Source organism: Streptomyces sp. ADI95-16 (genome assembly GCF_003721495.1).
Taxonomy (GTDB): Bacteria; Actinomycetota; Actinomycetes; order Streptomycetales; family Streptomycetaceae; genus Streptomyces; species Streptomyces goshikiensis.
On record NZ_CP033581.1, the window covers coordinates 912652 to 1374024 of the forward strand.

At 73.9% G+C, this 461373-nt stretch carries 259 protein-coding genes and 2 pseudogenes (2 of these 261 cut by a window edge); 146 read left to right on the forward strand and 115 right to left on the reverse strand.

All coding sequences use genetic code 11. The features are described from left to right. The 3 genes from EES41_RS04285 to EES41_RS04295 all read right to left on the reverse strand — a co-directional run. Nucleotides 1-444, reverse strand: the beginning of a protein-coding gene (locus EES41_RS04285) for a class I adenylate-forming enzyme family protein (protein ID WP_123075792.1). It extends 969 nt beyond the left edge of the window; the window shows 444 of its 1413 coding nt (coding positions 1-444); its start codon is at nt 442-444; its stop codon lies off the left edge, out of view. Between the two features lie 83 nt (nt 445-527). Beyond that, the gene (locus EES41_RS04290; protein WP_123075794.1) at nt 528-1262 is read right to left on the reverse strand and encodes a thioesterase II family protein; all 735 of its coding nucleotides are present in this window, start codon (nt 1260-1262) and stop codon (nt 528-530) included. Next, nucleotides 1259-1831, reverse strand: a complete 573-nt coding sequence (locus tag EES41_RS04295; protein WP_123075796.1) for a sugar phosphate nucleotidyltransferase — start codon at nt 1829-1831, stop codon at nt 1259-1261. The genes EES41_RS04290 and EES41_RS04295 overlap by 4 nt, the downstream gene beginning before the upstream one ends. A gap of 323 nt (nt 1832-2154) precedes the next feature. Between EES41_RS04295 and EES41_RS04300 the strand changes: the two genes are divergently transcribed. The 3 genes from EES41_RS04300 (at nt 2155) to EES41_RS04310 (ending at nt 5289) form a co-directional block, all read left to right on the forward strand. Then, nucleotides 2155-3219 carry an ABC transporter ATP-binding protein gene (locus tag EES41_RS04300; RefSeq protein ID WP_123075798.1) on the forward strand — a complete coding sequence of 355 codons (1065 nt, stop codon included), beginning with the start codon at nt 2155-2157 and terminating at the stop codon, nt 3217-3219. Continuing rightward, complete coding sequence (locus EES41_RS04305; protein ID WP_123075800.1) at nt 3216-4088, forward strand: ABC transporter permease; 873 nt, start codon at nt 3216-3218, stop codon at nt 4086-4088. Before EES41_RS04300 ends, EES41_RS04305 begins: the two co-directional genes overlap by 4 nt. 163 nt (nt 4089-4251) lie before the next feature. Continuing rightward, on the forward strand, nt 4252-5289 hold the full coding sequence (locus tag EES41_RS04310; protein ID WP_123075802.1) for an ACP S-malonyltransferase: 1038 nt from the start codon (nt 4252-4254) through the stop codon (nt 5287-5289). A gap of 94 nt (nt 5290-5383) precedes the next feature. On the opposite strand, the gene EES41_RS04315 is transcribed toward EES41_RS04310, so the two are convergent. The 12 genes from EES41_RS04315 to EES41_RS04390 all read right to left on the reverse strand — a co-directional run bounded on the left by EES41_RS04315 (nt 5384) and on the right by EES41_RS04390 (nt 159656). Next, nucleotides 5384-22210: a type I polyketide synthase gene (locus tag EES41_RS04315; RefSeq protein ID WP_123075804.1), complete on the reverse strand. Its 16827-nt coding sequence runs from the start codon at nt 22208-22210 to the stop codon at nt 5384-5386. A 67-nt stretch (nt 22211-22277) separates the two neighbouring features. Next, nucleotides 22278-44771, reverse strand: coding sequence for a type I polyketide synthase (locus tag EES41_RS04320; RefSeq protein WP_123075806.1), 22494 nt, complete (start codon nt 44769-44771; stop codon nt 22278-22280). A gap of 62 nt (nt 44772-44833) precedes the next feature. Next, on the reverse strand, nt 44834-54439 hold the full coding sequence (locus EES41_RS04325; protein ID WP_123075808.1) for a type I polyketide synthase: 9606 nt from the start codon (nt 54437-54439) through the stop codon (nt 44834-44836). Between the two features lie 94 nt (nt 54440-54533). Next, a complete protein-coding gene (locus EES41_RS04330; protein ID WP_123075810.1) occupies nt 54534-70724 on the reverse strand; it encodes a type I polyketide synthase in 16191 nt (5396 codons plus the stop codon). Nucleotides 70725-70809: 85 nt separating this feature from the next. Next, a complete protein-coding gene (locus tag EES41_RS04335) occupies nt 70810-86469 on the reverse strand; it encodes a type I polyketide synthase (RefSeq protein ID WP_123075812.1) in 15660 nt (5219 codons plus the stop codon). 253 nt (nt 86470-86722) lie between these two features. After that, the gene (locus tag EES41_RS04340) at nt 86723-91621 is read right to left on the reverse strand and encodes a type I polyketide synthase (protein WP_123075814.1); all 4899 of its coding nucleotides are present in this window, start codon (nt 91619-91621) and stop codon (nt 86723-86725) included. A gap of 122 nt (nt 91622-91743) precedes the next feature. Continuing rightward, nucleotides 91744-111762: a type I polyketide synthase gene (locus EES41_RS42740; RefSeq protein WP_254211306.1), complete on the reverse strand. Its 20019-nt coding sequence runs from the start codon at nt 111760-111762 to the stop codon at nt 91744-91746. Between the two features lie 24 nt (nt 111763-111786). Further along, nucleotides 111787-122151 carry a type I polyketide synthase gene (locus tag EES41_RS04370; protein WP_123075816.1) on the reverse strand — a complete coding sequence of 3455 codons (10365 nt, stop codon included), beginning with the start codon at nt 122149-122151 and terminating at the stop codon, nt 111787-111789. A gap of 119 nt (nt 122152-122270) precedes the next feature. Further along, entirely contained in the window at nt 122271-156686 is a 34416-nt protein-coding gene (locus EES41_RS42270) for a type I polyketide synthase (protein WP_123082251.1), read from the reverse strand. Between the two features lie 326 nt (nt 156687-157012). Continuing rightward, a complete protein-coding gene (locus EES41_RS04380) occupies nt 157013-158563 on the reverse strand; it encodes a PH domain-containing protein (RefSeq protein ID WP_123075818.1) in 1551 nt (516 codons plus the stop codon). After that, the gene (locus EES41_RS04385) at nt 158560-159060 is read right to left on the reverse strand and encodes a PH domain-containing protein (protein WP_123082252.1); all 501 of its coding nucleotides are present in this window, start codon (nt 159058-159060) and stop codon (nt 158560-158562) included. Before EES41_RS04385 ends, EES41_RS04380 begins: the two co-directional genes overlap by 4 nt. Nucleotides 159061-159122: 62 nt before the next feature. Beyond that, nucleotides 159123-159656, reverse strand: coding sequence for a hypothetical protein (locus EES41_RS04390; protein ID WP_123075820.1), 534 nt, complete (start codon nt 159654-159656; stop codon nt 159123-159125). A 165-nt stretch (nt 159657-159821) separates the two neighbouring features. Here EES41_RS04390 and EES41_RS04395 point away from each other — a divergent pair, with 165 nt between their 5' ends. Both EES41_RS04395 and EES41_RS04400 read left to right on the forward strand, forming a co-directional pair. Beyond that, a complete protein-coding gene (locus tag EES41_RS04395) occupies nt 159822-161117 on the forward strand; it encodes a sensor histidine kinase (RefSeq protein WP_254211307.1) in 1296 nt (431 codons plus the stop codon). Further along, nucleotides 161110-161742, forward strand: a complete 633-nt coding sequence (locus EES41_RS04400) for a response regulator transcription factor (RefSeq protein WP_008742470.1) — start codon at nt 161110-161112, stop codon at nt 161740-161742. Before EES41_RS04395 ends, EES41_RS04400 begins: the two co-directional genes overlap by 8 nt. 69 nt (nt 161743-161811) lie before the next feature. On the opposite strand, the gene EES41_RS04405 is transcribed toward EES41_RS04400, so the two are convergent. The 6 genes from EES41_RS04405 to EES41_RS04430 form a co-directional block, all read right to left on the reverse strand. Next, nucleotides 161812-164703 carry a LuxR family transcriptional regulator gene (locus EES41_RS04405; RefSeq protein ID WP_254211308.1) on the reverse strand — a complete coding sequence of 964 codons (2892 nt, stop codon included), beginning with the start codon at nt 164701-164703 and terminating at the stop codon, nt 161812-161814. Between the two features lie 213 nt (nt 164704-164916). Beyond that, a complete protein-coding gene (locus EES41_RS04410) occupies nt 164917-165681 on the reverse strand; it encodes a thioesterase II family protein (RefSeq protein WP_073776050.1) in 765 nt (254 codons plus the stop codon). Between the two features lie 447 nt (nt 165682-166128). Beyond that, nucleotides 166129-167163: an alcohol dehydrogenase catalytic domain-containing protein gene (locus tag EES41_RS04415; protein ID WP_123075822.1), complete on the reverse strand. Its 1035-nt coding sequence runs from the start codon at nt 167161-167163 to the stop codon at nt 166129-166131. A 150-nt stretch (nt 167164-167313) separates the two neighbouring features. Continuing rightward, the gene (locus EES41_RS04420; RefSeq protein ID WP_123075823.1) at nt 167314-168288 is read right to left on the reverse strand and encodes an LLM class F420-dependent oxidoreductase; all 975 of its coding nucleotides are present in this window, start codon (nt 168286-168288) and stop codon (nt 167314-167316) included. Nucleotides 168289-168336: 48 nt separating this feature from the next. Further along, entirely contained in the window at nt 168337-168699 is a 363-nt protein-coding gene (locus tag EES41_RS04425) for a hypothetical protein (RefSeq protein WP_123075824.1), read from the reverse strand. Between the two features lie 154 nt (nt 168700-168853). Beyond that, nucleotides 168854-169120: a DUF4235 domain-containing protein gene (locus EES41_RS04430; protein ID WP_123075825.1), complete on the reverse strand. Its 267-nt coding sequence runs from the start codon at nt 169118-169120 to the stop codon at nt 168854-168856. 78 nt (nt 169121-169198) lie between these two features. On the opposite strand from EES41_RS04430, the gene EES41_RS04435 reads away from it, so the two are divergent. The 7 genes from EES41_RS04435 to EES41_RS04465 all read left to right on the forward strand — a co-directional run bounded on the left by EES41_RS04435 (nt 169199) and on the right by EES41_RS04465 (nt 175775). Then, nucleotides 169199-170203 (forward strand): glutathione S-transferase family protein, encoded by a 1005-nt coding sequence (locus tag EES41_RS04435; protein ID WP_123075826.1) that lies wholly within the window; start codon nt 169199-169201, stop codon nt 170201-170203. Between the two features lie 70 nt (nt 170204-170273). Further along, nucleotides 170274-170513 carry a hypothetical protein gene (locus tag EES41_RS04440; RefSeq protein ID WP_123075827.1) on the forward strand — a complete coding sequence of 80 codons (240 nt, stop codon included), beginning with the start codon at nt 170274-170276 and terminating at the stop codon, nt 170511-170513. 50 nt (nt 170514-170563) lie between these two features. After that, nucleotides 170564-172828, forward strand: coding sequence for a cation-translocating P-type ATPase (locus tag EES41_RS04445; protein WP_123082254.1), 2265 nt, complete (start codon nt 170564-170566; stop codon nt 172826-172828). Further along, nucleotides 172825-173358: a copper chaperone PCu(A)C gene (locus EES41_RS04450; protein WP_123075828.1), complete on the forward strand. Its 534-nt coding sequence runs from the start codon at nt 172825-172827 to the stop codon at nt 173356-173358. The genes EES41_RS04445 and EES41_RS04450 overlap by 4 nt, the downstream gene beginning before the upstream one ends. A gap of 154 nt (nt 173359-173512) precedes the next feature. Beyond that, nucleotides 173513-174148 carry a metal ABC transporter ATP-binding protein gene (locus EES41_RS04455; protein WP_037794121.1) on the forward strand — a complete coding sequence of 212 codons (636 nt, stop codon included), beginning with the start codon at nt 173513-173515 and terminating at the stop codon, nt 174146-174148. After that, nucleotides 174145-175011 carry a metal ABC transporter permease gene (locus EES41_RS04460; protein ID WP_123075829.1) on the forward strand — a complete coding sequence of 289 codons (867 nt, stop codon included), beginning with the start codon at nt 174145-174147 and terminating at the stop codon, nt 175009-175011. Before EES41_RS04455 ends, EES41_RS04460 begins: the two co-directional genes overlap by 4 nt. Then, nucleotides 174969-175775 (forward strand): ABC transporter substrate-binding protein, encoded by an 807-nt coding sequence (locus EES41_RS04465; protein ID WP_123075831.1) that lies wholly within the window; start codon nt 174969-174971, stop codon nt 175773-175775. Before EES41_RS04460 ends, EES41_RS04465 begins: the two co-directional genes overlap by 43 nt. 99 nt (nt 175776-175874) lie before the next feature. Here EES41_RS04465 and EES41_RS04470 read toward each other — a convergent pair whose 3' ends face one another. Together EES41_RS04470 and EES41_RS04475 are read right to left on the reverse strand one after the other, a co-directional pair. Continuing rightward, nucleotides 175875-177572: a class I adenylate-forming enzyme family protein gene (locus EES41_RS04470; protein ID WP_123075833.1), complete on the reverse strand. Its 1698-nt coding sequence runs from the start codon at nt 177570-177572 to the stop codon at nt 175875-175877. Beyond that, nucleotides 177569-179356: a CoA transferase gene (locus EES41_RS04475; protein ID WP_123075835.1), complete on the reverse strand. Its 1788-nt coding sequence runs from the start codon at nt 179354-179356 to the stop codon at nt 177569-177571. Before EES41_RS04475 ends, EES41_RS04470 begins: the two co-directional genes overlap by 4 nt. A gap of 148 nt (nt 179357-179504) precedes the next feature. On the opposite strand from EES41_RS04475, the gene EES41_RS04480 reads away from it, so the two are divergent. Beyond that, nucleotides 179505-180704: an acyl-CoA dehydrogenase family protein gene (locus EES41_RS04480; protein ID WP_254211309.1), complete on the forward strand. Its 1200-nt coding sequence runs from the start codon at nt 179505-179507 to the stop codon at nt 180702-180704. Nucleotides 180705-180806: 102 nt separating this feature from the next. On the opposite strand, the gene EES41_RS04485 is transcribed toward EES41_RS04480, so the two are convergent. Together EES41_RS04485 and EES41_RS04490 are read right to left on the reverse strand one after the other, a co-directional pair. Beyond that, nucleotides 180807-181865 (reverse strand): sugar ABC transporter permease, encoded by a 1059-nt coding sequence (locus EES41_RS04485; RefSeq protein ID WP_123075839.1) that lies wholly within the window; start codon nt 181863-181865, stop codon nt 180807-180809. After that, a complete protein-coding gene (locus tag EES41_RS04490; protein WP_123082255.1) occupies nt 181862-182992 on the reverse strand; it encodes an MFS transporter in 1131 nt (376 codons plus the stop codon). The genes EES41_RS04485 and EES41_RS04490 overlap by 4 nt, the downstream gene beginning before the upstream one ends. A 251-nt stretch (nt 182993-183243) precedes the next feature. Here EES41_RS04490 and EES41_RS04495 point away from each other — a divergent pair, with 251 nt between their 5' ends. Then, complete coding sequence (locus EES41_RS04495; RefSeq protein ID WP_164495744.1) at nt 183244-183960, forward strand: hypothetical protein; 717 nt, start codon at nt 183244-183246, stop codon at nt 183958-183960. Between the two features lie 156 nt (nt 183961-184116). Then, a complete protein-coding gene (locus EES41_RS04500) occupies nt 184117-184806 on the forward strand; it encodes a sigma-70 family RNA polymerase sigma factor (RefSeq protein ID WP_123075843.1) in 690 nt (229 codons plus the stop codon). Nucleotides 184807-184906: 100 nt separating this feature from the next. Here EES41_RS04500 and EES41_RS04505 read toward each other — a convergent pair whose 3' ends face one another. Further along, nucleotides 184907-186154 carry an arsenic transporter gene (locus EES41_RS04505; protein WP_123082256.1) on the reverse strand — a complete coding sequence of 416 codons (1248 nt, stop codon included), beginning with the start codon at nt 186152-186154 and terminating at the stop codon, nt 184907-184909. A 262-nt stretch (nt 186155-186416) separates the two neighbouring features. Here EES41_RS04505 and EES41_RS43770 point away from each other — a divergent pair. Beyond that, nucleotides 186417-186668: pseudogene (locus EES41_RS43770) on the forward strand (isochorismatase family protein); the annotation flags it as partial. A gap of 69 nt (nt 186669-186737) precedes the next feature. On the opposite strand, the gene EES41_RS04515 reads toward EES41_RS43770, so the two are convergent. Together EES41_RS04515 and EES41_RS04520 are read right to left on the reverse strand one after the other, a co-directional pair. Beyond that, entirely contained in the window at nt 186738-187874 is a 1137-nt protein-coding gene (locus tag EES41_RS04515; RefSeq protein WP_123075845.1) for a MarR family transcriptional regulator, read from the reverse strand. Nucleotides 187875-188043: 169 nt separating this feature from the next. Next, nucleotides 188044-188991: a methionyl-tRNA formyltransferase gene (locus tag EES41_RS04520; RefSeq protein ID WP_123075847.1), complete on the reverse strand. Its 948-nt coding sequence runs from the start codon at nt 188989-188991 to the stop codon at nt 188044-188046. A gap of 246 nt (nt 188992-189237) precedes the next feature. Between EES41_RS04520 and EES41_RS04525 the strand changes: the two genes are divergently transcribed. The 4 genes from EES41_RS04525 to EES41_RS04540 all read left to right on the forward strand — a co-directional run bounded on the left by EES41_RS04525 (nt 189238) and on the right by EES41_RS04540 (nt 208483). Next, a complete protein-coding gene (locus tag EES41_RS04525; protein WP_123075849.1) occupies nt 189238-190587 on the forward strand; it encodes a lysine N(6)-hydroxylase/L-ornithine N(5)-oxygenase family protein in 1350 nt (449 codons plus the stop codon). Between the two features lie 264 nt (nt 190588-190851). Next, nucleotides 190852-191889: an iron-siderophore ABC transporter substrate-binding protein gene (locus EES41_RS04530; RefSeq protein ID WP_123075851.1), complete on the forward strand. Its 1038-nt coding sequence runs from the start codon at nt 190852-190854 to the stop codon at nt 191887-191889. Between the two features lie 58 nt (nt 191890-191947). After that, on the forward strand, nt 191948-207673 hold the full coding sequence (locus tag EES41_RS04535; RefSeq protein ID WP_123075853.1) for a non-ribosomal peptide synthetase: 15726 nt from the start codon (nt 191948-191950) through the stop codon (nt 207671-207673). A gap of 141 nt (nt 207674-207814) precedes the next feature. Beyond that, nucleotides 207815-208483, forward strand: coding sequence for an SGNH/GDSL hydrolase family protein (locus EES41_RS04540; protein ID WP_123075855.1), 669 nt, complete (start codon nt 207815-207817; stop codon nt 208481-208483). Between the two features lie 18 nt (nt 208484-208501). Here the strand turns inward: EES41_RS04540 and EES41_RS04545 are convergent, their stop codons facing one another. After that, a complete protein-coding gene (locus tag EES41_RS04545; protein WP_123075857.1) occupies nt 208502-210376 on the reverse strand; it encodes an ABC transporter ATP-binding protein in 1875 nt (624 codons plus the stop codon). Further along, entirely contained in the window at nt 210373-212070 is a 1698-nt protein-coding gene (locus EES41_RS04550; RefSeq protein ID WP_123075859.1) for an ABC transporter ATP-binding protein, read from the reverse strand. Before EES41_RS04550 ends, EES41_RS04545 begins: the two co-directional genes overlap by 4 nt. A 188-nt stretch (nt 212071-212258) precedes the next feature. Between EES41_RS04550 and EES41_RS04555 the strand changes: the two genes are divergently transcribed. Genes EES41_RS04555 through EES41_RS04570 form a run of 4 tightly spaced genes read left to right on the forward strand, consistent with a single transcriptional unit; the run spans nt 212259 to nt 216391 of the window. Continuing rightward, entirely contained in the window at nt 212259-213329 is a 1071-nt protein-coding gene (locus EES41_RS04555) for an iron ABC transporter permease (RefSeq protein WP_214348162.1), read from the forward strand. Next, complete coding sequence (locus EES41_RS04560) at nt 213326-214438, forward strand: iron chelate uptake ABC transporter family permease subunit (protein ID WP_123075861.1); 1113 nt, start codon at nt 213326-213328, stop codon at nt 214436-214438. Before EES41_RS04555 ends, EES41_RS04560 begins: the two co-directional genes overlap by 4 nt. After that, entirely contained in the window at nt 214435-215334 is a 900-nt protein-coding gene (locus tag EES41_RS04565; protein ID WP_123075863.1) for an ABC transporter ATP-binding protein, read from the forward strand. The genes EES41_RS04560 and EES41_RS04565 overlap by 4 nt, the downstream gene beginning before the upstream one ends. 13 nt (nt 215335-215347) lie before the next feature. Beyond that, nucleotides 215348-216391: an amidohydrolase gene (locus EES41_RS04570; RefSeq protein ID WP_123075865.1), complete on the forward strand. Its 1044-nt coding sequence runs from the start codon at nt 215348-215350 to the stop codon at nt 216389-216391. A 47-nt stretch (nt 216392-216438) separates the two neighbouring features. Here EES41_RS04570 and EES41_RS04575 read toward each other — a convergent pair whose 3' ends face one another. Next, nucleotides 216439-217533 (reverse strand): glutamate--cysteine ligase, encoded by a 1095-nt coding sequence (locus tag EES41_RS04575; protein WP_123075867.1) that lies wholly within the window; start codon nt 217531-217533, stop codon nt 216439-216441. Nucleotides 217534-217692: 159 nt separating this feature from the next. Here EES41_RS04575 and EES41_RS04580 point away from each other — a divergent pair, with 159 nt between their 5' ends. From EES41_RS04580 to EES41_RS04600, 5 genes are all read left to right on the forward strand, one after another. Then, nucleotides 217693-218715, forward strand: a complete 1023-nt coding sequence (locus tag EES41_RS04580; protein ID WP_123075869.1) for a cation diffusion facilitator family transporter — start codon at nt 217693-217695, stop codon at nt 218713-218715. 190 nt (nt 218716-218905) lie between these two features. After that, the gene (gene proP / locus EES41_RS04585; RefSeq protein WP_123075871.1) at nt 218906-220417 is read left to right on the forward strand and encodes a glycine betaine/L-proline transporter ProP; all 1512 of its coding nucleotides are present in this window, start codon (nt 218906-218908) and stop codon (nt 220415-220417) included. Between the two features lie 94 nt (nt 220418-220511). Beyond that, nucleotides 220512-222335: a glycoside hydrolase family 15 protein gene (locus tag EES41_RS04590; RefSeq protein WP_123075873.1), complete on the forward strand. Its 1824-nt coding sequence runs from the start codon at nt 220512-220514 to the stop codon at nt 222333-222335. A 14-nt stretch (nt 222336-222349) separates the two neighbouring features. Next, nucleotides 222350-223294 carry a cyclase family protein gene (locus tag EES41_RS04595; protein WP_123075875.1) on the forward strand — a complete coding sequence of 315 codons (945 nt, stop codon included), beginning with the start codon at nt 222350-222352 and terminating at the stop codon, nt 223292-223294. A 23-nt stretch (nt 223295-223317) separates the two neighbouring features. Continuing rightward, a complete protein-coding gene (locus tag EES41_RS04600; RefSeq protein ID WP_123075877.1) occupies nt 223318-224898 on the forward strand; it encodes a GMC oxidoreductase in 1581 nt (526 codons plus the stop codon). Between the two features lie 12 nt (nt 224899-224910). Here the strand turns inward: EES41_RS04600 and EES41_RS04605 are convergent, their stop codons facing one another. The 4 genes from EES41_RS04605 to EES41_RS04620 are packed head-to-tail and all read right to left on the reverse strand — an operon-like array spanning nt 224911 to nt 230056. Continuing rightward, nucleotides 224911-226680 (reverse strand): sodium:proton antiporter, encoded by a 1770-nt coding sequence (locus tag EES41_RS04605; protein WP_123075879.1) that lies wholly within the window; start codon nt 226678-226680, stop codon nt 224911-224913. Between the two features lie 19 nt (nt 226681-226699). Continuing rightward, nucleotides 226700-227719 carry a cytochrome d ubiquinol oxidase subunit II gene (locus tag EES41_RS04610; protein WP_123075881.1) on the reverse strand — a complete coding sequence of 340 codons (1020 nt, stop codon included), beginning with the start codon at nt 227717-227719 and terminating at the stop codon, nt 226700-226702. Further along, nucleotides 227716-229188 carry a cytochrome ubiquinol oxidase subunit I gene (locus EES41_RS04615; protein ID WP_123075883.1) on the reverse strand — a complete coding sequence of 491 codons (1473 nt, stop codon included), beginning with the start codon at nt 229186-229188 and terminating at the stop codon, nt 227716-227718. Before EES41_RS04615 ends, EES41_RS04610 begins: the two co-directional genes overlap by 4 nt. A 34-nt stretch (nt 229189-229222) precedes the next feature. Next, nucleotides 229223-230056, reverse strand: coding sequence for an SDR family oxidoreductase (locus EES41_RS04620; RefSeq protein ID WP_123075885.1), 834 nt, complete (start codon nt 230054-230056; stop codon nt 229223-229225). A gap of 259 nt (nt 230057-230315) precedes the next feature. On the opposite strand from EES41_RS04620, the gene EES41_RS04625 reads away from it, so the two are divergent. The 18 genes from EES41_RS04625 (at nt 230316) to EES41_RS04710 (ending at nt 251496) form a co-directional block, all read left to right on the forward strand. Next, nucleotides 230316-230813: a gluconokinase gene (locus EES41_RS04625; RefSeq protein ID WP_164496092.1), complete on the forward strand. Its 498-nt coding sequence runs from the start codon at nt 230316-230318 to the stop codon at nt 230811-230813. Between the two features lie 61 nt (nt 230814-230874). Next, entirely contained in the window at nt 230875-231417 is a 543-nt protein-coding gene (locus EES41_RS04630; protein ID WP_123075889.1) for a hypothetical protein, read from the forward strand. A gap of 1 nt (nt 231418) precedes the next feature. Continuing rightward, nucleotides 231419-232042, forward strand: coding sequence for a hypothetical protein (locus tag EES41_RS04635; protein ID WP_123075891.1), 624 nt, complete (start codon nt 231419-231421; stop codon nt 232040-232042). Between the two features lie 104 nt (nt 232043-232146). After that, nucleotides 232147-232377, forward strand: a complete 231-nt coding sequence (locus EES41_RS04640) for a DUF5133 domain-containing protein (protein WP_037795297.1) — start codon at nt 232147-232149, stop codon at nt 232375-232377. 79 nt (nt 232378-232456) lie between these two features. After that, nucleotides 232457-233122 carry an HAD family hydrolase gene (locus EES41_RS04645; protein ID WP_123075895.1) on the forward strand — a complete coding sequence of 222 codons (666 nt, stop codon included), beginning with the start codon at nt 232457-232459 and terminating at the stop codon, nt 233120-233122. A 93-nt stretch (nt 233123-233215) separates the two neighbouring features. Then, the gene (locus EES41_RS04650) at nt 233216-233638 is read left to right on the forward strand and encodes a YjbQ family protein (protein ID WP_123075897.1); all 423 of its coding nucleotides are present in this window, start codon (nt 233216-233218) and stop codon (nt 233636-233638) included. 117 nt (nt 233639-233755) lie between these two features. Further along, entirely contained in the window at nt 233756-234025 is a 270-nt protein-coding gene (locus tag EES41_RS04655) for a GlsB/YeaQ/YmgE family stress response membrane protein (protein ID WP_123075899.1), read from the forward strand. A 42-nt stretch (nt 234026-234067) separates the two neighbouring features. After that, the gene (locus EES41_RS04660; RefSeq protein ID WP_123075901.1) at nt 234068-234559 is read left to right on the forward strand and encodes a hemerythrin domain-containing protein; all 492 of its coding nucleotides are present in this window, start codon (nt 234068-234070) and stop codon (nt 234557-234559) included. Nucleotides 234560-234983: 424 nt separating this feature from the next. Next, nucleotides 234984-236741 carry an AfsR/SARP family transcriptional regulator gene (locus EES41_RS04665; protein ID WP_254211310.1) on the forward strand — a complete coding sequence of 586 codons (1758 nt, stop codon included), beginning with the start codon at nt 234984-234986 and terminating at the stop codon, nt 236739-236741. Nucleotides 236742-236838: 97 nt separating this feature from the next. Beyond that, nucleotides 236839-239064 (forward strand): TOMM precursor leader peptide-binding protein, encoded by a 2226-nt coding sequence (locus tag EES41_RS04670; RefSeq protein WP_123075903.1) that lies wholly within the window; start codon nt 236839-236841, stop codon nt 239062-239064. Then, the gene (locus tag EES41_RS04675) at nt 239054-241000 is read left to right on the forward strand and encodes a TOMM precursor leader peptide-binding protein (RefSeq protein ID WP_123075905.1); all 1947 of its coding nucleotides are present in this window, start codon (nt 239054-239056) and stop codon (nt 240998-241000) included. Before EES41_RS04670 ends, EES41_RS04675 begins: the two co-directional genes overlap by 11 nt. Nucleotides 241001-241044: 44 nt before the next feature. Next, nucleotides 241045-242703 carry a SagB family peptide dehydrogenase gene (locus EES41_RS04680; RefSeq protein ID WP_123075907.1) on the forward strand — a complete coding sequence of 553 codons (1659 nt, stop codon included), beginning with the start codon at nt 241045-241047 and terminating at the stop codon, nt 242701-242703. A 13-nt stretch (nt 242704-242716) separates the two neighbouring features. Further along, complete coding sequence (locus EES41_RS04685; protein ID WP_254211311.1) at nt 242717-245491, forward strand: lantibiotic dehydratase; 2775 nt, start codon at nt 242717-242719, stop codon at nt 245489-245491. Then, nucleotides 245479-246573, forward strand: coding sequence for a lantibiotic dehydratase C-terminal domain-containing protein (locus tag EES41_RS04690; protein ID WP_123075909.1), 1095 nt, complete (start codon nt 245479-245481; stop codon nt 246571-246573). Before EES41_RS04685 ends, EES41_RS04690 begins: the two co-directional genes overlap by 13 nt. Further along, nucleotides 246570-247694, forward strand: a complete 1125-nt coding sequence (locus EES41_RS04695; RefSeq protein ID WP_123075911.1) for a peptidase M50 — start codon at nt 246570-246572, stop codon at nt 247692-247694. The genes EES41_RS04690 and EES41_RS04695 overlap by 4 nt, the downstream gene beginning before the upstream one ends. Nucleotides 247695-247766: 72 nt before the next feature. Beyond that, complete coding sequence (locus EES41_RS04700; RefSeq protein WP_123075913.1) at nt 247767-248810, forward strand: ABC transporter ATP-binding protein; 1044 nt, start codon at nt 247767-247769, stop codon at nt 248808-248810. Further along, nucleotides 248807-249562: an ABC transporter permease gene (locus tag EES41_RS04705; protein WP_123075915.1), complete on the forward strand. Its 756-nt coding sequence runs from the start codon at nt 248807-248809 to the stop codon at nt 249560-249562. Before EES41_RS04700 ends, EES41_RS04705 begins: the two co-directional genes overlap by 4 nt. Then, a complete protein-coding gene (locus EES41_RS04710) occupies nt 249559-251496 on the forward strand; it encodes a TOMM precursor leader peptide-binding protein (protein ID WP_123075917.1) in 1938 nt (645 codons plus the stop codon). Before EES41_RS04705 ends, EES41_RS04710 begins: the two co-directional genes overlap by 4 nt. Before the next feature lie 73 nt (nt 251497-251569). On the opposite strand, the gene EES41_RS04715 is transcribed toward EES41_RS04710, so the two are convergent. Further along, a complete protein-coding gene (locus EES41_RS04715; protein ID WP_037796982.1) occupies nt 251570-251743 on the reverse strand; it encodes a thiazolylpeptide-type bacteriocin in 174 nt (57 codons plus the stop codon). 164 nt (nt 251744-251907) lie between these two features. Here EES41_RS04715 and EES41_RS04720 point away from each other — a divergent pair, with 164 nt between their 5' ends. From EES41_RS04720 to EES41_RS04730, 3 genes are all read left to right on the forward strand, one after another. After that, nucleotides 251908-253212 carry an amidohydrolase gene (locus tag EES41_RS04720; protein ID WP_123075919.1) on the forward strand — a complete coding sequence of 435 codons (1305 nt, stop codon included), beginning with the start codon at nt 251908-251910 and terminating at the stop codon, nt 253210-253212. A gap of 394 nt (nt 253213-253606) precedes the next feature. Then, entirely contained in the window at nt 253607-254026 is a 420-nt protein-coding gene (locus tag EES41_RS04725) for an SSI family serine proteinase inhibitor (RefSeq protein ID WP_254211312.1), read from the forward strand. Between the two features lie 154 nt (nt 254027-254180). After that, a complete protein-coding gene (locus EES41_RS04730; protein ID WP_123075923.1) occupies nt 254181-254912 on the forward strand; it encodes a hypothetical protein in 732 nt (243 codons plus the stop codon). A 40-nt stretch (nt 254913-254952) separates the two neighbouring features. On the opposite strand, the gene EES41_RS04735 is transcribed toward EES41_RS04730, so the two are convergent. Next, complete coding sequence (locus EES41_RS04735) at nt 254953-256611, reverse strand: alpha/beta hydrolase (RefSeq protein ID WP_123075925.1); 1659 nt, start codon at nt 256609-256611, stop codon at nt 254953-254955. 192 nt (nt 256612-256803) lie between these two features. Here EES41_RS04735 and EES41_RS04740 point away from each other — a divergent pair, with 192 nt between their 5' ends. The 11 genes from EES41_RS04740 to EES41_RS04785 all read left to right on the forward strand — a co-directional run bounded on the left by EES41_RS04740 (nt 256804) and on the right by EES41_RS04785 (nt 265419). Beyond that, nucleotides 256804-257358: a hemerythrin domain-containing protein gene (locus tag EES41_RS04740; RefSeq protein ID WP_037796985.1), complete on the forward strand. Its 555-nt coding sequence runs from the start codon at nt 256804-256806 to the stop codon at nt 257356-257358. 384 nt (nt 257359-257742) lie between these two features. Continuing rightward, a complete protein-coding gene (locus EES41_RS04745; protein ID WP_123075927.1) occupies nt 257743-259347 on the forward strand; it encodes a cytochrome P450 in 1605 nt (534 codons plus the stop codon). An 11-nt stretch (nt 259348-259358) separates the two neighbouring features. Beyond that, nucleotides 259359-259898: a cupin domain-containing protein gene (locus EES41_RS04750; RefSeq protein ID WP_123075929.1), complete on the forward strand. Its 540-nt coding sequence runs from the start codon at nt 259359-259361 to the stop codon at nt 259896-259898. After that, nucleotides 259895-261115 (forward strand): 4-nitrotryptophan synthase, encoded by a 1221-nt coding sequence (txtE, locus tag EES41_RS04755; protein WP_123075931.1) that lies wholly within the window; start codon nt 259895-259897, stop codon nt 261113-261115. Before EES41_RS04750 ends, txtE begins: the two co-directional genes overlap by 4 nt. 37 nt (nt 261116-261152) lie before the next feature. After that, nucleotides 261153-262337, forward strand: a complete 1185-nt coding sequence (locus EES41_RS04760; RefSeq protein ID WP_123075933.1) for a nitric oxide synthase oxygenase — start codon at nt 261153-261155, stop codon at nt 262335-262337. 116 nt (nt 262338-262453) lie between these two features. Continuing rightward, nucleotides 262454-262576 (forward strand): hypothetical protein, encoded by a 123-nt coding sequence (locus tag EES41_RS43775; protein ID WP_302186147.1) that lies wholly within the window; start codon nt 262454-262456, stop codon nt 262574-262576. A gap of 4 nt (nt 262577-262580) precedes the next feature. Continuing rightward, a complete protein-coding gene (locus tag EES41_RS04765; protein ID WP_123075935.1) occupies nt 262581-262811 on the forward strand; it encodes a hypothetical protein in 231 nt (76 codons plus the stop codon). Nucleotides 262812-262872: 61 nt separating this feature from the next. Continuing rightward, nucleotides 262873-263292, forward strand: coding sequence for a VOC family protein (locus tag EES41_RS04770; protein WP_123075937.1), 420 nt, complete (start codon nt 262873-262875; stop codon nt 263290-263292). A gap of 160 nt (nt 263293-263452) precedes the next feature. Beyond that, nucleotides 263453-264235 (forward strand): YhjD/YihY/BrkB family envelope integrity protein, encoded by a 783-nt coding sequence (locus EES41_RS04775; RefSeq protein ID WP_123082260.1) that lies wholly within the window; start codon nt 263453-263455, stop codon nt 264233-264235. An 81-nt stretch (nt 264236-264316) separates the two neighbouring features. Next, the gene (locus EES41_RS04780; protein ID WP_123075939.1) at nt 264317-264505 is read left to right on the forward strand and encodes a DUF6381 family protein; all 189 of its coding nucleotides are present in this window, start codon (nt 264317-264319) and stop codon (nt 264503-264505) included. Between the two features lie 167 nt (nt 264506-264672). Next, nucleotides 264673-265419, forward strand: a complete 747-nt coding sequence (locus EES41_RS04785; protein WP_123082261.1) for a VOC family protein — start codon at nt 264673-264675, stop codon at nt 265417-265419. A gap of 25 nt (nt 265420-265444) precedes the next feature. Here EES41_RS04785 and EES41_RS04790 read toward each other — a convergent pair whose 3' ends face one another. Then, complete coding sequence (locus EES41_RS04790) at nt 265445-265900, reverse strand: DUF5709 domain-containing protein (RefSeq protein ID WP_123075941.1); 456 nt, start codon at nt 265898-265900, stop codon at nt 265445-265447. Between the two features lie 178 nt (nt 265901-266078). Between EES41_RS04790 and EES41_RS04795 the strand changes: the two genes are divergently transcribed. Beyond that, nucleotides 266079-267269: a cytochrome P450 gene (locus EES41_RS04795; RefSeq protein WP_250569106.1), complete on the forward strand. Its 1191-nt coding sequence runs from the start codon at nt 266079-266081 to the stop codon at nt 267267-267269. Nucleotides 267270-267337: 68 nt separating this feature from the next. Here the strand turns inward: EES41_RS04795 and EES41_RS04800 are convergent, their stop codons facing one another. Further along, complete coding sequence (locus EES41_RS04800) at nt 267338-267706, reverse strand: PRC-barrel domain-containing protein (RefSeq protein WP_123075945.1); 369 nt, start codon at nt 267704-267706, stop codon at nt 267338-267340. Nucleotides 267707-267757: 51 nt separating this feature from the next. Continuing rightward, the gene (locus EES41_RS04805; protein ID WP_037795052.1) at nt 267758-267919 is read right to left on the reverse strand and encodes a hypothetical protein; all 162 of its coding nucleotides are present in this window, start codon (nt 267917-267919) and stop codon (nt 267758-267760) included. 180 nt (nt 267920-268099) lie between these two features. On the opposite strand from EES41_RS04805, the gene EES41_RS04810 reads away from it, so the two are divergent. Then, nucleotides 268100-269260, forward strand: a complete 1161-nt coding sequence (locus EES41_RS04810) for a PP2C family protein-serine/threonine phosphatase (RefSeq protein WP_123075947.1) — start codon at nt 268100-268102, stop codon at nt 269258-269260. A gap of 105 nt (nt 269261-269365) precedes the next feature. Then, nucleotides 269366-271801, forward strand: a complete 2436-nt coding sequence (locus EES41_RS04815; protein WP_123075949.1) for a SpoIIE family protein phosphatase — start codon at nt 269366-269368, stop codon at nt 271799-271801. A gap of 140 nt (nt 271802-271941) precedes the next feature. On the opposite strand, the gene EES41_RS04820 is transcribed toward EES41_RS04815, so the two are convergent. From EES41_RS04820 to EES41_RS04830, 3 genes are all read right to left on the reverse strand, one after another. After that, complete coding sequence (locus tag EES41_RS04820) at nt 271942-272418, reverse strand: hypothetical protein (RefSeq protein ID WP_123075951.1); 477 nt, start codon at nt 272416-272418, stop codon at nt 271942-271944. 28 nt (nt 272419-272446) lie between these two features. Continuing rightward, nucleotides 272447-274165: a VCBS repeat-containing protein gene (locus tag EES41_RS04825; protein WP_164495745.1), complete on the reverse strand. Its 1719-nt coding sequence runs from the start codon at nt 274163-274165 to the stop codon at nt 272447-272449. Between the two features lie 139 nt (nt 274166-274304). Further along, nucleotides 274305-277553 carry a hypothetical protein gene (locus EES41_RS04830; protein ID WP_123075955.1) on the reverse strand — a complete coding sequence of 1083 codons (3249 nt, stop codon included), beginning with the start codon at nt 277551-277553 and terminating at the stop codon, nt 274305-274307. 301 nt (nt 277554-277854) lie between these two features. Here EES41_RS04830 and EES41_RS43780 point away from each other — a divergent pair, with 301 nt between their 5' ends. The 7 genes from EES41_RS43780 to EES41_RS04870 all read left to right on the forward strand — a co-directional run bounded on the left by EES41_RS43780 (nt 277855) and on the right by EES41_RS04870 (nt 292530). Beyond that, nucleotides 277855-284415 carry an RHS repeat-associated core domain-containing protein gene (locus EES41_RS43780; RefSeq protein ID WP_164495746.1) on the forward strand — a complete coding sequence of 2187 codons (6561 nt, stop codon included), beginning with the start codon at nt 277855-277857 and terminating at the stop codon, nt 284413-284415. 2263 nt (nt 284416-286678) lie between these two features. Then, nucleotides 286679-287134, forward strand: a complete 456-nt coding sequence (locus EES41_RS04845; protein WP_008743477.1) for a helix-turn-helix domain-containing protein — start codon at nt 286679-286681, stop codon at nt 287132-287134. Between the two features lie 135 nt (nt 287135-287269). Next, nucleotides 287270-287797, forward strand: a complete 528-nt coding sequence (locus tag EES41_RS04850; RefSeq protein ID WP_073794460.1) for a regulator component — start codon at nt 287270-287272, stop codon at nt 287795-287797. After that, complete coding sequence (locus tag EES41_RS04855) at nt 287794-288984, forward strand: MAB_1171c family putative transporter (protein ID WP_123075959.1); 1191 nt, start codon at nt 287794-287796, stop codon at nt 288982-288984. Before EES41_RS04850 ends, EES41_RS04855 begins: the two co-directional genes overlap by 4 nt. Then, nucleotides 288981-290168 carry a cytochrome P450 gene (locus tag EES41_RS04860; RefSeq protein ID WP_123075961.1) on the forward strand — a complete coding sequence of 396 codons (1188 nt, stop codon included), beginning with the start codon at nt 288981-288983 and terminating at the stop codon, nt 290166-290168. Before EES41_RS04855 ends, EES41_RS04860 begins: the two co-directional genes overlap by 4 nt. Nucleotides 290169-290338: 170 nt before the next feature. Beyond that, entirely contained in the window at nt 290339-290914 is a 576-nt protein-coding gene (locus EES41_RS04865; protein WP_037795057.1) for a hypothetical protein, read from the forward strand. 107 nt (nt 290915-291021) lie between these two features. Next, a complete protein-coding gene (locus EES41_RS04870; protein WP_123075963.1) occupies nt 291022-292530 on the forward strand; it encodes a DUF4246 domain-containing protein in 1509 nt (502 codons plus the stop codon). 114 nt (nt 292531-292644) lie between these two features. On the opposite strand, the gene EES41_RS04875 is transcribed toward EES41_RS04870, so the two are convergent. Next, nucleotides 292645-293577 (reverse strand): MBL fold metallo-hydrolase, encoded by a 933-nt coding sequence (locus tag EES41_RS04875; RefSeq protein ID WP_123075965.1) that lies wholly within the window; start codon nt 293575-293577, stop codon nt 292645-292647. Between the two features lie 83 nt (nt 293578-293660). On the opposite strand from EES41_RS04875, the gene EES41_RS04880 reads away from it, so the two are divergent. The 3 genes from EES41_RS04880 (at nt 293661) to EES41_RS04890 (ending at nt 297989) form a co-directional block, all read left to right on the forward strand. After that, nucleotides 293661-294350 (forward strand): TetR/AcrR family transcriptional regulator, encoded by a 690-nt coding sequence (locus EES41_RS04880; RefSeq protein ID WP_123075967.1) that lies wholly within the window; start codon nt 293661-293663, stop codon nt 294348-294350. Between the two features lie 355 nt (nt 294351-294705). Beyond that, nucleotides 294706-296085, forward strand: coding sequence for an MFS transporter (locus tag EES41_RS04885; RefSeq protein WP_123075969.1), 1380 nt, complete (start codon nt 294706-294708; stop codon nt 296083-296085). Next, nucleotides 296082-297989, forward strand: coding sequence for a GAF domain-containing protein (locus tag EES41_RS04890; RefSeq protein WP_123075971.1), 1908 nt, complete (start codon nt 296082-296084; stop codon nt 297987-297989). Before EES41_RS04885 ends, EES41_RS04890 begins: the two co-directional genes overlap by 4 nt. A 16-nt stretch (nt 297990-298005) precedes the next feature. Here EES41_RS04890 and EES41_RS04895 read toward each other — a convergent pair whose 3' ends face one another. After that, nucleotides 298006-298611 carry a TetR/AcrR family transcriptional regulator gene (locus tag EES41_RS04895; RefSeq protein ID WP_123082262.1) on the reverse strand — a complete coding sequence of 202 codons (606 nt, stop codon included), beginning with the start codon at nt 298609-298611 and terminating at the stop codon, nt 298006-298008. Nucleotides 298612-298777: 166 nt separating this feature from the next. Between EES41_RS04895 and EES41_RS04900 the strand changes: the two genes are divergently transcribed. Continuing rightward, on the forward strand, nt 298778-299620 hold the full coding sequence (locus EES41_RS04900; protein ID WP_123082263.1) for a class I SAM-dependent methyltransferase: 843 nt from the start codon (nt 298778-298780) through the stop codon (nt 299618-299620). Nucleotides 299621-299629: 9 nt separating this feature from the next. Here EES41_RS04900 and EES41_RS04905 read toward each other — a convergent pair whose 3' ends face one another. After that, entirely contained in the window at nt 299630-300019 is a 390-nt protein-coding gene (locus EES41_RS04905) for a VOC family protein (protein ID WP_123075973.1), read from the reverse strand. Further along, nucleotides 300016-302091 (reverse strand): SpoIIE family protein phosphatase, encoded by a 2076-nt coding sequence (locus EES41_RS04910; protein WP_123075975.1) that lies wholly within the window; start codon nt 302089-302091, stop codon nt 300016-300018. The genes EES41_RS04905 and EES41_RS04910 overlap by 4 nt, the downstream gene beginning before the upstream one ends. Nucleotides 302092-302250: 159 nt before the next feature. Between EES41_RS04910 and EES41_RS04915 the strand changes: the two genes are divergently transcribed. Beyond that, nucleotides 302251-302970: a family 16 glycosylhydrolase gene (locus EES41_RS04915; RefSeq protein WP_254211313.1), complete on the forward strand. Its 720-nt coding sequence runs from the start codon at nt 302251-302253 to the stop codon at nt 302968-302970. A 52-nt stretch (nt 302971-303022) separates the two neighbouring features. Here EES41_RS04915 and EES41_RS04920 read toward each other — a convergent pair whose 3' ends face one another. The 3 genes from EES41_RS04920 to EES41_RS04930 all read right to left on the reverse strand — a co-directional run bounded on the left by EES41_RS04920 (nt 303023) and on the right by EES41_RS04930 (nt 308310). Then, complete coding sequence (locus EES41_RS04920) at nt 303023-305716, reverse strand: DUF6493 family protein (RefSeq protein ID WP_123075977.1); 2694 nt, start codon at nt 305714-305716, stop codon at nt 303023-303025. Beyond that, nucleotides 305713-307131 carry an SWIM zinc finger family protein gene (locus tag EES41_RS04925; protein ID WP_123075979.1) on the reverse strand — a complete coding sequence of 473 codons (1419 nt, stop codon included), beginning with the start codon at nt 307129-307131 and terminating at the stop codon, nt 305713-305715. The genes EES41_RS04920 and EES41_RS04925 overlap by 4 nt, the downstream gene beginning before the upstream one ends. 63 nt (nt 307132-307194) lie before the next feature. Next, entirely contained in the window at nt 307195-308310 is a 1116-nt protein-coding gene (locus EES41_RS04930; RefSeq protein WP_123075981.1) for an esterase family protein, read from the reverse strand. A 173-nt stretch (nt 308311-308483) separates the two neighbouring features. Here EES41_RS04930 and EES41_RS04935 point away from each other — a divergent pair, with 173 nt between their 5' ends. Continuing rightward, the gene (locus EES41_RS04935; protein WP_250570310.1) at nt 308484-309017 is read left to right on the forward strand and encodes a GNAT family N-acetyltransferase; all 534 of its coding nucleotides are present in this window, start codon (nt 308484-308486) and stop codon (nt 309015-309017) included. Nucleotides 309018-309066: 49 nt separating this feature from the next. On the opposite strand, the gene EES41_RS04940 is transcribed toward EES41_RS04935, so the two are convergent. Then, a complete protein-coding gene (locus tag EES41_RS04940; protein ID WP_123082266.1) occupies nt 309067-309411 on the reverse strand; it encodes a hypothetical protein in 345 nt (114 codons plus the stop codon). Between the two features lie 224 nt (nt 309412-309635). Here EES41_RS04940 and EES41_RS04945 point away from each other — a divergent pair, with 224 nt between their 5' ends. From EES41_RS04945 to EES41_RS04995, 11 genes are all read left to right on the forward strand, one after another. Further along, nucleotides 309636-311834 (forward strand): FUSC family protein, encoded by a 2199-nt coding sequence (locus tag EES41_RS04945; protein WP_123075983.1) that lies wholly within the window; start codon nt 309636-309638, stop codon nt 311832-311834. A 262-nt stretch (nt 311835-312096) separates the two neighbouring features. Further along, a complete protein-coding gene (locus tag EES41_RS04950) occupies nt 312097-312951 on the forward strand; it encodes a DUF4132 domain-containing protein (protein ID WP_123075985.1) in 855 nt (284 codons plus the stop codon). Further along, a complete protein-coding gene (locus tag EES41_RS04955; protein WP_123075987.1) occupies nt 312948-317891 on the forward strand; it encodes a DNA-binding protein in 4944 nt (1647 codons plus the stop codon). The genes EES41_RS04950 and EES41_RS04955 overlap by 4 nt, the downstream gene beginning before the upstream one ends. 142 nt (nt 317892-318033) lie before the next feature. Next, entirely contained in the window at nt 318034-319191 is a 1158-nt protein-coding gene (locus EES41_RS04960; RefSeq protein ID WP_123075989.1) for an AAA family ATPase, read from the forward strand. After that, the gene (locus tag EES41_RS04965) at nt 319188-323057 is read left to right on the forward strand and encodes a DUF5682 family protein (protein ID WP_123075991.1); all 3870 of its coding nucleotides are present in this window, start codon (nt 319188-319190) and stop codon (nt 323055-323057) included. The genes EES41_RS04960 and EES41_RS04965 overlap by 4 nt, the downstream gene beginning before the upstream one ends. Then, nucleotides 323054-325003 carry a hypothetical protein gene (locus EES41_RS04970; RefSeq protein WP_254211314.1) on the forward strand — a complete coding sequence of 650 codons (1950 nt, stop codon included), beginning with the start codon at nt 323054-323056 and terminating at the stop codon, nt 325001-325003. Before EES41_RS04965 ends, EES41_RS04970 begins: the two co-directional genes overlap by 4 nt. 133 nt (nt 325004-325136) lie before the next feature. Next, complete coding sequence (locus EES41_RS04975; protein WP_254211315.1) at nt 325137-325871, forward strand: HNH endonuclease family protein; 735 nt, start codon at nt 325137-325139, stop codon at nt 325869-325871. Further along, on the forward strand, nt 325859-326143 hold the full coding sequence (locus EES41_RS04980; protein ID WP_123075993.1) for a hypothetical protein: 285 nt from the start codon (nt 325859-325861) through the stop codon (nt 326141-326143). Before EES41_RS04975 ends, EES41_RS04980 begins: the two co-directional genes overlap by 13 nt. A gap of 142 nt (nt 326144-326285) precedes the next feature. After that, nucleotides 326286-326477 (forward strand): DUF5302 domain-containing protein, encoded by a 192-nt coding sequence (locus EES41_RS04985; RefSeq protein ID WP_037796998.1) that lies wholly within the window; start codon nt 326286-326288, stop codon nt 326475-326477. A gap of 660 nt (nt 326478-327137) precedes the next feature. Continuing rightward, nucleotides 327138-327551: a rodlin gene (locus EES41_RS04990; protein WP_123075995.1), complete on the forward strand. Its 414-nt coding sequence runs from the start codon at nt 327138-327140 to the stop codon at nt 327549-327551. A gap of 205 nt (nt 327552-327756) precedes the next feature. Continuing rightward, nucleotides 327757-328641 carry a glycoside hydrolase family 19 protein gene (locus tag EES41_RS04995; RefSeq protein WP_123082269.1) on the forward strand — a complete coding sequence of 295 codons (885 nt, stop codon included), beginning with the start codon at nt 327757-327759 and terminating at the stop codon, nt 328639-328641. Between the two features lie 120 nt (nt 328642-328761). Here the strand turns inward: EES41_RS04995 and EES41_RS05000 are convergent, their stop codons facing one another. The 3 genes from EES41_RS05000 to EES41_RS05010 all read right to left on the reverse strand — a co-directional run bounded on the left by EES41_RS05000 (nt 328762) and on the right by EES41_RS05010 (nt 334714). Then, nucleotides 328762-331530 (reverse strand): LuxR family transcriptional regulator, encoded by a 2769-nt coding sequence (locus EES41_RS05000; protein ID WP_254211316.1) that lies wholly within the window; start codon nt 331528-331530, stop codon nt 328762-328764. A 260-nt stretch (nt 331531-331790) separates the two neighbouring features. Further along, a complete protein-coding gene (locus EES41_RS05005; protein ID WP_123082270.1) occupies nt 331791-333566 on the reverse strand; it encodes a S8 family serine peptidase in 1776 nt (591 codons plus the stop codon). Nucleotides 333567-333964: 398 nt separating this feature from the next. Further along, nucleotides 333965-334714 (reverse strand): DUF1838 family protein, encoded by a 750-nt coding sequence (locus tag EES41_RS05010; protein WP_123075999.1) that lies wholly within the window; start codon nt 334712-334714, stop codon nt 333965-333967. A 203-nt stretch (nt 334715-334917) separates the two neighbouring features. Between EES41_RS05010 and EES41_RS05015 the strand changes: the two genes are divergently transcribed. The 3 genes from EES41_RS05015 (at nt 334918) to EES41_RS05025 (ending at nt 337345) form a co-directional block, all read left to right on the forward strand. Then, nucleotides 334918-335916, forward strand: coding sequence for a DUF1996 domain-containing protein (locus tag EES41_RS05015; protein ID WP_164495747.1), 999 nt, complete (start codon nt 334918-334920; stop codon nt 335914-335916). A gap of 113 nt (nt 335917-336029) precedes the next feature. Further along, the gene (locus tag EES41_RS05020) at nt 336030-336626 is read left to right on the forward strand and encodes a sigma-70 family RNA polymerase sigma factor (protein ID WP_037795127.1); all 597 of its coding nucleotides are present in this window, start codon (nt 336030-336032) and stop codon (nt 336624-336626) included. Then, nucleotides 336623-337345, forward strand: coding sequence for a zf-HC2 domain-containing protein (locus EES41_RS05025; RefSeq protein WP_123076003.1), 723 nt, complete (start codon nt 336623-336625; stop codon nt 337343-337345). The genes EES41_RS05020 and EES41_RS05025 overlap by 4 nt, the downstream gene beginning before the upstream one ends. Before the next feature lie 331 nt (nt 337346-337676). On the opposite strand, the gene EES41_RS05030 is transcribed toward EES41_RS05025, so the two are convergent. From EES41_RS05030 to EES41_RS05060, 7 genes are read right to left on the reverse strand one after another with little or no spacing between them, the layout of a single operon-like run. Continuing rightward, nucleotides 337677-338408: a hypothetical protein gene (locus tag EES41_RS05030; protein ID WP_123076005.1), complete on the reverse strand. Its 732-nt coding sequence runs from the start codon at nt 338406-338408 to the stop codon at nt 337677-337679. 52 nt (nt 338409-338460) lie between these two features. Then, a complete protein-coding gene (locus EES41_RS05035; RefSeq protein ID WP_123076007.1) occupies nt 338461-339696 on the reverse strand; it encodes a cytochrome P450 in 1236 nt (411 codons plus the stop codon). Continuing rightward, a complete protein-coding gene (locus tag EES41_RS05040) occupies nt 339693-340931 on the reverse strand; it encodes a cytochrome P450 (RefSeq protein ID WP_123076009.1) in 1239 nt (412 codons plus the stop codon). Before EES41_RS05040 ends, EES41_RS05035 begins: the two co-directional genes overlap by 4 nt. Continuing rightward, complete coding sequence (locus tag EES41_RS05045) at nt 340928-341566, reverse strand: ATP/GTP-binding protein (RefSeq protein WP_174261649.1); 639 nt, start codon at nt 341564-341566, stop codon at nt 340928-340930. Before EES41_RS05045 ends, EES41_RS05040 begins: the two co-directional genes overlap by 4 nt. Then, entirely contained in the window at nt 341547-341921 is a 375-nt protein-coding gene (locus tag EES41_RS05050; protein WP_123076011.1) for a DUF742 domain-containing protein, read from the reverse strand. Before EES41_RS05050 ends, EES41_RS05045 begins: the two co-directional genes overlap by 20 nt. Then, on the reverse strand, nt 341918-342319 hold the full coding sequence (locus tag EES41_RS05055; RefSeq protein WP_008743530.1) for a roadblock/LC7 domain-containing protein: 402 nt from the start codon (nt 342317-342319) through the stop codon (nt 341918-341920). Before EES41_RS05055 ends, EES41_RS05050 begins: the two co-directional genes overlap by 4 nt. Continuing rightward, nucleotides 342316-343803, reverse strand: a complete 1488-nt coding sequence (locus tag EES41_RS05060) for a sensor histidine kinase KdpD (protein ID WP_123076013.1) — start codon at nt 343801-343803, stop codon at nt 342316-342318. Before EES41_RS05060 ends, EES41_RS05055 begins: the two co-directional genes overlap by 4 nt. A gap of 300 nt (nt 343804-344103) precedes the next feature. Here EES41_RS05060 and EES41_RS05065 point away from each other — a divergent pair, with 300 nt between their 5' ends. The 4 genes from EES41_RS05065 (at nt 344104) to EES41_RS05080 (ending at nt 347369) form a co-directional block, all read left to right on the forward strand. Then, the gene (locus EES41_RS05065; protein ID WP_123076015.1) at nt 344104-345078 is read left to right on the forward strand and encodes a RimK family alpha-L-glutamate ligase; all 975 of its coding nucleotides are present in this window, start codon (nt 344104-344106) and stop codon (nt 345076-345078) included. Beyond that, nucleotides 345075-345896, forward strand: a complete 822-nt coding sequence (locus EES41_RS05070; RefSeq protein WP_123076017.1) for a RimK family alpha-L-glutamate ligase — start codon at nt 345075-345077, stop codon at nt 345894-345896. The genes EES41_RS05065 and EES41_RS05070 overlap by 4 nt, the downstream gene beginning before the upstream one ends. Continuing rightward, the gene (locus EES41_RS05075; protein WP_123076019.1) at nt 345893-346390 is read left to right on the forward strand and encodes a MepB family protein; all 498 of its coding nucleotides are present in this window, start codon (nt 345893-345895) and stop codon (nt 346388-346390) included. Before EES41_RS05070 ends, EES41_RS05075 begins: the two co-directional genes overlap by 4 nt. Before the next feature lie 115 nt (nt 346391-346505). Further along, nucleotides 346506-347369 carry a DMT family transporter gene (locus EES41_RS05080; protein WP_123076021.1) on the forward strand — a complete coding sequence of 288 codons (864 nt, stop codon included), beginning with the start codon at nt 346506-346508 and terminating at the stop codon, nt 347367-347369. A gap of 26 nt (nt 347370-347395) precedes the next feature. Here the strand turns inward: EES41_RS05080 and EES41_RS05085 are convergent, their stop codons facing one another. Continuing rightward, nucleotides 347396-348481, reverse strand: coding sequence for a DUF2330 domain-containing protein (locus EES41_RS05085; protein ID WP_123082272.1), 1086 nt, complete (start codon nt 348479-348481; stop codon nt 347396-347398). Between the two features lie 86 nt (nt 348482-348567). Between EES41_RS05085 and EES41_RS05090 the strand changes: the two genes are divergently transcribed. Further along, a complete protein-coding gene (locus tag EES41_RS05090; RefSeq protein WP_164495748.1) occupies nt 348568-349074 on the forward strand; it encodes a hypothetical protein in 507 nt (168 codons plus the stop codon). 86 nt (nt 349075-349160) lie between these two features. Here the strand turns inward: EES41_RS05090 and EES41_RS05095 are convergent, their stop codons facing one another. The 6 genes from EES41_RS05095 to EES41_RS05120 form a co-directional block, all read right to left on the reverse strand. Further along, nucleotides 349161-349709, reverse strand: coding sequence for a DUF1062 domain-containing protein (locus tag EES41_RS05095; RefSeq protein WP_123076025.1), 549 nt, complete (start codon nt 349707-349709; stop codon nt 349161-349163). 185 nt (nt 349710-349894) lie between these two features. After that, nucleotides 349895-350569 (reverse strand): HAD family phosphatase, encoded by a 675-nt coding sequence (locus EES41_RS05100; protein ID WP_302186148.1) that lies wholly within the window; start codon nt 350567-350569, stop codon nt 349895-349897. Further along, nucleotides 350566-351693 carry an ABC transporter ATP-binding protein gene (locus tag EES41_RS05105; RefSeq protein WP_123076027.1) on the reverse strand — a complete coding sequence of 376 codons (1128 nt, stop codon included), beginning with the start codon at nt 351691-351693 and terminating at the stop codon, nt 350566-350568. The genes EES41_RS05100 and EES41_RS05105 overlap by 4 nt, the downstream gene beginning before the upstream one ends. Before the next feature lie 6 nt (nt 351694-351699). Continuing rightward, entirely contained in the window at nt 351700-352632 is a 933-nt protein-coding gene (locus EES41_RS05110; protein WP_250570185.1) for an ABC transporter permease, read from the reverse strand. After that, entirely contained in the window at nt 352620-353519 is a 900-nt protein-coding gene (locus tag EES41_RS05115; protein ID WP_123076029.1) for an ABC transporter permease subunit, read from the reverse strand. Before EES41_RS05115 ends, EES41_RS05110 begins: the two co-directional genes overlap by 13 nt. Continuing rightward, the gene (locus EES41_RS05120; protein WP_174261796.1) at nt 353519-354652 is read right to left on the reverse strand and encodes an ABC transporter substrate-binding protein; all 1134 of its coding nucleotides are present in this window, start codon (nt 354650-354652) and stop codon (nt 353519-353521) included. Before EES41_RS05120 ends, EES41_RS05115 begins: the two co-directional genes overlap by 1 nt. Before the next feature lie 260 nt (nt 354653-354912). Between EES41_RS05120 and EES41_RS05125 the strand changes: the two genes are divergently transcribed. Next, complete coding sequence (locus tag EES41_RS05125; protein ID WP_123076033.1) at nt 354913-355659, forward strand: GntR family transcriptional regulator; 747 nt, start codon at nt 354913-354915, stop codon at nt 355657-355659. A 24-nt stretch (nt 355660-355683) separates the two neighbouring features. Here the strand turns inward: EES41_RS05125 and EES41_RS05130 are convergent, their stop codons facing one another. Next, on the reverse strand, nt 355684-356526 hold the full coding sequence (locus tag EES41_RS05130; protein WP_164495749.1) for an NAD-dependent epimerase/dehydratase family protein: 843 nt from the start codon (nt 356524-356526) through the stop codon (nt 355684-355686). Nucleotides 356527-356597: 71 nt separating this feature from the next. On the opposite strand from EES41_RS05130, the gene EES41_RS05135 reads away from it, so the two are divergent. The 3 genes from EES41_RS05135 (at nt 356598) to EES41_RS05145 (ending at nt 361836) form a co-directional block, all read left to right on the forward strand. Beyond that, complete coding sequence (locus tag EES41_RS05135; protein ID WP_250569888.1) at nt 356598-357503, forward strand: LysR family transcriptional regulator; 906 nt, start codon at nt 356598-356600, stop codon at nt 357501-357503. After that, nucleotides 357500-358087, forward strand: coding sequence for a hypothetical protein (locus EES41_RS05140; protein ID WP_123076037.1), 588 nt, complete (start codon nt 357500-357502; stop codon nt 358085-358087). The genes EES41_RS05135 and EES41_RS05140 overlap by 4 nt, the downstream gene beginning before the upstream one ends. A gap of 155 nt (nt 358088-358242) precedes the next feature. Further along, entirely contained in the window at nt 358243-361836 is a 3594-nt protein-coding gene (locus EES41_RS05145) for an AAA family ATPase (protein ID WP_123076039.1), read from the forward strand. A 190-nt stretch (nt 361837-362026) separates the two neighbouring features. On the opposite strand, the gene EES41_RS05150 is transcribed toward EES41_RS05145, so the two are convergent. Continuing rightward, nucleotides 362027-362701 carry an ABC transporter ATP-binding protein gene (locus tag EES41_RS05150; protein WP_229895460.1) on the reverse strand — a complete coding sequence of 225 codons (675 nt, stop codon included), beginning with the start codon at nt 362699-362701 and terminating at the stop codon, nt 362027-362029. 213 nt (nt 362702-362914) lie between these two features. On the opposite strand from EES41_RS05150, the gene EES41_RS05155 reads away from it, so the two are divergent. From EES41_RS05155 to EES41_RS05175, 4 genes are all read left to right on the forward strand, one after another. Next, complete coding sequence (locus tag EES41_RS05155) at nt 362915-366283, forward strand: FtsX-like permease family protein (RefSeq protein WP_123076043.1); 3369 nt, start codon at nt 362915-362917, stop codon at nt 366281-366283. Then, nucleotides 366280-369057, forward strand: a complete 2778-nt coding sequence (locus EES41_RS41285; RefSeq protein WP_164495750.1) for a hypothetical protein — start codon at nt 366280-366282, stop codon at nt 369055-369057. Before EES41_RS05155 ends, EES41_RS41285 begins: the two co-directional genes overlap by 4 nt. Continuing rightward, nucleotides 369054-370043 carry an ABC transporter ATP-binding protein gene (locus tag EES41_RS05170; RefSeq protein ID WP_123076045.1) on the forward strand — a complete coding sequence of 330 codons (990 nt, stop codon included), beginning with the start codon at nt 369054-369056 and terminating at the stop codon, nt 370041-370043. The genes EES41_RS41285 and EES41_RS05170 overlap by 4 nt, the downstream gene beginning before the upstream one ends. Nucleotides 370044-370127: 84 nt before the next feature. Further along, nucleotides 370128-371588 (forward strand): condensation domain-containing protein, encoded by a 1461-nt coding sequence (locus tag EES41_RS05175; RefSeq protein WP_123076047.1) that lies wholly within the window; start codon nt 370128-370130, stop codon nt 371586-371588. 25 nt (nt 371589-371613) lie between these two features. On the opposite strand, the gene EES41_RS05180 is transcribed toward EES41_RS05175, so the two are convergent. Continuing rightward, nucleotides 371614-372843 carry an RNA polymerase sigma factor gene (locus EES41_RS05180; protein WP_123076049.1) on the reverse strand — a complete coding sequence of 410 codons (1230 nt, stop codon included), beginning with the start codon at nt 372841-372843 and terminating at the stop codon, nt 371614-371616. A gap of 57 nt (nt 372844-372900) precedes the next feature. Further along, on the reverse strand, nt 372901-373260 hold the full coding sequence (locus EES41_RS05185; RefSeq protein ID WP_037797015.1) for a YciI family protein: 360 nt from the start codon (nt 373258-373260) through the stop codon (nt 372901-372903). A 209-nt stretch (nt 373261-373469) separates the two neighbouring features. Here EES41_RS05185 and EES41_RS05190 point away from each other — a divergent pair, with 209 nt between their 5' ends. Next, a complete protein-coding gene (locus EES41_RS05190; protein ID WP_123076051.1) occupies nt 373470-373847 on the forward strand; it encodes a hypothetical protein in 378 nt (125 codons plus the stop codon). Nucleotides 373848-373969: 122 nt separating this feature from the next. Here the strand turns inward: EES41_RS05190 and EES41_RS05195 are convergent, their stop codons facing one another. From EES41_RS05195 to EES41_RS42760, 3 genes are read right to left on the reverse strand one after another with little or no spacing between them, the layout of a single operon-like run. Further along, nucleotides 373970-374239 carry a hypothetical protein gene (locus tag EES41_RS05195; protein WP_123076053.1) on the reverse strand — a complete coding sequence of 90 codons (270 nt, stop codon included), beginning with the start codon at nt 374237-374239 and terminating at the stop codon, nt 373970-373972. Between the two features lie 38 nt (nt 374240-374277). Then, nucleotides 374278-375537, reverse strand: a complete 1260-nt coding sequence (locus EES41_RS05200) for a Dyp-type peroxidase (protein ID WP_254211317.1) — start codon at nt 375535-375537, stop codon at nt 374278-374280. A 2-nt stretch (nt 375538-375539) separates the two neighbouring features. Then, complete coding sequence (locus tag EES41_RS42760; protein ID WP_123076057.1) at nt 375540-376202, reverse strand: molybdopterin-dependent oxidoreductase; 663 nt, start codon at nt 376200-376202, stop codon at nt 375540-375542. Nucleotides 376203-376458: 256 nt separating this feature from the next. On the opposite strand from EES41_RS42760, the gene EES41_RS05210 reads away from it, so the two are divergent. From EES41_RS05210 to EES41_RS05220, 3 genes are all read left to right on the forward strand, one after another. Next, nucleotides 376459-376809: a co-chaperone YbbN gene (locus EES41_RS05210; RefSeq protein WP_123076059.1), complete on the forward strand. Its 351-nt coding sequence runs from the start codon at nt 376459-376461 to the stop codon at nt 376807-376809. An 88-nt stretch (nt 376810-376897) separates the two neighbouring features. Further along, nucleotides 376898-378085, forward strand: a complete 1188-nt coding sequence (locus tag EES41_RS05215) for a cytochrome P450 (RefSeq protein WP_123076061.1) — start codon at nt 376898-376900, stop codon at nt 378083-378085. Between the two features lie 5 nt (nt 378086-378090). Beyond that, nucleotides 378091-378291, forward strand: a complete 201-nt coding sequence (locus tag EES41_RS05220; protein ID WP_037799282.1) for a ferredoxin — start codon at nt 378091-378093, stop codon at nt 378289-378291. Between the two features lie 12 nt (nt 378292-378303). Here the strand turns inward: EES41_RS05220 and EES41_RS05225 are convergent, their stop codons facing one another. Further along, on the reverse strand, nt 378304-379305 hold the full coding sequence (locus tag EES41_RS05225; RefSeq protein ID WP_123076063.1) for a BtrH N-terminal domain-containing protein: 1002 nt from the start codon (nt 379303-379305) through the stop codon (nt 378304-378306). Between the two features lie 101 nt (nt 379306-379406). On the opposite strand from EES41_RS05225, the gene EES41_RS05230 reads away from it, so the two are divergent. Together EES41_RS05230 and EES41_RS05235 are read left to right on the forward strand one after the other, a co-directional pair. Further along, nucleotides 379407-379760, forward strand: coding sequence for a DUF1304 domain-containing protein (locus EES41_RS05230; RefSeq protein ID WP_123076065.1), 354 nt, complete (start codon nt 379407-379409; stop codon nt 379758-379760). Further along, on the forward strand, nt 379757-380323 hold the full coding sequence (locus tag EES41_RS05235) for a TetR family transcriptional regulator (RefSeq protein ID WP_123076067.1): 567 nt from the start codon (nt 379757-379759) through the stop codon (nt 380321-380323). Before EES41_RS05230 ends, EES41_RS05235 begins: the two co-directional genes overlap by 4 nt. A 102-nt stretch (nt 380324-380425) precedes the next feature. Here EES41_RS05235 and EES41_RS05240 read toward each other — a convergent pair whose 3' ends face one another. Beyond that, nucleotides 380426-380629: a cold-shock protein gene (locus EES41_RS05240; RefSeq protein WP_037797027.1), complete on the reverse strand. Its 204-nt coding sequence runs from the start codon at nt 380627-380629 to the stop codon at nt 380426-380428. 499 nt (nt 380630-381128) lie between these two features. Here EES41_RS05240 and EES41_RS05245 point away from each other — a divergent pair, with 499 nt between their 5' ends. Beyond that, nucleotides 381129-382505, forward strand: coding sequence for a DEAD/DEAH box helicase (locus tag EES41_RS05245; RefSeq protein ID WP_250570201.1), 1377 nt, complete (start codon nt 381129-381131; stop codon nt 382503-382505). Nucleotides 382506-382594: 89 nt separating this feature from the next. Here EES41_RS05245 and EES41_RS05250 read toward each other — a convergent pair whose 3' ends face one another. The 5 genes from EES41_RS05250 to EES41_RS05270 all read right to left on the reverse strand — a co-directional run bounded on the left by EES41_RS05250 (nt 382595) and on the right by EES41_RS05270 (nt 387118). Then, the gene (locus EES41_RS05250) at nt 382595-383518 is read right to left on the reverse strand and encodes a class I SAM-dependent methyltransferase (RefSeq protein WP_123076071.1); all 924 of its coding nucleotides are present in this window, start codon (nt 383516-383518) and stop codon (nt 382595-382597) included. 231 nt (nt 383519-383749) lie between these two features. Beyond that, nucleotides 383750-384253, reverse strand: coding sequence for a hypothetical protein (locus EES41_RS05255; RefSeq protein ID WP_123076073.1), 504 nt, complete (start codon nt 384251-384253; stop codon nt 383750-383752). Between the two features lie 68 nt (nt 384254-384321). Beyond that, entirely contained in the window at nt 384322-385056 is a 735-nt protein-coding gene (locus tag EES41_RS05260) for an SDR family oxidoreductase (RefSeq protein ID WP_123076075.1), read from the reverse strand. A 181-nt stretch (nt 385057-385237) separates the two neighbouring features. Then, a complete protein-coding gene (locus EES41_RS05265; protein WP_123082276.1) occupies nt 385238-385768 on the reverse strand; it encodes an SRPBCC family protein in 531 nt (176 codons plus the stop codon). A gap of 111 nt (nt 385769-385879) precedes the next feature. After that, the gene (locus EES41_RS05270; RefSeq protein WP_254211318.1) at nt 385880-387118 is read right to left on the reverse strand and encodes an NUDIX hydrolase; all 1239 of its coding nucleotides are present in this window, start codon (nt 387116-387118) and stop codon (nt 385880-385882) included. A 303-nt stretch (nt 387119-387421) separates the two neighbouring features. Between EES41_RS05270 and EES41_RS05275 the strand changes: the two genes are divergently transcribed. The 4 genes from EES41_RS05275 to EES41_RS05290 all read left to right on the forward strand — a co-directional run bounded on the left by EES41_RS05275 (nt 387422) and on the right by EES41_RS05290 (nt 395270). Beyond that, on the forward strand, nt 387422-387967 hold the full coding sequence (locus EES41_RS05275; protein ID WP_123076077.1) for a hypothetical protein: 546 nt from the start codon (nt 387422-387424) through the stop codon (nt 387965-387967). A gap of 93 nt (nt 387968-388060) precedes the next feature. Continuing rightward, on the forward strand, nt 388061-389845 hold the full coding sequence (locus EES41_RS05280) for an RNA ligase family protein (RefSeq protein WP_123082278.1): 1785 nt from the start codon (nt 388061-388063) through the stop codon (nt 389843-389845). Beyond that, nucleotides 389845-392775, forward strand: a complete 2931-nt coding sequence (locus tag EES41_RS05285; RefSeq protein WP_123076079.1) for an RNA repair domain-containing protein — start codon at nt 389845-389847, stop codon at nt 392773-392775. Before EES41_RS05280 ends, EES41_RS05285 begins: the two co-directional genes overlap by 1 nt. A 335-nt stretch (nt 392776-393110) precedes the next feature. Then, nucleotides 393111-395270 (forward strand): discoidin domain-containing protein, encoded by a 2160-nt coding sequence (locus EES41_RS05290; protein WP_123076081.1) that lies wholly within the window; start codon nt 393111-393113, stop codon nt 395268-395270. 48 nt (nt 395271-395318) lie between these two features. On the opposite strand, the gene EES41_RS05295 is transcribed toward EES41_RS05290, so the two are convergent. Both EES41_RS05295 and EES41_RS05300 read right to left on the reverse strand, forming a co-directional pair. Next, a complete protein-coding gene (locus tag EES41_RS05295) occupies nt 395319-396260 on the reverse strand; it encodes an NADP-dependent oxidoreductase (protein ID WP_308299659.1) in 942 nt (313 codons plus the stop codon). A 134-nt stretch (nt 396261-396394) separates the two neighbouring features. Next, on the reverse strand, nt 396395-397750 hold the full coding sequence (locus tag EES41_RS05300) for a GH1 family beta-glucosidase (RefSeq protein ID WP_123076083.1): 1356 nt from the start codon (nt 397748-397750) through the stop codon (nt 396395-396397). 202 nt (nt 397751-397952) lie between these two features. Between EES41_RS05300 and EES41_RS05305 the strand changes: the two genes are divergently transcribed. From EES41_RS05305 to EES41_RS05330, 6 genes are all read left to right on the forward strand, one after another. Next, nucleotides 397953-399236: an ROK family transcriptional regulator gene (locus EES41_RS05305; protein ID WP_123076085.1), complete on the forward strand. Its 1284-nt coding sequence runs from the start codon at nt 397953-397955 to the stop codon at nt 399234-399236. Between the two features lie 107 nt (nt 399237-399343). Then, a complete protein-coding gene (locus EES41_RS05310; RefSeq protein WP_123076087.1) occupies nt 399344-399769 on the forward strand; it encodes a hypothetical protein in 426 nt (141 codons plus the stop codon). 30 nt (nt 399770-399799) lie between these two features. Next, nucleotides 399800-401140, forward strand: coding sequence for a hypothetical protein (locus tag EES41_RS05315; RefSeq protein WP_254211319.1), 1341 nt, complete (start codon nt 399800-399802; stop codon nt 401138-401140). A 26-nt stretch (nt 401141-401166) separates the two neighbouring features. Continuing rightward, nucleotides 401167-401667: a hypothetical protein gene (locus EES41_RS05320; RefSeq protein WP_164495751.1), complete on the forward strand. Its 501-nt coding sequence runs from the start codon at nt 401167-401169 to the stop codon at nt 401665-401667. A gap of 2 nt (nt 401668-401669) precedes the next feature. Beyond that, entirely contained in the window at nt 401670-402137 is a 468-nt protein-coding gene (locus tag EES41_RS05325; RefSeq protein WP_123076093.1) for a hypothetical protein, read from the forward strand. Between the two features lie 86 nt (nt 402138-402223). Continuing rightward, nucleotides 402224-402976 (forward strand): SDR family oxidoreductase, encoded by a 753-nt coding sequence (locus EES41_RS05330; RefSeq protein WP_123076095.1) that lies wholly within the window; start codon nt 402224-402226, stop codon nt 402974-402976. Nucleotides 402977-403010: 34 nt separating this feature from the next. On the opposite strand, the gene EES41_RS05335 is transcribed toward EES41_RS05330, so the two are convergent. Both EES41_RS05335 and EES41_RS05345 read right to left on the reverse strand, forming a co-directional pair. After that, nucleotides 403011-403802, reverse strand: coding sequence for a peptidoglycan-binding protein (locus EES41_RS05335; RefSeq protein ID WP_123076097.1), 792 nt, complete (start codon nt 403800-403802; stop codon nt 403011-403013). A gap of 304 nt (nt 403803-404106) precedes the next feature. Beyond that, complete coding sequence (locus tag EES41_RS05345; RefSeq protein WP_123076101.1) at nt 404107-405417, reverse strand: MFS transporter; 1311 nt, start codon at nt 405415-405417, stop codon at nt 404107-404109. 261 nt (nt 405418-405678) lie between these two features. Here EES41_RS05345 and EES41_RS05350 point away from each other — a divergent pair, with 261 nt between their 5' ends. Together EES41_RS05350 and EES41_RS05355 are read left to right on the forward strand one after the other, a co-directional pair. Then, nucleotides 405679-406164: a hypothetical protein gene (locus tag EES41_RS05350; RefSeq protein ID WP_164495752.1), complete on the forward strand. Its 486-nt coding sequence runs from the start codon at nt 405679-405681 to the stop codon at nt 406162-406164. A gap of 164 nt (nt 406165-406328) precedes the next feature. Beyond that, complete coding sequence (locus EES41_RS05355) at nt 406329-406871, forward strand: adenylate kinase (RefSeq protein ID WP_123076105.1); 543 nt, start codon at nt 406329-406331, stop codon at nt 406869-406871. 18 nt (nt 406872-406889) lie between these two features. Here the strand turns inward: EES41_RS05355 and EES41_RS05360 are convergent, their stop codons facing one another. Continuing rightward, a complete protein-coding gene (locus EES41_RS05360) occupies nt 406890-407183 on the reverse strand; it encodes a hypothetical protein (RefSeq protein WP_073793914.1) in 294 nt (97 codons plus the stop codon). A 105-nt stretch (nt 407184-407288) separates the two neighbouring features. Between EES41_RS05360 and EES41_RS05365 the strand changes: the two genes are divergently transcribed. Then, on the forward strand, nt 407289-407777 hold the full coding sequence (locus EES41_RS05365) for a hypothetical protein (RefSeq protein WP_123076107.1): 489 nt from the start codon (nt 407289-407291) through the stop codon (nt 407775-407777). A 162-nt stretch (nt 407778-407939) separates the two neighbouring features. Here EES41_RS05365 and EES41_RS05370 read toward each other — a convergent pair whose 3' ends face one another. Continuing rightward, nucleotides 407940-410678, reverse strand: coding sequence for a DNRLRE domain-containing protein (locus EES41_RS05370; protein WP_174261650.1), 2739 nt, complete (start codon nt 410676-410678; stop codon nt 407940-407942). Nucleotides 410679-410932: 254 nt separating this feature from the next. Here EES41_RS05370 and EES41_RS05375 point away from each other — a divergent pair, with 254 nt between their 5' ends. Continuing rightward, entirely contained in the window at nt 410933-411673 is a 741-nt protein-coding gene (locus EES41_RS05375; protein WP_254211729.1) for an HAD family phosphatase, read from the forward strand. Next, entirely contained in the window at nt 411670-412146 is a 477-nt protein-coding gene (locus tag EES41_RS05380) for an ankyrin repeat domain-containing protein (RefSeq protein WP_123076109.1), read from the forward strand. The genes EES41_RS05375 and EES41_RS05380 overlap by 4 nt, the downstream gene beginning before the upstream one ends. A gap of 82 nt (nt 412147-412228) precedes the next feature. Here the strand turns inward: EES41_RS05380 and EES41_RS05385 are convergent, their stop codons facing one another. Further along, complete coding sequence (locus EES41_RS05385; protein ID WP_254211320.1) at nt 412229-414160, reverse strand: glycoside hydrolase family 5 protein; 1932 nt, start codon at nt 414158-414160, stop codon at nt 412229-412231. Between the two features lie 250 nt (nt 414161-414410). On the opposite strand from EES41_RS05385, the gene EES41_RS05390 reads away from it, so the two are divergent. The 3 genes from EES41_RS05390 (at nt 414411) to EES41_RS05400 (ending at nt 416016) form a co-directional block, all read left to right on the forward strand. Further along, entirely contained in the window at nt 414411-414713 is a 303-nt protein-coding gene (locus EES41_RS05390) for a hypothetical protein (RefSeq protein ID WP_037794447.1), read from the forward strand. Nucleotides 414714-414895: 182 nt separating this feature from the next. Further along, nucleotides 414896-415354 carry a Crp/Fnr family transcriptional regulator gene (locus tag EES41_RS05395; RefSeq protein WP_123076111.1) on the forward strand — a complete coding sequence of 153 codons (459 nt, stop codon included), beginning with the start codon at nt 414896-414898 and terminating at the stop codon, nt 415352-415354. Nucleotides 415355-415572: 218 nt separating this feature from the next. After that, complete coding sequence (locus EES41_RS05400; RefSeq protein ID WP_164495753.1) at nt 415573-416016, forward strand: subtilase-type protease inhibitor; 444 nt, start codon at nt 415573-415575, stop codon at nt 416014-416016. A 95-nt stretch (nt 416017-416111) separates the two neighbouring features. Here the strand turns inward: EES41_RS05400 and EES41_RS05405 are convergent, their stop codons facing one another. Together EES41_RS05405 and EES41_RS05410 are read right to left on the reverse strand one after the other, a co-directional pair. Beyond that, entirely contained in the window at nt 416112-416978 is an 867-nt protein-coding gene (locus EES41_RS05405) for a GNAT family N-acetyltransferase (protein ID WP_123076113.1), read from the reverse strand. A 77-nt stretch (nt 416979-417055) separates the two neighbouring features. Next, a complete protein-coding gene (locus tag EES41_RS05410) occupies nt 417056-417478 on the reverse strand; it encodes a hypothetical protein (RefSeq protein ID WP_123076115.1) in 423 nt (140 codons plus the stop codon). A 169-nt stretch (nt 417479-417647) separates the two neighbouring features. On the opposite strand from EES41_RS05410, the gene EES41_RS05415 reads away from it, so the two are divergent. Continuing rightward, the gene (locus tag EES41_RS05415) at nt 417648-418373 is read left to right on the forward strand and encodes a Sir2 family NAD-dependent protein deacetylase (protein WP_123076117.1); all 726 of its coding nucleotides are present in this window, start codon (nt 417648-417650) and stop codon (nt 418371-418373) included. 281 nt (nt 418374-418654) lie between these two features. Here EES41_RS05415 and EES41_RS05420 read toward each other — a convergent pair whose 3' ends face one another. Continuing rightward, complete coding sequence (locus tag EES41_RS05420; protein WP_254211321.1) at nt 418655-419236, reverse strand: hypothetical protein; 582 nt, start codon at nt 419234-419236, stop codon at nt 418655-418657. Between the two features lie 128 nt (nt 419237-419364). Between EES41_RS05420 and EES41_RS05425 the strand changes: the two genes are divergently transcribed. Together EES41_RS05425 and EES41_RS05430 are read left to right on the forward strand one after the other, a co-directional pair. Then, nucleotides 419365-419655: a DUF6400 family protein gene (locus EES41_RS05425; RefSeq protein WP_123076122.1), complete on the forward strand. Its 291-nt coding sequence runs from the start codon at nt 419365-419367 to the stop codon at nt 419653-419655. Then, on the forward strand, nt 419642-419899 hold the full coding sequence (locus EES41_RS05430) for a hypothetical protein (RefSeq protein WP_008742810.1): 258 nt from the start codon (nt 419642-419644) through the stop codon (nt 419897-419899). Before EES41_RS05425 ends, EES41_RS05430 begins: the two co-directional genes overlap by 14 nt. 34 nt (nt 419900-419933) lie before the next feature. On the opposite strand, the gene EES41_RS05435 is transcribed toward EES41_RS05430, so the two are convergent. The 8 genes and pseudogenes from EES41_RS05435 to EES41_RS05470 form a co-directional block, all read right to left on the reverse strand. After that, nucleotides 419934-420422: a VOC family protein gene (locus tag EES41_RS05435; RefSeq protein ID WP_123076124.1), complete on the reverse strand. Its 489-nt coding sequence runs from the start codon at nt 420420-420422 to the stop codon at nt 419934-419936. A gap of 127 nt (nt 420423-420549) precedes the next feature. Continuing rightward, nucleotides 420550-420924 (reverse strand): hypothetical protein, encoded by a 375-nt coding sequence (locus tag EES41_RS05440; protein WP_008742808.1) that lies wholly within the window; start codon nt 420922-420924, stop codon nt 420550-420552. Between the two features lie 73 nt (nt 420925-420997). Then, nucleotides 420998-421438: a roadblock/LC7 domain-containing protein gene (locus EES41_RS05445; RefSeq protein ID WP_078489180.1), complete on the reverse strand. Its 441-nt coding sequence runs from the start codon at nt 421436-421438 to the stop codon at nt 420998-421000. 71 nt (nt 421439-421509) lie between these two features. Further along, nucleotides 421510-422298 carry a transcriptional regulator gene (locus EES41_RS05450; RefSeq protein WP_123076126.1) on the reverse strand — a complete coding sequence of 263 codons (789 nt, stop codon included), beginning with the start codon at nt 422296-422298 and terminating at the stop codon, nt 421510-421512. Next, a complete protein-coding gene (locus EES41_RS05455; RefSeq protein ID WP_123076128.1) occupies nt 422295-422699 on the reverse strand; it encodes a hypothetical protein in 405 nt (134 codons plus the stop codon). Before EES41_RS05455 ends, EES41_RS05450 begins: the two co-directional genes overlap by 4 nt. Nucleotides 422700-422886: 187 nt before the next feature. Further along, nucleotides 422887-423102, reverse strand: a pseudogene (locus EES41_RS05460) (helix-turn-helix domain-containing protein); the annotation flags it as partial. Between the two features lie 233 nt (nt 423103-423335). Next, the gene (locus EES41_RS05465; RefSeq protein ID WP_254211322.1) at nt 423336-423974 is read right to left on the reverse strand and encodes a DUF6461 domain-containing protein; all 639 of its coding nucleotides are present in this window, start codon (nt 423972-423974) and stop codon (nt 423336-423338) included. A gap of 41 nt (nt 423975-424015) precedes the next feature. After that, the gene (locus tag EES41_RS05470) at nt 424016-424579 is read right to left on the reverse strand and encodes a TetR/AcrR family transcriptional regulator (protein WP_123076130.1); all 564 of its coding nucleotides are present in this window, start codon (nt 424577-424579) and stop codon (nt 424016-424018) included. A gap of 176 nt (nt 424580-424755) precedes the next feature. On the opposite strand from EES41_RS05470, the gene EES41_RS05475 reads away from it, so the two are divergent. Next, nucleotides 424756-425970 carry a CdaR family transcriptional regulator gene (locus EES41_RS05475; protein WP_123076132.1) on the forward strand — a complete coding sequence of 405 codons (1215 nt, stop codon included), beginning with the start codon at nt 424756-424758 and terminating at the stop codon, nt 425968-425970. On the opposite strand, the gene EES41_RS05480 is transcribed toward EES41_RS05475, so the two are convergent. Beyond that, on the reverse strand, nt 425906-427828 hold the full coding sequence (locus EES41_RS05480) for an APC family permease (protein ID WP_123076134.1): 1923 nt from the start codon (nt 427826-427828) through the stop codon (nt 425906-425908). The two genes, EES41_RS05475 and EES41_RS05480, sit on opposite strands and share 65 nt — an antisense overlap. A gap of 310 nt (nt 427829-428138) precedes the next feature. On the opposite strand from EES41_RS05480, the gene EES41_RS05485 reads away from it, so the two are divergent. Continuing rightward, entirely contained in the window at nt 428139-428387 is a 249-nt protein-coding gene (locus EES41_RS05485; protein WP_008742797.1) for an SCO4226 family nickel-binding protein, read from the forward strand. A gap of 288 nt (nt 428388-428675) precedes the next feature. After that, a complete protein-coding gene (locus tag EES41_RS05490; RefSeq protein ID WP_123076135.1) occupies nt 428676-430112 on the forward strand; it encodes a PP2C family protein-serine/threonine phosphatase in 1437 nt (478 codons plus the stop codon). 120 nt (nt 430113-430232) lie between these two features. Here the strand turns inward: EES41_RS05490 and EES41_RS05495 are convergent, their stop codons facing one another. Then, a complete protein-coding gene (locus tag EES41_RS05495) occupies nt 430233-431717 on the reverse strand; it encodes a hypothetical protein (RefSeq protein WP_123076137.1) in 1485 nt (494 codons plus the stop codon). 232 nt (nt 431718-431949) lie between these two features. On the opposite strand from EES41_RS05495, the gene EES41_RS05500 reads away from it, so the two are divergent. Both EES41_RS05500 and kstD read left to right on the forward strand, forming a co-directional pair. After that, on the forward strand, nt 431950-433074 hold the full coding sequence (locus EES41_RS05500; protein WP_123076139.1) for an aminoglycoside phosphotransferase family protein: 1125 nt from the start codon (nt 431950-431952) through the stop codon (nt 433072-433074). A 289-nt stretch (nt 433075-433363) separates the two neighbouring features. Further along, entirely contained in the window at nt 433364-435157 is a 1794-nt protein-coding gene (gene kstD, locus EES41_RS05505; protein ID WP_214349558.1) for a 3-oxosteroid 1-dehydrogenase, read from the forward strand. 36 nt (nt 435158-435193) lie between these two features. Here the strand turns inward: kstD and EES41_RS05510 are convergent, their stop codons facing one another. Then, nucleotides 435194-435694, reverse strand: coding sequence for a hypothetical protein (locus EES41_RS05510; RefSeq protein ID WP_123076141.1), 501 nt, complete (start codon nt 435692-435694; stop codon nt 435194-435196). A gap of 579 nt (nt 435695-436273) precedes the next feature. On the opposite strand from EES41_RS05510, the gene EES41_RS05515 reads away from it, so the two are divergent. Genes EES41_RS05515 through EES41_RS05530 form a run of 4 tightly spaced genes read left to right on the forward strand, consistent with a single transcriptional unit; the run spans nt 436274 to nt 440074 of the window. Continuing rightward, on the forward strand, nt 436274-436885 hold the full coding sequence (locus tag EES41_RS05515) for a hypothetical protein (RefSeq protein WP_123076143.1): 612 nt from the start codon (nt 436274-436276) through the stop codon (nt 436883-436885). A 14-nt stretch (nt 436886-436899) separates the two neighbouring features. Beyond that, the gene (locus tag EES41_RS05520; protein WP_123082286.1) at nt 436900-437445 is read left to right on the forward strand and encodes a toxin-antitoxin system, toxin component; all 546 of its coding nucleotides are present in this window, start codon (nt 436900-436902) and stop codon (nt 437443-437445) included. A gap of 2 nt (nt 437446-437447) precedes the next feature. Beyond that, nucleotides 437448-438665 carry an MAB_1171c family putative transporter gene (locus tag EES41_RS05525; RefSeq protein ID WP_123076145.1) on the forward strand — a complete coding sequence of 406 codons (1218 nt, stop codon included), beginning with the start codon at nt 437448-437450 and terminating at the stop codon, nt 438663-438665. Next, complete coding sequence (locus tag EES41_RS05530; RefSeq protein ID WP_123076147.1) at nt 438662-440074, forward strand: FAD-dependent monooxygenase; 1413 nt, start codon at nt 438662-438664, stop codon at nt 440072-440074. The genes EES41_RS05525 and EES41_RS05530 overlap by 4 nt, the downstream gene beginning before the upstream one ends. Before the next feature lie 21 nt (nt 440075-440095). Here EES41_RS05530 and EES41_RS05535 read toward each other — a convergent pair whose 3' ends face one another. Next, a complete protein-coding gene (locus tag EES41_RS05535) occupies nt 440096-443011 on the reverse strand; it encodes an AAA family ATPase (RefSeq protein ID WP_254211323.1) in 2916 nt (971 codons plus the stop codon). A gap of 134 nt (nt 443012-443145) precedes the next feature. Further along, nucleotides 443146-443553, reverse strand: a complete 408-nt coding sequence (locus tag EES41_RS05540) for an ACT domain-containing protein (RefSeq protein ID WP_073798130.1) — start codon at nt 443551-443553, stop codon at nt 443146-443148. 26 nt (nt 443554-443579) lie between these two features. On the opposite strand from EES41_RS05540, the gene EES41_RS05545 reads away from it, so the two are divergent. Beyond that, on the forward strand, nt 443580-444791 hold the full coding sequence (locus EES41_RS05545) for a low temperature requirement protein A (RefSeq protein ID WP_123076151.1): 1212 nt from the start codon (nt 443580-443582) through the stop codon (nt 444789-444791). Between the two features lie 133 nt (nt 444792-444924). Here EES41_RS05545 and EES41_RS05550 read toward each other — a convergent pair whose 3' ends face one another. The 5 genes from EES41_RS05550 to EES41_RS05570 all read right to left on the reverse strand — a co-directional run bounded on the left by EES41_RS05550 (nt 444925) and on the right by EES41_RS05570 (nt 449612). Beyond that, a complete protein-coding gene (locus tag EES41_RS05550; protein WP_037797037.1) occupies nt 444925-445164 on the reverse strand; it encodes a DUF397 domain-containing protein in 240 nt (79 codons plus the stop codon). 122 nt (nt 445165-445286) lie between these two features. Further along, nucleotides 445287-446462, reverse strand: a complete 1176-nt coding sequence (locus EES41_RS05555; RefSeq protein WP_037797038.1) for a thiolase domain-containing protein — start codon at nt 446460-446462, stop codon at nt 445287-445289. Next, nucleotides 446459-447526 carry a thiolase domain-containing protein gene (locus EES41_RS05560; protein ID WP_123076153.1) on the reverse strand — a complete coding sequence of 356 codons (1068 nt, stop codon included), beginning with the start codon at nt 447524-447526 and terminating at the stop codon, nt 446459-446461. Before EES41_RS05560 ends, EES41_RS05555 begins: the two co-directional genes overlap by 4 nt. Beyond that, nucleotides 447526-448500, reverse strand: coding sequence for a Zn-ribbon domain-containing OB-fold protein (locus EES41_RS05565; RefSeq protein WP_123082287.1), 975 nt, complete (start codon nt 448498-448500; stop codon nt 447526-447528). Before EES41_RS05565 ends, EES41_RS05560 begins: the two co-directional genes overlap by 1 nt. Before the next feature lie 311 nt (nt 448501-448811). Next, nucleotides 448812-449612: a crotonase/enoyl-CoA hydratase family protein gene (locus tag EES41_RS05570; RefSeq protein WP_123076155.1), complete on the reverse strand. Its 801-nt coding sequence runs from the start codon at nt 449610-449612 to the stop codon at nt 448812-448814. A 185-nt stretch (nt 449613-449797) separates the two neighbouring features. On the opposite strand from EES41_RS05570, the gene EES41_RS05575 reads away from it, so the two are divergent. Beyond that, entirely contained in the window at nt 449798-451429 is a 1632-nt protein-coding gene (locus tag EES41_RS05575; RefSeq protein WP_123076157.1) for an acyl-CoA synthetase, read from the forward strand. Nucleotides 451430-451454: 25 nt separating this feature from the next. On the opposite strand, the gene EES41_RS05580 is transcribed toward EES41_RS05575, so the two are convergent. Next, complete coding sequence (locus tag EES41_RS05580; protein ID WP_123076159.1) at nt 451455-452309, reverse strand: alpha/beta fold hydrolase; 855 nt, start codon at nt 452307-452309, stop codon at nt 451455-451457. Nucleotides 452310-452415: 106 nt separating this feature from the next. Here EES41_RS05580 and paaK point away from each other — a divergent pair, with 106 nt between their 5' ends. Both paaK and EES41_RS05590 read left to right on the forward strand, forming a co-directional pair. After that, nucleotides 452416-453726 carry a phenylacetate--CoA ligase PaaK gene (gene paaK / locus EES41_RS05585; protein ID WP_123076161.1) on the forward strand — a complete coding sequence of 437 codons (1311 nt, stop codon included), beginning with the start codon at nt 452416-452418 and terminating at the stop codon, nt 453724-453726. An 88-nt stretch (nt 453727-453814) separates the two neighbouring features. Further along, a complete protein-coding gene (locus EES41_RS05590; RefSeq protein ID WP_123076163.1) occupies nt 453815-454642 on the forward strand; it encodes a YhjD/YihY/BrkB family envelope integrity protein in 828 nt (275 codons plus the stop codon). 27 nt (nt 454643-454669) lie between these two features. On the opposite strand, the gene EES41_RS05595 is transcribed toward EES41_RS05590, so the two are convergent. Next, nucleotides 454670-456187, reverse strand: a complete 1518-nt coding sequence (locus EES41_RS05595; RefSeq protein ID WP_123076165.1) for a fatty acyl-CoA synthetase — start codon at nt 456185-456187, stop codon at nt 454670-454672. A 180-nt stretch (nt 456188-456367) separates the two neighbouring features. Between EES41_RS05595 and EES41_RS05600 the strand changes: the two genes are divergently transcribed. After that, nucleotides 456368-458863, forward strand: a complete 2496-nt coding sequence (locus EES41_RS05600; RefSeq protein ID WP_123076167.1) for a penicillin acylase family protein — start codon at nt 456368-456370, stop codon at nt 458861-458863. 160 nt (nt 458864-459023) lie between these two features. Here EES41_RS05600 and EES41_RS05605 read toward each other — a convergent pair whose 3' ends face one another. The 3 genes from EES41_RS05605 to EES41_RS05615 form a co-directional block, all read right to left on the reverse strand. Further along, nucleotides 459024-460244 carry a calcium:proton antiporter gene (locus EES41_RS05605; protein ID WP_123076169.1) on the reverse strand — a complete coding sequence of 407 codons (1221 nt, stop codon included), beginning with the start codon at nt 460242-460244 and terminating at the stop codon, nt 459024-459026. Nucleotides 460245-460403: 159 nt separating this feature from the next. Continuing rightward, nucleotides 460404-460754: a hypothetical protein gene (locus EES41_RS05610; protein WP_123076171.1), complete on the reverse strand. Its 351-nt coding sequence runs from the start codon at nt 460752-460754 to the stop codon at nt 460404-460406. A gap of 25 nt (nt 460755-460779) precedes the next feature. Further along, nucleotides 460780-461373 carry the 3' end of an acyl-CoA synthetase gene (locus tag EES41_RS05615; RefSeq protein WP_254211324.1) on the reverse strand. It continues 987 nt past the right edge of the window, so the window shows 594 of its 1581 coding nt (coding positions 988-1581); its start codon lies beyond the right edge, outside the window; it ends in the stop codon at nt 460780-460782.

Consider the following 461373-nt stretch of genomic DNA (forward strand, 5'->3'; position numbering starts at 1 on the left):
CACCACGCCCTTGGGGGATCCGGTGGAGCCGGAGGTCCACATGATGAGGCCGTCCGGCAGTTCGCCCCAGGCGTCGAAGGACAGGGCGGGGGCGGTGGGCTCGTGGTCGGCGACGGCCACCATGAGCTCGTACAGGTGGATGGGGTCGGCGTCGGGGTAGACGGGGGTCTCGTCGTCGACGAAGGTGGCCTTGACGCCGGTGCGCAGGGCGATCCGGCGGGTCTCCTCCGGGTGTTCCTGCTGGTCGACGAGGACGATCGAGGCTCCGACGTGCATGAGCGCGTACAGCACGCACACGTAGCTCGCGGAGTTGCCCGCTTTGAGCATGACCCGGTCGCCGAGGCCGATGCCGCGTTCGCGGATCGCCTCGGCCACCCGGAGGGCGTCCTGTTCGAAGTCGTCGACGGGCCGTACCGAGTCGGCTGCAAGTATTCTCGCGGTCATCGGTCGCACAATGTCCTTCCTCACATGGGGATGGGGGTTCGGTGGGCGCCGCCCCGCGGTCCGTACGGCGGGGCCGCCCCGGGTCACTCCGGGTCCGGTGCACCGAGCGAGATCAGCTGGTCGTGCACGATGTTGACCACCTCCCGGCGGTGTGACTTCAGGTATCCCTGGGCGCCCGGGAAGACCTCCAGGTCGAACCGGCCGGAGGTACAGCGCCGCCAGGCCCGGACTCCGGCCAGCGCGGCGCGCGGGTCGTGGTGGGCCGTCAGGGCGACGACCCGGCAGTTGAGGGCGGGCGGTCCGAGGTTGCCGCGGTGGCCGGGGGCCGTCCGCCCGGAGACGAAGAGGGTCAGCGGCGCGTGTGCGTACGTCTCCCGCTCCAGCCGGCAGCCCACGGAGTAGGCCAGTTCGGCGCCCAGCCGGTGCCCGAACAGCGCGAAGGGGCGGTCGGCCCAGCCCCGTACCGCCTCGAAGACCTGATCGGCGAGTAACGCGGCCGCCTCGGGGTCGAGGTCCTCGTCGGCGGGCATGGAGGAGGGGTACTGGACGATGAGCAGCTCCACGGTGGGCAGCAGCAGCTCGGCCATGGCCAGGTAGCACAGCGGGGAGTTGCGCGAGCTCGGGAAGCAGATCATGCGGTAGCTGCTCGGGAGCGCGGGCTGCCTGATCTGGATCAGGCTGACCTCGTCGGGGGTGGCCTCCCCCGTCGGCGGCCGGGTGTGCTCATGGGGCGCGCTCCCCGGAGCCGCGCCCCGGACGGTGCCTGTGACCCGCGGGCCGGGTGCATGGCCGGCGCCTCCGGTGCGGAGGGCCTTCATGAAGCGATCTGGGCCTCGTCGTGGTCGCCGGCGGTGCCGGATACGACCTCCAGGCCCTGGCCGGTCAGCCACCGGAGGACCTCGGTGATCTCCAACTCGCCGTGGGCGGAGGGCTGGACGGCCTCGACGGCCTGGTGCACGGCGTCGGTGAAGAAGTACACCCCGGCCCTGCCCGGCACTTCCTGCGCGACCGGGCGGCGGCTGCGGAACTCCTCCAGCTGCTCGCCGATCCCGCCGGGTACGAAGCCGTCGCCCGGGTGCGTCACGAAGTCGTCGTCGCCCAGCCAGTCCCGCGCGGTGCGCACGGCGTGGGCGAGCCCGGCCGGCCGGCGGCGCGGCAGGTAGGTGACGCTGACGCCGAAGCGGGCGCCGTCGCCGACGGCCGCCCGTACCTCGTCGGCGGTGTCGCCGAGGACGATGCCGACATCGGTGATGCCCGCGTCGGCGATGTCCTCAAGGGCGTGGAAGAGGACGGGCTTGTCGGCCGCGGGGTGGGGCTGCTCGGGGGAGTTGACGGGCAGGGGGTGCAGAAGGGTGCCGGATCCCCCCGACAGGACGAGTGCTTTCACGGGGTCTCCTCGCGAAAATGGTGAGGCGAGCGGAGCTGATCCGGCGCGGTCACCCGGGGATGCTATGAGGATATTCGCCGGGACCGCCAGACGTGATCACCCCTATTCCCCCCTAAGTATTTCCTTATTCCCCCCTAGGTGCGGGTCCGGCCGGAGCGCGACGAAGTCCCGCGTGCTACACATGGCGACGCACATCATTTCCGCGTCCCATTCAGTCGGCGCCCGACGCGCGGCCGGTCACGCGATATTCTCATGCGGACCCGCCGGCCCGCCGTCGCCGCGTCCCGCTTGATTCGCAGGCATAAATGAAACCTGAACGACCCGTGGATTCCGCTGTCGTGGTCGACGGACTGGTCAAGAAGTACCGGGACCGTGACCGGCCGGCGGTGGACGGCTTGAGCTTCTCGGTCCGCCGGGGTGAGGTCTTCGGATTCCTGGGCCCGAACGGGGCCGGCAAGACCACGACCATCGGCATCCTCACCACCCGCGTGGCCCCCACGGCGGGGCGCGCCTTCGTGCAGGGCGTCGACGTCGTGGCCCATCCCGCCCAGGCACGCCGCGCCTTCGCCGTCGTACCGCAGCGCAACAACCTCGACCAGTCGCTGACACTGCGACAGAACCTGACCTTCCACGCCGGCTACCACGGCATGGGCCGCACCGAACGGCGCAGGCTCGCCGACGAGTGCCTGGAGTGGGTGGGGCTCGGCGACCGCGGCAAGGACCGCGGCGACCGGCTCTCCGGCGGCCAGGTCCAGCGCGTGATGATCGCCCGGGCCCTGATGCACCGGCCGGACGTGCTCTTCCTGGACGAGCCGGCCAACGGCCTCGACCCGCAGGCCCGGCTGTTCATCCACGAGCGGGTGGCCGAGCTGAGCGGGCGCGGTGTGACCACCGTGCTCACCACCCACGACATGGACGAGGCCGCCCGGCTCTGTGACCGCGTCGGGATCGTGGACCACGGGCGGCTGCTCGCCCTGGACACCCCGCAGGCGCTCATGCAGAGCCTGAGCGGCACCGCCCTCACCGTGACCGTGCGGCCGGCTCAGGCCGCCGGTGCGGCGGAGGTCATCCGGCTGCTGGAGCGGATCGAAGGGGTGACCCGGGTCGAGCGCATCGAGCCGGGCCACCACGCCGAAACCGCGGACGGCACGGCCGACGACACGACGGCGCCGGGCACCGCGGCGGACGTCCCCGACCTTCCGGCGGGCCGGGACGGCGCGGACGCGCCCGTACGGCTGCGCATCTACAGCGACGCGCCGTCCGGCGCGGTGCTTCCGGCCGCCATCACCACGCTGACGGCGGCGAGCTGCGACATCAAGGACATCAAAGTGGGCACCGCGACACTGGAGGACGTCTTCATCTCACTGACCGGGCGGGAGCTGCGATGACGACCGCCACGGCCACCGAGAAGGCCGCCGCCACCGCCGCCGACCCGGTCGCGGGCTTCCCGCGGGAGCTGAGGCCCGCGCCCGCCGGCATCCGCTCGGTGACCCGTACGTTCTTCTTCATCCTCTGGCGGGACATCTTCGTCACCGGCCGCGAACTGCCGACCTTCCTGGCGCAGGTGCTCGTGGAGCCGTTCTTCATCCTGTTCGTCTTCGGCAAGGTCCTCGGCGAACTCGGCTTCACCGGCGGCGGCTTCCAGCAGGTGCTGCTGCCGGGCGTGGTGGCGCTCAACGCCTTCCTGGTGAGCCTGCAGAACACGGCGCTCCCGCTGATCATCGACTTCTCGTGGAGCAAGGAGATCGAGGACCGGCTGCTCGCCCCTATCCCGACCACCCTGGTGGCCATCGAGAAGCTGGTCTTCGGCATGATGCGCGGCGTGATCGCCTCGCTGCTGATGATCCCGATGGGCTTCCTCGTCCTCGATCACGCCTCCTGGCCCATGGACAGCTTCCCCGCCACCCTCGGCGTGCTGCTGATGGGCGCGCTGGCCGGCAGCACGGTGGGCCTGACCATCGGCACCCTGGCCCCGCCGCGCCACATCAGCATCGTCTTCGCGGTCACGCTGACCCCGCTGATGTTCACGGGCTGCACCCAGTTCCCGTGGCACGGGCTGGCGGACATCCGCTGGTTCCAGGTGCTGTGCGCCTTCAACCCGCTGACCTACGTCAGCGAGGGGATCCGCTCCCTGCTGCTGCCGCCCGGCGGGCCCGGCTCGATCCCGCTGTGGGTGGACGTGCTGGCCCTGACCGCCGCCATCCTGATCTTCGGGACGATCGGCATCAAGGGCTTCCACCGCAGGGCCCAGGACTGACCCGCTCCGCCTTCCCCTCCGGCCTCGTGCCCGGACCGGCGCACCCGCGCCCGGCCCGGGTACGAGGTCTTTTCCCGTCAACGGCACCGCAATGACACCGAAATGGCACCGAAAGAACAGACCGGTGTCACAGCATCCCGGAAGCAAAGGTATTTCACGGATCATGACTCATTCCGATGCGATTCCCGCGGTCAGTACGGCCGAATCCGCCAATTCCCGGACCGGCACCGCGATCGTATTCCCCGGCATGGGCCCCGCGTCCTTCGCCGAGGTCGGCAAATTCCTGATGCTCGACCCGTACGCACGGGTCCGTCTGGCGGAAGCCGACGACGCCCTCGGCTATTCGGTGTTCGACCGTTTCCGGGATGCCGAGGAAGACTATTCGGTCGATTTCCAGATCGCCTTCCTGGTGAACTCGATGGCGCTGGCGGACCGGGCCGTGGACACCCTCGGCGTCTCCCCCACCGTCTGCGCCGGCCCCAGCTTCGGCCAGCGGGCGACGGCCGCCTTCGTCGGCTCGCTCTCCTTCCCCGAGGTGGTCCGGCTGACGGCCGAGCTGGTCCGCTGCGAGGAGGAGTTCTTCTCCTCCGGCGCGTACGAGGACGTGGTCACCCACTGTTTCGTCCGCACCCCGCAGGACCGCCTGGACGAGATCCTCGCCGGGTTCGACGACCGGGGCGCCTGGTACGACTTCTCGGGCCACCTCGACGCCGGCTTCCACATGCTGTCCGTACGTGAGAAGGACCTCGACGCCCTGACGGCCGGCATCAGCGCGGCGGGCGGCTACTCCATGTACTCGATGCGGCCGCCCGTGCACGCGGCGGCCTTCTCCGCGCTGCGCCGCAAGGCCGAGGAGGAGGTCTTCGGCGCGTACGAGCCCGGTGCCCCCGCCCTTCCCGTGGTCTCCGACCACGACGGGTCGGTCGTCCGGGACGCCGCGGGGATGCGCGCGATGATGCTGGACACCTTCGACCGGCCGATCCACTGGCCGGGCATGGTGGAGTCGCTCAAGGGCCTCGGCGTGGGCACGCTGTACGTGACCGGCCCGGACAGCCTCTTCCACCGGCTGGACGTCACCAAGGCGAACTTCGAGGTCGTCGCGGTGGGCCTGCCGAAGAAGCGGGCCCGTGAACGCGAGCGGGAGCGGGCGCTGGAGCGGTCCCGCGCGACGCGGGCCCAGCGGGCCGTCCCGAGGCCGTGACGGCCTGACGGAGCGAACGGGGCCGGGCCCCACCCCTCGGGGGTGGGGCCCGGCCTTCGTGTCACCGGCCTTCATGTCACCGGGCCGGCCGCCCTCAGAGGTGGGCGTCCAGCCACTCCTCGACGGTGCCCGCGGTCGTCGTCGCGTGCTGCTCCATCATCGTGAAGTGGTTGCCCGCGACGTCCACGGCCGTGTGCTCCAGGTCCCAGTAGGAACGCCAGTCGCCGTCCGTGGCGCGGGTCCAGTCGAAGAACTGCTCCTGCGCCCGGACCAGCAGCGTGGGCGCCTTCACCGCCTCCGGCTTCCAGCCGCCGAACAGCCTGAAGTACGCGCCCATCGCCAGCAGCCGGCTGTCGTCGACCGGTACGTAGCTGCCCTGCCGCTCGTCCACTCCCTGCGACAGCCCGGGCTGGATGCCCATGATGGCGTCGTCGTCGTGCGAGTAGATGTCGACGAGGACCACCGCCTCCGGGAAGACCCCGGCGCCCTCCAGCCGGCCGGCCACCGCGTGGGCGAGCATGCCGCCGGAGGAGTGTCCGAGCAGGACGAACGGCTCCCCGTCCGCGTGCCGCAGGACCGCCTCGGCCTGCGCCTCGATCACCGCTTCGGCCGTCGAGGGCAGTTGCTCGCCCCGCAGGAAGCCGGGCGCGGCCATCGCGTGGACGTCCCTCCGGCCGCGGAAGGCGGACGCGAAGCGGGCGTACTGGTGCGGACCGGAGATCGACAGGATGGAGGAGAAGCAGACCAGTCCGGGCCGCGTCCCGCCGCGCGAGAGCCGCACCAGGCTCGGCGCCTTGCGCAGCTCGGCCGCCGAGGCGAACGAGGGCCGGAACCGTGACGCCTGCATGAGCAGTTCCATGAACTGCCCCGACGCGCCCTGCGTCCCGGCTTCCCGGAGCATGGAGCCGAACACTCCGGCGTCCTCCTCCCCGCCCTGCTCCGCCGCCCCGTCGGGCCCGGCCGGGCCTCCCGGGGCTCCGGCGAGCTCGGCGCGCAGCCGGGCCGCGACGAGGAGCGGAGTCGGGTGGTCGAAGAGCAGGGTGGCGGGCAGCCGCAGGCCCGTCGCCGCGTTCAGCTGGTTGCGCAGCTCGACGGCGGTCAGCGAGTCCAGGCCGAGCTCCAGGAACTGCTGGGACTCCCCCACCGCGTCGGGCGAGGGATAGGCGAGCACCGCGGCGGCCGTGGCGCGCACCACCTCCAGCAGCACCCGCTCCTGCTCCTCCTCCGGCAGCCCCGACAGGCCCGCGAGCCGTCGTGCGGCGTCGGACACCGCCGCGTCGGCGACCCCGGGGGCGGCGGCCCTGCGGAGCCCCCCGCGGACCAGTCCGCGGAAGAGGGGCGGCAGGCCCCCGGCGTCCGCCTGGGCCCGCAGGGGCCCGGTGTCCAGCCGCATCGCGACGAAGACGGTGCCGTCGGGCCCACCGGGCTCCCCGGCGGCGTCCGCCCCGGCGTCCGCTCCGGTGGCGGGCGCGCTCAGGGCGCACGCCGTGTCGAAGAGGGCGAGGCCCTCCGCGGAGGACAGCGGCGCCAGTCCGGCGCGCGCCATCCGCTGGACGTCGGCGTCCGTGAGGTCGCCGGTCATCTCGCTGCGCTGCTCCCACAGCCCCCAGGCCAGCGACACCGCGGGCAGGCCCGCCGCACGCCGGCGCTGGGCCAGCGCGTCGAGGAAGGCGTTCGCCGCCGCGTAGTTGGCCTGCCCGGGGCTGCCGAGCGTGCCGGCCGCCGAGGAGAACAGCACGAACGCGGCGAGGTCCAGGTCCCGGGTCAGCTCGTGCAGGTGGAGGGCCGCGTCGACCTTCGGCCGCAGGACCGCGTCGATCCGCTCCGGGGTCAGGGACGGTACGAGTCCGTCGTCGAGGTGGCCCGCGGTGTGGACGACCGCGGTGAGCGGGTGCTCGGCCGGGATGCCCGCGAGCAGTGCGGCCAGTGCCTCCCGGTCGGCCGCGTCACAGGCGACGACGGCCGCCTCGGCGCCCAGCGCGGCGAGTTCCGCGACGAGCTCCGGGGCGCCGGCGGCGGCGGGGCCGCGCCGGCTGGTGAGCAGCAGGCGCCGTGCTCCCCGCTCGGTCACCAGGTGCCTGGCCAGCAGGCTGCCGAGCACTCCGGTGCCGCCGGTGATCAGGACGGTGCCGTCCGGGTCGAGCGTGGCCGCCGGTGCGCCGAGGTCGGCGCCGTCCGTCTCGGGGCGGGCGGCGGGGATACGTGCCAGCCTGGCGGCGTGCGGGACGCCGTCACGTACGGCGACCTGGGACTCTCCGCCGGCCACGGCGGCCGCGAGCAGCGGGGCGAGGCCCACCGCCGCGCCGCCGGCGGCACCTTCCGGCCCGGCTTCGAGGTCGAGCAGCAGGAACCGGCCGGGGTTCTCCGACTGCGCGGACCGCAGCAGCCCCCACACCGACGCGCCCGGCAGGTCCGCCACGCCCTCGCCCGGCCGTGCCTCGACCGCGCCCCGGGTGACCACCACCAGGCGGGCCCCGGCGAGGGTCTCCTCGGCCAGCCAGGTCTGTACGAGCTTCAGGGCCTCGTGCGTCGCCTCCCGGGTGGCCCCGGCGGTGTCGGCCGCGGGGTCCGCGGCGTACGGGACGAGCACGGTGTCCGGGAGCGGCTTGCCGGCGAGGACCACGCCCGCGAGCACGTCCAGGTCGGTGTAGACGTCGGCGGTGATGCCCGCTTCGAGCAGCGCCGCTTCGAGACCGAACGTGTCGGTCCCGACGACGGCCCAGCGTCCGCTCGGGGAGGCCGGGTTGCCTGCCGTAGCGGGCCACTCCAGCCGGAAGAGCGACTCGTGGAACGTGGGCCGGGCCGCGTGCAGCCGGGTCGGGTCGAGCGCCCTCAGCAGCAACGAATCCACCGAGACGACCGGTTCGCCCCGCTCGTCGAAGGCCGTCAGGGAGACGCCGGCGGATCCCGCGGGGGCCAGCCGCACCCGCAGGGCACCCGCCCCGACGGCGTGCAGGCCGACACCGGTGAAGGAGAACGGCAGCCGGATCCGGTCGCCCTCGTCCCCTTCCTCGTCGCCGCCGGTCAGGAAGGAGCCCAGCGCGAGGCCGTGCAGCCCCGCGTCCAGCAGCGCCGGGTGCACACCGAAGTGCGCGGCATCGGCCTGGGGGCCCTCGGACAGGGCGAGTTCGACGAACAGTTCGTCCCCGCCGCGCCAGGCGGCCCGCAGGTTGCGGAAGGCGGGGCCGTACGCGTACCCCATGGCGGCGAACTGCTCGTACAGGTCGGCCACGTCGAGCTGTTCGGCCCCTACGGGAGGCCAGACATCGGGACACGACACCTTCGGGGCGGCCGCCGCGCCGCCCGCGCCGAGCACACCACTGGCGTGCCGCGTCCACGGCACCCCATGGCCCTCGCCGCCGTCGTCTCCGCTGGTCTCCGGTCGCGAGTGGACGTGCAGCGCGCGCCGGCCCGCTTCGTCGGGCGCGGCCACCGACAGCCGGAGCTGGAGCGCGCCCTGCTCGGGCAGCACCAGCGGAGCCTCAAGGGTCAGCTCCTCGACGGAGTCGGTGCCGGCCCGCCGGCCGGCGTGCAGCGCGAGTTCCACGAAGGCCGTCCCGGGGAGCATGACGGCGCCCGCGGCCCGGTGGTCGGCCAGCCAGGGGTGGCTCTGGAGCGACAGGCGCCCCGTGAACAGGAACCCTTCGGAGTCGGGCAGTTCGACGGCCGCGCCGAGCAGCGGGTGCCCGGCCGAGCCGAGCCCGGCCGAGGCCACGTCGCCGACCTGGCCGATCGGTACGTCGATCCAGTAGCGGTCGCGCTGGAAGGCGTAGGTGGGCAGGTCGACGCGCTGGGCGCCGGTACCGGTGAAGACGGCGTCCCAGTCCACGGCGACGCCGCGGACGTAGGCCTCGCCGAGGGAGAGCCAGAACCGCTCCAGACCGCCCTCGTTGCGCCGCAGTGAACCGAGTACGGCGGCCTCGCGGCCCGCGTCCTCGACGGTCTCCTGCATGCCCACGGTCAGCACCGGGTGCGGACTGGACTCGATGAACACCCCGAAACCCTGCTCCAGCAGCGTGCGGGTGGCCTGCTCCAGCTCCACGGTCCGGCGAAGGTTGCGGAACCAGTAGCCGGCGTCCAGCTCCGGGCCCTCGACCCACTCGCCGGTGACGGTCGAGAGGAACGGAACTCCGGCGGTGCGCGGGGCGATCGGTGCGAGGAGTTCGGCCAGCTCGTCCCGCAGCAGTTCGACCTGCGCGGAGTGGGAGGCGTAGTCCACCGCGATCCGCTTGGCACGGACCCCGTCGGCCTCACAGGAGGCGAGCAGCTCGTCCAGGGCCTGGACCTCACCGGACACGACCACGGAAGAGGGGCCGTTGACGGCGGCCACGGAGATCCGCTGCTCGCCCCACGGCGCGATCCGCTCCCGGACCTCAGCGGCGGGCAGGGGTACGGACACCATGCCGCCCAGCCCGGCCAGCACCCGGCCGATGGCCTGGCTTCGCAGAGCCACCACACGGGCCGCGTCGTCCAGGGACAGGATCCCGGCCACGCAAGCGGCCGCGATCTCGCCCTGCGAATGCCCGATCACCGCACCCGGACGCACACCAGCCGACCGCCACACCTCCGCGAGCGACACCATCACCGCGAACAGCGCCGGCTGCACCACATCCACCCGGTCAAGGGACGGCGCGCCCTCAACACCGCGAAGCACATCCACCAACGACCAGTCGGTGAAGGGCTCCAGCGCCTTCGCACACTCATCCACCCGCGCGGCGAACACCGGCGAGGACTCCAGCAGCTCCGCCGCCATGCCCAGCCACTGCGAACCCTGACCCGGGAACACGAACGCCGTCTTCCCGGTGCTCACGGAGCCGCGTGCCACTCCGGCGGCCGCGGCCCCGTCCTCCAGCGCGGTCAGACCGCGCAGCAGCTCCTGCCGGTCACCGGCCACGACCACCGCGCGGTGGTCGAAGACGGCCCGGGTCGTGGCCAGGGAGAGCGCCACATCTGCGGACCTGAGCCCGGCCGAGCCCTCCAGGTGCCTGCGCAGGCGGGCCGCCTGGCCACGCACGGCATCCGCCGACTTCGCGGACAGCACGTACGGCAGCACCGGCTCCGTACCGGTCTCGGCCGCGGTCACCACGGCCACCTCAGGGGCCTGCTCGATGATCGTGTGCGCGTTGGTTCCGCCGATGCCGAACGACGACACGGCCGCGCGGCGCGGGCGTCCGGTCTCCGGCCAGGGGGTGGCGGATTCCAGGAGCGAGACCGCTCCCGCCGACCAGTCGACGTGCGGGGTCGGCTCGTCGACGTGCAGGGACTTCGGCAGGACGCCGTGCCGTATCGCCTGGACCATCTTGATGACGCCCGCGACACCGGCTGCGGCCTGCGTGTGGCCCATGTTGGATTTGATCGAGCCGAGCAGCAGCGGCCGGTCGGCCGGCCTGTCCTGCCCGTACGTGGCCAGCAGCGCCTGCGCCTCGATGGGGTCGCCGAGCGTGGTGCCGGTGCCGTGCGCCTCGACGGCGTCCACCTCCGCGGCGGACAGACCGGCGTTGGCCAGGGCCTGGCGGATGACGCGCTGCTGGGAGGGGCCGTTCGGGGCCGTGAGGCCGTTGGAGGCGCCGTCCTGGTTGACCGCCGAGCCCCGGACCACAGCGAGGACCGGGTGGCCCTTGGCGCGGGCGTCCGAGAGCCGTTCGACGAGCAGCATGCCGACGCCCTCGCCCCACGCGGTGCCGTCGGCGGCGGCGGCGAACGGCTTGCAACGCCCGTCGTCCGCCAGGCCGCGCTGGATGCTGAAGGCGATGAAGGTGCCGGGCGTGGCCATCACGGTCACGCCACCGGCGAGCGCCATGTCGCATTCGCCGTTGCGCAGCGCCTGAACGGCGAGGTGGAGGGTGACGAGCGAGGACGAGCAGGCCGTGTCGACGGTGACCGCCGGGCCTTCGAGGCCGAACGTGTACGAGACGCGGCCCGAGGCGACACTGCCCGAGCTGGACGTCCCCATGTAGCCCTCCAGACCCTCCGGGGCCCGGTGGAGGAGCGTGCCGTAGTCGTTGTACATCACGCCCGCGAACACGCCGGTCCGGCTCCCGCGCATGGACGCCGGGTCGATGCCGGCCCGCTCGAAGGCCTCCCAGGAGGTCTCCAGCAGCAACCGCTGCTGCGGGTCGGTGGCCAGGGCCTCGCGCGGGGAGATCCCGAAGAAGCTGGGATCGAAGTGGTGCGCGTCGTGCAGGAACCCGCCGGTCGGGCTGTAGTCGGCGCCCGGCCGACTGGGATCGAGGATTCCGGCGAGGTCCCAGCCGCGGTCGTCCGGCATGGCGGAGATGGCGTCACGGCCGTCCGCGACGAGTCGCCACAGGTCCTCGGGCGAGCGGACGTCACCGGGGAAGCGGCAGGCCATCGCCACGATGGCGATCGGCTCGTCGTCGTGTACGGAGGCCGCCACCGCGGCCACGTCCGCTCCATGCCCACCGAGCAGCTCGGCGTGCAGGTACTCCGCCAGGACCGCCGGATTCGGGTAGTCGAAGACGAGGGTGGCCGGCAGGCGCACGCCCGTCGCCGCCGCGAGGCGGTTGCGCAGCTCCACCGCGGTCAGCGAATCGAAGCCGACCTCGCTGAACGACCGCGCCGGGTCCACCGCTTCGGGGCCCGCGAAGCCCAGTACCGCGGCCACCTGGCCCCGGACCAACTCCATGACGGCTCCCGGCCGCTGGTCCTGCGGCAGCGCGGCGAGCCGGCGCGCGAAGGCACCGCCGGCGGCCGTGCCGCCCCGGGCCGCACGGCGCGAGGGCATGCGGACGAGGCCGGAGAGCAGGGGCGGGAGCAATCCGCCGCGTGCGGCGGCGCGCAGCGCGGCCAGGTCCAGCCTGACCGGCACCAGCAGGGGCTGCCCGGAGGCGCACGCGCTGTCGAACAGGGCCACGCCTTCGGCGGCGGTCAGGGCGGTCACACCACCGCGGGCCATGCGCGAGACGTCGTCGGCTTCCAGGGTGTCCCCCATGCCGCCTGCCTCGCCCCACAGGCCCCAGGCGAGGGAGGTCGCCACCAGGCCCCGGGCCCGGCGGTGGGCCGCGAGGGCGTCCAGGAAGGTGTTGCCGGCCGCGTAGTTGGCCTGACCGGCACCACCGAAGACACCGGCGGCGGAGGAGAACAGGACGAACGCGGCCAGGTCGAGGCCTGCCGTCAGCTCGTGCAGGTTCCACGCTGCGTCCACCTTAGGACGCAGTACGGCCGACAGCCTCTCGGCGGTCAGGGAACCGACGACACCGTCATCCAGGACACCGGCCGTGTGCACGACCGCCGTCAGCGGGTGTTCGGCGGGGATTTCGGCCAGGACGGCGGCCAGCGCGTCACGGTCGGCCACGTCACAAGCGGCCCACGACACCTCGGCGCCCAGCCCGGTGAGCTCCGCCGACAAGTCGGCGGCACCCGCGGCGGCGTCGCCGCGCCGGCTGACCAGCAGCAGGCGCCGCACACCGTGCTCGGCGACCAGGTGACGGGCGAAGAGCCCGCCCAGCGAACCGCTCGCACCCGTCAGCAGCACCGTGCCCGTGCCTCCGGCCGCCCACTCCGGATCGGAGCCGGCGACCGACGCACGCGCCAGCCGCGGCACCAGCAGGACGCCCCCGCGCACCGCCACCTCGGACTCGCCCGAGGCCAGGGCCGCCGAGAGCGCGTGCTCCACGTCGCCGTCGGCGTCGACGTCCACCAGGACGATCCGGCCCGGGTTCTCCGACTGCGCCGAACGCACCAGGCCCCGCACGGAGGCGTGCACCAGGCCCGCCGGACCGTCACCCGGGGCGACGGTCACGGCGCCGCGGGTCAGGAACGCCAGACGCGCGTCGGCGAAGCGGTCGTCGGACAGCCACCGCTGGAGCAGCGTCAGCACCCGGCCCGCCTCGGCGTGCACCGCGTCGGCCACGTCCGTTCCGGCGGGCTCCCGGCACGACAGCACCAGCGCACCCGGGACCGTGTCGAGATCGTCGAGGACCTGCGCGTCGACCCCGTCCCGCATGACCCAGTCGGCGAACAGCGCGTCCGAAGGCATCAGTTCGCGCCATTCGACGCGGAACAGCGCGTCGCCGTGGCCGCCGACCTGCCGGCCGAGCTGCTCGGGCGAGAAGGCTCGCAGGGCGAGGCTGTCCACCGAGGCGACGGGGACGCCTTCGGCGTCGGCGATCTCCAGACGCACCGCTTCGCGGCCGGCCCGGGAGAGCCGTACGCGCAGGGTGTCCGCTCCCGTGGAGTGGACCGCAACACCGGACCAGGAGAACGGCAGCCGCGGCTGGCCGGTGTCCTCCACGAGGGAGCCGAGCCCGATGGCGTGCAGAACGGAGTCGAGGAGCGCCGGGTGGATCGTGAACTGTTCGGCGTCCGGCCCCTGCTCGTCGCCGAGGCCGACCTCGGCGAACACCTCGTCGCCCTTGCGCCAGGCGGCCCGCAGGCCCTGGAACACCGGCCCGTAGCCGAAGCCGGACTCAGCGAAGCCCTCGTACAGCTCCTCGACGTCGACGGGCTCCGAGCCGGCCGGCGGCCAGGCCGCGAGGTCGAACACCGGGGGCTCCTGCGCACCCACCGCGAGGGTCGCGGTGGCGTTGCGGAGCCAGAGGGCGTCGTCCGCCGCCAGGCCTTCGCGCGAGTGGAAGGCGAGGGGCCGGCGGCCCGACTCGTCGGGCGCCCCGACGGCGATCTGGAGCTCGACGCCGCCGTCCTCGGGGAGGACGAGGGGGGCGGCCAGGGTCAGTTCTTCCACCAGATCGCAGCCGACCTGCTCACCGGCGCGCAGCGCCAGCTCGACGAACGCCGTACCGGGCAGCGTCACCGCGCCCATGACCACGTGGTCCGCGAGCCACGGATGGGTGGCGACGGACAGCCGCCCGGTGAGGAGCAGGCCGTCGGCGTCCGCCAGCATCACCGAGGCACCGAGCAGCGGGTGGTCGGCGGGCCGCAGGCCCGCGGCGGCCGCGTCGGCGAAGGACCCGACGGGGAGGTCGATCCAGTACCGCTCGTGCTGGAAGGCGTAGGTCGGCAGGTCGATGCTCCGGGCACCCGTGCCCGCGAAGTACGACTCCCAGTCGACAGGGGCCCCGTGGGCGTGGGCCTCGGCGACGGCGGCCGTGAGGGCGACCGTCTCGGGACGCTCCTTGCGCAGAGCGGGGGCGAACGCCGCACCACGCGTGTCGTCGGTCAGGCAGGCCTGCGCCATGGCGCAGAGGACGCCGTCGGGGCCCAGTTCGAGGTACGTGGTCACCCCGGCCGCTTCGAGGGCGCGGACGCCGTCGAGGAAGCGGACCGCCTCGCGGGCGTGGCGGACCCAGAAGTCGGCGGAGCCCATCTCGTCCGAGACGAGGGCGCCGGTCAGGTTCGAGACGACCGGGATCCGCGGGGCGGAGTACGTCAGCCCTCGTACGACCTCGTGGAAGGCGTCGAGCATGCCGTCCATGTGCGGCGAGTGGAACGCGTGGCTGACCGTGAGCCGCTTGGACTTGCGGTCCGGGAAGGCGTTCGCGACGGCGACCGCCGCGTCCTCGTCACCAGCGACCACGACCGAGCGCGGACCGTTGATCGCGGCGATGCTCACCCGGTCGGTCAGCAGCGGCAGGACCTCGCCCTCGGAGGCTTCGAGTGCGATCATCACACCGCCGCCCGGCAGTGCCTGCATCAGCCGGCCACGGGCCGCCACCAGCGTGCACGCGTCGTCCAGGGACAGCACCCCGGCCACGTGCGCGGCCGCGATCTCGCCGATCGAGTGACCGGACAGGAAGTCCGGCTTCACGCCCCACGACTCCAGCAGCCGGAACAGCGCCACCTCCAGCGCGAACAGTGCCGGCTGCGTGAACTCCGTGCGGTCCAGCAGCTCCGCGTCCGTACCGAAAAGGACCTTCCCGAGGGGCAGTCGGACGCGCTCGCACACCGCATCCAGCGCGGCGGCGAACACCGGATGGGCCTCGTACAGCTCACGCCCCATCCCGAGCCGCTGACTGCCCTGCCCGGTGAACAGGAAGGCCAGCTTCCCGGCTCCGGCGGCGCCCACGGTGCCGCTCGTGATCCCGGCGGCGGACACGTCTCCGTCCGCAAGCGCGGCCAGTGCGCCGAGCAGTTCCTCCCGGGTCCCGGCGACGACCACTGCCCGGTGGGCGAAGGCCGCGCGACGGGTGGCCAACGAGTAGGCCATGTCGGCCGCTCCGGCCTCCGGCGTGTCCTGCAGGTGGGTCCGCAGGCGGGCCGCCTGGGCGCTCAGCGCGTCCGCCGACTTCGCCGACAGCACGTACGGCAGCACCGGCTCCGTACCGGTCTCGGCGACGGTCACCGCGGCCTCGTCCGGGGCCTGCTCGATGATCGTGTGCGCGTTCGTTCCGCTGATGCCGAACGACGAGACGGCCGCTCGGCGCGGACGTCCGGTCTCCGGCCAGGCCACCGACTCCGTCAGCAGCTCGACGGCGCCCTCGGACCAGTCGACGTGCGGGGACGGCTCGTCCACGTGCAGCGTCTTCGGCACCGTCCCGTGACGCATGGCCTGCACCATCTTGATGATGCCCGCGACACCGGCGGCGGCCTGCGTGTGGCCCATGTTGGATTTGATCGAGCCGAGCAGGAGCGGCCGGTCCCCCGGCCGGTCCTGCCCGTACGTGGCCAGCAGCGCCTGGGCTTCGATCGGGTCGCCGAGGGTCGTGCCCGTGCCGTGCGCCTCGACCACGTCGACGTCGGCGGAGGTCAGGCCCGCGTTCGTCAGGGCCTGGCGGATGACCCGCTGCTGCGAGGGGCCGTTCGGGGCGGTCAGCCCGTTGGAGGCGCCGTCCTGGTTGATCGCCGAGCCGCGGACCACGGCGAGCACCGGGTGCCCGTTGCGGCGGGCGTCCGAGAGCCGTTCGACGAGCAGCATGCCGACGCCCTCGCCCCACGCGGTGCCGTCGGCGGCGGCGGCGAACGGCTTGCAGCGGCCGTCCGTCGCGAGGCCGCGCTGGCGGCTGAAGGCGATGAAGGTGCCGGGCGTGGCCATCACGGTCACGCCGCCGGCGAGGGCGAGGTCGCATTCGCCGTTGCGCAGCGCCTGGACGGCGAGGTGGAGGGTGACGAGCGAGGAGGAGCAGGCCGTGTCGACGGTGACCGCCGGGCCTTCGAGGCCGAACGTGTACGAGACGCGGCCCGAGGCGACACTGCCCGAGCTGGACGTCCCCATGTAGCCCTCCAGGCCCTCCGGGGCCCGGTGGAGGAGGGTGCCGTAGTCGTTGTACATGACGCCGGCGAACACGCCCGTGCGGCTGCCCCGCATGGATGCCGGGTCGATGCGGGCCCGCTCGAAGGCCTCCCAGGAGGTCTCCAGCAGGAGCCGCTGCTGCGGGTCGGTGGCCAGGGCCTCGCGCGGGGAGATCCCGAAGAAGCTGGGGTCGAAGTGGTGCGCGTCGTGCAGGAACCCGCCGGCCGTGCTGTAGCTGGTGCCCTGCCGGTCCGGGTCGGCGTCGAAGAGTCCTTCGAGGTCCCAGCCCCGGTCGGCGGGCATGTCCGAGATCGCGTCCCGCCCGTCGCGGACGAGTCGCCACAGGTCCTCGGGCGAGCGGACGTCACCGGGGAAGCGGCAGGCCATCGCCACGATGGCGATCGGCTCGTCGTCGTGTACGGGGGCCGCGACCACGGCCACGTCCGCTTCCTGTACGCCGAGCAGCTCGGCGTACAGGTACTCCGCCAGGACCGCCGGGGTCGGGTAGTCGAAGACGAGGGTGGCGGGCAGGCGGACACCGGTCGCGGCGCCGAGGCGGTTGCGGAGTTCGACGGCGGTCAGCGAGTCGAAACCGACCTCGTTGAACGACCGTGCCGGATCCACCACTTCAGGCCCGACGAAGCCGAGGACGGCGGCGACCTGGCCACGTACGAGGTCGGCCACGGCACCCGGCTGCCGCTCCTTCGCCAGCGCGGACAGCTGCCGGGCGAAGGTGCCGCCCTTGGCGGCGCGGCGGGTGGGCATGCGGACCAGGCCGGAGAGCAGCGGCGGGAGCAACCCGCTGCCCGCCTGGGCGCGCAGCGCCGCCAGGTCGAGCTTGACCGGCACGAGCAGCGGGTCGTCCGCGGCGTGGGCCGCGTCGAAGAGGGCGAGACCGGTCTGGGGCGAGAGGGCGTCCACGCCACCGCGGTTCATGCGGTCGCGGTCACCGTCGGCCAGGTCACCGCCCATGCCGCCGACCTCGGCCCACAGACCCCAGGCCAGCGAGACACCCGCCAGACCCTGGGCCCGGCGGTGGGCGGCCAGGGCGTCCAGGAAGGTGTTGCCGGCCGCGTAGTTTGCCTGACCGGCGCCACCGAACACACCGGCGGCCGACGAGAACAACACGAAGGCGGAAAGGTCCAGGTCCCGGGTCAGCTCGTGGAGGTTCCACGCCGCGTCCACCTTCGGACGCAGCACCGCCGACAGGCGCTCGGCCGTCAGCGAACCGACGACACCGTCGTCCAGGACACCCGCCGTGTGCACGACCGCCGTCAGCGGGTGCTCCGCCGGAACGGCGGCGAGTACGGCGGCGAGCGCGTCGCGGTCGGCCACATCACACGCGGCCCACGACACCTCGGCACCCAGACCCACCAGCTCGGCCGACAACTCGGCCGCCTCACCGCGCCGGCTCACCAGCAGCAGGCGCCGCACACCGTGCTCGGTCACCAGGTGACGGGCGAAGAGCCCGCCCAGCGAACCACTCGCACCGGTGACGAGCACCGTGCCCTCAGTGGCCCACCCCTTGGCCGTGTCCGCGGCGACCGCCGCACGGGCCAGCTTCGGCACGAGCAGCGAGCCGCCCCGTACCGCCAGCTCGGACTCGCCCGAAGCCAGCGCGGCCGACAGGCCCGCTTCGACGTCACCCTCGGCGTCGACGTCGACCAGGACGAACCGGCCGGGGTTCTCCGACTGCGCCGAACGCACCAGGCCCCACACACCGGCATGGACCAGGTCCGCCACGCCCTCGCCCGGTACGGCCTCGACCGCACCCCGGGTGAGGAACACCATTCGCGCATCGGCGAAGCGCCGGTCGGACAGCCAGTCCTTGAGCAGCGCCAGCACCCGGCCCGTCTGCGCGTGGACCGCGCCCGCCACGTCCTCGGCGGCCGGCTCGACGCACGGCACCACCAGCGCCGCCGGAATCTCACCGCCCTCGGCCACGGCCACGGCCAGCCCGGCGAGGTCCGCGAACACCTGCGAACCCTCGCCCAACATCAGCCAGTCACCGAACGACTCGCCGGACGCCACCTGCGACCAGGCCACGCGGAACAGGGAGTCTCCGTGCCCGCCGGCCTGCCGGCCCAGCTGCTCGGGCGAGAACGCGCGCAGGGCCAGGCTGTCCACCGAAGCGACGGGCGCGCCCTCGACATCGGCGATCTCCAGGCGCACCGCGTCCCGGCCGGCCCGCGAAAGCCGGACCCGCACACTGTCCGCGCCGACGGAGTGCACCGCCACACCGGACCACGAGAACGGCAGCCGCCCCTGACCGGTGTCCTCCACCAGCGAGCCAAGGCCGATACCGTGCAGAACGGCGTCGAGCAGTGCCGGGTGGATCGTGAACTGCTCCGCACCCGGCTCGGTCTCACTGTCGAGGCTGACCTCGGCGAACACGTCCTCGCCCCGACGCCAGGCGGCCCGCAGCCCCTGGAAGGCCGGCCCGTATCCGAAACCGGAGTCGGAGAGGCCCTCGTACAGGCCCTCCACGGGGACGGTATCCGCCCCGGCGGGCGGCCACTCGACGAGGTCGAAGCCGGGGCTGTCGCCCGCTCCTTCGGTCAGGATCGCGGTCGCGTTCCTGACCCACGGCTCGTCGTCCCCCGCGCGGTCCGCGCGGGAGTGGAAGACGACCGAGCGCCGGCCGGACGCGTCGGGCGCCGCGACGGAGATCTGGAGCTCGACGCCGCCCTCCTCGGGCAGCACCAGCGGAGCGGCGAGCGTGAGGTCGTCGACCAGGTCGCAACCGACCTGCTCGCCCGCGCGCAGGGCCAGCTCGACGAAAGCGGTGCCCGGCAGCAGAACGGAGCCCATGACGCGGTGGTCCCCGAGCCAGGGGTGGGTGGTCAGCGACAGCAGCCCGGTGAGCAGCAGCGCGTCGGCGTCGGCCAGGGAGACCGAGGCGCCCAGCAGGGGGTGGTCGGCAGACCTGAGGCCCACCGTGGTCACGTCCCCGCCGAGGGATCCGGCATCGAGCCAGTAGTGCTCGCGCTGGAAGGCGTACGTGGGGAGGTCGACGTGCTCGGCGCCGGTGTCGCGGTGGAAGGCGTGCCAGTCGACGGCGATGCCTCGCGCGTGGACCTCGGCGAGGGCGGTGGTGAGGGTCGCCGCCTCGGAACGGCCCTTGCGGAGGGCCGGAACGAAGGCGACCGGGCCGGTGCTTTCGGTCAGGCAGGACTGCGCCATCGCGGACAGCACACCGGCGGGACCGAGTTCGACGTACGTCGTCACGCCGGCGCTCTCAAGGGCACGGACACCGTCGAGGAAGCGGACGGCGTCGCGGACGTGCCGGACCCAGAAGTCGGCGGATCCCATCTCGTCGGTGACGGGGGCGCCGGTCAGGTTCGAGACGACCGGGATCCGCGGGGCGGCGAAGGTCAGCCCCTCGATCTCCTGGCGGAAGGCGTCGAGCATGCCGTCCATGTGGGGCGAGTGGAAGGCGTGGCTGACCGTGAGCCGCTTGGACTTCCGGTCGGGGAGGGCCCCGGCGATCGCGAGCGCCGCGTCCTCGTCACCGGCGACGACCACCGAGCGCGGTCCGTTGACGGCCGCGATGCTGACGCGGTCGGTCAGCAGCGGCAGGACCTCCTCCTCGGAGGCCTGGACGGCGATCATCACGCCACCGGACGGCAGCGCCTGCATCAGCCGGCCACGGGCCGCCACCAGCGTGCACGCGTCCTCCAGGGAGAAGACGCCCGCCACGTGCGCGGCGGCGATCTCACCGATCGAGTGACCGGACAGGAAGTCCGGCTTCACACCCCACGACTCGACGAGCCGGAACAGCGCCACCTCGACCGCGAACAGCGCCGGCTGGGTGAACCGCGTCTCGTCCAGCAGAGCCGCGTCCGCCCCGAACAGGACGTCCTTCAGGGGAATTTCGAGGCGCGGGTCCAGTTCCGCGCACACCGCGTCCAGCGCTTCCGCGAACACCGGGTAGGCGTCGTACAGCTCGCGCCCCATCCCGAGACGCTGGCTCCCCTGCCCCGTGAAGAGGAACGCCACCTTGCCCCGCGCGCCTGCCACGCCGCGTACGACCTGTGCCGTGGTGGTGTCGCCGGATGCCAGTGCGGCGAGGTTGGCCAGGGCCTTCTCGCGGTCGCCGGCCACGACGACCGCCCGGTGTTCGAGCGCGGCGCGACCGGTGGCCAGGGTGTGGCTGACGTCTTCCGGCCGCTGGTCGGGGTGCGCGCGCAGGTGGGTGAGCAGGCGCTCGGCCTGCGCCCGCAGGGCTTCCTCCGTACGGGCCGAGACGAGCCACGGCAGCACGGGAGGCACGACGGTGCGCCGCCGCGCCTGCGGGCGCGGCTCGTCGGCGTTGGCTGCGGCGTCGACGGCGTCGGCGTCGGCGTCGGTGTCGGTGTCGGCGGACTCGGCCGGCTCGGCGGGCACCGCGACCGGGGCCTGCTCGATGATCGTGTGCGCGTTGGTGCCGCTGATGCCGAACGAGGAGACGGCGGCGCGCCGCGGGCGGCCGGTCTCGGGCCATTCCACGGTGTCGCGCAGCAGGGACACGGCGCCCGCGGACCAGTCGACCTTGGTCGACGGCTCGTCCACGTGCAGCGTGCGCGGGATCCGGCCGTGCCGGATCGCCATGACCATCTTGATGACGCCGGCGACACCGGCGGCGGCCTGCGTGTGTCCGATGTTCGATTTGACGGAGCCCAGCCACAGCGGGCGGTCCTCGGTGTGCTCGCGGCCGTACGTCGCCAGCAGGGCCTGGGCCTCGATCGGGTCGCCCAGGGTCGTACCGGTGCCGTGCGCCTCGACGACGTCCACGTCGGCGGCGGTGAGCCTGGCGTCGGCGAGGGCCTGGCGGATGACGCGCTGCTGCGAGGGGCCGTTCGGGGCGGTCAGCCCGTTGGAGGCGCCGTCCTGGTTGACGGCCGAGCCGCGGACGACGGCCAGCACGCGGTGGCCGTTGCGGCGGGCGTCGGACAGTCGCTCCACGAGCAGCATGCCCGCGCCCTCGCCCCAGCCTGTGCCGTCGGCGGCGTCCGCGAAGGACTTGCAGCGGCCGTCGAAGGACAGGCCGCGCTGCTTGCTGAATTCGGTGAAGGTGCCGGGCGTCGGCATGACGGTGACGCCGCCCGCGAGGGCGAGCGAGCACTCGCCCTTGCGGAGTGCCTGCATGGCCAGGTGCAGGGTGACGAGGGAGGAGGAGCAGGCCGTGTCGACGGTGAGGGCGGGGCCTTCGAGGCCGAACGTGTACGAGACGCGGCCGGAGGCGATGCTGCTGGAGCCGCCGGTGCCGAGGTAGCCCTCGACCTCCGGGGGTACGGCGCGCAGCCGCGAGGCGTAGTCGTGGTACATGACGCCGGTGAACACGCCGGTCCGGCTGCCGCGCATGGAGGTCGGGTCGATGCCGGCCCGCTCGAAGGCCTCCCAGGAGGTCTCCAGCAGCAGCCGCTGCTGCGGGTCCATGGCCACGGCCTCGCGCGGGGAGATCCCGAAGAACTCCGGCTCGAAGCGGTTGGCGGAGTGCAGGAAGCCGCCTTCCTGCACGTAGCTCGTGCCCCGACCGTCGGGGTCCGCGTCGAACAGCTGACCCGTGTCCCAGCCCCGGTCCGTCGGGAAGGCGGAGATGGCGTCCGTCTCGTCGGACACCAGCCGCCACAGGTCCTCGGGGGACTCGACGTCTCCCGGGTAGCGGCAGCTCATTCCGATGATCGCGATCGGCTCCTGCTCCTCCGACTCGACCTCCTGGAGCCGACGGCGGGTCTCGTGGAGATCTGCCGTCACCCGCTTCAGGAAATACCGGAGCTTTTCCTCGTTCATGCGTGCATCCCTTGTACAGAAGCCAGAAGGTCAGAGTCGATGGAGGGGGCGGAGTGGAACTGCCGCGTCATGAGATTCCGAACTCCTTGCCGATGAAGTCGAAGAGGTCGTCGTCGGTCGCGCTCTCCAGTGCCTCGGCCACGTCGGGGCCGTCGGAGTCCGCGGGGGCGGCCGCCAGTTCACCGGCCTCGCTCCAGGCGGCCAGCAGTGCCTGGAGCCGCTCGGTGATGCGGTCGCGGCCGGCGCCGTCGGGCGTCGAGGTGACGAGCGACTTCTCCAGCCGGTCCAGTTCGGCGAGCAGCGGGGGTACGGCCGCCGCGCCGTCCTGCCACAGCTCGTCCTTCAGGTACTCCACCAGCGCCGTCGGCGTCGGGTAGTCGAAGACGAGGGTGGCGGGCAGCCGGACGCCGGTGGCGGCGCCGAGCCGGTTGCGGAGTTCCACGGCGGTCAGCGAGTCGAAGCCGACCTCGTTGAACGACCGTGCCGGGTCGACCGCTTCGGGTCCGGCGAAGCCGAGGACCCCGGCGACGTACGTGCAGACCAGTTCCAGCAGTGCCTCGTCCCGCGCGGCCGGCGAGAGCCCGGTGAGGCGCTCGCGCAGCTCGGCTCCACCGTCCGTGCCGGCAGCGGTGGTACCGGCGGCGCGGCGTGCGGGCGTACGTACCAGCCCCGACAGGAGCGGCGGGAGCATTCCGGAGCCGGCCTGGGCGCGCAGCGCGGCCAGGTCCAGCTTCACCGGCACCAGCAACGCCTGCTCGGCGGAGGTGGCGGCATCGAACAACGCCACACCCTCGGCAGCGGTGATGGCATTGACACCACCACGACCGAGACGGGACACGTCCTCGGCGTCCAGAGCACTGCCCATACCGCCGGCTTCGGCCCACAGGCCCCAGGCCAGGGAGGTCGCCGCCAGGCCCTGGGCCCGGCGGTGGGCGGCGAGCGCGTCCAGGAACACGTTGCCCGCCGCGTAGTTGGCCTGCCCCGCGCCACCGAACACACCGGCGGCCGACGAGAACAACACGAACGCGGAGAGATCAAGGTCCTGGGTCAGCTCGTGCAGGTTCCACGCCGCGTCCACCTTCGGACGCAGCACCGCCGACAGCCGCTCGGCCGTCAGCGAACCGACCACACCGTCATCCAGAACACCGGCCGTGTGCACGACCGCCGTCAGCGGGTGCTCCGCCGGAACGGCACTGAGTACGGCCGCCAGCGCATCGCGATCGGCCACGTCACACGCCGCCCACGACACCTCGGCACCCAGACCCACCAGCTCCGCGGAAAGGGCAGCGCCCTCACCGCGACGGCTGACCAGCAGCAGGCGCCGCACACCGTGCTCCGCCACCAGATGACGCGCGAACAGGCCGCCCAGCGAACCACTCGCACCGGTGATCAACACCGTGCCCTCGGCACCCCACTCAACGCCCGCGTCAGCCGCGACCGCCGCACGCGCCAGCCTCGGCACCAGGACCGAGCCGCCCCGTACCGCCACCTCGGACTCGCCCGAGGCCACTACGGCGGGCAGCGCGCGGAAGGAGGCGTCGGTGCCGTCCGTGTCGGCCAGGACGATCCGCCCCGGGTTCTCCGACTGCGCCGAACGCAGCAGACCCCACACCGATGCGTGCACCAGGTCCGCCGCGCCCTCGCCCGGTACGGCTTCCACCGCACCCCGCGTCAGGAACACCAGGCGCGAGTCCGCGAACCGGTCCTCGGCCAGCCACTCCTTGAGCAGCGCCAGCACCCGGCCCGTCTCCGCGTGCACCGCACCCGTCACGTCTTCCGGGTCGGCCACCGGGGACAGCGGTACGCACACCAGCGCCGGGTCCGCGAGCGTCGCGAGCCCGCCGTCGTGCGCCGTGTAGCGCACGCCCACCGCGTCCAGCCCGGCGTGGCCGCCCCCGAGCAGCGCCCAGGGGCTCTGCTCCGACGCCGACACCGGGGTCAGCGGTACGGCCGTCCACTCGACCTCGAACAGCGACTCCGGGCGACCGCCGCGCGCCGCGCCGATCTGCTCCGGCGAGACCGCGCGCAGTACGAGCGACTCGACCGAGGCGACCGGTGCGCCCGCCGGGTCGGCGAGCTCCAGCGCGACCGCGTCGCGGCCGGCCGGGGCCAGCCGGACCCGTACGGCGGAGGCGCCGGCCGCGTGCAGCCGGACACCGCTCCAGGCGAACGGGAGCCGTCCCTGGCCGGTCTTCTCGACGAGCGCGCCGAGACCGGCCGCGTGGAGGGTGGCGTCCAGGAGCGCCGGGTGGAGGCCGAACCAGTCGGCCGCCTCCGCGGTCTCCTCGTCCAGGCCGACCTCCGCGTACACGGCGTCGCCGTGGAGCCAGGCCGAGCGCAGGCCCTGGAAGGCGGGGCCGTAGTCGAATCCGGCGGCGGCGAGGCCTTCGTAGAGGCCGTCGATGTCCACCGGTTCGGCTCCGGCCGGAGGCCAGACCGTGAGGTCGGCTGTCGGGGCCGGGGCGTCGCCGGTGGCGAGGACGCCGGCGGCGTGCCGCGTCCACGGCTCGTCGGCGGGGGTGTCCTCGTCACGGGAGTACAGCGACAGGGCGCGTCGGCCGGATTCGTCGGCTTCGGCGACGGAGAGCCGCAGCTGGACTCCGCCGCGTTCGGGGAGGACGAGCGGGGCCTCCAGGGTCAGCTCCTCCAGGACGTCGCAGCCGACCTGGTCCCCGGCGCGGACGGCCAGTTCCACGAAGGCCGTGCCCGGCAGGAGGACCGAGCCGAGGACGGCGTGGTCCGCGAGCCAGCTGTGCGTGGCCAGGGACAGCCGGCCGGTGAAGAGGAACCCGTCGGAGTCGGGCAGTTCGACGGCCGCGCCGAGCAGCGGGTGGTCCGTCGCGCCGAGGCCGAAGCCCGCGGCGTCGCCCGGGGTGTTGTGCGCGGTGGGTGCCGAGTCGAGCCAGTACCAGTCGCGTTGGAAGGCGTACGTGGGCAGCTCGGCCTGGCGGGCACCGGTGGGGGCGAAGTACGCCTCCCAGTCCACCGCCGCACCGTGGGTGTGGGCGTGGGCGAGGGCGTTGTTCAGGGTCTCGGGCTCGGGGCGGCCGGTGCGGAGGGCGGGCGCGAACCGGGCGCCGTCCTCGGTCAGGCAGTCCTGGGCCATCGCGGAGAGCACGCCGTCGGGGCCGAGTTCGAGGTACGTCGTGACTCCGGCGGCTTCCAGGGTGCGGATGCCGTCGAGGAAGCGGACGGCGTCGCGGACGTGCCGGACCCAGAAGTCGGCGGAGCCCATCTCGTCGGTGACGAGGACGCCGGTCAGGTTGGAGACGACCGGGATGCGCGGAACGCCGTACGACAGTGCCTCGGCGACCTTGCGGAAGTCGGCCAGCATGCCGTCCATGTGGGGCGAGTGGAAGGCGTGGCTCACCGTGAGCCGCTTGGACTTCCGGTCGGGGAAGGCCCCGGCGATCGCGAGCGCCGCGTCCTCGTCACCGGCGACGACCACCGAGCGCGGTCCGTTGACGGCCGCGATGCTGACCCGGTCGGTCAGCAGCGGCAGGACCTCGTCCTCGGACGCCTGTACCGCGATCATCACGCCACCGGACGGCAGCGCCTGCATCAACCGGCCACGGGCGCGGACCAGTTCGCACGCGTCCTCCAGGGAGAGGACGCCCGCCACGTGTGCGGTGGCGATCTCACCGATGGAGTGGCCGGAAAGGAAGTCCGGCTTGACACCCCAGGACTCGACGAGGCGGTAGAGCGCCACCTCGACGGCGAACAGGGCCGGCTGCGTGTACTCCGTACGGTCCAGAACAGCCGCGTCCGTCCCGAACAGGACGTCCTTCAGCGGCAGTTCCAGATCCAGCCGCTCGCACACCGCGTCCAGCGCGGCCGCGAAGGCCGGGTAGGTCTCGTACAGCTCACGGCCCATGCCCAGGCGCTGGCTGCCCTGACCGGTGAACAGGAAGGCGAGCTTCCCGGCCCCGGCAGCGCCCACCGTGCCACGCGTCACGGCCGCGTCGGCCAGGTCGTTGGTCCCCAACGCCTCCAGCCCGCGCAGCAGTTCCTCGCGGTCGCCCGCCACGACCACCGCGCGGTGGTCGAAGGCGGCACGCCGGGTCGCCAGCGAGTAGGCCACGTCCGTGACGCTCAGCTCGGCCGAGTCCTCCAGGTGGACCCGCAGACGGGCCGCCTGGCCGCGCAGCGCGTCCGCCGACCGCGCGGACAGCACGTACGGCAGCACCGGCGCCGCCGCACCGCTTTCGGCGGCGGCGGTCACCGCGACCGCGTCCGGGGCCTGCTCGATGATCGTGTGGGCGTTGGTGCCGCTGATGCCGAACGAGGACACACCGGCCCGGCGCGGACGGCCGGTCCGCGGCCACGGCGTGTTCTCGGTGAGCAGCGTGACGGCGCCGTCCTCCCAGTCCACGTGCGGGGTCGGCTCGTCCACGTGCAGGGTCCGGGGCAGCACCCCGTGCCGCATCGCCATGATCATCTTGATCACACCGGCGACACCGGCGGCGGCCTGCGTGTGACCCATGTTGGACTTGATCGAGCCCAGCCACAGCGGCTCGTCCGCCGCACGCTCCCGGCCGTACGTGGCCAGCAGCGCCTGCGCCTCGATCGGGTCGCCCAGGGTGGTGCCCGTGCCGTGCGCCTCGACCACGTCGATCTGCTCGCTGGTCAGTCCGCCGGAGGCGAGCGCCTGGCGGATGACGCGCTGCTGCGAGGGCCCGTTCGGGGCGGTCAGCCCGTTGGAGGCGCCGTCCTGGTTGATCGCGGAGCCCCGGACCACGGCGAGCACCGGGTGCCCGTTGCGGCGGGCGTCCGACAGCCGCTCGACGAGCAGCATGCCCGCGCCCTCGGCCCAGCTGGTGCCGTCGGCGGCCGCGGCGAAGGACTTGATGCGGCCGTCGGCGGCCAGCCCGCGCTGGCGGCTGAACTCGGTGAAGGTGCCCGGCGTCGACATGACGGTGACACCGCCGGCCAGGGCCATGGTGCATTCGCCGCCCCGCAGCGCCTGGATCGCCCAGTGCAGGGCGACGAGGGAGGACGAGCAGGCCGTGTCGACCGTGACCGCCGGGCCCTCCAGACCGAAGGCGTACGAGACGCGGCCGGAGGCGATGCTGCCGGAGTTGCCGGTGCCGAGGTAGCCCTCGACACCGTCCGGCACGGAGGTGATGCGGGTGGCGTAGTCGTGGTACATGACGCCGGCGAAGACGCCGGTCCGGCTGCCGCGCAGCGTGGCCGGGTCGATGCCGGCCCGCTCGAAGGCCTCCCAGGAGGTCTCCAGCAGCAGCCGCTGCTGCGGGTCCATGGCCACGGCCTCGCGCGGCGAGATCCCGAAGAACGCCGGGTCGAAGCGGCCCGCGTCGTGCAGGAATCCGCCGGAACGGGTGTAGCTGGTGCCCTTGCCGTCCGGGTCCGGGTCGTACAGCGACTCCAGGTCCCAGCCGCGGCCCTGCGGGAACTCCGAGATGGCGTCGACGCCACCCACCACCAGGCGCCACAGGTCCTCGGGGGTTTCCACCCCGCCGGGGTAGCGGCAGCTCATGCCGACGATCGCGATGGGGTCGTCGTGGAGCGCGGCGCCGGCGGAAGCGGGCCCGGCCGTGGCCGCGCCGGCCGTCTCCCCGTCCAGGGACAGGCCCAGGACCTCGGTCCTCAGGTACGCCGCGAGCGCGCTCGGCGTGGGGTAGTCGAAGACGAGCGTGGCCGGCAGCCGTTCGCCGGTGGCGGCGCCGAGGCGGTTGCGCAGCTCGACGGAGGTCAGGGAGTCGAAGCCGAGCTCCTTGAACGCCCGGTCGGCCGGTACCTCGTCGGTCGAGGCGTGACCGAGTACGGCCGTCACCTCGGCCCGGACCATCTCCAGCAGGGCCGCCTCCCGCTCCTCGGCGGGCAGCGCGGCCAGCCGCGTGCGCAGGGCGGACCCGTCGGCCGTGGCCCCCTGTCCCGCCGCGCGGCGCGCCGGTACGCGGACCAGCCCGCGCAGCAGGTCGGGAACCATCCCGCCCCGGGCCTGGGCGCGGAGGGCGGCCAGGTCGAGCGGGAGGGGCACGAGGAGCGCGTCGTCCGTACGGCGGGCCGCGTCGAAGAGGGCCAGGCCGGTCTCCGGCGAGAGGGCGCCGATGCCGCCGCGGTTGATCCGCTCGCGGTCACCGTCGGCCAGGTCGCCGCCCATGCCGCCGACTCCGGTCCACAGGCCCCAGGCCAGGGAGGTCGCCGCGAGGCCCTGGGCCCGGCGGTGGGCGGCCAGCGCGTCGAGGAAGGTATTGCCCGCCGCGTAGTTGGCCTGCCCGGCGCCGCCGAACACACCGGCGGCGGACGAGAACAGTACGAAGGCCGACAGACCGAGGTCCTGGGTCAGCTGGTGCAGGTTCCAGGCCGCGTCCACCTTCGGACGCAGTACGGCCGACAGCCGCTCGGTCGTCAGCGAACCGACGACACCGTCATCCAGAACACCGGCCGTGTGCACGACCGCCGTCAGCGGGTGCTCCGCCGGAACGGCCTTGAGTACGGCCGCCAGCGCATCGCGGTCGGCCACGTCACACGCCGCCCACGACACCTCGGCACCCAGAGCGGCCAGCTCCGCGGAAAGGGCCGCGCCCTCACCGCGACGGCTCACCAGCAGCAGGCGTCGTACGCCGTGCTCGGTCACCAGATGACGGGCGAACAGCCCACCGAGCGAACCACTCGCACCGGTCACCAGGACCGTGCCCTCGGCATCCCACTCGGCGCCGGCGTCAGCGGCGACCGCCGTCCGCGCCAGCCTCGGCACCAGGACGGCACCGCCGCGCACCGCCACCTCGGACTCGCCCGAAGCCAGCGCCGCCGACAGACCGGCCGCGAGGTCGCCCTCCGCGTCGATGTCGACGAGGACGAAGCGGCCCGGGTTCTCCGACTGCGCCGAGCGCACCAGGCCCCACACCGGCGCATGCGCCAGATCCGCGATCCCTTCGCCCGGTACGGCGGCCACCGCGCCCCGCGTCAGGAACACCAGACGCGCGTCCGCGGACCGCTCCTCGGCCAGCCAGTCCTGTACCAGCCCCAGCACCCGGGCGGTCTCCGCGTGCACCGCGCCGGCCACGTCACCGGCGGCCGGCTCCACGCACGGCACCACCAGTGCCGCCGGAAGCCCGGCATCGCCCTCCTCGCCCAGCATCAGCCAGTCGTCGAAGGACCCGTCACCGACGGCCGTCTGCGCCCACTCCACCCGGAACAGGGCGTCACGGGTCAGTTCGGGCGCGGCGGTGAGCTGGTCACGGCTGACGGATCGCAGGGCCAGGCCGGCGACCGACGCGACGGGCGCTCCGGTGGCGTCGGCGATCGTGAGGGCCACCTCGCCGCCCCGGCCGGTGGTCAGGCGTACCCGGAGCTCGGAGGCTCCGACTGCGTGCAGGGAGACCCCGGACCAGGAGAACGGGAGTCGTCCGTCGGCGGCGCCGGTGTCCGCGGCGCGCAGTCCGAGCGCGTGCAGGGACGCGTCGAGGAGCGCCGGGTGCAGACCGAACCGTGCGGCCTCACCCTCGGCTCCCTCGGGGAGCGCGACCTCCGCGTAGGAGGTGTCGCCGTGCTGCCAGGCGGCCCGCAGGCCCTGGAACACCGGCCCGTATCCGAAACCGGCCTCGGCGAGGCCCTCGTACAGGCCGTCCACCGGGACGGGCTGCGCCCCGGACGGCGGCCATTCGGTGAGGTCCTGCGGGGCCGGGGCGGCCCCGGTCGCGAGCACACCTACGGCGTGCCGCGTCCACGGCTCGTCCGGGTCCGCGCCCTCGGGGCGGGAGTGCAGGGTGAGGCTGCGGCGCCGGCCCGCCGGGTCGGCGGCCGTGACGGAGAGCCGCAGCTGCACGCCACCGTGCTCGGGCAGGACGAGGGGTGCCTCCAGGGTGAGTTCGTCGACCAGGTCGCACCCGACGTGCTCGCCGGCCTGGAGCGCGAGCTCGACGAAGGCCGTGCCGGGCAGGAGGGCCGCGCCCATCACCCGGTGGTCCCCCAGCCAGGGGTGGGTGGTCAGGGACAGCCGTCCGGTGAAGAGGTGGCCGTCGGAGTCGGGCAGTTGGACCTCGGCGCCGAGCAGCGGATGATCGGCGGCGCCGAGTCCGGCCGCCGCGACGTCGCCGTCGGCGCGGCCTGCGTCGAGCCAGTAGACGGAGCGCTGGAAGGCGTACGTCGGCAGGTCCACGCGCCGGGCCCCGAGCGGGGCGTAGTACGCGGACCAGTCGACGGCGGTACCGCGTACGTACGCGGTGGAGAGGGCCGAGAGGAGGCTCGCGGGCTCGTCGCGTCCGGAGCGGAGCGCGGGGGCGAAGGCCGCGGCGCCGGTGTCGTCGGCCAGGCAGGCCTGGGCCATCGCGGAGAGGACTCCGTCGGGACCGAGCTCGACGTACGTGGTCACACCCGCCGCCTCAAGGACGCGCACGCCGTCGAGGAAACGGACCGCCTCCCGGACGTGCCGCACCCAGAACTCGGCGGAACCCATCTCGTCCGAGACGAGAGCACCGGTCAGGTTGGAGACGACCGCGATACGAGGAGCCTCGAAGGACAGCCCCGCCACGACCGCGCGGAAGTCGTCCAGCATCCCGTCCATGTGAGGCGAGTGGAACGCATGGCTCACCGTCAGCCGCTTGGACTTGCGGTCCGGGAACGCGGCCGCTACGGCGAGCGCCGCGTCCTCGTCACCCGCGACGACCACCGAGCGCGGCCCGTTGACCGCCGCGATGCTCACCCGGTCGGTCAGCAGCGGCAGGACCTCCTCCTCCGCAGCCTCCACCGCGATCATCACGCCACCGGACGGCAGCGCCTGCATCAAACGGCCACGAGCCGCGACCAACGTGCACGCGTCGGCCAGCGACAGGACACCCGCCACATGCGCGGCGGCGATCTCACCGATGGAGTGACCGGACACGAAGTCCGGCTTCACACCCCAGGACTCGACGAGGCGGAAGAGCGCCACCTCGACCGCGAACAGCGCCGGCTGCGTGAACCGCGTCTCGTCCAGCAGTTCCGCGTCCGTCCCGAACAGGACGTCCTTCAGCGGCAGTTCAAGGTTCATCCGCTCGCACACCGCGTCCAGCGCGGCCGCGAAGGCCGGGTAGGTCTCGTACAGCTCACGGCCCATTCCGAGCCGCTGGCTGCCCTGACCGGTGAAGAGGAAGGCCAGCTTTCCTCCCGCGGCCGACGAGCCCTGGACCAGGCCCGCCGCCGAGCTGCCCTCGGCGAGGGCGGCCAGGCCGGTGCGGAAGGCGTCGGGGTCGGCGGCGACGACCGTCGCGCGGTGTTCGAACACGGCGCGGGCGGTCGCCAGCGAGTGCCCGATGTCGGCCGGCAGCGTGTCCGGGTGCGCCTCCAGGTGGGACAGGAGCCGCTCGCCCTGGGCCCGCAGGGCCTCGGGGGTGCGGGCGCTCAGGTGCCACGGGAGGGCCGTCGCAGGGGCCGGGACGGCCGGGCTGACCGCTGCGGCGGGGGTCTCCGGGAGTTCGATGATGGCGTGGGCGTTCGTCCCGCTCATGCCGAAGGAGGAGACGCCCGCGCGGCGCGGGCGGCCGGTCTCGGGCCATGCCCGCTGCTCGGTGAGCAGGGAGACCGCGCCCGCCGACCAGTCGACGTGCGGTGACGGCTCGTCCACGTGCAGGGTCTTCGGCAGGACGCCGTGGCGCATCGCCTGGACCATCTTGATGATGCCCGCGACACCGGCGGCGGCCTGGGTGTGACCGAAGTTGGACTTGACGGAGCCCAGCCACAGCGGGGTGTCCTCGGGACGGCCCTGACCGTAGGTGGCCAGCAGCGCCTGCGCCTCGATCGGGTCACCGAGGGTGGTACCCGTGCCGTGCGCCTCGACGGCGTCGACGTCGGCGGAGGTCAGCCGGGCGTTGGCGAGGGCCTGGCGGATGACGCGCTGCTGGGCGGGGCCGTTGGGGGCGGTCAGGCCGTTGCTGGCACCGTCCTGGTTGACGGCGGTGCCGCGGACGACCGCCAGTACCTGGTGGCCGTTGCGGCGGGCGTCGGAGAGGCGCTCCACGAGCAGCATGCCGACGCCCTCGCCCCACGCGGTGCCGTCGGCGGCGGCCGCGAACGGCTTGCAGCGGCCGTCGGCGGCGAGTCCGCGCTGGCGGCTGAACTCGGTGAAGACGTCGGGGGTGGTGATGATGGTGACGCCACCGGCCAGGGCCAGGGAGCACTCGCCGGAGCGCAGGGCCTGCGCGGCGAGGTGCAGGGCGACCAGCGAGGAGGAGCAGGCGGTGTCGACGGTGACGGCCGGGCCCTCGAAGCCGAAGGTGTAGGAGACGCGGCCGGAGGCGATGCTGCTGGAGCCGCCGGTGCCGAGGTAGCCCTCGACGCCTTCGGGGACGGTGTTCAGGCGGGACACGTAGTCGTTGTGCATCTGGCCGACGAACACGCCGACCTGTCCGCCGCGCAGGCCCGTCGGGTCGATCCCGGCCCGTTCGAAGGCCTCCCAGGAGGTTTCCAGCAGCAGGCGCTGCTGCGGGTCCATGGCGAGGGCCTCGCGGGGGTTGATCCCGAAGAACGCCGGGTCGAAGTGGTGGGCGTCGTAGAAGAAGCCGCCTTCGCGGGCGTAGGACGTGCCGGGGCTGTCGGGGTCGGGGTCGTAGAGCGCCTCGGTGTCCCAGCCGCGGTCGGCGGGGAGGTCGGCGATGCCGTCGCGGCCTTCGGCGAGGAGTTCCCACAGGTCCTCGGGGCTGCGGACGTCGCCGGGGAAGCGGCAGCTCATGGCGACGATGGCGATGGGGTCGTCGGTCTCGGCGACGGCGCCGGCCGGGTGCCGCGGGAGGGCGGCGGCGGCCACCGCGGCCTCGGAGCCGAGGAGTTCGTCCTTGAGGTATCCGGCGAGGACCGTGGGGGTGGGGTAGTCGAAGACGAGCGTGGCGGGCAGCCGGACTCCGGCGGTGGCGCCGAGCCGGTTGCGGAACTCGACGGCGGTCAGCGAGTCGAAGCCGAGGTCCTTGAAGGCGCGGCCGGGTTCGACGGCGTCGGAGGTGGCGTGGCCGAGGACGGCGGCCACCTGGTCGCGTACGAGGTCGAGGAGGAGCGTGTCGCGCTCGTTCTCGGGGAGGCGTACGAGCTGCTCCACCAGCGGGGTTCCGGTCCCGGCGGCGGCCGCCTGGGCGGTCCGGCGGGCGGGGGCGCGGACCAGGCCGCGCAGCAGCGCGGGCACCATGGCGGCGTCTGCCTGGCGCAGCGGCGCGAGGTCGAGCTGCATGGGGACGAGGTGGGCGTCGCCGGTGTGGTGGGCGGTGTCGAGGAGGGCCAGGCCCTCTTCGGAGGAGAGGCCGAGGACTCCGGAGCGCGTCATGCGGTCCTTGTCGGCGCTGTCGAGCTCGCCGGTCATGCCGCTGGCCTCGGCCCACAGGCCCCAGCCGAGGGAGGTGCCGGGCAGGCCGTGGGCCTGGCGGTGGCGGGCGAGGGCGTCGAGGAAGACGTTCGCGGCCGCGTAGTTGGCCTGGCCGGCGCCGCCGAAGGTGCCGGCGGCGGAGGAGAAGAGGACGAAGTCGGCCAGGTCGAGGTGGCGGGTCAGCTCGTGCAGGTGGAGGGCGGCGTCGGCCTTGGGCCGCAGGACCCGGTCGAGCCGCTCGGGGGTGAGGGCCTCGGCGATGCCGTCGTCGAGGACGCCGGCGGTGTGGACGACGGCGGTCAGCGGGTGTGCGGCGGGTACGGAGGCCAGGAGTGCGGCGAGGGCCTCGCGGTCGGCGGCGTCGCAGGCGGCGACGGTGACGTCGGCGCCCAGGGCGCGCAGCTGCGCGGCGAGTTCTGCGGCGCCGGCGGCGGCTTCGCCGCGGCGGCTGGTCAGGATGAGGCGGCGGGCGCCGCGGACGGTGACGGCGTGCCGGGCGACGAGTGCGCCGAGGGTGCCGGTGCCGCCGGTGATGAGGACGGTGCCGTCGGGGTTCCAGTCGGCGGGCACGGTGAGCACGATCTTGCCGGTGTGGCGGGCCTGGCTGAGGTAGCGGAAGGCTTCGGGGGCCTGGCGCAGGTCCCAGGCGGAGACGGGGATGGGGTTCAGGGCGCCGGCCTCGAAGAGGCCGAGCAGCTCGGTGAGCATCTCCTGGATGCGGTCGAGGCCCGCTTCGGTGAGGTCGAACGCCTGGTAGGAGACGCCGGGGTGGGTGGCGGCGACGTCGCGGGGGTCGCGGACGTCGGTCTTGCCCATCTCGACGAAGCGTCCGCCGCGCGGCAGGAGGCGCAGCGAGGCGTCGACGAACTCGCGGGCGAGGGAGTCGAGGACGACGTCGACGCCGCGTCCGTCGGTGGCGGTGCGGAAGGTGTTCTCGAAGTCGAGGGTGCGGGAGGAGGCGATCTTGTCGTCGGTCAGGCCGAGTCCGCGCAGGGTGTCCCACTTGGCGGGGCTGGCGGTGGCGTGGACGTCGGCGCCCCAGTGGCGGGCGAGCTGGACGGCGGCCATGCCGACGCCGCCGGCGGCGGCGTGGACGAGGAGGGATTCGCCCTCGCGCAGTCCGGCGAGGTCGTGGAGGGCGTAGTAGGCCGTCATGAAGACGATCGGTACGGCCGCGGCCTCGGCGAAGGTCCAGCCCTCGGGCATCGGGGCGATCATGCGCCGGTCGACGACGGCCAGCGGGCCGAAGGCGCCGGGCAGCATGCCCATGACGCGGTCGCCGGGGGCGAGGTCGGTGACGCCGGGGCCGGTCTCGACGACGGTGCCGGCGCCTTCGCTGCCCATGAGGCCGGGGTCGCCGGGGTACATGCCGAGGGCGTTGAGCACGTCGCGGAAGTTGAGGCCGGCGGCGCGTACGGCGACGCGGACCTGGCCGGGTTCCAGGGGCGCCGCGGACTCGGGGCTCGGGACGAGGGTGAGGTGGTCGAGGGTGCCCTTGTCCTCGATGTCCATGCGCCAGGCGGACTCGCCCGGGGGCGGGGTCAGCGGGGTGGTGGCGGGGACCCGTGCGAGGCGGGGGGCGTGGACGGTGCCGCGGCGGAGTGCGAACTGCGGTTCGCCGGTGGCGAGGGCGGCGGCCAGTGTCCCGGCGGCGGCGTCGGCGTCGAGGTCGGCCAGGACGAAGCGGTCGGGGTTCTCCGACTGCGCGGAGCGGACCAGGCCCCAGACGGCGGCGTGGGCGGGGTCGGCGAGGTCCCAGTCGCTCTGGGTGGCGACGGCGCCCCGGGTGACGAACACCAGGCGGGACGCGGCGAACCGGTCGTCGGCGAGCCAGCCCTGGACGAGGGCGAGGGCCCGGTGCGTGGCGGCGCGGACGGCGTCCGCGGTGAGGGCGTCCGCCGGGGCGGCCAGGCAGGGGGCGAGGACGTGTGCGGGCGCCGGGGCGCCGGCGTCGAGGGCCGCGCCGAGCGCGCCGAGGTCGGGGTGGACCGGGCCGGACAGCTCGGCGGTGACGTCGGCGGGCTCGCCGATGACCGCCCAGGTGCCGGTGGTGTCCTCGCCGGGGGCGCCGGGCGGTAGGGGCAGGGTCGCCCACTCGATCCGGAACAGCGACTCGTGGTACGCGGTGCGGGAGGCGCCGGCGAGCCGGTCGGCGGAGACGGGCCGGACGATCAGGTGGTCGACGGTGGCGACGGGCGCGCCGGTGGTGTCGGCCAGCTGGAGGGAGAGGGAGTCTTCGCCGTCGGCGGTGAGGCGCACGCGCAGTGCGGACGCGCCGACGGCGTGCAGGGACACCCCGCGCCAGGAGAACGGCAGTCCGGCCTGCCGGTCGCCGTCGTGGGAGACGAAGGTGGCGTGCAGGGCGGCGTCGAGGAGGGCCGGGTGCAGGCCGAAGCGGGTGGCTTCGGTGTGCCGGTCGTCGGGCAGGGCCACCTCGGCGTAGACGTCGTCGCCGAGGGTCCAGGCGGCGCGCAGGCCCTGGAAGACGGGGCCGTAGGCGAAGCCGCCCTGGCCGAGGTGCTCGTACAGGCCGTCGACGCCGACGGCTTCGGCGCCCGGCGGGGGCCAGGCGGAGAGGTCGAACGCGGGGCGCGGCGCGCCGGTGGCGAGGACGCCCGCGGCGTGCCGGGTCCACGGCTCGTCGTCGGCGGCGTCGGGGTCGCCGGAGTACAGGTCCAGGGTGCGCCGGCCGTCCTGGTCGGGTGCGCTGACCACGATCTGGAGGCGGACCGCGGTGTGCGGGGCGAGGACCAGCGGGGCTTCGAGGGTGAGTTCTTCCAGGACGTCGCAGCCGGCCTGGTCACCGGCGCGGACGGCGAGTTCGACGAAGGCGGTGCCGGGCAGCAGGACGGTGCCCATGACGGCGTGGTCGGCCAGCCAGGGGTGGGTGTCGAGGGAGAGCCGGCCGGTGAAGAGGAAGCCCTCGCCGTCGGCGAGCGGGACGGCCGCGCCGAGCAGCGGGTGGTGGGCGGCGCCCAGACCGGCCGATTCGACGTCACCGATGTATCCGGCGGGCGCTTCGAGCCAGAAGCGGCTCCGCTGGAAGGCGTACGTGGGCAGGTCGACGCGGCGGGCGCCGGTCGCGGCGAAGTACGCGGGCCAGTCGAGGGGGACGGCGCGGGTGTGGAGGGCGGCGATCGCGGCGGTCAGCGCCTCGGCCTCGCCGCGGTCGCGGCGCAGGGAGGGGAGGAAGACGGTGTCGGTGGCGCCGTCGGTCTCGGGGAGGCAGTCGCGGCCGAGGCCGGACAGCACGCCCTGCGGGCCCAGTTCGAGGTAGGTGGTGACGTGTTCGGCGTCCAGGGTGCGGATGCCGTCGAGGAAGCGGACGGCTTCGCGGACGTGGCTGACCCAGTGCTCGGCGGTGCGCAGTTCGTCGCCGGCCACGGCTCCGGTGAGGTGGGTGACGACGGGGATGGCGGGCGCGTGGTAGGTGAGGGAGGCGGCGACGTCGCGGAAGGCGTCGAGCATGCCGTCCATCAGCGGGGAGTGGAAGGCGTGGCTGACGGTGAGCCGCTTGGTCCGCCGGCCGCGCCGCTCGAACTCGGCGGCGATCTCCAGCGCGAGGGTCTCCTCGCCGGAGATGACGACGCTGGAGGCGGAGTTGACGGCGGCGATGCCGATGCGGTCCTCGTGGCCGGCGAGCAGCGGCCGGACCTCGTCCTCGGTGGCGGTCAGCGCGATCATCGCGCCGCCCTGGGGCAGGGCTTCCATGAGGCGGCCGCGGGCGACGACGAGGGTGGCCGCGTCGGGCAGTGAGAGGACGCCCGCGACGTGCGCGGCGGTGATCTCGCCGATGGAGTGGCCCGCGACGAAGTCGGGGCGCAGGCCCCAGGACTCGACGAGGCGGTAGAGCGCGGTCTCCAGGGCGAACAGGGCGGGCTGGGTGTAGCCGGTCCGGTTCAGGAGGTCGCCGGCGTCCTCGTCGAACAGGATCTCCTTGAGGGGCTGTTCGAGGTGCCGGTCGAGCTCGGCGCACACCGCGTCGAGGGCGGCGGCGAAGGCCGGGTAGGTGGCGTGGAGCTCGCGGCCCATGCCGGGGCGCTGGCTGCCCTGTCCGGTGAACAGGACGGCGGTGCGGCCGTCGGCGGTGTCGTGCCGCACGATCCGGGCGCCGTCGCGGCCTTCGGCGAGGGCGGCGAGGGCGGTGAGGAGTGCGTCGCGGTCGGGCGCTACGACGGCGGCCCTGCGGTCCAGGGCGGTACGGGTGGTGGCCAGGGAGAACGCCACGTCGGCGGGGGTCGCGCCGGGGTGGTGCGCGAGGTGGTCGACGAGCCGGGCGGCCTGGGCGCGCAGTGCGTCGGGGGTGCGTCCGGAGAGGACGAACGGCAGCGGGGTGCCGGCGGGGACCGTGCCCCCGGCGACGGCGGGGACGCCGGCCGCGCCGGGTTCGCCGTCCTCCTCGTCGGAGGGCTGCTCCACGGGCGGCTGCTCGATGATGACGTGCGCGTTGGTGCCGCTGACGCCGAAGGAGGAGATGCCCGCGCGGCGGGGGCGGTCCGTCTCGGGCCAGGCGGCGGACTCCGTCAGCAGCTCGACGGCGCCGGCGGTCCAGTCGATGTGCGGGGACGGCTCGCCGATGTGCAGGGACGCGGGCAGCACGCCGTGGCGCATCGCGAGCACCATCTTGATGATGCCGGCGGCGCCCGCGGCGGCCTGCGTGTGGCCGATGTTGGACTTGATGGAGCCCAGGCGCAGCGGCCGGTCCGCGGGGCGGTCCTGGCCGTAGGTGGCGAGCAGGGCCTGTGCCTCGATGGGGTCGCCGAGGGTGGTGCCGGTGCCGTGGGCCTCGACGGCGTCGACTTCGGCGGTGGTCAGCCCGGCGTGGGCGAGGGCCTCGCGGATGACGCGCTGCTGGGAGGGCCCGTTGGGGGCGGTGAGGCCGTTGGAGGCGCCGTCCTGGTTGACGGCGGTGCCGCGCACGACGGCGAGGACCGGGTGGCCGTTGCGGCGCGCGTCGGAGAGCCGCTCGACGAGGATCATGCCGGCGCCCTCGGCCCAGCCGGTGCCGTCGGCGTCGGCGGAGAAGGACTTGCAGCGGCCGTCGGTGGACAGGCCGCGCTGGCGGCTGAAGTCGATGAAGGTGTCCGGGGTGGACATCACGGTGACGCCGCCGGCGAGGGCCATGTCGCATTCGCCGCTGCGCAGGGCCTGCGCGGCCAGGTGCAGGGCGACCAGGGAGGAGGAGCAGGCCGTGTCGATGGTGACGGCGGGTCCCTCCAGGCCGAAGGTGTAGGAGATGCGGCCGGAGGCGACGCTGCCGGCGGTGCCGGTGCCGAGGTAGCCCTCCAGGCCCTCGGGGACGGCCGGCAGCCGGGTCAGGTAGTCGTGGTACATGACGCCGGCGAAGACGCCGGTGCGGCTGCCTCGGACGGTGGCCGGGTCGATCCCGGCGCGCTCGAAGGCCTCCCAGGAGGTTTCCAGCAGGAGCCGCTGGTGCGGGTCCATGGCCAGGGCCTCGCGCGGGTTGATGCCGAAGACGTCCGGGTCGAAGTCGGCGGCGTCGTGCAGGAAGCCGCCCTCGCGGGTGTACGAGGTCCCGGCGCGGCCGGGGTCGGAGTCGTACAGCGCGTCGAGGTTCCAGCCGCGGTCGGTGGGGAACGGCGAGATCGCGTCGGCGGAACCGGCGACGAGCTGCCACAGCTCCTCGGGGGTGCTGACGCCGCCGGGGTAGCGGCAGCTCATGGCGACGATGGCGATGGGCTCGTCGGCGACGGCCCGGGTGGCGGCGGCGGTGGCGGCCGGGGCCTGGGCGGCCTGGTCGCCGAGGAGTTCGGTGCGCAGGAACGCGGCGAGGGCGTTCGGGGTGGGGTAGTCGAAGACGAGGGTGGCGGGCAGCCGGACGCCGGTGGCCGAGCCGAGGCGGTTGCGCAGCTCGACGGCGGTGAGCGAGTCGAAGCCGAGTTCCTTGAAGGCGCGGCCGGGGTCGACGGCGTCGGGGCCGGGGAAGCCGAGGACGGCGGCGACCTGGACGCGGACGGTGGCCAGCAGCAGCCGGTCGCGTTCGGCGGCGGTCAGCGGCAGCAGCCGCTCGGTGAGGCCGTCGGCGGGTGCGGCGCTCTGGGCGGCGGCCCGGCGCGCGGCGGGGCGGACCAGGCCGCGCAGCAGGGCGGGGACCATGTCGGCGTCGGCGTGGCGCAGCGCGGCCAGGTCGAGGTGCATGGGGACCGCGGTGGGGTCGCCGGTGGCGCGGGCGGTGTCCATGAGGGCGAGGCCCTCGGCGGAGGACAGGGCGGCGACTCCGGCGCGGGAGATCCGCTCCAGGTCGGTGTCGGCGAGGTCGCCGGTCATCCCGCTGCGTTCGGCCCACAGGCCCCAGGCGAGCGCGGTGGCGGGCAGGCCTTCGGTGTGGCGGCGCTGGGCGAGGGCGTCGAGGAAGGTGTTGGCGGCGGCGTAGTTGGCCTGTCCGGCGGCGCCGAGGGTGCCGGCGGCGGCGGAGAAGAGGACGAACGCGGCGAGGTCGAGGTCGCGGGTCAGTTCGTGCAGGTGGACGGCCGCGTCGACCTTGGCGGGCAGGACGTGGTGGAGCCGCTCGGGGGTGAGCGCTTCGAGGATGCCGTCGTCGAGGACTCCGGCGGTGTGGAAGACGGCCGTCAGCGGGTGTGCGGCCGGTACGGAGGCCAGCACCGCGGCGAGGGCCTCGCGGTCGGCGGCGTCGCAGGCGGCGAGGGTGACCTCGGCGCCCAGGGCGCGCAGCTCCGCCAGGAGTTCGGGGGCGCCGGCGGCGGCTTCGCCGCGGCGGCTGGTCAGCAGCAGGCGGCGGACGCCGTGTCCGGTGACGAGGTGGCGGGCGACGAGCCCGCCGAGGGTGCCGGTGGCGCCGGTGACGAGGGCGGTGCCGTCCGCGTCGAGCGGCCGGGCTTCCTGGCCCTCGGCCGCGGGCAGGGCGGGGACGCGGCCGAGCCGGGGCACGACGGCGCGGCCCTCGCGGAGGGCGAGCTGGGGTTCGGCGGTGGCCAGCGCGGCCGGCAGGGCGCGCAGGGACTCCTCGCGGTCGTCCAGGTCGAGCAGGACGAACCGGTCGGGGTGCTCGGACTGGGCGGAGCGCAGCAGGCCCCACAGCGGGGCGTGCGCCAGGTCGGGTACGTCGGAGCCGGCGGTGGTGGCGACGGCGCCCCGGGTGACGAGGACGAGCCGGGAGCCGGCGTAGCGGTCGTCGGCGAGCCAGGCCTGGGCCAGTTCCAGGGCGTGGTGCAGCGCGTCGCCGACGGCGGCGGGCAGGGTGGCGTCGACGGGGGTCGGCGCGGGTGTGCCAGGGGCCGCGACGGGGACGACGACGGCCTGCGGTACGGGGCCGCCCGCCTCGATCGCGGCGGAGAGCGCGGCGAGGCCGGGGTGGACGGCGGCGGCGGGCAGCACGGCGGCGAACCGGGCCGCGGTGCCGGCGGGAGCACCTGCGTCGGCTTCGCTTGCGGCGTCGGCCGCGGCGCCGGCGAGCAGCGCCCACTGGCCGGGGGCGACGGTGGTGGCGGCCGGCAGGGCCAGCGGGCTCCACTCGACGCGGAACAGGGAGTCGTGGAAGGCGGTGCGCGCGGCGTGGACCTGGTCCGGGGAGACGGGCCGCAGCAGCAGCGCGGCCACGGAGGCGACGGGCGCGCCGGTCTCGTCGGCCAGGTCGACGGAGACGGTGTCCTGGCCGGCGGGGGCGAGGCGGACGCGCAGGGCGCGGGCGCCGACGGCGCGGAGGGTGACGCCGCTCCAGGAGAACGGCAGCCTGCCGTGCTCGGTGTCCTCCAGCAGGGAGCCGATGCCGACGGCGTGCAGGGCGGCGTCCAGCAGGGCGGGGTGCAGGCCGAACAGGGCGGCTTCGGCGTGCGCCTGCTCGGGCAGGCGGACTTCGGCGAAGACCTCGTCGGCGCGCTGCCAGGCGCCGGTCAGGCCCTGGAAGACGGGCCCGTAGGCGAAGCCGGAGGCGGTGAGGTGCTCGTAGAGGCCGTCGACGGGGACGGCGGTGGCGTCCTGCGGCGGCCAGGTGGTGAGGTCGGCGCCCGCCGGGGTGCCCACGGTGTCGCGTGTGGCGGGGGCGAGGGAGCCGGTGGCGTGCCGGGTCCAGGCACCTTCGCCCCAGGTGTCGTCGGCGGCGTCCTCGGGCCGGGAGTGCAGGGTCAGGGAGCGCCGTCCGTCGCCGTCGGGGGCGCCGACGGCGAGCTGGATCTGGACGCCGCCGTGCGGGGGCAGGGCCAGGGGGGCCTGGAGGGTGAGTTCTTCGAGGAGTTCGCAGCCGGTGTGTTCGCCGGCCTGGAGGGCGAGTTCCACGAAGGCGGTGCCGGGCAGCAGCACGGTGTCCATGACCGTGTGGTCGGCGAGCCAGGGGTGGGTGGCCAGCGAGAGCCGGCCGGTGAACAGGTAGCCGTCTCCGTCGGCCAGGGCGATGGCCGCGCCGAGCAGCGGGTGGTCGGCGGAGCCGATCCCGGCGGCGGTGACGTCGCCGGTCCAGGCGGTGGGCTGTTCGGGCCAGTACCGGCCGCGCTGGAAGGCGTACGTGGGCAGGTCGACGCGGGTGGCGCCGCGGCCCGCGAAGACGGCGGACCAGTCGGCGGTGACGCCGTGGACGTGCGCCTGGGCGACGGCGGCGGCGAACGCGGCCGGTTCGGGGCGGTCGGCGCGCAGGGCGGGGATGAAGACGGCGTCGTCCCGGTCGTTCTCGCCGGAGAGGCAGTCCTGCGCGAGGGCGGTGAGGACCCCGCCGGGGCCGACCTCGACGAAGGTGGTGACGCCGAGCGCGGCCAGGCCCCGCACCCCGTCGTGGAAGCGGACGGCCTCGCGGACGTGGCGGACCCAGTAGTCGGCGGTGCAGATCTCCTCGGCGGTGACGGAGGCGCCGGTGAGGTTGGAGACGATCGGGATGACGGGCGGCGCGTAGGAGACGGCTTCGGCGGCTTCGCGGAACGCGTCGAGCATGGCGTCCATGAGCGGCGAGTGGAAGGCGTGGCTGACGGTGAGCCGCTTGACGCGGCGGCCGCGGGCGCGCAGCGTCTCGGCGAGTTCCCCGGCGGCGTCCGCGTCACCGGAGACGACCACGGAGCGGGGGCCGTTGACGGCGGCCACGGACACCCGGTCGGTGAGCAGCGGGGTGATCTCGTCCTCGGTGGCCTCGACGGCGATCATCGCGCCGCCGGCGGGCAGGGCCTGCATGAGGCGGCCGCGGGCGGCCACGAGGGCGGCCGCGTCGGGGAGGGTGAGGACCCCGGAGACGTGGGCGGCGGCGAGTTCGCCGATGGAGTGCCCGATGAGGAAGTCGGCGGTGACGCCCCACTGTTCGAGCTGCCGGTAGAGGGCGACCTCGATGGCGAACAGGGCGGCCTGGGTGTAGGCGGTCGCGTCGAGGAGCGCCGCCTCGGGGGTGCCCTCGGCCGCGAACAGCACCTCGTACAGGGGGCGTTCGAGGTGCCGGTCGAGTTCGTCGCGGACCGCGTCGAGGGCGCGCGCGAACCCGGGGTGGGTGGCGTACAGCTCCCGGCCCATGCCGGGGCGCTGGCTGCCCTGGCCGGTGAAGAGGAAGGCGGTGTTGCCGTCGCCGACGGCGCCGAGGACGGCGGTCGCGGGCTGCTCCGCGGCGGCGAGCGCGTCGAGGTCGGCGAGGAGCCGTTCGCGGTCGGCGGCGAAGAGGACGGCCCGGCGGTCCAGTGCGGAGCGGCTGGTGGCGAGGGAGAACCCGAGGTCGGTCAGGGCCGCGGGGTCCGCGGCGAGTTCGGGGTGGGCGCGCAGGTGGGCGGCGAGGCGGCCGGCCTGGGCGCGCAGGGCGTCGTCGCCCTGGCCGGAGACCAGCAGCGGTACCGGGCCGGTGGCGCCTTCCGCGTCGGCGGCCTTGTCGCCGCTGTCCGTGGCGCCCGTGCCCTCGGCCTTCGCGTCCGCGCCGGGGACCTCGGCGGGCGGGGCCTGTTCGATGACGGTGTGGGCGTTGGTGCCGCTGACGCCGAAGGAGGAGATGCCTGCGCGGCGCGGCTGCCCGGTCTCGGGCCACGGTACGGCCCGCGTGAGCAGTTCGACGGCGCCGGTGGCCCAGTCGACGGCGCCGGACGGCTGGTCGATGTGGAGGGACTCGGGCACGACGCCGTGGCGCATCGCCTCGACCATCTTGATGATGCCCGCGACACCGGCGGCGGCCTGGGTGTGCCCGATGTTGGACTTGATGGAGCCCAGCCACAGCGGCCGGCCCTCGGGCCGGTTCTGGCCGTAGGTGGCCAGGATGGCCTGGGCCTCGATCGGGTCGCCGAGGGTGGTGCCGGTGCCGTGCGCCTCGATGACGTCGACCTGCGCCGGGGTGAGTCCGGCGTTGGTCAGCGCCTGGCGGATGACGCGCTGCTGGGAGGGCCCGTTGGGGGCGGTGAGGCCGTTGGAGGCGCCGTCCTGGTTGATGGCGCTGCCGCGCACCACGGCGAGCACGGGGTGCCCGTGACGGCGGGCGTCGGAGAGCTTCTCGACGAGGAGCATGCCGACGCCCTCGCCCCAGCCGGTGCCGTCGGCGCCGTCGGCGAAGGGCTTGCAGCGGCCGTCGGGGGCGAGTCCGCGCTGGCGGCTGAACTGGACGAAGGCGCGCGGGCTGGACATGACGGTGACGCCGCCCGCCAGCGCCAGGGAGCATTCGCCGCCCCGCAGCGCCTGCACCGCGAGGTGGAGGGCGACGAGCGAGGACGAGCAGGCGGTGTCGATGGTGACGGCGGGGCCTTCGAGACCGAAGGTGTAGGAGAGGCGCCCGGAGACGACGCTGGCGGCGTTCCCGGTGAGGAGGTACTGCTCGACGCCCTGGGGGACGCCGTCGCGGAGCAGGTCGGGGTAGTCCTGGCCGTTGGTGCCGATGAACACGCCGGCCTTGCTGCCGCGCAGCGTCGCCGGGTCGATGCCGGCGCGCTCGAAGGTCTCCCAGGACGTTTCGAGCAGCAGGCGCTGCTGAGGGTCCATGCCGAGGGTCTCGCGGGGGCTGATCCCGAAGAACGCGGCGTCGAACTCGCCGACCCCGTCGAGGAATCCGCCCTCGCGGGTGTACGAGGTGCCCCGCTGCTCGGGGTCGGCGTCGTACAGGGACTCGATGTCCCAGCCGCGGTCGGTGGGGAAGTCGGTGATGGCGTCCCGGCCGCCCGCGACGAGGTCCCACAGGTCCTCCGGCGACTGGATGCCGCCGGGGAACCTGCAGGCCATGCCGACGATGGCGATCGGCTCCGGTTCCTGGGCCTCGACCTCGCGCAGGCGCTGCCGCGTCTGGTGCAGATCGGCCGTCACCCGCTTCAAGTAGCCGATGATCTTGTCCTGATCTGCTACCTGATCCGCCATTGGAACCTCACCCATGTTCGTCACAAACCCTTGTGCTGCTACTGCCTGCGCTGTCCGCTGTGCTAGATGCCGAGCTCGTTCTCGATGAAGTCGAAGAGCTCGTCTGCCGTGGCTTCCTGGAGCTTCTCGGCCACGGCCCCCCCACTCGAATGGGCTTGCGGTTCACCCCACTTCGCCAGGAGTGCCTGCAGGCGCGAGGCGATGTCGGAACGTGTCTCGCCGTCCGGGTCGATGACGGACAGCGCGGACTCAAGCTTTTCGAGTTCCGCGATCCCCGGCGCCGCCGCGGCGCTGCCGTCCTGGACGATCTCGCCGCGCAGGAAGTCGGCGAGGACCGCCGGGGTCGGGTGGTCGAAGACCAGGGTCGCCGGGAGTTTCAGCCCGGTGGCGGCGTTCAGGCGGTTGCGGAGCTCCAGCGCGATCAGGGAGTCGAAACCGAGCTCCTTGAACGCGCGGCCCGCGCCCACCTCGTCGGTGGTGGGGTGCCCGAGGGCCGTCGCCGCGTGCGAGCGGACCAGTTCCAGTACGGCCAGGGCCTGTTCGGCCTGCGGCATCACGGACAGGCGTCGGCGCAGCGCCTCGGCCGGGGAGCCCTCCCCGGCCGCGCCGCCCGCGTCACCGGCGGCCGCCGCGGCCCGTACGAGCGCGCGCACCTCGGGCAGGTCGACGAGGAACGGGCTGGGCCGTACGGCGGTGTAGCCCGGCGTGAACCGCTCCCACTGGATGTCGGCGACGGCGACGGCCGGTTCGGCGTGGTCGAGGGCCTGCTGGAGCGCCCGGATCGCGGCGCGCGGCGCCATGGCGGGCACACCGCCCCGGTCGAGCCGCTCCCCGATGGCGCCGCCCGCGGCCAGCCCGCTGTCACCCCAGCGGCCCCAGGCCACCGAGGTGGCGGGCAGGCCGTCGGCGTGCCGCTGCTCGGCGAGGGCGTCGAGGTAGGAGTTGGCGGCCGCGTAGTTGCCCTGCCCGGCGTCACCGAGGGTGCCGGCGACCCCGGAGAAGAGCACGAAAGCGGACAGGTCCAGGTCGCGGGTCAGCTCGTGCAGGGTCAGCGCCGCGTCCGCCTTGGGGGCGAGCACGGTCGCGAACCGCTCGGGGGTCAGCCCGTCGATGACCCCGTCGTCGAGGACACCGGCGGTGTGCACGACGGCGGTCAGCGGCTGGTCGGCGGGGACCGTCGCGAGAAGCGCCGCGACGGCGTCACGGTCGGCCATGTCGCAGGCGGCGAGGGTGACCCGGGCACCGAGCGCGCTCAGTTCCTCGCGCAGTCCGGCCGCGCCGGGCGCCTCGGCTCCCCGGCGGCTGGTCAGGATCAGGTGCTCGGCGCCGTTCCCGGCGAGCCAGCGGGCCACGTGCGCGCCGAGCGCTCCCGTACCGCCGGTGACCAGCGTCGTACCGCGCGGACGCCAGCCGGGCGGGGTCGGCGCGTCGGCGAGCGGGGCGTGGGCCAGCCGCCGGCCGAAGAGCCCGGAGGCGCGGAGCGCCACCTGGTCCTCGGAGCCGTCACCGGCCAGGATCCCCGCGAGCCGTTCGAGGGTCCGGTCGTCGGCCTGCGCGGGCAGGTCGAGCAGGCCGCCCCAGCGGTCGGGGAATTCGAGCGCGACGGTGCGGCCGAAGCCCCACAGGAGTGCCTGCGCCGGATCCTGGAGCCGCTCGGAGCGGGCCACGGAGACGGCGCCGCGGGTGACGCACCACAGCGGCGCGGACACGTCGGCGTCCCCGAGGGCCTGGACGAGCGCGGCGGTGCCGAGGAGCCCGGAGTGCGCGCGCAGCGCGGCCCTGTCGTCGCCGAGGGCGAGCAGGGACAGCACCCCGGCGGGGGCCGTCGCGGCGGTGGCGGTCTTCAGGGCGGCGGTGAGCGCCTCCCGGCCGGCCGCGTCGGCGGCCACGGTGACGGTACGGACCTCCGCGCCCCGGTCGGCGAGCGTACGAAGGACAGCGGCGGCCGCGTCACCGGCCGGTCCTGAGACCGCCTCGGGTACGACGGCCAGCCAGGTGCCGGAGAGCCTGGTGGTGGCGGCTTCGGCCAGGGGCTTCCACACGACCCGGTAGCGCCAGCCGTCGACGGTGGACTGCTCGCGGCTCTGCCGACGCCAGGAGGACAGCGCGGGGAGCAGGGCGGTCAGGGGCTGGTCGCCCTCGATCCGCAGTTCGGCGGTGAGCGCGGCGAGGTCCTCGCGTTCGACGGCGTCCCAGAACCGGGCGTCGATCGCGCTCTCCACGGGCAGTTCACCCGCTTCGACCGGCGCGGCCTCCGGCCAGAACCGCTGCGACTGGAAGGCGTAGGTGGGCAGGTCGACGCGCTGGGCGCCGGTACCGGCGAACACGGCGTCCCAGTCCACGGCCACACCACGGACGTAAGCCTCGCCGAGCGAGAGCCAGAACCGCTCCAGACCACCTTCGTTACGCCGCAGGGAACCGAGTACGGCGGCCTCACGGCCGGCGTCCTCGACGGTCTCCTGCATGCCCACGGTCAGCACCGGGTGCGGACTGGACTCGATGAACACCCCGAAACCCTGCTCAAGCAGCGTCCGGGTCGCCTGCTCCAGCTCCACCGTCTGACGCAAGTTGCGGAACCAGTAACCGGCGTCCAGCTCCGGACCCTTCACCCACTCCCCCGTCACCGTCGACAGGAAGGGAACCTCCGCCGCCTGCGGAACGATCGGGGCGAGAAGGGTGTCGAGCTCCTCGCGGAGCAGTTCCACCTGGGCGGAGTGCGAGGCGTAGTCCACCGCGATCCGCTTGGCACGGACCCCGTCCTTCTCACACGCGGCAAGCAGCTCGTCCAGAGCCTGGACCTCGCCGGACACCACCACGGAGGAGGGGCCGTTGACGGCGGCCACGGAGATCCGCTGCTCGCCCCACGCAGAGATCCGCTCCCGGACCTCAGCCGCGGGCAGGGGCACGGACACCATGCCGCCCAGACCCGCCAGCACCCGGCCGATGGCCTGGCTCCGCAACGCCACCACACGAGCAGCGTCATCCAGCGACAGGATCCTGGCCACGCACGCGGCCGCGATCTCACCCTGCGAATGCCCGATCACCGCACCCGGACGCACACCCGCCGCACGCCACACCTCGGCGAGCGACACCATCACCGCGAACAGCGCGGGCTGGACGACATCCACCCGGTCGAGCGAGGGCGCGCCATCGACGCCCCGGAGCACATCCACCAACGACCAGTCGGTGAAGGGCTCCAGCGCCTTCGCACACTCATCCACCCGGGCAGCAAACACGGGTGAAGCGTCCATCAGCGCCTGTGCCATGCCCACCCATTGCGACCCCTGTCCGGGGAACACGAACGCGGTCTTGCCCCCGATGACCGACCCCTGGACGAGCAGGGGTGCCGTGCCTCCGGCGGCCAGGGCGGCCAGGCCCGCGAGGTGCTCCCGCTGGTCCCGGCCGATCAGTACCGCGCGCCGGTCGTGGGCCGTGCGCGTGCTGGCCAGGGAGTGGCCGATGTCGACCCGTCGCAGGTCAGGACGGGTGGCGAGGTGGTCCAGCAGGCGGTCGGCCTGGCCCCTCAGCGCCTTCTCGGTCTTGGCCGTCAGCGCCCAGGGCAGGGGGGTCCGCGGGTCGGAACCGGTGTCGTGCGGGGTGGTCGTGGTCAGTAGGGGGTGGGGGGTCGGCGGCGCAGGGGTCCCCTGCTCGTCGGACCCCTGTTCCACCGGGGCCTGCTCGATGATGGCATGGGCGTTGGTCCCGCTGAACCCGAACGACGACACTCCCGCCCGCCAGGGGCGGTCACCGGTCTCGGGCCAGGCCCGCCGCTCGGTCAGCAGGGCGACCTCGCCCGCGCTCCAGTCGACGTGCGGGGTGGGCTCGTCGATGTGCAGGCTCTGCGGCAGCACCCCGTGCTGCATGGCCAGCACCATCTTCATCACACCGGCGACACCCGCCGCGGCCTGTGCGTGGCCGATGTTGGATTTGACCGAGCCGAGGAGCAGGGGCCGGCCCTCGGGCCGGTCCTGGCCGTACGTCGCCAGCAGTGCCTGCGCCTCGATGGGGTCGCCCAGCGAGGTGCCCGTGCCGTGCGCCTCCACCACGTCCACTTCGGCCGTGGTCAGCCGGGCGTTGGCCAGGGCCTGCCGGATGACGCGCTGCTGAGAGGGCCCGTTGGGGGCCGTCAGGCCGTTGCTCGCACCGTCCTGGTTGATCGCCGTACCCCGGACCACGGCGAGGACCGGGTGCCCGTTGCGCCGCGCGTCGGACAGCCGCTCCACGAGCAGCATGCCGACGCCCTCGGCGGGGCTGAAGCCGTCCGCGTCGGCGGAGAACGCCTTGCAGCGGCCGTCGGTGGACAGTCCGCGCTGGCGGCTGAACTCGATGAAGGTGCCGGGGGTGGACATGACGGTGACCCCGCCGGCCAGGGCCATGGTGCATTCCCCGCTCCGCAGTGCCTGCACCGCGAGGTGGAGGGCGACGAGCGAGGCCGAGCAGGCGGTGTCGACGGTGACGGCGGGGCCTTCGAGGCCGAAGGTGTAGGAGAGGCGCCCGGAGACGACGCTGCCGGCGCTGCCGGTGGCCAGGTGCCCTTCGAGGCCGTCGGCGGCGCCCCGTACGAGGTGGGAGTAGTCGGAGCCGTTGGTCCCGACGAAGACGCCGGACTGGCTGCCGCGCAGGGTCTCCGGGTCGATCCCGGCGCGCTCGAAGGCCTCCCACGTGGTCTCCAGCAGCAGGCGCTGCTGCGGGTCCATGGCGAGGGCCTCGCGCGGCGAGATCCCGAAGAACGCCGGGTCGAAGGCGGCCGCGTCGGAGAGGAAGCCGCCCTCACGGGTGTACGAGGTGCCCTGCGCGTCGGGGTCGGGGTCGTACAGCGCCTCGACGTCCCAGCCTCGGTCGGCGGGGAACTGCGAGAGGGCGTCCCCGCCGGAGACGAGCAGCTGCCAGAGCTCCTCGGGGCTGCGGACGCCGCCGGGGAAGCGGCAGCTCATCGCGACGACGGCGATCGGTTCGACGTCCGATCCGGCGGCGGCCGTCGGTACGGGTGCCGCGGCGCTCTGCCCGGAGAACTCGGCCCGCAGGTGGCGGGCGAGGACGGTGGGCGTCGGGTAGTCGAAGACGAGGGTGGGCGGCAGCTTGAGGCCGGCGGCGGCGCCCAGGCGGTTGCGCAGTTCGACGGAGGTGAGGGAGTCGAAGCCCAGCTCCTTGAACGCCCGGCCGGCGTCGACGGCGTCGGGCCCGGCGTAGCCGAGGACGGCGGCGACGGCCGTACGGACCAGTTCCAGCAGCAGCCGTTCCTGCTCGGCCTCGGGCTGCCCGGCGAGCCGCTGGGCGAGCACGGCGGCGCTGCCGCTGTCCTCCGCCGCGTCGGTCCGGGTGGCCTCCATGGCCTGTCGTGCCTCGGGCAGGTCGTGCAGCAGCGGGCGGGCGCGGCCGGAGGTGAAGGCCAGGACGAAGCGCTTCCACTCCATGTCCGCGACGGTCAGGGTGGTCTCGTCGCGGTCCAGGGCGTGCTGGAGTGCGCTGACGGCCCGCTCGGGGGCCATCTCGATGACGCCGTGGCGGCGCATCCGGTCACCGACGGCGCCTTCGGCCATGCCTCCGTCGCCCCAGGGGCCCCAGGCGAGGGAGGTGGCGGGCAGCCCCGCGGCGCGCCGGTACTCGGCGAAGGCGTCGAGGAAGGCGTTGCCGGGCGCGTAGTTGCCCTGGCCGGGGGCGCCGAAGGTGGCGGCGAAGGAGGAGAAGAGGACGAACGCGGACAGGTCGAGGTCGCGCGTCAGCTCGTGCAGGTGCAGGGTCGCGTCGACCTTGACCCGCAGCACCCGCTCTACCTGCTCGGGTGTCAGCGCTTCGATGACCCCGTCGTCCAGGACGGCCGCCGTGTGCACGACGGCGGTCAGCGGCTGGTCGGCGGGGACGGAGGCCAGGAGCGCGGCGAGGGCCTCGCGGTCGCTGACGTCGCAGGCGGCGAGGGTGACCCGGGCGCCGAGCGCGGTCAGTTCCTCGCGCAGTCCGGCCGCGCCGGGCGCCTCGGCTCCGCGACGGCTGGTCAGGATCAGGTGCTCGGCGCCGTTCCCGGCGAGCCAGCGGGCCACGTGCGCGCCGAGCGCTCCCGTACCGCCGGTGACCAGCGTCGTACCGCGCGGACGCCACTCCCGGACCGTCGGGGACTCGGCCAGGCGGGCGCGCACGAGACGGCGTACGAACAGCCCCGATGACCGCACGGCGACCTGGTCCTCGGCGGCGTCCCCGGCGAGTACCCCGACGAGCCGTCGGAGCGTCCGGGCGTCGGCCTGCGCGGGCAGGTCGACCAGACCGCCCCAGCGCTCGCCGTGCTCCAGTGCGGTGACACGGCCGAGCCCCCAGACGGGGGCCTGCGCGGGATCGGCCCGCTGCTCGGAACGGCCGACGGACACCGCGCCACGGGTGACGCACCAGAGCGGGGCGGCGACATCGGCGTCACCGAGCGCCTGGACGAGCGCGAGGGTGGCGCTCACACCGGCGGGCGCGGCCGAGCCGATCGGCTCCGCTTCGACCGCCACGGGGGTCAGGAGGGACAGCACGCCCGCTACCTCGGGCCCGTCGGCGAGCGCCTCACGGATCCGCTCGACCAGCCGGGCCCGCGCGTCGTGGGTGCGCGGGACCGTGATCTGCCGTACGTCGGCGCCGTGTTCGGCCAGCGCACCCGCCACGGCGTCGGCCGCTCCACCGCTCTCGGGAACCGCGACGAGCCAAGCGCCGTTGAGACGGGTGGCGGCGGGCTCGGGGGCCGGCTTCCAGGTGATCCGGTAGCGCCAGCCGTCGACGGTGGAGCGCTCCTTGCCCTGGCGGCGCCAGGAGGACAGGGCGGGCAGGAGCGCGGTGAGCGCCTCGTCCCCGTCGATGTCCAGCTCGGCGATGAGGGCGGCCACGTCCTGACGCTCGACGGCCTCCCAGAAGCGGGCGTCGGTGGCGTCGGCCGGGTAGGCGGCGGTGCCGGGGTCCTCGGCGGTACCGCTTTCGAGCCAGAAGTGCTCCTGCTGGAAGGCGTAGGTGGGCAGGTCCACGCGCTGGGCACCGGTACCGGCGAACACGGCGTCCCAGTCCACGGCCACACCACGGACGTAGGCCTCGCCGAGCGAGAGCCAGAACCGCTCCAGGCCACCTTCGTTGCGCCGCAGGGAGCCCAGGATCGCGGCCTCGCGGCCCGCGTCCTCGACGGTCTCCTGCATGCCCACGGTCAGCACCGGGTGCGGGCTGGACTCGATGAACACCCCGAAACCCTGCTCAAGGAGGGTGCGGGTGGCCTGCTCCAGCTCCACGGTCCGGCGCAGGTTCCGGAACCAGTAACCGGCGTCCAGCTCGGTGCCGTTGACCCACTCACCGGTGACGGTGGACAGGAAGGGAACCTCGGCGGGCTGCGGAACGATCGGGGCGAGAAGGGTGTCGAGCTCCTCGCGGAGCAGTTCCACCTGGGCGGAGTGCGAGGCGTAGTCCACGGCGATCCGCTTGGCACGGACCCCGTCCGCCTCACAGGAAGCGAGGAGCTCCTCCAGAGCCTGCACCTCACCCGAAACCACCACGGAGGAAGGGCCGTTGACGGCGGCGACGGAGATCCGCTCCTCACCCCACGCAGAGATCCGCTCCCGGATCTCAGCAGCGGGCAGGGGCACGGACACCATGCCGCCCAGACCCGCGAGCACCCGGCCGATGGCCTGGCTTCGCAGAGCCACCACACGGGCCGCGTCGTCCAGGGACAGGATCCCGGCCACGCAAGCGGCCGCGATCTCGCCTTGCGAATGCCCGATCACCGCACCCGGACGGACACCCGCCGCACGCCACACCTCCGCGAGCGACACCATCACCGCGAACAGCGCCGGCTGCACCACATCCACCCGGTCGAGCGAGGGCGCGCCATCGACGCCCCGGAGCACATCCGCCAACGACCAGTCGGTGAAGGGCTCCAACGCCTTCGCACACTCATCCACCCGCGCGGCGAACACCGGCGAGGACTCCAGCAGCTCCGCCGCCATGCCCACCCACTGCGAACCCTGCCCCGGGAACACGAACGCCGTCTTGCCGCCGACGGCAGACCCGGTGACCACACCGGCGGTCAGCGCACCCGATGCCACCGCGGCCACACCGGCCGCGTGATCACCGAAGACGACCGCCCGGTGGTCCAGCCCCGCGCGCGTCGACGCCAACGACCAGCCCACGTCCAGCGGATCAACGTCCGGCGTGCCCGCCAGCCAGCCCGACAGCCGCTCCGCCTGCCCCCGCAACGCCCCCGCACTCTTGCCCGACAGCACCCACGGCACCACCGGCATCCCAGAACCGGCCTCCGGCTCAGCCGCCTCCGCCTCCGGAGCCTGCTCCACGATCACGTGCGCGTTCGTCCCGCTGAAACCGAACGACGACACACCCGCACGGCGCGGGGCGCCGGTCTGCGGCCAGGGCACGGTCTCGCCGATCAGGGAGACGGCACCCGCCTCCCAGTCGACGTGCGGGGTCGGCTCGTCGAGGTGGAGGGTCTTCGGTACGACGCCGTGGCGCATCGCCTCGACCATCTTGATGATGCTGGCGACACCGGCGGCGGCCTGGGTGTGACCGATGTTCGACTTGATCGAGCCGAGCAGCAGCGGCCGGTCCGCCGACCGGTCCTGGCCGTAGGTGGCCAGCAGCGCCTGCGCCTCGATCGGGTCGCCCAGGGTCGTACCGGTGCCGTGAGCCTCGACGACGTCCACCTCGGCCGTCGTCAGACGGGCGTTGGTGAGCGCCTGGTGGATGACGCGCTGCTGCGAGGGGCCGTTGGGCGCGGTCAGGCCGTTGCTCGCGCCGTCCTGGTTGATCGCGGAACCGCGGATCACGGCGAGGACCGGGTGTCCGTTGCGCTGGGCGTCCGACAGCCGCTCCACGAGCAGCATGCCGACGCCTTCGCCCCAGCCGGTGCCGTCGGCGGCGGCCGCGAAGGGCTTGCAGCGGCCGTCGGCGGCCAGCCCGCGCTGGCGGCTGAACTCGGTGAAGGTGGCCGGGGTGGCCATCACGGTGACACCGCCGGCGAGGGCCATGGTGCACTCCCCCGCCCGCAGGGCCTGTACGGCCAGGTGGAGGGTGACGAGGGAGGAGGAGCAGGCCGTGTCGACGGTGACGGCGGGGCCTTCGAGGCCGAAGGTGTACGCCACGCGGCCGGAGGCGATGCTGCCGGAGCTGCCGGTGCCGAGGAAGCCCTCGACGCCTTCGGGTACGGAGTCCAGGCGGGCGGTGTAGTCGTGGTACATCACGCCGGCGAAGACGGCCGTCCGGCTGCCGCGCAGGGAGGTCGGGTCGATGCCGGCCCGCTCGAAGGCCTCCCAGGAGGTCTCCAGGAGGAGCCGCTGGTGCGGGTCCATGGCGAGGGCCTCGCGCGGGGAGATCCCGAAGGGGGCGGGGTCGAAGCGGGCGGCGTCGTAGAGGAAGCCGCCCTCGCTGACGTAGCTGGATCCGGCGCTGTCGGGGTCGGCGTCGTAGAGCGACTCCACGTCCCAGCCGCGGTCGACCGGGAATCCGGCGATCGCGTCGGTGCCGTCGGCGACGAGCCGCCACAGGTCCTCGGGGGTGCGGACGCCGCCCGGGTAGCGGCAGCTCATCGCGACGATCGCGATGGGTTCCTGGTTCTGCTCCTCGACCTCGCGCAACCGCCTGCGGGCCTGGCGCAGATCGGCGGTTGCCCGCTTGAGGTAGTCGCGAAGCTTGTCTTCGTTCACCATGTGCGTGGCTCCATGCCAGAGAGGCGGTCGTACGGGTCTGTCCGTGGTGGTGGTTCGGGGTGCCGGGCGGGGCCTGGGGCCCCGCCCGGCGTGCTCAGGAGGCGCCGAGTTCGTCGTCGAGCAGGTCGAAGAGCTCGTCGTCGGACACCGTGTCGAGGTCGTCGTCGGTGTCCTCGTCGGCGCCCGTGCGCCGTCCGGTGTCCTGGCCTGCGCTCCACTTGGCCATGAGGGCCTGGAGGCGCATCGTGATCCGCGAGCGCGTGACACTGTCCGCGTCCGTGGCGTCGGCCGCGCCCAACGCGGTTTCGAGTCGGTCGAGTTCGCCGAAGACGGTGGGTCCGTCGGCACCGAGGGGCAGGGCGGAGCGCAGGTATCCGCTGAGTCCCTCGGGGGTCGGGTAGTCGAAGATGAGCGTGGCCGGGAGCCGGAGCCCGGTGGCCGCGCCGAGCCGGTTGCGCAGTTCGACCGCGGTGAGCGAGTCGAAGCCCAGCTCCTTGAACGCGCTGCCCGGTTCGATGGCGGCCGCGCCGTTGTGGCCCAGGACCTGGGCGACGTGGGTGCAGACCGTGTCGAGCAGCACCCGGTCCCGTTCGGCGGGCGGGAGCTGGGCCAGCCGTTCCGCCAGCGATCCCGGGGCGTCCGCCGCCGCGCCGGCGCTCGTCCTGCGTCGTACGGGTGTCCGGAGCAGGCCGCGCAGCAGGGGTGCGACGGTGTCGCCCACCTGCGCCTGGAGCGCGGCGAGGTCGAGCCGGGCGGGCACGAGCAGGCTCTCGGTCGAGGCGCGCAGAGCGGCGTCGAAGAGGGCCAGGCCGTCGGCGGCGGACAGCGCGTCCATGCTGCCGCGGTGGAGGCGTCGCCGGTCCTGTTCGTCGAGGGTCGCGGCCATGCCGGCCTCGTCGTCCCACAGGCCCCAGGCGAGCGAGAGGCCCGCCAGGTCCTGCGCGCTGCGGTGCTGGGCGAGCGCGTCGAGGAAGGTGTTGCCCGCGGCGTAGTTGGCCTGTCCGGCGTTGCCGAACACACCGGCCGCCGAGGAGAACAGGACGAACGCCGCCAGGTCGAGGTCCCGGGTCAGCTCGTGCAGGTTCCATGCCGCGTCGGCCTTGGGCCGCAGCACCCGCGCGACCCGCTCGGGGGTGAGCGAGGTGAGCGTGCCGTCGTCGAGCACACCGGCGGTGTGCATGACGGCCGTCAGCGGGTGCTCGGCCGGTACGGAAGCCAGCAGCGCGGCCAGGGCGTCCCGGTCGGCTGCGTCGCAGGCGGCCCAGGTGACCCGCGCGCCCAGCTCCGCCAGCTCGTCGGCGAGTTCGCCGGCGCCGGCCGCGGCGGCTCCGCGGCGGCTGGTGAGCAGCAGGTGCCGTACGCCGTGCTCGGTGACGAGGTGGCGGGCGAGGAGGCCGCCCAGGGTGCCGGTGGCCCCGGTGATCAGGACGGTGCCGTCGGGGTCGATGGCACGGGTGCCGTCTTCCGTCGGTTCCGCGGGCGGCGTGAGGGCCGCGCGGGCCAGCCGGGGTGCCCGTACGGCGCCGTCACGCAGGGCGAGCTGGGTCTCGTCGGTGGCGAGCGCGGCGGGCAGGGCCCGGTACGAGGGGTCCTCGCCGTCGAGGTCGACCAGGACGAACCGGCCCGGGTGCTCGGCCTGCGCGGAACGCACCAGCCCCCACACCGTGGTGTGCGCGAGGTCCGTGACGTCCTCGTCGAGGTCCGCGGCGATGGCGCCGCGGGTGACGACCGCGAGCCGGGCGGCCGCGAACCGGTCGTCCGCCAGCCACCCCTGGAGGAGTTCCAGGGCGTGCCGGGTCGCGGTGTGCGCGGCCGGGGCCGCGGCCGGCGCCGCGAGGTCGGGCGCCAGGGAGACGAGGACCGTCTCCGGCGCCGGCTCCCCCAGGGCCTCGGCCAGGTCGAAGGACTCGCCCAGCGCGTCGAGGTCCGGGTGGGTCGATGCGGACGGGTCGTCGAGGAGCCCGGCCCGTTCCAGGCCGGCGCCCGTCTTGAGCGGGTCCGCGCCGAGCAGCGCCCAGCCGCCGCCGGATGTCGGCGGCGCCTCGGGCAGCGTCAGGGCGGCCCAGTCGATCCGGAAGAGCGCCTCCGCCACGGGTCCGGTACCGGCGGCGGCGATGGCCTCGGCGGCCAGCGGGCGCAGGACGAGCGAGTCGACGGTCAGGACGGGCTGTCCCGTGCCGTCCCACAGGGTCAGCGCCACCGCGTCTCGGCCGGCCGGTGCCATCCGTACGCGCAGCGCTTCGGCGCCGGCGGCGTACAGCCGGACCCCGTCCCAGGAGAAGGGCAGCCGCGCGCCGGGCGGGCCGTCGGGGAAGAACTCCCCGAGTCCGACGGCGTGCAGGGCGGCGTCGAGCAGCGCCGGGTGGAGGCCGTACGGGGCGGCCTCCGCGAGGCGGTCCTCGTCGAGGGCGACCTCGGCGAACACCTCGTCGCCGAGCCGGTAGGCCCGGCGCAGGTTGCGGAAGGCGGGACCGTAGCCGAGTCCGATGGCGTCGAAGCCGGGGTACAGCTCGTCCACGGCACAGGCGACGGCTCCGGCCGGCGGCCACTCCCCCAGGCCCGCCGCGGTATCGGGGGCGTCGGTGCCGGGGGCATCGGTGCCGGGGGCGAGGACGCCTTCGGCGTGCCGGGTCCACGGCGCGTCGGGGGCGGTCCGCTCGGGGCGCGAGTAGACCTGGAAGGTCCGGCGCCCGTCCGCGTCCGGCTCGGCCACGGCGAGCCGCAGCTGCGTCCCGCCCGACTCCGCCAGTACCAGGGGCGCTTCGAGGGTGAGGTCGTCCAGGCGGCCGCAGCCCGCGTGGTCGCCGGCGCGGACGGCCAGTTCCACCAGCGCGGCGCCCGGCAGCAGGACGGTGCCCGCGACCCGGTGGTCGGCCAGCCAGGGGTGGGTGCGCAGGGAGAGGCGGCCTGTGAAGAGGAAGCCGTCCGAGTCGGGCAGGTCGACCGCCGCCCCGAGGAGGGGGTGCGCGGTCGGGCCGAGCCCCGCGGAGGCGACGTCGCCGGCGAGGGCGTGCGCGGGTGCCTCCAGCCAGTACCGCTGACGCTGGAAGGGGTAGGTGGGCAGGTCGGCCCGGCGGGCGCCGGTGCCGGCGTAGTACGCGTGCCAGTCGACGGCGATCCCCCGCAGGTGCGCCTGGGCGAGGGCGGAGCCGAGGGCGTCCTCCTCGGGGCGGTCGGCGCGCAGGACGGGGAGGAACGCCGTGGTGTCCTCCCGGGTGAGGCAGTCCTGGGCGAGTACGGAGAGGATCCCTTCGGGCCCGAGTTCGAGGTACGTGGTGACACCCGCGTCCTCAAGGGTGCGGATGCCGTCGAGGAAGCGGACGCCCTCCCGGACGTGCCGGACCCAGAACTCGGCGGAACCCATCTCCTCGGAGACGACCGATCCGGTCAGGTTCGAGACGACCGGGATGCGCGGGGCGGAGTACGTCAGCCCTCGTACGACCTCGTGGAAGGCGTCGAGCATGCCGTCCATGTGCGGCGAGTGGAAGGCGTGGCTGACGGTCAGCCGCTTGCTCTTCCGGTCCGGGAACGCGGCCGCGACGGCAAGAGCCGCGTCCTCGTCACCCGCGACGACCACGGACCGGGGACCGTTGACGGCGGCGATGCTCACCCGCTCCGTCAGCAGCGGCAGCACCTCCGCCTCCGAGGCCTGGACGGCGATCATCACGCCACCGGTCGGCAGCTCCTGCATCAACCGCCCACGGGCGCAGACCATTTCGCACGCGTCCTCCAAGGAGAAGACCCCGGCCACGTGCGCGGCGGCGATCTCACCGATGGAGTGCCCGGACACGAAGTCCGGCTGCACACCCCAGCTCTCCACGAGCCGGAACAGCGCCACCTCGACCGCGAACAGCGCCGGCTGAGTGAACTCCGTACGGTCCAGCAGTTCCGCATCCGTCCCGAACAGAACGTCCTTCAGCGGCAGTTCCAGCGAGTCACACACCGCGTCCAGCGCGGCCGCGAACACCGGGAAGGCCTCGTACAGCTCACGGCCCATCCCGAGCCGCTGGCTGCCCTGACCGGTGAACAGGAAGGCCAGCTTCCCCGTGGTCGGGGAACCTTCCAGCAGACCGGCCGTCCAGCCGCCGTCGGCGAGCGCCGCGAGACCGGTCAGGAATCCGGCACGGTCCGGCGCGACCACCGCGGCCCGGCGGTCCAGTGCGGTCCTGCTCGTCGCCAGGGCGTAGCCGATGTCGACCAGGGGCAGTTCGGGGTGCTCGACCACGTGCGCCGCAAGGCGCGCGGCCTGGTCGCGCAGGGCCTGCGGGTCCTTCGCCGAGAGGAGCCACGGCTGGCTGCCGGGCACCCGGGCGGGCTCGGGCCGAGCCTCGGGCTCCGCCGGCTCGGGGGCCTGCTCGATGACGGCGTGGGCGTTGGTGCCGCTGAAGCCGAAGGAGGAGACCGCGGCCCGGCGCGGACGGCCCGTCCGCGGCCAGTCCGTGGCCGACTCCAGGAGCGTCACGGCTCCGGCCGTCCAGTCGACGTGCGGGGTCGGCTCGTCCACGTACAGGGTCCGGGGCAGTACCCCGTACCGCATCGCCTGGACCATCTTGATCACGCCGGCGACACCGGATGCGGCCTGCGTGTGGCCCATGTTGGATTTGATCGAGCCGAGCAGCAGCGGCCGGTCGGCCGGCCTGTCCTGCCCGTACGTCGCCAGCAGCGCCTGCGCCTCGATCGGGTCGCCCAGCGACGTGCCCGTGCCGTGCGCCTCGACGGCGTCCACCTCGGCCGCGGACAGACCGGCGTTGGCCAGGGCCTGCCGGATGACGCGCTGCTGCGAGGGGCCGTTGGGGGCGGTGAGGCCGTTGGAGGCGCCGTCCTGGTTGATCGCCGTTCCCCGGACGACGGCCAGCACCGGGTGCCCGTTGCGGCGGGCGTCGGAAAGCCGCTCCACCAGCAGCACACCGGCACCCTCGGACCAGCCCGTGCCGTCCGCGTCGGCGGAGAACGCCTTGCACCGGCCGTCGGCCGCGAGGCCCCGCTGCCGGCTGAACTCCACGAACGCCGCGGGGGTCGCCATCACGGTCACGCCGCCCGCCAGGGCGAGCGAGCATTCGCCGGAGCGCAGCGCCTGCACCGCCAGGTGCAGGGCGACCAGGGAGGAGGAGCAGGCCGTGTCGACGGTGACCGCCGGGCCCTCCAGGCCGAAGGTGTACGACAGCCGGCCGGAGATGACGCTGGCCGCGTTGCCGGTGCCGAGGAAGCCCTCGACGCCCTCGGGCAGTGCCGCGAGCCGGGAGGCGTAGTCCTGGTACATGACGCCCGCGAAGACGCCGGTCCGGGTGCCCCGCAGGGTCCGCGGGTCGATGCCGGCCCGCTCGAAGGCCTCCCAGGAGGTCTCCAGCAGCAGCCGCTGCTGCGGGTCCATGGCCACGGCCTCGCGCGGCGAGATCCCGAAGAACGCCGGGTCGAAGGCGGAGGCTTCGGTCAGGAAGCCGCCCTCGCGGGCGTAGCTCGTGCCCTCGCGGCCGGGGTCGGTGTCGAAGAGGCCGTCGACGTCCCAGCCGCGGTCGTCGGGGAACCCGGATATGACGTCCCGGCCTTCCAGGACGAGCCGCCACAGGTCGTCCGGGCTCTCCACGCCTCCCGGATACCGGCAGCCGAGGCCCACGATCGCGATGGGCTCGTCGTCGCGGACGGCGACGGCCACCGGCGCGGTCGGCGCGGCGGGCGCCGCTCCGAGCAGTTCGGCCCGCAGGTGACCGGCCAGGACCTCCGAGGTGGGGTAGTCGAAGACGAGCGTGGCGGGCAGCCGCAGTCCGGTTGCGGCGCCGATCAGGTTGCGCAGCTCGACGGCGGTGAGGGAGTCGAAGCCCAGCTCCCGGAAGGACCGGTCGGCCTCGACCGCTTCGGGCCCGGCGTAGCCGAGCACCGCCGCGACCTGCGTACGCACCAACTCCAGTACGAAGAAAAGCTGTTCGGCATCGGCCAGCCCGACGAGTCGCGCCGCCGGGCCGGAGGCCTCGGGGGCGGACGCACCGGCGGCGCGACGTGCGGGGGTACGTACCAGCCCCGACAGGAGCGGCGGGAGCATTCCGGAGCCGGCCTGGGCGCGCAGCGCGGCCAGGTCCAGCTTCACCGGCACCAGCAACGCCTGCTCGGCGGCGCAAGCGGCGTCGAACAACGCCACACCCTCGGCGGCGGTGATGGCATTGACACCGCCACGGCCGAGACGGGACACGTCCTCGGCGTCCAGGGCACCACCCATACCGCCGGCTTCGGCCCACAGGCCCCAGGCCAGGGAGGTCGCCGCCAGGCCCTGGGCCCGGCGGTGGGCGGCGAGCGCGTCCAGGAACACGTTGCCCGCCGCGTAGTTGGCCTGCCCCGCGCCACCGAACACACCGGCGGCGGACGAGAACAGTACGAAGGCCGACAGACCGAGGTCCTGGGTCAGCTCGTGGAGGTTCCACGCCGCATCCACCTTCGGACGCAGCACGGCCGACAGCCGCTCGGTGGTCAGGGAACCGACCACACCGTCATCCAGCACGCCCGCCGTGTGCACGACCGCCGTCAGCGGGTGCTCCGCCGGAACGGCACTGAGTACGGCCGCCAGCGCATCGCGATCGGCCACATCACACGCCGCCCACGACACCTCGGCACCCAGACCCACCAGCTCCGCGGAAAGGGCAGCGCCCTCACCGCGACGGCTCACCAGCAGCAGGCGCCGCACACCGTGCTCCGCCACCAGATGGCGGGCGAACAGCCCACCGAGCGAACCACTCGCACCGGTCACCAGGACCGTGCCCTCGGCATCCCACTCGACGCCCGCGTCAGCCACGACCGCCGCACGCGCCAGCCTCGGCACCAGCAGCGACCCGTCCCGCACCAGCACCTCGGACTCGCCCGAGGCCAGCGCCGCGATGAGCGCCCCTTCGGGCAGGGCCGCGCCGTCCACGTCGAGGTCGACCAGGGCGAACCGCCCGGGGTGCTCGGTGGCGGCGGAGCGGACCAGGCCCCATAGCGCGGCGCCCGGGAGATCGCGGACGGCACCGGCCGGACCGTGCGCCGGCATCGCGCCGGGCAGGACGAACACCAGCCGCGAGGAAGCGAAGCGCTCCTCGGCGAGCCAGGACCGTACGAGAGCGAGTCCCTCGGCGGCCCGGCCGTGCACGGCGCCCGGCAGCGCGGGCATGTCCTGAGCACCCGAGGTGACGAAGACCAGGTCCGGTATGTCACCGCCCGCTGCTGCCAGGTCCTCCAGGTCGGCGTACGGGCAGCAGTCGAGTCCGGGCACCGCGATTCCCACCACGGCCCGGGTGACTTCGGCCGGGGCGGTGCCCGCGGCGTACTCCGTCCAGTCGACCTGGAACAGGGATTCCGGGCGGCCCGCCCGCGCCGCCGCGCCGATCTGCTCGGGCGAGATCGCCCGCAGGGCCAGCGAGTCCACCGAGGCGACCGGGTGACCGGCGGAGTCGGCCAACTCCAACGACACCGCGCCGTGTCCGGCGGGGGCCAGGCGGACGCGCGCCGTGGAGGCGCCCGCCGCGTGCAGCCGTACGCCGTTCCACGCGAAGGGCAACCGGGCGCCGTCGGCGCCCTCGCCATCCGGGCCCGCCGGTAGGTCCGCGCCGAGCGCGAGGGTGTGCAGGGCGGAGTCGAGCAGTGCGGGGTGCAGGCCGAACGCGTCGGCGTCCTCCTGCGCGCGGCCGGCCAGGGCGAGCTCGGCGAACAGTTCGCCGTCGCGCCGCCAGGCCGCCCGCAGCCCCCGGAACTGGGGCCCGTAGCGGAGCCCGGAGGCGTCGAGCAGTTCGTACGCGTCGTCGACCGGGAGGGGGGTCGCACCGGTCGGCGGCCAGGTGCCGAGGTCGGCGGAGGCGGGGCGGACCTCGTCGGCCAGCAGGCCTGCCGCGTGCCGCAGCCACGGCTCGTCGTCACCTTCGGCGGTGTCGGCGGCATCGGCCGAGCGCGAGAACACGGCGACCGGGCGCCGGCCCGAGGCATCGGGTGCGCCGACCGTGACCTGGATCTGCACGGCGTCGCCGGTGTCCGGCAGCACCAGCGGTGCCTGGAGCGTCAGCTCGTCGAGGGCCGGGGCTCCGACCCGTTCGCCCGCGTGCAGGGCCAGTTCGACGAGTGCCGTCCCCGGGACCAGGACGGAGCCCATGACGGAGTGCTCCGCGAGCCAGGGGTGGGTGCGCAGCGAGAGCCGGCCCGTGAGGACGCACCCGTCGGCGTCCGCGAGGGAGACGGCCGCGCCCAGCAGCGGATGTCCGGCGCTCGCGAGGCCGAGGCCGGTCGCGTCCCCGGGGAGCGGGGTGCCGGTCTCCGGCCAGTAGCGCTCGCGCTGGAAGGGGTAGGTGGGGAGGTCGACGCGGTGGGCGTCGGTGCCGGAGAAGTACGCGGCCCAGTCCACGGTGACGCCGTGTGCGTGGGCCTGGGCGAGGACCGTGGTGACGGCCTCGGCCTCGGGGCGGTCCTTGCGGAGCGCGGGCGCGAACACGGCGTCCCGCTCGATGCAGTCCTGCGCGAGGGCGGAAAGGACACCGTCGGGACCGAGTTCGACGTACGTCGTGACCCCGGCGGCCTCAAGGGCGCGGATGCCGTCGAGGAAACGGACGCCCTCCCGTACGTGCCGGACCCAGAACTCGGCGGAACCCATCTCGTCGGAGACGAGAGCACCGGTCAGGTTGGACACGATCGGAATGCGCGGAGCCTCGAAGGACAACCCCGCCACGACCTGGCGGAAGTCGTCCAGCATCCCGTCCATGTGCGGCGAGTGGAAGGCATGGCTCACGGTCAGCCGCTTGGACTTGCGGTCCGGGAACGCGGCCGCGACGGCAAGAGCCGCGTCCTCGTCACCCGCGACGACCACGGACCGGGGACCGTTGACGGCCGCGATGCTCACCCGGTCCGTCAGCAGCGGCAGGACCTCGTCCTCCGAGGCCTGGACCGCGATCATCACGCCACCGGACGGCAGCGCCTGCATCAACCACCCACGGGCGGAGACCAGTTCACAGGCATCGTCCAGCGACAACACACCCGCGACATGCGCGGCGGCGATCTCACCGATGGAGTGACCGGACAGGAAGTCCGGCTCCACACCCCAGGACTCGACGAGGCGGAACAGCGCCACCTCGACCGCGAACAGCGCCGGCTGCGTGAACCGCGTCTCGTCCAGCAGTTCCGCGTCCGTCCCGAACAGGACGTCCTTCAGCGGCAGTTCAAGGTCCAGCCGCTCGCACACCGCGTCCAGCGCGGCCGCGAACACCGGGAAGGCCTCGTACAGCTCACGGCCCATCCCGAGCCGCTGGCTGCCCTGCCCCGTGAACAGGAAGGCGGTGCGGCCTCCCTTGGTGACCGTGCCCCGGATTAGGCCCGGTGCCGTCCGGTCGTTTGCGAGGGCGTCGAGGGCGGTGGCGGCCGTGTCGCGGTCCGTCGCCACGATCACCGCGCGGTGGTCGAAGCCGGCGCGGGTCGTGGCCAGGGAGTACGCGAGGTCCGCGAGCGCGAGGTCCGGGCGGGCGTCGAGGTGCTCGCTGAGGGCGCGGGCCTGGGCGGCGAGGGCGTGCGCGCTGCGGCCCGAGAGGCGCAGGGGGAGCACGCCGGGTGTGCCCGTGCTCTCCGTTTCGGTCGGGGTGGCGGCGGTGGGCGGCTGCTCGATGATGGTGTGGGCGTTGGTGCCGCTGATGCCGAACGAGGAGACGCCGGCCCGGCGCGGCCGGCCCGTCTCCGGCCACGGAACCGGCTCCGTCAGCAGGCTGACGGCGCCTTCCGACCAGTCCACGTGCGGTGAGGGCTGCTCCGCGTGCAGGGTGCGGGGCAGGACCCCGTGCTGTATGGCGAGGACCATCTTGATGATGCCGGCGACACCGGCGGCGGCCTGGGTGTGGCCGAGGTTGGACTTGACGGAGCCGAGCAGCAGCGGCTGCCCGTCGGCGCGGTCCTGGCCGTACGTGGCCAGCAGCGCCTGCGCCTCGATGGGGTCGCCCAGGGTCGTGCCCGTGCCGTGGGCCTCGACCGCGTCCACGTCGGCGGCCGACAGGCCGGCGCTCGCGAGGGCGGCGCGGATGACGCGCTGCTGCGAGGGCCCGTTGGGCGCGGTGAGCCCGTTGCTCGCACCGTCCTGGTTGATCGCGGAACCGCGCACCACGGCCAGCACGGGGTGCCCGTTGCGCCGGGCGTCGGAAAGCCGCTCCACGAGCAGCATGCCCGCGCCCTCGCCCCAGCCGGTGCCGTCGGCGTCGGCCGAGAAGGCGCGGCAGCGGCCGTCGGCGGAGAGGCCGCGCTGGCGGCTGAAGCCGACGAAGGTGCCCGGGGTGGCCATGACGGTGACACCGCCGGCGAGCGCCAGGTCGCATTCGCGGGTGCGCAGGGCCTGGATCGCCATGTGCAGGGCGACCAGCGAGGACGAGCAGGCGGTGTCGATGGTGACGGCGGGGCCTTCGAGGCCGAAGGTGTACGAGACGCGTCCCGAGGCGATGCTGCCCGTGCTGCCGGAGCCGAGCGAACCGTCCGCGCCGTCGGCCGAACGTTCCAGCAGGGCGGCGTAGTCGTGGTACATCACGCCGGCGAACACGCCGGTCCGGCTGCCGCGGACGGCGGCCGGGTCGATGCCGGCCCGTTCGAAGGCCTCCCAGGTGGTCTCCAGCAGCAGGCGCTGCTGCGGGTCGGTGCCGACGGCCTCGCGCGGGCTGATCCCGAAGAACGTCGGGTCGAACCCGGCGGCGTCGTGCAGGAAGCCGCCGTGGCGGGTGTAGGAGGTTCCGGGGTGGTCGGGGTCGGGGTGGTAGAGCGATTCGACGTCCCAGCCGCGGTCGGCCGGGAAGCCGGTGATGGCGTCGCCGCCGCTCTCCAGGAGCCGCCACAGCTCCTCGGGGGTGGTGACGCCGCCGGGGTAGCGGCAGCTCATGGCCACGATCGCGATCGGGTCGTCGGCGTCACCGCCGACGGCGCCGGAGCCGGGCCCGGCCGCGGGGCCCTGGGACCCGGGGCGGTCTCCGCCGAGTTCGGCGCAGAGGTGGCGGGCCAGCGTGCGGGAGGTCGGGTAGTCGAAGACCAGCGTGGCCGGCAGCCGGCGGCCGACGGCCGCGCCGAGCCGGTTGCGGAGTTCGACGGCGGTGAGCGAGTCGAAGCCCAGCTCGTTGAAGGCGTGTTCGGGTTCGATGGCCTCGGGGGTGCCGTGGCCGAGGACGTCGGCGACGTGACCCCGGACGAGGTCGAGGAGGAGCCGTTCCCGCCCGGGCTCGTCGAGGCCGCTCAGGCGGCGCTCCAGAGCGGACGGCTCCGTGCCGGTACGGCCGCCGGCGGCGGCGCCGGTCGCGGCGGTGCGCCGTACGGGGGTGCGGACGAGCCCGCGCAGCAGCGGGGCCACGTCGGCTCCGGCGGCGGGCGGGTCCAGCCGCATCGGCACGAGCAGGGCCTGCCCCGCACCGCTCGCGGCGGCCGCCGCGAGGGTGTCGGCGAGGTCGAGGAGGGCGAGGCCGTCGGAGGCGGTGAGCCCCTGTACGCCGCCCCGCTTCATCCGGTCGAGGTCGGCCTGGTCCAGGGCGCCCGCCATTCCGTCGGCGTCCTCCCACAGGCCCCAGGCCAGGGAGACGGCCGGAAGGCCCTCGGCGCGGCGGTGCTGGGCGAGGGCGTCGAGGAAGGAGTTGGCGGCGGCGTAGTTGCCCTGGCCGGGCGCGCCGAAGACGCCGGCGGCCGAGGAGAACAGCACGAACGCCGACAGACCGAGGTCGCGGGTGAGGTCGTGGAGGTGGAGGGCGGCGTCGGCCTTGGGCCGCAGGACGGCGTCGAGGCGTTCGGGCGTGAGGGAGTCGATGACGCCGTCGTCGAGGACACCGGCGGTGTGGACGACCGCGCGCAGCGGGTGGGCCGCGGGGACGGCGGCGAGGGCGGCGGCGAGCGCCTCCCGGTCGGCGGCGTCGCAGGCCGTCCAGGTCACCTCGGCGCCGAGCGCGTTCAGCTCGCGGGTCAGCTCGGGCGCGCCGGGTGCGGTGTCGCCGCGACGGCTGAGCAGCAGCAGGTGGCGTACGCCGCGCTCGGCGACGAGGTGCCGTGCGACGAGCCGGCCGAGGGTGCCGGTGGCGCCGGTGACCAGGACGGTGCCTTCGGGGGCGTACGAGGGCGGCTCGGCCGGGGTCCCGGCGTCGGCGGGGGTCCTGGCCAGCCGGGGTGCGTGGGCGGCGCCCTCGCGCAGGGCGAGCTGCGGCTCCGGCGCGGCGAGGGCGGCGGTGAGGACGTCCGCGGGCACCTGGGCCGGCGGTACGTCGGTGTCGACGAGGACGAAGCGGCCCGGGTGCTCGGACTGCGCGGAGCGCACCAGGCCCCAGACGGCGGCGTGAACGGGGCCGGGTACTCGGTCGCCGGTGCGGACGGCGACCGAGCCCCGGGTCAGGAGGACGAGCCGGCTGTCGGTGAGCCGGTCGTCGGCGAGCCAGCGCCGCAGCAGGCGCAGCGCGTCGTGCGTGGCCGCGCGGACGGCCTCGGGGGTGAGTCCGGGCGCGGCGGGGAGGTGTACGAGGACGGTGTCCGGTACGGGCGCGTCGGTGTCGAGGAACGCGTCCAGTGCCTCGGCGGCGGACGGCCCGTCGAGGAGCAGCGGCTGCTCGACGGCTGCCGGGGCCGGGGCCGGGAGGGTCAGCGGGGTCCAGGCCACCTGGAACAGGGAGTCCCGGGGGCCGCCGGTGGCGGTGTCGAACTGCTCGGCCGAGACGGTGCGCAGCGTGAGCGCGGCGATGTCGGCGACGGGCGCTCCGGTGCCGTCGGCCAGCGCGAGGGACACGGTGTCCGGTCCGGCCTTCGTGATCCGTACGCGCAGCGCCGGGGCGCCCGCGGCGTGCAGGGCCACGCCGGTCCAGGAGAACGGCAGCCGGCCGCGCCCGGTGTCCTCGACGAGTCCGGCGATGCCGATGGTGTGCAGGGCGGCGTCGAGGAGGGCGGGGTGCAGCCCGAACAGGGCGGTGTCGGCGGGCTGTCCGTCCGTCGGCTCGGTCTCGATCTCGGCGTACGTCGCCTCGTCGGTCACCCAGGCGGCGCGCACGCCCCGGAAGGCGGGACCGTATTCCAGTCCCGCGTCGGCGAGCCCGGCGTACAGGTCCTCGACGGGCAGGGGGGTGGCGCCGGCCGGCGGCCAGCTTTCGGGGGCGAACGTCGGCTCGGGCGCGCCGACGGCGAGGACGCCGTCGGCGTGCCGGGTCCAGGGCCGTTCGGTGGTGTCGGTGTCGGGTCCGGGCGTGTCGGTGGCCGGCTCGGGGCGGGAGTGCACGCCGAGGGAGCGGCGGCCGGTCGCGTCGGGGGCGCCGACCCACAGTTGCAGCTGGACGCCGCCGGTCGGGGGCAGCACGAGCGGGGCGTGCAGGGTGAGTTCTTCGAGGAGGTCGCAGCCGACCTGGTCGCCGGCGCGGATGGCGAGCTCGACGAAGGCGCTGCCGGGCAGCACGGCCGAACCCATGACGGTGTGGTCGGCGAGCCAGCCGTGGGTGTCCAGCGAGAGCCGGCCGGTGCAGAGGAATCCGTCGAGGCCGGCGAGGGAGACGGCGGCGCCGAGCAGCGGGTGGCCGGCGGCTCCCAGACCGGCGGCGGAGACGTCGCCGAGGGGGCGTCCGGCGTCGAGCCAGAACGGCTCGCGCTGGAAGGCGTACGTGGGCAGGTCGACGCGCCGGGCGCCGGTGCCCGCGTAGTAGGCGTCCCAGTCGACGGCGCAGCCGCGGACGTGCAGCCGCGCGAGGGCGCCCGTCAGGGTTTCGGTGCCGGGGCGGCCGGCGCGCAGTACGGGCAGGAAGGCGGCCGTGTCCGCGTCGTCGGTGAGGCAGTCCTGGGCGAGGGCCGACAGGACGGCGTCCGGGCCGATTTCGAGGAAGTGGACGACGCCCCGGCCGGCGAGGGTGCGGATGCCGTCGAGGAAGCGGACGGCGTCGCGGACGTGCCGGACCCAGAAGTCGGCGGAACCCATCTCGTCGGTGACGAGGGCGCCGGTCAGGTTGGAGACGACCGGGATGCGGGGGGCGCCGAACGACAGCCCCGCCACCACCTGGCGGAAGTCGTCGAGCATGCCGTCCATGTGCGGCGAGTGGAAGGCGTGGCTGACGGTGAGGCGCTTGGACTTGCGGTCGGGGAACGCCGCCACGACCGCCGTCGCGGCGTCCTCGTCACCGGCGACGACCACCGAGCGCGGACCGTTGACCGCCGCGATGCTCACCCGGTCCGTCAGCAGCGGCAGGACCTCCTCCTCCGAGGCCTGCACCGCGATCATCACACCACCGGTCGGCAGCGCCTGCATCAGGCGACCGCGCGCGGCGACCAGCGCGCACGCGTCCTCCAGCGTGAAGACGCCCGCGACGTGCGCGGCGGCGATCTCACCGATCGAGTGACCGGACACGAAGTCCGGCTTCACGCCCCAGGACTCCAGCAGCCGGAACAGGGCCACCTCGACCGCGAAGAGGGCCGGCTGCGCGTACTCCGTACGGTCCAGCAGTTCCGCGTCCGTCCCGAACAGGACGTCCTTCAGCGGCAGTTCGAGGTCCAGGAGCTCGCACACCGCGTCCAGCGCGGCCGCGAACACCGGGAAGGCCTCGTACAGCTCGCGCCCCATGCCGAGGCGCTGGCTGCCCTGCCCCGTGAACAGGAACGCCAGCTTTCCGGCCACCGGGCGGCCGAGGGTGACGCCCGGGGCCGATGCGTCCGGGTCGAGCGCGGCGAGGGACTCCAGTGCGCGGAGCAGTCCGGGCTCGTCCACGGCGGTGAGGACCGCCCGGTGCTCGAAGTCGGTGCGCCCGCTCACGAGCGAGTGGGCGATGTCCCCGGCGCTCAGGCCGGGGTGGGCGCTCAGGTGCGCGCGCAGCTTCCCGGCCTGGGCGCGCAGCGCTGCCGGGGTCTTGGCGGAGAGGTTCCACAGCGGCGGCACGGGGGCGGCGACGGCGGGCGCCTCACCGGCGTTCGCCCCGGCATCGGGCTCGGGCTCGGGGGCCTGTTCGATGATGGTGTGGGCGTTGGTGCCGCTGATGCCGAACGAGGAGACGCCCGCGCGGCGGGGCGCGCCGGTCTCGGGCCACGGCACGGACTCGGTGAGCAGCCGGACGGCGCCTTCCGACCAGTCGACGTTCGTGGTGGGTTCGTCCACGTGCAGGGTCTTGGGCAGGACCCCGTGGCGCATCGCCATGACCATCTTGATGATCCCGGCGACGCCCGCGGCGGCCTGGGTGTGCCCGAGGTTGGACTTGACGGAGCCGAGCAGCAGCGGCCGGCCGTCGGCGCGGTCCTGACCGTAGGTGGCCAGCAGCGCCTGCGCCTCGATGGGGTCGCCGAGGGTCGTGCCCGTGCCGTGGGCCTCCACGGCGTCGATCTGGGCGGCCGAGAGCCGGGCCCCGGCGAGGGCCTCGCGGATGACGCGCTGCTGGGAGGGCCCGTTGGGGGCGGTGAGGCCGCTGCTGGCGCCGTCCTGGTTCACGGCCGTGCCGCGGATCACGGCGAGGACGGGGTGGCCGTTCTCGCGGGCGACGGAGAGCCGTTCCAGGACGAGCATGCCGGCGCCCTCGCCCCAGCCGGTGCCGTCGGCGGCGTCGGCGAAGGACTTGCAGCGGCCGTCGCCGGCCAGTCCGCGGTGGCGGCTGAACTCGGTGAAGGTGCCCGGCGTCGACATGACGGTGACACCGCCGGCGAGGGCGAGGGTGCACTCGCCGCTGCGCAGGGCCTGGGCGGCGAGGTGGACGGCGACGAGCGAGGACGAGCAGGCCGTGTCGACGGTGACGGCCGGGCCCTCCAGGCCGAGGGTGTAGGAGATGCGGCCGGAGGCGATGCTGCCGGAGCTGCCGTTGCCGAGGAAGCCCTCGATCTCCTCGGGGACGCTGAACAGCCGGGCGGCGTAGTCGTGGTACATGAGCCCCGCGAAGACGCCGGTGCGGCTGCCGCGCAGGGAGGCCGGGTCGATGCCGGCCCGCTCGAAGGCCTCCCAGGAGGTCTCCAGCAGGAGCCGCTGCTGCGGGTCCATGGCGAGGGCCTCGCGCGGGGAGATCCCGAAGAAGGCCGGGTCGAAGTGGTGGGCGTCGTGCAGGAATCCGCCGACCTGTTCGTACGCCTCGATGCCGCTGTCGGGGTCGGGGTCGAAGAGGACCTCGGTGGGCCAGCCCCGGTCGGCGGGGTACGGCGAGACGGCGTCGGCGCCGTCGGCGACCAGCTCCCACAGGCGTTCGGGGGTGTCGATGCCACCGGGGTAGCGGCAGCTCATCGCCACGACCGCGATCGGCTCCTGGTCCCGCTCCTCCACCTCGCGCAGCCGTCGCCGTGCCTCGCGGAGATCGGACGTCGCCCGCTTGAGGTAATCGAGGTACTTCTCCTCGTTCACCATTCTTTACGCCATCCCCGTGGTCGAAGTCGTCGAAGTCGTCGAAGTGTTCAAGGTCGTCAAGCCCGTCAAGGTCGTCGGGGGCATCTCAGGACAGGCCGAGTTCGTCGTCGAGCAGGTCGAAGAGCTCGTCGGCCGTGGCGGCCTGGATGTCCCGCTCTTCGGCGGCGCTGTCCTGTGCACTGTGCGTGTCGTTCCACTTCGCCAGTAGGTCGCGCAGGCGGGTGGTGATGCCCGCGCGTTCGGCGTCGTCGGGGGCGATCGCCGAGAGGAGGGATTCGAGCTTGTCGAGTTCCGTGTGGACGGGCCTGCGGGCGGCGTCGCCCCGGCCGAGCTTCTCCCCGATGTACGCGGCGAGCGCCGCGGGCGACGGGTAGTCGAAGATCAGCGTGACGGGCAGCCGCAGCCCGGCGGCGGCGGTGAGCCGGTTGCGCAGGTCGACCGCGGTCAGCGAGTCGAAGCCCAGGTCGAGGAAGCCCCGGCCGGGGTCGATGTCGTCGGCCGTGCCGTGGCCGAGTACCGCGGCCACCTGGGTGCGGACCAGCTCGTGGAGCGCCTGGTCGCGTTCGGCGGCCGGCAGGCCCGCCAGCCGCTCCTGGAGGGAGTCCGCCGGTTCGGCGGCGGAGCGGGAGGCGGCGCGGCGCGCGGGGTCCACGGCGGCCCGGCGCGCGGGGGTGCGGACCAGTCCGCGCAGCAGCGGCGGCAGGGTGCCGTCGGCGGCCTGGGCGCGCAGCGCGGCCGGTTCGACCCGCATGGGAACGAGGACGGCTTCGTCCAGGGTCCGGGAGGTGTCGAACAGGGCCAGCCCCTCCTCGGGGGCGAGCGCGCCGACACCGGCGCGGGCCATCCGGGTCAGGTCGGCCTCGTCGAGGGCGCCCGCCATGCCGTCGGTGGTGGCCCACAGGCCCCAGGCGAGGGAGCTGGCGGCCAGGCCGCGCGCCGCGCGGTGCTGGGCCAGCGCGTCCAGGAAGGCGTTGGCCGCGGCGTAGTTGGCCTGTCCGGCGGCGCCGAAGCAGCCGGCGACGGAGGAGAAGAGCACGAACGCGGAGAGCCGGTGGCCTTCGGTCAGCTCGTGCAGGTTCCAGGCCGCGTCGACCTTGGGCCGCAGGACGGTGTCGAGGCGTTCGGGCGTGAGGGAGTCGATGATCCCGTCGTCCAGGACGCCGGCCGTGTGGACGACGGCGGTCAGCGGCCGGTCGGCGGGGACCGCCGCCAGTACGGCGGCCAGCGCGTCCCGGTCGGCCGCGTCGCACGCCGCCCAGGTGACGGCCGCGCCTGACGCCTCCAGTGCGCGCGTCAGGTCCGCCGCGCCGGGCGCCGTGTCGCCGCGGCGGCTGAGCAGCAGCAGGTTGCGTACGCCGTGGGCGTCGGCGAGGTGGCGGGCGAAGAGGCTGCCGAGGGTGCCGCCGGCTCCGGTGACGAGGACCGTGCCGGTGGTGTCGATGCCGTCGACGGCATCGACGGCATCGGTCGCCGCGGTGCGGCCGATGCGGCGCAGGCGGAAGGCGTACGCCTCGCCCGACCGCAGGGCGAGCTGCGGTTCGTCGCCCGCCAGGGCGGCGGCCAGCGCGCCGAGGGAGGCCTCGGAGCCGTCGGTGTCGGCGAGGACGAAGCGGCCGGGGTTCTCCGACTGCGCCGACCGGACCAGGCCCCATGCCGGGGCGTGGGCGAGGTCGGTGAGGTGTTCGCCCGGTACGGCGGCCACCGCGCCCGAGGTGAGCAGCACGAGCCGGGAGTCGTCGAGGCGTTCCTCGGCCAGCCACTCCTTGACGAGGGCGAGCGCCTGGTGGGCGGCGGTCCGGGCGGCGGCCGCGCGGCCGCCGGCGGGGGCCGTCCCGGACAGCGGGACGACCACGACGTCGGGTGCCGGGGCGCCGGCGGCGAGTTCCCCGCGCAGCGCGGTGAGGTCGCGGTGGCGCTCCAGCGGTTCGCCGGCGATGCGGAACTCCGCCGGGTCCTCGCCGAGTACGGCCCACCGCTCGCCGGCGGGGATCGCGCCGGCGGCCAGGGGCAGCTTCGCCCACTCGACGCCGAACAGCGACTCGTGGTGCGCGGTGCGGTCGGCGCCGAGCTGGGCGGCGGACACCGGGCGCAGGACCAGTGAGTCGACCGAGGCCACCGGGGCTCCGGTGGCGTCGGCGACGTCCAGGGCCAGGCCGCCGGACTCCCCTGCGGTGATCCGGACCCGCAGGCCGGTCGCGCCGGCGGCGTAGAGCCGTACGCCGGTCCAGGCGAAGGGGAGCCGCGCGCCGTCGGCGGAGCCGGTGTCGGAGCCGGAGCCGGTGCCGGTATCGCCGGGCACTCCGAGGCCGATGGCCTGTAGGGCGGCGTCGAGGAGCGCCGGGTGGACGCCGTAGGCGTCGGCCTCCGCCGCGTACGCCTCGTCGAGCGCGACCTCGGCGAACAGTGCGCCTTCGCCGCGCCAGGCAGCGCGCAGGCCCTGGAACACCGGCCCGTATCCGAGGCCGGCCGCGGCGGCGGCCGGGTAGAAGCCGTCGGTGGGCACCGGTTCGGCTCCGGCCGGCGGCCACTGGGCCAGGTCGAAGGCGCGGGCCGGTCCGGCCGGGGCGAGCACGCCCGTGACGTGCCGCGTCCACGGCTCTCCCGCCGGGGCGTCGGCGGGGCGGGAGTGCAGCGTCAGGGTGCGCCGGCCCGTCTCGTCGGCCGTGTCGACGGCCAGCTGGAGCTGTACGGCGCCCTGGTCGGCCAGGGTGAGCGGGGCCTCGATGGCCAGCTCCTCGACGGTGTCGCAGCCGACCTCCGCACCGGCCCGCAGGGCCAGTTCGACGAAGGCGGTGCCGGGCAGCAGGACGGTGTCCATGACCGTGTGGTCGGTCAGCCAGGGGTGGGTGGAGAGGGCGAGGCGTCCGGTGAGGACCAGGCCGTCGGTGGCGGGCAGCGGGACGGTCGCCCCGAGCAGCGGGTGGCCGGGCGTGTCGAGGCCGGCCGCGAGGACGTCCTCGACGGAGACCCCGACGTCGAGCCAGTAGCGCTTGCGCTGGAAGGCGTAGGTGGGCAGGTCGACGCGGCGGGCGCCGGTGCCCGAGAAGTACGCCGTCCAGTCGACGGTGACTCCGTGGGCGTGGGCCAGGGCGAGGGCCGTGGTGAGGGCCTCGGCCTCGGGGCGGCCCTTGCGCAGTACGGGCACGCGGACGGCGGCGTCGGCGGCGGGCCCGGCAGCGGCCGTCGCGGTGTCGGTGAGGCAGTCCTGGACGAGCGCGGACAGGGTCCCGTCGGGGCCGAGTTCGACGTACGTCGTCACCCCGGCGGCGTCCAGGGCGCGCACGCCGTCGAGGAAGCGGACTCCCTCGCGGACGTGGCGGACCCAGAAGTCGGCGGAGCCCATCTCGTCGGAGACGATCGATCCGGTCAGGTTGGAGACGACCGGGATCCGCGGGGTCCCGTACACCAGGCCCTCGGCGACCTTGCGGAAGTCGGCGAGCATGGCGTCCATGTGCGGCGAGTGGAAGGCGTGGCTGACGGTGAGGCGCTTGGTCTTGCGGCCCAGCGCCTCGAAGACCTCGGCGACCGCGACGGCCGCGTCCTCGTCCCCGGCCACGACGACGGCCTGCGGGCCGTTGACCGCGGCGACGCTCACCCGGTCGGTGAGCAGCGCCACGACCTCGTCCTCCGAGGCCTGGAGGGCGATCATCACCCCGCCGGCGGGCAGCTCCTGCATCAACCTGCCGCGCGCGGCGACCAGTTCGGCGGCGTCCTGGAGGGAGAGGACCCCGGCGACATGGGCGGCGCTGATCTCGCCGATGGAGTGTCCGGACAGGAAGTCCGGCCGCACGCCCCACGTCTCCAGCAGCCGGAACAGCGCCACCTCGACCGCGAACAGTGCGGGCTGCGCGTACCGCGTCCGGTCCAGCAGGGCCGCGTCGGAACCGAACAGCACTTCCTTCAGGGGCAGTTCGAGGTGCCGGTCGAGCTCGACGCAGATGTGGTCGAGCGCCTCGGCGAAGGCGGGGTAGGCGTCGCGCAGTTCGCGGCCCATCCCCAGCCGCTGGCTGCCCTGCCCGGTGAACAGGAACGCCAGCCGGCCGTCCCGGGCGCTCCCGCGCACCAGTCCCGCGGCCGTGTCCTCGCCCCGGGCGAGCGCGTCGAGGCCGCGGAGCAGCTCCGTACGGTCCGCCGCCACCAGGGCGGCGCGCTGCTCCAGGGCGGATCGGGTGGTCGCCAGGGACAGGGCGAGGTCGGCGGTGCGCAGGCCCTCGTCGGTGTGGACGCGGGTGAGGAGGCGGCGGGCCTGGGCGCGCAGCGCGTCCTCGTCGCGGGCGGACAGCACCACGGGCACGACGGGGGCAGGGGCGCCCTCCGGCTCCCCGCCCGCGTGGGTGTCCGTGTCCGCGTCCGGCCCGGCGGCGGGCCGGGGATCCGGGTCCGGCTGCGGGGCCTGCTCGATGATGGCGTGGGCGTTCGTTCCGCTGATGCCGAAGGAGGAGACTCCCGCGCGGCGCGGCCGGCCGGTGTCGGGCCAGGCCACCTGCTCGGTGAGCAGGGACACCGCTCCCGCGGTCCAGTCGACGTGCGGGGTCGGCTCGTCCACGTGCAGGGTTTTGGGCAGGACGCCGTGCCGCATCGCCATGACCATCTTGATGATGCCGGCGACACCGGCGGCGGCCTGGGTGTGCCCGAGGTTGGACTTCACCGAGCCGAGCAGCAGCGGCCGGTCGTCGCTGTGCTCGCGGCCGTAGGTGGCCAGCAGCGCCTGCGCCTCGATGGGGTCGCCGAGGGTGGTGCCGGTGCCGTGGGCCTCGACCGCGTCGACCTGGTCGGCCGACAGGCGGGCGTTGGCGAGGGCCTGGCGGATGACCCGCTGCTGCGAGGGGCCGTTGGGGGCGGTCAGGCCGTTGCTCGCGCCGTCCTGGTTGACGGCGGAGCCGCGGAGCACGGCCAGTACCTGGTGGCCGTTGCGGCGGGCGTCGGAGAGCCGCTCCAGCAGGAGCATGCCGGCGCCCTCGCCCCAGCCTGTGCCGTCGGCGGCGGCCGCGAAGGACTTGCAGCGGCCGTCGGCGGCGAGCCCGCGCTGGCGGCTGAACTCGATGAAGGTACCGGGTGTGAACATCACGGTGACGCCGCCCGCCAGCGCCAGGGAGCACTCGCCGCCGCGCAGGGCCTGCGCCGCGAGGTGCAGGGCGACCAACGAGGAGGAGCAGGCCGTGTCGACGGTGACCGCCGGGCCCTCCAGGCCGAACGTGTAGGCGACGCGGCCCGAGACGATGCTGCTGGAGCTGCCCGTGCCGAGGTAGCCCTCGACACCGTCGGGCACGGCGTGCAGGCGCGCCCCGTAGTCGTGGTACATGACGCCGGCGAAGACGCCGGTACGGCTGCCGCGCACGGAGGACGGGGCGATGCCGGCCCGTTCGAAGACCTCCCAGGTGGTCTCCAGCAGCAGTCGCTGCTGGGGGTCCATGGCGAGGGCCTCGCGCGGGGAGATCCCGAAGAAGGAGGCGTCGAACTCGGCGGCGTCGTGCAGGAAGCCGCCCTCGCGGGCGTACGAGGTGCCCGGGTGCTCGGGGTCGGGGTGGTAGAGGGCGTCGGTGTCCCAGCCGCGGTTCTCGGGGAGGCGGGTGATGCCGTCCGCGCCGGCGGTCAGGAGCTGCCAGAGGTCCTCGGGGGTGCGGACGTCACCGGGGTAGCGGCAGCTCATGGCGACGATGGCGATGGGCTCGTCGTCGGCGGCCGCCGCGGTCGCGGGCGCCGTGGCCCCGGGGGCGTCGCCGGCGGCGGTGCCCGGCTCCGGGTCGTCGCCGATCAGCTCGGTGCGCAGGTGGCGGGCGAGGACCGTCGGGTCCGGGTAGTCGAAGATCAGCGTGGCGGGCAGGCGCAGGGCGGTGGCGGCGTTCAGCCGGTTGCGGAGTTCGACCGCGGTGAGCGAGTCGAAGCCCAGCTCCTTGAAGGCCCGCCCCGACTCGACGGCGGCGGGGGACGCGTGCCCGAGGACGGCCGCGACCTGCGTACGGACCAGTTCCAGCAGCGCGCGGTCCTGCTCGGCGGCCGACAGCGCGGCCAGCCGGGCCCGCAGCTCCGTCTCGCCCCCGGCGGCGCCGGCCGTGGCGGTGGCCGACCGGCGGGCGACACCCCGTACGAGTCCGCGCAGCAGCGGGGCGAGGGTGCCCGCGGCGGCCTGGGGGCGCAGGGTTTCGGTGTCCACGCGCATCAGGGCGAGGGCCGCGTCGTCGAGGGAGAGCGCGGTGTCGAACAGGCCGAGGCCGTCCGCGGCCGTCAGCGGGGGCAGTCCGGCGCGGCGCATCCGGTTGACGTCGGCGGCGTCCAGCGCGCCGGCCATGCCCTCGGCCACGGACCACAGGCCCCAGGCGAGCGCGGTGGCCGGCAGGCCCTGGGCCCGGCGGTGCTGGGCGAGGGCGTCGAGGAAGGAGTTGGCGGCGGCGTAGTTGCCCTGGCCGGGGCCGCCGAACACGCCGGAGGTGGAGGAGAAGAGCACGAACGCGGTGAGGTCCAGGCCCCGGGTCAGCTCGTGCAGGTTCCAGGCGGCGTCCACCTTGGGGCGCAGGACCGCCGACAGCCGGTCGGGGGTCAGCGAGGAGACGATCCCGTCGTCGAGGACGCCCGCGGTGTGGACGACCGCCGAGAGCGGGTGGTCTGCGGGGACCTCCGCGAGCAGTGCGGCGAGGGCGTCCCGGTCGGCCACGTCACAGGCCGCCCAGATGGCGGTGGCGCCCGACTCGGCGAGTTCCCGGACGAGTTCGGCGGCTCCGGGCGCGTCCGCGCCGCGCCGGCCGACGAGGAGCAGGCGGCGCACCCCGTACGAGGTGGCCAGGTGCCGGGCGACGAGGCCGCCCAGCGCTCCGGTGGCGCCGGTGATCAGCACCGTGCCGTCCGGCCCGAAGGCCGGGGTGCGGGCGCCGTCCTCCCGGCCGGTCTCGACACGGGCGAGGCGCGGCACGAGCACGGCGCCGGCGCGCAGGGCGAAGCGCTCCTCGTCGGAGCCGAGCGCGGCGCGCAGCGCGGCGTGTCCGCCGTCCTGACCGGTGTCGGTGTCGACGAGGGCGATCCTGCCGGGGTTCTCCGTCTGCGCGGACCGCAGCAGGCCCCACACGGTGGCGGCGGCCAGGTCGGTCACGTCCTCGTCGGCGGTCGCGGCCACCGCGCCACGGGTGAGGACCACCAGCCGGGCGGCGGCGAACCGCTCGTCCGCGAGCCACGCCTGGGCGAGGGCCAGCGCGGCGTGCGCGGCGTCGTGCACGGCCGGCGCGGACAGGGGGCCGGGCGCCGGGGCGAGGCGGATGACCACCTCGTCCGGGACGGCGGCTCCCGCGTCGACGGCGGCGGCCAGCGCCGCCAGGTCGGCGTAGTGGTCCGCGTCCCCGGCGATCCGCGCTCCGGAGTCGCCGAGCAGGGCGTAGCGCGCCGGGGCCACCGTGTCCGGGGCGCCGAGGCCGCCGAGTTCGGTCCACTGCTGGCGGAACACCGACTCGTGGTACGAGGTGCGGGCGGCGCGCAGCTGTCCGGCGGTCACCGGGCGCAGCCCGAGCGATTCGACGGCCGCGACGGGGGCCCCGGAGGCGTCGGCGATCTCCAGCCGGACGCCTTCGGCTCCGGCCGGGGTGAGACGGACGCGCAGCGCGCTCGCCCCTCCCGCGTACAGCGACACCCCGGACCAGGCGAAGGGCAGCCGCCCCTGGCCGTCGTCGGCTCCGATGCCGTCGAGTCCGATGGCGTGCAGGGCGGCGTCGAGCAGTGCGGGGTGCAGTCCGAAGCGGGCCGCCTGGTCCTCGGCGCCGTCGGGCAGCGCGACCTCGGCGTACACCGCGCCGTCGAGCTGCCAAGCCGTACGCAGGCCGCGGAAGGTGGGGCCGTAGGCGAATCCGATGGCGTCGAGCGCGTCGTAGCGGCCTTCGAGCGGCACCTCGGTGGCACCGGCGGGCGGCCAGGCCGTCAGGTCGAAGCCGGCTGCGGGCCGGGCGTCTTCGGCGAGCACACCGGCGGCGTGCCGCGTCCAGGGCTCCTCGGCCGCCAGGCCTTCGGCCCGGGAGTGCAGGGCGAACGGCCTGCGGCCGGAGTCGTCGGCGGCGCCGACCCATACGCGCAGCCGCACGCCGCCCCGCTCGGGCAGGACGAGGGGCGCTTCGAGGGTGAGTTCCTCGACGTGGTCGCAGCCGAGCTGGTCACCGGCGCGGGTGGCGAGTTCCACGAAGGCCGTGCCGGGCAGCAGGACGCTGCCGAGGATGGCGTGGTCGGCCAGCCAGGGGTGGGTGGACAGGGCGAGGCGTCCGGCGAACACCATGCCGTCGGACTCGGGCAGGGCGACACCGGCGCTCAGGAGCGGGTGGGCGGTGTCGTCGAGGCCGATCGCCTCGACGTCCCCGAGGTAGAGGCCGGAGAGGGCGGGCCAGTAACGCTGCCGCTGGAAGGCGTAGGTGGGGAGGTCGACGCGCTGGGCGTCGGTGCCCGCGAAGTACACCGCCCAGTCGACGCCGACTCCGTTGACGTGGGCCCGGGCGAGGGCCGTGGTGACGGCCTCGGCCTCGGGGCGGTCCTTGCGGAGCGCGGGTGCGAACACGGCGTCCTGCTCGATGCAGTCCTGCGCGAGCGCGGAGAGGACACCGTCGGGGCCGAGTTCGACGTACGTGGTCACCCCGGCGGCTTCAAGGGCGCGGATGCCGTCGAGGAAACGGACCGCCTCGCGGACGTGCCGGACCCAGAACTCGGCGGAACCCATCTCGTCGGAGACGAGAGCACCGGTCAGGTTGGACACGATCGGGATACGGGGAGCCTCGAAGGTCAGCCCCGCCACGACCTGGCGGAAGTCGTCCAGCATCCCGTCCATGTGCGGCGAGTGGAAGGCATGGCTCACGGTCAGCCGCTTGGACTTGCGGTCCGGGAACGCGGCCGCGACGGCAAGAGCCGCGTCCTCGTCACCCGCGACGACCACGGACCGGGGACCGTTGACGGCCGCGATGCTCACCCGGTCCGTCAGCAGCGGCAGGACCTCGTCCTCCGAGGCCTGGACCGCGATCATCACGCCACCGGACGGCAGCGCCTGCATCAGGCGACCCCGGGCGGCGACCAGCGCGCACGCGTCATCGAGCGAGAACACCCCGGCGACGTGCGCGGCGGCGATCTCACCGATCGAGTGACCGGAGAGGAAGTCCGGCTTCAGACCCCAGCTCTCCACGAGCCGGAACAGCGCCACCTCGACCGCGAACAGCGCCGGCTGGGTGTACTCCGTACGGTCCAGAACATCCGCATCCGACCCGAACAGCACCTCCTTCAAGGGCAGTTCGAGGTCGACATGGGCGCACACCCCGTCGAAGGCGTCCGCGAACACCGGGTGGGACTCGTACAGCTCACGGCCCATCCCCAGTCGCTGGCTGCCCTGTCCCGTGAACAGGAACGCGAGCTTGCCCGCGACCGGTGAGCCCTCGACGAGTCCGGCGGCCGAGCCTCCCTCGGCGAGCGTCTCCAGGCCGGCGAGCAGCGCGGCGCGGTCCGCGGCCACCACGGCGGCGCGGTGTTCGAACGCGGACCGGCCGAGGGCCAGGGAGAGCCCGAGGTCGGCGGGGCGCAGTTCGGGGTGGAGCACGGCGTGGGCGTGCAGTCGGCGGGCCTGGTCGCGCAGGGCGTCCCGGCTCTTGCCGGAGAGGATCCAGGGCAGCGGCGGCACGTCCGGCGTGACCGTGTCGGGAGCCGGTACGGGCAGCGCGGGGGCCGCGGTCTCCGGGGCCTGCTCGATGATGGTGTGGGCGTTGGTGCCGCTGATGCCGAAGGACGAGACGCCCGCGCGGCGCGGGCGCCCGGTCTCGGGCCATTCGACCGGTTCGGTCAGCAGGGCGATGTCCCCCGCCGTCCAGTCGACGTGCGGGGTGGGCTCGTCGACGTGCAGCGTCGGGGGCAGTACCCCGTTGCGCATGGCGAGCACCATCTTGATGACGCCCGCGACACCGGCGGCGGCCTGGGTGTGACCGAGGTTGGACTTGATGGAGCCGAGCAGCAGCGGCTGCCCGTCGGCGCGGTCCTGGCCGTACGTCGCCAGCAGCGCCTGCGCCTCGATCGGATCGCCGAGCCGGGTGCCGGTGCCGTGGGCCTCGACGGCGTCCACGTCGGCGGTCGTCAGGCCCGCGCTGGCGAGGGCCTGACGGATGACGCGCTGCTGGGAGGGGCCGTTGGGGGCGGTGAGGCCGTTGCTGGCGCCGTCCTGGTTGACGGCGGAGCCGCGGACCAGGGCGAGGACCGGGTGTCCGTGGCGGCGGGCGTCGGAGAGCCGCTCGACGAGGAGCATGCCGAGGCCCTCGCCCCAGCCGGTGCCGTCGGCGGCGGCGGCGAAGGCCTTGATGCGGCCGTCGGCGGCGAGTCCGCGCTGGCGGCTGAAGTCGATGAAGGACGCGGGCGTGGACATGACGGTCACGCCGCCCGCCAGCGCCATGGTGCACTCGCCCTGTCGCAGGGCCTGGATCGCCCAGTGCAGGGCGACCAGCGACGAGGAGCAGGCCGTGTCGACGGTGACGGCGGGGCCTTCCAGGCCCAGGACGTAGCTGACGCGGCCGGAGACGACGCTCGCCGCGTTGCCCGTGCCCAGGAAGCCCTCGGAGCCGTCGGGGGCGGCGAGGATGACGTCGAGGTAGTCCTGTCCGTTGGTGCCGGTGAAGACGCCGATCCGTTCGCCCCGCACGGTGGCGGGGTCGATGCCGGCCCGCTCGAAGGCCTCCCAGGAGGTCTCCAGGAGCAGCCGCTGCTGCGGGTCCATGGCGAGGGCCTCGCGCGGCGAGATCCCGAAGAAGCCGGGGTCGAACTCGGTGGCGCCGGCGAGGAAGCCGCCTTCGCCGACGTAGGTGGTGTTGTCGCGGAGGGACTCGGGGTCGTACAGGCCGTCGAGGTCCCAGCCGCGGTCGGCCGGGAACCCGGAGATCGCGTCGCGGCCGGTCACGAGCAGCTGCCAGAGCTCCTCGGGGGTGTTGACCCCGCCGGGGAAGCGGCAGCTCATGGCGACGATCGCGATGGGGTCGTCGTCGGTCGCGGTACCGGAGCCGGAGCCGGTTGCGGCGGCGGCGCCGGTGGCCCCGGCCGGGTCGGCGGGCCGGGTGCCGAGGAGTTCTTCCTGGAGGAAGGCGGCCAGGGAGAGGGAGTTGGGGTAGTCGAAGATCAGGGTGGCGGGCAGCCTGAGCCCGGTCCGGGAGGCGAGGAGGTTGCGGATCTCCACCGCGGTCAGGGAGTCGAAGCCGAGGTCCCGGAAGGCGATGGCCGCGTCCACGGATCCGGGGCCGGGGTAGCCGAGTACGACGGCCACCTGCGTACGGACGAACTCCACAGCGAGCGCGTCGCGTTCGGCCGCAGGCGCTTGCGCGAGCTGCCGGGCGAAGGCGTCGGCGCCCTCGGTGGCGGTGTCGGGTGCGGCGGCCGCGGCGGCGAGGGCGTGGGCGGCCTCGGGGAGATCGGCGATCAGCGGGCAGGGACGTACGGCGCTGAGGCCGGGCGCCAGGCGGTCCCAGTCGATGTCGGCGACGAGGGAGGAGGTCTCGTCCAGGCTGAGGGCCGTGTGCAGTGCCGACAGGGCCAGTTCGGGGGCGAGGGCGGGGAGTCCGGCGAGGCGCAGGCGCTCGGCGACGAGTTCGTCGGTGGCCATGCCCCCCTCGGCCCAGGCGCCCCAGGAGATCACGGTGGCGGGCAGGCCGTCGGCGCGGCGCTGCTCGGCGAGGGCGTCCAGGGAGGCGTTCGCGGCGGCGTAGTTGGCCTGGCCCGCGGCGCCGAACGCGGCGGCGACGGAGGAGAACAGGACGAACGCGGAGAGGTCCAGTTCGCGGGTCAGCTCGTGCAGGACGTTCGCCGCGTGGGACTTGGGCCGTATGACGTCGGCCAGGCGCCTGGGCGTCATCGCCTCGAGGACGCCGTCGTCGAGGACTCCGGCGGCGTGGACGACGGTGGTCAGGGGGGCGTCGGCGGGGACGTCGGCGAGGAGTGCGGCCACGGCGTCGGGGTCGGACACGTCGCAGGCCGCGAGGGTGACGCGGGCGCCCAGTTCGCGCAGTTCGGCGGCGAGTTCGGGGGCGCCGTCGGCGTCGGGGCCGCGCCTGCTCACCAGCAGCAGGTGTTCGGCGCCGGTGCGGGCGAGCCAGCGGGCCACGTGCCGGCCGAGGGCGCCGGTGCCGCCGGTGACCAGGGCCGTGCCGGAGGTGGTCCACTCCCCGGCGGGCGGCTGCTCCTGGGGGGCCCGGGTCAGCCGGCGGACGAAGACGCCGGTGGAGCGTACGGCGAGGTGGTCCTCGGTTCCGAGGCCGCCGAGTACGTCGGCGAGCCGGCCCGCGGCGCGCTCGTCGGGGGTCGGCGGCAGGTCGACGAGGCCGCCCCAGCGGTCGGGCAGTTCGAGGGCGGCGGTCCGGCCGAGGCCCCAGAGCGGCGCCTGGGCGAGGCCTGCGAGCCGGTCGGAGCGGCCGGTGGAGACGGCGCCCCGGGTGGCGGCCCACAGGGGGGCGGCCACGTCGGCGTCGCCCAGGGCCTGGACGAGGGCGAGGGTGGCGGCGAGCCCGGCGGGCAGCGCCGGGTCCTCGGGGTGCGGGCGCTCGTCGAGGGCGAGCAGCGAGAGCACCCCGGCGGGCGCGGCCGTCTCCGGGGTGCCGGCGAGGGTTTCGGTGATCCGCCGGGCGAGGGCGGCCCGGTCGTCGGCTAGGGCGTCGACGGTCACGCTGCTCACGGTGGCGCCGCGCGCGGCCAGCGTCCGGGCGGCGGCGACGGCCCAGGGGTCGTCGGCGTGACCGGCGGGTATCGCGAGGAGCCAGTGGCCGGCCAGGGGGCCGGGTGCGGTGTCGGTGAGCGGCTTCCAGGTGACGCGGTAGCGCCAGCTGCCGACGGTGTCGCGGTCGCGGTGGCGGCGGTGCCAGGCGGAGAGCGCGGGCAGCACGCCGCTGAGCGGCTCGTCGCCCTCGACGCCGAGGGTGGCGGCGAGCGCGGCCAGGTCCTCGCTGTCGACGACCTCCCAGAACTTGGCGTCGGTGAGGCCGAGTTCGCGGCCGTCGACGGGTTCGCTGAGGTCGGTGAAGGGGTCGCGGGGCCAGTAGAGGTCGCGCTGGAAGGCGTACGTCGGCAGTTCGGCGCGCCGCGTACCGGCCCCGGGGAAGCGGGTGGCCCAGTCCGGGGAGAGCCCGCGGACGTGGGCGCCGGCGACGGCGGCGGTCAGGGACCGCGCTTCGGGGCGGCCGGCGCGCAGCGCGGGCAGGAAGGCGGCGGCGCGGGGGCCGGTGGCGGTCTGGCAGTCCTGGCCGAGGGCGGAGAGGACGCCGCCGGGGCCGATTTCGAGGTACGCGGTGACGCCGCGGCTCTCCAGCCAGCGGATGCCGTCGAGGAAGCGGACGGCGTCGCGGACGTGGCGGACCCAGAACTCGGCCGAGCCCATCTCGTCGGTGACCAGGGAGCCGGTCAGGTTGGAGACGAGCGGAATGCTCGGGGCCGCGAACGACAGCCCCGCCACGACCGCGCGGAACTCGTCCAGCATCCCGTCCATGTGCGGCGAGTGGAAGGCATGGCTGACGGTGAGCCGCTTGGACTTGCGGTCGCCGAACGCCTCCGCGACCGCGACCGCCGCGTCCTCGTCACCGGCAATGACCACCGAGCGCGGACCGTTGACGGCCGCGATGCTCACCCGGTCGGTCAGCAGTGGCAGGACCTCGTCCTCCGAGGCCTGCACGGCGATCATCACGCCACCCGACGGCAGCGCCTGCATCAGGCGACCCCGGGCGGCGACCAGCGCGCACGCGTCATCGAGCGAGAACACCCCGGCGACGTGCGCGGCGGCGATCTCACCGATCGAGTGACCGGAGAGGAAGTCCGGCTTCAGACCCCAGCTCTCCACGAGCCGGAACAGCGCCACCTCGACCGCGAACAGCGCCGGCTGGGTGTACTCCGTACGGTCCAGAACATCCGCATCCGACCCGAACAGCACGTCCTTCAACGGCAGTTCGAGGGAGAGCGCGAACCGGTCGCACACCTCGTCCAGTGCGGCGGCGAACACCGGCTGGGACTCGTACAGTTCACGGCCCATGCCGAGGCGCTGGCTGCCCTGTCCCGTGAACAGGAACGCCAGCTTGCCCTCCGTGGCGGCCCCTTCGACCACGTCGGCCGAAGGGCTGCCCTCGGCGAGCGCGGCGAGCCCCGCCAGCAGCTCGTCACGGTCCTGCGCGACGACCGCCGCCCGGCGGTCCAGGGCGGCCCGGGTGAGCGCCTGCGCGGCGGCGACGTCCTCGACGCGGAGCTCGGGCCGGGCCGTGAGGTGGGCGTGCAGTGCGCTCGCCTGCGCCCGCAGCGCGGACTCGGTCTTGCCGGCCAGCACGACCGGCAGGACGGCCGGTCCGGTGCCCGGCTCGGTGCCCGGTTCGGCGGCGGGATCCGTGGCGAGGCCGGCGGCGGGCTCCTCGGCGCCCTCCAGGATGATGTGCGCGTTGGTGCCGCTCATGCCGAAGGACGAGACGCCGATGCGGCGGGGCCCCTCGTGCAGCGGCCACGGCCGCGCCTCGGTGAGCAGGGACACCTCGCCCGCCGACCAGTCGACGTGCGGGGTCGGCTCGGTCAGGTGCAGGGTCTTGGGCAGGACGCCGTGGCGCATCGCCATGACGCTCTTGATGACTCCGGCGACACCGGCGGCGGCCTGCGCGTGCCCGATGTTGGTCTTGAGCGAGCCGAGCCACAGCGGCCGTCCGTCGGGCCGGTCCTGGCCGTAGGTGGCGATGATCGCCTGCGCCTCGATGGGGTCGCCGAGGCCGGTTCCGGTGCCGTGCGCCTCCACGGCGTCCACCTGGTCGGGGGTGAGCCGGGCGTTGGACAGCGCCTGGAGGATGACGCGCTGCTGGGAGGGGCCGTTGGGGGCGGTCAGGCCGTTGGAGGCACCGTCCTGGTTGACGGCCGTACCGCGGATGACGGCGAGGACGTGGTGCCCCTTGCGGCGGGCGTCGGAGAGCCGCTCCACGAGGAGGACGCCGACGCCCTCGGCGAGGCTGAAGCCGTCGGCGTCCGGCGAGAACGCCTTGCAGCGGCCGTCGGTGGCCAGGCCCCGCTGCTTGCTGTAGTCGATGAAGGTGCCGGGCGCCGACATCAGGGTGGCGCCGCCCGCGAGGGCGAGCGAGCACTCTCCGTTGCGCAGCGCCTGCACGGCCAGGTGCAGGGCGACGAGCGAGGACGAGCAGGCGGTGTCGACGGTGACGGCGGGGCCTTCGAGGCCGAAGGTGTACGAGAGGCGGCCGGAGGCGACGCTCGCCGCGTTGCCGGTGCCGAGGTAGCCCTCCACGTTCTCGGAGGAACTCAGCAGCGCCGTCAGGTAGTCGTGGTTGCTGGTGCCGACGAACACGCCGACCTGCTTGCCGCGCATCGAGGTCGGGTCGATGCCCGCGCGCTCGAAGGCCTCCCAGGAGGTCTCCAGGAGCAGCCGCTGCTGCGGGTCCATGGCGAGGGCCTCGCGCGGGGAGATCCCGAAGAGCGAGGGGTCGAACCGGGCGAAGTCCCGGACGAAGCCGCCCTGGTTGGCGTAGCTGGTGCCCGGGTGCTCGGGGTCGGGGTGGTAGACGGTCTCCATGTCCCAGCCGCGCTCGGCGGGGAAACCGGTGATGGCGTCGACACCGTCGACGACCAGCTGCCACAGCTCTTCGGGCGAGGTCGCGCCGCCGGGGTAGCGGCAGCCCATGCCGACGATGGCGATGGGGTCCTGGTTCCTCGCCTCGATCTCGCGCAGTCGCTGACGCGTCTGCTGGAGATCCGCCGTCGCCAGCTTCAGGTAGTCCCGCAGCGTCTCTTCATTCGCCATTTAACGCAACCACCCATTTGCAGCAGACGGCACCGGAAAAACCGAGCGCAGAGCCGAGAATGACATCGGAAAACGCGGTCACTTCACCCATCTGACGAAGCGACTGCTCGGCGGCAGGCTATTTCCGGGTCAATCCCCCCGACAACCCCTAACTGCCCCCTACGCACCCCTGGGTGGGGAGGTGCGTAGGGGGCAGTGACCCCGGTGGAATTACCCAGGGGGCTGGCCATCTTCACCAATAATCGGCAAGCCGTCAATAACGTCCGAGGCCGTTGTTGATGAGGGCGAAGAGCTCCTCGTCGCTCGCGTCCTGGACCTGCTCGGCCTCGTCGGCCGGGTCCTCCTCGGCCGGGTCCTCGGTGTCGCTCCACTTCGCCAGCAGTGACTGCAGCCGCATCGTCACCCGGGCGCGTACGACGTTGTCGGCGGTGCCGCGTTCCAGTACGGACTCCAGCTTGTCGATCTCCTCCAGCAGCGGGGCCCCTCCCGCGGCCGCGTCGGGCACGATCCCGGCCCGCAGGTACGCGGCGACGGCGGCCGGGGTGGGGTGGTCGAAGACCAGGCTGGCGGGCAGCTTCAGGCCGCTGACCGCGCCGAGGCGGTTGCGCAGCTCGACGGAGGTGAGGGAGTCGAAGCCGAGCTCCTTGAAGGCCCGGCCCGCTTCGACGGCCGTGAGGTCGGCGTGGCCGAGGACCGCGGCGACGGCGGTACGGACCAGGTCGAGCAGCAGGCGCTCCTGCTCGACGTCGGGCAGTCCGGCGAGCTGCTGGGTGAGCGGCACTCCCCCGGCCAGGTCCTCGGCGGACTCCCGTTCCGCGCTCTCGATGACCCGCCGGGCCTCGGGCAGCTCCAGGAGCAGGGGGCGCGGCCGGTCGGCGGTGAAGGCGAGGGTGAACCGCTTCCAGTCCATGTCGACCACGGTCAGGGTGGTCTCGTCGCGGTCCAGGGCGTGCTGGAGCGAGGCCAGGGTCCGCGCGGGCGGCATGGCGATGATGCCGTGGCGGCGCATCCGGTCGCCGGCCGCGCTGTCGTCCCCGTCCGCGCTGCCCCAGGGGCCCCACGCGAGGGAGGTGGCGGGCAGTCCGGCGGCGCGCCGGTACTCGGCGAAGGCGTCGAGGAAGGCGTTGCCGGGTGCCTGGTTGCCCTGGCCGGGGGCGCCGAAGGTGGCGGCGAAGGAGGAGAAGAGGACGAACGCGGACAGGTCGAGGTCGCGCGTCAGCTCGTGCAGGTGCCGCGTCGCGTCCACCTTGACCCGCAGGACGGCGGCGACCTGCTCGGCCGTGAGCGTCTCGATGACCCCGTCGTCGACGACGGCCGCGGCGTGGATCACCGCGGTCAGCGGCTGGTCGGCGGGGACGGTGGCGAGGAGTCCGGCGAGGGCCTCGCGGTCGCTGACGTCGCAGGCCGCGAGGGTGACCCGGGCACCGAGCGCGGTCAGCTCCTCGCGCAGTTCGGCCGCGCCGGGCGCCTCGGCTCCGCGGCGGCTGGCCAGCAGCAGGTGCTCGGCGCCGTTCCCGGCGAGCCAGCGGGCCACCTGCCCGCCGAGTACGCCCGTACCGCCGGTGACCAGCGTCGTACCGCGCGGACGCCACTCCCGGACCGCCGGCGTCTCGGCCAGGCGGGCGCGCACGAGACGGCGTACGAACAGCCCCGAGGACCGCACGGCGACCTGGTCCTCGGCGCCGTCCCCGGCCAGCACCCCGACGAGCCGTTCGAGGGTCCGGTCGTCGGCCGCGTCCGTACCGGGCAGGTCCACGAGGCCGCCCCAACGGCCGCCCTGCTCCATGGAGGCGACGCGTCCGAGGCCCCAGACGAGCGCCTGCCCGGGGTCCGCGATCCGGTCCGACCGCCCGGCGACGACGGCGCCACGGGTGACGCACCACAGGGGCGCGGCCACCTCCGCATCGCCCAGGGCCTGGGACAGCGCGTGGGCGGCGGCGTCGCCGCCGAGGGCGAGGAGGGAGAGGACACCGGCGGGGGCGGGCGCCCCGGCGGTGGCGGCCTTGAGGGTGGCGGTGAGCGCGTCACGGCCGGCCGCTCCGGCGGCGACCGTGACCGTACGGACCTCCGCACCGCGTTCGGCGAGGACACGCAGGACGGCGGCGACCGTGTCACCGGCCGCGTCGGACGGCGCCTCGGGCACGACGGCCAGCCACGTCCCCGAGAGCCGGGGCTTGGTCACGGCATCGGCCTGCGGCTTCCACCCGACCCGGTAGCGCCAGCCGTCGACGGTGGACTGCTCGCGGCTCTGCCGCCGCCAGGAGGAGAGTCCGGGCAGGACCGTGCCCAGCGACTGGATCGCGTCGGGCGCGTCGAAGGCCAGCGCCTCGGCCAGCGCCGTGACGTCCTCGCGTTCGACGGCGTCCCAGAACCGGGCGTCGATCGCGCTCTCCACGGGCAGTTCACCCGCTTCGACCGGCGCGGCCTCCGGCCAGAACCGCTGAGACTGGAAGGCGTAGGTGGGCAGGTCGACGCGCTGGGCGCCGGTACCGGCGAACACGGCGTCCCAGTCCACGGCCACACCACGGACGTAAGCCTCGCCGAGGGACAGCCAGAACCGCTCCAGACCACCCTCGTTACGCCGCAGGGAACCGAGTACGGCGGCCTCACGGCCGGCGTCCTCGACGGTCTCCTGCATGCCCACGGTCAACACCGGGTGCGGGCTGGACTCGATGAACACCCCGAAACCCTGCTCCAGCAGCGTGCGGGTGGCCTGCTCCAGCTCCACGGTCTGGCGAAGGTTGCGGAACCAGTACCCGGCGTCCAGCTCGGGGCCCTTCACCCACTCCCCCGTCACCGTCGACAGGAAGGGAACCTCCGCCGCCTGCGGAACGATCGGCGCGAGCAGACCGGCCAGCTCCTCGCGGAGGAGCTCCACCTGGGCGGAGTGCGAGGCGTAGTCCACCGCGATCCGCTTGGCACGGACCCCGTCCTTCTCACAGGCGACCAGGAGCTCATCCAGCGCCTGCGCCTCACCCGAAACCACGACCGAGGAAGGGCCATTGACAGCGGCGACGGAGATCCGCTGCTCGCCCCACGGCGCGATCCGCTCCCGGACCTCGGCGGCGGGCAGGGGCACGGACACCATGCCGCCCAGACCCGCGAGCACCCGGCCGATGGCCTGGCTCCGCAACGCCACCACACGGGCCGCGTCATCCAGCGACAGGATCCCGGCCACACATGCGGCCGCGATCTCACCCTGCGAATGCCCGATCACCGCACCCGGACGGACACCCGCCGACCGCCACACCTCCGCGAGCGACACCATCACCGCGAACAGCGCCGGCTGCACCACATCCACCCGGTCAAGGGACGGCGCGCCCTCAACACCGCGAAGCACATCCACCAACGACCAGTCGGTGAAGGGCTCCAACGCCTTCGCACACTCATCCACCCGCGCGGCGAACACCGGCGAGGACTCCAGCAGCTCCGCCGCCATGCCCACCCACTGCGAACCCTGACCCGGGAACACGAACGCCGTCTTGCCGCCCACCACCGACCCGGTCACCACACCGGCGGCCAGGCCGGCAGTCGCCACGGCGGACACACCGGCCGCGTGATCACCCAGCACCACCGCCCGGTGGTCCAGCCCCGCGCGCGTCGACGCCAAGGACCAGCCCACGTCCAGCGGATCAACGTCCGCCGTGACCGCCAGCCAGCCCGACAGCCGCTCCGCCTGCCCCCGCAACGCCCCCGCACTCTTGCCCGACAGAACCCACGGCACCACCGGCATCCCCGAACGGCCGTCCACTCCGGCCGCCTCCGCCTCCGGAGCCTGCTCCACGATCACGTGCGCGTTCGTCCCGCTGAAACCGAACGACGACACACCCGCACGCCGGGGATGAGTCCGCTCGGGCCACGCCGTCTGCTCCGTGAGCAGTTCGACCGTGCCGGCCGCCCAGTCCACGTGGGGCGACGGCTCGTCGATGTGGAGGCTCTGCGGCAGCACCCCGTGCTGCATGGCCAGCACCATCTTCATCACACCGGCCACACCGGCCGCGGCCTGGGTGTGCCCGATGTTCGATTTCACCGACCCCAGCAGCAGCGGCTGGTCGGCCGGCCTGTCCTGCCCGTACGTCGCCAGCAGCGCCTGTGCCTCGATGGGGTCACCGAGCGAGGTGCCCGTGCCGTGCGCCTCCACCACGTCCACCTGATCGGCGGAGAGCCGGGCGTTGGCCAGGGCCTGCCGGATGACGCGCTGCTGAGAGGGGCCGTTGGGGGCGGTGAGCCCGTTGCTCGCACCGTCCTGGTTGATCGCGGAACCGCGGAGCACGGCCAGGACCGGGCGGCCGTTCTTGCGCGCGTCGGAGAGCCGCTCCAGGAGCAGGACGCCCACGCCTTCGGCGGGGCCGAAGCCGTCGGCGCCCGCCGCGAACGCCTTGCACCGGCCGTCGGTGGAGAGTCCGCGCTGCTTGCTGAACTCCACGAAGAGCCCGGGGGTGGACATGACGTGGACGCCGCCCGCGACGGCCAGTGAGCACTCCCCGGCCCGCAGTGCCTGCGCCGCCAGGTGGAGGGCGACGAGCGAGGCCGAGCAGGCGGTGTCGACGGTGACGGCGGGGCCTTCGAGGCCGAAGGTGTAGGAGAGGCGCCCGGAGAGCACGCTGGAGGCGTTGCCGGTGCCGAGGTGGCCCGCGTAGTCCTCGGCCGCCTCCAGCAGCGGGGTGAGGTAGTCCGAGCCGTTCATGCCGACGAACACACCGCACTGGCTGCCGCGCAGGAGGTTCGGGTCGATGCCGGCCCGCTCGAACGCCTCCCAGGAGGTCTCCAGCAGGAGCCGCTGCTGCGGGTCCATCGCCATGGCCTCGCGCGGCGAGATCCCGAAGAAGTGGGCGTCGAACGCGGACGCGCCGCTCAGGAACCCGCCCTCGCGGGTGGTCGAGGTGCCCTGGTCGTCGGGGTCGTCGGAGAACAGGTGCTCCAGGTCCCAGCCGCGGTCCGTGGGGAAGGCGGTGAGGGCGTCGCCGCCCGAGGTCAGCAGTTCCCACAGTTCTTCGGGGGACCGTACGCCTCCCGGGAAGCGGCAGCTCATGGCCGTGATGGCAATGGGCTCATGGGCCTGGCTCTCGATGTCGCGCAGGCGTCCGTACGCCTCGTCGAGATCCGTCGTGACCTTCTTGAGGTATTCGCGGAGCTTTGCTTCGTTCGCCACTGGCACTTCACCTATTCGGGTGGTCGAGATCGTGGAAGTAATTCAGGAGATCGGGAATTCAAGAATTCAAGGGGGCCGTGCCGCCGGAATCGAGTTCCGGCGGCACGGCGGGGAGGTGCGGTTCAGCCCTGGCCGAACTTCTTGTCGATGAGGGCGAACAGTTCGTCGTCGCTCGCGTCCTCGATCTCGTCGGCCGCGGTCTCGCCGTCCGTCTGGCGGGCGTCGTTCCACTGGGCCAGCAGGGCCTGGAGTCGCACCGCGACGCGCGCGTGGGCCGCGTCGTCGTCGGCCGCGGCGGAGAGTTCCGCCGGGTCCAGCGAGGCGAAGGTGCTTTCGAGGCGGTCGAGTTCTTCCAGTACGGAGAGCTTCCGTCCGGCCGTGCCCTCCGGGGCGACCTCGCTCAGCAGCTGCCGGGCGAGAGCGGCCGGGTTCGGGTAGTCGTAGACGAGGGTGGCGGGCAGCCGGAGCCCGGCGGCCGCGCCGAGCCGGTTGCGCAGTTCGACCGCGGTCAGCGAGTCGAAGCCGAGCTCCTTGAACGCCTGTTCCTCGCCGACGTGTTCGGCCGACTTGTACCCGAGTACGGCGGCCACCTGGCCCCGCACCAGGTTCAGTACGGTCCGTTCCCGCTCGGCGGCCGACAGCTCGGCCAGCCGCTGTGCCAGCGTCGGCTCGCCCGCCCCGGTGGACGCGGCCGCGGCCGTCTCCTCCGTACGGTGCGCGCCGGGCGTCGCCGCCGCCGTCCGCCGCTGCCGCGACGGAGTGCGGACCAGACCGCGGAACATGGGCAGGATGCCGCCGTCGGCGGCCCGGGCCCGCAGGGTCGGGAGGTCGATCCCGACCGGCAGCAGGACCGGCTCGTCTTCCGCCGCGAGGGCCAGGTCGAAGAGCTCCAGACCGTCCCGCGCCGACAGCGGGGTGACCCCGCCGCGGGCGGCGCGTGCCCGCTCCGCGCCGGTGAGGCGGCCCGCCATGCCGCGTTCCTCGGCCCACATGCCCCAGACCAGGGACAGCGCGGTCAGGCCGCGGGCCCGCCGGTGCTGCGCGAGGGCGTCGAGGAACACGTTCGCCGCCGCGTAGTTGGCCTGGCCGGCGCCGCCGAGGGTACCGGCGGCGGCGGAGAACAGGACGAACGCCGACAGGTCGAGGTGCCGGGTCAGTTCGTGCAGGTGCAGTGCCCCGTCGACCTTGGGCCGCAGGACCCGGTCGACCCGCTCGGGCGTGAGCAGGTCCACGACTCCGTCGTCGAGGACGGCCGCCGTGTGGACGACCGCCGTCAGCGGGCGGTCGGCCGGTACGGAGGCCAGGAGCGCGGCCACCGCGTCCCGGTCGGCGACATCGCACGCCGCCCAGGTGACCTCGGCCCCCAACGCGCCGAGCTGCGCGGTGAGTTCGGCGGCGGTGTCGGTGTCGGCGCCCCTGCGGCCGGTGAGCAGCAGGTGCCGTACCCCGTGTTCGGTGACGAGGTGGCGGGCGAGGAGCCCCGCCAGTCCGCCGCCGGCCCCGGTGACCAGGACGGTACCGCGTGCGTCGATCCGGCTCCGCGTGGCGTCGGCCGCCGCCTGGGCGGTGACCCGGGCGAGACGGGGTGCGTACAGCGCCCCGCCGCGTACGGCCAGTTCGGGTTCTGTGGACGCGAGGGCGCCCGCGAGTGCCCGGCCCGGGATGTCGTCCGCGCCGGGGTCGAGGTCGACGAGGACGAACCGGTCGGGGTGTTCGGTCTGCGCGGCCCGCAGCAGACCGAACACCGGGGCGTGGGCGAGGTCGCCGGCCTCGGTGTCCTGGTGGGCCGCCACCGCGCCGCGGGTGACGAAGGCGAGGCGCGCACCGGCGAAGCGGCCGTTGTCCAGCCAGCTCTGCACGGTCGCCAGCGCGCGGTGCGTCGTCTCGCGCACCTCCTGCGCGAGGAGGGCGGTCACCTGCTCCGGCGCGCCGGTGGTGGCCGTCGTGAACGGCACGACCACGGTGTCCGGCATCGGCTGCCGTCCCGCCGTGATCGCCGCGTCCAGCGCCGCGAGGTCCTCGTACGCGGCGGCGGGGATCCCCGCGCCGCCCAGCGCGGCGGCCGCGGCGTCGGTGGCGCCGCCGATGACCGCGAAGGTGGTGGCGGCGTGCCGGGCCGGTACCGCCGTACGCACCCAGTCGAGCCGGAACAGCGCGTCGTGCACCCCGTCCGGGGCCACCGTGAACCGCTCGGCGTCGAGCTCCCGCGTCACCAGGGCCTCGACCGTGGCGACGGGCGCGCCCTGTTCGTCGGCCAGCTCGACGGACACGGTGTCCGCGCCGTCGGGCGTGATCCGCAGCCGCACGGCGTCCGCTCCGGCCGCGTGCAGCCGTACCCCGCGCCAGACGAGCGCTTCGCGGCCGGCGGTGTCACCGGGGGTGGTGGCAGCGGCCAGCGCCTGAACGGCGGTGTCGAGCAGGGCCGGGTGGAGGGCGTATCCGCCCGCCGAGGCGTGGAGTTCGTCGGACAGTCGTGCCTGGGCGAAGACCTCCTCGCCCCGCACCCAGACGCGGGTCAGGGTCTTCAGGGCCGGCCCGTGGTGGAGTCCGGCGGCCGTGAGCCGGTCGTGGACCGTCTCGACGGGCATCTCCTCGGCTCCGGCGGGCGGCCACGGCCCGGTGTTGGCCGGGGCGGCCGTTTCGCCGGGCGCGGTGAGGAACCCGGTGGCGTGACGGGACCAGGTCCCGCCGTCGGCCCCGTCGCCGTCCGCCGTCTCCGGGCGGCCGTGCACCTGTACGGGGCGGCGGCCGTCGCCGTCCGCGCCGCCCACGGTGAGGCGGAGCTGAACGGCCCCGTCCTCGGGCAGCACGAGCGGCTGTTCCAGGGTCAGTTCCCGCACCTGCCCGCAACCGGCCTCGTCCCCGGCCCGCAGGGCCAGTTCGACGAAGGCCGCGCCGGGCAGGACCGTGGAGTCGGCGACGACGTGGTCGGCCAGCCACGGGTGCGTCCGGCGGGAGAGCCGGCCGGTGAACAGGAACCCGCCCGTGTCCGGCAGCTCGACCGCGGCGCCGAGCAGGGGGTGCCCGGCCGACTCCACGCCGAGCGACTGGGCGTCCTCCGGCGTGACGAAGGAGTCCACCCAGTAGCGCTCGTGCTGGAAGGCGTACGTGGGCAGGTCGACGCGCCGCGCGCCGGTTCCGGAGTAGAGGGCCGCCCAGTCGACGGTGACGCCGTGGACGTGCGCCCGGCCGAGGGCGGTGACGAGGGTTTCGGCCTCGGCGCGGCCCTTGCGGAGCAGGGGCACGAAGGTGGCGTCCGCGGTCACGCAGTCCTGCGCGAGCGCGGACAGCACCCCGTCGGGGCCGAGCTCGACGTACGTCGTCACGCCGGCGGCCTCCAGGACGCGGATGCCGTCGAGGAAGCGGACGGCTTCGCGGACGTGCCGGACCCAGAAGTCGGCGGAGCCCATCTCGTCGGTGACGAGCGCGCCGGTCAGGTTGGAGACGACCGGGACGCGCGGGGACCCGTAGGACAGGCTCTCGGCCACCTTGCGGAAGTCGGCGAGCATCCCGTCCATGTGCGGCGAGTGGAACGCGTGGCTGACGGTCAGCCGCTTGGACTTGCGGTCCGGGAAGGCAGCCGCGACGGCGACGGCAGCGTCCTCGTCACCGGCGACCACGACGGCCTCCGGGCCGTTGACGGCGGCGATGCTGACACGGTCGGTCAGCAGCGGCAGGACCTCGTCCTCCGAGGCCTGGACCGCGATCATCACGCCACCGGCCGGCAGCGCCTGCATCAGACGGCCCCGGGCCGCGACCAGCGCGCACGCGTCCTCCAGCGAGAACACGCCCGCCACATGGGCGGCGGCGATCTCACCGATGGAGTGACCGGACAGGAAGTCCGGCCGCACACCCCAGCTCTCCACGAGCCGGAACAGCGCCACCTCGACGGCGAACAGCGCCGGCTGGGTGTACTCCGTACGGTCCAGGACATCCGCGTCCGCGTCGAACAGCGCTTCCTTCAGCGGCAGTTCGAGGTGGGCGTCCATGTGCGCGCAGATCGCGTCGAGGGCGTCCGCGAACACCGGGAAGGCGTCGTGGAGTTCACGCCCCATCCCGAGCCGCTGGCTCCCCTGCCCGGTGAACAGGAACGCCGTCTGCTGTTCGGTGCTCGCCACGCCCCGAGTGAGCGCGGCGGCGGAGTCGCCCGCCACCAGCGCGGACAGGGCCTCGCGGTACTCCTCCCGCTCCCCCGCCACGATCACGGCGCGGTGGTCGAGCAGCGCCCGGCCGGTCGCGAGCGAGTGGCCCACGTCCACCGGACGCGGCTCCTCCTCCGCGCCGAGGTGCGCGAGGAGCCGGGCCGCCTGGTCGCGCAGAGCGTTCTCGGTCCTGCCCGACAGGATCCACGGCCACGTACCGGGGCTGTCCTCCTCCACGGCCGCGGGGGCCGCCGGAGCCTGCTCCAGGATGGTGTGCGCGTTCGTACCGCTCACGCCGAAGGAGGAGACGCCGGCCCGGCGCGGACGCCCGGTCTCCGGCCAGTCCCGCCGCTCGGTGAGCAGGGCGACCTCGCCCGTGCTCCAGTCGACGTGCGGGGTGGGGCCGTCCACGTGCAGGGTCTGCGGGAGCACCCCGTGCTGCATGGCCATGACCATCTTGATGACGCCCGCGACACCGGCGGCGGCCTGGGTGTGACCGATGTTCGACTTGATGGAGCCGAGCAGCAGCGGCTGATCGGCCGGCCGCTCCTGGCCGTACGTGGCCAGCAGCGCCTGCGCCTCGATCGGGTCCCCGAGCCGGGTACCCGTGCCATGAGCCTCGACCGCGTCCACCTCAGCGGCCGACAGACCGGCGCTCGCGAGGGCCGCGCGGATCACGCGCTGCTGCGAGGGCCCGTTGGGGGCCGTCAGGCCGTTGCTGGCGCCGTCCTGGTTGACGGCGGAGCCCCGTACGACGGCCAGGACCGGGTGACCGTTGCGCTGGGCGTCCGACAGCCGCTCCACGAGCAGCATGCCGACCCCCTCACCCCAGCCCGTACCGTCCGCGGCAGCGGCGAACGCCTTGATCCGGCCGTCGGCGGCGAGCCCGCCCTGCCGGCTGAACTCGACGAACGCGCCCGGCGTCGACATCACGGTCACACCACCGGCCAGCGCGATCGAGCACTCGCCGCTCCGGAGCGCCTGCACCGCGAGGTGCAGGGCCACGAGCGACGCCGAGCACGCCGTGTCGACGGTGACGGCCGGACCTTCGAGCCCGAAGACGTAGGAGAGCCGCCCCGAGACGACGCTCGCGGAGTTTCCGGTGCTCATGAAGCCGTCGCCGCCATCGGCGGAGTTCAGCACGAGCGAGAGGTAGTCCTGCCCGTTGGTGCCGACGAACACGCCCGCCTGGGTGCCGCGCAGCGACGACGGGTCGATGCCCGCCCGCTCGAACGCCTCCCACGAGGTCTCCAGCAGCAGCCGCTGCTGCGGGTCCATGGCCAGGGCCTCGCGCGGCGAGATCCCGAAGAAGCCGGGGTCGAACTGCGCGACGTCGTAGAGGAACCCGCCTTCGCGGGCGTACGAGGCGTCCTGCTCGGCCTGCGGCCCGAACAGCGACTCGGCGTCCCAGCCGCGGTCGGCCGGGAACTCACCGATGGCGTCGCCACCGGTCGCCAGCAGCTGCCAGAGGTCCTCGGGAGTGCGCACCCCGCCGGGGAAGCGGCAGCTCATCGCGACGATCGCGATGGGGCCGTCGTCCAGGGCCCTGGCCGCCGGGACGAGGGCCGCCACCGCGGCCTCGTCACCGAGCAGTTCGCCGCGCAGGTGGTCCGCGAGGTCGGCGGAGGTCGGGTAGTCGTAGATCAGCGTGGCCGGGAGCCGCAACTCGGTGACGGCGCCCAGGCGGTTGCGCAGCTCGACCGCCGTCAGCGAGTCGAAGCCGAGCTCCTTGAACGCCCGTCCCGCACCGACGCTTTCCGCGCCGGCGTGGCCGAGGACCGCGGCGACCTCCTTGCGTACGAGATCCAGCAGCACCCGGTCCCGCTCGGCGGCGGAAAGGCCCGCCAGCCGCTGCGCGAGCGAGTGACGGCCGTCGGCGGCCGTGTCGGCCCCGCCTTCGCGGCCCGCGCGGGCGGCGAGGGCGTTGCGGGCCTCGGGCAGTTCGGCGAGGAGGCTGCTGGGGCGCACGGCGGTGAAGCCGGGGGCGAAGCGGGCCCAGTCCACGTCCACGACGGTGACGACGGTGTCGTTCACGGCGAGGGCACGGTGCAGGGCCTCGACGGCCGAATCGGCGTTCATGGGCGGCACACCACCCCGGCGCATCCGGGCGTCCAGCGCACCGTCGGCGGCCATACCGCCCTCGGCCCACGGACCCCACGCGATCGAGGTCGCGGCGAGGCCTGCGGCACGGCGCTGCTCGGCCAGAGCGTCCAGGTAGGCGTTGGCGGCGGCGTAGTTGCCCTGCCCGGCCGTACCCCATGTACCGGTGACGGACGAGAAGAGCACGAACGCGGAGAGCTCGATACCCAGATCGACGGTCAGCTCGTGCAGGTTCAGCGCCGACGTCGCCTTGGCCCGCAGCACGCTCTCAAAGCGCTCGGGGGTGAGGGCGTCGAGGACACCGTCGTCGAGCACACCGGCGGTGTGAACGACGGCCGTCAGGCCCTCGGCCTCAGCCTCCAGCAGCGTACGAAGGGCATCCCGGTCAGCGGCATCACACGCCACCACCGACACGTCCACGCCCAGCTCCGCCACCAGCTCAGCAGCGCCCGGAGCATCCAGACCCCGACGGCTGGTCAGCACCAGACGCTCCACACCCGCACCGGCCAGCCAACGCGCCACCCGACCGCCCAGGGCACCCGTGCCACCGGTGATCAGGACCGTCCCGGACGGCGTCCACGAACCCGCGCCACCATCCGCAGCCCGAACGAGACGACGCCCGAAGACACCGGAGGACCGCACCGCGACCTGGTCCTCACCAGCACCAGCCAGGACACCCACCAGACGGGCCATCGCCCGCTCGTCCCACACCTCAGGCAGGTCAACCAGACCGCCCCAACGCTCGGGCAGCTCCAGAGCAGCGACCCGCCCCAGACCCCACGTCTGTGCCTGAACCGCCGACACCAGACGGTCCGAACGGCCCACGCTCACCGCACCACGGGTCAGGCACCACAGCGGAGCCTCCACCCCGGCAGCACCCAACGCCTGCACCAGAGAGGCCGTCGAGACGACCCCAGCCGCCTCATCCAGCGCAAGCAGCGACACCACACCGGCAACAGCACCGGCATCGGAGAACAGACCGGAAACCCCGGCCTCGACAACAACCCGCCGGACTTCCGCACCACGAGCAGTCAGCGCGTCCACCACAGCCGTGTCGTCCACACCCTCGGACGGCACCACCACCAGCCACGACCCCGACAACCGGACACCCGTCGCGGCATCGGTCAGCGGCTTCCACGACGCCCGGTAGCGCCAGCCGTCGATGTCCGACTGCGCGCCCAGGCTGCCGCGTCGCACGAGCGCCGCTTCCGGCCAGTACCGCCGGCGCTGGAAGGCGTAGGTCGGCAGGTCGACCCGTACGACACCGGTTCCGTAGACCGCCTGCCAGTCGAGGGGGATCCCTCGGACGTGGCTGCGGGCCAGAGCGGCCATGACCGTTTCGGTCTCGGGGCGGCCCTTGCGCACGACGGGTACGAACACGGCGCCGTCGTCGCTGAGGCATTCCTGGCCTAGGGCGGAGAGGACGCCGTCGGGACCGAGCTCAACGTACGTCGTGACGCCGGCGGCTTCCAGGGCGCGGATGCCGTCGAGGAACCGGACGGCGTCGCGGACGTGCCGCACCCAGAACTCCGCCGAGCCCATCTCGTCCGTGACCAGCGCTCCGGTCAGGTTCGAGACGATGGGCGTCCGCGGCGTCTCGAACGAGAGCCCCTCCACCACCTGGCGGAATTCCTCCAACATGCCGTCCATGTGCGGCGAGTGGAAGGCGTGGCTCACGGTCAGCTGCTTGGACTTGCGGCCCGGGAACGCGTCCGCGACGGCGACCGCCGCGTCCTCGTCACCCGCGACGACCACCGACCGGGGGCCGTTGACGGCGGCGATGCTCACCCGGTCCGTCAGCAGCGGCAGGACCTCCTCCTCCGAGGCCTGGAGGGCGATCATCGCGCCACCAGAGGGCAGCGCCTGCATCAGGCGACCGCGAGCGGCCACCAGCGTGCACGCGTCCTCCAGGGAGAACACCCCGGCCAGATGCGCGGCCGCGATCTCACCGATGGAGTGACCGGAGAGGAAGTCCGGCTTCAGACCCCAGCTCTCCACGAGCCGGAACAGCGCCACCTCGACCGCGAACAGCGCGGGCTGGGTGTACTCCGTACGGTCCAGCAGGTCAGCGTCATCCCCGAACAGCACTTCCTTCAAAGGCAGTTCGAGGTCGAATCGAGCGCACACCGCGTCCAGGGCGTCCGCGAACACCGGGTGGGCGTCGTACAGCTCGCGCCCCGTCCCGAGGCGCTGGCTGCCCTGCCCCGTGAAGAGGAAGGCGACCTTTCCACCGGCGGGTGAACCCTTGACGACGCCCGCGGCCGACTCGCCCGCGGCCAGCGCCGCGAGGCCGGCCAGCAGACCCTCACGGTCCACGGCCACCACCGCCGCCCGCTCTTCGAAGGCCGAACGCCCGGTCGCGAGCGTCCTGCCGACGTCACTCGGACGGAGCTCGGGGTCCGCGAGCAGTCGTGCGTGCAGGCTGTCCGCCTGGGCGCGGAGTCCCTCGTCGTTCTTCGCCGAAATCACCAGCGGGAGCGGCAGGGAGTGCGGTTCCACCGGTCCGGTGGCCTCTCCCGCTGCCTGCGGCAGCGGCGCCTGCTCGATGATGGTGTGGGCGTTGGTGCCGCTGAAGCCGAACGAGGAGATGCCGGCCCGGCGCGGACGCCCGGTCTCGGGCCACGCGCGCTGCTCGGTGAGCAGGGCGATCTCGCCCGTCTCCCAGTCGACCTGCGGCGACGGCTCGTCGATGTGGAGGCTCTGCGGGAGCACCCCGTGCTGCATGGCCAGCACCATCTTGATGACACCGGCGACACCGGCCGCGGCCTGCGTGTGACCGATGTTGGACTTGACGGAGCCGAGCAGCAGCGGCTGCCCGTCGGCGCGGTCCTGGCCGTACGTCGCCAGCAGCGCCTGCGCCTCGATCGGGTCGCCGAGGGTGGTGCCGGTGCCGTGCGCCTCGACGGCGTCGACCTCGGCGGACGACAGTCCGGCGCTGGCGAGGGCGGCGCGGATGACGCGCTGCTGCGAGGGCCCGTTGGGGGCCGTCAGGCCGTTGCTGGCGCCGTCCTGGTTGACGGCGGAGCCCCGTACGACGGCCAGGACCGGGTGACCGTTGCGCTGGGCGTCGGAGAGCCGCTCCACGAGCAGCATGCCGACACCCTCGCCCCAGCCGGTGCCATCGGCCGCGGCGGCGAACGCCTTGATGCGGCCGTCGGCGGCGAGGCCGCGCTGACGGCTGAACTCGATGAACGTACCGGGCGTCGACATCACGGTGACACCGCCAGCCAGCGCGATCGAGCACTCGCCGCTGCGCAGCGCCTGGATCGCCCAGTGCAGGGCGACGAGCGAGGACGAGCAGGCCGTGTCGACGGTGACGGCCGGGCCTTCGAGCCCGAACACGTACGACAGGCGGCCGGACACGACGCTGGCGGCGTTGCCGGTGCCCAGGTGACCCTCAAGGCCTTCCGGTTCCTCCATGAGGACGGAGAGGTAGTCCTGGCCGTTGGTGCCGACGAACACGCCCGCCTGGCTGCCGCGCAGCGTCTCGGGGTCGATCCCGGCGCGCTCGAAGGCCTCCCAGGAGGTCTCCAGCAGGAGCCGCTGCTGCGGGTCCATCGCGAGGGCCTCGCGGGGCGAGATGCCGAAGAAATCGGCGTCGAAGTCGGCCGCGTCGTAGATGAATCCGCCCTGCCTGGCGTACGAGGTGCCCTGCGCGCTCGGGTCGGCGTCGTACAGCGCGTCGAGGTCCCAGCCTCGGTCCAGGGGAAGGTCCGAGATCGCGTCGGAGCCGGAGGCGAGCAACTGCCAGAGGTCTTCCGGAGTCCGCACCCCGCCGGGGAAGCGGCAGCTCATCGCGACGATCGCGATCGGGTCGTCCTCGACGGCCGCCGCCACCGGGCCGGTCACCTCGACCTGGGCTCCGAGCAGTTCGGAGAGCAGGTTGGCGGCGAGCGCGGCCGGGGTCGGGTAGTCGTAGACGAGCGTGGCGGGCAGCCGCAGTTCGGTCGCCGCGCCGAGCCGGTTGCGGAGCTCGACGGCGGTGAGCGAGTCGAATCCGATCTCGCGGAAGGCACGCCCTGCCTCGATGTCCTGGGCACCGGAGTGCCCCAGGACCTCGGCGACCTGGTGGCGCACGAGGTCGAGGAGGAACGGCTCGCGGTCGCCGGCGGACATGCTCCGAAGACGCTCGGCGAGCGAGGAACCCGAACGCTCGGAACGGTCGCCCGCGTTCTCCGTGGCGCGGGTGACGGCTTCGGCCTCGGGCAGATCGCCGAGCAGCTTGCCGGCGCGCACCGAGGTGAATCCCGGTACGAACTTCGCCCAGTCGAAGTCGACGACCGTCAGGGCCGCGTCGTCCGAGCCGACGGCCTGCCGGAGCGCGGTGATCGCGAGATCGGCATTCATGGGCGGGACACCACCCCGGCGCATCCGGGCCTCAAGGGCCTCGTCGGCGGCCATGCCGCCCTCGGCCCAGGGACCCCACGCGATCGAGGTCGCGGCGAGTCCGGCGGCGCGGCGCTGCTCGGCCAGAGCGTCCAAGTAGGCATTTGCGGCCGCGTAGTTGCCCTGACCGGCCGCACCGATCGTGCCGCTCATGGAGGAGAACAGCACGAACGCGGAGAGCTCGATGCCGAGTTCGACGGTGAGCTCGTGCAGGTTGAGGGCGGAGGTCGCCTTGGCCCGCAGCACGCTCTCGAAACGCTCCGGGGTGAGGGCGTCGAGAACGCCGTCATCGAGCACACCGGCGGTGTGAACGATGGCCGTCAGGCCCTCGGCTTCGGCCTCCAGCAGCGCACGCAGCGCATCCCGGTCAGCGGCATCACACGCCACCACCGACACATCCACGCCCAGCTCCGCCACCAGCTCAGCAGCGCCCGGAGCATCCAGACCCCGACGGCTGGTCAGCACCAGACGCTCCACACCCGCACCGGCCAGCCAACGCGCCACCCGACCGCCCAGGGCACCCGTGCCACCGGTGATCAGGACCGTCCCGGACGGCGTCCACGAACCCGCGCCGCCACCCGTGGCCCGGACGAGACGACGCCCGAAGACACCGGACGACCGGACCGCGACCTGGTCCTCACCAGAACCAGCGAGAACACCCACCAGTCGGGCCATCGCCCGCTCGTCCCACACCTCGGGCAGATCGACCAGACCACCCCAACGCTCGGGCAGCTCCAGAGCGGCCACGCGACCCAGACCCCACGCCTGCGCCTGAACCGCCGACACCAGACGGTCCGAACGGCCCACGCTCACCGCGCCACGGGTCAGGCACCACAGCGGAGCCTCCACCCCGGCCGCACCCAACGCCTGCACCAAACCGGCCGTCGCGACAACACCTGCGGCCTCATCCAGCGCAAGCAGCGACACCACACCAGCGACAGGACCCACACCGGAGAACAGACCGGCACGATCGACACCAGCCTCGACGACCACCCGCCGGACCTCAGCGCCACGAACGGCCAGCGCAGCCACCACAGCCGCGTCATCCACGCCCTCGGCAGGCACCACCACCAGCCACGACCCCGACAACCGGACACCCGTCGCGGCATCGGTCAGCGGCTTCCACGACACCCGGTAACGCCAGCCGTCCACCTCGGACTGCTCCTGGCCCTGGCGACGCCAGGCCGACAGGGCGGGGAGGAGCTCGCCGAAGCGGGCGTCGCCGTCCACGGCGAGTTCGGAGGCGAGCGACGTGAGGTCGCCGCGCTCCACCGCGTCCCAGAACCGGGCGTCGACCGCGTCGACCGTCGGGGCGGCGACAACAGCACCGTTCGACAGGATCGTCTCCGGCCAGAACCGCTGCCGCTGGAACGCGTACGTCGGCAGCTCCATCCGACCAGCACCCGAACCGGCGAAGAAGGCGGACCAGTCCACCTCGGCACCGCGCACATGCGCCTGCGCCACGGCCGTGACCAGCGTCTCCGCCTCACCACGACCCGCACGAAGCACCGGCACGAACGCAACATCCGCAGCACCGGCCAGGCAGTCCTGAGCGAGCGCCGACAGCACACCGTCCGGCCCCAGCTCCACGAACGACGTGACCCCGGCACCCTCCAGGACCCGCACGCCATCCAGGAAGCGAACCGCCTCGCGGACGTGCCGGACCCAGAACTCGGCCGAGCCCATCTCGTCGGAGACGACCGAGCCCGTCAGGTTGGAGACGATCTGAATGCGCGGGGTCTCGAACGACAGCCCCGCCACGACCTCGCGGAAGTCGTCCAGCATCCCGTCCATGTGCGGCGAGTGGAAGGCATGGCTCACGGTCAGCCGCTTGGACTTGCGGTCCGGGAACGCGGCCGCGACGGCAAGAGCCGCGTCCTCGTCACCGGCCACGACCACCGAACGCGGGCCGTTGATCGCCGCGATGCTCACGCGATCCGTCAGCAGCGGGAGGACCTCCTCCTCCGACGCCTGCACCGCGATCATCACACCGCCCTCGGGCAGCGCCTGCATCAGACGACCACGCGCCGCGACCAGCGCACACGCGTCCTCCAGCGAGAACACCCCGGCGACATGCGCAGCCGCGATCTCACCGATCGAGTGCCCCGACACGAAGTCCGGCCGTACGCCCCAGCTCTCCACGAGCCGGTAGAGCGCCACCTCGACGGCGAACAGCGCCGGCTGGGTGTACTCCGTACGGTCCAGGAGCTCCGCGTCCGTCCCGAACAGGACGTCCTTCAGCGGCAGTTCCAGGTCCAGCCGCTCGCACACCGCGTCCAGCGCGGCAGCGAAGGCCGGGAAGGCCTCGTACAGCTCGCGCCCCATGCCGAGGCGCTGGCTGCCCTGACCGGTGAACAGGAAGGCGAGTCCGCCGCCCGACACCGTGCCCCGTACCAGACCTGGCACCTGCTCGCCGGCGGCCAGTGCCGCCAGGCGTGCCACGAGGGCTTCGCCGTCCGACGGCGCGCCGATCACCACCGCGCGGTGCTCCAGGGCGGCGCGCTGGGTGGCGAGGGAGTGGCCGAGGTCGAGTGCGCTCCGGTCACCGACTGCCGTCGCCGATACGTCGGCAGCGGTCGGAAGCAGTCGTTCGGCCTGGGCGCGCAGGGCGGCCGCGGTGCGGCCGGAGACGAGCCACGGCAGCACGGGGAGACCCGGGAGCCCCGGTGCGGCGGGCGCCTCGTGCGCCGGCGCTTCCGTGTGCCGCGGTGCCTGCTCGATGACGGCGTGGGCGTTGGTGCCGCTGTAGCCGAACGAGGAGATGCCGGCCCGGCGCGGACGCCCGGTCTCGGGCCAGTCCCGCTGCTCGGTCAGGAGCTCGATGTCACCGGCCGACCAGTCCACGTAAGGGGTCGGCTCGTCGACGTGGAGCGTCTGCGGGAGCACCCCGTGCCGCATGGCCATGACCATCTTGATGACGCCCGCGGCACCGGCGACGGCCTGCGTGTGCCCGATGTTGGATTTGACGGAGCCGAGCAGCAGCGGCCGGTCCGCCGGGCGGTCCTGGCCGTACGTGGCCAGCAGGGCCTGTGCCTCGATGGGGTCGCCGAGCCGGGTGCCGGTGCCGTGGGCCTCGACGGCGTCCACGTCCCCGGCCGTCAGGCCGGCGTCGGCGAGGGCCTCGCGGATGACGCGCTGCTGCGAGGGCCCGTTGGGGGCGGTGAGCCCGTTGCTGGCGCCGTCCTGGTTGACGGCGGTCCCGCGCACGACGGCGAGGACCGGGTGGCCGTTGCGGCGGGCGTCCGAGAGTCGCTCCAGGAGCAGCAGGCCGACGCCTTCGGACCAGACCGTGCCGTCGGCGGCGGCGGCGAAGGCCTTGATGCGGCCGTTCTCCGCGAGCCCGCGCTGGCGGCTGAACTCGGTGAACGCGCCGGGGGTGGACATGATGGTCACCGCGCCCGCGAGGGCCATCGAGCATTCGCCCCGCCGCAGGGCCTGGGCCGCGAGGTGCAGGGTGACGAGCGACGAGGAGCAGGCGGTGTCGAGGGTGACCGCCGGGCCCTCCAGGCCGAACGAGTAGGAGATGCGGCCGGAGACGACGCTGGCCGCGTTGCCGGTGCCGAGGTGGCCTTCGAGGCCGTCGGCGTCGTTCAGCCAGAGCTGGAGGTAGTCCTGGGCGTTGGAGCCGATGAACACGCCGGTGCGGCTGCCGCGCAGGCCGGTGGGGTCGATGCCGGCGCGCTCGAAGGTCTCCCAGGTGGTTTCCAGCAGCAGTCGCTGCTGGGGGTCCATGGCGAGGGCCTCGCGCGGGGAGATCCCGAAGAAGGCGGCGTCGAAGTCGGCGGCCTCGTGCAGGAAGCCGCCCTCGCGGACGTAGCTGGTGCCTTCCCGGTCGGGGTCGTCGCTGTAGAGGGTGTCGAGGTCCCAGCCGCGGTCGGCGGGGAACGCGGTGATGCCGTCGCGGCCTTCGGCGATGAGCTGCCACAGCTCCTCGGGCGAGGTGACGCCGCCGGGGAAGCGGCAGCTCATCGCGACGACGGCGATCGGGTCGTCGTCCGCGGCGCGTGCGGCCCGGGCGGCCGGCCGGCGGGCCGGGAGGCCGCCCCGGTCGGCCCCGCTGCCCGGGTCGGCGTCGAGGTCGCCGAGGAGTTCCTGGCGGAGGTACTGCGCGAGGGCGGTCGCCGTCGGGTAGTCGAAGACGAGGGTGGCGGGCAGTCGGCGGCCGGTGGCCTCGCCGAGCAGGTTGCGCAGTTCGACGGCGGTGAGCGAGTCGAAGCCCAGCTCCTTGAAGGAGCGGCCCGGCTCGACGGCGGCGGCGCCCGGGTAGCCGAGCGCGGTGGCGACCTGCCCCCGTACGAGGTCGAGGAGCATACGGTCCTGCTCGGCGGCGGGGAGGCCCGCCAGGCGCTGTCGCAGGCCGGAGCCGCCGGCCACGGCGGCCGCGCCGCCCGCGTGCCGGCGGGTGGGAACCCGTACGAGCCCGCGCAGCAGCGGGGACAGGGTGCCGGCCTGGGCCTGCGTGCGCAGGCCCGCGAGGTCGACGCGCATCAGGACCGGCGCGGCCTCGTCGAGCCGGTGCGCGAGGTCGAAGAGGTCGAGGCCTTCCGCCGAGGTCAGCGGGGGCAGTCCGCCGCGGGTCATGCGGCTGACGTCGGCGTCGGTGAGGCTGCCGGCCATGCCCGCGCCGTCGGCCCACAGGGCCCACGCCAGGGAGGTGGCGGGGAGCCCCAGGGAGCGGCGGTGGCGGGCGAGGGCGTCGAGGAAGACGTTGGCGGCCGCGTAGTTGCCCTGGCCGGCGCCGCCGAAGACGCCGCCGATGGAGGAGAACAGCAGGAAGGCGGAGAGGTCGAGGTCGCGGGTCAGTTCGTGGAGGTGGACGGCCGCGTCGGCCTTGGGCCGCAGTACGGCTGACAGGCGTTCGGGCGTGAGGGAGGTGATGACGCCGTCGTCGAGGACGCCGGCGGTGTGGACGACCGCGCCGAGCGGGTGCTCCGCGGGTATCGCCGCCAGTACGGCCGCCAGCGCGTCCCGGTCCGCGACGTCGCAGGCCGCCCAGGTCACCGAGGCGCCCGCGGCGGCGAGTTCGGCGCCGAGCCGCTGCGCTTCGGGGGTGGATCCGCCGCGGCGGCCGACGAGGAGCAGGTGCCGTACGCCGTGCTCGGCGACGAGCCGGTGGGCGATGAGGCCGCCGAGGAGGCCGCCGGCGCCGGTGATCAGTACGGTCGACTCCGGCGCGTACACCTGGCCGGAGCCGGAGGCGGCGTCGGTCGGGGTCGGCTCGTCGGCGTCCTCCCGGGCCACGCGGGTGAGGCGGGGCGCGTGCACGGTTCCGGCGCGTACGGCGAGCTGCGGCTCACCTGCGGCGAGGGCCGCGGGCAGGGCGCGTACGGAGTCCTCGGCGCCGTCGGTGTCGATCAGCAGCAGCCGGTCGGGGTGCTCGGCCTGGGCGGAGCGCAGCAGGCCGTGGACGGCCGCGTGGACGGGGTCGGTGACGGTGTCGGTGTCGTCGGCCGCGACGGCGCCCCGGGTGAGGACGACCAGGCGGGTGGCGGCGAACCGGTCGCCGGTGAAGGGTGCTTCGCCCAGCCAGGTCCGGGCCAGGTCAAGGGCGTGGTGCGCGGCCCGGTGGACGGCCTCGGCGGAGAGCTCCGGCGTGGCGGGTGCACCGGCATCGGCATCGGCGATGGCGTCGGCCTGTCCGTAGCCGACGAACACGGCCTCGGGTACGGGCGCTCCGGCCTCGACCGCCGCCGCCAGTTCGGCCAGGCCCGCGTGGACGGTGATGGCGGCGGCGTCGGCAGCGGCGTCGGGAAGCAGGGCGGCGGGAGCCGCGGCTCCCAGGGCGGCCCACCGGCCTTCGCGCACCGGGTCCGAAAGGTCGGCAGCGGCGGCAGCGGCGGGCAGCGCCGTCCACTCGGTCCGGAACACGGACTCGTGGTGGGCGGTGCGCGCCGCCTGGACCTGCTCGGCCGATACGGCCCGCAGGACGAGGGAGTCGACGCTCGCGACGGGCGCGCCCGTGGTGTCCGCGATCTCCAGTCGCACGCCGTCGGCCCCGCGGGGCGCGAGGTGCACGCGCAGGGCGTCGGCCCCGCCGGCGTGCAGTCTCACGCCGCTCCACGTGAACGGGAGGCGGCCTTCGCCCTCGGTGCCGCCCAGGACGCCGAGGCCCAGCGTGTGGAGCGCGGCGTCGAGGAGGGCGGGGTGGAGGCCGAAGTCGCGTGCGGCGGAGGCGGTTCCCTCGGGCAGGGTGACCTCGGCGTAGACGCTGTCGCCGTGCCGCCAGGCCGCGGTGAGGCCGCGGAACGCCGGGCCGTAGCCCATGCCGACCTCGGCGAGGTCGGCGTAGAGGGTGTCGGTGGCCAGGGGTTCGGCTCCCGCCGGCGGCCACTGCTCGAACGCGGAGTCCGGCCGGGCCGGGACGGCGCCCCGGGCGAGTACGCCGCTGGCGTGGCGCGTCCAGAGCTCGTCGGGCGCGCTGTCCTTCGGGCGGGAGGAGAGGCCGAACGCGCGTCGGCCCGTTCCGTCGGCGTCGGGCGCGCTCACGTACATCTGGAGCTGGACGCCGCCGCGTTCGGGCAGGATCAGCGGCGCTTCGAGGGTCAGTTCCTCGACGAGGTCGCAGCCGACCTGGTCCCCGGCCCAGATCGCCAGGTCGACGAAGGCGGTGCCGGGCAGCAGGACGCTGCCCATGACCTGGTGGTCCGCCAGCCAGGGGTGGGTGGTGGAGGAGAGCAGGGCCGTGAAGACGTAGCCGTCGGAGTCGGCGAGGGCGACGGTGGCGCCGAGCAGGGGGTGCGCGGCCTCGTCCAGCCCGGCCGTGCTCACGTCGCCGGCCCGGGTGCCCGGCTCGATCCAGTAGCGCTGCCGCTGGAAGGCGTAGGTGGGCAGGTCGTCGACGCGCCGGGCGCCGGTGCCGGAGAAGTAGGCGTGCCAGTCGACCCGGGTGCCGTGGGTGTGGGCCCGGGCGAGGGCGAGGGCGAGGCTCTCCGTCTCGGGGCGGCCCTTGCGGAGCACGGGGACGAAGACGGCGTCCTGTTCCACGCAGTCCTGGGCGAGGGCCGTCAGGACGCCGTCGGGGCCGAGCTCGACGTACGTGGTCACGCCCGCGGTCTCAAGGGCGCGGATGCCGTCGAGGAAGCGGACGCCCTCGCGGACGTGCCGGACCCAGAAGTCGGCGGAACCCATCTCGTCGGAGACGAGAGCACCGGTCAGGTTGGACACGATCGGAATGCGCGGGGCCTCGAACGACAGCCCCGCCACCACCTGGCGGAAGTCGTCGAGCATGCCGTCCATGTGCGGCGAGTGGAACGCGTGGCTGACGGTGAGGCGCTTGGACTTGCGGTCGGGGAACGCCGCCACGACCGCCGTCGCGGCGTCCTCGTCACCGGCGACGACCACCGAGCGCGGCCCGTTGACCGCCGCGATGCTCACCCGGTCGGTCAGCAGCGGCAGGACCTCCTCCTCCGAGGCCTGCACCGCGATCATCACACCGCCACCGGGCAGCGCCTGCATCAGGCGACCGCGCGCGGCGACCAGCGCGCACGCGTCCTCCAGGGACAGCACCCCGGCGACGTGCGCGGCCGCGATCTCACCGATCGAGTGCCCGGCGAGGAAGTCCGGCTTGACACCCCAGGACTCCAGCAGCCGGAACAGCGCCACCTCGACCGCGAACAGCGCGGGCTGGGTGTACTCGGTCCGGTCCAGAACATCCGTGTTCGTCCCGAACAGGACGTCCTTCAGCGGCAGTTCGAGGTCCAGGCGCTCGCACACCGCGTCCAGCGCGGCCGCGAACACCGGGTGGGTCTCGTACAGCTCACGGCCCATGCCGAGGCGCTGGCTGCCCTGGCCGGTGAACAGGAAGGCGACCTTCCCGCCGGCCGGCGAGCCCGTCACCACTCCCGGCGCCGCGTCGCCCGCCGCCAGCGCCGCGAGACCGGCCAGCAGGCCCTCGCGGTCCGCGGCCACGACCGCGGCGCGGTCCTCGAAGGCCGTCCTGCCGACGGCCAGCGACCGGGCGACGTCGACGGGGCTCAGCCCGGGGTGCTCCCCGGCGTGGGCCAGCAGCCGCTCCGCCTGCCCGCGCAGGGCGTCTTGGCCCTTGGCCGACAGGAGCCAGGGCACGGCCTTCGGCTCCGGCCCCGCGGCGCCCTCGGGCCGGTCGGCCTCCGGGGCCCGGTCGGCCTCCGGGGCCTGCTCGATGATCGTGTGGACGTTGGTGCCGCTGACGCCGAAGGCGGAGACACCGACCCGGTACGGGCGGCCGGTCTCCGGCCAGGCGCGCTGCTCGGTGAGCAGGGCTACGCCGCCGGCCGTCCAGTCGACGTGCGTGGTGGGCCGGTCCACGTGCAGGGTCTTGGGCAGCACGCCGTGCCGCATCGCCATGACCATCTTGATGATGCCCGCGATGCCGGCGGTGTTCTGGGTGTGGCCGAGGTTGGACTTGAGGGAGCCCAGCCACAGCGGCCGGTCCGCCGGGCGGTCCTGGCCGTACGTGGCGAGCAGGGCCTGCGCCTCGATGGGGTCGCCGAGGGTGGTGCCGGTGCCGTGGGCCTCGACGGCGTCGACGTCGGCGGTGGTCAGCCGGGCGCTTTCGAGGGCCTGGCGGATGACGCGCTGCTGGGCGGGGCCGTTGGGGGCGGTGAGCCCGTTGCTGGCGCCGTCCTGGTTGACGGCCGAACCCCGGACGACGGCCAGGATCCGGTGCCCGTTGCGGCGGGCGTCGGAGAGGCGTTCCACCAGCAGTACGCCGACGCCCTCGGACCAGCCGGTGCCGTCCGCCGCCTCGGCGAAGGACTTGCAGCGGCCGTCGGGCGACAGGCCGCGCTGCCGGCTGAACTCGACGAAGACGTCAGGGCCGGCGAGGACGGTGACGCCGGCGGCCAGGGCCAGCGAGCACTCCCCCTGGCGCAGGGCCTGGACGGCCATGTGCAGGGCGACGGAGGAGGACGAGCAGGCCGTGTCGACGGTGGCGGCGGGGCCCTCCAGGCCGAAGACGTAGGCGAGCCGGCCGGAGACCACGCTGGAGGCTGTGCCGGTGAGCAGGTGCCCCTCGACGCCGTCGGGCAGCTCGCCCGAGCCGGCGCCGTAGGCGTTGGCGGACGCGCCGACGAAGACGCCCGCGCGGCTGCCGCGCAGGGTCGCCGGGTCGATGCCGGCCCGCTCGAAGGCCTCCCAGGAGGTTTCCAGCAGCAGCCGCTGCTGCGGGTCCATCGCGAGGGCCTCGCGCGGGGAGATCCCGAAGAAGGAGGCGTCGAACTCGGGTGCCCCGTAGAGGAATCCGCCGTCGCGGGCGTACGTGGTTCCGGGGTGGTCGGGGTCGGGGTCGTACAGCGACTCAACGTCCCAGCCGCGGTCGTCGGGGAAGCCGGAGATGGCGTCGCCGCCGCTCTCGACGAGCTTCCACAGGTCCTCGGGCGAGCCGATGCCGCCGGGGAAGCGGCAGCTCATGCCGACGATGGCGATCGGTTCGCGGGAGGCGTCCGTCAGCTCCTGGTTCCGGCGGCGCAGCCGCTCGGTTTCCTTGAGGGAGGCCCGCAGCGCTTCAACGACTTTTTCGTTCGGGGTGGTCATCACTTACTCCGCACTTCGGGCACGTCAGAAGTTGCTGTTGCTGGTGGTGGTGTCGGGGGTGTCGTCGTCGAGGCCGCCCCCGCCGTCGAGGGCGAGGTCGAGGAGGTCCTGGAGGTCCATCGTGTCGATGGACCCGCCCGGGTCGACGGCCTCGGCACCGGGCTCGGTGGCCGGGGTGTCGGGTCCGGCGAGCCGCAGGAGGGTGTCCAGGAGTCCGGCCTCGCGGATCCGGCCGAGGGGGATGGTGGCGAGCGTCCTGCGCAGCTCCGCGTCCTGCGGGTCGCTGTCGAGGTCCGTGACGGCCGCGCCGCCGCTTCCCTCGGGGAAGAGGGTGCGCAGCAGGTGGCGGGTCAGGGCCTGCGGGTTGGGGTAGTCGAAGACGAGGCTGGACGGCAGCCGCAGGCCGCACGCGGCGCCCAGCCGGTCGCGCAGTTCGACCGCGGTCAGCGAGTCGAAGCCCAGGTCCTTGAAGGCCCGGTCGGGTGCGACGGCGTCCGCGGAGGGGTGGCCGAGCGCGGCCGCCGCGTGCTCGCGCACGAGGTCGAGGAGCGCCGTGTCGCGCTCGTCCCCGGACAGCTCGCCGAGCCGGCCGAGGACGGTCGCGGCCGCGTCGGCGGACGTGCCGGCGCCGGCGTGCGGTTCCTCGCGCAGTACGCCGCGCACCTCGGGCAGGTCGCCGACGAGCGGGCGGGGGCGGGCCGCGGCGAACACCGGGGCGAACCGGGCCCAGTCGACGGAGGCCACGGTCACCGCCGCGTCGCGGCCGGCGAGGGCGCGTTCCAGGGCGAGGAGGTTCGTCCCCGGGTCGACGGGCGGCAGTCCGCGACGGGTGAGCTGCTCCTCCGCGTCGCCCTCGGTGGCCATGCCGCCGTCGGCCCACGGTCCCCAGGCGATCGCCGTGGCGGCGAGCCCCCGGGCGGCGCGGCGCTCGGCGAGCGCGTCGAGGAAGGTGTTGGCGGCGGCGTAGGCCCCTTGGCCGCCGCTGCCCCAGACGCCGGCGATGGAGGAGAAGAGGACGAACGCGTCGAGGGAGTCCGGGGTGTCGAACAGCGCGTCGAGGTGGACGGCGCCGGCGGTCTTGGCGGTGACGACCCGGGCGAAGCCGGGCAGGTCGGTGCCGGTGCCGGGCGGCTGGGAGACGCCCGCGGCGTGCACGACGGCGCGTACGGGGGTGTCGTCGGCCGCGAGGCGGGTGACGAGTGCTTCGAGCGCGTCCCGGTCGGTGACGTCGCAGGCCGCGAGGGTCACGGCCGCGCCGAGCGCTTCGAGTTCCGCCCGGATCTCGGTGGCGCCGGGCGCGTCGGCGCCGCTGCGGCTGACGAGCACGAGCCGCCGCGCGCCGCGTGCGGCGAGGTGCCGTGCCACGTGGCGGCCGAGGGCGCCGGTGCCGCCCGTGATGAGCACGGTGCCGTCCGGGGTCCACGGCGGTGCGGTGCGGGCGCCGGTCGACGGGGCGGCGTGGACGAGGCGTCGTACGAGCGGTCCGGCGGCGCGGATCGCCAGCTGGTCCTCGTCGCCGGCGCCGGTGAGTACGGCCGACAGCCGGTTCAGGGCGCGCTCGTCGCACACCTCGGGCAGGTCGACGAGGCCGCCCCAGCGGTCGGGGTGTTCCAGGGCGATGACCCGGCCGAGGCCCCAGACCTGGGACTGGGCGGCCCCGCCGAGGGTGTCGCCGGGAGCGGCGGCGACGGCGTCGCGGGTGACGCACCACAGGGGCGCGTTCGCGTGGCCGCCCGGCTGGTCCGCATCGGCGTCGGGCTCCGAGGTGAGCGCCGTGGCGAGGGCGGCGGTCAGGGCGAGCCCGACGGGCACCGACGGGTGCTCGGGGTGCGGCCGCTCGTCCAGGGCCAGCAGCGAGAGGACGCCGCTGACCGGTCCGGCGGCGGCCAGGTGCGCGCGCAGGACGGCCGGGTCGCCGTCGGCGACGTCGAGCGGCAGCGGCACGATGCGGGCGCCGTCACCGCTCATGCGGTCGGTCAGCGCGCGCACCCACGGGTCCTGGGCCTGCGCGGCGGGGACGGGGACGATCCAGGTGCCGGCCGGGGTTCCCCGGTCGGGGCCGGACCAGGGCTGCCAGGTGACGCGGTAGAGGAGGGATTCGGCCTTCGCCCGGGCCTGCTGGTCCCGCCGCCATGCGGAGAGGGCGGGCAGCGCGGTGCTGAGCGGCTGGTCGCCTTCGACGTCGAACTCGTCGGCGAGCGCCGTCAGATCGGCCCGTTCGACGGCGTCCCAGAACCGGGCGTCGGCCCCGGCCGCGGCGGGAGCGGTCTGCGCCGCGCCGCCGGGGGCGGCGGGCTCGGGCCAGTAGCGCACGGGCTGGAAGGGGTAGGTGGGCAGGTCGACGCGGTGGGCGCCGGTCCCGGTGGCGGCGAAGTACGCCCGCCAGTCGAGGGGGACGCCACGGGTGTACGCGTGGGCGAGGGCGGCGGTGGCGGTCACGGCTTCGGCCTCGGGACGCGCCGCGCGCAGGACCGGTACGAAGCCGGCGTCCTCGGTGAGGCAGTCCTGGGCGAGCGCGGACAGGACGCCGTCTGGGCCGAGTTCGAGGTACGTCCGTACGCCGGCGGCCTCCAGGGCGCGGATGCCGTCGAGGAAGCGGACGGCTTCGCGGACGTGGCGGACCCAGAAGTCGGCGGAGCCCATCTCGTCGGTGACGACCGATCCGGTCAGGTTCGAGACGACCGGGATGCGCGGGTCCTGGAACGTGAGCCCCTCGACCACCTTGCGGAAGTCGGCGAGCATCCCGTCCATGTGCGGCGAGTGGAAGGCGTGGCTGACGGTCAGCCGCTTGGACTTGCGGTCCGGGAAGGCCTCCGCGACGGCGAGCGCCGCGTCCTCGTCACCAGCGACGACGACCGAGCGCGGCCCGTTGACCGCCGCGATGCTCACCCGGTCGGTCAGCAGCGGCAGGACCTCCTCCTCCGAGGCCTGGACCGCGATCATCACGCCACCGGACGGCAGCGCCTGCATCAGGCGGCCCCGGGCGGCGACGAGCGAGCACGCGTCCTCCAGCGAGAGCACGCCCGCCACGTGGGCGGCGGTGATCTCACCGATGGAGTGACCGGACAGGAAGTCCGGGCGCAGGCCCCACGAGGTCAGGAGCCGGAACAGCGCCACCTCGACCGCGAACAGCGCGGGCTGCGTGTACTCCGTACGGTCCAGCGCCTCGGCGTCCGTACCGAACAGCACGTCCTTCAGGGGCAGTTCGAGGTCGAACCGCTCGCACACCCGGTCCAGCGCGTCCGCGAACACCGGGTAGGTCGCGTACAGCGCACGGCCCATTCCGAGCCGCTGGCTGCCCTGCCCCGTGAACAGGAACGCCAGCCCGCCGCCCGACACCGTGCCGCGGATCAGCCCCGGCGGCCGCTCGTCGGCCGCGAGGCCGGCGAGGGCGCGCAGCAGGCCCTCACGGTCGTCGGCGGCGAACGCCGCCCGGTGTTCGAGGCCCGCGCGGCCGGTGGCCAGGGAGTAGGCCAGGTCCGGCAGACCGGAGCCGTCGGCGGCGACCGCTTCCTCGGCGACGGGCAGCAGCCGGGCGGCCTGGGCGCGCAGCGCCTGCGGGCTCCGGGCCGACAGGACGTAGGGCACCGGTACCGGCGTGGCCGTCGGCGCGGGCCGGTCCGCGGGCTCCGGGGCCTGCTCGATGATGGTGTGGGCGTTGGTGCCGCTGATGCCGAACGAGGACACCGCGGCGCGTCGCGGCCTACGGGTCTCGGGCCAGGCGGTGGCCCGCGTCAGCAGGGCGATGTCCCCGGCCGACCAGTCGACGTGCGGGCTCGGCTCGTCCACGTGCAGGGTCTGCGGGAGCACCCCGTGCTGCATGGCCATGACCATCTTGATGATGCCCGCGACACCGGCGGCGGCCTGGGTGTGACCGATGTTCGACTTGATGGAGCCGAGCAGCAGCGGCTGCCCGTCGGCGCGGTCCTGGCCGTATGTGGCGAGCAGTGCCTGCGCCTCGATGGGGTCACCGAGCCGGGTACCCGTGCCGTGCGCCTCGACCGCGTCGACATCCGCCGCCGACAGCCCGGCGCTCGCGAGGGCGGCGCGGATCACGCGCTGCTGCGAGGGCCCGTTGGGGGCCGTCAGGCCATTGCTCGCACCGTCCTGGTTGATCGCCGAACCCCGCACCACGGCCAGCACCGGGTGACCGTTGCGCTGGGCGTCGGAGAGCCGCTCCACGAGCAGCATGCCGACACCCTCGCCCCAGCCCGTACCGTCCGCGGCGGCCGCGAACGCCTTGCAGCGGCCGTCGGGGGCGAGCCCGCCCTGGTGGCTGAACTCGCTGAAGGTCCCGGGCGTGGACATCACGGTGACACCACCGGCCAGCGCGATCGAGCACTCGCCGCTGCGCAGCGCCTGGACGGCCCAGTGCAGGGCGACCAGCGAGGAGGAGCAGGCGGTGTCGACGGTGACGGCGGGGCCCTCCAGGCCCAGCGCGTAGGAGACGCGGCCGGACATGACGCTGCCCGCGTTGCCGGTCATCACGTGGCCGAGGACGCCGTCCACGTCGGCGGACCGCTCCAGCTGGGCGTCGTAGCCGCCGGCCGAGGCGCCGACGAACACGCCGGCCCGGGTGCCGCGCAGCGACGACGGGTCGATGCCCGCCCGCTCGATCGCCTCCCAGGAGGTTTCCAGCAGCAGCCGCTGCTGCGGGTCCATGGCCAGGGCCTCGCGCGGCGAGATCCCGAAGAAGTCGGCGTCGAAGGAGTCGGCGTCGTGGAGGAAGCCGCCCGCGAAGGTCCGGCCGTCCTGCCCGGCGTACAGCTCGGCGGTGTCCCAGCCGCGGTTGCCGGGGAGCCCGGCGATCGCGTCGCCGCCGGTCTCGACGAGCCGCCACAGCTCCTCGGGGCCGCGGACGCCGCCGGGGTAGCGGCAGCTCATGGCGACGATGGCGATGGCGTCGTCGGCGCCGGGTGCCGCGCCCCGCAGGTCCTGGGGACCCTCCTGGCCGGCCTCGTCCGCGTCGCCGAGGAGGTCGGTGCGCAGCTGCCGGGCGAGCGCGGTGGGCGAGGGGTGGTCGAAGACGAGCGTGGTGGCCAGGCGCAGTCCGGTGACCGCGCCGAGGCGGTTGCGCAGTTCGACGGCGGTGAGCGAGTCGAAGCCGAGGTCCTTGAACGCCTTGGCGGGCTCGACCTGTTCGGCCGAGGCGTGGCCGAGCACGGAGGCGACCTGGGCCCGTACGAGATCGAGCAGGGCCCGGTCCTGCTCGGGCCGGGTGAGGGCGGCGAGCCGTTCGGCGAGCGGGGTGCCCCCGTCGGTACGGGTGCGCGCGGTACGGCGCCCGGCCGGGCCGAGGAGCTCCCGGAAGACGGGGGCCACGGGCCCGGGCGCGGCGGCGGCGGCCAGCGCGGCGGGGTTCAGGCGGGCGGGGACCAGGACGGGGCGGCCGGAGGCGAGCGCCGCGTCGAGCAGGGCCGTTCCGTCGCCGGCGGTGAGGGCGCCCACGCCGTGCTGCTCCATGCGGCGCAGCTGGGCTTCGTCGAGGCCGGCGGTCATCCCGCTGGCGTCGGCCCACAGGCCCCAGGCGAGCGCGGTGGCCGGCAGGCCCTGGTGGTGGCGGTGCTGGGCGAGGGCGTCCAGGAACACGTTGGCACAGGCGTAGTTGGCCTGGCCCGCGCTGCCGAGGGTGCCGGCGATGGCGGAGTAGAGGACGAACGCCGTGACCGGCAGTTCGCGGGTCAGCTCGTGCAGGTGGAGGGCGGCGACGGCCTTCGGGCGCAGGACCGTGTCCAGGCGCTCGGGGGTGAGGGATCCGACGACGCCGTCGTCGAGGACGCCCGCGGTGTGGACCACGGTGGTGAGGGGGTGTTCGGCGGGGACGGCCTCCAGGACGGCGGCCAGGGCGTCGCGGTCGGCGGCGTCGCAGGCCGCCCAGGTGACCTCGGCGCCGAGCGCGGCGAGTTCCGCGGTCCGTTCGGCGGCGCCGGGCGCGTCGGCGCCGCGACGGCTGAGCAGCAGCAGCCTGCGTACGCCGTGGGCGGTGACGAGGTGGCGGGCGACGATCCCGGCGAGGGTGCCGGAGCCGCCGGTGATCAGCGCGGTGCCGTTCGGGTCGACGACGGCGGGGCCTGCGGCGCCGGCCCCGGCCGCCGGGTCGGAGTCCGTCGTTCCGGCCGTCGGGGTGGCGGCCGGGCGGGTGCGCCGCAGTCGCGGTACGTGGACGGCTCCGTCGCGCAGCAGCAGCTCCGGCTCGCCGGACGCGAGGGCCTCGGCGAGGAGGGCCGCGCCGGCCGGGTCGTCGAGGTCGGCGAGGTCGCGGACGTCGGCGAGGAGGAAGCGGCCGGGGTTCTCGGTCTCGGCCGACCTCAGCAGGCCGCGTACGGCGGCGTGCGGCAGGTCCGTGCCGCCTTCACCGGGCCCGGCGACCGCGCCGCTGGTCACGACGACCAGGCGGGACGTCTCGAACCGGGTGTCGGCCAGCCAGCCGCGCACGAGGGCGAGCGCCCGGTGCGCGGCCTCGCGCAGGGTGTCCGGCGCGAGGCCGTCGGCCTGCCGGGGGAAGGGGGCGAGGACGTACGCGGGCACGGGGGCGCCGGCGTCGATCGCCGCGGCGAGCTCCGCCAGGTCGGCGTGGCGGGTGGCCGGACCGCTTCCGGTGGAGCCCAGCACCGCCCATCCGCCCGCGGGTTCGGCCGGCGCTGCGACGCCCTCCGGCCGTGACGGCAGCGGCAGCGGCGTCCAGTCGAGCTGGAACAGTGCCTCGCGGACGACGGCCGGTACCGCGGCGGGGGCGCCGGTGGTCCCGGCCGTGAACGGCCGCGGGGTCAGCCGGCCGACGGTGGCCACCGGGTCGCCGAGGTCGTCGGCGAGGTCCAGGGCGAACGCCCCGTCGGCGGCGGGCCGGATCCGGACGCGCAGGGCGCCGGCGCCCGTCGCGTGCAGGGTCACGTCGGACCAGACGCTGCCCGGTCCGACACCGCTGCCCGCGCCGTCGGCGTACGGGGCCGCCAGGGCGAGCGCGGTGTGCGCGGCGGCGTCCAGCAGGGCGGGGTGGAGGCCGAAGTCGGCTGCCTGCGGGGCGTCTTCGGGCAGGCGCAGCTGGGCGTAGTAGGCGCCGTCGTGGTGCCAGGCCGCCTCGACGGCCCGGAACAGCGGGCCGCGCGCCGGGCCGGTGCCGGCGCCGTCGGTGGCGCCGTCGGTGGCGTAGAGACCGCTGATGTCGAGGGCTTGCGCCCCGGCGGGCGGCCACTGGGCGAGACCGGCGGCCGCGGCCGGGGACTCGGCGGGTGCGAGGACGCCGTGGGCGTGGCGGGTCCAGCCGGTGTCCTCGGCGGCGTCGCCCTCGGGCCGGGCGGACACGGTGAAGCCGCGGCGGCCCTGCTCGTCGGGGTCCTCCACGAGCACCTGGACCCGTACGCCGCCGTCGGCGGGCAGCGTCAGCGGCGCGTCGAGCACCAGCTCCTCGACGTGCCCGCAGCCGGCCTGGTCGCCCGCGCGGACGGCGAGTTCGACGAACGCGGCGCCGGCCAGTACGGGGGTGCCCGCCACGGTGTGGTCGGCGAGCCAGGGCTGGGTGCGGAGCGCGAGCCGGCCGGTGCACAGCACCCGGTCGGAGCCGGCCAGGGTGACGGCCGCGCCGAGCAGCGGGTGCGCGGCCGGGTCGAGTCCGGCCACGCTGACGTCTCCGGCCGTGGTGGCGGCGGGCTCCAGCCAGTAGCGGGAGTGCTGGAAGGCATAGGTGGGCAGGTCGACTCGGCGGGCGCCGGTGCCGGAGAAGTACGCCGTCCAGTCGACGGTGGCGCCGCGGGCGTGGGCGCGGGCGAGGGCGGCGAGGGCCGTCTCGGGCTCGGGCCGGCCGCCGCGCAGCGCGGGGACGAAGGCCGCCGTCTCACCGGTGACGCAGTCCTGGGCGAGCGCGGACAGGACGGCCTCGGGGCCGAGTTCGACGTAGGTGGTGACTCCGGCGGCTTCCAGGGCGCGGATGCCGTCGAGGAACCGGACCGCCTCGCGGACGTGCCGGACCCAGAACTCCGCCGAACCCATCTCGTCGGAGACGAGGGCGCCGGTCAGGTTGGAGACGACCGGGATGCGGGGGCTCGCGTACGTGAGCCGCTCGGCCACCTCGCGGAAGGCGTCGAGCATGCCGTCCATGTGCGGCGAGTGGAACGCGTGGCTGACGGTGAGCCGCTTGGTCTTCCGGTCGGCGAACGCCTCCGCGACGGCGAGCGCCGCGTCCTCGTCACCGGCGACGACCACCGAGCGCGGCCCGTTGACCGCCGCGATGCCGACGCGGTCCGTCAGCAGTGGCAGGACCTCCTCCTCGGAGGCCTCCACCGCGATCATGACCCCGCCGGACGGCAGCGCCTGCATCAGACGGCCCCGGGCGGCGACCAGCGTGCAGGCGTCGGCCAGCGACAGGACGCCCGCGACGTGCGCGGCGGCGATCTCGCCGATGGAGTGCCCGGACACGAAGTCCGGTCGCAGACCCCATGATTCGAGCAGCCGGAAGAGGGCCACTTCCACGGCGAACAGCGCGGGCTGCGCGTACTCCGTCCGGTTCAGCGCGGCGGCGTCGGATCCGAACAGGACGTCCTTCAGGGGGAGTTCCAGCTGCGCGCAGATCGCGTCGAGGGCCTCCGCGAACACCGGGCAGTTCTCGTACAGTTCACGTCCCATGCCCGGGCGCTGGCTGCCCTGGCCGGTGAAGAGGAACGCGGTCCGGCCCTCGGTGACGCTGTCGGTGACCAGGCCGGCGGCTTCCTCGCCGGCGGCGAGGGCGGCGAGGGCGGTGTCGAGGTCTTCGTCCGTGCGGCCGATGAGCACCGCGCGGTGCTCCAGGGCGCCGCGGGTGGTGGCGAGGGAGTAGCCGAGGTCGAGGGCCGGGGCGGCGGCGCCGTCCTGGGCGCGGGCGGCGATCAGCCGGGCGGCCTGGGCGCGCAGCGCGGCGGCGGTCCGGCCCGAGAGCGTCCAGGGCAGCACGGCGGGCCCGGCGGCGGCCGGGGCGGCCTCCGGGGCGGCGGCCCCGTCCGTGCCCTCGCCCTCGGGGCCCGCCTCCGGCGGAGCCTGCTCGATGATGGTGTGCGCGTTGGTGCCGCTCACGCCGAACGCGGAGACGGCCGCGCGGCGCGGGGCGCCGGTCTCGGGCCACGCCATCGGCTCGGTCAGCAGCGACACCGCCCCGCCCGACCAGTCGACGTCGGGGGTCGGCTCGTCGACGTGCAGGGTGCGCGGGAGGACGCCGTGGCGGATCGCCATGACCGTCTTGATGATGCCCGCGACACCGGCCGCGGCCTGGGTGTGGCCGATGTTGGACTTGAGGGAGCCCAGGCGCAGCGGCCGGCCCTCGGGGCGGTCCTGGCCGTAGGTGGCGAGCAGCGCCTGCGCCTCGATGGGGTCACCGAGCCGGGTGCCCGTGCCGTGGGCCTCGACGGCGTCGACCTCGGCGGCGGAGAGCCGGGCGTTCTCCAGGGCCTGGCGGATGACGCGCTGCTGGGAGGGGCCGTTGGGGGCGGTCAGACCGTTGCTGGCGCCGTCCTGGTTGACGGCCGAACCGCGGACCACGGCGAGCACGGGGTGCCCGTTGCGGCGGGCCTCGGAGAGGCGTTCCACCAGGAGGACGCCGACGCCCTCGGACCAGCCGGTGCCGTCGGCGGCCGCGGCGAAGGACTTGCAGCGCCCGTCGGCGGCGAGGCCGCGCTGGCGGCTGAACTCGACGAACACGTCGGGCGTGGGCATCACGCACACGCCGCCGACCAGGGCGAGCGAGCACTCGCGCTGCCGCAGGGCCTGGATGGCCAGGTGCAGGGCGACGAGGGAGGAGGAGCAGGCCGTGTCGATGGTGGCGGCGGGGCCCTCCAGGCCGAGGACGTAACTGACCCGGCCCGAGAGCACGCTCGTCGCGCCGCCCGTCAGAAGCAGCCCTTCGAGACCCTCCGGGACCTCCTTCAGGTCGGCCCCGTACCCCATGGCGCCCGCGCCGATGTAGACGCCGGTGCGGCTGCCGCGTACGGACGCCGGATCGATTCCGGCGCGCTCGAACACCTCCCAGGACGTTTCCAGGATCTGGCGCTGCTGCGGGTCCATCGCCAGTGCCTCGCGCGGCGATATCCCGAAGAATCCGGGGTCGAACACGGTGGCGTCGGAAAGGAATCCGCCGCCGGTGTTGTAGAAGGTGCCCTTCCGGTCGGGGTCGGGGTCGGCGAGGGACGCGATGTCCCAGCCCCGGTCGTCGGGGAATCCGGTGATGGCGTCACCGTCCTCGGACACCAGTCGCCACAGGTCCTCCGGAGACCGCACCCCGTCGGGGAAGCGGCAGCTCATCGCGACGATGGCGATGGGCTCCTGCGCGTCCTGCTCGACCTCCTGGATGCGGCGGCGGGCCCGCCGCAGCTCCGTGGTCATCCACTTCAGGTTTTCGAGAAGCTTTTCTTCGTTCGTGCCGGCCACTGGAACGTCACCTCCTGGAGAAATGCGCGATGCATACGGAAATCGGGCGGGAAATGTGATGGGGATTGGCGTGGGGACTGGGGCGGGGCATCACATCGGGCTTCGGATCGGGCATCAGGTCAGAATTTTCCGAATTCGTTGTTGATGATGTCGAAGAGGTCCTCGGCGGACGCCGATTCGATGGCGCTCTCCTCGTCCTCCAGGGGGTGGGCGGCCCGTTCCGTCCGGTTCCAGTGCGCCAGGAGCGCTTCGAGCCGTGCCGTCACGCGACCGCGTTCGGCGGCGTCGTCGCCCTCGGCGACCGACGTGAGGAGGAACTCCAGCCTGTCGATCTCCGCGAGCGCCGGAACCTCGGGCGCCGTGTCCTCGCCGAGCAGCTCCGCGCGGATGTGCGCGGCCAGGGCGGCGGGGGTGGGGTGGTCGAAGACCAGGCTGGCGGGCAGCCGCAGTCCGGTGGCGGAGCCGAGCCGGGTGCGCAGTTCGACCGCGGTGAGCGAGTCGAATCCGAGCTCCTTGAACGCGCGGCCCGCCTCGACCGTGGCGGCCCCGTCGTGCCCGAGGACCGCCGCGACGTGCGTACGGACCAGACCGAGCAGGGTCCGTTCGGCCTCGTCGGCGCCCATCCCCCGCAACTCGCCGGCCAGCCGGGCCGCTTCGCCCGCGGTGTCGTCTCCGGCAGCGGAGCCGGAGCCGCCCGCGCCGGGCTGCTCCGCGGCGAGCGCGCGGCGCACCTCGGGGAGGTCGGCGATCAGCGGGCGCGGCCGGGCGGCCGTGAAGGCCGGGGCGAACAGGGCCCAGTCGACGTCGGCGACGGTCACGGTCGTGTCGTCCGCGTCCAACGCCTGCTGGAGCGCGGTGATCGACAGCTCCGGCGCCATCACGGGCAGGCCGCGGCGGCGCAGTTGACCGGCCGCTTCCTCGTCGGCGACCAGACCGCCCTCGCCCCACGGACCCCAGGCGACGGCGGTGGCCGTCAGCCCGCGGGCCCGGCGGCGCTGCGCCAGGGCGTCGAGGTGGGCGTTGGCCGCCGCGTAGGCGCCCTGCCCGCCGCTGCCCCAGACACCGGCGATGGAGGAGAAGAGGACGAAGGCGTCCAGCTCCGTGTCACCGAGCAGCGCGTCGAGGTGCTCGGCCCCGGCGACCTTCGCGGCGAGGACCGCGGCGACTTCGTCCGGGCCGGTCTCGGCGAGCGGCGCGAACTGGCCGACGCCCGCCGTGTGGAAGACGGCGGTCAGGCCGGGACCGGAGGTGTCCTCGCGGAGGGCGGCGAGGAGTTCGCCGACGGACCGCCGGTCGGTCACGTCGCACGCGACGGCCGTGGCCCGCGCCCCGAGCGCGGCGAGCTCCGCGACCAGGGCCTCGATGCCCGGCGCCCGCGGCCCTCGACGGCCGGCCAGCACCAGGTGCTCGGCGCCCTGGGCGGCGAGCCAGCGGGCGACGTGAGCGCCGAGCGCGCCCGTGCCGCCGGTGACCAGGACGGTACCGCGGGCCCGCCAGGGGGCGCGGTCGGCCCCCGCGTCGCCGCCGGCTCCGGCCGCCGGGGCGGCGTGGCCGATGCGGCGGGCGAGGAGACCGGCGGAACGTACGGCGACCTGGTCCTCGTACGCGGTCCCGGTCTCGGTCCCGCTCCCGGCCGTGGCGGCCGCGCGGCCGCCGGCGAGTACGGCGAGCAGCCGGTCGAGCGCCCGGGCGTCCACGCCGGCGGGCAGGTCCACCAGACCGCCCCAGCGCTCGGGGTGCTCCAGTGCGACCACCCGTCCGAAGCCCCAGATCTGCGCCTGCGCGGCACTGCGCACCCGGTCGGAAGGACCGGTCGCGACGGCCCCGGTGGTCACGCACCACAGCGGGGCGTCGACCCCTGCGTCGCCGAGGGCCTGTACGAGCGCCCCGGTCAGCAGCAGACCGGCGGGCGCGGCCGGATGGGCCGGGTGCGGGGCCTCGGCGAGCGCCAGCAGGGACAGCACCCCGTCGGCCCGGTTCCCGGCGAGCGCCGCACCCAACCGCTCGGCCACGACGGCCCGGTCGGTGGCGGCCGCGTCCAGCGCGACCTCCCGTACGTCCACGCCCCGCGCCCGCAGCGCGTCCGCGATCTCCGGGAGCCCGGAGCCGGCGGTCTCGGCGGTGGTGGCGGTGACGACGAGCCAGGTACCGGACGGACGGGAGCCGTCCGGCTCGCCCAGCGGCTTCCAGGTCACCCCGTAGCGCCAGCCGTCGACCACCGACCGGTCCGCGCGCCGGCGACGCCAGGCGGACAGCGCCGGCAGTACGGCGCTCAGCGGCTGGTCGGCGTCGATCTCCAGGGTGGCGGCGAGGGCGTCGAGGTCGGCGTTGTCGACGGCCTCCCAGAACGGGGCGTCCACCACGGCGGCGGATCCCGCACCGGACTCGACCGCCGACGGGCGGGGAGCCTCCTCCAGCCAGTACCGCTTGCGCTGGAAGGCGTAGGTGGGCAGGTCGACGCGACGGGCGGCGGTACCGGAGTAGAACGCCGTCCAGTCGACGGTGACGCCGTGGACATGAGCCCGCGCGAGGGCCGTGACGACGGCCTCGGCCTCGGGCCGGCCCTTGCGGAGGACGGGCACGAACAGGGCGTCCTGCTCGGTGCAGTCCTGGGCGAGCGCCGACAGCACCCCGTCGGGACCGAGCTCGACGAACGTCGTGACCCCGGCGGCTTCCAGGGCGCGGATGCCGTCGAGGAAGCGGACGGCTTCGCGGACGTGCCGGACCCAGAAGTCGGCGGAGCCCATCTCGTCGGTGACGAGCGCGCCGGTCAGGTTCGAGACGACCGGGACGCGCGGGGACCCGTAGGACAGGCTCTCGGCCACCTTGCGGAAGTCGGCGAGCATCCCGTCCATGTGCGGCGAGTGGAAGGCGTGGCTGACGGTCAGCCGCTTGGACTTGCGGTCCGGGAAGGCAGCCGCGACGGCGACGGCGGCGTCCTCGTCACCGGCGACCACGACGGCCTCCGGGCCGTTGACGGCGGCGATGCTGACACGGTCGGTCAGCAACGGCAGGACCTCCTCCTCCGAGGCCTGGACCGCGACCATCACCCCGCCGGACGGCAGCGCCTGCATCAGACGGCCCCGGGCCGCGACCAGCGCGCACGCGTCCTCCAGCGAGAACACCCCCGCCACATGCGCGGCGGCGATCTCACCGATCGAGTGCCCGGAGAGGAAGTCCGGCCGCACACCCCACGACTCCAGCAGCCGGAAGAGCGCCACCTCGATGGCGAACAGCGCCGGCTGGGTGAAGCGCGTCTCGTCCAGCAGGGCCCCATCGGACCCGAACAGTGCTTCCTTCAGGGGCAGTTCGAGATGGGCGTCCATCCGGGCGCAGATCGCGTCGAGCGCGTCGGCGAACACCGGGTACGTGTCATAGAGCTCACGCCCCATCCCCGGCCGCTGGCTCCCCTGCCCGGTGAACAGGAACGCCGAGGCACCTGCGGACACCGTTCCGTGCGCCACGCCCGCCGCCTGCTCGCCGGCCACGAGGGCCCGCAGAGCGGCCAGGAACTCGTCCCGCTCCCCCGCGACCACGACGGCGCGGCGCTCCAGGGCAGACCTGGAGGTGGCCAACGAGTAGGCCACATCGGCGGGTTCGAGGAGCTCGTTCGAGGTCACGGTCGCCAGCAGGCGCTCGGCCTGGGCCCGCAGAGCGGCCTCGCTCTTCCCGGACAGCACCCACGGCACGGCGCCGGGCCGCTGCTGCGGAGCCACGGGCGGCTCCACGTCGAGGACGTCCGGTGCCTGCTCGATGATGGTGTGGGCGTTGGTGCCGCTGAAGCCGAACGAGGAGATACCGGCCCGGCGCGGACGCCCGGTCTCGGGCCACGCCTGCCGCTCGGTGAGCAGGGCGACCTCGCCCGTGCTCCAGTCGACGTGCGGGGTGGCCTCGTTCACGTGCAGGGTCTGCGGCAGCACCCCGTGCTGCATCGCCAGCACCATCTTCATCACACCGGCGACACCGGCCGCGGCCTGCGTGTGACCGATGTTGGACTTGATGGAGCCGAGGAGCAGCGGCTGGTCGGCCGGCCGCTCCTGGCCGTACGTGGCCAGCAGCGCCTGCGCCTCGATGGGGTCACCGAGCCGGGTACCCGTGCCGTGCGCCTCGACCGCGTCGACCTCGGCGGCCGACAGACCGGCGCTCGCGAGGGCCGCGCGGATCACGCGCTGCTGCGAGGGCCCGTTGGGGGCCGTCAGGCCATTGCTGGCACCGTCCTGGTTGATCGCGGAACCCCGCACGACAGCCAGCACCGGGTGCCCGTTGCGCTGCGCATCCGACAGCCGCTCCACGAGCAGCATGCCGACGCCCTCGCCCCAGCCCGTGCCGTCCGCGTCGGCGGAGAAGGCCTTGATCCGACCGTCCTCCGCCAGCCCGCGCTGACGGCTGAAGTCGATGTACGCGCCCGGCGACGACATGACGGTCACGCCACCGGCCAGAGCCATGTCGCACTCGCCGTTCCGCAGCGCCTGGATCGCCCAGTGCAGAGCGACCAGCGAAGCCGAGCAAGCGGTGTCGACGGTGACCGCCGGACCTTCGAGACCGAAGGCGTAGGACAGGCGGCCGGAAACGACACTCGCCGCGTTGCCGGTACCGAGGAAGCCCTCGATCCCGTCCGGAAGAGCCTGCAGCGTCGCGCCGTAGTCCTGGCCGTTGGTGCCGATGAAGACACCGGCCTGGCTGCCGCGCACCGAGGACGGTGCGATACCCGCCCGCTCGAAGGCCTCCCACGAGGTCTCCAGCAGCAGCCGCTGCTGCGGGTCCATCGCGAGGGCCTCGCGCGGCGAGATCCCGAAGAAGTCGGCGTCGAACTCGGCGGCGTCGTAGAGGAAGCCGCCCTCGCGGGCGTAGAACGTGCCCTGCCGGTCCGGGTCGGGGCTGTAGAGGCGGTCGAGGTCCCAGCCGCGGTCGACGGGGAACTCGCCGATGGCGTCACCACCGGCCGCCAGCAGCTGCCAGAGGTCCTCCGGGGTCCGCACGCCGCCGGGGAAGCGGCAGCTCATCGCGACGATCGCGATGGGATCGTCGGCCACGGCCGTGACCGTCGGGGCGGTCATCTGGACTTCCGAACCCAGCAGCTCGTCCCGGAGGAACGCCGTGATGGCGGCGGCCGTCGGGTAGTCGAAGATCAACGTGGCAGGCAGGCTCACACCTGTCGCGGCCCCCAGCCGGTTGCGCAGCTCAACCGCGGTCAGCGAGTCGAAACCAAGCTCCTTGAAGGCACGTTCGGCTCCCACCGTCTCCGCACCCTCGTGGCCGAGGACAGCGGCCACGTGCGTACGGACCAGGCCGAGCAGCTCCCGCTCCAACTCGACGGCGCCCAGACCGGCGAACCGGTCGACCGACGAACCGGTGCCGCCTGCGGTGCGGGCAACGGGCCCGGCGGGCCGGACCTCAGCCAGCTCGGCCAGTTCGGCGAACAGGCTGCTCGGACGCACGACCGTGAAGGCCGGCCCGAACCGCTCCCAGTCCACGTCCGCGACCAGCAGGGCCGCATCGGAGGAGGAAGCAACACTTCGCCGCAGCACGGCCATCGCCGTGTCGGGCGCCATGGGCGGCAGCCCCTCGCGCCGCATCCGCGCGTCCATCGCCTCGTCGGCGGCCATACCACCCTCGGCCCACGGACCCCACGCGAGCGAGGTCGCCGCCAGCCCGGCAGCACGACGCTGCTCGGCCAGGGCATCCAAGTACGCATTCGCAGCGGCGTAGTTGCCCTGCCCAGCAGCACCGGTCACACCGCTCATCGAGGAGAACAGCACGAACGCGGAGAGCTCGATGCCGAGTTCGGCGGTCAGCTCGTGCAGGTTGAGGGCGGAGGTCGCCTTCGCTCGCAGCACGCTCTCGAAACGCTCGGGCGTGAGGGCGTCGAGAACGCCATCGTCAAGCACACCGGCGGTGTGAACGACAGCGGTCAGCGTCTCGGCCTCGGCCGCCAGCAGCGTACGAAGCGCATCCCGGTCAGCGGCGTCACACGCCACCACCGACACGTCCACACCCAGCCCGGACAGCTCCCCGGTGAGTTCCGCGGCGCCCGGAGCATCCGCGCCCCGACGGCTGGTCAGCACCAGGCGCTCCGCACCCGAAGCGGCCAGCCAGCGGGCGACCCGGCCACCCAGAGCACCCGTACCGCCGGTCACCAGGACCGTCCCGGACGGCGTCCACGAACCCGTGTCGCCACCCACAGCCCGGACGACCCGACGCCCGAAGACACCGGACGACCGGACCGCGACCTGGTCCTCGCCGGACCCGGCGAGAACACCGACCAGTCGGGCCATGGCCCGCTCGTCCCAGACCTCGGGCAGATCGATCAGACCGCCCCAACGCTCGGGCAGTTCCAGAGCGGCCACGCGCCCCAGACCCCATGTCTGTGCCTGAACCGCCGACACCAGACGGTCAGAACGGCCGACGCTCACCGCACCACGGGTCAGGCACCACAGCGGCGCCTCCACCCCGGCAGCACCCAACGCCTGCACCAGAGAAGCCGTCGAGACGACCCCAGCCGCCTCATCCAGCGCGAGCAGCGACACCACACCAGCGACAGAACCGACATCGGAGAACAGACCGACACGGTCCGCACCGGCCTCGACGACCACCCGCCGGACCTCGGCACCACGACCGGCCAGGGCATCGACGACAGTCGTGTCATCCACACCCTCGGACGGCACCACCACCAGCCACGACCCCGACAGCCGCACACCGGAAGCCGCAGCATCGGTCAGCGGCTTCCAAGAGACGCGGTAGCGCCAGCGGTCCACCTCGGACTGGGTCCGCAGGCCACGACGCCACGCCGACAGAGCCGGCAGGGCCGGCAGAACCGTGTCCCAGGCGTTCTCGTCGTCCATGTCCAGCGTGGCCGCGAGCGACTCCATGTCCTCGCGCTCCACGGCGTCCCAGAAGCGCGAGTCCAGCTCGTCGGCGACGCCGCTCCGGGTCACCCCCGCCATCTGCAGCCAGTACCGCTGCCGCTGGAAGGCGTACGTCGGCAGTTCGACGGACCGGGCATCCGAACCGACGAAGAACTCATGCCAGTTCACCTTCAGGCCGCGTACATGGGCCTGTGCGGCCGCTGCGACCATCGCCTCGGTCTCAGGACGTCCGTTCCGCATCACGGGTACGAAGGCAGCGCCCTCACCGGTCAGGCACTCCTGGCCCATGGCCGAGAGCACTCCACCCGGACCGAGTTCGAGGTACGTCGTGACCCCGGCGTCTTCCAGGGCGCGCACACCGTCGAGGAAGCGGACGGCGTCGCGGACGTGCCGCACCCAGAACTCCGCCGAGCCCATCTCGTCAGTGACCAGCGCACCGGTCAGGTTGGAGACGATCTGGATGCGCGGGGCCCCGAACGACAGCCCCTCGACCACCTGACGGAAGTCCTCCAACATGCCGTCCATGTGCGGCGAGTGGAAGGCGTGGCTCACGGTCAGCCGCTTGGACTTGCGGTCGGCGAACGACTCCGCCAGAGCGACCGCGGCGTCCTCGTCACCGGCAATGACCACCGAGCGCGGACCGTTGACGGCCGCGATGCTCACCCGGTCGGTCAGCAGCGGCAGGACCTCGTCCTCCGACGCCTGCACCGCGATCATCACGCCACCGGACGGCAGCGCCTGCATCAGGCGACCGCGCGCCGCGACCAGCGTGCACGCGTCCTCCAGCGAGAACACCCCGGCGACATGCGCGGCGGCGATCTCACCGATCGAGTGACCGGACAGGAAGTCCGGCCGCACGCCCCAGCTCTCCATGAGCCGGAACAGCGCCACCTCGACGGCGAACAGGGCCGGCTGCGTGTACCGCGTCTCGTCCAGCAGAGCCGCATTCGTCCCGAACAGCACGTCCTTCAGCGGCAGTTCAAGGTTGAGCTGCTCGCACACCGCGTCGAGCGCGGCCGCGAACACCGGGTAGGCGTCGTACAGCTCACGCCCCATGCCGAGCCGCTGGCTGCCCTGACCGGTGAAGAGGAAGGCGAGCTTCCCGGCGACGGGCGAGCCCTCGACGAGCGTGGCCGTCGAGCGGCCTTCCGCCAGCGCGGCCAGTCCGGCCAGCAGACCCTCACGGTCGGCGGCCACGACAGCCGCACGGTCCTCGAACGAGGCCCTGTTGGCCGCCAGCGACCACGCGACGTCGACCGGACGCACGTCAGGCGCGGCCAGAAGGTGTGCCTGGAGTTCCCGTGCCTGGGCCCGCAGGGCGTCCTCGCCCTTCGCGGACAGCACCCACGGCACGACCGGCAGCTGAGCGGCGGATTCGGGCTCCGCCCGCTCCAGGACCGGCGGCTGCTCGATGATGGTGTGGGCGTTGGTGCCGCTGATACCGAATGAGGAGATGCCGGCCCGGCGCGGACGCCCGGTCTGCGGCCAGTCCATCGCTTCCGTCAGCAGGCTGACGTCACCGGCCTCCCACTCCACCTGGGTCGACGGGGTGTCGACGTGCAGGGTCTGCGGGAGTACGCCGTGGCGCATCGCCATGATCATCTTGATGATGCCCGCGACACCGGCGGCGGCCTGGGTGTGACCGATGTTCGACTTGATGGAGCCGAGCAGCAGCGGCAGGCCTTCGGGCCGGTCCTGACCGTAGGTGGCCAGCAGCGCCTGCGCCTCGATGGGGTCACCGAGCCGGGTGCCGGTGCCGTGGGCCTCGACGGCGTCCACCTCGGCGGTCGACAGGCCCGCGCTGGCGAGGGCCTGGCGGATGACGCGCTGCTGGGACGGGCCGTTCGGCGCCGTCAGACCGTTGCTCGCACCGTCCTGGTTGATCGCGGAGCCGCGCACCACGGCCAGGATGGGGTGGCCGTTGCGGAGGGCGTCCGACTGGCGCTCGACCAGGAGCATGCCCGCGCCTTCGGCCCAGCCGGTGCCGTCAGCGGCCGCCGCGAAGGACTTGCAGCGGCCGTCGGCGGACAGACCGCGCTGGCGGCTGAAGTCGACGAACGTCTCGGGAGTGGCCATGACGGCCACACCACCCGCGAGAGCCATGTCGCACTCGCCGCCCCGCAGCGCCTGGATCGCCCAGTGGAGAGCGACGAGGGAGGACGAGCAGGCCGTGTCGACCGTGACCGCCGGGCCCTCCAGACCGAAGGCGTACGAGACACGGCCCGAGGCGATGCTGCCGGAGTTGCCGGTGCCGAGGTACCCCTCGACGCCCTCGGGCAGCTCCTCGCCGTTCCCGTAGCCCGTCGCGTAGTCGTGGTACATGACGCCGGCGAAGACGCCGGTGCGGCTGCCGCGCAGCGTGGCCGGGTCGATGCCGGCCCGCTCGAAGGCCTCCCACGAGGTCTCCAGGAGGAGCCGCTGCTGCGGGTCCATCGCGAGGGCCTCACGCGGCGAGATGCCGAAGAAGGCGGCATCGAACTCGGCGACGTCGTGCAGGAAGCCTCCCTCACGCGTGTAGGAGGTACCCACGTGGTCGGGATCCGGGTGGTACAGGGCCTCGACGTTCCAGCCACGGTCCGTCGGGAAGGCGGTGACGCCGTCCCCTCCCGAGGCGACGAGCTGCCACAGCTCCTCGGGCGTCCGCACCCCGCCGGGGTAGCGGCAGCCCATGCCGACGATCACGATCGGATCGTCCGTGACGTCCACGGCGGCCCGGACCGGCGTCAACACCCCGCGCGAACCGTCCTGGTCACCGGATCCACCGGTCACGGCGAGCTCGGAGAGCAGGTGCCGGGCCAGCGCCGCAGGCGTCGGGTAGTCGAAGATCAGCGTGGGAGGCAGCCGGAGGCCGGTCTCGGCCTTCAGTACGTTGCGCAGTTCCACGGCGGTGAGGGAGTCGAAGCCGAGGTCGCGGAAGGCCCGCTCGGCGTCGACCGCGTCGGCACCGGTGTGGCCCAGTACGGCAGCCACACGTCCGCAGACCAGATCCAGCAGCACACCCTCGTGCTCCGCGACCGGCAGCGCCAGCAAGCGGGCCGTCAGCGGGGACCCGGACTCGGCGCCGCCGTCCCGACGCGTCGCGGTGCGGCGCGCGGGAACGCGTACGAGGGCACGCAGCAGGGCCGGGGTCGCGCCCGCCGAGACCGCCTGTGCGCGGAGTACGGCGAGGTCGAGGCGGATCGGCATCAGTACGGCCGAGTCCACCGTCATGGCGGTGTCGAAGAGCCCAAGCCCCTCGTCGGCGCCCAGTGCGCCCACACCGTCCCGCGCGATACGCCGCAGGTCGGCCTCGTCGAGCCGCGAGGCCATGCCCTCGCCGCTGCTGCCCGCCTGCGGAGCCCACAGACCCCAGGCCAGCGAAACAGCGGCCAGACCCTCAGCCCGACGCTGCTCGGCGAGCGCCTCCAGGAACGCGTTCGCGGCAGCGTAGTTGGCCTGCCCCGCCGCACCGAAGGCAGCAGCCGCACCCGAGAACAACACGAACGCGGAGAGGTCAAGCCCCTGGGTGAGTTCGTGCAGGTTCCAGGCGGCGTCGACCTTCGGCCGCAGCACCGAAGCAACCCGGTCCGGCGTCAGCGACGACAGGACACCGTCGTCCAAGACGCCCGCCGTGTGAATCACGGCCGTCAACGGGTGCTCAGCCGGCACCGACGCCAGCAGCTCGCCCAGTGCCTCGCGATCGGCGATGTCACACGCGACAAGCTCCGCACGGGCGCCCAGTCGGGCCAGCTCCGCGATCAGCTCATCGGCACCATCGGCGGCAGGACCCCGACGGCTGACCAGCAGCAGCCGCTCAGCGCCATAGGCGGTCACCAGGTGCCGGGCGAACAAACGACCCAGACCACCCGTCGCACCGGTCACGAGTACGGTCCCGGAGGGGTCACCGAGTACGACCGGCGAGTCGGCGATGCTCTCCGATGACGGCACGCGCACCAGACGCGGCACACACACCACACCGCTACGGATCGCCAGCTCGAACTCGCCCGCCGCCAACGCGGCGGGCACCGCCGCCAGCGACGCCTCGTCGACATCCAGCATGAGCAGCTGCCCGGGGTTCTCCGACTGCGCCGAACGCAGCAGACCACGCACCGCGCTGCCCGCAAGATCCCGGACACCCTCGCCAGAGCCGACGGCCACCGCACCGGACGTCAGCCACACCAGACGAGTCGTAGCGAACCGCTCGTCAGCCAGCCACTCCTGGACCACCGCCAGGGCGTCATTCACCGCCGTGTGAACCGAGCCGATCGTGTCAGCGGTGCTCGCCGACGCGGTCGGAAGGACGAACACGGCGTCCGGGGCCGGCTCACCGGCGGCAAGCGCCGCACCGAGCGCGGTCACGTCGGCGTACTCCGTGACCTCGGCACCCGTGCTGCTGCCCAGTCCGATCTCGTCCCGGCCCAGCACACCCCACCGGAGACCGGCGGGAGCGGAAACCGTGGCCACGGGCGCGGGCAGCCATTCCACGCGGAACAGCGACTCCAGATGACCGGCTCCTGCCGCGCTGACCTGGTCCGAAGAGGCCGGGCGGAGCATCAGCGACTCCACCGCCGCCACCGGTCGCCCGGTCTCGTCCGCGACGAGCAGCGCCAGGGTGTGCGGGTCACCTGCGGAATTCGGGGTCAGACGCATGCGGAGTGCCGAGGCGCCCACGGCATAGAGCGAGACACCGGCCCAGGAGAACGGCAGCAGTGCACCGGAAGCACCCTGCTCGGCGGGGTCTCCGTGACCGATGGCGTGCAGACCCGCGTCCAGGAGCGCCGGGTGCAGCCCGAACCGGGCCGCGTCCCCGCGCCCGTCCTCCGGAAGCACCACCTCGGTGAACAGTTCACCGTCGCGCCGCCAGGCGGCCTTCAGCCCCTGGAACAGCGGCCCGTACGCCATTCCGTCACCGGCCAGCTCCGCGTAAAGCCCGTCGATGTCGACCGGCGCGGCGCCCGCGGGCGGCCACGCGGCGAGCTCGCCGAATTCCTGCGAAGCCTCAGGCTGCGCGCCGGCGGCCAGCACACCCGACCCGTGACGCGTCCACGGCTCCTCCGCGAGCGCGTCCTGACGGCGGGAGTACACGCTGAACGGCCGACGCCCAGGCGCCATGGGGGCCTCGACTACGAGCTGGAGCTGCACACCACCCCGCTCGGGCAGAACGAGCGGCGCCTCAAGCGTCAGCTCCTCCACCACATCGCACCCGACCTCGTCACCGGCACGAATCGCCAGCTCCACGAAAGCCGTACCCGGCAGCAGAGCACTGCCGAGGATCATGTGATCGGCGAGCCAGGGGTGCGTGTCGAGAGACAGCCGCCCGGCGAGAAGCACACCCTCGGAATCGGCGAGCGCCACCGCCGCACTCAGCAGCGGATGCCCGGCATCACCGAACCCGATCGCTTCCGGATCCCCAGCGGCGAACAACGCCGCACTCGGCCAGAACCGCTGCCGCTGGAACGCATACGTAGGCAGATCAACACGCCGCGCACCACTGCCAGCGAAGTACGCCGCCCAATCGACCTCGGCGCCATGGGCATGAGCCTGGCCGAGGGTGGTGACGAGGGTCTCCACCTCGGGCCGGCCCTTGCGGAGCACGGGCATGAAGAGGGCGTCGCTGTTCTCATCGGCCAGGCAGCCCTGGGCGAGCGCGGACAGCACCCCGTCGGGACCGAGCTCGACGTACGCCGTCACACCCGCGGCTTCCAGGACGCGGATGCCGTCGAGGAAGCGGACGGCGTCGCGGACGTGCCGGACCCAGAACTCGGCCGAGGCCATCTCGTCGGAGACGACCGAGCCCGTCAGGTTGGAGACGATCTGAATGCGCGGGGCCTCGAACGACAGCCCCGCTACCACCTGGCGGAACTCATCGAGCATCCCGTCCATGTGCGGCGAGTGGAACGCGTGGCTCACGGTCAGCCGCTTGGACTTGCGGTCGGCGAACGACTCCGCCAGAGCAACCGCGGCGTCCTCGTCACCGGCGATGACCACGGACCGGGGACCGTTGACGGCCGCGATGCTCACCCGGTCGGTCAGCAGCGGCAGGACCTCGTCCTCCGAGGCTTCGACCGCGATCATGACCCCACCGGCCGGAAGGGCCTGCATCAAACGACCACGCGCCGCGACCAGCGCACACGCGTCATCCAGCGAGAACACTCCGGCGACGTGCGCGGCGGCGATCTCACCGATCGAGTGACCGGACAGGAAGTCCGCCCGCACACCCCAGCTCTCCACGAGCCGGAACAGCGCCACCTCGACCGCGAACAGCGCGGGCTGCGTGTACTCCGTACGGTCCAGCACGGCGGCATCCGACCCGAACAGCACGTCGGCCAGGGGCAGTTCGAGGTGGGCGTCCATCCGGGCGCAGATCGCGTCGAGCGCGTCCGCGAAGACCGGGTGGGCGTCGTAGAGCTCACGCCCCATGCCGAGCCGCTGGCTCCCCTGCCCGGTGAACAGGAACGCCGTGCCGCCGACGGCGGCCGTTCCGTGCGTCACGCCCGCCGTCTGCTCGCCGGCCGCGAGGGCCCGCAGAGCGGCGAGGAACTCGTCCCGCTCCCCCGCGACCACGACGGCCCGGCGCTCCAGGGCGGACCTGGAGGTGGCCAACGAGTAGGCCATGTCAGCGGGTTCGAGGAGCTCGTCCGAGGTCACGGCCGCCAGCAGGCGCTCGGCCTGCACTCGAAGGGCCGCCTCGTTCTTCGCGGACAGCACCCACGGCAGGACCCCGCCGGGCCGCTCCTGCGGCTGTACGGGCGGCTCCACGTCGAGGACGTCCGGAGCCTGCTCGATGATGGTGTGGGCGTTGGTGCCGCTGAAGCCGAACGAGGAGATACCGGCCCGGCGCGGACGCCCCGTCTCCGGCCAGTCCCGCTGCTCGGTCAGCAGCTCGACCTCACCCGCCGTCCAGTCGACGTGCGGGGTCGGCTCGTTCACGTGCAGGGTCTGCGGCAGCACCCCGTGCTGCATCGCCAGCACCATCTTGATGACGCCCGCGACACCGGCGGCGGCCTGGGTGTGACCGATGTTGGACTTGATCGACCCCAGCAGCAGGGGCTGCTCCTCGGCGCGCTCCTGGCCGTAGGTGGCGAGCAGTGCCTGCGCCTCGATGGGGTCACCGAGCCGGGTACCCGTGCCGTGCGCCTCGACGGCGTCCACCTCGGCGGCCGACAGACCGGCGCTCGCGAGGGCGGCGCGGATGACGCGCTGCTGCGAGGGCCCGTTGGGGGCCGTCAGGCCATTGCTGGCACCGTCCTGGTTGATCGCCGAGCCCCGCACCACTGCGAGCACCGGGTGCCCGTTGCGCTGCGCACCCGACAGCCGCTCCACGAGCAGCATGCCGACACCCTCGCCCCAGCCCGTGCCGTCCGCGTCGGCGGAGAAGGCCTTGATCCGGCCGTCCTCCGCCAGCCCGCGCTGACGGCTGAAGTCGATGTACGCGCCCGGCGACGACATGACGGTCACGCCACCGGCCAGAGCCATGTCGCACTCGCCGTTCCGCAGCGCCTGGATCGCCCAGTGCAGAGCGACCAGCGAAGCCGAGCAAGCGGTGTCGACGGTGACCGCCGGACCTTCGAGACCGAAGGCGTAGGACAGCCGGCCGGAAACGACACTCGCCGCGTTGCCGGTGCCGAGGAAGCCCTCGATCCCGTCGGGTACGGAGTGGAACGTCGCGTCGTAGTCCTGGCCGTTGGTGCCGATGAACACACCGGCCTGGCTGCCGCGCACGGCGGCGGGGTCGATCCCGGCGCGTTCGAAGGTCTCCCAGGTGGTCTCCAGGAGGAGCCGCTGCTGGGGGTCCATCGCGAGGGCCTCGCGCGGCGAGATGCCGAAGAAGTCGGCGTCGAAGTCGGCGGCGTCGTAGAGGAAGCCGCCCTCGCGGGCGTAGAACGTGCCCTGCTGATCGGGGTCGGGGCTGTAGAGACGGTCGAGGTCCCAGCCGCGGTCGACGGGGAACTCGCCGATGGCGTCCCCACCGGTCGCCAGCAGCTGCCAGAGGTCCTCGGGAGTGCGTACCCCGCCGGGGAAGCGGCAGCTCATCGCGACGATCGCGATGGGGTCGTCGTCCACGGCCGTGACCGTCGTGGACACCGGCCCGGCGATCCGGGCCTGGGTTCCGAGCAGTTCGTCGCGGAGGAACGCCGTGATGGCAGAGGCGGTCGGGTAGTCGAAGATCAACGTGGCCGGCAGGCTCACGCCAGTCGCGGCTCCGAGCCGGTTGCGCAGCTCAACCGCGGTCAGCGAGTCGAAGCCGAGCTCCTTGAACGCGCGTTCGGCGCCCACCGTCTCCGCACCCTCGTGCCCGAGGACAGCGGCCACGTGCGTACGGACCAGGCCGAGCAGCTCCCGCTCCAACTCGACGGCAGCCAGGCCGGCGAACCGGTCGACCGACGAACCGGTGCCGGTTGCGGCACCTTCAGCGGCGGGCCGGGTCTCGGACAGCTCGGCGAAGAGCGTGCTGGGGCGTGCCACGGTGAAGGCGGGCCCGAACCGCTCCCAGTCCACGTCCGCGACCAGCAGAGCCGCGTCCGCGGACGGGACCACGCTCTGTCGCAGCACGGCCATCGCCGTGTCCGGCGCCATGGGCGGCAGCCCCTCACGCCGCATCCGCGCGTCCATCGCCTCATCGGCGGCCATACCGCCCTCGGCCCACGGACCCCAAGCAATCGAGGTCGCCGCCAGCCCGGCGGCACGACGCTGCTCGGCCAGAGCGTCCAAGTACGCGTTCGCAGCGGCGTAGTTGCCCTGACCAGCAGCACCGGTCACACCGCTCATCGAGGAGAACAGCACGAACGCGGAGAGCTCGATACCGAGTTCGGCGGTCAGCTCGTGCAGGTTGAGGGCGGACGTCGCCTTCGCCCGCAGCACTCCCTCGAAACGCTCCGGCGTCAGGGCATCCAGCACACCGTCATCGAGCACACCAGCGGTGTGAACGACAGCCGTCAGGCCCTCGGCCTCGGCCGCCAGCACCGTACGAAGGGCATCCCGGTCGGCAGCGTCACACGCCACCACCGACACATCAACGCCCAGCCCGGACAGATCCGCCACCAGCTCAGCGGCGCCCGGAGCATCCATGCCCCGACGGCTGGTCAGCACCAGCCGCTCCGCACCGGCACCGGCCAGCCACCGCGCGACCCGACCACCAAGAGCACCCGTGCCACCGGTCACCAGGACCGTGCCGGACGGCGTCCACGACTCCGCGTTCCCAGCGGTGGAACGGACCAGACGACGCCCGAAGACACCAGAGGAGCGCACTGCGACCTGGTCCTCGCCAGAACCAGCGAGAACACCCACCAGTCGGGCCATGGCCCGCTCGTCCCACACCTCGGGCAGGTCGACCAGACCGCCCCAGCGCTCGGGCAGTTCCAGAGCGGCGACCCGACCCAGACCCCACGTCTGAGCCTGCACCGCGGACACCAGACGGTCCGAACGGCCCACACTCACCGCACCACGGGTCAGGCACCACAGCGGCGCCTCCACCCCAGCCGCACCCAACGCCTGCACCAGACCGGCCGTCACGGCAACACCCGCCGCCTCATCCAGCGCGAGCAGCGACACCACACCAGCGACAGAACCGAGATCGGAGAACAGACCAGCATGGTCGGCACCGGCCTCGACGACCACCCGCCGGACCTCAGCGCCACGACCGGCCAGCGCTGCCACCACCGGCGCGTCATCCACGCCCTCGGACGGCACCACCACCAGCCACGACCCCGACAGCCGCACACCGGCAGCCGCAGCATCGGTCAGCGGCTTCCAAGAGACGCGATAGCGCCAGCGGTCCACCTCGGACTGGGTCCGCAGGCCACGACGCCACGCCGACAGAGCCGGCAGAACCGCACTCCAGCCGTTCTCGTCGTCCATGGCCAGCGTGCCGACGAGCGACGCTACATCCTCGCGCTCCACCGCGTCCCAGAAGCGGGAGTCCACGTCATACCCGGCGCCGCTCCGGACCGCACCCGTCAGCTGCAGCCAGTAGCGCTGCCGCTGGAACGCGTACGTCGGAAGCTCAACGGATCGGGCACCCGTACCGGCGAAGAACGCGGACCAGTCCACCTCCACACCACGCGCATGCGCCTGCGCCACGGCCGTGACCAGCGTCTCCGCCTCACCACGACCCGCACGCAACACCGGCACGAACGCAACATCCGCAGCCCCGGCCAGGCAGTCCTGGGCAAGCGCCGACAGCACACCCTCCGGCCCCAACTCCACGAACGACGTGACGCCCGCCGCCTCCAGAGCACGCACGCCATCCAGGAAGCGGACCGCTTCACGGACGTGCCGCACCCAGAACTCGGCGGAACCCATCTCGTCGGTGACCAGGGCGCCGGTCAGGTTGGAGACGACCGGGATACGGGGGGCGCCGAACGACAGCCCCGCCACCACCTCGCGGAAGTCCTCCAGCATGCCGTCCATGTGCGGCGAGTGGAACGCGTGGCTCACCGTCAGCCGCTTCGACTTGCGGTCCGGGAACGCCTCCGCGACGGCAAGAGCCGCGTCCTCGTCACCGGCGACGACCACCGAACGCGGACCGTTGATCGCCGCGATGCTCACGCGATCCGTCAGCAGCGGGAGGACCTCGTCCTCCGAGGCCTGCACGGCGATCATCACGCCACCGGACGGCAGCGCCTGCATCAGGCGACCGCGCGCCGCGACCAGCGTGCAGGCGTCCTCCAGCGAGAAGACCCCCGCCACGTGCGCGGCGGCGATCTCACCCACGGAGTGACCGGACAGGAAGTCCGCCCGCACACCCCAGCTCTCCATCAGCCGGAACAACGCCACCTCAACCGCGAACAGCGCCGGCTGCGTGAACTCCGTACGGTCCAGAACCTCTCGGTCGCCCCCGAACAGGGCTTCCTTCAGAGGCAGTTCCAGGTTGAGCTGCTCGCACACCGCGTCGAGCGCGGCCGCGAACACCGGGTAGGCGTCGTACAGCTCACGCCCCATGCCGAGCCGCTGGCTTCCCTGACCGGTGAAGAGGAAGGCGAGCTTCCCGGCGACGGGCGAGCCCTCGACGAGCGTGGCCGTCGAGCGGCCTTCCGCCAGCGCGGCCAGTCCGGCCAGCAGACCCTCACGGTCGGCGGCCACGACAGCCGCACGGTCCTCGAACGAGGCCCTGTTGGCCGCCAGCGACCACGCGACATCGACCGGACGCGCACCCGGAGTGGACGTCACGTGGGAGTGGAGCTGGCGCGCCTGCGCCCGCAGGGCGTCCTCGCCCTTTGCCGAGAGCACCCACGGCACCGCCGGAAGCAGAGCGGCGGATTCGGGCTCCGCCCGCTCCAGGACCGGCGGCTGCTCGATGATGGTGTGGGCGTTGGTGCCGCTGATACCGAACGAGGAGATGCCGGCCCGGCGCGGACGCCCGGTCTGCGGCCAGTCCATCGCCTGCGTCAGCAGGCTGACGTCGCCGGCCTCCCACTCCACCTGCGTCGACGGCGCGTCGACGTGCAGGGTCTGCGGGAGCACGCCGTGGCGCATCGCCATGACCATCTTGATGATGCCCGCGACACCGGCCGCGGCCTGCGTGTGACCGATGTTCGACTTGATCGAGCCGAGCAGCAGCGGCCGGCCCTCCGGCCGGTCCTGACCGTACGTCGCCAGCAGCGCCTGCGCCTCGATCGGGTCCCCGAGCCGAGTACCCGTACCGTGCGCCTCCACCGCGTCGACATCCACGGCCGACAGACCGGCGCTCGCCAGAGCTTCACGGATAACGCGCTGCTGGGACGGGCCGTTCGGCGCCGTCAGACCGTTGCTCGCACCGTCCTGGTTCACCGCCGAACCCCGCACCACGGCCAGGATCGGGTGGCCGTTGCGGAGGGCGTCCGACTGCCGCTCCACGAGGAGCATGCCCGCGCCCTCAGCCCAGCCCGTGCCGTCGGCGGCCGCCGCGAAGGACTTGCAGCGGCCGTCGGCGGACAGACCGCGCTGGCGGCTGAAGTCGACGAACGTCTCCGGAGTGGCCATGACGGCCACACCACCCGCGAGAGCCATATCGCACTCGCCGCCCCGCAGCGCCTGGATCGCCCAGTGCAGAGCGACCAGCGACGAGGAGCACGCCGTGTCGACCGTCACCGCAGGGCCTTCGAGGCCGAAGGTGTAGGCGATCCGGCCGGAGGCGATGCTGCCGGCGTTGCCGGTGCCGAGGTAGCCCTCGACGCCCTCGGGCAGTGCGTCGCCGCTGCCGGCGCCGTCCCCGAGGCCGAAGCCTGTGACGTAGTCGTGGTACATGACGCCGGCGAAGACACCGGTACGGCTGCCGCGCAGCGTGGCCGGGTCGATGCCGGCCCGCTCGAAGGCCTCCCACGAGGTCTCCAGCAGCAGCCGCTGCTGCGGGTCCATCGCGAGGGCCTCACGCGGCGAGATCCCGAAGAACGCCGGGTCGAAGTCGGCGACGTCGTGCAGGAAGCCGCCCTCACGCGTGTAGGAGGTACCCGCGTGGTCGGGATCCGGGTGGTACAGGGCCTCGACGTTCCAGCCACGATCGGACGGGAAGGCGGTGACGCCGTCGCCACCCGTGGCCACCAGCTGCCACAGCTCCTCGGGCGAGCGGACGCCGCCGGGGTAGCGGCAGCCCATGCCGACGATCACGATCGGATCGTCCGTGACGTCCACGGCGGCCCGGACGGGCACCCGTACACCGTCCCGGGCACCGAGGCCCCCGGTCACGGCGAGCTCGGCCAGCAGGTGCCGGGCCAGTGCGACGGGCGTCGGGTAGTCGAAGATCAGCGTCGGGGACAGCCGGAGGCCGGTCTCGGCCTTCAGTACGTTGCGCAGTTCCACGGCGGTGAGGGAGTCGAAGCCGAGGTCGCGGAAGGCCCGCTCGGCGTCGACCGCGTCGGCACCGGTGTGGCCCAGCACGGCAGCCACCCGTCCGCAGACCAGATCCAGCAGCACACCCTCGTGCTCCGCGACCGGCAGCGCCAGCAAGCGCGCCACCAGGGGCGATCCGGCGTCCGCGCCACCGCCGGTCCGCCGCTCCAGCGTCCGGCGCGCCGGCACCCGGACCAGACCCTTCAGCAGGGCCGGGGTCGAGCCAGCCGAGACCGCCTGCGCACGCAGTACGGCGAGGTCGAGGCGGATCGGCATCAGTACGGCCGAGTCCACCGTCATGGCGGTGTCGAAGAGCCCAAGCCCCTCCTCCGCACCCAACGCGCCCACACCGTCCCGCGCGATACGCCGCAGGTCGACCTCGTCGAGCCGCGAGGCCATGCCCTCACCGCTGCTGCCCGCCTGCGGAGCCCACAGACCCCAGGCCAGCGAAGCGGCCGGCAGGCCTTCAGCCCGACGCTGCTCGGCGAGCGCCTCCAGGAACGCGTTCGCGGCAGCGTAGTTGGCCTGCCCCGCCGCACCGAACGCGGCAGCCGCACCCGAGAACAACACGAACGCCGACAGATCCAGATCCCGCGTCAGCTCGTGCAGGTTCCAGGCGGCATCCACCTTCGGCCGCAGCACCGAAGCAACCCGCTCCGGCGTCAGCGACGACAGGACACCGTCGTCCAGCACACCCGCCGTGTGAACCACAGCGGTCAACGGGTGCTCGACCGGGACCGACGCCAGCAGCGCGGCCAGCTCACCCCTGTCCGCGATATCGCAGGCCACGAGATCCGCGTGAGCGCCCAGCCGGGCCAGCTCCGCGATCAGCTCATCGGCGCCGTCGGCGGCAGGACCCCGACGGCTGACCAGCAGCAGCCGCTCAGCGCCGTACGCGGTCACCAGGTGCCGGGCGAACAAACGGCCCAAACTGCCGGTGGCGCCCGTGACCAGGACGGTCCCGGACGGGTCACCGAGTACGACCGGCGAGTCGGCGATGCTCTCCGATGACGGCACGCGCACCAGACGCGGCACACACACCACACCGCTACGGATCGCCAGCTCGAACTCGCCCGCCGCCAACGCGGCCGGAACCGCCGCCAGCGACGCCTCGTCCACGTCCAGCATGAGCAGCTGCCCGGGGTTCTCCGACTGCGCCGAACGCAGCAGACCACGCACCGCGCCACCCGCCAGATCCCGGACACCCTCACCGGAACCAACGGCCACCGCACCGGACGTCAGCCACACCAGACGAGTCGTAGCGAACCGCTCGTCAGCCAGCCACTCCTGGACCACCGCCAGAGCGTCATTCACCGCCGTGTGAACCGAGCCGATGACATCGGCGCCCCGCACGGGAGCGGACGGCACGACGAACACGGCATCGAATGCCGGCTCACCGGCCACGAGCGCCGCACCGAGCGCAGCCGCGTCGGCGTACTCGGTCACCTGGGCGCCCGTGCTGCCGGCCAGCCCGATCTCGTCCCGGCCCAGCACACCCCACCGGAGACCGGCGGGAGCCGTGGCCACAGGGGCGGGAACCCACTCCACGCGGAACAGCGACTCCAGGTGACCGGCACCGGCGGCGCTGACCTGGTCGGCCGAGGCCGGGCGCAGGGTGAGCGACTCGACGGCTGCGACGGGGCGCCCGGTCTCGTCCGCGACCAGCAGGGCCAGGGTGTGCGGGTCGCCCGCGGAATTCGGGGTCAGACGCATGCGCAGCGAAGAGGCGCCCGCCGCGTAGAGGGAGACGCCGGCCCAGGAGAAGGGCAGCAGCGCACCAGTGGCCGCCTGCTCGGCGGGGTCTCCGTGGCCGATGGCGTGCAGACCCGCGTCCAGGAGCGCCGGGTGCAGCCCGAACCGGGCCGCGTCCCCACGCCCGTCCTCCGGAAGCACCACCTCGGTGAACAGCTCACCGTCGCGCCGCCAGGCAGCCTTCAGCCCCTGGAACAGCGGCCCGTAGGAGACACCGGCCTGCGCCAGGTCCGTGTACAGCCCGTCGATGTCGACGGGCACGGCGCCGGCGGGCGGCCAGGCAGCGAGGTCGGCGAAGGCAAGCGAGGCCTCCGGCCGGGCGCCGGCAGCCAGCACACCGGATCCGTGCCGGGTCCAGGACTCCTCGGCGAGGGCATCACGGCGGCGGGAGTACACGCTGAACGGCCGACGGCCGGGCTCCGTGGGGGCTTCGACGACGAGCTGGAGCTGCACACCGCCCCGCTCGGGCAGAACGAGCGGCGCCTCAAGCGTCAGCTCCTCCACCACATCGCACCCGACCTCGTCACCGGCACGAATCGCCAGCTCCACAAAGGCCGTACCCGGCAGCAGAGCGCTGCCGAGGATCGTGTGGTCCACGAGCCACGGGTGGGTCTCCACCGACAGCCGGCCGGCAAGGAGCACGCCCTCGGAGTCGGCCAGCGCCACCGCCGCACTCAGCAGCGGATGCCCGGCATCACCGAACCCGATCGCTTCCGGATCCCCAGCGGCGAACAACGCCGCACTCGGCCAGAACCGCTGCCGCTGGAACGCATACGTCGGCAGATCAACACGCCGCGCACCGCTCCCCGCGAAGTACGCCGCCCAATCGACCTCGACACCGTGAACGTGCGCCCGGGCGAGGGCCGTCACGAGGGTCTCCGCCTCGGGGCGGCCGGCGCGGAGGGCGGGGGCGAAGGTGGTGTGGGTGGTGTCGGTCAGGCAGTCCTGGGCGAGGGCGGACAGCACCCCGTCGGGACCGAGCTCGACGTACGCCGTCACACCCGCGGCTTCCAGAGCGCGCACACCGTCGAGGAAGCGGACCGCCTCGCGGACGTGCCGCACCCAGAACTCGGCCGAAGCCATCTCATCGGTGACCAGGGCGCCGGTCAGGTTGGAGACGACCGGAGTGTGCGGGGCCTCGAACGACAGCCCCTCAACCACCTGGCGGAAGTCCTCCAACATGCCGTCCATGTGCGGCGAGTGGAAGGCATGGCTCACGGTCAGACGCTTGGACTTGCGGTCCGGGAACGCGTCCGCGACGGCGACCGCCGCGTCCTCGTCACCGGCGACGACCACCGAACGCGGACCGTTGACCGCGGCGATGCTCACGCGATCCGTCAGCAGCGGCAGAACCTCCTCCTCGGAGGCCTGCACGGCGATCATGACCCCACCGGCCGGGAGGGCCTGCATCAAACGACCACGCGCCGCGACCAGCGCACACGCGTCATCCAGCGAGAACACTCCGGCGACGTGCGCGGCGGCGATCTCACCGATCGAGTGCCCGGAAAGGAAGTCCGCCCGCACACCCCAGCTCTCCACGAGCCGGAACAGCGCCACCTCGACCGCGAACAGTGCGGGCTGCGTGTACCGCGTCTCGTCCAGCAGGCTCGCGTCCGACCCGAACAGCACGTCCTTCAGCGGCCTGTCGAGCACCGCGTCCAGCTGTGCGCAGACCGCGTCGAGCGCGTCCGCGAAGACCGGGTGGGCGTCGTAGAGCTCACGGCCCATCCCGAGCCGCTGGCTCCCCTGGCCCGTGAACAGGAAGGCGGTACGTGCGTCACCGGCCGTTCCCGTGGTGATGCCGGCCACGGACTCACCGGCGGCGAGGCGCGCCAGGGTCTCCCGCAGGTCCTGGCCGTCTGCGACGGTCAGGACGAGGGCCGCGCGCTGGTCGAGGTGTGCGCGGCTCGTGGCGAGGGAGTAGGCCAGGTCCACCGCGTCCACGCCGCCGTCGGCGCCCTCGGCCGCGTCCAAGTGCGCGGTGAGGGAGGCCGCCTGCGCCCGTACGGCTTCCTTGGTCTTGCCGGAGAGGAGGTACGGGAGGACACGGGCCGGTCGCACGGCCGGCTGGGCGTCGGCGGGCGCCGACTGCTCGGTGTCCGGGGCCTGCTCGATGATGGTGTGGGCGTTGGTGCCGCTGATACCGAACGAGGAGATGCCGGCCCGGCGCGGACGGCCAGTCTCGGGCCATTCCCGCTGCTCGGTCAGCAGCTCGACCTCGCCCGCCGACCAATCCACGTGCGGGGTCGGCGCGTCCACGTGCAGGGTCTGCGGAAGCACCCCGTGGCGCATGGCCATGACCATCTTGATGATGCCCGCGACACCGGCCGCGGCCTGCGTGTGGCCGATGTTGGACTTGACCGAACCCAGCAGCAGCGGCAGTCCCTCCGGCCGCTCCTGGCCGTACGTCGCCAGCAGCGCCTGCGCCTCGATCGGGTCACCGAGACGAGTACCCGTACCGTGCGCCTCCACCGCGTCGACCTCGGCCGCCGACAGACCGGCGCTCGCCAGCGCCTGACGGATCACCCGCTGCTGCGAAGGCCCGTTCGGCGCCGTCAGACCATTGCTCGCACCGTCCTGGTTGATCGCCGAACCCCGCACGACAGCCAGCACCGGGTGACCGTTGCGCTGCGCATCCGACAGCCGCTCCACGAGCAGCATGCCGACACCCTCGCCCCAGCCCGTGCCATCGGCACCCGCGGCGAACGCCTTGATCCGGCCGTCCTCCGCCAGCCCCCGCTGACGACTGAAGTCGATGAAGTTCTCGGGCGTCGACATGACGGTCACGCCGCCGGCCAGCGCCAGCGAGCACTCGCCCTGCCGCAGCGCCTGGATCGCCCAGTGCAGGGCGACCAGTGAGGAGGAGCAGGCGGTGTCCACCGTCACGGCGGGGCCTTCGAGGCCGAACACGTACGAGACGCGGCCGGACATGACGCTGCCGGCGTTGCCCGTGCCGACGTGGCCTTCCAGGCCGTCCTGTTCGCGGGCGACGAGCGAGAGGTAGTCCTGGCCGTTGGTGCCGACGAACACGCCTGCCCGGCTGCCGCGCAGGGACGACGGGTCGATGCCGGCCCGCTCGAAGGCCTCCCACGAGGTCTCCAGCAGCAGCCGCTGCTGCGGGTCCATCGCGAGGGCCTCGCGCGGCGAGATCCCGAAGAAATCGGCGTCGAACTCGGCCGCTCCGGCGACGAAACCACCCTGGCGGGTGTACGACGTCCCCGGCTGGTCCGGGTCGGGGCTGTAGAGGCGGTCGAGGTTCCAGCCGCGGTCCGCCGGGAAGTCGGCGACCGCGTCCGTACCCTGCGCGAGCAGTTGCCACAGGTCCTCGGGGGACGCGATACCGCCGGGGAAGCGGCAGCTCATCGCCACGATCGCGATGGGGTCGCCGTCGACGGCCGCGGCGACGGGAAGCAGGGCGCCGGAGACGGGGATGCTGCCGACGAGCTCCTCACGGAGGTGTTCGGCCAGCGCGGCGGACGTCGGGTAGTCGTAGATGAGCGTGACGGGCAGCCGCAGCTCGGTCGCCGCACCCAGGCGGTTGCGCAGCTCGACGGCCGTCAGGGAGTCGAAGCCGAGCTCCTTGAAGGCGCGTTCGGCGCCGACGGCGTCCGCGCCGTCATGCCCGAGGACCGCCGCGACATGCGTACGGACCAGGCCGAGCAGCTCCCGCGTCTGTTCGGCGGGGGCGAGCGCGGCGAGCCGCCCGGCGAGGGTGACCGCCCCACCCGTGTGCTCGGCGGTCTGGGTACGGGCGTCAGTTCCGGCGCGAGTCGCGCGTACCTCGGTCAGCTCGCTGAACAGTTCACTGCGGCGTACGGCCGTGTGGCCGGACAGGTACCGCTCCCATTCCACGTCGGCCACCGTGAGGGAGGCGTCAGCTGCCCCAACGGCCTGCCGGAGAGCACGCATCGCCGGCTGCGCGTCCATGGGAGGCACGCCGTCCCGGCGCATCCGGGCCTCAAGGGCCTCGTCGGCGGCCATGCCGCCCTCGGCCCACGGACCCCAAGCGATCGAGGTCGCCGCCAGCCCGGCGGCGCGGCGCTGCTCGGCCAGGGCGTCCAAGTACGCGTTCGCGGCGGCGTAGTTGCCCTGCCCGGCCGCACCGATCGTGCCGCTCATCGAGGAGAACAGCACGAACGCGGAGAGCTCGATGCCCAGCTCGCCCGTCAGCTCGTGCAGGTTCAGCGCGGACGTCGCCTTGGCGCGCAACACGCTCTCGAAACGCTCCGGGGTCAGAGCATCCAGCACACCGTCATCAAGCACACCAGCGGTGTGGACGACAGCGGTCAGCGTCTCGGCCTCGGCAGCCAGCAGCGCGCGCAGAGCATCCCGGTCAGCGGCGTCACACGCCACCACCGACACGTCCACACCCAGCTCCAGCAACTCGGCAGCGCCGGGGGCATCCGCACCCCGACGGCTCGTGAGCACCAGACGCTCCACGCCCGCTCCGGCGAGCCAGCGAGCCACCCGACCACCGAGAGCACCCGTGCCGCCGGTGATCAGAACGGTGCCGGACGGCGTCCACGACTCCGCGCCACCATCCGCAGCCCGGACGAGACGACGCCCGAAGACACCAGAGGAGCGCACCGCGACCTGGTCCTCACCAGAACCGGCCAGCACACCCACCAGTCGGGCCATGGCCCGCTCGTCCCACACCTCGGGCAGGTCGACCAGACCGCCCCAACGCTCGGGCAGCTCCAGAGCGGCCACGCGCCCCAGACCCCACACCTGAGCCTGCACCGCGGACACCAGACGGTCCGAACGACCCACACTCACCGCGCCACGGGTCAGGCACCACAGCGGCGCCACGACCCCGGCATCGCCCAACGCCTGCACCAGAGAAGCCGTCGCGACAACCCCAGCCGCCTCATCCAGCGCAAGCAGCGACACCACACCGGAGACGGAACCAAAGCCGGAAAGCTGCTCGGCCAGAGCAACACGATCCGCACCCGGCTCGACAACCACCCGACGCACCTCAGCGCCGCGCCCGGTCAGCGCGCCCAGCACACCTGCAACCAGGGCATCGTCTTCGCGCGCGCTGGGTACGACGGCAACCCACTCGCCACCCAGCACCCCGGCGGAGGCCGCCGGTCCCGCCAGCGGCTTCCACGAGACCCGATAGCGCCAGCCGTCGACCTGCGCCTGCTCCTGGTTCTGCCGACGCCACGCCGAAAGAGCCGGGACGAGCTCACCGAAGCTCGCGTCATCGGACACCGACAGTTCAGCCACCAGAGACGCGAGATCGCCGCGCTCCACCGCGTCCCAGAACCGGGCGTCGACCGCGTCGACCGTCGGGGCGGCGACAACAGCACCGTTCGACAGGATCGTCTCCGGCCAGAACCGCTGCCGCTGGAACGCGTACGTCGGCAGCTCCACCCGGCCAGCACCCGAACCGGCGAAGAACGCGGACCAGTCCACCTCCACACCACGCACATGCGCCTGCGCCACGGCCGTGACCAGCGTCTCCGCCTCACCACGACCCGCACGCAACACCGGCACGAACGCAACATCCGCGTCACCGGTCAGGCAGTCCTGAGCGAGCGCCGACAGCACACCGTCCGGCCCCAGCTCCACGAACGACGTGACCCCGGCACCCTCCAGGACCCGCACGCCATCCAGGAAGCGAACCGCCTCGCGGACGTGCCGCACCCAGAACTCCGCCGAACCCATCTCGTCAGCGACCAGGGCGCCGGTCAGGTTGGACACGACCGGAATGCGCGGGGCCCCGAACGACAGCCCCTCCACCACCCGGCGGAAGTCGTCCAGCATCCCGTCCATGTGCGGCGAGTGGAAGGCATGGCTCACGGTCAGCCGCTTGGACTTGCGGTCCGGGAACGCGGCCGCGACGGCAAGAGCCGCATCCTCGTCACCGGCCACGACCACCGAACGCGGACCGTTGACGGCCGCGATGCTCACGCGATCCGTCAGCAGCGGGAGGACCTCGTCCTCCGACGCCTGCACCGCGATCATCACACCGCCCTCGGGCAGCGCCTGCATCAAACGACCACGCGCCGCGACCAGCGCACACGCGTCCTCCAGCGAGAACACCCCGGCGACATGCGCAGCCGCGATCTCACCGATCGAATGCCCCGACACGAAGTCCGGCTTCACACCCCACGACTCGGCCAGCCGGAACAGCGCCACCTCAACCGCGAACAGCGCCGGCTGCGTGTACTCCGTACGGTCCAGCACAGCCGCATCCGGTCCGAACAGCACCTCGGTCAGCGGCAGTTCGAGGTGGGCGTCCATCCGCGCGCAGACCGCGTCCAGCGCGTCCGCGAACACCGGGTACGTGTCGTAGAGCTCACGGCCCATCCCGAGCCGCTGGCTCCCCTGGCCCGTGAACAGGAACGCGAGTCCGCCACCCGATGCCGTGCCCCGCACGAGCCCTGTCGCGTGCTCGCCGGCGGCCAGGGCCCGCAGGCCCGCCGTCAGCGCATCGCGGTCCGCCGCGTCCGCGACCACGACCGCCCGCGTCTCGAACGTGGACCGCCCGGCCGCAAGCGAGTACGCGATGTCAGCGGGAGCGGCCTGCGGGTTCTCGGCAAGCCAGGAGACGAGCTGCTGCGCCTGGGCACGCAGTCCGGCGGGGTTCTTGCCCGTGACGGCGAACGGCAGAGCCGCAGTCGCGGTGCCCTCGGCGGGCGCCGCCGGCGCCTCGTCCGCGTCCGCGTCCGGCGCCTGCTCGATGATCGTGTGGGCGTTGGTGCCGCTCAGGCCGAACGAGGAGATACCGGCCCGGCGCGGACGGCCAGTCTCCGGCCAGTTCCGCTGCTCGGTCAGCAGCTCGACCTCGCCCGCCGACCAATCCACGTGCGGGGTCGGCGCGTCCACGTGCAGGGTCCGGGGCAGCACCCCGTACTGCATGGCCAGCACCATCTTGATGATGCCCGCGACACCGGCCGCGGCCTGCGTGTGCCCGATGTTCGACTTGACCGAACCCAGCAGCAGCGGCAGTCCCTCCGGCCGCTCCTGCCCGTACGTCGCCAGCAGCGCCTGCGCCTCGATCGGGTCACCGAGACGAGTACCCGTACCGTGCGCCTCCACCGCGTCGACCTCGGCCGCCGACAGACCGGCGCTCGCCAGCGCCTGACGGATCACCCGCTGCTGCGAAGGCCCGTTCGGCGCCGTCAGACCATTGCTCGCACCGTCCTGGTTGATCGCCGAACCCCGCACGACAGCCAGCACCGGGTGACCGTTGCGCTGCGCGTCCGACAGCCGCTCCACGAGCAGCATGCCGACACCCTCGCCCCAGCCCGTGCCATCGGCACCCGCGGCGAACGCCTTGATCCGGCCGTCCTCCGCCAGCCCCCGCTGACGACTGAAGTCGATGAAGGCATCAGGGGTGGACATCACGGTCACACCACCGGCGAGCGCCATGGAGCACTCGCCCTGCCGCAGCGCCTGCACGGCCAGGTGCAGGGCGACGAGCGACGACGAGCAGGCCGTGTCGACCGTGATGGCCGGGCCTTCGAGGCCGAACACGTAGGACAGGCGGCCGGAGACGACGCTCGCCGCGTTGCCGGTGCCGACGTGGCCTTCGAGGCCGTCGGCCTCACCCGCGACGAGAGTGAGGTAGTCCTGGCCGTTGGTGCCGACGAACACGCCGGCCTGGCTGCCCTTCAGCAGGGCGGGGTCGATGCCGGCCCGCTCGAAGGCCTCCCACGAGGTCTCCAGCAGCAGCCGCTGCTGCGGGTCCATCGCGAGGGCCTCGCGCGGCGAGATCCCGAAGAAGCCGGCGTCGAACTCGGCGGCGTCGTAGAGGAATCCGCCCTCGCGCGTGTACGAGGTGCCCGGCTGCTCCGGGTTGGCGTCGTAGAGGCGGTCCAGGTCCCAGCCACGGTCCGCGGGGAAGTCGGCTACCGCGTCCGTACCCTGCGCGAGCAGGCGCCAGAGGTCCTCGGGAGTGCGCACCCCGCCGGGGAAGCGGCAGCTCATCGCCACGATCGCGATGGGATCGTCGTCGGTGGCCGCAGCAACGTGCTGGGGAGAGTCCGCCTTGGGCGCGTTGCCCATCAGTTCGCCTCGCAGGTACTCCGCGAGGGCCGACGAGGTCGGGTAGTCGTACACCAGGGTGGCCGGGAGCCGCAGTGCGGTGGCCGCGCCCAGGCGGTTGCGCAGGTCGACGGCGGTCAGGGAGTCGAAGCCGAGCTCCTTGAAGGCGCGTTCGGCGCCGACGGCGTCCGCGCCGTCATGCCCGAGGACCGCCGCGACATGCGTACGGACCAGGCCGAGCAGCTCCCGGTCCTGTTCGGCGCGCGGCAGCTCTGCGAGCTTCGCGAAGGCGGCGCCCGCTACGTCCGTGCCCGTGACCACGGTCCCCTGGCCGGTGACCGAGGCGGCGCCCTGCGAAGTGGCGGTAGCGAAGTCGGCCACCGACGGGTTGGGGCGAACCGCTGCCACGACCGACGAGAAGCGGTCCCAGGTGATGTCCGCGACGGTCAGGGCGGCTTCGCCGGCGCCGACGGCCTGCGCCAGCGCGGCGATCGCGGAATCGGGGGCCATCGGCGGCACACCCTCGCGCCGCATCCGCGCGTCCATCGCCTCATCGGCGGCCATACCGCCCTCGGCCCACGGACCCCACGCGATCGAAGTCGCCGCCAGCCCGGCGGCACGACGCTGCTCGGCCAGAGCGTCCAAGTAGGCGTTCGCGGCGGCGTAGTTACCCTGACCGGCCGCACCGATGGAGCCACTCATGGAGGAGAACAGCACGAACGCGGAGAGCTCGATACCCAGCTCGACGGTCAGCTCGTGCAGGTTGAGGGCAGAGGTCGCCTTCGCGCGCAGCACGCTCTCGAAACGCTCCGGCGTGAGGGCATCCAGCACACCGTCATCGAGCACACCAGCGGTGTGAACGACAGCCGTCAGGCCCTCGGCTTCAGCCGCCAGCAGCGTACGAAGGGCGTCCCGGTCAGCGACGTCACACGCCACGACCGACACGTCCACACCCAGCTCCAGCAGCTCAGCGGCGCCCGGAGCATCAATGCCCCGACGGCTGGTCAGCACCAGACGCTCCACGCCCGCACCGGCGAGCCAGCGTGCGACCCGCCCACCGAGAGCACCCGTACCGCCGGTAATCAGGACCGTGCCGGACGGCGTCCACGACTCCGCGCCACCATCCGCAGCCCGGACGAGACGACGCCCGAAGACACCAGAGGAGCGCACCGCGACCTGGTCCTCACCAGAACCGGCCAGCACACCCACCAGTCGGGCCATCGCGCGCTCGTCCCACACCTCGGGGAGATCGACCAGACCGCCCCAACGCTCAGGCAGCTCCAGAGCCACGACCCGACCCAGACCCCACGTCTGAGCCTGAACCGCAGACACCAGACGGTCCGAACGGCCCACGCTCACCGCGCCACGGGTGAGGCACCACAGCGGCGCCTCCACCCCGGCAGCACCCAACGCCTGCACCAGACCGGCCGTCGCGACAACACCCGCAGCCTCGTCCAGCGCAAGCAACGACACCACACCGGCAACAGAACCGACATCGGAGAACAACCCGGCACGGTCAGCACCGGCCTCGACAACAACCCGCCGGACCTCGGCACCACGACCGGCCAGCGCACCCACCACCGGCGCGTCATCCACGCCCTCGGACGGCACCACCACCAGCCACGACCCCGACAACCGGACGCCACCAGCGGCGGCGTCCGTCAGCGGCTTCCACGACACCCGGTAGCGCCAGCCGTCCACCTCGGACTGGGTCCGGACCCGGCGGCGCCACGCCGACAGGGCCGGGACGACCTCGCTCAGGGGCTGTTCGCCGTCCGCGTCCAGTTCGAGCGCGGCGGCGAGCGCGGCCACGTCCTGGTGCTCGACCGCGTCCCAGAACGCGTTGTCGGCCGGGTCGGTCCGGTGCGCGGGCGAGGCGGCCGGCTCGATGGCGGGGGTGCGGGCGTTCATCCAGTAGCGCTGCCGCTGGAAGGCGTACGTCGGCAGTTCGACGGACCGGGCGCCCGTACCGGCGAAGCAGGCGGCCCAGTCGGTCTCGGCGCCCCGGACGAACATGCGGGCGACGGCGTCGAGCAGGGTGGTGGTCTCGGGGCGGCCGGAGCGGAGCGCGGCGGCGAAGACGGGGTTGGTGGTGTCCTGCGGGTCGGTGACGAGGCAGTCCTGGGCCATGGCCGTGAGGACCGGGTCGGGGCCGAGTTCGAGGAAGGAGTCGGCGCCGCGCGCGCGGAGGGTGCGGACGCCGTCGAGGAACCGTACGGCTTCGCGTACGTGCCGGACCCAGTGTTCGGGGGTGGCGAGCTCGGCGGCGGTGGCGGTGGTGCCGGTGAGGAGGGAGACGACGGGGAGGGTGGGCGTGCCGTAGTCCAGGACCTGTGCCACGCGGCGGAACGCGTCGAGCATGGCGTCCATGTGCGGCGAGTGGAAGGCGTGGCTGACGGTGAGGCGCTTGGTCTTGCGGCCCTGCGCCTCGAAGGCCTCGGCTACGGCGAGCGCCGCGTCCTCGTCGCCCGCGACGACGACCGACTGCGGGCCGTTGATGGCCGCGATGCTGACGCGGTCGGTGAGCAGCGGCAGGACCTCGTCCTCCGAGGCCTGCACGGCGATCATCACGCCGCCGGTGGGGAGGGCCTGCATCAGGCGGCCCCGGGCGGCGACGAGCGCGCACGCGTCTTCCAGGGTGAAGACGCCCGCCACGTGGGCGGCGGCGATCTCGCCGACGGAGTGGCCGGCGACGAACGCGGGCCGCAGGCCCCAGGATTCGACGAGCCGGTACAGGGCCACCTCGACCGCGAACAGTGCGGGCTGGGTGTAGGCGGTCTGGTGGAGGAGGGCGGCCTCGGGGGTGTCCTCGTCGGCGAACAGGACGTCGAGCAGCGGGTGTTCGAGCTGCTCGTCCAGGTACCAGGAGGCGTCGTCGAGGGCGTCGGCGAACACCGGGTAGGTCTCGTACAGTTCGCGGCCCATGGCCAGGCGCTGGCTGCCCTGGCCGGTGAACAGGACGGCGGGGCGGCCGGCCGCGGGCTCGCCGTGGATGACGGCGGGTGTGTCGGCGGCGTCGGCGAGGGCGTGCAGGCCGCGCTGGAGGGAGGCACGGTCGTCGCCGAGGACGACGGCGCGGTGTTCGAACCGGCTGCGGGTGGTGGCGAGGGAGTGGCCGATGTCGAGGGGGGTGGCGTCGGGGTGGGTGTCGAGCCAGTCGCCGAGGCGTCGGGCGGTGGCGCGCAGGGCTTCGGGGGTCTTGGCGGACAGGGCCCAGGGCAGCAGCGGCAGCTGGCCGGCCGCGGCTTCCGGTTCGTCCGTGCCGGGGGCTTCCTGGGCCGGGGGCTGGTCCGCGGTGTGCTGCGCGGCGTCCTCGGTGGGCGGTTCCTCGATGATGGCGTGGGCGTTGGTGCCGCTCATGCCGAACGAGGAGACGCCGGCGCGGCGCGGGGCGTCGGCGGTCGGCCATGCGACGGGTTCGGTGAGGAGCGAGACGGCTCCGGCTTCCCAGTCGACGTGCGGGGTCGGCGCATCCACGTGCAGGGTCTGCGGAAGCATGCCGTGGCGCATCGCCATGACCATCTTGATGACGGCGGCGACACCGGCGGCGGCCTGGGTGTGGCCGATGTTGGACTTGAGGGAGCCGAGCCGCAGCGGCCGCTCCGCCGGGCGGTCCTGGCCGTACGTGGCGAGCAGGGCCTGCGCCTCGATGGGGTCGCCGAGGGTGGTGCCGGTGCCGTGGGCCTCGACGGCGTCCACGTCGGCGGAGGTCAGGCCGGCGTTGGCGAGGGCCTGGCGGATGACGCGCTGCTGGGCGGGGCCGCTGGGCGCGGTCAGGCCGTTGCTGGCGCCGTCCTGGTTGATGGCGGTGCCGCGGACGACGGCGAGGACGTGGTGGCCGGCCGCGCGGGCGTCGGAGAGGCGTTCCACCAGCAGCATGCCGGCGCCTTCGCCCCACGCGGTGCCGTCGGCGCCCGCCGCGAACGGCTTGCAGCGGCCGTCGGGGGCCAGGCCGCGCTGGCGGCTGAAGGAGACGAACGAGCCGGGGCTGGCCATGATCGCGACGCCGCCGGCGAGCGCGAGGGAGCACTCGCCGCTGCGCAGGGCCTGGACGGCGAGGTGCAGGGCGGCGAGCGAGGAGGAGCAGGCGGTGTCGACGGTGACCGTGGGGCCTTCGAAGCCGAAGGTGTAGGCGATGCGGCCGGAGGCGACGCTCGCGGCGTTGCCGGTGACGAGGTAGCCCTCGAACCCGTCGGCGGCGTCCTCCAGTCGGGGGCCGTATTCCTGGGTTTCGGCGCCGACGAATACGCCGACCTGGCCGCCGCGGAGTCCGGAGGGGTCGATGCCGGCCCGGTCGAAGGCCTCCCAGGAGGTTTCCAGGAGGAGGCGCTGCTGGGGGTCCATGGCGAGGGCTTCGCGCGGGGATATTCCGAAGAATGCGGCGTCGAATTCGTCGGCGTCGTGGAGGAATCCGCCTTCGCGGGCGTACGTGGTGCCGGCGCGGTCGGGGTCGGGGTCGTAAAGCGAGTCGAGGTTCCAGCCGCGCCCGGTGGGGAATTCGGAGATGGCGTCGGTGCCGTTCGCGACGAGTTCCCAGAGCGCTTCGGGGGAATGCACGTCGCCGGGGAACCGGCAGCCGATGCCGACGATGGCGATGGGTTCGTCGCTGCTGATGGCGGCGGTGACGGGTGCCTCGGCGGGGGCGGTCAGGCCCAGGAGCAGGGCGTGGATCCGGCGGGCGAGGTGGGCGGGGGTGGGGTGGTCGAAGGCCAGGGTGACCGGCAGGCGCAGGCCGGTGCCGGCGACGAGCCGGGCGTGCAGGTCGACGGCGGCGAGGGAGTCGAAGCCGAGGTCGAGGAAGGAGCGTTGCGGGTCCAGGGCGGTGGGTGCGGCGTCGCGGAGGGAGGCGGTGACGAGGGAGGAAACCCAGTCGAGCAGCGTGGTGTGCTGCTCGGTCTCGGTCAGCCCGGCCAGCCGCTCGCGCCATCCGTCGGGCCCGTCGGTGCCGCCGCTCGCGGCGTCAGCGCCCGTCTCAGCGCCCGTCTCAGAGCCTGCGTCACCGCTGGTCTCACCGCCGCCGTCACCTGCGGCTCCACCGCTGTCGGTGCCATGGGGTTCGCGCTCGGTTCCCTGGGTTCCGCCGGCCTCGGAGGCGTCGTCGGTTTCGGCAGCGAAATCCTGGGAATCGTTCAACATCGCGCGCTCCATCACTCCGTGCAGAGAAACCTAAGACCAGAGATGACCCTGGCACGGGAGGGGCTCCACAGAAACCCCTAACGGTCCCCTACGGGCCCCTATGCGGGGGCCCCAGGAAAGGCGTCGTGATTCAGTGGGCGCGCCGCATCATAATGCCCCCGGAGTATGGGCGATTGCAAGAATTCCGAATGTCTTTGTCATCGGCCGATTCCGGATTCGCCGTCCGGGAGCGGGCGGACATGGAGACGGAGGGGCGGCCGGGGGGACCGCCCCTCCGTCTCCCGGGGGTGCGCCAGTTGGTTATCGGGGGTGGTGTCCGTCGGTGGTCAGCGGCGGGCGGGGTGCCGTTCGATGAACGGGGCGAGCAGGCCGGGTACCGCCTCTTCGGCGAGGGCGAGGCCTTCGGAGACCGAGACGTCGCGGACCTTGTAGACGCCGCTTCCGGCGGCGGTGGCGGCTCCGAGGGTGAGCAGGCCGGCCTTGCGCTGGAAGACGGAGCGGGTGATGGACCAGCCGATGATCCCGTCGCGCTGGACGGCGGCGGTGCGGCGGGTGAAGGTGCCGGCGCGGGTGACGAGGTAGGGGCCGTGGACGGCGTGGCCGAGGTTGCGGTAGGCGTCGTGGGCGAAGGCCAGGCAGACGGGCAGGAGCACCAGGACGGTGATCCAGCCGGTGTGTACGAGGGCCGGTGTGAGCCACAGGCCGAGGCCGACGAACGGTGCGGCGATCAGGACGACCCAGCGCAGGGCGCGGTTGATCCTGCGCCGCAGGGCGGCGCGGGGATGCGGTGCGAGGTCCGCCTCGTCGGTCGGGGACACGTCCCCGCCGAGGACGTCGGCGGCGATCCGGCGGGCCAGGGCCAGGGGTACGGGCGGGGTGAGCCGGCTGCGGCTGCTGTTCTCGTCCTCGTCGCCGAGGCCGCTGGCGACGGCCTTGACGCGGGCGCCTCCGGCCCAGCGCAGCAGCAGCGGCTCGGCCACCTCGACGCCGCGCAGCCGCTGTTCCTCGATGCTGACGGAGCGGGTGATGAGCAGGCCGCGGCGGACGCGGAGCATGCCCGTCTCGGGGCGGTCGAGGCGGTAGCCGCCCCAGCCTTCGATGAAGGTGGCCGTGGAGCCGGCGACGCCGATCAGGACGATGACGAGGAGGGCCACGAGGATGCCGTACCAGAGCGGTACGGAGCCGAAGCGGTGCTCCAGGTCCTTGACGATGCCGAGTTCGAGGGGGTCGATCTTCATCTCGTGCAGGGTGCGGTAGACGCTGCCGACGGCGATGAAGACGCCGCCGACGCCCCACAGGGTCAGGGGTGCGTACCGCAGCCACGCCCAGTCGAGTTCGGCGATGGTGGTGTCGGTGTCGCCGTCGGCGGTCCGCAGCCCCTGGCGGGCGTGGCGGAGTTCGCTGAGCCGGCTGCGCAGCGCGTCGGCGTCGCGGTTGCTGAGGCCGTCGAGGGACAGGCCGCCGCCGGAGGAGGCCTGGTCGCCGGTGGAGACCTTCAGGGAGGTGAGGCCGAAGATCCGGTGGAGGGGGTTGGCGGTCAGGTCGACGCTGCGGATGCGGTCGACGGGTACCGAGCGCTGGCTGCGGAAGAGCCATCCCTTGTGGAGTTCCACCCGGTCTTCGGTGACGCGGTACCGGGTGGTGATGAGGCGCATCAGGCTGATGCCGGAGATGACGAGGCAGGTGATGAGGAACGTGGCGAACGTGATCAGGACCTGGAGGTTGACCTCGCCGCCGGTGAGGACGGTGGTGGCTCCGAAGGTGGCCAGCGGTGTGGCCACCACGCTCAGGTTGACGAGGAACAGGCGCGGGTTGAGCCGCCCCCACGGGTCGTCCTGGGCGTGCTTCGCCTCTCGTACCGCGGTGTCCGGTGTCACGTGGCGTCTCCCGGTACGGCCTGGGTGGACCTGGTCAACTGCTCCACGAGTTCGGTGGCGGTCCCGTGGTCCAGCCCCTTGATCTTCACGGCGCCGGAGGAGGAGGCGCTGGTGACGGTGATGCCGGAGAGCCGGAACATCTGCTGGAGCGGGCCGCGGAGCATGTCGACGGTCTGGACGCGGGACAGGGGGACGACCCGCCAGCGCTGCCAGAGCCATCCCGAGGCGGCGTAGACGGCTTCGTCGGTCATCTCCCAGCGGTGCACCCGGTAGCGCCATATGGGCATGACGCCCATGTAGAGGAGGCCGGGGACGAGGGCGGCGAGGAAGAGCGGTCCGAAGACGAACCGGGCCGGTGCGATGGTGAGGTACAGCACGCCGAACACGAGCGGGAGCGGCAGGGCGAACAGGGAGGACTGGAGGGTCCACCATCCGATCGCACGGCTCTCGACCCGGTTGCGAGGCGGACGGAGCCTCAGTTCTTGGTTGTCTAGCACTGCCTCACCCTGGTTCCTGAAGGATTCTGATTCGTCGCCGGTCGACTCGTACCGCATTGCTTTCAGTTCGCTCCCCGGTCGGCGACCGGTGCCGTCGCGGTGCGTACGGTGCGCAGCCGGGACAGCAGGACGGCGGCCCGGGCCGTCACCATCGACAGCGACATCAGCGCGAGGGAGCTCACGAGGACCTCACTGCCGCTGAGTTGATAGTCGGTGGTGAAGCGGGTCACGGAGGCGTCGAACCAGTGCTCGCAGCCGTACGCGAAGAGGATCTGGACGGTGGAGAGGAGGGTCCAGACCGCTGCGTGGCCGGGTCCGCCGGTGCTGCGGATGCCTCCCGCGCTGTCCCGGTGGGCGGTGAGCAGGGAGGTCGCGCCGAGACCGCAGATGGCGCCCATGCCGATGCCGGCGAGGTGCAGCGATGTGTCGTTGCCCGCCGTCGGGAAGGAGTGTACGCAAGCGGCGGCGGCGAGGACAGCCACCAGTGTGGGGCCGGCGATCCTCATCACGGTGATGCGCCGGTTACCGGAGTCGGACGCGAGGATGACGGCCAGGATCGATCCGCAGGTGATGAGCGCCGTAGTGAACTGACCCACGTGACCTGACCCGTCCTTTCCGCGTTCCCTCGGAATCCCTTGTCGCGGTTCCTTCCGCTGGTTCCAACGTAGGCGGGGCGGCCGGGTCCGGGGGACGACCGATCGGTGGGACCGGCTGTCAACCGATCGACGGACACCGGCGGACCTCGTGGTAGGACTGGTGCCGTGCACATAGATTCTCAGGCGGAGGTCCCGCGGACGGCCGCGAACTACGGCCCGGACTCGGGAAGCCGCTGGTTCGGCCTGTGGGACGGCTATTTCGCCGCCTCGTACCTCGTCACCGTCATCCTGCTGTTCACCTCGGCCGAGAGCCAGGCCCACCGGGCCCTCGCGGTCGGCGCGCTGACGCTGATCGTGCCCTGGTACGCGGGGCTCGGCCGGAGGCTGATGCTCCACCGGACGGCGGGGCCGCGGAGCATCGTGTTCTCCGCCGGGCTCCTCCTGCTGTTCGGTTCTGCCAGCATGCTCGATCTCGCGGGTTCCTTCGCGCTGTTCGCGGTGGTGCCCATGCTCATGATGAGCCTGTCGGTGCCGCCGGCGATCGTGCTGGTCGTACTGGCCAACCTGTGGCCGGTGACGGTGGTGTGGCTGCGGGGCGGGGAGTTCGATCCCCACATCCTCTCGGTGCTGCCCATATCGCTGCTGGGCATCGCCCTGTCGGTGCTGCTGGGCCTGTGGATCACCCGGGTGGTGCGGCAGAGCACCGACCGGGGCGAACTGATCAACGAGTTGCGGCGCAGCCGGGAGCGCGAAGCCCGGTTGTCCCACCAGGCCGGCATCTCCGCCGAGCGGGAGCGGCTGGCCCGGGAGATCCACGACACCCTGGCGCAGAGCCTGACGAGCATCATCAGCCTGGTGCAGGCGGCCGAGTCGGAGGTGGTGGGCAATCCGGAGCGGGCGCGGTCCCGGCTCGGGCTGGCGGGCCGGGTCGCGCAGGACAGCCTGGCCGAGGCCCGCGGGTTCGTCTCCGCGCTGACCCCGCCGCCGCTGCGGGAGAGCTCGGTGGTGCAGGCCGTACGGCGCCAGGCCGATCTGCTGAGGGAGGAGACGGGGCTGACGGTGCGGTGCTCGGCCCGCGGCGAGGAGCGGTCGCTGCCGATGGCGGTCAGCGTGGTGCTGCTGCGTTCGGCGCAGGAGGCGTTCGCCAACGTGCGCAAGCACGCGCGGAACGCCCGTAGGGTGGAGGTGCTGGTGGCGTTCGCGCCGGACACGGTACGGCTGGTGGTCCGCGACGACGGCGCCGGTTTCCGTGCGCAGGACGACGGGCGGGGCCCGGAGCCGGCGGACGCGCGGGAGCGCGGGGCGGACGGCGAGCGGAACGGTTTCGGGCTGCGCGGCATGCGGGCCCGGGTGGAGGAGATCGGCGGCATGGCACAGATCAGCAGCACCCCGGGTGCGGGCACGGTCATCGAGGTGACGGTGCCGCTGGGCCCGGTGGCGCGGGGGTCGGCCGGTGAGTGAGCGCGAACCGATCGGGGTGCTGCTCGCCGATGACCATCCGGTGGTCCGGGAGGGCCTGAGCGCCATGCTGGAGCTGGACGAGGGCATCCGGGTGGTGGGGCAGGCGGGTTCCGGTGAGGAGGCGGTGCTGCAGGCCGGCCGGCTGCGGCCCGACATCGTCCTGCTCGACCTGCGGATGGGCGCGATGGACGGGGTGGCCGCGACCGGGCACATCCTGCGGGAGTCGCCGCGGAGCAAGGTGGTCATCGTGACCACGTACGAGGACGACGCCGACATCCTGCGCGCGGTGGAGGCCGGCGCGGCGGGCTATCTGCTGAAGGGCAGTTCCCGCGAGGAGCTCGTGAACGCGGTGAAGGCGGCGGCGCGCGGTGAGACGGTGCTGACGCCGTCGCTGGCGCCGAAGCTGTTCCGGGCCCGGGTGGTGGAGGCGCCGGTGCTGTCGGAGCGGGAGTGCGAGGTGTTGCAGCTGGTCAGGCAGGGTCTGACCAACGCGGACATCGGGCGCCGGCTGTTCATCAGCGAGGCGACGGTCAAGACGCACCTGTTGCGGTCGTTCAAGAAGCTGTCGGTGTCGGACCGCACGGCGGCCGTGATCACGGCGCTGGAGCGGGGCCTGCTGTCCTGAGGGGCCACGGCCGCGAGGGCCCGGCCGTACCCCTGGGGCGGGGTACGGCCGGGCTTTCGCGTCCGGGTCTCAGGCGGTGCCGGGCAGGCTCAGGTCCCACAGCCGGGCGGGCAGGTCGCGGCGCCGCTTGACCTTCAGCTTGCGGTAGATCCGGGTCAGGTGCTGCTCGACGGTGGAGACGGTCACGTACAGCTTGGTGGCGATCTCACGGTTGGTGTGACCGCGCGCCGCGAGCAGGGCCACACGCGCCTCGGCCTCGGAGAGCGCCTCGGCCTCGCCGGCCGCCGGTTCGGCCTCGCGCCCGGGCGGGGCGGGGACGGCCTCGCCGTCGCCCTGTCCGGGGGTGAACTGGAGGCACAGCGGCTGTGCCCCGCAGGACTTGGCGACGTGCCAGGCCTTGCGTACGAGCATCCGGGCTCGGTTGAAGTCCCCGGCGGCGCGGTGGGCGCTGCCCAGTTCCCCGAGCGCCACGGCCAGTTGGAGCCGGTCCTCGCCCTGTTCCAGGGCCTCGACGGATTCGGTGAGCCGTTTGACGCGGTACGCGAGGTCGCCACTGGTACGGGCGAGGGCGAGCAGCAGGGCGCCGCGGGCGCGGCTGCCGGGCGGGCCCGGTTCGCGCTGCTTCTGCTGTTCGACGTACTGCCGGGCGCGGGACACGTTGCCGATGGCGAGCCAGGCCTCGGCGGCGTCCAGCCGCCAGGGTGCCAGTTCCACGGCGTCCATGCCCCAGGCCTGCATCAGTTCGCCGCAGGTGAGGAAGTCGCGGACGGCGGCGTGGTAGCGGCCGGTGGCGAGGTGGCAGCGGCCCCGGGCGCGCAGGTAGTGCAGCCCGACCTGCGTTTCCAGCATGGTGTCGGGTACCGGCTGTTCGAGCAGGCTCATCGCCTCGTCGAGGTTGCCCATCTGGGTTTCGGCCTCGATGAGGATGGCCAGCGGCAGTGCGATGGCCACGCCCCAGCACTGCGCCGATATGAGGGACATGGCCTGGCGGGCCTGGGCGGCCGCACCCGGCAGGTCGCCCTGGCGGAGGGCGACCTCGGCCCGGACCACGCCGAGGGCCGCCTGCCAGGTCGGGGCGTTGCGGGCGGAGCATTCGCCGAGGAGCCGGTCGATCCAGGTGAGGGCGAGGTCGAGGCGGCCGGCGTAGACGAGGGCCAGTACGGCGAGGACGAGGGGGGTGAGGGTGCGGTCGCTGAGGTGGTAGCGCTGGAGCACCCGGGTGGCCTCGGCGACGGCCGCTTCGCCCTGGCCGCCGCGCAGCGCGGTCCGCATGGCCTCGACGGCCGGGATGTGGGCGTCGTCGGGCATGTCGTACGGGGCTGCGCCCGCCGCGCCCGCCCCGGTGGCCGGGGCCGGCGTCCGCGGGGCGCCGGGCCGGGCGGCGTAGGGGGCGCCGGTGGTCGCGAACGCCTCGCGGACCGGCGGGCTGACCACGGAGAGCCAGCTCTGCGCGGCGGCGAGGGTGGCGGGGCGGTAGGCGAAGGACCCCCCGGCGTCCCGGGCTTCCTCGGCGGCGGCTTGCAGGCGGCGTATCTCCTCGCTCGCCTGCCGGGCCTCCCCTATCCAGGCGAGGCAGGTCACGGCGTGGAGGAGGTCGCGGTCGGTGAGCCGGCCGGCGCGGAACTCCCGGGACAGCTGGCGCAGGTGGCCCTCGGCGGCGACCGGGCTGCTGCGCCAGACGATGCTGACCAGGCGGGACTTCAGAGCGGTGCGGCAGGGGCCCTCGGGGCAGGAGTCGACGGCGAGCTCTCCGCACCGCAGGGCCAGCTTCGGGTCGCCTTCGACGAGGGCGTACTCGGAGGCTTCCTGGAGGACGGGGATCGCCCAGTCCGTCACCGGCTTGCGGGCGGCGAGGAGGTGGCGGGCGATGTCGAGGGCGGGTGCGCCTTCCTGGTGCAGCAGTCGAGCGGCGCGCTGGTGGAGCAGGGACAGCGCCCCGGTCGGGGTCGCGGCGAGCACCGCGGCGCGGGTGGCGGCCTCGCGGAAGGCGCCGCCGCGCAGGATGCCGCAGCGGTTGAGGTCCTGGACGGCCAGTTCGGCGGTCTTGACGTGGACGTCGGTGATGCGGCTGAGCACGAGGGGCGGGCAGGTGTCGCCGAGGACGGCGATGCCGCGGGCGATCGCCAGCGTCTCCGGGTCGCCCCGGTGGAGGCAGTCGAGCACGGCGCGTTCGAAGGCTTCGGCGGGGGCGAGCGGCTGGAACGGCTCGCTGTCGCCGAGGACCGTCAGGCCGTCCTCCAGCAGGGCCTTGACCAGCAGCGGGTTTCCGCCGGTGGTTTCCTGGCAGTCGGCGGAGACCCGCTGGGCGGCGGCGGTGGAGAAGTGGCCGGCCAGTACGCGTCCGGTTCCGTCGGCGCTGAGCAGCGGCAGCCGGATGGTGGTGCAGTGGGGCTGGCGCTGCAGCTCGGCGTGGAAGGCGAGTTGGGCGGGCAGCAGTCGTACGGCCTCGGTGAGGACGATGAGGACGCCGGCCTGCCGGACCCTGCGGGCGAGGCAGAGCAGGAAGGCGCGGGAGAGTTCGTCGCCGTGGTGGACGTCGTCGACGGCGATGACGAGGGTGCGGTCCCGGGCGATCCGCAGCAGCGAGGCGCAGATGTGCGGGAGGACCCGCATTCCGGCCTCGACGCCGCCGGTGGCGTCCTCGGCGTCGGCGATCTGGGCGGCGACGCCGTCGAGCAGGGCGGTGGCCTCGGCGTGGACGGCGGGCTCCAGTGGCGCGGCGCTGTCGAGGACGCGGCGCAGGATGCCGAAGGGGAGGTAGCGCTCCGCGCGGGATCCTGCGGCTTCGAGGACCAGTACGCCTTCCGACATGGCGTGTTCGGTGAAGTGCTCCAGCAGGGTCGTCTTGCCGCCGGCGATCGGCCCGCTGATGACGGCGACGCGTCCGCGGCCCCGCCGGGCGCTGCCGAGCAGGTCGTCCAGCGTCTCCCACTGCTTGTCGCGCTCGACCAGCCTTGCCACCAACAGGTTCCCTTCCCCCGAGTCTTCTGTACGTGTGCTGCTGCGCTGCACTGCGTCGTTCCTCCTCGCGTCCCGCCTCGTGGGCGGGGCGGGCCGCCGGGGCGGGGCCGGTTCCCTCCGTGCGGGGAGGGCTGTCCGGCCCGGCCTCGGGGCCCGTTCTCGTCCGTTCGCCGTCTGGGGTGCCGCTGGTCACGCGGTTTCCCGGCGGGCGGCTCAGCCCTTTCGGACGGCCGCTGCGAGCTCCTCGGAAACGACCTTCAGGATCTGCGGCTGATGCTGGGCGAGGAAGAAGTGACCCCCGGGATAACGGTGGATGTCGAATGCCGCGCGGGTGTGCCCTCGCCAGGCGTCGGCTTCCTCCCGGCTGGTCCGGGGGTCGGATTCGCCGGTCAGCACGGTGATGGGGGTGTTCACCGTGTCCTCGGGCGCGGCCCGGTAGTTCTCGATCGCGGTGTAGTCGCTCCGGATGGCGGGGAGCACCATGCGCAGGATCTCCTCGTTGCCGAGGATCGCGGCGTTGGTTCCGCTGAGCTCCCGCATTTCGGCCACGATGCCGTCGTCGTCGCGCAGGTGCACGGTCTCGGGGCGGTGGCTCGACGGTGAGCGGCGTCCCGAGGCGAAGATGTGGACGGGGTCGAAGCGGTGCTCGCGTTCGAGGCGGCGGGCCACCTCGAAGGCGAGGACGGCGCCCATGCTGTGGCCGAACAGGGCCAGGGGACGGTCGAGCCAGGGCACGAGCGCGCTGGTCACCGCGTCGGCGTAGACGCCGATGTCGGTGATTCCCGGCTCGTGCCGGCGGTCCTGGCGTCCGGGGTACTGCACGGACAGGACGTCCACCTCGGGGGCGAGCGCCTGGGACATGGGGTAGTAGAAGGAGGCGGATCCCCCGGCGTGCGGGAGGCAGACCAGTCGGATCGGGCTTTCGTCCGCGGCGTGGTAGCGGCGGATCCAGCCGTCGGCATTCTGCTTGTCGATCAAGGGGATGAAGACTCCCTGTTCCGGCGCGGACGCGGCGCGCTGGTTCGTTGGCCGAACTCTTCCACCGCGTCCGTACGCGTGTTCCGTTGTACTCATGTCTAGCAGAGGGTCAATGCCGTCAGTACCCCTACGTTGGACCCCTATGGCGGCCGGAAGTCCCCTGACCCGTACCCCTCGGGGGCCGCTGCGGAAACGGACCCGCGCCGTCGAACGCCCGCCGTCCGCAAGGCCGGTGGGGTGTGAGGGGATGGGCCGTACGGAGCCGGGGGGTGGGGCGGGCCGTCGGCGCGCAGCTCCCTTGTGGCGATCACGGCTCCAGCCTAGGAACGGCCGCTTCGCCGCCGTAGGGCCGAACGTCCCGTCGGCACGGGGCACTTGGGCCCCTCTCGGCGCGAGCCGGAGCGGGTCGGCGCGTCATGGCGCCGCCCCGGGGCCGTCACGGGGCCGTCACGGCCGGATCAGGACCTTCAGCGCCTGACGGTCGGCCATCGCCCGGTAGCCGGCGGGGACGTCGTCGAGGCCGACGGTGCGGTCGAAGACGCGGCCGGGTTCGGCCGTCCCGTCGAGGACGTCGGGCAGCAGTTCCTCGATGTACGCGCGGGCGGGAGCGACGCCGCCGGTGAGGGTGATGTTGCGGAAGAACACCGGCAGGTCCATGGGCACCTCCGGGTACTGCGGGGCGCCGACCCGGCTGATGGTGCCGCCGTCGCGCACGACGCCGAAGGCGGTCTCGATGGCGGGCCTGAGGCCGACGCACTCCAGGACGGTGTGGGTGCCGTCGCCCGCGGTCAGCTCGCGCACCTTCTCGACGCCTTCCTCGCCGCGCTCCTCGACCACGTCGGTGGCGCCGAAGTCACGCCCGAGATCGGTGCGGTCCTTGTGACGGCCCATCAGGATGATCCGTTCGGCTCCGAGCCGCCCGGCGGCCAGTACCGCGGACAGTCCGACGGCGCCGTCCCCGATCACCGTGACCGTCGTACGCGGTCCGACGCCGGCGGTGAGCGCGCAGTGGTGGCCGGTGGGGAACACGTCCGAGAGGGTCAGCAGCGACGGCAGCAGGGCCGAGTCCTCTCGGACGGGCAGTTTGACCAGGGTGCCCTCGGCCTGCGGGACGCGCACGGCCTCGCCCTGCCCGCCGTCGACGTCCTGCGCCCCCCAGAAGCCGCCGTGGCGGCAGGAGGTCTGAAGGCCCTCGCGGCAGAAGTCGCAGGTGTTGTCGGCCCACACGAAGGGGGCCACGACCACGTCCCCCCGGCGCAGCCCGGTCACCTCGGTGCCGGTGTCCTCGACGACGCCGAGGAACTCGTGGCCGATCCGGTCGCCCTGGTCCGCGGCGGGCTTGGAGCCGTAGGGCCACAGGTCGCTGCCGCACACGCACGAGCGCAGGACCCGCACCAGGGCGTCGGTGGGCTCGCGCAGGACGGGGTCCGGGACGTTCTCGACGCGTACGTCGCCCGCGCCGTAGATGAGGGTCGCTCGCATGATGCCTCGCCTTTCGGTCGGTGCTGTCGATCGCCCCCCTCCACCGTGGCGCCTGCCGGGCGCGGCCGCCACGCGGGGCGGCCGCGCCCCGCCCGCGCCGCGGATGCCGGTGGCGACGCTGGGCCCGTCCGTCCGGCCCGGTCAGTGGGCCTACGGTTCGAACGATGCGCGCAGGGCGGGGAGCAGGACGCTCTCGGCCCAGTCGATGAAGGGGCGTTGGTGTGCTCCGCCCACCTGTACGAGCGCGATCTCCGTGAACCCGGCGTCCGCGAACGGGCGGACCGCGTCGACGAACTCGTCGGTCCCGTCCCCGCAGGGGATCGACTCCGCGATGTCCTGGGGTCGCACGTACCGCGTGGCCTGGTCGAACGCTGCGGGTCCGGGCAGCTCCGCGTTGACCCGCCAGCCGCCCGCCGACCAGCGGAACTGTTCGTGGGCGCGGGCGACGGCCGCGTCCCGGTCGGGGTCGTAGCAGACCGCCAGCTGACCCACCCTGGGCTTGCCGGCGCCTCCCGCGCGGTCGAACGCCTCCAGGAGTTCCCGGTCGGGATCGATGGCGATCACCAGGTCGGCGAGCCGGCCCGCCAGGTCGCAGGACCGGTCCCCGGAGACCGCGACGCCGATGGGCGGCGGCTGCTCCGGCAGGTCCCACAGCCTGGCGTCCTCGACGTCGAAGTACTGCCCGTGGTGGTTCACGCCGCCGCCGGCGAAGAGGGCGCGGATGATCTCCACCGCCTCCTCCAGCATCCCCAGCCGCACGTGCGCGGCGGGCCACCCGGGGCCGACGACGTGCTCGTTGAGGTTCTCGCCGGAGCCGAGGCCCAACCGGAAGCGCCCTTCGGACAGCAGTTGCAGCGTCGCCGCCTTCTGGGCCACGACCGCCGGGTGGTAGCGCACCGTCGGGCAGGTCACGTACGTCATCAGGGGGATGGTCGTCGTGGCCTGCGCGGCGGCTCCCAGGACACTCCACGCGTACGAGGAGTGCCCTTGGGCGGCGAGCCAGGGCGAGTAGTGGTCGGATGTGACGGAGAAGTCGAACCCCGCCCGTTCGGCGGCGGCCACGTGCTCCACCAGCTCCCGGGGGCCGGCCTGCTCGGTCATCATCGTGTATCCGAATCGCACCATGTGCTGCGCCTTACCGGTCTCCCCGGCCGCAAACCCGGCGGGCCGGGCTCAGGCGGCCGCCGCGTCCTGGTCCGCTCCGGACCGGAGGGACTCGACGGACTGGATCGCCTGGGAGGCCGTTGCGTGCACCTCCAGCCCGTGCGACCGCAGCGCGCCCTGCGCTTCGGACAGGTGGCGCGCCACCACGGCCAGCGAGGCCCCGGCCGCCCGGCACAGCCGTTCGGCGCGCAGTACGGTGCTCACGACGGCGGCGCCCGCGGCCGGGGGCAGTTCCATCACGACGGTACGGGGCCGGTAGCTGCCGAGCAGCGCTTCGAACTCCCAGACGGCGGCGCCGCGCGTGCCGACATCAAGGCCTTCGTGCAGCCGGACGATCAGAACGCCGCCGTCGAACAGATGAGAGAGCAGCACGGCCTCCCCTTCCCCTCTTGTATTGACGATTCACCATGGAAATGCCCGGCCGGAAGACCGCTACACGCAGCAAACCGCACTCAGTACGGAAAATTTCCTTGGATGCCGGGGCAGGAACTGGCGGGAACCACCCTGCGGTACTGAGCGGACCGGTCTACGCGGGCCAGGTGCCCGACACACGGCGGACGGCCACGGCGCCGGACCGCTCGACGGCGGCCTTGACGAGGGCGAAGATCGCCCCCTGGATCGCCGCCGCGAGCAGGATCTCCCGCCACTGGCGTTCCTCGTCCATGGCATCGGGGGCGTCGTCTTCGTGCCCCGCGAGCTTCCACACCTGTTTGAACAGCGTCCCGGCCAGGAGTCCGGCCCCGGCCCCCAGGGCCAGGGCAACCGGCTTGTAAGCGACTTTCGATGCCTTCATGTCCCTCCGCCTGCCCGGGCGGGCGCCCCGTACGCGTTCGAGGCCGCGCCACTTGGGTAGGCGGACGGGGTGAGCTATGTGCATCGGGGCCAGGAGTACTCCCGCGACGACCGGTACGTCACCACCCGGATCACCGCGGACGGACGCGAGGGTTTCCCGGTCGAGCCCGGCCGCTACCGGCTGGTGGTCAGCCGTGCCTGTCCGTGGGCCGGTCGGGCGGTGATCGTGCGGCGGCTCCTGGGGCTGGAGGCGGCGCTGCCGATGGCCGTGGCCGGGCCCACGCACGACGAGCGCAGCTGGACCTTCGACCTCGACCCGGGGGGCCGTGACCCGGTGCTGGGCATCGAGCGGCTGCGGGAGGCCTACCTCGCCCTCGATCCGGACTACGGCCGGGGGATCACCGTCCCGGCGATCGTGGACGTGCCGACGGGCCGGGTCGTGACCAACGACTTCCCGCGGATCACGATCGACATGTCGCTGGAGTGGACGGCGCACCACCGCGAGGGGGCGCCGGCGCTGTACTCGCCGGCCGCGCGGCCGGAGATCGACGCGGTGAACGAGGTGGTGTACGCCGATGTGAACAACGGCGTGTACCGGGCCGGGTTCGCGGGGTCTCAGGAGTCCTACGCCGCCGCGTACGAGCGGCTCTTCGGCCGGCTCGACTGGCTGTCCGAGCGGCTGGAGGGCTCCCGCTACCTCGTCGGGGACACGGTCACGGAGGCGGACGTACGGCTGTTCACCACGCTGGTGCGCTTCGACTCCGTCTACCACGGCCATTTCAAGTGCAACCGGCAGAAGCTGTCCGAGATGCCGGTGCTGTGGGCGTACGCCCGGGACCTCTTCCAGACCCCCGGATTCGGGGACACGGTCGACTTCGACCACATCAAGCGGCACTACTTCCTGGTGCACGACGACATCAACCCGACCGGGATCGTCCCGGCCGGCCCGGACCTGTCGGGCTGGCTCGCACCGCACGGCCGCGAGGCACTGGGCGGCCGGCCCTTCGGTGACGGCACGCCGCCCGGCCCCGTCACGGCCGCCGAAGCCGTCCCCGCCGGCCACACCCCGCTCGCCGCCGGCTGACCGGGAACTTCCGCCCGGGCCCGTACGACTACGTCACGGCAGGCGCCGAGTACGAGAACCCGGAGTGACGATGACGCAGCGGCCGCAGTCCCCAGCCCCGGCAGCGAGCGGGATCGCGAGGTGGGCGCCGCCGCCGGCGCTGGTCGGGTTCCTGGTGCTCCTCGGGCTGATGTTCGCCGGGGCGTACGCGGTGGGGGCGGCGGCCGGTCCGGTGGCCCCCGGCATGCGCTCCTCGGACCCGGGCACCACCGGGTCCGAGCGGGGCCCCCTGGGGCCGCACGGGCACGGCGGCACGGGTGACGCCCGGTGACGACGGAGCGGACGGACACCCTGGCGAGCACCGATCTGGTCGTGGGCGGTATGACCTGCGCGGCCTGTGTGAACCGGGTCGAGAAGCGGCTCGCCCGGATCGAGGGCGTGAGCGCCACGGTCAACCTGGCCACCGGGCGGGCCAGGGTGAGCCATCCCGAGGCCGTCACGGTGGGAGACCTCCTCGCGGCGGTGGAGCGGGCCGGCTACAGCGCGGAACTGCCCGCTCCGCCCCCGCCCCGGCGGACTCGGCCGTCGGATCCGCCGGATGCGTCGGGTCCGGCGGGATCACCGGGGTCCGGCCGCGATCGCGAGGAGCGGCAACGGCTGCTGGTCACCGCCCTGTTGTCGGTTCCGGTCCTGGTGCTGTCGATGGCGCCGGTCCTGCAGTTCCGCAACTGGCAGTGGCTGTGCTTCGTGCTGGCGGCGCCGGTCGTGGTCTGGGGCGCGTGGCCGTTCCACGCCCGGGCCGTGCGCGGGCTGCGGCACGCGGCGGCGACGATGGACACCCTGGTGTCCCTGGGCGTGGCCGCCTCGTTCTGCTGGTCGGCGTACGCCCTGTTCCTCGGTGGCGCGGGCACGCCGGGGATGCGGATGCCCTTCACCCTGCTGCCCTCCGCCGGCGGGGAGGTCGCGCACGTCTACCTGGAGGCCGCGGTCGGGGTGCCGCTGTTCGTCCTCGCGGGGCGCTTCCTGGAGTCCCGGGCCCGTCACGGCACGGGGGAGGCGCTCCGCTCGCTCGCCGGGCTGGCCGTCAAGGACGTGACCGTACGGGAGGACGGCGCCGAGCGGCTCGTCCCGATCGAGCGGTTGCGGGTGGGGCAGGAGTTCATCGTCCGGCCGGGCGAACGGGTCGCGACGGACGGGGTGGTGGTCTCCGGGAGTTCGGCGCTCGACCTCTCCCTGGTCACCGGCGAGAGCGAGCCCGTCGAGGTGGGCCCGGACCGCCCGGTGGTGGGCGGTGCGGTCAACGCGGGCGGCCTGCTGGTCGTCCGGGCCACGGAGGTCGGCGCGGACACCCGGCTCGCCCGCATCACCCACATGGTCACCGAGGCACAGGCGGGCAAGGCGCGGGCGCAGCGCCTGGCGGACACGGTGGCGGGTGCCTTCGTTCCGGTGGTGCTGGCCCTGGCCGTCACCGTGCTCGGCTTCTGGCTCGGCGCCGGGGCCGATCCGCAGGCGGCCGTGACGGCCTGTGTCGCGGTCCTGGTCGTGGCGTGCCCCTGCGCGCTGGGGCTGGCGACGCCCACCGCCCTGCTGGCGGCGACCGGCCGGGGTGCCCGGCTCGGGGTGCTGGTCAGCGGGCCCCGGGCGCTGGAGACCCTGCGGCACGTCGACACGGTGGTCCTGGACAAGACCGGCACGCTGACGACCGGCCGGATGACCGTGGCCCGGGTGACCGCGGTGCCCGGCGGGATCGGGCGGGAGCGGGCGCTGCGGCTGGCCGCCGCGGTGGAGCGGGGCTCCGAACATCCGCTGGGCCGCGCCGTGGTCGCGTACTGCGGGCAGCAGCTGCCCCGTCTGCCGCTCCCCGAGGTGACCGGCTTCCGGGCCACCGCCGGTGTCGGTGTGACCGGGGTCGTGGAGGGGCACCGGGTCGAGGTCCGCGCCGCAGGCGCGGATGCGCACCCGTCGCTGGCCGAGGCGCTGGCCGAGGCGGAGGCCGCGGCGCGGACTCCGGTCCTGGTCCGGGTGGACGGGGCGGACCAGGCCCTGGTCTGCGTCGGCGACGTCCTGCGCCCCGGGAGCTACCGGGCCGTCGACCGGATACGGCGCCTGGGGGTACGGCCGGTGCTGGCCACCGGCGACCGCGCGGCCACCGCGGCCCATGTCGCGGCCGCGCTCGGGATCGAGGAGGTGCGCGCGGGCTGCTCGCCCGAGGACAAGGCGGAGCTGGTGCGGGAGTTGCGGGAGCAGGGGCGGCGGGTCGCGGTGATCGGCGACGGGGTCAACGACGCCGCCGCCCTGGCCGGCGCCGATCTCGGCATCGCGATGGGGAGCGGAACGGACGTGGCCATCGGCGCCGCCGACGTCACGCTGGTGCGCGGCGACATCGAGGCGGTCGCCGACGCCGTCCGGCTGGCGCGGCGGACGCTCGGGACGATCCGGCTCAATCTCGTCTGGGCCTTCGGCTACAACGCGGTGACGCTGCCGCTGGCCGCGGTGGGGTTGCTGAGCCCGATGGCCGCGGCGGCCGCGATGTCGGTGAGTTCCCTGATGGTGGTGGGCAACAGTCTGCGGCTGCGGACCTGGCAGCCGTCGCCGCGCGCCCGGCGGACGCGTCCGGGCGGCCGGGCGGAAGGTACGGGGCGATGACGCGAGCGAGTTCGGCTGAGGGCCGGGGCGGCCCGCGCCCGGCCCGGCGGCGGGTGGGCGAGGCGCTGTCGGCCGCGATCGCCCCGCTGGCCGCCTGTTCGGTGGCGCTGGCGGCGCTGACCGTGTGGACCGCCTCCGGCGCCGCGGGCAGTCCGCCGCGGATCGCCGCCGGCAACGGCCGCGTCTTCCTTCCGTACGGCGACAGCCGGGACACGGCCGCCTTCTTCGAGGTGACCAACATCGGCGGCGGCGAGGACCGGTTGACGAAGGTGACCTCTCCTTCCGACGCCGTCGGGAAGACGATGCTGAGCCGGCACGAGAGCTCGGGCCGCGGGGCCGACACCATGCGGATGACGGAATCCGTCCGGGTCCCCGCGGGCGCCACCTTGGCCATGTCGCCCTTCGACGTGAGCGTCATGACCCGGATGAACTCCCGCTGGCGCGCGGGCGAGGTGGTGCCGTTCGTCCTCCACTTCCGCCACAGCGCGCCGGTCGAGGTACTGGCCGTGGTGGTGCGGCCCGGCAGCTGACCGTGCCCGCCGCGGACCTGCCCGGGTGGCGGCGCCGGTGACGGATGTGCCGCCCGCCGGAACTGGAAGCCTCCCGCGCCCGACTAACGCGGAGTGAAGGGCGGCGGGCCACCCGCCGCCGGCACCTGGCGACGGAGCGGGGAAGGGGCGTGGAATGGGCGGACTGGACGTACACATGCGGGGGGTCGCCTGCCGCCATGGCCGGGTCGAGGCGGTCGCCGACGTGGACCTGAAGATCTCGGCGGGCGAACGCGTGGCCCTGACCGGGACCAACGGTTCGGGCAAGACCACGCTGCTGCGCGCGGTCCTCGGGCTGCACCGGCAGGTCAGCGGTTCGATCCTGGTCGGCGGCCGGGGCACCGGCTCGGCGGCCGAGTGGGCGTGGCGGCGGCGGTCCTGCGCCTGGATCCCGCAGAAGCCGGCGGCCGGCCGGTTCCCGCTGCTCGGGGACGAGTTGCTGGCCAGCGGCGGCGCACCGGCCGAGGCCGCCGAAGCGGCGCGGAAGCTGGGGGTCGGCTCGCTGGTCGAGCGGCCGCTGCACACCCTCTCCGGGGGGCAGTTGCAGCGGATGTACCTGGCCCGGGCCATCGGATCGGTGGCGGCGGGCGCCGAGGTGCTCCTCGCCGACGAGCCGACCGCCGCGCTGGACTTCGGCGGGCAGGAGGAGGCGGCCGACGTACTGGCGTCGCTGCCGGTGACGCTGATCGTGGTGACGCACGACCGGGCCCTCGCCGAGCGCTGCGACCGGGTGCTGGAGATGGCCGCGGGCCGGCTGCGGGAGGTCGCGTGATCCTCGCGACGGCCGACGTCGGCGAGCTGCTGGGGCTGGTCCCCGTCCAGCGGGCGGGCGTGGCCCTGCTGCTGGCGGCGGTCGGCCTGCCCGTGATCGGGGTGGTGATCGTGGGGCTCGACATCATGCCGGTGCGCTTCGCGATGATGCACGTCGCGCTGCTGGGCATCGCGGTCGGGCTGCTCACCGGTCTCGACCCGATGCTGTGCGCGCTGGTGGCGTGCGCCCTGGCCGGTGCGGGGGTGGCCCCGCTCGCCCGTACTCCGGACGGGCTGTCCGGGGCGATGGGGCTGCTGATGAGCCTGGCCATCGCCGCGGCGCTGCTGCTGCTGGCGGTGTCGGGGGTCAACGCCTCCGGGGCGTTCGCGCTGCTGTGGGGCTCGATCCTGTCCGTGGGCACCGCCGATCTCGTGGTGCTGGGCGCGCTGGCCGTCCTGGTGCCCGCGCTGTTCTGGTGGCGGCGCCGCGAGGTGGCGCTGCTGCTGTACGACCGGGAGCTCGCCCAGTGTTCCGGTGTTCCGGTCCGGCTGCTCACCGCCGTCCTGCTGGTGCTGGTCGCGGTGGCGGTCGCCGGGGCGATCAAGCTCACCGGCGCGCTGCTGGTGGACGCCCTCACCCTGCTGCCGGCGCTCGCGGCGCGCCGCCTGGGCACTTCGCTCAGGTCGATCACCCTGTGGGCGGTCGGCATCGGCGTCGCCGTGAACCTGACCGGGTTCCTGATCGCCCTCTGGCTCGACTGGCCCCCCGGGCCGGTCCTCGTCCTCACCGCCGGGACGCTCGTCCTCGCGGTCCATCTCATCCCCGAACGGAGAATCAGCACATGGCGCGCACCCGCGTCCGATTCGCTTCCTTCCTCGCACTGAGTGCGGCTCTGGCCCTCGTCACCGGCTGCGGGAACGGCGGCGGCGACACCGGATCGAAGGACGGCAAGAACAGCCACGACGGGAAGCCGGTCGTGGTGGTCACCACCACGTGGGAGGGCGCCTTCGCCAAGGCCGCCGGCGCCGAGGACATCAAGGTGATCGTCCCGCAGTCCGTGCACCACGCCCCGGACTACGATCCGAAGCCCTCCGACCTCGCCGCCGTCGGCAAGGCCGACTTCGTCCTGTACGCGCCCTTCGAACCGTACGCGGCGAAGATCAAGGAGGCGGCGGGCTCGAAGGCCGAGCTGGTCGAGGTGAACCTCGACAACGACGCCGACAAGGTCAAGACCGAGGTGGCCCGGCTGGGCAAGCTGTTCGGTACCGAGGACGCCGCCGCGAAGTGGACGGCCTCGTTCGACACCGAGTACGCGAAGCTGTCGAAGGACGTCCAGGGCTCCTGGCCCGGCGGGAAGAGCCCGGTGGTGGTCAGTCAGGTGTTCACCGTCTGGTCCGCGAAGCTGTCCGGCGCGACCCCCGTCGGCACGTACGGGCCCGAGGCCGTCACTCCGGCGCAGCTCGCCGAGCTGTCCGCGAAGAAGCCGGCCCTGGTGCTGGACAACGCGCACATGTCGACCGGGACGGTCCTGCCCGACTCGGGCGCCAAGCAGGTGAAGATCGTCAACTATCCGGGGAACGACCTCGACCTGCTTCCGGTCTACCGCAACGCGGCCGCGGAACTGAAGAAGGCCATGGGCGCCTCCTGACGTACGGACGAAGAGAGGGCGGGCGAGCACCGGGAGTGCTCGCCCGCCCTTTCGCGCGCTACGTGGACGGGTCCCGGCGCCGCCGCGCCGCCGGCGGGGTCAGCTCGCGCGGGTGAGCGGGGGCGCGGGGGTCGCCGCGGAGACGGCGAGCGGGGCGTGCGCCAGGCGCTCGCGCAGGGCCGCGCGGTCGGGCTTGCCGGCCGGGGTCAGCGGGAGCTCGGCCACCAGCAGGAGGTGTTCGGGGTGCTTGCGCCGCTCCAGTCCCCGCCGGGTGAGGTGTCCGGTCAGCGAGTCGAGGGTGGGCGGCTGCGCGCCGCGCGCCACGACGCACGCCGCGAGCCGCTCCCCCATCAGTTCGTCGGGTACGCCGACGCAGACGACGTCCCGTACCTGCGGGTGGGAGCCCAGCTGCCGCTCGACCTCGGCGGGGCTGATGTTGGCGCCGCCGCGGATCACGATGTCCTTGAGGCGGCCGACGACGTGCAGGACGCCGCCGTCGTCGATCAGGCCGAGGTCCCCGGTGCGGACCCAGCCCTCGGGGGTGCGGTAGCGGGCGTCCAGGTCGGGGGAGGCGACGTAGCACATGGGGGTCATGGGGCCGCGCGCGATGATCTCGCCGATCTCCCCGTCGGCCAGCTTCTCGTGCGTGCGCGGGTCGGTGATGCGGATGTCGGCGACCCGGGGGTCGGGGCGGCCGGCCACCACGCCCGCGCCGTCCGCGTCCGGGACCTCGTGGCCGAGCCCGGTGTGGCAGTTGACGCCGTCGGCCGAGCCGTAGAGGTTGACGACCGGGCAGCCGAAGGCCCGGCTCGCGCTGCGCGCCGTGGTCTCGTCCAGGGCCGAGCCGCCGAGGACCAGGGCCGTGGGGGACGGCAGCGCGCCGTCTTCGGGCCCGCTCCGCTCCAGCCGGTCCAGCATCATCCGGACCATCGTGGGCACGCCCAGGATGTGCGTGGGCGCGTGCTCGCGCACGGCGGCGAGGGCCGCTTCGGGGGTGAAGTGGTCGAGCAGGATGAGCGTCCCGCCGTGCCGGGCCAGGGTGACGGCGGTGCCGTTGGAGCCGAAGGCGGAGCCGAGCGGCACCAGGAACAGGCATCTCGGCGGCGCCTTGTCGGGCATCAGGGAGGCGAGGAAGTTGCCGCGCCCGCCGGCCAGGGCGTTGTGGGAGTACGCGACCATCTTCGGCTCCGCCTCCGAGCCGGAGGACACCAGGATGCGGGCGGCGCTGTCGGGGTCCGGGCGGGCCGGGACGAAGTCGGTGGCGTCGGTGCGCAGCAGCTCGTGCAGCGCGACCGTTCCCTCGGGCGCGGCTCCGGCCCGTCCGGCGGCGATGACGTGGCGCAGCGCGGGCAGGGCCGGGGCGAGGTCGCGCAGGCCGGCGGCGTGGTGGTCGCCGCGGTGCTCGACGGCGGCGATGACCGCGACGGCCTCGGCCCGGCGGAGCAGGCATTCGGCCTCCAGGCTGCCCCGGCCGACCGGGAAGGGCAGCGCCACCGCGCCGAGGGCGGCCAGGGCCAGCTCGGCGATCACGGCGCCTCGGCCGCCCGGCAGTTGTACGCCGACCACGTCGCCCGGCCGGATGCCGAGGTTCCTGAGGCCGGTGGCCAGACATCGCACCTTGCGGTCCAGGGCGGTGTAACAGAGCGTTCCCTTGGCGTCGATGACAGCGGTGGCGTGCGGGTCGGCGATCTGGCGGGCCCGGAAGAGGCTGTAGAGGTCCAGGTCGGGGCAGGTGCCGTCGGTGGCCCACGAGCGGCGCAGCCCGGCGGGCAGCAGGTCGTGCAGTGCGACGGTCATACGAGGCTCCAGGGGTCGGGAACGGCGGGGGCACCGTGCTCGTCGCGGCTGATCGAGCCGGCGAAGCGCGGGTCGTGGTGCAGGTCGGCGGGATCGGCGGTGACCGCGGTCGCGGTGAGGCCGTGGGTGCGCAGCTGGGCGAGCGCGGCGCCGGTGGGCAGGCTCGTGAGGTCGTACGCGGCGGCGGCCGCCCCGCAGGCGTCGGCCGGGGCGATCCAGCCGTCGGCGGTCGGCAGGGGCCGGCGGAACCCGGCGGGGCGGCGGGGCTCCTGGCCGCGCCGGGCCCGGCGCAGGGCGGGGCCGAGGAGCACGTCGGAGGCGCCCAGCAGCGAGGAGTCGACGCGCACTCCGCGCCCGCCGCGCTCGCGGGTCAGCAGTCCCGCCAGCACGGCCTCGGCTCCCACGAGTCCGCCCAGGACGTCGAGCAGGGTCATCAGGGAGGGCGCGGGTACCTCGCCCAGGGGGCGGGCGGCCTCGCCGACGCCGGTGCGGGCCTGCACCATGAAGTCCGTGCCCATCGGGGCGCCGGCGATGCGGTTCGTCCCCCAGCCGCCCGTGTAGGCGTAGACGAGCGCGGGGTTGACGGAGGCCAGGTCCTGGTGGTCGAGGCCCAGCTCGGCCGCCTTGCCGGGGGCCCAGTTGTGCAGGAACACGTCGGCTTCGGCGGCCATGCCGAGGAGCCGGCGCCGGTCGTCGGCGGACTTGATGTCGATCTCGACGGCGTCCTTGCCGCGGTTCAGGGCGAGCCAGCGGGCGGAGGTCCCCGAGCAGGTGGGGGGCATGCCGCGCAGCGGGTCGCCGCCCGGCGGCTCGATCCGGATGACGTCGGCGCCGAGCAGCCCCAGCAGGTGGGCGGCGAGCGGTGCCTGGATGCGGCGGCCGGCCTCCAGGACGGTCAGCCCGGCCAGCGGCCGCGCGGCGGTGGGCGTCACCCGGGGGATGCGGTGGCCGGAGCCGTACGGGGCCAGCTCCCAGGGCGCGGCGCCGTCGTGTTCGGCGGCGCGCTCGGCCAGGGTCCGCAGCCGGCAGACCTCGGCGCCGGTGCCCGCGGCGGCCTCCCGGACGCGCTGCCAGGTGTGGGCGCGGGTGGTGGTGTGCAGTGCGTCGGGGAAGGGTGCGCAGGCGGTGGCGTAGCGGAACTGGAAGGGCCGCCAGCCGGCCCGGATGGCGTCGGAGGGGGCCGCGAGGGCCCGCCAGAACGCGGCCCAGGCTCCGGGGTCCAGGGTCTCCAGTTCGAACAGGGTGCCGTCGGCCGAGGTGAACGGGGGTCCGCCGGGGGAGATTTCGGCGGCTTCGCCCTCGTCGGCTCCGGCCGCCGCGAGGTACTGGGACACGGCGAGCAGTCCGGCCCGGTCGGCGCTGGTGCCCACTCGGGCGGCCGGGCCGCCCCTGGCCTGGCCGACCAGTGCGGCGAGCAGCCCCTGTACGGCGAGTACGCCCGTCGCGGTGGCGGCGTAGTCGACGGCGAGGCCGCGCGGGGCGCCGTCGCGTCTGCCGTGTACGGCCATGATGCCGGTGGCGGCCTGGACGGTGGCCTCGTCGGTGATGCCGCTCGCCCGGTCCATGGCCCACGTGACGGTGGCGCTCTGCTCGCTGAACCCCGCACCGGACAGCGCGAGGTGCGCCGCTCCGTCCGCATCCGGCCCGGTCCGTCCCGTCTCCGTGCGGGCGCCCAGGAGGCGCAGGTGCGCGGCGGCCGGGCCGGCCAGTTCGGGCGGTCCCGAGGCGGCGAGCCGCAGCCCTTCGAGTGGCTGCACGGTCTGAGTGATGGCTGGTGACGCCATGCCTCTCCTCTTCTCCTGGCGCGCGGCGGTGGCCGGCGCCCTGGATGTGCGGTACGCGGGAACCAGACCGGGTGCGCACCCGACCAGTTCCTCGGGAAGGCAGTCGGACAGCCGTTCCCATGGGTTCCCGGCAGAGTGGAGGAAACTGGTGGAGCACCGAGGGGACGCGGACCGCGACGGCCTTGAACCCGAGGGCGGAACAGGGGAGTTGAGGGACCGGGTCGCGGAGTTCGTCCGCCGCCGGGTCATGCCCTGTGAGCCCGTGCTCGACGCGGGCGGCCCGGCGGCGGCCGCCGCCCTGCGGCAGTTGCGCGACGGGGCGAAGGAGGCGGGCCTGTGGGCGCTCCCGCTGCCCGTCGAACTGGGCGGCCAGGGGCTCCCCCTGGCGCGCTACGCCCGGATCGCCGAGGCCGAGGGGGCCAGCGACCACGGTCCGGCGGCCCTGGGCTCCGCTCCCCTGCTGGACGTGACGATGCTGTGGAACCACGGCGGCGACCGGATCCGCGAGCTGTATCCGAAGCGGCTGACCGCCGGGGAGCTGCGCGCCTGCTACGCGATGACCGAACCCGGCACACCGGGCACCGACCCCTTCCTCACCGCGACGCGCGCCGAGGAACAGGCCGACGGCAGCTGGCGGGTGAGCGGCCGCAAGTGGTTCACCTCGGGCGCCGCCGAGGCCGATGTCGTGACCGTCCTCGCCCGCACCGACGGGGAGGACGGCGACCGGAGCGGGCTCTCGCTCCTGCTGGTCCCGACCGGCTCCCCCGGCTTCCGCGTCGTGCGCGAACTCCCCGTGTTCGGGGCCACCGGCCAGTGGGAGATCGAGTTCGACCGGGTGGCCGTGCCCGCCGACCACCTGGTCGGCGGGCGCGGGCGGGCGCTGGCCGTCGCGGGCGAGCGGCTCCAGCTGGGCCGTACCCTGCGCTGCCTGCGCTGGCTCGGCCAGGCCCAGCGCGCCTTCGACTTGATGTGCGAGCGCGCGGGCTCCCGTACCGGATCACGCGGTCCGCTCGCGGACCACCAGCTCGTCCAGCAGCACGTCTTCGAGGCGCTGCTGGCCCTGCGCACCACCCGGCCGCTGGTCCACGAGGCGGCGGACAGGATCGCCGCCGGGCGGGACGCACACGTCGAGGTGGGTCTGGCGAAGGTCGCCGCTGCCCGGATGCTGCAACAGGTCGCGGACGCGGCCATCCAGGTCCACGGCGCGGCCGGGCTCGGCCCCGACACCCCGCTGCCGGCGCTCTTCCGCACCGGGCGCGCGGCGCGCATCCTCGACGGCCCGGACGAGCTCCACGTCACCTCGGTGGCCCGGCGGGTGCTGCGTACGTACGGGGCCCGCGGGGGGTAGGTCCTGTCGCCGGAAGCGGCGCCGGCCGGGCCCGCGGCGTCCGGCGCCGGGCGTCGCGGGTCCGGCGCCACTGCGCCGACCGGGCCTGGCCGGCGCGGCGGTTCAGACGTCCCGGACGTCGGCCAGGCCGGTGAGCGCGGCCAGACCGAGCGCCAGGAAGAAGTCGCCCCACACCAGCTCGTGCCGTACGGCCGTGCCCTGCTCCGCGTCGTAGCAGCCGTCCAGCAGCATGCCGCGGGTCAGGTGCTCGCCGACCAGGCGTTCCAGGACCGCCGTCGCGCGGTAGGCGTACCCGGCCGCCCGGGGGCCCGGCAGGCGGGCGAGTTTGAGCAGCGCGACGGCCGCGATGGCGGCGGCGGAGGTGTCGAGCGGGCCGTCGGGCCTGGCCTCGTCGGCCGGGGGGACCAGGGGTGCGCCGGGCCCCGTCCACGAGGTGGCCAGCCGCTCGGCCACGGCCTCCAGGCGTCCCGGTGTCCGCCGGGGAACACCGGGACGGTGCAGCGCGTCGGCCACCGCCAGCAGCAGCCAGGCCCGGCCCCGGCTCCAGCCGGCCGGAGGGCTCGCGCACTCCCACCACCCCGAGGCCGCCTCGAACGCCCGGGCGGGCACCACCCGCCCGCCCTCGCCGAGGCACAGGTCGAGGTGCCGGTACAGGTGCGAGGCGGCCGCCTCGGCGCCCCGCGGGCCCTCGGCGGCGAGCAGCGGCACCATGCCGGGCACGCCGTCGACCCGGGCCAGCAGCCGGGGGCCGCCGAAGGCCGACCCCCAGGGCACCAGGGCGAGTTCGGGGTCGAGCGCGGCCAGCGCGGCCCGGGACGCCCGGGTCCGCAGCTCCCGCGCCCCGGTGTCGCCGTCGGCGAGCGCGGTCCCGTACCAGAGGATCAGCCCGCGCGTGGAGGTGTCGGCCTCCACCCAGTCGGCCAGCCGCGCCGTGCACGCGGCGGCGGCGGCCCGGTCGTCCGCGGCGCCGGTGTGCCGGGCCCGCAGCCACAGCAGTCCGGCCCAGAAGCCGCCGGTCCACGAACCGCGGCCGGTGGTCACCCACCGGCCGGTGTCCGGGTCGGCGTACAGCGGGAACCGGTCGCCGGCCTCCGCCCGGGTGGCGGCGGCCCGTTCGAGTACGTCGGACAGCGCGCGCCCGGCCCAGGGCGGCGGGGTCATGCCGCGGCCTCCGCGCCCAGGAGCCGCCGTTCACGGACGGCCCAGGTCAGCGCGACGGCGCCGGCCGCGGCGAACTCGGCGGCGACCAGCAGCCAGCCGGGCCCGTACCGGCCCGCTTGCGCCAGCGGTCCGAAGAGCGGTGGCCCGAGCGCGAACCCGGCGAAGAACCCGGCGGCGACCAGGGCGGAGTCCTGCCCGGCCCGGCCCGGAGCGGCCCGCTGCATCACCAGCACCATCGAGACGGCGTTGCCGGAGACGGCGAACACCCCGACGGCGACGGCCGCCACCCAGACCAGCGGCGCCGCGTACGGCGCGGCGGCGAGGAGTCCCGCCGCGAGCACCGCCCCGCCCGCCAGCCAGCCCGGCAGCCACTCGGCGCGCCCCGGCCGGGCCGCCTTCGACCAGCCCACCCGGCCCGCGATGCCCGCGACACCGAGCACCGCGACCAGGCCCGCGGCCGCGTTCGGGCCCAGGCCGAGTTCCTGGGCGCCGAAGAGCGCCACGTACGTGTTGACCGAGGCGATTCCACAGCCCAGGAAGAGGGAGAAGACCGCCAGCCAGGCGATGGCGCCGCGCGGCACGAGCGAGGAGCGCGGCGGCGCCGCCTTCGCCGGGGGGTCGGCGGGCAGCGCGCGGTGCGCCCAGAGGGCGGCGAGCGCGGCCGTGGCCGCGGCCGTCCAGACGGCGCCGCGCCAGCCGATCCCGCCGGCCAGCGCGGCCAGCGGGAGCCCGGCGGCGAAGGCGCCCAGTTGCACACCGGACTGCTTCATCCCGGTCACGGGCCCGCGGCGGCCGGGCGGGACGGCGGCCAGGATCGCCTTGTTGGTCGCGGGATTGGCGAGGGCCTGCGGCAGGCCGCCCAGCGCGACGGCGGCGAGGAGGAATCCCGGCCCGGGCGCGGCCCCGATCAGCGCGAGGGCCGCCGCGGACACGAGCAGGAGGACGACGAGGGAGCGCCGGGGCCCGATCCGGTCCACGACCCGGCCGCCGACCGGCGACAGCGCGGCCGCCGTCCCGAACCCGATCGTGGTCGTCAGGCCGAGCACGGTCGCCGACACGCCCAACTCGCGCACCAGCCTGGGCCCCAGGGCGCCGAGCAGGAACAGCTGCAGCATCGAGAAGGCCATGGCACTGGTGAGCAGCGCCGTCAGCCGGCCGTCCGCCCCTGGTCCGGCCGCCTTCGCCGGCGCCGTCTGTTCCCCCACCGCTGACTCCGTTCCCGTGGCTGGCACTGCGGTCCACGAGAGGAGTCGGCCCGGTGAACAGCCCAGTTCCCCCTAGCCGTTGTGGTGTGCGCCACAGGGAATTTTGTCATCTGACATCAGTTTCCGGCTCCCCCCGGTGATCAATCCCGAGGGGGTGCAACGATGAGTCAGCCATGAACCCAGGTCGGTACTGCCGCGCGATCAGGGCCGCGATGTTCGCGGTCACCTGTGTGCTGCTCGCATCCCTCGGCCACGTCCTCATGTCGCGGACCGCCGTCGCGTGGTGGGCGATGGCCGTGGCCGTCGCGGCCGTCGGAGCGGTCGCCTGGGTCCTCGCGGACCGTGAACGCGGCCTGGCGTCCGTCACCGCGGCGACCGTCGCCGTCCAGGCCGCCCTGCACACCGGGTTCTCCATGGCGCAGGCGGCGGCGCACCCGTCGGGACCCGGTCCCGGGGGCGGCGCGGCCGCGCCGCCCGGCGCGGGCGGCCACGTCCACACCATGGCCGCGCACGCGATGGCCGACGGCGGCACGACCGTGCCGATGTCGATGACCCTGCCGATGTCCGTGCCGATGCCGATGCCGGCGTCCATGCCGGCCGGGCACGCCATGGGCTCCGTGTCACCGGTCGGCATGCTCGCCGCCCACCTGCTCGCCGCGCTGCTCTGCGGCCTCTGGCTCGCCTACGGGGAACAGGGCGCGTTCCGGGTCCTGCGCGCCGTCGCGGGCTGGCTCCTCGTACCCCTGCGGCTGGCCTTCCGCCTTCCCGCGCCGCCCGACCGGCCGCGCCTGACCGCGCGCCGGGACGGCGGCTCCCGCCCGCCGCGCGGGCTCCTCCTCGCCCACGCCATCACCTCGCGGGGCCCACCTGTCGGGATCGCTGTCATCTGACAGCCGGCACACCGACGCGCCCCGGCCCACACCGCCGCGCGCCTCGGTCATCGGCCATGCCGTCCGGCAGGCCGTACCGCTCACCGGCCCGACCCGCCCGCAGTGCGTTCGCGGCGCCGGATCCCGGATCCCGGATTCCCAGAAGGACATCAGGCGATGACCCCTGCCCTGCTTCCCTGTCCGACCGTCACCGAGACGGCGCCCGCACGCCACACCGGCGGCCCGGACGAGTCGACCACCCTGCTGGCGCTCGCCGCCCGCGACGGCGACCCCGACGCGGTGGACCGTTTCGTCCGCGCCCTGCACCGCGACGTGTGGCGCTACGTGGCCTACCTCAGCGCCGATCCGCAGTCGGCGGACGACCTCACCCAGGAGACCTTCCTGCGCGCCCTGGGCAGCCTGCACCGGTTCGAGGGCCGCTCCTCCGCCCGGACCTGGCTGCTGTCCATAGCCCGGCGCACCGTCATCGACAGCCTGCGCCACAAGGCGGCCCGGCCGAAGATCTCCGACCGGGACGACTGGCAGACCGCCGCCGAGCAGACGCAGCCCCGCGGCCTGCCCGGCTTCGAGGACGGCATCGCCCTCGCCGAACTCCTGGCCACGATCCCCGCCGAGCGGCGGGACGTCTTCGTCCTCACCCAGGTCCTCGGACTCCCCTACGCCGAGGCGGCGACCGCCCTCGGCTGCCCGATCGGCACGATCCGCTCCCGGGTGGCGCGTGCCCGGGCCTCCCTGATGGAGCTCCTCACCGACACCGGGACCCCCGCCGCCCCGCCGGCCGCGGGTCCCTCGGCGGGCGAGCGGGCGGGCGCCCCGGGCGGCGCCTTGCTGGCGAGGGTGGCCTGAGGGGCCGTCACCGGCGGACGTCGGGGCGGCCCGGTGCGCGCGTCTCGCACCGGGCCGCCCTCCCCGCCCTCCCCGCCCTCTCCGGCCGGGCCGCGCGGGGTCAGGTTCCGATGACCTGGAGCGCCGCCCACAGGGCGCAGGTCGCCGTGACCAGGGCGGCCGGGGTGGTGAGGAGGCCGAGGAGGGTGAACTCCTTGAGGTCGACCTCGTGCTCGTGGTGGTGGGCGATCCGGCGCCAGAGCAGGGTGGCCAGGGAACCGGCGTAGGTGAGGTTCGGCCCGATGTTCACGCCCAGCAGGACCGCGAGGACCATGCCGGGACCGGCCGGGGCGGCGAGGGGGACCAGGGCGAGCACTGCGGGCAGGTTGTTGATCAGGTTGGCGAGTACGGCGGCCACCGCGGCGGTGCCCAGGAGCGCGGCCAGGCCGGTGCCGTCGGGCAGCACGTGCGCGAGCGCGGCGCCGAGGCCGTTGTCGACGACGGCGCGGACGACGATGCCCAGGGCGAGGACGAAGGCGAGGAACGGCAGCGAGGCCGAACGCACGATCGCCGCCGGGGTGGTCTCGCGGCGGGCGAGGGCCCGTACGGCCATCACGGCCGCGCCGGCCGCGGCGGCCCACGCCGGGTCGACCCCCAGGGCCGAGGCGAGGGCGAATCCGGCGAGCGTCGCGGCGACCGCGCACAGCGCGAACAGGGGCATCTCGACCGGCTCCTCCGGTTCTCCCCCGGGGGTCGGCGCGTCGAGGTCCGCCGCGAAGAAGCGGCGGAAGACGGCGTACTCGACCGCGATCGCCACCAGCCAGGGCAGCAGCATCAGCGCGCCGAAGCGGACGAAGGTGAGCCCGGTCGCGCTGAAGGCGAGCAGGTTGGTCAGGTTCGAGACCGGCAGCAGCAGCGACGCGGTGTTGGAGAGGTGGGCGGTCGCGTAGACGTGGGGTTTGGGCCGGGCGCCCATCCGGGAGGCGGTGGCGAAGACGACCGGGGTGAGCAGGACGACGGTGGCGTCCAGGCTCAGCGCGGCGGTGATCACCGACGCGAGGCCGAACACCGCGCCGAGGAGCCGGCGGGGGCGCCGGTGGGCCCAGCGGGCCATCCAGGTCCCGCAGGCGTGGAAGAGCCCTTCGTCGTCGCAGAGTTTGGCCAGCACCAGGACGGCGGCCAGGAAGCCGATGACCGGACCGAGGCGTTCCGCCTCCTCGGCCACGTGGGCCCACGGGATCGCGCCGGAGGCGATCACGATTCCCGCGGCGGGCACGGCGAAGGCGGCCTCCGGCCAGCGGAAGGGGCGGATCACCGCGCAGACCAGCACGGTGACCAGGGCGGCGGCAGACAGGAACTCGACGAACATGTCCCCGATCATCCCCGCAACCCGCCCCACGGGCGCACATGGCACACATCGCGGGCCCGGCCGCGCACCGGCGCCCGCGAAGGGCGGCGACCGCCGCCAACTGACGGCCGCCGGGCGGCTCTCGGCCCTCCCCCTCGGGACAGGACGATGACAAGATCACAAAACTTAGGTTAGGCTAAGTTAAGTATTACCGACGAGGCGGACACCCGCCCGTGCCGAGGGGATTGCGGCAGTGGGACTTCCGATGGCCGAGCACTACCCCATGCCCACCGAGAACGCGCTGCCGCACTCCGTCGCGCCCTGGCGGATCGATCCGGGGCGATCCGCGCTGCTGGTCCACGACATGCAGAACCACCTGGTCCAGGCGTTTCCCGCCGGGGGCTCACCGCTGGTCGAACTGATCGGCAACATCGCCCGGCTGCGCGAGAGCGCCGCCCGGGCGGGGCTGCCCGTCGTCTTCAGCACCGAGCCGCCGCCCGGCCGGGAACGCCCCGGTCTCACCGACCGGCTGTCCGGACCACCGCCTGTGGGTGCTGACCCCGGGGCCGTCGCCGTGGGCCGGGGCCCGGGGCCGTGGCGGGAGTCATTCCCCGGTGGTCAGCCCGCCGCCCTCCGGGTGGAAGTAGTCGGCCGCCGACATCTCCGTCCCGTCCTCGGTGCGCACCCGTGCCACCGACAGCCCGCGGCCCGGCGCCCCGTCGGCCGGTCCCGCCACTATCACCAGGCCGTCGGTCCCCGAGCGCACCACGCGCCCGGGCGCGCCGTCGTAGCGGCCTTCGGTGGCGGTGGCCGCCAGGATCTCCAGGCGCCGCCCGCCGTGGTGGGTGTACGCGCCCGTCCCGCCCCGGGACCGGTCATGGACGAGGTTCTCGATGTCCTCGGCGGAGCGGTTCCAGTCGATGCGCAGGGCCTCCACGGACCGGGCGCCCGCCGGCCGCGGCCGGGCGGTGTCCGGCGCCGCGGCGCCCGGGTCCTCGTACACGGTGTGCGTCGGAGTGGTGTCGAAGTGCCGGTGCACCCGGCGCAGCAGGGAGCCGAGCTGGGCGCGCTCCGGTCCGCTCAGGGGCGCCAGGAACTCCTCGTCGGTGGAGGCGATGTCCGCGTTGAGGCGGCTGACCGCGGTGCGGCCCTCCCGGGTGAGTTCCACGACGACGCGGCGCCGGTCGGCGGTGTCGCGCACGCACTCGACGTACCCGGACCGGGAGAGGTCGTTCACGACTTTGACGAGGTCGCTGGCGTTCATGTCGAGCCGGGTCGCCAGGGTCCCCTTGGACTGGGGGCCCAGGTCGCAGAGCAGGGCGAGCACCGTCAGGTGCCACAGCCGCAGGCCGTGTTCGGTCAGTTTGGCCGTGAGCCTGCGGCGGGCCGCCTTGCCGATCGCGTACACCAGGTACGCGTTGAGGTCGAGCACGCTCGGCGGTGTCGCGCTCGTCGGCTCCGGTACGCCCCCGCCGCCCGTTCTCCCCCGCTGTCCGTCCCGCGCCGGGGCCGGTCCGTTCCCGGCGTACGCGGCGGCTCGGGGCTCGGAGGCCCCGGCGGCTCGGGGCTCGGCGGGCTCGGCGGCGGTCCCCGGCGCCGGTGGGGCGCCGAGGGGCAGGTCCGCGTGGGTCAGGGCGCCGAGTACGCGCGCCCAGTCGGCCTGGGTGTTCGCCACGCCGATGATGACGAACGGGGCCCCCGGGGCTCCCCCGTTCGTTCCCTCGGCCACCGGTTGTTCCATCAGCTTTCCCTCATTCCCCGTCCGTTCGTACATGCGCGGCCGCCGGAAAGACATCGCCGCCGCGCGGATCGGGAGATCCGCGCGACGGCGATGGTCCGGCCGGGCGGCCGAAGGCCGCTTCGGTGTGCGGCGCTCCGGGGGCGGACTGGTCAGGTCCGCCCCCGGTCCTTCAGGGCCTGCTGGTCAGGTATCCGCCCATCGAGGTGAAGTACTCCCTCGCGGGCAGCTCCCGGCCGTCCTCGGTACGGACCCGGGTGACGGCGAGTCCGCGGTTGCGCCCGGTGCGGGCGTCGGCTCCGGCGACGACGACCACGCCGTCGCCCTCGCGGTAGAAGATCCGGCCGGGCGTTCCCCCGTACCTGCCCTCGGAGACCACGGCGGCCAGGACCTCCAGGCGCCGGCCGCGATGGTGGGTGAAGGCGCTCGGGTAGGGGTGGGACTGGGCCCGGACCAGCCGTTCCAGGTCCTCGGCGGGCCAGTTCCAGTCGATCCTGATGTCTTCCTCGGCCCGCTTGTGGAAGAAGGTCGCCTGGGAGCGGTCCTGCCGGGTGAACTCGGTGTGCCCGGAGGCGATCAGGTCCAGCGCGCCCACGGTGACCGGGGCGATCAGGTCGACCGTCTTGTGGAACAGGTCGGTCGCGGTGTCGGCGGGGCCGACCGGTACCGCCCGCTGGACCACGATGTCCCCGGCGTCGAGCACCTCGTCCATCAGGTGGGCGGTGACGCCGACTTCGGGCTCGTTGTTGACGAGGGCCCAGATCAGCGGGGAGAACCCCGCGTACTTCGGCAGCAGCGAGTCGTGGATGTTGAGCGTGCCGTGCCGGGGCAGGGAGTAGACGCGCGGGGGGATCCAGGTGCGCCAGTTGTTGGCGACGATGATGTCGGGGTCCGCCTCCTTGAGGCGGGCCAACAGCTCTTCGTCGTCGGGGCGGTTGCGGATCACCACGGGTACGCCGTGTTCCGCGGCGAGGTCGGCGACCGAGTCGCTCCAGATCTTCTCGTAGGCGTGCTCGCTCTTGGGGTGCGTGACGACCAGCACCACGTCGTGCTCGGACTCCAGAAGCGCTCGCAGGGTGCGGTGCCCCCAGGTCTGATATCCGAACATGACGACCCGCATGCGGTTCCTCCTCAGACGAATGATGGATTACAACCAGTAAAGCAAGGCTTACCTAACTACGCAACATCCCCACTTTCGGGGCCCTTTGATCCCGAGATTCCCCCAGAAGGGAATCCTCTTCCCATCGACAGGGGCTTGCAGATCAGGTTAGCCTTCCCTAAGTTCTCCTGCAGTCGCACCTCGGCATGCCTTGTTTCCGCCCGCCCCTCACACCTGGCAGGCTGCCGTCCCCCCGATGGGAGTGACATGTCACAGGCTCCTCCTGACGATGCACCACTGATCCACGACCTCATTGGAATAGGCTTCGGGCCGTCCAACGTGGCCATGGCCATCGCACTCAGCGAGCACAACACGAGCGTCGACAGGCAGGACGCGGTCACCGCTCACTTCTTCGAGCAACAGCCGCGTTTCGGCTGGCACCGCGGCATGCTGATCGACGACGCCACCATGCAGGTCTCGTTCCTCAAGGACCTGGTGACCCTGCGGAACCCGGCGAGCGAATTCAGCTTCCTGTGCTACCTGCAGAGCAGAGGACGGCTCATCGACTTCGTCAACCACAAGAACCTCTTCCCGCTGCGCGTGGAGTTCCACGACTACTTCGCGTGGGCGGCCGCCAAGGTCGACGACATGGTGTCCTACGGGCACGAGGTCATCGCCGTACGGCCCGTCGTGCTCGACGGGGTCATCCAGTACCTGGACGTGATCGCGCGCTCCGGTTCGCAGCCGGTGGTCCACCGGGCCCGCAACCTGGTCATCGGCACCGGACTGCGGCCCCGGATGCCGGAGGGCGTCGGGCGCACCGACCGGATCTGGCACGCCTGCGACCTGCTGACGCGGGTGGATTCCCTCAAGGACACCACGCCCTCCCGGTTCGTCGTGGTCGGCGCCGGCCAGAGCGCCGCGGAGAACGTGGCCTTCCTGCACCGCACCTTCCCCGAGGCCGAGGTCTGCGCGGTCTTCTCCCGGTACGGCTACAGCCCGGCCGACGACAGCGGGTTCGCCAACCGGATCTTCGACCCGGACGCGGTGGACGAGTACTTCACCGCCCCGGAGGACGTCAAGCGCAAGCTCATCGAGTACCACGCCAACACCAACTACTCCGTGGTGGACATCGATCTGATCGACGACCTCTACCGGCAGCAGTACCAGGAGAAGGTGCTCGGCACCGAGCGGCTGCGCTTCCTGAAGGTCTCCCGCCTCAGCGAGGTGGTCGAGACGCCGCACGGCGTGCGCGCCACCGTGGAGTCCCTGGTGACCGGCGAACGGACCCCGCTCGACGCCGACGTGGTGATCTACGCCACCGGATACCGGTCGGCCGACCCGCTCGGACTCCTCGGCGAGGTGGGGCGCTACTGCCTGCTCGACGACCGGGGCCGGGTCCGGGTCGAGCGCGACTACCGGGTCACGACCGACCCCGAACTGCGCTGCGGGATCTACCTCCAGGGCGGGACCGAGCACACCCACGGCATCACCTCGTCCCTGCTGTCGAACACGGCGGTCCGGGTCGGGGACATCCTGCGGTCGATCGCCGGCCGCGGTCCGGAGCCCGCCGGCGGACCCCGCCGGGCGGCCGACGAGATCGGCTCCCCGCTCTAGGGCCTGTCTTTCGGATCATGCCGGGCTCGCGGGGCCTGGCACGCACCCTCGCCGCGTTGTCGTCGGTCGCCAACGCTCCGCGTTGGCTCCCTCCTCCGCCTTGCGATCGCACGCACCAGACCCCGCTCCCTGATCCGGCCCGATCCGAAAGACAAGCCCCAGTCCCACCCGCCGCCGTGGCGGCCCGGTGCGCAGGCAGTGCGCGCCGGGCCGGTGCGGCGCCCCGCACGCAGCACTCCGAAGTCCCCGCGAAAGGAAACACCCGTGCCCTTTGGTACACGCCCCGCGCCGACGCGGTTCACCGGCCTGCTCCCACGCGTCGCCGTCGCCGCGGCGGCCGCGCTCGCGCTGACCGCCTGCGGTGGCGGCGGTGACACCGACAAAGCCGACAAGGGCGGGGAGCCCGGCGCGGCGGCCGGCGCCTTCCCCGTCACGGTCGAGCACAAGTACGGCAGTACGACGATCACCGCGCAGCCGAAGAAGGTCGTCACGCTCGGCCTGTCCGACCAGGACGCCGTCCTCGCCCTGGGCGTCAAGCCGGTCGGCGCGGTCGACTGGTTCAAGGAGCAGCCGTACGGCAAGTGGCCCTGGGCGAAGGACCTGTGGGGCTCCACGCCCCCGCAGGTCGTCGGCGAGCGCGACGAGTACAACATGGAGAAGATCGCGGCGCTCAAGCCCGATCTGATCATCGCCCAGTACTCGGGCATGAAGAAGGAGCAGTACGACACGCTGTCCAAGATCGCCAAGGTGGTGGCGCAGCCCAAGGGCTCCGAGGACTACCAGGCGACCTGGCAGGTGATGACCCGGCAGATCGGCAAGGCCCTCGGCAAGGGCGCCGAGAGCGACGAGCTCATCGCGGGCATCGATGCGCGCTTCAAGGCGGTCCGGGACAAGCACCCGGAGTGGAAGGGCAAGACGGTCACCGTCGGGGAGCCCTACGAGCCGGGCAAGTTCTCGGCGTTCTCCCCCAAGGACCCCAAGGTCATCTTCCTGAGCGAGATGGGGTTCACCACCCCCGAGGCCTACCGCACGGCCCTCGGCAAGGAGAACGTCGCCGACCTCAGCTCGGAGCGCCTGGACGTCATGGAGGCCGACCGCACGGTCTGGCTCGGCAACGCCGAGACGGAGGCCGCCATGAAGGCGGACCCGCTCTACCAGAAGACCAAGGTGTACCGGGAGAAGCGGGACCTCTTCCTGCCCTACGACAGCCCGGACATCGGCGCGGCGCTCTCCTTCAACACCGTCCTGAGCATCCCGTACGCCATCGACCAGGTCGTCCCGAAGCTCGAAGCCATCAAGTAACGCAGGGCCACGCCGACGCGATACCCGACGCGCGAACCAGGGAAGGGCTGATCGAACGATGTCTGACGCCGCCGAACCGGACGAGCCGGCATCCGCCCCCCACAGCCCCGGCGGCCCCGAAACGGCCGTCACCGGGGGGCAGTCGGGGATCTGGCTGGCCCAGCGGATCGAGCCGGACAGTTCGGCCTACCACGTCACGTTCACCCTGGAGCTGCGCGGTGACGTCGACCTCGGCCGCCTGGCCGCCGCCGTGCGGCAGGTGGTCGAGGAGGCGGACTGCCTGCACGTCCGGTTCACGGCCGAGGCCGACGGGCGGCCCCGTCAGCGCGTCCACAGGTTCCCGGTGGAGGTGCCCACGGTCGACCTGCGGGACGCGCCGGACCCGGAGTTCGCGGCCTGGGACTGGCTGGAGGCGGACCGTCAACTGCCCATGGGCCTCGCGCGGGGCCCGCTCTTCCACCACGCCCTGATCCGTCTCGCCGACGACCGGGTCCTGTGGTACCAGCGCTACCACCACATCGTCATCGACGGCCTGAGCGTCGGTCTGCTCTCGCGCCGGGCCGGGGAGGTCTACGGCGCCTCCGGACCGGTCGGTGGGGCCGGCTGGGCGCTCCCGCCGCTCGCCGGCTCCGAGGCCGCCTACCGGGCGTCCGGGCAGTACGCGGCGGACCGCGCCTACTGGCTGGAGCGGCTCGCCGGCCGGCCCGACCCGGTCCGCCTGGTCGAGCGCCGGCCCTCGGTGATCGCCCACCGCGTGCGGTGCACCGACGAGTACACGGAGGCGGACACCGCACGGCTGCGGGACGCCGCCTCGGCCGCCGGGGTCCGTGTCCCGCGGCTGCTCGTCGCGGCCCTCGCGGGTTATCTGCACCGGGTCACCGGCGCGCGGGAGCTCGTCCTCGGACTGCCCGTCACCACCCGGCTGGACCCGGCGGCGGCGGGGGTCCCCGGCATGGTGTCCAACATCCTCCCACTGCGCCTGGCCGTCCGCCCGGGCACCACCGGGCGGGAGCTGCTGCGGGAGGTGACCGGGCGCATCGCGGAGGCCGTCGAGCACAGCCGCTACCGGGCCGAGGACCTGGCCAAGGACCTCGGTCTCGTCGAGGGCGTGGCGGAACTCGTCGGGCCGACGGTCAACGTGCTGCCCGGGACGGGCCGGCTGCGCTTCGGCGACCACCCGGGGGACCTGCGCCCCCAGTGGACGGGGCCGGTCAGCGACCTGGCCGTGACGGTCGGCGAGTCCCAGCGCGGCGCCGTCCGCTTCCACTTCGACGCCGACGCGGAGGTGATCGGCGACGAGGAGATCGGCGCCCACGCCCGGCGCTTGCGGATGGTCCTGGACGCCCTGATCGCTGACCCGGACCGGCCGGTCGGCCGGATCGAGCTCACCGCGGAACCAGAGCGGGAGCACCTGCTGACCTCCCTCGGCGTCGCCCCGCACGCGGTCCCGGAGGTGTCCTGGCCGGCCGCCTTCGCACACCGCGCGCGGCTCGCGCCGGAGCGGACCGCCCTGGTCTGCGAGGACCGCGTGCTGTCCTACGGGGAGCTGAACGCGGCCGCCGACCGGCTGGCCCGACTGCTGCGGGCGCGCGGGGTGGGCGCCGAGGACGTCGTCGCCGTGGCCGTCCCGCGCTCCCCCGAACTCGTCGTCTCCCTGCTGGCGGTGATGAAGGCGGGTGCGGCGTACCTGCCGCTGGACGCCGACCACCCCCGGGAGCGGATCGCCTACATGCTCGCCGACTCCGGCGCGCGGACGGTGATCACCACCCGGGAGGCCGCCGGAGGCCTGCCGGACGGACCGGCCGCCGGGCGGCTGGTACTGGACGACCCGGCCGTCGCCGCCGCCCTCGCCGCGCAGGACGCCACGGACCCCGGGGTGACGGTCCCCCTGGACGGGGCCGCGTACGTCATCTACACCTCGGGTTCCACCGGCCGCCCCAAGGGCGTGGTGGTCACCCACGACGGCATCGGCAGCCTGATCGCCACCGCCACCGAGCGGATCGGCGTGGACGAGGACAGCCGCGTGGTGCAGTTCGCCTCGGCCGGCTTCGACGTCACGGTGTGGGACCTGGTGATGTCGCTGTGCGTCGGCGGCCGGGTCGTCCTGGTCCCCGCCGAGCGGCGGGTCGCCGGAGCCGCCCTGACCGACTACGTCCGCGAGCACGGCGCGACCCACATGATCCTGCCCCCGTCCCTGGTGTCCGCCCTGCCGCCCGAGTGCGAACTGCCCGAGGGGGCGGTCCTCGTGGTCGGTACGGAGGCCGTGCCGGGCGAGCTGATCGCCCGCTGGGCCGGGCGGCTGCGCGTCGTCGTCGCGTACGGACTGACCGAGGCGACCGTCAACTCGACGCTGTGGAGCGCCGATCCGCTGCGCCCGGGACCGGCGCCGATCGGCCGCCCCGACCCCAACACCCGCGTGTACGTGCTCGACTCGGCGCTGCGCCCCGTTCCGGCGGGCGTCGAGGGCGAGCTGTACGTGGCCGGGCGCGGCCTCGCCCGGGGCTACCTGGGCCGGGCGGCGCTGACCTCGGAGCGGTTCGTCGCCGATCCGTACGGGGCGCCGGGCTCCCGGATGTACCGCACGGGCGACCGGGTGCGCTGGGCCGCCGACGGGAACCTGGAGTTCCTGGGCCGCGCGGACGGACAGCTCAAGATCCGCGGCCACCGGATCGAACCGGGCGAGATCGAGAGCGCGTTCATGGCCTGCCCGGGCATCGCGCAGGCCGCCGTGCTCGTACGGGAGGACCAGCGCGGGGCCCGGCGGCTGGTGGCCTACCTCGTGACCGGCGCCGACGCGGGGGCCGGCGAGGGCGCGGGCTCGGACGCCGGTTCGGACGCCGGTTCGGACGCCCGCGCCGACGCCGTGGTGAGGGCCGCCCGGGCCCGGGTGTCGGAGGTCCTGCCGGAGCACATGGCGCCCTCGGCCGTGGTGCGTCTGGAGGGGCCGCTGCCGCTGACGCCCAACGGGAAGCTGGACACCCGCGCCCTGCCCGCGCCCCGGTGGGCGGCGCTGACCGGTGGCGCTGCGGCCACCACCCCGGCCGAGGCGCTGCTCGCCGGCCTGTTCGCCGAGGTCCTCGGGCTGCCCTCGGTGGGCGTCCACGACAGCTTCTTCGAACTCGGCGGCGACAGCATCGTCGTGATCCAGCTGGTCACGCGGGCCCGTGAGGCCGGGCTCGCGCTCAGTCCCCGCGAGGTCTTCCGGCTGCGTACGGTGGCGGCGCTCGCGCTCGCCGCCGGGAGCCCGGCCCCGGAGCCCGGGGCGGCCGCCGCGCCGCCCGGGCCGTTCTCCCTCGTGGCGCTCACCCCGGCCGAGCGGGAGGCGTTCGCCGCCGAGGTCCCGGACCTGGTGGACGTCGTCCCGGCCACCCCGCTCCAGGAGGGCTTCTTCTTCCACGCCCAGATGGACGGGGCGGGGGCCGACGGGTACGCCGTGCAGGACACCGTCGAGCTCGCGGGCGAGGTGGACGCGGACGCGCTGCGGGTGTCCGTACAGCACCTCCTGGACCGCCATCCGCTGCTGCGGGCGGCCTTCGCGCAGCGCCCGGACGGGCCCGTCGTCCAGCTCATCGCCGCGCGGGTGGACCTCCCGTGGACCCGCGCCGACCTCTCGGGGCTGGACCCGGAGCGGCAGGCCGCCGCGGTGGCCGAGGCGGAGGCCGCCGAGCGGAGCCTCGGCTTCGACCTCGGCCGCCCGCCGCTGCTGCGGGCCGCCCTGCTGAGACTGGGTCCGGAGCGGTCGCTGCTGGTCCTGACCCTGCACCACATCGTGGTCGACGGCTGGTCGGTGTCCCTGCTGATGCGGGAGCTGCTGGCGGGCTACCGGCCCGGTGAGGTGATCCGGCGGCCGGATCCGGACCCCGGCTACCTGGCCTACGCGGGCTGGCTGGCCGGGCTCGACCGGGAGCGGGCCGCCGCCGCCTGGCGCGCGGCGCTGGCGGGCCGGGGCGCTCCGGCGGGGCTGCCCGTACGGCCGGTGGCGGCGGGCGGCGGCGGGAGCGGCCGGATCACCCTGGACCTCTCCGTCGGGGAGAGCGCCGCGCTCACGGCGCGGGCCCGGGAGCTCGGACTGACCCTGGGCACGGTCGTCCAGGGCGGGTTCGGCCTGGTGCTCGGCGATGTGCTCGGCTCCCACGACCTGGTGCTCGGGGTCACGGTCTCGGGCCGGCAGGCTCCGGTCCCGGGCATCGCGACCCTGGTCGGCCTGCTGATCAACACCGTTCCGGCGCGGCTGGCCTGGCGCCCCGAGCAGTCTCTGGCACAGGTGCTGGCCCGGTTCCAGGAGGGCCAGGCCGAGCTGATGGAGCACCAGCACCTCGGCCTCGCCGACATCCGGCGGGCCGCGGGCGGCGGCGAGCTGTTCGACGCGCTCGTGGTGGTCGAGAACCTGCCGGACGGCGGTGAGCGGAGCGATCCCGCCGGACTGATCCGGATCACCGGCTCCCGCGTCCGGGACGCCGTGCACTATCCGCTCGCGCTGACGGTGCTGCCGGGCGAACGGCTGCGCCTCCAGCTCGACCACGACCGGTCGCGGCTGGACGACCGGGCCGCGCGGCGGTTCACGGACCGGCTGCGCGCCCTGCTGGGCCAGCTGGCCGCGGACCCGGCGGTGCCGGTCGCCCGTATCGGCCCGGGACCGGCCCAGGACCTGCTCGCCGGGGCGCGGCGACCGCTGCCCGGCGCCACCGTGTACGGGGCGTTCGCCGCGCAGGCCCGCCGGACCCCGGACGCGGTCGCGCTGCGCCACGGGGGCGGCGACACCCGTTACGCCGAACTGGCCCGGCGGGCCGAGGCGTTGGCGCACCGGCTCGCCGCCGAGGGGGCGGGGCCGGAGAGCGTGGTCGCGGTGATGGTGCCCCGCTCGGCGGCCGAGGTGGTCGCGCTGCTGGGGGTGCTCGGGGCGGGCGCCGTGTGCCTGCCGGTCGATCCCGGTCTGCCGCCCGAGCGGATCCGGTACGTGCTCGCCGACTCCGGGGCGCGGCTGCTGGTCACCACCGCGGACGCGGGGGCCGCGCCGCCCGCCGCCGAGGGGCCGCGCACGGTGCTGCTGGCGGCGGACGGGACGGCGGCGGGGGCGTCCGCAGCGGCCCCGCGCGCGCTCCCGGCCGCGGATCCGGACGGCGCCGCGTACCTCATGTACACCTCGGGGTCCACGGGCCGCCCCAAGGGCGTGGTGGTGAGCCACCGCGCCCTGGCCGCCCAACTTGCCTGGACGGCGGCGGAGTTCGGCTTCGGTCCGCAGGACCGGGTGCTGCACCAGTACGCGGCGGGGTTCGACCCGTCCCTCCAGGAGGTCCTCGTCCCGCTGCTGACCGGCGGGACGGTGGTGATCGCGAAGCCGGACGGCCACCGCGACCCGGCGTACCTGACCGCGCTGATCCGCGCCGAGCGGGTCACCACGGTGGACCTGGTGCCCTCGCTGTACACCGCGCTGCTCGCGGAGGAGGACACCGCCTCCGGCGAGGCCGCGCCCTGGTGGTCCACGTTGCGCAGGGCCTTCAGCGGCGGCGAGGCGCTGCCGGTGCCGCTCGCGCGGCGCTGGCGGGAGCGGACCGGGGTGCCGCTGTTCAACGTGTACGGGCCGACCGAGGCGGTCATCCAGGTCACCGGCTGGGCGGCGGGGCCGGATCCGCTTCCCGGTTCCGGCGCGGCGGGCACGGTGCCGATCGGCCGTCCGGTGTGGAACACCCGGCTGTACGTGCTCGACCGGTACCTGCGCCCGGTGGCCGCGGGCGAGCCGGGCGAGCTGTACGTCGCGGGGGCCCAGCTGGCGCGCGGCTACCACGCGCGCCACGCCCTCACGGCGGAGCGTTTCGTCGCCGACCCGTTCGGCGGTCCCGGCGAGCGGATGTACCGCACCGGCGACCTCGTCCAGTTCAGTGCGGACGGTGTGCTGACCTATCTGGGGCGCACCGACCACCAGGTCAAGATCAGGGGTAACCGGGTGGAACTCGGGGAAGTCGAAGCACGTCTGCGCAGCGAGCCCGCCGTCGGGGACGCGGTCGTCGTCGCCCGCGCCGACGAGCGGGGGGCCGACCGACTGGTGGCCTACCTGGTGCCGGCCGACCCGGCCGCGGGTCTGGACCCGGAGGCCGTGCGGGCCTCCCTGACCGCGTCGCTGCCCGCTCCGCTGGTGCCGAGCCACTTCGTGACCCTCGACGCGCTGCCGCTGACCGCGGCGGGCAAGACCGACCTCGCCGCGCTGCCGGCGCCCGCGGCGCGGCCCCGGCCCCGGCCGTCCGGCGCGGGCTCACCCGCCTCACCCGCCTCCCCCACCTCCCCCAAGGACCGCGAGCAGCGGCTCCGGGCGATCTTCGCGGAGGTGCTCGGTCTCGAAGAGGTCGGCGCCGACGAGGACTTCTTCGTACTCGGCGGGGACAGCATCCTGTCCATGTCCGTGGCCTCCCGGGCCCGCCGGGCCGGGCTGACCGTCACGCCCCGGGCCGTGTTCGAACTGCGCACACCGGCCGCGCTGGCGGCCTCCGGCGCGGCGTCGGGCGCGGCGGCCGGGACCGGGGCGGGGGCGGCGGCCTCCGACTCCGACGGGGTGGGCGACCTGCCGCTGCTGCCCATCGTCCACCAGCTCCGCGAGGACGGCGGCCCGATCGGCCGCTTCAACCTGTCGATGCTGCTCCAGACCCCGGCCGGGGCCGACGCCGGATCCCTGGGCCGGGTGCTCCAGGCGGTCCTGGACCATCACGACGGCCTGCGCCTGACGCTGTCCCGGATGGACCTCGGCCCGGCCGTCCCGGCGCTGTGGTCGGCCGCGATCCGCCCGCCGGGCGCGGTGGACGCGGCGGGGCTGCTGCGCCGCGCCGACGCCCGGGGGCTGGACGACCGGGCGTTGCGGTCCCTGATCGCCGAGGAGTCCGACGCCGCCGCCTCCCGGCTGGACCCCGACGCGGGGACCGTGCTGCAGGCGGTCTGGTTCGACACGGGTACCGGATCGCCGGGCCGGCTGCTGCTCGCCGTCCACCACCTGGCCGTCGACGGGGTGTCCTGGCGGGTGCTGCTCGGCGATCTGGCCGCCGCCTGGGAGGCCGTGGCGCGGGGCGAGCGGCCCGCGCTGGAGCCCGTACCGACCTCACTGCGGCGGTTCGCCCGGGAGGTGGCCGAACAGGCGACCTCGCCGCGCCGCCAGGCCGAACTCCCCTACTGGGCGGGAGTGCTGGCCCCCGGGGCGGAGCTGCTGCCCGGCGCGCTGCGGACCGGGACGGCGGGGTCGGCGCGGGAGCACCGGGTGAGCCTGGGCACGGCCGAGACCCGGGCGCTGCTGACCACCGTCCCGGCGGCCGCCCTGGCCGATGTCACCGAGGTGCTGCTCACCGCGCTGCGGCTCGCGGTCGCCCGGCAGGGCGGCGGCGGCCCGGAGGGCGAACTCCTCGTCGACCTGGAGCGGCACGGCCGCGAGGGGTACGGCGAGGCGATGGACCTCTCCCGTACCGTCGGCTGGTTCACCGGTCTGCACCCCGTACGGCTGCCCGCCGCGGGCGAGCCGCTCGAACTGCTCGGGCGGGTGAAGGAGGCGGTGCGCTCGGCTCCGGACTCCGGCGCCGGGTACGGCATGCTGCGCTACCTCAACCCACAGCTCGCTCCCGTCTTCGCCCGGCTGTCCGGCGCCCAGCTGCTGTTCAACTACTTCGGGCGGCTGCCCGCCGGGCAGGCCCGGGACTGGGCCCCCGCCGCCGAGGCCGACGCCCTGCGCATGGCACCGGACGCCGGGCTGGCCGTTCCGTACCCGCTCCAGGTCAACGCCGTCTGCGCGGACACCCCGGACGGCCCCGAACTGCGTGCCACCTGGACGTGGCCGCAGGGCGGGACCGAAGAGGAGGCGGGGGCCGGGGACGGGGCCGGGGGCGGGGCGCTGACCGCCCGGGAGGTGGCCGCACTCGCCGACGCCTGGACGGCGGCCCTGCGCGAGCTGATCGGCCTCCTCGGGGACGGCGCGCCCGGGCCCCGGCGGCTCACCCCCGCGGACCTGCCGCTGGTACGCCTCACCCAGGAGGAGATCGGGCTGGTCCAGCGGGCCAGCCCGGCGCCCGTCGCCGACATCTGGCCGCTGTCCCCCCTCCAGGAGGGCATCCACTTCCACGCCAGCTACGACGCCGCCGCGCTGGACGTCTACACCGCCCAGGACTGCTTCGACTTCGACCGCCGCCTCGACGCCGACCGGCTGCGCGCGGCGTGCGCGACCCTCCTCGCCCGGCACCCGGGGCTGCGCACCGGCATCACCGGCGACGGCCTGCCCGGCCCCGTACAGTTCGTCTGCCCGCCGGACGCGATAGCCGCGCCGCTCACCGAGACCGACCTGACGGGCCTGGCCGAGGAGACCCGCGCGCAGCGGCTCGCCGAGATCGCCGGGGCGGACCGGCTGCTGCGGTTCGACCTGGCGGCGCCCCCGCTGTTCCGGCTCCGGCTGATCCGGCTGACCCCGGACACCGACCGGCTGATGCTCAGTCACCACCTGGTGGCCTGGGACGGCTGGTCGCAGTCGCTGTTCCTGGAGGAACTCCTCGCCCTGTACGAGGCGGCCGGCGACGCCCGTGGCATGGGCACGCCCGGAAGCTACCGCGACTACCTGGCCTGGCTCGCCGCGCAGGACTTCGACGCGGCCCGGGAGACCTGGCGCGCCGCCCTGTCGGGGCTCGCGGAACCGACCCTGGTGGCCCGGGAGCAGGGCGGAGATCCGACGATCCCGCGCCGTGGCTCCCTCGATCTCGGCCCGGAGCTGAGCGGGCGGCTGCGCCGGTGCGCCCGGGAGCAGGGGCTGACGGTCAACGCGGTGCTGTCCACGGCGTGGGCGCTGGTGCTGTCGGCCGCGGTGGGCCGTGACGACGTGGTGTTCGGCGCCACGGTCGCGGGCCGCCCGGCGGACGTGCCGGGCGCGGAGACGGCGATCGGCATGTTCCTCAACACCGTCCCGCTGCGGGTGCGGCTGCGCCCCGGGGAGACGGTCCTCGAACTGCTGCGCCGCGTGCAGTCGGAGCGGGTGGCCGTGATGGACCACGAGTACCTCGGGCTGGCGGAGCTCCAGCGGGCCGGCGGGCTCGGGGTGCTCTTCGACACGCTGTACGTGCTGCAGAACTTCGCCGACGAGGACGCCTTCCGGCGGCTCGCCGACCGGCACGGCATCGCCGGCGTGGACAGCGTGGACGCCACCCACTATCCGATGACCCTGATCGTCAACCCGGCTTCGACGGTCCGCGTGAAGCTGGAGTACCGGCCCGACCTGATCGACGACGCCCGGGCGACGGCCACCCTGGAGCGCTACCGGGCCCTGGTGGAACGGCTGGTCGACGGCCTCGCGGAGCGGGTCGCGGCGCTGGACCTGCTGCTGCCCGCCGAACGCGCCGACCGGGCGGCCGCCCTGGAGGCGGGCGAGCGGCCGGTGCCGAACGAGACGGTCGCCGACATGCTGGCGGACCAGGTCGGCCGGACCCCCGGCGCCGTCGCGCTGGTCTTCGGCGAACAGGCCCTGACGTACGCGGAGCTGGACGCGCGGATCAACCGGCTGGCCCGGCTGCTGCTGGCCCGGGGCGCGGGGCCGGAGCGGGTCGTCGCCCTGGCGCTGCCGCGCTCCATCGAGATGGTGGTGGCCCTCTTCGCGGTGCTGCGCACGGGCGCCGCGTACCTCCCGCTCGACCTCGACCACCCGGTGGACCGGCTGCGCCTGATGATCGAGGACACCGGGCCGCTGTGCCTGGTGTCCACGGCGGCGGTCGCGCCGACGCTGCGCGCTCCGGCGGGGCCGCTCGCTCCCGAACTCCTCCTGGACGAGCCGGAGGCCCTCGCCGCCCTCGCGGCGCTCCCGGGCGGGGCGGTGACCGATGCCGAGCGGCCCGCGTTCGCGCACACCGTGGCGGACCGGCTGGAGCACCCGGCGTACGTGATCTACACGTCCGGTTCGACGGGCCGGCCCAAGGGCGTCGTCACCCCGTACCGGGGGCTGACGAACATGCAGCTCAACCACCAGGTGGAGATCTTCGACCCGGCCATCGCGTCGGCGGGCGGCCGGCGGCTGCGGATCGCGCACACCGTCTCCTTCGCCTTCGACATGTCCTGGGAGGAGCTGCTCTGGCTCGTCGAGGGCCATGAGGTGCACGTGTGCGACGAGGAACTGCGGCGCGACGCCGCCGCCCTGGTCGCCTACTGCGACCGGCACCGGGTCGACGTGGTCAACGTGACCCCGACCTACGCCCAACTTCTCATCGAGGAAGGGCTGCTGGAGCGCGACGAGGCCACGGGCCGGCACCGGCCGGCGCTGGTGCTGCTCGGCGGTGAGGCCGTGTCCGATGCCGTGTGGAGCCGACTGGCCCGCACGCGGGACACGTACGGCTACAACCTGTACGGCCCGACCGAGTACACGATCAACACGCTCGGCGGCTCGACCGCCGACAGCGCCACCCCGACGGTCGGCCGGCCGATCCGCGGCACCCGCGCGCACGTGCTCGACGCGATGCTGCGGCCCGTCCCGCCGGGCTGCCCGGGCGAGCTGTACATCTCCGGTACGGGTCTGGCGCGCGGCTACCACGAGCGGCCGGGCCTGACGGCGGACCGGTTCGTGGCCGATCCCTTCGGAGCGCCGGGCGGGCGGATGTACCGGACCGGCGACCTCGTACGGCGGCGCCCGGACGGGCTGATCGACTTCCTGGGGCGGACCGACGACCAGGTCAAGATCCGCGGCTACCGGGTGGAGCTGGGCGAGATCGGGGCGGCGCTGTCCGACCACCCCCGGATCGCCCACGCGGCGGTCGTCGTGAACGAACACGCGGGGAACAAGAGGCTGGTGGGGTACGTGGTGCCCGAGCCGGGAGCCGGGGTCGACGAGGCCCTGCTCACGGCGGTGCGCGAGCACCTGAAGTCGGTGCTGCCCGGCTATATGGTCCCGGCGGCGCTGGTGGCCGTGGAGACGCTGCCGCTGACGGTGAACGGGAAGCTCGACGTACAGGCCCTGCCCGCGCCGGATCCCGTCGGCTCCGGCACCCGCCGGCCGCCCCGGACGCCTCGGGAGGAGACGCTGTGCGCCCTGTTCGCGGAGGTGCTCGGGCTGCCGGAGGGCGGGGTCGGGATCGACGACTCCTTCTTCGACCTGGGCGGCCACTCCCTGCTGGCCACCCGCCTGGTCAGCCGGGCGCGGACCGCGCTGTCGGCGGAGCTGGCGATCCGGGACCTGTTCGAGGCGCCGACGGTCTCCGAACTGGCCGAGCGCGCCGGGCGGAAGGGGGACGCCGGGCGGCCCGCGCTGACCGCCGGTGAGCGGCCGAGCGAGCTGCCGCTGTCCCACGCCCAGCAGCGGCTGTGGGTCATCCAGCAGATCGAATCGGCCTCGGCCGCGTACAACTTCCCGCTCGTGATGCGGCTGCGCGGCCCCCTGGACATGGCCGCCTGGCGGGCCGCGCTCGCCGATGTGACGGGCCGTCACGAGGCGCTGCGCACGCTGTTCGCGACCCGCGAGGGGCGGGTGTTCCAGCGGATCCTGCCCGCCGCCGAGGCCCGGCCGGTGGTGGAGGTGGCCCGCGCCTCGGAGGAGGAACTGGCCGCGCTGATCGACGCCGCCGTGCGCCGTCCCTTCGACCTCTCCGCCGAACTCCCGCTCCGCGCCTCGGTCTTCGCGGTGGGACCGGAGGACCACGTGGTGGTCCTGCTGCTGCACCACATCACCACCGACGAGTGGTCGGACCGCCCCTTCCTCGGCGACCTGGCCACCGCCTACGCCGCCCGGCTCGCGGGCGGGCGGCCGCACTTCGAGCCGCTGCCCGTGCAGTACGCCGACTACGCGCTGTGGCAGCGCCGCCTGCTCGGTGACGCCGACGACGAGGGGAGCCTCGCCGCCCGGCAACTGGCGTACTGGCAGGGCGCGCTGGAAGGGGCGCCGGAGGAGACCGAGCTGCCGGCCGACCGGCCCCGGCCCGCCCGGCCCGCCTTCACGGGCGGCGAGCTGGACATCGCGTTCGACGCCGGGACCCACCAGGGGCTCAGGCGGCTGGCCCGCGAGCACAACGCCAGCATGTTCATGGTGGTGCACGCGGCCGTCGCCGCGCTGCTGCACCGGATGGGCGCCGGCAGTGACATCCCGGTCGGCTCGCCCATCGCGGGGCGGGGCGACGAGGCGCTCGACGACCTGGTCGGCTTCTTCGTCAACACGCTGGTGCTCCGCACCGACCTCGGCGGGGATCCCGGCTTCGGCGAGCTGCTGTCGCGGGTGCGCGACACCGCGCTGGCCGCGTTCTCGCACGCGGACGTGCCGTTCGAGGCGGTGGTGGAGCGGCTGAACCCGACCCGCTCGCTCGCCCGCAACCCGCTGTTCCAGGTGATGGTGGGCTACCACCACCGCACCGGCGAGGAACCGGCCCTGCCCGGGCTGGCCGTGGAGTACGTGCCGTTCCGGATCGGCTCCGCCAAGTTCGACCTGGTGTTCAGCTTCACCGAGCACACGGGTGCCGCCGCAGGTGACGATGCCGGTGCGCTCGGCTGCCGGCTGGAGTTCGCCACCGAGCTGTTCGACCGGGAGAGCGCCGAGCTGCTCGGGGAACGGCTGCGGCGGCTCGTCACGGCGGCGGCCGCCGATCCGGCTCTGCCGGTGTCCCGGCTGGAGATCATGGACGCCGGGGAGCGCGCGCTGGTCCTGGAGGGGTTCAACGCCACGGACCGGGCCGTCGAGGAGGACTCCCTGCCCGGGCTGTTCGCGCGGCGGCTCGCGGAGCGGCCCGGCGCCCCCGCCGTCGTGGACCGGTCCGTGACGCTCAGCTACGCCGGGCTCGACGCCCGGTCCAACCGGATCGCCCGGCTGCTGGCCCGGCACGGGGTCGGCGCCGAGAGCGTGGTCGGCGTGGCCGTGCCCCGCTCCGCCGACATGGTCGCCACGGTGCTCGCCGCCCTCAAGCTCGGCGCCGCGTTCCTGCCGCTCGACCTCGCCCATCCCGCCGACCGGCTGGCCTACATGGTCCGGGACTCGCGTGCCGTGCTGGTCGTCGCGACCGAGTCCGTCGCCGGGAAGATCCCCGCGGCCCCGGGGGTGCCGGTGGTACTGCTCGACTCTCCCGGGGCCGTGGCCGAACTCGACGGGCTGCCCCCGACCCCGGTGGAGGGACCTCCCGTACCACTGGACGGCGCCGCGTACGTGATCTACACCTCGGGTTCCACCGGCCGCCCCAAGGGCGTGGCCGTCCCGCACGAGGGCATCGCCAGCCTGGTCGCCACCGCGGTGGACCGGATGGGGCTGCGGCCCGACAGCCGGGTGCTCCAGTTCGCCTCGATCGGCTTCGACGTCGCCGTGTTCGAGCTGGCGATGGCCCTGTGCCACGGCGGCCGGCTGGTGCTCGTCCCCGACGAGGCGCGGGTCGCGGGGCCCGCGCTCACCGAGTTCCTCGCGGAACAGGGGATCACCCACATGATCCTGCCGCCCTCCCTGGTGTCGGCGCTGCCCTCCGGCTGCGAACTGCCCGAGGGGTCGACGATCCTGGTGGGCACCGAGACCGTGCCGCCGGACCTCTTCGCGCGCTGGGACCGGGTCAACCTCATCGCGGCCTACGGGCTGACCGAGGCCACCGTGAACTCCACGCTGTGGCCGGCGCGCGAGGCCGGCGGACGGCCCGGCGGGCGCGTGCCGATCGGCCGCCCCGACCCCAACACCCGCTGCTACGTGCTCGACGCGACCCTCTCGCCGGTCCCGCCGGGCGTGCCGGGCGAGCTGTACGTGGCCGGGCGCGGGCTGGCCCGCGGCTACCTCGGCCGGCCCGGGCTGAGCGCCGAGCGGTTCGTCGCCGACCCGTTCGGTCCGCCCGGCGGCCGGATGTACCGCACCGGGGACCGGGCCCGGTGGCGGCGCGAGGGCAACCTGGACTTCCTGGGCCGGGTCGACAACCAGGTCAAGATCCGCGGCTTCCGCATCGAGCTCGGCGAGATCGAGGCCGCCCTCGCCGCGCACCCCGGTGTGGCCCAGGCGGCCGTACTGGCCGACCGGGACGGGGACATCGTGCGCCTCGTGGGGTACGCCGTGCCGGAGCGCGGGGAGCTCGACGCGCGGGCGCTGCGGGCGCACGCGGCCGGGCTGCTGCCCGAGTACATGGTGCCGGCCCTCGTGGTGCCGCTGGACGGGCCGCTTCCGCTGACGCCCAACGGAAAGCTCGACCACAAGGCGCTGCCCGCGCCGGACTGGTCGGGGATGACCGGTGACGCCCGCCCCGCCGATGCCACGCAGGCCCGGCTGGCGGGGCTGTTCGGCGGGATCCTCAAGCTGGCGGAGGTGGGCGTCCACGACAACTTCTTCGCGCTGGGCGGCCATTCGATGGCGGCCATGCGGCTGCTGGGCCTGATCCGGGACGAGTTCGGGGTCGAGCTGAGCATCCGCGACGTCTTCGACGCCCTGACGGTGAGCGGGATCGCCGAGCGGCTCGACGGCGCCCGGACGGCCAGGCCGCCGCTGCGCGCGGGCGCCGGAGGCGGGAGCGGGAGCGGGGAGGGTGCCCGGGAGGCGCCGGCCGCGCCGGTGCAGGGCGCCCAGTGGGGGACGTACCGGCGACGGCCCGGCTTCGACAGCGCGCTCGCGCTGCGCTCGGCGGGCGCGCTGGACGCCGGCGCGCTGGCCGCGGCGCTGGGCGACGTGGTGGAGCGGCACGCCCCGCTGCGCACCTCCTTCGTGGAGCACGGGGACGGCGGGCTCCGGCTGCGGCCCGCCGCGCGGCCGCCGGTGCTGACCGTCGAGCGGTGCGGCGATCTCGACGCCCGGCTGACCGAACTCGCCGGGCAGGCACCGGACCTGGCGGTCGAGGCCCCGCTGCGGGCCCGTCTGCTGAGGGCCCCTGACGGGACCGAGGCCCTGCTCCTGGCCTCGCACTACCTGGCCGTCGACGAGTGGTCGGTGGTGCCGCTGTTCCGGGACCTGACCCGGGCGTACGCGGCCCGGGCGGCGGGCCGGGCGGCCGACTGGGAGCCACTGGCGGTCACGTACGCCGACTACGCGCACTGGGCGCGGGAGGTGCTCGGGGACCTCGCCGACCCCGACGGCGTCGGCGGGCGGCAGCTCACCTACTGGCGCGAGACGCTGCGGGACGCGCCCCGGGCCCTGGCCCTGCCGACGGACCGGCCGCGCCCGGCGGGTGCCGGCCCGGCGGGGTACACCGCCGGCCGGGTGCCCTTCGTCCTCGACGCGCGACTGCACGCCGCGGTGGACGGGCTGGCCCGGGAGAGCGGGACCAGCATGTTCATGGTGCTGCACGCGGCGCTGGCGGCCCTGCTCACCGCGCACGGCGCGGGCACCGACCTGCCGATCGCGACCATGGTCGCGGGCCGGCCGGACGAGCGGCTCGCCCCGCTGGTGGGCTGCTTCCTGAACACGGTGGTGCTGCGCACCGACACCGGGGGCGACCCGGCCTTCGGGGAGCTGCTGGCGCGGGTGCGGGAGACGACTCTGAGCGCGCTGGACCGCCAGGAGGTGCCCTACGACGAGGTGGCCCGCGCGGCCGGGCTGGCACCCGGGGGGCCGCAGGTGATGGTGGTGCACCACGAGCAGGCGGACCTGGGCGAACTGGAGGGCGGCATGGGCTCCTTCCACGCCGTCCCGGCCGCCCGCACGGCGGCGGAGCTGACCCTCGGCTTCTACGAGCCGCGCGACGGCGGCCCGGTGCACGGCGAGCTGATCCACGCGACCGAACTGCTCGGCCCGGCCAAGGCCCGGCGGCTCGCCGGGGAACTCCACACGCTGATCGGACAGGTGACGGCCGACCCGCGCCGGCCGCTCTCGGAGCTGTTCGCGATCATGTGCACGAGGACCGAGGAGGCGTGAACCGGGGTGTCGCGGGCGCGTCGGGGGCGCGTCGGGTACGCGTCCGGGCGCTGTCGGTGCGATGTCGGTGCGGGTTGGCAGCGTTGCGGAGGTCGGCCGGGTAACCCATCCGGCCGCGGGTCCGCAATGCGAGGAGCGCACATGACGATCTCGATCCGCCCGGGGAGCACCGTGATGTTCACCGGCGATTCGATCACCGACTGCCAACGGCTGGAGAGCGAGGACGGTCTCGGCTTCGGCTACCCGCTGCGCGTCGCGGGCGAGTGGGGCCTGCGGTACCCGGACCGGCCGGTGACCTGGCTGAACACCGGGATCGGGGGCAACAAGGTGCGGGACCTCGAAGCCCGCTGGCGGACGGACGTACTCGATGCCCGCCCGGACGTGGTGTCGGTCCTCGTCGGGGTCAACGACATGGGCTGGCACACGCTGGACCCGAAGGGGCACGTGATATCCGCCGAGGAGTTCGAAGCGGGCTACGACCGCCTGCTCGCCCCCCTCGCCGAGGCGGGTACCCGGCTGATCCTCATCGAGCCGTTCCTCCTGCCGATCCACGGCGTCGTCGAGGCCGGCGGCGGCGCCGTACGCGTCGGACCGGCGGAGCGGGAGGAATGGCGCACCGACCTGGACCCGAAGATCCAGGTCGTGCGCGGGCTCGCCCGCAGGTACGGCGCGCACCTCCTCGCCGCCGACGGCATGTTCGCCGGGCTCTCCGCGACGGCCGGGCCGGAGCACTGGGCCGCGGACGGCGTCCACCCGACACCGGCCGGTCACGCCGCACTCGCGGCGGCCTGGCTGCGCCTGGTGGCGTGACGACGGCCCGGCCGCTTCTCAGGCCTCGCCCCCGCTCGGGCGGGGCCGAGGGACCGCGCCCCGCGCCGGGGCGGGGCGGCGGCTGTCCGACCAGGCCGCCCAGAGGGCCGCGTACCGGCCTCCCGCGGCGACGAGTTCGGCGTGCGTGCCGGTCTCGACGACCCTCCCCCGGTCCAGGACGACGATCCGGTCGGCGGTCGCCGCCTGCGGGAGGCGGTGGGCGACCAGCAGGCCGGTCCGCCCCTCCAGGGCGCGCAGCGCGGCCGCTTCCAGGGTGCGGGCGCCGGCGCTCCCGGCGTCGGCGGTGGCCTCGTCCAGGATCGCCACCGGCGGATCGGCGAGCACCAGGCGGGCCAGGGCCAGTTGCTGGGCCTGGGTCACCGTGAGCCGGTGCCCGCCCTCGCCGACCACGGTGGCGGCCCCCTCCGGCAGCGCCTCCACCCAGGCGAGGGCGTCGACCCGGGCGAGCGCGGCGGTGATCTCGGCGTCGCTCGCCCCGGGTCGGGCCAGCCTCAGGTCTTCGGCCAGGGGCCCGGCGAAGACGTGGACCTCCTGGCTGATCAGGGTCACGGTCCGCCGTACGCCCGCCGGGCCGAGCGCGCGGGTGTCGGCCCCACCGAGCTCGACGGAGCCGCCGGCCGGCCGGTGGACCCCGGCGATCAGCTTCGCCAGGGTGGTCTTGCCGGCCCCGCTGGCGCCGACCAGGGCCACCCGTTCCCCGGCGCGCACCTCCAGGTCGACCTCGCTCAGCACCGGGTGTCCGGGCGTGTAGGCGTGGCTGAGCGCCCGCACCCGTACGGAGGCGTCGGCCGGTTCGGCGGCCCCGGTCGGGCCCGGTTCGGCGGGCAGGGCGCTGACGCCGACGAGCCGGGCGAGGCCGGCCCCGGCGGACTGGGCGTCGTCGATGAGGAACAGGGCCGCGTTGACGGGGTTGAAGAGGCTGTGGAAGTACAGCGCGGCGGCGGTCGCGGTGCCGATGCTCACCGACCCGTCGCCGACCAGCAGGAAACCGGTGACCAGGATGGCGGCGAGTCCGATGAACTCGGCGAGGTTGAGGCGGGAGAAGAACCCGGAGACCAGCCGGATCCCGCGCAGGGCCAGCTCGACGGCCTCCCGCGAGCGCTCCTCCAGGAGCCTGGTGTGCCGGTCGGTCAGGCGGAACGCCCGGACGGTGCGGACGCCGCCGACGCTGTCGAGGAGCTGGTGCTGGAGCGCCCCGTTCGCCACCCGGTGCGCGGCGTACACGGGGACCGCGCGCGGGATGTACCAGCGGACGGTGAGGACGTGGACGGGGACGGCCGGCAGGACCGCGAGCAGGAACCGCCAGTCGAGCACGGCGAGTCCGAGGAGGGTCAGCGCGATGGTGAGCAGGGCGGTGGTGAACTCGGGGAGGGCGTGGCGCACGACCCGGGTGATGAGGGTGACGTCGCCGGTCACCCGGGAGGTCAGGTCGCCCGAACCGGCCTGTTCCACGCGTTCCAGCGGGAGGTTCAGGGCCCGTTCGACGAATCGCTCGCGCAGTCCCGCGAGGACGGTCTCGCCGAGGCGGGCGACGAGCGAGCCGCCGATGGCGGTGGCGACGCCGCGGCCGACGGCCACGGCGACGAGGAGGATCATCGGGAGGGTCAGGGAGGCGGTGCCCCGGTGCCCGGCCACCAGGTCGACCATGCGGCCGAGGAGCGGGGCGGTGAGCAGGCCGATGCCGGTGCCGAGGATCAGGACGGCGGCGGCGGTGAGGGCCTGGAGGCGGCGGCCGCGCAGCAGTTCCCCGACGGCGGCGAGGGTCTGCGCTCCGGTGGCGACGGGCAGGATGGCGCGCTCGCCGGCGTCACCGGCCGGCCCGGCGGCAGCGGTATCGGTAGCGGCGGCTCCGGGTTCCGTCGTCGGGTTCATACGAGCACCACCGAGCGGTAGGCCGCGTCGGAGGTGACGAGTTCCCGGTGGCGGCCGTCGGCGGTGACGGCGCCGTCGCCGATGACGACGACCCGGTCGGTGACGGCGAGCAGCGCCGGGCTGGTGGTGACGAGGAGGGTGGTGCGGCCCCGCCGCAGCTCGCGCAGCCGGCCGGCGATCAGCGATTCGGTGACGGTGTCCACCGCGGTGGTCGGGTCGTGCACCACCAGGACGTGCGGGTCGGCGGCCAGCGCCCTGGCCAGCGCGACCCGTTGGCGCTGTCCGCCCGAGAGGGAGCGGCCGCGTTCGCCGAGCGGGGTGTGCACGCCGTGGGGGAGGGCGCGGGCCACGTCGTCGGTGGTGGAGGCGGTGAGTACGGGTGCGAGGTCCGCTTCCGGAGTGTCCGTTCCGGCCCGTACGTTGTCCAGCAGGGTGGCCTCGAAGAGGTCGGCGTCGTGGTGGGCGACGAGGATGGCGTGCCGTACGGCGTCGGGGTCGAGGCGGGAGAGGGCGATCCCGCCGAGCTCGACGGCGCCTTCGTCGGGGTCGCTCTCGCGTCCCAGGCACATCAGCAGGTCGGTGGCGGCGGCCGGGTCCGGGGAGACGACGCCGACCAGGCTGCCCTCCGCGATGTCGAGGTCGATCCCGCGCAGGGCGCCGTAGGAGAGTCCGCGCAGCCGCAGTCCTCCGGTGACCGGGCGGGTCAGGGCGGCGGTTCCGGCGGGCACGGCGGGTGCGCAGGCGAGCACCTCGCCGATCCGCTCGGCGGAGGCACGGCCCTGGGCGAACTCGCCGCTGACGTAGGTCAGGAGCTGGAACGGCCCGAGGAGGAACTGGGCCAGGCCCACGGCCGCGACGAGTTCGCCGACGCTGAGGGAGCCGTCCATCGCCAGGCGGGCGCCGACCAGGCCGATGACGGCGATGAAGACTCCGGTCAGGGAGAGGATCGCGCCGTCGTGCCGGGAGCGGCTGCGCGCGGCGCGCAGGGCGGCCGCGAGGGAGTCCTGGCTGGTGCGGCGGTAGCGGGCCACCGCGGCCTGTTCGGCGCCGATGCCCTTGAGCACGCGCAGTCCGGCGACGAGGTCGGCGGCGACTCCGGACGCGTGCGCGGCCCGCTCCTGTTCGGCCTCGCTGCGCCGCTCCAGCGGAAGGCTGATGCGGTGTCCGAGCCAGAGCAGCGGGGGCACTCCGAGCAGGATGAGCAGGCCGAGGGGGACCGAGACGCGCAGCAGGGCGACGGCGCTGACGGCGAGTCCGGCGAGGGCGGCGATGAAGTACGGGAGCGCGGCGACCACGGCTCCCACCCGGGCGGCGTCGCCGGTGGCCATGGCGGTGAGCGCGCCGGGGAGCCGGCCGGCGTCGGCGCCGCCGCGGGGGTCGAGGACCCGGGCGGCGAGTTCGGTGCGCAGGCGGTGGGCGGCGAGTTCGCCGGAGCCGTCGGTGATGCGGGCCGCGGTGCGGTAGCAGGTGGACAGGAGGAGGAACAGCGCGGCGAGGATCCCCAGCCAGCGCAGGAGCGCGGTGGTGGATCCGGTGGCCACGGCCTGGTCGATGATGACGCCGATGACGACGGGCACCATGGCCTCGCACGCCTGGTGTGTCGTACCGAGGAGCGAGGCGGCGGCGACCCGGCGCCGCTGCCCGCTGATCGCGCGCCGGAGGACGGAGCCTGCGGGGGGACTTCCCTCAGCCATGCGGGACCTCCGAAGTGGCCTCTACTTAGGTAAGGCTACTCTAATGTTCAAGACTCCGGACCGGGTGCGAATCCACATCACCGCTTGGACTTCCCAGGTCCGCAAGGCCGTTGACCCTGTCCGGTTCATTCGGTTAGCCTCACCTAAGTTATCGCTTCGCGAACCAAAGGTCGCCGAGGGGAGCCGTGTTGTCGGTCGAGACCCGGGCGACGGCCGGGAGTGGCGCCGCGGAGCCGGCCGCCCCGGCCCCGCGCAGGACCGCCGTGACCGCCCTGCGCGGCGCGGGCCTGCTCCTCGCCCTCGCCGCGCTCATCCTGATCTCCTTGCTCAGCGTCTGGCTGGGCACCCGGGACATCCCGTTCACCTCCACCTGGAGCGTGCTGTGGAACCCCGACGGGTCACAGACCTCCGTGATCATCCACAGCTACCGGATCCCGCGGACCGTGCTCGGCCTGCTGGTGGGCATCGCCCTCGGCCTGTCGGGCGCCCTCATGCAGGCCCTGACCCGCAACCCGCTCGCCGATCCGGGCCTGTTGGGCGTGAGCCTCGGGGCCTCGACGGGCGTGGTGGTGGCCATCGCCTTCCTCGGCGTCGGAACGGCCCTCGGCTACGTCTGGTTCGCCTTCGCGGGAGCCGCCCTCGCCTCGGTCGCCGTCTACCTGCTGGGCTCGGCGGGCCGCAAACTGGCCACCCCCGACCGGCTGGTGGTCGCCGGGGCGGCGGTGACCGCGGTGCTGTACGCCTTCAACTCCGCCGTCCTGCTGCTCGATCCCCGGGCCTTCAACCAGTTCCGCTTCTGGACGGTGGGCGCGCTCGCCGGCCGCCGGATGGACGTGGTGTGGGTGATCGCGCCCTTCGTCGTGACCGGGCTGGTCGTCGCGCTGCTGCTGGCCCCCTCCCTCAACGCCCTCGCCATGGGCGAACAGCTGGGCAAGGCCCTGGGGGTGAACATCGGCCGCACCCGGGTCCTCGGGGTCGTCTCCGTGATGCTGCTGTGCGGGGCCGCGACCGCCGCCGCAGGGCCGATCGGCTTCGTCGGCCTGGTGGTCCCGCACGTGGCGCGCTTCGTGGTGGGCCCCGACCAGCGCTGGGTGATGGCGTACTCGATGCTGCTGGCGCCGGTCCTGCTGATCGGCTCGGACGTGCTGGGCCGGGTGCTCGGGGCGCCCGGGGAGGTACAGGTGGGCATCGTCACCGCGTTCATCGGGGCGCCGCTCTTCCTCGTCCTGTGCCGCCGCCGGAAGCTGGTCATGCTGTGAGCCCGGTTCCGGAGGCGAAGACCTCCGCCCCGCCCGCCCCGGCCGACCGGCCCGGCGCCCGTCCCCGGGCGGTCACCGGCCGGGTCGTACGCAGCCGCCGGGGCGGTGTCTCCCTGCGCTTCCACAGCCGTTCGCTGGCCGTCACCGCGGCGTTGGCCGTCGTACTGGTGGCGGTCATGCTGGTCTCGCTGACCACCGGCGACTTCGCCCTCCCGGTCCCCGAGGTGCTCCGGGCCCTGGCCGGCAAGGGCTCCGGCGGCGCCGACTTCATCGTCAACACCCTGCGCATGCCCCGCCTGGTGACCGCCCTGTGCGTCGGCGCCGCCCTGTCCGTGAGCGGGGCCGTCCTACAGAGCCTGACGCGCAACCCGCTGGGCAGCCCGGACATCATCGGCTTCACCAACGGTTCGGCGACCGGCGCGCTCGTCGTCATCGTCGTCCTGCACGGCAGCATGACCCAGATCGTCCTCGGCGCCCTGATCGGCGGACTGGGCACCGCCCTCGCGGTCTACCTCCTGGTGTTCGGCGGGGGCGTCCAGGGGTTCCGCCTCGTCGTCATGGGCATCGGCGTCAGCGCGCTGCTGCTCGCCGTCAACTCGTACCTGATCACCCGGGCCTCCTGGCAGGAGGCACTGGAGGCGCAGGCCTGGCTGATCGGCAGCCTGGGCAACCGCACCTGGGAGCACGCCACGGCGGTCGGGCTCGCGGTGGCGGTCCTGCTGCCGCCCGCCCTGCTCCTCGGCGGCCGGCTGACCATGGTGGAGATGGGGGACGACACGGCGATGGCCCTCGGCGTGGACGTGGCCCGCAGCCGCACCGCCCTCCTCCTGATCAGCGTGGCGCTGGCCGCGTTCGCCACCGCGGTGACCGGACCGATCTGGTTCATCGCGCTGGCGGCGCCCCAGCTCTCCCGCAAGCTGATCCGCTCCTCGGGGTCCGGGCTGGTTCCGGCCGCCCTGATGGGCGCCGTCCTGCTGGCCGTGAGCGACCTCGTGGTGCAGCGCGTCTTCTCCCCCGCCCTCCTGCCGGTCGGTACGGCGACCGGCACCATCGGAGGGCTCTACCTCATCTGGCTGCTGGTCACCGAGTCGCGAAAGAGCCGCGCATGACACGTACGAGCGCTCCGGACGCCTCCCCGCCACCGGAGGAAGGACCGGCCCCGACGGCCCGGCTGCGGGCCGAGGGCCTGACCCTCTGCTACGAGCAACGCACCGTGGCCACCGGCCTCGGGGTCGTCATCCCCGACCGCTCCTTCACCGTGATCATCGGCCCCAACGCGTGCGGCAAGTCCACCCTCCTCAAGGCGCTCGCCCGGATGCTGAAGCCCAAGGCGGGCGAGGTCTACCTGGACGGGGCGGCGATCTCCTCCTACCGCTCCCGCGAGGTCGCCCGCAGGCTCGGCCTGCTCCCGCAGACCTCCACCGCGCCGGACGGCATCACGGTCGGGGACCTGGTGGCCCGCGGCCGCTACCCGCACCAGCGGATGCTCAAGCAGTGGTCGCCGCAGGACGAGGCCGCCGTCGTCGAGGCCATGGGGCAGACCGGCGTACTGGAGCTCGCGGACCGCCCCGTGGACGACCTCTCCGGCGGCCAGCGCCAGCGCGTCTGGCTGTCCATGGTGCTCGCCCAGCAGACCTCCGTACTGCTGCTGGACGAGCCGACCACCTACCTGGACATCGCCCACCAGGTGGAGGTCCTCAACCTCTGCGCCGACCTGCACGAGCGCCGCGGGCACACCATCGTCGCCGTGCTGCACGACCTCAACCAGGCCTGCCGGTACGCCAGTCACCTGGTGGTCATGAAACCCGGCGGCACGATCGCCGCCGAGGGGGACCCCTCGACGGTCATGACGGCCGAGCTGGTCCAGGAGGTCTTCGGCCTGCCCTGCCGGATCATCGAGGACCCGGAGACCGGTACCCCGCTGATGATCCCCACCGCCCGCACCCGCCACTTCGCGGGCCCGGGGCACCAGGTGAATCCGCAATCCGTGGCACACACACCCTGAGGACCCGACGCCCATGCTCGACACGCGGCTGACCAACGCGCACGTCATCACCATGGACCCCGCCCACCCCGTCGCCCGTGACCTCGGCATCTGGCGCGGCCGCGTCGTCGGGCTCGACGGGGCCGTCACGGGGCTGCCCGCCCGCGAGGTCGTCGACCTCCAGGGCGCCACCGTGCTCCCGGGGTTCATCGACAGCCACGTCCACCTCGCCTGGACGGGCCTGAAGGCGGCCACCCCGAGCGTGGCCCCCTGCACCCGGGCCGAGGACATCCTGGCCGTGGTGGCCCGGGCCGTCGCGGACGAACCGGACGGCGCCTGGGTGGACCTCGCCGGATACGACCAGCGGGCGCTGGGCCGGCACCTGACCGCCGCGGAGCTGGACAAGGTCAGTGACGGCCGCAAGGTGTTCATGATCCACGACTCGGGGCACGGCTGCGTGGTCAACAGCGCCGTCCTGGACCTGCTCCCCGCCCAGGCCGCCGCCGGGCAGGGCTTCCTCGCCGAGAGCGCCATGACCGCCGCCCGGCGGCTGCGGCTGCCGTACTCCCAGGAGGAGCTGGCCGACGCGATCGAGCGCGCCGGGCGGCAGTGCCTGGCCGAGGGCATCACCGCCTGCGCCGAGGCCGGCATCGGCGGCGGGCTGCTCGGCCACAGCCCGGTCGAGGCGGGTGCGTACCAGCTGCTGCGCGACCGGGGCCGACTGCCGCTGCGCGTGCAGCTGATGGCCGCCGGGGACACCCTGCGCCCGGTCGCCGCCCACCCGGCCGACGGCTCCCCGCTGCGCGCCGTCCAGTTCATGGTGGAGCGGGCCTCCGACTCGGGACAGCCGATCGGCCCGGCCGAGGCGATCACCGTGGAGGAGGCGCTGTACGCGTACACCGCCGCCGGCGCCTTCGCCTGCCACTGGGAGGACGACGCGGGCAGCCTGAGCCCGGGCAAGCGGGCCGACCTGGTGGTGCTGGGCGACGATCCGTGCCGGGTGGAGACCTCACGGATCGGGGACATCGAGGTAGTGGAGACCTACGTGGACGGCAGGCCCACCGCGCACCTCGGCTGACCCCCGGACCCGGGGCCCCGGACCCGGGGCCCCGGGCGGCGCTCACCTCAGTCGGACGCGGTCGCCCCGGTGATCAGGCCGAGCAGCCCCGGCAGCCCGCCCTCCGTCAGGGCGCGGCGCTGCCGGTCGGCGGGGGTGCCCTCCCGCAGGAGCCGGTGGACGAGCGCGCTCACCTGCCGGAAGTCGCCCGCCTCCTCCAGGGCCGGCGTGATGTGGAGCAGCAGCGAGCACAGCACGTCGCCGCTGGTGTGCGGGTGGCCCCGCGGATCCAGCAGGGTGCTGTTCAGGCCGTACCGGGCGGCGTGCCAGGTGCCCGCGCGCACCAGCTCCGGCGCGCACGGGGGCACCGGGACGCCCGCCTTCTCCTCGGCGATGGCCGTGGCGACCAGGGCGCGGACGATCCCGGCGAGCATGACCGCGTCGTCGGCCCGCAGTTGCACGTCGGAGCACCGCACCTCGACGGTGGGGTAGCGGTCGGAGAGCCGGGCCTGCCAGTACACCTGGCGCCGGTCGGGGATCACCCCGGACGCCACCAGCGCCTCCAGGCGCTGTTCGTAGTCGGGGTGCCCCGCGAAGCGCGGCGGGGGTCCGCTGACGGGCCAGCGGCCGAACACGATGGTCCGCCAGCTCGCGAAGCCGGTGTCCTGCCCGTCCCACACGGGCGAGTTGGCCGACATGGCGAGCAGCGTCGGGAGCCGGCCCCGGATCCGGTTCAGCACCGCCACACCGGTCTCGGGGTCGGGGACCGCCACGTGCACGTGCATCCCGCAGATCAGGTGCTCGTCGACCAGTTGCCGGGCGTCCCCCTCCATCCTCAGGTAGCGCGGTGTCGGAGTCACCGGTACGGGGCTGGGGCCCCGGACCGGCGCGGCGCCGGTGGCGGCGATCCGGCAGCCGTTCGCCTCTGCCGCCGAGGCCATCGCGTGGCGCAGGCGCAGCAGGTGGCCCCCGACCTCCTCCAGGCTCGAACACACCGGGGTGGCCACTTCCACCTGGGCCTGGAGCAGCTCGTCCTGGACCTCGCCGCGCTCGGCGAGCGGCCCGAGGCCGGCCGTGCGGCGTACGTCCTCCACGAGCGGTGCGGGGACCCCGGTGTCCGGGTCCACCAGCAAGTACTCTTCTTCGACGCCAACCGTGATCACGTTCTGGGGCTACCCGGATACGTCATGATCACCCCCCTCGGCGGGGGAAAGGGCCGGCCCCGCCCGAACCCGCCTGCTTGGGCGGCCGGGCCAGGGGCAGGCGCGGGGGTAGGGGTGGCCCACCAGGGATCCCGTACGGTTCCGGCCCACGGAGGGTGCATGTCCCAGCCCGAGCGCGTCCAGCCCGAGCGAACCAGGTCCGGGCCGACCCCGGCCGAACGGGACACCGAGACCCGTTTCACGGTGTGGGTGGCCCTCGCGGCCAACCTGGTCATCTGCGTGGCCAAGGGCATCGGCGGCATCGTCGCCGCCTCCCCCGCGCTGCTGTCCGAGGCCGCCCACTCGGTGGCCGACAGCCTCAACGAGGTGTTCCTGCTGGCCTCGGTCAAGCGCAGCCGGCGCCCGGCCGACCGACGGCACCCCTTCGGCTACGGCAAGGAGCGCTTCTTCTGGTCCCTGCTCGCCGCGGTGGGCATCTTCGTCACCGGAGGCTGCTTCTCGGTGTTCCAGGGCATCGAGGCCTTCCGCTCCGGCGCGTCCGAATCCCACGACGGCTATCTGATCGGCCTGGCCGTGCTCTTCGTGGCGCTGCTCGCCGAGGGCGCCTCCCTGGTCCGCGCGGTCCGTCAGGTCCGCGGCGCGGCGGCGGCCGCCGGGCGCAGTACGGCCGAGGAGATCCGGGAAGGGCGCGACCCCGCGCTGCGGACCGTCCTGGCGGAGGACAGCACGGCCTGCGCGGGCGTGCTGCTGGCGATGGCCGGGATGGCCCTCCACATGGCGACCGGGCAGGTGGCGTACGAGGCGGCCGCCTCCATCCTGATCGGCGTCCTGCTGGTCTACGTGGCGTACGTGCTCGGCAAGGGGGCCCGGGCCCAGCTGATCGGCGAGGCGGCCGATCCCGCGCTGCAACGCGCGGTGAAGGAGCTGCTGCGGCGGCAGCCGGAGATCGACTCGGTCACCTCGCTGCTCACGATGCGCCTGGGGCCGGACTCGGCGCTGCTGGCCGCGTCCGTCGACCTGACGGCCGGGTACGACAGCGAGACCGTCGAGGACGCGATGGTCCGCATCCGGGCTGAGCTGAAGGCCCGCTGGCCCGAGCTGGACCAGGTGTTCCTCGACGTGACGGACGCCGCGGCGTCCCGGCGCGCGGCCGCCCACGGCCCCGGCCCGGCGGGTTCCTGAGCCACTGGCGGACCAGCGGGCCCCGTCGGTCCTCATGCGGACGGGCCCTGCCGGGATGCCGGATCCGCGCGGCGGACGGAGAATCAGGGATCGACGCGACCGCCGCGGACCAGGCAGAGAGGGCGTCACCATGGCAGGACCATCGCGCCGCCCGCCGCCCCCGCGCCGCGGCCATCCGGCGACGGACCGGATGCTGCGCACGCTGCTCCGCCGCCGCAAGAAGGCCCTCAGCAGCGGCGACGTGACGGTCTCGGACCGGCCGCAGGTGCGCCGCGCCGTGACCGCCGCCGCGCTGGGCAACACCATGGAGTGGTTCGACTTCGGTGTGTACGCCTATCTGGCCGGGACGATGGGCAAGGTCTTCTTCCCGTCGAGCTCCCCCGGCGCCCAGGTGGTCGCCGCCTTCGCCACCTTCGCCGCGGCCTTCCTGGTCCGCCCGCTCGGCGGACTGGTCTTCGGACCGCTGGGCGACCGTATCGGCCGGCAGAAGGTGCTCGCAGCCACCATGATCATGATGGCGGCGAGCACCTTCGCCGTCGGATTCCTGCCCACCTACGCCGCCGTCGGCTTCCTCGCGCCCCTGCTCCTCCTCGTCTGCCGGCTGTTCCAGGGGTTCTCGACCGGCGGTGAGTACGCCGGCGCCACCACCTACATAGCCGAGTACGCCCCCGACAAGCGCCGGGGGTTCCTCGGCAGCTGGCTCGACTTCGGCACCTTCGTCGGCTACGCCCTGGGATCCGGCCTCGTCACCGTCCTGACGCTCGTACTGGGCGAGCAGGGGCTGCAGGACTGGGGCTGGCGCATCCCCTTCTTCATCGCGGGACCGCTGGGTCTGATCGGCCTGTACATGCGGATGAAGCTGGAGGAGACCCCGGCGTTCAAGAAGGAGGCCGCCTACGCGGCGTCGGAGGGGAAGGCCGAGCAGCCGGGCTCCGAGGGGGCCGGCGAGAGCGGCCGGGGACACCTCAAGGAGATCTTCACCCGCCACTGGCACGCGGTGCTCATCTGCATGGGGCTGGTCCTGCTCTACAACGTCACCAACTACATGGTGACCTCGTACCTGCCGACGTACATGACGGTGACCCTCGGCCAGAACGACACCACGGCGCAGCTCCTGGTGCTCGCCACCATGCTGCTGGTGGTCCTGACGATCACGGCGGTGGGCCACACCTCCGACCGCTGGGGCCGCCGGCCGGTCTTCCTCACGGGAAGCGTCGCCATGATCCTCCTGGCCGTCCCGGCCTTCCTGCTCATCCGCGAGGGCGGCATCCTGCTGCCCGCGGTGGGCTGCGCCGTCCTCGGCCTGCTGCTGGTCTGCTTCGCCGGTACGGCCGCGTCCACCCTGCCGGCCCTCTTCCCCACGCGGCTGCGCTACGGCGCCCTGTCGATCGCCTTCAACATCTCCGTCTCGCTCTTCGGAGGGACGACGCCGCTGTTCACCTCGGCGCTCGTGGAGGCCACGGGCAACGACATGGTCCCGGCGTACTACCTGATGGCCGCGGGCGTCATCGGGTTCGTGTCGACGCTGTTCCTCCACGAGACCGCCGGCAAGCCGCTGCGGGGCTCGGGGCCGATGGTCGAGACGCCCGGGGAGGCGGAGCGGCTGGTGGCCCACAGCCGGACGGCTGCCGGACGGCAGGCCCGGGACATCTGGATCCGGCTGCGCCACCCGTGGGCCCGCCATTCCCACCGGGACGATTAGCGCAGGTCAGCCGCCCACCAACCGGCGCAACAGGCACATCGGGGGTTCCTGACAGATAGTGAGTCGTAAGGATCTCTCTCATCTGGGGACGCTCATGGAACGCTACCCGCCCATAGCCGAGCACGGCCTGATAGGGGACCTTCAGACGGCCGCACTGGTGACCTCCCGAGGGGTGGTGGACTGGTTCGCCGCACCCCGCTTCGACTCGCCCAGCATCTTCGCCGCACTGCTCGACCACGACCGGGGCGGGTACTTCCGCCTCGGCCCCGACGATCCGGACGCCAGCTGCAAGCAGCTCTACTATCCGGACACGGCCCTCCTGGTCACCCGGTTCATGTCGCCCGACGGCGTCGGCGAGGTGATCGACTGGATGCCGCCCAACACCGGCCGCACCCCGGCCGACCGGCACACCCTGCTCCGGGCCGTACGCACCGTGCGGGGCACCGTGCGCTTCGACCTGGAGTGCCGCCCCCGGTTCGACTACGGCCGGGCCACCCACACCCTCGACCTGAGCGGCGCCGACGCCACCTTCCGGGCACCGGGCGCGACCGCGTTCCTCCAGAGCACCTTCCCCCTGGAACGCGACGGCGACGACCTGCGCGGCTCGGTCACGCTGCGCGTCGGGGAATCGGCGGCCGCGGTGCTCACCGTCTGCGGAAAGGACAACGCACCCCCGGCTCCGCTCACCGTCGACGGCGTCACCGGGCAGCTCTGGGCCGCGGTCGACTTCTGGCAGACCTGGGTCCGCGGCTCCAACTACCGGGGCCGCTGGCACGACATGGTCAACCGCTCCGCCATCACCCTGAAGCTGCTCACCTACGCGCCCACCGGCGCTCCGGTCGCCGCGGCCACCATGGGCCTGCCCGAACAGGTCGGCGGCGAACGCAACTGGGACTACCGCTACACCTGGGTGCGGGACGGATCGCTCTCCGTCCGGTCCCTGCTCGACCTCGGCTACGTCGAAGAGGCCACCGCCTTCACGCGCTGGCTCGGCGACCGGCTGCGCGAGAGCGCGGGCAAGCCCGGCGAGCCGCTCCAGATCATGTACCGGGTCGACGGGGAACCCCTGCTCGGCGAGGAGGTCCTCGGGCACCTGGAGGGCTACCGCGGCTCCGCCCCGGTCCGCCTCGGCAACGCCGCCGCGGACCAGCTTCAGCTGGACATCTACGGCGAGGCGCTCTACGCGCTGTCGGCGGGCCGCGAGGTCGCCGTACAGACCGGCTACCGGGGCTGGAAGGTGCTGTCCAACACCCTCGACTGGCTGGCCGACTCCTGGGACCGCCCCGACGAGGGCATCTGGGAGACGCGCGGCGGCCGCAAGGACTTCACGTACAGCCGGGTCATGTGCTGGTCCGCCTTCGACCGCGGCCTGCGGCTGGCCTCCGAATTCAGCCGGCCCGCCGACACCGACCGCTGGACCGAGGCCCGCGACGCCATCCTGGAGCAGGTGATGGAGCGCGGCTGGAGCGAGGCGAACCGGGCGTACGTCCAGCACTACGGCGGGGAGGACGTGCTCGACGCGTCGCTGCTGCTGATGCCCCGGGTGGGGTTCATCAGCCCCCGTGACCCGTCGTGGCTGTCCACCCTGGACGCGATGGACCGCACCCTGGTCTCCGACAGCCTCGTCTACCGGTACGACCCGGCCGCCTCCCCGGACGGTCTGCGCGGCTCCGAGGGCACCTTCAGCCTCTGCACCTTCCTCTACGTGGACGCGCTGGCGCGGGCCGGGCGGCTGCGGCCGGCCCGGTACACGTTCGAGAAGATGCACACGTACGCCAACCACGTCGGCCTCTTCGCCGAGGAGGTGGGCGCCAGCGGCGAGCAACTCGGCAACTTCCCTCAGGCGTTCACCCACCTGTCCCTGATCACCGCGGCCTGCACCCTGGACGAGGCCCTCGACCGGCAACGCTCGAAGTGAACCCGGGAGCGGAGGTGTCCACGGACCAGGAGAACCGGCCGGGCCGGGGGCCGCGCCAGAGCCCGGCCGAGTTCGAGGCCCTGTACGCCGTCCTCCGCCGCCGGGCGACGGGCGCCGGCGGCTCGCCGGCCCGCATCCCGCCGGCCTGCGTCCGGGCGGCCGCGGGCGAGATCCGCTCCGGCCGGACGGTCACGCTCGCGGCCCCCGTCGAGACCCGGTCCGCCCCGGACAACCCCCAGCCCGCCGGCCACCGGCTGACCGGCCCCTCCGAGGACGAGGCGCTCGCCGTCGGCCTGCACTTCGCCACCGACCACTTCGGCATGAACGTGCACGGCGACGCCGACAGCCATCTCGACGCCCTCTGCCACGTCGTCTGGAACGGCACCCTGCACGGCGGCGTCTCCGTGGCCTCGCTCACCCCGGACGGCGCCACCGCGCTGTCCGTGGAGCTGGCGCGCGACGGCATCGTCGGCAGGGGCGTCCTGCTCGACATCCCGCGCCTGCGCGGGGTGCCCTGGCTCGATCCCGGAGACCACGTCACCGCCGCCGACCTGCTGGCCGCCGAGCGGAGCCAGGACGTCAGGGTCGGCGAGGGCGATCTGCTCTTCGTCCGGGTCGGCCACCGGCGCCGGCGCACCGAGTCCGGTCCCTGGAACGCGGCCGAGACCCGGGCCGGGCTGCACCCGGCGGCGATGGAACTCCTGGCCGAGCGCCGGGTGGCCGCCCTGGGCGGCGACGGCAACAACGACACGGCCCCGAGCCTGACGGACGGCGTGGAGTTCCCCGTCCACGTACTGGGCGTGCACGCCCTCGGGCTGTACCTGCTGGACTACCTCCAGTTCGAGGACCTGGTGCCGCTCTGCGAGGAGGAGGGCCGCTGGTCGTTCTTCTGCGTGGTGGCACCGCTGCGGCTCCCCCGGGCCACCGGCTCGCCCGTCAACCCCATCGCGATCCTCTGACCAACGACACCGAGGTGGCCGCCATGGTCGACAACCAGCAGTACGACGTCATCGTCATCGGAACCGGTGCGGGCGGCGGCACGCTCGCCCACCGCCTCGCCCCGACCGGCAAGCGCGTCCTGATCCTGGAGCGCGGCGGCTACCTCCCGCGGGAGCGCGACAACTGGGAGTCCACGGCCGTCTTCGTCAAGGGCAAGTACCGTGCGCCCGAGTTCTGGTACGACAAGCACGGCGACCGCTTCCCGCCGGAGGTCAACTACTACGTCGGCGGCAACACCAAGTTCTTCGGCGCCGCGCTGTTCCGCCTGCGCCCCGAGGACTTCGGCGAGTTGCGCCACCACGGCGGCATCTCCCCGGCCTGGCCGCTCCGTTACGAGGACCTGGAGCCGTACTACACGGAGGCGGAGCACCTCTACCTCGTGCACGGCCGGCACGGCGAGGATCCGGGCGAGGGGCCGGTCAGCGCCCAGTACGCCCTCCCGCCGGTGCTGCACGAGCCCCGGATCCAGCAGCTCAGCGACGACCTGGAGAGCCAGGGCCTGCACCCCTTCCACCTGCCCATCGGCGTCAACCTCACCCAGGACGCCGAGGGCCGCGCCACCCACGACAGCGTGTGCATCCGCTGCAACCGGGTGGACGGCTTCCCCTGCCTGGTGCGCGGCAAGGCGGACTCCCAGGTGGTCTGCGTCGACCCCGCGCTGACGCACGACAACGTCGACATGGTCACGGGGGCCAACGTCCGGAAGCTGGAGACCGACGGCACCGGGCGCACCGTCACCGCGGTGGTCGCCGAGCTGGAGGACGGCTCCGAGGCCCGGTTCAGCGCCGACATCGTGGTGGTGGCCTGCGGCGCGGTGAACTCCGCCGCGCTGCTGCTGCGTTCCGCGAACGAGCGGCACCCCCGCGGGCTGGCCAACAGCTCGGACGTCGTCGGCCGCCACTACATGCGGCACAACAACCTGGCCCTGATGGCGGTGTCACACGAGCCGAACGACACGCAGTTCCAGAAGACCCTCGCGCTGAACGACTGGTACCTGGGCGCGGACGACTGGGAGTTCCCGCTCGGCGGCATCCAGATGCTGGGGAAGTCCGACGCGGACCAGATCAAGGGCGAGGCGCCGCGCTGGGCGGGACTGGCCTCGCCCGACATGCCGTTCGAGGTGCTGGCCCACCACGCGGTGGACTTCTGGCTGTGCGGCGAGGACCTGCCCCAGCCGGAGAACCGCGTCACGCTGGACGAGAACGGCGACATCCACCTGGCACTGGACGAGAAGAACAACATCGAAGGGCTGAAGCGGCTGCAGCACAAGCTGCGGGGGATGCTCGGCAAGCTGGGCATGCATCCGCACCATCTCCTCCCGCACAGCCTCTACCTGCACAAGGGCATGCCGATCGGCGCCACCGCCCACCAGGCGGGCACCGTCCGTTTCGGGACCGACCCGCGGAGCTCGGCGCTCGACGTCGACTGCAAGGCGCACGACCTCGACAACCTCTACGTCGTGGACACCTCCTTCTTCCCGAGCATCGGCGCCGTGAACCCCTCGCTCACCGCCATCGCCAACGCGATGCGCGTCGGCGACCTCATCGCCGAACGCGTCCGCTGAGCCGTGGCGCGCCTACCCGCGGCCGGGCGCGGCCGCGGGGGTCAGCAGGATGGCGGTGTCCCCGTCCTCCGGTACGGGCACGGTGGTGTCGGTGACCGCGATGAGCCGCCCGGTCGAGCGCACCAGGAACAGCACCTCGTGTCCGGGCGGGATGCCTCCCTCGACGCGGAGGGCGACGACGCGGGCGCCGCCCGCGTACCGGCGGGCCAGCTCGGGCCGGTTGAGACCGCGGGAGAACAGCGCCTCGCCGCCGGTGTAAGGAGCGATGACCCCGTGGCTGCGGGTGGGCGGCTCCAGGCGGTGGACGGGGCCCTTCACCGTCGCCTTGAGGGTGAGCAGCGCGAGCGCGTTGAAGTCGTCCTCGCTGGTGAGCAGGAGTACGTCGGTGATGCCTTCGAGTTCGGCGCCGGCGCCGGTCGCGGCGGCGAGCAGTTCGCCCGGGGCCAGGCCGAGACCGGCGTCCTCGATGCTCTGGCGCTGCTGGTCGAGGCCGGCCCACATGAGTACGTCCAGACCCGCCGCGCGCAGGGCGCCGCCCAGTTCCACCACCCAGGGGTCGCCGCCCACCAGGAGCGGCCGGGACCGGGCGGACCGGCGGACGCCGAGCAGCCGGGCCGCGGGGAGCGCGGTGAGGCCGTACACCATGACGGTGGCGACGATCACGATGAAGGTGGCCGGGAGGATCTTCTGCGCGCCGGCGACGCCGGCCTGTACGAGGGAGACGGAGAAGGTGGAGGCGGTGGCCGCGGCGACGATGCCGCGCGGGGCCATCCAGCCGATGAACCACCTCTCCCGGTAGGGGACATCGGTCCGGGCCGTGGAGAGCAGCGCCACCAGGGGTCTGACCACGAGGACGAGGGCGGCGACGAGCACGAGCGCGGGCAGCACCACGTGGCTGAGGGACCGCGGGGTGACGGTGGCCGAGATGGACACGAACAGCACGCCGATGATCAGCGAGACCAGCGTCTCGAAGAAGGGCCGCCGGGCGGGGATGTCCAGCCCCGGCAGGTTGGCCAGGGCCATCCCCATGACGACGGCGGCGATGAGGCCGGTGTCGTCACGGAACGCGTCACAGGCCGCCGCCACCGCGACCACGGTGGCGAACTGGACCGTCGTGCCGAGCACCTCACCGAGGTCGAGGCGGCGCAGCAGCAGCCAGAGCGCCGCCGCTCCGGCGATGCCCCCGAGCAGTCCGACGGCCGCGCTGCCGCCGAACTCCAGGAGCTGGCTGGCGAACCCTTGCTGCCCGCCGGCCACGACCCCGTGGAAGACGAGCGCCCCGAGGATGCCGCCGAGCGGGTCGATCAGGGTGCCCTCCCAGACGAGGACTCGCTGGAGGCGCTCGCTCGGGCGGACGAAGTCGAGGAGCGGTCCGACCACCGTCGGGCCGCTGACCACGAGGATCACGCCCAGCATGACGGCCGCGCCGGACGACATGCCGAGGACGGGGACGGCCAGCAGCGCCGCCGCGGCCCCGGTGATCAGTGCCCCGAGCCAGATCAGCCGGACCACGACGGTGCGGGTGTGGCCCCGCAGGCGGTGGGTGTCCAGGCCGAGTCCGGCGTCGAAGAGGATCACCGCCACGGCGAGCGAGACGAGGGGGGAGAACGCGGCGCCCAGCAGCTTCTCGGGGTTGACGTCGTCGGTCAGGGTGCCCGTGATGAAACCGGCCGGCAGCAGCAGGAGGATCGCCGGGATCCGCAGGAGGCTCGCCACCAGCTGGGAGCCCACGGCGAGGGCGACGATCAGCGCGGTGCCGGCCAGGATCTGGCTGGAGGTCACCGCGCCCCGTCCCCTCCCGTCATTCGGCGACGTCCTCGTCGGTGAGGGGTTCCAGTACGCCCCGGGTGTCGAGGCGGTACAGCAGGACCAGGGCGGGGCCGATCAGCACCAGGGCGACGGCCGTGACGAAGAGCATCCAGTGGAGCGGCTCGCTCGCCCCGGCGGCCTGCTGGACGGTCAGGCTCGTGGGCACCAGGTAGGGCCGCTGGGCGAGTCCCCAGGCGGCGACCAGCAGCGCCACGGTGGCCACCGAGGAGTACCGCGCCCACCCGGAGGCGGGGCCGGAGACCAGCCAGGTGGTGAGCACCAGGGCCGCGACGGCGGCGAGGAGGGCGGCCAGTCCGGCGCCGTGGGTGAGCCCGTGGTGGACGTACGCGGCCTGCGGGTCGGTCAGCGTCACACCGATCACGCCGACCACGAGCAGGGCGGCGCCGGCGATCCGGGCCCGCAGGCGGAAGTAGCCGATCAGGTCGGTGCCGCCGAAGCGCCGGGCGTCCACGGAGAGGAAGACCGCCCCGAGGAAGGCGGTGGCGGCGACGGCCACCAGGCCGGCCATGATCGAGGTGGTGTTGGCCCAGGCGTGGGCCGAGGCGACGGTGCCCGGTGCGACGCGCCCGGAGGCCACGCCGCCGATGACCGTGCCCAGGAAGAACGGGGTGAGCAGGGAGGAGACGGCGAAGGCGGCGCCGTAGATCCGGCGGCCGGCGAGGTTGCGGGTGGGCTTGCGCAGGGCGAACCCGGCGCCGCGCAGGACCATGCCGACGGCGGCGAGCGCCAGGGGGAGCCACAGAGCGGTGAACACCGTCTGGAAGAACTCCGGGAATCCGGTCCACATCAGGATCAGGACGAAGATCAGCCAGACGTTGTTGACCTCCCAGACCGGTGCCATGGCGTGGTCGATCAGCCAGCGCGGGCGCTTGCCCCGCGCGGCGCCTCCGGCGAACAGGTCCCAGAACCCGGCGCCGTAGTCGACTCCCCCGCCGCACGCGTAGGCGGCGATCACGAGCAGCAGGATCCAGGCGACGATGTTCGCGGTCACTGCTCGCTCCCGGGTGCTCGGTGGTCGCCGGGGGCGGCGCCGGCCGGTTCCGGACGCGGACCGTACGGGGTGTCCGTCTCCGGGTCGTCGGCGGGCGCCCCGGCCGGTCCGGGGCCGGACGCGGCGTCGGCGAGCCGCCAACGGCCGCTCATCTTCATCACCACGCCGAGGAGCGAGCCGAAGACCAGCAGGTAGACCACGACGACGAGACCGAACACGGCCCACAGGGAGGAGGCGGCGGTGGGCGTCACGGCCTCGGACACCCGCATGTTCTGGTAGACGATCCAGGGCTGGCGGCCCACCTCGGTGCTGATCCAGCCGCATTCCACGGTCACCACGCTGGCCACGCCGGACACGGCGGCGCAGCGGAAGAACCAGGGGGACTTCGGCAGGTCGCGGTGGCGCCACCAGCACCAGGCGTACCAGAGGGCCAGCAGGATCAGGGCGCTGCCGACGAGCGCCATGATGTCGAAGGCCCAGTGCGCGATGGTCGCCTGGGTGGCGGTGGGACGGTCCGAGGCGGCCACCGAGCTCAGGCCGGTGACCTTCGTGTCGGGACTCTTCCCGGCCAGGATGGAGTCGAGCACGGGGATCTTGATGCCGCCCTTGATGGTGCCGTCCTCCTGGAGCCGGCCGAACAGGTACTCGGGAACGTGCGTGTCGGTGTCCCAGACCAGTTCGAGGGCGGCGAACTTGATGGGCTGCTTGAGGAAGACCTGCCTCGCGATGTTGTCGCCGAGCACGAACTGCACGGGGGTGAGGATCGCGGCGACGGTGAACGGCACGGTGAAACCGAGGCGGTGGTATCGGTCGCGGCGGCCCCGGAGCCAGCCGACCGCGTAGACCCCGGCCACCACGTAGCCGGCGGTGATGAACATGGCGACGACGAAGTGCCAGTACTGCGGGCCGAACATCGGCGTGAAGATCGCCTGCTGGACGGTGACGTCCACCGGACGGCCGTTGTCGTCGAGGGTGAAGCCCCGCGGCGTGTTCATCCACGAGTTGGCGGCGATGATGCCGAAGGCGCCCATCAGGGCCGTCAGCGGCAGCGGTACGCCGAGCCAGAAGTGCGTCTTCGGCGGCAGCCGGCGCCAGCCGTAGAGGTAGATGGCGATCAGGATCGCCTCAAGGAAGAAGGCCCAGGCCTCGATGCCGAAGCCGAGGCCGAAGACATCGCCCCAGCGGCCCATCATGCCGGGCCAGAGCAGGCCGAACTCGAAGGAGAGCACGGTGCCCGTGATGATGCCGACGGCGAACTGCACGGCCATCACGGCGGACCAGCGGCGGGCCAGCAGCAGCGCGACGGGGTCCGACTTGCGCAGGCCCCGGTGGTGCATGACCAGGGTGATGAACGGCAACGCCACCCCCAGCGGCACCAGGGTGATGTGCATGGCCAGGGTGAACGCCATCAGTTCCCGCGCGGGCAGCAGTTGCGCGGGGGCGTCCGCCAGGAGGTGTACTGGGATCATCGTGCGGTCCTCGGTGACTCGTGAGGGCGGTGGGTCAGCCTCCGGTCGCGAAGCCGGGGAAGAGGGTCATCCCGCCGTCGACGTAGAGGGTGGTCCCGACGACGTAGTCCATCAGGTCGGAGGCCAGGACGGTCACCGCGTTCGCGATGTCCTCGGGGTCACCGACCCGGCGGTAGGGGATCAGCTGGAGCAGGGCCTTCTCGGCCTCGGGAGTGTCCCAGGCGTCCTTGTTGATGGGGGTGCGGATGGCTCCGGGCGCGACGGCGTTCACCCGGATGCCCTGCGGGGCGAGTTCCTGGGCCAGCGTCTGCATCAGCATCAGGACTCCGCCCTTGGACGAGGCGTAGTTCACGTGGCCCGCCCAGGGGATGATCTGGTGGACCGAGCTCATGCAGACGATCTTCCCGGCCGAGCGGGACACCTCCGGCACGACGCCGCGGCGGAGGAACTCCTTCGTCGCCTCCCGGGCGCACAGGAACTGGCCGGTGAGGTTGACGTCCAGCACCTTCTGCCACTGGGCGACCGTCATCTCGGTGACGGCCGCGTCCCGCTGCAAGCCGGCGTTGGCCACCATGATGTCGATCGTCCCGAACTCCTCGACCATCCGGTCGACCATCGCGACGACCTGGTCCTCCTGGGAGACGTCCGCCTCGTGGGCGTAGGCCCGCACCCCGTGGGACTTGATCTCCTCGACGACCGCCTCGGCCTCCTGCGCTCCGGCGACGTAGTTCACGACCACGTCGGCTCCCGCGCGGCCCAGCCCGATCGCGGTCGCCTTGCCGATGCCCGAGTTGGCCCCGGTCACCAGGGCCTTCTGCCCCTTGAGGATCCGCGGCATCTCCCTGAGCGTCTGGTCCCCGGTCGACATCACTCGTCTCTCCCATCGTTGGCCTCACGTACCGGCACCGGCAGACCACGGTCGCCCGCGCGGAACCGGGCGGCGCCGGGCGGCTCGCGCCGCTCGGCCGATCGGGGCAACCACACCCCTCCGACGGCGTAAGGAGCGGCCGGAGGGAGCCGGTCGCCGGGATGATCTCCTGACCGGACCGTCCGGCTCACGGGCCACCCGGGAGGGCGCTGTGGAGACATCCGGACCGGCACGGCCGGCCCCGGCCGTCGTGGTGGTCATGGGCGTGTCCGGCTCGGGCAAGAGCACCGTGGCCCGGCTCCTCGCCGCCCGCCGCGGGGTGCCCTTCGTGGAGGGCGACGACTTCCACCCGGCGGCGAACATCGCCAGGATGCGCGCCGGGCACCCGCTCGACGACGCGGCCCGCGAGCCCTGGCTGACCGCGCTGACGGAGGCGGTCCGCGAGGTCGTGCGCGCCGGCGAGGGCGCCGTCGTCTCCTGCTCGGCCCTCAAGCGCGCCTACCGGGACCGTCTTCGCGAGGCCGCCCCGGCGATGTGGTTCCTGCACCTGACGCTGGACCGGGCGGTGGCGCGCGCCCGAGTCGCCGGGCGGGCCGGGCACTTCATGCCGGCCCGGCTGCTGGAGTCCCAGTACGAGGTCCTGGAACCGCTGGGCACCGACGAGGACGGCCTCACCCTCGACGCCGGCGCGGGCACCGACTCCGTACTCCGACGGGCCGGGGAGGCCCTCGCGGACTTCGAGGCCCGATCGGTTTGACCGACGGCACCACGGGCAGGCGCGCGGCAGGGGCTGAAGAGGCCCGGATGGAGAACACGCCATGTCGACCAGCATGCTCATAGCCGTGATCGTGATCGCGGCCGTCCTGGTGATCGCACTCGCCGTGGGGCTGTGGACCAGGTCCCGCCGACGGCACCTGCGCAGCCGGTTCGGTCCCGAGTACGAGCGCACGGTGGAGGCCGAAGGCGGCCGCAAGGCCGCGGAGCGGGAGCTGCGCTCCCGCGAGGCGCGCCACGACGCGCTTGAGATCAAGGAACTGCCGCCGGAGCGGCGCAAGCAGTACACCGAGGAGTGGAGCGGCGTCCAGGAGGCGTTCGTGGACCGCCCGGAGCGTTCCGTCGGCGAGGCCGACGAGCTGGTCACCCGGCTGATGCGCGAGCGCGGCTATCCCACGGAGGACTACAGCGGGCAGCTGCGCGACCTGTCGGTGGAACACGGACGCACGGTGGAGCACTACCGCGCCGCGCACGACGTCAAGGTGCGCAGCGGCGCGGGACAGACGACGACGGAGGAACTCCGCGGGGCGATGGTGCACTACCGCGCGCTGTTCGAGGAGTTGCTCAGTGATCAGAGGAGCCGGTGACATGCGCGACCACGGAGAGCGGAACGCCCGGGCCGACGAGGCGGGGCTGACGACCGAGGACATCGCCCACCCCCAGGCGGGGGCGCCCGCGGCGACCACCCGCGAGGACGAGCGGCAGCAGGTGCCCGTGTACCCGGGTGAGGCCACCGCGGACCCGCGGGACGCCGCCGCGGGCGTACGGGAGACGGACCCGGGCACGCGGGATGCCGCCGCGGGCGTACGGGAGACGGACCCCGGCAGGCGGGAGGCGGATGACGGGACCGGGGCTCCGGGGCGGGCGCCGACGGAGCAGTGGGACGGGGAGCCGGGGCGGGCGGCGACGGAGCGCGGGGCCGTGGACGCCCCGGCGGCGGATGAGGAACCGCTGCTCGGCGCCCCGGACGCGGAGGGCTACCGCAAGGCGTGGAGCGAGATCCAGGGCAGGTTCGTGGACGACCCGCAGGAGGCCGTCAGGTCCGCCGACGCCCTCGTGGCCGAGGTGATGCAGACCCTGGCCCGGACCTTCTCCGCCCGCAAGCAGGGCCTGGAGGGACAGTGGGGCCAGGGCGGGCAGGTCGCCACGGAGGAGCTGCGGCTGGCGCTCCAGCAGTACCGCTCCTTCTTCAACCGCCTGCTCAACACCTGAGGCGGCCGCCGGCCCCCGGTGCGTGGCGTCCCGGGCGTGTGGCGGGCGCAACCCGGGGCAGAAGCCCGGCAGAGAGACAGACCGCCGGAGAAGGGACCCGTTCCATGCTGATGGCCCACCCCGCACTGCTGCCCGCCGCCGTCCGTGAGTACGAGACGCTGAGCCTCCTGAACGCCCTCGAAGGGAGTCCGCGGACGGTCCGTCGCATCGAGGAGCTCTCGGCCCTGCTGTGCACGGCGACCGGTACGGGCAGCGCGGAGGCGGCCGTCGTCGCCGCCCGCTACCGGCTCCCCGGTGCGGGGACCTTCGACGATTCGGTGATACCCGCCCGCTGAGGGTGCGTGCCGGTGGCGCCCGCGCGAGACTTCTCGCGTGGGCGCCCACGTGCGCGTCCCTCTCCGGACGAGGAGGCACATGAACCGGGCCGCGCTGTTCGACGTGGACGGAACCCTGGTCGACACCAATCACCTGCACGTCACGTCCTGGTGGGAGGCGCTGCGCCAGGCGGGGCACGACGTGCCGATGCACGCCATCCACCGTGCGCTCGGCCTGCCGGGCGCGGACCTGCTCTCCCACCTCCTCGGCGAGGAGCGGGACACCGGCGGGGACGGGGCGCTGAGCACCGCCCACGACACCCTGTACGCGACGTACTTCGAGCGCCTGCCCCGGCTGCGCGCGGCGGACGACCTGCTGCGCACGCTGAGCCGCCGGGGCTGGCGCGTGGTCCTGGTCACCTCGGCCGGCGGCGGCGAGCTCGGCGCGTTGCGGAAGGCGATCGGCGCGGACGACGCCCTCACCGCCACCGCCAGCGCCGATGACGTGGAACGGGGCAAGCCCGCCCCGGACCCCGTCCACCACGCGCTGGAGCTGGCGGACGCGTCCGCGCACAGCTCCGTGTTCGTCGGCGACAGCGTGTGGGACATGAAGGCCGCGACCCGGGCCGGGGTGCGGCCCGTGGGCTTGCTCTGCGGCGGCATTCCCCGTCACGACCTCGAAGCGGCCGGCGCCGGCCCGGTCTACCGGGATCCCGCGGACCTGCTCGAACACCTCGACGCGAGTCCCTTCGGCGTCGCCGGCTGAGCCGGGTGTGGTCGCGGCTCGCGCGGGATGCCCACCCCGTGCGGGCCGCCACCACGGTTCGTACGGGCCGGGGTTCCCGGCGAGGATGGGCGTATGACCGACACGTTCACCACACGGACGCTCGATGTGACGACGGGCTCCGGAGAGACCGTCCACGACCTGACCACGGCCTGCGCGGAGTTCCTGAGCGAGGCCGCCCGTGGCCGGGACGGGCTGCTCAACGTCTTCACCCCGCACGCGACGGCCGGGCTGGCCGTCATCGAGACGGGCGCCGGCAGTGACGACGACCTGCTGGACGCGCTGCGGACGCTGCTGCCCGCCGACGACCGCTGGCGGCACCGGCACGGCTCACCGGGCCACGGCCGCGACCACGTGCTGCCCGCGTTCGTGCCGCCGCACGCCACCCTTCCGGTGGTACGGGGCGAGCTGGCCCTCGGAACCTGGCAGTCGGTGGTGCTGGTGGACACCAACCGGGACAATCCCCAGCGCACGGTACGGCTGTCCTTCCTGGGCTGAGCGGCCTCCGGCGGCCCGCCCCGATGCCGGGCGTTTGGATTCCTCCGCAGCGAGCACCCGGCGATTGACGGGAGTCACGAACAATCGGGGCTCGCCGGGAGAAATCGAGGAGACGTCGTGGGAATCATCGCGTGGATCGTCATCGGACTGCTCGCGGGAATCATCGCAAAGGCCCTGCTGCCCGGCAGAGATCCCGGCGGCATCATCATCACCATCCTGATCGGCATAGCCGGCGCGCTCCTCGGGGGCTGGCTCGGCAAGGTGCTTTTCGGTGTCGATTCCATCGACGGGTTCTTCGAGGTGTCAACATGGGTCGCCGCGATCGTCGGTTCGATGATCCTGCTGCTCGCCTACCGGATGGTCTCCGGTGGAGGCCGGCGGCGCTGAGCCCCCTTCGGTAACCGGAACGAACACGAGCAGGAGCGGACCATGACCGTGCAGCACGACGTCGTCGCGGTGATCCTCAAGGACCACCGCACCATGGAGGACCTCCTCCGCCGGATGCGGAGCGTGGAATCCGACCGCGCGAAGGCGCTCGAACAGTTTTCGGCCCTGCTCATCGCCCACGGCGAGGCCGAGGAGGCGAAGGTGTACGGCGCCCTGAAGCGGTTCAAGGACGTGGACAACGAAGAGGTGGAGCACGGGGCCGAGGAGCACGCCGAGGGCAACGCGGCACTGCTGGCGCTGCTGGAGGTGTCCGAGGTCGGCTCCGACAGGTGGGACGAGCGGCTGGAAGACCTGGTGAAGGCCGTGTCGCACCACATCGACGAGGAGGAACGGACCATCCTCAACGGCGCCCGGGAGAACGTGCCCGACGAGCGCCGCGCCGAGCTGGGCGCCGCCTTCCTCCAGGAGCGCGAGAGGCAACTGGCGGCGGACTGTGGCCGCGTCGACCACGTGCGCGCCGTCGTGAAGGGCTGACGGCCGGTCGTCGTCCCGGTCGGGGGGTGACGACCGGCCAGATCAGTGGCGGGATATGTACCTTAACTGGATCACCACATCGTGCTTGGATGGCGCCGCCACCGTAATTCGTTTAGCACTGAACGGTTTTGACGAACCGACGGTAACTCCTCGAAGCGCCCAGGTTACGGAGAAGGGAGAAACAGCCGACGGGCGCCGAACAAGCCACCCTTCGGCTCGACTTCCACAAGATCCGTTATGTAGTGTTCCAGTCATTCACCGCCCAACGGGGGGCGAGCAGCGACTGCAGGCCTGGTCCGGACTATTTCCGGCGTGTGACAGGCCCCGCGGAACCGGCAGACCACCGCCCCCGCCACGCTCCCTATAGGGGGAATGCGTGACCCGACACGGGGGATCAATCATCCGGTTCCAGCTTCTGGGGCCTTTGAGCATTGCGCACGGGCCCGAAACCGTCGTACTCAAACCGTCCAAGCCGACCAGTCTTCTCGCCGCGCTCCTGCTGCATCCCAACTCCGTCGTGTCGACCACCTATCTGCTGCGCGCCGTGTGGGACGAGGAACCGCCCGCCACCGCCCGCGCCGCACTGCAGACGTGCGTGCTCCGGTTGCGCCGGCTGTTCGCCAAGTACGGCATATCCGCGACCACCATCGAGGCCGTGCCGGGCGGTTACCGGATGCGCAACGACACCGAGACCCTCGACCTCGTGCTCTTCCGCACGCTCACGGCCGGCGCGGGATCCGCGACCGGCCCGGGAGAGGAGCTCTACCGGCTCAGGGAGGCCCTGTCGCTCTGGCACGGGCAGCCCTTGGCCAACGTGGCCTCGCGCATGCTCCAGCAGGATGCCGTCCCCGCTCTCGAACAGGAGCGGCTACGGGTCCTGGAAAGGGTCTGCGACCTGGAACTCGCCGCCGGCAACTGCCATCAGGTCCTGGTCGACCTGTACGAGGGAGCCCGCCGCCACCCGGTGCGCGAACGGTTCACCGAGCAGCTCATCGAGGCCCTCTACCGCACCGGACGGCAGGCCGAGGCGCTCGCCGAGTACCGGACCGTGCGCGACCGGCTCCGCGACGAGCTGGGCATCGACCCGGGCCCGGGACTGCGCCGTCTGGAGCTCGCCATCCTGCGCTCCGAAGACCTGGCGCCCGCCCCGCCGACGCCCCCGTCGGCGCCCGCCCGGGCGCTGACCGGGGCCGGGGTCCGCGCGCTGCCGCCGCGCGGCGCGCCCGCCCACGGCCGCCGGCCGAGGCGGGAGGTGCCGCCCGTCCCCGCCTTCGCCGGTCGCGAGAACGCCCGAAGAGCCATCGCCGAGCGGCTCACCTGCGCCGAAGGGCCGCGGCTGGTCGTCGTATCGGGCGCACCGGGCATCGGAAAGTCGGCGCTGGCCCGTCAGACGGCCCACGAGACACAGCACTCCTTCCCCGGCGGGGTGTTCGTACTCGCGCTGGCCCGGCCCGACGGGACACCGCTGACCGTCGAGGAGGCGGCCCGGCTGCTGCCCGAAGCCGGTGCGGGTACCGGCGCCGACCGGCAGCTGATCGTCCTGGACGACGCGGCCGGCGCCTGGCAGGTGACCCCGCTGCTTCCCGCGGCGGGAGACGCGTCGGTCGTCGTGACCAGCAGGCGCGCCCTGGCCGCGGTCGTCGCCACGCACGGCGGCGCGGTGCACCGGCTCGACGTGCTGCGGCCCGCCGAGGCGTACGGGCTGCTCGCCGGGCTCATCGGCGCCCGGCGGATCGCCGCCGAGCCCGCGGCCGCCCGGGAACTGGCCTCCGTCTGCGGTCACTTCCCGCTCGCCCTGCGGATCGCCGCCGGCCGCTTGCTGACCCGGCCCGCGCTGTCGGTCGCGGACTGCGCGGCATGGCTCGCGGCGGATCCCCCCGCCCGGCTGGCCCTCGCGGAGGACGCCCGGCTCTCGGTGCCGGAGGTGTTCGGGCAGGCGCTCGACGCGCTGGCCCCGGACCTGCGGGAGGCGTTCCTCCGGCTGGGCGGGCCCGGCGCGGACGGCGATCCGTCGGCCGGGGAGAGCGAGACGGTTCTCGAACAGCTCGTGGACTCCGGGCTGTTGGAGGACGGGCCGCCCGGCCCGTACCGCGTCCACGACTTCCTCCGCGTCTACGCGCGTTGGCACGTCCGCACGCACCGGACGACCGCGGCGGCCCCGGCGGCGGCCGCACCGCGCTGACCTCCGCGCGGTCCGTCGTACCACCCCTCCCCCCACTCACCGCTCCCCCCTACGCTCCCCCTCCCGATCCCGCCCAGACCGCACCCAGGGGTGTCCCATGGCTCACGCCAGCTACGAAGCCGTTGCCGCGACCCGTCCCCGGATCCGCCGCGACGTGCTGTTCACCGAGACGCCGGACGGCGTGCTGTTCCACAACGCCGACGGCGGCTTCCGCCTGACGGCCAAGTCCGCCTACCGCTTCGCGACGCTGATCGTGCCCCACCTCACCGGCGAGCACTCGGTCGCCGACCTGTGCCGGGGCCTCGGCGAGGCACAGCGGACGATGGTCGGCGAACTCGTCCGGACCCTGTACGAGCGGGACTTCGCCCGGCCCGTCACCGACCCCGCCCCGCGCGCCGACGGGCAGGCGGTGCTCGCTCCCGACGTGGCCCGCCGGTTCGCCCCGCAGATCGCGTACGCCGACCACTACGCCGACGACGCCGAGGCCCGGTTCCTGCGCTTCCGCGGCACCCGGGTCGCCGTCCTCGGCGAGGACGACGTGGCCCGCTGGTGCGCGTCGAGCCTGATACGCAACGGCTGCGCGACCGTCGGCGTGACGGCGGGCCTCGACACCTCGGCGCTCGGCCCGGAGGTCGCGGAGGCCGTCGGCGACGGCTGCCCCGTCGAGCTCCGCACACTGGCGCCGGCCGACGGGCGGCAGCCCGGCTGGACCGAACTGGCCGATTACGACCTCGTCGTCGTCACGGGCGGCCGGACCGCCCCCGCCCGGCTGCTGCCGCTGCTGCGCGCCGGGATCCCGGCCGGCCGCATCCTGCTGCCCGCCTGGTCGTACGGCTCCGACGCCGTGATCGGCCCCCTGATGACGGCCGGCGCCGCCGGCTGCTGGGCCTGCGCCGCGCTCCGGCTCGGCGGCGCCGCCGGCCGTGACACCGCGGCCGCCGCCGAACTGTGGAGCGCGCTGGCGCTACCCGGGAGCCCCGCTGCGGCCGGTCCCGAGCCGGGCCGGCCGCTGGCCGCGATGATCGGCAACCTCCTGGGCTACGAGGTCTTCCGCGCCGCCTCGGGAGCACTGCCCGCCGAGACCGCGGGCCAGGTGATCGTGCAGGACATGGCCTCGCTGGACGTCACCGCGGAACCGCTCCTCGTCCACCCGCGGTGCCCGTTCTGCGCCCCGGCCGAGGAGGCGGCGGCCCGGGAGGCCCCGGTGCCCGTGGCCCTCACCGAGGCGGGCACCTCCGGGGCGCCCGCCCTGCCGGCCCTGGAGACCGCGCGCGAGGCGGACGAGCTGGTGGAGGAGCTGAACCGGCGCTCCGCACTGGTCCGTCCGTACACCGGCGTCTTCACGCGCTACGCGGACGAGCCGCTCACCCAGATCCCCCTGAAGCTGAGCGTGGTCGAGTTCGGCGTCGGCCACGCGGGCCCCCGCGCGGTCGCGGCCTTCGACGTCCACCACGTCGCCGGGGCGCGGATGCGGGCGCTGGACGCCGCGGCCCTCGTGTACGCCGAGCACGTCGTCCCGGCGCGCGGTGTCGTGGCACGCGCCGAGGGGGCGGTCGCGGAGGCCTCGCTGACCCTCGCCTCCGGTCTGCCGGGTGCGGCCGGGGCCTGGCAGCGGGCCGTCTCGCTGGTCACGAAGGAACCCGCGCTGGTTCCGGCGGCGGCGGTGCGCCCGTTCGGGCCGCACAACGGCGACCGGCTCTTCGAACGCACCCGCGCCGGCGCCGGCGCGGGCCCTTCGCCCGCCGACGCGGCGGCGGCCGGCCTGCTGTCGGCGCTGGCCCACGACGCGCTGCTGCGCGCGGTCCGCGGGGCGGCGGCCGCGCCGGTCGCGCTGACGGACGGGACGCCCGACGCCGAACTCGCCTTCCTCGTACGGTCGGCGGAGCGCCTCGGGATCACCGTCGAACTGCTCGACCTCGGCGAGTCCGCGCGGTCCGGGGTCCAGGTGCTGCTCGCACGGGCGGCGCAACGCTGGGCCGTGGGCGCCGGCCTGGACCGGCGGACGGCGACGGCCGACGCCCTGCGGGACCTGCTGGGCGCCGTGCAGTACGAGCGCGACGCCGCCGCTTCCGGGACTCCCGCCGACACCGGTGATCCGCTGCTGCGGGACCTCGACGCCCGCACGCTCACGCTGTCCGCCGACGTCGGTGACGCCCACGGGAACCCGGTCGCCGCCGACTGGGCCGGGGTGCTGGACCGGTTGCGCGCGGCGGGCCGTGACGCCTACGTCGTCCCCACCGGCTCCGCCGACCTGGCCTCCGCCGGACTGCACACCGCCAGAGTGCTCCTCACCTGCGCCCAGGAGCCGGGCGATGACCACTGACCGGGTCCCCTCCGACCGGGTCGCGGTCGGCCCCGAGGTCATCCACGCGCTCGGCCCCGACGCGGCGGCCCGCTTCACCGCGCTGCTGGAGCGTGCCCTCGGCGCGCTCGGCGGGCCGAGGGTGACGCTGTCGGCGCTGGGGACCGCGGACGCCTTCGCGCGCCCCGCCCCCGGACCCGGTGGGAGCCGGGCCCCGGTGCCCGTGCACCTGTACGGCCACCAGGCGGTCGTCGGGCCGCCCGGCGGCTGTGCGCGGTGTCTGGAGCGCCGCTGGCAGGCCGTGCGGTCCGTCGCGCTCCGGGACGCCCTGGAGCTGGGCGGCGGCACCCTTGCCGCCGGTGACTGGCCGTACGCGCACCCCTTCGCCGCCGACGCGCTGGCCGCTCTGATCACCGCCGCCGGGGCGCCCGGCGCCGCCTCCCCCGGGGGCGCCTTCCCCCAGGTGCGGCTCCTGGACCTGCGGACCGGCTCCGTACGCCGTTATCCGCTGGTTCCCGACCCCGAGTGCCCGGCGTGCGCCGCGCCGGAGACGGACACCGCGGCGGGGGCCGCCCTGGACCTGCCGCCGGCGCCCAAGTACCGGCCCGGTGTCTTCCGTACCCGCCCCGTCGAGTCGTACGGGATCGAGGTGGCGGCCTTCGCCAACCCGCTGTGCGGGGCGCTGGGTCCCTCCCTCGTCCAGGACGTTTCCTCGACCACCACCTCCGCCACCATCGGCTGTTTCTCGATGCGCTCGGGCGAGTACCTGCGCGAGACGTTCTGGGGCGGTCACACGGACTCCTTCACCCGCAGCGGGCAGGTGGGGGTCCTGGAGGGGCTGGAGCGCTACGCCGGGATGCGGGCGCGGTCGCGGACCACGAGCGTCACGGGTCCGCTGACGCGGTTCGGCGCCGATGCCGTCGACCCGCGGGAGGTGGGCCTGTACAGCGAGGCCTTCCACCGGCAGAACCCGCGCGTGCGCCCCTTCGACCCGGACCGGGAGATCGCCTGGGTGTGGGGCTGGTCGCTGCGCGACAGGGTGCCCCGGCTGGTGCCGGAGATCCTGACGTACTACCACGCGCCCGGCCTGGAGAACCGGTTCGTGCAGGAGAGCTCCAACGGCTGCGCCTCCGGCGGCAGTGCGGCCGAGGCCGTGTACTTCGCCCTGATGGAGGTCGTCGAGCGGGACGCCTTCCTCCTCACCTGGTACGGGCGGCAGCCGCTGCCCGAGATCGACCCGGCGAGCAGCTCCCGTCCGGCGACGCGCGCGATGGTCGACCGGCTGGCGATGTACGGCTACCGGGCCCGGTTCTTCGACACCCGGATCACCTTCCCGATCCCCGTCGTGACGGCGGTCGCCGAGCGCTTCGACGGCGGCACCGGCCGGATGTGCTTCGGGGCGGGAGCCGGTCTCGACCCGGAGTCGGCCCTGGACTCGGCGCTCTGCGAGATCGCCACGGACGCCGTCAACCTGCCGGGGCGCACCGAGCGCGACGAGGCCCGGCTGCGCGCCATGGCGGCCGACTTCGCTCTGGTCACGGCGCTGCACGACCATCCGCTCGTCTACGGGGTCCCGGAGATGGGCCGGCACGCGGACTTCCTGCTGCGGGCGCCGGGCGGGGGGCCGACGCGGACGGTGGCCGAGCTGGAGTGGCCCGACCGGTGGGGTGCGGCCGCGTCGGACGACGTGCGCACCGATCTGGAGCGGTGCGTGTCGGCGGTCACGGCGGAGGGCTTCGACGTCGTGGTCGTGGACCAGACGATGCCCGAGCAGCGGGCGCTCGGCCTGCACACGGTGAGCGTGCTCGTCCCCGGGCTGCTCCCCATCGACTTCGGGTGGTCCCGGCAGCGGGCGCTCGGCATGCCACGGATGCGGACCGGCCTGTTCACCGCCGGGCTGCGCGAGCGCGCGCTGGAGCCCGGCGACCTGAACCCGGCACCCCACCCCTTCCCCTGACCCGGCCGCCGCGACCGGCGTCCGACCCGAACGTAGGAGGACCCATGGGCTACGCCCATGTCTACGCCCACGAGATCATGCACCGCGGCCGGGTGCCGATGGAGCCCGCCGACTTCGTGCCCGACTGGGCCGACCGGCCCCGCAAGGCCAAGTTCCACCCGGACGCCGAGACCCTGCCGCTGCCGCAGACGCCGGAATCGCCGGAGCCGCCGGAGCAGGCCGCCGGTGCGGTCCGGGGGTTCACCCTGCCGCTGCTGTCCGGGATGCTCCGGGACTCGTACGGGCTGACCGGCCGGCGGCTCGCGGTCCAGGCGAACACCGACCTGGCGGCGCTGCCGCACTACACCCACGCGAACTGGTCGCGGGGCACCGCGTCGGGCGGCGGGCTCTACCCGGTGTCCGTCCACTGGGCGGCGGGCCCGGGCGGGCCGCTGACCCCGGGGCTCTACCACTACGCGCCGCACCAGCACGGGCTGCGCCGACTGCTGGCGGGCGATGTCACCGGGGAGGTCCGGTCGGCCCTCGGTCCGGGGGCCGGCGCGGCCGCGGCGGCGACGCACTACCTCGTCCTCGGGGTGAAGTACTGGCAGAACGCCTTCAAGTACAACAGCTTCTCCTTCCACGCCGTGAGCATGGACGTGGGCGCCCTGGTGCAGACGTGGCGGCTGTGGGCCGCGCGGTACGGGCTGCGGATCGACCCGGTCCTGTGGTTCGACGAGGAACGCCTGGCCCGGCTGCTGGGCGTGGCGCCCGAGGAGGAGGGGATCTTCGCGGTGGTGCCCCTGACCTGGGACGGGGCGCCCGGGTCCGGAGCGGGAGCTGCCCCGGCGCCCGCCGTCACCCCGGCCGCGGCCCCCGCCGCGATCCCTGCGGCGACCCAGACCCCCGCCCCGGCCCCCGCCCCGACCCCGGTCGCGGCCCCGGCCGTCCGGCACCGGGACGTCGAACGCTCCCGCCGTGTCCTCGTGTTCGAGACGCTGCTGCGCATCCACGAGGCCACCGCGGGCCGGGCCTCCGACCGCCCCGCGCCGGAGGCGCTGGACGCGGCCGCCGCGTTCCCGCCCCGGGGCGGCGATCCGCTGCCGCTGCCCGCGCCCCCCGCGCCACCGGTCACCACCGGGCGGGCGCTGCGCGAACGCCGCAGCAGCTTCGGCCGGTTCGACGCCTCCCGTCCCCTCGCGGCCGGGCCGTTCGCCGCCGCTCTGGCCGACTGCGCGGCCACCGCGTACGGCACGGAGGCCGAGCGCCCCGGCGGGCCCCCGCTCACCTCGCTGTACGCGTTCGTCAACCACGTCGAGGGCATCGCGCCCGGCGCGTACGCCTACGATCCGGCCTCCCACACCCTGCGGCTGAGGGTGCCGGGGCCGCCCGGGTCCTTCCTCCAGCGCAACTACTTCCTCTCCAACTACAACCTGGAGCAGGCCGGCGCGGTGATCGTCCCGACGGTCCGCACCACCGCGGTCCTGGACGCGGTGGGCGATCGCGGCTACCGGCTGGTGGGCGCCACCATCGGCGCGGTCGCCCAGACCTTCTACACCACGGCCGCGGCCTTCGGCCTGGGCGCCGGGGTGGCGCTCGGCTTCGACAACATCTCGTACCGGGAGGAGCTGGGGCTGACCGGGACCGACGAGGCGCCCCTGCTGATCATGCTGCTGGGGCACGACCGCCCGCGCCCGGCCGACTTCCGTCACGAAATCGCCTGAGGGGAGCGCGAGGATGAACACCACCGAATGGCAGGCGGGCGACCGCTTCATGCTCCGGGTCGCCGGACTTCCGCTGTCCGCGGTCGAAGCCCTGCGCGCCCCGGACACCGGGCGCTGGGCCGAGGAGGTCCTGACCGCCGAGGCGGCCCTGCGCAAGGGCGAGCAGCGGCTGGGCGACGTGCTCCACGAGGCCGTCGGGGCCACCGATCCGGCGCCGGACGGCCCGGGCGCCGCCCAGCGGCGCGCGCTGCTGCGGCTGCGCCGCCAGATCCACAACGGCCGGCCGCCGGCCCGCCGGGACGCGTCGACGGAGACGGCCGTGGAAGCCGTGGCGGCCGTGGACGAGGACGCCGCCGAGCACCTCGCCGGCTGGCTGCACCGGCGCGGGCTCCTGGACAAACTGCTGGCCGAGGGCCCGCCGCTGCTGGCCGCCGACCTGGCCGGGAACCGGGCCGCGCTGCGCGAGCTGCTGACCGACGAGCGGTTGCGGCACGGGCTGCTGCTGGCCTCCCCGGTGCTGGAGAAGCAGCTCGACGGGTACGCGAGCGCCGAGGGCGTGCCGGGCGGGCGGGCCCGCAAGGCCGAGCGGTCGGTCCTTTCGTACGTGTACCGGACGGCCTGCAAGACGAGCCCGTTCAGCACCTTCACCGGGGTGGCGACCGGCCGTTTCACGGGCGATGCCGCACCGGGCGGCGCAGCGCGGGTCGCGGACGCCTGGAGCAGTCACGTCCGCCTCAACGTCGTGGTCCTCGCGCGGCTCGCCGAGCTGATCCTGGCCGACCCCGTGCGCCGCCGGGACCTGCCGCTGCGCCTGGCCTCGGGCTGGGGGCACGAGGAGGACCGGATCCGCTACGTGCGCCGCTCGGTCACGGCGGGCGACGACACGGCCGCCGTCACCTTCGACGCGGTCAAGGACCGGCTGTTCTTCCTGCGGCGCAGCGGTACGCTCGACCGCCTCCTCGCCCTGTTCGCCGGGCGGCCCGAGCTGCGGCACCGGGAGCTGACCGACTGGCTGGCCGCCGAGCACGCCGCGGATCCCGCCGAGTGCGAGGCGTACGTCGCCGCCCTCCTCCAGCTCGGCATGGTGCGCGTGCCCTGCCTGGACACCGAGGTGCACGGCGGGGACCCGCTGCGCTCCTTCCAGCGGTCGCTGACCTCGCTGGAGCGGCCCTGGGCCGACCGGCTCGCCGCCCTGCTGGAGGCGCCCGCCGCGGCGCTGGCCGGCTATCCGGAGGCCGGGCACGCCGAACGGGCCGGGCTGCTGCGGGAACTGCGCAGCGGGCTGCACCGGGCGTGGGAGGAGCTCGGCGCACCGGACACGGCCCTGCCGCAGACCCTGCTGTACGAGGACGTGAGCGCGGGCCACGAACTGCCCTGCGCGCCCCCGGACTGGACCGCGCTGCGCTCGGTCGAGCGGATCCTGCCCGCCTTCGACCTCACGCTGGCCGGGCGGATCACCTTCGAGGGGTTCTTCGCCGCGCGGTACGGCTCCGGGGGCCGCTGCGAGGACCTCCTGGGGCTGGTGCACGACTTCCACGAGGACTTCTACGACCAGTACCTGTCGTTCACCGCCCGGCGCAGGCCCTTCGACGAGCGCGGCGAGTACGTCGCGGAGGAGAACTGGCTGGGCCTGCCCGGGATCCGGGCCCTGGACGCGGCGCGCCGGGCGTTCGTCGGCCGGATGCGGCGGGCCTGGTCGGCGTACGAGGCCGCGCACGGGGCGGCCGGGGCGGACGGGGCGGACGCGGACCGCATCCGCCTCGACGAGGCGGACCTGGCCGAGGTGGCGGCGGAACTGGCGCCGGTGACACCGGACTTCGCACCGCGCTGCCACCACCTGCAGTTCGCCCGCGATCCCGCCGACGGCACCCCGCTGACCGTCCTGAACCGCTCGTACGGCGGCCTGGCCTTCCCGTTCAGCCGTTTCACGCACGTGTACGAAGAGCAGGGCGGGCCGGGGCCCGCGGACGCGCCGGGCGCCGGCTTCTGCGCCGGGCTGCGGGACACGGCCCGCCGGGTCACCCCGCCGGGCGCGGTATTCGCCGAGGTCACCGGGGGCCCGGTCACCACCAACCTCAACCTGCACGGGGAGCTGACCGACTACGAGATCGTCTGCCCGGGCGAGAGCGGCACGCTCCCGCCGGAGCGCCGGCTGCACCTGGACGACCTGTACGCCGAGCACGTGCCGGCGACGGGGCGGGTGGTGCTGCGGTCCCGGCGGCTGGGACGCGAGGTGATCCCCGTCTACCTCGGCTATCTGGTGCCGCTCGCGCTGCCCGCGATCCCGCGCACGCTCCTGCTGCTGTCCCCGTCGTCGATGTCCCCGCTCGACGTGTGGGCGGGCGTACCGGAGGGCGCGGCGCACGACCGGGTGACCACGCGGCCCCGGGTGGTCCACGGCGACGTGGTCCTCAGCCGGCGCAGCTGGACCACCACGGCGGGCGCCCTGCCCGTCCAGGGGGCGCGGGAGGCCGGGCACTTCCTCGACTGGCAGCGCTGGCGGCGCGCCCACGGCCTGCCCGAGCAGGTGTTCGCCACCGTCTCGGCCGGCCCGTCGGCCGCCGGGGCCAAACCGCAGTACGTCGACTTCGCGAGCCTCCTCTCGCTCGCGGCCTTCGAGACGCTGCTGCGCGATCCGGCGCACCGGGTCGTCTTCCGCGAGATGCTCCCCGGCCCCGACGGCCCGCACGTGCGCTCGGCCCGCGGCGCCCACGTCGCCGAACTGGCCGTCGAGACGTTCACCTCAACCATCCAAGACCAGGAAGGCGGCACCCGATGTCCGAGATGACCCCGCCCACCGGCGCGCGCACCGACAGCCGCACCGACACCCGCGGCGCATGGCAGGCCCTGCACATCTTCTACGCCGCCAACCCGCAGCCCCTGCTGACGCGGTGCGTGCGGCCGCTGATCGCCGAACTCACCGCCGACGGCCTGCTCGCCGGCCACTTCTTCATCAACTACTGGCTGGAGGGGCCGCACGTACGCCTGCGGCTGCGCCCCGTCACGCCCGAGGCGGGGCCCGAGGTGCGGCGCCGCGCCGAGGAGGCCGTCGCCGCGTTCCTGAAGGCCCGCCCGGCCCTCTACGAGGTGGACTCCGGGTTCCTCAACGAGTTCTACAACACGCTGTTCGACATCGAGTTCCCGGAGGGCGACCGGGCCGCCTTCATGGGCCCGGACGGCCGGATGAACCTGCGGCCCAACAATTCGTACGCCCGGGAGCCCTACGAGCCCGAATTCGGCAAGTACGGCGGCCCGGCCGGCGTCGAACTCGCCGAATGGCACTTCGCCCGCTCCAGCGACCTCGTCATGGACGCCCTGCACCGGATGAACCTGCACCTGCGGACCGTCCTGCTGGGCACCTCCGCCCAGCTGATGATGGTCATGGCGGGCGTCTTCCTGCCGGAGCGCGGGGAACTCGCCGGATACCTCGACCGGTACTACGAGTTCTGGCACCGGGCCTTCCCCGGCACCGGGTTCATCGGGTCCGAGGAGTACGACCGGACGTACGGGCAGACCGCCCCCGGGCTCGGCCGCCGCTTCGCCGCCGTGCGCGGGGCGCTCGCCGCCGGGGAGACCGGCCGGCTCCCGGCGTTCCTGGCCGGCTGGGCGGAGCACTGCCGGGAGCTGCGCGAGCGCGCCGAGGCCCTCGCCGTCGCCGGGGAGCTGGTGTTCCGCTCCTGGGACGGCGCCCGGGACGAGCGGGTGACGGATCCCGCGCAGGCACTGCCGCTGCTGCTCTCCCCGTACATGCACATGACCAACAACCGGCTCCACGTCACCATCCGCGACGAGGCGTACCTGGCCCATCTGCTGGGCCGGGTGCTGCGCGAGAGCGAGGGCGTGCCCGAGGGCGCGGCGGTCGCCCCGTGACCGGCCCCTCCCCCGCGCCCGGCCCGGCGGGACTGCTCGGGCACCGGCCCGCCCTGCGGCCGGACGTCCTGCTGTCGGCGCCGCTGCTCAACGGGGCCGCCACCGTCCACCTGGTCAAGGACCCGGTGTCCGGGGCCTCGTTCGAGATCGGGCCGAAGGAGTTCTTCCTCGTCTCTCGGCTGGACGGCTCCCGCAGTCTGGCCGAGATCGGCGCCGCGTACGCGCAGGCGTTCGGGCGGCGGCTCGGCGAGGGCAACTGGCAGCAGCTGCTGGCCCTGCTCGGCACCCGCCGGCTGCTCGCCGGCGGGCCGCCGCCGGCCGCGCCCGCACCGCCCGGCGGCCCGCTGGAGGGCACCCTGCTCCGCGGCAGGCTGCGGCTGGTCGCGGACGCCGACGCCGCCACGGCCCGGCTGCACCGGGCCCTGCGCCCGCTGCTGCACCCCGTGGTGCTCGTCGTCCTGCTGCTCGGCTGCCTGGCCATGGAGGCCGCGCTGGCCGTCTCGTTCGCCGAACTGGCGGACGGGCTGGGGTGGTTGCTGCGCCACCCGGCGCCCCTGCTGGCGGTGGCCACCCTCATGTGGCTGAGCACCGCGCTGCACGAGTTCGCGCACGGCATCGCGGCCCGCCACCTCGGCGGGACCGTCGGCGAGATCGGGCTGCGGTGGCGGCTGCCCGTCGCCATCATGTACTGCGTGGTCGACAACTACCGCTTCCTGGCGCGGCGTCGGCACCAGGTGGCGGTGGCCTGCGCGGGCGCCTTCGCCAACCTGCTGTTCCTGCTGCCGTTCTTCGGCTGGTGGGCGGCGCTGCCCGAGGGCGAGCCCACCCGCCGCGCGCTCGGCGCGCTCCTGCTGCTCGGCAGTGCGCAGGCGCTCGTCAACCTGCTGCCGCTGCCCCCGCTGGACGGCTACACGATGCTCGGCCACGGCCTGCGCGTGACACGGCTGGCGCCCGCGAGTTCGGGGTATCTGCGGCTACGGATGCGCGACCGGGCGGCCGCCGCCGCGTATCCGGCGCGGGCCCGCCGCCTCTACCTGGGGTACGGCATCGGCTCCGCGCTGCTCGTCCTGCTGCTCGCGGCCGGCCTCACGGGAGCCGTCTGGTACGCCGTCACCACCTGACCCCACGACCGAACCACCCCGGGACCGGCGCGACGTCCGGACCGCACGCACACACAGAGGAACGCACGCCCCATGACAACTGACAGCACCCAGCCGCCCGGCTCCCCGGCCATCTCCGTCCAGGACGTGCGCAAACGCTACGGCGACCGCCAGGCGGTGGACGGGGTGTCCCTGGACGTGCGCCGCGGCGAGTTCTTCGGCCTGCTCGGCCCCAACGGGGCGGGCAAGACCACCCTCATCGAGATCATGGAGGGGCTGCGGCAGGCGGACTCCGGTACGGTCCGGGTCCTCGGGCACAGCCCCTGGCCCCGCGACACCGCGCTGCTGCCCCGGATGGGCGTGCAGACCCAGGCCTCGGCGTTCTTCGTGCGCCAGAGCGCCCGCGAGCACCTCGTCACCGTCGCCGGGCTGTACCGCCGTGGCCCGGAGGCCGCGGACCGCACGCTGGAGACCGTCGGGCTCACCGAGCAGCGCGACGTCCTGGTGGAGAACCTCTCGGGCGGTCAGCGCCAGCGCCTGGCCATCGCCTCCGCCCTCGTCCACGACCCGGAACTGATCTTCCTGGACGAGCCGACGGCCGCCTTGGACCCGCAGGCCCGCCGCGACCTGTGGGAGGTGCTGCGCGCCCTCAAGAGCGAGGGCCGCACGATCGTCTACACGACCCACCACCTCGACGAGGCCGAGGCGCTGTGCGACCGGGTCGCGATCCTCGTCGACGGCCGGACGGCCGCGCTCGACTCGCCGCACCGGCTGGTCACGGCGGCGGGCGCGCCCTCCCGGCTGCTGCTGCCGCAGGGGCGGCTCGGTGTCGAGGAGGCCGCCGCGCTGCCCGGCGTCGACCGGGCCACCGTGCAGGGCGGCTCGCTGGTGCTGGAGACGGCGACGCCCGGCAAGGTGCTGCAGGCGGTGGACGCCCTCACCGGGCTGGACGGGGTGATGACCCGTACGGCGACCCTGGAGGACGTCTACCTCGAACTCACCGGCGCCGCACACCCCGGGGCCGCTCATCCCGCCGCCCCTCATCCCGCCGCCGGGGACCCCGCCACGGGGGACCCCGCCGCCGGACACCTCGGCCCCCAGGCCGGCCCCCACACGCAGACGGAGCACCAGGCATGAGCGCGTACACGGCCCTGACCGCCGCCGGCTACCGGGCCCAGGTCCGGGACAAGGCCACCCTCTTCTTCACCTTCGCCTTCCCGCTGCTCTTCCTGGTCGTCTTCGGCCTGATCTTCAGCGGCCAGGACGTCGAGGAGACCGGCCGCCCCTACATCTCGTACATCGCGCCCGGGGTGATGTCCTGGGGCGTCGCCAACGCGGCCGTCTTCGGCATCGCCTTCACCCTGATGCAGTGGCGGCGTGACGACCTGCTGCGGCTGATCCGGCTCACGCCGACCCCGCTGACGACCGTGCTCGCCTCCCGGTACGTACTGGCCCTCGCCGTCGGCGTGGTCCAGGCGGCCGTGTTCGTCGCCGTCGCGATGCTGCCGGGCTTCGGGCTGACCCTGGACGGCCGCTGGCCGCTGGTGCTGCCCGCCCTCGTGCTCGGCATCACCGCGTTCCTCGCCATCGGGGTGATCGTCGGCACGTACGCGAACACTCCGGAGGCCGTCGCCGCGATCGCCAACTGCCTGATGGTGCCGATGGCGTTCCTGTCCGGCTCGTTCCTGCCGCTGGACATGATGCCGTCGTGGCTCCGGCAGGTCTCGCGCGTGCTGCCGCTGCGCTACCTCAACGACGCCGCGACCGGCGCCCTCACCGGCAGCGGATCCCTCGCCACCATCGGATCCGGCTGCGCGGCCCTGTTCGGCTTCGCCCTCCTCTTCGGCGCGATCGGGCTGAAGACCTTCCGCTGGAGCAACCGGACATGACGCCGCCGTCCGTACGCCCGCTCGCCCCCGACGGGACCCCCCTGGAGGCCGCCCGCCGGGACCTCGCCCGGGCGCTGGAGCCGCTCGGCGCCGTCGTGGTGACCCTGGGCGTCCACGACGCCCTGGGGCCGCGCGCCGCCGACCCGTTCGCGGCGGTCCGGCCCGGCGCGACGGTGCACCTGACCGCGCGCGAGGTCCTCGTCGGCCCCTGGGGCGGGGACGGCACCGCGCCGGCGTGCGGCCAGTGCCTGGCGATGCGCCGCCAGCGGCTGCGCAGCCGCAGCGAGCGCGACGCGCTGGAGACCGGCGGCGGGCCGGGCACTGCGGCCGGCCCCGAGTGGCCCCGGCTGTCCCGGTACGCGTACGACGCCGTGTCCGCGCTGCACGCGGCCGTCCACGGCGGTCGGGCCGGCGCGCCCGGCGGGGCGGCGGCCGACCGGGCGCTGCCGCAGGTGTCGCGCCTCGACCTGGAGACGCTGCGGATCCGCACGTACCCGCTGCTCGCCGACCCGCTGTGCCCGGACTGCGGGCCGCGGGGCACAGACGCGCCCCGGCCCTTCTCCCCCGGGTCCCGGCCCAAGCCCGATCCCGGCGCCCAGCGGCTGCGGGCCGCGTCCTCGTACCCGATGCCGTACGCGGCGCTGGCCAATCCGGTGACGGGGGTGCTCGGGGGCGGCACCTGGCTCAACGTCACCTCGCCGACGACCGCGCCGGTCGCCGGGAGCGTCTTCATGCGCGGGTACGCGGGGCTGACGGACGTCACCTGGAGCGGGCAGGCCAACAGCTTCGCCGCGAGCCGCGACCTCGCCCACCTGGAGGGGCTGGAGCGATACGCCGGAACCCACCGCCGTACCGGGAACTCGCTGCTCACCGCCTCCTACGCGGAGCTGGGCGACCGGGCCCTGGACCCCGCCGAGTGCGGGTTCTACGCTCCCGAGACCTACCGTGACGATCCGCTCGTGTCCCCCTTCGACCCGGAGCGGCCGATCCCGTGGGTGTACGGGCATTCCCTGCGCGACGACCGGCCCGTCCTGGTCCCGGCCCGGCTGGTGCACTACAGCGCGGGGGTCGCCGCCGACAACTTCGTCTTCGAGTGCTCCAACGGCTGCGCGATCGGCAGCTGCCTGGAGGAGGCGCTGCTCGGGGCGCTGCTCGAACTCATCGAGCGGGACGCGTTCCTGATCGCCTGGTACGGCGGTCTGCCGCTGACCGAGATCGACCTGGCGACGGTGCCGGGGACGGCGGTGCGCACGATGGCCGACCGGGCGGCGTTGCAGGGGTACGACGTGCACGCCTTCGACAACCGCATCGATCTCGCGGTGCCGGTGGTGACGGGGCTGGCGGTGCGGCGCGACGGCGGGCCGGGGCTGTTCTCCTTCGGCGCCGGCGCGGCGCTCGATCCGGCGGCGGCCGTGGAGGCGGCGCTGTCGGAGGTCCTCACCTACATTCCGCACCTGCCCTGCCAGGTCGAGGAGCGGCGGGGTGAACTGGAGGCGATGGCAAGGGACTTCAGCCGGGTGCGGCATCTGAAGGACCACGCCCAGCTGTACGGTCTGCCGGCGATGGCGGAGCACGTACGGCCGTACCGGGAGCCGGTGGCCGTGCGCGCGATGGACGAGGTCTACCGGTCCTGGACGGAGCACGGGCGCCCGCGCACCGGCGATCTGAGGGACGATCTGCTGTGCTGCGTCGAGGAGTTGACGCGGGCGGGGCACGACGTCATCGTCGTCGACCAGACCACGCCGGAGCAGCGGCGGATCGGGCTGCGCACGGTGTGCGCGGTGGTGCCGGGGCTGCTGCCGATCGACTTCGGGTGGTCCCGGCAGCGGGCGCCGTACCTGCCGAGGCTGCGGAGCGCGCCGCGGCGGGCGGGGCTGCGGGCGGCCGACCTGACCGACGCGGAGGTCCGGATGGTTCCGCACCCGTTCCCGTAGGACCGGTGGACGGCGGCGCCCCGCCCCTCGCCGCGCGAGGGGCGGGGCGCCGGTGTCCGTGCGGCCCGGTGGATCAGGCGGAACAGGAGGTGGTGCTGGTGGTCGAGGAGCAGGTCGAGGTCGAGCTGCAGCTCGTGGAACCGGCGAGCACGACCTCGCTGGCGTCCGAGTAGTCGGAGATCTCGAAGGTCTCCGACTCCAGCTCCAGGATCTCCTCCGCGAGCGAGGCGAGCGGCGACTTCTCCATGGTGACTCCTTCTGGTGCGGGGCGGGCACGGGGCCGTGCCGTGTCTGTCCCCATCAGAGCCGGTGCCGCCGTCACCCGACCCTTCGCGGCGCTGACACTCCTCTGACACGAGGTGTCAGCGCCCTGCCGCACCGCCTCCGGAGCGGCTGTCCGATCATGGCCGCATGACCGGCCCCGTACCCTCCTCCGCCTCCTCCGCCTCCTCGCCCGCCTCCTCGCCCGCGCCCGCCCCGCTCGCCCGGCTGGACGCGCACCTGCACGCCCTGACGGCGCTCTACCTGGAGCTGCACCGGGATCCCGAGCTGTCGGGTGCGGAGCGGCGTACGGCGGACCGCTTCGCCGCCCGGCTGGAGTCCGCCGGGTTCGCGACGACGCGCGGCATCGGCGGACACGGGCTCGCCGGGGTGCTGCGCAACGGCGACGGTCCCACGGTGCTGCTGCGGGCCGAGCTCGACGCGCTGCCGGTGCGGGAGACGAGCGGTCTTCCGTACGCGGCCGACGGGGAGGCGGCGCACGCCTGTGGGCACGATCTGCACCTGGCCGCGGCGGCGGGCACCGCCGCGCTGCTGGCCGAGACGCCGCGGGCCTGGCGCGGCACGCTCGTGGTGGTGGGGCAGCCGGCCGAGGAGACGCTGGAGGGGGCCCGGGCGATGCTGGCCGACGGCCTCTACCGCAGGTGCGGCCGGCCGGACGAGGTCCTGGCCCAGCACGCGGCGCCGCTGCCGGCCGGGATGGTCGCCCACGGGTACGGGCCCGTGACGGCCGGGAGCGTCACCTTCCGGGTGGTGGTGCACGGCCGCGGCGGGCACGCGGGCGCCCCGCACCTCGCCGTGGACCCGGTCGTCGCGGCGGCCCACGTGGTGACCCGGCTGCAGACGGTGGTGGCGCGGGAAGCCGCCCCGGCGGAGCAGGTGGCGGTGACCGTCGGCTCGTTCCGGGCCGGGGACCGGGCCAATGTCATCCCGGACCGCGCCGAACTGGCGCTCACGGTCCGGGCGGTGAGCGAGGCCTCGCTGGCCCGGGCCGCCGAGGCCGTGGAGCGGATCGTGCGGGCCGAGTGCGCGGCCGCGGCCTGTCCCCGGGAGCCGGAGGTCGTCCGGGTCTCCGCCTCCCCGGTCACCCATCCCGATCCGGGGGTGACGGCGAGCGTACGGGAGGCGCACGCGGCCGCCTTCGGGGCGGAGCGGGTGATGATGTGGCCGCCGTCGCTGGCGACGGAGGACTTCGCCCTCTTCGGTGACGCGGGGCTGGACGTGCACGGCGAGCGGGGCATCCGGCTCGGGTACTGGATGCTGGGCGCGGCCGGCCCGGCCGCCTGGTCCCGGGCCCCCGGCGCGACGGCGGCGCAGAAGCTGGCCGCCCTGCCGGCCAACCACGCGCCGGACTTCGCCCCCGACGTCCGTACCGCCCTGCCGGCCGGCGTGCGGGCCCTGACGACGGCGGCGCTGGCCCGGCTCGGCGCCCCGTAGCCGAGCGCGCCCGCGAGCGCCGTCAGCGAACGCCATCCGCGACCGGCAGCCTTGACCGGCGCCCTCAATCTCCGTCCCCGGAGCATCCGGAACGGCACTATCCGGTCAGCCTGGATGGCTGTTCGATGAACCGCGCGCGACCGGCAGCAGGTCAACGGCCCGCGATCGGCCCGTCACCCCCGCCGTCACCCTCCGTTTTCGCGTGATCGCGAAGGGCACACACCCCGTCCGAGCTGGCCGAACGACCATTCGGTCGCCGACATTCGAACGGAGTGTCCGGAAATCGGTCACCGATGTGCGCACGCCCTTCACACCCGAGAGACTCAGCGACGTCAACCCGACACACCGCAGCCAAATGCTGCATCTGTCCTTCGAATTGAAAGAGAGTCTTGTCGTGCGTCACCGCATCGCTGCTGTCTCCGCCGCCGCCCTCGTCGCCATCGCCGGCTCCATCGGCATCGCGGAGGCACAGCCCGCGAGTCTGTACGCCCCGTCCGCCGTGGTCCTCGCCGTCGCCCAGGGCGAGAACGCCGCCACCGTCGTACGGGCGACCACCGTCAGCTGCGCACCGACCGCCCAGGGCACGCACCCCGACCCGCGGGGCGCCTGCGCGGCCCTCAATGCCGCCGCCGGCAGCCTCGACGCGCTCCTCGCGGCCCCGGACACCAACCGTGCCTGTCCGATGCACTACGACCCCGTCACCGTCACCGCGGACGGCGTCTGGAAGGGCAGCCGCATCGCCTGGAAGCACACCTTCTCCAACGCGTGCGCCATGTCCGCGACGCTGAACGGGAACGCCGCCTTCGCGTTCTGATCCGCCGGACCGGCCTCCGCGCCCGCCACCGCCTCCGTACCCGTCCGGGTACGGAGGCGGTGGCGGTTCGCGACTCGATCATCGGGCGTTGCATCCTTGGACCGAGCGAGTACGCGTACCCGCGCCGCGCCGCCCGAGTCATGAGGAGGATCCGATGAACGCCGCCGGAGAGGGACCGCAGCTGCCGGACGCGGTCAGCGTCGCCAATGCCAAGACGACGCTCCTCCAGCTGCTCGCCCGCGCGGGCGTCTTCACCGGCGACACGGAGGAACTGATCGGACTCGTCGAGGCCGGCGCCCTGGCCCGCGCGTACGAGGAGATCGCCGCCCGGGCGGGGAGCGCCCCGGGGGACAAGGGCGAGCCGTACGAGTCCGGCTGGCTCGACGGAGCCCGCGACGTCGTCGACGAACTCGGCGCCATCGCCACCCGCGCCGGACGCCGCTCCGCCGGAACCGACGCGCCGGACGAGTCGCCCGAGGAGCGCCCGCGCGTGCGGCGGATGGAGCTGGAGCGGGCGCAGGTGGCGGTCACCCCCCTCTACCTCTCCTTCACCTCCGTCTCCGACTTCGACCCCGAGGTCACCTCCGAGGTCCTCACCGCCATCCTCGGCACGATGAGCTCCAGGCAGCGGGCCCTGTACGCCGGCCGGCTCACGGAGTTCAGCGCGTCCCACCGGGCCCGTCTGGAGCGGCTGTACACGGAGTACGGCCCCGGCAGCGCCATCGCGATCCACGGCCGCTACTCCGTCGTCCACTCCCCCACCAGCCTCGCCGTCCTGGAACGCCTCGCCACGGCGCCCTCGGCGCTGCGGGAGGAGTGGGACGCCGCCGAGCTGCCGCCCGCATGGCTGGACGGCCTGACGACGGCCTGGAACGCGTCGGCCTGACGGCACGGCGGGCGCCCCGGGGCCGTCTCCGGCCGATCCGTCAGCCGGTGCGCGGCAGCCAGGCCGGCGGCCACGTACGGAGCAGCCCGCCCGGACGGATGACGGCGGCGGCCGCCGCCGACGGCTCCCCCGGATTCACGAACGGCGGGGTGTCCTGCGCGCACCGCGCGCCCTCCGCCGGCAGCGCCCCGGTCAGGACGTACCGGACGACATGGCGTCCCACGCAGGCGCTCGGGTTGCCGAGCGCGGTGTGCCCGTAGCCGTCGAGCGTCAGCAGCCGGGCCCGGCCGAGCTCCCGTGCCATCGCCTGTCCGGCGCGGTAGGGGGTGGACGGGTCGTGCACCGGGTTGATGACCAGTACCGGGTGCGCGGTGGGCCGGTTCCAGGGGCCGGTGTACGGGTCGGCGGCCCGGGCCGGCCACGCGGCGCAGGGCTCGTTCGCCCACACCCACCACCGGGCGAGCGGACCGGCCTCCCGCACCGCCCGCTGCTCCAGCGCGGTGTAGCGCCCGGCCGGGGCGGGGTTGGGGCTCTCGGCGCACAGGATCGCCAGCGACTGCTCGAACCCGGGATAGCGGGCGGGCGCGGCCACGGCCGGCGACTCGCCGGGCGCCACTCCCTGCCACAGCGATTCCAGGGTCGCGGCGGTCCCGGACCAGCCCGGGTGCACGGTGTAGAGGCCGCCCCGGACCTCGCTCACCGCGCGGGCGTACGTCCAGCGGCCGACCGGCCGCTCGGCGAGGCGTGCCAGCAGGGTGGCGTACTTGGCCCGGGTCGCCGCCGGGCTGCCGGCGGAGAAGGCGCAGCCGGTCATCGGCGCGCGGCCGCAGTGGTCGAGGAACTGACCGAGCGTGTCGGCGGAGCCGAGGTCCGAGCCGAGGCGCAGGAAGGTGCTGCGCGCGGGCTCGGCGCCCGCGCCGCCGTCCGTCCACGCCCGCGGGTCGACGTTCCCGTCGACCACGAGCCGCCCGACGCGGTCCGGGAACAGGTTCGCGTACGTCGCTCCGAGCAGCGTGCCGTAGGAGACGCCCCAGTAGCGCAGCCGCTCCTCGCCCACCGCCCGGCGCAGCAGGTCCAGGTCGCGCGCGGTGTCGGCGGTCGAGATGTGGCGCAGCAGCGCGGGGTCCCGCTGCTCGCACCGCTTCGCCAGCTCCGCGTAGGCGGTGACGAACGCCCGCCGCTGCCCCGCCCCGACCGGGAACGGCGGGACCTTCGCGTGCCAGGCCGCGGCCTCCTTCGCCGTGTCGAAGCAGCGCACCGCCGTGCTCTCGCCGACCCCGCGCGGGTCCCAACTGACGATGTCGAAGCGGTCCCTCAGCTCTGCGGGGAACTTGCGGTACAGCTCGGGCAGTCCGACCGTCCCGGGGCCGCCGGGACCGCCGGGGTTGAAGAACAGCGACCCGGCGGCGCGCCGCCCCGCCGCGGCCGCCCGGTGGCGGATCACCGCCAGGTCGATCGTGCGGCCCGAGGGCTGGGCGTGGTCCAGGGGCACCCTGGCCACCGCGCATTCGAAGCCCGCCTGCGCCTTCCGCGCGCAGGGCTGCCAGCGCAGCACGACACCACGGCCGCCGTCCCCGCCGTCGCCGCCGCCCGGTCCGCCCGCCGACGCCGGGCCGGCGGCCGACAGCAACGCCAGCAGGGCGGCGGCCACCGCCCCGGCGGCTGCGCGCAGCGGTATCGCCGTCCCGGTCTTTCGCATCGCCGGCCCCTTCGTCAAGGAAACGGGTCCGCGCGGTGCCGGCGGCCCTTCCCCGCCCATGACATCGGTGCCCGGTGCGCCGGGCAACTCACGGGCGTCCGAACGGGCCCGCGTTAGCTCCGTGGCCGGGCGGGTACGCGGGGAACGACCGGCACTCCGCCCGGCCACCGGCGATCGGAACGGAGCAGTGACATGGGACATGGTGCGGATGTCATCGAGGAGCTGATGTGCGATCACCGTGAGGTGGACGACCTTTTCTCCGCGATCGAACGGACCGCCCCGGCGCTCGACCGGCAGACGCTGGCCGAGCAGCTCACGATCGAACTCGTGCGGCACGCGGTCGCCGAGGAGGAGCACCTCTACCCGGCGATCCGCGAACACTTCCCCGACGGGGAGCTCATCGCGGACAAGGAGCTCGCGGACCACGCCCGGGTGGAGAGGATGCTGAAGGACCTCGAAGGGGTGGACGGCGCGGGGCTCGAATTCGACCGCCGGATCGCCGAGCTCCGGGCCGAGGTGACCGCCCACGTGTGGGACGAGGAGCAGAACCTCTTCCCGCGGCTGCGGCAGGGGTGTTCGCCCGAGGACCTGCACCGGCTCGGCGACAAGGTGCGCCGGGCCAAGAAGTTCGCGCCGACGCGGCCCCACCCGGGCGCGCCCGGCACCCCGCCCGCGGGCCGGCTGCCGGCGCCCGTGACCGGTCTGGTCGACCGCGCCCGCGACTTCGTATCGGGCCGCGGCCGGTAGCGGCGCGCCCGGCGGTCCGCGTTGTGGCCGGCGGTCCGCGTTGTGGCCGGCGCGCCGCCCGCTGTTCACCCCCGGTGGGAGGAGGCGCGGATTCCCCGGCGCGGCCGCCGTCCCGGAACAAGCCATCTCGCCCGGCACGGGCGATTGCCCCGGCGCGGCGGGGAGCGCGCCGGGGGGAACGCTGGCCTGCTGTGCCCGGACTCCGCCCCGGGTGCCGCACCGATTCGGCCCTCCAGTGGGAACCGGCCATCCCCTCCGGCGATATTGCGGTGCCGGGAATCGCGTCCATAGCCTGACGGTGCATCAAGAGTCCCTCAAGCATTGGCCCGTTCGAGCCGATTGAGGCCGCGGGAAGGCTCTCGCAAGCCGTGGAGGGGATTAGCCATGAGCGCGCCCAGCACACGCCCTTTGCTTTCGCTCTATCGAGCCATTTACGCGGCAGGAGTCACCGCGACCCTCCTGGTGGCGGGGTTCGGATTGTGGATCGGCCTCAGCCTGCCGAGCTGGCCGGTGGCACTCGTCTCGGTGGCCGTGGCCGGGCTCCTGGTTCTCGCCGTACACAGGCGTCTGACCGAATTCCGGTCCCGGCGGCATCTGCCCGGGCCGAAACCGTCGTTCTTCCTCGGCAATATGAGCGATCTGCTGCTCCACGGCCACGGCGGTCGGCACGAATCCCTCCAGGCGCTGCACGACGAGTACGGTCCCGTCGTGCGTTTCCATTCCGCTTGGGGAAGCGCCCCGTTCGTGTCGCTCTCGTACGTGTCCCCGAACCTGCTCAGGAAGGAACTCGACTCGCACCGCCGGGCCGACCGGACCGTGCTGTCCCGGAGCCTCATGGGAATGGCGGGGGGTGAACTCCACCGGACCCATCGGCAGGTCATCGCCCCCTCCATGACCTTCCGCGGCGTCTCGGAACGCGGGTACGTGCTGAAGGACGTGTCCGACCGGTACGTGAACAAGTGGAAGCACGTCGACGAGAGGTACGAGGGCCTCCAGTCCGACCTGCGCGACTGGAGCGTGAACTGTCTCAGCGCCTTCCTCTTCGGCGACGACTGGGACGTCGGAGCGGACCTGCACGCGTACCACCGCGCGCTGAGCGCCATCGAGGAGGAGGTGAGCTTCCGGGCCTTCCACCCCTTCTTCGTCAGGTGGGTCTTCCCGAGGCGGCGGCGTCGGGTGAGGGCCGCCTACCACCGGGTCGCGGCGGAACTCGGGGGGGTCGTGACCCGGCGTGAGCAGCGGATCCCCGCCTCCTGCCCGGCCCACGGGGCCACCGGAGCCGCCGGAGCCACCGGAACCGCCGGAGCCACCACGGCCACCGGCGCCGCCGGCGACCTGCTCGACCGGGTGACCCGGGCGCCGTGGTCCGCCGAGGACCGCGTCGAGGAGCTGATGTCGTTGATCCTCGGCGGCGCGGATCCGATGTCCTACGTCCTGTCCCAGGCCCTGGTGATGCTCTCCCTCGATCCGCACGTCCAGGAGAAGGCGCGGAAGACGATCGAGGCGTCCTCGTCCGCCGCCCAGGAGGGTGATCCCGGCCCGGATCCTTACGTCCGCAACATCGTTTACGAGACGCTGCGCATGTTTCCGCCGGTCCCCTTCAGCGCGAAGTTCAGCGACGAACGCGCGGTGGTGGAACAGGGCATGAGCATTCCGCCGGGGACCGTCATCATGTGGATGAAGAACGCCGTGGGAAAGAACCCGGAAATCTTCCGCGAGGCGGAGCGGTTCAACCCGGACCGCTTCAACCCGGAGCGGTTCTCGGCGGACGGCGAGGAACGGAACGACACCATTTCCAGCTTCCTGCCCTTCGGCGCCGGCCCCCGGCACTGCGTGGGAAACAGGCTCGCCGAGCAGCAGTGCATCGTGCTGCTGACGGAAATCCTGAAGAACTTCCACGTCGTGCCCCTGCGGCACATCAATGTGCAGTTCCATTCCACGATCTCCGTGGTGCCGTCGGCCGTACCGGTCAGGCTGGTCCCGCGATGAAAGGACCAGACATGGCGGAAGGCGGCCGGACCGCGCCGATCGCGTTGGGCCGGGACGAGGGAGAAGCCCTGTGGTTCCTCGATTTCCTGGCGAAGGTGAAGGGCTCCTCAGCGGAGATGAACGGGGCGTCGTCGGTCGTCGAGTTCCTCGGGCGGAGCGGCTCCGGTTCGCCCCTGCACGTCCACCATCACGACGACGAATGGTGGTACGTCCTCGACGGGGAGATGACGTTCTGGGTGGCGGGCCGGGAATTCCCGGCGACGGCAGGGTCGTTCGTCTACGGCCCCCGCCACGCGCCCCACACGTTCCTCGTCACTTCCGAGGAGGCGAGGTTCCTCCATGTGACCGAACCCGGCGGATTCGACGGCTTCCTGCGCGAACTGGCGCGGCCCGCCCGGTCCCTGGAGATTCCGTCGGACGTGAACGCGCTGCCGGACCTGGAGCACATCCTCGCCGTCGCGGCCCCGTACGGGATCGAGGTGCTCGGTCCGCCCGGCATCCCCGCCGCTCTCCCCGGCCCCGGAACGCAGAAGGAAGGCAGGACACCGTGACCAAGCCGTCCCCGCTCTCGGACCCGGGCATCGTGGCCGATCCCTATCCCGTCTACGCCCGCCTGGCGCGGCGCGAACCGGTCCACTGGGACGAAGGGCTGAACGCCTGGGCGGTCATGAAGTACGCCGACTGCGCGGCAGCGCTGAAGGACCCCCGGCTCAAGGCCGAGCGGATGGAGGAGGTGCTGGAGGTCAAGTTCCCCGGCGAGCCGCTGCCGCCCGACGACATCTACCACCGGTTCACCAAGAACGTCATGATGTACACGGATCCGCCGCTCCACGACGCCCTGCGCAGGTCCACCCAGTCCGGCTTCACCCGGGCCGCGCACGAGCACTACGGCCAGGTCATCGAGCGGGTCGCGGCCGATCTCGTCGCCTCGGTGCCCGGCGGGACGAAGGAGATCGACGCCGTTACCGCGTTCGCCGCGGAACTCCCCGTGCGCTCGGCCGTGTCCGCCTTCGGGGTGCCTGAGGACGACCTGGCCTTCGTCATCCCGTGCGTGGAGACGCTCATGACGTACTGGTCCGGGCCGCAGGACCAGCCGGTGGAACTCGGCCGCCTGCTGGAACTCCTCGCGGACCTCCACACGTACGCCCTCGAACTCATCGAGGGCGAGCGGGGCAAGGTCCTCCCGGACACGGTCATCGCACGCCTCGCGGCGGCCCAGGACGGTCTGACGGAGACCACCCCGGAGCAGACGGTGCACCAGCTGGTGCTGCTGTTCATCGCGTTGTTCGCGCCCACCACACCGGGCTCCCTCAGCAGCGGCATGCTCTCCTTCGCGCGGAACCCGGACCAGATCGCCCGCTTCCTGGCCGAGCCCGCGTGCGTGGAGAACACGGCGAACGAGGTGGTCCGCTACAACGCCTCGAACCAGTTCACCTGGCGCGTCGCGACGACGGACCTCGACGTGGGCGGCGTACGCGTCGGGAAGGGCAAGAGCCTCGCCCTCTTCCTCGGCGCGGCGAACCGGGACTCCGAGGTGTTCGAGCGCCCCGACGTGTTCGATCTCGGCCGGCCCAACAGCGCCAAGCACCTCTCGTTCGGCCAGGGCGTCCACGCGTGCCTCGGGCGGCAGATCGCCAACCTCCAGCTCAAGTGGTTCTTCGTCGCGCTCTTGCGCCGCTTCCCCGCCGTCCGGCCGGCCGGCGAGCCCGTCTGGAACCAGAACCTCGAATTCCGGTCGCTACGGTCGTTACCGCTCAGCCTCCGCTGAAGCCCCCACTTCGGCGCCACGCCTCCGCGAGGAAACCGTGAACTCCACACCCCGGCCCGCCCCGACCCCGACACGTGCCCACTCCGCCACCGCCCGGCGACCCGGGACCGGTACGGTCGCCGAACGCGACGAGGCGGAGGAGTTCCTCCGCCAGTTCCACACGGAGCACCCCGAGCAGCCCGTCCCCCTCGCCCGGCGCCTGCGCCAGGTCCGCGCCGCCATCGACGCCGCGGGTACCTACCGGCACACCCCCGGCGAACTCGCCTTCGGCGCCCGCGTCGCGTGGCGCAACTCCCGCCGCTGCATCGGCCGCCTGTACTGGAACAGCCTGCGCGTCCTCGACCGCCGCGAGGCGAAGACCCCCGGGGAGATCCACCGGTACCTGTGCGATCACCTGCGCCAGGCCACCAACCGCGGCCGCATCCGCCCCGTGATCTCCGTCTTCGCCCCCGACGCACCCGGCCGGCCCGGCCCACGGATCTGGAACGACCAGCTCATCCGCTACGCCGGCCAGCGCCGGGGCGACGGCACGGTGGAGGGCGACGCGGGCTACGTGGACTTCACCGAACGGGTCCGGGGCCTCGGCTGGCAGGGGCCCGACGGACCCTTCGACATCCTGCCCCTGGTCGTCGACACCGCGGACGAGAAACCGCAGCTCTTCGAGCTGCCGCACGACCTGGTGATGGAGGTCGCGATCACCCACCCTGACTGCCCGCGGATCGCCGAACTGGACCTGCGCTGGCACGCCGTACCGGCCATCTCCAACATGCGCCTGCGGGTCGGCGGCATCGACTATCCCCTCGCCCCCTTCAACGGCTGGTACATGGGCACCGAGATCGGCGCCCGCAACCTCGTCGACGAAGGCCGCTACAACCTGCTGCCCGCCGTCGCCGCCTGCCTCGGTCTGGACACCAGCAGGGAGGGCACGCTCTGGCGCGACCGCGCGCTGGTCGAGCTCAACGTCGCCGTCCTGCACTCCTTCCGCGCCGCGGGCGCCAGGATGAGCGACCACCACACCGAGTCCCGCCGCTTCCTCGCGCACCTGGCCAGGGAGGAGCGCGAGGGCCGCACCGTGCCCGCGGACTGGACCTGGATCGTCCCGCCGCTCTCCGGCGGCATCACCCCCGTGTTCCACCGCTCCTACGACGACGCGGACCAGCGCCCCAACTTCTATCCCCCCGCCCCGGATCCGGGCCCCGGTGCGTGCCCCTACCCCCACTGAGCCCGTGGCCGCGGCGGCCGGCCCCGTCGTCCCCGGCGCCGGCCGGGCAGGCCCCTCGTCACGCGCCGATCGCGGGGAAGTGCGTCAGCTCGCCGAAGGCGGGCATGCGCGTCGGTATGACATCGAATGCGACAGCAACGCTGGCATGGGCCGCGAACGCCGGACCCGCGTGGCTGCACCTCCTGGTCATGGCCTTCGCGGTCCTCGTCCTCTACGTCAGCCTCGCCGGGCACAGGTAGCACCGTGTTGTTCCTGGCACTGCTCGTACCGCCCCTGCTGATGTGCGCCGCCCTCGGACTCGGCCGGTACGAGGAGCGCGTGCTCGGGCCGGTGGAAAGCGCTCCGGACCCGGCTCGTCAGACCGGCAGACACCTGCACGCCGTACCCGCTCCCACGCCGGACGAGGACGCGTCGGCGTCCGGCGCGCCCGAGCGGGAACGGCCCCGGGGCCGGCACCGGCGCCACGCCGCCTGAGGGCCCGCGCGCGCCGGGCGGGCTCCGTGTGCAACCCCAACCGCGGGGTACACGCGGCGACATGACGGTTCCCAAGACAAGCTTCCTCGTCCTGGACTGCGCGGAGCCCGAGGCCCTGGCCCGGTTCTACGCGGAGTTCCTGGACGCCGCCGCGGGCCAGTCCTCCGCCGACCCCGACCTCTTCCTCGTCACCAGCGCCACCGGCGTCCTGGTCGGGATACGCCGTGACCCCGGGCAGGCGCCACCGAGCTGGCCCCGCCCGGAGGACTCACAGCAGGCCCACCTGCACGTCCTCGTGGCGCCGGACCGCCTCGACCAGGCCGAGCGCGAGGCGGTCGCCCTCGGGGCCCGGCCCGTGGGGGCCGGACAGGACGGCACCCGGCTGGACGACCGTACGGACGTGCGCCGGCTCACCGACCCCGCCGGCCACGCCTTCCTCCTCGTTTCCGCCGCGGAGGGACCCGGCATCCGCCCCGCGTGAGGCCACGGCCCTGTCCTTCGGATGGGGCACCCGGTGGAGCCGCCGCCCCGGACGGCCTACCGTGGGGAAGGCAGCAGCTGGAGCGGCCATGCCCGTCAACCCGCCTTCCCCGGATCGCGGCCCTCCGGCGACGACCGGGCGGCTTTCGCCCGTCGGCCGGATGCGCAGCGCGCTCCGCCGTGCGCGGGCCGGGCGCCGCTGGGGTCACGTACGGGACCTGGATCTGTGGCAGCGCGCGCTCGGGTTCGCCGCGCTCGGGTTCCTGACCCTGGTCCCCCTGCTGATCGTCGTCTCCGCGGCGGACGCCGCCGACGGGCGGGGGTTCGCGCAGTGGCTCGGGGACGGGCTCGGCGTGTCGGCGCCCGCCAGGCTGGAGATCGAGCGGCTCTTCGCCCTGCCCGGTCAGGCGTGGCGGACCACGACGGCCTTCGGCCTGGCGCTGCTCACCGTGTTCGGCCTGTCCTTCGGGACCATGCTGCAGAGCGGCTACGAGCAGGTCTGGGACCTGCCCCCGGCCCGCTGGTGGGCCCGGTGGCGGCACGCGCTGTGGCTCGCCGTTCTGATCGGGGTCCTCTACCTGGCGGGCATCTCCCCGCCGTGGCGCGACCCCACCGTCCGCGGCGTCGTGACGGTCGTGATCGGCACCCTGTTCTTCTGGTGGTCCCAGCGGCTGCTGCTCGCCGGCCGGGTGGGCTGGACCGCCCTCTTCCCCGGCGCGGCGGCCACCATGCTCGGCCTGCTCGGCCTGCGGATCTTCTCCCGCCTCGTCTTCTCGCCGCTGATCGCGTCCAGCGCCGTCACCTACGGCCCCTTCGGAACCGTCCTCGTCCTCCAGTCCTGGCTCGTCGCCATCGGCGTCGTCGTGTTCGGCGGCGCGCTCGTCGGCCGGCTGCTCCACGAGGAGCTGCGGCGGCGGGCGAACCCCGCCGGTCAGGCCCGCTGAAGGGCGTCCGCCTCGGTGGCGGGCGGCGCCCGGTGCTGTTTGGCTGGGGGGACGGCGCTCCCCACGACCCGAGGACTGATCATGAGCAACGCGAGCCAGCCGAGCGAGCGGGCCCGGCAGATGCGGGACAAGGCCGAAGAGCTGGAGCAGGCGGCGCAGCACGCCATGGATCCGGCGGAGCGGCGGCGGCTGACGGACAAGGCCCTGCGCATCCGCGAGAAGAGCGAGCAGGTCAACGGCAGGGGCAGCGGAACCATGGACCCCATGTAGCCGGGTGGCCAGGTAGCCAAGCAGCCGGGCGGCCGGGCGGCCCCTTACGGTCCCTTTCCATGATCGGTGCCGGGCGCCTCGCGGCCTTCGCCGCCCTGCCCGGTTACGGTGGCCCGGTGTCCACATCACGCCACGAGGGTTCCGGCGCGCCGTGCTGGGTGAGCCTGCTGACCCGCGACCTCGCGTCCGCGCAGCGGTTCTACGGCGCCGTGCTGGGCTGGTCGTTCCGGCGGCCCGGCCTCGGGGAGGGCTTCTCGCTCGCCTACCGTGACGGCGCTCCCGTCGCCGGCATCGGGGCGTACGCCGAGAAGCTGTCGCTGCGCGCCGCGTGGACCCCGTACTTCGCCGTCCCCGACGCCGATGTGGCCGCCGCGCGCATCCGAGAGCGCGGGGCCACCGTGGCGGTGGGCCCGCTCAGCTTCGGCGGGGGCCGCGCCGCCATGGCCGCCGACCCCGCGGGCGCGGTGTTCGGGCTGTGGCAGGGCCGGGTCCTCCCGGGCTGGAGGGTGGGCCGCGGTCCCGCTCCCGCCTGGCTGGAACTGCGTACGCGCGACGCCTTCGCGGCCGCCATCTTCTACGGGGAGGTGCTGGACTGGGCCGGCGAGCCGCCCGGCGGCTGTGTGACGGCGGCCTACGAGCAGGACCACGTCGTACTGCGCCACGGCACGGACACCGTCGCCCGGATCAGCGGCGGAGCGGTGGGCGAGGACCCCGACCCGCAGATCCGCCCCCGGTGGCACGTCCACTTCCGGGTGCCCGACCTGGAGGAGGCCGTCCGGGCGGCCCTCGAAGCGGGCGGACGGGTCGCGTCCCCCGTCGAAACCTCCGCCACCGGCCGGTGGGTCACCCTCGGCGACGCGGAAGGCGCCCTGTTCACCGCGCTCGCACCACGGACGGCACCCGGCGCGGGCTGACGGCGGCTGATCCGGCCGCCGGGGTCTACGGCGGCTCCTCGTCCTCGATGACGTGTACGGCCGCTTCCTCCGCGGAAGCGGCGCCCGCGTCGATGCCCACGTCACGCGCGAGCACGTTGTTCCCGCGCGGGAAGGCGGTGGCCGGGGCCAGCCGGCCGGCGCGGGCCCCGCCCGCCTGCGGGTCCACGGGCTCGCCCTCCCCGTCGGCCAGGTCGCCGATCCCGTCCCCCGCCGGGGGGCCCTGGTCGGGGAGCTCCCGGGCCAGGCGCTCGTCGAGGCTCTCCCCCAGCCGCTGCTCCTCGCCGGTAGTGGCGTGGCGGTCGCTCGCGTAGGGGCGCTCGGGCGGGGAGTAGCCCTGGTCGAGCATGGCGTCGGTATCGGGTTCCCCGAGGCTGTCGTCCATGTCCGGCTGACCTTCGGACCGCTCGTCCTCCGGCTGGGGCTGGTAGACGTCGTCGCCCCGTGCGTCAGAGTCACTCATGAGCACGTGTCCTTCCCTCGTCGCGCCTCTCTGGGCACCTCCCCAGAAATCCGGGGATCACGCAGTGCGTCGGGCATTGATCGCGCGGGGGTGTGCGAGGGGTCGCACCGGGTAGCCGCCCCGTATGTCCCCCTTCAAGAATCCAGTGGCCTCGTGGAGCGACAGCACGCTCGGTCTCATGAGCCACGGTTACGCGTGGCTGCCCAACCGGATGCGCGCGGAGACGGGCGGCACCGTCCGGACCCGCCTCCTGGGCCGCCAGACGGTCGCGCTGCGCGGCCCGGAAGCGGTCGGCTTCTTCTACGACGAGCAGCACGTCGTACGGACCTCGGCGCTGCCGGATCCCGTCCTCGACACGCTCTTCGGGCAGGGCGCCGTGCACACCCTCGACGGCGACGCCCACCGGGCCCGCAAGGCGATGTTCAACGCCCTCCTCAGGGCCCCGGACGCCCCGGCCGTACTCGCCGGGCACGTCGGGTGGCGGTGGCGCGAAGCGGTGGCCGGCTGGGGTCGGGACCGGGTGGTCCTCTTCGACGAGAGCGCCCGGGTCCTCGCCCTCGCCGTCTGCGACTGGGTGGGAGTCCCCCTCACCGGCCCGGCGGCCGCGGAGCTCGCGCACGACTGCACGGCGATGGTCGACGGCTTCGCGACTCCCGGCCCCCGCCACCTGCGCGCCCGCCGCGCCCGGGCCCGCCAGGAAGAGGCCCTCGCCCGTACGGTCCGGGGCGTCCGCGAGAGGCCGGAGCCGGAGCTCAAGAGCTCCGCGCTGGAAACGCTGGCCTGGCACCGCGGGCAGGACGGAAACCCGCTCGACCCGCGCACCGCCGCCGTGGAACTCCTCAACATCATCCGTCCCACCGTGGCGATCGCCTGGTTCGCCACCTTCGCCGCCCACGCCATGCACCGCTGGCCCCACCAGCGCGACCTGCTGCGCTCCGAATCCGAGAAGGGCTACGCCGAGGCGTTCGCCCACGAGGTGCGCCGCTTCTACCCCTTCGCCCCGTTCGTCGGCGGCCTCGCGGCGCAGGACCTGAACTGGCGGGGCGAGGACATCACGCAGGGGACGCTGGTGCTGCTCGACCTCTACGGGCAGAACCACGACCCGGCCCTGTGGGACCACCCCTACCGGTTCGACCCGCACCGCTTCACCACCGGGGCCGAGTCCCTGGACCATCTGATCGCCCAGGGCGGCGGGGATCCGGCCGGAGGCCACCGTTGCCCCGGCGAGGACATCACCGTGACGGCGCTCGCGGTCCTGGCCACCGAATTGGCGGGGCTCGATTTCGCCGTTCCCGACCAGGACCTGACCATCCCGCTGTCCCGAATGCCGACGCTTCCGCGCAGCGGATTCGAGCTGAGCCTGTCGTAATCGCCCGAGGTAGTCGAAAGGTCCCGGACTCGACGATCGAGTCCGGGCCCTTTCGGCTTACGCGGAAATCAGGCGGGGCGGCCGCCGAAGGGAGCGCCGGGGGTGTAATAGGCGCCGAGTTCCTCGCGGTAGACCGCGTCTTCGAGATGCTTTTCGCGCTGGAATTCAGGGGCGTTCTTGATCTGTTCCCTGGTGCGGTCGACGTAGATCTGCTTCTCCTCCGGTTCGATCCGGATGACGGTGCTCGCCGGCAGCAGGACCTCCTTGCCGAAGATCCAGATCCCGGTGTCCACGACCACGTAGGCGTCGCCCACCTCGTCGGAGTGCTTGTCCACCTTGCCGACGCCGCCGTCGATCGCCTCGACCTTGTACCCCCTCAGGTCGGTACCGGCCAGGTGGCCCGAGGTCGACTTGTAACTCCACATATACTCAGTCACGCGAGAACAACTCCTCCGGTAAGCCTTTTTTCCGTACGCCGTGCCGGTTCGCTACCAGCGGTACCAGCGTCCGCTACCGCCCTTGGGACGGGCGACGAAACCGATCAACCACAGCACCAGCACGATGATGGCGATCCACCAGAGGATCTTCACCGCGAAACCGGCGCCGAAGAGAAGCAGGATCAGCAGAAGAACGAGAAGCAGGGGGACCATGATTATCAACCTCCGTTCAGACGTGTGCCCTGCGTTCTCCGAATCACACCTGCCGGATTTGCGGATCACCTGAATGCCGAAAGCGGCTCGCGCCCTCGTCCTCACGGAGCGCCCGGCACCGGCCGCGCCCCGGACGAGCCGGAGTGGCGGCCACCGGTGCGGCCGGGGCAGGCTGGAGTCATGAGAGCGCCCTTGCGCTCGTCCCTTGGACCGCGAGCCGACGGCCACCACCAGGTCCTCTTCGTCTTCGCGGAGTGCGTGCCGTTCGCGATCGCCCTGCTGGTGCTCCTCGTCGAGTTCTCGCCCGCGCACGTCCTGTACACCGGCCCGCTGCTGGTGGCGACACCCGCTCTGGCGGCCGTGACGATGGGCCCCAAGGGCACGCTCGCGGCGGCGGGGGTGGCCGTGGCCGTCAGCGTGGCCACCGCCAGCCACAACGACGCCTGGGGCAGCCAGCAGGTCTACACGAACTTCCTCGCCCTGTTCCTGGTCGCCGTGGCGAGCTTCATGACGAGCCGCGCCGCGCGCACGCGTACCGAGAACGAGCTCAACCAGGTCCGCCGGATCGCCACCGCCGCCCAGGACGTCCTGCTGCGGCCGGTGCCGGACCGGCTGGGCTCCGTACGGGCGGCCAGCATGTACCTGGCGGCCGAGACCGGCGCACAGATCGGCGGCGACCTGTACGACGTGGTCCAGACCCGGTACGGGGTCCGGATGATCGTCGGGGACGTCCGGGGCAAGGGACTGCCCGCCGTCCGAGCCGCCGCGGTCGTGCTGGGGGCGTTCCGCGAGGCCGTGCACTACGAGGAGGACCTGGTGGAGGTCATCCGCCACTGCGGAGCGGCCTTGCGGCGGGACGCCGTGGTCACGGGCATGGTCGGCGGTGACGACGCCGTCCTGGAGGGCTTCGTGACCGCGCTCGTGGCCCAGATCCCGGACGGCCCGCACATCGAGGTCATCAACCGGGGCCATCCGCCGCCGCTGCTGCTGCGCGACGGCACGGTCAGGGCCCTGATGCCCACCGCCCCCATGCCGCCGCTCGGGCTCGAAGAGTTCATCAGCGGTCCTCCCGGGCGTACGGACCGCTATCCGTTCGCTCCGGGGGACCGGCTGCTGCTGTGCACCGACGGTGTCATCGAGGCCCGCGACCCGGACGACACCTTCTTCGACCTGACCGGGGCCATGGCGACCCTGCGTGACCACACCCGGGAGGCGTTCCTGGAGGGTCTGCGCCAGGCGTTGCTCCGCCACACCCAGAGCCGCCTGTCGGACGACGTGGCGGTCGTCCTCGTCGACCGGCGCGAGGACGAGGGGCACCGGTCGGCCGGGGGCCCGGCGTAGTGTCCGCGGCGCCGGGCGGCCCTGGTCCGACTCGCCCGGACGGTCCCGGGCGCGAAGCATGGGGAGAGGACGGTCGCCGGCCTTCGGACGGAGGTGGTAGGGACAGTGCCCAGTCATCGCTTCGCGTTCTGTGGGGCTGAGCTCGCCGCTGTCTACGTGGTCGCCGACCAGGGCAGGGAGCTGCATCTCGCCGAGCTGACCGGAAACCGGGGCGTCCTCTACGGACTGCCCGCGATCCTCTCCGTCGACAGCCATTCGCCCGCCGCCAACGCCTTCCGCTCCGGCCGCCCGCTGTGGCTGAACCCCAAGGAACTCGCCACCTTCATCGAGGAGGACCCCCATCACTTCCCCACCCGGGTCCGGGACGGTGACCCCGACACGCCGGCCACGATCTCGCTGGGGGCGCTGCCACTGGGCCACGGCGAACAGGAGCTCGGGTGCCTGATCGTCGCCGGGGAGGCCGGTGACGGCTTCAGCTCCGACGACCGCAGCCTGCTGGAGCTCTACGCGGACCAGGTGGCGGCGGGACTCGCGTCCGTCGCCGCCCGCTTCGCCGGGCGCAAGGCCCCGCAGGCACATCTGAGCCAGTCCCTGGTGCCCGACCAGGGCGGCGCGTTCATCCTGGAACTGGGCACCGGCCGCATCGAGGCCCACGCGCACGTGCTGGACCTGCTCGGTCTGCCTCCCGAGGGGTTCGACGGGCAGGTGGAGACCGTGCTCGCCTGCGCCGTCCCCGACGACATGGCCGCGCTGATGGCGATCGTGGAGCCGGACCGGCTGGCGGGCGCCACCGGGCAGCAGCTGGCGTTCCGCATCCGCCGCCCGAACGGGGAGCTGCGCTGGCTGGGGCTGCGGTGCCGGGTGGAGGTGGACGCCGGTGGCACGCCGCGGCGCGTCCTGGGTGTGGTGGCCGACGCCACCTATCTGCGCCCCAGCGCCGACGAGGTCTCCCTCGTACAGCGGCTGTCGGCCACGCTGGCGGGAGCGGCGACCATCCGGGAGGTCAGCCGGCTGGTGGTCGCCGCCCTGCGCGAACCGCTCGGCGCCTGCCGGGTAGCGGTCGGCGAACTGGAGCCCGAGCGGCTCATCGTCACCGCCCTCGACCCTCCGGAACCCGATGCCTGGCCCGAGGTCTGGCGCTCGGAATGGCGGTCCGAGTGGCCCGACGTGCCGCTCAACGACCTGCCCACCCTGCGGAGCGCGGTCCGCGGGGGCCACATGAGCCTGTGGCCGCCGGGCGCGGCCCTCGAACCCGGTCTGCTGGGCGTCGGGCCCGGTGGTCTCGCGGTGCTCCCGCTGCCCGCCGACGGCCGGATGGTCGGGGTGTGTCTGGTGGGCTGGGACGAGGAGCACCGGTTCGGACCGGAGGAGCGGTCGCTGCTGACCGCGACCGCGGGACTGGTGGGGCAGGCGCTGGTGCGCGCCCACGCGCTGGACGCGGGCCATGAACTGGCCGCGATGCTCCAGCGCAGTCTGCTCCCCCGCAAGCTCCCGGAGCTGGCGGGCGGGGTCGCCGTAGCCCGCTACTTGCCCGCGACCGCCGGACTCGAAGTCGGCGGCGACTGGTACGACGTCATCCCGCTCAGCGCCGGTCACGTGGCCTTCGTCATCGGGGACGTACAGGGGCACAGCGCGGGAGCCGCCACCATCATGGGCCAGATCCTCACGGCGGTCAGGGCCTACGCGGTGGAGGGCCACCCGCCGGACGTGGTGGTCGCGCGGGCCAACCGGCTGCTCGCCGGCATGGAGACCGATCTGTTCGCCACCTGCGCGTATGTGGACCTGGACATGGAGGAGGGGATCGCCAGGTTCGTACGGGCCGGTCATCTGCCGCCGCTGCTGCGCCATCCCGACGGTGTGGCCGAGGAGTTGGCGGTCGAGGGCGGGCCTCCGCTGGGTGTGCTCGCGGAGGCCGAGTTCCCCATGACCGAGGTGGGGCTGCTCCCCGGCACCCTGCTCGTCCTGCTGACGGACGGTCTGGTCGAGTCCTCCAGGCTGCCCTTGGAGGAGGGCATGCGGCGGGTGTGCGAGGTGCTCGCCGCCGCCAACCCGGCCGATACCGGAAGGGTCGCCGACGAGCTGGTCGTGGGCGTGGGCCGCCGCGACGACGACGTGGCGGTGCTGTTGCTGCGGTACGACGGCACCGGGGACCGGCCGCGGCGGAGCCACTGGACGGTGTGGCGGCTGCCCAACGCGGTCCTGCACGCGCGCCGGTTCACCGCGCGCACCTTGCGGTCCTGGGGAGTGGTGGAGGAGCTCGACGCGGCCCTGCTGGTCGTGTCCGAGCTGGTCACCAACGCCATCGCGCACACCCAGGGCGAGGTGGGGATGGATCTGACCCTGTCGGCGGACCGGCTGCGGATCGCCGTGAACGACGTCTCGCCGCGCAGCCCCGTCAAACCGCCCTGGGTGAGCTGGGAATCGACGGGCGGCCGCGGCCTGCTGATCGTCGAGGCGACGACGACGGCCTGGGGCTCGGTCCCCCTGAGCGGCGGCAAACAAGTATGGGCCGAAATCCCCTGGCACCCCCCGCCCGCCTGAAGCCGCAGCGCCACCAGGGCCGGAGCCCTCGATGCCGGCCCTGCGGCGGCCGGCCCCGTGTGCGCGGGCCTGAAAGGTGGGCCCGCGCACACGGGCCGGCCGCCGCTCCCGCGGAGCACCCTCACGGGCGTTCGGTCAGGTCAGTGGAGTTCGCACAGCACGGCGATGATGACATCGGCATCGCCCGGCTTCGTCTCGGAACGATGCCGGCTGAAGGTGCCGTCCGCCAGGGCGGTGCAGCCGCCCTTCTTCGCGGTGATGGTGGTCTCCTTGCCGGTCTTCTGCCGCTCCCAGCCCTTCTTGGCAAGGTTGTCGAATCCGGCGGTGAGCGCGCTCAGCGCGGTGTCCCGGGGATGGGCCGCCTCTACGGTCGCGACTCCCAGGGGAGGAGTGACCGCCACAGCATGCATGCCGGCGTCGACCATCGCACTCTGCACATCCTGCGCCGCTTGGTTCGTCTGTGCCCTGATCTTGTCCCGGTTCGCCTGCTGCTTGCGCGAGACACCGGAACTCGCGGTGTCCGGCTCCGCGCCGTCGGTCTCGGTTCCACACCCCGCCAGGAACACGGCGGCGGTCAGTGCCGCTGCCGCGGCCCCGCGTCTTCTCCACATGCTCATGCGCTTTCCTCTTGTTTCCGTGTGCTGTTCAGAGAAGTTGCCCGTAGGTGTTCCAGCCGGAGCCGACGCGGGTGCGGTCGTCGAAGGGGACGGGCTGCTTGCCGTTGCCCTTGTAGAGCCACAGCACGCCCGCCGCGTCGCGGGCGACGAGGTCGGCGCGGTTGTCACCCGTGATGTCACCGACGAGACTGAACTGGTCGTAGACGTTCCAGCCACCGGCGATCCGGGTGCGGTCGTCGAACGGAACCGTCGGGTTGTCGTTGCCCTTGTACAGCCACAGCACACCGGCCTTGTCACGGGCCAGCAGGTCGGGCCGGCCATCGCCCGTAACGTCCGCGGAGCCGATCAGCTGGTCGTACACGTTCCAGCCGCCCGCGACGCGGACACGGTCCTGGAACGGGCTGCCCGGGTTACCGGTGCCCTTGTACAGCCACAGCACACCGGCCTTGTCACGCGCCAGCAGGTCCGGCTTCCCGTCCCGGTAGATGTCACCGGCGCCGATCAGCTGGTCGTAGACGTTCCAGCCGCCGCCGACCCGGGTGCGGTCCGCGAAACCGCTCTGGGCGCCGAACTGCCGCCGGTAGTGCCACAGCACGCCCGAGGCATCACGGCCCACGACCTCTCCGGTCCCGGCCACCACATCGGCGGGCGTGTCGGCCCGGTAGCTGAGGTGCTCGGTGACCGAAGTCAGCTTGGTGAGCTGGTCGTACGTGTTCCAGCCGCCGCCGATCAGGGCCCGGTCACCGGCCAGCGAGTCCTCGCCGTCCCCCCAGTACCGGAACAGCTGACCGCCATTGTCACGGGCGAGGAGGTAGTGGAGCCGACGCGGCGCTCCGCTGCCTGTGCTGAAGGAGGTCTTGGCCCGCTGGCTGGGGCCACTGGTGTAGATGTTGCTGGTGGTGTCGACCACCAGCGGCGTCGTGCCGCTGCCCGCGGGCACCGTGAGGGTGTACTCGATCCAGTGCTCGCCCGCAGGGTACGTGCAGCTGCCGTTCGTCTGGTAGAAGCCGATGGTCGGCTCGAACGTGCAGGACATGCCTTCGCTGGTGGCCACGTCGCTCAGTCGCGCCAGCGGGGTGAACGCCCGGTCGGGTGATCCCTCGCCCGGCAAGTACACGAAGTTCCGCCAGCCCGCGTCCAGCGCGTGCACCTCGACGCGGTGGCGCACGGACGCACCAGCCGGGACATCGGGGGCGTGGAAGGTGACGGTGTTGCGGGCGGCCCGCTCCAGGGTCTTCACCGTCAGCTTGGTCGCGCCGCCGGTCGGGCTGTTGGGGCGGGTGCCGGCGCTCTGCGCCGCCGCGACGGCGGCCTGCAGGTCACCGCCCCGGGGGAGGTAGGCGTAGCCCTCGTAAACCGTCGTCAAGTCGGCGGTGTCCTGGCCGATGAGAAAGTTCGGCTTCTCGTCGTCCCACACCGAACAGGCATAGACCGACGTCGCCCCCTCGACCTCCTCACACATGTTGGACCGCTTGGCGAAGGAGACGGGCAGCCCATCGGCCGCGGCCACCGGCCCGTCCAGGGGCTTCGTGGAGAACGCGTAGATCATCTTGCCGCGCGCGACACCAGAGACGAGCCCGGTCCCGTTCTGCCAGAGAACACCGGGCGGCAACACCTCTTCCCAGGGCGCGGCGAACACGGGGTTGGAGTCAACGGCCAGCGCAGGGGTGGCCACCGCCGCGAGGCCGGCCGCCACGGCCGCCGTCGCCGTGGCTATGGATGCCGCTCTGCGCAGAGTCCTCTTCAACAGGTCCTGACTTTCAGGTAAGAGGCCGCCGTCGACGGCCTGTCGTTCTGAGTGGTGAAATCCGCGAGTGGAGACCGATGGGACGGCCCGTGCTCCCCGCTGTCAAGCGGGGAGCACGGGCCGTCCCAGTGGTAAGGCCTCAGGAGAGACTGGTGATGTAGTAACTCCAGCCGCTGTTGCCGACCTTCAGCGGTTTGCGATGAGTGGTGGCGCCGCCAGGATAGAAGAGCAGACAGCCTGTGGGGCAGGTGGTGGTGGCGGTGGCACCGGTGCCGTCGTCGTAGCTGACGGTGTAGCTGGCATCCGCCGGGGTGGTGGCCCAGAGGTCGCCACGCTCGTCCCCCGCCTTGGGCTGGAACTCACGGTAGGGAACGAGAGTGCCGTCGTCGTTGACCGTCTTGCTGGCAACGACACCCTGGGCGTTCCCAGAGCTGGTGATCAGCGGACGGCTGCTGGACTGCCAGCCGCCGGGCCCGTAGACGGCCCGGTCTCCGAGGGTGTACACACCGCCGATGAACTGGCCCGGGTAGAGGTACAGGTTGCCGTCGACCTTGTTGCGCGCCAGGAGGTCCTTGATCCCATCACCGTTCTGGTCTCCCGCGGCCAGGATGGTGTAGTCGTTCCAACCCGTGGCACCAATGATGTTGGCGTTGTCCTGGATCTGGAAGGGAATCTCCTGGTAAGCCCCGCCCCCGACGATGGTACGTCCGGAGTAGAGGCGGAGCCGGGAGTTTCCGCATCCCTCGTCAAAGCACTCCAGCGTGAGCATGTCGTTGCCGTTGGCGAAGCCCGTGTCCGTGCGCTGGTCCATGTCTCCGGGCATGACGATCTGCCGAACGCGTGCCCAGCCATTGCGCGGGTCCTTGTTGGTGTCACCGAGGTCGGATGGTGCGGCGAGTTCCCTGCGCGTCCAGTACCAGGCTGCGCCTTGCCCGTTGCCGGGGTAGAGGTAGAGCTTGTTGTTGTTCAGACGGGCGACGATGTCCTCGTAGCCGTCGGGGGCTGCATCGGGGCCGGCCAAGCCTGTGAAGTCGCCGCCGTGCGCGAGGAGGGCACCGGTCCAGCCGCTGTTGCCGACGACGTTCATCGACTGGACATTGCCGGTGCCATCGCCGGGGTAGAGACGGAGTTTCGCGTCGGTGTCGGTGGCAAGCATGTCGGTGTAGCCGTCGCCGGTGAGGTCACCGGGCAAGTCACGCGTGGACCGGTTGGTGAGGGGGTTCGTTCCTGCTTGCTGAACGAAGGAGGCCTTGACGGTCTTCACTACGGTGGTGTCGATGTTGCCGTCGACGGGTGAATGATTGCCGGCCTTGTCGTAGGCCAGGACATGCAGGGTGCTTTGAGGGAATCCGGTGGGGACGACTTCGAGAACTGCCTCCCCAGTCCCCGCGGCGACGGGTACCCAGTTGTCTTCGTAGCAGCGGCTGCCGTCGATGGAGACCGGGTGGTCCATGGCCCAGCAGAACCCTGCGAGGTCGCCCGCGTCGTTCTTGACCTTGAGGCGGAGCGTGGTGCGCGCCTGGTGTGTCGTCAGAGCACTTCCGTCTTCGCGGGTGACGGTGGCGGGGTTGCTGGGGCCAATCTTGTCGACGATGAACGAGCATTCGTCGGTGAAGGGACTGTCGGGGCCTTCACCGTCCTTGGCGCGGACCTTCCACCGGTAGGTGCCGTTGGTGAGGTTCTTGGCGAGGACCGTCGCGGAGGCGGTGCCTCCGCTCGCGACCGTGGTGGTGTTCGAGACGGGCACGGCGGTGCCGCTCGCGGTGGTGACGACGAATTCGGGGGTGACGGTGCCGCCGTCCCTGTCCTGCAGGACCGCGGTCAGGGCGAGGCCGCTGTTCCCGATGGTGCTGCCGCAGGGGACGGTCTTGTTTCCGTCGCCGCCAGGAGACCAGGTGCCCTCGAAGGCTCCGCCGCCAGTGATCTCGGGCTTGAAGTTGTAGTTGAACTCCAGAACCGGGTTGTTGCGCAGACGCTTGAAGCTCTGCTTCTTGCCGAGGTAGGAGTCGGGGACGCGCAGAGCGAACCCAATCTGGTTCATGCCATGGTTCGCGCCGTCCTGGACGTAGGAGGTCAGCGCGTCCGAGGTGAAGTCGTATCCCTCGACTCCGGGGCAGAAGGTGGGGTTGCCGTGGGCGAAGTTGCCCTGGGCGAGCTTCGTGACCAGGTAGTTGTTGCGGGTGTTCCAGGTCGGCGTGGTGGATATGTCCCGGGAGGTCCACAGTTCGGTGGGGCCGGCCGCGGCAGCGTCACAGCCGTAGGAATGGGTCTGCTCGACCGCGAAGGTGACCTTGCCGACAGTGGCGCCTTGCAGCCCGCTGATGTTCATGGAGAAGAACGACTGGGTGTTGCCGGTGCCGTTGTAGCCGACCCGAGGCTCGTCGGCAGGATTGTCGGACTTCCAGCCTGAACCGTTGGGGTAATCCGCGTTGGGTGTGTCGGAGTAGACCACGGCCCACTTCTCGCGATTACCACCGGTGAAGACGGGGTCGATGACGAGCGGGAACTGGGTGGCGGACTTCAGCATGGCTGCGTCCGGCGTCAGAGTGAGGGTGCTGCCCGTGACGTCGGCCGCGACAGGGGCGTGCGGCGGAGCAGCAGCCTCATCGACGTCGGCGACCGAAAGGCTCATGGTGTTCATGGCGGACTTGGCGGTGGTGGGCTCTGCCGTCTCGGTGGCCGGCTGCACCCACATCTTGGGGCTGGGTGCGCTGAAGACGACCTGACCCGTCGCATCCTTGGCGAGCAGCCTGTCCGTGGCGTCGTCGTCGAGAGTGACACCGGTGGCGCTGACGCCGAGTTTGATGGACTTCAGTGCCGGGTTGGCGGCGGCCTCGGGGGTGTTGACGATGAGGTGTTCGGCGAAGCCGTTGACTTCTGCGATCAGCTTGAGGTCGACACCGGGAAGGACAGACTTGTAGAGCGCGGTGTTCCCTCCCACCACCGGTTCCGGAAGCTTCCCCGGCCAGGTCAGCGCAAGCTTTTTGCCGTTCTTGTCCATCGCGACCAGGGGACCGTCCCCACCGGCGGAGAAGGTGATGCCGAACGCGGCGGTCGGCCCGAGGCTGCCGTCGGCGTGCCTGGTCACCGTGGGGTCTGTCCTGCGCCAGGTCGCGTCCTGACGGGTCCACGCGGGGAGGGTGAATTGGCGCTGGGCGAGGCTGCCGTCGGGGTTTGCGTAGGTCTCGGAGTATTCGGTGCGTCGGTCGATGATCTCGATCCGCTTACCCGACGTCCGTGCGAGACCGAAGGCTTCCGCCTCGGACGCCGCCGACGGGTTGGTCTTGCTCGCCGCGGTTGCGGCCGAGGCCTCGATGGGCGCTGCGAGAGCGGGGATCGCGGTGAGGGGAAATGCGAGGGCGAGAACGGTGGCCAGCGGGCGGGTCATGCCTGCGCCGGCTCTTCGCTGATTCATGGGAGTTTCGGGGTCTCTCTGAGAACTTTATACCGATCGGTAGCGGCAGGGTAAGCGATGCCATTCGCATTGGCATAGAGGCTCCTGACTTGTGGTCAGTCTCTGGCGTGGCCACACCGTCCTCATGATCCGCATTCGACCATCCCTGGGCGTTTTAGCTGGTCAAGTGTGTCGAAGAAGGGTCTTGCGCCCTACGCCCCAGGGCGTGTTGGCTTCGGTTTTATCTGTCTCTTATTCTCGTGGGGGGTTTGCTGTGTCCAACAGACCGGGCCTGATGCCCGATTTGTTCAGAGGTGATCGTTTTCAGCGGAAGCGATGCTTCAGGGCGGGAATCGTCGGCGCGATATCAACCGCGCTGACTGTTTCCATGCTGACGGGACCGGCTTGGGCCGGTCCCCAGAAGTTCAAGCTCCGCGAGGTCCAGAAGACCAAGTCCGTCAAGGGGCAGGACCTCAAGCCTGGCAAGAAGAAGGCTCCCGCGCCGGCCGGGCAGTGGAAGCCCACGCCCGTGGCGTGGCCCACGCCGGGTACCGCCGAGGTCACCTTGCCCACCCCTTCGCCGTTGGCGAAGACAAACCTGTTCACCCAGTCCCAGGCGGGCTCGTTGCCCGTACGCGTCACTCCGACTGCGCAGCCCTCGCCGTCCGCGAAGGCCAAATCCCTCGCCCCGGCGAAGGACCTGGCCGCTCCCGGCCGGGTGAAGGTCACCGTGGCCGACCGGGAGAAGACCCAGCAGGCCGGCATCGACGGTCTGCTGCTCTCCGTGCAGCGGACCGACGGGTCGACTTCCGCCGGTACCGCCCAGGTCGAGGTCGACTACTCCAAGATCAAGGGCGCCTACGGCGCGAACTGGGCCTCCTCCCTGCAACTCATCGCGCTGCCCGACTGCGCACTGACAACACCTGCGAAGCCCGAGTGCCTCAAGGGCACTCCCCTGCCCACACGCAACAATCCGGCTACGGGAACACTGAGCGCGGCCGTGGATCTGCCGGCTGCCAAGGGTTCGGCCAACAAGGCGATGGTGTCCTCGGCTGGCGGATCGTGGCTCGCGACGCCGGCGGGAGGCATGAGCGTCCTGGCAGCGGCGCCCGGTGCTGCGGGATCCGATGGCTCCTTCAAGGCCACGTCCCTCGCAGCCAGTGGCTCCTGGTCAGCTGGCGGCAACGCCGGCGGCTTCGGCTGGAACCTCCCGATCGCCACTCCCCCGGTCGCGGGTGGCCTCTCCCCGAGCATCAACTTGTCGTACAGCTCCTCGGCTGTGGACGGCCGCACCGGGACGACCAACAACCAGGCGTCCTGGATCGGTGAGGGCTGGCAGTACAGCCCCGGGTTCATCGAGCGGACGTACGCGCCGTGCGAGTACGACAAACAGGGCGGCAACAACACCGAGAAGGTGGGCGACCTGTGCTGGAAGTCGGAGAACGCGACGATGTCGCTGAACGGCTCCAGCAGCGAGCTTGTCTGGGATTCGGGCAAGAAGGTGTGGAAGCCGTCGACTGACGACGGCTCTCGGGTCGAGCGGGTCTACGACTCCCCCGGCAACAACTCCGGCGACGCCGACTCCGAGTACTGGCGGGTGACGACCACCGACGGAACGCAGTACTGGTTCGGCAAGAACCGACTGCCGGGATGGACCACGGGTAAAGAGGAAACCAAGTCCGTCAACACGGTGCCCGTCTTCGGCAATCACACCGGCGAGCAGGGGCACGCGGCGGACTTCGCGTCCTCCAGCGAGATGCAGGGCTGGCGGTGGAACCTCGACTACGTCGTCGACCCCCACGGCAACGCCATGGCCCTGTACTACGGCCGGTACACCGCCTACTACGCCAAGAACGGCAAGATCGACGCACCCGTCGCCTACTTCCGCGACAGCGTCCTGAAGAAGATCTCGTACGGGCTGCGGGCAGGCGAGGTCTACACCCCCGCTCTGGCACCTGCCCAGGTCAACTTCAACGTCTCCAACCGGTGCACCGCCGGCACCTGCACCCTCGACGAGGCGCACGCCAGCGATTGGCCCGACGTCCCGGTCCATCTGGACTGCAACGAAGGCGTCCGGTGCCTGCAGGGTTCGCCCACCTTCTGGTCGAGCAAGCGGCTGACGTCCATCGACACCGTCGCGCTGGTGGGCGACGCGCATCAGCCCGTCGACACCTGGACCCTCTCCCAGTCCTACCCGTCCACCGGTGACACCGGCACTCCGGCCCTGTGGCTGGACTCCATCCAGCACACCGGCAAGGCCGGCACACTCACCGACATCGCCATGCCGAAGACCGTCTTCACCGGCACGCCCATGCCGAACCGAGTCGACAAGGCCGATGGTCGGCCGCCGATCAACAAGCGGCGCATCACCCAGATCACCAACGAGACCGGCGCCAACACCTTCGTCACCTATAGTCCCGCCGAGTGTTCCCCGACCAACTTGCCGGCGGCCGACGACACCAACACCAAGCGGTGCTATCCGTCCTGGTGGACGCGTGACGGCGGGACGGAAGAGGTCAAGGACTACTTCCACAAATACCTCGTCACCAAGGTCGAGGACACTGACACCACGGCAGGTACCGGCTCCCCCTCCAAAACCACCACCTACGAGTACCCGAGCACGCCGAACTGGCGTCGGGACCAGAACGAATTCACGGTCGACAAGCACCGCACCTGGAACGACTTCCGCGGCTACCGCACCGTCCGCACCCTGGTCGGCACCACCAACCGGATCAAGAGCGAGACCGACTACTACACCGGCATGGCAGGCGACAAGCTCGCCAATGGCACCACCCGCACGGTCGCGGACATCAATGGTGTCACCGACCGCGACGACTTCGCGGGCCAAGTCGCCGAGAACCGCGGCTACGCCGGCGAGTCCGGTGCCGTCGTCGGCAAGAGCGTCAATGTTCCGTGGGTCTCCGCCATCAACGCCACCCGATCGGTGAAGGGCGTCACCGATCCCGACAAGCCCAATGATGCTGCACCCACGCTCGAACCCAAGACCGCCCGCTTCCCCGGCATGGCGAAATCCGTGGGCAGCACGCTCATGGGAGACGGCAGCTGGCGCAGTGTCACCCTGACCCGCGTCTACGACAGCACGTACGGCCTGCTCCTGACCCAGGGCGACGACGGAGGCGGGGGCGCCACCCCCAAGTGCGGCGTCAGCACCTATACGGCACCGGACACGGCAAACTGGCTGATCGCCTACCAGGCGCAGGTCACCACCACTACTTCCGCGCCGTGCTCGACAACGATCAACAACGCCGAGGTCACGACCGCCAGCCGCACCTCCTACGACGGCCAGGCCGTCGGCGTCGCGCCCAAGGCAGGCCAGGCCAACGAGACGAAGGTCGAGCAAGCCAGCCGGCTGGACACGAGCAACCAGCTCGTTTGGGAGACCAGCGGACAGAGCACCCACGACCAGTACGGTCGCCCCCTGACGGTCACCGGTCAGGACCAGCAGACCACCACCACCTCCTACGGTCCCGCCACCGGGGGTCAACCGACCAGCACAACCGTCACCAACCCCAAGGGCTACACCCTCACCACCACACTCGACGGGCTCCGCAGCCTCCCCCTGAGCGTGAAGGACCCCAACGGACGCAGCAGCGCGTCTGAGTACGATGCACTCGGACGGCTCACCAAGTCCTGGGGCACCGGCAGGCCCACCACCGCCCAGCCGAACGGCACCGTCACCTACAACATCTCCAACACGGCTCCCTCCACGATCGTCTCCAAGGGCCTGAACGAAGACGGCACCTGGAGCACGTCGACGACCTTCTACGACTCGCTGATGCGCCAGCGGCAGACCCAGTCCGACGCGACCGGCGTTGTGGGCAGGGTCATCACCGACGTCTTCTACGATGACCACGGACGCCCGTACCGGGCCAACGCGCCGTACTACAACGCCTCAGCGGTCTCGGGAAACCTATTCGTCGTCCCCGACAACGCGATCCCTTCCGCCACCACCACCGAGTACGACGAGCGCGGCCGTGCCATCTCCGCCATCCAGCTGTCGCTGAACACGGAGAAATGGCGCTCGACGACCACATACGGGCCTGACTGGACAGCGGTCGTCCCCCCAACCGGCGCTCCCGCCTCCCTTGTCGTCACCGACGCGATCGGCCGGGTGACCGAGCGCCGGACCTACAAGGACCGCAACCCGCTCATCGGCGCCGCCGCCACCCAGTACGAAAAGAGCACCTACTCGTACGACCGTGCCGGACAGCTGGCCAAGGTCACCGACAACTCCGGTCGCAACAGCTGGACCTACAGGTACGACCTGCGCGGCCGTCAAACCGAGGCGGTCGACCCCGACAAGGGCAAGTCCACCACTACGTTCGGCCCCGATGGTCGCACCGAGACCGTCACCGACGCCCGCGGTGTCACCCTCGCCAGCACCTACGACATCCTGGGGCGTCCAGAAACCCTGAGGAAGGGCTCCGTAACCGGCGCCAAGCTCTCCGAATGGACCTACGACACTGTCACCGCGGGCCTCGGCCTACCCGCCACCACCACCCGTTATGACGGCACCGCCGCCTACACCTCGGCTGTGACGGGCTACGACAGCTCAGGAGCGCCGGCCGGAACACAGGTCACGATTCCCTCCGTCCCCGGCGAGGAGAAGCTCGCCGGTACCTACACCCTCACCGGTACCTCCACACCCGTCAGCGGTCTCGCCGCCACGGTGACATACGGCACCACCAACCCCAACGCCACCACGGCCCTCCCCGCCGAAACCGTCACCAACGGCTACGGCTCGCAGGACCAGCTCGGCATTGTCAGCAGCAACCTCGACCAGGCCTACCTCCGAGGCGCCACCTACAGCGAGTTCGGAGAACTCGCGCAGGCCCAGCTCGGAAACCTCGGCTCGATGGTCATCCAGTCCCTCTTCCGTGACCCGGTCACCCGCCGCGTCGTAAGAGCAGACGTCGACCGGGAAGCCAGCGGACCAGGCAACCTCTCTTCCGCCAAGTACACCTACGACCTCGCGGGCAACATCACCCGTGTCCTCGACGAGCAGAACGACTTCACCGTCAAGGACGACCAGTGCTTCGCCTATGACTGGGCCGCCCGTCTCTCCGAAGCCTGGACCTCGGGCGACAACTGCACTACCAAGCCCGTGAATGGCTCCGGCTCCCCGAACCTCGGGACCGTGGACCCGTACTGGACCAGCTGGACCTTCACCGACACCGGCCAGCGCGCCACCGAAACCCAGCACAAGGCCGGCCCTGTCGCCGCCGACATCACCCGCACGCACACCTACCCCACTACCGTGGGCGCGGCGCAAGGCCACGCGCTCCGCAGCGTCACCGCCACCGGGGGTGCCACCGGCACCGACACCTACGGGTACGACGCCGTCGGCAACATGACCGGCAAGACCCCGGCCACCGGCAGCGGCCAAACCATGACGTGGAACGACGAAGGCGACCTCGCCTCCTCGACCACCGCCGGAGCCACCACTTCCTTCCTCTACGACACCACGGGCACCCGCGTCCTCAAGCGGGAGCCCACCGCCACGACGCTGTACCTGCCAGGAGGCCAGGAGCTCGTCCTCGACAAGACCACCGGCACCGTAAGCGGCACCCGCTACTACTCCGTGCCCGGTGGAACCGCTATGCGTACCAGCACCGACGGCCGCGTCCGGTTCCTCGTCGCCGACCACCACGGCACCAACACCCTGTCCATCGCCGCAAGCACCCTCTCCTTCAACCGGCGCAAGCAACTCCCCTACGGCGGGGAACGCGGCGCGCCACCCGCCGCCTGGCCGAGCCAGAAGGGGTTCGTCGGCGGAGACATCGACAAGACCACCGGCCTCACCCACATCGGGGCGCGCGACTACGACACCAAACTCGGCCAATTCATCAGCGTCGATCCACTTCTCAGCCTCGACCAGCCGCAGTCCCTCAACGGCTACAGCTACGCCAACAACACCCCCATTACGGAAAGCGATCCCACCGGCGAACGCAGCGAGGAATGCGGAACCCTCTACAACTGCGGCGACAAGGGCACCATTACCTTCTCCAACACGAAGGAAATCACCTATCGCAGCTTTGATGCCCAGTACATGTATTACGAGTCCCGGGTCGGCCTGAAGAGCGGACCCGAGGGCTGGAACCGGCGCACCATCTCCAGCCAGATCAACAAGAACATGAGCTGGAAGCCCCCTAAGCCCAAACCCGTACTTAGCAGCGTCAGGGACATCCTTGGCGGTATGGGACAAGGCCTCGCCGACCTCAGCTCCCTCGCGAGCCACCTCAACCCCGCCAAACCGCTCCTCGACGCCCTAGGTGCGCCCGACTCAGGCGACCTGTACCGCAGCGGAATGGAATCCCTAGGCCTCGACACCCAAAGCCAAGACTACGAAGTCGGTGAGCTGCTCTCCCCCGTCCCGGGAGGACCATTGGCTCGCGTTGCAGGCAAGGTCGCGAAATCTGGTAAGGGTGCCATAGCCGCCGAGAGAATCGTCGCAAGTTGCGAAGAAATGGGGAGCGGCAACGTTTGGAAGAGCAGCGAAGAGCTCAGCAAAGCCACCGGAAAGACGACAGCATCCAGAAATCGTGCCATTAATGCCATCATCATGGAAGATTTCCCGGACCTCAATCTCACCCACCGCCCCGTTTACAGCTACGGGGTCAACTCCGGCATGGCCAAGCCTAACGTAGGAACGCAAATTGGGTTCAAGCGGTTTGCGAGTCGGGCGCTCCTACGCACTACAGTGGTCCACGAAGAACTACATCACCGCTGGTTCGCACGCGGTCTCACCAACCATCATCCACGCGACGGCTCCGGTACATCGGATCGATTTTACGGCGTCGTCGACCGTTACATGTCGATCAGGGGCTGGCAATGACAGAACAGGCAGCTCGGCTACCCGGACCGTGCCGCGAGTGCGGCGGGGTCGGCACGGAGTGGCTGGTTCAATCCACCAACAACGGGTCCCTCGGCTGGGAAGTCGAGTGGGATTGCAACACGTGCGGAATCTCGCACGACTCGGGTGAGGGTTGGGCACCGTCAAGAGTGCGGAACGCGATCCTGGAGCAGCATGGACCCCATTGCCTGAGGCTCGTCGACGTCACAGCGCACGGGGGAGCACTACTGAAGTCCTTCCGGGCAGCCTTCGGTACGTCAATTCAAGAGGCAAAGAGATTGTCGGATGAACTCAAACAGTCTGGCTTCGAAGGCACTCTAGTCGAGAGTACGCTCCTCTCCGAATTGTTGGAGAAAATCGGAATTTTCAGTGTGACGCAGCCTGGTCGCTGCGGCTAGCCAAGAAGGCTCAGCCCTGCCAGCAGTCCGACCGTTAATCCAGTTTGCCAGAGGCCCCGCCAGATTTAATTCCGGAGGGGCCTCTGGGCTGTTTAACGGCAACGCTGACGGCACAGTCGCCACCGCGGCGCAGCGGCTAAGCATGCGGAGATGACCCATATCAGGTTCCGCCGGAACAGGAACTGATAGCCCGCCACTCGGGCGGCACCGACGACCTGATTACCGCATGGGATGAACTGGGGCCCGATAGCTAGCGAACAGCCACCGGAGCCGGGCTACAGATGATGAGTAACGCTTTCACCGAAGTGGCGGAGTACATGAGTCCCTGACTCGTGTTCAGTCAGAAGTCCTCCGAAAAACATCCCTGACCTGGGTTCGAGTTTGGCAGCGATCGTAAGGCGTGTACGTGCACACGAGGTGTCAAAGTCAGGATCAAGTATGCGGTGCACGGGAACGATTGCCAGTTCGTGTCGACTGATGGCCGTGAAATCGATGTCGATTTCCTTGCCGACGCAACCCGTCTATTCGATTCGCGGCAGATCGAAAGATTCTACTTGAGTCAGGGGTTTTATTCGAAGGTGACGGCAGACGAGTTGATTCAGGAGTGCCGTAGAACGGCTTCATCTGGGAACTTTCGAAGGATGTTAGTCAAGAATGGTTCTCGGTGAAACCTGAGCAGGTACGCCAGAGGCCCCACCGGTCGATCTTACGGTGGGGCCTCTGGCATGCGCTGGACTGTCTGGCAGCAGTAGTTGACGGCAACGCTAGCGGATCGGTGCTGCACTGAGTGGCGGTTCGTCAGGGTCGTCGGGTTGCCCGGTGGTCTCGTCGGAGCGCCGGAGGGTGCGGCCCAGGAGGTCGGTGGCGTCCCTCTGGAGCCAGCATCTGACGTGGGCGTAGACGGTGGCGGTGACACCGGAGGAGCTCTTTGACACGACGAGTTTGACGCCTTGTTCCAGAAGCAGGGTGGCGGTGGAGTGCCGTAGGTTGCGGAAGCGGATGCGGCGGAGCCCGGCCCGATCGAGGAGGGCGCAGAAGCTGCGATTGAGGTTGGCGGATCGCTCGCCCCTTCCGCTGGCGCGGTGAAGCCGAGGCCGCCGCCCCTCCAGCCTTCCTCTACCGCCTCACGTTCAGCTTCCTGACCGTCACGGCGCCCTTTCAACGGGTGGACGCCCTCGGTGGGGAGGGCGATGCGCCTTCCGGATGAGCGGGTCTTGATGGGCAGGGTCATCAGTCCGCCATTCTGGGTGCGCTGGAGGGTGCGGCGGATGCTGGCAGTGCCGGCACTGAGGTCGACGCCGTTCCACTGAAGACCGAAAAGTTCGCCCTGCGGAAGCCGTTGCGGAGGGCCAAGTTCGTACGGCGCGGGCAGACGGTTGCTTCGGCCGGAGGTGAAGCTCTGGCGGGCTTCGTCGGCGTGAGGGGTGCGAAGCGGCGCGGTCGGGACAGCGTCAGTGGCGAGAGCCGCTTGGAGTGGCACGCTCGGGCTGGGCCGGCGGGGGGCGGGGGCGGGGCCGTGGGGGTGTCCGCCGACCGCGTGGTCGGCGGACGGCGGCGCAGGCCCGCGCCTCCCCCCGGCATCGCCGCGCGCCGGCCTGGACGGAACCGTTCCGGCGCGGCCACGGCGCTCCGGGCCTTCGGCCGAGCCCACCCCCGTGAAGCTCGACCTCGACCCACCGGCAACGCCACCACTCCCCCCTCAACACTTCAGTGGCGGCGAAGCATTGATAACGTACACCAGAGTGACTGTCCGGCGTCAACCAAAGTGTTGCCGGGGCCAGCCCGAGGGGCTTCGAGAAACACTGTGGTGGGCAAAGGCTCGGCATCACACCAAGGAGGTCGTGTACGTGGAGGATGACCAGTCGCCCACCTTCGCCCAACTCCTGGACCACCTCTTCCGCGAGGTGCACCCCCCTTCCCGGGGGCCCTACACCTACGCGGAGGTCGCCGAGGGCATCCGCAAGGCCGCGACCGGAGAGGGGCGCGGGGTGACGGCGAGCGCCATCCAGCAACTGCGCACCGGCGCCAAGCGGAACCCGACGCGGCACACCATCAAGGCCCTGGCCGACTTCTTCGGCGTACCGGCGGGCTACTTCGTCGACAGCGCGGCGGCCGAGCGCACCAAGGCGGAGATCGGCCTCCTCGCCGCCATGCGCGACCAGGACGTCCGCAAAGTGGCCCTGCGCGCCAACGGGCTGAGCGTCGACAGCCTGAAGATGCTGTCCACCGTGATCGAACAGGCCCGGAAGCTCGAAGGGCTCACCACCGACGACGGCGGGCAGGACCTCAACCTGGACGACTGAGCCGCGCGCCGGCCCCGTTCCGGCGGCACCCCGGCCTCGGAGCGGAGTCACGAACATGTCAGCATGGGGACGCGCGCGTACCGGGCTTCCAGGGAGAGGTGCGCCCCGGCCGGCCGGCGTCACCAGAGTGAGGACATGGACCTTGAGCAGCTTCGCGCCACGTGTGAGGCGCGCGTCGAGGCGCTTCGGCTCCCGCACCGCTTCAGTACCCGTGACCTCCGCGACGCCGTGGCCGAACAGCGCGGACGTCCCATCGTCCTGCGCCCCCTGAGCACCCTGGGCGCCATGGACGCACCGTGCGGAATCCGCCTGGAGACCCCGGACGCCGACCTGTTGTTCTACGAGGAGGCCACCTCCCCCCTCCACCAGAACCACATCCTCGCCCACGAGATCAGCCACATCATCTGCGACCACCCGGGCAGCCTGGAGCTGGACCAGGACACCCTGCGCGCGATCGGGTTCGACCCCACCCTCGTGCGGCGCATGTCCGGCCGGACCAGCTACACCAGCGAGGACGAACGCGAGGCCGAGGTGATGGCCAGCGTGATCCGCCAACTCATGTACCGGGGACGCGAAAGTCCGTCGATCCGGCCCGCCAGCGGCGCGGAGAGCTGGGACGCGCTGTTCGCCGAGCCGCACAGGAAGAAACGCCACCGAAAATGATCAACATCGTGTTCACGGGCACGGCCGTCGTGCTGCTGTGCTTCGCCGCCTACTGGGTGCGGGGGCGCGGCGGACACCGCCCCAGGGGGACTTGGGCGATGGCGGCGCTGCTGACCTCGTTCGCCCTCGCCTTCGCCTCCTACGCGCCCGCCGTGGAGCGCGCGGTCGAATCGGTGGTCCCCCACGTCGCCCGGCTCCTCAGCAACACCTTCACCCTGACGGCGGCCACCTCGGTCCTCGCCTTCCTCTTCCAGCTCAATCTGGAGCGCGAACGGGCCCACCGGCAGATCCGGCTGCGCGTCATCGCCCTCGCGGTCTGCGTCGCCGGCATGACCGCCTTCTTCGCGGCCGAACAACTCACCGGGCGCAGCCCGGTGTTGTACGCGTGCTACGTGCTCATCTACATCTCCTACCTGGGCTACACGGCCAAGGACTTCCTGCTCCAGACCTGGGCGCAGTCCAAGCGCTCGACCCGCCGCAGTCAGCGCTGGGGCCTGCGCACGACCTCGGTGGGCTGTGGTTTCGCCCTCGTCTACGCCGCGTACAAGCTCTTCGCCCTGGTCTCCATCGGGCTCGGCCTGGGGCTCGTGCCCGACCACGCCCGGTGCTCGACGCCGCTGACGCCCGCGCGCTGCGCGTTCAGCGTGAGCGCGCCCGCCGTCGCCGTCCTCCTCATCACCGTCGGACTCACCCTCCCCGCCCTGCTGTGGCCGCTCAGCCAACTGCGCCGCCGCCGCTGGGAACGGAACTCGTTCACCGCGCTGGAGCCCCTGTGGCGGGAGGTCACCTCGGCGGTCCCCGAGGTGGTGCTCGACCCGGGCAACACCGAGGCCGACACGCACGACCTCGACTTCCACCTCCACCGCCGGGTCATCGAGATCAACGACTGCGTGCTGGCCCTGCGCCGGTACCGTCAGGCATCGGTACGGGACGCCGCGGCCGCCGAGGTCGCCCGCCGGGGCGCGGCCGGCACCCCCGGGGGCGAGGCCGAGGTGGAGGCGGCGGTCATCGCCGCGGCCGTCGAGGCGAAGCGCTCCGGACTCCCCCTCGACGGCGACGAGGCCCCGCCCGCCGCCGGCACCCGCTCCCGCAAGGGCGACCTCCCGGCGGAGACCGCGTGGCTGCTGCTCGTGGCGGCCGCCTACGCGCGGCGCCCGGCGCCCGAGCACGCGGGCGCGGCCTCGTGACCGCCCCCCGGCAGGACCCCCTGCGCGACCCGCGCTTCTTCGCCGACCCCTACCCCACCTACGACCGGCTGCGCGAAGGCTGCCCGGTGCAACGCGTCCCCACCGGCTCCGGCGGGCACCACGCGTACCTGATCACCGGTCACCCCGAGGCCCGCGAGGCGTTCACCGACCCCCGTCTGTCGAAGGACACGGCCCGCTTCTTCGCCGGCCGGCCCTCGGACCGCGACCTGCACCCGGCGCTCTCCCGCAACATGCTGGCGAGCGACCCGCCCGCGCACACCCGCCACCGGCGGGTGGCGACGCCCCTGTTCACCACCGGACGCGTCCGGGAACTGCGCCCGTACGTCACCCGGGTCGTCGACGGCCTCATGGCCGCGTGGCGGCCGGGCGCGGAGGTCGACCTGGTGGCGGAGCTGGCGGTGCCCCTGCCGGTCACCGTCGTCTGCGAGTTGCTGGGGGTGCCGGAATCCGACCGCGCCGCGCTCGCGGGCTGGTCCCACGACCTCTTCGACGCGACCGACAACGGCCGTGTCGACGCCGCGTCGCACCGGATCGGCGACTACCTGACCCACCTCGTCGACACGGCCCGCGCCACCCCCGGCGAGGGCCCGCTCCACTCCCTCCTGCGCGACTGCGACCAGGGCGGCCTCGACCGGGACGAGACCGTCTCCCTGGCCGCCCTCCTCCTGGTCGCCGGGCACGAGACCACCACCCAGTTCATCGGCAACGCCGTCCTGGCCCTGCTCCGGCACCCGGAGGCGTTCGACCGCCTGCGCCGGGACCCGGACCTGATCCCCGGCGCCCTGGACGAACTGCTGCGCTTCGACTCCCCGGTGAGCGTGGCCACCTTCCGCCACAGCACGGAGGACCTGCGCGTCGGCGGGGTCGACATCCCGGCGGGCTTCCCGGTGCTCATCGCCCCCGGGGCCGCGAACCGCGACCCGGCGGCGTTCCCCGCACCGCACCGCCTCGACCTCGACCGCGACGCCGGCGGCCACCTCTCCTTCGGCCACGGCATCCACCGCTGCCCGGGCGCCCCCCTGGCCCGCGCCGAGGCGGAGATCGCACTCCGCACCCTGGTGACCCGCTTCCCGAACACCCGCCTGGCCGTCCCCGCGGAATCCCTGACCTGGCGCCGGACCCGCCTCACCCGCGGCCTGACCGCCCTCCCCCTGACCCTCTGACCGCCTGCCCCCGAGCCTCTGACCGGCCGCGGAGCCCGCCCCGCGACCGGGAACCAGGGCTCCCGGTCGACACCCCCCCGGTGGCCGGGGGAGCATGGAGTGGGGCGGGCACCGGCGAAGCGCCGCCCCGCCCCTCCCTCCCTTCCTCGACATCCGATGGGAGCACCCTCATGTACCGACGCACCCGACGCGCCGTGGTCTCGTCCCTGCTCGCCTCCTCGGTCGTATGCGGTGGCGCCGTCGTCCTCGCACCGGCCGCCGACGCGGCGGCACCGGCCGCCAGCTGTACGGTCACGCCCGGGCCGAACGACACGTACGTCACGATCACGGGCGAGGGCTTCACGGCGCCCCGCAAGCTCAACGACGGCGAGTCCACCGTGGACCTGGCGGTGGGCCCGGACGGAACCTTCCGCGTGCAGCGCTTCCAGAAGAACGTCGACTACACCGTCCTCGCGGCGAACGAGAACCAGAACTTCGTCTTCGTGAACTGCAAGAGGGTGGGCACGGCGGCGACACCGAAGCCCCAGAACCCGCAGAACACGACCCCGCCCCTCCAGCCGGGTTCCCGGCGGGACGTAGCCCAGGGCCGAGCGGCCGGCACCCAGGCGGGCGCGGCGGCGGCCAAGAAGAGCTGCGAGACCAAGCCGGTGGCGGACAAGTCCGGCGCGCAGCACAGCGACGCCTACTGGCAGGCCTGGAGCCAGGCGGCCAACCGCTCCTTCAACCGGGTCTGCAACAACCGCTGAGCGCCGCCAGGTGGAGTCCTCGGCGCCTCTCCTCGGTGCCGGTCCCGGTGTCAGTGCCCTGAAGTATTCTTCCGGCCACCGCACATCGAGTCAGAGGACCTGAAGAAGTGACCGGCCTGTCTGCTTTCCCGCTGCCCTTCCACACATCCCGTTCCATAGCCTTCGCCGCACCCCGGACGCTGCGGGAGCTGGAGATGATGCGGTGCAGCGCACACCTTCGGGCGAAGCCGGGATGGTTCGACAAGAGGAACGACGCCGACGTCGTCGCCAGGTGGACGCGTGAAGCGCTCGACCAGGGCCTCACCGAGGCGCAGGTTCGCTACGTCCTCGCAGAACTCGCGCACTACGCGGCGCTGCGGGACGGGCGAACCGGCGTCGAGGTGTCCGCCGTCGACGGGGTGTGGCAGTCGGACGCGCTGGTCGACGACGGGCTCAGGTCCCGGCTGCGCGAGGCGGTCCGGGTTCTGGAGCAGGTCCCCGAAGCGGAGAAGGACTGGCACCCCGGCTCCGACGGCCAGGTACTGGATCTGGTCCATCCCTCGCTGTTCTGCCTGGTGAACGAGGTGAGCGGCGGCCCCGAGCGGGCTTGGCTGAATCCGACGGACCGCTATTCGAGGTACGAGTTCTCGGAGAAGTTCCAGTGGCTGCCCACCGACGTCGACGTCAGTAAGGACGGCGACGTCGCCTTCCGTTCGTACGTCAACAATGTCCACCCCGAGGTTCACCGCGAGCTGGCATCCGTCCTGCCGGAGTTGTTCGCGCGCCTGCGCCCGCTGTTCGAGAACGTGCTCACCGATCTGCGCCACCCCCGGCCCCTGCGGATCGAGGCCGATCCCTACGGCTGGTACGACTCGGAACCTCAGCGTCCGGAGAAGTCCGCCCACGGCGACGACGAGGCCTACGCGGAAGCCCTGAGCGCGTGGGAACTGGCCCTGGACGACTGGTGGGAGAACCGCAGCCCGGTCATCCCGGACGCCCCGGACTTCACCCCGCCCGAACGGCCCGGCGCATCCGACCGGGTCGACCTGGGCGGCCGCCGTCTCCAGGTCATCGTCAAGCTCGCCACCATCCACCTCACTCCGGACAAGCCCGAGTACGCCGGCGGTTCCTGGCACGTCGAGGGGATGATGAACGAGCGGATCGTCTCGACCGGCATCTACTACTGGGACAGCGAGAACATCACCGAGAGCCGGCTCAGCTTCCGGGCGGCGCTCGACGACCCGAGCTACGAGCAGAACGACGACAACGGTCTGCGCGAGGTCTACGGCCTGGAGGACGAGGACGCGCTGAACCAGACGCTGGGATCGGCATCGACCCCGGCGGGCCGCTGTCTGGCGTTCCCGAACGTCCTGCAGCACCGCGTCGGCTCGTTCCGCCTGACGGACACCACCCGCCCGGGGCACCGCAAGATCCTCGCGTTCTTCCTGGTCGACCCGTCGGAAAGCATCGTCTCCACCTCCGACGTGCCACCGCAGCAACCGTGGTCCGACACCTCGACCATGACGCTCGAACAGGCGAAGGAACACCGCGAACAGCTCATGCGGGAACGCAAGTTCTTCGTCGCCGAACACAACGATCAGCTCTACGAACGAGAATTCTCCCTCTGCGAGCACTGAACCCGCCGGAATCACTGGGGCACGGGCAGAACGCACACGGTCGCCACGGGATCCCTCCGCGCGAATTCCGGGCGCCCGCCTCGGAGTCCCGGCGGGTCGTGAGGGTGATGCCGCTCAGGCCGATGCGTGGGTGTCGTAGAAGGCGCGGGCGGCGAGGCCGATCCACTCGGGGCGCTCCCAGGAAGGCCAGCGGGCACGGGCGTTCTTGTCGATGGTGGCGACCGTTTCATCGGCGCTGGTGCCGCACTCGCGCAGCCGCAGGGCCTCGTCGCGGACGTAGGCGAGGTAGTCGCGGACGTCGTGGATGAGCGAGGCATCGGTGACCTCGCCATGGCCGGGAACGACGGTCTGCGGGGCGAGTGCGGCGAGCTGGTCGAGCACGCCGATCCAGCCCTCGCCGTCCACATCGGTGTCGTGGGGCGGGAAGTACGGCGCGATCGGGAAGATGCGGGTCTCCAGCAGATCGCCGGCGAACAGCACCCGGCCGTCCACGAGGACGACCTGGTCGGAGCCGGTGTGCGCGGGACCGACCTCGCGCAGCAGCACGGTACGGCCGCCGAGGTCGATCTCGGCCTCGCCCTCGTAGACCAGATCGGGGTCGACCAGTTCGACTCCTTCGAGTTCGGCGGCGACCGCGGGGCTCAGGCCCTTGAACATGCCGAGATAGCCGGCTCCCTTGCGCCGCAGTTCGGCGCGCTGGCCGCTGTTGTAGACGATCGTGGCGGCGCCCTTGAACGCCTGCGCGCCGAAGCCGTGCTCAGGGTGGAAGTGGGTGAGGGTCAGGTACAGGCGGCGGTCGCCGGCCAGGCGCCGGGCCTGCTCCAGCACCAGCGCGCCGTTGCGGGGGCCGATGCCGGTGTCGATGACCAGCGCGGCCTTCTCCCCGAGGACGATGCCGATGTTGGGGACCAACTCGACGCGGCGGTCAGGGATGACGAAAACGCCCGCGGACACCTCGACAGGAGGTCCCGCTACGACGGGCGGGGGGCTCTGGAGCACATCCGGCGCGCCGTCGGAGGCGAGAGGCGTGGGGTCGGTGGGGCACATGGCGCAACTCCAGATCAATCTGAACAGCGTTGAGATGTCGGTCGGAGCCTAACACTCAATTTGAACACCGCTAAGATGGAGGCATGGCAAGGAAGCGATATCACCACGGGGACCTGCGCGGCGCCCTGCTAGAGGCCGCAGAGACCCTCGTACGAGAGCGGGGTGTCGACGGCTGGTCGCTGCGTGAGGCATCGGCGCGGGTCGGTGTCAGCCCCAGCGCCGCCTACCACCACTTCGGCTCGCGTGACGCACTGGTATCCGCCCTGTCCGAGGTCGTGCTGGCCCGGCTGGGGAATCGCCTGCGCGAGACCATGGAGGCAGCGCCGGAGCAGGGTCCCGAACGTCTCGCCGCGTGCGGACGCGCCTATGTCACCTGGGCCGTCGAAGACCCGGCCGTCGCCCGGCTCGTCTTCCGCGGCGGCGCCACAACGGCGCAGTCCGCCGTATCGCCACACCCGCACGACGTGCTCACCACCGAACTCGACCGTCTGACCGACGCGGGCCACCTGCCCTCGGGAGCCCGCCCGGGCGCCGAATTCGTGGTCTGGGCCGCCATCCACGGCCTGGCCGTCCTGCTCATCGACGGCCTCGTACACATCGACGACCGGCAAGGCGTCGAATTCCAGACCGAACGCCTGGTCTTCGCCACCTTCAACGGCTTGGCGCGGGAGACCGCCCCCGAGCCGGACCGGCCCATGCCCACCACCACGCATACGCGGCGCCTCACCCAGAGCCCGGCCCCCGGCCCCGCTCCGCACACGACCTCACCCTGAACGGCCCACGGAAGGCCGCAGGCCGGAAGGACCTCCCCGGAGCTCCGATCCTTGACGCGGTCCGACTCGGCCCGGCCGACGATGCCATCGCCGTGACCGCTACCCAGCCCCCGTGACGTCGCCTGGCGAGGCCGCATCGCCGGACGGGCAGTGCCGAGGGGGCTGATCCAAGCGATTCCGGCAGGTGTCGGGGGGGTGGTTCCGGCAGCCTTTCAGAGCGTCCATGTCGGCGATGTGGCGGTCGCGTACACAGGGTGGCGCCTGAATGTGATGTCCCGCCACATACGCCGCCGAACTGCGGGCTTCTATGGTGTGGCCACGCCAAACGTCCCTGCAGACCCCGGAAGTGGTGCACATGTCCTCCCCCGCAACAGCCGCACCGTCCCCAACCGGAATCCGGAGGATCGTCGCGGCGAGCCTCATCGGGACCACCATCGAGTGGTACGACTTCTTCCTCTACGGCACCGCCGCCGCGCTGGTGTTCAACAAGCTGTTCTTCCCCACCAGTGACCCGCTGACCGGGACCCTGATCGCCTTCGTCACCTACGCGATCGGGTTCCTGGCCCGGCCGCTCGGCGGGGTGGTGTTCGGGCACTTCGGGGACAGGCTCGGCCGCAAGAAGCTGCTCGTCCTCAGCCTGCTCATGATGGGCGGGGCGACCTTCGCGATGGGGCTGCTGCCGACCCACGCGAGCATCGGGGTCGGGGCGCCGATCCTGCTGACCGTGTTGCGGCTGGTCCAGGGGTTCGCCCTCGGCGGTGAGTGGGGCGGGGCCGTGCTGATCGTCTCCGAGCACGGCGGTGACCGCCGCCGCGGCTTCTGGGCCTCCTGGCCCCAGTCCGGTGCGCCCGGCGGGAACCTGCTGGCCACCGGGGTGCTCGCGCTGCTCGCCGCCGTGCAGTCGGACGCGGCGTTCCTGGCCTGGGGCTGGCGCGTGCCGTTCCTGCTCTCCGGCGTCCTGGTGGTGGTCGGCCTGTGGATCCGGCTGTCCGTGTCCGAGTCCCCCGTGTTCCTCGCCGCGCGGGCCGCCCGCGGCGCGTCGGGCGAAACGCGCGGCGAGCTGCCCGTCGTGCAGGTGTTCCGCCGCAGTTGGCGGCAGGTGCTGACCGCCGTCGGGGCGCGGTTCGGCGAGAACATCTCGTACTACGTCCTCACCTCCTTCCTCCTCGTCTACGTCACCGCCCACCTCGGTCTCCCCAAGAGCACCGCCCTGAACGCGGTGTTGATCGGCTCGGCCGTCCACTTCGTCACCATCCCCGCCTGGGGCGCGCTGTCGGACCGGATCGGGCGCCGCCCGGTGACGCTGATCGGTTCGGCCGGCATGGCCGTGTGGGCGTTCGCGTTCTTCGCGCTGGTCGACTCGGAGTCGTTCGTCGTCATCACCGCGGCCGTGACCGTCGGCCTGCTGCTGCACGGGGCGATGTACGGGCCCCAAGCCGCCTTCATCTCCGAGCTGTTCGACACCGAGGTCCGCTACTCCGGTGCCTCCATGGGCTCCCAGCTCGCCTCGATCGTCGCGGGGGCGCTCGCGCCCATCGTCGCCGTCGAACTCCTCAAGGACCACGGCTCGTCCCTGCCCGTATCGCTGTACCTGTGCGCGGCCGCCGTGGTCACCACCCTCACCGTGGCCTTCGCCCGCGAGACCCGGGGCCGCGACCTGGCGCGTACGGGTACGGCCCCGGCACCCGCACCGGGGTACGACCGGAAGGACGCGGCGGGCACACTGTCCGCATGACCTCCGCGATGGACCCCGTACGGGAGTTGCTGGACCTGCTGCGGCGCGGCGCGCCGGCCGAGGAGTTCGCCCGGCCCGCCGCCGCCGCCCGGGGCGCCGGGGCGGGCGCCCGTGAGCAGCGGGCCGTCGAGGAGGCCACCGGGGTGGCGCTGGAGATCCGCCGGACCCTCGACCAGCACCGCCGGCGCGAGGCGGAGCTCACGGCGCTGTTCGACACCGCGGGCGATCTGGCCGCCCTGCGCGATCTCGACGCCGTCCTGCGGGCCATCGTCCACCGCGCCAGGATGCTGCTGGGCACGGACGTCGCGTACCTGACCCTCAACGACCCCGTCGCCGGGGACACGTTCATGCGGGTCACCGACGGCTCCGTCTCCGCCGCCTTCCAGCAGCTGCGCCTCGGCATGGGCGAGGGGCTGGGCGGCCTGGTCGCGCAGACGGCCCGCCCGTACGCCAGCTCCGACTACCGCGGCGACGACCGGTTCCGGCACACCCGGACGATCGACAGCGGGGTACGGGAGGAGGGGCTGCGCGGCATCCTCGGCGTTCCGCTGCGCGTCGGCACCCGCGTCATCGGCGTGCTGTACGCGGCGGACCGCGAGGTGCGCGAGTTCGCGCCGGACGCGGTGGCCCTGCTGGCCTCCCTCGCGGACCACGCGGCCGTCGCCATCGACGGCGCCCGGCTGCTGGAGGAGACCCGCGCCGCCCTGGTCGAGCTGAACGCCGCGACCGAGCGGGCCCGCGCCCACAGCGAGGCGATGCGGCTCGCGGCCGAGACCCACGACCGCCTCACCCACCTGGTGCTGCGCGGGGGCGACGTGGCCGATGTGGCGCGGGAGGTCGCGACGCTGCTGGGCGGCGGGCTGGTGGTGCACGACGCCGACGGTGTGGAGCTCGCCCGGGTCGGTACCGATCCGCTCGGCCCGTCCGCGTCCGGGCTGGCGGCCTCGCGGTCCGGCGGCCGCGCGGTGGCCGTGGACGGGGCGTGGGTCTGCGCGGTGCTCGCCGGGCCGGAACTCCTCGGCGGCATCACCCTCGTGGGGCGGGCCGACCTGGCGGACAGCGACCGGCGGCTGTTCGAGCGGGCCGGGCTGGTGACGGCGCTGCTGCTCCTGCTGCGCCGGTCCATCGCCCACGCCGAGGACCGGGTACGGGGCGAGCTGCTCGGCGATCTGCTCACCCCGGGGCAGCCCGGGCGCCCGCGCGACACCGGCAGCCACAGCCTGCGGGCGCGCCGGCTCGGGGTCGTCCTCACCCGGCCGCACGCGGTCGTGGTCCTGCACTGCGAGGCCGCGCTGCGGTCCCGGCTGGCGACGGAGGCGGCCCGGCACGCGCAGGCCCGCGACGGTCTGGCCGGCCTGTACCAGGGGCGGGTCGTGCTGCTGGCCCCGGCCGCGGAGCCGGGTGTCCTCGCGCGGTCCCTCGCGGCGGATCTCGGCAAGGCGCTGGGCGCCCCCGTCACGGCGGGCGCGGCGGGTCCGGCCGCCGGCCCCGGGGACCTCCCGGACGCGTACGCCGAGGCGCTGCGCTGCCTGGAGGCGCTGCACGCGCTCGGTCACACCGGCTACGGAGCGGGCCTGGCGGACCTGGGTTTCCTGGGTGTGCTCCTCGGCGACCGCACGGACGTGGGCGGGTACGTGCGCCAGGTGCTCGGCCCGGTCGTCGACTACGACGCCCGGCGGGGAACGGAGCTGGTGGCGACCATGGAGGCGTACTTCGCCCACGGCAGCAGCCTGACCCGGACCAAGGACGCGCTCCACGTGCACGTGAACACCGTCGTGCAGCGCCTGGAGCGGATCGGGAACATCCTGGGCGAGGACTGGAACTCCCCCGCGCGCGCCCTGGAGATCCAGCTGGCGCTGCGGATCCTGCGGGTCTCGGACCGGGGCAGCCCGGTGCCGCGCTGACCGCCTGACCACCCGGTCAGCCGGGTCCCGGAGCGGGCTCCGCCGCAGCGGCAGCGGCAGGGACAGGGGCGGCGGCGAGTACGGCGAGGATCCCGTCGACCGCGTCGGCGAACGGCTCGCCGCTCCCGGCCGCGCGGGTGAGCGCGCAACTCCCCTGGAGCACCGCCGTGATGGTGTCGGCCGTCGCCTCCGGGTCCAGCCCGGGGCGCAGTTCACCGCGCTCGCGCCCCTGCGACAGCAGCTCGGCGAGCCGGCCCCGGAGCCAGTCCAGCGCCTCGACGACCGGCGCGCGCAGGACGGGGTCGGCCATGACGTCCGCGTCCTGGCTCAGGCGGCCGACGGGGCAGCCCCCCAGGGCCTCCCGCTCACCGCGCAGGTACGCGGCGACGCGCTCGACCGGGGTGCCGGGCGCGGTGAACCGGGTCTCGGCGGATGCGCGCATCTCCTGGGCCGTACGGGTGATCGCGGCGAGCGCGAGGCCGGGCTTGCCGGTGAAGTGGTGGTACATGCTGCCCTGGCCGACGCCGGCGCGCTGCTGGATGGCCTTGGGGCTGGTGCCGACGTATCCGCGTTCCCAGAGCAGTTCGCGGGTGCATTCGATGAGGTCTTCCGCGGTACCCATGGCGGGCATTGTACGGAGCGGTGCCCGCCGCCGGCCGGCACTCCGCCGAACCTCCGGGCCCCCGGTCCGGCCTACCGCCATCCGCCGCTCGACGGGCCGGGGCCCGCCCGGGTTCCTATGCTCGGGAGAGGCGGGAACGAGGCACCAGGCGATGGAGGCGGACGGCATGACGGATACGGCGGACGCGCGCGAGGCCGACCGGGCGCTCAAGGCGAAGCACCGGACGATGTGGGCGCTCGGCGACTACCCGGCCGTCGCCCGGGAGGTCGTCTCGGCCCTCGGGCCCGTACTGGTGGAGGCCTGCGGCGTCGAACGCGGCGACCTGGTCCTCGACGTCGCCGCCGGATCGGGGAACGCCGCCGTTCCGGCCGCGCTGGCCGGCGGGGTCGTGGTCGCCTCCGACCTCACGCCCGCGCTGCTGGAGGTGGGGCGGCGGGAGGCCGCGGCGCGCGGCGCCGAGCTGCGCTGGCAGGAGGCGGACGCGGAGGCGCTGCCCTTCGCCGACGGGGCGTTCGACACGGTCATGTCCTGCGTCGGGGTCATGTTCGCCCCGCACCACCAGCAGACCGCCGACGAGCTGCTCCGGGTCTGCCGGCCGGGCGGCACGATCGGGCTGGTCAACTGGACCCCGGAGGGGTTCATCGGGCAGATGTTCGCCACCATGAAGCCGTACGCGCCGCCCCCGCCGCCCGGGGCGCAGCCGCCGCCGCTGTGGGGGCGGGAGGATCACGTCCGTACGCTGCTCGGCGACGGCGTCAGCGGGTTCGAGGCGCGCCGGCGGACCGTCCGCGTGGACCACTTCGGGAGTCCCGAGGAGTTCCGGACGTTCTTCAAGGCCACGTACGGGCCGACGATCGCGGTCTACCGGAACATCGCCGACGACCCCGGCAAGACCGCCGACCTGGACCGGGCGCTGGACGAACTGGCGGGCGGCGCGCTGCGGGACGGGGCGATGGAGTGGGAGTACCTGCTGGTCACCGCGCGCCGCGGCGGCGCCGCGGCCGGGTAGGCCCGGCGGTCAGTGCATCTGGGCGATCTGGATCAGGTTGCCGCAGGTGTCGTCCAGGACGGCCGTGGTGACCGGGCCCATCGCGGCCGGCTCCTGGACGAAGCGCACGCCGAGCCGCGACAGCCGCTGGAACTCGGCCTGGACGTCGTCGACGGCGAAGGAGGTCCAGGGGATCCCGTCGGCGACGAGTGCCTCCTTGAAGGGGCCGACGGCGCGGTGCCCGCTGGGCTCCAGGAGCAGTTCGGTGCCGTCCGGCTGCTCCGGGGAGACCACGGTCAGCCAGGACACGTCGCCGCCCATGGGGACGTCGGTCTTCTTCCGGAAGCCCAGCACCTCGGTGTAGAAGCGCAGGGCCTTGGCCTGGTCGTCGACGAAGACGCTCGCGATGTTGATCTTCATGCCGGCGATTGTCCCGCACGGCGCACCCGCGCGAGGACGAGGACGGTGTCATCGGTCGCCGTGTCGGGCAGCAGGTTCCCCAGGATGCGGTCGGCGGCCTCCTCCAGCGAGTCCACGTTCCCGCGCAACTGCGCGCGCAGCGCCTCCATGCCCGTGTCGATGTCCTGGCCGCGCGTCTCGATGAGGCCGTCGGTGTACAGGGCCAGGGTGGCCCCCTCGGGCAGCTCGGCCTCCGTGGTCAGAAACGGTACGCCGCCCACCCCGAGCGGGACGCCCAGCATGTCGCCGACGGTCTCCACCGTTCCGTCGGCGTGGCGCACGAGGAGCGGGGGGTGGCCGGCGTTGGCGATGGTCGCGCGGCCGGTGTACGGGTCGTAGCGGACGTACAGGCAGGTGGCCCAGTCGATGCCGGCCTCCTGGGCGCAGGCGTCGAGCTCTTCGAGCAGCGCGCCGGGCTCCCCGGTGTGCCGCGCGAGGGTCTTCGCGGTGATCCGGAGCCGGCCCATGGCCGCGGCGGCGGGGACGCCGTGGCCCATCACGTCGCCGACGACGAGGGCGACGCGGTCGCCGGGGAGGTTGATCGCGTCGTACCAGTCGCCGCCGACCTCGGTGACGTGGCTGCCGGGCAGGTAGCGGTGGGCGATGTCCACGTACGGGCCGGCCGCCGGGGCGCTGGGGAGCAGGGCCCGCTGGAGGGTGAGGGCGATGTCCTGGACGCGGCTGTAGAGGCGGGCGTTGTCCAGGCACAGGGCGGCGCGGGAGGCCAGTTCGCCCGCAAGGCTGAGGTCCTCGTCGGCGAAGGCGGGGCGGGCGGCGGAGCGGCCGAACATGGTGACGCCCTGGACGGTGCCGCGCGCGACGAGCGGGGCGATGACGATGCCGGCCAGGCCGCTGTCCCTGAGCAGCCGGGCACGCTCGTCGTGCACGACGGTCCGGGACACGAAGTCCTCATTCACCGGGACGCACAGGGGGCGCCCGGTGCGCAGCATCTCGTGGATGCTGGAGTCCGGCGGGTACGTGACGGTGTCGAGGCCGGACACCAGCTCGACGGCGGCGTCGCCGAGGGTGGTGCCGGCCGCGATCCGGCGGGTGATCAGGGGGAGCGCCGGGTCGAACACCTCGGGCTCGGCCATCCACTGCACGAGTTCCACGACGGCCGCGTCGCAGAAGTCCGGCATCGCGGCCTCGACCAGCTCGCGCGCGGTGACGCGGACGTCGAGGGTGGTGCCGATGCGGGCCGAGGCCCGGTCGAGCAGGGCGAGGCGCTGCCGGGCGGCCGTCGCCTCCAGGATGGCCTGCTCGCGGTCGGTGACATCGACCAGCAGGCCGCCCACCCCGCGACGGGTGTCGCCGGCGCCGGTCAGCGGGAAGAAGCTCACCGACCGCACCTGGTCGCGGTCGGGGTGTCCCGGGGTGCGCAGTCCCACGAGCGTGCTGACGACCGGCCGGCCCTCCTCGGCGACGGCGCGCAGCATGCGCTGGTACTCGCCGCCGTCGGAGGTGATCATGATGTCCTGCATCCGGCGGCCGAGGTGGTCGGCGAGGGGGACCCCGTCCATGTCGGCCAGTACCTGGTTCAGGTGGACGTACCGCAGCTCCTCGTCGAGCATGACCAGGCCGATGGGGCAGGTCTCGAAGAGCGCGTCGAGGAAGGACAGGTTGGTCTTCACCCGGTCGAGCTCGTCGGAGCGGCTCGCCAGGCCCATGACGACGCCGCCGCCGTCGGGTCCGATGACGGGGAAGACGCGGAAACCGCAGTCGAAGACGGAGCCGTCGCGGTGCAGGGCGGGCAGGCGTACCCGCCAGTAGCCGAGGGTCCGGGCGCGCTCGTTGAGGTGCTCGGCGGACGCGGGGGCGCCGGGGGCCGGGCCGGGGAAGAGGGCGGCCGCGGGCCGGGACAGCACCGAGCGGGCCTCGTGGCCGAAGAGGCTCTGCGCGCCGGGGCCCCAGTACGCGACCCGGTTGTCCTCGTCGATGCCGAAGACGGCCACGGAGACGTGTTCGAGCAGGGATCCCGGCTCGGAACGGATCGGGCCGGGATCCCGGTCGTCCGACGGCCGGTCCGGTGGCATCCGAGCCCCCTTCCGCGCGCGGCCCACGCCCTCAATTCTGCCCGTCGTCCCGGAGAGCGGCTCTCCGCCCGCGCGGGAACGACACCCGGAATTGGCACGGTAACAGCCGGTGACCCGCCAAGAGCGGCTTCGATGGTGTTTTCGGATGGCATCACGGGAATGACCGTTGTGCGACATGGGCAGATCAACAGGGTGATCTCGCAATTCCTCACACGGTTCCGGCGCACCGCCGCGGCACCCGTTTTCACCGCCGATTTCGGCTCGACGTCCCAGTGGGTCGCCGGGCGCTCGTGGGCCTATCCCAACGGTGGCCCGGTCAATCCGGGCGACAACAAACTCGACCACCTCGTCTCGGACCCCTCGTACAGCCGTAGCGGCGTCTTCCGCGCCACGCGCCGGCCTGACGGCAACTGGAACGCCGGACTGCTGACCACGGAGGGCAGCTCCGAGGGCTTCATGGTCCGCGCGAACGACACCCTGGAGGCCCGGGTCAAGCTGCCGCAAGCGGTCGGCGCCTGGCCCGCGATCTGGACCTGGCGGGACGGCGGCCAGGAGGTGGACGTCTTCGAGTACCACCCCGACAACCCCGACCTGCTGGAGCTCTCCAACCACGTGCGGCAGAGCGGTTCCTACTACCGGGATCCGGCCGTCGCACCCGGCGCCTGGATCGACCTCAAGATCAAGTTCGGTTCGGACTCGGTCGTCTGGTACGTGGGCGGCAAGCAGGTCTTCGCGGACCGGCGCGGGGTGGGCCGCCGCTGGCGCGCGTACCTCATCGTCAACCTGTCGATCTGCGCCGGGCGTTACCACCCTCCCCCGGCCCCGGGCGTCTCGGAGATCTCGTACGAGGTGTCCGGGCTGCGCGTCTACCGCCCCTGAGGAGAACCCGGGCGGGGGCGGGGTCCTCGGCCCCCGCCCCCGCCCGGGCCGCCTACGAGACCAGTGCGACGGCCTCCGGTTCGGCCGCGGCCAGCGCCACCCTCAACCGCCGTGCCTGCGTGACCAGTTGCGAGGAGCCGGCGCGCGAGGCGACCGCCGCCAGGCCCTCGGGGGCGGGCCCGCCCGCCCCGGACCGCTCCACGCAGTCCGCCGCCACGGCCAGCAGCTCCCCGGCGCCCCGCGCCACTCGGGCGCCGGCCGCCAGCAGCGCCGGCAGCGCCCCGTCGAGCACCGCCCAGGTGGTGGCGTACGCCCCGGTTGCGGCGATCGTACGGGCCGCGTCCGCAAGCCGGTTGGGCTTGACCGTGCCCAGCCGCAGCAGCTCGGCGACGTCCTGCCCGAGCAGCGCCGTGTCCAGCTCGCCCCGGGCCGCGAGCACCAGCAGGGCGTCCACGGCCGCCAGCCGGTCCTCGGCATGCCGGGCGCCCAGCCCCGTGGCCACCGCCAGATGGACGGCCGGGCCCGCCGGGCCGCCGAGTTCGGCCAGCCGCGACAGCCGCGCGCCCGCGCCCCGCCCGTCCAGGGCGGCACAGACCGTCACCTCGGGCAGCAGCCAGGCCGCCTGCGTCTCCCGGTCCTCGGGCAGCACCGCTCCGTACCCGGCGTCGTCGGGGACCCAGTAGCAGCGGTGGCCGTTGCCCGTGCGCGGCCGGCCGAGCCCGTGGAAGGACTGCGGGAACTCGCTCTGGAGCACGGGCCGTTCGGCGGTCTCGATCACGATGCGCCGCATCGTCTCCCAGTCCCGGTCCCACCAGTGGCCGCGCTGGACCGGTTCCGGCTCCCTGACCCGGCGCAGCAGCTCGGGCGGCTCTCCGGCCGTGGTGAGCCAGGCCGCGAGCCGCTCGCCCTCCCGGGTGCCGAGGGCCCGCGCGGCCTCGGCGGCGGCCGGGTCGCGCCGGACCCGCAGCAGCGCCTGGGCGAAGTCCACCGGGGCCGGCGGGGCGCCGAGGCGCCCGTACGCGGCGAGCCGCTCGACGAGTTCCCGCGGCTCCAGCGAGCCCGTGTCCCAGGTGGGCGTGGCGAGCAGGAACGGCAGCGTGCCGCTCACCGCGTGGTACGCCGCCTCCCGCAGCCGGTCGGCGACCACCGCGCCCAGCATGCTGTGCACGCAGTTCTGGTGGTAGCCGGCGCTCTGGGAGACGCTCCCGGGCCTCAGGTCGTACGCGCGTACGCAGCCCAGTACCGCCGCCGCGACCAGCTCCAGCCCGTGGATCCGGTCGGCTTCGGCCTGCCGGTCGCCCGTCGCCCACCACCGGTCGGCCAGCGCCGGGCGCAGCGCCGTGGCCAGGGCAGTCCGGTCGTGGTGGGCGTGGCGGACCAGGCCGTCGAGGGCCGACTCGAACTCGGCGACCGTGGGGGTGGCGGAGCGGGACAGGGCCGCCACCAGTTCGACGGTCTCGGCGAGCGTCCGCGCCTGGTCCGGCATACGGCGGCGCACCGGCGCGGGCGGCAGGATCTCCTCGTACGGCGGCTCGTCGGCGAAGTCGGCGCCGCCCTCGGCACCGAGGAGTTCGACGGCCGCCCGCCGGTGGACCGGGCTCAGCAGCTCGGCCTGGAAGCCGAGTTCCGTACGCAGCTCCTCGTCGCCGGGCCGCAGGTGCTTGCCGATGAGCCCCAGGGCGCGCTCCTGTAGCGCGGTGTCCTCGTGCCCGAACGCTCCGGCGACGGCCGGGAGCAGTACGTGCCGGGCCTCCCGGTCGCGGCGCAGGGCCTTGCCCAGCAGCACCAGCTGGGCGCGTACGAGCTTCTTCTCCGGGCGGAACAGCACCCCGGCCGACATCTCCGCGAGCCGCTCGGCGGGGAGCTCGCCCGCCTCGGACAGCGCGGCGAGCACCTGCTGGGCGTGCCCGGCGAGCACGGACGGCGCGTCGGCGGTCATGGCGATCCAGTCGGCGGTGTGCTCCCGCAGCTCCGCCGGGGTGAGGTCGAGGCGCTGGAGGAGCACCTGGTAGAATTTCAGCCCGCCCGGGCGCCCGCCGCGCAGCAGCCGCGCCACACAGCCGTCGACCAGGACCCGGCGCTCGACGATCCCCTCCCGCGCGAGCGCGGTCAGCGCGGACGGCCAGTGGTCGGGGGCCTGCGGATCGACGTACCAGTTCAGGGTGGCGGCGGGTTCGGCCGTCTGGAACAGCAGCGGCACCATCTCCCCGGCCCGGGGATCCTCGCGCAGCGCCGCCGAGAGCCGGTGGTGCGAGGAGCGCGGGTAGCCGCCGAAGGCCATGTCCTCGGCCCAGGCGTGCACGAACCCGTCGGTGGTGGGGACGGGGCAGTCCGCGAGCCTGATCAGTTCCCGGATCAGCGGGTAGTTGTCCTCGACGGTGACGGCGCGGGCGGCGAGGCGGCGGGCGACGTCGCCCAGCCAGGCGGGCTCGCGGTCGCCGAGCACGGCGAGCAGGCCGGCCCACCGGGAGCTGCCGCGGGCCGCGCCCCCCTCGGCCAGGTCGCGCGAGCCGATCCAGGCGGCCGCGGCGGCGGCGCCCGTGTGGCAGCCGGCGCCCGCGACGAGCAGGGCGGAGGCGACCCCGCCGTGTTCGCGGCGGCGGACCCAGTCCCAGTCGCGGACCTCCTTGCGCAGGGCGGTGAGTTCGGGGAGCAGGGCGCGGCGCTCGGGCAGGGTGAGCCGCTTGACCAGGAGGGGGAGCAGGCTGGTGCGGCCCGCGCGGACCGCGTCGAGGATCTGGTTCATCGGGTGGCTCCGGAAACGTGTGCGGCGGGCGCGGGGGTGGTGGGCGCGGGGGTGGCGCGCCGCGCCATGCGGACGGCGAGGGCGTGCTTGCAGGGGCCGCGCCGGCCCCGGTAGTCGGCCCACCACTGGCAGGTGCAGCTCAGGACGCCGCCCGGCGCCTCGCGGACCTGGTAGTGGCGGTCCCCGGACACCACGGTGGAGGTGTCCCCGGTCCCGGGGAGGACCGCCCCGGCCGCCAGCAGCGCGCGGGCGGCGACCAGCCGCGGGTTGTGCCGCTCGGCCCGGGCGCCGTCGTACGGCAGCTCGCGGTGGAAGTACGCCGCGTCGGCGACGTCGTAGCCGACGCGGCCCGCCGTGCCGAGGCGGGCCAGCGCGGCGCGCACCCGGGTCACGCTCAGTCCGGACTGCTCGGCGAGGTCCGCGGTGTCGATACGGGGTTCCCAGGCGAGCAGCACCGAGACCAGCTCGGCGTCCCCGGCGGCCTCGTCGGTGGCGAGCGCCTCCAGGACGCCGCCCTCGCCGGAGAAGCCCCGGGCGGGCTCCGGGGAGAGGGTGAGGGTGAGCCGCATGCCGGGCATGGTGACCTCCCAGGCGGAGGCGGTGGGCGCGCCGTCGTGCGCGGCGGGGCCGTACACGCGCAGGCCGGTGGCGTGCCGCAGGACCCGCTGGAGCGCGGCGAGCCGGTCGGGGCCGGGCAGGCAGACGGCGCCGGGGACCGGCCGGGTGGTGGGCCGCAGGGTGCGGCCGGCGGGGACGACCCACATCGGGCCGCGGGCGCCGCCGGCGCCCGGGGCGGTGCGCGGGAGGGCGCGCAGGAACCGTACGGCCTCGGCGGCGGTGAGCTCGGCGCGCAGGTCGAAGCCGACCGATATCACCTGGGACTCGGCGAAGCCGCGCAGCCAGCGGTCGGGCAGCGGCACCTTCTTCTCCACGACCGGGCCGTCCAGGGTGGTGACGGCCAGCTCGTCGGGGCCGACCCGCAGGTGCAGCGGGTCGTCTCCGGCGAGCCGGGAAAGCGCCTCGCGCAGCGGGTTGTTGACATCGACGTTGGTGGTTCCGTGGCCGGTGTCGGCCCCGTCGAGGCCGCCTTGGAGCACGTCGAGGCGGGCGTACACGCCGCAGCATCCGGAGAAGGACTCGAACCGCAGCCGGTCGCCGTTGCCGGTGACCACCGGGTCCAGCGAGGCCCGCAGGGTGCGCTGGTGGTAGCGGGTGGCGGCGACGTCGGCGACGGCCAGCAGCCCCCGGGCGGCGGCCTGGGGCGAGGTCAGGAACCCGGCGAAGAACCGGGGATGGGCCTCGGCCCCGACCGGGGTGAGCCCCCCGGCGGTCTCCAGCCCGAGGAGCCGGCCACCCGCGTCGGAGGTGAGGGTGGAAGAGCGCGCGTAGGCGAGTGCCTGAACGGATCGGGTCATGGACGGAACGCTAGGTCCAGGCACTGACAACGGCCGTTGGGGCGCCGTCTCCTGATCCCGCGGTCACTGCGCGCTGAGGCGGCCGCTGAGCCAGACCAGCGAGGGCGGGATCTCCCGGTTCCAGGTGTTGAAGTTGTGCCCGCCGCTGCCCAGGGTGATCGACGAGACGCGCGCCGGCGCCTTCACCTTCTTGATGAACTCCTGCGTGGGACCGTAGTTCCCCTCCCCTTGCAGGGAGGTGGTGACGAGGAAGGAGGAGTTGCCCTGCGGCAGGTGGTCCAGGCTCCACAGCAGGTCGGACCGCCGCTCCTCCTTGGTGTTCCCGTGGAAGAGGTCGCCGGACTTCGAGTCGATGTCCGGCTTGTAGTCCGCCGACAGGCCCACGCCGGCCGAGTAGCTCTCCGGGTGCTGGAGCGCGACCTTCAGCGCGCAGTAGCCGCCCGTGGAGTCGCCCATGACGGCCCAGTTCCGGGGCGAGGTGCCGACCCGGTAGGCACCGGAGATCGCCTGTGGGAGGTCGGTGCCGAAGAAGGTCTCCGTCTGCGGGCCGCCGTCCGGTATGTCCACGCACTGGGTGTTGCGCGGCGGCGCGACGGTGGGGCGCATCATCACCAGGATCATCGGCTGCGACTTCTTCTCCTTGGCCAGCGTCCACGCCGTCTTCGGGTACCGCAGTCCCTCCAGCAGGTTCTCGGCGGTGCCGGGGAAGCCGGTGAGCACGATGACGGCGGGGAACTTCCGCTTCTCGTTGCCCTTCTGGAAGTACTCCGGGGGCAGGTACACGTAGGCCGGGGTCGCGATCTTGGACTTCTGGCCCTGGATCATGACCTTCTGGATGTCACCGCCCAGCCGGCGCGTCCCGCCGCCGGGGTAGTCCGGCTTCACCCGGCCGATGACCTCCACGGCCGAGCCGCCGGCCACGTCCGCGCGGTCGGCCGCCGTCGCCTTCTCCCGTCCCGCGAGTTCCGTCCAGGATCCGTAGATCAGGAAGCTCCGGTTCGCGGCGAGTCCGACCGAGGACAGCACCAGCGCCTGGACGACGACCACCAGCCCCACCCGGCCCAGCACCCGCCTCCACCCCCGCCGCGCGAGCCGTGGCCACAGCCAGACCGCGGCCGTGAACACGATCGCGGTGGCGAGGAGGAAGACGGCCAGGAGCGTGGTGCTTGTCAGACTCACGGATCAGGAGGGCTCTCTGCGAAACGGCGGCCCGGGCCCCGCGGGCCCGGTGGCACCCTCTGCGGGTGCGCGTCAGGCTAGAGCGCGGCGCGGGCGGATCCGTTCCATGATCGGACGCTTCGGCCGGTCAATCCCTTTGCCCGGCCGGATTTCACCCTGCCAGACTCGGCCGCATGACCACCGCATCGCGTGAAACCCCCCTCATCGTCCGCGAGATGACCGTGTCGGACGTCGACGCCGTCTCGGCCCTGCGGATCGCCGGCTGGCGGTACGCCTACGCCGGGCTGCTGCCGCGGTCCTACCTGGACGGGCTCGACGTCGCCGCCGACGCCGCCGAGCGGCGCGAGCGGTTCGCCGCGCCCGCCCCCGGCGTGACGCAGCTGGTCGCCGAGACCGCCGACGGGGCGGTCGCCGGCTGGGCCTGCTTCGGGCCCGCCCGGGACGAGGACCTGCCGCCGGGCGAGGGCGAGTTGTACGCCCTCTACGCCCGTCCCGACCTCATCGGCAGCGGCGTGGGCCGGGCGCTGATGGACCAGGTGCTCGGCCTGTCCCCGTACCCGGGGATGCGGCTGTGGGTGGTGGAGGGCAACGACCGCGCCCGCCGTTTCTACGAGCGCGCCGGCTTCGGCCCGGACGGCGGCACCTGCGCCGACCCCGTGGCGGACGTCCCCGTCCCGGAGGTCCGCTACCACCGCCCCCGCCCGTAGACCCGGCGGCCCGCCGCCGGGCCGTAGCCGGGCCGTAGCCGGGCCGCCGCTACTGCGCGGCCGCCGGGGTCGCGTCGAGCTCCCAGGCGTGGCGCTTGAACTCGCGGACGAAGTCGGCGTGGTCCTCCCACTGCCGGGCGATGCCGCGCAGTACGTCCCAGTGGTGCTCCACCGACTGGTCGATGACGCGGCGCACCGCGGGCTCGGCCGTCTCGCGCTTCTCGATGAGGCCCTTGACCGCCGACGCCTCCAGCACCGCGTTGCGCAGCGCGCGCAGGGCGCGGGAGGTGTCGTCCATGGCGAAGCCGTTGTCGCTGCCGGTCTCCGCGGCGAACAGCGGGGTGAGCCGCGCCTCGATGAACGAGGTGATCCGCTCGAAGTGCTGTACGTCCATCGGGGGCTCCATCTCCTGCCGCGCGATCGTCCGGCCCGGCATCTCAGGTGTCTTCTCGCCCGTTTCCGGGGCGTGCCGGCCTCGCGCCGGCAGGGGTACGGCGCAATTATCCGGTAGCGGCGACCGGTGATCGGTTACCCGTCGGCCCCGCCGCCCACCGGCCGCCCTGACTGACATATCCGTCAGGGATGGTGGCTTCGGGCCGGCGGGCTGATGCTGGAGTCATGGGCGCTGATCCTGACGGCGGCAACCACGGCGGCCGCGCCGGCCTGACGGGCCCGCGCGGCCCGCTCGACCAGCGCGGCCCGCTCGACCCGCGCGGCCCGCACTGGCTGCACCGGCTGCGCGGTCCGGGCCCGAAGGCCCTGGCGGCGCGCCGCGCGGTGCGGACCACCCTCGCGGCCTGCGCCGGGTTCTACCTGTGCCTGTACGGGCTGGACGACTCGGTCGCGGCGACGTACGCCCTCTTCGGGGCGGTGTCGATGGCCGCGCTGTCCCACATCCCCGGTACCGGACCCCAGCGGGCGGCCGTGCTGGTGTGGACGCTGCCGGTCGCCTGGGTGCTGGTGACGGCCGGGACGTACCTGGCCGTACGGACCTGGAGCGCCGTCCTCGGGGTGCTGGTCATCGGCTTCGCGGTGGCCTTCGTCGCGGCGGCCGGCCCGAAGGCCGCGGGCGCCTCCCCCGGGCTGCAACTGCTGTACATCCTGCCGTGCTTCCCGCCGTACCTCCCGGACACCCTGGGTTCCCGGCTGGCGGGCGCGACCCTCGGCATCGTGCTGCTGATCCTCGCCGAGGTGTTCCTGCTGCCCGAACGCCGCGACACCTCGTACGCGCGGCTGGTGGCCCGGGCTTCCACGACCGCCGCCCGCTGCGCGGACGAGCTGAGCCGGCCCCCGTACGCCCTGTCCCCGGCCGCGACGGAGGCCGCCAGGGCGGCGGGCGAGTCGCTGCGGCCCTCCCTCGTCGCGGAGGCGGAGCGGCCCTCCGGGCCGGGCCTGCGGGAGCGGGCGCTCGCGCACGCCGGTCTCGCCGCCCGCACCCTGCTGGCCCGGCTGGCGCGGCTGACCCCGCCCGCGGGCCCCCGGCCCCCGCAGGGCCCGCTCGACCTGCTGGCCGCGGCGGGCCGGGCCGTCGCCGAGACCTCGGCCAAGCTGAGCGGTACCGCGCAGGAGGGGCGGGCCGTCGGCACCGAGGCCGCCGACGCCCTGCGGCAGGCCCGCAGGGAGGCCACGGCGCAGGACCCGCCGCTCTCCACCTCCGCCGTACTGCGCCGCAGGGCGGCGCTGCTGGAGGTGGCGGACGTCACCGCAGCCCTGGCGACCGCCGCCGATCTGGCCCTGCGGGGCCGCGCGGCGGCGCCCTCCATGGACGAACCCGGCCGCTTCTGGTACGCCCGCAAGCGCGCCCCGCAGCTGTGGTGGCACCGGCTGGCCGGGCATGCCGGGCCCCGCTCCGTGTACTTCCAGAACGCCGTCCGGATCGGCCTCGCGCTGGCGGCCGCCCGTACGGTGGCGGGCCTGGACTCCCTCCCGCACGGGTTCTGGGCCATGCTGGCCGCCCTCACGCTCACCCGGACCACGGTCGCCCAGACCAAGGCGAGCGTGCGCCAGGCCCTGACCGGCACCCTGATCGGAGCCCTGGTGGCCGGAGTCGTCCTCGCCACGGTCGCCGGCCACACCACCGTCTACGCCGTCGCGCTGCCCGTCGTGATGCTGGTCGCGTTCAGCGTGGGGCCGGTCCGGGGCGTGGGATGGGCGCAGGGCATGTTCACCGTGGTGGTATCCCTCGTCTTCGCGCAGCTCGCCCCCCCGAACTGGCGGCTGGCCGAGGTCCGGATCCTGGACGTGGTGATCGGCAGCATGATCGGCGTGGTGTTCGGGCTGCTGGCCTGGCCGCGCGGGGCGCAGCGGGAGCTGCGCCGGTCCGCCTCCGTCCTGTTGCGCACGGCGGCGAAGACGGTCGAGGACACGACGGCCGCCGTGTCGGCGGCCCGGCCGGCGGACGCCCCGGACGACGAGCCGCTCCAGCACGCGCTGATCATGGCGGAGTCGGCCTTCGCGCAGTACCAGAGCGAGCCGCGCGAGCACGACGGACCCGTCGCGGACTGGCAGGCGGTCCTGATGACGGGCCATCACGTGCTGTGGGGCTCGCGGCGGCTGCTCGCCCGCTCGGGCCCCGCCTTCGATCCGGAGGCCGCCGCCTGGGCGGACACCCACGCGACCGGGGTCGCCGACGGCCTGCGGCGGGCGCCCGCGCCCCCCGGAGCCGAACCGGCCCCCGGAGCCCCTTACGGGCCGGCCGCGCCGGAGCTCGGGCCGCCGCTGTTCTTCGCCGCCGCCATCTGGCTGGACGCGCTGACGGCCGACCTGACGCGAATGGCCGCCGTGGACCGCGTGACCTCGGGGAGCGCCGGTCGTTGAACACGGCGGTCAAGCGAAGTGCGCGAAGCCCCGGGCCCGGTGGTCCCGGGGCTTCGTCGTCTGCCCGGCCGCCCCCGGCCACCCCGCAGCCGCCCCCCCGCCGGCCCGCTGCCGCCCCCGTACCGCCCATCCCGCCTCCCTGCCGGCGGCGTTGTCAGTGGCCCTCGCTAGTCTCCCCGCATACCGCAGCTCAGGGGCGTTGTCGTCGCCTCGGTGAGGGCTGCGCGGAAGCGGATTCGCAACAGGCGGAGGGGCACGGCTGATGGCTTGGCTGGCGGCGGGTGAGGGGTACGAGATCGCCCTCGTGGACGGGCGCGTGGTGGCACGCGGCGCCACGGGGCGGCAGTTGAAGGCGTTGCCCAAGGCATTGCGCGACCACCCCGAGGTGGACCGGCTGCGGCAGCTCGCCGAGTGGCTGGACCGGCACGCGGCCGCCTGCGTCGCGCAGGTGGACGGCTGGATGGTGTCCTCCCTGCCGGTGCCGACCGCGCTGCTCGCCCGGGTGTGGCGGGACGAGGCCTGGCAAGAGGCCCTGCGCGACATGGCCGTCGTCGGCGACGACCCGGACGAGGTGGGCTTCCTGCGGGACGCCACCGACGCCGGCGAGCTGAAGGTGGTCAACCTGGACGGCGAGACCGTACGGCTCTCCCCGCGCACGGTGACCCTGCCGCACCCGGTGCTGCTGCCCGACCTGGACGACGTACGGGACTTCGCGGCCGAGCTCGGCATCACCCAGCGGGTCGAGCAGATCCACCGGGCGACCTGGGAGCGCCCGGCGGTGCTCCCGGCGAACACCAACGAGGTACGGGACTACGCGGGCGGGGCGTTCCCCAACCGTTTCAGCCTCGCCGCGCGGGCCACCGGGCTCGGCTACCGGGTCTCCGGCGGCTACGCCACCACCACCGTCCGCGACGGAGGCCGCACCACGGAGGCGTCGGTGTGGATCGGCGAGCCGTACTACGACGACGAGCAGACGACCGGCGGCCTGAGCTGGCACGGCGAGGACGGCCGGGCGGTGCGGCTGACCCAGGTCGGGCCGGTGGCCTGGTCCGAGGGGATGCGGATGGCCGCGGCGTTGTACGCCGGGCGCACGATCGAAGAGGGCGGGAACGCGTGAACACCACGACCGAGAACACCAAGGGCCGGGCCGTCAGCGAGGCCGAACTGCTGCTCAAGGCGGGCGCGGTGCTCCCGACGGGCACCCCGGACGCGGGCCCCGGGGCCGTCGACCTGACCGCGCGGTCCTACCGGCACCCGGCCCTCGACGGGGACCGCGTCGTCGTCCGGCTCGCCGCCGCCGAACTCGGCGCGGCCGAGGACCTCGCCGCCGGTTTCCTGGGCCTCGTGCCCGAGGACGCCGAGCCGCCCGTGGTCGGCCTCGGGCAGCGCCAGGCCCTCGGGTTCCCCGAGTGGGTGCTGGTGCACCACCCCAAGGACGGGCACCACGCGCTCGCCCTCGTCCCCGAACTCGACCGGGCCGCCCGGCAGGCCAAGACCAAGCCGAAGGCCGCGCTCGACGCCTGCCTGGAGATGGCCGAACGGCTCGCCGCCTCCGTCCCGCACTTCCTGCCCGTCTTCTACGAGCAGGCCGCGCGGGTCTTCCTCGGCGTCGAGAACACCACGTACGCCGGACAGCTGTTCAGCCGCGCCCGCAAGGCCGAGGCGCAGCACGGGCTGACCATCGACGAGGAGCGTCTGGACGCCGCGTTCCTGGAGTTCGCGCTGGCCGGCGCCCTCCCGGTGAAGGTGCTCACCGGGTACGGCAAGGAGCTGACGGCGCGGGTGTCCCCCGCCGAGGCGTTCGAGCGCTTCCGCCGACTGTGCGTGCGCCGCACCGCGGGCGGGCTGGCGCCCTCCGCGCAGGTCGCCGTCGAGCTGCGCCGCCTGGCCAGGGCCGCCGGGCTGACGGGCACCGAGCCCGAGCAGGACTACCTCGCCGAGCTGTTGCCGCTGCCCGCGACGATGCGCGCCGCGCAGGGCTGGTGGACGGCGCACCGCGGCGCCCTGATCGAGCTGGCCCGCCGGGTCCCGTCCGTACGGGGCACCCTGCTCGGGCTGACCCCGCCCGGCGGCGGGAACGGCGACCTCACCGGCATGTGGCTGGACGTCCTGGAGGAGTCCGGCGCGACCGCCGGGCTGGCCGGCGAGGAGGTGCCCGCCGAGGAACGCTCCCCCGACGGCACCGCGGGCTGGCTGGAGCGTTTCCACAAGGCCCGCCACACCGGCTGGGGCCCGCGCCCCACACCGCCGTTCCTGCTCGACCTCGTCGGGCGCTGCGCCGGGCGGCTGCGCGCCGAACTGGCCCGGCCCGGCCGGGAGGAGGGCCTGCGGGTGGGCGTGGGGGACGTCGATCTGCTGGACCTGCTGCTCTCGCTGGAGATCCCGGTCGTCGCTCCCGACCCCAAGGGCAACGCCCAGCTGAACCTGAGCGACTGGAGCCGCGCCGGGCAGCGCCGCGATCTGGTCGCCCTCGGCGCCGACGAGCGCTTCCACCCCGCCTTCCGCACGGCCTTGAACGGGCTGAGCGAAGCCGGCGAGGACATAGTCCGCCAGGTCGCCGCCGCGCCCGGCGGGCGCCCGCTGCTGACCGAATGGGTGCGCGGGGTCGCCCGGTCCTCGCGGGCCGCGGGGCTGCCCGGGGTGCCCGACGCGATCAGGCGGCTGACCTGGCTGCCGTACGAGGCGCTGGAACTGGCCCCGCGGGAGGTGGCCGAGGCGGCCGCCACCGACCTGGGCGAAACCCTGGCGCGCACCCTGCGCGGTGGCCTCCTGGAGGAACTGGCCTGGCCCGCCTGGGAGAGCGCGGTCGCCGAGATGCGGCCCGGCCAGGGGACTCAGGGCCTGACCGTCGTGGAGGCGTGGCCGTACCTGATCGTCGCGGGCCAGACCCAGGTCCGTGTCCTCGACGCCGACGGGACCGTCCTCACGCACGATCTGCGCGCCCCGGTCGGCACCTCGTACCGGTACGGCTTCCACTACGTCGACGGGGCGCTGCTCGTCTACTGGTCGTCCTGGAGCGCCCCCACCACGGAGGGCTACTGGCACACCGCGCCCGACGAGGTCTTCACCCTGGAGACCAACGGCCAGAGCCGCTGGGACCTGCGCTCCGAGCACATCAGCCTGCCGCTGCCGGGCGGCGGCCGGGCCACCGGCGCCGGCGTCCTGCACGCGGGCGACACCGCGCTGCCCGCCGAGCGGGCGATGCTGTCGGACGGCACCTCGTACTGGGTGTGGGAGGGGTGGGACCGCAACCGGGCCGAGAACCCCGAGCCCGGCTGGCGCGAGTACGACCCCACCGCCCCCGCCGGCGCCCGCCACGGCCGCCGGTCCCTGCCCGGTGTCCTCTCCGACGCGCTGCGCGGACACCCGGACGGCTCGGAGCTCGCCCTGGCCTCCTGCCGGCTGCGGCCCGCGCCGACCGTGCCGGGCTCGGTGCTGGGCACGCCCGTCGACGGCCTGCTCGGCTGGCGGCCCGTCCACGTCCGCGACCGGGGGTGGCACGCCTGCGACACCTCCGGGCGCACGGTCGTCGTGCCCGACGGCCACCAGATGCCCGTCGCCGCCGTCGTGTTCCCCGGAGACGAGCGCCCGCGCGCCGTCACCGAGCGCTGGCGCGAACTGTGCCTGACCGACCCCGACGGCGTGATCACCGTCAGCTCGCGCGACACCCACCGGTCCGCCGGGTTCACCACCGGCAGCGTGGACCTGCCGCCCCTGGACTACTGGTACGCGCTGCGCCCGCGCGACCCCGAGGCCTCGCTGGTGCTGCGCGCGGCCGACCGGGAGACCGTCGGAGCGCTGCTCAAGGCCGCGGTCGGGGTCCGCAAGGCCGACGAGCTGCCGGACCTGGTGAGCGCCGCGCTGCCGGGGGTCACCGACCCGAAGATGATCGGCGGCGTGGTCGAGGTGCTGCGGTTCGCGGTCAGCCAGCAGAACTCCCTCGACGGGGTCGCGGCCCGCCTGCGCCCCGGCGCCGCGGCCGCCGAAGAGACCGTGCGGGGACCCGCCGACCGGCTGCTCGGCGACGCCCTCAACGGCCTGACCGGCACCGGGTACTACCGCTACGGCGGCGACAACGACACCGCGCACCGGTTCCTGCGCGAGATCGCCGCCGCCCGCTCCCTGACGGACGCGCCCGAGGTGCCCGGCCGGCTGCACTTCGAGGTGCCGGTACTTCCGTACAGCTCGCTGCCGTTCACCGCGCTGCTGGACCATCCCGCCGCCCTCGCCTACCGGGCCTTCGCCGTCGGTACCTCAGAGGAGGAGCGGGGGGCGCTCGTCACCCTGCTCCAGCTGGTGGACGAACTCGGCCTGGACTCCGCCGAGGGCTGCGCCGCGCACTGGCGCCGGGTCCGGATCCACCTCGGCCAGAGCCACCTGAGCACCCCCGACGGCCTCGCCCGGAGCGTGCCGCACCGGGCCGTGCTCCCGCTCGGCGGCGGCGCGGTCCTCGCCCTGACCGAGGACGACACCTCCGTGCCGGACGGCCACCAGTTCGGGGCGCTGCTGTACGACCCCACCGGCCGCCTCGGCGTCCCCGGCCCGTACACCGCGCTCGGTGACGCCCCGCTCGGCGACCGGGAGCGCGGCCCGGGCTGGCTGTCCGCCTTCCTCGACGAGGCCGCCGGCCGGGGCGCGGCGCCCTTCGTCGCGGAGGCCGCCGAGGAGTTCTCCCGGCTCACCGGGGTCTCCGGTGTGATGGCCAGGCTGATCGTCGCGGGGCTGCCCCGCGTCGACAGCTGGGAGAACAACTTCCTGCCCGCGGAGGAGCGCAAGGTGCTCGGCGTCAAGGCGACCGAGGCGGGCCACGCCCGCGACGAGCTCAAGGCGCTCCCCTGCGGGGTCCGGCAGGCCGTGGTCGCGGCGCTGCTGCCCGCCGATCCGGCGCGGCTGTGGAGCGAGGGGCCGGACGTGGCCGCCGCCGCGGCGGTGTGGAACCGGCGGGTGGGCCGTCGTACGCCGGTACCGGACTGGCTGACGACCGAGGCCGCCCGCGTCGTGCGGCACGGGTGGGCCGCGCGGCGCGGACTGGCCGCGCTGCTCGACCCGGCGGCCGCGCCGGAACTCTCCGCCGACGTGGCCTGGAAGGTCGTCGGCGACCACGTGGAGCCGGCCGTACCGGCCGAACAGCCCTTCAACTCGGCCGTCCTGACCGGGTCGCTGAGGCTGGCCGCCTGGCTCGCCCACCGGCTGCCCGCCGGTGACGGGCTGCGCGCGGAGCTGCCGCCGGTGCTCACCGCCCTGCGGCAGCGGCTCGCGGCGCCCGGACTGCTGCTGAGCCTCGACCACTACGCCGACCTCGGCTCCTTCCGCACGGCGGCCGGGAACCCGACCGAGACCGGCGAGGGCTACGAGCGGTACGGCGCGGTCGTGCTGCCCACGCACGACCACCGGCCCAAGCCCGCGCTGGTGCCGACGCTGCTGGACTCCACCGGCTCCGACCCGTACCTGCCGCTGCTGCGCGGGGACGAGCAGCTGCCCGGCGCCGTCGAGACGGCGCTGCGGGCCGTGCGTGAACCGGCGTTCGCCCGGCTGCTCGCCGACCCGGGCGCCCCGGCGGCGGGCGGGACCGACGCGGACGGCACCTGGTGGCCGCAGGACCCGGGCCGCTCCGTACCGGGGCTGGTGGCGGAGGTGGGCGAGGCGTACGGGCTGGACGCCGACGCCGCGGTGCTGTACCTGACGCTGCTCGCGATGCCCGACCCCACCGACCGGAACGTCGCGCGGTGGACGGGCTGGAAGCCGGCCCGCCTCAAGGCGGCCCGCGCCGCACTGGCCGCCACCGAGCTGGTGGTGGAGGCCAGCCGCAGCCGGGCCGGACGCTCGCTGTTCCTGCCGGGCGGGTGGGCCGAGACGGCCGCGCCGACGCTGCCGGTGGAGGTGTGGAAGCTCCCGCTCTACGGGCTGGCCTCCGGCGAGTACCCGACGCTGGGCGTGCTGGTGCCGACCGAGCCGGTCGCGGAGCTGTACGAGCGGGCCTGGCGGCGGGTGCGGGAGGGCGACGCGCCGCGGTTCGAGGAGCTCAAGGTCAAGCGCACCCGCACCCGACGGCGCTGACACCGGGCGCCCCTGTGGGCGCTCCCGTCGGTGGGCGCGGCGCTGCCCTGTGGGGTGCGCCGCGCCCGCCCCGCCCTCCCTTTTCACCCTTTGCCTCAGATCCGAATCCCCGATTCCCGCATCACCTCAGAGGACGACCCCGATGACCGTCACCGAACAGCCCGCACCCGCCCGGCAGGTCATGCCGGCCGAGGAGCGGTACGCCGCCGAACTGGCTTTCCTCGCCGCCCAGGACACCGGGCCGCGGCCGCCCGGCTGGGCCCTGACCCCGCGCGCCGTCGTCACGTTCGTCTGCGGCAGCGACGGCGCCGAACTGATCCTGCCGGGACGCCGGCGCGCGGGCCTGCCGGCCAAGCTGGTGATCGCCCCGAAGTTCGTCGGCGAGCGGGCGCTGGTGGAGCGCTGCGTGGTCACCCTCGCGGGTGAACGCGGGCTGCTGCTGACCGGCGAGCCCGGTACCGCCAAGTCCATGCTGTCCGAACTCCTGTCGGCCGCCGTCTGCGGCACCAGCGCGCTGACCGTGCAGGGCACCGCCGGCACCACGGAGGACGCGTTCCGCTACGGCTGGAACTACGCCCTGCTCCTGGCCCAGGGCCCGAGTGCGGGCGCCCTCGTCGACTCCCCGGTGCTCTCCGCGATGCGGACGGGCCGGGTGGCGCGCGTCGAGGAGATCACCCGCTGCCTGCCGGAGGTACAGGACGCGCTGGTGTCGATCCTGTCCGACCGGCGGGTCAGCGTGCCCGAGCTGACCGCGACCGAGGACGCGGTGGTCTCGGCGGCCCCCGGGTTCACCGTCATCGCCACCGCCAACCTGCGTGACCGCGGGGTCTCGGAGATGTCCGCCGCGCTGAAGCGGCGGTTCAACTTCGAGACGGTCGAGCCGATCGCCGACGCGGACGCGGAGGCCACGCTGATCCGCCGTCAGGCCGTCGCGGCGGTACAGCGGGCCGGGGCTTCGTTCGGGGTCGACGACGCGGTGCTCGACGCGCTCGTCACGGTCTTCCGGGACCTGCGCTCCGGGCGCTCCGCCGAGGGCTGGGACGTGGAGCGGCCGGGCACGGTCATGTCCACCGCCGAGGCGGTACAGGTGGCCGCGTCGCTGGGGGTCGCCGCGGCGTACCTGCCTGGCGGGGACGTACTGGACCTGCTGCCGGGGCACCTGCTGGGTGTCGTGCGCAAGGACGACCCGGCCGACCACGGGCGGCTGCTGGGGTACTGGGACGGCCCGGTGCGGCGCCGCGCGGAGGACGGCTCGGCGATGTGGCGGCGGCTGTGGGACCTGCGCGGGAGCCTTCGGTGACGGAGCTGATCGATCCGCGGGCGGCGGTGGACGCGCTCGCCGCGTGCCGCGAGCCGTACCTGCTGGGGGTGCGGCACCACAGCCCCGCGCTGGCCGCGGTGGTGCCGGCGCTGCTGGACGCGGCGGGGGCGGAGGTCGTCTGCGTGGAGCTGCCGGCCGACTTCCAGCCGTGGCTGGAGCATCTGGCCGACCCGGAGACGGTGGCGCCGGTCGCGCTGGCCGGGGCCGGCGCGGAGGGCCGGCTGGCGTTCTACCCGTTCGCGGACTTCTCGCCCGAGCTGGCGGCGATCCGCTGGGCGCGGGCGCGCGGGGCGGAGGTCGTGTGCTGCGACCTGCCGCTCGGCGACCCGGGGTGGACGGCGCCGGGCGGGGCCGGGGCCCCGGCCCCGGGGCGGCGGCTGTTCGCGGACGCGCTGTCCGCGTCCGGCTCGGGACGGGGCGGTGACGACCTGTGGGACCGCGCGGTGGAGGTGCTGGCTCCGGGCTGCTCCCCGGAGGCGGTACGGCGCGCCGCGCTGGCTGTCGGGTGGGGGCTGCGCGCGGACGCGGCCGTCCCCGCGACCGACCTGGCCCGCGAGGCCCGGATGCGGGAGGTCATCGCCGGCGCCGCGTCCGGCGGCCGCCGCGTGGCCGCCGTCATCGGCGCCTTCCACGCCCCGTCCCTCCTCGTCCCGGCCCCACACGGACGCGCTCCGGTCAACCCCGGACCGGCATCCGCGCCCACGAGCGCCCTGCCGCTCCCCGACACGGACACCCCCGGTACCGGCGCGGCCACGGACCCGCCGTCCGGGGCCCCGACCGCTGCGGGCGGCAACCCGGTACCGCCCGGCACTCGGCCCGGTGCCGACGCCGGGCGGGTGCGCGCGCCCGGCCCCGGACAACCCGACGCGGCCCCGGGCCGGACCGCCCCAGGCACAAGCACGAGCACCGTGGCCGAGGCCCCGACCGTTGCGGGCGGCAACCCGGTACCGCCCGGCACTCGGACCGGTGCCGCCGCCGGGCGGGTGGGCGCGCCCGGCCCCGGACAACCCGACGCGGCCCCGGGCCGGGCCGGCCCGGGCCCGACGACCGGGGCCCCCGCCGGGGCGGGGTTCGGGGGGAGCTCCGGGCAGGGGGTGGTGACGTCGCTCGTCGCCTACGCGTACGAGTTGCTCGACTCCCGCTCCGGGTATCCCGCCGGGATCCGGGACCCGTTGTGGCAGCAGGCCGTGCTGGAGGCCGGCGGGGAGCCGGAGCGGGTGCGGGAGGCCGCGTCCGTCGCGATCGTCGGGGTGTGCCGGGAGCTGCGCCGGGCCGGGCACGTCGCCGGGACCGGTGAGGCGGCCGAGATGCTGCGGGTCGCCTGCGACCTTGCAGGGCTGCGCGCGCTGCCGGCCCCCGGGCGGGGGGAACTGCTGGAGGCCGTGAGCTCCGTGCTCGGAAAGGGGCGGCCCCAGGCCCGCGCCCTGGAGGCCGTGCTCGTCGGGACCGGCCGCGGCCGGGTCACGTCGCACGCCCCGCGTTCCGGGCTCGGACCCTCCGTCGAGGCCGAGCTGGCCGAGCTGCGGCTGCCGTCCCCGAGGGACCCCGCGCCCCGGGAGGTCCGCCTCGATCCGCTGCGCTCGCCGCTCGACGCCCGCCGCGAGGTCATGCTGCAACGGCTGCTGGTCTGCGGGGCCTCCTACGGGGAGCAGCTCGCCGTTGCGGCCACCGGCGACGGCACCGCCCTCGGCACCAAGTGGCGGCTGTCCTGGACGCCGTCCGTGCCCGCGCGCCTCGATCTGGCGGGGGTGCGCGGCGTCAACGCCGCCCAGGCGGCCGCCGGGACGCTGCGGGACGTCGCACGCCGGGCCGCCGCCGAGGGCGGCCCGACTCCGGCGCAGATCCTGACCGGGCTCGCCGCCGCCGCGCGGTGCGAGCTGCCCGAACTGGTCGACGTACGCATGGACGAGGCGGCCGCCGTGCTGCCCGAGACCGCCGCCCTGCCCGAGCTCCTCCAGGCGCTGGAGCTGCTGGAGGGCCTGCGGCGCGGGCACTTCCCCGGGACCTCCGCCGAGGCCCTGGCGGCGGCCGGCGAGCTGACCGGTGAGCTTCTGGAGGCGGCGGTACGGGCCCTGCCCGGCCTGGCCGGCAGTGACGACCCCGCCGACGCGGGCGCCTTGGTGGCGCTCGCCGACCGGGCCGCGGGCCGGCACCTGGGGCTCCGCATCGACTCCGCCCTCGCGGAGCTGTCCGACACCGCGTCGCCGCTGATGCAGGGCGCGGCCCTGGCCGTACGGGTGCTCCTGGACCTGGATCCGGCCGCCGGGCTGGGCGGCCGCGCCGCCGGGTGGATCGACGGCGCCGTCACCCCCGGGGCCCGGCGGGCGCTGGCCCGCAGGCTCGGCGGCCTGCTGACCGCCGCCGGTCCTCTGCTCCAGTCCTCCCCGGCGGCGCTCACCCCGCTGCTGGACCGTGTGGACGGCCTCGCCGACCAGGCGTTCCTGGACCGGCTCCCGGCGCTGCGGGGCGGCTTCGACGCGCTGTCCCCGGCGGCCCGGGGGCGGCTCCTGGACACCGTCACCGAGCGGCTCGGCGACCGGATCGACGTCTCGCTGGACGCGCCGCCCGCGCTGCTCGCCCTGTGGGCGGCGGCCGACGCGGCGGGGCTCGCGGCGCTCAAGTCCCTGCCGCTGCCGGCCCCGGCGACCGGGACGGCCGGCGCGGCCGAGCCCGGGACCCCGGCGGCGTCGGGCGCCACCGGTCGCGGCCCCGTTCCGGCGGATCAGCGGCTGGCTCCGGCCGACCGCTGGCGGCTGCTGCTCGGCCGCCAGCAGGGCCGGCTCCCGGCCGACGCGCGCCGTTACGCCCGCGCGCTCGACGAGCTGTACGGCGCGGGGCGCGGCGAGGGCGCCTGCGATGTCGAGGGCGGCGCCGGCCGCGGCGGCGGCCAGGATCCCTCCTTCCCCACCGCCCGCGAGTGGTCGGCGGAGCTGGAGGCCCTGTTCGGCGCGGACGTACGGGAGGAGGTGCTCGCCGACGCGGCCGGCGCGGGGCGCACCGATGTGCTGGCCCAGCTCGACCCGGCGCTCGTGCGCCCCTCCGTCGAGCTGCTGACCTCGGTGCTCTCGCTCGCCGGGGGTATGCCGGAGGCGCAGCTCGCCCGGCTGCGCCCGCTGGTCAAGCGGCTCGTCGACGAGCTGGCCCGGGAGCTGGCGACCCGGCTGCGGCCGGCGCTGTCGGGCATCGCCACCCCGCGTCCGACGCGGCGGCCCGGCGGCCGGCTCGACCTGGCCCGGACCCTGCGGGCCAACCTGGCGCACACCCGGCGGCTGGCCGACGGCCGGGTGGTGGTCGTACCGGAGCGGCCGGTGTTCAGCACGCGGGCGAGCCGGGAGGCGGACTGGCGGCTGATCCTGGTGGTGGACGTGTCCGGCTCGATGGAGGCCTCCGTCATCTGGTCGGCGCTGACGGCGGCGGTGCTGGGCGGGGTACCGACCCTCTCCACGCACTTCCTGGCGTTCTCCACCCAGGTGGTGGACCTCACCGACCGGGTCGAGGACCCGCTGTCGCTGCTGCTGGAGGTCCGTGTCGGCGGTGGAACGCACATCGCCGCGGGCCTCGCGCACGCCCGTTCGCTGATCACCGTGCCCAGCCGGACGCTGGTCGTGGTGGTCAGCGACTTCGAGGAGGGCGCGCCGCTCGGCGGGCTGCTCGGCGAGGTCCGCGCGCTGGCCTCCTCCGGCGCCCATCTGCTGGGCTGCGCCGCGCTCGACGACGCGGGTACGCCGCGGTACTCGGTGCCGGTGGCGCGGCAGCTCGTGGCGGCCGGGATGCCGGTGGCCGCGCTCAGTCCTCTCGCCCTCGCCCGCTGGGTGGGCGAACGCCTTCGTGGAGATTCCAATTGAGCATCGATGAGTCGAGCACCGGCGGGCCGGGTTCGGTCCTCCTTCCCGCCGTCGCCCCCGAGGTCCTCGCCGAGGCGGTGGAGAACCTGAGCGGACGGCTGCGCAAGAAGCTCGACGCCGCGATCGAGGGCTGCGCCGCCGGCGCCGTCCGGGCCGCCGACGGAAGCGTCGGCGTCCGGTTCGGCGAGGACGCGGTGGTCACCCTCCGGCCGGGCCCTTCGGGGGTGGTCACGGAGGCGGACCAGGCCGTCTGCGGCTGCCTGTTGGCTCCGCGCTGCCTGCACCGCGCCGCGGTACTCGGCGCGTCCCCGATCGCGGACCCGGAGGAGCCGGCGCCCCCGGCCCCGGGGCCCGACCCGGTGACGGGGCCCGACCCGGTGACGGGGCCCGGGGCAACCGACGGGCCCGGTGCGGCGGCCCGCGCGGTGGCCGGGCCTGCGGCGGGCCCCGGGGCGGCGGCAGAGGCCGGTCCAGGGGTCGGGACAGGGGTCGGGGCGACGGCAGCGCCCGGGGCGGAGGGGGCCGCGGAAGACGGGGCGCTCACCGCCGCGCAGGTGCGGGCGGCGGCCGGGCTCTGGGGAGCCGCCGCCGAGGCGCTCGCGGCGGGGGTGACGGCCGGTGGCGCCGTCGTCCAGGCCGAGTTGCTGCGGGCCGCGCACACCGCGCGGATCGCGGGGCTGCCGCGCGCCGAGGCCGCCGCCCTGCGGGTGGTACGGGGCTTGCGCGCCGCCCGGGACCGCAGCGCCGCGCAGCGGCTGGCGGAGCTCACCGGGGCCTTCCGCGAACTGCTGTACACCGCCGGGCTGCTGGCGTCCGGCGCGGCGGGAGCCGGGCTGACCGGGGCCGTCCGCCGCTCCTACGAGGCGGGCGGCAGCCTGCGGGTGTACGGGCTGTGCCGGGAGCCGGTGCTGTCCGCGACCGGGTACGGCGGTGTGGCCACGCACCTGCTGGGTGTGGACGGGGCGCACTACTCGGTGTCCGACGTCCGCCCCGGCGGCCTGGCCCGCGCCCGGGGTGCGGGTGCCGCCTCCGTGGCGCTCGGCGGGGCGGTGCTGGACCACGCCGGGCTGGCGCGCGGCGGCCTGCGCGTCGTCGGCGCGACCGTGTCCCCCGAGGGGCGGCTCGGGGCCGGGCGCGGGGTGCGGGCGACCGCGGTGGGCGGCGTGGCGTGGGGCGAGGGCCCGACGGCGGCCCTGTTCTCCCGGCCGGCGGCCGAGGCGGTGGCCGCGATGCCCGCCGAGGGGGCCGAGCCGGGGCTGCTGGGCTGCGACGTCCGGGTGGTCGGGGCGAGCGGCGACCACGTCCTGGTCCGCGAACTGACCCCGGGCTCCCCGCTGTTGCGGCTGGCGCCCGCGCATCCGCATCCGGAGCTGCCGCACGCGGCCAACCTGCGCCGGATCGCGGGGTGTCCGGGGCTGGTGCTGCGGGTGCTGGGGCGCCCCGACCTGGACCGGGCCGCGACGCTGCGGCCGCTCGCGGTGGGCCCCGTACCCGGTGCGGAGCACTCGCTGCGGCTGCCGCCGGAGTGGCTGGGCCGGGCGGACCTCGGCTACGACCGCCTCCAAGGCGCTCATTTCCCGGGTGACGCCGAAGGCCTCGTACCGGAGGTGTCCGCGCCTGCGGCCGGCACGGATCCGCTGGCCGACTCCCCGCTGTGGCGGGTACGGAGGCTGCTGGAGGCGGGCGTCGCGGGCGGGCGGCGGGCGGTGGCAGAGGCCGCGCGCGGCGCGGAGCCGGCCGCTCTGGCGGCGGCGCTGCGCCGGGCCGGGTTCGGCTCGGCGGCGGAGCTGGCCGCCGCGCTCACCGCGGAGGCGGACCGGCGCCCGCGCGACGCCTTCGGGCGCCTCGCGGAGGCGTCGGCCGAGCGGTACGCGTGGGCCTGGCTGGCGGCGGCGGCCCATCTCGCGGCGGCGGAGCGTTCCTTGGTGGCGGCCTCCTGGGCCTGATCGGGCGAAGTGCTCTCGAAAGGGGATGAACCGGTGTGATCTTCACCGCCCATCGGCTCGTTTCGGGCGGTTGGATGTCCGGTTATGGGTAGTCTTCCCCGGTCGGAGTGCGGAGTCTGCTCGGGGTGGGGTCATGGGACGTCAGATACGCGTACGGGGCGGGGCACTGGCCGTGACGCTGGTGCTGGGCCTGTCCGGATGCGCCGGCTCCACCGGCGGCGCGGACGGCAAGCCGGGCGGCAAGCCGAGCGGGAAGGCGTCCGCGCCCGGCCCGTCCGCGCCGGCCGGCGGCGGCAAGCCGGTCGCCGGGGACGTGCTGCCCGGCATGGTCACCGCGGCCGTGGCCCGTACCCGGCTGGCCGGCCTGAAGGTGGCCAAACCGGGCACCATGGCCGGGTACAGCCGGGACAAGTTCACGCACTGGGCCGAGCAGGGCAACAAGTGCGACACCCGGGAGGTCGTCCTCAAGCGGGACGGCTCCGGAGTCACCCAGGACGCCGAGTGCCGCGCCGTGTCGGGGAGTTGGAAGAGCCTGTACGACGGCTCGGCCACGACCGACGCGGGGAAGCTGGACATCGACCACATGGTGCCGCTCGCGGAGGCCTGGCGCTCCGGCGCCGCCGGCTGGGACGCCGCTCGCCGCAAGGCCTTCGCGAACGACCTGACCCACCCGCAGCTGCTGGCGGTGTCGGCGGCGTCCAACAGGTCGAAGGGCGATCAGAGCCCCGACCTGTGGCAGCCGACGGACAAGAGCAGCTGGTGTCAGTACGGGCGGGCATGGGCCGTCGTGAAATCCGACTATGGTCTGACCGTCACCGAAGCCGAGAGGGCCATGCTCACCACCATGATCGACACATGCGGCCGATGAATCCCCCACAGGAGTGGCAGGACGAGGTGCTGGCCGGGCCGGGCGGCGCGATGACCGACGAGGTCGGCGTCATCACCGGTCCGCTCACGCTGCGTACCGTCGCGGCGCCGGACGGGAAGATCCGGTTCGAGGTCCAGTACACCGACGCCGACGAGTGGTACACGCTCAGCGGCAGCCCGCTCCCGCACGGTGATCCGCACGCGCTCCACCGGGCCGCGCTCGCCGCGATCCGGGCGGGAAACGGGGCGCAGGCACCGACCGCACCGGCCTGATCGCGGTCGCGGCGGCCGGCGCCGATGCGGTGCCGATGTGGTGCCGGTTCGGCGGCGGTCCGCCACGTCCGGCGGGAAACCGCTGGTCAGCGGGCACGGCAGCTGACAGACTGAAACGGCTTGATCACCCCAGGAGGACAAAATGGCTGACGAAACAGACACCCCGCAGGACGAGTCGCCGGCCGACGCGGCCAAGCGCAAGTTCCGGGAGGCGCTGGACCGCAACGCGGCGAACGCCCACGCGCAGCAGGCCCACCAGAACCGGGCCAAGGTGCAGGGCTCCAGCAGCGGCGCCGGCGGCAAGAACAAGAAGGTCCGCCGCAAGACCGGCTGACCCTCGCCCTCACCGTCGAGGAGCTCAGTCTCGCCGTCCCGACGGCGGGACCGGGCAACTCCGCCTTTCCCGGTCACCCCGGCCGCACCGGCCACCCCGGTGACCGCCCTGCCCCGCCGGCCGCCCGGGGCGTGGGACGATCCGCGCGGTCAGACGCCGGTGAGCACTCCCGGCGCGTCGTCCGCCTCCCCGAGGGAGGCCGACAGGGCCCGGGCCTCGTACGGCACGGCGCCGAGCCGGCGCCGAGCCGGCCGGGCGATCCGCTCGCCGTACCGCTCCGCGGTGATCCGCTCGCCGCGCGAGCCGGCCCTTTCCGGCCCCCTCCGGCCCCTCCGGCCCCCGGTCGGCGTGCCGGCCGGTTCACATCGTCGCGGGTGCCGCCGCTCCGGTTGTTGCCCGACATGTCGGGCAGGTCGTCCTCACCCCCACCGAGCCTTCGGAAGCCGCCACGACCCTGCGCGACCTGCTGCTGCGGGCCTCGACGGAGTCCCCCGCCGCCGGTCGCCGGGGGCCGAGGGGGCGCACGCGGGGGCGGCCACGGCGCACAGGGGGTGAGTTGTTGGGCCGCATGGGTGATGGGCGATAACCACGGGCCCCGTCGGCAGTTGACCAGCATGTCCCGCCGGGGAACGACTCATGCGACAAGAAGGATTCCGAGACATGCTCAAGAAGTTCATGACCTCCGCCGCGATCGCCGCCACCGCCCTGGGCGCGGGTGCCGTCGCCGCCTCCCCGGCGATGGCGATCGGCAACGACAACGGCGTCAACACGGTCAACGGCAACAACTCCGCGCAGATCTACGGAAACCAGGAGACCCACGGCGCCATGAGCCCGCAGCTCAGCGCCGTCCAGGGCTCCCTGAACAAGCTCTGCGTCGGCCTGCCGGCCAAGGTCAACGCCCAGTCGCTGCTCGCGCTCATCGCCAACGTCGGCGTCCAGGACGTCAACGTGCTGTCCAACCCGCAGAACCAGCAGTGCGCCGAGAACTCCACCCAGGCGAAGGGCGACGAGTCCCTGTCGCACATCGTCGACAACATCCCGGTGCTCTCCGGCAACCTCTCCGCCGGCAGCTGATCCGTTCCCTCCGGACTGGCGTGACGACCTTCGTCGTCACGCCGGTCCGGCGTTTACGGAGTGAGGGATTCAGGATTTATGTGGTCTAGACCTTGACAGGTCCAGACCAGCTTCGGTTCAGTGGCGGTAGTCGCTCCCCCACGGCAACTCCCCCCACTCAAGGAGCTCTTACGTGATACGTGCGCTACGCCGCCGCGCCCTCTCGCTGGCCGCCGCCGCTGCCGTCACCCTCGGCCTCGCGATCGCACTGCCCGCCTCGCCCGCCGCCGCCGCGCCGGCCTGCGCCGGCGCCTGGGCCTCCTCGGCCGTCTACACCAACGGCATGACCGCCTCGCACGGCGGCCACAACTGGCTGGCGAAGTGGTGGACGCAGGGCGAGACGCCCGGCACCACCGGCCAGTGGGGCGTCTGGTCGGACCAGGGCGCCTGTGGGGGCGGCGGGGGCCAGGACCCGGACCCGGGCAACCCCTCCGGCTTCGTCGTCAGCGAGGCCCAGTTCAACCAGATGTTCCCGAACCGGAACTCCTTCTACACGTACAACGGCCTGGTGGCCGCGCTGTCGGCGTACCCCGCCTTCGCCCGCACCGGCGACGACACCGTCAAGCGCCGCGAGGCGGCCGCCTTCCTCGCGAACGTCTCGCACGAGACCGGCGGGCTGGTGTACATCGTCGAGCAGAACACGGCCAACTACCCGCACTACTGCGACGCGACGCAGCCCTACGGCTGTCCGGCGGGCCAGGCCGCCTACTACGGCCGCGGCCCGATCCAGCTGAGCTGGAACTTCAACTACAAGGCCGCCGGTGACGCCCTCGGCATCAATCTCCTCGCCAACCCCTACCTGGTCGAGCAGGACCCGGCCGTCGCCATGAAGACGGCGCTCTGGTACTGGAACACCCAGAACGGCCCGGGCACGATGACCGCGCACGCGGCGATGGTGAACGGCGCGGGCTTCGGCGAGACGATCCGCTCCATCAACGGCTCCCTGGAGTGCAACGGCGGCAACCCCGGCCAGGTCCAGAGCCGCGTCTCGAAGTACCAGAGCTTCACTCAGCTGCTCGGTGTCACGCCGGGGAACAACCTCAGCTGCTGACCACCCACCGGGGGTTGCCGGGGGCCCGCGCCTTCGCCGCCGACGATGACCAGGGCGCCGCGCGGCGCGGGTCGGCGAAGGGGACGGCCCCCGGCCGCGTCCGGAACGGGCCCGGTCCGCTCAGGCGATGCGCAGCGCCGTGGCCAGCTGGGCCCGGGAGCGGACGTCGAGCTTCTGGTAGATCCGGGTCAGGCGGGACTCCACCGTCTTGACGCTGAGGAACAGCTTGGCGGCCGCCTCCTGGTTGCTGGCGCCCTGGCTGACGAGCAGCGCGAGTCTCGTCTCGGCGTCCGTCAGCGCCGCCGCGCCGGGGTGGCGGGCCGCGGTGGCGGCGGTCTCGGGCGCGGTCTCCCGGGCCAGGTCCAGCCAGGGTTTCGCGCCGGCCCGCTCGAAGACCTCGGCGGCCGCCCGCAGCGCGGCGCGCGCCGGGGCGCGGCGGCGACGGCGCCGCTCCACCCGGGCGAGCGCGAGCAGGGTGCGGCCGCGCTCCAGCGGGAGCCCGAGGGCCTCGAACCGCCGCGCGGTGGCCTCCAGCAGGGCCACGGCCTCCTCGGCGTCGCCGAGCGCCGACAGGCACAGGCCCTGGGCCCGGTCGAGGGCGGCGGTCACGGTGGTGCGCCCGAGCGTGCGGGCCGTCGTACGGACGTCCTCGATCAGCCGGGCCGCCTCGTCGGGCGCGTCAGCGGCGACCAGGGCCTCGGCGAGTTCGCCGTGCCAGCGCAGGACGGAGGGGTCCACCACCTGCTGGGCGGCCTCCAGTTCCGCGACCCGGCGCAGGGTGGCGACCGCCTTCGCGGCCTCTCCCGTGGCCAGTTCCACCAGGCCGAGGGCGTACAGGCTGCGGGAGAGGAAGACCTGGTCGTGTTCCTCCTCGGAGGCCTGGATGCCGCGCCGGGCGTATCCGGCGGCGCGCGCGAAGCTGCCGCCCTGCGCCTCGGCGGTCGCGGCGCAGTACCAGGCGGGTCCGGGCGAGAGGCCCGCTTCGATGGTGAGCTCCAGGGCGTGGCGGGCGTGCGCGGAGCCGGCTGCGCAGCGGCCGCCGCGCAGCTCGACCTCGGTGAGGCTGCGCAGCACCTCGAAGACGTCCTCGGCGGAGCCGGTGCGCCGGACGGCGGGCAGCAGCACCAGGAGCTGGCGGCGGGCGTCGTCGAGCCGGTCGTCGAAGAGGGCGTGGCGTACGGCGAGGTACTGGGGCGCGTTGCGCATGCCGAGGGGCACTTCGGGGGCGGGCACGGCGAGGGCCTCGGCCAGGATCTCCTCCGCGTCGGGGTCGCCGAGGATGCGGCCCATGCGGGCCCGGACGGTCAGGGCCATGGCCTCGGCGACCTGGTCCCCGCCGGTGGCGGCGAGCTCTCCGGCGGCGGCGGCCGCGTCGCGGGAGCGGACGGGGTCGCCGTCGCTGAGGTTGTGCTTCCAGGCGACGCGGAGCTGGACGGCGGCCTGGAGGGAGGGCTCGGTGGCGGCGTCCGCCATGGCGTGGGCGAAGGTCTCGTCGAGGTCGGAGAGGGCCTGCCCGGCGGCGTCGATGACGGCGAGCCGGGCCCGTACCCGGTCGGCGGGCGAGGCGTCGCGGGCCAGGACGGCGCGGGTGGCGCGGCGGGCGAGGTCGGCGCGGCCGGCCCAGCCGGCGTCCTCGGCGGCGGCGACGAGCCGGGCCAGTTCCTCGCCGGCGAGGTCGACCGGCGTGCGTTCGGCGGCGAGCAGGCCGAGTTCGGCGGCGAGGGCGCGCTGGCCGCGGCGCCGGCAGGCCGCGGCGGCCTCGGTTATCTCGGCGGCGAGCCACTGGTCGGGGGTGTCCACGGCCAGCGCGCGGTGTCGTACGGCCTGGACGGGATCGTCCACGGCGCGGGCCAGCGCGGCGTGCGCGGCGGCGCGTTCGGGCCATCCGGCGTCGGCGGCGAGCGTGGTGCGCAGCGCCCCGGCGGTGAACCGGACCGCGCCGTCCTCCCCCACGGTGACCAGTGCGACCCGTTCGGCCCGTGCGAGCTCGGTCTCCGCGTCGGGGCGGCCGGCCCGCCGTAGCAGGGCCGTGGTCGGGCGGGTGGCGAGGGCGGCGAGCAGCAGGGTGCGGCGGCCCTCGGCGGGGGCTTCGGCGAGCAGCCTGCGGGCGACCTCGCGGGCCTGTCCGGAGACGGGCAGGGTGTCGGCGTGGTGGGCTCCGCCGTCGCGGGCGCCGCCGGCTTCGGCGAGGGAGTGGCCGAGGGCGAGGGCGAGGCGGGGGTTGCCGCCGCTGGCCTGGTGGATGCGGCCGGCGAGGCGGGCGGGCAGGCCGTGGCGGACGAGGAGTTCGGCGATCTGCTCGGCGCCGAGCGGGGGGACCCGGATCTCGGGGGTGCCGGGGCCGCAGAGGGGTTCGGTGGCGGGGCCGCCGCCCTGTACGCGTTCGGCCACGAGGACCCGTACGCGGGGCGGGGTGAGGCGCAGGGCGAACCGGAGCAGATCGGCGCTCTCGGCGTCGAGCCACTGGGCGTTGTCGAGGACGATCAGGACGGGGGTGCGGGCGGCGAGGGTGCGCAGGACCTCGACGAGGGCGAGGCGCAGGGCGACGTGGTCGCGGCCGTCGCGGGGCTCGTCGGTCTCGCGGCGCAGCAGGGCGATGGCGGTGCGCTGCGGTCCGGCCAGCCGTTCCAGCGCGGCGCGGGGGACGGTGGAGAGCAGGGCGGCGGCCGAGGCCTCGGGTATCGCTTCGTCGCCGGCCTCGGGGGCGAGGCGGAGCACGGTCTCGTGGCGCTCGGCGGCGGCCGCGACGGCGCGTACCACTTCCGTTTTGCCGGCGCCGGCGGGTCCGGTGAGGATGGCCCTGCCGTGCGTGGTCAGCGCACGGTCGACCGCCTCGATGATCTCGCCCTGTCCGACGGTCGTGTCAGCGTTCCCCGTCGCCGCCACCACGCACAGCCACCAGCCTCTCGGTCCCCAGCTCCTGTGCCTTTCCTGTGAGAGGCGACAATACGAGGTGGGACGGCGTGTCGACCCCGATTGTGACGCAGAATTCAGTCGGATGCCGGGAAAGCCCGGCGGCCCTGCCGGTACGAGGTGTACCGGCAGGCCCGCGGGCTGTATTGGTCCGTACTTTCGGCCCGTCAGCCAGGCCGGGGCGCGGCCCGGATCCCGTCCGGCCGGGGTGTGGGGCCCCCGGGGCGGTGGCGGGATCAGAAGCCGAGGCTCCAGGAGTCGATCTTGCCGGTGTCGCCGCCCGCGTTGTCGTTCACGCGGAGCTTCCAGGTGCCGTTGGCGGCCTCGGAGGAGGCGTTGACGGTGTAGACCTGGTTGATGTCGGCGGTGCCGCCGCCGGTCCGGTTGTGGAGCGTGTAGACGCTGCCGTCGGGGGCGACCAGGTCGACCTTCAGGTCACCGATGTAGGTGTGCGCGATCTTCACGCCGACCTGGAGGGCGGCCGGGGCGTTGCCGGTGACGCCGCTGACGGTGATGGGGCTCTCCACGGTGGCGTTGTCACCGATGGCGTAGTCCGTGGTGTTCTGGAAGCTGCCGGCGGGCGGGGTCGTCGTCGCCACGGAGGCGACGGCCGCGGCCGCGTCGGCGAGACCGGTGCCGCAGCCACCGGTGCAGGTGCCGGCCAGCGGGCGGGCGGTGTTCTTGATCGCGGACTCGACCTGGGCCGGGGTCAGCGAGGGCTTGGCGGACTTCAGCAGGGCGGCGAGACCCGCGATGTGCGGGGCGGCCATGCTGGTGCCCTGGTAGGGCTTGTAGGTCTCGGCGCCGGGGGTGGTGGCTCCGGCGTTCAGGGTGGAGAGGATCGCGTTCTCGGGGGTGGTGACGGTGCCGGGCGTGTCGGTGGCGCGGCGGGTCTCACCGCCCGGGGCGGCGACGTCGATGATCGCGCCGTAGTTGGAGTAGTACGAGCGGTCGCCGGCGCGGTTGGTCGACGCCACGTTGATGACGTTGTTGCAGCTGGCGGGCGAGAAGCCGGACGCGTTCGCGTTGCTGTTGCCGGCCGCGACGACGACGGTCGTACCGCGGGCGACGGCGGCGTTGATGGCGTTCTGGTAGCTGGTGCCGCAGGCGCCCGAGCCACCGAGGCTCATGTTGATGACCTTGGCCGGGGTGGCGTTGGCCGGGACGCCCGCGACGGAGCCGCCGGAGGCCCAGGTGATGGCGTCGACGATGTCCGAGGTGGCACCGCCGCACTTGCCGAGCACGCGGACGGGCTGGATCTTCGCGCCGTAGGCGATGCCGGCGACGCCCTTGGAGTTGTTGGTGGCGGCGGCGATGGTGCCCGCGACGTGGGTGCCGTGCCAGGAGGAGTTGCTGGCCTTGGAGCCGGCGCCGCACTCGCCGTCGGTGGCGTTCCAGTCGCCCTCGTCGGCGGGGTTGGCGTCACGGCCGTTGCCGTCGCGGGCCTCGGAGGAGGTCGAGATGAAGTCGTAGCCGGCGACGATGTTCGGGGCGACGTCCGAGTGGGCGACGTAACCGGTGTCGATCACGGCGACGGTGACGCCGGAGCCGGTGGTCTTGTCCCAGGCCGGCGGAACGTTCATGCCGGCGGTGGGCTCGAAGAGGTCCCACTGCTTGGCGTACTCGGTGTCGTTCGGAGTGACGGCCATGGCGTAGGCGCGGGTGTCCGGCTCGACGTAGGCGACGTCGGGGTCGGAGCGGAACTGGGCGATCACGTTCGCCGCGTCGGCCGGGGCGGTCGCACCGCCGAGGTTGACGAGGGCGGCTCCGGTGCCGAGGCGGCGGTCGAACTTCGCCTTCTTGCCGGCCTTCTTGCCCTTCGTGGTGGCGTCATCGGCAGCCGCGGTGTTGGAACTGGCCTCCGTGGCGGAGGTCTTGTAGCCGACGATCAGGTTCTCGACCGGCGCGGTGGGGGCGGGGACCGTGGCGGCCGCGGCCGGAGCCGCGGCGGGTGCCGACTGGGTCAGGGCCACCGAGGCGGTGGCGGAGCCGGCGAGGAGGGTGACCGACATGGCCACCACGGATATGAGCCGACGTCTGGTTGCGTGCACGGTGTTCCCTTTCGCGGGCCGTTTCCGGGCAGGCCGGAGCGGCCGGTTTGAGCTGTGTGGGAGGTGAACCGGCGGACCGCGGGGCCGGGCACGGGCTGGTCGAACCCGCGCCGGCCACCGCCGCGCGCCGCGTTGCCCGGCCGCGACGGCGGGGCTGGGCAACGGCGTTGCCGACGGTCGACCCGGCCGTGCGGCTTCGCACCATGTGGGGTGGGTGCGGGGTCCTCACGGGCCGGGGAAGATCGCCGGTGGGCAGACAGTAGGCAACGCGGGGATGAACCCGATACGGGGAAAACCCTTGTCGACCCCCCTACGCCGCCCCCGCACCCCCCGTGCGATACACGCGCGTTACGCGCGCGTTACGCGGGCGGGTTCAGCTTGCGGAAGTACGTCCAGCTGGTCTCGTTCGGCTCGCTCCACTTCTCCGGCGCGTGCGCGTATTCGGGGTGGTTGGCGGCGATGTACGCACGGGTGCGCTCGGGCACCTCGGCGTAGGAGCCGAGCTTGCGGCCGCGGCAGTGGAAGGTGAGCCCGCCCGGCCGCTGCCCCTGTCGCATCCAGGGCAGCCAGGGCGACATCCGGGTCCACGACATGGTCGCGGCGACGCCCGGCGCGTCGGTGGTGAGGACCGAGGCGGGGGCGAAGAACTGGAAGAGCTCCAGCGCCCGGTAGGTGTCGTCGGCGGAGTGGGCGGGGTAGTCGGCGACGGGCAGCGGCGAGGGGTAGGCGAGCGGGATCTCCAGGCTGAAGCAGACCTGGTCGCCGAGTTCCGTCATGGGGACGGGGAAGGGCCGCCACCGCTGGTTGGCGGGGTCGTTCCAGACGTGGACGACCCGCTCGTCCTGCCAGGTGTCCAGGATCTCGCGGCTGCGCGGGTCGAGGTAGAAGGCCGCCTCCCGGCTGAGGAACCGGTACGCGTCCGCTCCCGCCGCCGCGTCCTCGTCGGGGACCAGGCGCCCGACGTTGACCCCTTCGAAGCCGAAGAGGCGCTCGTAGGGCTCGCCGGGGGCCGAGGAGTGGACGTCGCCGGTCCACCAGTAGGTCACCTCGCTCCCGTCCAGCGAGGCGCGGGTACGGGCGAACGCCCGGAAGAGTTCCGTGGGTGTCATACCGCGTACTCTGCGTGATCTCCGCTTGCGCGGGCAAGCGGCGGCCCGGCCAACCGGGCGGCCGGGCGGGCCAGTTCGCGGACCGGCGAGCGAGCGGGCCGAGGCCGGTTCGCGGCCCGCCGTGCGATCGGTTCGAGGCAGCCGTTCGCGGCATCGCGAGACCGGGTTGACGGGCGCGGCGGGCACCGGCGACGGTGGCCGCCATGGGGAATGAACACCGACTGCTCACGCTGGTCGTCTGCCTGGTCCTGGGCGGCGGACTGCTCGCCGCCGTACTGGGCGCCTCGCGGGCGGCGGGGTCGCGCGCGCACGCCTCGGCAGGGTCCGGGGCCGCCGTGGAGTACGTGGACATACGTGACGTACCGCCAGGGCCCGCGGAGCCGCGCCCGGCCGGGCCCGACGCCTCGACGGGCACCGTGACGGTGGAGTGCGGCCGCAACGAGGAGGGCCACTACAACGAGGACAACCTGGTCGTCTCTCCCGGGCTGACGGCCGGCGCCCACCACACCCACGCGTACGTGGGGAACCTGTCCACCACCGCCCTGTCCACCGACGCCACACTGGCCGCCGCGCCCACCAGCTGCCGCGGCGGCGACCGGTCCACGTACTACTGGCCCGTGCTGCGCCGCACCGACCGGCCGGGCGGCGGGGCGCACGAGAGCTCCGCGGGGCACGGCAACGCGGGCGCGATCGTGGCGGAGGAGGCGGTGGGCGTGGAGTTCCGCGGCAGCCCGGTCGGCAAGGTCGTGCCGATGCCCCGGTTCCTGCGCGGCATGACCGGTGACGCGGTCGGGTTCACCGCGGCGAGCGACGCCGACGTACGGGCCCGCTGGGGCTGCTCCGGCTCCCCGGACCGCTCCACGACCCGCTACCCGCGCTGCCCCGCCGGCGAGCGCGTGACCCGCACCCTGGTCTTCCCCAGCTGCTGGAACGGGCTGGAGACCGAGAGCACCGGGCACCGCTCGCACCTGACGTTCCCCACCGCGGGCGGGGTCTGCCCGACGGGCACCTTCCCCGTGCCCCAGCTGCGGCTCTCCCTCGCGTACGAGGTGTCGCCCAAGGTCCCGCTGGCGCTGGACTCCTTCCCGGAGCAGCGGCACAGCGCGAAGACGGACCACGCGATGTTCGTGAACGCGATGACCGACCGCCAGATGCAGGGGGTCGTCGACTGCCTCAACGAGGGCCGCCACTGCCGGATCTGAGCGGCGCGCGGACCCGGACCGCACCGCGAGTGACGCAGGTCACGTGAACCGGGCCCGGCCAGGTGGCGTGTTCTGTCCGCACCACGGAACGCGAGGAAGACGGAGAGGGTGAGATGGCCGGACCACTGTGGCCCCGCACTCGGCGGGGCTCGACCGATGAAGCACTGATCAGGTCGGTGTACGAGGAGCACGGCCATGCCCTGCTCGCGTACGCCACCCGGCTGACCGGGGACCGCGCCGCGGCCGAGGACGTCGTCCAGGAGACGCTCATCCGGGCCTGGAGGCACTCCGAGGCACTGGTGAACGGGAAGGGCTCGGTGCGCGGCTGGCTGCTCACGGTGGCCCGCAACATCATCACCGACCGGTACCGGGCCAAGGCGGCCCGCCCGGCGGAGGTGTCGGGTTCCGCGGCCGCTCCCCCGGTCGAGGCGGACCACGCCGACGCGGTGGTGAACACCATGGCCGTGCTCGGGGCGCTGGAGCAGCTATCGCCGGAACACCGGGACGTGCTGACGGAGTTGTACTACCGGCAGCTGAGCGTGTCCGAGGTCGCCGACCGGCTCGGCATCCCGGCGGGCACGGTCAAATCACGCTCGCACTACGCGCTCAAGGCCTTGCGCGAGGTCTTCCAGAACAGCGGCGGTAGGGACGGCAGACGAAGGGGCAGGCCGCCGCAGAAGCCGGCAGGACTGCGGGAGGTGGTGGCATGAACCGGCAGCGGCACGAGGAGGAGCTGCTCGGACCATACGTTCTCGGCGTTCTCGACGAGGAGGAGGTCCGCCGGGTCGAGGAACACATGACCGGCTGCGTGCGGTGCCGGGAGGAGGTGGCGGCATTGCGCGAAATGGAGGCGGTGCTCGGTGAGGTTCCCGAAGAGGCGTTCCTGGACGGGCCGCCCCAGGGCGGCGATCTGCTGCTCCAGCGCACGCTGAGGCAGGTGCGGGCCGAGCGGACGGCCGCGCGGCGCCGTGGCGCGGGCCTGGCGGGACTGGCGGCCGCGGCCGCGCTGGCCGCCGTGTTCTGGGCGGGTACGCAGCTGGGCACGGACGACGGGCAGAACGTCGCCCTCGATCCCCCGCCGTCCCCGACGGTGTCGGCGGCCCCGACCCCGGTGCCGGGGACCAAGGTGGGCTCGGCGACCGACCAGGTCACCGGCGCGCGGGCGACCGTACAGGTGACGCCCGCCGCGAAGTGGGTGCGGGTGCACGCCGCGGTGACCGGGGTACCGCCCGGCGAGCGGTGCCGGCTGGTCGTGGTCTCCAAGGACGGCAAGCGCACCAGCGCGGGCAGCTGGGTCGTGGGCGGCCAGGAGAACGGCGAGGGCAAGGGCGCCGCGCTGGACGGTTCGGCGGCGGTCGATCCCGCCGATGTGAAGGAGGTCCTCGTCGAGAACGAGGCCGGCACCCGGTTCGTCTCCGTCCGGGTATAGCGAACATGACAGGGCCCGGGAGCATGTCCAGCTCCCGGGCCCCTGCTTGCCACCCAATTGCGCACACCGGCGGCGTTTAAGAGTCGCGGATCATTCTCATACCGACGTGTTCTACCTTTGAACTACCGCGCCATGAGAGAGGCACAGAAGGGACTTGAACCCCTATCCGTCGGTGGTCGTCCGCGCTCGGTCGATCCGGTGATCGGCGGCGAATACTGAGACTTGAGCAAGAATCTGAGATTGAGAGGGATGCCACCCCTCATTCAGCTTCAACGTCAGTTTCAGCTTGCGCTCTCGCGCCACCCCCTGCTCCCAGGGGGAGATCGTGGGGCTACCGGAACAGGTAGCCGAACACCGCGTCCCCGACCCGCTGGTCGGTGACCTCGGTGCCGTTCGCCTCCTCGCGGGCGAACTTGACGGCCTGCTGGAGCCTCTCGACGCGGTCCAGCAGTTCGTTGACCCGGCGGGCGGGAAGTGCCCCGGAGAACTTCACCGTCGTCCAGTACCCGACGGCGACGTCCTCGTAGTACACCTCGACCTGCGCCGGGTGCTTCTCGGTCGCCTCGGCCTTGACGTGGTTGCGCGGCACCTTCTTGGTGCGGATGGTGCGCACCGGGTCCGTCTTCCAGGCGTCCGTGGACGGGTCGAGGTTCCAGGACTCCGAGGCGTCCAGGACGGGCAGCTTGCGTACGAAGGCGTGCAGGTCGGTGAGCTGCTTCTCCAGGAAGAGCAGGTACGGGACCGGCACCTGCGCCAGCAGCGTGTTCCCGTCGACGACGACGTCGGCGGCGGCCGTGCGGTTCGCCCAGTCCTTGGTCGCCGTCACGTCGAACAGCCGCGTCAGCGTGAGCGCCGTCGCGCGCAGCACCTCCTCCGCCTGGACCTGGACCCGGGTGGATTCGGGCGGCAGTTGCTCGCCCTCTTCGTCCTTGGGCTGGTACGTCCGCGAGATGCCGGCCAGCAGGGCGGGCTTCTGCACGTCGTGATGAGCCTGGGTCAGCTCTTGGAGGGACTTGGACTTGACGCCCTTTTCGACTGCGATGATCTGATTCAGCTTCGGCACGTGAGCAACCTATCCGCTCCGGTTCGCGGGCACATTCGATTTTCCCGGGGCGTCAGGCCAGCCGGACGGGGAGGTCGAACAGGTCGTTCTGGGTGAGGACCGGCTTGTTGCGCAGTTCCTCGCGGGCGACGGCCAGGCAGAGGCCCGGGAAGCGTTCGTACAGGGCGGGCAGGGCGACGAGGGCCTCCAGGCGGGAGAGCGCCGCGCCGGGACAGACGTGCGGGCCGTGGCCGAAGGAGATGTGCCGGTTCGGGGTGCGGGTGACGTCGAACTCGTTCGCCGTCCCGCCGTGCTGGGCCTCGTCGCGGCCGAGGGCGCCGAAGGAGACGATCAGTCCCTCGCCCTTCGGCAGGATCCGGTCGCCGACCTCGATGTCCTCGCTCGCGAAGCGGATCAGGACGTGCGAGGTCGGGGTGGACCAGCGCAGCGTCTCCTCGATGACGTTCTCCCAGGGGACCTCGCCGGCCAGGACGAGGGCGCGCTGCGCGGGGTGGGTCTCCAGGGCGACGACGGCGTTGACGATCAGGCTGATCGTGGTCTCGTGGCCGGCCGCCACCATCAGCTGGAGGGTGTTGGTGATCTCCTCGGTGGTGAGGTGGTCGCCGTCCTCGGAGGCCGCGATGAGGGCGCTGGTGAGGTCGTCGCCGGGGTTCTCCCGCTTGGACTCCACGATGCGCGAGAACAGCGCGCCGAGGTCCGCCATCATCTGCGGCACCTCCTCGGGCAGCGTCTGCGTCGAGAAGAACTTCTCGAACAGGGCCTTCAGGCGCGGGTGGTCGGCGGCGTCGACGCCCATGAGCTCACTGATGACGTTCATCGGCAGCGGGTACGCGAACTCCGCCTTCAGGTCGACCGCCCCGCCGGCCGGGAGCGCGGCGAGCCGGTCCAGCATGCCGGTGGTCAGCGCCTCGATGCCGGCCCGCAGCTTCTCCACCCGCCGTACGGTCAGGGCCTGCGCGACGAGGCCGCGCAGCCGGCGGTGCTCGTCGCCGTCCACGGTCAGCATGGAGCGGCCGGGGTTGGCGAGGCCGATCAGCGGCCAGTCCAGGGGTATCTCGCCGCGCTGCCAGGCGCCCCAGACGTCGATGTCCTTGACCACCCGGGGGTCGGTGAGCAGCTTGCGGGCCTCGGCGTGGTGGGTGACCGCGTACACGGCGACGCCGCCCGGCAGGACGACCCGGACCAGCGGGCCGGCGGCGCGCAGTGCGGCGCTCTCGGCGTCGAGGTCGGTGACGAAGGGGTCCAGGGTGATGGCGGCGGGGCCGGTGTGGTCGATCGGGCACGTCATCGGTCGGCTCCAAGGGCGGGGGTGGGCGTGTAGGACACGGGCAGTTCGGTGAGGCCGCGCAGCCAGGGCGAGGGGCGCCGGGCGAGAGCGTCGGCGGGCACCGCGAGGTCCACGTCGGGGAGCCGGTCGAGGAGCACCTCGATGCCGGTGCGCGCGATGACCTCGGCGATTTCCTGGGCCGGGAAGGGGCAGCGGTGTTCGCCGTGCCCGAAGGAGAAGAAGGCGTTGTTGCCGCCGGTGAGGGCGCCGGAGTCGGTGCGCACCTGGGGGTCGGAGTTGGCGGCGGCCAGGCCGAGCAGCACCAGGTCGCCGCGGCCGATGCGGCGGCCGCCGAGGTGGGTGTCGCGGGAGGCCCAGCGGCCGGCGACGTTCTGGGTGGGGGTGTCCTCCCAGAGGACCTCGTTCATGGCCTCGCCGACGCTGTGCCGGCCGCCCGCGAGGGAGGCCGCGAAGCGGTCGTCGGTGAGCATGAGGCGCAGCGAGTTGCCGATCCAGTCCGCGGTGGGCTGGTGGCCGGCGGCCAGCATCACCATCAGGTCCTGGGCGATCTCGTCCAGGGTGAACCCGGTTCCGGCGGCGAGCATCCGGGAGGCGACGTCGGGGCCGGGCGCGGCCCGCTTGGCGGCGAGCAGCCCGTACATCGACTCGCCGAGGTGGCGCTGGCCCTCCAGGGCGCCCTCCCGCCCGTTGATCATGTCGTTCATGGCGGTGACCAGGCCGGGGCCCTGCTCGTCGGAGAACCCGTAGATCCGGGCGAGGACGCGCAGCGGCAGCAGCATCGCGTACTCGCCGACGATGTCGCAGGCGCCCTTGCCGCACAGGCCGTCGATCAGCTCGTCGGCGAACCGCTCGGCGTGGCCCTTGAGTTCGAAGGGGTCCACGGACTCCAGGGCGTCGGAGATGACCCCGGCCCGCTCCCGGTGGCGTTCGCCGACGGTGTAGAGGATCGACTGCTGCTTGCGGCCGATCATCGGGAGCAGGGGCCAGTCGGCCGGGATGCGGTCCCACTGGTTCCACAGGTCCGAGTCCCGGGAGAACAGCACGGGGTCGCCGGTGACCTGGTGCAGCTCGCGGTAGCCGAGGACCAGCCAGGCGGGCACGTCCCCGTCGAGGACGACGGGCGCGACGGCGCCGTGGTCGCGCCGCATCTCCCGGTACAGCTCGGCGGGGTCGGTCTGGAAGCGGGGGCCGCCGAGGTAGACGGGCGGGGCTTCGTGGGCGGCGGGGGTGGTCACGGGGCGGGCTCCGGGGTCAGCGGCGCGGGGTACGCCTGGAGGTGCTGGATGAGGGAGATCAGGACGTCCTTGCTGGACTCGCGCGAGCGGGCGTCGCAGAACACCAGGGGGACGCCCGCGGGCAGGTCGAGGGCCTCGCGGACCTGCTCCGGGGTGTGGGCGGGGCCGCCGAAGTCGTTGCAGGCCACGACGAAGGGCGTGCCGTGGTGTTCGAGCCGGTCGATGGCGTACCAGGAGTCGGCGAGCCGCCGGGTGTCGACGAGGACGACCGCGCCGAGGGTGCCCGAGAACAGCCGGTCCCAGAGGAACCAGAACCGCTCCTGGCCCGGGGCGCCGAACAGGTACAGGACGTTGTGCGCGTCGAGGGTGATGCGGCCGAAGTCGAAGGCGACGGTGGTCGCGGTCTTCGTGGCGACGCCGGCGGTGTCGTCGACGGCCTCGCCGGCCTTGGTCATGGTCTCTTCGGTGTTCAGCGGTCGGATCTCGCTGACCGAGCGGACCATGGTGGTCTTGCCGACGCCGAAACCACCCACGATGACGATCTTCAGGCCGTTGTCGGCGGTGCTCCGCAGCGCCGGGGTCGGGCGCCGGTCGGCGGGCCGGTCTGCGCCCCGTTCAGAGATTGCGGAGTCCAACGAGCACCTGCTCCAGGATGTCGGGATCGGGAAGTCGGTACGACGAGTGGGCCGAGCCGGGCGCCGTGCGCGGGTGCCGGGCGCTGATGCGCCCGGTGCCGAGCAGGTCGGCGAGGAGGATCCGGACGATCGACACCGGCAGTTCCAGTTCGGCCGCGATCTCCACCACCGCCGTCGGGAACCGGGACATCCGCAGGATCGCCGCGTGCTCCGACTGCATGCCGGGCACCGGGTCGCACTCGGCGACGATCAGGGTGACCAGGTCGAACGCGTCGGAGCCGGAGCTGCTGCGGCCGCCGGTGAGGGTGTACAGCCGGTCCGGGGAGTCGTCCCGGCCCGGCCTTCTCCGGCTCAACCCCGTGGCCTGGCGATCAGATGCTCGCTCAGCTGCTCCACCAGTTCGGACATGTTGTGGCCGACGAGTCCGGCGTCCGCGTCCTCGGCGGCGACCAGGGCGAGGTGCGCGCCCTCGCCGGCCTCGACGATGAACAGGATCCCGCCGTAGAACTCGGCCATGGCGGAGCGCACGCCGCCGGTGCCGTCGCCGAACTCGATGGACGCGCCGTGCGACAGGCTCTGGATGCCGGCGGCTATCGCGGCGAGCTGGTCGGCCTGGTCGACGGAGAGTTCGGGGGTGCGGCACAGCTTGAGGCCGTCGCGGGAGAGCACGAGGCCGTGGCGGGCGCCGGGGGTGCGTTCCAGGAGGCTTTCCAGGAGCCAGCTGAGCTTCTCGTCGGTGGTGGTGCCGGTCATTTTTCCGTGTCGCCTTCCGGGTGCGGGGGGTTCGAATGCGGGGTGCCTGCGGCGCGTACGGCCTGGCGGAAGCTGCCGAAGCGGGCGGCCGACCGGGACGCCGTGCCCGGCGGGATACGAGGGGTCGCGCCGGCGGCGCCCGGCCCGTCGGGGTGCGCGGCGGCCAGGGTCCGCCCCCGGCGCCGCTGCGGAAGCCCGCTCTCGCCGACCTCCGGCCCTTCCCCGTCGCCCTGCCGGGCCGGGGGGTCGCAGGCCGTCTCGGTCTCGGCGACCGCCGGGGCGGGGGCGGCCCGTTCGGCCCGTTCGGCCTGAACGCCGCCTTCGTCCGCCGCGCCGCCGGCCGTGGCCGCGGGCAGGTCGGCCGGGAGGGTGGACGGCGAGAGCGGGGGGTCGGGGGTCGTGGTGCTGAGGAGGTCGTGCGGGAGCAGGATCAGCGCGCCCGTACCGCCGCGGGCGGAGGGGCGGAAGGAGACCGTGAGGCCGTGCTTGCGGGCGAGGCGGCCGACGACGGCGAGGCCGAGGCGGGTGCCGGAGATTCCGGCCAGGTCCAGCGACTCGGCCATCACGGCGCGTTCGGCGCGGCGCAGTTGCAGGTCGCTCATCACCAGCCCGCTGTCCTCGACGGTGATGACGATCCCGGCCGGCACCTCCTCCACGTACACGTGGACCTCGGCGGTCGGCGGGGAGAAGTTCGCGGCGTTGTCGAGGAGTTCGGCGAGGGCGTGCATGACGCCCTCGGCGGCGTGCCCGGCGACGGCGGCGTCGCTGGTGGAGTGCAGCCGGACCCGCTGGTAGCCGCCGATCCGGCCCATCGCGCCGCGCAGGATGGACTCCATGACGATGGGCCTGGCCCACCGGCGGCCCGAGCGGGCTCCGGTCAGGACGGCGACGGAGTCGGCGAGGCGGCCGGCCTGGGCGGTGCGGTGGTCGAGGTGGAGCAGGTCGGCCAGGACGTCCTCGGCGGCGTGCCGGTGCTCCATCTCGCGCAGGTCGGCGAGCATCCCGGTGGCGAGCGCCTGCATCCGCCCGGCCGCGTTGGCGGCGGCGGCCATGGCGGCGGCCCGGCCGGACTCGGCGCGCCGCAGCTCCTCGCCGAGGCGCTCGCGGGTGTCGGCGTGGGCGGCGTTCGCGGCGCCGAGGCGGGCGGCGTGGGCGGCCGCGAGGGCCGCCGTCTCCTGCGCGTGGATCCCGGCGAGCCGGTCGAGTTCGGCGGCGCGGGCGGCGGTCTCGGCGGTCAGCCTCGCGTTCCGCGCCTCGGCGTCGCCGACCTGACGGCGCAGCAGCCGGGCGGAGTGGGCGAGCCAGGTCACGGCGAAGGCCGCGACGCTGAGCAGCAGCGCGCCGGAACCGACGAACCAGCCGAGGGGGAGCTGGACGGACGACGGGGCGGCTGCCACCGCCGCCGTGCAGAACGCGCCCGAGGCCGCCGAGGTGACGAGCAGCGCGAGGGCGGAGGGGCGAAGGGGGGAGGACGACGCCGTCATCAATCAGAGCCTCAAACCGGGGCGAAAATGGAAGAAGGGGTTCCTGCGGCAACGATGGCCAACTATAGGAGGGTTACTGATCGTTTCAGATAGCCCCTGACAGAAATCTCCCCCCGCCGGGACCGATTACAGACCATCTACGGTGATTTCTGACCCCGGGCCGTTCCACCCACCGAACCCCCGGCGGGACCGACGGCCGCGCATGCGGAGGGATCATCACATTGCGGTCCATGACATCCTGTGACGTCACAACTCGCCGGACGGGATCGGCGGACGTCCGGGGAATGTGGGGAAAGGTCGATGAGGCTCTGCTTCCTGGTGGAGGAGCACTACCGCCACGACGGCATGCCGAACGAGGTCGTCCGGCAGCTGACGGCCTGGGGCCACGAGGTCGACGTGGTGCGGCCGGGCGGATCGTTGCTGCGGATGACCGAGGTCATGGGCGCGGGCACGCACGACGCGTGGGTGCTCAAGACCGTGTCCGGCGGACCGGGGCTGACGCTGCTCGAAGCCGCCGCCGCGGCCGGGATGACCACCGTCAACGACGCGCGCTCGATCCGGGGCGTACGGGACAAGGCGCTGGCCGCCGCCATCGGACGCACCCGGGGCCTGCCGATGCCGACGACGTACGCCGTGGCCCGGCCGGAGCTGCTGCGGGAGATCCCGGCCTCCGAGTACCCCCTCGTCGTCAAGCCCTCCGACGGCAGTTCGGGGCGGGCGGTCCACCTGGTGTCCTCGCCGGGGCTGCTCGAACCGCTGCTCCCGGAACTGGCGGGCGAGGGCCTGCTCATCGCGCAGCCGTACGTGCGCAACTCCGGCACCGACATCAAGGTGTACGCCGTCGGCGGAGAGCTGTTCGCGACCGAGCGCTGCTCGCCGCTGCACCCGGATCCGGCGGTCCGGGAGCGCCGGGTGCCGCTGTCGGCGGAGGTCGCCGCGATCGCCGCGCAGGTGGGGGCGGTGTACGGGCTGGACCTGTACGGGGTGGACGTGCTCCTGGGACCGGAGGGGCCGATGGTGGTCGACGTGAACGACTTCCCGAGTTTCCGTCAGGTCCCCGACGCGGCGGCCCGGGTGGCCCGGGCGGTACTGGACCTGGCGCGGGCGGGCGGCACTCCCGTCCCCCCGGCGCACCCGGCCCCCGCCGCCGCCCCCGTCTCAGCCCCCCTCTCCGCGCCGGCCCCCGTCCCGCCGCCCGCGCCCCGGCCCCGGGCCCAGGCGCTGTCCGTGTCGATCCCGGCGCAGGTGTCCGCCCGGGCGGGTGAGCCGCTGTGAGGATCGGCCTGATCACGCCGGAACCCGGGCACCCGCTGCTGGCGGGCGCGGCCGCGCTGCTCGCACCCCGGCACCGGGTGGAGGTACTGGATCCGGGGGACGCGCCCGGGGTTCCCGGGCCGCCGGCCGACGTGTACCTGCTGAAGTCGCGCACGCCCCGCGCCCTGGAGCTGGCGCGGGAGCTGGAGCGGCGCGGCGCGCCCGTGGTGAACTCCGCCGCCGCGACCGCACGGTGCCAGGACCGGACCGAGATGGCGGAACTGGCCGTACGGGCGGGCCTGCCGTTCGCGGCCACCCGTACCCACGCCTCGCTGTCGGCCTGGGCCGCGGAGGAGTCCCTGGACTCCCCCGTGGTGGTCAAGAGCCGGCGCAGCCGCCGGGGCGATCTGGTCGCCCGTGTGGACACCCCCGCCGAGCTGGCGGAGCTGGCCCGCGCATGGCCGCGGGAGCCGGTGGTGGTGCAGGCGTTCACACCCAACAACGGCTGGGACCACAAGCTCTGGGCGATCGGCGGCCGGGTCTTCGCGGCCCGGCGCCGCTCCGAACTCTCGCCGGACGGCCGGGGCCCCAACCTGCCGCTGCCGCGGCTGCCGTCCGCCTGGACGGATCTGACGCTGCGGGTCGGCGAGGCGTTCGGGCTCGACGTGTACGGCGTGGACATCATCGAATCCCGCGACGGCGCCCCGCTGATCGTGGACGTCAACGCCTTCCCCGGCGTCCGCGGCCAGGCCGGCGCCCCCGAGGCCCTGGCCTCACTGACCCTGCGCCGGGCCGGATCGCCCTCCGTCCCGGCCCCTCGTGACGGGACGGACTCATGAACCCCGAGCTGCGCGCGGCGCGCGAACTCGCCTACGACCCGTGCGGCTTCGCCTGCTCGGAGCCGGTACCGGAGGCCGAGAGCGCCGAGTACGCCGCCCATGCGTTCACCCTCGACGGCCGCGCCGTCCGGTTCCGGGTGGCGCGGACGACGCCGACGAAGGTCGGTCAGTTCGTCACGGTGTGGAAGAGGTCCCCCGGCGGCCCCATCCAGCCGTTCGACGCGGCGGATCCCGTGGACCTCTTCGTCATCAGCAGCCGCGACCAGGGCCACTTCGGCCAGTTCGTGTTCTCCATGGACGCGATGCGCCGGCACGGAGTGGTCTCCGTGGACGGCGCCGGCGGCAAGCGGGCCCTGCGCGTGTACCCGCCGTGGGTGACCGTGCCCAGCCGCCAGGCCGCCCGTACCCAGGCCTGGCAGCTGGAGCACTTCCTCGACCTCAGCACGCCCGCCACCACCGACCTCGGCCGGGCGCGACGGCTCTACCACCCCTGACGCGGCCCCGGCCCGGCCGAGGGCACGCGGCTCCGGCGCGGCGCGGACGGGGGAATGCGGGCGGGCCGGCGTGTCGGCGGGGCGGGCGGGGCGCGGGCGCCGTGAGGATCGCGGGATGGGCGTCGTCCTGCCGGTCCTCCTCGCGCTGTTCGCGGCGCTCAGCAACGCGTTGGCCACCGTGCTCCAGCGGAGGGCGGCCCTCACCGTGCCGCAGAGCGCCGGATTCCGGTTCGGCCTGATCCGCGATCTGCTGCGCCGGCCGGTGTGGGTCGCCGGGATCCTCGCCGTGATCGCCGCCGGGGCGGGGCAGGCCGTCGCGCTCGCGACGGGCCCGCTGGCCCTCGTACAGCCGCTGTTCGTGCTGGAGCTGCCGCTCGCGCTGCTGATCGCCTCGCTGCTGGGCCGGCGGCGGCTGCCGCGGGCGCTGTGGCTGGCCGTGGCCGCGGTGGTCGGCGGGCTGGGGCTGGCGCTGGTGGGGGCCTCGCCCGAGGGGAACCTGACGGACGTGCCGCTCGATCGGTGGATCCCGGCCCTGGTGGGGGGCGCGGCGGCCGTCGCCGTCCTCGCCGTGACCGGGCTGCGGCGCCCGCCCGGGCGGGCCAGGGCCTGCTGCCTCGGGGCCGCCACCGCCGTCTGCTACGCGTTCACGGCCGCGCTGATGAAGTCCGCCGTGGTCCGCCTCGGCGACGGCGGCGGCATCGTCGCGTTCCTGACCGCCTGGCAGACGTACGCCTTCGTGGCGACCGGCATCTGCGCCCTGCTGCTGCTCGAACACGCCATGCAGGGCGGGCCGCTGGTCGCCTCGCAGCCCGCGCTGACGCTCGGCGACGCCACGCTCGGCATCGCGCTGGGCGTGCTGCTGTATGAGGAGCACGTCCGGGCGGGCTGGTGGCTGCTCCCCCAGCTGCTCGGCCTCGCGCTGATCGCCGCCGGGATCCTCGCCCTGTCCCGCCCGGAGGTCGGCGCCGAGGCGCCGTAACGCCCGCCGGGGCGCGGTACGCCTCGTCAGGCCGCGGCGCGGCGCAGGACCCTGGTCCGGCGGATCCGCAGCCCTGCGGCGAGGCCCGCGGCGATCACGGCCGCGAGGGCGCCCCCGACGGTCAGGATCCAGGCGGGGACGTCGCCGAAGGTGAGCAGTTCGTCGTGGTAGACGGCCCGGCGGTACGGGGTGTCGGCGGCGGTCCGGCGCAGTTCGTGGTCGCCGTCGATCCGCCCCGGCTCGGGGAACCGCTGGTCGATGGCGGTGAGGAAGGCCGGTTTGCCGTCGGTGAGATCGGCCAGTGAGCCGTGGGGGGTGACGGTCCCGGCGAAGGTCACCTCGGGGGCGTCGCCGCCGATCGGCGAGCTGGGCTCCATCCGGTGGTCGGCCAGTACGTACAGGCCGAGGGACTGGGCGGTCCTGGCCATGCGGGACAGTCGCATCGGGTAGACCAGCCGGTCGCTGTCGAAGCGGATCCGCAGCGGGTCGAGGTTGCCGCGCAGCGGTGTGCCCGGTTCGCGGGGGGCGAGGCGTACGGCCACGTACTCCCACTTCTGGTCGACGTACGGCCGCAGTTCGGTGGAGAGCCGGTCCGGCAGCTCGAAGCCGTTGGACCGCAGCCAGTCGCGCAGTGCGTCGGGGTCGGTGGCGGTGAGGCGGGCGACGTCGAAGTCTCCGAGGCGTTCGCGGCCCACGACGCCGACGGCCGGCGCCCCGGCGCCGGGGAGCGGGGCGCCGACGCCGTCCCGGGAGCCGGCGGAGAACGGCCAGTCGCGCTCGCGCGGCCAGAAGTGGGTACGGGTCTTGCGTTCGGGCCGGGTCAGCGTGGCGAGCTGGTCGAAGACGGCGGCGTCGCCGAGCTCGACGGCGGCCCGGTTCGGCACGGGCATGATCCAGGCGGCCCGCTTGGCGTCGCCCCCGACGGTGAAGCGCATGACGATCTGCTCCGCCCGGCCGTCCCAGCGCACGACGGAGGTCTCCCGGTCGACCCCGATGCGGGCCATCCGGTCGGGGATCATGGCCCCGCACCCGCACGCGTACGCCGGGCTGATCAGGGATCCCAGCTGCGTCGCGAGCAGGGCGAACAGTACGGCCGTAATTCTTCGTCTCATCCACACGGGGTCTGGGACGGCCCGTCGCGCCATACGGTTCCGACCACCGTCGCGGGCCTGCCGCCCGGGCCCTCATACTGTGCGCCATGTGGGAAAACGACATGCCGCAGCGGACGGGGAAGCGACGCCCCGCGCCGCCCCTCAGTCCGCTGATCCCGGATTCCGTGGAGGCGGAGCTCGCCCGGCACGACTGGGAAGCGATCCCGTGCGGCTGCGGGCATTCCGCGAGCCATCTGGTGGGCACCGTACGGGACGCGGCCGAGGGCCATCCGTCCGCGTTCCGCGCCCTTGAGGGCCACGTCTTCTTCGCGGAGGCCCTGAAGCCGCCCGCCCCCGCGGTGTGCGGGGTACTGATGGCGGTGTGGGCCGCGGGCCCGCCCCGGCAGGACACCCGCGAGGCCCTGCTGTGGACGCTGCTGTGCCTGCTGTGCTGCGTGGACGACGGGAGCAGCCACGAGGCCGGGCTGTACGGGCAGTGCGCCGCGTTCATCCGGACCGGGACGGCCGGGCTGCACCGGGAGGCGGCGGGCGGCCCGGCCGCCGGGAACGTCGAGTACGCCCGGGCCATCCTGGACATCCTCGGCATGACCTGACCCGCCCGGAGACGGCCGCCGGCCGGATCCGCGCCAGGGCCTGTCCGGCGGATCCCGCCGGACAGGCCCTGGGCCCCGGGGAGGGGTCAGCGCTTGAGCATGAAGGTGAAGTCCCCGGAGAGCTTGCCGCTCAGCCGGACCGCCGAGACGAGCTTCCCGTCCGTGATCAGTCTCTCGACCTCGGCCCGGGAAAGACCGCACCCCTCGGAGATCAATCGCACCGGCCGGACCGGGATCCGCGCCACGAAGCGGACCGAGACGTCGAGCACTTCGCCGTCCAGGTGATCCGATCCGCCGGTGTCGAGGCGCCAGGCGCCGTCCCAGTCGAGGGCGATGTGATTGCGGCGCCGCACGACCGGATCCTGGAGCAGTTCGGCTGCCAGGCCCGGGTCGTTGTCATGCAGTCGGTCCAGCATCTCGGGTCGTACGGAGCGCACGTGCACCCGCTCCAGGACCGTGAGTTTCGCCGTGTCCCCGCAAGCGGTGCACAGCACGAGGAGCCAGGCGTCGAGGAGCTTGTGGTTGGCGTTGACGCGGAATTTGCCGTTCGCCCGAAAACGCTCGGACGCGCACGTGTGGCATCGGCGGAGAACGAGCGGCAGGCAGGTGGGAGTGACCACCCAGGTATTGAGCACAGAAGTACACCGGTTCCAGTGAGAAGACCGCAGCAGAAAGGAGCGCGGCGCACATGCGCGCCGCGCGACGAATCAGCACTCGGGGGGTCTCACAGGGTGTACAACGGAACGTCCTTGCCTAGACGACTTGTCCGGCAGCACGGTAACGGCCCCCAGCGGGGCGGCTCCACTGGTTTTGCGGCGCCCTATGCGGACGGGCCGCCGTGGGCCGCGGCCAGGCAGCGCCGCAGCAGTTCGGCGTCCGCCTCCTCCAGCGACCGGGCGAACACCCGCCGCGGGGAGGGCGGGACCGGCAGCAGGGAGGGCACGACCAGGACCCCGCAGCCGGCCGCCTCCGCGGAGGCGGCGCCGTCCGGGGAGTCCTCGACCGCGACGCACTCCCGCGGTGCGAGGCCGAGCCGTTCGGCGGCCGCCCGGTACGGGTCGGGGTGCGGTTTGGTGCGCGGGGTGTCGTCCGCGGACAGGGTGAAGGCGAACGGCACCCGGGCCAGCGAACCACCGACCACCGAGTCGACTACCACCCGGGGCGAGGCGCTGACCAGCGCGAACGGCACGCCCTGGGCGGCCAGATCGGTCAGCAGCCCCATGGCGCCGGGCCGCATCGGCGCCCCGGCCTCCACCTTGCGGAAGAAGTTCTCGGTGAGCTCGGCCGCCACCGTGGCGGCGTCGCCCGCGCCGGCCACCCGTACCAGGTGGGCGGCGGTGTCCTCCACCGCGCGGCCCACCACCTCGGGGGCGTCCGCGTCCGTCAGCGCGTGCCCCAGGCCGTCCGCGACCTCCTCGGTGGTGCGCCACCACAGCACCTCGGTGTCGACGAGGGTGCCGTCCATGTCGAAGAGGACCGCGCCGAGCTCGCTCACGCGGGCCTCGCCACGACGAGGACGGGCCGCTCGGTCAGGCCCACGGTCGCCCGCGCGCCGGGGACCAGCGCGCCGGCGTCGCGCGAGGGCAGGTCGGCCTTGACGGAGGTGCCGTCGGGCAGGACCAGGTGGAGCCGGGTCACGGAGCCGAGGAACGAGGCGGAGACCACGGTGGCCGTGCGGTCGGCGTCCGCGTCCGCGTCGGCCGGGACGGGGACGGTGACGGTGACGTTCTCGGGGCGTACGAGGACCTCCACGTCCCGCGTCGCCGGCACCGGGCCGTCCACCGGGAGGCGCGCGCCGACGACCTCCACGAGCCCGGAGTCGGCGAGCCGCCCGGGGAGCCGGTTCATGGTGCCGACGAACTCGGCGACGAACGGCGTGGCGGGACGCTCGTACAGCTCGGCGGGGGCCGCGCACTGCTCCAGCCGGCCGGCGTTCAGCACGGCGACGCGGTCGGCCATCGACAGGGCCTCCTCCTGGTCGTGCGTGACGAACACGGTGGTGATGCCGAGGGAGAGCTGGAGCCGGCGGATCTCGTCGCGCAGGTTGGCCCGGACCTTGGCGTCCAGCGCGGAGAGCGGTTCGTCGAGCAGCAGCACGCGCGGCCGCAGGGCGAGGGCGCGGGCGAGCGCGACGCGCTGCTGCTGGCCGCCGGACATCTGGTGGGGGTAGCGGTCGCCGTGGTCCGGGAGGCCGACCAGGTCGAGGAGTTCGGCGGCCCGCTCGCGGCGCTCGGCCGCCGCCACCTTGCGTACGCGCAGGCCGAAGGCCACGTTGTCGCGGGCGCTGAGGTTCGGGAAGAGGCTGTACGACTGGAACACCATGCCGGCGTCGCGGCGGTTGGCCGGGACCCGGGTGATGTCCTGTCCGTCGACGAGGACTTCGCCGGAGTCGGGCTGCTCGAAGCCGGCGACGACGCGCAGGGCGGTGGTCTTGCCGCAGCCGGACGGGCCGAGCAGGGCGACGAGTTCACCGGGCTCGATGGTCAGGTCGAGGCCGTCGAGGGCGACGGTGGAGCCGAACGCGCGGCGCAGACCGCGGAATTCGACGCGCGCGCCCGCGGCGGTGTCCCTGGCGTCGGCGTCTCCCGGCTTCCGCACGGCGGGAAGGGTGGTGGACATGAGGGTTCAGGACTCCTTGCGGGAGGTGGCGGGAGCGGCGGAGACGGTGGCCGGGACGGTTGCGGCCCGCGACAGGAGGAGCAGCAGCAGCCAGGTGATCACCAGGCTGAGGATGGAGACGGCGACCGACATCCGGGCCTGGGCGCCGGAGATGGAGACGATCCACACGGCGAAGGGCCGGAAGCCGAGGAGGGAGGCGATGGTGAACTCGCCGAGCACGAGGGCCAGCGTGAGGAAGGCCGCTCCGGCGAGGGAGGCCCGCAGGTTCGGCAGCAGCACGCGCAGGACGACGTGCGGCCAGCTCGCTCCGCAGCTGCGGGCGGCCTCGACCAGCGTCGGCACGTCGATGGCGCGCAGGCCGGCGTCGAGCGAGCGGTGGACGAAGGGCAGCGCCAGCACGGTGTAGGCGAGGACCAGGACGACGGGGAAGTCCTCGTTCTGGACGGCCAGGAACGTCTGGTAGAGCGGGGTGCGCGAGAGGTGTTCCGGTCCCCAGCGCAGCACCGTGGTGATGCCGGTGACCAGGGCGATCGGCGGTACCACCAGGGGCAGCATGCACACCACCTCGACGACGGGCCGCAGCCGGGGCGAGCCGATCCGTACGGCGATCAGCGCCGGGACGGCCAGCAGCAGCGACAGCGCGATGGTCGCGGCGGCCAGGCCGAGGGAGAGCAGCAGGCTCTGGGTGAATCCGTCGGCGGCGAGCAGCTCGGTGTACGCCTCGAAGGAGATCCCCCGGCCGGGCACGTGCACGGTGAAGACGAAGGAGGCGATGAGCGGGGTGAGGAAGTACGCGCCCGCCAGCGCGAGGACGGCTCCGCGCCAGACGCGGGGACGGGGGCGGGGACGCAGGCGCGGGCGCCGGGTGCTCGCGCGCGGCGCCGCGCCGGAGGTCCCGGCCTCCACCGTGTCGGGGGCGGTCGGGGTCATCGCAGCCATCGGGCGCTCCGTCGCTGGAGGGGCAGGTAGACCGCCATGACCAGGCCGGCGATCAGGATCATGTCGAGGCCGAGGGCCAGCGCCACGTTCTCCTGGCCGGTCAGTACGTTGCCGGACAGCGCGTCCGCGATCTTGAGGGTGACCAGCGGGACGGAGCCGCCGACGAGGGCGGCGGCCGTGGCGTGCGCGGCGAAGGCGGTGCCGAAGAGCAGCACGAACCCGCCGAGCAGGGAGGGGGCGAGGACCGGCAGGCCGACGTGGCGCCAGAACTGTCCGGCGGTGGCCCCGTTGTTCTGGGCGGCCTCGCGCCACTGGGGGCGCAGTCCGTCCAGCGCCGGGGCGATCACCAGCACCATCAGCGGGATCAGGAAGTACAGGTACACCACGGTGAGGCCGGTGAAGGAGTAGAGGCTCCAGCCGAGGCCGCCGAGGTCGGCGAGCTGGGTGACGACTCCGGAGATGCCGACGGTGGCGATGAACGCGAACGCGAGCGGGACTCCGCCGAAGTTGGCGAGGACGCCGGAGGCGGTCAGCGCGGCGCCGCGCAGGGCGGTGGAGCGGGAGGTGACCACGGCCTGGGCGATCAGGACGCCGAGCAGTCCGCCGACGAGTGCGGTGAGGGCGGAGAGCTGGACGCTGCCGATGAGCGAGCCGAGGTAGGGGCCCTGGAGCGAGCGCGCGAGGTGTTCGCCGGTCGGCCGGACGGCGCCGGTCGCCGGGTCGGTACGGGTGACCGCGCCGAAGGCGATGGCACCGAGCGGGATGCCGAAGCAGAGCCCGGTGAAGGCGAGGAGGGGGAGGGCGGCGAGCCAGGTGCGGGGGCCGCGCCGCCGGCGGCGGTTGCCGCCGGCGGTCCCCTTCGGGTGGGGGGTGGTGGTGGCGGACATCAGCTGACGGCCTTGTCCCACTTCTCGGCGAGGGTGGCCTTGGCCTTGTCGAGCTGCTCGGAGGCCGGGAAGGCCGGGGTGCCCTCGACCTTCGGGAGCTTGGCCACGGCGTCCTTGTCGGCGGTGCCGTCCTGCGTCATGCCGGGGAGCAGCACGGGGCGGGCGTAGCCCTTGAGCCAGAGGTTCTGGCCCTCGGCGCTGTAGAGGAACTCCATCCACAGGCGGGCGGCCGCCGGGTTCGGGGCCTCCTTGTTGATGGCCTGCGAGTAGTACTGGGCGTAGACGCCGTCGGTGGGGACGGCGACCTTCCAGTCGACGCCCTTGCCCTTGAACTGGTCGGCGTAGCCGGCGTTCAGGTAGTCCCAGTCGATGGAGATGGGCGTCTCGCCCTTCTCCACGGTGGCCGGGGTGGACTCGACCGGGATGAAGTTCCCGCTCTTCTTCAGCTGGCCGAAGAAGTCGATGCCGGGCTGGACGTCGGCGAAGGAGCCCTTGTTGGCGAGGGCGGCCGCGTAGACGCCGCCGAAGGCGGAGCCGGACTTGGTGGGGTTGCCGTTGAGGGCGACCTTGCCCTTGTACTCGGGCTTCAGCAGGTCCGCGAAGGTCTGCGGGCAGTTCGGGATGCGGGCGGCGTCGCAGCCGATGGAGACGTAGCCGCCGTAGTCGTTGTACCAACGGCCGTCCGCGTCCTTCTGGGCGTCGGGGATCTTGGCCCAGGCGGTGACCTTGTAGGGGGCGAACAGGTTCTCGGTGGCGCCGCTGCGCGCGAAGGCTATGCCGAGGTCCAGGACGTCGGGGGCGCGCTTTTGGCCCTTGCGGGACTTGACGGCGGCGATCTCGTCGGCGCTGGCGGCGTCCGGGTTCTCGCTGTTGATCTTGATCTTGGGGTACTTGGCCTGGAAGGCCTTGACGATCTCGCCGTAGTTCGCCCAGTCCGGCGGCAGCGCGATCACATTGAGCTGGCCCTCCTTCTCGGCGGCCGCGACCAGGGCTTCCATGCCGCCCAGGTCGGCCACCGAGGTGGCGGCGCCCGGCTGGACCTTGGCCTTGCCGTCGGCGGTGGCGCCGGCGGTCTTCTCCTCGGGTGCGGCGCCGCACGCGCTGAGGGTGGTCAGGACGGCGGCGCTGAGCAGTACGGCCGCACCGCGACGGGCGGAGGAACTGAGCACGGTCTCTCCCGGAGACTAAGGGGGGCATCACTTGTCTGAACAAGTTGGCTCCAGTTCGCCCGTGCCCGCTGTACGGACGGTGAACGGGGGCTGGACCGTGGAGCACGGCTCGACGAAGAGATGCGAATGACCGAAAGAAGTCGTGACAGATCAGCTCCAATGATCAAGGGAACGGCCCCTGGTTAGGGTGGCCGCACACGACGAGGAGCGAGGGGGCACACGCGATGGGCAGGGTCCGCTATCTGGAGATCGCCGAGGCGCTGCGCGCCGCGATCCTCTCCGGCGACTACCCGGTGGGCGCCCAGCTGCCCTCCGAGAGCGACCTGGCCGCGCGCTGGTCCGCCTCGCGCGGCACCGTCCGGCAGGCGGTGGCCACCCTCGCTTCCGAGGGGCTGATCGGCTCCCGGCAGGGCGCCCGGCGGATCGTGCTGCGCCAGGAGCGCCGGCACAGCTTCGGCGAACTGAACAGCTTCGCCCAGTGGGCGGAGGGCGTCGGACACGAGGTCCGCAGCCGTTTCCTGTCCCGGACCCGGCGGCCGGCCACCGCCGAGGAGGCCGAACGCCTCGCGCTGGCACCGGGTACGGAGATCCTGGCCGTGCTGCGGCTGCGCCTGCTCGACGGGGAGCCGACCATGGTGGAGCGGACCGCGTACGCCGACTGGGTCGCGGCGGCGGTCGAGGCGATGGAGCCGGACTGCCGCTCGGTCATGGACGGCCTCGCGGCCGGCTCCGCGATCGTCGCCCACTACGGCGAGCACCTGATCGACGCGCTCGCGGCCGGCAGTGAGGACGCCCGGCTGCTGGGGATCCGGCGCGGCAGCCCGCTGCTGCGCCAACGGCACGTATCGGCCACCAACACCGGGCGCCCGATCGAGTGGTCGGACGACCGCTACCTGGCCGGGAGCGTCACGTTCAGTGTGAGCAACTCGGCGGTGGCCACGCCGCTGGAGCGGCACGCGGGCGACCGCTAGTCCGTCTCCTTCAGGCCGTCTCCTTCAGGCCGGGTCCGGGGCGGCGCGGAGCGTCTCGTCGACGGCGCGCGGCAGCCAGTCGGCGACGTGGCCGAAGCGGAAACCGAGCGCGCCCGCGCGGGAGTTGTCCAGGGCGTACGCGCGGTCGAAGGAGAACGGCGAGGCGGCGGCGCCCGGGGCCACGACCCGGTAGCGGACCGGCCGGCCCAGCCGCCCCGCGATCAGCCCGCACAGCTCGCGCACGTCCAGCGCGCCGTGGGAGGCGGCGTCGACGGCGCCGGTGAAGGTACCCGTCGCCGCCCAGCCCAGGAACTCCGCGATCTCGTGGTGGTGGATGAAGGAGGTCGCGTACGGGGCCGCGTGCACCTCGACCGGGGCCCCGGCGGCGATCCGCCCGACGTAGTGCGCCAGCCGCCCGGTGAACTCCGCCCGGCCGCCGCCGAGTACGTGCGCGGTGCGGACGGCGGCGAAGGCGAAGGGAGCCGGCTCCGCCAGGAACACCTCCTCGGCCCGCCGCTTGCCCTCCGCGTAGCCGAGGGCCTCGGCGGTGGGCGGCGCGGGGTCGTACACCTCCATCGTCGAGGTCATCACGTACCGCCCGGTCCGGCCGGCGAAGACGCGGCGGGCCACGGCCGCCTGGCCGGGCGTGTAGCAGACCTGGTCGACGACGGCGTCGAAGGTGCGCCCGCCGAGGGCGGCGCGGAGCCGCTCCTCGTCGTCCCGGTCGGCGACGAGGTGGCCCACGCCCCGGGGCGGGACGGCGGAGCCCCGGTTGAGCACGCTCACCTCGTGCCCGGCCTCCGCCAAGAGGTTGACCAGGTGCTTTCCGAAGTACCGGCTGCCGCCGATGACAAGAATTCGCTTCATGGGTCCGACCCTGCCGCTGTAGGGTCGCCGGCGGAACTGGCGGCCCACTGAACGCGCGTGAAGGAAAACTGTTGATCGATGTGCAGCGGCTGCGGGTGCTGCGGTCCGTGGCCGAGCACGGCAGCTTCAGCAGGGCCGCCGCCGCCCTGCTCATGACCCCGTCGGCGGTGTCCCAGCACATCGCGGCGCTGGAGCGGAGCCTGGGCCGGCCGGTGGCCGTGCGCAGCACCCGCGGGGTCACGCTCACCGAGCCCGGGCGGCTGCTGGTGGAGACGGCGGAGACGATCACCGCCGAACTGGACCTGGTCCGCCGGGAGATCGACCGGCTGACGGAGCGGCCCCGGCTGACGGTCGCCACGTTCACCAGCGGGGGCCGCCGGCTGCTGCCGGGGGCGCTGACGCGGTGCGTCGGGGCGCATCCGGAGGTGGAGCTGACGGTCCTGGAGGCCGAACCGGAGGCCGCCGTCCCGATGGTGCGCCGCGGCGTCGCCGACCTGGCACTGACATACCACTTCGACGGCCCGCTGCCGCCGCACACCGGGCTGGACCGGACGCCGCTGACGGAGGACCCGCTGTGGGTCGTCCTCCCGGAGGGGCACCGGCTCGCGGGGCGCGAGGCGGTCGGCCTCGGTGAACTCGCGGCGGACCGCTGGGTGCTGGGCTGCCTGCGGACGGAGGCCTTCCTGCGCCGGTACGCGGAGCGGGCCGGGTTCGAGCTGCGGGTGGCCGGCTCCACCACCGACTACTTCTTCGCCCGGACGCTGGTCGCGGCGGGCGTCGGCGTCTCGCTGATCCCGGGGATCGCACTGGCCCCGGAGTCCGCCGGAACCCACCTGGTAAGGGTCGAACCACCGCGTCCCGCCCGGCACATCGCGGTGGTCACCGCCCGCCGCCGGCGGCCGCCGCCGCGGTACGTCGAGGACCTGGTCGAAGCGCTCGTCGAAGCGGCCGGCGCGGCCGGGATGGAGCGCTCGTGAACCACGTACTGGACGTCCTCGCGGAGCTGGCCGGGGGGACGAGGATCGCAGCGGTCCCGCTGCCCCGGATCGCGGCCGCCCCGCCCGGCGAACTCGCGGAGCTGGTCGCGTCGGCGCCCGCGACCGTACGGGCTCTGGTGGGCGAGCGCCACGACCTGCCGCCGGCGATACGCGACGCCCTCGCCGCCGATCCGGACGCGAAGGTGGCCAAGGCCGTCGCCCCGCACCCCGGGCTGGGCGAAGCCCGGTTGCGCGCCATGGTCGCGCGCCACGGCGTGGCCGTCCACGCGCGGGTGGCGGCCAACCCGGACGCCCCGGGCGCCCTGTTGGCGGAGCCGGCCCGGCACGAGCCGCCGGTGCGGCGGGCGCTGGGCGCTATCGCGGAGCACCCGCACGCGACGGCCGAGGCACTGCTCCCCTGCCTGGACGACACGCGGGCCGCCCGCCACGCCGCGGCCCACCCGGCGCTGCCCCCGCAGACCCTCGTGGCCCTCCTCGCCCACCCCGACCCGCGGGTCGCGGAAGCCGCGGCCGCCCATCCGGCGCTGCCGCCCGAGGCGATGGAAGCACTGATCGCGCCCTGATACCGGCCCGGTGGTCGACGGCCCGGTCGGCGGCGCGGATGACGGTGGCAACGCCGCCGCACACCGCTCGGCGGAAGCCCTCCGGCCCTGCCGCGCCGTCCACGGGCCGGGCCCGGTTTCCCAACTCCGAGGCCCGGCGACTAGGTTCGTCGGCTATGCAACGACGGCCCCTCGCACTGGTACTCGACGTCCTTCTGATGCTGCTGGGAGCCCTGCTCGGGATAGCCACCAACTACGCGACGAGCGTGGAGGGCGAGGTGCCGCTGCCGCTGCGGGTGCTGCGCGCGTGGTCGATACCCCTGGTCGGGCTGGCGCTCCTCGCCCTGGCCTGCGGTCAGGTGTGGCTGCGCTGGCTGGAGCGGCGCCCGCTGCCCGCGCCGCCGTCGTGGACGGCCGGTCAGCCCCCGTACCCGGGCCTGGAGGCGTTCGGGGAAGCGGACGCGGCCGTGTTCTTCGGCCGCGAGCGGGAGACCGCCGAGCTGGTGGCCCGGCTGCACCCGCCCGTACCGGCCCGGGCCCGGCGGTTCGTGACCGTCGTCGGCCCCTCCGGATCGGGCAAGTCCTCCCTGGTGCGCGCCGGACTGCTGCCCGCCCTGACCGCGCGCCGCTCCCGCTGGCACGCGGGACCCGTCTTCACCCCGGGGACCGACCCGGTCGGCGCGCTCCGGCAGGCGGTCGCCGAGGCCGGGCGGGCGCGGCCGCTCGCGCTCGTGGTGGACCAGCTGGAGGAACTGCTGACGCTGTCGGGGCCCCGGGAGCGGACGGCGTTCGCCGCGGAGGTACGGGAACTGCTGAGCCGGGAACCGAAGGTGTGGCTCGTCGGCACGCTCCGGTCCGACTTCCTGACCGGGTTCCTGGAGGCGGACCTCGCGGAACTCGCCCACGAACCGGTGCTGATCGGCCCCCTCGGGCGGGACGCCCTGCACGAGGTGGTGGCCCGGCCGGCGGCCGCGGCCGGGGCCTCCTTCGAGCCGGGCCTGGTGTCCCGGATCGTCGACGACTGCGGCGGCGGCGACGCCCTCCCGCTGCTCGCGTACGCCCTCCAGGAGCTGTACGCACGCGCCGGCGGCGCCGGGTCCACCCTCACCCACGCGCACTACCGGGAGGCCGGCGGGGTCGCGGGCGCGCTGGTCGGGCAGGCCGACCGGATCCACGCGGCGCTGCTCGGTCCGGGCCCCCGGGAGGGCGCCGACCCGGTCGTGGAGATGCTGCTGCGGCTGGTCACCGTGGAGCGGGGCGAGCCGACGCGGCGGCGCGTACCGCGGGACGAACTCGGCTCCGCCGAGCGGGAGATGGCCGACGCGTTCGTCGCCGGCCGGCTGCTCACCTCGGACGCCGGGACGCTCGGCGTCGCGCACGAGGCGCTGCTGCGGCAGTGGCGGCCGCTGCGGCTGGCCGTCGCGGACCGGCTCGACCAGCTGCGCCGCCGGGCCGAGTTGGAGCGCTGGGCCCAGGAGTGGGAGTTCGCCGGGCGCGCCGGGGCCTACCTGCTGACCGGTGAGCGGCTCCAGGCGGCCCGGGCGTGGCAGGCGGGCGCCGGGGCTCCGCTGTCCGGGCTCGCGGCGGAGTTCGTCGGGGCCTCCGCCCGCTGCGACGGCGACGCCCGGGCCCGTACCGCGGACGCCGTGGCCGCGCGGGTGCTGGAGAACGTGGAGCGGGAGCCGGAGACCGCGATCGGCATCGCCCACGCCGCGGTCACCGAGTACGCGCCGACACCGGCCGCCGTCCAGGCGCTGCGGTCGGCGGTGGACGCCTCCCGGCTGCGGGCCGTCCACCAGGACTTCGACCGGCCGGTCACGGGCGCGGCCTGGTCCCCCGACGGGAGCCGGCTCGCGGCCTGTTCGGGGGACGGGCGGATCCGGGTGTGGTCCGGTGCCGGGCTGGAATCCGGGGCGGGGGCCGCGTCGGAGACCGGGCCCGGAGCCGGATCCGGTCCCGGACCGGAATCGGAAGCGGGAGCGGGAGCGGACGGAGGGAGCGGCTCCGCGGCGGCGCCGGTCGAGATCCCGGTCCCGGGCGACTGGCCGCGCGCGGTGGCCTGGTCCCCCGACGGCACCCGGCTGGCGTGCGTGACGCGCGACGCCCGCCTCACGCTGTGGTCCACCACCACCTGGCGACCGCTGAACACCGTGAGCCAGCCGGACATGCGCGGCGGGGGCGGCGGCGCCGGACTCTCCGTGGTGGCGTTCTCCCCGGACGGCCGGCTCCTGGTCACGGGCGGCGCCGGCCCGCTGCGGCTGTGGCACACCGACACCCTCACCCTGGCCGGGACCCTCGTCGGGCACGCCCGCATGCTGTGGAACGCGGTCTGGTCGCCGGACGGGACGCTGCTGGCCGCGTCCGGGAAGGACCGCCGGGTGCGGATCTGGCGGGTGGCGGACGGCCGGGTGGTCCGCGTGCTGCGGCACCAGGACACCGTGGCCGCGCTCGCCTGGTCCCCGGACGGCACCCGGCTGGCCTCCGGCTCCACGGACCGGACGGCCGTGCTCTGGGACCCGTACACCGGCGAGAACCTGCGCACCCTGCGGAGCATGGACGGCATCAACTGCCTGGCCTGGTCCCCGGACGGGCGCCGGCTCGCCGCCGGGGACCAGGACCGGGGCGCCCGGATCTGGGACCTGGACGCGCCCGATCCGCAGGACGCCGCGGCCGTCTGGCTGGCCGGGCACACCGACACCCTGTACGCCGTCGCCTGGTCACCCGACGGGGCGCGGCTCGCGACGGCCTCCCGCGACCGGACCGTGGCCGTGTGGGACGCGGGCGCCCCGCGGGCGGTGCTGCGCGGGCACACCGACTCCGTGTGGCGCACCGACTGGTCGCCGGACGGCACCCGGCTCGCGAGCGCCTCGCAGGACGGCACCGTACGGCTGTGGGACCCGGCCGACGGCGCCCCCGCCGGGATCCTGCGCACCGGGGAGTGCGGGGACCTCGCCTGGTCACCCGACGGTACCCGGATCGCCGTGGGACGCCGGGACGGCAGCGCGGCCGTCTACGGGACGGACGGTACGGAGCACACCGCCCTCCACGGGCACCGCGAGGAGCTGTCGGCGGTGTGCTGGTCCCCGGACGGCGCCGGGATCGCGACCGCCTCGCGCGACGGCAGCGTACGGGTCTGGGACGCGGCCGGCGGCCGGCCGCCCCGGGTCCTGTCGGGGCACGCGGACTGGGTGACGGGGGCGCACTGGTCCCCGGACGGGGCGTGGCTGGCGACCTGCGGCACCGACCGTACGGTCATCGTCTGGGACGCGGAGAGCGGCCGGGCCGTCGCCACCCTGCGCGGCCACACCGACCACGTGTGGAAGGTCGCGTGGTCCCCGGACGGCACCCGGCTGGCCACCGGATCGCGCGACCGGACCCTGCGCGTGTGGGAGTTCCCCGGCGCGGCCGGTGCCGGCCCCGCCGCCGGGCCCGTCGTGCTCTCCGGGCACGACGAGCGGGTCCAGGACCTCGCCTGGTCACCCGACGGTACGCGGCTCGCGTCGGTCTCGCGGGACCGGACGGTCCGGCTCTGGGACCCGGCGGGCGGTACGGCCGTCTCGGTCCTCGGCGTGCACGCCGACTGGGTCAACGGGCTGTGCTGGTCCCCCGACGGCACCCGGATCGCCACCGCCTCGCGCGACCGGACCGTACGGCTGTGGACCCCGGCCGGTGCCGATGCCGGGCCGCTGCTCCGGCTGGCCGCCGCCCGGATCCTGCACCCGCCGACGCGGGAGGAACGGCGCGCCTATCAGCTGCCCCCGCGCCCCTGAGCCCCGTCGCCCACGAGTCCACGCCGGCCCGGGGTCCGGCTCCGGCTCCGGGCGCGGCTGCGGCTGCGGCTGCGGACCCGAACCGGAATCCGGCTTCGCCGTGGGTTTCGCCGTGGGTTTCGCCGGGTGGCGTGCGCAGGCCACCGCGTCGGGGGCGGCCTCCAGGGAGCTCCGCGACCGGGGCCGAGGGCTACTCGGCCGGCTCCACGACGCGGCCGTCGCGCAGTTCCACCACCCGGTCGGCGAGTTCCATCAGGGCCGGGTCGTGCGTGGCGACGAGTACGGTCACTCCCTCGCTCCGCACCACCGCCCTCAGCAGCCGCATGATCGAGCGTCCCGTCTCGGAGTCGAGCTGCCCGGTGGGCTCGTCCGCGATGATCAGCGCCGGGTCGTTGGCCAGCGCCCGGGCGACGGCGACGCGCTGCTGCTGTCCGCCGGAGAGTTCGCCGGGCCGCTGCTCCGCGTGGTCGGCGAGGCCGACCAGGGCCAGCAGGGTGCGGACCCGCTCCTCGCGCCGCGCGGCCGCGACCTTGCGCATCCGCATCGGGACGCCGACGTTCTCGGCGGCGGTGAGGACGGGGATCAGGCCGAACGACTGGAAGACGAAGCCGATGCGGTCGCGGCGCATCGCGAGCAGTCCCTTCTCGTCCAGTCCGGCCAGGTCGGTGCCGTCGAGCGTGACGCTGCCGCGGGTCGGGGAATCAAGTCCGCCGACCAGGTTGAGGAGCGTGGTCTTTCCGGAACCGGAACGTCCCTTAAGGGCGGTGAGTTCGCCGCGGCGAATTTCGAAAGAGACTCCGCGCAGGGCGTGAACGGCCCGTTCTCCGGTACCGAAACTGCGGTGCAGATCCTCGGCGACCACCATCGGGGCCAGGATCGGGTCCAGGGTCGTGGTCAGCTGTCGCGTCATGCTGGAATCCCCCTCGATTCGGCCGGTCAATTCCCCCCGGCACACTGCTTTTTCGAATGTGCTCATCATGCACATCCTGCCCGCGAGGCCCTTCCCCTGCCCTTTTCCGTCTGACAGCATCGTCCGCTATCCGGTACCAAAGGTCCGGATCGGGGAGGGTAAGAACAGATGATCGGCTTCGTCGTGCGCCGGTTGCGCGGGCGGTGGCCGCTCGCCGCCGCGGTGCTGCTGACCGCGCTCATCACCACCACCGTGCTGACCGCGCTGCTCGCGTTCACCCGGACCGTGGGCGAGGCCGGACTGCGCCAGGCGCTCCAGGGCCCGGGCCGGGCGCGCAGTGCGGTCGTGGTCACCGGTGACCATCCGCAGTCGGCGCGCGCCGAGGACGACCGGGCCGTACGGACCTTCGCGGCCGACCTGTTCGGCGACCGGCGGGTCGGGGTCGAGAGCCTGGCGCGCAGCCGTTCGTACGGGCTGCCCGGCGAGCACGCCCCGGGCAAGGACGCCGACCTGACCGTGCTGGCGGCGCTCGACCCCGAGCGGGTACGGCTCGTCGCGGGCCGGCTGCCGCAGCCGGCGGCGGGCGCGGACGGCCGGATCCAGCTGGCCGTCCCGCAGACGACGCTGGCCCGGCTCGGGCTGACGGCGGGCGCGCTGCCCGCCGAGGTCCGGCTCGACGACCGGTTCGGCGGCCCGCCGCTCACGGTGCTGGTGACCGGCGTGTACCGGGCTGCCGAACCCGACGCCCCGTACTGGCGGCTCGATCCGCTGGGCGGCCGGGAGATGCGGGTCGGCACCTTCACCACGTACGGCCCGCTGCTCGTGGACGATTCCGTCTTCACCGCGGGCGGGCTGCCGCAGAACGGCCGGAGCTCCCTGCTGACGCCCGATCTCGACGGCCTGCGGCCCGCGGAGGCGGCGGCGATGCGGGAGCGCGCGGTGGGTTTGCAGGCCGGGCTCCAGACCTCGTCGGCGCTCCAGTCACAGACCGAACTCCCCGAATTCCTCGCCGCGTTGGAGTCGGGGCAGGTGGTCGCCCGGTCCAGCCTGCTGGTCGGCGCTCTGCAACTGGCGGTACTGGCCTCGGCGGCGCTGCTACTGGTGGCCCATCTGCTCACGGAGCGACAGGAGTTCGAGCGGGTCCTGCTCATGGCGCGCGGCGCCTCGCGCCGCCGGCTCGGGGCGCTCACCGCGACCGAGTCGGTGCTGCTGGCCCTGCCCGCCGCCGTCCTCGCACCGCTGTTCACCCCGCCTCTGCTCGGGCTGCTGGGCCGGGTGGGCCCGCTGGCCCGGGTGCCGCTGGGCGACACGTCGGGGACCTGGCTGCTGTGGCCGGTCGCGGCGGGCTGCGCGCTGGTGTGCGTGCTGCTGACGACGCTGCCCTCCGTACTGCGCGGGGCGACGGCGGGCGCCCTGCGCCTGGCCGGGCGCCGGCAGGCGCTGGTGGGGAGCGCGGCCCGGTCCGGCGCGGACCTCGCGCTGCTGGCGCTCGCGTTCCTCGCGTACCGCCAGCTCGACCGGTACAGCGGGGAGGGCGGCGTTCCGGCCGGCGGAACGGGGAGCCTGGGGGTGGACCCGGTGCTGGTCGCGGCGCCGACGCTGGCGCTGTGCGCGGGCACCCTGCTGGTCCTGCGGCTGCTGCCGTTCGCGGCGCGGCTGGGCGGGCGGATCGCGGCCCGCGGGCGCGGGCTGGGCCCGGCGCTGGCGGGCTGGCAGCTGGCCCGCCGGCCGGGGCGGGCCACCGGGCCCGTACTGCTGCTGGTCCTGGCCGTCTCCAGTGGTGTCCTGGCACTGGGGCAGCACACCGCGTGGTCCGGATCCCAGCGCGACCAGGCCGATTTCGCCACCGCCGGGGGCCTGCGCATCTCCGAGAGCGAGCTGGCGCCGCTGGGCCGGGGCGGCCGGTACGCGGCGCTGCCCGGCGGCGAGCGGGTGCTCCCCGTGATCCGCTCCCGGCAGGACCTGCCGGGCGGGAAGGCCGGGCAGCTGCTGGCGCTGGACGCCGCCGCGGTAGCCGAACGGGTGCCGCTGCGCGAGGACTTGCGGGACGGCCGGTCGATGAAGCGGCTGTTCTCCCCCCTCGCGGCGGATGCCGCCGGCTCCCCTGGCTCGACCGCCTCGACCCGCACGACCGGCGCGACCAGCACGACCGGCGCGACCAGCACAACCGCCTCGACCGCGTCGACCGCGTCGACCGCGTCGACCGCGTCGACCGCGTCGACCGGCGTCCCGCTGCCCGGGGCCCCGCGCCGCATCGATCTCGACGTGACGGTGCAGCGCACCGGTGACGGGAGCGGGCCCCGCCTCGGCCTGTTGCTGCGCGACCGGTTCGGGCTGACCTACCAGATGCCGATGGTCCGCCTCCCGGACAGCGGCGACGTCACCGCGGCGTTCGACGTCGGCGCCCTGGTCGACGCCCCGATCGGGTCCGCGGCGCCGCCCCTGAGCATCGCCGGGGTGCTGGTCTCCCACAACACCTCCTCGGGCAACGCCGGTCAGCTGGCCGTGCGCGGGATCTCCGTCGCGCAGGACGGGTCCGGTCCGGCGGTTCCCCTCCGGGTCACCGCGCCCGCCTGGACCCTGTCGGCCCCGGCACGGAGCGGCAGCGGCGCCACCTCCCCCAACGGGATCCTGCTGCCGGACGAGCCGAACGCCTCCGGTGGCGCTGCGCCCCTGCTGCGGCTGGGGTACAACGGCGGGGCCGGCTCCGAAGTCGCGGTGACCACCGGCGGGGCCGGCGCCGCCGACATCCCCGGGATCGCCACGCACGCCTATCTCGACGCCGTCGACGCCAAGGTCGGCGATGTCGTGCCCGTCACCCTGGCGGGCACCTCCGTACCGGTGCGGATCACCGCCGCCGTGGGTTCGCTGCCCGCGGCCGGGGACACCGCCGTGGCCGTCGACGCGGCCGCCGCCGGGCGGCTGCTGGCCACGCGCGGCGGGCTGGAGCTGCCGCCGCCCGACGAGTGGTGGCTGCCGGCCGCGTCCGCCCACGACCGCGCTCCCGCCGAGGCGGCCGCCGAACTGCGCGCCGGGGCCCGCACCCAGCGGGTGGAGCTGCGCGAGGAGGTCGCCGCCGGGCTGCTGGACGACCCGCTGAGCGCGGGCCCGCAGGCGGCGCTGGCGGCGCTGGCACTGGCCTGCGCGGTGCTCGCCGCGATCGGGTTCGCCGCCTCGGCGGCGGCCGCCTCGCGGGAGCGGGGCCGCGAGTTCGCCATCCTGCTGGCGCTCGGGGCACCCCGGCGGGACCTGGCCCGGACGGCCGCCGCCGAGAGCGGTGTGCTGGTCGGTCTCGGGGCCGGGGTCGGGCTCGCGCTGGGCGCGGCCATCGTGCACCTGGTGGTCCCGCTGGTGGTGCTGACCCCCGCCGCGCGCCGTCCGGTGCCGGAGGTCCTGGTGGACCTGCCGGCCGGGGAAACGCTACTGCTGACCGCCGCCATCGCCGCGGTACCGCTGCTGTCGGCGGTGCTCGGCAGTACGAGGAACAGGAACGTCATGAACACAGCCGCCCGGCTGCGGCACGTGGAGGAGATGTGACCACCCCGCCGCCCGGCCCGCCGCCCGGTCCCGTTCCGCCGCCCGGCCCCGTCCCGCCCCGGCGGACCCGCCCCACGCCCTGGGTGCGCACCCGGCTGCGGGCGACCCCGACGGCCTCGCTGCTCGCCGCCGCCCTGGCCTTCGTCGCCGTCCTCCTGGCCGCCGGCCTGCCGCGCGCCCTGGACCGGGGCGCCGACCAGGCCCTGCGCGACTACCTGACGGACAAGGGACCCACGGCGGCGAGCCTGTACGCCACCGCCGGCGCCCGGCCCGCCGGCCCCTCCGCCGCGGAACTGGACTCCGTACTGGACGTGCTGCGGGCGAAGACGGGCGACGGGTTCGGCCTCGTTCCCGGCGCCGAGGTGCACGGCTCGCTCGGGCTCAAGACCCGCTCGCTCACCAACCCCGAACTCCCCCAGCCCGAGGCGGTACCGGTCGCCCTCGGCCTCGGCTACCTCAAGCAGGCGCCGGAGCACACCAGGCTCGCCGCCGGCCGCTGGCCGGACGGCGCGGCGCCCGGGAAGCCGGTCGAGGTCGCGCTGTCGCACCGCGCGGCCGAGACGCTGAACGTCCGCGTCGGCACGGTGCTGAACGCGGCCCCCTCCGTGACCGGAGCGACCTCCGCCGAGGTGGTCGGCCTGTACGAGGCGGCCGACGAGGCCGATCCGTACTGGGGCGACCTCCCCTGCCTCACCCGCGCCTGCCTGCGGGTGTACCCGTCCTCCCTGCCCAAGAACTACTGGCAGACCTTCGCCCTCGTCGGCCCCGGCGGGCTGGAGCGGCTGGTCCAATGGGGCGGCGGCGCCACGGACTTCTGGCGGCTCCCGGTGGACACCGGGAGCCTGCACGTCCACGAGCTGCCCGAGACCCGGCGGCAGGTCGCCGCGTACGTGTCCGGCCCCACCGCCACGCAGCTGACGCGGGACGCCAACCGCAACGACCTGCGGATCAGTTCCCGGCTGCCGGCCCTGTTCGAGGAGGCCGAGGCGCGCCGGCAGGCCGCCGCGCCGCTCACCGCGATCGGTCCGGCCGGGGTCGCCGGGGTGGCCCTGGTGGTGTTCTGCCTGGCCGCCGCGCTCACCGGGGACCGGCGCGGGACCGAGCTGATCCTGCTGCTGGCGCGCGGCGGCTCGCGCCCCGAGATCCTGCGCAGGCTCCTCGGCGAGAGTGCCGTGACCGTACTGCCGGGCGCGGTGCTCGCGACCGCGCTCGCGGTGTCGCTGCTGCCGACGCCACGGCTGGCGCCCGCGCTCCTCGCGGCCGCCGCCACCACGCTGTTCGCCCTGCTGGCGTTTCCCGTACGGGCGCTCGTGCTGCTGTCCGCCCGGCGCGGGCGGCCCGCCGCGCGCCGGCGCCTGGTCGGGGAACTGCTCGTCGTCGCGGCGACCGCGGCGGCCGTGTACGAGGTCCGCTCGCGCGGGATCGCCCCGGCCGGGCAGGGCGTGGACCCGCTGCTGATCGCGGCGCCGCTGCTGCTGGCGCTGTCCGGCGGGCTGTTGCTGGCCAGGATCCAGCCCCCGCTGATGGGGGCCCTGGCCCGGAGTGCCGGGCGGGGGTCCGGAGTGATCGGCTTCCTGGGCCTGGCGCGCGCCTCCCGGGGCGCCGGGGGCCGCGGAAGGCCCTCCGTACTGCCGCTGGTGGCGCTGCTGCTCGCCGTCACCACGGCCGGGTTCGGGGCGAACGTCCTGACGGCGGTCGACGGCTCCCGTGCCCAGGCGGCCCGCCAGAGCGTCGGCGGCGACGCCCGGATCGCCGCGGCCGCCGGGGACTCGCTGCCGCGGGCGCTGACGGAGGCGGCCACCGCTCTGTCCGGGGTACGCACCGGCCTCTCGGTGTGGACGGACTCCGAGGCGTTCCTGTTCGGCGCCGGCGGGCAGGGTTCCCCGCGGATCACGGTGGTGGTCGCGGATCCGGTGGCGTACGCGGAGCTGGCCCGGGCCGTGGGGCGCGGGCAGTTCGATCCGGGACTGCTCGCGGGCGGCCCGGCGGCGGACGCCCCGGTACCGGCGCTGTTCAGTAAGGACCTGGCGGCGAAGGCCACCGAGGGCGGCTACCGGCTACGGCTCGGCGGCGGCGAGGAGCTACGGGCGCGGCCCGTCGGGAAGTTCGACGGCACGCCCGCGCTGCCCGGCGCCGGCGCGGCCACGATCGTGCTGCCCGCCGGTCCCGTGCTCGCCCAGGTCCCCCGGGCCGCGAAGCCCAACCTCTGGTTCGGGCTGGGGCCGGTCGCGGACGCCCGGCTGCGGGCGCTCGTCCGGGAGACGGTCCCGGCGGCGGTCGCCGAGCGCCTGCTGATCCAGACCAGTGAGGCCACCGCCGCCGAGCTCGGGCGCGATCCGCTCCAGGCTTCGGCGGGCCGGATCTTCTGGGGTTCGGTCGCCGCCGCGGCCGTCTTCGCGCTGCTGGCGCTGCTGATCACGCTGGCCCGGGCGGCGCCCGAGCGGGCGGCGTCGCTGGCGCGGCTGCGGACCATGGGCCTGCGGCCGCGGCAGGGCATCGCGCTCATCCTCGCCGAGGCGCTGCCCCAGGCCGTCGCCGCCGCCTGCGGCGGAGGCCTGCTCGCCGCGGCCGCCGTCGCGCTCCTCGGCCCCGCCGTGGACCTCTCCTCCCTCGTCGGCACCGCCGTCCCCACCGGCCTGCGCATCCTCCCCCGTCCCCTCACCACCCAGACCCTCACCCTCGCCGCCCTCGCGGTCCTCGCCGTCCTGGCCGAAGCCGCGATCTCCGGACGACGCCAGATCACCACCGAGCTCCGAGCGGGAGACAGCCGATGACCAGCCCCACCCTCGACGACCTGCGCCGCCAGGCCCTCGCCGCGGCCGCCCCGCTCGGCCACGCCGCCGACGCCGCCATCACCTGCGACCGCCTCGTCCGCATCTTCAGCACCGACGGCATCGAAGTCCAAGCCCTCCAGGGCCTCGAACTCACCGTCCGCCAAGGCGACCTCGTCGCCCTCGTCGGAGCCTCCGGCAGCGGCAAGTCCACCCTGCTCAACATCCTCGCCGGCCTCGACACCCCCACCGCCGGCCAGGCCACGGTCGCCGGGCACGACCTCCTCGACATGCCGCCCAAGGAGCGCCTGCGCTACCGCCGCTCCGCCGTCGGCTTCGTCTGGCAGCAGACCACCCGCAACCTCCTCCCCTTCCTCACCACGGCCCAGAACATCGCGCTGCCCATGCAACTGGGGGACCCCCGCCGCAGGTCCGCCCGCGCGCACGCGGCCCGCGTCGACCAGCTCCTCGACGCCCTCGGCATCGGCGACCTCCACGCCCGCCGGCCCGCCGAACTCTCCGGCGGACAACAGCAGCGCGTCGCCATCGCCGTCGCCATGGCCAACGATCCCGCCGTCCTGCTCGCCGACGAACCCACCGGCGAACTCGACTCCGAAACCGGCGCCGCCGTCTTCGAGGCCTTCCGCACCGTCAACCGCGAACTCGGCGCCACCGTCGTCATCGTCACGCACGACCCCCTCGTCGCCGGCGAGGTCCGCCGCACCGTCGCCATCCGCGACGGCCGCACCAGCAGCGAGGTCCTGCGCCGCACCACCACCGACGAACACGGCGAGGAGACCACCACCGAACGCGAGTACGTGATGCTCGACCGCACCGGCCGCGTCCAGCTCCCCCACAAGTTCCTCCAGGCCCTCGGCATGGAACACCGCGTCGCCGTCGACCTCGCCGCCGACCACATCGCCGTCCGCCCCGACGCCACCGAGGACCCCGAGGCCGCCGGGGAGCCCGACGGGACGGGCCCCCGGTAGGCCCCCTCCGGGGCGGGCGTCACTTCCGTGCGGCGGGTGTCGTTAGGGGCTGGGGGTTGACTCTGGGGGCGAAGGGATGACGGAATGCGGCAGTTTCCTCTGGAGATGCACCACTTGGCGCCCGGACGGGTGGTCGAGTGGCGGTTGCGGTCCACGGCGGCGCGGGCCCGTGGCCGGGACGGGGCGGCGGACAGGAGGGCGTCCTTCAACCAGGACAAGCACTTCACCGTCGCCGAGGAGAGCCGCGGGTCCGGCGACCCGGTCGCGTCCTGGCTCGCGGTGACCTTCGAGGTGGCCGGTCCGCTGGACGAACAGGCCCTGGCCCAGGCCCTGCTGGCCTTCGTCCGGCGGCACGAGGTGCTGCGCTGCGAGTTCCGCCGGCTGGCGGGCGAGCTCTCCTGCGCGCCCTTCACGCCCGCCGAACTCGCCCTGGACGCGGTGCCCGTGGGCTCCTTCGACACCTCGGAGGGTTTGCGCCGCTTCCTGACGGAGCGGTTCACGCGCAGCATCGACACGCTGTCCTGGCCGCTGTTCACCATGGGCGCCGTCCTGCGCGAGGACTCGGCGACGGTGTACCTGGCCTTCGACCACATCGTCTGTGACGGCATGTCGATGCCGATCGTCGTCCGCGAGGTGCTGACCGAGTACGAGGCCCTGCGCCGCGGCCTGGACGCCGGGCTGCCGGCCGCCGCCCCGAGTTACCTCGACTTCGCCGACGAGCAGCGCCGTCGCTACCTCTCCATCGACGCGGGCGACGAGCGCCTCGACTACTGGAAGTCGTTCATCGCGCGCAACGGCGAGTTCTTCCCGCGCTTCCCGCTGGACCTCGGCGTGGAGCCGGACCGGATGTACCCGATCGTCAACGAGGCCTCCGAGCTGCTGGACGCCGCCGAGGCCGAGGTGTTCGAGAAGTCCTGTCTCGCGGTGGACGGGAAGCCGTTCATGGGCGTGCTCGCGGCGGTCGCGGTCTGTCTGCGGGAAGCCGGCGGGCCCGGCGTGTACCGCGGGTTCATGCCGGTCAGCGAGCGCGGTCGAGGCCCCTGGAACCAGGCGGTGGGCTGGTTCGTCAACACCATGCCGATCGAGTTCGACGCCTCGCCCGGCCGGGACTTCGGCCAGGTCATGGCCGGGGTCAGGGCCGGATTCAGCGAGATGATCAGCCACATCGACGTGCCGTTCGTCCGGGCGTGGCAGCTGCTGGCGCCCGAGGAGTTCGCCGCCCAGTCCTGGCCGTACCCGGTGAACTTCTTCTCGTACATCGACATGCGCAAGGTCCCGGGCGCGGAACGCCACGGCGACTGGCGGCCCGCCACCCACGTCTGGTCGGCGCGCGCCAACGGGGCCTGTTCCTGGTTCCAGCGGGACGCGGCCGGCCTGCACATGAACTCGCTGTACGTGGACACCCCGGCGGCGCGCCGCACGATGGGCGATTTCCAGGAGGCGCTGCGGCGCACGGTGCAGGACATCGCCCGTGGCGGCGGCTTCCGTCGGCCGATCGCGCTGACCCCGCCCCGGCAGCCGGTGCGGGGCGGCGTCGAGGTCTGACGGCCGGGCGGGCGCGGGGCCGCGTTCAGGTGTCCGACGCCTCGGCGGCGCGCCTCAGCAGCAGGGCCCGTTCCCGGGCGTTGCGGGTGAGGGAGGCGGCCCGCTCGAACTCGGCGCGGGCCTCCGCCCGGCGGCCCAGCCGCCACAGCAGGTCCCCCCGTACGCTCGGCAGCAGGTGGTACGCGCGCAGGGCCGGCTCCCGCGCGAGGGCGTCGACGATCGCGAGCGCCGCCTGCGGGCCCTGCGCCATGGAGACGGCGACCGCCCGGTTGAGTTCGACCACCGGCGACGGGACCAGTTGGACGAGCCGCCCGTAGAGCGCGGCGATGGTCGTCCAGTCGGTGTCCTCGTACCGGACGGCGTCCGCGTGGCAGCCGGCGATGGCGGCCTGTACGGAGTACGGCCCGCTGCCCGCGCGGCCCATGGCCTCGATGCCCCGGCGGATGAGGAGGCGGTTCCACCGGGACCGGTCCTGGTCGGCGAGCAGCACCGGTTCGCCGTCGGGGCCGGTGCGGGCGGTGGTCCGGGAGGCCTGGAACTCCAGCAGCGCCGCCAGGCCGTGCACCTCGGGCTCCTTCGGCATCAGGCCGGCCAGGACGCGGGCCAGCCGGAGGGCGTCCTCGCACAGGGCCGGGCGGACGAGGTCCTCGCCGGCGGTCGCCGCGTACCCCTCGTTGAAGATCAGGTAGATCACTTCGAGGACGGAGGAGAGCCGCTCGTCGCGGTCCGCCCCGTACGGGACCTCGAAGGGCACCCCGGCCTTGGCCAGGGCCCGCTTCGCCCGGACGATGCGCTGGGCGACGGTGGGCTCGGAGGTGAGGAACGCGCGGGCGATCTCCTGGGTGGTGAGCCCGCCCATCAGGCGCAGCGTCAGCGCGATCCGGGCGTCGGTGGCCAGGACGGGATGGCAGGCGGTGAAGATCAGCCGGAGCAGGTCGTCGTCGATGTCCTGCGGTCCGGCCGGTTCCGCGGGCGGGGGGACGTCCTCCAGGGTGCGGCCGACCTCGGCGAGCTTGCGGGCGTAGGTCTCCTTGCGGCGGACGAGGTCGACGGCGCGGTGTTTGGCCGTGGCCATGAGCCAGGCGCCCGGTTTCTCCGGGACACCCGACTCGGGCCACTGTTCGAGCGCGGCGACCAGGGCGTCCTGCGCGATCTCCTCGGCGATGCCGATGTCCCGCACGATGCGGGCGACACCGGCGATGATGCGCGCGGACTCGATCCTGAACACCGTCTCGACCGCTTGGGCCGCCGTCACTGCCGTCACGGCCACCCATCAGAGCAGCCGTGACGAGGCAGGGCAAACGCGGCGCGGTCAGCCTTCGGCGATCTGGCGGAGTTCGGCGCCGACGGTCCACTGCTCGGGGTGGATCTCCAGGAACCGCTTCGTCCACTCCAGGGCCTCGGCCTTGTCCTTGGCCTGGATGATGGCGTAGCCGCCGACGACCTCCTTGGTCTCGGTGAAGGGGCCGTCGGTGTAGCTGATCTTGCCTCCGGACCAGGTGACGCGGGTTCCGTCGGCGGTGGGGAGCAGCCCGTCGGTGCCGAGCATGACCCCGGCCTTGGTCATCTCCTCCATCAGCGCGCCCATGCGCTCCATGAAGTCCGGGGGGAACTCGGTGTCGGCGTTGAGGCTCTGCTCGTCGATGCGGATGAGCGAAAGGAAGCGCGGCATGGTGACTCCTCGGTCGGGAGGCGGGGGCCTTCCCCGCCTCTCACCCCTGCGTCGAACGGGAGGGGCCCGGATCGACAGCTTCCGGGAAATTATTCGGGCCGTCCCCGGCGCGGCCGCGGCGGCGCGGCGCGGGGCCCGGAATCCGGCCCTCCCGGTCCGTGCTACCGGCGAGTAGGATCGCGGGCCCAGGCCCCTCCGAGAGGATTCCCATGCCGCGCACCCCCTCCTCACCCCTGCTGCTCGCCGGTCTGCTGGCCGGCGCGGCGGTGGCACACGCGGTCGCGCCGGAGAAGTTCGACGCGATCGTGCCGCGCTCGCTGCCCGGCACCCCGCGGCAGTGGACGTACGCCAGCGGCGTGGCCGAACTCGCCCTCGCCGCCGGTGTCGCCCATCCTCGGACCCGGCGCGTGGCGGCGCTGGCCACGGCGGCGTTCTTCGTCGGCGTGTTCCCGGCGAACGTGAAGATGGCGGTCGACGCCCGCCGCCGGTCCCCCACCGTACGGGCGGTGGCGGTCGGCCGGCTGCCGCTCCAGGTCCCGCTGGTCCTGTGGGCCCGCAGTGTGAGCCGCGGGGCCGGCCGCGACTGACCGGGCACCGGGCGCATCCGAATCGGCCCCTCCGGCAGAAGAGGAGTACAGAGCCCCCGGACACATGTCGGCGGTCCGGGGGCTCGGTCGCCGCGCTACCGCACGGCCGCACGGCCGCGGCGTCACGGGCTGTCGCCCACCCAGTCCCAGCGCCCCGGATCGGCCGCCCGCCGGCGGTAGTGCGCGCGCCCGCCCGCCCCGTACCTGCCTATCTCGGTGGGGAGCCGGGCCTCCTCGGCGCATTGCGGTTCGCTCCACCCCGTGACGTCCAGGAGCAGTCCGTCGAGCGGACCGCCCACGAGTTCGCCGTAGACATGGCCGGGGCGCGGCCCGGGGTCGGGGTCTTCGTGGTCGGCGCCGTAGACCCGGCGCCGCAGCATCCTGTCGTCCATGCCCCCAAGCTTCACAGGCGGCACTGACAACCGGTCCGTCAGGCTTCGAGGAGCGCCTGCCCCACGTACTCCCCCTCGGCAGCGCCCCGTGGTACGACGAACAGCGCCGAGGCCTCGTGCACGACGTACCGCGCGAGCGCGTCGCCCCGGGCCAGCCGGTGCTGGACGGGGATGAAGCCCGTCCGGGGATCGGCCTGCCAGGCGACGAACAGCAGCCCGGCGTCCGGCGTGCCGTCGGGGCGCAGCCCGTCGTAGTACGACCAGCCGCGCCGCAGCATCGTGGCCCCGGCGTTGCTCCGCGGGGCGGCGAGCCGGATGTGGGCGTTGGCGGCGATGACCGGGACCCCGTCGGGCCGGGCGGCGTCGAGGTCCGCGGGGGTGCGCTCGGCGCCGCCGGTCAGTGGCGCCCCGTCGGCCACCCGCCGCCCGACGGCCTGTTCGCGGTGCTGCGCGGGGAGTCCCTCCCAGTGGTCGAGCAGCATCCGGATCCGGCGTACGACGACGTACGAGCCGCCCTCCAGCCAGCCGGGCACGCCGGAACCGGAGCCGGAGCCGGAGCCCGTGACGAGGATCCGGGCCCGCTGCGCGGGATCGGTGGCCGGGGCCGGATTGGCGGTGCCGTCGAGCTGGCCCATGAGGTTGCGGTGCGTCCCGCCGGCCGGGCGGGTGAACCCGGACATGACCCAGCGGGTGCTCGCGGCGCCCCGGGCGAGCCGCTGGAGGGTGCGCAGCGCGTGTACGGCGACGAGCGGATCGTCGGCGGCGACCTGCACGAACAGGTCGCCGCCGCCCCGGGCGGGGTCGAGTTCTTCGTCGGGGAAGGAGGGCAGCGGGGCGAGGGCCTCGGGCCGGGCGGCGGTGAGCCCGGCCCGGTCGAAGAAGCCCGGGCCCAGGCCGAAGGTGACGGTGAGGGCGGCGGGCCCGGCTCCGAGTGCCACCCCCGTGTCGGCCCCGCCGTCGACCGGCGGCTCGCCCCGGGTCATCCGCGCGGCGGCGGCGCTCCAGGTCCGCAGCAGGGCGGCCGCCCCGGCCCGTCCGGCCCCGGCACCGGCACCGGGGGCGCCGACCGGAGCGGCGAGGTCGAGGGCGGCGAGGTGGGCGTGGGACTGGCGCCGGGTCAGGATGCCCGCCTGGTGGGGACCGTGGAACGCGACCGCGGCCTCCCGGTCGTCGCCCGGGGTGCGCGCGCCGGCCGTGGTCAGTACGGCTGTGCCGGCGGCGAGCGCGCCCAGTCCCCCGGCGCCGAGGACGGCCCGCCGCCCGGGCCGGGAGCCGCCGCCGGTCTCCCGCGGACCCACCGTCACTTCGCCCCGTCGACCACCGGGTCGACGACCCCGACCCACAGCTGGTTGAGCTCGGACACGTACCGGCCGCCCTTGGTGTCCTGCGGTACGACGAGCCGGGGCCCGGCGGCGTCGTCGAAGGCCATGCCGTCCTCGGAGACGGCCAGCAGCACCTGGCTCTTGGCGAAGCCCGGGTCGATCTCGGCCCAGGCGAAGACGGCGCGGTAGTCGCCGCCGCCCGTCGCGGAGACGAAGCCGCGCAGCTGGCCGTTCTTCTTGGCGGCGTCGAACCGCGGCTCGGCCGTCTTGAGCACGTCGTGCAGCAGCACCCCCTGATAGGTGTGCCGCTGCTCGCCCTTGGCGCTGGTGAACTTGACCTCGACCGAGGCCTGCGGCAGCTTGCGCAGATCGGCCAGGGTGACGGAGTACGGCTTGGCGACCTCGCCGCCCACCCGTACCTCACCGGGCCCCAGCGGGGCGACGGAGGCTTTCGCCGAAGCCGAAGCCCCGGCACCGGCCCCGGCCCCCGCGGACGGGCTCGCCGAACCGGCCCCCGCCGCGCCGCCCTTCGCGCCGTCCGCGCCCTTCGTGTCCGCCGACTGCCCGCAGCCCGCCAGGAGCAGCGCCGCCGCCGCGAGCGCGAGGCCCGCTCTCCGCTGGTTCTGCCTGCCACAAGTCATGGACGACCCCTCCCGACGCACCGATCAACTACCTCGCATGTGCAAGGCGATCGGCCCCCTGATGGCGGAAATGCCGTGCGCAACATACATCAGCGGACGCATCTGCCCTACCTCTCGCGAAGCGTCCTGGAGCATCGACCGGAACACCCCCCGCGGACCCCCCGGAACCGGCCGCGCGCCTTGGCGCAAACACCCACTCCGGAGGGCGGCGATGATGGTCACCCACGCCGGATGAGCACGAGCAGGAGCCCCACCCATGGCACGTCGGATCCATCAGCCACTCGAAGACCAGGAGTTCGACTTCATCCTCTCCATGGCCCCGGGGCCGGTTCTCGCCTATTTCACCGGCACCTGGCCGAAGGCCGCCGAGGCCTGCCGGGCGATGGACGCCGTGGTCGGCGAGCTCGCCGAGGAGTACGGGGCGCGGCTGACCGCCGTCCGCACCGACATGACCCGCTGCCCCGGGACGACCAGGCGCTTCGAGGTCACCGGCGCCCCCACCGCCGTCCTGGTCAGCGCCGGCGAGGCCGTCGCGAGCCAGGCCGGGCCGATGACCGCCGAGGAGTTCCGCGCGTTCCTGAACACCCACCTGGGCGAACTCGGATGATGTGGCCGAAAGTGGCATAGGTGGGATAGGTGCCCAAGGCATGTAATGGAGTCCGGAACGACGGAACCATCGCTTGCGAGGTGCTGGAATGTCAGAAACCGTTGCCTTCCCCCAGGACCGGACCTGCCCCTACCACCCCCCGGCCGCCTACGAGCCCCTGCGGGAGGGGCGGCCCCTCTCCCGGGTCACCCTCTTCGACGGCCGCTCCGTGTGGGTGGTCACCGGCCATCCCGAGGCCCGCTCCCTCCTCTCCGACGGCCGGCTCTCCGCCGACCGCCAGAACGCGTCCTTCCCCACCCCCAGCCGCCGCTTCCAGGGCCTACAGGACCGCCGCACCGCCCTCCTCGGCGTCGACGATCCCCAGCACAACACCCAGCGCCGGATGCTGATCCCGAGCTTCACCCTGAAGCGGACCGCCGCCCTGCGGCCGCGGATCCAGGAGACCGTGGACCGGCTGATCGACGCGATGGTCGCCCGGGGCCCGGCCGCCGAGCTGGTGAGCTCCTTCGCCCTGCCGGTGCCCTCGATGGTGATCTGCGCCCTGCTCGGGGTCCCGTACGAGGACCACGAGTTCTTCGAGGCCCAGTCGAGGCGGCTGCTGCGCGGCCCGGAGGCCGCGGACACGCGGGACGCCCGCGATCAGATCAACGGCTATCTGGCCGGCCTGATCGAGCGCAAGCGGACGGACCCGGGTGACGGACTGCTGGACGAGCTGATCGCGACGCGCCTGGAGACCGGCGAGACGGACATCGAGGAACTCGTCTCGCTCGCCGCGATCCTGCTGATCGCGGGGCACGAGACCACGGCGAACATGATCTCGCTCGGTACGTTCACCCTGCTGCGGCACCCGGAGCAGCTGGCCGAGCTGCGCGCGGAGCCTTCGCTGATGTCGGAGGCCGTGGAGGAGCTGATGCGGTTCCTGTCGATCGCGGACGGGATGCTGCGGGTGGCCACCGAGGACATCGAGATCGGCGGGGTGACCATCCGCCCGGACGACGGGGTGGTCTTCTCCACCTCCGTCATCAACCGCGACGACGCGGTGTTCGAGAACCCCGACGCGCTGGACTGGCACCGGCCCGCCCGGCACCATCTGGCCTTCGGTTTCGGCATCCACCAGTGCCTGGGGCAGAACCTGGCCCGGGCCGAGATGGAGATCGCGCTGGGCACCCTGTTCGACCGGCTGCCCGGGCTGCGGCTGGCGGCCGAGCCCGATCTGATCCCGTTCAAGCCCGGGGACACCATCCAGGGCATGGTCGAACTCCCCGTGGCGTGGTGAGCGCCGTGCGGATCTCCATCGACACGGGCGTCTGCATCGGCGCGGGCCAGTGCGCCCTGACCGCGCCCGAGGTGTTCACGCAGGACGACGACGGGTTCAGCGAGCTGATGCCGGGCCGGGAGGACGGCGCGGGCAGCGCCCTGGTGCGGGAGGCGGCCCGGGCCTGTCCGGTCTCCGCCATCTCCGTCTCCGCCCGGGAGACCTGAGGCCGGCCGGGCTCAGCGCTCCAGCAGGGCGACCGCCTCGCGCTCCAGGGCCGCGGAGCGGTCCACGAGGTCGGCGCAGGCGTCGAACAGGGCCCGCCGCGCGGCCGCGTCGGAGTCCGGCGCGGCCGTACGGGCCAGCTCGGCCAGGCGTGACCAGTGGCGGCCGGACTCCCGGAAGAGCCCGGCCGCCTCCGGCCGTCCGGCGAGGTCGAGGAAGTCGGCGTACAGCGGCCGGGTGGCGCCGGGGGCGGTCCACTCCCGCTCCAGGCAGGCGTCCAGCCGGCCGGTCCCCGCCGCGAAGGCCTCCGGCGTGCCGAAGCGGCGTTCCCAGCCGGCCTCGGTGCGGGCGTCGCGCAGCTGCGCGGCGAACCTCTCCATGCCGGAGAAGCCGAAGTTGACGTCGAACCGGTTGCCGAGGACGGGTCCGGTGAAGCGGGTGACGGTGGCGGCGACGGCCCCGTCGACGTCGGGCCCGGCGGTGGACCGCCCCGTGGGCACGACCATCTGGTGGTGGCCCTTTCCGTGCCCGGACCAGGCGGCGCCGAACTCCTCGCGGCCGATCCGGTACGGGGTCGCCGCATCGTCCTCGACGTAGAGGTCCTCGCCCTCGTACCCGGCCACCACCACGGTGTAAGGGTCGGCGCCGGCCATCTCGGGGCTGACGGCGGCGCCGTGCCAGGGCAGCCGGGACCTGTCGACGGTGCAGAACACCGGCCACCCGGCGTCGAGCGCGGCGCGCACCCGGCCCCAGCGGGGTTTGGTGCTGCGGGTGGCCTCGTAGGGGACGCCCAGGCGGCCGAGGGCGACCTGGACCCAGGGCTCGGGGTGGGCCTGGGCGACGATCGTCGGGATCGGCGGCCGGCCCGGGTACTCGAAGACGAAGTACATGAAGCCGACGCCGCCGGCGAGGCCCGCGAGGAGCACCTCGTCGTGCACGCCGCCGAGGGCGTGGCGGATCAGGGAGCTCTCACGGTGGCGTCCGGTACCGAAGTCCTCATACACGAGCACGGTCATGCGGCCACCCTATCCGCTCCCGAGAGTTTCTGGACACCTGTCCAGGAACTCGCTACCGTGAGCCGCCTCAGTCGCGCACGCCCCACAGAGCGGAGATCACCGTGCACACGGTCGCCCAGGTCCTCATCGGCATAGTCGCCGCGCTCCACGGCTACTTCCTGGTGCTGGAGATGTTCCTGTGGCAGCGGCCGCCCGGCCGGGCCCTGTCCGGGTTCGACGCGGACACCGCCCGCCTCACCGCCCCGCTCGCCGCCAACCAGGGCCTCTACAACGGCTTCCTGGCCGCCGGCCTGGTCTGGGCGCTGGTCATCGATTCGCTCTCGACGCAGGTCTTCTTCCTCGTCTGCGTGATCGTCGCCGGGCTGTACGGGGCCGCCACCGCCAACCGGCGGATCCTGATCGCACAGGCCCTTCCCGGTGCCCTCGCCCTGGGCGCGGCGCTGCTGGCCGCGTGAGCCCCGAGGACCCGCGCACCGCGCGGACCAGGGCCCGGCTGCGCGAGAGCCTGTTCGCGGAGTGCGCGGACCGCCCGCTCGGCGAGGTCAGCGTCTCGGCGGTGGTCCGCCGCGCGGGGATCGGCCGCGCCACCTTCTACCTGCACTACGAGGACCTCCCCGCGCTGGCGGTGGACGCGTGCGCCGAGGTGGTGCGCGCCGCGGTCGACGCCCTGCACGCCTGGCAGACGGAGCCCGCCGCGCCGCCCCCGGCCCGGCCGCCGGCGGCCCTGGCCGGCTTCCTCGCGGGCGCCGCCGAGCACGGCGCGCTGTACCGGACCCTGCTGCTGCCGGGTGGCGGCGGGCCGCTGGGCGAGCGCCTGCACCGGGAGCTGCGGGCCCGCTCCCGCGCCGAGCGGGCGGCGGTGGGCGCCCCGCACCCCGATCTGGTCGCCTCGGCCGTCGCCGCCGCCTTCACCGGCGTCCTCGCGGACTGGCTGCACGGGCGGATCCCGGCGGCGGGCCCCGAGGAGCTCGCGGAGCTGGTCTGGCGACTGCTGAAGGGCCTCCACCGCGCGGTGTGAGGACCGGGCCGGCCGCCCCGCTCCGGTCGTCGCGGCACGCGCGAGCCCCGCCGGGCCGACCCGGCGGGGCTCACCCTCACGGACTGGACTCGTGAAGCGCCGTCAGATGCCGACCACCCGCTCCGCCTGGGGGCCCTTGGGGCCCTGGGTGACGTCGTACTCGACCTTCTGGCCTTCGGCCAGCTCCTTGAAGCCGGTGGTCTGGATGGCGGAGAAGTGCACGAACACGTCCGGGCCGCCGTCGTCCTGCTGGATGAAGCCGAAGCCCTTTTCCGCGTTGAACCACTTCACGATGCCTGTTGCCATGGGTACTGATCCTTCTCAACGTTCCACTGCGGGCCGCACGCGCGGCCGTCTCGATAGTGCCCGGGTGTCACCCCCGCCACACCCCGGGCGCGGCCAACAGGGGGTTATCGAACTTATGGGCGCCTCGTACGCGGATCGGGGGATCGCCGGCTCCGGCAGCGGCCGGAGTCCGGCGGCCGAGGCCCCCTGACCACCGCCCCGTGACCACCCTCGCCGGCTGGTAAAATGGCCGGGAAACTTGAAGCGCGGGGCGCCTTCGCCCGGTGCGGACACGTACGACGAGCCGGGGCCCGTACCGAGGGGTACGGGCCCCGGCTCGTCTCCGTTCACCACCCTGTCCGCATTCCGCGTGCGCACTCCTCACGGAAGGTTCTGCATGAAGAACCCGTCACCTCATGGGCGTTTCGGCATCAAGGCCGGAGCGAAGGCAGGCACCAAGCCGGGCGCCAAGGGCTCCGGCAAGGCACCCCGGACCCTCGGACCGCAGGGCGAGTTCGCGATGCCCGCGACCCTCACCCCGGCGCTGCCGCCGGTGGCGGCCTTCGAGGAGCTCGGCCTGCCCCCTGAGCTGATGACGACCATGACCGGCCTGGGGGTGAAGGAGCCGTTCCCCATCCAGGCGGCCACGCTCCCGAACTCCCTCGCGGGCCGGGACATCCTCGGGCGCGGCAGGACCGGCTCCGGCAAGACCCTCGCCTTCGGGCTGGCCCTGCTGGCGCGCACCGCGGGACAGAAGGCCGATCCGAAGCGACCGCTCGCGCTGGTCCTCGTACCGACGCGCGAGCTGGCGCAGCAGGTCACCGAGGCGCTGACCCCGTACGCCGAGGCGCTGGAGCTGCGGCTGGCCACGGTGGTCGGCGGGCTGTCGATCGGCAGGCAGTCGGGCGCGCTGCGCACCGGCGCCGAGGTCGTCGTGGCCACGCCCGGCCGCCTCAGCGACCTGGTCGGGCGGCGTGACGTCCACCTGGAGCGGGTGAAGATCACCGTCCTCGACGAGGCCGACCAGATGTGCGACCTGGGCTTCATGCCCCAGGTCACCGAGATCCTGGACCAGGTCCACCACGCCGGGCAGCGGATGCTGTTCTCCGCGACGCTGGACCGCAACGTGGACCAGCTGGTGCGCCGGTACCTGAAGGACCCGGTCTCGCACTCGGTGGACCCGCAGTCGGCCACGGTGTCCACGATGGACCACCACGTCCTGCACATCCACGCGGCCGACAAGTACTCGGCGGCCACCGAGATCGCCGCCCGCGAGGGCCGGGTGCTGATGTTCCTGGACACCAAGCACGGCGTCGACCAGTTCGTGAAGCACCTGCGGGCCATGGGCGTGCGCGCGGAGGGCCTGCACAGCGGCAAGTCTCAGCCGCAGCGCACGCGGACGCTCGCCCAGTTCAAGACCGGGGCGGTCACCGTCCTGGTCGCGACCAACGTCGCCGCGCGCGGCATCCACATCGACGACCTCGACCTCGTGGTCAACGTGGACCCGCCGGCCGACAGCAAGGACTACCTGCACCGCGGCGGCCGCACGGCCCGCGCCGGCGAGTCCGGCAAGGTCGTCACGCTGGTCACCCCCAACCAGCGCCGCGACATGGTGCGCCTGATGTCCGACGCGCGGATCCGGCCGACGATCACCCAGGTGCGCTCCGGCGAGGCCGCCCTCAGCCGGATCACCGGCGCGAAGGCCCCCTCCGGGGTGCCGCTGGCCGGAGCCGCGCCCACCGACGCCAAGGGAAGGCCGTCCGGCTCCGACCTCGGCTTCCGGGGCATCGGGACCCGCCCGGGCCGGCCCGGCAAGGGCAAGGAGTCCCGTAAGACGACGGAGGCCCGGCAGGCCGCCGAGGCCCGCCGCGCGGCCCGGGTCCGCAAGGGCCTCTGAGCCCTGCGGCCCGCAGCCGCACGGACGACGGCGCCGGCCCCCGAGCGGGGGCCGGCGCCGTCTCGGCGTTCGGCGACGGTCAGCGGCGGTCAGCGGCGCCGTTTGCGCTCCGCCACGATCGCGCGGGTGACGACCGGCGGGAGCAGGTCCTTGGCCAGCGCGCGCCAGCCGCTCGCCGTCCCGCGCGCGGGGGCCGCCGCCACGGGCGTACGGACGGGAGCCGCGGCGGGGGCGGCCTCCGGGGCCGGGGCGGGGCGCAGCGGCTTCGGCGGCTCCGGGGCGACGAGGCCCTTGTCGCCGATGCGGACCAGCGGCCGCCCGGCCACGGTCTCCACGCCGTGCCAGACGCCGTCGAGGCCCTCCAGCCAGGTGCGCAGCTCCTTCTGGAGGGGCTCCGGGTCGTCCCAGGTCGCGTACAGCTTGTTCGGCGAGATGCAGATGACCCGCAGGTCGCCGGAGGCGACCGCGCCCCAGACCGCGGCGGCCACGCCGGGGCAGTGCGCGGCGCGGTAGTCGTCGAAGACCACGACGGCGCCGGGGGCGGCGAGTGTCCGCGAGGACACGACGTCCTGGACGACGTGCTCGTAGAGGTGCGAGGCGTCGATGTGGACGAAGCGGCAGCTGCCGGCGCGCACCGTGGCGGTGACCACGGAGGTCGGGGCCTGGATGACGGTGGGCAGTTCCTCGTGGAAGGCGGTGTAGTTCGCCTCGAAGGCCCGGCGGGTGAGGGTGGAGTACGAGCCCCGCATCTCGGCGAGGTTGGCGTCGTCCGGCGCGGGCGAGTCGAAGAGGTCGCAGACGGTGAACTCCTCGCCGTCCCGCAGGTACTGCCCGAGGAAGATCGCGCTCTTCCCCATGTAGACGCCGAGCTCCGCGATGTCGCCCCGCTGGTCCGCGTCACGGTTCTGGCGGGTCAGGAACCAGTCGAAGAGCGCCTGGTCGTACGCCGAGAACCAGCCCTTGACCTGGCCGAACGCCGTGGGGACCGGCGGGGCGGGGGTGGTGGCGGACATGGGTGAAGCCTGCGACACGGAGAGTCCTCCCGTAGCGGAGTGGCATCGGACAACACTGAGCACCGGCCGGGTACGCAGACCATAGACCCCCGAATGGGCGCACGAGGCGGTTCTTCGGCGCCAGGGGTGGAATGACACTCACCGTTCCGCGGGGCGACACCTGCCCGAAGCTCCGGCGTCCGCCGCGGGCCCGGAACCGCGCGGCGCCGGGCCGGAGCCCGGAGCCGGGTGTCAGAGCGAGGGGCGCCGCAGCAGCCGCTGGGCGGCGGCGTGGCGGACGCGGCGGGTGCGGCCGGTGTCGGCGAGCAGGCGGAGCGCCTCGTACGAGGTGAGGAGCGCGACGGCGGTCCGCTGGCACCAGTCGGAGGCGCCGGAGAGCTCGGCGGCGGACCAGGGCTCGCCCTGGTTGACCGAATTCAGCAGGCTCCACTCGCGCAGCCTCGCCACCGGGAAGGCGCGGCCTTCGAGGGCGGCGCCCACGGCGCGGGCCCAGTCCTGGAACCGTTCGTCGGCCAGCAGCCGCGCGGCCCGGCGGTCCAGATGGGTCACCACGGCGCTTTCGGCCATCACCCGGTCGGGATCGCGCAGGACCGCCGCCACCCGCTCGGCCTCGTCGGCCTCGTCGGGGGCGGCGGCCAGGGAGGCGAGGTGCAGGGTGTAACGCCAGTACTCGGGCGGCTCGGCGGGGCGCACCGGGCCGCTTCCCCCGCGTATCAGGTTCTCGGCTGTCCCCATCCCCCCATTCCACACGACGGGGGCGCACGCCCGGCGCGCGGGGGGCGGTCAGGGGCGCGGGCGGCCCGTCAGACCTGCTCGAAGTGGAAGGACTTGATGAAGCAGTCGCGGGGCTGGCCGATCGCGAAGAGGACGCAGTTCACCAACGACTGGGCGGTGAGCGGGTCCTTCGCGGTGCGCGGGGCGTTCTCCCAGGCCTCGGAGAGCGGGTCGTGGTTGTCGAAGTCCGGCGGATAGAGGGAGATCACGCGGACGCCCTGGTCGCGCAGTCGGCGGGAAAGGATGTCGGTGAATCCGGCCTGGGCGCTCTTGGCCGCGTAGAAGGCGTCGTGGGCCTCGGAGCGGTGGTGGCCGCTCTCGCCGCAGCCGGAGACCATCGTGACGATGTCGGGCTTGGCGGAGGCGAGGAGCAGCGGCAGGAAGGCCTTGGTGGCCAGGACGGTGCCGGTGGCTCCCGAGGCGAGGGTGTCGACGACGTCCTCGTCGGAGGCGGACAGCAGGTCGGTGCCGTGCTGGTAGCGGGAGCCGTTGTTGAGAAGGACGTCGATGTGGCCGGTGCGGGCGGCGACCGCGGCGGCGAACTCCCTTACGGAGGCCGGGTCCGTGAGCTCGCAGGCGAAGGCGTGGACGCGGTCGGCGTCCACGCCCTGCGCGCGGATCTCCTCGCGGACGCGTTCGGCGGCGTCGAGGGTGCGGGCGGAGAGGAAGACCTCGGCGCCCAGGCTCGCGAAACGCAGGGCGAGGGTTCGCCCGAAGTCGCGGCCGGCGGCGGTGATGACGACACGGTGGTGTTCGAGTGTCATGGCGGCGCTCCTGATTCGTGGTCGATACACATGATCTCAGGTGCGGGGCAGGCCCGTTCGGGCGGGACCGGTCGGCCGGGTCCGGTCGGCCGGGTCCGCGCGGCCGGGTCCGGGTGCGGCCGGGTGCTGTCGGGGCCGGGTGCGGCCGGAGTGCGGGCTCCGGGCCGCCCCGTCCGCTCGGTCAGTGCTCGTGCGCCTCGTGGCCCCCGTGGCCCTGGGTGCCTTCGTGCTCCGGCTCGGGCAGCGGGGCGCCGGTCTCCAGCAGGGTCTTGAGGCTGGAGGCGAGCATCGGCCAGGCGCGGCCGCACATGCCGATCAGGGTGCCGCCGGGGGTGAACCCCTCATGACGGACGGTCAGCCGCGCGAGGGTGTCGCCCACCGGCTCGATCTCGTACGTGACCTTCGTGCGCGGCTCCCGCTCCAGCTCGGCCCGCAGCTCCTCGGAGATGCCGACGGCGGCGGCCCACTGCGGGGTGAAGGTGTGCCAGGTGTAGGCGAGCATCCGGTGGGGGACGCAGGCCAGGACCACCTGGGCGGGGTCGGTGGTGCGGGCCCCGCGCTCCACCCAGGCCATGGCCGAGCCCACCGTCCAGTCCGTCTCGAAACTCAGGCCCCAGTAGCGGCGGGTGAAGGCGGGCTCGGTCAGGGCCTGCCACACCCGGGAGGGGTCGGCCTGGATGTAGAGGGTGTAGGTGATCGCGCTGTCGCTCATGGGGCCATGCTGCTGGACCGCGGCCCGCGCGCCCGGGATTTCGCCGGTCGCGGCGGCCACGGCGGCGAGCGGCTCCCCGCCGCCCCGGCCGGGACGGCGGGGCCCGCCGGGTCAGAAGTGGCGGCCGTCCTCGGAGAGTTCCTCGGGCGGGGTCCGGGGCGGGGCCGGGAGGCGGAGGCGTTCACGGGCCTCGTGCACCGAGGCGAGTTCCCGCAGCCCCGCCGGGCCCCAGTCGCTGAGCTCCCGGACCTGTTCGGGGGTGGCCAGCAGTCGGGCGTACGCCGGGTCGGCGGCCGGGGGCAGGGCAGTGAGGCGGGCGGCGGTACGGGCGTCGGCGCGGGTGGGACCCGCCGCCCCGGCCTCGTGCCGGTAGCCCAGCGGGTGGGCGCCGGCGGTGGGTCCGGCCGTCGGGGAGGGGAGGTGGGCGGCGCCGGTGGCGCGGGCGATCAGCAGCAGGACGCGGCCGTCGGGTGCGAACAGCCAGCCCGAGCGCTCCCGTACCGGCAGGTGCGCGGGGACGGGGCCGGGGTGCCAGGCGGCGCGCTGGGGGACGCGGCGGGTGCGCAGGGCGCCGAGCCGGTCGAGGGCGGTGGGCGCGGTGGGACGGCCGTCCTCCAGCAGGGCGGGGCCGGCGCCGCCCACGCGGGCGCGCAGGGCGGACAGCGCGCGGCGGGCGTCGCCCGAGTCCATCAGGGCGGGGAGGTCGGCCGGCTCGGCGAACTCGATGCCGGTGATCTCCTGGGCGGGGAGGCGGACGGCGTCGATCCGGTCGGGGGTCCAGGTACCGCCGTCGTAGACGTGGAGGATCTCCCCGGGGAAGCACGTCTCGGGCGGGAAGCCGGGGGTGTCGGCGGGGATCCAGTCGACGGCGAGGCCGTGCGGGTAGTGGCCGTCCACGCCGAGTTCCTCGCGCATCTCGCGGGCGGCCGCGGCGGCGGGTGACTCGCCGGCGTCGACGGCGCCGCCGGGCATGAGGCGGTCGGGCCGGTAGTCGACGGTCTGGAGCAGGACCCGGCCGTCGGTGTCGGTGACGAGGACGAGGGCTCCGGTCCACAGGGCGGCGCGGGAGGCCCCGTACTCCGCCGGGGTCATCCAGGTCCCGGACCGCTCCGGCGCCGCGGCGGCTCCGGTCACCGCAGCTCCGACCACGGCCGCTCCGGTCACCGCAGCTCCGGTCACCGCAGCTCCGGCCACACCGGCTCCGACCACGCCGGCTCCGACCACTGCCGCTCCGGTCACAGCGGCTCCGGCCGCGGCCGCCGCTGCCCCTTCGGGCGCCTCTTCCGCCGCGTGCTCCGGCGCGTCTGGCGCCGCGTCCTCGGTCACGGCCTCGTCGGTCAGCTGCGGCATTGGAACTCCGTTCACCGTGGGTGGACCCGCCTGCTGTGCAACAGCGGGCACCGTCCCCGGGTTACGGCGGGACGGCCGGTACCGGCCCCTCCCGCGCCGCCCCCATACCTCCTTATTGCCGGGTTATGTCGATCTTGCTACGGTCCATCCCGCGGACCGACGGCGTGAAGAACCGTCGGTCCGACCACGTCACCGCCCCGGCGCGGAGCCCCGGACGCCGCCCCGGCGGACCGGGCCGGGCCCGGTTCACCCGTCCGCGTGACGGTCCGTACGCCCGGGGCACCGGTACGGCAGGGTGGGCGGATGCAGCTGCGCCGGACCCTGCCCCTGACCCTCGCCGCGCTGGCACTGACCGCCGGATGCATGACGGTACGGCCCGCCGGACCGCCGGGTCCGGCGCCCGCGGCGGCCCGGTCCTCGGTGGCCCGGCCGGCGGCCGCCCCGCTACCGGAGCCCGTGGCACTACCGCTCGGCCGACTGCCGTCGCCCTCCGGCGCGGGCGAGCAGGCCCCGGACGCCCCGGAGGTACGGGGCGCGGCCGCCGCCCCGGAGGTACCGGTCGCGGCCGCCGCCCCGGAGCGGGCCGGGCCGGTGCCCCCGCCGCGCCCCGTATGGCCGCACCGCCCCGCGCGGGCCGTCGAGTCCGAGGGGCGCCGTGCCCGGCCGCCGAAGGCCGCGCGCCCGGCCCGGCCCCGCCCCGCCGCGAAGCCCCGCCCGCACGCCGCGGCCCGCCCGAAGGCCCGGCCCGCGCCCCCGTCCGCCTACGACATGGCCTCGCTGTGCACGGCGGCCCGGGGCATGCTCGACTCCTCGATCGTCGCCCTGTGCACGGGCCGCTTCGGCGGCTGAAGCGCAGCCGGCCACCGCCGGTTTAACCGGTGGATGGGGGTGCTCCGGATACCTAGAGTGATCCGGCACAGCCTCGTCGAGCAGGAGCGGATCATGCGCACCCACTATCCCCGCACAGCACATCTGCCCTGGTCACCGGGGGTGGGCGGGGATGACGTACGGGCCGGGGCCGAGCTCGCGGGGCTGGCCGGGCAGGAGGTGGTCGTCACCGAGAAGCTCGACGGGGAGAACACCACGCTGTACTCCGACGGACTGCACGCCCGCTCGCTCGACTCCGGACACCACCCCTCCCGGGCCTGGGTGAAGGCCCTCCAGGGCCGCGTCGGGGCCCGGATACCGGCCGGCTGGCGGGTGTGCGGGGAGAACCTGTACGCCCGGCACTCCCTCCCGTACGAGGACCTGGACAGCTGGTTCTACGGGTTCTCGGTGTGGGACGGCGAGCGCTGCCTGGACTGGGACCGGACCGTGCGGTTCCTGCACGGCCTCGGGGTGCCCGCCCCGCGCGTGCTGTGGCGCGGGACCTTCGACGAGCGGGCGCTGCGCAAGCTGCGGCTCGACACCGCCCGGCAGGAGGGGTACGTGGTCCGCACCACGGCCGGGTTCGACCGGGCCGACTTCGGGCGGCGCGTGGCCAAGTGGGTGCGCGGCGGGCACGTACAGACGGACACGCACTGGATGTACGCGCAGGTCGTGCCGAACGGACTCGGCCCGCGCGCCCCGCTGTGGGAGGTGCGGTCGGGGGCCGGCCCGGACCCGGCCGGGCTGCTGCGCGCCGTCGGCTTCGCGCCGGGCGAGGTGCCGGGCGCCGAGGACGCGGTCGTCGGCGAAGTGGCCGCCGCGCTCGACGGGTTGGGCCGCACCGGGGAGACCCGGCTGGCCGGTGTGCTCGCCGCGGCGCTGCACCGCGTACCGAGGTCGCGGATCGCGGCGCGGCTGGCGGCGGGGCCGGCCGGGATGCCGCTCGCGCGGCGCGTGGCCGACCTGGCCGGGCTGTACCCGTCGCTGCGGCGGCCGTTCCCGGACGCGGAGCGGCGCGCCGGGCTGGTACGGATGAGCCTCGCGGCCGACCTCGGGGTGCTGCACGCGCTGGCCGGGGCCACCGCGGATCCCGTGGAACGGGAGTGCGTGGAGTGGTCCGCGCTCTGCGCCGAGGAGGCGGGTCTGCTCGGGGAGGCACCGCTCGAACCGCTGCGCGCCGGGCTGCGGGAGGCGCTCGGCGGGCTCGGCGACACCGACCCGGACGCGGCCGACCGCTGCTGGGCCGAGGCCCGCGAGGCGTTCGCCCGGGGCGGGATCTCCACCCCGCAGGAGGCGGTGGCCGCGACCTGGCGGTGGCGCGGCGGGGCGTATCCGCGCATGGTGCAGCTGTGCGGGCCCTCGGGCAGCGGCAAGAGCACCTTCGCGCGGAGGCTGCCGGGCGTGACCGCGTACATCTCTCTGGACGACCTGCGGGCGGCCCGGGGTTCGCGCTCCGAGCAGCGGGACAACGCGGACGTGCTGCGCGAGGGCCTGGACCGGCTGGACACCGCGCTGGCGGCGGGCGGGACGGTGGTGTGGGACGCCACCTCCCTCACCGAACAGCAGCGGGGCCTGGCCGGTGCGGTCGCGCGCCGCCGCGACGCGCTGGTCACGCAGGCCGTGGTGCTGGTGGACGAGCCGGAGCTGCTGCGGCGCAACGCGGCGCGGGAGCATCCCGTGCCGGAGCCGGTGCTGGCCTCGCAGCTGCACCGGTTCAGCCCCCCGTACCCCGGTCAGGGCGGCCGGGCGCACCGCACCTGGTACATCGGCGCGGGCGGCACGGTCGAGGACACGGCGGGCGGCATCCGCGACGGAAGCGGGGACGGCAACGGGCGCGGGGACGGGGACGGGGACAGCTGATGCGTACCAGTGAGGAGCTCTATCACCAGGTCCGCTGGGACCCCCGGTTCGACCCGTCGCGGTTCGTGTTCGGGCTGCTCCAGCGCGGGGCCGCCCCGAAGCGGGTCCCGCTGCCCTCCTTCGTGCCCGGGGGCGACATCCCCTGGCACCGGGTGCTGTTCGCGGAGGCGGACGGCGAGCTGGTGTGGGACCGGGCGACCGGCCTGGACCTCGTCGACACCACACGGGCCGGGCGGGTCCGCGCCGCGCGGCTGCTGCGCTCCCCCTTCTTCACCGCCCGCACCCCCTACGCCTGGGATCCGGCGGGCGGCGGCGCCTGGCGGCCGTCCGAGCCCGGGCCGGCCGCGCGGCCGCCGGCCCGGATACGGGTGCTGACCTGGAACACGCTGTGGGACCGGTACGACGCCCCGCGCATCTCCACCGCCCGGCGCAGGCCGCTGCTGCTGGCCGAGCTGGCGCGGGCCGACGCCGATGTCATCGCCCTCCAGGAGGTGGAGCCCGCGCTGCTGGACCTGCTGCTGGCGGCGCCGTGGGTGCGGGCCGGGTACACCCTGGGCACCGATCCGGGCGGCCGGGACGTCGCCGACAGTGGGCTGCTGCTCCTGAGCCGGCTGCCGGTGCGGGAGGCCGGGCTGCACGTGCTGCGCCGGCACAAGGGGGTCGCCGCCGTGACGGTGGACGGCGCCGCCGGGCCCCTCGTGGTCGCCGCGACCCACCTGACGAGCGATCACACCGAGGGCGGGGCGGGCCGCCGCGACGCCGAACTGGCCGCCATCGCCGAGGGGTTCGGCGGGGTCGAGGCCGATCTCGCGCTGGTCGGCGACTTCAACGACGGCCGGGGCGGGGCCGAGGGACCGGCGGCCGCGCTCGGGATGCGGGACGCGTGGAGCGACGTACACGGAGCGGCGGACGGTACGCCGACCTTCGATCCCGCGGCCAATCCGCTGGCCGCCGTGGGTTCCCTGACGGGGCGCTCCGCGCGGCTGGACCGGATCCTGCTGCGGCCCGGCCCGGGACCCGGGGCGGTGCGGGTACGGGAGGCCTCGCTGCGGGGCGATTCCCCGTCGCCCGACGGGCTGTTCATCTCGGACCACTACGGCGTGGAGGCGGTGCTGGAGTCCGGCGCGCCCGGCGAGGGGCCGGCGCCGCTCGACGTACCGGCGACGGCGCGGACGGCGGTGGCCTGGCTGCCGCCGCACGATCCGGCGGTCGAGGAGCTGCGCCGGGAGCACGACCCCCAGGCGGGGCGCTGGCCGGCGCACGTGAACCTGCTGTTCGGCTTCGTGCCGGAGTCCTCGTTCGGGGCGGCCGTGCCGCTGCTGGCCGAAGTGGCCGCGCGGACGCAGGCGTTCACGGTCCGGATGGCGGGGGTGCACGACTTCGGGCACCGGGAGGGCGCGACGCTCTGGCTGGACCCGGCGGCGGACGGCGACGGCCCGTGGCAGGAGCTGCGCCGGGCGCTGGTGGAGCGGTTCCCCGGGTGCCGGGGGCGCCGCGAGGGGTACACCCCGCACCTGACGCTGGGGCACAGCCGGGATCCGCGGCGGGCCGTAAGGGAGTTCACGGCCCGGCTCGGCGGCGCGGCGGCCCCGGCGCCGGCGCGGGTCGGCGCGCTGGCCGTGCTGTCGCGGCGCGGGGACGGGCCGATGCGGGTACGGGCGACGGTGGAGCTGGGGACGGGCGAGGTGCGCTGGATCCCGGAACCGCAGGCGGGGCCGGCGCCGACCGGGGCGGCGCAGGCGCACGCCGAGTCGGTGCGCGCGCGGGTCGCCCGGGCGCTGGACGACGGCGTGGTGCACCTCGCCGGGTCGCGGCGGATGGGCTGCGCCGGGCCGGACGCGGACCTGGACCTGGTGGCGGCGCTCCCGGGCACGGTGGGCGGCGCGGAGGTCCGGGAGCGGATCGCGGCCGCCCTGCCGGAGGCGGAGCGGCTGCGCGAGGTGAAGGGCGCGCGGGTGCCCGGGCTGCGGTTCCGCGTGGCCGGGCTGGACGTGGACCTGGTGGTCGTGGCCACCGGCGGGCTGGACCCGGCGCGCGCCCTGGCCCGGCGGGCGGAGCTCGGCGAGGCGGCGGCGCTCGCGCTGAGCGCGGTGAGCGACGCGGACGCGGTGCGGGAGTCGGTGGGCGCGGAGCACGCCGCGTTCGCCCGGCTGGCGCGGGAGGTCAAGGCGTGGGCGCGGGCCCGGGGGCTGGACTCGGCGCCGTTCGGCGGCCTGCCGGGCATCGCCTGGGCGGTACTGGCGGCCCGGACGGTACGAGAGGCAGCCGGCCCGCCCCCGGACAGCCTGTCCCTGGTCGCCCCGTCCCCGGACGGCCTGTCCCCGGACGGCCTGTCCCTGGTCGCCCTGTCCCCGGACGCTCTTTCCCTGGGCGCCCCGTCCCCGGACGGCCTGCTCCGGGAGTTCTTCGGGGCCTGGGCCGCCTGGGACTGGCGCGAACCGGTCGCGCTGTACGATCCGCCGTCGGCCCCGGGCTCGGAGGGGGCCGTCACGGTCCTCACCCCCTCCGAGCCGGTCCGCAGCTGTACGGCCCAGGTGGGGCCGGGGCTGCGCGACCTGCTCGGGCGGGAGCTGTACGAGGCGTGGGAGTCCCCGCAGGCCGGGCCGCCGTCGCCGCACCGCCGGCACGCGGCGTGGGCCGTGGTCACCGTACGGGGCGCCACGCCGCAGGAGTTCGAGGAGTCGCTCGGGCGCACGCGCGGCCGCCTGCGCGCGCTGCTCGGCGCCCTGGAGGAGGGCGGCGTCGCGGAGGCGCACGCCTGGCCCCGCCCGTTCGAGCGCGGTGACACCGTGGCCCGGTACGCGATCGGTCTCGGCGCCGAGCCGCCCGACGCGGCCAGGCTGGCCGCCCTGTGCGCCCCGTGGGCCACGGCCCTCGTGGGTGTCGAGGTCGCCTGGGCGGAGTGCGGAGAGGTCCCCGCCCTCCCCTGAACCCCGCGGTTCCGGCCGACAAGTAACGAACGCACGGCAGCGCCCATCCCGGGAGCGAGGTCACTCCTCGAACCTCCCTGACCACTCCGTCCCGCCCGGCAGGCAACGCGAACCGGTGGAACGGAGCGGTCAGGGGCCTCAGTACAGCCCTGCCGCCTTTTTTGGTCAACACTTTTCACAAGGATTGAAGAAACCCCAAGTTCACAGCCCTGAGGGCGAGTTGACACAACATCCGGCCTTCACTTCATGAACGCTGAACCCCTTGACGGCCCTCGTGGCGGCGCAGTTCACTCACGCTTCGATCCCCCCGGATCCACGACGTCAGGAGTGCCCCCATGCCTCACCCCTCCGTCGCTCCACCACGACTCACCGCCGCGGCCCTCGCCGCCGCCCTGGTCGCGGCCCTCCTCGTACTGCTCCCCGGCAGCGCGGCCCACGCGGCGCCCGTCCTGCTCTCGCAGGGCCGGCCCGTCACCGCCTCCAGCCAGGAGAACGGCGGCACGCCCGCCTCCGCCGCCGTCGACGGCGACAACGCCACCCGCTGGTCGAGCCAGTTCGCCGACCCGCAGTGGATCCAGGTGGACCTCGGCGCCGCCGCTTCGCTCAGCCAGGTCGTGCTGCGCTGGGAGACCGCGTACGCGAAGGCGTACCGCGTCGAGCTGTCCACCGACGGCGCCTCCTGGTCCACCGCCCACTCGACGACCACGAGCACCGGCGGCGTGCAGACCCTCGCCGTGTCCGGCACCGCCCGCCACGTCCGCGTCTTCGGCACCGAGCGCGCCACGGCCTGGGGCTACTCCCTCTACGAGTTCCAGGTCTACGGCAGCGCCGGCACCGGCCCGACGCTTCCCGGCGGCGGCGACCTGGGCCCCAACGTGATCGTCTTCGATCCCGCCACGCCGAACGTCCAGGCCCGGCTCGACGAGGTCTTCGCCCGCCAGGAGTCGGCCCAGTTCGGCTCCGGCCGCTACCAGTTCCTGTTCAAGCCCGGCACCTACAACGGCCTCAACGCCCAGATCGGCTTCTACACCTCGATCTCGGGGCTGGGCCTGAGCCCCGACGACACCACCATCAACGGCGACGTGACCGTCGACGCGGGCTGGTTCGGCGGCAACGCCACGCAGAACTTCTGGCGTTCGGCCGAGAACCTCGCGCTGAACCCGGTCCGCGGCACAGACCGCTGGGCGGTCTCCCAGGCCGCGCCGTTCCGCCGGATGCACGTCAGGGGCGGCCTCAACCTCTCCCCCGACGGCTATGGCTGGGCCTCCGGCGGCTACATCGCCGACTCGAAGATCGACGGCCAGGTGGGCAATTACTCCCAGCAGCAGTGGTACACCCGGGACAGCTCCATCGGCGGCTGGTCCAACGCCGTCTGGAACCAGGTCTTCTCGGGTACCCAGGGCGCGCCGGCGCAGTCCTTCCCCAGCGCCCCGTACACCACCCTCGACACCACCCCCGTGTCGCGGGAGAAGCCCTTCCTCTACCTGGACGGCTCCGAGTACAAGGTGTTCGTCCCGGCCAAGCGGGAGAACGCACGCGGCACCTCCTGGGGCAACGGCGTTGCTCCGCAGGGAACTTCGGTGCCGCTGAGCCGCTTCTACGTGGTGAAGCCGGGCGCGAGCGCCGCGACGGTCAACCAGGCGCTGGCCCAGGGCCTGCACCTGCTCTTCACCCCGGGCGTCTACCACCTCGACCGGACCATTCAGGTCGACCGCCCCGACACGGTCGTCCTCGGTCTGGGCCTCGCCACCCTCGTCCCGGACAACGGGGTGACGGCGATGAAGGTCGCCGACGTGGACGGCGTCCGGCTCGCGGGGTTCCTGATCGACGCGGGTCCCGTCAACTCCCCGAGCCTGCTGGAGGTCGGCCCGGCCGGCGCCGGCACGGACCACGCCGCGAACCCGACCACCGTGCAGGACGTGTTCCTGCGCGTCGGCGGGGCCGGGCCCGGCAGGGCCACCGTGGGCATGGTGGTCAACAGTCACGACACGATCGTCGACCACACCTGGATCTGGCGGGCGGACCACGGCGACGGGGTCGGCTGGGAGACCAACCGCGCCGACTACGGGTTCCGGGTGAACGGGGACGACGTCCTGGCCACCGGGCTGTTCGTCGAGCACTTCAACAAGTACGACGTGGAGTGGAACGGCGAGCGCGGCCGCACGGTCTTCTTCCAGAACGAGAAGGCGTACGACGCCCCCAGCCAGGCGGCGATCCAGAACGGCGCGACCAAGGGTTACGCGGCCTACAAGGTGGCCGACTCGGTCAGCACCCACGAGGGCTGGGGGCTGGGCAGCTACTGCTACTACAACGTGGACCCGACGATCCGTCAGGACCACGGATTCCAGGCGCCGGTGAGGCCGGGCGTCAGGTTCCACGACCTGCTGGTCGTCTCGCTCGGCGGCAACGGCCAGTACGAGCACGTCATCAACGCCGTCGGGGCCCCGACCTCGGGCACCTCGACCGTCCCGTCCACCGTCACCTCGTTCCCGTAGGCCGGGGACGCGCGGGGCGGCCCTGAGGCCGTCCCGCGCGTCCGCGCGTCAGAGCTCGATGATGATCTTGCCGGCCGCGCGGCCGGTCTGGCTGAGCTCGAACGCCGCCGCCAGCTCGGAGAGGGGGAAGGTCCGCTCGATGGGAACGGTGAGCTGTCCGCTGTCGGCGAGCCGCCCCAGTTCGGCCAGGTCGGTGCCGATCGGCCGGACCCACATCCACTGGCCGCCCTCGCCGAGCACGCCGGGGTCGGCGATCGAGGCGTGCCGGCCGCCCGGGGCCAGCACGGCCCGGGTGACGTCGAGGACGCCGCCGACGAAGTCCGCGACGACGGTGACGCCTTCGGGGGCGAGCGCGCGGACCCGCCCGGTCAGGCCGTCCCCGTACTCGACCGGCTCGCAGCCCATGGCCCGCAGCCGCTCGTGGTTGCGCTCGGAGGCCGTGCCGATCACCCGGGCGCCCAGCACGCGCGCGATCTGGACGCCGAAGGAACCGACCCCGCCGGCCGCGCCGTGGATGAGGACGGTGTCCTCCTTGCCCGTGCCGAGCCGGGTGAGCAGCTGGTACGCGGTGAGCCCGGCCAGCGGCAGGCCCGCCGCCTCCTGCCAGCCGAGGCGGGCGGGCTTGGGCGCGAGCATGCGTACGGGGACGCTGACGAACTCGGCGAAGGTCCCGCCGCGCACGTAGTCCTTGCGGGCGTAGGAGATCACCTCGTCGCCGACCGCGTACTCGGGCGCGTCGATGCCGGCCCGCTCCACGGTCCCGGCGACGTCCCAGCCCGGGACGACGGGGTACATGACGTCCATCAGGGGGTCCAGCCCACCGGCCATGATCTTCCAGTCGACGGGGTTGACCGCGGCGCACTTGACCCGGACGAGGACCTCGCCGGGACCGACCTTGGGCATCGGGAGGCGGGTCTCGGTGAGCACCTCCGTCCCGCCGTACGTCTCGTACGCCATCGCGCGCATGGTGTTCTCGGTCTCCTGGGACATGGACCCGGCCTCTCTGCGAGCTACTGGAATAAGTCGCTCCGTATCCCACCACGAAGGCCGTGCCCGTCCCCCGAAGCAGGGCGGGCACGGCCGAAATCGAGGCTCGGGCTCGGGCTCGGGGCTCGGGGCTCGGGCTAGCGCAGGGCCCGGTGGGCCGCGATCACCTCCGCGTAGCGGCGGCCGCTGGTCTTGACGGTGCGGCGCTGGGTGGCGTAGTCGACGTGGACCAGGCCGAAGCGCTTGTCGTACCCGTGGGCCCACTCGAAGTTGTCCAGCAGGGACCAGGCGTAGTAGCCGGCCAGCGGGGCGCCGCGGCGGGCCGCGCGGGCGCAGGCGGCGAGGTGGGCGGTCAGGTAGTGGGCCCGGGCGGGGTCGTGGACGGCGCCGTCGGGGCCGACGGTGTCGGGGTACGAGGAGCCGTTCTCGGTGACGAGGATGCGCCGGGCCCCGTACTCCTCGGTCAGCCGCATCAGCAGGGTCTCGATGCCGCTCGCGTCGACCTCCCAGCCCATGCCGGTGTGCGGGACCCCGGGGCGGGCGATCCGGCGGGCGTACGGGGCGGGGCCGGCCGGGTCGGCGGTGACGGTCTGCGGGAAGTAGTAGTTCAGCCCGGTCCAGTCGAGGGGCGCGGCGATGGCGGCGGAGTCGCCTGGGCGTTCGGGGAGGTCCACGCCGTACACCTCGCGCATGTCGGCGGGGAAACCGCGGCCGTGGACGGGGTCGAGCCACCAGCGGTTGACGTGGCCGTCCATCCGTACGGCGGCGGCCCGGTCGGCCTCGCCGAAGCCCGCGGGCTCGATGGTGGAGAGGTTGTTGACGATGCCGATCTCCGCGCCCGGGGCGGCCGCACGGATGGCCCGGGTGGCCAGGCCGTGGCCGAGCAGCAGGTGGTAGGAGGCCCGGACGGCGGCGGTCAGGTCGGTGAGACCGGGGGCCATCTTGCCCTCCAGATGCCCGATCCACGCCGAGCAGAGGGGCTCGTTGAGGGTGGTCCACCGGGTGACGCGGTCGCCGAGGCGTTCGGCGACGAGCCCGGCGTACGAGGCGAAGTGCTCGGCGGTCGCCCGCTCGGGCCAGCCGCCGCGGTCCTGGAGGGCCTGGGGCAGGTCCCAGTGGTAGAGGGTGACGGAGGGGGCGATCCCGGCGGCCAGCAGGCCGTCCACCAACCGGTCGTAGAAGTCCAGGCCCTTGGGGTTGACCGGGCCGTCACCGCCGGGGACCACCCGGGGCCAGGCGACGGAGAACCGGTAGGCGTCGGCGCCGAGGCCCCGCATCAGGGCGATGTCCTCGTGCCAGCGGTGGTAGTGGTCGCAGGCGGTGTCCCCGGTGTCGCCGCCGTCGATGGTTCCGGGGGTGTGGGAGAAGGTGTCCCAGATGGAGGGGGCGCGGCCGTCCTCGTCGACCGCGCCCTCGATCTGGTAGGCGGAGGTGGCGGTGCCCCAGGCGAAGTCCCGGGGCAGTGCGGCGAGGTCGATGGCGTGATCGGTCATTTGACGGCTCCTGCCGTGAGTCCGGCCACCAAGTACCGCTGAAGCAGCGGGAATCCGGCGACACCGGCGACACCGGCGACGCCTCATCGGCGCCCGCTGGTCCAGGCCTTAATTCAGGACGTGAGTTAAGCCTCGTGAAAGGGTCGCGTCAAGAGCTCGCGCACGGGTATGTTGCGACCAACCACAGCGCGGGAGAGGCCAGATGACGACAGGACGTAGCGGCCGAACGGTGCGGGACCTGCGGCGCGGCAACCGCGGCGCCGTGCTCCAGCGGCTGTACTTCGGCGGGCCGATGAGCCGTCAGGAGCTGGGACCCGCGACCGGGCTGAGCTCCGGATCCGTCAGCAACGTCGTCGGCGAACTCATCGCGGACGGCTTGCTGGAGGAGGCGGGCATCGTGGACTCCGACGGGGGCCGCCCCCGCACCCTGCTGCGGGTCTCCCCCGGCAGCGCCCACCTGATCGGCGTCGACGTCGGCGAGACCCGGGTCCGCGTCGGGCTGTTCGACCTCACCCTGACCGAACTCGCCCGCGCCGAGACCCCGTTGCTGCCGCGCGGCTGCTACGACGTCGGCCCGATCGTGGACCACATCCGGGCCGGTATCGGCGCGGTGCTCGCGCGGGCCGGGGTCGGCACGGACCGGCTGCTGGGCGTGGGGGTGGGCGTCCCCGGGATCGTGGACCGCGAGGCGCGGGGCGGAGCGGTCGTCCACGGGCAGACCATCGGCTGGGACGCGGTGCCGCTGGAGGCCCTGCTGCGCGCGACCGGCGCCCTGCCGGAGGAGGTCCCGTACCTCATCGACAACGGCGCGCGGACGCTCGGCCAGGCGGAGATGTGGTTCGGGGCGGGGCGGGGCGCACGGGACGCCGTCGTCGTCCTGTTCGGGTCGGGGGTCGGCGCGAGCCTGATCACGGACGGCTCGCCGGAGGGCGGCAGTACGGAGGGAACCCCGCTGGAGTGGGGCCACTTGACGGTCGCGGTCCGGGGCCGGCGCTGCCGGTGCGGGGCGCGGGGCTGCCTGGAGGCGTACACGGGGGCGGAGTCGCTGCTGGCCCGCTGGGCGGAACGCGGCGGCGGGGGTCCGGCGGATGAGGAGGAGGCGCTCGCCGCGCTGCTGGCCGCGGCGCTCACGGGTGACCCGGTGGCCCGGGACGTCCTCGACGAGACGGCGGAGTACCTGGGCGCGGGCCTGTCGGACCTGATCAACCTGTTCCGGCCGGAGCGGATCCTGATCGGCGGCTGGGCGGGCCTGCTGCTGGGCCCGTACGTCCTCCCCGCGGTCCGGGAGCACGCGAGGCGCCACGCCCTGCGCCACCCGGCCGCCCGGGTCTCGATCGACCTGGGCTCCCTCGGCCCGGACGCGGTCACCGTGGGCGCGGCCACGCTCCCGCTCTCCGCCTTCTTCGCCACCGGCGGTCGCCGCACCTCCCCGCCCGCCACCCCCGAACAGCCGGGCTGGCGCACGGCCTTGACCCGGCGCGGCTAGGGCCTGTCTTTCGGATCATGCCGGGCTCGGACCGGCAACCAAAGGCTTTGCTGCTGCGATTTGCCATGTATATGATCAGCGCCAGCCGACAACGGGGGAGGCGCGACATGTCAGGGGATTCCGGTCCGACGTGGGACCGCGGGCACACGGGTGTTTCGGACCAGCGGGCGGGCACGCGCCTGAACGGTACGCCGGGGCCTCCGGCCCCCGGCGCGGCGGGCGGATTCGCTTCGACCCCGGCGGAGAAGAAGGCCGCGGCGGGCACGATCGAGACCGAGTTGGAGCCGAACACCAAGAAGGCCGCGGAGCACGCGGACGACGCCACCACCACCGCCCACAAGGGCTTCGACGGGTGGGAGACGGCCGCCGGTCTGAAGACCGTGGCCGACACCTGGGACCAGCAGGTCAAGACCCTGATGGGCCGCCTGTCCTCGGAGAAGGTCGCCCTGCGCGGGGCCTCGGGTCTTTTCACACGGAACGACATCGGTCTGGGCAACCAGTTCCTCACGCAGTCCAAGCTGAACGGTCTGTAGGGGGTCGCGGTGCCGAACTACCACGAGATCATGACCACGGACCTGGGCCTGCTCACGACGGCGGCCGACAAGTGGGAATCGATGGCGGGCGAGCTGAAGAAGGTCGAGACCCGCTACGGCAACTCCGTCCAGAAGATCACCATGGGCCAGAACTGGTCCGGCGTCAGCGCCGGTGTCGCGCACACGAGTTTCGCGGCGACCCGCTACGAGTACACCGCCGCGCAGAGCCAGGCCAAGGCGACCGCGACCCTGCTGCGGACCGCGCACGAGGCGCTCACCGACCTGAAGAAGAAGCTGGAGAGCGCCCGGGCGGACGCGATAGCCGCCGGCATGACCGTCTCGGACCAGGGACACGTCGCCTTCGACTACAGCAAGCTCACGCCCGCCGAGAGCAACGCCTACCACCACGACCCGGACGGCCAGGCGTCGATCCGTACCGCGGTCACCAAGTGGCAGCAGGCCATCGACGACCGGGTGAAGGCCGTCACCACCACCGACCACACGGTCAAACTGGCCCTCAGCGCGGCCGTCGCCGACAGCAACAGGGACGCCCTCGGCAAGGGCGCCGACGAGACCCTCACCGGATTCAACGCGTACGCCGAGACCGACTTGGCGAAGGCCAGGGAGCCCGCGGCGGAGGCCGCCACCAAGACGAACGGGTGGGAGTCCGAGGGCAAACTCACTGTGACGGGGCCCAGCGTCGGCGCTTCCGCCAGCGGCCCCAAGTACGGCAAGGAAGTCTCGGCCAAGGCGTACGCCGACCTCTTCCACATCACCGCGGAAGGATCGCTGACCAACGGACCGTGGAAGCTCTCTGGAATCGCCGACGCCTACGCCGGTGCCAGAGCCACCGCGAACGCCGGAGTGACCGACAAGGGCGTCGTCGCCAAGGCCGAGGCGTCCGTGGGAATTCGAGGGCTCGCCGAGGGGCGTGCCCAATACGGCGAAATGGCGGGCGCGTACGTACGGGCCGAGGGATTCGCCGGCGGCGAGATCTCGGCCACCGCCAAGGCGACCAGGGAAGAGTTTACCGGAGGGCTCAAGGCGTTCGCCGGAAAAAAGGTATCCGCTGCCGCAGGTTTCGAGTTCGCCGGGATCGGAATCGGGGGAACGGTCGAGAAGTGGGAGGGGCCGGGCGTGGAAGCCAAGTGGGGCTACGAGAAGGACAAAACAACCGGCATATGGGAGTACGACAGCAAAGCAGGCCTCTCGCCCGGTTCCGGCGGTGGGCTGGGACTTGAGATCACCTTCGATCCGGCGAAGGTGTCCAAAGCCGTCGACCGTGCGGCGGACGCGGTGGGTGACATGGCCGATGGGGTCAACACCGGCGCCAGGGCGTTCAAGAAGCACATCCTGGACCTGGCTTTCTGATGCCCTCTCCTGAAGGAGGGCCGGCGGTGCCCACGACTCTCCCAGTGCCGATCTCGTTCCGCCTGCCCGAGGGCTGGCTCCCGGCCTCCCCTCCGGAGGGGCCGGACGCCCCGGGAGTGGCCTTCGCCGCTGTTCATCCGCTGTCGGACGCCGGATTCACCGCCAATATCACCATCGACGGCGAGTACCGGCCGGACACCGCCACCCTGGCACAGCTCGCCGACGAGTCGGTGGAGCGCCTGTCCGAGGTCGTAGGGGCGGTGGTGGTGGCCCACCGCCGGGAGATAGATTCCGACGGAGCGCCCGCCGTGACCCAACAGCTGACCTTCTCAGCCGTCGCCGGCGGCGTGCGCCGCGACCTCGTCCAGTCCCAGGTGTACCTGTCCATGCTGGACGTCCGCGATCCGCGCGAGCGGGCGGTGATCCGTCTGGCCCTGACCGCCACGCCGGCCCAGCACGAGGCCGTGCTGGCAGACTTCCAGGACTTCGTGCGCACGGTGCGCCCGAACTCCGGAGACGAGGTTTAGCGATGGGTCGTCTCTTCGACAAGTGGATGGGCACCAAGTACCCCGACGGTGGCGTCGAGCCACTGACCGCCATGGAGGTCCGCGACGCACTGCTCGCGCTGGGCGGCTCGGACGTACGGTTCCGCGTACGCAACGCCCTCCCCGGAGAGCGGGCAGACCTGGTGGCGGAGTGCAGAGTCCCCGAGGTGGGCCTCACCCTCAAGACCCGGATGCTCTTCGTCCCCTCGAAGGGTGAGGTTCGTGCCCTCGATGAGCAGTGGGAGGAGCGGTCACAAGAGCACTCCCGGGGACAGTACGGCCGCGGGCAAGCAACCATGGTGTACAAGAAGTGGGAGTTCCAAAGGGGAGCCGACGGCCGACGCCACCGCGTCGAGACGTTCCGGTTCGACACCCGGGACGTCAAGGACCCCCTCCGCGACACCGTTCTCGCCGCGGGATGGACCTGGCGCGGGGTGCTGCGCAAGCTGTGACCGGCCGCGCGCGGCCTCGGCCACGTACGTCGGCAGACATCCGGCTGCTAGCCTGCGCCGCTCACCGCGTCGCACAGGAGGCTCACATGGCACGTCGCCCAGTCACCATAGTCACCGGAGGCAGCAGGGGCATCGGCGCGGCGACCTGCGTGCGGCTCGCCTCCGCCGGTCATGACCTGGTCCTCGGATACGCGAGGGACGACGCGGCGGCCGAGGCCACCGCCGCGCGGGTCAGGGAGGCCGGCGCCCGGTGCGTGACCGTGCGGGGCGACACCTCCCAGGAGTGCGGCGTCGAGCGGCTCTTCGACATCGCCGGGGCGGAACTCGGCACGGTCACCGGGCTCGTCAACAACGCCGGGGTCACCGGGCCGCTCGGCCGGCTCGCCGACGCCACGACGGACGACCTGCGGCGGGTGGTGGAGGTCAACCTCCTCGGGTACCTCCTCTGCTGCCGCCGGGCCGCCCGGGACATGTCGGAGGCGGGCGGCGGCTACGGCGGGGTCATCGTGAACGTCTCCTCGGCGGCCGCCACCCTCGGCAGCCCCGGGGAGTACGTCCACTACGCGGCCACCAAGGCGGCCGTCGACACCCTCACCGTGGGCCTGGCCAAGGAGCTCGGCCCGGACGGGATCCGGGTGAACGCGGTCGCGCCCGGCATCGTCGAGACCGACATGCACGCGACGATGGGCGACCCCGACCGCCCGGCGCGGGCCGCCGCCGGGATCCCCCTCGGGCGGCCCGGGCAGCCCGAGGAGATCGCCGGGGCCATCGCCTGGCTGCTGTCCCCGGAGGCCTCGTACACCACCGGAACCGTCCTGCGGGTCGCGGGCGGCCGCTGAGGGACGGGGCGGGGGGCGCTCGGCCGAAGGGCGCTCAGCCGAAGGCCGCTCGCGTGGCCGGGCCGTAGACGCCCTGCGGATCGCCGCTGATGCCTCGGTCGCTCTGCAACTGCGCGACACCGCGCCGGGTCCGGCCGTCGTAGACCCCGTTGACCACGACGTACGTGAACCCCTGCCCGTGGAGCCGCTCCTGGAGGGCCCGCACCTCGGATCCGCGGTCCCCCGGGCGCAGTGTCCCGCCCTCGGCGGGCGCCGTCCGGGCGGACGGCGTGCCCGCCGGGGCGGAGCCCGACGCGGGGGCGTTCGGGCTCGTGGAGACGCCGGACGCGGCCCCGGGCCGGGCGGACGCCGACGCCGACGCCGGTACGGAGGGGCTCCGTGAGCCGGGAGGCGGCGTGGACGGCCCGGGCGAGGGCTCGGCTCCGGCGCCGGGGCTGCGCGCCGGAAGTACCGGTACGGACAGCCCGGGCGGGGCCACCGCCCGCTCCGGCCGGCGCTCTTCGGGCCCGGTCAGCAGCAGCGCCAGTCCGCCCACCGCGCCCAGCCCGAGCAGCACGGACACCGCCACCGGCAGTCGGCGGCCGCGCCGCGCGGTCCCGTCCGGGCCGACGGCGGCAACAGGAGCGGAACCCGAACCCGAACCGGAACCGCGGGCAGGACCGGGCGCGGCCGCCGGTGCGGGAGCGCGGCGGGTGGCGGCGGGGCCGCTCCGGGGCCAGGCGGGCGCCGTCGAGGGGGACGGACGGCCCGAGGGCGCGACGTAAGAGCGTACGAGCAGGCGGTCGTCGGGGAGGACGGCCCCGCTCTCATCGGGGTGGTGGGACACGGTTGTCTCCCGGCGGGGGCGGAGGCCGGCGCGGCGGTGCGGCGGCGGCCTCCACCCGGCCGGTCAGGCCCCGCGCCGCCACGCGGCGGGGACCGTGCCCGGGGCGACGGCGGGCCCGTCGGGGCCGCCGGTCGTGAGAGAACCGCCGGTCACGGCCGAAGCGGAAGGCCGGGCCGAAGCGAGCGAAGAGCGAACGGACATGCGCATGCTGAGGATCTCCGAAGTACGGCCCGAGCGGTGGTTCTTGATCGGCGCACTCTTGCCCTTCGGGACGGCCCCGGTCAAGCCGGACAGTCGATCCGCCCTATCCATCCGTTGTGTACGGGACTTCCGCCCCCGCCGTCCGGCCCGACTCCGCCGCCCCGCGCGGGTGGTCCGGGATCCCGGCGGCCGGCTCCCGGCGGCGGGCCGAGGCCGAGGTCGTCCCGATGGTGACGGCGGCCGCCAGCATCAGGGCGGCCCCGGTCAGCGGCGCGGCCGGCGCGGAGAGGCCGTCGACCGCGAGACCGCCGGCGAGCGCGCCGGCGGCGATCGCGAAGTTGAACATGGCCACCATCAGCGACGAGGCGGCCTCGGCCGCGCGCGGCGCCGCCCGGATCATCCAGCTCTGCAGGCTCACCGACACCCCGCCGTACCCGAGTCCCCAGGCGAGCAGCAGCGCGGTGCCGGCGACGGCCCCGGGCAGGGTGGCGATCAGGGCGAGCACCGCGGTGAGGGCGGCGCTGACCACCAGCAGGGTCCGGCGGGGATCGCGCGCGCCGGCCAGGAAGTTCCCGGCGACCCCGGCCACTCCGTATCCGAAGAGCAGGGTGCTGACGTACTCGGCGTCGACGCCGGAGACGTCCCGCAGGATCGGCCGTACGAAGGTGTACGCGGCGAACTGCCCGGTCACGACGAGGAAGGTGACGATCACTCCGACGCGCACGGCCCGGTTGTCGCGCAGCAGGGCGGGGAGTTCCCCGAAGCGGATGCCGCGGTCGGCGGGCAGCGCGGGCAGCAGCAGGAGCAGGGCGATCAGCGTGACGAGGCCGAGGGCGGCCACGGCGGCGAAGGCCGTGCGCCAGCCGCCGAGCTCCCCGAGCAGGGTCCCGGCGGGGACGCCGAGCACGGAGGCGGTGGGGACGCCGCCGAAGACGACGGCGGTGGCCCGGCCGACGTGGCGCTCGGGGACCAGGCGGACGGCGAGTCCGCCGGCCATCGCCCAGAACCCGCCGACGCTGACCCCGACGAGCAGCCGGGCCGCGAGGACCACGGCGAAGTCGGGCGCGAGGGCGGCGGCGAGGTTGGCGACGGCCATCAGGGCGATCAGCACGCACAGGACGAGCCGGCGGTCCAGCCGTCCGGCGCCGACGGTGACGAGAGGTGCGCAGAACCCGGCGATCAGGCCGGGCACGGTGACCATCAGCCCGGCGGTGCCGTCGGACACCCCGAGCGAGTCCCCGACCGGGGTGAGCAGGCCGACGGGCAGCAGCTCGGAGGTGATCAGGCAGAAGATCCCGAGGGAGACGGCCGAGACGGCCGCCCAGCCCTTCCAGGGGCTGCTGCCGGGCGCGACGGCAGCGGTACGGGCGGGAGCAACGGCATTGGCATCGGCATCGGCATCGGCATCGGTCATGAATCGGCACTCCGTACGGGGCAGGCGACGAACCGGACACGGCAGCACGGAGCGCCGGGGGTCGCGCCTCCCCCACCGCCCGCACTGTCGTTCCAATTCCCGTCAGGCGCGGGGCATTCCCGTCAGGCGCGGGGCCGTTGCTCCGCGCCGGCCCGGACGTGACGTGCCCGCCTCGGCTCGGCTCCACGCGCCCTGAACCAGCGTCACCCGGATGCGTGAGAGCGGCACTCGGGCGGGCCGGGCGTGCGGCATGGTGGAGCGATGCAGTTACGACGGGCCGTGCCCCTCTCCCTCCTCGCGCTCCTCGCGAGCGCCGGATGCGTTTCCGTCGGCCCGGGGTCCCCGGCTCCCGCGCGGGGTTCCGTACCGCCCGTGGGCGCCCCCGACACCGCCGGTGTCCCCGGCGCGGCCGTGCTGCCCGGGGACGCCGGGCCGCTGCCGGCGCTGTCCGTGCCGCTCCCGCTGCCGCTGGGCGACCTGCCCGGCGCGGGGCCGGAGAGCGGCCCCGGGGCGGAGCCCGACCCGAGCCGGCCCCTCGCGAAAGGGGCCCGGCCGCCCTCCGAACGGCGCGCGAAACCCGCCGTCCCGCCGCGCCGGGTGCGCCCGGCCAAGCCCACGGCGCCACGGGTCCCCCGGCCGCAGGGCCGGCTGCCCCGGGCCGACGAGCTGTGCGCGGCGGCGGAGGGCGCCGCACCGCCGTCGATCGTGGACCTGTGCGTCCGCCAGTACGGGCAGCCCACGCTCTGACGGCGATGTCAGTTCCGACGGCGGCCTGCTGGCCACTGCGGAGGGTGTCCGGGTCGCGGAACCGCGTGGCGCCGAATCCGCGCAGGTGAGCGGCGATGACCACCGGCCGGCCGGACTCGGGGCCGCTGATGTGCGTACCCGTGCCTGAACGCTAATCTCCGCGGATGCGGCGCGTATTGGTGGTCGGAATCAGCGGAGCGGGGAAGTCCACCCTGGCCCGGGAATTGGGGCGGCGGCTCGGGCTGCCGTTCCACGAGATGGACGCGCTCCATTTCGGCGGGCCGGGGTGGGCGGTCAGCGCGACGTTCGCCGAGGACACGGCGCGGCTGGCCGGGACGGATCGGTGGATCTTCGACTCCCTGGGCTATCCGGAAGTCCGGGACCTGCTGTGGGAGCGGGCCGACACCATCGTGTGGCTCGACCTGCCCCGGCGCGTGGTGATGCGGCGCGTACTGCTGCGCTCGCTGCGGCGGAGCCTGCTGCGGGAGCGGCTGTTCGGCGGGAACCGGGAGAAGTGGCGGGAGTGGCTGCGCTCCGATCACCCCGCGTGGTGGGCCTGGTCGCAGTACGGGGCCCGGCGCACCGAGATCGCCCGGCGGGCCGGCGACGCCCGGTTCGCCCCGCTGCGCGTGGTCCGCCTGCGCACCCCGAGGGCCGCGGCGGCCTGGCTCCGGGTCCAGGAGCCCCGGCAGGACGGGGCGGCGTGACGGGCTGCCCGGCGGGGCTCAGGGGCGGCGGCCGCACACGTGGGCGCAGCGGGCGGCCGTGCCGCGACGGGCGGTGCGCAGCCGGTGCATCGTGCGGTACCGGCGGCGGCGCCATTCGGCCCGCGGCAGCCCGGCCCGCTGACCGCCGCCGCTGATCAGGGCGTTGACCGGGGTCAGCGGGTCCGCTCCCAGGCCCTTGGCCACCAGGACCCCCACGACGAGCGGGACCAGGGCCACGGCCAGCGCGGTGCCGGCGGTGGTCACGTGCTGCATGCGCGGGCGGAGCGCGGGGCGCGGGGCGGCTGAGGTCATGCCCTCATTCGATCACCGGCGGCGCCCCGGGGAATCGGGGCGGATACTCAGGCCGTTGGGCGTGAGGTACTCAGACGCGACCTGTGCGGCGAAGGGCGGTGGGGGATGACGGTACCCGGGCAGGGGTTCGAGCCCGCCACGGGCGACGGACCGGCGGACCTCGGGGACGCGGCCGCGCGCGCCCGGGAGCTGCGGACGGCGTACGAGGGCTTGCTGCAGATCCGTCGCCTGGTGAACGCCGGGGCGGGCACGGGGGTTCCCGCTCCGTGGGAGCTGCGGCAGATGCCGCGCGCGGTGGCCCTCGTACTGGAGGCGGCGGGGATCACGCCGTCGGCGGTGGACGCGGCGGGGCGGCGGACGCGCACCGGCTACCGGGTGGCCGCCGCCGCGGAACCGGGGCGGGTGGAGGTGACCTGGCCGGGCCCGCCGGGCGGCGGCGCGGCCGAGGAGGAACAGGAGCGTCTGACGGCCTGCGCGGCGGTGCTGGAGCCGATGGGATGGGAGTGCCTGCTGTACCGGGGCCCGCGCCGGCGGCGTTTCCTGGAGGTGGAACCAGCGCCCGGGCCGCCGAAACCCACTTCCCCTGGGCCGTGACAGCCGCGAAGGTGCGGCGGCCCGCGGTCCGGCCCGCCGGGATCGCCACCCGGCGCCTCGACCTGCTGCCGCTCACCGTCGGGAACCCGCACTTCTCCAGACCCCGGACGTACGGAGGGGCGCACCCCGGCCGGGGTGCGCCCCTCCTGTCTCAGCCCGCTGTCACGGCGCCCCGAACGTCAGGGTGAGCTGCGGCGTGCCCTCGCCCGCGGCCGCCTCCGAGGACCACAGCCACAGGGCGTCCGTCCCGCCGCTGGTCAGCGCGAGGCCGTAGCCGCCGCCGAGGGCCGCGGCGACGGTGCCCGTGGTCAGCCCGGTGGTGTGCACGGCCGAGCCGTCCGGGATCCCGGCGAAGGCGCCGAGCGCCGGACCGCCGAGCGCGGGGCGGTTGTTGTACGTCGTCCCGCTCTCGGTCCACGATCCGGTGATCGGGACGACCGAGACGGTGTCCGTCGTTCCGGCGCCGCTCATGGTGCTGGTCTTCACGCTGAGCGTGGCCGACTTGAGCACCGTGCCCGCGGGCGCGGCGGGCAGGTTGAAGCGCAGGTAGCTGGCGTACGGGGAGGTGCCCCGCACGGCGAGCGAGCCCGAGGTGCCGTAATTGCTCCCGGGGGCGCCCGCGTTGGCGTACGTGTCCTCGGCGGCGGTGACCTGGACGACCGAGTCCGCCGGGGCGGAGGCCAGGGCGTAGTGGTGCTGGACCTGCGCCGCGCTCAGGACGGTCGGGTAGACGGCGGTCTCGTCGAGCTGGCCCGCCCAGAACTCGCTGGTGGGGCGGTCGGGCCAGCCGCCGAGGCTGTCGCCGCCGGCGTGCCAGTAGCCGGCGAAGTTCTCGTGCGTGGTGACGTTGAGGGTGCCCTGCTGGGCTCCGTCCACGTACAGGGTCATGCCGCCCGGCCCCTGGGTGGCGACGACGTGGTGCCACTGGTCGTCGTTGTACCGGTCGGTGCCGCCGGTGGTGATGGTGCGGGTGGCCCCGGTGTACACGCCGTAGACGAGCCGGCCGTCATTGGTCATGTAGATGTGCTTGTCGTACTGACTGCTGCCCCGGTCCTGGTTGTTCCCGAAGCCGAAGAGCTTGCCGCCCCGGGTGGTGTTCGTCTTGAACCAGGTCTCGATGGTGTAGCTGCCGCCCACGTTCTGGCGCTTGTCCGCGTACACCCGGTTGTCCGTGCCGTTGAAGCCGATCGCCGTGCTCGCGCCGGTGACCGCTGCGGGCGTCTGGCGCAGGGCGGGCCCGTTCAGGTGCACCCCGCTCTGGTTCCCGCCGTCGGAGGAGTCGGCGACGAAGGGCAGCGCCGACTCGTCGTAGCGCCAGTACAGTTGGGCGCCGTCCGCGCGGACCGCGTTCGGGTAGCCGTCCACCGAGGTCGGTACCGTCACGCTCGCCGTCCCCGACAGTGCGCTGGTGTTGCCCGCCGCGTCGCTCGCGGTGACCCGGTAGGTGTACGACTGGCCCGCGGTGACGGTGGTGTCCGTCCAGGAGGCCTGCGGGCGCTTGAAGAACAGCGAGTCCGCGGTGACGGTGGCGACGGGCGTCGCCGCGCCGTTGCGGTAGATCCGGTAGGTCAGCGCGCTGTCGTCCAGGTCGAGGCTGGTGCGCCAGCGCACTTGGACCTCACCGGGCTTGACGCTGACGGCGCTGGCGACGGGCACGGTGGGCGCGCCGGTGTCCCCCGTGGAGGAGAAGCGGGTCAGGCTCTGCTGCGCCGCCCCGTTGACCGTGGTGAACTCGCCGCCGACCCACAGGTACTGGACGCCGCCCTTGGACCCGACCGCCATCACGCGCGGGCCGATGCCCTCGCCGATGCCGTCGTTGGTGTCGGGGGCCCAGCCGAGCTTGCCGGTGCCGCTGGTCGGCTGGGCGAGCAGGTGGTGGCGCTGGCCGTCGGGGTACTCGCCGACGCTGGAGCAGTCGTGCGCGTGGGAGGCGCTGTAGAGCACGCTCTGGTACGGGAGGACGGCCTGGGTGGCGCCGAGGCAGGTGTCGCGCCAGCGCTGGTTGAAGTCGCTGAGGTTGAGCGCGATGCGGCCGTCGAAGACCCCGCCGCCGGTGCCCTCGTTGGCGGTGTAGAAACCGGTGTCGTCGCTCGCGATGTCCTTGACCACCGAGTTGGTCTCGATGAAGCCGGCGTACGACTTGGTCAGGGCGCCGCTGGTGGCGTCGACGACGGCCAGCGCGTGCGTGTTCGCGCCGTTGAGGGTGAAGAAGTCGCCGCCGAGGACGACGTGGTCGCCGTCCGGGGTGACCTCGACGGCGCGCCCGGGCTCGTCGGCGTTGGCGACGAAGGGGCGCAGCGTCCCGTCGGTGGCGTCGACGGCGGCGAAGCGCTCGCGCTGCTGGCCGGCGACGGTGAGGAAGTCGCCGCCCGCGTAGACGGTGTCACCGGTGACGGCGAGGGCCCGTACGGTGGCCGCGAAGGCCGGCCGGAAGGTGGGCTTGACGGTGCAGGTCGCCACGTCGATGGCGGCCAGGCTGGAGACCGGGGTGCCGTTGACGGCCCCGAAGTAGCCGCCCGCGTAAAGGGTCCGCTTGTCCGGCGAGAGGGTGAGCGCGCGGACGGTGGCGGTGCCGCCGCCTACGGTGAAGGACAGCTTGCAGGAGGTCGGGGCTCCGGTCGCGGCGTCGAGCGCCACGAAGTTCACCGCCGACTGCTCGCTGCCGCCGGCGCCCTCGGGCGGGCGCACGGCGGAGAAGGTGCCGCCGGCGAATACCGTGCCGCCCGCCTCGGCGAGGGCCCAGACGACGCCGTTGGGCTGCCAGGTCGACAGCGGGTCGGCGGTGAAGGCGACGGGCGGGGTGAGTGCCGCCGCCTGCGGGGCGAGGCCGAGGCCCACGGCCGCGCCGGTGCCGGCCAGGGACAGGGCGAGAGCGGCCGCCAACCTTCTGGATCTACGCATGAACCCCCCAGTTCGGTGTGCCGAGTGGTACGCGCACGGCGCACGGGAGCGCGCCGCACCGCCGTATGACCGTTGGCCGTGGACCGTTGGCTCTTGGCGTGAAACCGATCGTGCGAACGGCCGAACCGTCATAGGCGTTGGCCGCACTCTAGGTCGATTCGGCCCGCCGGACACCCCACTTGACCCATCGGATGCCCACGGGATGCGGGACTTTACCCGGCTCAGGCGGTCCGGCCTATCCTTCCCCCATGATCTTGCCGACCGAGACCACCCAGTCCGATCCGATCCGGCCAACCGCACCGACGGCACCGACGGCACCGGTCGCACCGGTCGAGCTCGTGATCTTCGACTGCGACGGGGTGCTCGTCGACAGCGAGCGGATCGCCGCCCGGGTGAACGTCGCCCTCGGCGCCGAACTCGGCTGGCCGCTCACCGAGGAGGAGGTGGTCCGCCGGTTCATCGGCCGCTCCAGCGCCTCGATCCGGGAGCTGGTGGCCGCCCGGATCGGCGCCGAGAGGGCGCGGGTGTGGGACGAGCGGTTCGTGACCCTGCACGCGGAGGCGGTGGACGCGGGGCTCACCCCGGTCGACGGCCTGCCCGAGGCGCTCGACGCGATCACCCTGCCGACCTGCGTGGCCTCCAGCGGCTCGCACGAGAAGATGCGGCACACCCTCGGCCGCACCGGCCTCTACGAGCGGTTCGAGGGCCGGATCCACAGCGCCACCGAGGTCTCCCGGGGCAAGCCGGCCCCCGACCTGTTCCTCTACGCCGCCCGGCGGATGGGCGTCGACCCGGCGGCCTGCGTGGTGGTCGAGGACAGCCGCCCGGGCGTCGAGGCGGCCCGCGCGGCGGGCATGCGCTCCTTCGGTTACGCGGGCGGGCTGACCCCGGCGGCGACCCTCTCCGGACCGGGCACGGTGGTCTTCACCGACATGCGCGACCTGCCGTCGCTGATCGCCGCCGCGGGGACGGCCGCGGGGACCTCCCGGGCATGAACAGACGGACCGGAAAGCGGCTCTCCCGCGCCCTCGTCGCCGCCGCCGGCAGCGGCCTGACCGGCCGGGTGGCCGCCCTGCTGAGGAGCGGGGCGGACCCCGGCGGAGCCGACCCGCACGGTACGACCGCCCTGTACGCGGCGGCCGTCCAGGGCCACGCCGGGACGGTACGGCTGCTGCTCGCGCACGGCGCGGACCCCGACGCCGAGAGCGGCGGTCTGACGGACGGGACCCCGCTGTGCGCGGCCGCGTGCTGGGGCCGTACGGAGACGGTCCGCGAGCTCCTCGCGTACGGGGCCGATCCGGGCCTGCGCGAGGACGGCGGGACGGGGCCGGCCCCACTGGAGTGGGCGGTGCGCGACGGGCACGAGGAAGTCGCCCGGCTGCTCCGCGAGGCCGGTGCCGGTGCCGAGGCCGGAGCCGAGGCCGGTGCCGGTGCCGGAGCCGGAGCCGGAGCCGGAGCCGGCCGCTAGCGCGTGGCGCGGGGGCACCGCTCCGGCGGGGTTGGGGCCGCGCGCCGCCCCGGATGTCCGGCGGCGGCGCGCGGGCCCCCGGTCACCCGGCCGGAAGGGAGCGGCAGAGGAGGGCGGCCGGGCCCTGGCGGGAGGCGGCGCGGGTGGTGAAGGCGATGCCCGCCGCGTACTCGGTGGGCAGGCACTGGCCCTTGTAGTTGCCGTACGCGAACTCGCCGCCGCCCGCGCCGGGCGGGCGGTTGTCGCCGCGGTCGAACCACACCGTGCGGCCGGCCGCCGCCGGGAGGGCGGTGCGCGCCGGGGCGCACAGGGCCGCCGAGACGCGTTCGCCCCGCAGGCTGTAGCCGGTCAGGTACTGCCCGGCCGGGCACTGGAGCTTCGTGTACCCGGTCGCCCAGTCCCCGCCGGGCGGGACGTGGGCCTCGTCGCGGACCACGGTGTTCCCGCCCGTCGGGGCGCGCAGGCCGGAGCCGGCGCACAGGCCCCGGCCGCCGGTGTGGGCGAGGCCGGCCAGCCGGGAGCCGTCGGGGCAGACGGCCTTGCGGGCGCCGCTGTCCCAGTCCCCGGCGGCCCTGGTGAGCAGCGAGGCGTTGTGGTCGCGGTGGTCGATGTCGAGTTGGTACCAGGCGGGGGCGTCGGGGATCGCGCCGGTCCGGCCCGCCGTGCCCGCGAGCGCGGTCCACGGCCGCGTGCGCCAGTCCGCCGGGTCCAGTACGCCGGAGCGGCGGCCGGTGTTGTCGTAGCGGAGCATCGCCCAGCTGTCGCCGCCCGGGGCGCCCTGCGCGGTGGTGCTCCAGCCGACCAGGGGCCAGTAGGCGAAGTCGGCGTCGGCGCGGGTCAGGTAGCCGGTGAGGTTCTCGAACCAGGCGCGGGGTTTCGCGCCGGTCTCGTCGGCGCCGATGCCGAACTCGCTGATCCACACGGGTGCGGTGAAGTGCGTACCGGTTTCGGCGGAGACGAAGAAGGCCTGGTCGTAGAGGGTCTGTTCGAGCTGGGCCGGGGTCATGTCCTGGTAGCGGAGGTCGCTGGTCTCGCCGATGCCGGTGGCGCCGCTGTGGTGGGGGCCGGTGTAGCCGTAGAAGTGGGCGGCGTAGACGAGCTTGTGGGAGACGGCCAGGGTGTGGGAGAGGGTGCGGACGGGGGTGAGGGCGGGGCGGCCGTGGGCGAAGCCGTCCACGGGGATGCCGGTCCAGTTGATGCCCTCGATCACGATGAGCAGGTTCGGGTTGGCCTCGGTGAGGATCCGGTCGGCGGCCTCCTGGGCGGCCGCGTGCCAGTCGTGGCCGTCGCCGAGGCCCCAGTTGGGGTCGTCGAAGACGTCGCGGCGTACCTCGTTGTAGAGGTCCGCGCCGACCACGCGCGGGTTGTCGCGGTAGCGGCGGGCGAGGAACACCCAGTCGTCGGCCCACTGGGCGGTGGAACGGCCGCTGTTCCAGCGTTCGTTGCCGTCGAGGCCGCAGCACCAGCGGGTGGTGCCGGTGTGGTTGTTCAGGATGACGGCGAACCCGGCGTCGGTGAGGGCGGCGACGACCGCGTCGTAGACCTGGAGCGGGGTGCGGCCGCGCAGGGCCGGGTTCGCGGCGACGGCCGCGTCGGGGACGGGGGCGGTGGTGCGGAGCATCTCGTTGGAGAACGGCAGCCGGATGCTGTTGAGGCCGAGGGCGCGGAAGTCGGCCAGCAGGGTGGGCAGGGGTACCCGGTCGAGTCCGAGCGGGATGCCGTGGGAGTCCTGGCCGCTGTGGTGGGTCGCGGGGTCGTCGCGGTCGCCGGAGCCGTTCCAGGAGCCCTGGGCTCCGTCCCAGTTGCCGGAGCGGAGGCGGAACCGGTCGCCGTTCGCGTCCACGATGTAGCGGCCGCGGGTGGACAGCGGCGCCGTCCAGGCGGGGGCGGCGGGCACGGGCGCGACGGCGGGCACGACGGCGGCAGCGGCCGCCGGGGTCGCCGCCACGGCGGGCAGGAGCCCCACCAGGAGCATGAGGACGCCCGGTATCGCGCGTAAGAGGTGGTTGTGCATCTCGCTCCTGACAGGGGCCGGACGTGGGGGATTGCCGCGGTCAAGTTACCGGCCGGTCAGCTGGAGCGGAAGCCACGCGCGCGGGCACTTTCGGGCCCCTGGCGGGGTCGCGCGGGCCCGGAGTCCCGTCAACCGGACGCGGCCCTCGCCACCCCTTCACACAGGGTCACCCTGTCGAAACGGCCCCGCGCGGCCCCCGGCAGGCCTACCGTGCCCTCAGGGTTGGGCACGGCACGGGAGGGTGGGGCGGATGGACGACGAAGAAGACATGCGGCTTGCGAGGATGACCCCGGAGATCTCGCGCCGCACGCTCGCGATGCTGCGCGGGCTGGCCGGCATGGAGCCCCCGGAGCAGGTGCCCGAGGAGGCCATGCTGGTGGCGGACGCGATCCTCGCCGAGCACGGCACCGACGGCCTCCGCGTCCTCGTGATGACCTTGGCGGCCTGGGCGACGGCCCAGATCGAGAACGTGGCGGAGCTGAGCCGGCGCAGCCACGAGGCGGTGCTCGACGCGATGGAGCTGGCCTGTCTGGAGGCCAACGCCGAGGACTAGGTTCGCGGGGCTCGGGCCGCCGGGCGCGAGCCGCCGGGGCCGCCGGGGCCTCGCTGCGGCCCGTTCAGGGCCGCCGGGCGGCCGCGACGCACCGATCCGTGACGGGCCGGCCCTGGATCGCCGGGATTCGGCGACACTGGGGGGAGCAGGAGCGTCCTGGGGGGTCGTGATCGGAGGCTGTCATGAGCACACCTTCCCCTGTCCGGATCGCCGCCGTCCTGTCCACCGAGCACCGTGGACGGCTCATGTCGCACGCCCGCGAGGTCAATTTCCCGGAGGGCGCCCGGGTCTTCGACGAAGGCGCCCGCGCGGAGTCCTTCTGGATCGTGCGTTCCGGCACGATGACCCTGGAGGTCCCCATGCCCAGCCGCCGGCCCACGCCGATCGAGAGCCTCGGCCCCGGTGAGCTGGTCGGCTGGTCCTGGCTGTTCCCGCCGTACGTGTGGCAGCTGAGCGCCGAGGCGATGACACCGGTCCGCGCGTACGAGTTCGACGCGACGACCGTACGCGTGCTGATGGACGCCGATCCCGCCTTCGGCTCCGCGATCGGGCACTGGGTCGGGCGCGTCCTCGCGCTGCGGCTCCAGCAGACCCGGACCCGCTTGATCGACCTCTACGCCCCGCACGCCATCGCGGGCTAGAGCCGGCCCCCGAGGGGGCGCGCGAAGGGCTTCTGGGGGTGTGTTCGGCCGTTTCCGCCGTGCGCTCCCCCACAGGTCAGCATCCCGGCACCGCTGCGGACTGCACTCATGCGCTCACGATCGGTGACGAGAAATAGGGGTCCGAACGGGCGTTCACAGCCCGTGTGCGCAAGACTCCCGTCCGTTATCCGAAACGCGAACCCAAGGGAGTGTTCGAAATGCGGTCCATCGCAAGGGGTCTCGGACTCGGTTCCGCCGCCATGGCTCTCACCGCGCTCACCGCGCTGGCCTGGCCCGGAACGGCCGGAGCCGCACCCTCCGGCACGGCAAGCCTGTACGCGCCGTCGGCGCTCGTGCTCGGCATCACCGCCGGGGAGGACGCCGCGAGCGGGACGGTGCTGCGCGCGGTGACCCTCGTCTGCGCACCGACGCCGGGTGGCACGCACCCGTCCCCCGCCGCCGCGTGCGCCGAACTGCGGGCGAACTCCGACCGGTTGGACACGGTGGCGAAGCCCGCCAGGGGCGCCGCGTGTACCAGGGAGTGGAACCCCATGACCGTGACGGCCGACGGGGTGTGGCAGGGCCATCGGATGAGCTACTCGTACACCTTCGGCAACCCGTGCGGCCTGCGGAACACCACCGGGGCCCTGTTCGGGTTCTGACGTCCCGCGACGTCCCGCGGTATCGACGGGGAGAGGGCCGGGCGGCGCCGTGCGACCGCCGCCCGGCCCCGGCTCCTGACCCGGCCCCGCGGATGTCAGCCGAGTTCGAGGCTGGTGACCCCGTACAGGCCGGCCAGGTCGAGCTCCGGGGCCGGGCCCGTGTACATGCGGGCCGCCTCGAAGGTGGGGACCAGGCCCAGGCCGGTGAACAGGGCGGTGGCGGCCCGGTTCACGTCGGGTACGTCCACGGCGACCTCCCCACCGGGCGCGTGCTCCGCGAGCCGCCGGAGCAGGGCGGCCGCCACCCCCGGGGTCGCGGCGTACAGCGGTCCGATCCGGGAGGCGGAGCTGCACGGGCGGATCACGCCGAGCCCTTCGATCCGCCCGTCGCGGACGGCGGCGAGGGCGGTGCGGCCGGGGAGGCCGGTCCAGGCGGAGAGGAAGGCGTCACGGGACGCGGGGAAGAACCTGCGGTCGTACGCGGCGAGTTGGCGGAAGGGAAGGGTGGCGGCGTCCACGATCTCCACGCCGTCCGCACCGTCCCCACCGGCCGCGCCGAGCGCGGCCCCCTGCGGCACACCCTCGTGGCGGACGTTGTTCCAGGCCGAACGGAACCCGGACTTGCGGTAGTTGTCCTGCTGGTCGACCACCCCGTCCAGGCCGACGAGCCGCCCGTCGAGCCGCTCCATCCCGGCCTGCCACAGCCGGATCCCGTATCCACGGCCACGGAAGGCGGGGCGCGCGATGTAGAAGCCGATGAACCCGAAGCCGGCCCCGTAGCGGACGGCGGAGACGCAGGCGACCGGTTCTCCGTCGAGACGGCCGACGAGGAAGCCCTCGGGGTCGGCGACCGCGAAGGCGAAGCGGTCGGTGTCGCCCGGATTCCAGCCCTCCTCATCGGCCCAGGCGCGGATCATTTCCATGTCTGCGGCGCTGGCGCCGGTGATCTCGAATCCCGTCATGTCGGGTGTTGTACCAGATGCGCGGCGGCCCCGGCAGCGGGTGCCAACCGGCCGTCGTGATCCCGGAGTACGCGGTGTCAGCCCGCGCAGATCACGTCGTCCAGCCTGATCGGCCGGGAGTCGAGGCGGACGTACGCCGTGAAGGTGTCGGTGCGCGCGTCGGCTCCGCGGGTCCAGTGGGTGGTGACGGTGGCCCATCCGACGCGCGCTCCCGGGGCGACGGTGACGGCGCCGACCTCGATCTTCTCCGGGGTGCTCTGGGAGCACAACAGCACGTCGACGTCGGATTGCCGCTGTTTGTCCCTGAGGGCCTGGGAGATCCGGTGGTAGCGGTAGGCCTCGGAGGGTCCGTGATGGCCGTAGAAATCGGTGAGGAAGGTTCTGATCTGGGCGGCGTCGTGGGGCGGGGCCGGTGCGGTGACCGTTGTCGCCGCCGCGGAGGGGGCGGCGGCGAGGACGGTCACGAGCAGGGCGCCGAGGAGGTGCGTCAGGGGCTTCATGCCCCGTTTCTTAACCGCCCGGGCGGCTGCGCAGGAGGGGCGCGGGGCGGATCTCACTCCGGTGGCGGGCGGGATTCACCGCAGACACGACCATCCGGCGGCGCGCCGCTTGCGGGGCCGGAGGTTAATCCGTTCGCGGGGGGACGCGGGCCGTACGTAGGGTCGGATCATGGGAAAGCCGCTTGTCGCAGTGTTCAGTGGGGCCGGGATGTCCACCGATTCCGGGATTCCGGACTACCGGGGGCCCCAGGGGTTGTGGCGGCGCGACCCGGACGCCGAGAAGCTCGTGACGTACGAGTACTACATGGCCGACCCGGAGATCCGGCGGCGCTCCTGGCGGATGCGCGCCGAGATCGGCGCCCTCGGGGCGCGGCCGAACGCCGCGCACCGGGCCGTCGCCGAGCTGGAGCGCGGCGGGACCCCGGTCCGGGTGATCACCCAGAACGTGGACGGGCTGCACCAGCTCGCCGGGATGCCCGCGCGCAAGGTGTTCGAGCTGCACGGGACCGCCCGGTCGGTGCTCTGCACGGCCTGTCACGCCCGGTCGGGGATGGAGGAGGCGCTGGCCCGCGTCGCCGCCGGGGAACAGGATCCCGCGTGTCTGGCGTGCGGCGGGATCCTGAAGTCGGCGACCGTGATGTTCGGCGAGCGGCTCGACCCTCAGGTACTGGCGCAGGCCGTGGCCGTGGCCAAGGGATGCCAGGTCTTCATAGCCGTCGGGACGACGCTCCAGGTGCAGCCGGCCGCCTCGCTGGCCGGCATGGCCGCGACGGCGGGGGCCCGGCTGATCATCGTGAACGCGGAGGAGACCCCGTACGACGAGCTGGCCGACGAGGTCATCCGCGAACCGATCGGCACCGCCCTGCCGGCCCTCCTCACCCGGATCTCGGCTTAGGGCCTGTCTTTCGGACCAGGCCGGATCAGGGAGCCCCGCGAGCCCGGCATGATCCGAAAGACACGCGGCCCTGGGTCCTGCCGTCACGGTGGCGCCGGTCAGGCCCGCAGCGTCCGGCGCCGTGCATCGCGAGGCCGGAGAGACGCCCGCGTACCGGACAGTCGGGCGTACCGACAACGCGGCCGGGCGCCAGCGTGACGACAGGGCCCGGCAGGCGCCGGCCCCGGCGCCGGCCCGGCCGCGCTCGGGCCCCGGATCCCGGGCCCGGCGGTGTGCGCGGGTCAGCTCACGGCCGCGCCGGAGCTGGGGGTGGCGGTGCGGCGGGGCTCCGCGCCGCCGCGTACCTTCCACCAGGCCGATCCGAGCAGCAGCGCGCCCGGGAGCACTCCCGCGACGGCGGCGACGGCCGCCTGCGGGGCTCCGGCGGCGGCCAGCGCCAGCCCCCCGGCGCCGCACCCGGACAGCCCCGCGCCCAGCCGGTGGAGCGCCGGCATCCGCCAGACGACCGCGAGGCCGAAGAAGTGCACGCCGACCACGAGCGCGATCCAGCCCACCGTGGCCCGCGGGGTGTGCAGCAGGTTGTTGATGACCACGATGCCGGCGACTCCGACGACCGCTTCGGCGGCCACCACGTACCGGTAGCGCCGCCCGAAGTGCACCGCCGGCGCGGCCTCGGCGGCCGGCGCGGGCCGGGGCGCGGGCGCGGGGGCGCGGCGCAGCATGATCAGCAGAGCGACGAAGGCGGCCACCGCCAGCACCCGCAGCACGGTGCCCGCCGCGACCGGCAGGGCGCCCGCGTTCACCTGGATGAAGGCGAGTCCGAAGCTCGCACCGATGATCCGGCCCGTTCGTTCCTTTGTCATACCGGTCAGTCTCACCGATGTGGATCATGGAACACAACGCGCGCTCCGCCCGGGAGCCCGTCCCGGCCCGCTGTGACATCTCCCACCCCCTCTTGCCCGGAGAAGGAAGGGTTACCTAAGTTCGTTGCATGGCTCCTTCTCACCCCACACCCCCCACCGGCCCGGACGACGCCGGCCGGCCCGGCTCCCCCGCGCTGGTCGACTTCACCGTCGACCTCACCGCGCAGGAGGCGCTCCGGCAGGCCCAGGTCCTGGCCGCCATCGGCCCCGACTGGGATCCGATCGCGGTGCTGCGCGGCGAAGAGGCGGCGTACGACCTGCTGTACTCCGGTCTCGACGCGGACCAGCAGCGCCTCTACGACGACCTCGTCGCGGCCGGCGTGCTGCCGCGGCGCGGGGGCGGCCGTGCTGCCGCTTGACCCGCAGGCGGACATCGGACGCCGGGCCTGGGTGGCCTGCCCGAGCTGTGACGACGCCCGCGGCTGCGAGCCCTGCGAGCAGCGCCGCACCTGCTCCGAGCACTGGCGCTACATGCTGTCCAACACCGGCAGCCTGCTGAACCTGCAGTGCCCGTCGTGCACCCATGTCTGGGTGCACGAGAGCGGCTTCGGCGCGACCCGCTCCCTGTGGGACCGGGTCACGAGCGGCTGGTCCCGCCACTGAGGCCACTGGGGCCGCCGAGCGGCGCGGGCGCCGCTCAGGCGCCGTCGGCGGCCCGGCGCAGTTCCGCCACGTCGAGCTTCTTCATCTTCATCATGGCGGCGGTCGCGCGGGCCGCCCGCTCCGGGTCGGGGTCGGAGATCAGCTCGATGGCGCCCGGCGGGATGACCTGCCAGGAGACGCCGAACCTGTCCTTGACCCAGCCACAGGCGGACTCCTGGCCGCCGTCCCTGGTGAGCGCGTCGTAGTAGTAGTCCGCCTCGGCCTCCTCCTCCGCGTGGATCTGGAAGGAGATGGCCTCGGTGAACGGGAACTGGGGTCCGCCGTTGAGGCCGATGAACTTCTGTCCGTTGATCTCGAACTCGACGACCATCACCTCGCCGGCCGGACCGGGGCCCGCTTCGTTGTAGCGGCCGATGCGGCCGATCCTGCCGTCCTTGAACACCGACATGTAGTAGTCGGCTGCGGCTTCCGCGTCGCCGTCGAACCACAGACAGGTGGTGAAGCCCTTGCCGCTGACGCTCATGACTGCCTCCAGAGTGTGTGCGGGACCAGCGTCCCGCACCTACAGACCGGAGCCGGGACCGAAACTCATCGGTCGGCCCGGACCGGTCCGTCTTTCATCCTGGAACGCGCTGTGACGGCCTGCGGCCCTACACCTCCAGATCGTTTTCGATCTTCTTCAGCTGGTGCCTCGCCATCGCGAGGTTGGCCCGGCCCCGATCGAGGGCCAGATAGAGGAAGAAGCCGTCGGATCCCCGCGCCTTCATCAGCCGGATCAGGTGATATTGGCCGCCGAGGGTGATCAGGATGTCCTCGATCTCGTCCTTGAGACCCAGCATCTCCATGGTGCGGACCTTGGCGCGCACCACGTCGGTGTTGCCCGCCGCGGCCACGGCGAGGTCGAGGTCCTTGCCGCCACCGATGGTGCCGAGGGCCATGCCGCTGCCGTAGTCGACGAGGGCCGCGCCGATCGCGCCTTCGATGGTGGTGGTGGCTTCCTTGAGGGCGGTCTCCACGTTGACCATGAGGGGTTCCTCTTTCTCGTTGAACTGCTGAACTGTCCTGGATTTCGGTACTGCGAGGGGTGGTCTGGGGGGCTCAGGCCGGCGGGGCGCCCGGGGGGTTCGCACCCGGGCCCCGCCGGCCGAGGCTGTGCTCTATGAGCTCGGCGATGCGGACGCTGGAGCGGCGCGCTTCCAGATGGAGGCGGCCGACGTTGACGCGCGGCTGCGCGATGAGGGTGAGGACGGCGGCTTCGCCGGCCGCGTAGGTGGCGACGTACCCGTGTTCGCCCCGGACGAGGAGTTCGCGGAAGCCGCCTTGGCCCGTGCTGTCGCTGAGCCGCTGGGCCACGCCGAGGGCGGCGGCGGTCAGGGCCGCTACGGCCTCCGCCTCGGCGGCGGCGCTGTCCTGGGCGAGCACGAGGCCGTCGACGCTCGCGGCGAGGGCGCCGGTGAGCTGGGGGACGCGGGCGCGCAGCCGGCGGAGCTCGGCGAGTATCTCGGCTTCGGACTCGGCGGACACCATCGCCGTACTCATGTCGGCCTTACTCCTTTCGGGCTGCCTCCGCTCGGAGCGTTCGGTGCGCAGGACCGGTCGCAGCGGGAGCCTCACAGGCTTGCCTCCAGTGCGTCGCGTAACCGGCGGAGCAGCGCCACGTCCGGAGGTTGGGCTTGGGTCATCCAGTCGGGCAGCGGCGCTTCCACCGGTGCCGGAGCGGGAGCGTGCGGGGTTTCGACCAGTCCGGCCGCCGCGAGTCTGCGTACGTCGAGCAGCGTGTGGAAGGCCGGCCGGCCCAGCACCCAGGCGAGGTCGGCCGGCGTCCGTATGCCGTCCGCCTGCGCCAGCAGGAGCCGTTGGCGGGCGGTGACGGTCTGGCCGGGCGCGGCGGCCCGCGGCAGCACCGGGGCGGTGTCGAGCAGCGGGTAGGGCCAGACCGCGTCGAGGAGTTCGCGGCGGCGGCGGGTCTCGCGTTCCACGGCGGCGGCGGGGACGGACCGCATGGATCCGATCCAGTGGGTGGCCCCGCGGCGGAAGCGGGAGGGGCCGCTGCCCGGGGAGAGGGCGAAGAAGGCGGCGTCGAATATCGCGGCGAGGTGGCAGATTTCCAGTTCACCTCCCGCGAGCCCGCCGCTGTCGACGAGGAAGCGGGCGACCTGCCGGCGGGCGCCGGCCCGGTCGACGGCCTCCCGCCAGCGCTCGGGGGCGAGTCCGCCGCCGGTGGTGAGCAGGACGTCGAGTCCGGGGGTGGCGGGGCTTTCGGCATGGACGATGCGGCCGTCTTCGAGGAAGAGGGTGCCGCGGTCGCGGAGGAGGGCGCCGGTGGCGCGTTCGGCGGCGAGCCGGGTGAGCAAGGGGGACACCTCAACGGAGATACCGGGGAGGGTGGAGGGGGTCATCTGAGTACCAGTCCCTCGGCGAGGGCGCGGAGTCGGTGGCGGGCGAGGGCGAGGTTTCCGTCGGCGCGGTCGAGCCAGAGGTGGAGGAAGACGCTGCTGTCGAAGCTCGTCTCGACGAAGCGCAGGACGTGGTAGCCGGTGCGGGTGGTGACGATCAGGTCCTCCAGCGGCGGACCTGCCGGGTCGGGCATTCCGGTTTCCGGTGCCGCCGGGGCGAAGGACTCGTACTCGGCGGCGGCGCGGGCCAGTTCGGCGGTTTCCGCGGCGGTGGTCTCGTGGTCCCCCACGGGTGATTCCCCGACGGTGCCGAGGGCCAGTCCACTGCTCCAGTCGACGAGCGCGGCACCCCGCGCCCCGGGCAGGGTCATGGCTTCGAGCAGGCATTCGTCGATCCCGGGCACGCGGGCTCCCCTCCCGGCCAGACGTGCTGGGTGCACGGTCGTACGGCGCGACAGGAGGGAACTTACTCAAGTTCCAGAGTCCGAAAGGGCGTTCTGGCATTTTCCGCTGGAACATGCACGGGTGTGCTAAGCAGCTTGGCCGGAACCCGTCCACTTCTGCTCACGAAGCAAGCGGAAGGTCCTCCGCGAGCCTGAACGCCCCGTGCTCGCGCCGCACATAACCCTCGTGGCTGAGGGTGCGGAGCAGGTGGTAGACGGTCGGCAACGGGATTCCGGTCACCCGCGACAAGCGCTTCGCCGTCGCTTCGCCCTCCGCGTGCATCGCCTCTACGAGGCGCAGCGCGCGCTGCACGGAACCGATGAGGGTGGGTGTGCTGTCCTTCTGGCTGTGATCGGCGCCCATGAGTGATCCCCCTGCTCCGGTACGAGGCCTGGCGAACCCATCAAAGTGGGTCACAGGCCGCAAAACCAGCGGACGCGCTTAAACCTGAGCATAAGATCACCGCACGCCGGCCCAGCGCCCTCCGGCCCTCCATCCTGCCCGGAACGCGCCCCCGGGAGGGGCGAACGGGAAAGGTGGGCGTGGGGATCGGGCGCGGGGTGGCGGCTCCGTCGGCGCGGCCGCCTCCGCCGCCGCTACCGCGTGCAGGTCACGAAGGCCGGGAGCGGGGTGTCCTCGATCAGGTGCCTCGGCAGGGCCAGCGCGAAGCGGGATTCCAGTACGGCGAGGGTGAGCCGGTCGCGCTCCTCGCACGGCTCGTCCTCGGGGCGGGCGCAGGCGCCGTCCGGGGAGAGGATCTTGGCCGCGACCAGCTCCGGGAGCAGGAGGTCCGGCTGGTGGCCGCCGCGCCAGCACTCCTCGCCGAGGCCGAAGCAGCACAGCAGCTCCCCGTCCCGGGCGTACGCGAACTGCCGGGGCGGGTGGTCGGGCTGCGGGTCCAGGTGGACGGCCTCGACGCCGCCCCACGAGACCTCGGCGAGCCGCTCGGCGCCGGACGGCATGCCGTGCTCGACGGCGAAGGACCAGCCGCCCCAGCGGCCGACGCGGGCCACGCCGTCGCCGTCCACGGTCTCGCCGGCCATGCTCCACGCGTCCGTCGCGCCCAGCGGGCCGGGGCGGATGCCGGGCAGCGCGCCGAGCCGCGCGGCGAGTTCCTCGGGCGCTATGCCCCGGGCGAAGGTCAGGCTGACGAACCAGCCGTCCCAGTGGGCGAGCCACTGGATGCCGCTGCCGCCCGTGTCCCCGACGGCGTCCGAAATGTCGGCTGTCAGCACGGTGTCCTCCCGTGTCCGGTCTTCCCCCACCGGCACGATAGTCACTCCGCGGGCGGATCCGGGAGGAGGCGCTCGACCATTGCCTCAATGAGCCCCTCCACGGGATGGGGCTCCAGGACCGCCGGAACGGTCAGGTCGTCCACGATCAGGCCCAGCATCGCCAGGTAGATCAGGACGACCCCCTGCCGGTCCCCGGGCAGGCCCGCCTCCAGGTGCCAGGCGACGTTCGCCTCCAGTTCGGCCCCCTGGAACCGGGCGGCCTCCGCCTGGAGCTCGGGACGCCGGGTCGCCTCCAGCCGCAGCTCCAGCATCGCGATGTGGACGCTGCGCTCGCGCCGCATCCGGGCGAGTAGCTGGCCGAGCAGCACCTTGGTGTCCAGCGGGCCGGCCAGGTCGGCCGGGTCGGGAACCAGCCGTTCCCGGGTGCGGTGCAGGATCTGGACGAGCAGTTGGGCCCGGTTGGCGAAGTAGTTCGAGGCCGTGCCGGTCGGTACGCCCGCCTCCTTGTCGACCGCGCGCAGGGTCAGGCCGCGCGAGCCCTCGGCGGCCAGCACTTCGATGGCGGCGTCGAGCAGCGCGGCGCGGCGCTCCGGATTCTGGCGCATGGGCGGGTCCCTGGGGGCGTGAGGGGCTCGTCGCGCCGGGCCCGGGGGACGGGCACGGCGGCGCGGCCGGGCCGGCATGTCGAAGCACTGCACGCGCAGTGCTTCGCACACGCTAGCGGACGTGGCGCGGTTCGGGCCCTCCCCAGCGCCCCCTCCCCCGTGTCACCCTGCCGGTCATGGATCGGATCATCGAGCAGATACGCGAGGACCTGGCCCGCCGGATCGCCGTGACGGCCGACCGGCTCGCCGACCGCACCCTGGCCGAGGATCCCGCGTACGCCGCGCTGCTCGGGCGGGCCGAGCTGCGCGACCGGATCCACCTGACCCTGCGCCAGGCCGTCGAGGGCCTGGTCCGCAGCGGGCGCGGGCTGGCGCCGGAGCTCGCCGACGCCCGGGCCACCGGCAGGCTCCGCGCCGAGCAGGGGCTGCCGCTCGACTCCCTGCTGCGCACCTACCGCCACAGCGGCCGGATGCTGTGGCAGACCCTCGTCGAGGCGGTGGCCGCGCACGACCGGGCCGCGCTGCCCCGGCTGCTGCCGGGAGCCGCGGCACTGTGGGACGTACTGGACCAGATGACGGACGCCGCTTCGCAGGCGTACCGGCAGGCCGAGGCCGCGCGCGGCGAGCGCGACCGCGCGTACCGGGCGGCCCTGCTGGACGCGCTGCTGGACGGCACCGGGACGGCCGCGGAGGCCGCCGCGCAGCTGGGCCTCCCGGAGCGCGGCCGCTTCGCGGTGGTCGTCCTGGGGCCGGGCGGCTCCGGCAGCGAGGGCCTGGAGTCCGGGTCCGGCGCCCCGCGCGTGCTGCGGCGGATCCGGGCCGACGGGGAGAGCGCCCTGGTGGAGCTGGGGCACCTGCCGCTGGAGTCGCTGCGGGAGGGGCTCGCGCCGCTCGGGGTGCGGGCCGGGATCAGCCCGGTGGTGGAGGACCCCGCCGATCTGGCGCGGGCGCGGCGGCTCGCCGACCTCGCGCTGCGCACCGCCCCGGGGTCCGGGGGCGGGCCGCGCACGGCCCTGCTGGACGAGCGGCTCCCGGCGGCGCTCGTCGCGGCCCAGGCCGAGCTCGCGGACCGGCTGCGCCAGGTGGTGCTGGGCCCGGTGCTGGCGCTGCCGCCGGAGGACTGCCGGGTGCTGCTGACCACGCTGGGGACGTGGCTGGCCTGCCAGGGCTCGACGACGTACGCCGCGCAGCGGCTGTACTGCCACCGCAACACCGTCTCGAACCGGCTGCGCCGCCTGGAGCAGCTGACCGGCCGGTCGCTCTCCGATCCGGCGCAGGTGGTGGAGCTGGCGCTGGCCCACGCGGCGGTGGTCCAGCGGGCGGCGGCTACCGCCCCGGCTTCGCCGATTCCAGCAGGTACGGTACGTCGATCACCGCGACTCCCGGGGTGAACAGCAGCCGCGCCTTGAGCCGCAGCGCGTTCTGGTTGTGCAGGGGCTGCTCCCACCAGTGGCCCACCACGTACTCGGGGATGACCACGGACAGGACGTCGGTGTCCTCGGCGGCGGCCTGTTCCTGTACGTGGGCCAGGACCGGCCCGATCACCTCCCGGTACGGCGAGTGCAGCAGGGTCAGCGGGATCCCGGGGTCGTGTTCCGCCCAGGCCGCCCGCAGCCGGCGGGCGTCCTCCTCGTCGGCGGCGACGGACAGCGCGGTCAGGGTGTCGGCCCGCAGCCCCTGCGCGTAGCCGAGGGCCTTGAGCGTCGGCGCGTGCACGGCGGCGACGAGCAGGATGACGTGGTGGCGGGCGGGCATGCGGGCCCTGACCCCGGGGGCGACGGCGACCTGCGCCGCGACGGTCTCGTAGTGGCGCCGGACCGCCTTCATGCCGACGAACAGCAGCGGCATCGCGATGACGACCAGCCAGGCGCCGTGCGTGAACTTGGTGATGAGGACGATCACGAGCACGAGCGCGGTCAGGCAGGCGCCGACGGCGTTGATGGCGCGCCGGCGGTGGATGTGGATCCGCTCCTCCCGGGGGGTGCCGGGCGAGTCGAGTTCCCGCTTCCAGTGCCGGACCATGCCCGACTGGGACAGGGTGAAGGAGACGAAGACACCGATGATGTACAGCTGGATGAGGCGGGTCAGCTGGGCGTCGAAGGCGACGATGAGGGCGACGGCGGCGAGCGCGAGCAGCACGACGCCGTTGGAGTAGACGAGCCGGTCGCCGCGGTTGAAGAGCTGGCGGGGCGCGTAGCGGTCCTTGGCGAGGATCGAGGCGAGCATCGGGAACCCGTTGAAGGCGGTGTTCGCGGCGAGGATCAGCACGCCGGCGGTGACGGCCTGGAGCAGGTAGAAGAGGAAGTGCCAGTTCCCGAAGGTGGCGCGGCCGATCTGGGCGAGCGCGGTGGAGGTCGGGGTGCCGGCGGGCAGGCCCAGTTCGGTCGGGTCGGCGGCGACGTGGACCTGGTAGGCCATGGCCAGGACGGTGATGCCCGTGAACATGGTGACGGACAGGATGCCCATCGCGGCCAGGGTGTTGGCGGCGTTGCGGCTCTTGGGTTTCCGGAAGGCGGGCACGCCGTTGCTGATCGCCTCGACACCGGTCAGGGCGGTACAGCCGGAGGCGAAGGCGCGCATCGTGAGCAGGACCAGGCCGAGCCCGGTGAAGGTGCCCTCCGCGATGATCGGGAGGTCGGCGGACTCGGCGCGGATGGTGTCGCCGGTGGCGTACCGGACCGCCGCGACCGCGAACATGACGTAGATGACGAGGACGAACCCGTAGGTGGGGATGGCGAAGATCCGCCCCGACTCCCGTACGCCGCGCAGGTTCATCAGGGTCAGCAGCACCACGAAGCCCACGGAGAGGCCGACTTGGTGGTCGCTCAGGGCGGGGACGGCGGAGGTGATGGCGGCGACTCCGGAGACCACCGAGACGGCGACGGTCAGCACGTAGTCGACGAGCAGCGCGCTGGCGGCGGTGAGCGCGGCGGTCTGGCCGAGGTTCTCGGCGCTGACGACGTACGCGCCGCCGCCGCCGGGGTAGGCGTGGCAGGTCTGCCGGTAGGAGGCGACGACGACCACCATCAGGAAGACGATGGCGGCGGCCGCGTACCAGGTGAGGTGGAGCAGCGTGACACCGCCGAGGGCGAGGATCAGCAGGATCTCCTCGGTGGCGTAGGCCACCGAGGAGAGCGGGTCGCTGCAGAAGATCGGGAGCGCGAGCCGTTTCGGCAGCAGGGTCTCGCCCAGGCGCGCGGTGTCGAGCGGTTCGCCGACCAGCACGCGTTTCGCATTGATACGCCTCATTCAGGCATGATCAGCCACTTACGGCACGGTTCAGCCGCTCTGTCGGCTGTGTCCTGTGCGGCGGCGACGCTCGACGCGGAGCACTCGGTTCATTACCGGCACGTAGCGTAGCGAGCGGGTTCCTCCGTTCGGGGGGTCTTCCCCCGGAGTCCGTGAACACCGCGTCACACCCGTCCGGGCGCGCGGACGGCTCGTACGCATCGGCCGTACCTTCGAGCCGGCCCCTCCGGAGGGCCGGTTTCCGGCCGTGGGCGGAGGATGGAGAAAGAACGGTTCTGCGCACCGAGACGGAGCGAGGAGGTGTGCGGCGGTGACGAAGTTCATGGACGTCCACCACGGCATGCACGGCATCACGGCGGACCAGCTGCTGGCCGCCCACAAGGCGGATCTGGCGATCGAGGGGGAAGAGAAGGTCCACTTCGAGCGGGCCTGGGCCGACCCCGCCTCCGGGACGGTCTACTGCCTGTCCGAGGCGCCCTCGGCGGACGCGGTCATGCGGATCCACGAGCGCACGGGCCACCCGGCCAGCGAGATCCACCCGGTCCCGCTCGTGGTGTGATCCCCCCGCCGGTCGCCCGCAGCCCGGGCCGGACGGCGCCCGGGCGGCGGGCGACCTGCGAACGACCGGCGAACGACCGGCGAACGACCGGCGGGCGGGAACGCCACAAAAGGGCTGACCGGATTCGTTCGTACGATCGGAGGAGCCTCCGGAGGGCCGCAGGCACATGCCAGAAGCAACGCCTCTACGGATGTTGCCAAACGCCTTACGGGCCCTCGCCCGCTGTGCCACAGTCGTGAGCGGTCCTTCCTTCAGACTTGGCCGCGCCGCGCCTGTATCGGAGTGCTCATGCCGTCCCACCTGTTCGCGGACCGTCCCGCGCAACCGCCCGAGCCGGGATCGGTGGACGCGCTGATCACACAGACCCGACGGCTCCGGGGTGACGTGGACGCGGTGCGCCGCGACACCGTCGCGGACGACGAGGAGGACGCCCAGGGCCGCTGGCAGCGCGCTCTCTGCGATCTGGCCGTGCACCACCTCGACGACCTCGGTGAGCACCTCGGCCGGCTCAAGGAAGGCCTGCCGCCCGCGCCCGACCTCGTCGCGTTCCCGGGGCAGGCCGAGCCCGGGCCGGTGCCCGCGCCGGAGGACCGCCAGACCCGGGTCGGCAGCGCCGAGTGGAACCTGCTGACCGACGAGGTCACCTGGTCCGAGGAACTGTTCCAGATCTTCGGCCGGTCCCCCGAGTCGGGCGCGCTGCCCCTGGACGAACTGGGCTCCACCCTCTTCTCCGAGGACCAGCCGCTGCTGACCGCGATGGTCACGGCCTGCCTCGTGGACGGCCGTCCCCTGGACGGCGAGTTCCGCATCGTCCGGACCGACGGCCGGGTCCGCACCCTGCACATGCGGGGCGAACCCGTCCTCGACGACGACGGCTGCACGGCCTCCATGTGGGCCGTGCTCCGCGACGTCAGCGACCTGCGGCGCAGTGAGCGGGCCGTGCGCGAAACCCGGGACTCGCTCCAGCGGCGCCGGGAGATCGCGCGGACCGAGCGCCGACTGGCGGTCGAACTGCAGGAAGCCGTCCTCCCCCCGTGGGGCGGCTCCCTGCGGTTCCCGCACCACGGCGCCGGCTCCCTGGACACGGCCGCGCACTACCTGCCCTCCCCGGACGACGCCCTGATCGGCGGCGACTGGTACGACGCGCTCGAACTCCCCGACGGGCGCTCGATGCTGACGGTCGGTGACCTGACCGGGCACGGAGTCACCGCCGCCTCCGGCATGGCGATGATGCTGGGCGCGCTGCGCGGCATGGCCATGGCGGGCATCGAGCCGGGCCCGCTGATGGGCTGGCTGAACCGGCTGCTGGAGAACTCCGTACAGCCGGCGCTCGGTTCGGCCGTGTGCTGCCGCTACGACCCCGCGCGCCGCGTGCTGTCCTGGGCGCAGGCCGGACACCCGGCTCCGCTGCTGTTCCGCCGCGGCCGGGGCCGCTCGCTACAGCCGCCGGAGGGCGTGCTGCTGGGGGCGACCGCCGGCGCGGCGTACGGGCAGGCGGAGGAGCGGCTCGAAGCGGGCGACGTGCTCGTCCTGCACACGGACGGGCTGACACCGCGCGGCATCGAGTTCGGCCGGACGGACGGGACCGAGCGGCTGCTGGAGCTCGCGCCCCGGCTCTCGGCGGCCGGGTCGGCGCGGGACTGCGTACGGATGGTGATCGAGGAGTTCGGCGAGGGCGAGCGCGAGGACGACGCCTGTGTGCTGGTGGCGCGGGTCGGCGGGTAGCGGCCGCCGCCGGGGGGGATCGGGGCCGCGCCGGCCGGCGCGGCCTTCTTCGTGCGCTCCACGGGTGCGTGGTGCGGGACGGGTGCGTGGTGCGGGTGCCCGGTGGTCACCTGCCGCGCCCTAGACGACGTGCTGCGGCGTCGGGCTGTTGGGGAGGGCCAGCTTGATCTCCGTACGCAGGTCCTCGATGCGGGCGTAGCCGGCGTACTGGCCGGTGAGCCGGTACATCTCGCGCAGCCGGTCCCAGGTCCGGTGCGAGGAGGTCTCGTTCATCGAGACCAGGGCCAGCCGGGCGTAGCGGTCGGCCTGTTCCGGGTCGTCGGCGATGAAGCAGGCGGAGGCCATCGAGATGTAGTCGAAGATCTGCGAGCGCTGGTGGCCGCTGGCCCGCAGCCGCAGCGCCTCCATGGCGTGCCGCTGGGCGACCGGGGCGGCGGAGGGGTCGTGGTCGGCGAGCGTGCGGAAGGCCAGCGCCTGCATGCCGTGCAGGTCCGCCTCGTCGAAGCTCTGCATCCAGCTCGGCGGCGGTACGTCGCCCTTGTCGGACACGAACAGGTCCTCGGCCTCGCCCAGGGTGCGGCGCATGGCCTGCCCCTTGCCCATGGCGGCCTGCGCCCAGGCCTCGATGGTGTGCAGCATGGCGCGGGTGCGCGGCAGGGTCTCCTCGCCGGAGCCCGACTGGGCCAGCTTCATCAGGTCGAGGGCCTCGTGCGGCTTGCCCAGGTGGACCATCTGGCGGGCGGCGCGGGACAGGGCCTCGCCGGCGCGCGGCCGGTCGCCGCCCTCGCGGGCCGCGTGCGCGGCGATGACGAAGTACTTCTGGGCAGTGGGTTCGAGGCCGACGTCGTGCGACATCCAGCCCGCGAGCACGGCCAGGTTGGCCGCCACCCCCCACAGCCGCCGCTGGAGGTGGTCGGGGTGGTGGTAGGCGAGCATGCCGCCCACCTCGTTGAGCTGGCCCACGACGGCCTTGCGCTGGAGGCCGCCGCCTCTGGAGGCGTCCCAGGCCCGGAAGACCTCGACGGAACGCTCCAGGGCCTCGATCTCCTGCGAGCCGATCGGGGCGGCCTCGTAGCGGTCGTAGCCCGCCTGGTCGGCCTGGAAGGAGTCGCCGAAGGCCGGGGCGGCCTTCGCCGGGGTGGGGTCGGCACGCAGCCAGTCGTACATGGCGTTGCTGAGGGCAGTGCCGGCGGTGAGCGCGACGCCCGCGCCCATCAGACCGCGACGGTTGAGCATGAGGTCCATTCCCGTGAATTCGGTGAGGACCGCGGCCGTGCGTTCGGGCGCCCAGGGCAGGCCGTCGGGGTTCTCCTTCGCCCCGTCGGACTGCCGTTTGGTGGTGCGCCGCTGCCGTACGAACCCGAGGTCCTCGATGGTCACGACACGACCGAGCCGCTCGGTGAACAGTGCTGCCAGTACCGTGGGCACCGGTTCGCGCGGGGTCTCCCCCATGTCGATCCAGCGCCGCACCCGCGAGGTGTCGGTGGCCAGCTGGTGGTGACCCATGGCCGCCGCCTGCCGGTTGACCATCCTCGCCAGTTCGCCCTTCGACCAGCCGGCCAGGCCGAACAAGTCGTTCAGACGGGTGTTTGGACCTTTGCTCACGTCAAGCCCCCAGGTTCTCGGCTGAGTTGACAGTAGCCCGCCGTCAGATGCCGAGCGACTATTCGCCAGGGTTCGCCAGGGTCCGCCAGATGGTGTGCCACCCGCAGCGCGGTGTCAGGTAGGAATGCGCCTCCCCGACCCGGTTCACCGGCGGAACTCCCCAGGGTGAAGTACGGGATCCGGCGGGGCGGCGTACGCAAGTCGTCGGCGCACGAAGGGAACCGTAACCGCCATGTACGCAGCAACGTCCTCCGTGTCCGCACCGGTCCGGCCGCACCGCACCATCCCCGCGGGCGGCGGCCCCTACCTCGATCCCGGCCGCTCGGCGGCACCGGCCCAGGGTGGCGTACGGGCCCGGCGCGTGCCCGGATCCCCGTCGCAGCCGCTGAGCGGAAGAATCGACTTGTCCGGGCCGCAGGGTGCGCAACTGCGCACCGCGCTCGCCTCGGTGCAGCGGATCTGTCCGGAGTTCGCACCGGTGCAGGTGCTACGGCGGAGCGGCCGGTCGGTGCTGCTGGTGGGGACCACGGGGCGGATGACCGCCGTCGCCAAGGTCTTACTGGACCATTCGCCGGAGTGGCGGGAGCGGTACCGGCACGAAATAGCTGCGTACCGGGCGTTCGTCCGGCACCGCCCGCCGGTCCGGGTACCGCGGCTGATCGCGGCCGACCCGGAGAACTGCACCCTGGTGGTCGAGCGGATGGCGGGCCGGGTGGCGGCCCTGCAGCGTCATCCCGTGGAGGCCCCGCCGCGGCCGGACCTGCGGGCGGCCCTGGGCGCGGTGTGCCGGGTCAACCAGTGGCAGCCGCCGGGGGAGTTGTTCGGACACCCGGTGGACTACGCCCGGCGGATCACCCGGGACCACGAGCTGGGGCTCCTGACCGACCGGGACTTCGGTGACCTGCAGAAGCTGCTGCACGGGCTGAAGCTGTCCGGGACCCCGTGGCAGTTCAACCACGGTGACGCGCTGCTGTCGAACCTGCTGCTGTCCCCGGCGGGGCCGGTGCTGCTCGACTGGGAGCACGCGGGCTGGTACCTGCCGGGGTACGACCTGGCCACGCTGTGGACGGTGCTGGGCGACGCCCCGGCCGCCCGCGGCCAGATCAGCCGCCTCGCGCAGTCGGCCGGTCCGGCGGCCCGGGACGCGTTCCTGGTGAACCTGATGCTGGTGCTGACCCGGGAGATCCGGATGGCCGAGACGGCGGTGCAGCGCTCGATGCAGGCGACCGCGCCGGCCCAGCCGCTACAGGCGGGCTCCCTGTCCTCGGGCGAGGAGCAGCGGCTGCTGCTGCGCCGCCTGCACGACGACTGCGGGATGGCCCGCAGGGCGGTGCGCGCGGCGGTGGGGACGCGCTGACGAGGACGGCGTGATCACGGGAATCCCGTGGCGGGCACACCTGGCGTGCCCGCCACGGGATTTCGCCGTTCCCGGGCGTCGGTCCCGGGCGTCGTTCCTGGCGTCGTTCCTGGGCGCCGTTCCGGGCGTCGTTCCCGGGGATCGATCCGCCTTTTCCGGGGGATCGGCGGTCCGCCCGGTCCAACTGGCCCGTATGCCTTGACTTCACATGATCCCCCGAACACCTTTTCTGATTCAGCATCAGACGTGCTGGTTCCGCCCCGTCCTCCCCACCCGCTGGAGCCTGCCCATGCCCGCGAGTCCCGAACACGTCCGTACCGAACGCGCGCACGCCCCCCTCCCGTCCCGCCGGACGGTCCTCGCCGGGACCGGGGCGGGGGTGCTCGCCGCCGCCGTGCTGCCCGCCGCCGCACGGGCCGCCGACGGAGCCCCGCTCGGCGAGTACGACGTCGTCGTGGTCGGGTCCGGGGCGGCCGGCATGACCGCGGCGCTCACCGCGGCCAAGCGGGGGCTGAGCGTACTGGTGGTCGAGAAGGCCCCGACCTTCGGCGGCTCGGCCGCGCGTTCCGGGGCCGGCATCTGGCTGCCGAACAACTCGGTGATCCTGGGCGCGGGCGTGCCGGACACGCCGGCCAAGGCGGCCGCGTACCTCTCCGCCGTCGTCGGGCCCGACGTGCCGGCCGACCGGCAGCGGGCGTTCCTCGCCAACGGGCCCCGGATGCTGGACTTCGTGATGGCCAACAGCCCGCTGAGGTTCCGCTTCATGGAGGGGTACAGCGACTACTACCCCGACCTGCCGGGCGGCCTGCCGAACGGCCGCTCCATCGAACCGGACCAGATCGACGGCCACGTCCTCGGCGCGGAACTCGCCCACCTGAACCCGGCGTACATGCCGGTGCCGGCCGGGATGGTGGTCTTCAGCCAGGACTACAAGTGGCTCAACCTCGCGGCGGTGACCGCCAGGGGCCTGGCGGTGTCCACCGAATGCCTGGCGCGCGGCACGAAGGCGGCGCTGCGCGGGGAGAAGCCGCTGACCATGGGCCAGGCGCTGGCCACCGGGCTACGGGCGGGGCTCCAGCGGGCCGGGGTGCCGGTGTGGCTGAACAGCCCCCTGGTCGATCTGGTGCGGGAGGGCGGGGCGGTCACCGGGGTGGTGGTGGACAAGGAGGGCGTACGGGGCGTCGTGCGCGCCCGCAAGGGGGTCGTCGTCGGCTCGGGCGGCTTCGAGCACAACGCGGAGATGCGGGCGCGGTACCAGCAGCAGCCGATCGGCACCCAGTGGTCGGTGGGCGCGAAGGAGAACACGGGCGACGGGATCCGGGCGGGCGAACGCGCCGGGGCGGCGCTGGGGCTGATGGAGGACGCCTGGTGGGGGCCTTCGATCCCGCTTCCCGGCGAGCCGTACTTCTGTCTCGCCGAACGGACCCTGCCGGGCGGGCTGATCGTGAACCGGAACGGGGCGCGGTTCGTCAACGAGGCGGCGCCGTACAGCGATGTGGTGCACGTGATGTACGAGAAGGACCGCGGCGCGGCCGGGTCGCACATCCCGGCGTGGCTGATCGTGGACCAGAACTACCGCAACAGGTACCTGTTCAAGGACATCCTGCCGGTGCTGCCGTTCCCGGACGCGTGGTACGAGGCGGGCGCGGCGAAGAAGGCGTGGACCTGGGACGCGCTCGCGGGCCAGATCGGGGTGCCGGCGGCGGCGCTGCGGGCGACGCTGAGCCGGTTCAACGCGCAGGCGTGGAGCGGGAACGACGCCGATTTCCACCGGGGCGACACGGCGTACGACCACTACTACACGGACCCGAACGTGCAGCCGAACTCGTGCCTGGCGCCGGTCTGGGTGCCGCCGTTCTACGCGTTCAAGATCGTGCCGGGGGACCTCGGGACGAAGGGCGGCATCGTGACGGACGCGCGGGCGCGGGCGCTGCGGGCCGACGGATCGGTGATCCCGGGCCTGTGGGCGGCGGGCAACGCGAGCGCGGCGGTGATGGGCCACAGCTACGCGGGCGCCGGTTCGACGATCGGGCCCGCGATGACCTTCGGCTACGTGGCGGCGAACGACATCGCGGACGCGTAGCTCACTCCGGGGCCCGGACCGCCGTCCGGGCCGGGCTCAGCCCTGCTGGAAGAGCTCGGCCGGGAGCGGCTTCAGCAGGGCGTACAGGTCGTCCGTGATGGGCCGGTCCCAGCTGGCGATGGTGACCAGGACGTTGTCACTGCGGTCGAACTGCACGCAGCTGATCCGGCCCTCGGAGAGCTTGACCTTCCGGACGATGAGGAGGTTGTCGCCCTGCATGACGGGGCAGTCCTCGATGCCGGTGACCTCGACGTCCTCCTCGTTCTCCAGGGCGTCGAGGAGCTGGGCCACCTCGAAGGGGACCTGGCCGTCGGCGAGGTCCCGGGCGGGGGAGCCCTCGGGGAGGTTGCCGATGATCATCGCGGGCCCGCGTCCGCCGAACAGGTCGTAGCGGAGGAAGACGCCCTGGCAGCTGCCGTCGGGGGCGGGGAGCAGCCCGGCCCCGAGATTGCCCGGCCAGTCCCCCGGGTCCATGGCCAGGACGTCGAAGTCCGGGCCGGCGGGTGTGGCGGCGCGGTGGCGGCGGAGGAAGGACATGCCGCCATGGTACGTGCCCGAGCCCCTTCCCCGGCGCTACCCCCCTCAACCCCACCCGCTTCCCCGTCACCCGGAGCGGCCGCCGCCCGGCCCCGCTCCGCCCCCGGGGCCCGCCGTCGACTCGCGCCCCGGAATCCGGTCCCGCGCCCTTCCCGCCCGGCCCCCGACCCGGCCCCCCGCTCGCCCCGGCCAGACCCCCGACCCGACCACCGGGCTCGCCCCGACCCGGCCCCCGGCTCACCCCGGACCCACCGCCCCCCGGCTCGGCCACCGGGCTCGCCCGGGCCCGGCCTCCCGCGTGGCCCGCGCGGCCCGCGCGGCTCCGGGCCGGCCCCCGGCCCGGGGCGCCGCGGCCGACCACACGGTCCACGTCCGGGGCCCCTCCCCCACCCAGGACCGGCGGCGGACCCGGGCGGGCGGGTGTCCCGGGTTCGGTACCGGCCGCCGGCGGCGAGTGGCCGCTTTCGATTCGACAACAATCGTTGGCTCAATATGGATCTTGTATTTTCGGGACCCTAGGCTTGGCGCAGGCGCGCGCACGCCCCAGTGGTTGCCCTCAGACACAGGAAGCGCAGGCAGATGATCGAGTCTGTTCCTTCCCTCGCCGTGACGCTCGCTCAGATCCGGGCGCTCGCCGAGGAGAGGCAACTCACCGCGGCCGAGATGCTCGACGTCCAAGACCTCGCGGCCAGGACCGGGGTTCCCCCCGAGGTCGTGGCCGGATTGCTGCGCGGTGAGGACGCCGCCGAGGCCGCCCCCGGGGAGGCCGCGCGACAGCGGGCCGCGTTCCTCTGCGCGTGCTCCCGCGACGCGGCCGGGCACCCGTACCGGGCCGCCGACATCGCCGAGGCGATCGGCGCCGCCCCCCGCGTCATCACCGACCTCGTCGCCGGCAGGGCGGGGAACCAGCCATCGGAAGCGGAACTCCTGCGCATCGCCGCGTTCTTCGGCCGCGGTCCCGGCTTCCTCACCGACACCCCGGCGCAGGCGGTGAGCCGGGCCCTCCAGCCGGTGCTCCGGTCCCTCGACCACGTTTCCGGGGGTGACATGATGGCCGAACTCGTAGGCCGGTACGGGCTCGTCTCCCTCTCCACCCGCAACACCACCCCGGGCAAGCCCCTCACCCGTACACAGGAGACACTGCTGCTCGGCATGATCACCGGAATTCTGTCGTCCGAGGGGGCTTCGTGAGCGTCGCCCGCTCCATGCGCAAGCTGTGCGCCGCGCTGACGTCCGCCCTCGACCTCGATCGCGAGCTCGAAGCACCCGTCGAACCGCACGCCCTGTTCCGCCGGCTGTGCGACGCGATGAGCGCGCGGCGCGGCGGCCGCCCCATCATCCTGCGCTTCGAGCGCTTCCCCACCCAGCTGACCACCTCGGGCCTGTGGCTGAACATGGAGGACTACGACATCGTCGTCGTGGAGAAGTTCACCACCCCTGACCACCAACTCGTCATCCTCGGACACGAGTTGTGGCACATGCAGGCAGGCCACTCGGCCTCGCGCGGCCCCGGCGCCGCCGCGGCGGCCCGGTCCCTGCCGGGCGGGACCGACCTGACGTACGCCGCCGTCGCCGCGCGCTCGCACCACGAGGACGCCCACGAGATCGAGGCCGAGACCTTCGGCCTGCTCCTCGGCGACCGGTGCCGGGCCTGGCTGGCCGGCGACGACGCCGCCCCCGGCCCGGCCCGGCGCGGCGGCGTGGCCGGCCGCATCGGCAACACACTCGGCTATCGCGGACCGAACGGCTGACGGTGACCTCGGACAAGTACTACATCCCCTATTTCATCCCGGCGGCGATCCTCACCCTGGCCTTCGTCATCCGGCTTCCGGTGATGATGAGGTTCTGGCGCAACGACCCCAACGTGCGCAACGTCGGCGGTCTGCTGCTCCTGGGCTCCGCCGTGTTCTACTTCGGCCGCCCCGAGACCATCGCGGCGATCAACCGAGGCAGCGGGATCAGCAACTTCGCGGCGCCGGTGGTCTACACGGTGCTCACGCTGTTCTGCGCCGCCTGCCTGGTGATGATCATCCACTGGCGCGGCGGCGACCCCCGGCGCGTGCGGCGGACCACCTGGACGATCGGCGTCATCTACTCCGCGGTCGTCGCAGGCCTCTGGGTCACCTTCGCCTTCGCCGACGTACCCGTCGAACGGCTGCGGGACCTGGACACGTACTACGCCAACACGCCCTGGATGCGCGAGCACATCCTGCTCTACCTGCTGGCCCACACCACGGCCTGCGCGATCACCTCGGTGGTCACCTGGACCTGGCTGCGCCAGGTGTCGGGCTGGCTGCGCGCCGGCCTGGTGCTGCTGGTCATCGGGTTCATCCTGAACCTCGCCTACGACACCGTGAAGCTCATCGCGGTCGTGAGCCGCTGGGCCGGCAACGACCTGGACTGGCTCAGCACGTACGTCGCCCCGCCGCTCGCCTCGGTCTGCGCGCTCTTCGTCGCCGTCGGGTTCATCCTCCCGCACGCCGGCGAGGCGGTGCAGGGGTTCTTCATGGACTACCGGCAGTACCGCTCCCTCGGTCCGTTCGTGAAGGAACTGGCCGTCCTCGACACGGGGACGATCCGGCTGTCGCGACGGGCCCCGATGAGCCGGCGCCTGGTCCAGCGCAGGACCCGGATCAGCGACGGACTCCTGCGCCTCCAGCCGTACATGGACCCCGAGGTGCGCCTGCGCGCGCTCGGCGAGGCCACCGGGCGCGGCGAGGCCCCGGCGCGGGCGGCCGCCACGGCCGACGCGGTCGCGGTGATCGCCGCGATCCACCGGCTGCGGCTCGGCGACGAGTTCGCCCCCGAGCCGCAGGCCGGGGACGCGGCCACCCTCCTGACCGGCGCCCCCGGAGGGATGCGTTCCCCGGACCTGGTCGCCGTGTCCAGGGCCCTGCGCCGCTCCCCCGCCGTCCTTGCCCACCGCGCCCGCTACGGGCCGGCCGATCGTCCAGAGAGCGTGACCCCATGAGCGATACGCCGTCCGCCCCGGGCCCGCGCACGGCTGTCGTCATCGGAGGCAGCCTGGCGGGCATGCTCGCCGCCGCCGCGCTCGCCGAGTTCGCCGACGTGGTGGTCGTCGAGCGCGACGTACTGCCCGAGGGACCCGGGGCGCGCAAGGGGCTGCCGCAGGCCCGGCACGCGCACCTGCTGTGGTCCGGCGGGGCGCGCGCCATCGACGCGCTGCTGCCGGGCACGGTGGGACGGCTGCTGGCCGACGGCGGACACCGGATCGCGCTCCCGACCAACATGGTGGGCTTCTCGCCGGCCGGCTGGTTCCGCCGCTGGGCGGAGCAGTCGCATTACGTCGTGCTCGCCGGGCGGGACCTGCTCGACTGGCACGTCCGCCGTTCCGTACGGGCGCTGCCACGTGTCACCATCTCCGACCGCACCGAGGTGCTGGGCCTGGAGGGCGACGCCCGCCGTGTCACCGGCGTCCGGGTGCGCGGCGCCGACGGGGTGGAGCGGGTCCTCGCCGCCGGGCTGGTGGTCGACGCGTCCGGGCGGTCCTCCCGTACGCCCGCCTGGCTGCGGGAGTTCGGCCTGCCGGCCGCCGCGGTACGGACGGTCGACCCCGGTCTCGTGTACGCGAGCCGGGTCTTCCGGGCGCCGAAGGACCTCGGGAGCACCTTCCCCGTGATCGTGAACGTCCAGGCCGATCCGCGGGAGGCCGGTCCGGGCCGGTCCTCGACGCTGGTGCCGATCGAGGGCGACCGCTGGCTCGTCACGCTGTCCGGGACCCGGGGCGGCGAGCCCACCAAGGACCCGGAACTCTTCGAGGCGTTCGCCCGGTCGGTGCGGCATCCGATCGTCGGGGAGCTGATATCCGGGACGGAGCCGCTGACGGACGTCGCGGTCACCCGTACGACCGTCAACCGCCGGCACGCCTACGAGCGGGCCCGGCTCCCCGAGCGGTTCGTCGTCCTCGGGGACGCGGCCGCCGCCTACAACCCGGTGTACGGGCACGGCATGGCGGTGGCCGCGCAGAGCGCCGTCGCGCTGCGGGACACCGTCCGTACGCTGGGCTGGTCGGCGCCGGGGCTCGGCGCCCGCGCGCAGAAGGCCGTCGCCGGGCCGGTCGCCGCCGCCTGGGCCCTGTCCACCGGCAACGACGTGTTCTACCCGGGCGCGACGGAGGGCGGCCCGACGCTGACCGAGCGGATCGGCGCGGCCTACGTGCGCCGGCTGCTGCTGACGAGCACCGGAAACGGGCGGGTCGCCCGCGCCGTCACCGACGTCGTGACCCTGGAGCGCCCCGCCGCCCGGCTGTTCACCCCGCCGGTGCTGCTGGCGGCGGTCCTGGGGCCGCGCCGGGAGCAGCTGACCGGACCGCCGCTGCGCCCCGCCGAGCGGGAGGCGATCGCCGGGATCCTCCCGTAGGCCGGCGGGGGCGAGGACGGCTCAGGCTCGGCTGACGGCGGCGGAGGCGGAGGCGTTGAGCGCCTCCGCGAGGCCGGTCAGGTCCGTGCCCAGCTTGCGGCACACCGCCGACAGCAGGGACCGTTCGGGCTCCGTCCTCATCGGGTCGCCGTCGCGCGCCCGTTCGGCCAGGCGGCGTTCCTCTTCGGTGAGGGCGCCCTGCCAGTCGCCGCCGCGCGGCGGGGCGCCGCCGAGCCTCAGCAGGGCCTCGGTCGCGCGCGCCACGAGGCCGTCGGCCCCGCACTCCCGGGCCATGGCCACCGCCCGGGCGAGCAGCTCCGTGTCCCTGCTCTCGGTGCCCAGCGCGGCCAGGGCGCGGGCCAGCTCGTATCCGGCCGGGGAGGCCGACAGCAGTTCCACCGCCTCCGTCAGCAGCGCCGCGCGGGCGCCGGGGGCGGCGACCTCGGCCGCGACGCGGAGCGCCTGGCCGATGCCGGACGGGGCGCCGAAGGCGCGGGCCCGGCGCACCGCGTCGGCGGCCAGGGCGCGGGCGCGCTCCGGGTCGTCGTCGGCGACCGCCCGGGCCAGGTGCAGCTGCCACGGGCACCAGGAGGGGTTCTGGATGCCGCGCGGGGTGAGTCTGCGGTCCACCGCCTCCAGTTCGCCGACGGCTTCCTTCGTCCGCCCCCGGGCGAGCAGCAGTTCGGCGTGGACGGTCTGGGAGTCGGGGAAGACGACGGCGGAGGGGAAGGGTTCCCCGAACTCGTGCTCCCGCGCCAGTTCCCAGGCCTCGTCCACCCGGCCCCGGGCGAGCAGGGTGGTGGCGAGGATCGCGATGGCGTACCAGTGGACGGGCGTACGCCGCCCGACGCGCTCGGCGAGCCGCAGCCCGGCCCGGGCCAGTTCCTCGGCCTCGGCGAGGCGGCCGCGCCGGTAGCGGATGTACGCCCGCAGGCTGTACCCGAAGGACAGGTGCGCCCCGCGCCAGCCCTCCCGTTCGAACTCGGCGGTGCCGGCCTCGAAGAGCTCCTCGGCGCGGCCGGGCCGGTCGGCGTACATGTGGACCATCGCGGTCAGCACCGGGACCTCGAACCCCCGGTCCTCGTGGGCCCAGCTGAGGCCGCCGTCGAGGGCGCGGCGGGCGTGGTGCAGGACGGTGTCGACGGATTCGCCGCGCAGGCAGGCGTCCCAGGCGCGCAGGCCGATGACGTACCGCTCGGTGAGGTCGCGCCCGATGAGCCGGTCGGCGAGCCGGGCCAGCCGGCGCGAGCGGGCCGGGGAGTCGCTCTCGCGGGCGTTGAAGGCGTCCCACATGAACTGCTCGGACTGCAGGCGCAGCCGGGCGCGCACGTCCTGGGTGTAGGGGATCTCCCGCGCGAGGGATTCCGAGGCCTCGGCGAGGCGGTCGCTGTGGGCGAGGACCTGGGCCAGCCGGATGACGATGCCCTGGCGCAGGGCGGGGTCGTCGAAGGGCTCGGCAAGGGCGGCGCGGAGGTGGTTGACGGTGTTCGCGGGCTCGGTGAGCAGGGAGGCGCAGCCGAGTTCGTAGAGCACGGCGGCGCGTTCGTCGAAGTCCGGTGGTTCGCGCAGGGCGCGGGCGAGCTGGCGGCGGGCCGCTTCGGGGGCGCCGGCCCGGAGGTTCTCGCCGGCGGCCTCGCGCAGGGTCCGTACCACCCAGGGGTCGCTCTCGGGGTGGGTCTCCAGCAGGTGGCGGGCGGCGGCGGAGGCGCCGAGTCCGGCATCGACGACGGCCACGGCGGCCTGGCCGTGCAGGGCGACGCGCAGGGCGTCCGGGATGGACCGGTAGAGGGCGGTGGCGATCAGGGGGTGGACGAACTCCAGCGGCCCGGCGTGGGCACCGGTGGCGCCGTCGTGGTGGGGGTGACCGTAGGCGTGCGCGTCGGCGTCGGCGTCCGGGACGAGGGCGAGGGTGACGGTGAGGGCGGGAGCCGCGCCGCCCGCCAGGATGCGGGCGTCGCGCAGCCGTGCGGTGGAGTCGACGGCCTCCTCGGTGCCGAGGCCGGCGACGCGGGCGGCGAGGTCCTGCGGAATGGCGGTGCCGAGGACCGCGCAGGCCCAGGCGAAGCGGACGGTGGAGGGTCCGAGGCTGTGCAGCCGGGCGACGAGGCCGCTGCCGCGCTGTGCGGCGACGAGGTCGCGCAGCTGCGGGGCGCTGGCCGAGGTGGGCTCCAGTCCCTTGTCCCGGACCTTGGCGGTGAGTTCGACGGCCTCGAAGGGGTTGCCGGTGGTGACGGCCCAGGCCTCCCGGCAGAAGGCGTCGTCGGCGTGCTCGCCGACGGCCTCGCGGATCAGGGTGGAGACGGCGGCGGCGGTGAGCGGCGCGAGGGTGAGCGGGCGCTGTCCGGCCCGGCCGGGCAGCGTACGGAAGGCCTCGGCGTGCGCGGGCAGTTCGTCGGGGCGGTAGGCGACGACGAGCAGCAGCGGGAGGTGTTCGGCGCGCGGGGCGAAGGCGGCGAGCCAGCCGAGGGATTCGGGGTCGGCCCAGTGGGCGTCGTCGAGGACGAGGACGACGGGGGCGCGCTGGACGGTGAGGTGGGTGAGCACCCAGTCGAGGCCGTCGCGCAGGCCCTGCGGGTCGGGCGGGGCGCCTTGTTCGGGGGCGCAGAGGCCGAGGGCGGGGCCGACGATGGCGTACCAGCTGCCGAGGGTGGAGCGCAGTTGCCGCTCGGTGAGGCCGGCCAGTTGGGGCTGGATGAGCTGGCGGGCGACGTGGAAGGGCTGGGTCTGTTCCTGTTCGCCGCCGCGGGCGGCGAGGAGGGTGCAGGAGCGGGCGTGGGCGCGGCGGCGGACCTCGGCGAGGAGCGTGGTCTTGCCGAGTCCGGCCGGGCCGGAGAAGGCGAGCAGGGTGCCGCCCCCGCCGGGGTCGCCGTCACCGGTGCCGGTGAGCTGGTCCAGCGCCTCTTCCACGGTGGCGAGTTCGGTCTCGCGTTCGAACATTACGCGCCGTTTGCGGATCGGTCGCTCCGTCATGGCTGGTACCCCCCAGGCCTGTTCGGGGGCCTCAGCGTACGCCCGCGTACGTGCGCCAGGAGGGCTCGGCCGGGAAAGATCAGATACTTTTTGGGATTTTCTTATTCCGCCGACCGCGTGGCCAGTTCTTGTAGTACGGCGACGGCTTCGGCCGCCCGGTCGGCGGCCACGAACAGGTGGTCGTGGTGGTATCCGGCGATGACGTTGCAGCTGAGCCCGTGGGCGGCGAGCTCGGCGGCGAAGGCTCCGGTGAGACCGACGGCGTCGAGGGCCGAGTGCACGCGCAGGGTGATCCATCCCGCCGTGTAGTCGTAGGCGAGGCCGGCGGCGTCGGCGTCTTCCTGGCGCAGCACCAGGGTGAGCCCCTCGGCCTCCAGCACGGTGGCGACGGGGGCGGTCCCGGCCGGGGGCGCGGTGGCCCCGGGGACCGTGCAGAACACGTACCGCCCCTCGTTCAGTTCGGGGCGCATGCCGCTCAGCAGTTTCCTCAGGTCACTCTCGCCGCTCATGCGACCACCCTAACTATCATCCCGCTATGACCGAATCCACGCCGGCAGCGTCGGCGCCCGCGGGGGGCGAGCGCCACGCCTCCTGGCTGGAGCTGTTCTTCGACCTGACGGCGGTGGCGGGCGTCGCCCAGCTGGCGCACCTGCTGCACGGCAGCCCCGGCTGGGACGACGTGGCGCTGTACGCGGTGATGTTCCTCGCCTTCTGGACGGGCTGGATGCTGTTCACGGTGTACGGGAACGTCAGCGGGGACGAGGTCCGCACCTGGACCGTGCTCGCGGGGATGTTCGGCATGGCGGTGATGGCGGCCTCGGTGCACGGCGTGCGGGAGGACCGGGCGGGGGCCTTCGCGCTCGCCTACATCCTGGTGCGGTCGCTGGCCGGCAAGGCGTGGGAGCGGCGCGGGGAGTACGTGCCGGAGCTGCCGATCACGCAGCTGGGGCTGGGGCTGACGCCGTGGGTCGTGTCGATGTGGTTCGACGGGACGGAGCGGTACGCGCTGTGGGCGCTGGGCCTGCTCATCGACCTGACCGTCATGTTCTCGGTCTCCGGCACCAGGCTGGCCGCCCGGGTGGACGCGCGGTACGCCCGGGAGGCGCGGGAGCCGGGGTCCGGCCGGCGCGCGGCGGCCAAGCCCGAGGCCGCGCTGATGGACGCGCCGCACCTCGGGGAGCGGCTCGGCCTGTTCCAGCTGATCGTGCTCGGCGAGGCGGTCGCGCAGGTGGTGGCGGCCGCCTCGCAAGCGGAGTGGGACGCGGCGCTGTACTCGGTCGGCGCCGGCTCGTTCCTGCTGCTGCTCCTGCTGTGGTCGCTGTCGCTGCGGCACGGCGCGGACGGGGTGCCGCTGCTGGCGTGGGACGTGCTTCCGGTACGGCTGGTGCTGCCGCCGCACTGTTTCGTGGCGGGCGCGGTGGCGGCGCTCGCGGCCGGGCTCGGCGACGCGGTGGAGTACACGCACCACCCGGTCCCGGAGCCGGTGCGCTGGCTGCTGTGCGGGAGCCTCGCGGTGTACCTGGCCGTCGCGGGGGTGGCGGCGCTCTGCTCGGGCCGCGGGGTGCCCGGGACTCTGCTGCTGGTGGGGCCGTCCCTGGCCGCGGTCCTGGTGACGGGGGCGGCGGCCCGGCAGGCGGGGGCGGCGCACCTGGTGTGGCTCCTGGTGGCGGCGGCCGCGTGGACCCGGCTGGTGGCGGAGCGCCGCCGGCCGGGGCGGCGGGGGCGGCCCGCCCGGCCGGCCCCGTAGGCGGCGCGGGGGATTTCGGCGCCACCGGGGCGGCGGTTCCGCGCCCCGGTGGTGCGCCGCTCCCGCGCCGGGTTCGGGCCGCGTCGGCTCGCCTCGGGCCGGGCCAGGTCGGGCCGGGCCAGGTCGGGCCGCGTCAGGTCAGGTCGAAGGCGCCGCCCCGCGCGTTGACCACGAACTTGCGCCATTCGTCCGGCGCGAAGATCAGCGAGGGGCTCTCGGGGTGCTCGCTGTTGCGCATCGCGATGAACCCCTCGACGAAGGCGATCTGGACGTCGCCCGCTCCCCGGCTGCTCGACTGCCAGTCCGCCCCGCTGAGATCGAGGTCCGGCTTGCCCCAGCCGGCCAGAGGCTGCGAAATCATGCTGTCGGCCACGTGCGTGCTCCTCCCGGTACGTCGTCCGGGGGCCAGGTTAACCACCCGGGCGGGTGCCGCACAGGCCGCCGTGCGCGACCGGTGACCGGTCCGCCGCCCTTCCCCCGGAAGGGCGGCTGCGTTCAGCGGCCGGGCTCTTCCGCTCCCACCAGCCACATCGCGAAGAACTGCGCCCCGCCGCCGTACGCGTGCCCCAGGGCCCGGCGGGCGTCCGGAATCTGGTGTTCCCCGGCCTGTCCCCGCACCTGGAGGGCCGCCTCCGCGAAGCGGATCATGCCGGAGGCACCGATCGGGTTGGTGGACAGCACCCCGCCGGACGGGTTCACCGGCAGGTCCCCGTCCAGTTCGGTGACCCCCGCCTCGGTGAGCTTCCAGCCCTCGCCCTCCTCCGCGAAGCCGAGGTTCTCCAGCCACATCGGCTCGTACCAGGAGAACGGCACGTACATCTCCACCGCGTCGATCTCCCGGCGCGGATCGGTGATCCCCGCCTGCCGGTAGACGTCGGCCGCGCAGTCCTTGCCCGCCTGCGGCGAGACGAAGTCCTTGCCCGCGAAGAGCGTCGGCTCGCTGCGCATCGCCCCGCCGTGCAGCCACGCCGGCGGCCTCGGCGAACGGGCCGCGCCCGCCCGGTCGGTGAGGACCATCGCGCAGGCCCCGTCCGAGGAGGGGCAGGTCTCGGAGTACCGGATCGGGTCCCACAGCATCGGCGAGGCCTGGACCTTCTCCAGGGTGATGCCGTGCTCGTGCAGGTGCGCGTACGGGTTCTTCAGCGCGTTGCGGCGGTCCTTGTACGCGACGAGCGAGCCCACCGCGTCGGGCGCGCCGGTGCGCCGCATGTACGCGCGCACGTGCGGGGCGAAGAACCCTCCGGCGCCCGCCAGCAGCGGCTGCTGGAAGGGCACCGGCAGCGACAGGCCCCACATCGCGTTGGACTCGGACTGCTTCTCGAAGGCGAGGGTCAGGACGGTGCGGTGGACCCGCGCCGCCACCAGGTTGGAGGCGACGAGCGCGGTGGACCCGCCGACCGAACCGGCCGTGTGCACGCGCAGCATCGGCTTGCCGACCGCGCCGAGGGCGTCCGCGAGGTACAGCTCCGGCATCATCACGCCCTCGAAGAAGTCGGGGGCCTTGCCGATGACGACCGCGTCGATGTCCGCCCAGGTCAGCTCGGCGTCGGCGAGCGCCCGCGCGGCCGCCTCCCGTACCAGCCCGGCGATGGAGACGTCGTGGCGGGCGGCCACGTGCTTGGTCTGGCCGATGCCGACGACGGCCACCGGCTCCTTGCCCGAGGTGCTCATGCCCGTTCCCCTTCCAGGACGGCGACCAGGTTCTGCTGGAGGCAGGGGCCGGAGGTGGCGTGCGCGACGGCCCGGTCGGACGCGCCGCGGTGGATCCGGGCGGCGGCCTCGCCGATCCGGATCAGGCCCGCGGCCATGATCGGGTTGGCGGCGAGCGCCCCGCCGGACGGGTTGACGACGACGTCCGCCCCGAGGCCCAGCGCCTTGCGCAGCACCACCTCCTGGGAGGAGAACGGCGCGTGCAGTTCCGCCGTGTCCACCGGGCGTTCGAAGACCCCGGCGCGCTCGGCGGCGAGCCGGGTGGACGGGGAGTCGGTGAGGTCGCGCAGCCCGAGGCCGTGCGCCTCGATGCGGTGGTCGATGCCGGTGATCCAGGCGGGCCTCGCGCACAGTCGGCGCGCCGTGTCCCCGGCGGCCAGGATGACGGCGGCCGCGCCGTCGCCGATGGGCGGGCAGTCGCCCGTGCGCAGCGGTGCGACCTGGTATTCGCCCTGCGGGACGGCGTCGCCGCTGAGCTGGGCGTGCGGGTTGGCCCCGGCGGCGGCCCGGCTGCGGGCGCCGATCGCGGCGAGGGCGCGCTCGTCGGTCTCGCCCGCGTCGATCAGGGCCTGTGCCTGGAGGGCGGCGAGGGCGACCGAATCGGGCCACAGGGGCGCGAGGTAGTACGGGTCGAGCTGCCGGGTCAGGACGTCCCGTACCGGCCCCGGCGAGGACTTGCCGTACGCGTAGACGAGCGCGGTGTCGGCCTCGCCGGTCTGGATCTTGACCCAGGCCTCGTAGAGGGCCCAGGCGCCGTCCATCTCGACGTGGGACTCGGAGATCGGCGGCCAGGCGCCGACGCCGTCGAGGGTCATCGTGAAGGAGAACGCCCGGCCCGCGAGGTAGTCGCTGGAGCCGGAGCAGGTGAACCCGATCTCCTTGGCCTTCAGTCCCGTCCGGTCCAGCACCTGGTGCAGGACCGGCATGACCATCTCCACTTCGCTCAGCTCGTCGGTGCGGCGCAGGTGGTCGCTCTGCGCGAAGGCGACGACGGCGACCTCGCGGGCGGGTCCGGTCCGGGGCATCAGATGAGCTCCTTGTACGCGTCGTAGTCGGCGTCCGGTTCGCCGGTGGGGCGGTAGTGGTCGGGGTGGCGGCCGCCCTCGGTCCAGACGGGCTCGACGCGCAGGCCCATGCGGACCTGGTCGTACGGGATGCCGCCGATCCGGCCGTGCAGGGCGAGGCCGGCGCCGTCGAGGGCGATGTGGGCGTAGACGTAGGGGACTTCGATGTCCAGGCCCTTCGCCTTGATGTTGACGATGCAGTACGTGGTGACGGTGCCGGCCGGGCCGACCTCCACCCGGTCGGTGGTGGCGACCCCGCAGGTGGGGCAGGCGCCTCGGGGCGGCACGTACACCTTGTGGCAGGAGGGGCAGCGCTCGCCGACGGTCTTCCGCTCGGAGAGGGCGTTGATGTAGGCGGTCTGGGCGCGGCCGGGGCTGTAGGTGTAGTCGAGGCGGGCCTCGGCGACGATCCCGGTGACCGGGTCGCCGAACCGCCCGTCGTACGCGGCGCCTTGCGCGGGGGCGCCAGGCTCCTCACCGCCCTCGCCCGCCTCGAAGCAGGCGATGTCGGTGATGGCCCCGGTCCGCTCCTCGGCCCACCGCACCCGCACCCGCATCCCGCTGCGGACCGCTTCCGGGCCGGGCGCGTCGAGGGCGTGCAGCATCGCGGTGTCGGCGCCGTCGAGCTTCACCAGCACCCAGGCGAAGGGGGTGTCCAGGGGCTGGTGGGGCCTCGGGGCGCCGTTCCAGGCCCAGGTGGTGACGGTGCCGGTGGCGCCGACCTCGACGAGGTCCCGGATCTCCTCGGCGGTGCGGGGGTCGTACTCGACGGGCGGCACCATCACCCGCCCGTCGGAGGTCCTGACCCCGAGGACGACGCGTTCGCGCAGACCGGTGAGGAAGGCGCTCTGCACGGGCCCGAGGGACCGGGTGAAGGGGAACTCCACGACGAGGGGCGCACGGAGCACCCCGGCCGACGACGCGGCTGCGGTCATGAGCGGCTCTCCGATGTTCGAAACGATCAACACACGTACACCTCCGGGCCGCCGGCCATTTCCAGCCCCGCCGACCCCTTCCAGCCTCGCCGGCGACCACCTCCAGCCTCACCGGCCACTTCCAGCACCACCGCCGACCACTCCCAGCACCGCCGGCCACTCCCAGCACCGCCGGCGACCACTTCCAGCCTCGCCGGCGTTTGAGGCGCGGGGTCCGGGGCGGAGCCCCGGCAACGGCGCCGCACCGGCACTCCGGCACCCGCACCCGGCACCCGGCACCCGGCACCCGGCACCCGGCACCCCGGAATCGACTACTCGCGCCGATACACCGCGGCCCGCTTCTCCGCGAAGGCCCTCGCGCCTTCCCTGGCATCCGCCGTGTCGAACACCGGCCACCCCCGCACCAGTTCGGCGGCCAGCCCCTCCGTCTCCGTCATCTCGGCGCCCTCGTACACCGACGCCTTGACCGCCTCCACCGCCAGCGGCCCGCACGCGTTGATCGCTTCCGCGATCTCCAGGGCCTCCGCCAGCGCCGTCCCGTCCGGTACGACCCGCCCGACCAGCCCGATCCGTTCCGCCTCGGCGGCGGAGTACGGGCGCCCGGTCAGCAGCATCTCCAGCGCGTGCGTGCGCGGGATCTGCCGCGGCAGCCGCACCGTGGAACCGCCGATCGGGAACAGGCCGCGCCTGACCTCGAAGAGCCCGAAGGTGGCCCCTTCCCCCGCGACCCGGATGTCCGTGCCCTGGAGGATCTCCGTGCCGCCGGCCACGCAGTACCCCTCCACCGCCGCGATGACCGGCTTGCGCGGCCGGTGGTGGCGCAGCATCGCCTTCCAGTGCAGATCGGGGTCGGCCTTCAGGCGGTCGCGGTACCGGTCCCCCGCCATGCCCTTGCCGGCCAGCGCCTTCAGGTCCATGCCGGCGCAGAAGTCCCCGCCGGCGCCGGTCAGGACGACCGAGCGGATCCCGTCGTCCGCGTCCGCCTCCAGCCAGCCGTCGTAGAGCCCCACCAGCAGCGGCAGCGAGAGCGCGTTCTTCGCTTCCGGCCGGTTCATGGTGAGTACCAGCGTGGCGCCGCGGCGTTCCACGGTCAGGTGTTCCGTCCCACCCATTGCCGTCCTCCCGTCTCAAGACCTAGAACAGGTTGCAGGAGGGGCGAGTGCAGTTCAATAGTTTTCTGACACCCAGTCAGTTTTCTTCGACGGCTCCCTTCCCCCTTGGCCTGAGCGGCGCTGTAATGACCGCCGAGCAGACCGCTGACGGGGTCGGCCATGGGAATTCCAGGTCAGGAGGAACGGTGGAGTACAACCTTGCCGACCTGTTCGAGTCGGTGGTGGACGTGGTCCCGGACCGCGAGGCCCTCGTCTACGTGGACCACCCCGGGACCGGCGCCGAACGGCGCCTGACCTACGCGGAGCTGGACGCGGCGGCGAACCGCCTCGCGCACCACCTGCTGGACAGCGGGCTGAGGCCCGGCGAGCACCTGGGCCTGCACCTCTACAACGGCGTCGAGTACCTCCAGACCGTCCTGGCCTGCCTCAAGGCCCGCCTGGTGCCGGTGAACGTCAACTACCGGTACGTGGAGGAGGAGCTGGTCTACCTCTACAACGACGCCGACCTCGCCGCGCTCGTCTTCGAGGGCGAGTTCACCGGACGGGTGGCCGCCGCCCTCCCGCGGACCACCCGGCTGCGGCACCTGATCCGGGTCGGGTCCGCTCCCGAGGGCGCCCCGGAGCCCTCGATCGCCCCCGTCGCCTACGCGGACGCGGAGGCGGCCGGCTCCCCCGCGCGCGGCTTCGCGCCCCGGTCCCCCGACGACCTGTTCATCATCTACACCGGCGGCACCACCGGCATGCCCAAGGGCGTCATGTGGCGCGCCGAGGACCTGTTCTTCGCCGGGCTCTTCGGCGGCGAGCCCTCGGGCGAGCCGGTGAAGCGGCCCGAGGAGCTGGCCGAGCGGGTCGCTTCGAAGGGCGCCGGGCTCACCTTCTTCCCCGCTCCCCCGCTGATGCACGGGACCTCGACGCTGACCTCGTTCATCGCCTTCAACTACGGGCAGCGGGTGGTCATCCACCGCAAGTACGCGCCCGAGGAGGTGCTGCGCACCATCGAGAAGGAGAAGGTGTCGAGCGTGTCGCTGGTGGGCGACGCGATGCTGCGGCCGCTCATCGACGCGCTGAACGGCCCGCTCCGGGGGACCGACCTGTCCTCGCTGTTCAGCGTCTCCTCGTCCGGGGCGATCATGTCGGAGACGGTCCGGGCCGAGTTCCAGCGGCTGGTGCCGAACGTGCTGCTGCTGAACAACTTCGGTTCCTCCGAGTCCGGTTCCAACGGCAGGGCGACGGACGACTCCGGCCCGGAGAAGGGCTTCCGGCTGGTGGTCAACGACCGTACGCAGGTGGTGGACCCGGTGACGCACGAGCCCGTGCCGGTGGGCGTGCCGGGGCGGCTCGCGCAGCGCGGCCACGTACCGCTCGGCTACTACAACGACCCCGCGAAGACCGCCGAGACCTTCTTCCGGCGGGGCGCCGAGCGGTGGGTGCTGCTCGGGGACATGGCGACGGTGGACGGGGAGGGCATCGTCACCGTCCTCGGGCGGGGCTCCCAGTGCATCAACACCGGGGGCGAGAAGGTGTATCCGGAGGAGGTCGAGCAGGCGCTGAAGTCGCACCCGGACGTGTACGACGCCCTGGTCGCCGGGGTGCCGGACACGAAGTGGGGCAATCACGTCGCGGCGGTCGTCCAGCTGCGGGCCGGCGCGGCGGAGCCCACGCTGGACGAGATCCGGAGCCACTGCCGCACCAGGCTGGCGGGGTACAAGATCCCGCGCCAGCTGGTGATCGCCCCCGCCATCCAGCGCTCCCCGAGCGGCAAGGCGGACTACCGCTGGGCGAAGTCGGTGGCGGCGGAGGCGGACGCGACCGGGTGACCGCGCCGCCGGGGACCCCTGCGGCTCAGGCGCCGGTGGCCAGGAAGCGTTCCACGCGGGCCGCGAACCACTCGGCGTCGTCCAGCCACGGGAAGTGCGCGGCGCCGGTCTGGATCTCGGCGGTGCCCCGTACGAAGAGTTCCGCGAGGTCGGCGGCGAGGCCGGGGGCGGGGTAGCCGTCCAGTTCCCCGGCCAGCACCAGAGCCTCCCCCTCGAACCGGCGCAGCGCGGCCCGGGTGGCGGGCGGGTCGAAGGCTCCGGGGCCGGCGTAGAGGGCGGCCGCCGCAGCGTTCCGCTCGCCGTCGCTCGCGTCGCGGTGGGCGCGCGCCCGCTCGTCCCAGCGTCCGTACGCGAGCACCATCGCCTCGCGCCGGTCCTGCGGGGAGGGCGCGCCGTCGGCCGCCAGCATCCGCTCGTAGGCGGCGATCGCGGAGTCGTAGGGCTCGGCGCCCGACCGCGACCGGACCACCTCCAGGCTCTGCTCCGGGGTCGATTCGAGGTCCACGGCCCAGCCGGTCGGGGTCAGCAGGACCAGGCGGCGCACCCGCTCGGGGTGCGCGGCCGCGTACAGCAGGCCGAGGTTGCCGCCGGCCGAGTGGGCCAGCAGGTCCATGCGCTCCAGGCCGAGGTGGAGGCGGAGCGCCTCGACGTCGGCGACCTGGCGGTCGACGCGGTACGTGGACGTGTCCGCCGGGACCGCCGAGCCGCCCGTGCCGCGCGCGTCGAGGAGGATCAGCGTGCGGCCGGCGGTCAGCCCGCCGAGATCGCCCAGGTAGGCGGAGGCCCGCATGGGGCCGCCCGGGAGGCAGACGAGCGGCTCGCCCGCGCCCCGGACGTGGTAGGCGAGCGCGGTTCCGTCGTAGGTGTCGAAGATCGGCATGGGGCCATCCCATCATGCGATCACTCGTTCGAGTCATTGATTTAGCCGTCGGCGTCCGGCACGCTACCGAATGATCGGTCGGTTGACTCAAAGGCGAGGTGACGGCATGACGGCATACGCGGATGTCCAGGACGGGAGCGAGCGGCTGAGCGGCGACGAGCTGGCCGCCCTCCAGCTCAAGCGGCTGCGCGCCACGCTGCTGCGGGCGTACGAGCGGGTGCCCTTCTACCGGCAGGCCTTCGACAAGGCGGGCGTGCATCCCGACGATTGCCACTCCCTGGCCGATCTCTCCCTCTTCCCCTTCACCACCAAGGGCGACCTGCGCGACCAGTACCCCTTCGGGATGTTCGCCGTGCCCCGCTCCGAGGTGCGCCGGATCCACGCCTCCAGCGGCACGACGGGCCGCCCCACCGTGGTCGGCTACACCGACGGGGACCTGTCCACCTGGGCGGATGTCGTGGCCCGCTCCATCCGGGCGGCGGGCGGCAGAGCGGGCCAGATCGTGCACATCGCGTACGGGTACGGCCTGTTCACCGGCGGCCTCGGCGCGCACTACGGCGCGGAACGGCTCGGCTGTACGGTGGTGCCCGCCTCCGGCGGCATGACGGACCGCCAGGTCCGGCTGATCCAGGACTTCCGGCCGGAGGTCATCATGGTGACCCCGTCCTACATGCTCACCTTGCTGGACGAGATGGAGCGCCAGGGAATCGACCCGAGGGCCACCTCCCTGCGGACGGGGATCTTCGGCGCCGAGCCGTGGACCGAGGAGATGCGCCGCGAGATCGAGGAGCGGCTCGACATCGACGCCGTGGACATCTACGGCCTGTCCGAGGTGATGGGCCCGGGTGTGGCGCAGGAGTGCGTGGAGACCAAGGACGGTCTGCACATCTGGGAGGACCACTTCTACCCGGAGGTGGTCGACCCGTTCACCGGCGCGGTGGTGCCGGAGGGCGAGCCCGGGGAGCTGGTGTTCACCTCGCTCACCAAGGAGGCCATGCCCGTGATCCGCTACCGCACCCGTGACCTGACCCGTCTGCTGCCCGGCACGGCCCGCCCGGCCTTCCGGCGGATGGAGAAGATCACGGGCCGCAGCGACGACATGATCATCCTGCGCGGGGTGAACCTGTACCCGACGCAGATCGAGGAGGTGCTCCTGCGCACGCCCGGCCTGGCCCCGCACTTCCAGCTGCGGCTGACCCGGGAGGGCAGGATGGACGCCCTGACGGTCCGGGTGGAGGCCCGCCGCGAGGCCGACGCGGGGCAGTGGGAGGCAGCGGCGGCGGCCGTGGTCCGCGCCGTCAAGGAGGGCATCGGCGTCTCCGTCGCCGTCGAGGTCGTCCCGCCGGAGACCCTGGAACGCTCCGTCGGCAAGATCAAGCGGCTCGTGGACCTCCGGGAAACCCCCCGGGCCGGCTGAGTTCCCCCGCGCGGGCGCCGGAAATCCACCCCTTCGGGCCTGTTACCCCGGGTCCGCCGGGGCGTGCGCGGTGCTCCCGGGTAGGCCAATGCGCGTGACCCCGAAGCCCCGGACGCTGTACGACCGGTTCCAGGCCTCCCTCGCCGGGCTGGCCTGGAGCCGGGGGCGCGAGATGGAGCTGATGCACCGGGCGATGGGCTTCGCCGCCCTCGGGTTCCTCACCCTCGTGCCGCTGCTCGTGGTCGTCGCGGCCGCCGCCCCCGGCTCCGGCTCCGGCTTCGGCCGCTGGCTCGGCCAGGCCCTGGGGGTCAGCGAGGCCTCGCGGGCGCGCGTCGAGATGCTGTTCGGGGAGGCGGACCAGGCGCTGGAGCGCACCACCGCCTTCGGTCTCGCCGCCCTCGCCGTGTTCGGTCTGACCTTCGGCTCGGCGGTGCAGACCGGGTACGAGAAGGTCTGGGACCTGCCGACCGCCCGCTGGCACACCATGTGGCGGCACGTCGTCTGGCTCGCGCTGCTGGTCTGTTACCTCGGGCTGCTGGTGGAGATCCCGGCGCCGTCGAACGACGCGGCCGGGACCGCCCTCGGCACCACGGGCGACCTCCTCGGCACCTGCCTCTTCTTCTGGGGCTCCCAGCGGCTGCTGCTCGGCGGCCGCGTCCGCTGGCGCGCCCTGCTCCCGGGGGCGGTGGCGACCAGCGTCGGCCTGCTCGGTCTGCGGCTCTTCTCCCAGCTGGTGTTCTCCCCGCTGATCGCCTCCAACGCCGTGACGTACGGCCAGTTCGGCACCCTGCTGGTCGTCCAGTCCTGGCTGGTCGGCGTCGGCTTCGTCACGTACGGCGGGGCACTCGTCGGCCGGCTGGTCCACGAGCACCTCACCCTGGGCCGCCTCAGACGGGACGGCCTGCTACCGGAGTAGCCTGCCCGGGCCCCGGTCAGCCCGGCCTCAGTGGTCCCGCCGCCCGCCGAACCGGGTCCGGAGTTCCCGCTTGAGGATCTTCCCGCTGGCGTTGCGCGGCAGGGCGTCCACGAACAGGACCCGCTTCGGGGCCTTGAAGTGGGCGAGCTTCTCCCGGGCGTACGCCAGCAGCTCCGCCTCCGTCACCTCGCCGCGCGGCACCACCACCGCCGTGACGGCCTCGATCCACCTCTCGTCGGGCAGGCCCACCACCGCCGCCTCGGCCACCCCCGGGTGGGTGTACAGCGCGTCCTCGACCTGCCGGGAGGCGACCAGCACACCGCCCGAGTTGATGACGTCCTTCACCCGGTCCACCACCGTGAAGTAGCCCTGCGCGTCCCGCACCGCGAGGTCCCCGGAGCGGAACCAGCCGTCCCGGAAGGCCTTCTTCGTCGCCTCCGGGTCGTTCCAGTAGCCCAGGCAGAGCTGCGGCGACCGGTAGACCACCTCCCCCGCCGTGCCGTCCGGGACCTCCGTCCCGTCCTCGTCGACGACCCTCGCCTCGACGTGGCGTACCGTCCGCCCGCAGGACTCCATCCGCCCCTCGTGCTCGTCCGGCCCGAGCACGGTGGCCAGCGGCCCGATCTCGCTCTGCCCGAAGCAGTTGTAGAAGCCCAGCCCGGGCAGCCGGGCCCGCAGCCGCTCCAGGACCGGCACCGGCATGATCGAGGCCCCGTAGTACGCCTTGCGCAGCGCGCCCAGGTCGCGCCGCTCGAAGTCGGGGTGGCCCGCGAGGGCGATCCACACCGTCGGGGGCGCGAACAGGCTGTCGGCCCGGCCCGCCTCCACCAGGTCGAAGATCTCCTCGGCGACCGGCGCGTCCAGGACGGTGTTCTCGGCGCCCACCGCCAGGTACGGCAGCAGGAACACGTGCGTCTGCGCCGAGTGGTAGAGCGGCAGCGAGTGCACCGGCCGGTCCCCCTCGGCCAGGTCCAGCGCCTCGATCGCGCTCTCGTACTCGTGCGCCAGCGCCTCGTGGGTCATCATCGCGCCCTTGGGCGCGGCCGTGGTGCCGGAGGTGTAGAGCAGCTGCGCCACCCCGTAGGCGTCCCGGTCGGGCGTGAACTCCCGGGGCTCGGCGAGCTCGTCCAGGAAGGAACCGGGCGCGTCGCGCAGCGGCCGTACGGGACGCCCGCCGGGCACCCGGGACGCCAGGTCCGGATCCGCGAGGACCAGGGCGCTCGCGCAGTCGTCCAGGATGTGCGCGAGGTCCTCGCCGGTGAGGTTCTGGTTGACCGGGACGTGCGTGAGCCCGGCCCGGGCGCAGGCGAGGAAGGCCAGCAGGTAGGCGTCGGAGTTGTGGGCGAAGGTGGCGACCCGGTCCCCGTGCGCCAGCCCGTACCGCTCCCGCAGGACGGCGGCGCCGGTGGAGACCGCCGCGTCGAGTTCCGCGTAGGTCCAGCTCCGCTCGCGGTAGCGCAGGGCCGTGCGGCCCGGGACCCGGCGCGCGGTGTCCCGTACCAGTCCGTCGACCGTGTTGTGCCGCACTGCCCGAGCTGCCGTCATGGGGCGATCCTCGTCTCCCGCCACGCCCAGGGTCAATGACCGGGGCCGTTCGCGATTCCCGGGGGCATACCAAGCGGCATGTTGACAGATCATCGGGTCGCCTGCATGAGTGTGGGGGCACGGAAGCACGGCCCGTCTCACGGGCAACCTCGCCCAACCGCAGGCTACTTGGGAGGTACGTTGCAATTCCGCACCCGACCGCTCCTCCGTCGCGTCGCCCTCACCGGCGCCGCGCTGCTGGCCGCCGCGGCCGCGCTGCCGCAGGCGGCGACCGCCGCTCCGGCGCCGGACGCAGCGGACAGCGGTCCGTCCGGAGGCGGACTCTCCGCCGTCATCCGGTACACGGAGAACGGCATACCGCACATTCTGGCGAAGGACTACGCGCACCTCGGATTCGGCACCGGCTGGGCCCAGGCGGCCGATCAGGTCTGTGTCCTCGCCGACGGGTTCGTGACCGTGGCCGGCGAGCGCTCCCGCTGGTTCGGCGCCGACGCGGCCCCCGACCTCTCGCTCTCCTCGGCGACGAAGAACCTCTCCAGCGATCTGTACTTCAAGGGCGTACGGGAGTCCGGGACGGTCGAGAAACTGCTGGCCACGCCCGCGCCGGCCGGGCCGAGCAAGGACCTCAGGGAGCTGATGCGCGGCTGGGCCGCGGGCTACAACGCGTGGCTCGCCCAGAACAAGATCACCGACCCGGCCTGCAAGGGCGCCGGCTGGGTGCGCCCGGTCAGCGCCACCGACGTGGCCGCGCGCGGCTTCGCGGTCTCCGTGCTCGGCGGCCAGGGGCGCGGGGTCGACGGGATCACCGCGGCGCAGCCGCCGGCCCGGACCGCCGGAGCCCGCCCGCAGGCCGCACCGCAGGCCGCGCCGCAAGCCGCGCCGCAAGCCGCGCCCCAGGCGCAGCCCGCGCCGGACCCGGCGACCGCGGCCGAGGCCGCCAAGGCCTTCTTCGACAGCACCCGGTACGACATGGGCTCCAACGCGGTCGCCTTCGCCGGGTCCACCACGGCGTCCGGCGGCGGTCTGCTCCTGGGCAACCCGCACTATCCCTGGCAGGGCGGACGCCGGTTCTGGCAGTCGCAGCAGACCATTCCGGGCGAGCTGAACGTGTCGGGCGGCTCGCTGCTCGGCACGGTGGTGGTGAACATCGGCTTCAACGAGAAGGCCGCCTGGAGCCACACGGTCGCCACCGGCACCCCCGTCAACCTCCACCAGCTCACCCTTGACCCGGCCGACCCGACGGCGTACCTGGTCGACGGGAAGTCCGAGAAGATGACCGAGCGGAACGTCAGCGTCCAGGTGGCGGGCGGGGCTCCGGTCACCCGCACCCAGTGGTGGACCCGCTACGGACCCGTCATCACCGGCCTCGGCACGGGCCTGCCGCTGCCCTGGACGGCCGGCACCGCGTACGCGCTGAACGACCCGAACGCCGCGAACCTGCGCGGCTCCGACACCGCCCTGGCCCTGGGCAAGGCCCGCTCGGTGGCCGGCGTCCAGGCCGCCCTGAAGCGCACCCAGGGCCTGCCCTGGGTCAACACCGTCGCCGCCGACGCGGCGGGCGGCACGCTGTTCACGCAGACCCAGGTGCTCCCCCGGATCACCGACGAGCTCGCGGCCCGCTGTTCGACCCCGCTCGGCAGGGCCACGTACCCCTCCTCGGGGCTCGCGGTGCTCGACGGGTCACGCGGTGACTGCGCGCTCGGCTCGGACCCGGACGCGGTGCAGCCGGGCGTGTTCGGCCCGGGCCGGGCGCCGACCCTGCTGAACGCCCCGTACGCCGAAAACAGCAACGACAGCGCCTGGCTGGCCAATGCGGACCGGCCGCTGACCGGGTACGAGCGGATCTGGGGCACGGTCGCCACCCCGCGCTCGCTGCGCACCCGCGGGGCGGCCGAGGACGTGGCGGCGATGGCCGCGAAGGGCCGGCTGACGGTGGCCGACCTACAGGCGCAGCAGTACGCGAACCGGGTCCCGGCGGGTGATCTCGCGGCGGCGGACGCGGCGAAGGCCTGCGCGGCCCTGCCGGGCGGCACGGCGACCGGGACGGACGGGACCGCGGTGGACGTCTCCGCGGCCTGCGGCGTGCTGGCGGCCTGGGACCGTACGGCGGACTCCGCCAGCCGGGGCGCGCTGCTCTTCGACCGGTTCTGGCGCAGGCTCACGGCGGGCACCCCGGCCAAGGACCTGTGGCTGGTGCCGTTCTCCGCGGCCGATCCGGTACGGACGCCCCGTACGCTCAACCAGGCGGCGCCCGGCGTCGGGCGGGCCCTCGCGGACACGGTCGCCGAGCTGAAGGCGGCCGGGATCGCCCTGGACGCCCCGCTGGGAGAGCACCAGTTCGTGGTGCGCGGCGGCGTCAGGCTGCCGGTCGGCGGCGGCACGGAGGCGCTCGGCGTCTGGAACAAGATCGAGGCCCCCTGGGACGCGGCGGCGGGCGGCTACCCGGAGGTCGTGCACGGCTCCAGTCACATCCAGGCGGTCGGCTGGGACGGCGGGCCCTGCCCGGTGGCGCGCACGCTGCTCACGTACGGCCAGTCGGCGAACCCGAACTCGCCCTACTACGCGGACCAGACGCGGCTGTTCTCGCAGGAGCGCTGGGTGAAGGCGCGGTTCTGCGAGCGGGACATCCTCACCTCGCCGAAGCTGAAGGTGCTCTGGCCGCGCGAACGCCGCTGACGCCGCTGACACCGGCCGGCGGGGCCGGGGCGGGGCGCTCCCGCCGGGCGCTCAAGGACTGACCGTGCCGGCCGCGGTGCGTGGCCGCGGCCCTGCCGGGCTGCCGGCCCCGAGCGCCCGGGCGGCGGGTCAGTCCTTGAGCACCCGCCCCGCCTGGCGCTCAAGGGCTGACGGCGAGGAAGAGGTAGGCGGCCAGCAGGACGAGGTGGACTCCGGCCTGGAGCAGGGTGGCGCGGCCCGGGACGATGGTGAGGGCGCTGACCATGATGGTCAGGGCCAGCAGCACCATGTGGATCGGGCCGAGGCCGAGCAGCAGCGGGCCGGAGAGCCAGATGGAGGCGAGCGCGATGGCCGGGATGGTCAGGCCGATGCTGGCGATGGCGGAGCCGTAGGCCAGGTTGAGGCTGGTCTGGACGCGGTCGCGACGGGCGGCGCGGACGGCGGCCAGGGTCTCGGGGGCCAGCACCAGCAGGGCGATGATCACACCGACGACGGCGTTGGGCAGGCCCGCGCTCTCGACGCCGGCCTCGATGGTGGGCGAGACGGCCTTGGCGTCGCCGACCACGGCGACGAGCGCGACGAGCAGCAGCCCGAGGCTGATCAGGGCGTCGCGGACGGAGGGCGGATCGGCGTGGTCCTCGTCCCCGGGAGCCGGGGCCGCCCGGCCGGCGTCGCCCCCCGCCGATGCCGCGGCCGACGCCGACGCCGACGCCGACGCCATCGCGGTCGCCGCTTCCGACGGGGACGCGGCCCCGGCCGGGCGGCTGCGGCCCGCGCCGGTGTCCACGGGCAGGAAGTAGTCCCGGTGGCGGACGGTCTGGACGGCGATGAACACCCCGTACAGGGAGAGCGAGGCCACGGCCGCGAAGGCGAGCTGGGCGGTGGAGAACTCGGGGCCGGGCTTGCTGGTGGTGAAGGTGGGCAGCACGAGGCTGAGAACGGCGAGGGTCGCCACGGTGGCGAGGGCCGCGCCTGATCCCTCCGCGTTGAAGACGGCCACCCGGTTGCGCAGGGCGCCGACGAGCAGGGACAGACCGACGATGCCGTTGCAGGTGATCATGACGGCGGCGAAGACGGTGTCCCGGGCGAGCGAGGCGGTCTTGGGGCCGCCGTCGGCCATCAGGGTGACGATGAGGGCCACTTCGATGACCGTGACGGCGACGGCGAGGACGAGGGAGCCGAAGGGTTCGCCGACCCGGTGGGCGACGACCTCGGCGTGGTGGACGGCCGCCAGCACCGCGCCACCGAGGCAGAGGGCGACCAGCGCCACCACACCTGAGGGCAGGTCGCGTCCCCAGCTGAAGACGAGCGCCACGAGCGCCACCACGGGGACCACGAGGGTCCAGTCGGTCAGGGGGGATTTGCGAGTTGCCGTACTCATATCACCCAAGTTGCCAGAACTGTCCCCCCGGTGCGGCGTACGGCGCGGTTCCGGGGCCCTGACGTGGGACTTCTCACGCCTCGCCGGGCGTGGCGAGTACGGTGACGGCGACCATGACGGCGACCGTGACGGCCACCGTGACCGTGCCCGCGACCACTGTCAGAGCCAGCGCTGGGCCGACTCGACCATGTCGTCGAGGCCCGTGTTGAAGGCGATGGCCGCGTCCGGCGCGTGCCGGCGCACCAGGTTCACGATGGTCTCGAAGAGCGGGAGCAGTTCCGGCGTCTTGCGGAGCCCGCCGCCGACCACGACGACGTCCCAGGGGCGCTCGGCGAGAGCGGCGACGATCACGGACTCCGCCGACCCGTCGAAGACGAGCAGCGTCATGGCCGCGTCGATGCCGTGCTCGCCGAAGCGGGCGAGCTCCTTGTCGAGGGAGGCGCGGAAGGGCACGGCGTCGATGCCGGGGACCGCGAGCGGGTCTATACCGAGAACGAGAGCAGTAGACATACCGTCAGACTAATGACCCGGTACGTCACATGACGCGCTCGTGTCCCTCCCAGTACGGGTCGCGCAGCCTCCGCTTGTACAGCTTGCCGTTCGGGTCGCGCGGCATCGTCTCGATGAAGTCGACCGTCCGGGGCCGCTTGTACCCGGCCAGCTGCCGCTCGCAGTGGTGCAGGATCTCGGCGGCCAGCGCGGCGCTCGCGGCGAAGCCCTCGGCCGGTTCGATCACCGCCTTGACCTCCTCGCCCCAGTCGGCGTGCGGGATGCCGAAGGCGGCGGCGTCGGCGACGGCCGGGTGGGTGAGCAGGGCGGACTCGATCTCGGCGGGGTAGATGTTCACCCCGCCCGAGATGATCATGTCGATCTTGCGGTCCCGGAGGAAGAGGTAGCCCTCCTCGTCCATCAGTCCGAGGTCCCCGACCGTGAAGAAGTCGCCGATCCGGTTCTTGCGCGTCTTGCCCTCGTCCTTGTGGTAGCTGAAGCCGCCGGTGTTCATCTTGATGTAGACGGTGCCGAGTTCACCGGGCGGCAGCCGGTTGCCGTCGTCGTCGAAGACGGCGAGTTCACTGATCGGCCAGGCCTTGCCGACGGTTCCGGGCTTCTTCAGCCAGTCCTCGGCGGT

Excerpts from the sequence above, each read along its gene's own strand:
- EES41_RS04290 (WP_123075794.1), bottom strand. The coding sequence starts at position 1,262 with ATGAAGGCCCTCCGCACCGGAGGCGCCGGCCATGCACCCGGCCCGCGG.
- EES41_RS04305 (WP_123075800.1), top strand. The coding sequence starts at position 3,216 with ATGACGACCGCCACGGCCACCGAGAAGGCCGCCGCCACCGCCGCCGAC.
- EES41_RS04310 (WP_123075802.1), top strand. The coding sequence starts at position 4,252 with ATGACTCATTCCGATGCGATTCCCGCGGTCAGTACGGCCGAATCCGCC.
- EES41_RS04315 (WP_123075804.1), bottom strand. The coding sequence starts at position 22,210 with ATGAACGAGGAAAAGCTCCGGTATTTCCTGAAGCGGGTGACGGCAGAT.
- EES41_RS04320 (WP_123075806.1), bottom strand. The coding sequence starts at position 44,771 with ATGGCGGATCAGGTAGCAGATCAGGACAAGATCATCGGCTACTTGAAG.
- EES41_RS04325 (WP_123075808.1), bottom strand. The coding sequence starts at position 54,439 with ATGGTGAACGAAGACAAGCTTCGCGACTACCTCAAGCGGGCAACCGCC.
- EES41_RS04330 (WP_123075810.1), bottom strand. The coding sequence starts at position 70,724 with ATGGTGAACGAGGAGAAGTACCTCGATTACCTCAAGCGGGCGACGTCC.
- EES41_RS04335 (WP_123075812.1), bottom strand. The coding sequence starts at position 86,469 with ATGGCGAATGAAGAGACGCTGCGGGACTACCTGAAGCTGGCGACGGCG.
- EES41_RS42740 (WP_254211306.1), bottom strand. The coding sequence starts at position 111,762 with ATGACCACCCCGAACGAAAAAGTCGTTGAAGCGCTGCGGGCCTCCCTC.
- EES41_RS42270 (WP_123082251.1), bottom strand. The coding sequence starts at position 156,686 with ATGTTGAACGATTCCCAGGATTTCGCTGCCGAAACCGACGACGCCTCC.
- EES41_RS04415 (WP_123075822.1), bottom strand. The coding sequence starts at position 167,163 with ATGCGAGCGACCCTCATCTACGGCGCGGGCGACGTACGCGTCGAGAAC.
- EES41_RS04420 (WP_123075823.1), bottom strand. The coding sequence starts at position 168,288 with ATGGTGCGATTCGGATACACGATGATGACCGAGCAGGCCGGCCCCCGG.
- EES41_RS04430 (WP_123075825.1), bottom strand. The coding sequence starts at position 169,120 with ATGAAGGCATCGAAAGTCGCTTACAAGCCGGTTGCCCTGGCCCTGGGG.
- EES41_RS04440 (WP_123075827.1), top strand. The coding sequence starts at position 170,274 with ATGACGCAGCGGCCGCAGTCCCCAGCCCCGGCAGCGAGCGGGATCGCG.
- EES41_RS04445 (WP_123082254.1), top strand. The coding sequence starts at position 170,564 with ATGACCTGCGCGGCCTGTGTGAACCGGGTCGAGAAGCGGCTCGCCCGG.
- EES41_RS04450 (WP_123075828.1), top strand. The coding sequence starts at position 172,825 with ATGACGCGAGCGAGTTCGGCTGAGGGCCGGGGCGGCCCGCGCCCGGCC.
- EES41_RS04455 (WP_037794121.1), top strand. The coding sequence starts at position 173,513 with ATGGGCGGACTGGACGTACACATGCGGGGGGTCGCCTGCCGCCATGGC.
- EES41_RS04465 (WP_123075831.1), top strand. The coding sequence starts at position 174,969 with ATGGCGCGCACCCGCGTCCGATTCGCTTCCTTCCTCGCACTGAGTGCG.
- EES41_RS04470 (WP_123075833.1), bottom strand. The coding sequence starts at position 177,572 with ATGACCGTCGCACTGCACGACCTGCTGCCCGCCGGGCTGCGCCGCTCG.
- EES41_RS04475 (WP_123075835.1), bottom strand. The coding sequence starts at position 179,356 with ATGGCGTCACCAGCCATCACTCAGACCGTGCAGCCACTCGAAGGGCTG.
- EES41_RS04485 (WP_123075839.1), bottom strand. The coding sequence starts at position 181,865 with ATGACCCCGCCGCCCTGGGCCGGGCGCGCGCTGTCCGACGTACTCGAA.
- EES41_RS04490 (WP_123082255.1), bottom strand. The coding sequence starts at position 182,992 with ATGGCCTTCTCGATGCTGCAGCTGTTCCTGCTCGGCGCCCTGGGGCCC.
- EES41_RS04495 (WP_164495744.1), top strand. The coding sequence starts at position 183,244 with ATGAACCCAGGTCGGTACTGCCGCGCGATCAGGGCCGCGATGTTCGCG.
- EES41_RS04500 (WP_123075843.1), top strand. The coding sequence starts at position 184,117 with ATGACCCCTGCCCTGCTTCCCTGTCCGACCGTCACCGAGACGGCGCCC.
- EES41_RS04505 (WP_123082256.1), bottom strand. The coding sequence starts at position 186,154 with ATGTTCGTCGAGTTCCTGTCTGCCGCCGCCCTGGTCACCGTGCTGGTC.
- EES41_RS04515 (WP_123075845.1), bottom strand. The coding sequence starts at position 187,874 with ATGGAACAACCGGTGGCCGAGGGAACGAACGGGGGAGCCCCGGGGGCC.
- EES41_RS04520 (WP_123075847.1), bottom strand. The coding sequence starts at position 188,991 with ATGCGGGTCGTCATGTTCGGATATCAGACCTGGGGGCACCGCACCCTG.
- EES41_RS04525 (WP_123075849.1), top strand. The coding sequence starts at position 189,238 with ATGTCACAGGCTCCTCCTGACGATGCACCACTGATCCACGACCTCATT.
- EES41_RS04535 (WP_123075853.1), top strand. The coding sequence starts at position 191,948 with ATGTCTGACGCCGCCGAACCGGACGAGCCGGCATCCGCCCCCCACAGC.
- EES41_RS04540 (WP_123075855.1), top strand. The coding sequence starts at position 207,815 with ATGACGATCTCGATCCGCCCGGGGAGCACCGTGATGTTCACCGGCGAT.
- EES41_RS04545 (WP_123075857.1), bottom strand. The coding sequence starts at position 210,376 with ATGAACCCGACGACGGAACCCGGAGCCGCCGCTACCGATACCGCTGCC.
- EES41_RS04550 (WP_123075859.1), bottom strand. The coding sequence starts at position 212,070 with ATGGCTGAGGGAAGTCCCCCCGCAGGCTCCGTCCTCCGGCGCGCGATC.
- EES41_RS04565 (WP_123075863.1), top strand. The coding sequence starts at position 214,435 with ATGACACGTACGAGCGCTCCGGACGCCTCCCCGCCACCGGAGGAAGGA.
- EES41_RS04570 (WP_123075865.1), top strand. The coding sequence starts at position 215,348 with ATGCTCGACACGCGGCTGACCAACGCGCACGTCATCACCATGGACCCC.
- EES41_RS04580 (WP_123075869.1), top strand. The coding sequence starts at position 217,693 with ATGTCCCAGCCCGAGCGCGTCCAGCCCGAGCGAACCAGGTCCGGGCCG.
- proP (WP_123075871.1), top strand. The coding sequence starts at position 218,906 with ATGCTGCGCACGCTGCTCCGCCGCCGCAAGAAGGCCCTCAGCAGCGGC.
- EES41_RS04590 (WP_123075873.1), top strand. The coding sequence starts at position 220,512 with ATGGAACGCTACCCGCCCATAGCCGAGCACGGCCTGATAGGGGACCTT.
- EES41_RS04600 (WP_123075877.1), top strand. The coding sequence starts at position 223,318 with ATGGTCGACAACCAGCAGTACGACGTCATCGTCATCGGAACCGGTGCG.
- EES41_RS04615 (WP_123075883.1), bottom strand. The coding sequence starts at position 229,188 with ATGATCCCAGTACACCTCCTGGCGGACGCCCCCGCGCAACTGCTGCCC.
- EES41_RS04620 (WP_123075885.1), bottom strand. The coding sequence starts at position 230,056 with ATGTCGACCGGGGACCAGACGCTCAGGGAGATGCCGCGGATCCTCAAG.
- EES41_RS04625 (WP_164496092.1), top strand. The coding sequence starts at position 230,316 with ATGGGCGTGTCCGGCTCGGGCAAGAGCACCGTGGCCCGGCTCCTCGCC.
- EES41_RS04630 (WP_123075889.1), top strand. The coding sequence starts at position 230,875 with ATGTCGACCAGCATGCTCATAGCCGTGATCGTGATCGCGGCCGTCCTG.
- EES41_RS04635 (WP_123075891.1), top strand. The coding sequence starts at position 231,419 with ATGCGCGACCACGGAGAGCGGAACGCCCGGGCCGACGAGGCGGGGCTG.
- EES41_RS04640 (WP_037795297.1), top strand. The coding sequence starts at position 232,147 with ATGCTGATGGCCCACCCCGCACTGCTGCCCGCCGCCGTCCGTGAGTAC.
- EES41_RS04645 (WP_123075895.1), top strand. The coding sequence starts at position 232,457 with ATGAACCGGGCCGCGCTGTTCGACGTGGACGGAACCCTGGTCGACACC.
- EES41_RS04650 (WP_123075897.1), top strand. The coding sequence starts at position 233,216 with ATGACCGACACGTTCACCACACGGACGCTCGATGTGACGACGGGCTCC.
- EES41_RS04660 (WP_123075901.1), top strand. The coding sequence starts at position 234,068 with ATGACCGTGCAGCACGACGTCGTCGCGGTGATCCTCAAGGACCACCGC.
- EES41_RS04670 (WP_123075903.1), top strand. The coding sequence starts at position 236,839 with ATGGCTCACGCCAGCTACGAAGCCGTTGCCGCGACCCGTCCCCGGATC.
- EES41_RS04675 (WP_123075905.1), top strand. The coding sequence starts at position 239,054 with ATGACCACTGACCGGGTCCCCTCCGACCGGGTCGCGGTCGGCCCCGAG.
- EES41_RS04680 (WP_123075907.1), top strand. The coding sequence starts at position 241,045 with ATGGGCTACGCCCATGTCTACGCCCACGAGATCATGCACCGCGGCCGG.
- EES41_RS04685 (WP_254211311.1), top strand. The coding sequence starts at position 242,717 with ATGAACACCACCGAATGGCAGGCGGGCGACCGCTTCATGCTCCGGGTC.
- EES41_RS04690 (WP_123075909.1), top strand. The coding sequence starts at position 245,479 with ATGTCCGAGATGACCCCGCCCACCGGCGCGCGCACCGACAGCCGCACC.
- EES41_RS04700 (WP_123075913.1), top strand. The coding sequence starts at position 247,767 with ATGACAACTGACAGCACCCAGCCGCCCGGCTCCCCGGCCATCTCCGTC.
- EES41_RS04705 (WP_123075915.1), top strand. The coding sequence starts at position 248,807 with ATGAGCGCGTACACGGCCCTGACCGCCGCCGGCTACCGGGCCCAGGTC.
- EES41_RS04710 (WP_123075917.1), top strand. The coding sequence starts at position 249,559 with ATGACGCCGCCGTCCGTACGCCCGCTCGCCCCCGACGGGACCCCCCTG.
- EES41_RS04715 (WP_037796982.1), bottom strand. The coding sequence starts at position 251,743 with ATGGAGAAGTCGCCGCTCGCCTCGCTCGCGGAGGAGATCCTGGAGCTG.
- EES41_RS04720 (WP_123075919.1), top strand. The coding sequence starts at position 251,908 with ATGACCGGCCCCGTACCCTCCTCCGCCTCCTCCGCCTCCTCGCCCGCC.
- EES41_RS04730 (WP_123075923.1), top strand. The coding sequence starts at position 254,181 with ATGAACGCCGCCGGAGAGGGACCGCAGCTGCCGGACGCGGTCAGCGTC.
- EES41_RS04735 (WP_123075925.1), bottom strand. The coding sequence starts at position 256,611 with ATGCGAAAGACCGGGACGGCGATACCGCTGCGCGCAGCCGCCGGGGCG.
- EES41_RS04740 (WP_037796985.1), top strand. The coding sequence starts at position 256,804 with ATGGGACATGGTGCGGATGTCATCGAGGAGCTGATGTGCGATCACCGT.
- EES41_RS04745 (WP_123075927.1), top strand. The coding sequence starts at position 257,743 with ATGAGCGCGCCCAGCACACGCCCTTTGCTTTCGCTCTATCGAGCCATT.
- EES41_RS04750 (WP_123075929.1), top strand. The coding sequence starts at position 259,359 with ATGGCGGAAGGCGGCCGGACCGCGCCGATCGCGTTGGGCCGGGACGAG.
- EES41_RS43775 (WP_302186147.1), top strand. The coding sequence starts at position 262,454 with ATGACATCGAATGCGACAGCAACGCTGGCATGGGCCGCGAACGCCGGA.
- EES41_RS04770 (WP_123075937.1), top strand. The coding sequence starts at position 262,873 with ATGACGGTTCCCAAGACAAGCTTCCTCGTCCTGGACTGCGCGGAGCCC.
- EES41_RS04775 (WP_123082260.1), top strand. The coding sequence starts at position 263,453 with ATGCGCAGCGCGCTCCGCCGTGCGCGGGCCGGGCGCCGCTGGGGTCAC.
- EES41_RS04780 (WP_123075939.1), top strand. The coding sequence starts at position 264,317 with ATGAGCAACGCGAGCCAGCCGAGCGAGCGGGCCCGGCAGATGCGGGAC.
- EES41_RS04790 (WP_123075941.1), bottom strand. The coding sequence starts at position 265,900 with ATGAGTGACTCTGACGCACGGGGCGACGACGTCTACCAGCCCCAGCCG.
- EES41_RS04795 (WP_250569106.1), top strand. The coding sequence starts at position 266,079 with ATGAGCCACGGTTACGCGTGGCTGCCCAACCGGATGCGCGCGGAGACG.
- EES41_RS04805 (WP_037795052.1), bottom strand. The coding sequence starts at position 267,919 with ATGGTCCCCCTGCTTCTCGTTCTTCTGCTGATCCTGCTTCTCTTCGGC.
- EES41_RS04810 (WP_123075947.1), top strand. The coding sequence starts at position 268,100 with ATGAGAGCGCCCTTGCGCTCGTCCCTTGGACCGCGAGCCGACGGCCAC.
- EES41_RS04820 (WP_123075951.1), bottom strand. The coding sequence starts at position 272,418 with ATGAGCATGTGGAGAAGACGCGGGGCCGCGGCAGCGGCACTGACCGCC.
- EES41_RS04830 (WP_123075955.1), bottom strand. The coding sequence starts at position 277,553 with ATGACCCGCCCGCTGGCCACCGTTCTCGCCCTCGCATTTCCCCTCACC.
- EES41_RS43780 (WP_164495746.1), top strand. The coding sequence starts at position 277,855 with ATGCCCGATTTGTTCAGAGGTGATCGTTTTCAGCGGAAGCGATGCTTC.
- EES41_RS04850 (WP_073794460.1), top strand. The coding sequence starts at position 287,270 with ATGGACCTTGAGCAGCTTCGCGCCACGTGTGAGGCGCGCGTCGAGGCG.
- EES41_RS04855 (WP_123075959.1), top strand. The coding sequence starts at position 287,794 with ATGATCAACATCGTGTTCACGGGCACGGCCGTCGTGCTGCTGTGCTTC.
- EES41_RS04865 (WP_037795057.1), top strand. The coding sequence starts at position 290,339 with ATGTACCGACGCACCCGACGCGCCGTGGTCTCGTCCCTGCTCGCCTCC.
- EES41_RS04875 (WP_123075965.1), bottom strand. The coding sequence starts at position 293,577 with ATGTGCCCCACCGACCCCACGCCTCTCGCCTCCGACGGCGCGCCGGAT.
- EES41_RS04880 (WP_123075967.1), top strand. The coding sequence starts at position 293,661 with ATGGCAAGGAAGCGATATCACCACGGGGACCTGCGCGGCGCCCTGCTA.
- EES41_RS04885 (WP_123075969.1), top strand. The coding sequence starts at position 294,706 with ATGTCCTCCCCCGCAACAGCCGCACCGTCCCCAACCGGAATCCGGAGG.
- EES41_RS04890 (WP_123075971.1), top strand. The coding sequence starts at position 296,082 with ATGACCTCCGCGATGGACCCCGTACGGGAGTTGCTGGACCTGCTGCGG.
- EES41_RS04895 (WP_123082262.1), bottom strand. The coding sequence starts at position 298,611 with ATGGGTACCGCGGAAGACCTCATCGAATGCACCCGCGAACTGCTCTGG.
- EES41_RS04900 (WP_123082263.1), top strand. The coding sequence starts at position 298,778 with ATGACGGATACGGCGGACGCGCGCGAGGCCGACCGGGCGCTCAAGGCG.
- EES41_RS04905 (WP_123075973.1), bottom strand. The coding sequence starts at position 300,019 with ATGAAGATCAACATCGCGAGCGTCTTCGTCGACGACCAGGCCAAGGCC.
- EES41_RS04910 (WP_123075975.1), bottom strand. The coding sequence starts at position 302,091 with ATGCCACCGGACCGGCCGTCGGACGACCGGGATCCCGGCCCGATCCGT.
- EES41_RS04915 (WP_254211313.1), top strand. The coding sequence starts at position 302,251 with ATGACCGTTGTGCGACATGGGCAGATCAACAGGGTGATCTCGCAATTC.
- EES41_RS04920 (WP_123075977.1), bottom strand. The coding sequence starts at position 305,716 with ATGAACCAGATCCTCGACGCGGTCCGCGCGGGCCGCACCAGCCTGCTC.
- EES41_RS04925 (WP_123075979.1), bottom strand. The coding sequence starts at position 307,131 with ATGACCCGATCCGTTCAGGCACTCGCCTACGCGCGCTCTTCCACCCTC.
- EES41_RS04935 (WP_250570310.1), top strand. The coding sequence starts at position 308,484 with ATGACCACCGCATCGCGTGAAACCCCCCTCATCGTCCGCGAGATGACC.
- EES41_RS04940 (WP_123082266.1), bottom strand. The coding sequence starts at position 309,411 with ATGGACGTACAGCACTTCGAGCGGATCACCTCGTTCATCGAGGCGCGG.
- EES41_RS04945 (WP_123075983.1), top strand. The coding sequence starts at position 309,636 with ATGGGCGCTGATCCTGACGGCGGCAACCACGGCGGCCGCGCCGGCCTG.
- EES41_RS04950 (WP_123075985.1), top strand. The coding sequence starts at position 312,097 with ATGGCTTGGCTGGCGGCGGGTGAGGGGTACGAGATCGCCCTCGTGGAC.
- EES41_RS04960 (WP_123075989.1), top strand. The coding sequence starts at position 318,034 with ATGACCGTCACCGAACAGCCCGCACCCGCCCGGCAGGTCATGCCGGCC.
- EES41_RS04975 (WP_254211315.1), top strand. The coding sequence starts at position 325,137 with ATGGGACGTCAGATACGCGTACGGGGCGGGGCACTGGCCGTGACGCTG.
- EES41_RS04980 (WP_123075993.1), top strand. The coding sequence starts at position 325,859 with ATGCGGCCGATGAATCCCCCACAGGAGTGGCAGGACGAGGTGCTGGCC.
- EES41_RS04985 (WP_037796998.1), top strand. The coding sequence starts at position 326,286 with ATGGCTGACGAAACAGACACCCCGCAGGACGAGTCGCCGGCCGACGCG.
- EES41_RS04990 (WP_123075995.1), top strand. The coding sequence starts at position 327,138 with ATGCTCAAGAAGTTCATGACCTCCGCCGCGATCGCCGCCACCGCCCTG.
- EES41_RS05005 (WP_123082270.1), bottom strand. The coding sequence starts at position 333,566 with ATGTCGGTCACCCTCCTCGCCGGCTCCGCCACCGCCTCGGTGGCCCTG.
- EES41_RS05010 (WP_123075999.1), bottom strand. The coding sequence starts at position 334,714 with ATGACACCCACGGAACTCTTCCGGGCGTTCGCCCGTACCCGCGCCTCG.
- EES41_RS05015 (WP_164495747.1), top strand. The coding sequence starts at position 334,918 with ATGGGGAATGAACACCGACTGCTCACGCTGGTCGTCTGCCTGGTCCTG.
- EES41_RS05020 (WP_037795127.1), top strand. The coding sequence starts at position 336,030 with ATGGCCGGACCACTGTGGCCCCGCACTCGGCGGGGCTCGACCGATGAA.
- EES41_RS05025 (WP_123076003.1), top strand. The coding sequence starts at position 336,623 with ATGAACCGGCAGCGGCACGAGGAGGAGCTGCTCGGACCATACGTTCTC.
- EES41_RS05035 (WP_123076007.1), bottom strand. The coding sequence starts at position 339,696 with ATGACGTGCCCGATCGACCACACCGGCCCCGCCGCCATCACCCTGGAC.
- EES41_RS05055 (WP_008743530.1), bottom strand. The coding sequence starts at position 342,319 with ATGACCGGCACCACCACCGACGAGAAGCTCAGCTGGCTCCTGGAAAGC.
- EES41_RS05060 (WP_123076013.1), bottom strand. The coding sequence starts at position 343,803 with ATGACGGCGTCGTCCTCCCCCCTTCGCCCCTCCGCCCTCGCGCTGCTC.
- EES41_RS05065 (WP_123076015.1), top strand. The coding sequence starts at position 344,104 with ATGAGGCTCTGCTTCCTGGTGGAGGAGCACTACCGCCACGACGGCATG.
- EES41_RS05075 (WP_123076019.1), top strand. The coding sequence starts at position 345,893 with ATGAACCCCGAGCTGCGCGCGGCGCGCGAACTCGCCTACGACCCGTGC.
- EES41_RS05080 (WP_123076021.1), top strand. The coding sequence starts at position 346,506 with ATGGGCGTCGTCCTGCCGGTCCTCCTCGCGCTGTTCGCGGCGCTCAGC.
- EES41_RS05085 (WP_123082272.1), bottom strand. The coding sequence starts at position 348,481 with ATGAGACGAAGAATTACGGCCGTACTGTTCGCCCTGCTCGCGACGCAG.
- EES41_RS05090 (WP_164495748.1), top strand. The coding sequence starts at position 348,568 with ATGTGGGAAAACGACATGCCGCAGCGGACGGGGAAGCGACGCCCCGCG.
- EES41_RS05105 (WP_123076027.1), bottom strand. The coding sequence starts at position 351,693 with ATGTCCACCACCCTTCCCGCCGTGCGGAAGCCGGGAGACGCCGACGCC.
- EES41_RS05110 (WP_250570185.1), bottom strand. The coding sequence starts at position 352,632 with ATGGCTGCGATGACCCCGACCGCCCCCGACACGGTGGAGGCCGGGACC.
- EES41_RS05115 (WP_123076029.1), bottom strand. The coding sequence starts at position 353,519 with ATGTCCGCCACCACCACCCCCCACCCGAAGGGGACCGCCGGCGGCAAC.
- EES41_RS05125 (WP_123076033.1), top strand. The coding sequence starts at position 354,913 with ATGGGCAGGGTCCGCTATCTGGAGATCGCCGAGGCGCTGCGCGCCGCG.
- EES41_RS05130 (WP_164495749.1), bottom strand. The coding sequence starts at position 356,526 with ATGAAGCGAATTCTTGTCATCGGCGGCAGCCGGTACTTCGGAAAGCAC.
- EES41_RS05145 (WP_123076039.1), top strand. The coding sequence starts at position 358,243 with ATGCAACGACGGCCCCTCGCACTGGTACTCGACGTCCTTCTGATGCTG.
- EES41_RS05150 (WP_229895460.1), bottom strand. The coding sequence starts at position 362,701 with ATGGTGGTCGCCGAGGATCTGCACCGCAGTTTCGGTACCGGAGAACGG.
- EES41_RS05155 (WP_123076043.1), top strand. The coding sequence starts at position 362,915 with ATGATCGGCTTCGTCGTGCGCCGGTTGCGCGGGCGGTGGCCGCTCGCC.
- EES41_RS05170 (WP_123076045.1), top strand. The coding sequence starts at position 369,054 with ATGACCAGCCCCACCCTCGACGACCTGCGCCGCCAGGCCCTCGCCGCG.
- EES41_RS05175 (WP_123076047.1), top strand. The coding sequence starts at position 370,128 with ATGCGGCAGTTTCCTCTGGAGATGCACCACTTGGCGCCCGGACGGGTG.
- EES41_RS05185 (WP_037797015.1), bottom strand. The coding sequence starts at position 373,260 with ATGCCGCGCTTCCTTTCGCTCATCCGCATCGACGAGCAGAGCCTCAAC.
- EES41_RS05190 (WP_123076051.1), top strand. The coding sequence starts at position 373,470 with ATGCCGCGCACCCCCTCCTCACCCCTGCTGCTCGCCGGTCTGCTGGCC.
- EES41_RS05195 (WP_123076053.1), bottom strand. The coding sequence starts at position 374,239 with ATGGACGACAGGATGCTGCGGCGCCGGGTCTACGGCGCCGACCACGAA.
- EES41_RS42760 (WP_123076057.1), bottom strand. The coding sequence starts at position 376,202 with ATGACTTGTGGCAGGCAGAACCAGCGGAGAGCGGGCCTCGCGCTCGCG.
- EES41_RS05210 (WP_123076059.1), top strand. The coding sequence starts at position 376,459 with ATGGCACGTCGGATCCATCAGCCACTCGAAGACCAGGAGTTCGACTTC.
- EES41_RS05215 (WP_123076061.1), top strand. The coding sequence starts at position 376,898 with ATGTCAGAAACCGTTGCCTTCCCCCAGGACCGGACCTGCCCCTACCAC.
- EES41_RS05225 (WP_123076063.1), bottom strand. The coding sequence starts at position 379,305 with ATGACCGTGCTCGTGTATGAGGACTTCGGTACCGGACGCCACCGTGAG.
- EES41_RS05240 (WP_037797027.1), bottom strand. The coding sequence starts at position 380,629 with ATGGCAACAGGCATCGTGAAGTGGTTCAACGCGGAAAAGGGCTTCGGC.
- EES41_RS05245 (WP_250570201.1), top strand. The coding sequence starts at position 381,129 with ATGCCCGCGACCCTCACCCCGGCGCTGCCGCCGGTGGCGGCCTTCGAG.
- EES41_RS05250 (WP_123076071.1), bottom strand. The coding sequence starts at position 383,518 with ATGTCCGCCACCACCCCCGCCCCGCCGGTCCCCACGGCGTTCGGCCAG.
- EES41_RS05255 (WP_123076073.1), bottom strand. The coding sequence starts at position 384,253 with ATGGGGACAGCCGAGAACCTGATACGCGGGGGAAGCGGCCCGGTGCGC.
- EES41_RS05260 (WP_123076075.1), bottom strand. The coding sequence starts at position 385,056 with ATGACACTCGAACACCACCGTGTCGTCATCACCGCCGCCGGCCGCGAC.
- EES41_RS05265 (WP_123082276.1), bottom strand. The coding sequence starts at position 385,768 with ATGAGCGACAGCGCGATCACCTACACCCTCTACATCCAGGCCGACCCC.
- EES41_RS05270 (WP_254211318.1), bottom strand. The coding sequence starts at position 387,118 with ATGCCGCAGCTGACCGACGAGGCCGTGACCGAGGACGCGGCGCCAGAC.
- EES41_RS05275 (WP_123076077.1), top strand. The coding sequence starts at position 387,422 with ATGCAGCTGCGCCGGACCCTGCCCCTGACCCTCGCCGCGCTGGCACTG.
- EES41_RS05280 (WP_123082278.1), top strand. The coding sequence starts at position 388,061 with ATGCGCACCCACTATCCCCGCACAGCACATCTGCCCTGGTCACCGGGG.
- EES41_RS05285 (WP_123076079.1), top strand. The coding sequence starts at position 389,845 with ATGCGTACCAGTGAGGAGCTCTATCACCAGGTCCGCTGGGACCCCCGG.
- EES41_RS05290 (WP_123076081.1), top strand. The coding sequence starts at position 393,111 with ATGCCTCACCCCTCCGTCGCTCCACCACGACTCACCGCCGCGGCCCTC.
- EES41_RS05295 (WP_308299659.1), bottom strand. The coding sequence starts at position 396,260 with ATGTCCCAGGAGACCGAGAACACCATGCGCGCGATGGCGTACGAGACG.
- EES41_RS05300 (WP_123076083.1), bottom strand. The coding sequence starts at position 397,750 with ATGACCGATCACGCCATCGACCTCGCCGCACTGCCCCGGGACTTCGCC.
- EES41_RS05305 (WP_123076085.1), top strand. The coding sequence starts at position 397,953 with ATGACGACAGGACGTAGCGGCCGAACGGTGCGGGACCTGCGGCGCGGC.
- EES41_RS05310 (WP_123076087.1), top strand. The coding sequence starts at position 399,344 with ATGTCAGGGGATTCCGGTCCGACGTGGGACCGCGGGCACACGGGTGTT.
- EES41_RS05315 (WP_254211319.1), top strand. The coding sequence starts at position 399,800 with ATGACCACGGACCTGGGCCTGCTCACGACGGCGGCCGACAAGTGGGAA.
- EES41_RS05325 (WP_123076093.1), top strand. The coding sequence starts at position 401,670 with ATGGGTCGTCTCTTCGACAAGTGGATGGGCACCAAGTACCCCGACGGT.
- EES41_RS05330 (WP_123076095.1), top strand. The coding sequence starts at position 402,224 with ATGGCACGTCGCCCAGTCACCATAGTCACCGGAGGCAGCAGGGGCATC.
- EES41_RS05345 (WP_123076101.1), bottom strand. The coding sequence starts at position 405,417 with ATGACCGATGCCGATGCCGATGCCGATGCCAATGCCGTTGCTCCCGCC.
- EES41_RS05350 (WP_164495752.1), top strand. The coding sequence starts at position 405,679 with ATGCAGTTACGACGGGCCGTGCCCCTCTCCCTCCTCGCGCTCCTCGCG.
- EES41_RS05355 (WP_123076105.1), top strand. The coding sequence starts at position 406,329 with ATGCGGCGCGTATTGGTGGTCGGAATCAGCGGAGCGGGGAAGTCCACC.
- EES41_RS05360 (WP_073793914.1), bottom strand. The coding sequence starts at position 407,183 with ATGACCTCAGCCGCCCCGCGCCCCGCGCTCCGCCCGCGCATGCAGCAC.
- EES41_RS05365 (WP_123076107.1), top strand. The coding sequence starts at position 407,289 with ATGACGGTACCCGGGCAGGGGTTCGAGCCCGCCACGGGCGACGGACCG.
- EES41_RS05370 (WP_174261650.1), bottom strand. The coding sequence starts at position 410,678 with ATGCGTAGATCCAGAAGGTTGGCGGCCGCTCTCGCCCTGTCCCTGGCC.
- EES41_RS05380 (WP_123076109.1), top strand. The coding sequence starts at position 411,670 with ATGAACAGACGGACCGGAAAGCGGCTCTCCCGCGCCCTCGTCGCCGCC.
- EES41_RS05385 (WP_254211320.1), bottom strand. The coding sequence starts at position 414,160 with ATGCACAACCACCTCTTACGCGCGATACCGGGCGTCCTCATGCTCCTG.
- EES41_RS05390 (WP_037794447.1), top strand. The coding sequence starts at position 414,411 with ATGGACGACGAAGAAGACATGCGGCTTGCGAGGATGACCCCGGAGATC.
- EES41_RS05395 (WP_123076111.1), top strand. The coding sequence starts at position 414,896 with ATGAGCACACCTTCCCCTGTCCGGATCGCCGCCGTCCTGTCCACCGAG.
- EES41_RS05400 (WP_164495753.1), top strand. The coding sequence starts at position 415,573 with ATGCGGTCCATCGCAAGGGGTCTCGGACTCGGTTCCGCCGCCATGGCT.
- EES41_RS05405 (WP_123076113.1), bottom strand. The coding sequence starts at position 416,978 with ATGACGGGATTCGAGATCACCGGCGCCAGCGCCGCAGACATGGAAATG.
- EES41_RS05410 (WP_123076115.1), bottom strand. The coding sequence starts at position 417,478 with ATGAAGCCCCTGACGCACCTCCTCGGCGCCCTGCTCGTGACCGTCCTC.
- EES41_RS05415 (WP_123076117.1), top strand. The coding sequence starts at position 417,648 with ATGGGAAAGCCGCTTGTCGCAGTGTTCAGTGGGGCCGGGATGTCCACC.
- EES41_RS05420 (WP_254211321.1), bottom strand. The coding sequence starts at position 419,236 with ATGACAAAGGAACGAACGGGCCGGATCATCGGTGCGAGCTTCGGACTC.
- EES41_RS05425 (WP_123076122.1), top strand. The coding sequence starts at position 419,365 with ATGGCTCCTTCTCACCCCACACCCCCCACCGGCCCGGACGACGCCGGC.
- EES41_RS05435 (WP_123076124.1), bottom strand. The coding sequence starts at position 420,422 with ATGAGCGTCAGCGGCAAGGGCTTCACCACCTGTCTGTGGTTCGACGGC.
- EES41_RS05440 (WP_008742808.1), bottom strand. The coding sequence starts at position 420,924 with ATGGTCAACGTGGAGACCGCCCTCAAGGAAGCCACCACCACCATCGAA.
- EES41_RS05445 (WP_078489180.1), bottom strand. The coding sequence starts at position 421,438 with ATGAGTACGGCGATGGTGTCCGCCGAGTCCGAAGCCGAGATACTCGCC.
- EES41_RS05450 (WP_123076126.1), bottom strand. The coding sequence starts at position 422,298 with ATGACCCCCTCCACCCTCCCCGGTATCTCCGTTGAGGTGTCCCCCTTG.
- EES41_RS05470 (WP_123076130.1), bottom strand. The coding sequence starts at position 424,579 with ATGCGCCAGAATCCGGAGCGCCGCGCCGCGCTGCTCGACGCCGCCATC.
- EES41_RS05475 (WP_123076132.1), top strand. The coding sequence starts at position 424,756 with ATGGATCGGATCATCGAGCAGATACGCGAGGACCTGGCCCGCCGGATC.
- EES41_RS05480 (WP_123076134.1), bottom strand. The coding sequence starts at position 427,828 with ATGAGGCGTATCAATGCGAAACGCGTGCTGGTCGGCGAACCGCTCGAC.
- EES41_RS05490 (WP_123076135.1), top strand. The coding sequence starts at position 428,676 with ATGCCGTCCCACCTGTTCGCGGACCGTCCCGCGCAACCGCCCGAGCCG.
- EES41_RS05500 (WP_123076139.1), top strand. The coding sequence starts at position 431,950 with ATGTACGCAGCAACGTCCTCCGTGTCCGCACCGGTCCGGCCGCACCGC.
- kstD (WP_214349558.1), top strand. The coding sequence starts at position 433,364 with ATGCCCGCGAGTCCCGAACACGTCCGTACCGAACGCGCGCACGCCCCC.
- EES41_RS05510 (WP_123076141.1), bottom strand. The coding sequence starts at position 435,694 with ATGTCCTTCCTCCGCCGCCACCGCGCCGCCACACCCGCCGGCCCGGAC.
- EES41_RS05515 (WP_123076143.1), top strand. The coding sequence starts at position 436,274 with ATGATCGAGTCTGTTCCTTCCCTCGCCGTGACGCTCGCTCAGATCCGG.
- EES41_RS05520 (WP_123082286.1), top strand. The coding sequence starts at position 436,900 with ATGCGCAAGCTGTGCGCCGCGCTGACGTCCGCCCTCGACCTCGATCGC.
- EES41_RS05530 (WP_123076147.1), top strand. The coding sequence starts at position 438,662 with ATGAGCGATACGCCGTCCGCCCCGGGCCCGCGCACGGCTGTCGTCATC.
- EES41_RS05535 (WP_254211323.1), bottom strand. The coding sequence starts at position 443,011 with ATGTTCGAACGCGAGACCGAACTCGCCACCGTGGAAGAGGCGCTGGAC.
- EES41_RS05540 (WP_073798130.1), bottom strand. The coding sequence starts at position 443,553 with ATGAGCGGCGAGAGTGACCTGAGGAAACTGCTGAGCGGCATGCGCCCC.
- EES41_RS05545 (WP_123076151.1), top strand. The coding sequence starts at position 443,580 with ATGACCGAATCCACGCCGGCAGCGTCGGCGCCCGCGGGGGGCGAGCGC.
- EES41_RS05555 (WP_037797038.1), bottom strand. The coding sequence starts at position 446,462 with ATGAGCACCTCGGGCAAGGAGCCGGTGGCCGTCGTCGGCATCGGCCAG.
- EES41_RS05560 (WP_123076153.1), bottom strand. The coding sequence starts at position 447,526 with ATGCCCCGGACCGGACCCGCCCGCGAGGTCGCCGTCGTCGCCTTCGCG.
- EES41_RS05565 (WP_123082287.1), bottom strand. The coding sequence starts at position 448,500 with ATGACCGCAGCCGCGTCGTCGGCCGGGGTGCTCCGTGCGCCCCTCGTC.
- EES41_RS05570 (WP_123076155.1), bottom strand. The coding sequence starts at position 449,612 with ATGGGTGGGACGGAACACCTGACCGTGGAACGCCGCGGCGCCACGCTG.
- EES41_RS05580 (WP_123076159.1), bottom strand. The coding sequence starts at position 452,309 with ATGCCGATCTTCGACACCTACGACGGAACCGCGCTCGCCTACCACGTC.
- paaK (WP_123076161.1), top strand. The coding sequence starts at position 452,416 with ATGACGGCATACGCGGATGTCCAGGACGGGAGCGAGCGGCTGAGCGGC.
- EES41_RS05590 (WP_123076163.1), top strand. The coding sequence starts at position 453,815 with ATGCGCGTGACCCCGAAGCCCCGGACGCTGTACGACCGGTTCCAGGCC.
- EES41_RS05595 (WP_123076165.1), bottom strand. The coding sequence starts at position 456,187 with ATGACGGCAGCTCGGGCAGTGCGGCACAACACGGTCGACGGACTGGTA.
- EES41_RS05605 (WP_123076169.1), bottom strand. The coding sequence starts at position 460,244 with ATGAGTACGGCAACTCGCAAATCCCCCCTGACCGACTGGACCCTCGTG.
- EES41_RS05610 (WP_123076171.1), bottom strand. The coding sequence starts at position 460,754 with ATGTCTACTGCTCTCGTTCTCGGTATAGACCCGCTCGCGGTCCCCGGC.